Origin of the sequence: [Flexibacter] sp. ATCC 35103 (assembly GCF_001975985.1) — a bacterium.
Classification (GTDB): domain Bacteria; phylum Bacteroidota; class Bacteroidia; order Flavobacteriales; family Flavobacteriaceae; genus Flavobacterium.
Genome location: NZ_MTQF01000003.1, coordinates 491,097 through 892,444, shown reverse-complemented (window position 1 = coordinate 892,444; position 401,348 = coordinate 491,097). Strand labels below are relative to the sequence as shown.

The 401,348-nt window shown below is 33.3% G+C and carries 335 protein-coding genes and 2 tRNA genes (1 of these 337 only partly in view); 138 read left to right on the top strand and 199 right to left on the bottom strand.

The features are described 5' to 3' along the window. Positions 1-589 precede the first annotated feature (589 nt). Positions 590-1,825 (bottom strand): ABC transporter permease, encoded by a 1,236-nt coding sequence (locus BXU01_RS08095; RefSeq protein ID WP_083692688.1) that lies wholly within the window; start codon positions 1,823-1,825, stop codon positions 590-592. Positions 1,826-1,937: 112 nt separating this feature from the next. After that, positions 1,938-2,432, bottom strand: a complete 495-nt coding sequence (locus tag BXU01_RS08090) for a YkgJ family cysteine cluster protein (protein WP_083692687.1) — start codon at positions 2,430-2,432, stop codon at positions 1,938-1,940. 74 nt (positions 2,433-2,506) lie between these two features. Between BXU01_RS08090 and BXU01_RS08085 the strand changes: the two genes are divergently transcribed. Both BXU01_RS08085 and BXU01_RS08080 read left to right on the top strand, forming a co-directional pair. Continuing rightward, complete coding sequence (locus BXU01_RS08085; RefSeq protein WP_083692686.1) at positions 2,507-3,214, top strand: bifunctional 2-polyprenyl-6-hydroxyphenol methylase/3-demethylubiquinol 3-O-methyltransferase UbiG; 708 nt, start codon at positions 2,507-2,509, stop codon at positions 3,212-3,214. Positions 3,215-3,230: 16 nt separating this feature from the next. After that, positions 3,231-3,776 (top strand): YfiT family bacillithiol transferase, encoded by a 546-nt coding sequence (locus BXU01_RS08080; RefSeq protein WP_083692685.1) that lies wholly within the window; start codon positions 3,231-3,233, stop codon positions 3,774-3,776. A gap of 83 nt (positions 3,777-3,859) precedes the next feature. On the opposite strand, the gene BXU01_RS08075 is transcribed toward BXU01_RS08080, so the two are convergent. The 8 genes from BXU01_RS08075 to BXU01_RS08040 form a co-directional block, all read right to left on the bottom strand. Further along, on the bottom strand, positions 3,860-4,492 hold the full coding sequence (locus tag BXU01_RS08075) for a 7-carboxy-7-deazaguanine synthase QueE (protein ID WP_083692684.1): 633 nt from the start codon (positions 4,490-4,492) through the stop codon (positions 3,860-3,862). Positions 4,493-4,592: 100 nt separating this feature from the next. After that, the gene (locus tag BXU01_RS08070) at positions 4,593-6,260 is read right to left on the bottom strand and encodes a lipopolysaccharide assembly protein LapB (protein WP_083692683.1); all 1,668 of its coding nucleotides are present in this window, start codon (positions 6,258-6,260) and stop codon (positions 4,593-4,595) included. A gap of 16 nt (positions 6,261-6,276) precedes the next feature. Beyond that, positions 6,277-7,200, bottom strand: a complete 924-nt coding sequence (locus BXU01_RS08065) for a PstS family phosphate ABC transporter substrate-binding protein (RefSeq protein WP_083692682.1) — start codon at positions 7,198-7,200, stop codon at positions 6,277-6,279. A 2-nt stretch (positions 7,201-7,202) separates the two neighbouring features. Continuing rightward, entirely contained in the window at positions 7,203-7,433 is a 231-nt protein-coding gene (locus tag BXU01_RS08060; protein ID WP_056248919.1) for a hypothetical protein, read from the bottom strand. After that, positions 7,433-8,233 (bottom strand): energy transducer TonB, encoded by an 801-nt coding sequence (locus tag BXU01_RS08055; RefSeq protein ID WP_055093612.1) that lies wholly within the window; start codon positions 8,231-8,233, stop codon positions 7,433-7,435. The genes BXU01_RS08060 and BXU01_RS08055 overlap by 1 nt, the downstream gene beginning before the upstream one ends. 30 nt (positions 8,234-8,263) lie before the next feature. Then, positions 8,264-8,827, bottom strand: coding sequence for a biopolymer transporter ExbD (locus tag BXU01_RS08050; protein ID WP_083692681.1), 564 nt, complete (start codon positions 8,825-8,827; stop codon positions 8,264-8,266). Between the two features lie 19 nt (positions 8,828-8,846). After that, positions 8,847-9,473, bottom strand: a complete 627-nt coding sequence (locus BXU01_RS08045; protein ID WP_056248914.1) for a biopolymer transporter ExbD — start codon at positions 9,471-9,473, stop codon at positions 8,847-8,849. A 56-nt stretch (positions 9,474-9,529) separates the two neighbouring features. After that, the gene (locus BXU01_RS08040) at positions 9,530-10,354 is read right to left on the bottom strand and encodes a MotA/TolQ/ExbB proton channel family protein (RefSeq protein WP_055093618.1); all 825 of its coding nucleotides are present in this window, start codon (positions 10,352-10,354) and stop codon (positions 9,530-9,532) included. A gap of 380 nt (positions 10,355-10,734) precedes the next feature. Here BXU01_RS08040 and BXU01_RS08035 point away from each other — a divergent pair, with 380 nt between their 5' ends. Continuing rightward, positions 10,735-12,252: a helicase HerA-like domain-containing protein gene (locus tag BXU01_RS08035; protein WP_083692680.1), complete on the top strand. Its 1,518-nt coding sequence runs from the start codon at positions 10,735-10,737 to the stop codon at positions 12,250-12,252. A gap of 198 nt (positions 12,253-12,450) precedes the next feature. Here BXU01_RS08035 and BXU01_RS08030 read toward each other — a convergent pair whose 3' ends face one another. Beyond that, complete coding sequence (locus BXU01_RS08030) at positions 12,451-13,794, bottom strand: NAD(P)/FAD-dependent oxidoreductase (protein ID WP_055093621.1); 1,344 nt, start codon at positions 13,792-13,794, stop codon at positions 12,451-12,453. Between the two features lie 443 nt (positions 13,795-14,237). On the opposite strand from BXU01_RS08030, the gene BXU01_RS08025 reads away from it, so the two are divergent. The 6 genes from BXU01_RS08025 to BXU01_RS08000 all read left to right on the top strand — a co-directional run bounded on the left by BXU01_RS08025 (position 14,238) and on the right by BXU01_RS08000 (position 19,247). Next, positions 14,238-14,831, top strand: a complete 594-nt coding sequence (locus tag BXU01_RS08025; protein WP_083692679.1) for a GNAT family N-acetyltransferase — start codon at positions 14,238-14,240, stop codon at positions 14,829-14,831. 68 nt (positions 14,832-14,899) lie between these two features. After that, the gene (locus BXU01_RS08020) at positions 14,900-15,442 is read left to right on the top strand and encodes an HD domain-containing protein (protein WP_083692678.1); all 543 of its coding nucleotides are present in this window, start codon (positions 14,900-14,902) and stop codon (positions 15,440-15,442) included. 76 nt (positions 15,443-15,518) lie between these two features. Further along, positions 15,519-16,325 (top strand): AraC family transcriptional regulator, encoded by an 807-nt coding sequence (locus BXU01_RS08015; protein ID WP_083692677.1) that lies wholly within the window; start codon positions 15,519-15,521, stop codon positions 16,323-16,325. Positions 16,326-16,412: 87 nt separating this feature from the next. Next, a complete protein-coding gene (locus BXU01_RS08010; protein ID WP_083692676.1) occupies positions 16,413-17,921 on the top strand; it encodes a serine hydrolase in 1,509 nt (502 codons plus the stop codon). A gap of 1 nt (position 17,922) precedes the next feature. Further along, a complete protein-coding gene (locus BXU01_RS08005) occupies positions 17,923-18,423 on the top strand; it encodes a nuclear transport factor 2 family protein (RefSeq protein ID WP_255373721.1) in 501 nt (166 codons plus the stop codon). A gap of 377 nt (positions 18,424-18,800) precedes the next feature. Further along, the gene (locus tag BXU01_RS08000; RefSeq protein WP_083692675.1) at positions 18,801-19,247 is read left to right on the top strand and encodes a hypothetical protein; all 447 of its coding nucleotides are present in this window, start codon (positions 18,801-18,803) and stop codon (positions 19,245-19,247) included. Between the two features lie 196 nt (positions 19,248-19,443). Here BXU01_RS08000 and BXU01_RS07995 read toward each other — a convergent pair whose 3' ends face one another. Further along, the gene (locus BXU01_RS07995) at positions 19,444-21,834 is read right to left on the bottom strand and encodes a penicillin acylase family protein (RefSeq protein ID WP_083692674.1); all 2,391 of its coding nucleotides are present in this window, start codon (positions 21,832-21,834) and stop codon (positions 19,444-19,446) included. Between the two features lie 116 nt (positions 21,835-21,950). On the opposite strand from BXU01_RS07995, the gene BXU01_RS07990 reads away from it, so the two are divergent. Next, on the top strand, positions 21,951-23,507 hold the full coding sequence (locus BXU01_RS07990) for a hypothetical protein (RefSeq protein WP_083692673.1): 1,557 nt from the start codon (positions 21,951-21,953) through the stop codon (positions 23,505-23,507). 210 nt (positions 23,508-23,717) lie between these two features. Further along, a complete protein-coding gene (locus BXU01_RS07985; protein ID WP_083692672.1) occupies positions 23,718-25,529 on the top strand; it encodes a hypothetical protein in 1,812 nt (603 codons plus the stop codon). Positions 25,530-25,584: 55 nt separating this feature from the next. Here BXU01_RS07985 and BXU01_RS07980 read toward each other — a convergent pair whose 3' ends face one another. The 20 genes from BXU01_RS07980 to BXU01_RS07885 form a co-directional block, all read right to left on the bottom strand. Beyond that, positions 25,585-26,031: a YMGG-like glycine zipper-containing protein gene (locus BXU01_RS07980; protein WP_083692671.1), complete on the bottom strand. Its 447-nt coding sequence runs from the start codon at positions 26,029-26,031 to the stop codon at positions 25,585-25,587. A 308-nt stretch (positions 26,032-26,339) separates the two neighbouring features. Further along, positions 26,340-27,617 (bottom strand): kynureninase, encoded by a 1,278-nt coding sequence (kynU, locus tag BXU01_RS07975; protein ID WP_083692670.1) that lies wholly within the window; start codon positions 27,615-27,617, stop codon positions 26,340-26,342. Between the two features lie 171 nt (positions 27,618-27,788). Further along, positions 27,789-28,838, bottom strand: a complete 1,050-nt coding sequence (queA, locus tag BXU01_RS07970) for a tRNA preQ1(34) S-adenosylmethionine ribosyltransferase-isomerase QueA (RefSeq protein WP_065448560.1) — start codon at positions 28,836-28,838, stop codon at positions 27,789-27,791. Between the two features lie 368 nt (positions 28,839-29,206). Then, a complete protein-coding gene (gene aroA, locus BXU01_RS07965) occupies positions 29,207-30,430 on the bottom strand; it encodes a 3-phosphoshikimate 1-carboxyvinyltransferase (protein WP_083692669.1) in 1,224 nt (407 codons plus the stop codon). Between the two features lie 132 nt (positions 30,431-30,562). Continuing rightward, positions 30,563-30,889 carry a nucleotide pyrophosphohydrolase gene (locus tag BXU01_RS07960; protein ID WP_012022600.1) on the bottom strand — a complete coding sequence of 109 codons (327 nt, stop codon included), beginning with the start codon at positions 30,887-30,889 and terminating at the stop codon, positions 30,563-30,565. 43 nt (positions 30,890-30,932) lie between these two features. Next, a complete protein-coding gene (locus tag BXU01_RS07955; protein WP_083692668.1) occupies positions 30,933-32,948 on the bottom strand; it encodes a DUF3857 domain-containing protein in 2,016 nt (671 codons plus the stop codon). A gap of 7 nt (positions 32,949-32,955) precedes the next feature. Further along, a complete protein-coding gene (locus BXU01_RS07950; RefSeq protein ID WP_083692667.1) occupies positions 32,956-34,863 on the bottom strand; it encodes a DUF3857 domain-containing protein in 1,908 nt (635 codons plus the stop codon). 63 nt (positions 34,864-34,926) lie between these two features. Then, positions 34,927-35,379, bottom strand: a complete 453-nt coding sequence (gene dtd / locus BXU01_RS07945) for a D-aminoacyl-tRNA deacylase (protein WP_083692666.1) — start codon at positions 35,377-35,379, stop codon at positions 34,927-34,929. 129 nt (positions 35,380-35,508) lie between these two features. Next, positions 35,509-36,486 (bottom strand): ribosome small subunit-dependent GTPase A, encoded by a 978-nt coding sequence (rsgA, locus tag BXU01_RS07940; protein WP_083692665.1) that lies wholly within the window; start codon positions 36,484-36,486, stop codon positions 35,509-35,511. Positions 36,487-36,626: 140 nt separating this feature from the next. Beyond that, positions 36,627-39,818, bottom strand: coding sequence for a VIT domain-containing protein (locus tag BXU01_RS07935; RefSeq protein WP_083692664.1), 3,192 nt, complete (start codon positions 39,816-39,818; stop codon positions 36,627-36,629). 491 nt (positions 39,819-40,309) lie between these two features. Beyond that, positions 40,310-41,962, bottom strand: a complete 1,653-nt coding sequence (locus tag BXU01_RS07930) for a hypothetical protein (RefSeq protein ID WP_123773980.1) — start codon at positions 41,960-41,962, stop codon at positions 40,310-40,312. 120 nt (positions 41,963-42,082) lie between these two features. Beyond that, on the bottom strand, positions 42,083-43,165 hold the full coding sequence (locus BXU01_RS07925) for a bifunctional 3-deoxy-7-phosphoheptulonate synthase/chorismate mutase type II (RefSeq protein WP_083692662.1): 1,083 nt from the start codon (positions 43,163-43,165) through the stop codon (positions 42,083-42,085). Between the two features lie 19 nt (positions 43,166-43,184). Beyond that, complete coding sequence (locus tag BXU01_RS07920; RefSeq protein ID WP_083692661.1) at positions 43,185-44,042, bottom strand: prephenate dehydrogenase; 858 nt, start codon at positions 44,040-44,042, stop codon at positions 43,185-43,187. Between the two features lie 162 nt (positions 44,043-44,204). Then, positions 44,205-45,350, bottom strand: coding sequence for a pyridoxal phosphate-dependent aminotransferase (locus BXU01_RS07915; RefSeq protein ID WP_083692660.1), 1,146 nt, complete (start codon positions 45,348-45,350; stop codon positions 44,205-44,207). A gap of 79 nt (positions 45,351-45,429) precedes the next feature. Continuing rightward, on the bottom strand, positions 45,430-46,269 hold the full coding sequence (locus tag BXU01_RS07910; protein WP_083692659.1) for a prephenate dehydratase: 840 nt from the start codon (positions 46,267-46,269) through the stop codon (positions 45,430-45,432). Between the two features lie 363 nt (positions 46,270-46,632). Further along, positions 46,633-46,932 carry a type II toxin-antitoxin system RelE/ParE family toxin gene (locus tag BXU01_RS07905; protein ID WP_083692658.1) on the bottom strand — a complete coding sequence of 100 codons (300 nt, stop codon included), beginning with the start codon at positions 46,930-46,932 and terminating at the stop codon, positions 46,633-46,635. After that, a complete protein-coding gene (locus BXU01_RS07900; protein ID WP_123773979.1) occupies positions 46,932-47,138 on the bottom strand; it encodes an addiction module protein in 207 nt (68 codons plus the stop codon). The genes BXU01_RS07905 and BXU01_RS07900 overlap by 1 nt, the downstream gene beginning before the upstream one ends. Before the next feature lie 208 nt (positions 47,139-47,346). After that, positions 47,347-49,743: a ribonucleoside-diphosphate reductase subunit alpha gene (locus BXU01_RS07895; RefSeq protein WP_083692656.1), complete on the bottom strand. Its 2,397-nt coding sequence runs from the start codon at positions 49,741-49,743 to the stop codon at positions 47,347-47,349. 252 nt (positions 49,744-49,995) lie between these two features. Beyond that, entirely contained in the window at positions 49,996-50,973 is a 978-nt protein-coding gene (locus BXU01_RS07890; protein WP_083692655.1) for a ribonucleotide-diphosphate reductase subunit beta, read from the bottom strand. Positions 50,974-51,310: 337 nt separating this feature from the next. Next, positions 51,311-51,880, bottom strand: coding sequence for a DUF3109 family protein (locus BXU01_RS07885; RefSeq protein WP_055093679.1), 570 nt, complete (start codon positions 51,878-51,880; stop codon positions 51,311-51,313). A gap of 393 nt (positions 51,881-52,273) precedes the next feature. On the opposite strand from BXU01_RS07885, the gene BXU01_RS07880 reads away from it, so the two are divergent. From BXU01_RS07880 to BXU01_RS07870, 3 genes are all read left to right on the top strand, one after another. Further along, the gene (locus BXU01_RS07880) at positions 52,274-52,852 is read left to right on the top strand and encodes a MarC family protein (protein WP_055093681.1); all 579 of its coding nucleotides are present in this window, start codon (positions 52,274-52,276) and stop codon (positions 52,850-52,852) included. A 107-nt stretch (positions 52,853-52,959) separates the two neighbouring features. Beyond that, complete coding sequence (locus tag BXU01_RS07875; RefSeq protein WP_017496183.1) at positions 52,960-53,160, top strand: hypothetical protein; 201 nt, start codon at positions 52,960-52,962, stop codon at positions 53,158-53,160. A gap of 1 nt (position 53,161) precedes the next feature. Beyond that, positions 53,162-53,767: an FAD-dependent oxidoreductase gene (locus BXU01_RS07870; protein ID WP_083692654.1), complete on the top strand. Its 606-nt coding sequence runs from the start codon at positions 53,162-53,164 to the stop codon at positions 53,765-53,767. 169 nt (positions 53,768-53,936) lie between these two features. On the opposite strand, the gene BXU01_RS07865 is transcribed toward BXU01_RS07870, so the two are convergent. The 5 genes from BXU01_RS07865 to BXU01_RS07845 form a co-directional block, all read right to left on the bottom strand. Then, positions 53,937-54,248, bottom strand: coding sequence for a hypothetical protein (locus tag BXU01_RS07865; RefSeq protein WP_083692653.1), 312 nt, complete (start codon positions 54,246-54,248; stop codon positions 53,937-53,939). Between the two features lie 77 nt (positions 54,249-54,325). Then, positions 54,326-54,691: a nuclear transport factor 2 family protein gene (locus BXU01_RS07860; RefSeq protein WP_083692652.1), complete on the bottom strand. Its 366-nt coding sequence runs from the start codon at positions 54,689-54,691 to the stop codon at positions 54,326-54,328. Between the two features lie 19 nt (positions 54,692-54,710). After that, positions 54,711-56,288, bottom strand: coding sequence for a S41 family peptidase (locus BXU01_RS07855; protein WP_083692651.1), 1,578 nt, complete (start codon positions 56,286-56,288; stop codon positions 54,711-54,713). Further along, positions 56,289-56,720, bottom strand: a complete 432-nt coding sequence (locus BXU01_RS07850) for a dCMP deaminase family protein (protein WP_083692650.1) — start codon at positions 56,718-56,720, stop codon at positions 56,289-56,291. A gap of 5 nt (positions 56,721-56,725) precedes the next feature. Then, entirely contained in the window at positions 56,726-57,319 is a 594-nt protein-coding gene (locus tag BXU01_RS07845) for a HupE/UreJ family protein (RefSeq protein ID WP_083692649.1), read from the bottom strand. Between the two features lie 169 nt (positions 57,320-57,488). On the opposite strand from BXU01_RS07845, the gene BXU01_RS07840 reads away from it, so the two are divergent. After that, positions 57,489-57,920 carry a TerB family tellurite resistance protein gene (locus BXU01_RS07840; protein ID WP_055093696.1) on the top strand — a complete coding sequence of 144 codons (432 nt, stop codon included), beginning with the start codon at positions 57,489-57,491 and terminating at the stop codon, positions 57,918-57,920. A 121-nt stretch (positions 57,921-58,041) separates the two neighbouring features. Here BXU01_RS07840 and fbp read toward each other — a convergent pair whose 3' ends face one another. Next, the gene (gene fbp / locus BXU01_RS07835) at positions 58,042-59,046 is read right to left on the bottom strand and encodes a class 1 fructose-bisphosphatase (RefSeq protein WP_083692648.1); all 1,005 of its coding nucleotides are present in this window, start codon (positions 59,044-59,046) and stop codon (positions 58,042-58,044) included. 260 nt (positions 59,047-59,306) lie between these two features. On the opposite strand from fbp, the gene BXU01_RS07830 reads away from it, so the two are divergent. After that, the gene (locus tag BXU01_RS07830; protein ID WP_083692647.1) at positions 59,307-59,780 is read left to right on the top strand and encodes a GNAT family N-acetyltransferase; all 474 of its coding nucleotides are present in this window, start codon (positions 59,307-59,309) and stop codon (positions 59,778-59,780) included. Between the two features lie 252 nt (positions 59,781-60,032). Further along, complete coding sequence (locus BXU01_RS07825; RefSeq protein WP_083692646.1) at positions 60,033-61,292, top strand: aspartate kinase; 1,260 nt, start codon at positions 60,033-60,035, stop codon at positions 61,290-61,292. Positions 61,293-61,368: 76 nt separating this feature from the next. Here the strand turns inward: BXU01_RS07825 and BXU01_RS07820 are convergent, their stop codons facing one another. From BXU01_RS07820 to BXU01_RS07810, 3 genes are all read right to left on the bottom strand, one after another. Continuing rightward, complete coding sequence (locus BXU01_RS07820; RefSeq protein WP_083692645.1) at positions 61,369-63,546, bottom strand: outer membrane beta-barrel family protein; 2,178 nt, start codon at positions 63,544-63,546, stop codon at positions 61,369-61,371. Between the two features lie 113 nt (positions 63,547-63,659). Then, positions 63,660-64,721 (bottom strand): AraC family transcriptional regulator, encoded by a 1,062-nt coding sequence (locus tag BXU01_RS07815; RefSeq protein ID WP_083692644.1) that lies wholly within the window; start codon positions 64,719-64,721, stop codon positions 63,660-63,662. 38 nt (positions 64,722-64,759) lie between these two features. Continuing rightward, the gene (locus BXU01_RS07810; protein ID WP_083692643.1) at positions 64,760-65,101 is read right to left on the bottom strand and encodes a helix-turn-helix transcriptional regulator; all 342 of its coding nucleotides are present in this window, start codon (positions 65,099-65,101) and stop codon (positions 64,760-64,762) included. A gap of 338 nt (positions 65,102-65,439) precedes the next feature. On the opposite strand from BXU01_RS07810, the gene BXU01_RS07805 reads away from it, so the two are divergent. The 4 genes from BXU01_RS07805 to BXU01_RS07790 all read left to right on the top strand — a co-directional run bounded on the left by BXU01_RS07805 (position 65,440) and on the right by BXU01_RS07790 (position 71,359). Next, entirely contained in the window at positions 65,440-65,664 is a 225-nt protein-coding gene (locus BXU01_RS07805) for a DUF5808 domain-containing protein (RefSeq protein WP_055093707.1), read from the top strand. 360 nt (positions 65,665-66,024) lie between these two features. Beyond that, the gene (locus tag BXU01_RS07800) at positions 66,025-69,456 is read left to right on the top strand and encodes a hypothetical protein (RefSeq protein WP_083692642.1); all 3,432 of its coding nucleotides are present in this window, start codon (positions 66,025-66,027) and stop codon (positions 69,454-69,456) included. Between the two features lie 63 nt (positions 69,457-69,519). Continuing rightward, on the top strand, positions 69,520-70,053 hold the full coding sequence (locus BXU01_RS07795) for a hypothetical protein (RefSeq protein ID WP_083692641.1): 534 nt from the start codon (positions 69,520-69,522) through the stop codon (positions 70,051-70,053). A 235-nt stretch (positions 70,054-70,288) separates the two neighbouring features. Further along, a complete protein-coding gene (locus BXU01_RS07790) occupies positions 70,289-71,359 on the top strand; it encodes a glycosyltransferase (protein ID WP_083692640.1) in 1,071 nt (356 codons plus the stop codon). A 3-nt stretch (positions 71,360-71,362) separates the two neighbouring features. Here the strand turns inward: BXU01_RS07790 and BXU01_RS07785 are convergent, their stop codons facing one another. From BXU01_RS07785 to BXU01_RS07775, 3 genes are all read right to left on the bottom strand, one after another. Continuing rightward, positions 71,363-72,658, bottom strand: a complete 1,296-nt coding sequence (locus tag BXU01_RS07785) for a porin (RefSeq protein WP_083692639.1) — start codon at positions 72,656-72,658, stop codon at positions 71,363-71,365. Between the two features lie 163 nt (positions 72,659-72,821). Further along, positions 72,822-73,907, bottom strand: a complete 1,086-nt coding sequence (locus BXU01_RS07780) for a cell wall metabolism sensor histidine kinase WalK (protein ID WP_083692638.1) — start codon at positions 73,905-73,907, stop codon at positions 72,822-72,824. 222 nt (positions 73,908-74,129) lie between these two features. Further along, positions 74,130-74,813 carry a response regulator transcription factor gene (locus BXU01_RS07775; RefSeq protein ID WP_041518469.1) on the bottom strand — a complete coding sequence of 228 codons (684 nt, stop codon included), beginning with the start codon at positions 74,811-74,813 and terminating at the stop codon, positions 74,130-74,132. 233 nt (positions 74,814-75,046) lie between these two features. Here BXU01_RS07775 and BXU01_RS07770 point away from each other — a divergent pair, with 233 nt between their 5' ends. The 4 genes from BXU01_RS07770 to BXU01_RS07755 all read left to right on the top strand — a co-directional run bounded on the left by BXU01_RS07770 (position 75,047) and on the right by BXU01_RS07755 (position 80,800). Then, complete coding sequence (locus tag BXU01_RS07770; protein ID WP_083692637.1) at positions 75,047-77,824, top strand: TonB-dependent receptor; 2,778 nt, start codon at positions 75,047-75,049, stop codon at positions 77,822-77,824. A gap of 209 nt (positions 77,825-78,033) precedes the next feature. Next, a complete protein-coding gene (locus BXU01_RS07765; RefSeq protein WP_083692636.1) occupies positions 78,034-79,167 on the top strand; it encodes a hypothetical protein in 1,134 nt (377 codons plus the stop codon). A gap of 169 nt (positions 79,168-79,336) precedes the next feature. Then, positions 79,337-79,681 carry a T9SS type A sorting domain-containing protein gene (locus BXU01_RS07760; protein ID WP_083692635.1) on the top strand — a complete coding sequence of 115 codons (345 nt, stop codon included), beginning with the start codon at positions 79,337-79,339 and terminating at the stop codon, positions 79,679-79,681. A gap of 138 nt (positions 79,682-79,819) precedes the next feature. Continuing rightward, positions 79,820-80,800, top strand: a complete 981-nt coding sequence (locus tag BXU01_RS07755; RefSeq protein ID WP_083692634.1) for an acyl transferase — start codon at positions 79,820-79,822, stop codon at positions 80,798-80,800. A gap of 67 nt (positions 80,801-80,867) precedes the next feature. Here the strand turns inward: BXU01_RS07755 and tyrS are convergent, their stop codons facing one another. Then, entirely contained in the window at positions 80,868-82,163 is a 1,296-nt protein-coding gene (tyrS, locus tag BXU01_RS07750) for a tyrosine--tRNA ligase (RefSeq protein WP_083692633.1), read from the bottom strand. A gap of 174 nt (positions 82,164-82,337) precedes the next feature. Between tyrS and BXU01_RS07745 the strand changes: the two genes are divergently transcribed. Next, the gene (locus tag BXU01_RS07745; protein WP_083692632.1) at positions 82,338-83,339 is read left to right on the top strand and encodes an NAD-dependent epimerase/dehydratase family protein; all 1,002 of its coding nucleotides are present in this window, start codon (positions 82,338-82,340) and stop codon (positions 83,337-83,339) included. Positions 83,340-83,341: 2 nt separating this feature from the next. On the opposite strand, the gene BXU01_RS07740 is transcribed toward BXU01_RS07745, so the two are convergent. The 3 genes from BXU01_RS07740 to BXU01_RS07730 are packed head-to-tail and all read right to left on the bottom strand — an operon-like array spanning position 83,342 to position 85,907. Further along, positions 83,342-83,821, bottom strand: coding sequence for a DUF4296 domain-containing protein (locus BXU01_RS07740; protein WP_083692631.1), 480 nt, complete (start codon positions 83,819-83,821; stop codon positions 83,342-83,344). 9 nt (positions 83,822-83,830) lie between these two features. Beyond that, positions 83,831-85,171: a dihydroorotase gene (locus BXU01_RS07735; protein WP_083692630.1), complete on the bottom strand. Its 1,341-nt coding sequence runs from the start codon at positions 85,169-85,171 to the stop codon at positions 83,831-83,833. 10 nt (positions 85,172-85,181) lie between these two features. Beyond that, positions 85,182-85,907 (bottom strand): polyprenol monophosphomannose synthase, encoded by a 726-nt coding sequence (locus tag BXU01_RS07730; RefSeq protein ID WP_056248764.1) that lies wholly within the window; start codon positions 85,905-85,907, stop codon positions 85,182-85,184. Between the two features lie 106 nt (positions 85,908-86,013). On the opposite strand from BXU01_RS07730, the gene BXU01_RS07725 reads away from it, so the two are divergent. From BXU01_RS07725 to BXU01_RS07715, 3 genes are all read left to right on the top strand, one after another. After that, entirely contained in the window at positions 86,014-86,682 is a 669-nt protein-coding gene (locus BXU01_RS07725; protein WP_055093739.1) for a DUF4271 domain-containing protein, read from the top strand. A gap of 14 nt (positions 86,683-86,696) precedes the next feature. Continuing rightward, the gene (locus tag BXU01_RS07720; protein ID WP_041518659.1) at positions 86,697-87,446 is read left to right on the top strand and encodes a uroporphyrinogen-III synthase; all 750 of its coding nucleotides are present in this window, start codon (positions 86,697-86,699) and stop codon (positions 87,444-87,446) included. A 197-nt stretch (positions 87,447-87,643) separates the two neighbouring features. Next, positions 87,644-88,114, top strand: a complete 471-nt coding sequence (locus tag BXU01_RS07715; RefSeq protein WP_007811264.1) for an Lrp/AsnC family transcriptional regulator — start codon at positions 87,644-87,646, stop codon at positions 88,112-88,114. Positions 88,115-88,268: 154 nt separating this feature from the next. On the opposite strand, the gene BXU01_RS07710 is transcribed toward BXU01_RS07715, so the two are convergent. From BXU01_RS07710 to BXU01_RS07700, 3 genes are all read right to left on the bottom strand, one after another. Then, positions 88,269-88,955, bottom strand: a complete 687-nt coding sequence (locus BXU01_RS07710; protein ID WP_083692629.1) for a zinc metallopeptidase — start codon at positions 88,953-88,955, stop codon at positions 88,269-88,271. A gap of 95 nt (positions 88,956-89,050) precedes the next feature. Then, positions 89,051-89,686, bottom strand: a complete 636-nt coding sequence (locus BXU01_RS07705) for a response regulator transcription factor (protein WP_083692628.1) — start codon at positions 89,684-89,686, stop codon at positions 89,051-89,053. Next, positions 89,679-91,679, bottom strand: a complete 2,001-nt coding sequence (locus BXU01_RS07700) for a sensor histidine kinase (RefSeq protein ID WP_083692627.1) — start codon at positions 91,677-91,679, stop codon at positions 89,679-89,681. Before BXU01_RS07700 ends, BXU01_RS07705 begins: the two co-directional genes overlap by 8 nt. A gap of 166 nt (positions 91,680-91,845) precedes the next feature. Between BXU01_RS07700 and BXU01_RS07695 the strand changes: the two genes are divergently transcribed. Next, entirely contained in the window at positions 91,846-92,250 is a 405-nt protein-coding gene (locus BXU01_RS07695; RefSeq protein WP_083692626.1) for an MmpS family transport accessory protein, read from the top strand. Positions 92,251-92,586: 336 nt separating this feature from the next. On the opposite strand, the gene leuS is transcribed toward BXU01_RS07695, so the two are convergent. Further along, positions 92,587-95,505: a leucine--tRNA ligase gene (gene leuS, locus BXU01_RS07690; RefSeq protein ID WP_083692625.1), complete on the bottom strand. Its 2,919-nt coding sequence runs from the start codon at positions 95,503-95,505 to the stop codon at positions 92,587-92,589. Between the two features lie 310 nt (positions 95,506-95,815). Between leuS and BXU01_RS07685 the strand changes: the two genes are divergently transcribed. The 7 genes from BXU01_RS07685 to truB all read left to right on the top strand — a co-directional run bounded on the left by BXU01_RS07685 (position 95,816) and on the right by truB (position 102,554). Beyond that, positions 95,816-96,163 carry a winged helix-turn-helix domain-containing protein gene (locus tag BXU01_RS07685; RefSeq protein ID WP_083692624.1) on the top strand — a complete coding sequence of 116 codons (348 nt, stop codon included), beginning with the start codon at positions 95,816-95,818 and terminating at the stop codon, positions 96,161-96,163. A 97-nt stretch (positions 96,164-96,260) separates the two neighbouring features. Beyond that, a complete protein-coding gene (locus tag BXU01_RS07680) occupies positions 96,261-98,822 on the top strand; it encodes a TonB-dependent siderophore receptor (RefSeq protein WP_083692623.1) in 2,562 nt (853 codons plus the stop codon). 19 nt (positions 98,823-98,841) lie between these two features. Beyond that, positions 98,842-99,435 carry a molybdopterin-dependent oxidoreductase gene (locus BXU01_RS07675; RefSeq protein ID WP_255373720.1) on the top strand — a complete coding sequence of 198 codons (594 nt, stop codon included), beginning with the start codon at positions 98,842-98,844 and terminating at the stop codon, positions 99,433-99,435. Between the two features lie 304 nt (positions 99,436-99,739). Next, positions 99,740-100,615 (top strand): ABC transporter permease, encoded by an 876-nt coding sequence (locus BXU01_RS07670; RefSeq protein ID WP_055093757.1) that lies wholly within the window; start codon positions 99,740-99,742, stop codon positions 100,613-100,615. 90 nt (positions 100,616-100,705) lie between these two features. Continuing rightward, positions 100,706-100,963 (top strand): DUF3098 domain-containing protein, encoded by a 258-nt coding sequence (locus BXU01_RS07665; RefSeq protein WP_083692621.1) that lies wholly within the window; start codon positions 100,706-100,708, stop codon positions 100,961-100,963. A 103-nt stretch (positions 100,964-101,066) separates the two neighbouring features. Next, positions 101,067-101,864, top strand: coding sequence for an undecaprenyl-diphosphate phosphatase (locus BXU01_RS07660; protein ID WP_083692620.1), 798 nt, complete (start codon positions 101,067-101,069; stop codon positions 101,862-101,864). After that, positions 101,865-102,554 carry a tRNA pseudouridine(55) synthase TruB gene (truB, locus tag BXU01_RS07655; protein WP_083692619.1) on the top strand — a complete coding sequence of 230 codons (690 nt, stop codon included), beginning with the start codon at positions 101,865-101,867 and terminating at the stop codon, positions 102,552-102,554. A gap of 371 nt (positions 102,555-102,925) precedes the next feature. On the opposite strand, the gene BXU01_RS07650 is transcribed toward truB, so the two are convergent. Beyond that, positions 102,926-103,543, bottom strand: coding sequence for a thioredoxin family protein (locus BXU01_RS07650; RefSeq protein ID WP_083692618.1), 618 nt, complete (start codon positions 103,541-103,543; stop codon positions 102,926-102,928). A gap of 190 nt (positions 103,544-103,733) precedes the next feature. On the opposite strand from BXU01_RS07650, the gene pyrH reads away from it, so the two are divergent. From pyrH to BXU01_RS07635, 3 genes are all read left to right on the top strand, one after another. Continuing rightward, positions 103,734-104,441: a UMP kinase gene (gene pyrH, locus BXU01_RS07645; RefSeq protein ID WP_055094499.1), complete on the top strand. Its 708-nt coding sequence runs from the start codon at positions 103,734-103,736 to the stop codon at positions 104,439-104,441. A gap of 76 nt (positions 104,442-104,517) precedes the next feature. After that, positions 104,518-105,081 carry a ribosome recycling factor gene (frr, locus tag BXU01_RS07640; protein ID WP_083692720.1) on the top strand — a complete coding sequence of 188 codons (564 nt, stop codon included), beginning with the start codon at positions 104,518-104,520 and terminating at the stop codon, positions 105,079-105,081. 119 nt (positions 105,082-105,200) lie between these two features. Continuing rightward, complete coding sequence (locus tag BXU01_RS07635) at positions 105,201-107,693, top strand: DUF5686 family protein (protein ID WP_083692617.1); 2,493 nt, start codon at positions 105,201-105,203, stop codon at positions 107,691-107,693. Positions 107,694-108,148: 455 nt separating this feature from the next. Here the strand turns inward: BXU01_RS07635 and BXU01_RS07630 are convergent, their stop codons facing one another. From BXU01_RS07630 to BXU01_RS07615, 4 genes are all read right to left on the bottom strand, one after another. Next, positions 108,149-110,419 carry a cation:proton antiporter gene (locus tag BXU01_RS07630; protein ID WP_083692616.1) on the bottom strand — a complete coding sequence of 757 codons (2,271 nt, stop codon included), beginning with the start codon at positions 110,417-110,419 and terminating at the stop codon, positions 108,149-108,151. Positions 110,420-110,634: 215 nt separating this feature from the next. Continuing rightward, entirely contained in the window at positions 110,635-111,354 is a 720-nt protein-coding gene (locus BXU01_RS07625; protein ID WP_083692615.1) for a LytTR family DNA-binding domain-containing protein, read from the bottom strand. Further along, the gene (locus tag BXU01_RS07620) at positions 111,317-112,078 is read right to left on the bottom strand and encodes a sensor histidine kinase (protein ID WP_083692614.1); all 762 of its coding nucleotides are present in this window, start codon (positions 112,076-112,078) and stop codon (positions 111,317-111,319) included. Before BXU01_RS07620 ends, BXU01_RS07625 begins: the two co-directional genes overlap by 38 nt. A 283-nt stretch (positions 112,079-112,361) precedes the next feature. Next, complete coding sequence (locus BXU01_RS07615; RefSeq protein WP_056248709.1) at positions 112,362-112,691, bottom strand: multidrug efflux SMR transporter; 330 nt, start codon at positions 112,689-112,691, stop codon at positions 112,362-112,364. A gap of 179 nt (positions 112,692-112,870) precedes the next feature. Here BXU01_RS07615 and BXU01_RS07610 point away from each other — a divergent pair, with 179 nt between their 5' ends. The 3 genes from BXU01_RS07610 (at position 112,871) to rpoN (ending at position 118,626) form a co-directional block, all read left to right on the top strand. Further along, positions 112,871-115,237, top strand: coding sequence for an RND family transporter (locus BXU01_RS07610; protein ID WP_083692613.1), 2,367 nt, complete (start codon positions 112,871-112,873; stop codon positions 115,235-115,237). A gap of 331 nt (positions 115,238-115,568) precedes the next feature. Continuing rightward, positions 115,569-117,017 (top strand): asparagine--tRNA ligase, encoded by a 1,449-nt coding sequence (gene asnS, locus BXU01_RS07605; protein WP_083692612.1) that lies wholly within the window; start codon positions 115,569-115,571, stop codon positions 117,015-117,017. Positions 117,018-117,165: 148 nt separating this feature from the next. Continuing rightward, a complete protein-coding gene (rpoN, locus tag BXU01_RS07600; protein ID WP_083692611.1) occupies positions 117,166-118,626 on the top strand; it encodes an RNA polymerase factor sigma-54 in 1,461 nt (486 codons plus the stop codon). 349 nt (positions 118,627-118,975) lie between these two features. On the opposite strand, the gene BXU01_RS07595 is transcribed toward rpoN, so the two are convergent. Then, a complete protein-coding gene (locus BXU01_RS07595; protein WP_083692610.1) occupies positions 118,976-119,413 on the bottom strand; it encodes a hypothetical protein in 438 nt (145 codons plus the stop codon). Between the two features lie 25 nt (positions 119,414-119,438). Continuing rightward, entirely contained in the window at positions 119,439-120,029 is a 591-nt protein-coding gene (locus BXU01_RS07590) for a thymidine kinase (protein ID WP_056248698.1), read from the bottom strand. Positions 120,030-120,266: 237 nt separating this feature from the next. On the opposite strand from BXU01_RS07590, the gene BXU01_RS07585 reads away from it, so the two are divergent. From BXU01_RS07585 to BXU01_RS07555, 7 genes are all read left to right on the top strand, one after another. Next, a complete protein-coding gene (locus BXU01_RS07585; protein ID WP_083692609.1) occupies positions 120,267-121,310 on the top strand; it encodes a hypothetical protein in 1,044 nt (347 codons plus the stop codon). A gap of 38 nt (positions 121,311-121,348) precedes the next feature. Further along, positions 121,349-122,068 (top strand): 16S rRNA (cytidine(1402)-2'-O)-methyltransferase, encoded by a 720-nt coding sequence (gene rsmI / locus BXU01_RS07580; protein WP_083692608.1) that lies wholly within the window; start codon positions 121,349-121,351, stop codon positions 122,066-122,068. A gap of 164 nt (positions 122,069-122,232) precedes the next feature. Beyond that, on the top strand, positions 122,233-122,577 hold the full coding sequence (locus BXU01_RS07575; protein WP_083692719.1) for a HopJ type III effector protein: 345 nt from the start codon (positions 122,233-122,235) through the stop codon (positions 122,575-122,577). A 244-nt stretch (positions 122,578-122,821) separates the two neighbouring features. After that, complete coding sequence (recJ, locus tag BXU01_RS07570; RefSeq protein WP_083692607.1) at positions 122,822-124,522, top strand: single-stranded-DNA-specific exonuclease RecJ; 1,701 nt, start codon at positions 122,822-122,824, stop codon at positions 124,520-124,522. Then, positions 124,512-125,792 carry an MFS transporter gene (locus BXU01_RS07565; RefSeq protein WP_083692606.1) on the top strand — a complete coding sequence of 427 codons (1,281 nt, stop codon included), beginning with the start codon at positions 124,512-124,514 and terminating at the stop codon, positions 125,790-125,792. The genes recJ and BXU01_RS07565 overlap by 11 nt, the downstream gene beginning before the upstream one ends. Before the next feature lie 228 nt (positions 125,793-126,020). Then, a complete protein-coding gene (locus BXU01_RS07560) occupies positions 126,021-126,377 on the top strand; it encodes a hypothetical protein (protein ID WP_055093800.1) in 357 nt (118 codons plus the stop codon). Between the two features lie 84 nt (positions 126,378-126,461). Further along, complete coding sequence (locus BXU01_RS07555; protein WP_083692605.1) at positions 126,462-127,673, top strand: cytochrome c3 family protein; 1,212 nt, start codon at positions 126,462-126,464, stop codon at positions 127,671-127,673. Here BXU01_RS07555 and BXU01_RS07550 read toward each other — a convergent pair whose 3' ends face one another. The 4 genes from BXU01_RS07550 to BXU01_RS07540 form a co-directional block, all read right to left on the bottom strand. Then, a complete protein-coding gene (locus tag BXU01_RS07550; protein WP_083692604.1) occupies positions 127,674-128,417 on the bottom strand; it encodes a UDP-2,3-diacylglucosamine diphosphatase in 744 nt (247 codons plus the stop codon). A 76-nt stretch (positions 128,418-128,493) separates the two neighbouring features. Next, positions 128,494-128,943, bottom strand: a complete 450-nt coding sequence (locus BXU01_RS07545) for a 6-carboxytetrahydropterin synthase (RefSeq protein WP_083692603.1) — start codon at positions 128,941-128,943, stop codon at positions 128,494-128,496. A 31-nt stretch (positions 128,944-128,974) separates the two neighbouring features. After that, positions 128,975-129,151: a hypothetical protein gene (locus BXU01_RS23635; RefSeq protein WP_165689769.1), complete on the bottom strand. Its 177-nt coding sequence runs from the start codon at positions 129,149-129,151 to the stop codon at positions 128,975-128,977. 148 nt (positions 129,152-129,299) lie between these two features. Then, the gene (locus BXU01_RS07540) at positions 129,300-130,064 is read right to left on the bottom strand and encodes an enoyl-CoA hydratase/isomerase family protein (RefSeq protein WP_083692602.1); all 765 of its coding nucleotides are present in this window, start codon (positions 130,062-130,064) and stop codon (positions 129,300-129,302) included. A 189-nt stretch (positions 130,065-130,253) separates the two neighbouring features. Here BXU01_RS07540 and BXU01_RS07535 point away from each other — a divergent pair. Both BXU01_RS07535 and BXU01_RS23975 read left to right on the top strand, forming a co-directional pair. Beyond that, positions 130,254-130,327: transfer RNA gene (locus BXU01_RS07535), tRNA-Ala, on the top strand. 55 nt (positions 130,328-130,382) lie between these two features. Further along, the gene (locus BXU01_RS23975; RefSeq protein ID WP_369819539.1) at positions 130,383-130,508 is read left to right on the top strand and encodes a GIY-YIG nuclease family protein; all 126 of its coding nucleotides are present in this window, start codon (positions 130,383-130,385) and stop codon (positions 130,506-130,508) included. 255 nt (positions 130,509-130,763) lie between these two features. On the opposite strand, the gene BXU01_RS23630 is transcribed toward BXU01_RS23975, so the two are convergent. Next, positions 130,764-130,940: a hypothetical protein gene (locus tag BXU01_RS23630; protein ID WP_165689768.1), complete on the bottom strand. Its 177-nt coding sequence runs from the start codon at positions 130,938-130,940 to the stop codon at positions 130,764-130,766. Between the two features lie 183 nt (positions 130,941-131,123). Here BXU01_RS23630 and BXU01_RS07525 point away from each other — a divergent pair, with 183 nt between their 5' ends. The 8 genes from BXU01_RS07525 (at position 131,124) to BXU01_RS07490 (ending at position 137,643) form a co-directional block, all read left to right on the top strand. After that, positions 131,124-132,764 (top strand): SMI1/KNR4 family protein, encoded by a 1,641-nt coding sequence (locus BXU01_RS07525; protein ID WP_083692601.1) that lies wholly within the window; start codon positions 131,124-131,126, stop codon positions 132,762-132,764. A 12-nt stretch (positions 132,765-132,776) separates the two neighbouring features. Then, positions 132,777-133,376, top strand: a complete 600-nt coding sequence (locus BXU01_RS07520) for a hypothetical protein (RefSeq protein WP_083692600.1) — start codon at positions 132,777-132,779, stop codon at positions 133,374-133,376. Positions 133,377-133,549: 173 nt separating this feature from the next. Beyond that, positions 133,550-133,831: a hypothetical protein gene (locus BXU01_RS23850; protein WP_255373719.1), complete on the top strand. Its 282-nt coding sequence runs from the start codon at positions 133,550-133,552 to the stop codon at positions 133,829-133,831. After that, positions 133,818-134,414, top strand: coding sequence for a hypothetical protein (locus BXU01_RS07510; protein ID WP_083692598.1), 597 nt, complete (start codon positions 133,818-133,820; stop codon positions 134,412-134,414). Before BXU01_RS23850 ends, BXU01_RS07510 begins: the two co-directional genes overlap by 14 nt. Before the next feature lie 21 nt (positions 134,415-134,435). Further along, positions 134,436-134,789 carry a hypothetical protein gene (locus BXU01_RS07505; RefSeq protein ID WP_083692597.1) on the top strand — a complete coding sequence of 118 codons (354 nt, stop codon included), beginning with the start codon at positions 134,436-134,438 and terminating at the stop codon, positions 134,787-134,789. A gap of 56 nt (positions 134,790-134,845) precedes the next feature. Then, entirely contained in the window at positions 134,846-135,877 is a 1,032-nt protein-coding gene (locus BXU01_RS07500; protein WP_083692596.1) for an oxidoreductase, read from the top strand. Between the two features lie 571 nt (positions 135,878-136,448). Then, complete coding sequence (locus tag BXU01_RS07495) at positions 136,449-136,844, top strand: helix-turn-helix domain-containing protein (protein WP_083692595.1); 396 nt, start codon at positions 136,449-136,451, stop codon at positions 136,842-136,844. A gap of 472 nt (positions 136,845-137,316) precedes the next feature. Next, positions 137,317-137,643 carry a transposase gene (locus tag BXU01_RS07490; protein ID WP_206196607.1) on the top strand — a complete coding sequence of 109 codons (327 nt, stop codon included), beginning with the start codon at positions 137,317-137,319 and terminating at the stop codon, positions 137,641-137,643. 635 nt (positions 137,644-138,278) lie between these two features. On the opposite strand, the gene BXU01_RS07485 is transcribed toward BXU01_RS07490, so the two are convergent. The 4 genes from BXU01_RS07485 to BXU01_RS07470 all read right to left on the bottom strand — a co-directional run bounded on the left by BXU01_RS07485 (position 138,279) and on the right by BXU01_RS07470 (position 142,468). After that, on the bottom strand, positions 138,279-139,481 hold the full coding sequence (locus BXU01_RS07485; RefSeq protein WP_123773975.1) for a hypothetical protein: 1,203 nt from the start codon (positions 139,479-139,481) through the stop codon (positions 138,279-138,281). A 155-nt stretch (positions 139,482-139,636) separates the two neighbouring features. After that, a complete protein-coding gene (locus BXU01_RS07480) occupies positions 139,637-140,593 on the bottom strand; it encodes a lipid A deacylase LpxR family protein (protein ID WP_083692593.1) in 957 nt (318 codons plus the stop codon). Next, the gene (mtgA, locus tag BXU01_RS07475) at positions 140,583-141,356 is read right to left on the bottom strand and encodes a monofunctional biosynthetic peptidoglycan transglycosylase (RefSeq protein ID WP_083692592.1); all 774 of its coding nucleotides are present in this window, start codon (positions 141,354-141,356) and stop codon (positions 140,583-140,585) included. The genes BXU01_RS07480 and mtgA overlap by 11 nt, the downstream gene beginning before the upstream one ends. After that, on the bottom strand, positions 141,356-142,468 hold the full coding sequence (locus BXU01_RS07470) for an FAD-binding oxidoreductase (RefSeq protein WP_083692591.1): 1,113 nt from the start codon (positions 142,466-142,468) through the stop codon (positions 141,356-141,358). The genes mtgA and BXU01_RS07470 overlap by 1 nt, the downstream gene beginning before the upstream one ends. 299 nt (positions 142,469-142,767) lie before the next feature. Here BXU01_RS07470 and BXU01_RS07465 point away from each other — a divergent pair, with 299 nt between their 5' ends. Then, a complete protein-coding gene (locus BXU01_RS07465; protein ID WP_083692590.1) occupies positions 142,768-144,669 on the top strand; it encodes a S9 family peptidase in 1,902 nt (633 codons plus the stop codon). A gap of 174 nt (positions 144,670-144,843) precedes the next feature. Beyond that, the gene (locus tag BXU01_RS07460; RefSeq protein WP_083692589.1) at positions 144,844-147,285 is read left to right on the top strand and encodes an ATP-binding protein; all 2,442 of its coding nucleotides are present in this window, start codon (positions 144,844-144,846) and stop codon (positions 147,283-147,285) included. Here BXU01_RS07460 and BXU01_RS07455 read toward each other — a convergent pair. The 13 genes from BXU01_RS07455 to pdxA form a co-directional block, all read right to left on the bottom strand. After that, a complete protein-coding gene (locus BXU01_RS07455) occupies positions 147,282-148,631 on the bottom strand; it encodes a sigma-54 dependent transcriptional regulator (protein ID WP_083692588.1) in 1,350 nt (449 codons plus the stop codon). The two genes, BXU01_RS07460 and BXU01_RS07455, sit on opposite strands and share 4 nt — an antisense overlap. Before the next feature lie 129 nt (positions 148,632-148,760). Further along, positions 148,761-149,057: a hypothetical protein gene (locus BXU01_RS07450; protein ID WP_083692587.1), complete on the bottom strand. Its 297-nt coding sequence runs from the start codon at positions 149,055-149,057 to the stop codon at positions 148,761-148,763. A gap of 12 nt (positions 149,058-149,069) precedes the next feature. Then, entirely contained in the window at positions 149,070-149,378 is a 309-nt protein-coding gene (locus BXU01_RS07445; protein ID WP_083692586.1) for a hypothetical protein, read from the bottom strand. Positions 149,379-149,422: 44 nt separating this feature from the next. Then, positions 149,423-149,719 (bottom strand): PepSY-like domain-containing protein, encoded by a 297-nt coding sequence (locus BXU01_RS07440; protein WP_083692585.1) that lies wholly within the window; start codon positions 149,717-149,719, stop codon positions 149,423-149,425. Between the two features lie 26 nt (positions 149,720-149,745). Then, positions 149,746-150,036: a hypothetical protein gene (locus BXU01_RS07435; protein ID WP_055093849.1), complete on the bottom strand. Its 291-nt coding sequence runs from the start codon at positions 150,034-150,036 to the stop codon at positions 149,746-149,748. Between the two features lie 29 nt (positions 150,037-150,065). After that, positions 150,066-150,362, bottom strand: a complete 297-nt coding sequence (locus BXU01_RS07430; protein ID WP_055093851.1) for a hypothetical protein — start codon at positions 150,360-150,362, stop codon at positions 150,066-150,068. A gap of 85 nt (positions 150,363-150,447) precedes the next feature. Further along, entirely contained in the window at positions 150,448-150,744 is a 297-nt protein-coding gene (locus BXU01_RS07425; RefSeq protein WP_083692584.1) for a hypothetical protein, read from the bottom strand. A 301-nt stretch (positions 150,745-151,045) separates the two neighbouring features. Continuing rightward, positions 151,046-152,395, bottom strand: a complete 1,350-nt coding sequence (gene accC, locus BXU01_RS07420; RefSeq protein WP_083692583.1) for an acetyl-CoA carboxylase biotin carboxylase subunit — start codon at positions 152,393-152,395, stop codon at positions 151,046-151,048. A 107-nt stretch (positions 152,396-152,502) separates the two neighbouring features. Next, positions 152,503-152,988, bottom strand: a complete 486-nt coding sequence (accB, locus tag BXU01_RS07415; RefSeq protein WP_083692582.1) for an acetyl-CoA carboxylase biotin carboxyl carrier protein — start codon at positions 152,986-152,988, stop codon at positions 152,503-152,505. Positions 152,989-153,011: 23 nt separating this feature from the next. Further along, complete coding sequence (locus tag BXU01_RS07410; protein ID WP_055093859.1) at positions 153,012-154,010, bottom strand: beta-ketoacyl-ACP synthase III; 999 nt, start codon at positions 154,008-154,010, stop codon at positions 153,012-153,014. Between the two features lie 174 nt (positions 154,011-154,184). Next, positions 154,185-154,379 (bottom strand): 50S ribosomal protein L32, encoded by a 195-nt coding sequence (rpmF, locus tag BXU01_RS07405; protein WP_007137315.1) that lies wholly within the window; start codon positions 154,377-154,379, stop codon positions 154,185-154,187. Positions 154,380-154,388: 9 nt separating this feature from the next. Beyond that, a complete protein-coding gene (locus BXU01_RS07400; protein WP_083692581.1) occupies positions 154,389-154,940 on the bottom strand; it encodes a DUF177 domain-containing protein in 552 nt (183 codons plus the stop codon). Positions 154,941-155,046: 106 nt separating this feature from the next. Then, positions 155,047-156,096, bottom strand: a complete 1,050-nt coding sequence (gene pdxA, locus BXU01_RS07395) for a 4-hydroxythreonine-4-phosphate dehydrogenase PdxA (RefSeq protein WP_083692580.1) — start codon at positions 156,094-156,096, stop codon at positions 155,047-155,049. A 57-nt stretch (positions 156,097-156,153) separates the two neighbouring features. On the opposite strand from pdxA, the gene BXU01_RS07390 reads away from it, so the two are divergent. Further along, a complete protein-coding gene (locus BXU01_RS07390) occupies positions 156,154-156,744 on the top strand; it encodes a riboflavin synthase (RefSeq protein ID WP_083692579.1) in 591 nt (196 codons plus the stop codon). Positions 156,745-156,781: 37 nt separating this feature from the next. Here BXU01_RS07390 and BXU01_RS07385 read toward each other — a convergent pair whose 3' ends face one another. From BXU01_RS07385 to BXU01_RS07365, 5 genes are all read right to left on the bottom strand, one after another. Next, positions 156,782-157,000 carry a hypothetical protein gene (locus BXU01_RS07385; protein ID WP_083692578.1) on the bottom strand — a complete coding sequence of 73 codons (219 nt, stop codon included), beginning with the start codon at positions 156,998-157,000 and terminating at the stop codon, positions 156,782-156,784. 440 nt (positions 157,001-157,440) lie between these two features. Continuing rightward, a tRNA-Ile gene (locus tag BXU01_RS07380) sits at positions 157,441-157,514 on the bottom strand. Positions 157,515-157,660: 146 nt separating this feature from the next. Next, complete coding sequence (mce, locus tag BXU01_RS07375; protein ID WP_083692577.1) at positions 157,661-158,065, bottom strand: methylmalonyl-CoA epimerase; 405 nt, start codon at positions 158,063-158,065, stop codon at positions 157,661-157,663. Between the two features lie 16 nt (positions 158,066-158,081). After that, entirely contained in the window at positions 158,082-160,454 is a 2,373-nt protein-coding gene (locus BXU01_RS07370) for a hypothetical protein (protein ID WP_083692576.1), read from the bottom strand. Further along, positions 160,414-161,418, bottom strand: a complete 1,005-nt coding sequence (locus BXU01_RS07365) for a hypothetical protein (protein WP_083692575.1) — start codon at positions 161,416-161,418, stop codon at positions 160,414-160,416. Before BXU01_RS07365 ends, BXU01_RS07370 begins: the two co-directional genes overlap by 41 nt. Positions 161,419-161,590: 172 nt before the next feature. Between BXU01_RS07365 and BXU01_RS07360 the strand changes: the two genes are divergently transcribed. Further along, positions 161,591-163,279: an Ig-like domain-containing protein gene (locus BXU01_RS07360; protein WP_083692574.1), complete on the top strand. Its 1,689-nt coding sequence runs from the start codon at positions 161,591-161,593 to the stop codon at positions 163,277-163,279. On the opposite strand, the gene BXU01_RS07355 is transcribed toward BXU01_RS07360, so the two are convergent. Further along, positions 163,276-164,043, bottom strand: a complete 768-nt coding sequence (locus tag BXU01_RS07355) for an amidohydrolase (RefSeq protein ID WP_083692573.1) — start codon at positions 164,041-164,043, stop codon at positions 163,276-163,278. The two genes, BXU01_RS07360 and BXU01_RS07355, sit on opposite strands and share 4 nt — an antisense overlap. Before the next feature lie 232 nt (positions 164,044-164,275). On the opposite strand from BXU01_RS07355, the gene BXU01_RS07350 reads away from it, so the two are divergent. The 8 genes from BXU01_RS07350 to BXU01_RS07315 all read left to right on the top strand — a co-directional run bounded on the left by BXU01_RS07350 (position 164,276) and on the right by BXU01_RS07315 (position 175,144). Further along, a complete protein-coding gene (locus tag BXU01_RS07350; RefSeq protein ID WP_083692718.1) occupies positions 164,276-167,431 on the top strand; it encodes a SusC/RagA family TonB-linked outer membrane protein in 3,156 nt (1,051 codons plus the stop codon). Positions 167,432-167,465: 34 nt separating this feature from the next. Beyond that, the gene (locus tag BXU01_RS07345; RefSeq protein ID WP_083692572.1) at positions 167,466-168,995 is read left to right on the top strand and encodes a SusD/RagB family nutrient-binding outer membrane lipoprotein; all 1,530 of its coding nucleotides are present in this window, start codon (positions 167,466-167,468) and stop codon (positions 168,993-168,995) included. Between the two features lie 197 nt (positions 168,996-169,192). Beyond that, positions 169,193-170,512: a GntP family permease gene (locus BXU01_RS07340; protein ID WP_083692571.1), complete on the top strand. Its 1,320-nt coding sequence runs from the start codon at positions 169,193-169,195 to the stop codon at positions 170,510-170,512. Positions 170,513-170,516: 4 nt separating this feature from the next. Beyond that, entirely contained in the window at positions 170,517-170,984 is a 468-nt protein-coding gene (locus BXU01_RS07335; RefSeq protein WP_055093883.1) for a RidA family protein, read from the top strand. 153 nt (positions 170,985-171,137) lie between these two features. Then, the gene (locus BXU01_RS07330) at positions 171,138-172,166 is read left to right on the top strand and encodes a sugar kinase (RefSeq protein ID WP_083692570.1); all 1,029 of its coding nucleotides are present in this window, start codon (positions 171,138-171,140) and stop codon (positions 172,164-172,166) included. 9 nt (positions 172,167-172,175) lie between these two features. Further along, on the top strand, positions 172,176-172,823 hold the full coding sequence (locus BXU01_RS07325; RefSeq protein ID WP_083692569.1) for a bifunctional 4-hydroxy-2-oxoglutarate aldolase/2-dehydro-3-deoxy-phosphogluconate aldolase: 648 nt from the start codon (positions 172,176-172,178) through the stop codon (positions 172,821-172,823). 4 nt (positions 172,824-172,827) lie between these two features. Then, complete coding sequence (locus BXU01_RS07320; protein ID WP_083692568.1) at positions 172,828-173,943, top strand: D-TA family PLP-dependent enzyme; 1,116 nt, start codon at positions 172,828-172,830, stop codon at positions 173,941-173,943. A 130-nt stretch (positions 173,944-174,073) separates the two neighbouring features. Further along, positions 174,074-175,144 carry a dipeptidase gene (locus tag BXU01_RS07315; protein ID WP_083692567.1) on the top strand — a complete coding sequence of 357 codons (1,071 nt, stop codon included), beginning with the start codon at positions 174,074-174,076 and terminating at the stop codon, positions 175,142-175,144. Here BXU01_RS07315 and BXU01_RS07310 read toward each other — a convergent pair. Further along, the gene (locus BXU01_RS07310; protein WP_055093890.1) at positions 175,141-175,917 is read right to left on the bottom strand and encodes a DeoR/GlpR family DNA-binding transcription regulator; all 777 of its coding nucleotides are present in this window, start codon (positions 175,915-175,917) and stop codon (positions 175,141-175,143) included. The genes BXU01_RS07315 and BXU01_RS07310 overlap by 4 nt on opposite strands. A 198-nt stretch (positions 175,918-176,115) precedes the next feature. On the opposite strand from BXU01_RS07310, the gene BXU01_RS07305 reads away from it, so the two are divergent. Continuing rightward, entirely contained in the window at positions 176,116-178,419 is a 2,304-nt protein-coding gene (locus tag BXU01_RS07305) for a family 20 glycosylhydrolase (protein ID WP_083692566.1), read from the top strand. Between the two features lie 73 nt (positions 178,420-178,492). Here BXU01_RS07305 and BXU01_RS07300 read toward each other — a convergent pair whose 3' ends face one another. From BXU01_RS07300 to BXU01_RS07285, 4 genes are all read right to left on the bottom strand, one after another. After that, positions 178,493-179,512: a hypothetical protein gene (locus BXU01_RS07300; protein WP_083692565.1), complete on the bottom strand. Its 1,020-nt coding sequence runs from the start codon at positions 179,510-179,512 to the stop codon at positions 178,493-178,495. Between the two features lie 116 nt (positions 179,513-179,628). Next, positions 179,629-180,375 (bottom strand): succinate dehydrogenase/fumarate reductase iron-sulfur subunit, encoded by a 747-nt coding sequence (locus tag BXU01_RS07295; protein WP_083692564.1) that lies wholly within the window; start codon positions 180,373-180,375, stop codon positions 179,629-179,631. 92 nt (positions 180,376-180,467) lie between these two features. Beyond that, positions 180,468-182,468: a fumarate reductase/succinate dehydrogenase flavoprotein subunit gene (locus BXU01_RS07290; protein WP_083692563.1), complete on the bottom strand. Its 2,001-nt coding sequence runs from the start codon at positions 182,466-182,468 to the stop codon at positions 180,468-180,470. Between the two features lie 11 nt (positions 182,469-182,479). After that, positions 182,480-183,145 carry a succinate dehydrogenase cytochrome b subunit gene (locus tag BXU01_RS07285; protein ID WP_083692562.1) on the bottom strand — a complete coding sequence of 222 codons (666 nt, stop codon included), beginning with the start codon at positions 183,143-183,145 and terminating at the stop codon, positions 182,480-182,482. 361 nt (positions 183,146-183,506) lie between these two features. Between BXU01_RS07285 and BXU01_RS07280 the strand changes: the two genes are divergently transcribed. Continuing rightward, positions 183,507-184,868 carry a hydroxymethylglutaryl-CoA synthase family protein gene (locus BXU01_RS07280; protein ID WP_083692561.1) on the top strand — a complete coding sequence of 454 codons (1,362 nt, stop codon included), beginning with the start codon at positions 183,507-183,509 and terminating at the stop codon, positions 184,866-184,868. A gap of 66 nt (positions 184,869-184,934) precedes the next feature. On the opposite strand, the gene BXU01_RS07275 is transcribed toward BXU01_RS07280, so the two are convergent. From BXU01_RS07275 to BXU01_RS07255, 5 genes are all read right to left on the bottom strand, one after another. Further along, complete coding sequence (locus BXU01_RS07275; RefSeq protein WP_123773973.1) at positions 184,935-186,266, bottom strand: hypothetical protein; 1,332 nt, start codon at positions 186,264-186,266, stop codon at positions 184,935-184,937. Then, on the bottom strand, positions 186,263-187,465 hold the full coding sequence (locus BXU01_RS07270) for a hypothetical protein (protein ID WP_123773971.1): 1,203 nt from the start codon (positions 187,463-187,465) through the stop codon (positions 186,263-186,265). Before BXU01_RS07270 ends, BXU01_RS07275 begins: the two co-directional genes overlap by 4 nt. 294 nt (positions 187,466-187,759) lie before the next feature. Further along, complete coding sequence (locus BXU01_RS07265; protein ID WP_083692558.1) at positions 187,760-187,939, bottom strand: hypothetical protein; 180 nt, start codon at positions 187,937-187,939, stop codon at positions 187,760-187,762. A 510-nt stretch (positions 187,940-188,449) separates the two neighbouring features. Continuing rightward, positions 188,450-188,608 (bottom strand): hypothetical protein, encoded by a 159-nt coding sequence (locus BXU01_RS23845; RefSeq protein ID WP_255373718.1) that lies wholly within the window; start codon positions 188,606-188,608, stop codon positions 188,450-188,452. 289 nt (positions 188,609-188,897) lie between these two features. After that, positions 188,898-189,638 (bottom strand): LytTR family DNA-binding domain-containing protein, encoded by a 741-nt coding sequence (locus BXU01_RS07255; RefSeq protein ID WP_083692557.1) that lies wholly within the window; start codon positions 189,636-189,638, stop codon positions 188,898-188,900. 296 nt (positions 189,639-189,934) lie between these two features. Between BXU01_RS07255 and BXU01_RS07250 the strand changes: the two genes are divergently transcribed. Next, positions 189,935-190,117 (top strand): bacteriocin, encoded by a 183-nt coding sequence (locus BXU01_RS07250; protein ID WP_083692556.1) that lies wholly within the window; start codon positions 189,935-189,937, stop codon positions 190,115-190,117. Between the two features lie 53 nt (positions 190,118-190,170). On the opposite strand, the gene BXU01_RS07245 is transcribed toward BXU01_RS07250, so the two are convergent. Beyond that, positions 190,171-191,517: a polymer-forming cytoskeletal protein gene (locus BXU01_RS07245; protein WP_083692555.1), complete on the bottom strand. Its 1,347-nt coding sequence runs from the start codon at positions 191,515-191,517 to the stop codon at positions 190,171-190,173. 259 nt (positions 191,518-191,776) lie between these two features. On the opposite strand from BXU01_RS07245, the gene BXU01_RS07240 reads away from it, so the two are divergent. Next, positions 191,777-192,190, top strand: a complete 414-nt coding sequence (locus BXU01_RS07240; RefSeq protein ID WP_083692554.1) for a helix-turn-helix domain-containing protein — start codon at positions 191,777-191,779, stop codon at positions 192,188-192,190. Between the two features lie 408 nt (positions 192,191-192,598). Here the strand turns inward: BXU01_RS07240 and BXU01_RS07235 are convergent, their stop codons facing one another. Further along, positions 192,599-193,234, bottom strand: a complete 636-nt coding sequence (locus BXU01_RS07235; protein ID WP_083692553.1) for a hypothetical protein — start codon at positions 193,232-193,234, stop codon at positions 192,599-192,601. 430 nt (positions 193,235-193,664) lie between these two features. Here BXU01_RS07235 and BXU01_RS07225 point away from each other — a divergent pair, with 430 nt between their 5' ends. Further along, entirely contained in the window at positions 193,665-194,957 is a 1,293-nt protein-coding gene (locus tag BXU01_RS07225; RefSeq protein WP_083692551.1) for an aminopeptidase P family protein, read from the top strand. Positions 194,958-195,022: 65 nt separating this feature from the next. Here the strand turns inward: BXU01_RS07225 and BXU01_RS07220 are convergent, their stop codons facing one another. Continuing rightward, on the bottom strand, positions 195,023-195,541 hold the full coding sequence (locus BXU01_RS07220; RefSeq protein ID WP_083692550.1) for a ferritin: 519 nt from the start codon (positions 195,539-195,541) through the stop codon (positions 195,023-195,025). Between the two features lie 837 nt (positions 195,542-196,378). On the opposite strand from BXU01_RS07220, the gene BXU01_RS07210 reads away from it, so the two are divergent. Beyond that, a complete protein-coding gene (locus tag BXU01_RS07210) occupies positions 196,379-197,155 on the top strand; it encodes an alpha/beta fold hydrolase (RefSeq protein ID WP_083692548.1) in 777 nt (258 codons plus the stop codon). 73 nt (positions 197,156-197,228) lie between these two features. Here BXU01_RS07210 and BXU01_RS07205 read toward each other — a convergent pair whose 3' ends face one another. From BXU01_RS07205 to BXU01_RS07165, 9 genes are all read right to left on the bottom strand, one after another. Then, complete coding sequence (locus BXU01_RS07205; RefSeq protein WP_056248498.1) at positions 197,229-197,603, bottom strand: hypothetical protein; 375 nt, start codon at positions 197,601-197,603, stop codon at positions 197,229-197,231. 22 nt (positions 197,604-197,625) lie between these two features. Further along, entirely contained in the window at positions 197,626-197,943 is a 318-nt protein-coding gene (locus tag BXU01_RS07200; RefSeq protein WP_083692547.1) for a roadblock/LC7 domain-containing protein, read from the bottom strand. Between the two features lie 439 nt (positions 197,944-198,382). Further along, positions 198,383-199,057, bottom strand: a complete 675-nt coding sequence (locus tag BXU01_RS07195; protein ID WP_083692717.1) for an ATP-binding cassette domain-containing protein — start codon at positions 199,055-199,057, stop codon at positions 198,383-198,385. Between the two features lie 293 nt (positions 199,058-199,350). Continuing rightward, a complete protein-coding gene (locus BXU01_RS07190; RefSeq protein WP_083692546.1) occupies positions 199,351-202,116 on the bottom strand; it encodes a PD-(D/E)XK nuclease family protein in 2,766 nt (921 codons plus the stop codon). A gap of 63 nt (positions 202,117-202,179) precedes the next feature. Beyond that, positions 202,180-203,643 (bottom strand): OmpA family protein, encoded by a 1,464-nt coding sequence (locus tag BXU01_RS07185; RefSeq protein WP_083692545.1) that lies wholly within the window; start codon positions 203,641-203,643, stop codon positions 202,180-202,182. 112 nt (positions 203,644-203,755) lie between these two features. Next, a complete protein-coding gene (gene kbl / locus BXU01_RS07180) occupies positions 203,756-204,949 on the bottom strand; it encodes a glycine C-acetyltransferase (RefSeq protein WP_083692544.1) in 1,194 nt (397 codons plus the stop codon). Positions 204,950-205,029: 80 nt separating this feature from the next. Further along, positions 205,030-208,188, bottom strand: a complete 3,159-nt coding sequence (locus tag BXU01_RS07175) for an exodeoxyribonuclease V subunit beta (RefSeq protein ID WP_083692543.1) — start codon at positions 208,186-208,188, stop codon at positions 205,030-205,032. A 134-nt stretch (positions 208,189-208,322) separates the two neighbouring features. Beyond that, complete coding sequence (locus BXU01_RS07170; RefSeq protein ID WP_083692542.1) at positions 208,323-208,922, bottom strand: lipoprotein signal peptidase; 600 nt, start codon at positions 208,920-208,922, stop codon at positions 208,323-208,325. Between the two features lie 123 nt (positions 208,923-209,045). After that, on the bottom strand, positions 209,046-209,261 hold the full coding sequence (locus BXU01_RS07165; RefSeq protein WP_083692541.1) for a hypothetical protein: 216 nt from the start codon (positions 209,259-209,261) through the stop codon (positions 209,046-209,048). 177 nt (positions 209,262-209,438) lie between these two features. Between BXU01_RS07165 and BXU01_RS07160 the strand changes: the two genes are divergently transcribed. Further along, entirely contained in the window at positions 209,439-209,795 is a 357-nt protein-coding gene (locus tag BXU01_RS07160; protein ID WP_055093951.1) for a roadblock/LC7 domain-containing protein, read from the top strand. Between the two features lie 32 nt (positions 209,796-209,827). Beyond that, positions 209,828-210,208 (top strand): hypothetical protein, encoded by a 381-nt coding sequence (locus BXU01_RS07155; protein ID WP_055093954.1) that lies wholly within the window; start codon positions 209,828-209,830, stop codon positions 210,206-210,208. 248 nt (positions 210,209-210,456) lie between these two features. Here BXU01_RS07155 and BXU01_RS07150 read toward each other — a convergent pair whose 3' ends face one another. From BXU01_RS07150 to BXU01_RS07135, 4 genes are all read right to left on the bottom strand, one after another. Beyond that, positions 210,457-210,837 (bottom strand): TraR/DksA C4-type zinc finger protein, encoded by a 381-nt coding sequence (locus BXU01_RS07150; protein WP_026983623.1) that lies wholly within the window; start codon positions 210,835-210,837, stop codon positions 210,457-210,459. Positions 210,838-210,845: 8 nt separating this feature from the next. Continuing rightward, entirely contained in the window at positions 210,846-214,247 is a 3,402-nt protein-coding gene (gene ileS / locus BXU01_RS07145) for an isoleucine--tRNA ligase (protein ID WP_083692540.1), read from the bottom strand. 203 nt (positions 214,248-214,450) lie between these two features. Next, positions 214,451-216,424 carry an Atg14 domain-containing protein gene (locus BXU01_RS07140; protein WP_255373717.1) on the bottom strand — a complete coding sequence of 658 codons (1,974 nt, stop codon included), beginning with the start codon at positions 216,422-216,424 and terminating at the stop codon, positions 214,451-214,453. After that, positions 216,424-218,316 (bottom strand): PQQ-binding-like beta-propeller repeat protein, encoded by a 1,893-nt coding sequence (locus BXU01_RS07135; protein ID WP_083692539.1) that lies wholly within the window; start codon positions 218,314-218,316, stop codon positions 216,424-216,426. Before BXU01_RS07135 ends, BXU01_RS07140 begins: the two co-directional genes overlap by 1 nt. A gap of 501 nt (positions 218,317-218,817) precedes the next feature. Here BXU01_RS07135 and BXU01_RS07130 point away from each other — a divergent pair. Continuing rightward, positions 218,818-219,615 carry a T9SS type A sorting domain-containing protein gene (locus BXU01_RS07130; RefSeq protein ID WP_083692538.1) on the top strand — a complete coding sequence of 266 codons (798 nt, stop codon included), beginning with the start codon at positions 218,818-218,820 and terminating at the stop codon, positions 219,613-219,615. A 77-nt stretch (positions 219,616-219,692) separates the two neighbouring features. On the opposite strand, the gene recO is transcribed toward BXU01_RS07130, so the two are convergent. From recO to gdhA, 4 genes are all read right to left on the bottom strand, one after another. Continuing rightward, entirely contained in the window at positions 219,693-220,406 is a 714-nt protein-coding gene (gene recO / locus BXU01_RS07125; RefSeq protein WP_083692537.1) for a DNA repair protein RecO, read from the bottom strand. Then, complete coding sequence (locus BXU01_RS07120; RefSeq protein ID WP_083692536.1) at positions 220,400-221,434, bottom strand: acyltransferase; 1,035 nt, start codon at positions 221,432-221,434, stop codon at positions 220,400-220,402. The genes recO and BXU01_RS07120 overlap by 7 nt, the downstream gene beginning before the upstream one ends. A 13-nt stretch (positions 221,435-221,447) precedes the next feature. Next, on the bottom strand, positions 221,448-223,718 hold the full coding sequence (locus tag BXU01_RS07115) for a T9SS type A sorting domain-containing protein (protein WP_083692535.1): 2,271 nt from the start codon (positions 223,716-223,718) through the stop codon (positions 221,448-221,450). A gap of 134 nt (positions 223,719-223,852) precedes the next feature. Next, positions 223,853-225,196, bottom strand: a complete 1,344-nt coding sequence (gene gdhA, locus BXU01_RS07110) for an NADP-specific glutamate dehydrogenase (RefSeq protein ID WP_083692534.1) — start codon at positions 225,194-225,196, stop codon at positions 223,853-223,855. Positions 225,197-225,519: 323 nt separating this feature from the next. On the opposite strand from gdhA, the gene BXU01_RS07105 reads away from it, so the two are divergent. Next, positions 225,520-226,314 (top strand): glutamate dehydrogenase, encoded by a 795-nt coding sequence (locus tag BXU01_RS07105; RefSeq protein ID WP_083692533.1) that lies wholly within the window; start codon positions 225,520-225,522, stop codon positions 226,312-226,314. 57 nt (positions 226,315-226,371) lie between these two features. On the opposite strand, the gene BXU01_RS07100 is transcribed toward BXU01_RS07105, so the two are convergent. After that, positions 226,372-227,514 (bottom strand): cystathionine gamma-synthase, encoded by a 1,143-nt coding sequence (locus tag BXU01_RS07100; RefSeq protein ID WP_083692532.1) that lies wholly within the window; start codon positions 227,512-227,514, stop codon positions 226,372-226,374. A gap of 105 nt (positions 227,515-227,619) precedes the next feature. Here BXU01_RS07100 and BXU01_RS07095 point away from each other — a divergent pair, with 105 nt between their 5' ends. Further along, a complete protein-coding gene (locus BXU01_RS07095; protein WP_083692531.1) occupies positions 227,620-228,363 on the top strand; it encodes a DUF3298 and DUF4163 domain-containing protein in 744 nt (247 codons plus the stop codon). 165 nt (positions 228,364-228,528) lie between these two features. Here the strand turns inward: BXU01_RS07095 and BXU01_RS07090 are convergent, their stop codons facing one another. From BXU01_RS07090 to BXU01_RS07080, 3 genes are all read right to left on the bottom strand, one after another. Beyond that, entirely contained in the window at positions 228,529-229,680 is a 1,152-nt protein-coding gene (locus tag BXU01_RS07090) for an ATP-binding protein (RefSeq protein ID WP_083692530.1), read from the bottom strand. Positions 229,681-229,802: 122 nt separating this feature from the next. After that, positions 229,803-230,555 (bottom strand): SDR family NAD(P)-dependent oxidoreductase, encoded by a 753-nt coding sequence (locus BXU01_RS07085; protein WP_083692529.1) that lies wholly within the window; start codon positions 230,553-230,555, stop codon positions 229,803-229,805. A 195-nt stretch (positions 230,556-230,750) separates the two neighbouring features. Continuing rightward, positions 230,751-231,623: an aldo/keto reductase family oxidoreductase gene (locus tag BXU01_RS07080; protein WP_083692528.1), complete on the bottom strand. Its 873-nt coding sequence runs from the start codon at positions 231,621-231,623 to the stop codon at positions 230,751-230,753. A 223-nt stretch (positions 231,624-231,846) separates the two neighbouring features. Here BXU01_RS07080 and BXU01_RS07075 point away from each other — a divergent pair, with 223 nt between their 5' ends. From BXU01_RS07075 to BXU01_RS07035, 9 genes are all read left to right on the top strand, one after another. Continuing rightward, positions 231,847-232,851: a MoxR family ATPase gene (locus BXU01_RS07075; protein ID WP_007807095.1), complete on the top strand. Its 1,005-nt coding sequence runs from the start codon at positions 231,847-231,849 to the stop codon at positions 232,849-232,851. A gap of 80 nt (positions 232,852-232,931) precedes the next feature. Continuing rightward, positions 232,932-233,795, top strand: a complete 864-nt coding sequence (locus BXU01_RS07070; protein WP_083692527.1) for a DUF58 domain-containing protein — start codon at positions 232,932-232,934, stop codon at positions 233,793-233,795. 63 nt (positions 233,796-233,858) lie between these two features. Then, positions 233,859-234,215 carry a four helix bundle protein gene (locus BXU01_RS07065; protein WP_083692526.1) on the top strand — a complete coding sequence of 119 codons (357 nt, stop codon included), beginning with the start codon at positions 233,859-233,861 and terminating at the stop codon, positions 234,213-234,215. Between the two features lie 77 nt (positions 234,216-234,292). Then, positions 234,293-235,927, top strand: a complete 1,635-nt coding sequence (locus BXU01_RS07060; protein WP_083692525.1) for a hypothetical protein — start codon at positions 234,293-234,295, stop codon at positions 235,925-235,927. Beyond that, complete coding sequence (locus tag BXU01_RS07055) at positions 235,927-236,928, top strand: VWA domain-containing protein (RefSeq protein WP_083692524.1); 1,002 nt, start codon at positions 235,927-235,929, stop codon at positions 236,926-236,928. Before BXU01_RS07060 ends, BXU01_RS07055 begins: the two co-directional genes overlap by 1 nt. Before the next feature lie 74 nt (positions 236,929-237,002). Further along, on the top strand, positions 237,003-238,037 hold the full coding sequence (locus tag BXU01_RS07050) for a VWA domain-containing protein (protein WP_083692523.1): 1,035 nt from the start codon (positions 237,003-237,005) through the stop codon (positions 238,035-238,037). Between the two features lie 77 nt (positions 238,038-238,114). After that, complete coding sequence (locus BXU01_RS07045; RefSeq protein WP_083692522.1) at positions 238,115-238,885, top strand: tetratricopeptide repeat protein; 771 nt, start codon at positions 238,115-238,117, stop codon at positions 238,883-238,885. Between the two features lie 133 nt (positions 238,886-239,018). Then, positions 239,019-240,782 (top strand): BatD family protein, encoded by a 1,764-nt coding sequence (locus tag BXU01_RS07040; protein WP_083692521.1) that lies wholly within the window; start codon positions 239,019-239,021, stop codon positions 240,780-240,782. Between the two features lie 67 nt (positions 240,783-240,849). Next, a complete protein-coding gene (locus BXU01_RS07035) occupies positions 240,850-241,596 on the top strand; it encodes a tetratricopeptide repeat protein (protein ID WP_083692520.1) in 747 nt (248 codons plus the stop codon). Between the two features lie 440 nt (positions 241,597-242,036). On the opposite strand, the gene BXU01_RS07030 is transcribed toward BXU01_RS07035, so the two are convergent. Together BXU01_RS07030 and BXU01_RS07025 are read right to left on the bottom strand one after the other, a co-directional pair. Continuing rightward, entirely contained in the window at positions 242,037-242,606 is a 570-nt protein-coding gene (locus tag BXU01_RS07030) for a 5-formyltetrahydrofolate cyclo-ligase (RefSeq protein WP_083692519.1), read from the bottom strand. Further along, the gene (locus tag BXU01_RS07025) at positions 242,593-243,573 is read right to left on the bottom strand and encodes a succinylglutamate desuccinylase/aspartoacylase family protein (protein ID WP_083692518.1); all 981 of its coding nucleotides are present in this window, start codon (positions 243,571-243,573) and stop codon (positions 242,593-242,595) included. The genes BXU01_RS07030 and BXU01_RS07025 overlap by 14 nt, the downstream gene beginning before the upstream one ends. 137 nt (positions 243,574-243,710) lie before the next feature. Between BXU01_RS07025 and uvrC the strand changes: the two genes are divergently transcribed. The 8 genes from uvrC to BXU01_RS06985 all read left to right on the top strand — a co-directional run bounded on the left by uvrC (position 243,711) and on the right by BXU01_RS06985 (position 254,645). Next, positions 243,711-245,504: an excinuclease ABC subunit UvrC gene (gene uvrC / locus BXU01_RS07020; protein ID WP_083692715.1), complete on the top strand. Its 1,794-nt coding sequence runs from the start codon at positions 243,711-243,713 to the stop codon at positions 245,502-245,504. 9 nt (positions 245,505-245,513) lie between these two features. Next, positions 245,514-247,883, top strand: a complete 2,370-nt coding sequence (locus BXU01_RS07015; RefSeq protein WP_123773969.1) for a patatin-like phospholipase family protein — start codon at positions 245,514-245,516, stop codon at positions 247,881-247,883. Positions 247,884-248,192: 309 nt separating this feature from the next. Next, positions 248,193-249,350: a homogentisate 1,2-dioxygenase gene (locus tag BXU01_RS07010; RefSeq protein ID WP_083692517.1), complete on the top strand. Its 1,158-nt coding sequence runs from the start codon at positions 248,193-248,195 to the stop codon at positions 249,348-249,350. A 221-nt stretch (positions 249,351-249,571) separates the two neighbouring features. After that, positions 249,572-250,732, top strand: a complete 1,161-nt coding sequence (hppD, locus tag BXU01_RS07005; protein ID WP_083692713.1) for a 4-hydroxyphenylpyruvate dioxygenase — start codon at positions 249,572-249,574, stop codon at positions 250,730-250,732. Positions 250,733-251,031: 299 nt separating this feature from the next. Beyond that, a complete protein-coding gene (locus BXU01_RS07000) occupies positions 251,032-251,802 on the top strand; it encodes a DUF3108 domain-containing protein (RefSeq protein WP_083692712.1) in 771 nt (256 codons plus the stop codon). Beyond that, entirely contained in the window at positions 251,802-252,743 is a 942-nt protein-coding gene (locus BXU01_RS06995) for a tryptophan 2,3-dioxygenase family protein (RefSeq protein WP_083692516.1), read from the top strand. The genes BXU01_RS07000 and BXU01_RS06995 overlap by 1 nt, the downstream gene beginning before the upstream one ends. Positions 252,744-252,765: 22 nt before the next feature. Then, entirely contained in the window at positions 252,766-253,986 is a 1,221-nt protein-coding gene (locus BXU01_RS06990) for a peptidoglycan DD-metalloendopeptidase family protein (RefSeq protein ID WP_083692515.1), read from the top strand. Positions 253,987-254,024: 38 nt separating this feature from the next. Next, complete coding sequence (locus BXU01_RS06985; protein ID WP_083692514.1) at positions 254,025-254,645, top strand: hypothetical protein; 621 nt, start codon at positions 254,025-254,027, stop codon at positions 254,643-254,645. A gap of 17 nt (positions 254,646-254,662) precedes the next feature. Here BXU01_RS06985 and BXU01_RS06980 read toward each other — a convergent pair whose 3' ends face one another. After that, entirely contained in the window at positions 254,663-255,508 is an 846-nt protein-coding gene (locus tag BXU01_RS06980; protein ID WP_083692513.1) for an AraC family transcriptional regulator, read from the bottom strand. A 94-nt stretch (positions 255,509-255,602) separates the two neighbouring features. On the opposite strand from BXU01_RS06980, the gene BXU01_RS06975 reads away from it, so the two are divergent. The 6 genes from BXU01_RS06975 (at position 255,603) to BXU01_RS06950 (ending at position 262,714) form a co-directional block, all read left to right on the top strand. Beyond that, positions 255,603-256,163 (top strand): short chain dehydrogenase, encoded by a 561-nt coding sequence (locus BXU01_RS06975; protein ID WP_083692512.1) that lies wholly within the window; start codon positions 255,603-255,605, stop codon positions 256,161-256,163. Between the two features lie 9 nt (positions 256,164-256,172). After that, positions 256,173-256,670: a lipocalin-like domain-containing protein gene (locus tag BXU01_RS06970; RefSeq protein ID WP_083692511.1), complete on the top strand. Its 498-nt coding sequence runs from the start codon at positions 256,173-256,175 to the stop codon at positions 256,668-256,670. A 117-nt stretch (positions 256,671-256,787) separates the two neighbouring features. Next, on the top strand, positions 256,788-258,431 hold the full coding sequence (gene pgi, locus BXU01_RS06965; RefSeq protein ID WP_083692510.1) for a glucose-6-phosphate isomerase: 1,644 nt from the start codon (positions 256,788-256,790) through the stop codon (positions 258,429-258,431). Positions 258,432-258,750: 319 nt separating this feature from the next. After that, a complete protein-coding gene (locus BXU01_RS06960; RefSeq protein WP_083692509.1) occupies positions 258,751-261,600 on the top strand; it encodes a TonB-dependent receptor domain-containing protein in 2,850 nt (949 codons plus the stop codon). A gap of 105 nt (positions 261,601-261,705) precedes the next feature. Further along, positions 261,706-262,128, top strand: a complete 423-nt coding sequence (locus BXU01_RS06955; protein ID WP_083692508.1) for a hypothetical protein — start codon at positions 261,706-261,708, stop codon at positions 262,126-262,128. Positions 262,129-262,216: 88 nt separating this feature from the next. After that, the gene (locus tag BXU01_RS06950) at positions 262,217-262,714 is read left to right on the top strand and encodes a septal ring lytic transglycosylase RlpA family protein (RefSeq protein WP_083692507.1); all 498 of its coding nucleotides are present in this window, start codon (positions 262,217-262,219) and stop codon (positions 262,712-262,714) included. Between the two features lie 30 nt (positions 262,715-262,744). Here BXU01_RS06950 and BXU01_RS06945 read toward each other — a convergent pair whose 3' ends face one another. After that, positions 262,745-263,200 (bottom strand): DinB family protein, encoded by a 456-nt coding sequence (locus BXU01_RS06945; protein WP_083692506.1) that lies wholly within the window; start codon positions 263,198-263,200, stop codon positions 262,745-262,747. A gap of 77 nt (positions 263,201-263,277) precedes the next feature. On the opposite strand from BXU01_RS06945, the gene BXU01_RS06940 reads away from it, so the two are divergent. The 5 genes from BXU01_RS06940 (at position 263,278) to nadD (ending at position 266,532) form a co-directional block, all read left to right on the top strand. After that, positions 263,278-263,631: an arsenate reductase family protein gene (locus BXU01_RS06940; protein ID WP_083692505.1), complete on the top strand. Its 354-nt coding sequence runs from the start codon at positions 263,278-263,280 to the stop codon at positions 263,629-263,631. A gap of 205 nt (positions 263,632-263,836) precedes the next feature. Continuing rightward, positions 263,837-264,697, top strand: coding sequence for a YicC/YloC family endoribonuclease (locus BXU01_RS06935; protein ID WP_055094035.1), 861 nt, complete (start codon positions 263,837-263,839; stop codon positions 264,695-264,697). 94 nt (positions 264,698-264,791) lie between these two features. Further along, on the top strand, positions 264,792-265,367 hold the full coding sequence (gmk, locus tag BXU01_RS06930; protein ID WP_055094037.1) for a guanylate kinase: 576 nt from the start codon (positions 264,792-264,794) through the stop codon (positions 265,365-265,367). Positions 265,368-265,441: 74 nt separating this feature from the next. Next, positions 265,442-265,864, top strand: a complete 423-nt coding sequence (locus BXU01_RS06925; RefSeq protein ID WP_083692504.1) for a DoxX family protein — start codon at positions 265,442-265,444, stop codon at positions 265,862-265,864. A gap of 86 nt (positions 265,865-265,950) precedes the next feature. Then, positions 265,951-266,532 (top strand): nicotinate (nicotinamide) nucleotide adenylyltransferase, encoded by a 582-nt coding sequence (gene nadD / locus BXU01_RS06920; protein ID WP_083692503.1) that lies wholly within the window; start codon positions 265,951-265,953, stop codon positions 266,530-266,532. Positions 266,533-266,884: 352 nt separating this feature from the next. Here the strand turns inward: nadD and BXU01_RS06915 are convergent, their stop codons facing one another. The 14 genes from BXU01_RS06915 to BXU01_RS06850 form a co-directional block, all read right to left on the bottom strand. Next, positions 266,885-268,354 (bottom strand): nicotinate phosphoribosyltransferase, encoded by a 1,470-nt coding sequence (locus BXU01_RS06915; RefSeq protein ID WP_083692502.1) that lies wholly within the window; start codon positions 268,352-268,354, stop codon positions 266,885-266,887. A gap of 5 nt (positions 268,355-268,359) precedes the next feature. Next, positions 268,360-269,298, bottom strand: coding sequence for an ADP-ribosylglycohydrolase family protein (locus tag BXU01_RS06910; RefSeq protein WP_083692501.1), 939 nt, complete (start codon positions 269,296-269,298; stop codon positions 268,360-268,362). A 2-nt stretch (positions 269,299-269,300) separates the two neighbouring features. After that, positions 269,301-270,032, bottom strand: coding sequence for a metallophosphoesterase family protein (locus BXU01_RS06905; RefSeq protein ID WP_083692500.1), 732 nt, complete (start codon positions 270,030-270,032; stop codon positions 269,301-269,303). After that, the gene (locus BXU01_RS06900) at positions 270,029-270,595 is read right to left on the bottom strand and encodes a 2OG-Fe(II) oxygenase (protein WP_083692499.1); all 567 of its coding nucleotides are present in this window, start codon (positions 270,593-270,595) and stop codon (positions 270,029-270,031) included. The genes BXU01_RS06905 and BXU01_RS06900 overlap by 4 nt, the downstream gene beginning before the upstream one ends. Positions 270,596-270,610: 15 nt before the next feature. Beyond that, complete coding sequence (locus BXU01_RS06895; protein ID WP_083692498.1) at positions 270,611-271,450, bottom strand: ADP-ribosylglycohydrolase family protein; 840 nt, start codon at positions 271,448-271,450, stop codon at positions 270,611-270,613. Between the two features lie 41 nt (positions 271,451-271,491). Beyond that, positions 271,492-272,040: an RNA 2'-phosphotransferase gene (locus tag BXU01_RS06890; protein WP_083692497.1), complete on the bottom strand. Its 549-nt coding sequence runs from the start codon at positions 272,038-272,040 to the stop codon at positions 271,492-271,494. Continuing rightward, positions 272,037-272,681 carry a DUF4291 domain-containing protein gene (locus BXU01_RS06885; protein ID WP_083692496.1) on the bottom strand — a complete coding sequence of 215 codons (645 nt, stop codon included), beginning with the start codon at positions 272,679-272,681 and terminating at the stop codon, positions 272,037-272,039. Before BXU01_RS06885 ends, BXU01_RS06890 begins: the two co-directional genes overlap by 4 nt. 315 nt (positions 272,682-272,996) lie before the next feature. After that, the gene (locus BXU01_RS06880) at positions 272,997-273,524 is read right to left on the bottom strand and encodes an NADAR family protein (RefSeq protein ID WP_083692495.1); all 528 of its coding nucleotides are present in this window, start codon (positions 273,522-273,524) and stop codon (positions 272,997-272,999) included. An 8-nt stretch (positions 273,525-273,532) separates the two neighbouring features. Next, positions 273,533-274,615, bottom strand: a complete 1,083-nt coding sequence (locus tag BXU01_RS06875; protein ID WP_083692494.1) for an adenylosuccinate synthetase — start codon at positions 274,613-274,615, stop codon at positions 273,533-273,535. Positions 274,616-274,810: 195 nt separating this feature from the next. Continuing rightward, complete coding sequence (locus BXU01_RS06870; protein ID WP_083692493.1) at positions 274,811-275,671, bottom strand: hypothetical protein; 861 nt, start codon at positions 275,669-275,671, stop codon at positions 274,811-274,813. Positions 275,672-275,673: 2 nt separating this feature from the next. Next, positions 275,674-276,009, bottom strand: coding sequence for a hypothetical protein (locus BXU01_RS06865; protein ID WP_031455095.1), 336 nt, complete (start codon positions 276,007-276,009; stop codon positions 275,674-275,676). Positions 276,010-276,189: 180 nt separating this feature from the next. Continuing rightward, positions 276,190-277,023: a ribose-phosphate diphosphokinase gene (gene prs / locus BXU01_RS06860; RefSeq protein ID WP_083692492.1), complete on the bottom strand. Its 834-nt coding sequence runs from the start codon at positions 277,021-277,023 to the stop codon at positions 276,190-276,192. 74 nt (positions 277,024-277,097) lie between these two features. Beyond that, on the bottom strand, positions 277,098-277,790 hold the full coding sequence (locus BXU01_RS06855; RefSeq protein ID WP_083692491.1) for an NUDIX domain-containing protein: 693 nt from the start codon (positions 277,788-277,790) through the stop codon (positions 277,098-277,100). Between the two features lie 125 nt (positions 277,791-277,915). Next, positions 277,916-278,821, bottom strand: a complete 906-nt coding sequence (locus BXU01_RS06850) for a LysR family transcriptional regulator (protein WP_083692490.1) — start codon at positions 278,819-278,821, stop codon at positions 277,916-277,918. A gap of 85 nt (positions 278,822-278,906) precedes the next feature. On the opposite strand from BXU01_RS06850, the gene BXU01_RS06845 reads away from it, so the two are divergent. The 7 genes from BXU01_RS06845 to BXU01_RS06815 all read left to right on the top strand — a co-directional run bounded on the left by BXU01_RS06845 (position 278,907) and on the right by BXU01_RS06815 (position 289,497). After that, on the top strand, positions 278,907-279,671 hold the full coding sequence (locus BXU01_RS06845) for a type 1 glutamine amidotransferase domain-containing protein (RefSeq protein WP_083692489.1): 765 nt from the start codon (positions 278,907-278,909) through the stop codon (positions 279,669-279,671). A 77-nt stretch (positions 279,672-279,748) separates the two neighbouring features. Next, positions 279,749-280,906 carry an iron-containing alcohol dehydrogenase gene (locus tag BXU01_RS06840; protein ID WP_083692488.1) on the top strand — a complete coding sequence of 386 codons (1,158 nt, stop codon included), beginning with the start codon at positions 279,749-279,751 and terminating at the stop codon, positions 280,904-280,906. A gap of 444 nt (positions 280,907-281,350) precedes the next feature. Beyond that, entirely contained in the window at positions 281,351-282,346 is a 996-nt protein-coding gene (locus tag BXU01_RS06835; protein ID WP_083692487.1) for an NAD(P)H-dependent glycerol-3-phosphate dehydrogenase, read from the top strand. Positions 282,347-282,751: 405 nt separating this feature from the next. Next, on the top strand, positions 282,752-285,424 hold the full coding sequence (locus BXU01_RS06830) for a TonB-dependent receptor domain-containing protein (protein ID WP_083692486.1): 2,673 nt from the start codon (positions 282,752-282,754) through the stop codon (positions 285,422-285,424). Positions 285,425-285,442: 18 nt separating this feature from the next. Further along, positions 285,443-286,750: a DUF4876 domain-containing protein gene (locus BXU01_RS06825; RefSeq protein ID WP_083692484.1), complete on the top strand. Its 1,308-nt coding sequence runs from the start codon at positions 285,443-285,445 to the stop codon at positions 286,748-286,750. 12 nt (positions 286,751-286,762) lie between these two features. Next, positions 286,763-288,355: a DUF6850 family outer membrane beta-barrel protein gene (locus BXU01_RS06820; protein WP_083692482.1), complete on the top strand. Its 1,593-nt coding sequence runs from the start codon at positions 286,763-286,765 to the stop codon at positions 288,353-288,355. 2 nt (positions 288,356-288,357) lie between these two features. Next, a complete protein-coding gene (locus BXU01_RS06815; RefSeq protein WP_083692711.1) occupies positions 288,358-289,497 on the top strand; it encodes a cytochrome-c peroxidase in 1,140 nt (379 codons plus the stop codon). Positions 289,498-289,608: 111 nt separating this feature from the next. On the opposite strand, the gene BXU01_RS06810 is transcribed toward BXU01_RS06815, so the two are convergent. The 4 genes from BXU01_RS06810 to BXU01_RS06795 all read right to left on the bottom strand — a co-directional run bounded on the left by BXU01_RS06810 (position 289,609) and on the right by BXU01_RS06795 (position 292,279). Beyond that, a complete protein-coding gene (locus BXU01_RS06810; RefSeq protein ID WP_026983666.1) occupies positions 289,609-290,016 on the bottom strand; it encodes a hypothetical protein in 408 nt (135 codons plus the stop codon). A gap of 163 nt (positions 290,017-290,179) precedes the next feature. Beyond that, entirely contained in the window at positions 290,180-291,199 is a 1,020-nt protein-coding gene (gene pheS / locus BXU01_RS06805) for a phenylalanine--tRNA ligase subunit alpha (protein ID WP_055094076.1), read from the bottom strand. Between the two features lie 88 nt (positions 291,200-291,287). After that, positions 291,288-291,737 (bottom strand): hypothetical protein, encoded by a 450-nt coding sequence (locus tag BXU01_RS06800; protein WP_255373716.1) that lies wholly within the window; start codon positions 291,735-291,737, stop codon positions 291,288-291,290. Positions 291,738-291,922: 185 nt separating this feature from the next. Further along, entirely contained in the window at positions 291,923-292,279 is a 357-nt protein-coding gene (locus tag BXU01_RS06795) for a hypothetical protein (RefSeq protein ID WP_029270935.1), read from the bottom strand. A gap of 399 nt (positions 292,280-292,678) precedes the next feature. Between BXU01_RS06795 and BXU01_RS06790 the strand changes: the two genes are divergently transcribed. Further along, positions 292,679-293,227 carry a CvpA family protein gene (locus tag BXU01_RS06790; protein ID WP_083692478.1) on the top strand — a complete coding sequence of 183 codons (549 nt, stop codon included), beginning with the start codon at positions 292,679-292,681 and terminating at the stop codon, positions 293,225-293,227. A gap of 648 nt (positions 293,228-293,875) precedes the next feature. On the opposite strand, the gene BXU01_RS06785 is transcribed toward BXU01_RS06790, so the two are convergent. The 13 genes from BXU01_RS06785 to BXU01_RS06725 all read right to left on the bottom strand — a co-directional run bounded on the left by BXU01_RS06785 (position 293,876) and on the right by BXU01_RS06725 (position 319,952). Further along, a complete protein-coding gene (locus tag BXU01_RS06785; RefSeq protein WP_083692476.1) occupies positions 293,876-296,284 on the bottom strand; it encodes a glycoside hydrolase N-terminal domain-containing protein in 2,409 nt (802 codons plus the stop codon). A 251-nt stretch (positions 296,285-296,535) separates the two neighbouring features. Next, positions 296,536-298,485 (bottom strand): sialate O-acetylesterase, encoded by a 1,950-nt coding sequence (locus BXU01_RS06780; protein ID WP_083692474.1) that lies wholly within the window; start codon positions 298,483-298,485, stop codon positions 296,536-296,538. Positions 298,486-298,692: 207 nt separating this feature from the next. Further along, positions 298,693-299,949, bottom strand: coding sequence for a glycoside hydrolase family 5 protein (locus BXU01_RS06775; protein ID WP_206196606.1), 1,257 nt, complete (start codon positions 299,947-299,949; stop codon positions 298,693-298,695). 120 nt (positions 299,950-300,069) lie between these two features. Further along, entirely contained in the window at positions 300,070-302,307 is a 2,238-nt protein-coding gene (locus BXU01_RS06770; RefSeq protein WP_083692472.1) for a glycoside hydrolase family 3 C-terminal domain-containing protein, read from the bottom strand. A 47-nt stretch (positions 302,308-302,354) separates the two neighbouring features. After that, on the bottom strand, positions 302,355-303,935 hold the full coding sequence (locus BXU01_RS06765; RefSeq protein ID WP_083692470.1) for a glycoside hydrolase: 1,581 nt from the start codon (positions 303,933-303,935) through the stop codon (positions 302,355-302,357). A 100-nt stretch (positions 303,936-304,035) separates the two neighbouring features. After that, positions 304,036-306,042 (bottom strand): glycoside hydrolase family 97 protein, encoded by a 2,007-nt coding sequence (locus BXU01_RS06760; protein WP_083692468.1) that lies wholly within the window; start codon positions 306,040-306,042, stop codon positions 304,036-304,038. A 339-nt stretch (positions 306,043-306,381) separates the two neighbouring features. Beyond that, positions 306,382-308,781, bottom strand: a complete 2,400-nt coding sequence (locus BXU01_RS06755; RefSeq protein WP_083692466.1) for an alpha-xylosidase — start codon at positions 308,779-308,781, stop codon at positions 306,382-306,384. Between the two features lie 139 nt (positions 308,782-308,920). Continuing rightward, on the bottom strand, positions 308,921-311,410 hold the full coding sequence (locus BXU01_RS06750) for a glycoside hydrolase family 2 TIM barrel-domain containing protein (protein WP_083692464.1): 2,490 nt from the start codon (positions 311,408-311,410) through the stop codon (positions 308,921-308,923). A gap of 93 nt (positions 311,411-311,503) precedes the next feature. Continuing rightward, complete coding sequence (locus BXU01_RS06745; protein WP_083692462.1) at positions 311,504-312,364, bottom strand: hypothetical protein; 861 nt, start codon at positions 312,362-312,364, stop codon at positions 311,504-311,506. Between the two features lie 19 nt (positions 312,365-312,383). After that, positions 312,384-313,961, bottom strand: a complete 1,578-nt coding sequence (locus BXU01_RS06740; RefSeq protein WP_083692709.1) for a RagB/SusD family nutrient uptake outer membrane protein — start codon at positions 313,959-313,961, stop codon at positions 312,384-312,386. Between the two features lie 12 nt (positions 313,962-313,973). Further along, complete coding sequence (locus tag BXU01_RS06735) at positions 313,974-317,087, bottom strand: TonB-dependent receptor (RefSeq protein ID WP_083692460.1); 3,114 nt, start codon at positions 317,085-317,087, stop codon at positions 313,974-313,976. A 49-nt stretch (positions 317,088-317,136) separates the two neighbouring features. Beyond that, positions 317,137-318,456, bottom strand: coding sequence for a xylose isomerase (xylA, locus tag BXU01_RS06730; RefSeq protein WP_083692458.1), 1,320 nt, complete (start codon positions 318,454-318,456; stop codon positions 317,137-317,139). Between the two features lie 2 nt (positions 318,457-318,458). Further along, a complete protein-coding gene (locus BXU01_RS06725; protein WP_083692456.1) occupies positions 318,459-319,952 on the bottom strand; it encodes a xylulokinase in 1,494 nt (497 codons plus the stop codon). Positions 319,953-320,342: 390 nt separating this feature from the next. Here BXU01_RS06725 and BXU01_RS06720 point away from each other — a divergent pair, with 390 nt between their 5' ends. From BXU01_RS06720 to BXU01_RS06695, 6 genes are all read left to right on the top strand, one after another. Then, the gene (locus BXU01_RS06720) at positions 320,343-321,059 is read left to right on the top strand and encodes an NUDIX domain-containing protein (RefSeq protein WP_083692454.1); all 717 of its coding nucleotides are present in this window, start codon (positions 320,343-320,345) and stop codon (positions 321,057-321,059) included. Then, complete coding sequence (locus tag BXU01_RS06715) at positions 321,059-321,793, top strand: NUDIX domain-containing protein (protein ID WP_083692452.1); 735 nt, start codon at positions 321,059-321,061, stop codon at positions 321,791-321,793. Before BXU01_RS06720 ends, BXU01_RS06715 begins: the two co-directional genes overlap by 1 nt. A gap of 332 nt (positions 321,794-322,125) precedes the next feature. After that, complete coding sequence (gene lepA, locus BXU01_RS06710; RefSeq protein WP_083692450.1) at positions 322,126-323,922, top strand: translation elongation factor 4; 1,797 nt, start codon at positions 322,126-322,128, stop codon at positions 323,920-323,922. Between the two features lie 292 nt (positions 323,923-324,214). Then, complete coding sequence (locus BXU01_RS06705) at positions 324,215-324,829, top strand: outer membrane beta-barrel protein (protein ID WP_083692448.1); 615 nt, start codon at positions 324,215-324,217, stop codon at positions 324,827-324,829. 277 nt (positions 324,830-325,106) lie between these two features. Further along, entirely contained in the window at positions 325,107-325,727 is a 621-nt protein-coding gene (locus BXU01_RS06700) for an outer membrane beta-barrel protein (RefSeq protein ID WP_083692708.1), read from the top strand. A gap of 120 nt (positions 325,728-325,847) precedes the next feature. Then, a complete protein-coding gene (locus BXU01_RS06695) occupies positions 325,848-326,807 on the top strand; it encodes a YafY family protein (protein ID WP_083692446.1) in 960 nt (319 codons plus the stop codon). Between the two features lie 65 nt (positions 326,808-326,872). On the opposite strand, the gene BXU01_RS06690 is transcribed toward BXU01_RS06695, so the two are convergent. Together BXU01_RS06690 and BXU01_RS06685 are read right to left on the bottom strand one after the other, a co-directional pair. Then, positions 326,873-327,355: a DinB family protein gene (locus BXU01_RS06690; protein WP_083692444.1), complete on the bottom strand. Its 483-nt coding sequence runs from the start codon at positions 327,353-327,355 to the stop codon at positions 326,873-326,875. Between the two features lie 319 nt (positions 327,356-327,674). Beyond that, a complete protein-coding gene (locus BXU01_RS06685; RefSeq protein ID WP_083692442.1) occupies positions 327,675-328,607 on the bottom strand; it encodes a 1-phosphofructokinase family hexose kinase in 933 nt (310 codons plus the stop codon). 186 nt (positions 328,608-328,793) lie between these two features. Here BXU01_RS06685 and thiL point away from each other — a divergent pair, with 186 nt between their 5' ends. After that, the gene (gene thiL / locus BXU01_RS06680) at positions 328,794-329,840 is read left to right on the top strand and encodes a thiamine-phosphate kinase (RefSeq protein WP_055094116.1); all 1,047 of its coding nucleotides are present in this window, start codon (positions 328,794-328,796) and stop codon (positions 329,838-329,840) included. A 110-nt stretch (positions 329,841-329,950) separates the two neighbouring features. Here thiL and BXU01_RS06675 read toward each other — a convergent pair whose 3' ends face one another. From BXU01_RS06675 to BXU01_RS06655, 5 genes are all read right to left on the bottom strand, one after another. Continuing rightward, positions 329,951-330,649, bottom strand: a complete 699-nt coding sequence (locus BXU01_RS06675) for a response regulator (RefSeq protein ID WP_083692440.1) — start codon at positions 330,647-330,649, stop codon at positions 329,951-329,953. Then, positions 330,646-332,700: a tetratricopeptide repeat-containing sensor histidine kinase gene (locus BXU01_RS06670; protein ID WP_083692438.1), complete on the bottom strand. Its 2,055-nt coding sequence runs from the start codon at positions 332,698-332,700 to the stop codon at positions 330,646-330,648. The genes BXU01_RS06675 and BXU01_RS06670 overlap by 4 nt, the downstream gene beginning before the upstream one ends. A gap of 99 nt (positions 332,701-332,799) precedes the next feature. After that, positions 332,800-333,051, bottom strand: a complete 252-nt coding sequence (locus BXU01_RS06665; RefSeq protein ID WP_083692436.1) for a hypothetical protein — start codon at positions 333,049-333,051, stop codon at positions 332,800-332,802. A gap of 174 nt (positions 333,052-333,225) precedes the next feature. Next, positions 333,226-334,035, bottom strand: coding sequence for a LytTR family DNA-binding domain-containing protein (locus BXU01_RS06660; protein ID WP_083692434.1), 810 nt, complete (start codon positions 334,033-334,035; stop codon positions 333,226-333,228). Positions 334,036-334,271: 236 nt separating this feature from the next. Beyond that, entirely contained in the window at positions 334,272-335,810 is a 1,539-nt protein-coding gene (locus tag BXU01_RS06655) for a glycine--tRNA ligase (RefSeq protein ID WP_083692432.1), read from the bottom strand. 98 nt (positions 335,811-335,908) lie between these two features. Here BXU01_RS06655 and BXU01_RS06650 point away from each other — a divergent pair, with 98 nt between their 5' ends. Beyond that, positions 335,909-336,592 (top strand): ComF family protein, encoded by a 684-nt coding sequence (locus BXU01_RS06650; protein ID WP_165689767.1) that lies wholly within the window; start codon positions 335,909-335,911, stop codon positions 336,590-336,592. Positions 336,593-336,687: 95 nt separating this feature from the next. On the opposite strand, the gene BXU01_RS06645 is transcribed toward BXU01_RS06650, so the two are convergent. After that, entirely contained in the window at positions 336,688-339,369 is a 2,682-nt protein-coding gene (locus tag BXU01_RS06645; RefSeq protein ID WP_083692428.1) for a reprolysin-like metallopeptidase, read from the bottom strand. A 196-nt stretch (positions 339,370-339,565) separates the two neighbouring features. Here BXU01_RS06645 and BXU01_RS06640 point away from each other — a divergent pair, with 196 nt between their 5' ends. From BXU01_RS06640 to BXU01_RS06625, 4 genes are all read left to right on the top strand, one after another. Next, positions 339,566-340,495: a bifunctional riboflavin kinase/FAD synthetase gene (locus BXU01_RS06640; protein ID WP_083692426.1), complete on the top strand. Its 930-nt coding sequence runs from the start codon at positions 339,566-339,568 to the stop codon at positions 340,493-340,495. Between the two features lie 410 nt (positions 340,496-340,905). Continuing rightward, positions 340,906-341,343: a hypothetical protein gene (locus BXU01_RS06635; protein ID WP_055094134.1), complete on the top strand. Its 438-nt coding sequence runs from the start codon at positions 340,906-340,908 to the stop codon at positions 341,341-341,343. A gap of 167 nt (positions 341,344-341,510) precedes the next feature. Continuing rightward, positions 341,511-342,599 carry a biotin synthase BioB gene (gene bioB / locus BXU01_RS06630; protein ID WP_056248961.1) on the top strand — a complete coding sequence of 363 codons (1,089 nt, stop codon included), beginning with the start codon at positions 341,511-341,513 and terminating at the stop codon, positions 342,597-342,599. 81 nt (positions 342,600-342,680) lie between these two features. Next, complete coding sequence (locus tag BXU01_RS06625) at positions 342,681-343,562, top strand: cupin-like domain-containing protein (RefSeq protein ID WP_083692424.1); 882 nt, start codon at positions 342,681-342,683, stop codon at positions 343,560-343,562. A 52-nt stretch (positions 343,563-343,614) separates the two neighbouring features. On the opposite strand, the gene BXU01_RS06620 is transcribed toward BXU01_RS06625, so the two are convergent. From BXU01_RS06620 to BXU01_RS06610, 3 genes are all read right to left on the bottom strand, one after another. Next, entirely contained in the window at positions 343,615-347,466 is a 3,852-nt protein-coding gene (locus BXU01_RS06620; protein ID WP_255373715.1) for a T9SS sorting signal type C domain-containing protein, read from the bottom strand. Between the two features lie 170 nt (positions 347,467-347,636). Beyond that, positions 347,637-352,100 carry a T9SS sorting signal type C domain-containing protein gene (locus tag BXU01_RS06615; protein ID WP_123773965.1) on the bottom strand — a complete coding sequence of 1,488 codons (4,464 nt, stop codon included), beginning with the start codon at positions 352,098-352,100 and terminating at the stop codon, positions 347,637-347,639. Positions 352,101-352,585: 485 nt separating this feature from the next. Beyond that, positions 352,586-355,717, bottom strand: coding sequence for a T9SS sorting signal type C domain-containing protein (locus BXU01_RS06610; protein ID WP_083692420.1), 3,132 nt, complete (start codon positions 355,715-355,717; stop codon positions 352,586-352,588). Between the two features lie 305 nt (positions 355,718-356,022). On the opposite strand from BXU01_RS06610, the gene BXU01_RS06605 reads away from it, so the two are divergent. Together BXU01_RS06605 and BXU01_RS06600 are read left to right on the top strand one after the other, a co-directional pair. Continuing rightward, positions 356,023-356,490, top strand: coding sequence for a regulatory protein RecX (locus BXU01_RS06605; protein ID WP_083692418.1), 468 nt, complete (start codon positions 356,023-356,025; stop codon positions 356,488-356,490). A 353-nt stretch (positions 356,491-356,843) separates the two neighbouring features. After that, the gene (locus tag BXU01_RS06600; RefSeq protein WP_083692416.1) at positions 356,844-361,289 is read left to right on the top strand and encodes an Ig-like domain-containing protein; all 4,446 of its coding nucleotides are present in this window, start codon (positions 356,844-356,846) and stop codon (positions 361,287-361,289) included. 55 nt (positions 361,290-361,344) lie between these two features. Here the strand turns inward: BXU01_RS06600 and BXU01_RS06595 are convergent, their stop codons facing one another. The 32 genes from BXU01_RS06595 to BXU01_RS06445 all read right to left on the bottom strand — a co-directional run bounded on the left by BXU01_RS06595 (position 361,345) and on the right by BXU01_RS06445 (position 397,229). After that, complete coding sequence (locus tag BXU01_RS06595; RefSeq protein ID WP_083692414.1) at positions 361,345-362,511, bottom strand: beta-ketoacyl synthase N-terminal-like domain-containing protein; 1,167 nt, start codon at positions 362,509-362,511, stop codon at positions 361,345-361,347. Between the two features lie 127 nt (positions 362,512-362,638). After that, a complete protein-coding gene (gene bioA / locus BXU01_RS06590; protein ID WP_083692412.1) occupies positions 362,639-363,910 on the bottom strand; it encodes an adenosylmethionine--8-amino-7-oxononanoate transaminase in 1,272 nt (423 codons plus the stop codon). A 97-nt stretch (positions 363,911-364,007) separates the two neighbouring features. Beyond that, entirely contained in the window at positions 364,008-364,625 is a 618-nt protein-coding gene (gene bioD, locus BXU01_RS06585) for a dethiobiotin synthase (protein WP_083692706.1), read from the bottom strand. 179 nt (positions 364,626-364,804) lie between these two features. Continuing rightward, the gene (locus BXU01_RS06580; RefSeq protein WP_083692410.1) at positions 364,805-365,422 is read right to left on the bottom strand and encodes a hypothetical protein; all 618 of its coding nucleotides are present in this window, start codon (positions 365,420-365,422) and stop codon (positions 364,805-364,807) included. Then, the gene (locus BXU01_RS06575; RefSeq protein WP_083692408.1) at positions 365,412-365,915 is read right to left on the bottom strand and encodes an RNA polymerase sigma factor; all 504 of its coding nucleotides are present in this window, start codon (positions 365,913-365,915) and stop codon (positions 365,412-365,414) included. The genes BXU01_RS06580 and BXU01_RS06575 overlap by 11 nt, the downstream gene beginning before the upstream one ends. A gap of 7 nt (positions 365,916-365,922) precedes the next feature. After that, positions 365,923-366,786 (bottom strand): TraB/GumN family protein, encoded by an 864-nt coding sequence (locus BXU01_RS06570; protein ID WP_083692406.1) that lies wholly within the window; start codon positions 366,784-366,786, stop codon positions 365,923-365,925. 49 nt (positions 366,787-366,835) lie between these two features. Next, entirely contained in the window at positions 366,836-367,030 is a 195-nt protein-coding gene (locus tag BXU01_RS23470) for a hypothetical protein (protein ID WP_123773962.1), read from the bottom strand. 168 nt (positions 367,031-367,198) lie between these two features. Then, a complete protein-coding gene (locus BXU01_RS06565; protein ID WP_083692404.1) occupies positions 367,199-367,600 on the bottom strand; it encodes a GxxExxY protein in 402 nt (133 codons plus the stop codon). 41 nt (positions 367,601-367,641) lie between these two features. Next, on the bottom strand, positions 367,642-368,778 hold the full coding sequence (locus tag BXU01_RS06560) for a pyridoxal phosphate-dependent aminotransferase family protein (protein WP_083692402.1): 1,137 nt from the start codon (positions 368,776-368,778) through the stop codon (positions 367,642-367,644). A 79-nt stretch (positions 368,779-368,857) separates the two neighbouring features. Beyond that, positions 368,858-369,496 carry an NAD(P)-dependent oxidoreductase gene (locus BXU01_RS06555; RefSeq protein WP_083692705.1) on the bottom strand — a complete coding sequence of 213 codons (639 nt, stop codon included), beginning with the start codon at positions 369,494-369,496 and terminating at the stop codon, positions 368,858-368,860. A 179-nt stretch (positions 369,497-369,675) separates the two neighbouring features. Then, positions 369,676-370,191, bottom strand: coding sequence for a hypothetical protein (locus tag BXU01_RS06550; RefSeq protein ID WP_083692399.1), 516 nt, complete (start codon positions 370,189-370,191; stop codon positions 369,676-369,678). A gap of 65 nt (positions 370,192-370,256) precedes the next feature. After that, positions 370,257-370,538: a F0F1 ATP synthase subunit epsilon gene (locus BXU01_RS06545; protein WP_055094163.1), complete on the bottom strand. Its 282-nt coding sequence runs from the start codon at positions 370,536-370,538 to the stop codon at positions 370,257-370,259. 70 nt (positions 370,539-370,608) lie between these two features. Then, a complete protein-coding gene (atpD, locus tag BXU01_RS06540) occupies positions 370,609-372,120 on the bottom strand; it encodes a F0F1 ATP synthase subunit beta (RefSeq protein ID WP_083692396.1) in 1,512 nt (503 codons plus the stop codon). Between the two features lie 232 nt (positions 372,121-372,352). Then, positions 372,353-373,918: a G-D-S-L family lipolytic protein gene (locus tag BXU01_RS06535; RefSeq protein ID WP_083692394.1), complete on the bottom strand. Its 1,566-nt coding sequence runs from the start codon at positions 373,916-373,918 to the stop codon at positions 372,353-372,355. 86 nt (positions 373,919-374,004) lie between these two features. Next, the gene (locus BXU01_RS06530; RefSeq protein ID WP_083692391.1) at positions 374,005-376,797 is read right to left on the bottom strand and encodes a TonB-dependent receptor; all 2,793 of its coding nucleotides are present in this window, start codon (positions 376,795-376,797) and stop codon (positions 374,005-374,007) included. A gap of 308 nt (positions 376,798-377,105) precedes the next feature. Then, on the bottom strand, positions 377,106-377,780 hold the full coding sequence (locus tag BXU01_RS06525) for a tail fiber protein (RefSeq protein ID WP_083692389.1): 675 nt from the start codon (positions 377,778-377,780) through the stop codon (positions 377,106-377,108). Between the two features lie 567 nt (positions 377,781-378,347). After that, positions 378,348-379,316, bottom strand: a complete 969-nt coding sequence (locus BXU01_RS06520) for a tail fiber protein (RefSeq protein WP_083692387.1) — start codon at positions 379,314-379,316, stop codon at positions 378,348-378,350. 605 nt (positions 379,317-379,921) lie between these two features. Next, the gene (locus BXU01_RS06515) at positions 379,922-380,818 is read right to left on the bottom strand and encodes a hypothetical protein (protein ID WP_083692384.1); all 897 of its coding nucleotides are present in this window, start codon (positions 380,816-380,818) and stop codon (positions 379,922-379,924) included. Positions 380,819-380,982: 164 nt separating this feature from the next. After that, positions 380,983-381,549 carry a transposase gene (locus tag BXU01_RS06510; RefSeq protein WP_083692382.1) on the bottom strand — a complete coding sequence of 189 codons (567 nt, stop codon included), beginning with the start codon at positions 381,547-381,549 and terminating at the stop codon, positions 380,983-380,985. Between the two features lie 162 nt (positions 381,550-381,711). Continuing rightward, on the bottom strand, positions 381,712-382,014 hold the full coding sequence (locus BXU01_RS06505; RefSeq protein ID WP_083692380.1) for a hypothetical protein: 303 nt from the start codon (positions 382,012-382,014) through the stop codon (positions 381,712-381,714). A 22-nt stretch (positions 382,015-382,036) separates the two neighbouring features. Further along, on the bottom strand, positions 382,037-382,186 hold the full coding sequence (locus BXU01_RS23625; protein WP_255373723.1) for a polymorphic toxin type 50 domain-containing protein: 150 nt from the start codon (positions 382,184-382,186) through the stop codon (positions 382,037-382,039). A 296-nt stretch (positions 382,187-382,482) separates the two neighbouring features. Continuing rightward, complete coding sequence (locus BXU01_RS06495) at positions 382,483-383,091, bottom strand: hypothetical protein (protein WP_083692376.1); 609 nt, start codon at positions 383,089-383,091, stop codon at positions 382,483-382,485. After that, positions 383,085-383,408 carry a polymorphic toxin type 23 domain-containing protein gene (locus BXU01_RS06490; protein WP_165689765.1) on the bottom strand — a complete coding sequence of 108 codons (324 nt, stop codon included), beginning with the start codon at positions 383,406-383,408 and terminating at the stop codon, positions 383,085-383,087. The genes BXU01_RS06495 and BXU01_RS06490 overlap by 7 nt, the downstream gene beginning before the upstream one ends. Positions 383,409-383,559: 151 nt before the next feature. Next, positions 383,560-383,964 (bottom strand): hypothetical protein, encoded by a 405-nt coding sequence (locus BXU01_RS06485; RefSeq protein ID WP_083692372.1) that lies wholly within the window; start codon positions 383,962-383,964, stop codon positions 383,560-383,562. 263 nt (positions 383,965-384,227) lie between these two features. Further along, positions 384,228-384,572, bottom strand: a complete 345-nt coding sequence (locus BXU01_RS06480; protein WP_083692370.1) for a hypothetical protein — start codon at positions 384,570-384,572, stop codon at positions 384,228-384,230. 70 nt (positions 384,573-384,642) lie between these two features. Next, entirely contained in the window at positions 384,643-385,173 is a 531-nt protein-coding gene (locus BXU01_RS06475) for a hypothetical protein (RefSeq protein ID WP_083692368.1), read from the bottom strand. A 255-nt stretch (positions 385,174-385,428) separates the two neighbouring features. Then, positions 385,429-385,956, bottom strand: coding sequence for a hypothetical protein (locus BXU01_RS06470; protein WP_083692365.1), 528 nt, complete (start codon positions 385,954-385,956; stop codon positions 385,429-385,431). Positions 385,957-385,983: 27 nt separating this feature from the next. Then, entirely contained in the window at positions 385,984-392,214 is a 6,231-nt protein-coding gene (locus BXU01_RS06465) for an RHS repeat-associated core domain-containing protein (protein WP_083692363.1), read from the bottom strand. 11 nt (positions 392,215-392,225) lie between these two features. Beyond that, positions 392,226-392,672, bottom strand: coding sequence for a T9SS type A sorting domain-containing protein (locus BXU01_RS06460; protein ID WP_083692360.1), 447 nt, complete (start codon positions 392,670-392,672; stop codon positions 392,226-392,228). 245 nt (positions 392,673-392,917) lie between these two features. Next, on the bottom strand, positions 392,918-394,768 hold the full coding sequence (gene glmS / locus BXU01_RS06455; RefSeq protein ID WP_083692358.1) for a glutamine--fructose-6-phosphate transaminase (isomerizing): 1,851 nt from the start codon (positions 394,766-394,768) through the stop codon (positions 392,918-392,920). Positions 394,769-394,778: 10 nt separating this feature from the next. Beyond that, a complete protein-coding gene (locus BXU01_RS06450) occupies positions 394,779-396,401 on the bottom strand; it encodes a DUF4270 domain-containing protein (RefSeq protein ID WP_083692357.1) in 1,623 nt (540 codons plus the stop codon). 21 nt (positions 396,402-396,422) lie between these two features. After that, positions 396,423-397,229, bottom strand: coding sequence for a glycogen/starch synthase (locus BXU01_RS06445; RefSeq protein ID WP_055094193.1), 807 nt, complete (start codon positions 397,227-397,229; stop codon positions 396,423-396,425). A gap of 78 nt (positions 397,230-397,307) precedes the next feature. On the opposite strand from BXU01_RS06445, the gene panC reads away from it, so the two are divergent. The 5 genes from panC to BXU01_RS06420 all read left to right on the top strand — a co-directional run. Beyond that, the gene (panC, locus tag BXU01_RS06440; protein ID WP_083692354.1) at positions 397,308-398,186 is read left to right on the top strand and encodes a pantoate--beta-alanine ligase; all 879 of its coding nucleotides are present in this window, start codon (positions 397,308-397,310) and stop codon (positions 398,184-398,186) included. Positions 398,187-398,200: 14 nt separating this feature from the next. Beyond that, positions 398,201-398,551: an aspartate 1-decarboxylase gene (panD, locus tag BXU01_RS06435; protein WP_026727479.1), complete on the top strand. Its 351-nt coding sequence runs from the start codon at positions 398,201-398,203 to the stop codon at positions 398,549-398,551. Between the two features lie 202 nt (positions 398,552-398,753). Then, the gene (locus tag BXU01_RS06430; RefSeq protein WP_083692352.1) at positions 398,754-399,908 is read left to right on the top strand and encodes an alpha/beta hydrolase; all 1,155 of its coding nucleotides are present in this window, start codon (positions 398,754-398,756) and stop codon (positions 399,906-399,908) included. Continuing rightward, positions 399,908-401,269 (top strand): DNA repair protein RadA, encoded by a 1,362-nt coding sequence (gene radA, locus BXU01_RS06425; protein WP_065451965.1) that lies wholly within the window; start codon positions 399,908-399,910, stop codon positions 401,267-401,269. The genes BXU01_RS06430 and radA overlap by 1 nt, the downstream gene beginning before the upstream one ends. A 20-nt stretch (positions 401,270-401,289) precedes the next feature. Next, positions 401,290-401,348: the start of a transglycosylase domain-containing protein gene (locus BXU01_RS06420; RefSeq protein ID WP_083692349.1), read on the top strand. It continues 1,909 nt past the right edge of the window; 59 of the gene's 1,968 nt are visible here — the first part of the coding sequence; the start codon lies at positions 401,290-401,292; the stop codon falls past the right edge of the window.

Here is a 401,348-nt window from a genome sequence, read left to right as displayed (position 1 = left end):
TTGCATAATTTCAATGTTTTTCAAAACTTTTACTTAACATACTGATAACACCAAACTTACAACATGATCTTTTTTTAGCTTTATAAGGACTTTCCTAACACAAAGCACGTTTTCGCAATATACACTTTCCAAAAACTCCCTTTCTTGTAGACTTAACAGATTTTTTAAACCTTTATTGATTAATTTGTAATAGGAATTTAATTACTATGGACTAGTTTGCCATGAAGACTCTAAGCACAAAGCTATTTTTACTGAGTTTTTCAATCTCGCAAAGGCGCAAAGACGGTAAGCTTTTCTTATACTGGCTCAATGGTTTACTTTGAAGTCGCGAAGTTTCTTTTCTATACTTATCTATAAAGACTCTTTTTATGAAAACCTATACCTTAGCTCCGATAGAAGTGGAAATCCTTTTGTGCCGGTCCCGAGGCTTCGGGAGCGGGAAATAGCTTCTAAACAAAATTCCAAATTCTAAAACTTAAAGGCTTCCGACTTCGCTCAGCCGATCATGTTGCTCTTTATGTATAAAGTATAAAAAACAAAAACCCGACAGGTTTTAGCAAGCTGTCGGGTTGTAAAGGTTTATAGCTATTTATTCGAATCGAATGGCTTTTACAGGTGAAATCTTGGTTATTATATAGGACGGAATTAATAACACAACAAAACAAACTGTTATAGTCATTAAATTTAGTAGTACAATATATCCCCAGTTTAAGTAAACCGGCGCCTGATTGACATAGTAGTTTTCGGGATTTAACTGTACTACTCCAAATTGCTGTTGAATTAACAAAATCGCAATACCTATTAAATTACCCCAAAACAATCCTCTTATAATAAGATAGAATGCATTGTATAAAAATATTTTACGAACTGTCCAGTTATTTGCCCCCATAGCTTTTAGAATCCCAATCATTTGAGTACGTTCTAATATAAGTACTAATAAAGCAACAACCATATTTATTGTCGCTACTAAAATCATAACTCCGAGTATAACAACAATATTAAAATCGAAGAGTTGCAACCAATCAAAAATATAACTGTATTTTTCGATTATTGTTTTTGTATCTAAACTCGATGATGTTTGCTCGTATATCTGATTTCCTGTGATTTTTATATTATCAAAATCTTTAACAAATACTTCAAAAGCCCCGACCTGATCAGGACCCCATTTGTTGATTCGCTGAATATGACGAATATCTCCTATTATATATGTAGCATCGAATTGCTGAAATCCCGAATTAAAAATACCCGCAATTTTAAATCGGCGACTATTTGGCATTTTACCTTGTTCTTCTTTAATAAAGAATGTATTGAAATTATCTCCTACCTTCAGATTAAGACGGTCTGCCAAAAGTCTTGAAATTAAAACATCCTCGTTTAGGGTTTTAGAAAAATCAGGCACTTTACCTTCAACAATATATTCTTTTATATTGTTCCAATCATAATCTCCTCCTACTCCTTTGAAAACAATTCCTTCAAAAGCATTTTCTGTTCTAATAATTCCAGCTTTACTAGCGATTGCCTGAATATGACTGACATCCGGAACTGATTTGAAATTGGGATAAAAATCCTGTTTTTTTGAAATTGGAGTTAACGTAACTTCAGAATTGTTATTATCATAATTTGATATAATAATCTGACCGTTGAAAGCAGAAACTTTATCACGTATCTTTTGCTGCAAACCAATTCCGGTAGCAACTGAGACTATCATCATAATAATACCAATAGCAATTGCCGAAATGGCGATTTTTATAATTGGCGCCGATATACTGCTTTTATAATCTTTGGCAGTAATAAGTCTTCTGGCTATGAAATATTCTAAATTCAAATTTTAGTTTCTTTATTTATTATTATATTGGAATGGTTTCACCTGAATCAAAATTACATTTTAAAAATGAAACCAAATTGCTTCTAAAAACAATTACAATAATTTTAGTGTTTTACAACGGAAGTTTCTTTTTCATTTCCTCTACTATATTATATGCTGCAGGACAAATAGCAACATTTTTTAAGGTAAGATCGGTAATTTGATTAAACTTTTTACGATCAGTATGCGGAAACTCTCTGCAGGCTTTTGGACGAACATCATAAATCATACAATAATTCTCGTTATCAAGAAAAGTGCACGGAACACTTTTTAAAACATAATCTTTATCCTCATCAATTCGCAGATATTGGTCGATGAATTGTTGTGGTTTTTGCCTGAAAGATTTTGAGATCCTTTCAATATCTGCCAAAGTAAATAAAGGCCCGGTTGTTTTACAACAATTAGCACATTTTAAACAATCTGTTTTCTTAAACTCGGCGTCATGCAAATCCTGCATGATATAGTCTAAATTTTTAGGCTGTTTTTTTTTCAGCTTATCAAAATACTTTTTGTTTTCGATATGCTTATCTTTGGCTAACTTATCTAAGTTATTTAAAATTTGTTTCAAGTTTACTTTTTAAAGTTGATCTGCAAAATTAAACAACTTTAAACTTGAAACCCTAAACTTTGAAATAAAATACAATGAAAGATCTATTTGGAAAGGCGATGTTTGACTTTCAAACTAATAATTCGCCGGAAGACATCATTACAGAAACAACAATTTCCGAAGAAGACGAAATGAGCGTAGATTATTTGTTTCGCTCTTACAATGAAATGCCAAAGTTGGAACAAAAAGCACTGCAACTGACTTTTGGAAAAACATTAGATGTTGGATGTGGTGCCGGAAGTCATAGTTTGTCATTGCAAAATGATCGCAATATAGAGGTTACATCAATCGATATTTCAGAAAAAGCAATTGAGACGTGTAAACTTCGTGGCGTGAAGAATGCAAAAGTTCAAAATATACTAGATTTTGAAGGAGAAAAATTCGATACCATAATTTTACTAATGAATGGTGTTGGTATTTTTGGCAAACTGGAAAATTGTAATAAATTTTTATCTAAACTAAAATCTCTTTTGAATCCAGGAGGACAAATCTTATTAGATAGTTCTGACATTATTTATATGTTTGATGAAGATGAAGATGGCGGAAAATGGATTCCGTCTAACAATGATTATTATGGCGAACTTGTTTTTAATATTTCTTACAAAGGAGAAAAAGAAGAACCTTTTGATTGGTTATATCTGGATTACAACACACTTCAGAATGCTGCTATTGCAAACGGGCTAAAATGCGAGCTGGTTTTAGAAGGTGAACATTATGATTATTTAGCCAAACTTTCGATTTAAATAACACTTACCAACCATGGAAGCATCAGATTTAGAAAAATTGAAGTATCCAATAGGAAAATTTGAATTTCCGAAGGAATATAGCCTGGAATATATTTCAGACAAAATTCGCGAGATTGAATCTTTTCCCAAAAGATTAAAACAAGAAACTATTCATTTAACTGATGAACAATTAAACACACCATATCGTCCAGATGGATGGACTGTTCGACAGGTTATTCATCATTGCGCCGAAAGCCATATGAATTGCTACATTAGAATAAAATGGGCTTTGACAGAGAACAATCCGGTAATAAAACCATATGATGAAACTCTATGGTCTGAGTTACCCGATAATCTGAACATGCCAATTCAACCAACATTAACATTACTGGAAGGTTTACATTTTAGACTGGCTTATATTATGAGAAATTTATCCAATGAAAATCTAGAAAAATCTTTTATTCATCCTGAAAATAATTCAGAATATAAAATAAAACAATTAATAGCAACCTATGCCTGGCATGGAAATCACCATTTAGCACATATTACTACTTTAAAAAAATATAAAAACTGGAAATAAAATAAATGTTTCTTTTTTATACACTGTGTATTATTTACCACAAACAAAAAATCTCTTCAAACGAAGAGATTTTTTTATAGCAATTAAGGAATATTTAAATATTTATGCGTTTGAAGTGAAACTCTCCATTTTGGATTGTTCATCACATAATCAACAATTAACGGTGTCATTTCTTCTTTTTTACTCCATTCAGGCTGTAGAAACAAAATTGCGTTCCCATTTACCAATTCTGCTTGCTCTTCGGCAAAAATAAAATCATGTTTATTATAAATAATCACTTTTAATTCATGTGCATTATCATAAACGGTTTGGGTTGGCAATTTATTCTTTTTAGGAGAAAGACAAATCCAATCCCAACTTCCTGTTAATGGATATGCTCCGGAAGTTTCAATATGAACTTTTAGATTTCTGTTTTTTAGTTCCTGAGTCAATAAAGTCATGTCCCAAGTCAAAGGCTCTCCACCAGTAATGACAACAGTATCTGCGTGGGTTGCTGCATTATTTACAATTAAATCAACACTCGTTGGCGGATGTAATTCTGCATTCCAGCTCTCCTTCACATCACACCAGTGACAACCAACATCGCAACCTCCAATTCGTATAAAGTAAGCCGCAGTTCCTGTATGAAAACCTTCTCCCTGAATGGTGTAAAATTCTTCCATCAAAGGCAACATAGCTCCTTTATTTACTTCTAATTGTATTTCTTTTGATAACATTATTTCAATTTAAAGTGCAAAGATAGTCAATTAAATACGGAACAAAAAAAACCGATAGTTCTTTGAACTATCGGTTTTATATTTAATAAAAGATCTTACATTATTTTAAAGCTTTTACAGATTGTGCAGCATATGTATTTGCAGGATCTAAAACTAAAGTTTTGTTGAAATACTCAATTGCTTTTGCTTTGTCAGTATTTGCATAAGCAGCACCAATTGCATTGTAAGATTCAATAACTTTTTTAACAGTAGCAGGTTTCGCTAATTCTTCAGCACCTTTAGCTGTAGTTTTAGTCAAATACTCATTATAGTTTTTTATAATCAAATCATCTTTGTCTAATAAACTGTTGATTCTTCCTTTGTATAAATACGCTTCATCATAAGTAGGAGAAGCCGTTAAAACTTTATCAAAAGTAGCATCCGCTTTTTGCAATGCAGCTGTATCACGAGTTTCTGCAGTTTTACCAGCGTTACCGTAATAAACTGAAATACCATAATAAACTAAATCATCAAGATAATTTTTAGATTCTGCATTACTAGCACCAAGTTCAAAGATAGAAGCTGCCTGAATATATTGTTTTTTACCAAACAAAGCTTTTCCAAAATCAGCAAGTTCTTCTACTACTAAAGGCTCTAATTCAATAGCTTTTTTAATATCTGCAACACCTGCATCAAAAGCAGCCTGATCTACAACTCCTTCAGCATTGGTTCCTTTTTTAATTTTAGATAAACCTAAATATAAATAATCTCTACCAATTACTTTATTTGAAGGTACTTTAATAAAATCTTCAATAGATTTAATTGCTACATCAACGTTTCCGTTTTCATAAGCAGCATATCCTAAATATCTAAAAATTCTAGGATTAACTTTATCTTCAGCTATCATTTTGTTTGCTACAGTCTCAAGAGTTTTATAATCTTTTACTAAGATTAAGAAATCTGCATGACGCATTTTAGAATCTAAAGAGTAATCTGTAAGACTTAGGTATTTTTCGTAGTTTGTAATTGCATTTTGCATATTAACTTTAGCGGTAGATGTTTTGTTTCTTCCCCATTTGTAATATGTTTCAGCCAATTCTCTGTAAACAGGACCATAATTAGGATTTAATGCGATAACTTCATTAAAAGATTTAATTGCTTCTTCATAAGATTTAGCACCTTTTAATAAAACTCCTAATTGCATTTTTGCTCTTAAAAGTGTTGGATCTGCAGTAAATGCATCACGGTAAGCTTTGTAAGCATCATTTTGATTGTTTGCTCCATAATAAGCATCTCCAATTGTCAAAAGTGCAGTTGCATTTTGAGGCTCAATTAACAAGGCACGTTTTAAAACAGCAACTGCATTTGTATAATCCGGACTTGTTGAGTTAATATATGCTCTACCGATGTAAATAAATTCCTCTACATCTTTACGTTTCATATCTTTTGTAGCCAAACCAAAATTAGCCTGAGCCGCAGTAGCATTCTTGCTATCAAGATCTATTTGACCTAACCCAATATAATTTAAGTTCTTTTTATCTGATGCCTGCAATCCGTTTGAGTAATAAATTTTAGCTGAATCAACAATAGATTGATTTAAATATACATTACCTAAAACAAAATTTGCTTCTCCATCAGAAGGTTTTGCTTTGATGATTGATTTAAGCAAAGATTTTGCTTTTTGAAATTGTTCAGCATCGATTGCTTTTTTAGCTTCTTTGATATCTTGCGCTTTTGCAACAGTAGCTGAAGCAACTAAGGCAAGACTAAAAATTTTAAATTTATTCATCTTAATTGTAATTAATTTATTCTTTATCGTTTATAATTTGACTTCTAATTTTAAGCTTTCTTCCCGGAGTTCTAATAGGCAATAAACCTGATTTTAAAACAATACGCTGACCAATGTCACCAGATATAAATGAAGCCAAGCCCATTCCTAAGCCAGTATATCCCTGACAATTTATAATAAACAAATCACGTGCCAAAGGATATTTCATTTCTCCAAGATCATTTTGGGTCGGATCGTAATATTTATCATCATTTAGCCCCTTAACGCTCATGACGTTTATTTTTTTTATAATATCGAGCATGTTTGGAGATGGCTGATAAAGCCAGTTTACTCCTACTACACCAATCATACCGTCATTCTCTGAAACGAATTTAATAACTTCGTCATTAGTTTTAAAAGAAAATACATTTTTTGAAGGAATATCTTTCACTTTAGCCAATTCCTTCATGTATCGGACCGTACTAGAATTTGGATTATCAAACACAAGACCTTTTATTCCGGAATCTGATTTACCTTGCATAAAATCAATTACCGTTTTCAACGCAATTAATGTATCATTATTGCCTTTATTAGTAACAAAAGCAATTGCATCTTTAGCAAAAAGTGTAACTCTGGGATTGATTTTACTTTTTTCGAATCTGGCTTTTTCTTCCTGAGTCAAATCTCTGGTTGTAACAGCAACTTTTGCTTTTTGATTTAACAAATCGTTTATAAGTTCCGCTTCAGATTTGGGTTTTATAGAAATCTTTGCATCATAATAAGTTCCTTCAAAAACAGCCACCATATCTTCTACGATGGGCTTTACTGTTTCATCTACAGTAATGTCTATTGATCCCTTTAAAATTGTTTCATTATCAGCTTCATTTTTACTTTTTTGGTTGCACATGGCAAACAAAAAAACAAAAACTATGAAAGCTACAATTTTACCATATTTCAACATAATTATTCTGCATTTGAATTAATTAATCTTAAAAAACGAATTGCTGAGTATACGATCAATAATCCGCCAAAAGCATATCTGTATTTAGGCTCCATATCTAATGGAAGTTTTTCCCAGAACATAATCATTAAACCCAGTACAAGATATATCAAAAAAAACATTATTCCTAAAACAAGAAGAAATCGCTCTTTGAGCGATTTCTTCTGAATATTATTAAGCTTATCTTTTAACATTATTCTGCAGATTGAATAGTAATAGGAAGCGAGTAAAGAACCCTAACTTTTTTACCATTTTGCTCGCCGGGAGTCCATTTTGGACATTTTTTAAGAACACGAATTGCTTCTGCTCCTGTACCGTAACCGATATCCCTTAAAACTTTAATGTCGGTTAATGAACCGTCTTTTTCAACTACAAAAGTAACATAAACTTTACCTTTTAAACCTTCTTCTTCCGGAGTCTTGTAATTATTTCCTACGAATTTGTAGAACTTTTCAATACCTCCAGGGAAATCTGGTTTTACTTCGATACCTGCAGTATTATAAACATTGTTATCTTCCTGAATGATCTCTGTAACTGGTCCTTTACCAACTGGCTCATCAACAGTTAAAACTGCATCCGGATCTCCTTTGATAGTTTCGTTACCAACTTTTTTATCTTTAAGATCCACAATTTTTGGTGGGTCTTCAGTAACTTCATTTGCTTTAGCAACTACCGGTTTCACAAACTTAACCTGGTCCACTTTTGGTGGTGGTGGTGGTGGTGGTGGTTGATTTGGCTTAATTTCCTCTTTCTTAGGAGGTAATTTTACTGTAGCAATTTTAATATCGTTATTTACCACTTCTTCTTCAGAATCTGGTAAAAAGCTTGCAATAAGAGGAGCTGCAACAGCAACACTGAAAATAAGCGAACCAATAATAAGAGCCTTTACAGTAGTCTTATTATTTGATTTTCTTAATTCATATGCCCCATATATCTTATTACGTCCTTCGAATACGATATCAAGCCATTGATTTTTAATTATATCTAATTTCATTTTTCTTGATTATTAAGGATTAAAACTAGATTACTCTGGTTTTTTATCTATTAATTTCGTCTCTTCCGGAGTAAACTCAGGAACAATAGCATAAGTATCTACACCTGAAATAGCCATCTCATCCAAAATATCAACCAAATTACGATAATTTGATTTTTTAGTTGGCTTAATAATAACTATAATTCCATTTTTAGGTTTCCCTAAAGCTGTAGAATAAGCTAAAACTGCTTTTTTCTGAGTCAATAATTCTTTACGAATTCCATCTTTACCATAGGCGATATCTTTAGGTCCAATTTTAGGAGTTGCAAGCAATCCCATATAGTAAACCATTTTATTATCACCACCCAGCATAACTGTCATCGTACGATTCTCATCTACTTTCGTATCAACTTTCTTTGTTGGATCATCTTCTTTATCTGGCAATGACAAATCCATTGATTGAGGTTTTGACAACGATGTGGTTAACATAAAGAATGTGATCAATAAGAATGCTAAATCCACCATCGCTGTTAAATCGACTTTAGAATTCTGCTTTTTACTTCTTACTTTACCACCTTTTCCGCCACCACCGTCGCCGGTATTTAATTCAGCCATTTTAGTGTATATTTTTTAATTAAAAGTCTCTTCCTCTCGTACCTGTAACTAAGTTAAAGGAATTGATTTTCTGATCTTGTAAAATATCCATTATCTTTTTGATTTGTGGATATTGTTCTTTAGCATCTCCTTTTATCGCAATTTGCAATTCTTTATCATCAAGATCAATCGCAGCTCTTCTTGAAACTAAAAGCCACTCTTTTAATTGATTGTCTAACGAATCGATTGGAATTCCAGGTTGATCAGCTTTAGTTCTGTCAGCCGCTTTCATGTCAATGATTTGCTTCAAATTTGTTATTGGCACACCGAAGTCATCCATTAAAGCAAATTTAGTTTTATCATCTTCTGAAAAAGTCACACCGAATTTTGCACCCATTCCTTCAAGAGTTCTTTTACGAATCTCTCTTCCTTTAATGTCAAAAAACACTTTGCTTTTTCCATCTTTTCCTGTTCCTATTGTAATAATTGCTAGATCAGAATCCGGCAATTTAGTTTGAGCAACAGATGAAGGCATATCTACAGGAAGTGCTTCAGGCACTTTAGCAGTAGCGGTCAAAATAAAGAACGTAAGCAAAAGGAACGCAACATCACACATGGCAGTCATATCTGTCGATGTTGACTTTTTTTTCATTTTTATTTTAGCCATTATCTTTTATTTTAATTTGATATAATTAATTGTAATTATTAATAATCAAAAATTAATTATTGTTTCAAACTTCCTCTGAATCTTCTGTAAGTGTTTACAATTGTAGTACCCGCCTCATCGATAGAGTAAGTTAAATCATCAATTTTAGCAGTAAAGAAGTTATAAGAAACGATCGCTAAGATTGAAGTAGAGATACCTGTTGCAGTGTTGATAAGTGCCTCAGAAATACCTGTTGCAAGAGCAGCCTGGTCTGGAGTTCCAGCAGAAGCTAACGCACCAAACGCTTTAATCATACCTGATACTGTTCCTAATAATCCTCCTAATGTACCTAAAGATACTAAAGTAGAGATAATAGTCATGTTTTTTTCTAACATTGGCATTTCTAATGAAGTTGCCTCTTCAATTTCTTTGTGGATTACTTCTGCAGCTTCCTCACTGTTGAATCCTTCTTTTTTAACGTCTTGGTATTTAATCAAAGCAGATTTAATTGCATTTGCAACTGAACCTTGTTGTTTGTCACATGAAGCGATTGCAGCCTCGATGTTTCCTTCTTTAATATTTCCCTGAACGCTTTTCATGAACTTGTCTAAGTTAGCTTTTCCTGCTGCTTTACCAATAACGATAAATCTTTCAATAGAAAAAACAACAACCATTAAAAACATACCTAATAATACTGGTACGATAAAACCTCCTTTATAAACCTGTCCTAATGTATTGATCGGATGACCTGTTTCTGGATTACCTCCTTCGAAGTTAGCAGCATCTCCCATGATTACTTTCCAAATAAACACCCCAACTAAGATACACGCAACAATAATGATTCCTGTAATCATTCCTCCTCCATTTGAAGTGCTTTCTTTTTTAACTTTAACGTTTGCCATTTTTTTTAATTTTAATAGTTTTAAATAATTTTTATTTTTTAGTTATATTTAACTTGTAGAGGAGCAAATTTATACGTTTAGTTTAAATAAAAAAACTTTTTTTAATTTAATTGAACGAAATTTAACGTCAATTTAAAAAATATCTCATTAAATTGCCGGCATCATTTTTTAGATAAAACAAAAAACGGGACGATTAATGGGAAAATTACAACGTTTTAGTAAATATTCAAACATTCCTTTGATATCTTCTTAAAAAGTTGCGAAATAATTTTTTATATAATTTTCAATCAAAAATAGTTTTTTCCTACTAAAAAAAATGAGCTTAAAATGTTAAAAAACCAAGCAATACTCTTATAATCATCTAAATTACAAATAAAAACATGAATAATAAAGAAAATTTCATTCAGGATATAAACAATGGTTATACATCAAAAGGGGATAGCATAATACTGGGAGGAGCCATTTTTGATAGGGAACCACTTGCTGAAGCTCATGTCAAAATCCCATTAAAAACCTTAAATCGCCACGGACTTATAGCCGGAGCAACCGGAACAGGAAAAACCAAAACTATTCAGGTGTTTTCAGAACAGCTCTCAAATGCAGGAATTCCAGTTTTGATGATGGATATAAAAGGGGATTTTAGCGGAATTGCTAAAGAAGGTAAAGAAGAAGGCTTTATTACAGAACGACATGCAAAAATAAATATACCTTATAATATAGCATCATTTCCTGTTGAACTAATGTCTTTATCAAAACAAAACGGAGTTCGTTTACGAGCTACTGTTTCTGAATTTGGACCTGTTCTATTTTCAAGAATTTTAGATTTAAATGACACACAAGCCGGGGTTGTCGCAGTAATTTTTAAATATTGCAACGATAACAATATGCCTTTATTAGATTTAAGAGATATTAAAAAGGTTATCAATTATATTACCGAAGAAGGCAAGGAAGAAATCTCAGCAAATTATGGCAAAATTTCGACTGCAACTACAGGAACTATTTTAAGAAAAATAATAGAATTAGAACAACAGGGCGGTGATTTGTTTTTTGGAGAATTATCATTTGAAATTGATGATTTAATGCGAATTGATGAAAACGGAAAAGGATATGTAAACATCATCCGTTTGACAGATATACAAGACAAACCAAAATTATTCTCGACTTTTATGTTGAGTTTATTGGCTGAAATTTATCAGCAAATGCCTGAAAAAGGAGATGTTGCACAACCTGAATTGGTCATATTTATAGACGAGGCTCATTTGATTTTTAATGAAGCAAGCAAAGTATTATTAGAACAAATTGAAACGATTGTAAAACTAATACGTTCTAAAGGTGTTGGTATTTATTTTGTAACTCAAAACCCAATGGACGTTCCAAGTGGTGTATTGGCTCAATTAGGTTTAAAAATTCAACATGCTTTAAGAGCTTTTACAGCAAACGATCGTCAGGCTATTAAAAAAACAGCTGATAATTATCCTATTTCACAATATTATAAAACAGATGAATTATTGACCAGTTTGGGGATTGGTGAAGCATTAGTTACAGCATTAAACGAAAAAGGGATTCCAACGCCGCTTGTCGCTACTATGATGCGTGCTCCAATGAGCCGAATGGATGTTTTAACTTCTGACGAAATAGAAGCCATAAACAGCAAATCGAAATTGGTTAAAAAATACGCCGAAGAAATTGATCGAGAAAGTGCGTATGAAATCCTAAATAAAAAAATTGCAGATGTAGCGCAGGCAACTGCTGAACAAGAGCAACAAACACCAACGAGATCTTCAAAATCTGAGCCAAGCACAACAAGTGTAGTAACAAAATCAGTTTTGAAAGTCGTAACGAGTGCTACTTTTATCCGTGGTGTTTTTGGCGTTTTATCCAAGATATTTAAGAAATAATGTAAATAAAATCCAACCATATAAGCTATATAAGTCAATATAAAACTTTGCGTATAAATTGAATAAACTCATATCGCTATTCTTGTTTAAAAAGTTTTATTGTATAATAAACAAAACCCTACAGATTTTAAAAATCTGTAGGGTTTCCTATTTATAAATTAAATGAACTTATATAACTTATATGGTTCAAAAAAAACATTACGCTTTTTGCAACAGCTCAAGAATCTTGTTTTCGATTTCAGGAGTGTTCCAGATATTTTCGATATTTTCTGTTCTTAAAACTTCTTCCATAATTCCGTTTTGAAAATCTCCAATAGCTAAAGCTTCGGCATATGGCCGATCACTAAAAGTTACACGACTGTAAAGCGGAATCCATTTATCAGGATGTTTATCAGAGAATGTTTTTTCAATTTTCTTTTGCAGTAAGAATTTCTCATCAGCCGTTTTAGTACTCATTTCCATAAAATTTCGATACGAAAGTTCTGCAATTGCATCAGCATTTGGTTTACGTGAAATTTCATATTCTGAGAAAATTTTCTTCCAATCGTCTCCATACTTTTCGATCATTTCATTTAAAACCGTGATATCCTCAAAACCGGCATTCATGCCTTGTCCGTAAAACGGAACAATCGCGTGACAAGCGTCACCAATCAAAGCAATTTTGTTTTCATATGTCCAGGGAAAACATTTCATGGTTACCAAAGTACTTGTTGGATTCTTAAAGAAATCTTCTGCTAATTTTGGAATCACTTCAATCGAATCCGGGAAGTTTTTCTCAAAGAAATCTTCCACCATTTTTCGATCTGTAAGTGATGCAAATGAATTTTCACCCTCAAAAGGCATAAATAATGTACACGTAAAACTTCCGTCTAAATTAGGAAGCGCGATTAACATGTACTCGCCGCGTGGCCAAATATGAAATGAATTTTTATCCAGTTTATGAGTTGCATCAGCGTTTGCAGGAATATTCAATTCTTTATATCCCATATTCAAAAATTCCTGAGAATAATTAAACATGCTCTGACGCTGCATTCTATGACGTATTCTTGAAAAAGCACCATCGGCACCAAAAACCATATCATATTTTATCTCTTCCCACTCGCCTCTTTCGGTTTCACCAATATGCAAAGTTGCATCACTAAGCGTTACATCCCAGATTTTTTGCTCGAAGTAAAATTCTGCTCCGGCTTGTTCAGCAAGATCAATCATTTTACGGTTCAGTGTTCCTCTGGAGATCGAATAAATCGATTCACCTTCCTGCCCGTAGTTCTGAAAATTGAGTTTATCGACCAAATGAATTGCTCGTTTATCCATAGGAATCGCAATTTCCCGTACCGAATCGCCAACTCCAACGCCATCAAGCGCTTTCCATCCACGATTAGACATCGCTAAATTTATAGAACGACCCGAAAAATTAATTTTACGAATATCAGGACTACGATCATAAACATGAACGGTGTGACCTGCTTTTTTGAGATAAATTGCCAATAGTGATCCTACCAATCCAGAACCTACAACAGCAATTTTTAGTGGAGTTTGCATCAAGAAAAATCTAAATATAAGATCGTAAAAATAAGTAATAATTCTACAAGAGCTTAAAAATAAAGGAAATATTTATGATTAATATGGCATGTCCCGCTCATCCCGAAGCCTCGGGAGCGGGTCGGGCTTTCGGCTTTATTCCCTATTAACAAAAACTACGGCTAAAAGCCTTGTTTTTCTAAATAGCGAGATACCGCCTCTATCCCTCATGCGAGTCTCATTTTCATAACAAATTCCATTTTTTAATGATTTATTAGAAATATAGAAAAGCCTATTTTCGCTTTATAAGAAAAAAAATCAGCACATGAATCTGACGGATTAAACAGATTTATGCAGGTTTTTTTATAAAACCCAAAACCGCATATCTTAAGAAATCAGTGTTCATCCGTTCAATCCGTCAGATCTGTGGGCAATAACCAAACTACTTCATTTAAATAAATACCATGAAAAGCGAACTATTACAATCCGATATAATTCTTGAAAACGAAAAAGTATTATTACTCCCATTTGAAAACGAAAGAAACATCGAACTCAAAGAAATTATTTTTGATGACGAAATCTGGAAATACATGGGAATGTATATTAGAAATGATTCAGATTTTGAAAATTATATCCTAAACACCTTAAAGCAAAAAGCAGACGGAATTTGTTATCCGTTTCTAATTATAGACAAAGCAACAAACAAAGTTGCCGGAAGTACCCGTTACGGATACCTAAATCACGCAAGTCAGAAATGTGAAATTGGCTGGACCTGGTACGGAAAGGAATTTCAGGGAACTGGCTTAAACAAAGCCTGCAAATACGAATTACTAAATTTTGGTTTCGAAAGCATTCAATTTAAAAGAATACAATTTAGCGCCGATCTTGAAAATAACAGATCCCAAAGGGCGATTGAAAAACTGGGTGCTTTAAAAGAAGGAATTTTTAGAAACAACTATGTAGACTCTGAAGGAAAAAGTAAAGATGATGTTTATTATAGCGTGATTTTAGAAGATTGGAAAAATACGAAACAAAAGCACTTTCCTGAGTTTATCTAAACCTCTATTAGTTCTTGTCATAGAAAAAAATAGTATTTTAGCTTATTCTAAAAACTATTCTATTTACGATGCAATTACAAGCTATATATCAAAACACTATAAAATTTGCTGCTAAAAAACATACTGATCAAAATCAGGTAATTCCTGGTACTAATTTGCCTTATGTGGTTCATTTAAGTAATGTCGCAATGGAAATTATAATTGCTTCGCAAGAAACAAAACAGTTTAATACTGCATTTGCCATTCAAGTTGCACTACTCCATGATATACTCGAAGATACAGAAACTACATTTGACGAACTTGCAGATGAATTTGATGAAGAAATTGCCCAAGCAGTTCTAGCCTTAACAAAAAATGCTGAAATTGCTAAAGAAGAGAGAATGAATGATAGTTTAAACCGAATTAAAAAATTATCAAAAGAAGTCTGGGCGGTTAAATTAGCCGACAGAATAACTAATTTGCAAATTCCGCCTGAAAACTGGAGTACTGAAAAAATAAATGAATACCATAAACAAGCCTTACAAATACTAACTACATTAAAAGGTGGAAATGAATATTTAGAAAAAAGATTATCAGAAAGAATTCAAAATTACTTAAAATACTGTCAATAATACTTCATCGCAAACAATAATAAAATAAGACGTTCAAAGATAACAACAACAAGTCAACAATAAACTTACTCTCAAAATGAACCTATATTCAGAATATTATGTAAGTGAAATTTGCGAACGATTTGTAAATAAAATTTGGTGTCTTGATAACAGTATTGGCGAAAGTCTCATCGAAAACAAACTTGTTTTACCCAATGGCTGTTTTAATCTGGCTATCGTGAGCGGGAATGCTATAGAAGTGCATACGAGTAAACAGAAATATGAAATGAACGAAGGTTTTTACTTTTGTTCTCAAATGACCAATAAAGTTTTAGTACATATTGAGCCCAAAACTAAAGTCACTATAATTCAATTGCATGCGTCGACACTTTCGATGTTTCCTAGTTATGATTTGAGTAATTTTAGTGATTCTATTGTCAAAATTAATCCCACAGAATTACCTTTTAAAACTACAGTCGACACTAATTTAAAAAGCAATATCGCTTTATTATTAGATACTGTAAATACTTATTTTGAAGAATTAAACACTTTACATCCCAATAAAAATACGGTCGAAAAAATTTGTGAGATTATCAAACTCCATAATGAAGAAATTACAGTTTCGGAAATTGGAAAAATGCTGAGTTCTTCGCAAAGATCACTTCAAATTAAATTTAAAACAGCAACAGGACTTACCATTAAAAACTACATTCAGATTCTGAAATTCAGAAAATCAGTCGATCAAATGGTAAACTCTAATATAGAGAAGCTCAGTTTGACAGAAGTGGCACTTTACAACAAATATTTTGACCAGTCGCATTTTATAAAAAAATTTAAAGATGTAACAAAAACAACTCCGAAAACGTTCAATTCGGATTCCTATTTTCTTTCTAAAAAAAGATAACATTTCGCATTTATACAATTTCGCAAACAATCTTTACTGTAATATTGCAAAATCATCAATCAATCAAATCAATCAAATCAATCAAAAATGAAAATCAACAAATCATTTTTTCAGCTAAAAGCAATTTTAGTTGGAATCCTGCTCATTCAATTCCATCTTGGATTTTCTCAGGAAGAAAAAAATTCAGCATTATACAAGACTATCATGTTAAAAGACAGTCTTTTATTTAATGTTGGCTTCAATACCTGCGATGTCTCACAGTTCGAAAATTTACTAAGCGACAACTTTGAATTTTATCACGACAAAGACAGCATTCAGGATAAAGCTTTATTTCTTAAAAACATTAGAAAAGGCTTGTGTGGTTCTACCAAAACGTATCAGGCCAGAAGAGATCTAGTACAAGGAAGCACTGAAATTTATCCGTTATCTAAAAGCGGAATTTTGTACGGAGCTTTACAACTTGGAATTCATCAGTTTTTTGAACCTGTGCCGGGACAAAAAGATAAATTTGGCAGCACAGCAAGATTTACACATCTCTGGATAATAGAAAATGGCACCTGGAAACTTAGAAGATCTTTTAGTTACGATCATCAGACTGTAAATACTGCCGGAACTAAAGCAAGTATTTTTGACAATGATCCGGAAATTGAAAAATGGCTGAAACAAAATAATGTTCCTGCTCTTGGAATTGGAATAATTAATAACGGAAAACTACAGCAAATAAAAGTATTTGGCGAACTCAAAAAAGGAGTTCCAGCGCCATATAATACGATTTGGAATGTAGCTTCACTGACGAAACCTGTAACGGCAATCGTGGCGTTGAAACTGGTAAGTTCAGGAAAATGGAATTTAGATGAACCATTATATAAATACTGGACTGATCCTGATATTGCAAATGATCCTAATACCAAATTATTAACAACAAGAATTATTCTAAGTCATCAAACTGGTTTTCCTAATTGGAGATCTATGAACGAATCCGGCAAATTAGATTTTAAATTTAAACCCGGAACAAAATATCAATATTCAGGTGAAGGTTTTGAATATCTGAGAAAAGCGTTAGAGAAAAAATTCAACAAAACATTAGAACAATTAGCAGATGAATTAGTCATTAAACCGCTAAAAATGACTGACACCAAATTTGTGTGGAATAACATTACGGATGTTTCAAGATTTGCAATTGGATATGACAACAAAGGAAATGCGTATGAGCCAACTAAAAATAAAACGGCAAATGCGGCTGATGATTTACTTACTACAATTGAAGATTACGGAACGTTTTTATGCAGCGTAATGAATAGCGACGGATTGAGTAAAAAGGTATTCGATGACATGACATCGCATCAGGTAGAAACAAAGAAAAACAAATATTTTGGGCTGGGTTTCGAAATATATGATTTAGGAAATAATGATTATGCTTTATCACATGGCGGAGCAGACGAAGGAGTTCAAACCATTACTTTGTTGCTGCCTAAAACCAAACAAGGCTTGATTATTTTTACTAATGTAGACGACGGTTATAAAGTTTACGAAAAAATAGTGAACCACTATTTAGGCGAAAACGGAAAGAAAATAATTGATATAGAAACGAAATAAAATGGATATTAACAAGAACACAATTATGACTCCCATGATAAATATAATGGTGCTTTTTATTCTATTTTTAAGTAGAGAAGCGACTGGACAAATGAATAATGAGGTTCTAAAATTGAATCTTCTAAAAACTGAAATCATTAAGATGGACAGCTTACTTTTTGATGTTGCATTTAATCAATGCGATGCCGCGCAATTTAAAAGAATAATTGCTGATGATGTTGAGTTTTACGACGACCGTTTTGGCTTAAATGTTTCGAAAGAAAATGAAATTAAATCATTAAACGAAAAATGCATAAGACCGGAAAAGCTTACCAGAAAATTAAATTCCTGCACAATTGACAAATTAGGAGATTTTGGTGCTGTACAAATAGGTGAACATACTTTTTATGTTGACGGTAAACCCGAAGGAACCGGCAAATTTATTCATATCTGGGAACGAAAAGACAAAGACTGGAAACTAAAAAGAATTGTTAGTTATGAGCATCGGCCAATAAAAAAGTAAAACTTGATAATTACTTTAATATTATTATTAATGAAGATTATAAAAATAATGCGATGATCGTGAAACTTATTTAAAAATGATTCGTCTAACTAAAAGACTACGGGATAATCATAAAAAATTATACAGTTTCAATCATCAAATCAAAAACTAATATTCCGTAAAAAACTAATATGTAATAGCGGTAATCTTTATCTTACCAACTCTGACAGTTGTGGTGAAAACCAAAACTATCGGAGTTTTTTATTTTAAAAATGCTTTTCCAATTCCATATTTACCATAAAAAAACTATTTTAGCAGTGCCCAAAAATGATTATTTCAATAACCCAAATCAATCTGATTTACAATCGTTAAAGTTGTAACTAGTATTTAATTGACCTATGAAAAATTTAAAGATTTCCTCTCTTTTAGTTTTATTACTATTCGTATTTATTCCAACTATTTGTATTTCTCAAACTACTGTAAAAACAGTACCAATGCCTACCCAGCAAAACAAAATTATAATCGACAAAATTGTTGAAGCTGCACATTACAAAAACTACGTTGTCGATTTTTGTTTAGAGACTATAAACGAAGCCGCTCAAAAAGAGAAATGGAATGATCAAAAAACAGTCGAAATAACTGAAAGTATTAATTACAAAAATTTCAGAGATGCTGTTTATAATATGTTTGCATTTTACAATGAAATTGAACTGGAAACATTGCTAAATACATACAAACAAGATACAGCATATCGAACTACAAATGTTATGATCGCAAATGATGCTCTGGCTTATAATCTTGAGATTTTTGCAAATGACATTGTTCGGGGAAAATATAAAAAATAAGGTTCTAAGCGACTAAGTTGCTGAGATACTAAGTTTTTTTTGATCTTTGTCAAAGTTTATAACTTAGACAAAGATCAAAAGCTTAAATCTTTGCGATCTGCAGTAAACACAAAAAAACTTTGAGAAAAAACTTTGCGCGCATTCCGATAAACCACACAAGCAAAAACCTGAAACTTGAAACCTGAAACTAAAAAAACTATTCCTTTGCCGGTTTAAAAACCAATTTAGTTGATGTTTTTATAATCTCGTCTTTATTCAGTTTCATTTTTCTGAATTTGCCTTCATTATACATTTCAGCCTGATCATCATAATGTTTACTAAACGGATTTCCGGATTGTCCGGTTGGCAAAATACTCCAGCTATTTTCAATATCCGAGAAATCAACAATTCTTCTGGTTGACGGGCCACCTTTTACATAATATTTACCTTCTTTATTATATCCAAAGAACTGATTGTTTATAACCTCGTTTGATCCCGGAGCTGCAAACGGTCCTACATCAAAAAGCCTGCGTAATGCAGCTATTTTCCCTAATGGATGTTCATGTTCTACAGTATGTACTTTTCCCCAATTCCAATCAGAAACCTGATCTCCTAATTGTTCCTGGAGTTCTTTTACAGATTGATGAAATGATGTTGAAACAATTTCAGTTCTGGTTTCTTTTACATTTTTGGTTTTAATATTATCCCACCAAACCGAATTTTCATTTTCAATTTGTCTTGCAATAATTTGTTTCCCTAAACTGGTTCCTAAATACAGATTAAAATTATCCTCTCCCATTTCATCTTCAAAAGTATTTTTCAGATATAAGTAAATCCATTTATTATAAATCGTTGGGGCAACATCTTCCAGATTATTAGTTCCTTTCCATGATTTTAAAGCCGTAATTACTTCTTTTTCTTTTGCTGAAAGTGAATTGTTATTTAGATTTGAAATCAAACTTTGAACAACATCTGGCGAAACTGGCGATGTATTATCGAAAATCATTTTACTGATTGCTTCTTTGTCCCAGTCAGATTTTGCATCCATTAATGCAGAAATTCTTTTGGCACGATCTTCCGGCAAATAATAACCGGGATATAAATAACCATCAATCGCTTCAGGCTGATTATTAGCTGAATAAACATATCCCCATTTTGGATTTTCGGCAGATGGATTTTTAGAAAAATCAAGATATTCCTTAATATCATCTTTACCGCTTGCTCCATCTAGTATTAAAAATGAATTAACTCCTTTATCATGTTTATAAAGAGTACCTGTTGCCCACCACGCTACATTTCCTTTGGCATCGCCATACATCACATTTAATCCCGGAGCAGCAACTAATCGAACTGCTTTCCTGAAATCTTCTTTGTTTTTAGCATGTGATAATCCGTAAACGGCATCCAGAATCTGAATAGGCTGTTGCGTATAAATCCAGGACATCGCGATAGGATTTTTTTTATCTAATCGTTCTAATAAATCATTCATTACAGGTCCGTGACGACTTGATTTAACAGTAAGAACCACATCTGAAGTATCTTTTACTTTTATCGTTTTTTTTCTGGTTTCGTAAGCTGCAAAACCCGTTGGAGTCTGATATTGATTCGAATCTCCTGCTTTATTCTTTTCCTGATAAAAATCGATATCATCATTTTCGAACATGGTTAATCCGTAAGCATAATCTCGATTGTGTGCCAATAACGGATATGGTGTTCCAGCCAGATAACAGCCATATAATTCAAATTCAGGCGTGATTAAATGTGCCTCATACCAGGTTCCGGGCTGAGAGAATCCAATATGAGGATCATTGGCAAAAATTACTTTTCCGCTTTTGGTTTTATTTGGTCCTGCAACCCAACTGTTGCTTCCCACAAAAGGCGGAATTGGTGAATTGTCTAACAATGCTGCTACAGATTTTGAGATGGAAGTATATTCTTCGATATTTTCTTTTGAACTTTTAATTTGTGTGGTATTAAACTCGCCTTCAATTCCTAAATCTTTCAAATATTCAGCTCCATATTTATTTCGGATATCCGTTAATAAAGGATCCGTTTTTTGAGCCATTGCAAAGCTAAAAGACATGTATCCAAAAATATTATAAACATCTTTTATTGTAAACTTTTCTTTTTTAACGCCCACCAAAGTAAACTCAATTGGCGTTGTTCCTTGTTCTAAATATTGATTAATCCCGTCTAGATAAGCCATTGTCATTTTATAACTCTGACTATTTTTATCCAGTTTCGCAATGGCCTTCGCCGAAGCTTCCTCGATACCAATTCCGGAGAAAAATTTATCATTTTTAAGTGCTACAGATCCAAAAATTTCAGATAATCTTCCTGGTGCAATTCGGCGTAACAATTCCATTTGCCATAATCTTTCCTGAGCATGAACATATCCTAAAGCTGTCATTGCATCTTTTTCAGAATTGGCATAAATATGAGGAACTCCAAAATCATCAAAATATACAGTGGTTTCTTTTTGAATGTTTCTCAGCCTTACCTCTCCTTCATATTTGGGTTTTAAATGAAAGATATACGCACATAAACCAATACCCAGAACAACAATCAATAACAATAAAACCAGCAGAATTTTTTTTATTTTTCTCATATTCAAAATAAGTATAATGATAAAGGAATCTGTAATGATGTAACTTTAAGATTGAATCGTATAAAAAACATCATTTTTAAAAGTCTAAATTTATGTATTTAAAATCAATACAATAAATGTCAATCTACAAAAAAATAGCGATCGGTATAATTTCTGTGTTTCTTTTTGTCATTTTAGTCAATATTGGTCTCAATTATTGGATAAAAAAACAATTACCCATAATTATAAACGAAAAAAACAAGACGGCATATAACATTCAATATGAAAAAATTGAAGTCTCGCTTATTTCCCGAAACATCAATGCTACAACATTATTAGTAAGTCCAAAAAATCAACCAAAAGATAGTAAAAATGGGCTTTTTTCTAAAATTGAATCCATCACGATTAAACACTTTAATATTTGGGACCTTGCTTTTCATGATGTTATTCAGGCCGAAAGTATTATTATCAATAAGCCCAGAGTAATTTTATATAAAAAAGGAGATAAACTTTTAAATAATCGTAAGAGTATAAAGAGTCAGATTATTGAGCCGTTTCGTAAAATCGTAGCTGTTTCGAATATCTATCTAAATGAAGGAACAATCGATGTTGTTTCCTTAGATAACGACAAACCCATTCTAAGCATCAGGAAAGTTATCTTAAAACTGGAAGGTATTCTGCTTACAGACGCTACTTTACAGGAAAAAATCCCAATGCATTTTGACAAATACGTTTTGGTATGTGATAGTTTATATTACAAACCAAGTTCGTTTTATTCTATGACTATTGGTCAAATAAGCACAGAGAATGCCTTTTTAAAAATCAAAAAATTTGCTTATTTACCGGAATTCAGCCGTAAAGTTTTTGTGAGTAAGTTAGACAAGGAAAAAGATATTTATACAATTAAATTAGATTCAGCCCACATCGAAAAAATGGATTGGGGATTCAAAAATGATCAATTTTATTTTAAAGCAAATTCACTTATTGCTAATCATGTAGACGCTAATATTTACCGCAATAAAATTCCGAAAGATGATTTGAGTAAAAAATATCTTTACAATCATTTGTTACGAAAAATCAAGTTTCCTCTTGAAATAGATACCATACAAATTTTAAAATCAAAACTCGTATATGAGGAAGAAATTGATTTCTCGAAAGGTCCGGGAATTTTAAATTTCGACCATTTCAATATGCAGGTTACGAATTTAAAAAGCGGTTTTGGCTTAAAAAAAATGGCCGATGTAAAAATCAAAGTCAATTGTCTTTTCATGAAAACATCACCTCTTGATGTCGACTGGAGTTTTAATGTTCTGAGTCTAAATGACAGCTTTCATATTCAGGGAACGATCTCAAATTTTAATGTTGTAGCAATGGAAAGATTTACAAAACCTTACATAAATACTACGTTTAGCGGAAAATTTAATAAATATCATTTTAATTTTTACGGAAATGATGATACTGCAAAAGGAAATGCAACACTGGATTACGAGAATTTAAAAGTAAAATTATTCAAAAAGAAAAATCGTGAGAAAGAAGCAAAATTAAAAACTGCAGTTGCCAATTTATTACTTAAGAATGATTCTGACGACGAAACTAAAAAGGCAGATGTAGAATTAGACCGAATTCAGGAAAAATCATTCTATAACTTTCTATGGAGAAGCATAGCCGAATCTTTAAAGAAGATTTTAATTTAATGTTTTTCTATTACATTTTTTTTAGCCACAAATTTAATTAGCACTAATTCTTTTAAATCATTACACTAAAAAAATTGGTGCTAATTCGTGAAATTTGTGGCAACCTTTTTATTGACCATATAATTTTCAACTATTTTAAAACCTGATAATTGTCAGCTTTTTTAAGGATTTATTTTCCAACATTTGCTTTTATTTTTAATTTAAAAACAAATGACAAAACTACCTTTACACACTTTTCACATTCCTGTAATGGGGCTTGCCTACACGATCGACAGCCCAATTCGTGTGGCGCAATACGGTATTTCGTCTGTGGTTTCTATTGCTGATGATGATCTGATTGAAAAGATGCGTAACTTTTATAGCACCAAATTCAATATTCCTTATGAGGAAATAACACAAAAGTTTCACGACTACAGAGCCGAAAGAATTACTTCATATCTTAATTTAGTTGATAAAATCGTAAAAGAAAAGTTCGAAAGTTTTAAAACTGAATTAATAGAAAGCAAAGCTGCCGTAGAAAATTATATCACAATGTTGCCTAATACATCAGATATAAAAAAAGGTTTCCAGAGCTTATTAGACGATGGAATCTCTTTTAAAGAAAACATCCAAAATTATATCGAATCGCATCTTTCTCCAGGATTAATTGATGTAAACATCATGACCAAACTGGACAAAGATAATTTTGAAAAGAACGAACAGCTTCCTATCGAATTTAATGATGCACATGCTGCTTTAAGAGGATTCGCAAAAAGTAATCTTGAATCTTCTGTGGTGCTTTCTGCAGGAATGAATCCTCGATTATTTAGCTATTTTGAGAATTTTTCAGATTTTTTTCCAAATTTAAATAATGAGCTGAAAAAGAAAATCATCTTAAAAGTAAGCGACTTCAGATCAGCGATGATCCAGGGAAACTTTTTAGCTAAAAAAGGACTTTGGGTTTCTGAATATCGCATTGAATCCGGATTAAATTGTGGAGGACACGCGTTTGCTACTGACGGGCTTTTGTTGGGACCAATATTAGAAGAATTCAAACAGAAAAAGGATCAGCTTATTCAATCAGCACATGAATTGATGACAAAAGTATTACAGCAAAAACAAATTTACGTACCAGAAAATCCCTTACCGCTTAAAATCACGGTTCAGGGCGGCGTAGGAACTGCTGAAGAACATGAATTTTTATTAGAAAACTACAAAGTAGATTCTGTAGGCTGGGGATCACCTTTTTTGCTGGTTCCGGAAGCCACTTCTGTAGACAAGGAAACGCGTGAATTATTAATGAATGCAAAAGAAGAAGATCTGTATCTTAGTCATATTTCGCCATTAGGAGTTCCGTTTAATACTTTAAGAGGAACAACCAATGAAATTTTAAAACAAAAAAGAATAGACCAAAATAAAGCCGGAAGTTCCTGCCCGAAGAAATTCCTTGCCTTAAGCAAAGAATATGATCCACACGGAATTTGTACAGCTTCGAAAAAATTTCAGGATCATAAGCTTGAAGAATTAGAAAACGTAAAAAATACGATGTCAGAACAAGCATTTGAAAAAGCAAAATTCGCCATTACAGAAAAATCATGTTTATGTGTGGGTTTAGCAAATGCTTCGTATTTAGAGAATGATATTAAAATAAAAGGGCAAGCGCAGGGAGTTGTTATATGTCCCGGCCCAAATATGGCCTATTTTGACCAAGAAGTTTCTTTGGCTGATATGTTGGGTCATATTTATGGAAATAAATCGATTCTGCGAACGGATAACAGACCGAATTTGTTTGTGAAGGAATTAAAAATGTATGTGGATTACTTCAGAAATGAAATTGAAAATAGTTCAGGGGAAATCACCAATTCTCAACTAAAAAAATGGAATACTTTTAAAGCCAATATCCTGGAAGGAATTGAATATTACAATACTTTATTTTCTCCTGCTTTATATTTTAAAGAGGATTTAAATAAAATTAAAAAAGATTTTGAATTTTATAAATTAGAATTATCTAAAATACAAATACCAATTTTAGAATTAGCTTAAAACACAAAACCCCAATTTAAATTAAATCGGGGTTTTGTTTTTATATAAAATAAATCTATTCTTTTTTCTTTTTGCTATCGATAACAGCACCAGTTCCAGTTCCTAAAGCAGCACCTGCTAAACCACCAATAATAGCACCTTCACCTTTTTTCTTACTCACAATTGCCCCGGTTGCAGCACCAACTCCAGCACCAATTACGGCACCTTTAGCAGTAGCACTCCATCCTTTTTTCTTTTGGGTGGTTGTTGTAGTTGCAGTTCCGTCTGCTTGTTGTTGATGTACTACCACAACTTTTTGAGATTCTACTTTTTGTTGCTCTACCTTTTGTTGTTCTTTCAGGTTGGCCATTTCTGTTTTCATTGAATCAATAACTCTTTGTTTATCAATTTCAACTTTCATCGAATCAATGCTAGCTTGTTTTGCTTTATTTAAGTCTTGTTTTCCTTGATTTTGACAAGAAACGATTGATAAAGCGGCGAATAATATATATAAGGCTTTCATGATTGTAGTGTTTTTAAATTATTACACTACAAATTAAAGCATATTCGTTTTGCTGGAGTTACATGATTTAAGCGAAAGGTTACAGAATTTGAAGATTACGCTTAAATTTAGACGCGGATGAAACGGATTGCTGAAGCAAAACGCGGATTTTTTTAATAACTACGCGAAAAAAATCTCGCAAAGTCGCAGAGCCGCAAAGTTTAATTTAGCCACAGATTAAATGATTAAAAAAAATCTGCTTAAATCATTTAAATCTGCCTGAAACAAAAAACTTTGCACCTTCGCGTCTTTGCGAGATTAATTTACTTTTACTTTCCTAAAATTCCTTTTTTGAGGATTTGTCCAAAGTCGTACATATCTTCATACGAACAATATAATGGAACTGGTGCCAAGCGAATAACATTAGGTTCACGCCAATCTGTAATGACACCGTTTTTCATTAAATAATCGAATAAACTTCTTCCTTCTCCGTGTAAAAAAACCGATAATTGAGAGGCTCTTTCTACAGGATTTGAAGGTGTTATAATCTCGAAATTACCTTTTACTTCTTTGTCTATTTCATGTAAAATAAATTCTAAGTATGAAGTGATATGGTCTCTCTTTTTTATTAAAGCATCCATTCCAACTTCAGCAAACATTTCTACCGAAGCTAAATAAGGCGCTAAAGAAAGTACCGGTAAATTACTAATTTGCCAGCCATCGGCTCCGTGAACCGGATCGAAATTAGGTTCCATTTTAAAACGGCGCTCTTTATTATGTCCCCACCAACCTGCAAAACGAGGCAGATCCGGGTTATTATGATGTTTTTCGTGTACAAAACAACCAGAAGCATTTCCCGGTCCTGAATTCATGTATTTATAACTGCACCAGGCAGCGAAATCTACATTCCAATCATGAAGTTCTAATTTAATATTTCCGGCAGCGTGAGCTAGATCCCAACCTACTTTTGCTCCGGCTTTTTGTCCGGCTTCGGTAATGGTTTTAATATCGAAAACTTGTCCAGTATAATAATTTACTCCGCCAATTAAAACTAAAGCCAGTTCATCACCAACTTCTTCAATTTTTGCCAAAACATCTTCAAGACGAATATTGTGTTCGCCTTCACGACGTTTGATTTCAACTATGGCATCTTCTGTTTTATATCCATGAAAATGTACCTGACTCTGAAACATGTATTGATCTGAAGGGAATGCTTTTTCTTCGCAGATAATTTTATAACGCTTGCCTTTTGGCTGATAAAAAGAAACCATCAATAAATGAAGATTTACCGTCAGAGTATTCATAACTGTAACTTCTGATGGTAAAGCACCCACAATTTTGCTTAACGGTTCTGCAAATCTTTCCTGATAATCCCACCAAGGTTTTTCGGCATAAAAATGACCTTCTACAGCAAGATCTGCCCAATCGTTCATTACTTCGTCGATATAAGCTTTGGTACGTTTTGGCTGTAATCCTAAAGAGTTTCCTGTAAAATAGATTACGCGTTTGTCATTTACTTTAGGAAAAAGAAACTGATCCTGATAATGATTTAATGTGTCTTGCGAATCAAGCTCTCGTGCGAATTCGCGTGTATTTTGAAAAGTCATTTTATTTGTTTTGAATCGTAAAAATAGGAAATGTTTCTTTTGTTTCAAGTTTCAGGTTTCAAGTTTAACGTTCTGCAAAACTTGAACCTGAACAAAAAAAACTTGAAACCAGTTTTAAATAAAAAAAACCCGCCATTGCTGACAGGTTTTATATTTATTTTAAATATCTAATTAGATAATTAACATTGCATCTCCGTAAGAATAGAATTTATATTCTTCTTTGATTGCTTCGTCGTATGCTCTTTTCATTAAATCATGTCCACAGAAAGCAGAAATCATCATTAATAATGTTGATTTTGGTGTGTGGAAATTTGTAATCATACAGTTTGCAATACTAAAATCATGAGGAGGGAAAATAAATTTATTTGTCCATCCTTCGTAAGGATTCAAAGTATTTTGTGATGAAACTGAACTTTCAATCGCACGCATAGAAGTTGTTCCAACAGCACAGATACGTTTTTTCTTTGCTTTTGCTTCGTTTACAATATCACAAGCTTCTTGTTTGATGATCAATTCTTCAGAATCCATTTTGTGTTTAGATAAATCTTCAACCTCAACCGGGTTAAAAGTTCCTAAACCAACGTGTAACGTTACTTCAGCAAAATTGATTCCTTTAATTTCTAATTTTTTCAAAAGGTGTTTTGAGAAGTGTAATCCTGCAGTTGGCGCAGCTACAGCTCCTTCTTCTTTTGCATAGATAGTTTGGTATCTTTCAGCATCTTCAGCTGTTACTTCTCTACTGATATATTTAGGAATTGGAGTTTCTCCAAGTTCTGTCAATTTGTTTCTGAATTCTTCATAAGATCCATCGTATAAGAAACGTAAAGTTCTACCACGAGAAGTTGTATTGTCGATTACCTCAGCAACTAACGAATCGTCATCACCAAAATAAAGTTTGTTACCAATACGGATTTTTCTAGCCGGATCAACTAAAACGTCCCAAAGACGTTGCTCTGAATTTAATTCTCTTAATAAGAAAACTTCAATTCTTGCTCCTGTTTTTTCTTTGTTTCCGTACAAACGTGCAGGGAAAACTTTAGTATTGTTAAGAATCAAAACGTCTCCGTCATCAAAATAATTGATAACATCTTTAAACATTTTGTGCTCTATAGTTTGTTTTTGACGATCGATTACCATTAAACGAGATTCGTCTCTGTTTTCTGCCGGGAATTCTGCTAAAAGTTCTTTCGGTAAATTAAATTGAAAATGTGATAATTTCATTTGAGAAAGTTATGAGTTATAGATTTTCGATCAGGATTATTTGAAGACCTGATTTTTAATCGTGTGCAAATATACGACTGTGAGATAGGCGTTGTCAAGTGTTTTGATGTTTATTTTCAAAAGTCGTTGATTTAGTGGTGTTTTGGTGACATAAAAAAATGGGATTTCACCATATAAGTGATATAAGTTCATTTAATTTGGATTCTTAAAAAAATTGTTGATGTTTATATTTGACTAAAGTCGAAAAAATATCAACAAAAAACCCCTAGTTAAAACTAGGGGCTATGTTTTTTCGCCACGAATTCACGAATTATTTTTTAAGCATCACCATTAAATTAATTCGTGAATTCGTGGCGATTATTTTATTTCTACAATTCTGAAATTTTGAAACTTAAAGCTTTTAAATCATTCCAGAAATCAGGATATGATTTAGAAACTACTTCGGCATCTTCTATAATAATTGGCACTTTTAAAGCTAAAGGCGCAAATGCCATTGCCATACGGTGATCATTATAAGTTCCGATTTTCACATTATGATTAATATTTTCTGAAGCTATTAAAGTCAGACTATCATTGGTAACGGAAATGTTTGCTCCTAATTTTGTCAACTCAATTCTAAGCGCTTCAAGTCTATCCGTTTCTTTAATTTTCAACGTATGAAGACCTGTTAAATGACAACCGATTCCTAAACCTAAACAAGTCACAACAATTGTTTGTGCAATATCAGGCGTATTGTTTAATTCAAAATTTACTGTTTCGTATTTAAAATTTTCTTGTTTTACCAAAGTCATTTTATTGTCCTGAAACGTAGTCTGAACTCCTAGTTTCTCATAAAGTGAAACCAATTCAGAATCTCCTTGCAAACTATTTTCTTTATAACTGCTTAAAGTAATTGAAGCTGTATCTGCCAAAGCTACTAAACTAAAAAAGTAAGATGCTGAACTCCAATCTGATTCTACAACCATTTCTTTAGTTGCAACTTCCGCTTTTGGAAAAACTTTAATCACGTTTCCTTCAAAACTGGTTTGAATATCTAAATCTTTTAGCAAAGCCAATGTCATTTTGATATACGGAATCGAAGTAATTTCTCCTTCTAAAGTAAGCTCTAAACCATTTTCTAATTTTGAAGCGACTAATAAAAGTGCCGAAATATACTGACTGCTTACATTTGCTGCCAAAGTAACTTTTGAAGCAGTTACTTTTTTTCCTTTAATTCTAATGGGCGGATAACCTTCCTCTTTTTCATAAGAAATCTCAACTCCCAATTGTCCTAAAGCTTCCACTAAAATTTTTATCGGACGTTCCTGCATTCTGCTTGAACCTGTCATAACTACTTCGCGACCTTCATTTACGGCAAAATAAGCTGTTAAAAAACGCATTGCCGTTCCTGCATGATGAATGTCTACAATTTCGTCATTCCCAATCAGGGCTTTTTGCATTACTTCGCTATCATCAGAGTTTGAAGTATTAGAAAGTGTAATATTAGGAAACAATGCTTTTAATAACAATAAACGATTCGTTTCGCTTTTTGACCCTGTTACTGCAATTTGTCCTTGTAAATTATGTTGAGTTGTTTGAAGTAGTAAATTCATTTTTTAATTATAAATTGTAAATTATGAATTATGGATGATTAGAAACGTAATTCGCCACGCAATTTACCACTCCACATTCATAATTCAAAATTCAAAACTCATAATTCAAAACTTATGAGTGATATTTCACAATTATTTTAATTTATCGTTGTTTTTGTGACGATCTTTATCACGAACTGATTTTAAATCCATTTTTTTATCGAAAGCAGCTTGTAAATCTATTCCGGTTTGATTGGCAAGACATAAAACTACAAAAACAACATCGGCTAATTCTTCACCTAAATCTTTATTTTTATCACTTTCTTTTTCTGATTGTTCGCCATATCTGCGCGCAATAATTCTGGCAACTTCTCCTACTTCTTCTGTAAGTTGTGCCATATTAGTAAGTTCATTAAAATAGCGAACACCATGTTCTTTTATCCAGGTATCTACATCAAGTTGTGCATTTTTCAAATCCATAATTATATTTTTTCGACAAAATTAACCCTAATCTTTAATACCTCTATATTCTTTTTAAAACAATTTTTTCTGTTTCTTTTGCAATCATACTTTTGTAATATTCTTTCAGCATTTCGTATTTATCATTAGTAACAATTGCTTCATTTATCTGATGTTGAATACTAATTTGTAACGTATTTTCTTTTGCAGCAATATTAAACTTAAAACTTCCTAAATTTTCTTCCATATTGATAACAACTGGCTGAGGCAATGTTTCTGCAGTAAATCCTTCCGGTATTTGAAGCGTAATATTGTACTTATCTGTAAACGGAAATCCAAAATCCACAGGATATTCTCTAACTTCTTGTTTAAAAGGATTTTTTTCATTTGTAAAGAACAACATTGGACTTACATATATTTTACCACCAATAACTTCACACAAATTATTTCCTGTAAACGAATATGTTTCTATCGTAGGCAATAACAACTCTTTTTCATTTGTTCTTGAATAGTCACTTATCTCTATTTTATTATTCTGATTTTCCAGTTTTTCTAAATACTCATCTTCTTTTAAACCAGCAATTTTATCTCTGGTAATCATAGCATTATAATCCGTGCATTGTCTTCTGGTTTTCCCAGTTACTTTGCCTTCAGGATCGATACTATAATTCATAAAAACAATATCGCTTGAAGCTTTTTTAGGCATTAAATCCACTTCTTCAGAACTTCCGTCTTTTCTAATCAGTCTTCCTGACCAGTTCAAAGCTCTAAAGGGTAAAACATTTGGGGTTGAAAATTTATCAGAAGCGTCTAGTAAAATATTTCCGTTTGGAGTTTCAACTGCGGCAATCACATAGTTAAAAGCAGTTCTGTTTGGAAAAATAGAAATTCCGTTTGAACGTGTGCTTACTAAAACCGGATTTGCTGTTAAACCCGCATAACGCAACATTGCAGTTAGCATTAAATTAATGTCGGCAATATTTCCTGTTTTTTCCTTGTATGCTTTTTTAACACCATTATCACAGCTATATCCTGTGTAGTCATTCCATTTTACACTCGATTTTACATGATTTAAAATAACCAATATTTTTTCATCAACTGTATTTTTACCATCTAATATTTTCTTTAAATCCTCTTCAAAATAACCTGTTTTATTTAATTCCGGTCCAAAATCATCATAATTATAAATTGTTGTTACAACTGAGTTCCAATCTGTAGAATATGGCTTTATAGGTTCATTCGGAAATTTAACCATCGACAATTCATGCTGAACACTTGAAGTATAATTTTCAATATTATTGACATAATCCTCCTCTTTCATAGCTGGAAAATCTGTAGCTATATATGTAGTTTGGGTTTCTGTATAATCTAATTTATCTTGTGTAAAATTAGTTTTTTGACCTGTCATGGTTCCAACCCGTTCTTTACTATTAAAAATAATGGATTTTGAATTTTTCTGTGATGTAATTTTAGGATAAACAAATCCTTTCTGTCTGGAATTAAAAACGTAATACTCTGGCACAAATGTTACAAACTCTGAATAATTTACAGGAATACCGGTCTGAAAATTCCATTCTCTAATCATTCTATCGCTAGGACTTCTAACCTGATAACTAAATTCAATAACAGATCCTTCTTTAACATTAGGCATTGTTATTTTTTTTTGTCCTCTAAATTTATTTAAGATTTCATCAAAAGAACCATCGCTCTTTAATTTCGTTTTTTCGATTTTACCATTTACCAAATTATAAGTAACTGCATCAGAAAAACTTACTTTTTCTTTAAATCCATTCTGATTATAATACCAAACATTTTGATTGGCCCAATTGTAACCTTCTTTTTTATAAATCTTAATTCTTGTTTCTACTTCTGTAACAGTAATAAAACCGTCAACAACATCATATTCAATTCTGGTTTTACCTTTTTTATACAAAATTGCCGCTGCAGCCGATGAATCTTTAGGATGCACTTTTTGCTCTAATTCAGCAATAGATACTTTTCCTAATTTAAATTCTTGCGCTGACACATTTGTAATAAGCAACAATAGAATTGAAAGACTAAAAAGTTTGATAATTTTCATTTTTTGATTAGTTCTTGGTTAATATAATTTTGGCATTATCGTTTCTTGAAATCTGCTCCATAAAAAGTCGATATTCATCATATTCTTTACTGGAATACTTTCCTTTATTTAAAAACATAGAGCGTTTATAAGTCAGTTTATTATTTTCTTTTTTGATTATTTCGGTTTTATATTCCCCGTACTTTCCTTTTAATTCAAAGTTTGAAGGCAAAAACTCAATTGTAAAACCAGCAGGGAAATTAATCTCGATTTCATCTGTATCTAAATAGCCACGCTGAATTTGAAATGGATTTTTTCTGTTTCGGATTCTTTTAATATTAGCAGCACTTTGATTGAAAGCATCAACCGTAAAAATCATTTTATTGGCAGAAATTGTAGCATAATTTATTGCGCTAAGCTGAATATCTTCTATAAAACGAACATTTTCTTTGTTATTGCTAAAGGTTATTTTACCCAATTTTAAATTATTGATATTATCCCAATATTCTTTATAATGCGATTCTTTTTCTGTTGGCTGCAGCGTTTCGATTCTGGCTTTCGAGCTATATTGAGAACCTTCTGAAGTGATTGCAATTGAGCCTGAAAAATTACCATTTTCGTCTATTGTATAAGTTCCTTTATCTGTTTGTGTGTTTCCAAAATCTTCATATACTTTGGTTCTCACAATTTCTCCGCCTTCGGGTTTAATGATTAAAACATCACGATCGTCTGTAAAAGTTCCCTGATATCCAAAAGGATCATCCTGACTTGTACATTCTAACCAGATATAATCATTACCGTTTGGAATAGACAGAATCATGTGATTTCCCTGCATCGAAACAAAATCTGATTCTATGTTTGTTTTATAACTGTCTCCATATAAAACGGTATTATACGAAGGAACATCGACTGCTTTCAAAAGTGCTTTTGTATAATTTGTCAAAGCTTTACAATCTCCATAACCCAAACGATCTACATCTGTAGCTAACATTGGTTTCCAGCCACCAATACCAACCTGAATACTCACATATCTGGACTTTTTTTGTACAAAATCATAAACTAGTTTTGCTTTTTTAACGGGATCTTTTTCATCTCCAACAATAGCTTTGATTTTTGTTTTTGTTTCTTCCGGTAAATCTGTTGTTCCGGCTAAGATTTTTTCTGAGTACCATTTCCCAAAATCAGTCCAATTTGTAGCTGTTCCATCAACACCTTCCAGATGAAAACGTTCTAAACCCATCATTACTTTAGGAAAAAGATCTTTGTATGACGGACTGTAATCTTCTTTTTTCTGAGCTAAAACATTTGTGGCAACATATGAAAGCTGCGTATTTGTATCTGTTATTTTCTTTACATTAAAACCGGAGAATTGAAACTCTTTCTTTTTAAAACCTAAATCTACAGGATAGATCATATTTAAAGAAGCTTTTTCTATACTGGTATAAAAATCCCTTAAAGGCATCCAACCTGGAATAAAAGCTGTCGATGAAGTTTGGACTTCACTACTAAATTCAATTGTAAAGGGATATAAAATTGGGGTATAATCCAGATAAACGTATCGACTGTCTGAAAAAAGTGTGCTTCCGCCAACAATACTTTGGTCTTTAAAATCTTTTCTTTTAATTCTTTTGATCTCTTTTCCAAACGCATCATAAACTATCGCTTCAATACTTTTAACAGAAGTTGATTTATCGTAAAATTCATATGCTCGTGTAGCATCAAAACCTTTTTCGTTTAAAACAGTTACTACGCGATGAGTTTTGGTATTCATATTTCGCTGCGACTGAATCGTTATATCAATTTCATCCAAACGAACAACAGCATTAGCATTTTCTTTAAGACTATCCGCAATTGCAGTTACAGCATATTCGTTTTTTTGAGCAGAAGAAATATTGATAAATAAGAAAAAAAATAACCCGAAAAAAGTAAATTTCATTAGTAAGTAATTTCGCCAAATATATATTATTTTTAGAAATCCTTAACACCCTTCTAATGATTTTTAATCTTTGTTTTTACTGTCTACTAAAATCGTTACAGGTCCGTCATTTAAGAGACTAACCTTCATATCTGCACCAAAAATTCCGGTTTGTATTTTCTTACCAAAGTCCTTTTCTAAAGATCGAACAAAATTCTCGTACATTGGGATCGCAAAGTCTGGTTTTGCCGCTTTTATATACGATGGACGATTTCCTTTTTTTGTGGAAGCATGAAGCGTAAATTGGCTTACTACAATAATATCTCCGTCAATATCCTGAACAGAACAATTCATGACGTCATTTTCGTCTCCAAAAATTCTCATTTTTATGATTTTTCCAGCCAGCCAGTCTATATCTTCCTGAGTATCCAGATCTTCAATCCCAACTAAAATCAATAAACCTTTTTGAATATCAGCTATTATTTTTTCATCAACCGTAACTGATGCATGGGAAACTCTTTGAATTACTACTTTCATTATAATAGAAGATATTTTGGTTACTATAGATTAAAAGATTTGACGAATTTTAAATGCTAACGTTAGATGCACTGCAGTGCATCTCTACATTCAAACTTTTGTCGAAAATTTTTGATTAGGAATTAACAATTACTTTCTCAGTTCATCACTGGCTTTACGATCTTCATCATAAGAATCTGTACGATAATTTTCGTCATCACCTTCTAAAATCTTTAAGTAACTATTATAACGGGACCAGGCGATCTCGTCTCTTTCTAAAGCAGCTTTAATAGCGCAATGTGGTTCTTCTTTATGCAGGCAATTGTTAAACTTACATTGATCTTTTAATTTAAAGAATTCAGGGAAATAACCGCTGATTTCTTCTTTTTCCATATCAACAATCCCAAAACCTTTGATTCCCGGAGTATCGATAATTTTTGCATTAAAAGACAAATCATACATTTCAGCAAAAGTAGTAGTGTGCTGACCTTGTTTACTGGCCTCAGAAATAGTTTTGGTTTTAAGATGTAAAGATGGTTCCATTGCATTTACCAAAGTCGATTTTCCAACTCCTGAATGTCCGGAGAACATACTCACTTTGCCAATCATCATTTCTTTCAACTCCTCAATACCTTTCATTTCTGTAGAAGAAACACGAAGACATTTATACCCAATTTGCTGATAAACGTATTGCATATATAATTGATCTTCGAGCGTTGGTTCATCAAAAGTATCTATTTTATTAAAAACCAAAATTGTTTCAATATTATAGGCTTCAGCAGTTACTAAAAAACGATCAATAAAATTGAATGTTGTTGGCGGATTATTAATCGTAATCAATAAAAATACGCGATCAATATTTGATGCAATAATATGCATTTGATGCGATAAATTAACCGATTTACGAACGATGTAATTCTTTCTTTCATGAATATTAAAAATCGTTCCGGTCAAAGCATCAGAGGTTTCTTCGAGTTCATAATCGACAATATCGCCTACAGCAATAGGATTAGTACTTTTGATCCCTTTCATCCTAAACTTCCCTTTCATACGGCATTCTATAAAATCGCCTTTTTCTGATTTTACAGTATACCAACTTCCTGTAGATTTATATACGAGTCCTGTCATTCAAATTTTAGATTGCTGATTTTAGATTTTAGATTTTTCTGAAAAACTAAAATATATTAAAAGGCAAAATTACGTTTTTAGAATTGAACAACGCAACTTCGCCTTTTAAAATTAAAAAACAGACGCTAAAATTGACTCATTTACCAAACAATTTCGGCTAAAATTTCATTTTCTTTGATTTTTCCTAACTGAATTGTTTTTAAGGTTTTTGTGGTTTTTCCTGCTCTTGTGGTATAAATTTCTACCATAATTGTTGCAGGACCATTTTGAGTAAGTTCAGTTTCTCCAAAATAATTGGTTTTTATTTGATATTTTCCTTTAATCGCATTTCTGATTAAATATTGTTCAGGTCCATAACCTTGTGTAAAATCTTTCGAGAATCTTGCGCCGGCTTGTGTGTCTTTATGTCCATAATAACATTCTTCGCCATTTGGCTCAATAATATGTAAATCCAGATCTACATCCATCAGGTTCCAGATCATAATTATTCTGATATCAACCGGCATTTTCTCCAAATATTTTTTATCGAGTTTACCCGTTTTCAAACCTTTGTGTTCAATCGTCAAGCGGTTAATATCCATTAAAATAATATCTTCAACACCTTCATATTGTCCGCTCATTTCTCCGTAATAATTTACTTCCAATGCTTTAATCAATTGGTCAAAAGCTTCCTGATACTTCCCTGCATCTTCAAGAGCCAAAGCATAATCCCTTAAACTTTGTGGTTCATGCGCTCTCCATTTTGCAATTTGTCTTGCCGTAAACTCAGCATCATCATAAGCTTTCCATTGTCGTAAAGTATAAGTAAGTGTTTTATAAAGCTGATGATTTTCTAAACCTAAATCGGCAATATTGCTAATGATTTGCAATGCTTTTTTTACATCGCCCTGATTGTAGAAAAAATGTGCTACATCAAAATAAAAGCTTGGATTGTTTTCTTGTCCGTTTCTTAATTCTAAATACAATTCATATTGTTTGTCTTTTGGAGCTTTTGCCAACGCTTTAAGATATAATCGATCCGGATTCCAGGTTTTAGTCTGATTTTCGATTACCTGAGCATCGCCGCTTTCTATAATCAAATCTTTTTTAGAATCTTCATTCGATAAAATTTCTTTATTTAAAGATTTATCAGTCTCAATCGCTTGACTTACTTGAACTCCCGCAATTTTTCCAGCAAGTGCTTGAGATACATTAGTGTTTTTTGAAATAGTTTCAGACGAGATTGTTTGTACAGAATAGGAAACCTCAGATTTTTTAACTGTTCCATAACCAACAACGACAACTTCTTTTAACTCAGATTCTGCTTTTTTTTCTGAGGCATCTAAAGTAATTTCAGAAGCTCTTGCCGGTACCGGCGCAACAAATTTAACCTGATCAGCTACCGGACTTGATTTCGTTTCTTCGACTATAGATAATACAGGTCCTGAACCAACAGGCTCATCAATCGTAAGCACAGCATTGGCATCACCTTTTATAGTTTCAGATCCTCTGCGTAAGTTTTTCTTGGATTTTGGTAAAACTTTTGGAGCTGAATATTTCAGATCTTTTTTCCACCAATGATTTAAATCTTCAAAATAACTTTGGATACTTTCCCAGTTATTCTTTTGTTGTGCCAGATTATTATTCTGCTCCTGTTTTTTAATTCGGTCAAATTCAGTACGCAATTCTGCCGGCGGAATAATATCATAAGAAATATAATCACGAATATCTTCCAGAACAATCAACGATGTGCTTTTGGTTATGATTCCGTATTTTTTTCCTAGAAGTTCAATCTCATCAGCATTTTTAGCATATTGAAAATCAAGATTAGCTATTTTTTTCTGTGCCCAGAGTTTTTCAATATTCACATCATTTGTGTTTTGAACACTAGCATCCAGAGTTATTTTTCGCTCTAAAACAGCTTCGTTATTATAACCAAATAACAACGTAATTTCATTTTTAGGATTCAGGGAAATCCCCGAAAAACTAAAACTACCCGAAACTGAAGTGCCCTCGATTGGATACAAATCAGTTATTGTATAATTATCTTTTATTCCTAAAAATTTCAGGTTTGTATTTATCAACTTATCCAAAGCATTTTCCTGATTTATCTGGTTTAAGTTGATCAAATTACCGCCAGTTTGCATCGAAGAATAATTCAGGAAAGAAAAATCAGCAGAAACAGATGATGTAATTGTATAAATTGGCTTTTTAGTCTTTGGCAGAACATTATCACTCAAAGAAGACAATCCATCAGAAAAAAGCAAAAATTCATCATGAACTAAAAGGTTTATTTTAGAAAATCTCGTTCCTCCATCATATTTGGTATTCTCTAAAACAGCTCTTAATGCTATCCAGTTTCCATTAGTAATTATATATTCATTTTGTTTTTCAAAAGTATAATTCAAAAAGTACAAAGTGACTTTAGTGTTTTTTATTTTTTGGAAGTAAGCATCAAGCAAAGCCAGCTCTTTTTTCAAATCACGTGTTTTACAACTCAACGAATTGTCCCAAATCAAGCCAATTGAAACTGGTATTTTTTTGGTAATTTTATTTCCTTCGATAAAAGTGTTTCCATAAAAATAATGCTGACCCCCAACATTCTGCATAATTACACTTGGAATATTCTGCTGAATTGGAATTTTAAAAACTAATTTTTCAGATGGCTGATAGTTTTCTTTTTTTATGGAAGTCTGAAAAGATTGATTCCATTTTGAAAAAGCAATTTCATTACCCGAATTTTCAGCAATAGTTGGTGATGTCGCAGTTCCTAAAACCGAAACATTTATTTCAAACAGATCCAGCTTTTTAGGATAACGACTCACTAGTTGATACGCCAAATTATCTTTATCAAGTGCCGAAAGCTCTTCTTCATACCCTATAATTACAGTTCGTTCTCCGTTTGGCATCAACGGATAAATTCTGGTTCTGAAATTATTTCCATCTACTTTTTCTAACAATCCCGGATCAACACGACGATGTTCGATTGCTTCAAAAACCTGTTTTCCTTTATTTTTATTTACGGGAACTGCTTCTCGCATTTTACCATTAATATCAATAGCATACCTTGAAACCGAAACATTTTCAGGTAACGGAAAAATAAGTTCTGCTTCCATCTGGCGGGATCCTGAATTAAAAAAATGCATTTCGGCAGTTGTATAAGCAATATTACCAACCACTTTTACATTGACGATTAATTTATTCATTCTTACTTTTTCAGCATCTTCTCCTTTTACCGTAAGTTCAGGACTTTGTGCGAAAGATTTTGTTCCTAAAAACAATAACATATAAAATAACACTTTCCAATTTACTTGAAAAATTAATGGCTGAGAAAAACGTCTTTTTGATTTCATAACACGAGAGTTAAGTTTGTATATAACTATAGAGTATATAAAATCTAAAAAGGTTGGAATGGGTTATAAAAATCAAACCATATAAGTTATATAAGAAAATATTAGCCTAAGATTGAGATTAAAAGCTTTGAAAAATATTGCCCACGGTTGAAACCGCGGGCAATGCTATATAGAAAATTCTATTTAACATTAAATTTATATACTTTATAACTAAAAATCTCCAACACTTTTTTTACAAAGTGCCAGAGATTCTTAAAAAACAATCTATTTTCAAATAATGCTATAAGAAAATTTTAAAATAGTTTTAATAAAACTTAAATTAACTTATATCACTTATATGGTTTAGAAAATTATGCGTTGAAAATTTTCTCTTGGTGAACAATACTTTCCTGGTGAATTACTTTAAACATTTTCGTAAAAAACCATTAACGTACAAAATAGATATTTACAAAAAAGATTATGAAATATAATTCACAACCTTTTTATTTCATTTATTTCTCTAACAATAATCGTCCAAGTTTATCTTGTTTTTTTCTGGAAGAATACAAAATTAACTCACTTTCATTTTTTCTGTAATAAACACCTGGTCGAAGTACTAATTCATTTTTAATGGCCTCATCAGGATCCTTTCTTGTGATTAATCCGTTTTCATCAAATATAAAAAGAGACGGAACTGCATTATTGTAATTGCCAAGTGCTTTAATTTTTTCTATATTAGTAATTCCTTTATTTTTAACATTATCATTAAAAATCACATTCAATTTCCCGTTTTTATACATTGGTATTGCTCCCAGATATTCTGGTCCTTTTCCTAAATCTATCATTGGAATCATTAAAGATGCCCCAACGGTAAAACTTCCATTACCAGCCATAGCTCCTAATGACAAAGACATTGTGGTTACAGATGCAACTTGTTCTTTTGGCAATACATTACTCCAATCTAATGAACCATCAGGTTTTAAAGAAGTTACTATAATCTCATTTTTTGTATAAGTAACAGGGGTAAATGCCAATGGTCCGAATCCTGCACTTTTGCCATAAAAAACATTCTGTAATTCTGAAAGAACAATTAAACCTCCATCATTTCGTTCAATTATAGTTGTAATTGTATAGAGAGGTTTTACGTCTTTACCATTTTTAGCACGACGTTCTCCTATCAGCTTAACCTTTGTTTCGTAATCAAACTCCTCAAATTTTATATCAGGACTTGCTGTACTTGTCAAATCTATAGTTGCATTATAAATTCCTTTTAGATCTTTATTTCCTTTACCATTTTCACGTACACTAGAATAAAAACCAACAAGCTTTAGAGTATGTTTTACGGTAGAAATCATTTTACAATTAATAATTTCTTTTCCTGTGACATTTATATCAACAATTTCTTTTTTATAGTTATTGGCCTTTTTAAATTTATGGATCTGAAATTTTTCTATTTTTTCTTTCTTTTTTGAGTCACGATAAGATTCATTAATTACTAAAAAAACATCATTCTCAAAATTTAATTCAAAATCCGAAATATCGAATTCATAATCTTTTTTATTATCATCAAATTTTACTTTCTCGGTATTTGTAAAAAGCACATTTAGTCTGTCATCTAATAATTTTATCTCATATTGAACCGCATCTTCTTTAGAAAACAAAGAGGTATGCATAACAAGCAAAGAGTTTTCGTCTTGAGAAATTTTAAAATAAAAATCCCCTTTCTCTGATTTTTTATCTACAACAGAATTAAACAATAAAATTGATTTACCACTTAAAACCCCAGTGTCTGAAATCTCCAGACCAACCAGATTATAAGTTTTATCCTTTTTTTTATAAACACTTCCTATTGCATATAATTTTTCATTTAACAAAAATATTTCCTCAAAATCAACTTCTCTATCATCAAGCTTAGGAATAACAATCCCGTTTGAAGAAATCATTCTCATCGATTTTGATTCGAAAATTTTTAAGAAAAAATCTTCCTTTCCCGAAAGAGCTAACGCATAAATTTTATCATTTGCTTCACCGATAATTTTTATAATCTTTTGCTTGTCATCTGGTAATTCATCACCATAAGTCATATTTAGATTCTCAATTTTATTTTGTGCATGTAAATTTATAAAGCATAATGCCAGTAAAAGAAAAGCAAATGTATTTTTCATGGATCTTTTTTTAATTAATTTTAACAAGAATTTAATTGCAAAGAACGCAAAAAAATAACCTCTCGCAAATTGTAAGAGGTTATTTATTAAAAAATACTTTTAATGATAACTTTTTAAATATTATGCATTGATAACTTTTTCCTGGTGACCAATACTTTCCTGGTGAATTGCTTTGAACATTTTTAAAACAAACTCTTCAGTAAGACCTTTTTTCTCACCTTCAAGAATCATTTTTCCTAAAATTTCATTCCAACGGTTGTTTTGAAGAATCGCTACGTTTGCATCTTTTTTCACCTGACCAATTTCGTCCGCTACTTTCATACGTTTTCCTAACAAGTCTAATAAGTTAGCATCAAGTACATCGATGTTCGCTCTTAGTTTTGTCATTTTTTGAGTGTACTGATCTGTAGTATCATCCGTTTTTCTAATTGTCAAATCTTTAATGATTTGTTTCAAAGCGTCTGGAGTAACTTGTTGAGCAGCATCAGACCAAGCGTTGTCCGGATCGTAGTGCGTTTCGATAATCATACCATCGTAATTCAAATCTAAAGCCTCTTGCGTTACTTCAAAAATCATTTTACGATCTCCTGTAATGTGAGACGGGTCGATGATTAATGGTAAATCAGGAAATTTATTTTGCAATTCGATAGCAATTTGCCATTCTGGAATGTTTCTGTATTTTGTTTTTTCGTAAGTAGAAAAACCTCTGTGAATAACTCCTAATTTCTCGATTCCAGCCATGTGTAAACGCTCAACACCACCCAACCATAAAGCTAAATCAGGGTTTACAGGGTTTTTAACCAAAACAATTTTATCAGTTCCTTTCAACGTATCAGCAATTTCCTGAACTGCGAAAGGGTTTGCAGTTGTACGTGCACCAACCCATAAAACGTCGATATCATGTTCTAAAGCCAGTTTACAGTGCGCTGCAGTCGCAACTTCAGTACCCATTAACAAACCAGTTTCTTTTTTAGCTTTTTGCAACCATTTTAAACCAATTTCTCCAACACCTTCAAATCCTCCCGGACGCGTTCTTGGTTTCCAGATTCCAGCTCTGAATACACTAACTTTTGAATCTTTCAATTCGTGAGCAATTTTCAATACTTGATCTTCCGTTTCTGCACTACATGGTCCAGCTATCACAAGTGGGTGATTTAAATTGAAATCTTCTAACCACTTTCTCATTTCTTTCTTATTTTCCATCTTAATTTTTAGTTTATTTTTATTTTTTAATTGTTAATCCGTTTAATATTTCTTTGATTTTATTCGTGCTTTCCATTTCTTCAAAAATGGCATTGTAATTTTCATCTTTCAACAAATCCCTAAACCGACTGAGATTTGAAATATATTCTTCTAATGTTTCGATAACGTGTTCCTTGTTTTGCTTAAAAATCGGTGTCCACATTGCCGGAGAACTTTTTGCCAAACGAACCGTACTTTCAAATCCACTTCCCGCCATATCAAAAATATCCTGTTCATCTTTTTCTTTGTTCATTACCGTTTTCCCAAGCATAAACGAACTAATGTGCGACAAATGCGAAACGTAAGCAATGTGTTTGTCGTGCGAAGTCGGATCCATATATCGAATCCTCATTCCTATTTCGCTAAAAAGCTTTAACGCCTTTTCCTGCAATTTAAAAGTGGTTTTTTCCACTTCACAAATTATGTTTGTCTTTCCTTTAAACAAACCTCTTATCGCCGCCGAAGGTCCTGAAAACTCTGTTCCTGCTATCGGATGTGTGGCGATAAAGTTCCTTCTTTTTGGGTGACTGGCAACAGCATCACAAATTGGTTTTTTAGTCGAACCTACTTCAAAAACAATCGTTTTATCTCCAACTAAATCCAGCACTTTTGGCAAAACTACCAACGCTACATCCACCGGAACCGAAACAATTACAAAATCAGCATCAGCCAATTCCTCAAAGCTTCCTGCCTGATCGATAACACCTAAATCAATTGCTTCCTGCAAATGTTGTTCGTTACTATCGATCCCAAAAATAGTTGCATCAGGATGTTGGTCTTTGATGTCCAGCACCATCGAACCGCCTATTAACCCTATTCCTATTACGTATACTTTCATATTTATTTTTATTAGAAGCTAAGCTTCTTTATAAATTCCAAATTTTAAAATCAAAATTCCAATTGGAATGGGCTTCGACTTCGCTCAGCCTGACAAACTATACCAAAAAATCTTGATTCTTTACTCTTTGTTCTTTGTTCTTTACTCTTTTTGCTCTTGCTTCTAAAATCTATCAATCGCTTCTTGTACTTTTTCTTCTTTCACACACAACGAGAATCTGATATAACCTTCACCATTACTTCCGAAGATTGTTCCCGGTGTGATGAAAATGTGTTTCCCGTATAATATTTCGTCAATGAACTTTTCTGATGATTCAATTCCTTCCGGAAGTTTTGCCCAAACAAAAAGCCCAACTCCTTCTTTATAAACTTCGCAGCCTAATTTCTCTGCTAGTTTTTCTGTCAATTCTCTGCGGCGTCTGTAAATCTTGTTTTGATCTTCGAACCATGATTTATCGCAATTCAAAGCTGCAACTGCACCTTTCTGGATTCCGTAAAACATACCGCTATCCATGTTGCTTTTTACTTTTAAGACTGCATCGATAATTTCAGGATTTCCTAAAACCATCCCCACTCTCCAGCCTGCCATGTTAAATGTTTTACTAAGTGAATTCAATTCTAAAGCCACCTCTTTTGCGCCTTCAACCTGCAATAAACTCATTGGATTATCATTCAAAACAAAACTATATGGATTGTCGTTGATCAATAATATGTTGTGTTTTTTAGCAAAAGCAACCAATTTTTCAAATAACGCTAAACTTCCTCTCGCTCCTGTTGGCATTTGCGGATATCCCAGCCACATAATTTTTACTTTCTCCAGATCTAATTTTTCTAAAGCTTCAAAATCCGGTTCCCAGGCATTTTTTTCTTTTAGATCATAATAAACCGGAACTGCTCCAACCAAATTTGTTACCGAAGTATAAGTCGGATAACCCGGATTCGGAATCAAAACGTGATCCCCTTCATTCAAAAAAGCTAACGAAATGTGCATAATTCCTTCTTTCGATCCCATCAAAGGCAAAATCTCATTATTCGGATTTAATTCAACACCAAACTGATTCTGATAAAAATCTGCCATCCCTTTTCTCAATTCCGGTAATCCCTGATAGCTCTGATAACCATGTCCGTTTTCATCTTGAATTGCTGCGGCAACCGCTTCAATTACTGCTTTCGACGGACTCAAATCAGGGCTTCCAATTCCCATATTGATGATAGATTTTCCTTCAGACTGCAGTTGACGAACTTCTCTCAATTTTGATGAGAAGTAGTATTCTTCAACTGTATCTAATCTTTTTGCTGTTGTAATCATTTTTTTTCTGCTTTAGGCTTTAAGCTGTATGCTTTAGGCTCTTTTTATTTTGGACTTTTTGACTTTCGGCTTTCTAACTTTAAGACTGACTTAAAGGTTTGGTATTTTTATATTCTCCCAATATCTTAAAATATTCTGCCATTATGTTTAATAACGTTTTGGCTTTTGCAAAATCTTCGTATTTCTCGAATGTCACGTCTACGAAAAATGAATATTTCCAAGGAGTTTCAATTTTTGGCAGCGATTGAATTTTTGTCAAATTCAGTTTGCAATCACTCATTACATTCAAAACCGCTGCTAAACTTCCTCTTTTATGATCTAGTTCAAATTTGATCGAAGCTCTGTTGATTTCGTTTTCCGGCAAAAATGAATTTTGCTTTTTGATAATCACAAAACGAGTCATATTATTTTTTATCGTTTGAATTTCCGGAGCGATAATTTCAAGATCATACATTTCCGAAGCTACTTTACTTGCAATTGCTGCAATTCCGGTTAGTTGTTTTTCCTGAATTCTTCTTGCTGTTTCAGCGGTATCTTTGTCTTCAACCAACTTAATGTTCGGATATTGTTTTAAGAAATCCATACATTGCAAAATTGCCATTGGATGCGAATGAACTTCTTTTATATCCTCAATTTTCTGACCTTTTAAAGTCATTAAATTTTGGTGAATGCTTAAATAATGTTCTCCAATTATGTGTAAATTGTTCTTATCAATCAAAGCATAATTTGGAATAATTGGCCCTGCAATCGAATTTTCTATTGCCATAACCGCCTGATCAGATTTTCCTGAAAGCAGGCTGTCAACCAATTCTTCAAAAGACAAACACTCATCAATAGCCACATTTTCAGAGAAATACTCTTTCACAACCTGATGATGAAAAGAACCTTTAATACCTTGTATTGCAATTTTAGTTGTCATATATTCAAAAAAAAATCCTGATTTTCATCAGGATTGTATATTAGTTTTATTTGTCTTTTTTAATTTTCTCAAATAACCATAGCACAATCCTCACTTCTACTAAAGAAGAAATAAAAAGAGTTGCTAAAATAAAAACGGTTATTAGACATTTTGTTTGTGTTTTTCAATAAATTCTCTGCGAATGTATAAATTATTTTCACCTCACCAAAACAAATAATGCATTTTATGAAACAAAAAAGGATTTCTTAACAAATTTATCAAGTTTTGTATGATAATATAAAAAAACAGGCTTAAAATGAGATTTAGGTAATTGTTTTTTTCTAAGATACTAAGGTTCTGAGTTGCTAAGATGCTGAGATTTATCTATAACTCTAACCTTTTAGACCAATTTTTAGGAGAACGTGAAGTATGAAAAACTCCAATAACAATTATTTCATCTTTTTCCAATCGATAATGAATTCCATAAGGAAATCTCGAAATAAAATGCATTCGTATATTTTTATACTTCTTTTGAAATAGATCTGGATTTCTTGAAATAGTATTAATTCCAGCTTCCAGACAGAGTTCGAAATCATAAGAAAGTCCAATTCTTTGTTTCTCGTACCAAAAAACTACATTTTCAATATCAAATAAAGCTTCTTTGACAAAGCGAATTTTGTTCATTATCTTATCGACTTTAAATGTGCCTTGACTTCATCCCAAGAATACAATTCAGCCTTGCCTTCTTCCAAATTCTGGATTCGAATATCTAATTCTCTTTTCACATCATCAGATATTTCTAAATCTTCTTTAGAAACACTATCCCATAACTGCTCAGCTAAAACAATTTTTTCAGCATTGCTATATCTAGATAAATTTTTGATTTCCATTCTTTTCATATTAGTTTTGAATATTACAAATTTACACAAAATTTACTTTGAAACGAATATTGTCACTACCCATGCAAATCCATTATATCACATTGCAAAGAATTACTTAAAAAAACAAAAGCAGCTATCATTACAATAACTGCTTTCTATTAATTCAGAATAAATCTTTCTTCTTTATTCTATTTTCTTTCCTCTAAATAATAAAGAATTAAGACCCACACATTTCACAATCTTCAGGATCTCCGGCTTGTGCTTTTAGCAACATTGCTTTATAATCCTCAACACTGATAGATTCTGTTTCCGGAACTAAAACTGCCGGTGCATCTTCTTCTTTTTTATCGTTGTTTAAGGTGAATTTAATCGCATCAACCGCAGATTTTGTTCTTAGGTAATACATTCCTGTTTTTAAACCTGATTGCCAAGCATAAAAGTGCATTGACGTAAGTTTAGAATAGTTTGCATCTTGCATGAACAAGTTTAATGATTGCGATTGGTCAATGAAATAACCTCTTTGACGTGACATATCGATAATATCTTTCATCGACATTTCCCAAACTGTTTTATATAATTCTTTCAAGTCTTGCGGAATCACATCAATATTTTGAACAGATCCGTTATGACGCATAATTTCTTGTTTCAAAGTTTCGTTCCACAAACCTCTGTCTACTAAATCGTGAAGTAAATGTTTGTTTACTACGATGAATTCTCCAGACAATACACGACGTGTGTAAATGTTTGATGTATATGGTTCGAAAGCTTCGTTGTTTCCAAGGATTTGAGAAGTCGAAGCGGTTGGCATTGGCGCAACTAATAATGAGTTACGAACTCCATGCTCCATTACTTCTTTTCTTAATGAAGCCCAGTCCCAACGGCCTGATAATTCTTCATCTTTCATTCCCCACATATTGTATTGGAATTCTCCTTGTGACATTGGAGATCCAGCGAATGTAGAATATGGACCTTCTTCTTTTGCCATTTCCATAGAAGCGGTTACGGCTGCGAAGTATAATGTTTCGAAAATTTCCTGGTTTAATGCTTTTGCTTCATCGCTTGTAAACGGCATACGCAACATGATAAAAGCATCTGCTAAACCTTGTACACCTAAACCAACCGGACGGTGGCGTAAGTTAGAATTTTCAGCTTCTTTTACTGGGTAGTAGTTTCTGTCGATTACTTTATTCAGGTTACGCGTTACACGTTTTGTAACATTATAAAGTGCTTCGTGATCGAATTTACCGTTTTCGATAAACATTGGTAATGAGATAGAAGCTAAGTTACAAACTGCGATTTCATCTTTAGAGGTAAACTCCATAATCTCTGTACACAAGTTTGATGAACGAATTGTTCCTAAGTTCTTGTGGTTCGATTTACGGTTTGCTGCATCTTTGTACAACATATAAGGAGTTCCTGTTTCGATTTGTGATTCCAGGATTTTCTCCCATAATTCACGTGCACGAATTGTTTTTCTACCTTTTCCTCTAAATTCATAATCCAAATACATTGTTTCGAATTCTTCTCCGTAAACATCATATAATCCAGGACATTCGTTAGGACACATTAAAGTCCATGATGCATCTTCCTGAACGCGTTTCATGAATAAATCAGATGTCCACATTGCGAAGAATAAATCACGCGCACGCATTTCTTCTTTTCCTGTATTTTTCTTTAAATCCAAAAAGTCGAAGATATCAGCATGCCAGGTTTCGATGTAAATCGCAAAACTTCCTTTACGTTTTCCACCACCCTGATCTACGTAACGAGCCGTATCGTTGAAAACTCTCAACATCGGAACGATTCCGTTTGAAGTTCCGTTTGTACCACGAATATAAGATCCTGTTGCACGAACGTTATGAATAGAAAGACCAATTCCTCCCGCTGATTGCGAGATTTTAGCCGTTTGTTTTAATGTATCATAAATACCATCAATACTATCATCCTGCATTGCCAAAAGGAAACAAGAAGACATTTGTGGTTTTGGAGTTCCGGCATTAAACAACGTTGGCGTTGCATGCGTAAAGAACTTTTTAGACATTAAATCGTAAGTTTCAATTACTGATTTTAAATCGTCAAGGTGAATACCAACCGAAACACGCATCAACATATGTTGTGGTCTTTCGACGATTTTACCGTTTATTTTCAACAAATACGAACGTTCTAAGGTTTTGAAACCAAAGTAATCGTAATTAAAATCTCTTGTATAAATAATATGAGAATCAAGGAACGCTGAGTTTTCCTGAATTACTTTGAATACTTCATCCGAAAGTAATGGCGCTTCCTGACCATTTCTTGGATTTACGTAATTATACATATCTTTCATCGTTTCTGAGAACGATTTTTTAGTATTTGAGTGTAGGTTCGAAATTGCCACACGCGCTGCTAATTGTGCATAATCAGGATGCGCAATTGTCATAGAAGCTGCCGTCTCTGCCGCAAGATTATCAAGTTCAGATGTAGAAACACCGTCATACAATCCTTCGATAACACGCATGGCTACCTTAACAGGATCTACAAGCTCATTCAAGCCGTAACACAATTTTTTGATTCTTTCTGTAATCTTATCAAACATTACCGGCTCTTTGTGGCCATCTCTTTTTACTACATACATAAGCTTACTATTTTAGTTATTGAAAAAATGAAAGACATTGGAATAACGAATTCCAAGACTTAAACATTGCGTGTTTTTAAATTATTTTTTGAGAATTGCAGGATCCTCAATAGTTACCCTATTCAAATTCGAAAAATGAATTTAAATACATTAAAAATTGTTATTGAATCAGCGATTTGGGTTAAAGATTCAATCTTAAAAAATTGTAATTTTTCTTAGCGCTTTTAGATTGCGCTAAAAGTATTTTGGTGTCTAAAAATCTGCATCGAATGAAATTTTCTGAGCATCACTATCTGTGTTCATCACACCAGACTTTTGATACTCGGCAACACGTTTTTCAAAGAAATTAGTTTTTCCCTGAAGAGAAATCATGTCCATGAAATCAAACGGATTCGCTGATCCATACACACGTTCGCAACCTAATTCTACTAATAATCGATCTGCAACAAATTCTAAATATTGCGTCATTAAAGTAGCATTCATCCCTATTAAACTCACCGGAAGGGATTCTGTAACAAATTCTCTTTCGATATCTAATGCATCAACGATGATTTCTTTAATTCTGTCTTTTGGAACTTTATTGATTAAGTGATGATTGTGTAAGTGTACTGCAAAATCACAGTGTACACCTTCGTCACGGGAAATCAACTCATTAGAAAAAGTCAAGCCTGGCATTAAACCACGTTTTTTTAACCAATAAATAGAACAGAAAGCACCTGAAAAGAAAATTCCTTCAACTGCTGCAAAAGCAATTAGTCTTTCAGCAAATGAATCAGATTCAATCCACTTTAAAGCCCAGTCTGCTTTTTTCTTAATTGCAGGAAAAACTTCTAATGCATTAAACAATTCTGCTTTTTCCGCTTCATCTTTTACGTAAGTATCAATTAGTAAAGAGTAAGTTTCGCTATGAATATTTTCCATCATGATCTGGAAACCATAGAAAAACTTCGCTTCTGCATATTGAACTTCGTTTACAAAGTTCTCAGCAAGATTCTCATTTACGATTCCGTCAGAAGCTGCGAAGAATGCCAAAATGTGTTTAATAAAATATCTTTCGTCGTCACTAAGTTTATTATTCCAATCTGTCAAGTCCTGGTGCAAATCGATTTCTTCAGCTGTCCAGAAACTAGCTTCCATTTTCTTATACCATTCCCAAATATCATGGTGTTTGATAGGAAAAATAACGAAACGATTTTTATTTTCTTGTAATATTGGTTCAACTTGTGACATGGTAATTTTTGTTTAATTTTTGTACTGAATTTTTACTAATTCAATAGACTACAAAGATTGTCATTTACAGCCAAAAATGAAAGCCAAACTTATTCACAATTCGACGTAGTTTTTAACAAAGCATAAAAAATGAGATATTTTTCAGACAATAATTAAATATTTGTAAATGAGACATTTAATACTACCTTTTACACCTAAAACCCCTGTAAAATATAGACTTTTTGCAATAAAAAGCAAGAAATTTTAAATTGTTTTTAAAAGTTTTTTTTTGAGTTAAAACTTTATTTTTTGAGTCAAAATTTCTCCCTTAAAAGTGGTAACTAAGAGGCGTAAATTTTTAAGATTTTTTAAGTTCTTCAGCGACTTTTTCAAGCTCTAAATACCAATCTTGCCCAAAGCGGCGAATTAACGCTTCTTTGACAAATTTATAAACCGGAACTTCTAATTCTTTTCCTAAAGAACAGGCATCATCACAAATATCCCATTTATCATAATTTACGGCAGCGAACTCTGTAAAGTCTTTTACACGAATTGGGTATAAATGGCATGAAACTGGTTTTTTCCAGTCTACGATTCCCTGATTATAGGCTTGTTCGATTCCGCAAAGCGCTGTTTTACCATCAAAAATAACATATGCACAATCTTTATTATCTATTAATGGAGTTTCAAGATCACCATCAGTTCCTTTTACCCAGGTTCCCTGAGCTTCGATTGCTGCAATTCCTTCTTTGCGTAAAAAAGGTTTTACTTTAGGATAAATTTCTTCCATTATTTTAGTCTCAGCCTCGCTTAATGGCGCACCAGCGTCTCCATCAACACAGCAAGCTCCTTTACAAGCTGACAAGTTGCACACAAATTCTTTTTCAAGAATATCTTCTGAAATAATGGTTTTACCTAATTGAAACATGATAATAAAATACTGAAATTTATAAAGTGCAAAGATAGACAAAGAAAACAGATATATTTTTATTCTTTTCTTCCACGCAGATTTGGCAAATTAAAAAGATTTAAAACTGTTTATTCTACAAAGCTTTGTGGACTTTGAAAATATTTTCAAATCTTAATTAAATTAAATTTTGCGAATCTTTGCGAGAAAACTTTGCGCTCTTTGCGGTAAAAAAACCACAACGCAACTAAGCTAATCCATTGCAAATATGCAAGAGAAGTTATCAATTGTTACAAATATCACTTTTTTAACATGCTAAGCGTGTTTTTATAACAAAAATACATCGCATTAAAAAAACACCTACCTTTATTATCTACCTTTGCAAAAATTTTAAACCCTTAAAACCAAAGTAATATGTTAGAAATCGACTTTAAAGAAATAATTACTGTTGGGATGGTACTTTTTGCTGTAATTGATATTGTAGGATCAATTCCTATTATTGTAAACTTAAGAGCAAAAGTTGGACATATAGAATCTGAAAAAGCTTCGATAGTTGCCGGTGCAATCATGATTGTTTTTCTTTTTGTTGGAGAAGGCTTTCTTAACCTGATAGGTATAGATGTTCATTCGTTTGCCGTTGCAGGTTCTTTTGTATTGTTTTTCCTGGCTTTAGAGATGATTTTAGGAATCAGGATATATCGTGACGAAGAACCGGGATCTGCTTCTATCGTTCCCTTAGCATTTCCGTTAATCGCCGGAGCAGGAACAATGACAACTTTACTTTCTTTGCGATCTCAATTTCATACCATTAATATTATTATTGCCATTTTATTGAATATCATATTGGTATATATTGTTTTGAAATCTTCTAAAAAAATCGAGAATTTATTAGGAGAAAACGGACTTGGCGTGGTTCGCAAGACTTTTGGTGTCATACTTTTAGCGATTGCTGTTAAATTATTTGCCGCTAATGTTAAAGGTTTGTTTGTCTAACAATTATTTTTATAAATTTACCCCATAAAATTTCTAAAATACAACTTTAGGACATTTTTTAGGTCAAAGGGTTTTACTTTATTATTTTAGGCAAACAAACAACCATTATGAAAATTTTCACTTCAATCTTAGTGCTTCTAGCATTAGCTTTAATTGTTTTTAATATTACGTTGCTAGACTTCAAAAATCCTTTTCAGGGAGACAGTGTAGTTGCTTTTATTGGAATTGCAGCTTCATTTTGTGCCGTTTTGATTCTTTTAATTTTTAGAATTTCTAAAAGAATTGAAGAAAAAACAAACGGACGATAATATGTTTGACATTTTAATTATTGGCGGAGGCGTTTCTGGCATGTCTTGTGCCCTGGTTCTTGGATCAGCAAAAAACAAATCCTTTGCAGCCGATAAAAAAATTGGAATTTTTACGCATCAAAAAAATTCTTCCTTACAAGAAGCAATTTTCTACAATGCTTATGGTATAACGCCAGGCAAATTAGGTTCTGACTTACTGATAGAAAGTACACAGGATCTGGCATTGAGTTATCCGCATATAGCACAGATTCCAAATGAGAAAGTAATAAAAGTTGAAGGGACTTATCCTGAATTTACTGTTACGACAAACAAAAACTCATACAAAACAAAAAGTATCGTTGTAGGCATTGGTTCTGCGAATACTTTTGATATTGAAGGTTTAATGCAATATATTGAACCTCACAAAAAAGCACTTCCGGAAAAACAACGTATACAGCTCAAAAACGACGATCATAAAGTTGCCGACGGCATTTATGTTATTGGAACTTTAGCAGGCTGGAGAAGTCAATTGGCAATTGCTGCCGGAAGCGGTGCTGCTGTAGCCACAGATATTCTTACTTTATGGAATAATGGTGTACAAACTCACGCTCACGATAGTATTCGATAAAACTCTATAAAATTATTAAACCATATAAGTTATATAAGTTCATTTAATGCATTGCGTATATTATCAACTTATATAATTTATATGGTTTCTTTTTTTTCACTTAAGTTTATTTCTTTTAATAGTTATTGCTTCACGCATAGTATTAAATGAACTTATATGGTTTAACCCTTTATTTCACCGAAACAATTTCTTTTACTTTAATATGTTTCTCTGTATCTGTTTTCCAGATTTCTCCTTTTAAGGATACCTCATCACCTTCTTTTAATTTCTTGTAGTTTTGCGGTCCTCCAACATTTACGATGCTAATTATTGCATAATAAACCTCATTTTTATCAGTATTGATTTTGGCAGTATAACCGTCCTTTCCAAATTCTATAGATTCAACTTTTCCTGAAATTGTATTTTTATCTTTCATACATGCACAAGAAATTACAAAAGCCATTAGCAGTATTAAAAAACTTGCTCTTTTTAGATTTTTCATATTTTATATTTTACTGTAAATCTCGTCCATTTTCAGGAAAGGTTTATTACACTATATTTTAAAAAATTATTATTATTTTATTGTAAAACTACGCAACTTCCGGCAATCACTTTTACAGTTTCATCAAATTGTTTCCAAACCCTGTTATACTTATAAGTTCCATTCAAGGAATTACCTTCATAATTTCCTTTCAACAAAATAGTTACGGCAACTACAGCAACATCTGCAATTATATTTATAATTTGATCTGAAGCTTCTACAGTTTCGATTTTCATTTTACCGGAACGATAAGATTCCAGATCGAACTGTTTGGTAATGGTTTGTCCGTCTGGCAAATTAAAAAGCAAATCATCATGAAGCATTTTATCCAAAGTCGCAACATCAGCATTTTTAATTGCCGTTAAAAGTTCGATTTCAGCATTTACAATAGTTTCTATTTTCATCTGACAAAAAAATTAAGTATTACTTTTTCGGATTCAAAACTGCTTTAATCATGGCATCATCTTTCAATATAACATCATAATAATACAATTCGCCATAAAGCTGACGTGCAAATTCTGCGGTAATGTAACGGTTTACCAATGCTTTGGTTTTATCTAATTTCAAATCCAGTCCTGTTAGTAAAATATAAGTTCTGAACTTTTTAAAATAAGCATCAGAGTTTTTCATCTTTGCCAAAAACTCATTAAAATGAAGTCCTGCAAAAGCACTTCTGTTTTTATCCAATTCTTCAAAAACAAAATGACCTACGATTCCAGTCTGAAGAAGATATGCTACATTTTCGTTTCCGTGTTCTGCCTCAATTGGCACAAAAACATCCGGAACGATTCCGCCGCCACCGTATACAACTTTACCTTTTGGAGTTTTAAATTTTAATGAATCTGCAACTTTTATACTGTCTTTTGCATAAAGTTCTCCAGATTTTATACGTGATTCTGATTCTTTATAGTATTCTTCATTTCCTTTTTTATAAGGTTTTTGAATTGATCTTCCGGTTGGCGTGTAATATCTGGCAACTGTTAACCTAACAGCAGATCCATCGTTAAAATCCATTTCACGCTGCACTAATCCTTTCCCAAAAGAGCGACGTCCTACAATCGTTCCGCGGTCATTATCCTGAAGTGCTCCGGCCAGAATTTCACTTGCAGATGCACTGTTTTCATTAAGTAGAACATACACTTTTCCTGTTTCAAAACTTCCTGCTTTTGTAGCGAATGTTTTTTCGGTTGTACCATTTTTATTTTTGGTAAAAACAATCAACTGTTTGTCTTTTAAGAATTCATCTGCAATTGCTATGGCTTCTTCCATATAACCGCCGCCATTATCACGAAGGTCAATTACAAGCGATTCAATTCCGTTTTGTTTCAATCTCACCAAACCGGTTTTGAATTCGTTAAAAGTAGTTTCTGCAAAACGGTTGATTTTTATATAACCCGTTTTATTATCGAGTAATAAAGAGGCATCAACACTTTTAATCGGGATAATATCCCTTTTTACTTTAAACTTAAGTTTCTTTTGTTCTGATTTTCTAAAAACAGTCAATTCAATCTCAGATCCTTTTATTCCCTTTAATTTAGAGAATAAACTATCCGAAGGTAATTTTCTGCCAAATAATTTCGTTTTTCCGGCAAATAAAATCCTGTCTCCGGATTTTATTCCGGCTTTTGCAGAAGGTCCGTTTTCAATTGGTTTTATAATGGCAACAGAATCTTTGTACATATAGAAATTAATCCCGATTCCTACGAAATCACCTTTCATACTTTCGGCCACTTCAGCCTGTTCTGTTGGCGGAATATATACGGAATGCGGATCTAATTTTGATAATATATTATCTACTGTAAGGTTTACAATAGAATCTGTATTGATACTGTCAACATATTCATTATTGATAAAATCAATAAGTTTGTTGAGCTTGGTTTTCGAGTAATTTTTAGCCAAAAGCTGGTCATCAACGGGAGCATTCATAAGGCTTCCGATGACTATTCCGAGAGCAAAAGTTGCTCCGATAATAATGGGTAAATATTTTGAATTAAATTTCATTTACTCTTCTAAAACAGGAATATGTTCGACTTCGATACCTGCTTTTATTAAAAACTGAATTCCTGAATCGTCACGATATCCATTATGATATACTACTCTTTTTATTCCTGACTGATGTATCAGTTTGCTGCATTCTTTACATGGCGAAAGTGTAATATATAAAGTTGCGCCTTCACATGATTGCGTTGATCTGGCTACTTTTAAAATTGCATTTGCTTCTGCATGCAGTACATCCCAACGGGTTAATCCGTCTTCATCTTCGCAGCAATTTTCAAAACCGGATGGTGTTCCATTGTATCCATCAGAAATAATCATTCGGTCTTTTACGATAATGGCGCCTACTTTTTTTCGAATGCAATAGGAAAGTGCTCCCCATTCTGTCGCAATTCTTAAATAAGCCTTATCGTATTTATTTAACTTTTTTTCTTCCATTTATTTTATCTGTGCCAAATTGGACTTTCAATAATCATGGGAACTACTACTCCTATAATAAAAGCCGACATTACAAGCGCCCAATCGCGCTTTGAAAAGCGAAATACGGTTTGTACAATATATGATATAATCAGAACTACAAAAACCACCACTAACTGAGCTGCTTCGATCCCTAATGCAAACTCGCCTAAAGGTAGTAATTTTGAACTAGGTGATCCTCCTAAAATTGTCTTGAAATAATTTGAGAATCCAAGTCCGTGTATAATTCCAAAAAACAAGGTTACAAAAAACACTAAATTCAATCCATCACTCTTTGATGTTTTTCCTGCTGTAAAAAGATTGAAAATCGCCGTTATTAAAATTGTTATCGGAATTAAAAACTCAACCGTATTAACTTTTATTGCAATGATTCCGTAAACTGAAAGCAATAAAGCTAATGTGTGTCCAATTGTAAAAACAGAAACTAAAAGTAAAATACGTTTCCAGTCTCTAAACAAATAAGGTGTTGTTAATGCAATTAAAAAAAGAACGTGATCATAAGCGTGAATATCTAAAACATGCTTTAATCCTATTTGAAAATAAATCCAAAATTCTGACATACGGGTAATACTATTAAATGATTAGGGGTTGTAAACTTACGATTTATTTTGAAAAATTTATGGTGCAAAACATTAAATCACCGAATAATAATAAGTTAAATTTTATGAGAAATTTAAATTTGTTAAATTAAAATAAGATTTATCTTTGCTCAATAAAAACTAATTAATTATGCCATTTTCAGAATTATTTGATAACGAATTCAAACAAAGAAACAGAGGTCATTTCTCTGCCATTGTTCGTGTAGCTTTTGCTGACGGCAAAGTAAGTCCAGAAGAAAAAGATTTTTTAGATAAAATAGCTTCAACATTACAAATTTCAGAAGAAGAATACAACGAAATCCTTAAAGATCCGTGGAAACATCCAATAAACCCTCCTTATTTATATACGCAGCGTTTAGAGCGTTTATATGATTTGGCAAGAATGGTTCACGTAGATCATCATTTAGGAGATCAGCAGGAAGTAATGTTAACCCGTATGGGATTAGCTTTAGGATTTACTCCAGGAAACGTAAACTATATTGTTAGAAAAGCATTGTCTTTGGTTGACAAAAAAGTAGATTTAGACACTTTCGTTTTCGAAATGGAAAACATGAATAAATAGTATTTAGTTTACAGTCTCAGTCACAGTAAACAGTTAATAAAAAAACAAAATAAACCCGACAGATTTCAAAAATCTGTCGGGTTTGCTATTTATAGTTCAGACTGAAACTGAGACTGAAGACTTATTCAGCTGCCATAAACTCTTCCGCTTTTTCTACCATATTATAACTTCCGCAGAAAAAAGGAACTCTTTCATGCAGTTCTGTTGGCTGGATTTCCATAATTCTTCCAAAACCGTCTGTTGCTTTTCCTCCTGCCTGCTCTGCAATAAATGCCATTGGGTTACATTCATATAATAAACGTAACTTTCCTTTTGGCGCTTTTGAGCTCGTTGGATATAAATAAATTCCGCCTTTGATCATATTTCTATGAAAATCAGAAACTAAACTTCCAATATATCTTGAGGTATATGGTCTGTCTTCTTCTTCTTTTTGACAATACTTAATATAATTTTTTACTCCTTGCGGAAAATGAACATAATTTCCTTCGTTTACTGAATAGATATTTCCGTTTCGAGGAAATTGCATGTTTGGATGTGAAAGATAAAAAGTACCAATTGCAGGGTTTAGCGTAAAACCATTTACACCGTGACCTGTAGTATAAACCAACATTGTAGAGGTTCCGTAAATTACATATCCCGCTGCCACCTGATTTACACCCGGTTGTAAAAAGTCTTCGATGGTTACCGGAGTACCAAGTGGTGTAATTCTTCTAAAAACGGAAAAAATGGTCCCTAAAGAAACATTTACATCAATGTTCGAAGATCCGTCAAGCGGATCCATCAAGATCACGTACTTATTATTATTACTGTTGTCGCTCCCCTTGACAGTAATAAATTCGTCGTTTTCTTCTGAAGCAATTCCACAGACAATCTCACGGTTAATTAACGTCTGAATAAATACTTCGTTTGCATACACATCTAATTTTTGCTGGTCTTCTCCCTGGATATTTTGTTCGCCTGCAGCGCCAATAATATCCACTAATCCGGCTTTGTTGACTTTATAGTTTACAACTTTCGCCGCTAAACGTATAGAGTTAATAATTCGGGAAAGCTCTCCCGACGAATACTGAAATGCTTTTTGGTTCTCAATAATAAACTCTCCTAGTGTTTTATTGCGTTCTTCCATTACTATATCGTTGTAGTTTTAATTTTAAGTCACAAATATCGTTTTTTTTGTGAGAATGATTTAAAAATTATTTCGTTAGTTTGCCACTATTGTATATTTGCTAATTAAATACTCAAAGTACCGAGCAAAGAATATTTTTTTTAGCTAATAAACGCTTAATAATAAGAATACACGAATTGGTCTTACAAAAATTTTGATCAAAATAAGTTCTTAAAAATTAGGCAACAATACAGTACAGAATAAAAATAAAATTTGATAATATGAATATTAGAAAAGGAAATCCTGAAGACATGGAATCGGTTTTGGGATTAATACAGGAGTTGGCAATATTCGAAAAAGAACCGGAAGCTGTTGTTATTACTGTTGACGATTTAGTGCGTGACGGCTTTGGAGAAAAACCGTTATTTCATGTTTTTGTTGCAGAGGTTGAAAAGGAGATTGTTGGAATCGCATTATATTATTACAGATATTCTACCTGGAAAGGAAAAACAATACATCTTGAAGATTTGATCGTAAAAGATAAAATGCGTGGTACCGGTTTAGGATCTGCACTTTATAGCGAAATAATGAAGCAGGGAAAAAAAGATAATGTACGAAGGGTAGAATGGAATGTTCTGGACTGGAATACTCCTGCCGTGAAATTCTATGAAAATTCAGGCGCAAAAATTCTGGAGGAATGGAGAGTAGTTCAAATGGATGAAAATGGAATTAATTCGTTTCTGGATAAAATGTAAAAAAATATTTGCCGCAGATTAAGATTAAAAAGATTTCAAAATAGTTGTCTTTTTTCGCCACGAATTAGCACGAATTAATTAGTGTAAATTCGTGAAATTCGTGGCAAATTATCACAGATTGAAACAATCTTTTTAATCTTAATAATCTGTGGCAAAAAAAAGACGCACTGCTGTGCGTCTCTACAATTTCCTTCAATTGGAATTTGAGATTTAAAAAATTGGAATTTTATAAAAAAACAGCATATATACAAAATGAGAGTATTTAAATTTGGTGGTGCATCAGTTAAAGATGCTGATGGAATTAAAAACGTATACGACGTTTTACAAAAAGTAGGTTATGAAGATGTGATTTTGGTCGTTTCGGCAATGGGAAAAACGACAAATGCTCTTGAAGTTGTTATCAAGAATTATTTTGATAAATCGACAGAGTTAAATTCATCCGTTCAGGAAATTAAAAAATATCACAATCAAATCATACTGGATTTATTTGAAGATGAAAAACAGGAGGTTTTTGAAGCTGTAACAGCTCAATTTTCTGAATTAGAATATTTTCTGGCACATAATAAATCTCCTAATTACAATTTTGTTTACGATCAGATTGTAAGTTTTGGAGAATTGATTTCGACTACGATTTTAAGTCATTATATGAATTTTAGAGGAATTCAGACGCAATGGCTTGATGTTCGTAATTTTATTAAAACCAATGCAAATTACAGAGATGCCGAAGTAGATTGGGAAACCACCCAACAAAACATCAGCAAAAACGTAAAACGTAAAACATTAAACATTACGCAGGGATTTTTAGGTGCTGACGAAAACAACTTTACTACTACTCTTGGTCGTGAAGGTTCTGATTATACAGCAGGAATTTTTGCCTATTGCCTAAATGCAGAAAGCGTAACGATCTGGAAAGACGTTCCGGGAGTAATGAATGCGGACCCGCGTTATTTTGAGAATGCTAGTTTGTTAAATCAAATCTCCTATCGCGAAGCAATCGAGTTGGCTTTTTACGGTGCAACGGTTATTCACCCAAAAACGCTACAGCCTTTACAGAAAAAAGAAATTCCTTTGTATGTAAAATCATTTATCAACCCATTATTAAAAGGGACATGCGTTTCTAAAGGTGTTGATCTTGAACCTCAATATCCTTGTTTCATTGTAAAAAGAGACCAACTTTTGATCTCACTTTCATCAATTGATTTCTCTTTTATTATGGAAGAAAACATAAGTGAAATTTTTGCTTTGTTTCACCAATTCAAAATAAAAGTAAATCTGATCCAGAACTCAGCAATTAGTTTTTCTGTGTGCGTAGAGGATAAATTTGAAAATTTTAATGAATTGAACGCAATACTTTCAAAAAAATTCAAAGTAGATTACAATGAAAATGTAACTTTATATACCATTCGTCATTTTACAGAACAAGCTGCACAAACTGTCGAAGAAAACAAAACCGTATTACTAAAACAAGTAAGCCGTGAAACGATGCAAATCGTTACCAAAGAGATTAAATAAAATCTTTTTATAAAAGTTAATTATACAATTCAACTATATTTAGAAAAGGCTTCACTAATATGTGAAGCCTTTTTCTTTATCTCGCTCTGTTATTTTCGCTTTGTTGAATCTCTGTTTTCTTAAAAGCTTGTTTCTTTGAATTTCCAAAACTGTATGTTGCTATCAGTTTAAAATAATTGGTGGTGTAGGTTCTGTGATAATATATTTCGGTTTTACCAACATCATAATTACCGGACACCATAAAGTCGTGAAAGATATCATTTGCGGTAAAATTGATTTTTAGCGCCTCTTTAAAAAAGTTTCTTTCGATTCCTACAGTAACTGTCGATCTGCTATTTTCGCTTCTTAATCCGTAGCTTTTATCGCCAAGATACCAGGCAAGCAATTGAACTTTAAAAAGATTCGGGATCGTAAATGTATTATTAGAATACAGATAGATTTGAGGTTTGACAGGACCCAAAGCATATTCATAAAAATTATCAATCGATTTGCTTAAATTCATACTAATGGTATTCGTTGAATTCCACCATTTGTTTGTAAATGATCTTGAAAGCGAAGTAAAAAAAGTATGTTCTTTTTCTATATTTAATGATCTCAAAATATAACTATTTGGTGTATCGCCACGCAAAGCAGCTCCGGAAATTGGATCGATTTTATAAGTATATCCTATTTTAAAATCCAACTTTTTGTACATCGAACCAATTTCAAAAGCGTGAGTCTTTTCAGGAAGCAAATTAGGGTTTCCTTCTATAGTAGTAAACGGATCCTGATAAATAACATACGGATTCAAAGCCTGATATCTTGGTCTTGTTATTCTGGAAACATACGATGCATGCAGTTTTAAATCATCTGAAACATCCATATTTAGTAACACATTAGGGAAAAAATTGCCATAATTTTTTTTGAATTCCTGGACTCCGTTTTCAGTAGTATACAAATTATAACTCGTCCATTCGCCTCGGGCGCCAAAAGAAAAATTGAACTTCTCCCCTAATGAACTTTCGTAATTAAAATAAGCGGCACTAATTTTTTCAACATATTTAAAATCACTCGAAAGTTGATCATCAGGTTCAAAACCGCCATTTTCTACATCAGAAATTAGGAAATCTGTTCCTGATTGTACTTTCGCATTGCTAAATTTCACTCCGGTTTCGAGCTTTGTATTTTCATTTATCTTTTTAGAATAATCTGCCTGAATACTTATAATATTAATTGTATTGTCAACATTATTCTTCAAATACTTTTCAGCATTTCGTTCGTCAACCCAACTATTTTCATCAATAAAATCTTTTACAGTTCCATTATAATTAGAGTATTGTGTTCCTATAAATAACGACGAACCCTTACTGTCTGTTATCGCATTATAATTTAGATTAATGAACTGATTTAGCAGCACATCATTTTTAGCAATATCCGTGGCATAAAAACTATTTTCCCCATTATTACTGATAGAGTTTCGGCTTTCTACGACTCCGCCCAAATCATCAATATTGCCGCTATATGCCAATGAAATATAATTCTTCTCAGAGAACGTGTATTGCAATCCAAAACCAAAATTCGAATAATTATTAAACTGACGTTTCCAATCTGTGGTTAATTTAGATCGCATATAATCATCGGGATTTGGTCTTATTCTGGTCGTATATAATAATTCGCGGCCATTGCCCAATTGCAATCCGTAATTGGTTATGAACGAAAATTTGCCTTTAGTATAATTAAAATCCAAAAGAGTATTCGTACTCGTTCCGGCAAACTCAGAAACAGTCACTTGTTGACTCGCGCTTCCTAACATTCCGTTTTCGATATTTTTTTTGGTAATAATATTGATAACCGCTTTTCCTTCGGCATCGTATCTTGAAGATGGATTTGAAATTACTTCGATTTTTAAAATTTGAGAAACCGGAATCGCAGCAAAACGTTCGTAATTAATTAAAATTCCGTTAAGATAAATAATCGCTTCTCCTCTTCCCAAAACACTTATTTGTCCTTCGGCTACAATAACATTCGGAACCCTGCCCAATAATTCATTGACCGAACTACTTGTCGAAAGCAATGTATTGGCGACATTTACATCAAGCGTTCCGTTGGCGACATATTTTACTAACGATGCCTGTTTTTTAATAACCACTTCCTTTAATTCGTTATTTTGATTTGTAATTTTCTCAGGAATTGTTGGCTTGGATTGTGCATTTATTTCTAAGGCATAAAAAAGAAAGAAATAAGTGTAAATGAAAACAGAAACTAGGAATCTCATAGATTTGGCAATTTAAAATTTGACTTTGTTTTGACAAAAGTCTATTCTAAATTGCAGGATGAAGTAATCGAAACAGAAATCAGGAGTACGAATTTATAAATTCACACTAAGGTTTAAGCTTGTAACGCCTGATTTTGATAGTTGGAAGGCGTTGTTCCGGTATGTTTTTTAAAGGCTGCAAAAAATGTCGATTTAGAATTAAAACCTACATCGTAGCCAATAGATTCTAAAGTAAGTTTATCATTTGAAGTTATAATTTCGCAAGCTTCTTTTATTCTGAACTCATTTACAAAACTGGTAAAGTTTTTACCCAAATTATTATTTAAAAGTTGGGATAATTGATGACTTGAAATGTTTATTTCTTTAGACAAGTCCTGCAATGTAAGATTGGGATTTTTATACAAAGCCTTTTCGTCCATTAAACTTTCGAGTTTTTGTGTAAAAATTTCCGCTTCGGTTGCCTCTATTTTTTTACCGGAATTCTTTGATCCGTTTAATAAAAACAAATCATCGGTTTTTTTACGGTATAAAAGGATAGAAATAATTAAATAGAACATAATCGAAAAAACAATTGCTCCACTAATATAAGTAGCGGCCGGAGCACGCATTATGGCAAGAAAATAGAAAAAGAATAAAAGCGAATTGCCCAGAAAAAGCATTCCGAACCACATTTCTGCCGGAGTTGCTTTGTGTTTTTTACTTATGATTTTTTGTAGAATGTCTTTAATGGTAACCCCGGAAAAAATAATATACACAAACCATTGAAAATAAATGGCTTTTATAAAATACTGTCTCCACAGTTCCGTATAATATTCATAAGGATATAAAAATCCAATTGTACTTATAAATAAAGCCCAGAATAAAAGGCTAAGTTTCCAGGATTTGGGCATTAAATTAATTTCAGCAACGGCTGATTTCAGGAAATAATATAAAAAAGGACCAATAAAAAAGCAAGCTGTAAGTCCAAATTGCAAATACATTTTTGGCAACGTGGGATTAAAATACACAAACACTGATTTTCCAATTCTGATGCTTAGTGCAAATAATAATGCACCCAAAAAATAATTGGTCAGGAACTTTTTTTTGGTAAAAAAGAAAAAATACACACTTAAAATAATTCCGTTAAAAACTCCTAATGCGCTAAAAAAGAATAAGAGTTCTTTACTGGTATCCATAATTTAAGTTAGTTTTATTCTCACAAAGCTAAAAAAAATTATGACTTTAACGATTTTTTATCCTCCTTCAAATCCTTAATTACTTTTTTTAATTCACGTATTCTTTCTTCGTACTGCTCTATTACAGTATCAGACAGTTGATTGAAGATTTGCCCGGAAGATATTTCCTTATTATTAACTTCTAACTTTAATAATTCATCCGGAGTTATACCAAAAATTTTACAGATTCTTAAAATATGACTGGCCCAGGAATGACTTTCACCACTTTCCATTCTGGCATATGCAGATTGTGATATATCAAGATAATCTGCCACTTCTTCTTGTGACATTTTTTTACTTTTCCGAAGTATTTTTAACTTATTGCCTACAATAACATTCATAATTGATAAAGTTTTTATAAAACAAGAAAAATGTTTTATAAATATATACTCACAAAAATCAGATATTTTTTTAAATAAAAAAATAGCTAATACATTTCTTATTAAAAATACCCGATAATCACATAATACAAACGCTTACAAAACAGTAATTTAGGCATGCCCAAAAAAACAATAAATATTTTCTCTCAAATAAAAAAAAACCAAAAATGACCCATTCTGCTTTGCTTCTTTCCCTTTTTATAATAATTGTAGTGCTAGGATATCGATTCAGCAAAAGATATCCCTAAAAATATCTGTCACAATTATTAGAAAGAAACATATTTTAAACCTACAAAATAATGAATTTTAATAACGACCCCTCCGAAGAAACTAAAAATGAATGGAACAACAATCCCAATAATTGGATTTGGGGAATTTTCTATTACAACCCAAAAGACACCAGATTGTTTCCTTCTAAAAGAATAAAGAAACTGGGATGGACAATTAATTTTGCGAATCCTAATTCAGTATTTTTAGTATTAGTTGTCATTGCAATTATTCTTATAGTTGCAGCACATCTTTAGCAATCAAGTTTAAAAACAAGTAATTCTTCCAACTAATTTATTCATTGAAAACATGAAATTTTTTATTTTCAAATATAGCATCGCTATTATTAGCTGTATTTATTTAGCCTACTTTTTTTACAACCCTAACCATAGCGGTAATATGATAAAAATGGGAACTTCGATGGCATTGGCTTTTTTTATTTCGGTCTCTATGTTTACCCAAATAAAAAACGGAAGATAAATTATAGTTCATTATTATATAAAATTCCGGGACGATACATTCATTAACTCTAAGTTTTCAATAACAAAACTAAAATATCCTCCATAACATTTACCAATTATAAATACTACTTTTGATTTTTTAGAGTTAAAGTATTTATGTTGAAAAAATTACTGTTTTTAACGGTTTTTATCTGGTATTCCGGGCTTCAGGCGCAGGAAACGGAATCATCGTACAAAACCAAAAAAGTAATTGCAACGCGTGATACTATACATCTCGAAGAATTTAGTATAAATTCCAGTTTTTTCGAAATTCTAAATACTAAAAATGAACCGCTGGATTCTATTTTTTATAAAATTGATTTTGAAAAAGGAACTTTGATTTTAAAGGAACAATTGGCTTTATCATCTGATACCTTAATTGTAAATTATTTAAAATACCCTGATTTTTTAACCAAAGAATACAGTCTGTACAAATCAAATCAAGTCGTTACGAATGATGTAGGTTCTGAGAAATTGTACAAAATAGAAAATACCAATACAAAAAAAGTTACTCCGTTTGATGGTTTAAATACTTCTGGTAGTATCACCCGAGGTGTAACTGTTGGAAACAATCAAAACACTGTTTTAAATTCTAATTTAGATCTTCAGATTACCGGAAAAATATCTGATAAAATTAGTTTGCGGGCTTCACTTCAGGATAATAATATTCCGTTGCAAGATGGCGGATATTCTCAGAAACTCGATCAGTTCGATAATATTTTCATGGAACTTTTTAGCGATGACTGGAACATTCGCGCCGGTGATGTTTTTTTAGAAAACAGAAAAACTCAATTTTTAAATTTCAATAAAAAAGTACAAGGACTTTCTACCAGTTTCAATTTTGGTGATGACGAGAGCAAAACCAATATTTTTGCTTCTGTTGCTTTTGTAAAAGGCCAATATGCCAAAAGTACTTTTACCGGTCAGGAAGGCAATCAGGGACCTTATAAATTAAAAGGGCAAAATGGTGAATTATATGTGCTGGTAATTTCAGGATCTGAGCGTGTTTATGTAAATGGTGTTTTGCTGAAACGTGGCGAAAACAACGATTATGTGATCGATTATAATGCCGGAGAAATCACTTTTACGTCTCTTTTTACTATTACTTCTGAAATGCGTATTAATATTGAATACCAATATTCTGAACGAAATTACAATAGACTGGTTACCTATGCGGGAGCAACTCACGAAAATAAAAACTGGAGTTTTGGCGGTTATATCTATTCAGAAAACGATATGAAAAACCAGCCGCTGCAGCAAAATCTTTCTACAGAACAAGTTAAAATTTTAAGTCAGGCCGGAGACGATCCTAATTTAATGAAAGCGCCATCAGCATATGAAGATACTTATGCGGATAATAAAATTTTATATAAAAAAATACTGGTCAATTCTGTAGAGGCATACGAATATTCAAACGATGCAAGTACTGTTTTGTACAACGTAAAATTTAGTCTTGTAGGTAATAATGCCGGAAACTATATAATTCAGAACAACAATTCCGTAGAACGCATTTATGAATATACCGCGCCAATAAATGGGGTTTTACAAGGAAATTATGAACCAATTGTAAATTTGGTTGCCCCAATAAAACTACAGGTTGCTACTTTTTTGGGGAAATATAATCCAGATGAAAAAACCTTGGTCGACTTTGAAATTGCAGTAAGCAATAATGATAAAAATTTATTTTCGAAAATTGATGACAGCGATAATGATGGAATTGCGCTTAAAACAAACATAAAAAAACGTCTTTTTACCAGAGACTGGACTTTAGATGCTTTTGCAAATTACCAGTTTGTACAGGAAGACTTCAGATCTGTTGAACGTTTGTACAATATAGAATTTAATAGGGATTGGAATTTAAATGAGACTCTTTTAGGCAATCATAGTTTATTAATGACAGGATTAAATTTTGATTTATTTGCAAAAAAGGAGACTTCGAATATTGGATTATTTACGTATCAATTTGAAAAATTGGATTATACCGAAAGTTATTCCGGAACCAGACATACCGCAACTGCTTTTTTCAAACTAAAGCAATGGACAATCGAAAATCAGGGCAGTTATCTAAATAGTGACGCTACAAGTTCGAATTCAAAATTTATCAGAAATCAAACCCGGACTAAATATCATTTTGGTAAAAACTGGATTGGTGCCAGCATGCAAATCGAGGATAATCAGCAAAGGAATAAAGTTACGAATGCTTTTTCGGCTTTAAGCCAAAGATTCTCAGAATACGGTACTTTTATTGGTCGCGGTGACAGTACAAAAGTATTTGTTGAAATTGGATATCTGCAACGTCGAAACGATAGTTTGCAAAACGGATTGCTGCAGCACGTAAACAATTCGCAAACTTATTATTTAAAGTCAAAACTGATTCAGAACAAAACAACAGATTTAGCCGTTTATGCCAGTTATCGCAATTTAGATTTTACAGATCCATCAAGAAAAAATGAACCTTCGCTAAATTCAAGAATTTTATATAATGATCGTTTTTTTAACCAGTTCATGCAAATAGGAACGGCTTATGAAACCAGCTCCGGAACTATTGCACAACAAGAGTTTACTTATATTGAAGTTCCTACAGGACAAGGTGTTTATACCTGGAATGATTATAATGGTAATGGAATTCAGGAATTAGAAGAATTTGAAATTGCAGCCTTTCCGGATCAAGCACGGTATGTCAGGATCTTTTTGCCCAATCAGGTTTATATTAAAACCAATCAAAACAAATTCTCACAATCTGTTGCTTTAAATCCGCTGCAATGGCAAAATGAAACTGGTTTCAGGAAAATCGCTTCTTATTTTTACAATCAGACTTCGTTTATTATGGACCGTAAAGTAAAAAGCCAGGGCGAACGCTTAGAACTGAATCCATTTGATTCATCAGAAGAAAATATCTTAGGATTAAATTCCAGTTTTAGAAATAGTTTATACTATAATCGCGGGAAACAAAAACATTCTGTAACGTATACTTATCTTATTAATAAGGGGAAAAATCTACTTTCGATTGGATCACAAAATATCACAAACAGTTCAAACCAATTACAATACACTCATTTGTATCAAAAAAGCTGGTTATTCAACCTTTTTACGAAGACCATTAAAACCAATTTAATTTCTGAAGATTTTGAAGAGAAAAACTACGATTTAAATGGATATCAGGTAGCACCAAAAATCAGTTATTTGTTTTCGAAAAATACGAGTTTAGATTTCTTTTATGAATTTCAGAACAAAGAAAATCAGATTGGGAATTTAGAAACTTTAGTTCAAAACAGGCTTGGAACTTCTTTTTCTTTTGCGGGAGAGAAAAAAGTAACCTTAAATGGAGAATTCTCTTTTTACCAAAATAAGTTCACCGGAAATGAATTTTCATCTGTAGGTTTTCAAATGCTTGAAGGACTTCAGCAAGGACAAAATTTAGTATGGAAATTGCTTTTACAAAAAAATCTAACACAGTTTCTGGATGTAAATTTAAATTATCAGGGACGAAAAAGTGAGACCGGACCTGTTGTTCATACGGGCAATGTACAGCTTCGCGCTTATTTTTAACAGTTTACGAAAAACATATTAATAAATTGATTAATTTTAATTGAAATTTAAACTCGTAACCCTATGAAAAAATTATTATTACTTTGTTTTATGGTTGTTTTTTCTTCTAGTTTCTATGCTCAGGAAACAACTGCAAAAGAGGCAAAAAGCAAAACCGAAACTGCTGCCAAAAAGAAAAAAGCAACTGCTGACAAAGCTGCATCTGATGCGAAAAAAGAAGCTTCAAAATCCAAAAAAGCAGCGAAAGAAGCTACTGATGCATCTGCAGCAGCAAAAAAAGAAAGTGCTTCAGCAACTAAAAAAGCAGCTGACAAAGATGCTGCAAAAGCTAAAAGTGATGCTGCAAAAGCCTCTAAAAAAGCAACTACTGCAGCAGATGGTGCAAAAGCTGACGCAAAGAAAGCAGACGCAACAGCTAAAAAAGATGCTGCAGCTAAAAAAACAACTACTAAAACATTAAAAGAAACTACGGAGAAAGCTCCAAAAGTAGCTGATAAAGTTACCGGTGAATATAACGGGAAAAAAGTATATACGGGTCCAAAAGGTGGTAAATACTACATTAACAAAAATGGAAATAAAACGTATATTCAGGATTAGTTAAGGTGCTGAGATCCTAAGATATTAAGGCTCTAAGATACTAAGATGGTTATTAGAAGATAAAAACTTTGAAGCCGAACATAATGTTCGGCTTTTTTATTTAAAAAGCAAAAAACTTAGCATCTTAGTACCTTAAAAACTTAGAAGCTTAAATCAGAGTTAATAATTTAGTAATATGTGCGAAATAACATAAAAAACATATTTCTCTATCTTCGTTTTTAAAAAGCGTTAAATTATGAGCATTGACTATTCTGCGAACAAAACAATTTTAGTTGCTCCATTAAACTGGGGATTAGGCCACGCCACAAGATGTATCCCAATTATAAAAGCGCTTCAGGAAAATAATTTTATCCCAATAATAGCCTCAGATGGTGTTGCATTGGCGTTATTACGAAAAGAATTTCCATATATTCAAACTCTTGAACTTCCTTCTTATCATATCGAATATGCTAAGAATGGTAAAAACTTTAAATGGAAACTGATTAAGAATTTACCTAAAATGATTGTCGCTATTCTGGATGAGAAAAAAATGGTAAAAAGCTGGATCAAAAAACACGGAATCGATGGAATCATTTCTGATAATCGATTAGGTGTGTTCAGTAAAAAAATTCCCTCTGTTTTTATGACGCATCAATTGAATGTAATGACTGGAAACACGACTTGGTTTACCAGTAAATGCCATCAACATGTTATAAAAAAATATACTCAATGCTGGGTTCCTGATACTAATGATGAAATAAATTTAACAGGAGAACTGGGTCATCTTAAAACAACTGATCTTAATCTTAAATATATTGGTCCTTTAAGCAGAATGCGTAAAAAGGAAACTCCAAAATTATACGATTTGATGATCATTTTATCCGGACCGGAACCTCAACGTACATTTTTAGATGAAAAATTACAAAAAGAGGTTGCTGATTATAAAGGTAAAGTTGTTTTTGTACAAGGTATTGTAGAGAAAGCACAAACTAAATGGCAAGCCGGAAATGTGACGTATTATAATTTCATGAACTCAAAACAACTGGAACAAACTTTTAATGAAAGTGATTTTGTTTTATGCCGTTCCGGGTATACAACGGTAATGGATCTGGCAAAACTAGGCAAAAAAGCCTTTTTTATCCCTACTCCGGGACAATATGAGCAAGAATATCTGGCAGTAAAACTGCAACAGGAAAATCTGGTACCGTTTGCAATGCAAGACGACTTTACTATCGAAGATCTTTCAAAAGTAAAGTCGTTTAAAGGTTTAACTCAGTTCAACGAAGATATCGACTGGGATTCGTTATTTAGTGTTTTCGAAGATTAATCTTTAGAAATTAAACTGCGCTTGTAATCGTAATAAATTACCTTGCTGGCGGTTTATGGGAAGTACGCTGTCTTCAAAAGTACGGTCAGCAATAACATATTCCGCTGTAAGCTCAAAAGCTTTCAGCGGTTGCCACTCGATGCCAAATTCATAATCTCTTACGACATAACTTCTGGCATCTTTTTCATATTTTTTTCCTCCATCATAATATTGAAATTTAGCAAAAGGATAGATGCGATGCTTTTTAATGTCTAATTTATAGTTCAGCAAAACATAACCTCCGTTTAAGTCTGTTTCATCAACTGTATTTGTTACTGTATTATATCGTGGTCCTGTACCAATGTTATACTCGGTCTGAATCCCGAAAGGCCTGGGATACAATACAAAAGTTGCCCCTACTCTTTGATCTTTTACATATTGAGGATCGTCTACTTTTACTCCTGGTGAAATTTCGCCGGTAAAAGCCCATTTTCCGGTATAAGCCTGAATTCCGGGTTCGATAATCTGACTGCCAATAACAAACGGATAGGTTAATCTTGCTACCACATTCAAATCACGGTTTCCGTCAAGTTTATTGGCAATTTGACCGTTGTAAACTCCAAAGGCAAAAACTCCATAATCACCTGAACCTTTGTAACCGTCTTTTACCAGCATAGCAAAACGCTCTCTAATTTCGGCTGGTGCCCAATAAAAGAATATACCTAAATCACGCTCATTTAAGATCGCGCTATTCATTGCATCATTACGGTCTAAAGCTAAACGCTGCGAACTGGATTGCATGTTTTCGAAACCATACGGAATTTTACTTTGCCCCACACGAACGCGGTATTCTCTTTTCTTATCAAAAGAAAGATCAAAGTATAAATCACGAATCTGAACAAAATTCTGAATTCCGGTACTTGGCGAACTGGCGAAATCAGGCTGAAAATAGAAAAAGACATTTGGGTGAACCTGACCTGAAAACACTAAACGTGCACGACGAATAAATAGTCCGTTATTTGCTTGTGCATCCGGTGCTGTTGAAGTTGTTCCCCAGGATTTATCACATTGTTCACAGGAAACTTTATCATTTGTAGAGAAAAGACCGTTGTAGCGTATTTGTGCATAACCTCTTAAAGATATTTTGTCATACCAGTGTTCTTCAACTCCTCCGCCAGATTTAGTATCTGGAAGTTTTGCTTTATTGATAGAATCTAAAATACGCATTACTTCGTTTTTTACATCCTGTTTATTCAAATCCTGCGCATTTGCTGTAAAACTTATCAGTAATAATATGACAGCTATTTTTCTTTTTATCATTATTTCTTTAGTTCCCTTAATTTCAGGGTACAAAGATGACTCACCTATGTTAAGAAATCATTAACAAGATGTTACTATAATAAAAATTTAATGTTATGAGGTTTTGCTGTATCTTGATTTATTGTTAAAAAGCCATCTTTTACGGCAATTTATTAAAATCTGCTTACAATTTTTTAACCTCAGGTTTTTGTGCTTTTAATGCTTTTTCAAGTGTAAATGAGAATTCAGAACCAATACCGAATTCACTTTCTACATATACTTTTTCTTTATGCGCTTCGATAATATGTTTTACAATGGCCAATCCAAGACCTGAACCACCTTCTGATCGGGTTCCGCTTTTATCAACTCTGTAAAAACGTTCAAAAAGTCTTGGGATATTTTGTTTTTCAACTCCTTCTCCGTTATCGCTAATTCTGATTAAGACTTTTTTCTTGGTCAGGTTCACAACACCAACTTCGGTTAAACCGCCGTCTTTACCATATTTAATAGAGTTTACAATCAGGTTTTCGAGAACTTGCTGAATTCTGTCCTGATCGCCACGCACAATAACCGACTGTACATTTTTGCTTTCAAAAGCCAGTTTAATTTTCTTTTTGTCGGCTTTCATTTCCAGTAGATCAAAAACATTCTGAATCAATTCAACAATGTCAAAATCGGTAATCATTAAATCCAGATCACCAGATTCTAATTTGGTAATCATATCAAGATCCTCGACGATATAAATTAATCTTTCTACTCCTTTTTCAGCACGTTTCAGATATTTTTTTCGAATGGTTTTATCATCCATTGCGCCATCAAGCAAAGTAGAAACATAACCCTGAACAGTAAACAAAGGCGTTTTAAGTTCATGTGAAACGTTACCCAAAAATTCTCTACGATATTGCTCCCTGATTTCCAGCATTTCGATTTCCAGCTTTTTATCTGTAGCAAACTTTTTTACTTCGCGTGAAAGAGTTTCCATATCGGTAGTAATAGGCTGATTGATAAGCGTTGTAGATTCTAATAAGGAAACCTCATCATAGATTTTTTTAACCCTTCTGTAAATAAAACGTTCTACACGATATTGTAAAACCAGAAATGAGAATATATAGATTGAAATAATAAAAATTATTCCAAATGCAACTTGATGTTTTAGTTCATTTTTATAGAACAAATTCATCAATATCAAGACAAATCCTGTCCCAAAAAGACTAATATATAATGCAGACTTTACAGCAAATTTGTATGTTTTTTTAAAATTAATTTTCATCGAATTATTGAACCATTAAGAGATTATTTTTTCTACCATATAAGTAATATAAGTTCATTTAAAATAAAACGCAATTGTATGAATTACATTAAGAACTTAAAAAAAGAAATCTTTGTCAAAGTTCAAAACTTTGACAAAGATAAACTTTGATTCGAAAAGTATGTTGTACTATAATTTAAATGAACTTATATCACTTATATGGTTCAAATTTTTATTGATTGTCTAAACTTCAAATTTATACCCAACTCCTTTGATAGTTTTAAAAAGGTCTTCTCCTATTTTTTCGCGTAACTTTCTGATGTGAACATCGATTGTTCTTCCTCCTACTACAACTTCATTTCCCCAAACTTTATCGAGGATTTCGTCTCTTTTAAAAACTTTTCCGGGTTTTGAAGCCAGTAAATAAAACAATTCGAATTCTTTTCTTGGCAAAGCAATTTCAACATTGCCTTTAATAATTTTGTATTCTTCTCTGTTAATCTCGATTCCTCCTACATTCAGGGTATCACTAACAACTTCTTGTTCTTTTAACCTTCTTAACAAAGCCTTTACTTTGCTCACCAATAATTTTGGTTTAATTGGTTTAGTGATATAATCATCTGCACCTGCATCAAAACCAGCAACTTGTGAGTAATCTTCGCTTCTCGCTGTAAGAAATGTTATGATAACATTATTTAATTCAGGAATTTTTCTGATGTGTTCACAAGCTTCCATTCCATCCATTTCAGCCATCATTACATCCATAATAATTAAGTCCGGCAATTCTTTCTGAGCCTTTGCTATCGCTTCTTTTCCGTTTGAAGCAGTAACAATCTGGTAGCCTTCCTGAGCAAGGTTATAGCCAACGATTTCTAAGATATCTGGTTCATCGTCAACTAATAAAATCTTGGTTTGTGTTTTTTTCATAAATAGCAAAAATTGAGATTTTTACATCAAATTTTCTTCATTAAATATTCGATGTTTTTTATTTCACAGCGTAAATATACTAACAAAATAACCGTTAAAAATTGTGGTTAACGGTAATTTAATCTGGTAACAATTTGATAATCTACAAGACACAAAAACATAACAAGTGCCTAACATGAACTTTACACAGCGTTTCTTTCTTTGCACAAAAATAAATTAAACACAACACTGAAATGAAATTCAATTTAAAATTTCTATTTATTGCATTATTTATCTGTACGATTTCTATCGCCCAGAACAAAGGTACAATTTCTGGCGTTTTAACCGACAAAGAAACGAACAATGAAGTTTTACCTTTTGCTAATGTACTACTTAAAGGTACAAATATTAGCGCAAACACTGACATCGACGGAAAATATTCGTTGAATGTAAATCCGGGAAATTATATTATTATTTTTAGTTTCGTTGGATATGAGTCTGTAGAACAACCAGTAACTGTTAAAGCAAATGAAACTGTTACAGTTAATCAGGTGCTTTCATCAGGAGGATATACTCTTAAGGATGTTGTTGTAAAATCTTCAGCAGTAAATAAACAAAAAGAATCTGCTTTATTACTAGATCAAAAAAATGCAGTTTCTTTTAAAGCCGCTATTGGTGCCGAAGAAATATCAAGAAAAGGTGTAAATGATGTAGCTAATGCAGTTACTAAAGTAAGTGGAGTTTCTAAACAAGAAGATTCAGGGAATGTTTTCGTGAGAGGTTTAGGAGATCGTTACAATATTACTACTTTAAACGGATTACCATTGCCATCAAATAATCCTGCAAACAAGAATATTCTTTTAGATATTTTTTCTACTAATATTGTAGATAATATTGGTGTAAGTAAAACATTTGAATCCCAAAACTATGCTGATTTTGGTGGAGCAAACATTGATATTAGTGCAAAAAAATTTACCGGCAATCCTTTCCTTACTTTCTCAATTGGTACTGGAGCTAATACAAATGTTTTAGGACAGGATCATTTTTATTTACAAGACGGACCTTCTTATACTGGCTTTAAATCAGTAGGTGTGCCTAATTCTCCATTACAACCATACAGCTATGCAACAAGCTGGGACAGAAAAGAGAGCAAAAATGTAATGAATGCTTTCTATACATTATCAGGAGGTAGAAAATTTAACTTAACTGACGAAAGTTCATTAAGTACGTTTGTTACAGCTTCTTTTAGTGCAAAAAATAGATTTACTCAGGGTTACAGCAGAGGTAGTTTAACTTCTGATGGTGATATACAAAGTGATTATGTTAGAACTGCATACAAACATAACACTACATCAACTGTTATGGGTACGGCCGATTACAAAATCAACAACAAACACTCTATCTTTTTTACCTCATTATTTTTAAATTCAAGTGAACAAGATTATAGCGAGTACGAAGGAACAAACGTAAACTTTGATGGTGGTGGTGATGCACAACAACAAATACAAGGTTTTATTAAACGTGGAACTTTCGAAAGAACACAGTTATTTGTTAACCAATTAGTCGGGAAAAACAAATTTAATGACCAATGGAATTTAAACTGGGCGGTTGGATATAGTATTTCAAATAATACAATTCCGGATCGTATGCAAAATACTTTTGTTCATGCTTTAGATGGAGTAAATTATACTTTCTTTACGAACTCTAACATCAACAACCACAGATTTTTTCAAGACTTAAAAGAAAAAGAATTTTCTGCAAATATTGCTCTTTCTTATAATTTCAACAAGAAAAGTGAAGATGATGCATACAAAGGAAAAGTAACTTTTGGATATTCAGGAAAATTAAAAAATGTAGATTACACTACACAACAATTCTCTTTCTTTCCAAACAGAAATATATTGTCTTTTCCAAAAGAAGATATTCACCATGTTGACAATTATTTAGACGAAGCACATTTTGGATCTTCTTACTCAAATAAAATCAAACAATCATACGATGGTAACCTAGACATCAATGCTGGATTTGCCAATATACAATATGCATTGACTGATAAATTAAGCGTTATTTTAGGAGCGAGATTAGAACAAACAGTACAAAATGTTTCTTTTTATTCTACTATTAAGCCAGATGGTGATTCTTCAGATAGTTCAAAATTCAACATTTTACCAAGTTTGATCTCTAAATACACCTTAAATGACAAACAGAATTTAAAGTTCTCATTTAGTAAAACGTATACTTTACCTCAGTTTAAAGAACAAGTAGAGATTATGTATGAAGATGTAGCACAGGCTTATGTAGGAAATGCAAACTTATATGCTTCTACAAATTACAACGCTGATTTAGGATGGGAATATTTCCCAAATCCTGGAGAATTATTTTCTGTAACTGCATTTGGTAAAATTATCCAGAATCCAATTAACGAAATGTTTCTAAATTCTTCCTCAAATGATATTACGTATGCTAATACAGGTGATAAAGCAACAGTAGCGGGAGTTGAATTAGAAATTAGAAAAGACATTTTTGTACTTGAAAATAGTAAGGATTTAAAAACAAAACTTTCATATGACTTGAACGGATCTTACTTATATAGTAATCAGGATTTAAGTAATGATAAAGTAAATTCTGAGAATGATTTTGGAGCTAACTTTACTTTTAGCGATAGTAAATTAACAGGAGCTTCTACGTTTTTAGCCAATGCTAACTTATCATTTTTAAAAGAATTAGCAGAATACAAAGACATATCAGCAACAGTTTCTTATTCTTATTTTTCAGATAAATTAGCGGTAATAGGGACATCAAGAGTTGGTAATATGGTTGACAAAGCTGTAAACAAATTAGATTTTATCGTAAACTCAAGCCTAACTAAAAACATAAAGTTAGGTTTAATCTATAACAATATTCTAAACCCTACATTCAAACGCGTATTAGAGCAAGGTGAAGTTCCAGGAAAAAGTTCTGTGGGCGATATTCCGGTAACTACTTACAAAGCAGGTTCTGATATTAGACTTACTTTAAACTACACGTTCTAAGAATACATCTTAGCAATACTAAAAAAGGTGATTGGCTTATACCAATCACCTTTTTTTATTACATCAAAAGTCAATGTAAATTTTACATTAAGTACAATTGACTTTATAGCCATATACTTAATATATTATTAATACCGTCTTAACTCAGCAAAAACATATGTTCATTTACTTTGCCTTAAATAAATAAAACAATAAAAAACACAACAACAATGAAAAAATCATTTTTTGCAGTAGCTGCAATATTAGGACTTGCTTTAACAAGCTGTAGTTCTGACGACAATAACAAAAGCGACGAAAACAAAAGTACTTTCGTTTTAAAAGTTGACGATTTAAAAGGAAACATCAATGATGGTGTTGTTACTTTAGACCCTGCTCAAACTTATACTTTAACTGGAGGTTTAGTAGTAAAAGCTGGAGCAACTTTAGTTATTCCTGCTGGAACAACTATCAAAAGTTCTGCTACTGCAGAAGCTACTTCTTTATTTATTGCTGTAGAAAGAAATGCAAAAATCAACATCAACGGTACTGCTGCAAAACCAGTAACTATGACATCTGGAAAAGCAACTCCGGCTCAAAGTGATTGGGGTGGATTAATTATCGCTGGTAATGGTATCGTAAATACTGGAGCTAACGGAACTTCTGAAGTAGGTGGTTTAAGCTACGGAGGAACTGACAATGCTGATAACTCAGGAAACATTAATTACTTAAAAATTGCTTACACTGGTTCTAAATTCTCTGCAACTAAAGAATACAATGGTGTTTCTTTCTTCGGAGTAGGTTCAGGAACTGTAGTTTCTAACATCTATGCTTTCGAAAGTGGTGATGATGGTATCGAATTCTTTGGTGGAGCAGTAAACGCTTCTAACTTAGTAATTGTAAATTCTTATGACGATTCATTAGATTTCGCTGACGGATGGCAAGGAACTGCTACTAATGTATATATTAAAGGTGTTACTAAAGCTGGTGTTGAAGGATCTAACAATGAAAAAGATCCAAGTGGAGCTCTTCCTTTAACTAATGCTAAATTAGTTAACTTCTCAATCATTAAAGGTGGTGCAGCTTTTACAGCTGACGAAAAAACAATCAACTACAAAGAAGGTGGTGGAAAACAAGCTTACACAAACTTATATGTTGCTGATGATATGCCTGCTGCTCTTGCTAAATTAGCTACTGATGCTGGTGCTGTTGCGAATCTTACTGCTGGTTTCTTTACAATTACAAACTATACTTTTGGTGCCCAAATTACTGATTTAACTGGTCCTAAATTATCTGGAACTACAACTGGAGCAATTGGAGCTGGAGCTGGTGCAACTTTACCTACTTGGGCTGATTGGACTAAATAATTAAAATACGAAAGATGATAAATAACTAACAATGGATCAATAGCTGGTCAGTTGGTTTCTAATCACTTCATATATAAAATGTTAAAAACATCCTAAATATTAGGATGTTTTTTTTTTGGCGTAGTTTTTGTATTTTTTTTTGTATATTTACATTAATCAAAATAATGCGATGGTAAAAAACTACTTTTATATTACACTCTTATTGGCTTTTTTCTTTACTCTGGGTGCTTCGGCGCAAGAGAGCAAGCAATTACCAAAACCTCAGGATGCAACTGCATCTGCTATTGAGGGTTTAAGCTTGTACCCTAATCCGGTTACAAGCGGAAAAGTATACATTTCCTCTAAAAATGATTTAGAAAAAGAAATAACAATCTTTGATGTGCTGGGTAAAAAAGTACTTCAGGCACATTTAAGTTCGAGAGAATTAAATGTTTCAGATCTGGTTCCCGGCGTTTATATCATCAAGATAAGCGAAGAAAATGCTTCTGCAACACGAAAGCTCATTATTCGATAAATTATAAAAAAAAGCTCCTTTTCAGGAGCTTTTTTAGTTTTCAGTCTAAGTCTCAGTTTTCAGTTTCATTACATGCAAAAACTGCAACTGAAAAACTGGGACTGAAAACTAAAAACAATATCTTTGCAAAAAAAAGTTTTGATCACAGCCAGCGATATATTTACGATTTCGAGTCAAAAACAATTTGAAAAAATAGCCTTAAAAGTATTTCGTTTTCAACACGAGAATAATATCGTATATAGGGAGTTCTGTGATTTTTTAAAAGTCAATCCACAACAGGTAAAATCACCGGAACAAATTCCGTTTTTACCTATTCAGTTTTTCAAAAGCCATAATGTAGTTTCTAATAATGATCCTGCTCAGGTTACTTTTACCAGCAGCGGAACTACCGGAATGATTACAAGCCGACATGTAGTGACCAATGTTTCCCTATATGAGGAAAGTTACCGCAATGGGTTTTCTCAATTCTACGGCAATATCGAAGATTACGTTGTTTTAGCTCTTTTGCCGTCTTATCTCGAACGCGATGGATCTTCACTTATTTATATGGTCGAAGATTTAATAAAACTATCCAATCAGCCGGATAGCGGGTTTTATTTGCACAATCACGATGACTTAATTAAAAAATTGACAACTCTTGACGAATCTGGTCAAAATGTTATTTTAATTGGTGTTACCTATGCTTTATTAGATTTGATCGAAAAACACCAATTCAATCTTCAGAATACCATTATTATGGAAACCGGAGGAATGAAAGGAAAACGTAAAGAAATGATTCGCGAAGAACTGCACGAAGAACTTTGTAAAGGTTTTGGCGTTACAGCAATTCATTCAGAATATGGAATGACCGAACTTTTAGGACAAGCCTATTCTTTAGGAGAAGGAGTTTTTGAATGTCCGTCATGGATGCACATTTTAATTCGTGATCCTGAAGACGCTCTTACTTATGTCAAAAACGGAAAAACAGGTGGAATCAATGTAATTGATTTAGCCAACATCAACTCATGTTCTTTTATCGCTACCCAGGATTTAGGCAAAAAAAATCCCAACAACTCTTTTGAGGTATTGGGACGTTTTGATAATTCGGATATTCGTGGTTGTAATTTAATGGTGCTTTAAAATTTAATCGTTGATTTGTTTAATCGTTTTCTTTATGTAACGACTAAACGATTAACCGATTAAACAGTTAAACCACTCTTATTACAAAGTAGTTTTTCTTTCCGCTTTGTAACAATACAAACTGATTATTGATCAAATCATTTGCTGTCAAAACAAAATCTTCTTTTATTTTTTCTCTGTTTACAGAAATAGAATTAGCTGTCAAAGCTCTTCTTGCTTCTCCGTTTGACTTAAAAAACCCCGTTTTTTCGTTTAAAACAGTAACAATATCCAATCCGTTTTCCAAATCTGCTTTTGCGATTTCAGCTTGAGGAACTCCATCAAAAACTTCTAAAAAAGTAGTTTCATCTAATTTCTTCAAATCATCTGCAGTAGAACTTCCAAATAAAATATTCGAAGCCTGAATTGCTTTTTCTAAAGCTTCTTTTCCATGTACAAAAGTCGTAATTTCTTCTGCTAATTTTTTCTGTAAAACCCATAAATGCGGCGCTACCTCATGTTCTTCAATCAACGCATCGATTACCTCTTTATCTAAAAAAGTAAAGATTTTGATATATTTCTTCGCGTCAATATCAGTTACTTTCAACCAGAACTGGTAAAATGCATAAACTGAAGTTTTATCAGCATCCAACCAAACATTTCCACCTTCAGATTTACCGAATTTAGAACCGTCTGCTTTTGTAATCAAAGGCGTTGTCAATGCAAAAGCTTTTGCATTTTCTCCTCCCATTCTGCGCACTAATTCTGTACCTGTGGTAATATTACCCCATTGGTCAGAACCACCCATTTGCAGCACGCAATTGTTATTTTTATATAAATGATAAAAATCGTAACCCTGAATTAATTGATAGGTGAATTCTGTAAAAGACATTCCTTCGCCTTCTCCGGCAAATCTCTTTTTTACTGAATCCTTCGCCATCATATAATTTACCGTGATTCGTTTTCCAACTTCACGTGCAAAATCAATAAACGAGAATTCTTTCATCCAGTCATAGTTGTTTACCATCACCGGAGCATTTGCATCTTTTGAATTAAAGTCTAAGAAACGAGATAAAACACTTTTTATTCCCGCAACATTTTTAGCCAAAGTTTCTTCGTTCAACAAATTTCTTTCGTCAGATTTACCGGATGGGTCACCAATCATTCCGGTTGCACCACCAACCAAAGCAATAGGCTGATGACCAAAATTCTTTAAGTGAACCAATAAAATAATCTGAACCATACTACCAATATGTAGTGAATCTGCCGTTGGATCAAAACCTATATATGCCGTAGTTACCTCTTTAAGCAATTGTTCTTCCGTTCCTGGCATGCTATCATGATATAACCCTCGCCACTTTAATTCTTCAACTAGATTCTTCATTTTTAAAATAATTTGTGCAAATGTAATCAATGTCAATATCAAAATCAAAAGGCAATGTCAATATCAGAGTCAAAAAACAATATGAATGTCAATTTAAAACACAAAATCAAAAACCTTTGCAACTTTGTCCCTTTGCAACTTTGCCCCTTTCACACAAAAACTTATCTTTACAAAATGGTATTAGTAACTGGAGGAACAGGTTTAGTTGGCGCGCATTTATTGCTTCATTTAATTGAGAATGGAGAAAATGTCCGGGCTATTTATCGAAACCAAAACAACATTCAAAAAGCAAAATCGGTTTTTGAGTTGTATAAAAAAGGAGATCTGTTTGAAAAAATCAATTGGCTTGAAGCTGATATTTTAGATGTTCCTTCTTTAGAAAATGCTTTTATTAATATTGAATACGTTTATCATTGCGCAGCTTTAATCTCCTTTGATCCCAAGGATGAAGATGCTCTGAGAAAAACCAATATTGAAGGAACAGCCAATATGGTTAATTTTTCTATTGCTAAAGAAGTAAAGAAATTTTGCTTTGTAAGTTCTATAGCTGCTTTAGGAGATATTGCTCCACATGAAACTTACATTACGGAAGAAACCGACTGGAATCCGGAAAAACCTCACAGTGATTACGCTATTTCTAAATATGGTGCCGAAATGGAAGTTTGGCGCGGACTTCAGGAAGGACTTAATGTTATTATTATAAATCCGGGTGTGATTTTGGGACCAATTCCTAAAACAAAAATTTTCGAACAAGGAAGCAGCGAATTGTATCAAAAAGTAGCGAACGGACTTTCGTTTTACACGCTTGGAAATACTGGCTTTATAACCATAACTGACGTGGTTAGAATTGCGTACGAATTAATGAAAAGCAATATCAAAAACGAACGTTTCACTTTAATTGCTGATAACATTGTTTTTAGAGATATCCTAAATACAATTGCTGACACCTTAAAAGTAAAAAAACCAAGGATTCACGCTAAACCATTATTGATGAATTTTCTCTGGATTGCAGATGCGATTTTCTCTACTTTATTTTTCCAGAAAAGACGCCTTACCAAGGCAACAGCAAAAGCCTCTTATTCTAAAAATCTGTATTCAAATGAAAAAATAAAAACCGCTCTTGGAACGGTTTTTCTAGATGTACATCAATATATAAAAGACGTTTCGAAGTTATAAAACTACTTTTTCTTTCTTGACTGTATTAATTGTTTTATCGAATCGATATTTACTTGTTGCTTCAAAGGTTTTTTAACCGCCTCTTTAATAGAATCTTTAGGCTTGTTTTTCTTTTCTTTGGCTGCTTTTTTATCTTCAATTTTAACTATTGAATCTGTCGCTCTTTGATTCACTGCCAATCGCTTGCTTATTTCATCAAACATTTCTTTGTAAGATTCATAATCAGTTGCATAGTACATATTACTTTGCGCAAACTGCAGGCTGTCTACTTTATATTTTTTCAGAATAAATTTAGTAGGATCCGTTTCAGTTGAATCCAATGATAAAGGATTTTGATATTTCATCGCATCCAAAAGAGACAAATCATACATAATATCAATCATCTTTCCTTTCTCTATAAGTTTTGCAGGTTGTTTGACCAACTCTTTTTTACAACTTACAGAAAGAAACAAAACCAATATTATTATTACTAAATTCTTCATTTCCGTTTTTTATCTATCAAACAATAATCTTTTTCCGTTGCGAACGTCTTTTACTTTAAAATTATTATAAACCAGTTCACCATTCACAAAAGTGTGTGTAATTCTGGATTTAAAAGTATAATTCTCAAAAGGTGACCATCCGCATTTTGCCAGGATATTTTCAGGTTTCACACTCCACGGCAAACTTGGATTTACAATTACCAAATCAGCAAAGTAGCCTTCTTTGATAAAACCTCTTTTTTCTATTTTGAAAATTTTAGCCGGATTGTGGCACATTTTCTCCACTATTTTTTCTACAGTAATTTTTCCCTGATGATGTGCTTCAAACATTGCCACAACAGCATGTTGCACAAGCGGACCTCCGGAAGGTGCATTTAGATAAGACTGCATTTTTTCTTCTTTAGTATGCGGTGCGTGATCTGTAGCAATTACATCAATACGTCCGTCATTTAAAGCTTTCCAAAGTTCAGCTCTGTCCTCAGCGGTTTTAACGGCAGGATTCCATTTGATGAAATTTCCTTTTGTTTTATAATCTTCATCGGTAAACCAAAGATGATGTACACAAACCTCAGCGGTAATTTTTTTATCTTCTAATGGGATTTTATTTGTGAACAATTCCATTTCTTTCGCAGTCGAAAGATGAAAAATATGCAAACGTGCTCCCGTTTTTTTCGCCAATGCTACTGCTTTTGAAGACGAAATATAACAAGCTTCTGCACTACGAATTAAATGGTGCGCCGTTACCGGAACATCATCTCCGTATTGCTCTTTAAAAGCTGCAAGATTATTTTGAATCGTTGTTTCATCTTCACAATGCACAGCGATTAACATAGGTGTACTTGAGAATATTTTTTCTAATGTCGCTTCATTATCTACCAACATATTTCCGGTAGAAGAACCTAAGAAAATCTTGATTCCGGCAACATTTTTTGGATTGGTTTTTAAAACTTCTTCCAGATTATCATTGGTTGCACCCATCATAAACGAATAATTCGCAAATGATTTCACGGCAGCAATTTGATATTTATCTTCTAAAATTTCCTGAGTTACTGCATTAGGAACTGTATTAGGCTGCTCGATAAAAGAAGTAATTCCTCCTGCTACTGCAGCTCTTGATTCTGATTCTATATCGCCTTTGTGCGTTAATCCGGGTTCTCTAAAATGTACCTGATCATCGATTGCACCAGGAATTAAAAAACTTCCTTCGGCATCTATTACTTTACAATCGGATGTTTTTAAGCTAATGCTATCTGCTACTTCTACGATTAAGTCGTTTTCTATCAAGACATCACCTTCAAAAATAGATCCCTCGTTTACTATTTTAGCATTCTTTATTAAAATCCTGTTCATCGTCGTGGTATTATAAGGTATTGACTAATTTTTTTAATCGAAGTGAAATTACACCCAGAATAGCTTCTTTGATAATGGCATTACTCATTTTCGATACGCCTTTGGTTCTGTCTGTAAAGATAATAGGAACCTCAGTAATTTCAAATTTAGCACAATAAGTTCTGTATTTCATTTCGATCTGAAAAGCATAACCTACAAACTTAATTTTGTTAAGATTAATTTTCTCCAGAACTTCTCTTTTATAGCAAACAAAACCTGCTGTAGCATCATGAATTTTCATTCCGGTAATAAACTTTACGTATACTGATGCAAAATAAGACATTAAAACACGGCTCAAAGGCCAGTTTACAACATTTACTCCGGTTACGTAACGAGAACCAATAGCCAGATCTGCACCGCCAAAATGACAAGCATCAAATAATTTTTCGAGATCATTGGGGTTGTGAGAAAAATCTGCATCCATCTCAAAAATGTAATCGTATTTGCGTTCCAAAGCCCATTTAAAACCATGAACATAAGCGGTTCCTAAACCTGATTTTTTAGCTCTTTTTTCTAAAAACAACCTGTCCGGAAATTCTTCCTGCAATGCAATTACCTTATTTGCCGTAAAATCAGGCGAATTATCATCGATTATTAAAAGATGAAAAGGTTTATGTTGCGAGAGTACAGCTCTAACTATACTTTCAATATTTTCGATTTCGTTGTAAGTGGGAATTATGACAATACAATCATTCATTTTTCTGCGTAAATTTCATCGCAAAAGTAAACTTTTTATAGCATTTGATTCATAATAAATATATAATAAAAGTATTGATACAAAAAATTACTAATTTTGTATCGTTATGATTGAACACCTTCATCCTAGAATTATCGAAAACAAAGACTGGGCGACACTTTTATTTGTGTTGACCTTTGCCGTTGTTGCTATGACTAAATCAGCTTATGAAACTAGATTTAGCGAATTCAGCAAGCTTATTTTTTCAGACAAGTATGCAAAAATCTATCGTGATAACAGCCATCTAAAAAGCAGTTTTACTGTTGGTCTGTTTTTTGTACAGGTTATTTCATATGCTTTTTTCATTCAGTTGACGATGCATATTTTTGGATATGCCTCAAAGACAGATTGGATTCTGTTTATTCAGATCGCTACATTTTTGCTTTATTTTATTTTAGCGAAGTTTTTAATCGAAAAAATAGTAGCGACTTCATTCAACATTGATGAGTTTGCCGATCTTTTTAACTTACAAAAAGTCACTTACAGAACTTATATTGGCGTTTTAGTCCTTCCTATTAATGCTATTTTGTTTTATTATGACAATATTCCTAAAATTATACCACTCGCAATCATAGGTATTTCGCTATGTATCAGCTTATACTCATATTTTATTTCAATAAAAACGTATCAAAACGTAATAATCAGTAAGTTATTTTATTTTATTTTATATCTTTGCGCTCTTGAAATAGCCCCTTATTATTTTCTCTATTATTGGATTACAAAAGGGAGTGCTTAGAAAATGTTTATAATATGAAAGTGAAAACAATTTTGGTGTCACAGCCTGAACCTAAAGTGGAAAATTCTCCTTACTTTGAGCTCCAACAAAAACACAAAATAAAAATTGATTTCAGACCATTTATTCATGTGGAAGGGGTTAATGCAAAAGAGATTCGATTACAAAAAATCGATCTTAATCATTATACTGCAATAATTTTGACAAGCCGTAATGCGGTGGATCATTTTTTTAGGGTAGCAGATGAAATGCGTTATAAAGTTCCTGAAGGATTGAAATATTTCTGCCAATCTGAAGCTGTTGCATTTTACCTGCAAAAGTATGTTGTGTATAGAAAACGTAAAATTTACGTTGGAGCAAAAGATTTTGCGGATTTGTCACCTCTTATCAAAAAGTACAAAGACGAAAAATTCTTATTACCGGCATCTGATCAATTAAATGCTGATGCCCCTATTACATTAAACAATCTGAAAGTAGATTGGGCACAAGCTGTTTTTTATAAAACGGTAATGAGTGACTTATCTGATCTTGCTGATGTTTATTATGATGTTTTAGCATTTTTTAGCCCAACCGGAATCAAATCATTGTTTAAAAACTTTCCTGATTTTAAACAAAACGATACCAGAATTGCCGTTTTTGGAAGCACCACTCAAAAAGAAGCTCTTGATCATGGTTTAAGAATCGATATTCTTGCTCCAACTCCTGAAACTCCTTCTATGACGATGGCTTTAGAAAAATATATCGCAGAAGCAAATAAAGGAAAATAATTCCTTTTTTAAATACACAAATTAGAAATTCCAAATTTCAACTTAACTGTTGGTATTTGGAATTTTTCTTTTTAGATCATTTAAAACTTAGACAAAGATTTAAAATAACAGATTTACGTTCAATTAAAAGTTTTATCATTAAATTTGATTTCTAACTAAAACCAAATAACTAAAATTAGTTTCAAATTATAACTGTTATGAAAATCAACTCTCTTTTAATTGAAATTGACGGCATCGATAAAGAAATCCTTCGATATTTAATGGATGATGCCCGAAAACCTATTTTGCAAATTGCCAATAAAATAGGCATTTCCGGAGCGGCGATTCATCAGCGTTTAAAAAAACTCGAACAATCTGGCGTGATATCAGGTTCTAAATTTACTGTAAATCCAAAAGTTTTAGGATATAATACAATGGCCTTTATTGGAGTTTACCTCGATAAAGCTTCAAGAAACTCAGAAGCCGTAAAAGATTTAAAAAAAATCCCTGAAGTTTTAGAGTGTCATTACACCACAGGAAACTGGTCTGTTTTGATTAAAATCATCTGTCGCGACAACGAACACCTTATGCAGCTTTTAAATACAAAAATCCAGGCTATAGAAGGCGTTTCAAGAACGGAAACGTTTATATCACTAGATCAGCAAATTGACAGACAAATACAATTGTAATTAGAAAATGTGTCAATTAGATAATTAGATAATGTCCTGAATTAGAAAATATACTAATTCCATAATTTCGAATAATAAATAAAAAGCCGATTAGTTTAAAACTAATCGGCTTTGTTTGTAAATTATCTAATTGGCACATTATCTCATTGACACATTAATTCCTTCTGCTTCCGGAATAAATTGAGATATAGTACAACAATGTAGCGATTGATCCTATAGCCGCTACAACATAAGTTCTTGCAGCCCATTTTAAGGCATCTTTTGCTCCGGCTTGCTCTTCCAGAGTTAACATGTGTTTGTTTTCTAACCAGGCAAGCGCTCTGTTACTGGCATCATATTCTACAGGTAAAGTAATAATTGTAAACAATGTTGTTGCGGCAAAAATGACAATTCCGATTAATAATAACTGTGGAAAAGTTCTAATCATTAAAATTCCGGCCAATAAAATCCATTGTACATAACTTGATGCAATACTAACCACCGGCACTAACTTAGAACGCAAAGTCAACCATTCGTATCCTATAGAATGCTGAACGGCGTGACCACATTCGTGTGCAGCAACGGCGGCAGCGGCCGCATTACGATGATTATAAACAGCTTCACTTAAATTTACCGTTTTATCTGCAGGATTATAATGATCTGTTAATCGACCCGGAGTCGAAATAACACGAACATCAGTGATTCCGTTATCGGCTAACATTTTCTCTGCAATTTCAGCACCACTCATGCCATTTCTTAATTGCAATTTAGAGTATAATTCGAATTTACTTTTTAGTTTTGAACTTACGATCCAGCTGAATAACATAATTGCTCCAGCGAGTATTAAATATCCACTTCCCATATTTTTACTTTTTTTGATTGATTATTAAAGTTACAAAACAAACTGCAATTTCTGAACCAATTTCAAAAAATGTCATTTTGGCATTTCTGGAATAATCAATTTAATAAATTGTTTTTCAATAAAAAAGCGATCAATTCGGCTACATTTTTGGTTTTATACTTTTGCAGAATATTACGTCTGTGTGTTTGTACCGTTAGAAAGCTCAAAAACAATTCATCTGCAATTTCCTGGGTCGATTTTCCTTTTGACAACAATAGCGTAATATCTTTTTCTCTTCTGCTCAAACTCGGAATATGCTCCAGATCATCTGATACTGGCTGACTTATAATTGTTTTAACCTCATCGCTAAATACAATTTCGCCCTGAATAGCATTATTGATACAGTTTCCAAACTCTTCAAACGAAGCGCTTTTTAGAACATAACCATTACCGCCATTTTGAATAAACTGCATTACCAGACTTCTCTCAGACTGGCTGCTCATACCAATAATGATTATTTGAGGATATTTTTGTTTGATTGTTTTACAAAGATCAACACCATTAATTACCGGCAGAAAAATGTCCATTAAAATTAAATCGACCTGATTTTCTTCGATATAATCCACAAGTAAAACTCCTGATTGTAATTTACCTACGATTTCAACCGTTTCTAAATCTGCTAAAAGCCCTGAAATTCCCGAAATAACAATGGGATGATCGTCTACTATTACTGTTTTATATACTTTATCCATTTAATTCATTTTTTATCTTTAATTCTATATAAGTAGACGTTCCTTTATTTAATTCGCTTTCTATTTCCAGCTTGCCTTTTAGAATTTCAAGACGGTTTTTTATATTTCGCAATCCCATTCCGGCACTTTTTTCAGCTACATCAAAACCAACTCCGTTATCTTCAACCGTAATAAAAAAAGTGTCTTTATTTTGAGAACAGGAAACTAATATTTCTGATGCTTCGGCATATTTTAAGGCATTATTCAACAATTCCTGAATAATTCTGTAAATCACAATTTCATAGTTTTTAGGCAAATTAGGTTTTTGTATCAAATATTGAAATTCAATTTTAGTTTTAGCATTAGAATTAGCAATACATAAATCTCGTAAAGCATGTTCTAAACTTAGTTTCAGTAAACTTTCCGGCATTAGGTTTTGAGAAATATTCCGTAATTCCTTAATCGAATTATCCAGCAATGAGTTGATATCAGCCGGACTTATTACATTTTCTTTTTCCGCCAGTTTTAAATGAATTTTTAGTCCGGAAAGCATACTTCCCAGTCCGTCATGTAAATCTCTGGCGATTCTCTTTCGCTCTACTTCTTCCCCTTCAATCAAAGCATTAGAAACTGATAATTTTTGCTGGTTTTCGAGTGATATCAATTCTTGTTCATGATTAATTTCTTTTTGAGCACTTAGCTTTTTTTGATTCTTATTCAATATCCACAAGAACAAAACGATAAGAAACAATAATACTGACAACACCGCAAAAAGAATCGAGTTTAAACGATTGTTATTGACCAACAAAGCCGCTTTTTCGTTTTGAGACTGAAGCAAGGTTATCTTTTTCTCGTCTTCGGCTTTTTTATATTTTGCTTCAAGTTCTACGATTTCACTCTTAAACTTAGAATCATTCAAACTATCATTGATCATATTAGACTTATTGGCATAAAAATAAGCCTTATCATAATTCTTGGTTGCGTTATAAACTTTTGACAACTCGTTATAATAGTTTTTTTGATCTGTAATAAAAGGCGTTTTTTCCAGAAGATATTCCAGATTATCTTTGGCTTGATTATAATTTTTTAATTTAAAAAGCACTTCATATTCTGCAAACTTCAATCTGTTTAAAGCAATCTGATTCTGGTGTTTTTCTGCTGATTTATTTCCTTTTCCAAAACTTTCCAGAGCATTTTCATTCTTATTTTGTTTCGCATAATAAATTCCTTCTGAATAAAAATAAGAATCGTTTAAGTTAGATTCCGGAAAGTCTTTTAAAGTAGAGAATGCTTTATCTAATATTTTTTTGGCATCATAAAAATGCTTTAACTCTACTAAATTCTCTGCATTTATTATGTAAGTTTCCATTTTTGATTCAGCGATCGTTGGCGACTTCTTAATCGCTCTTTCGACATAATTTTGCGCCTCATTTAAATATTCACTGGCTTTTTCACGCTCGTTATTATTCATAAAAATAATAGCTACTGCTTTATACAAACCACTTATTAGTTCATAATCCCTGCTTCTTTTTGCAAGCGGAATAGCTTCATTAACCAGCAGTTTCATATAACCTTTTTCATTGTTCTTTCGCTGCAGCATAACCCCATAATTTTGGAGTATAACGGCACGAAGACGATACGCTTCTATATTATGGTACTTTTTAAGCTTGTCGTTGCTATCGAGAAGTGCTTTTTCGAAACCATCGTGATCTCCTTTTTCTAAAAAAACAGAGGAATTATAGAAAATCGATGCATCGCTTAAAAAAGGGAATTTAGCCTTGAGTTTGTTTGCCTTTGCCAGATATTCTTTTGATTTTCGAACATCCTGAACCATCAAATATAATTTCGACAATTTAAAACTGTAAAAACATTTTAAACTATCAGATGGCGTATTTTTAACAACTTGGGCAATACTGTCAATATAAACTGAATCATCGTCTAGAGAAAGAATAACCTGTGAATGTGTAATGGCAGATAAGAATAAAAATAGTACCGAAAAGTAGATTTTCTTCATAGAGTAGGATTTGTTCAAATTTATTAAAATTAAAAATATTTCAGAAAAAAAACCAGGCTTTTTACCTGATATCAGGTAATAGGAATTACATTTTATCAGGTATTGCCCCCTCTTTAATAAGGACTTAGTTTTGCCGGATAGAATATTAATTATTAAAGAATTTATTATGAAATCAATTTTGAAAACTTTAGCGATTGTATTAACTCTAACTTTTACAGTAGGATCTTGCAGCAGTGACAATGATGATAATTCAGGATCAAACACAAGCTCAAGAGATGTAAAATATGAAGTAACCGGAAATTACACGGGAAAACTTAGTGTAACTTATATTGAAGAAGGAGGAGCTGCATTAATAGAAGATATCACTGCATTACCATGGAAAAAAGAATTTACAGCCAAAACAGATAGCCAAGCTGCATCAATAAGCACAAGTGGTTATGGAGGTGTTAAAGGACAAACCCTGACCGGTAAAATTTATGTTGGAGGAAAAGTGGTTAAAGAATTAACTGCAACTGCAACTGAAGACGGAATTATTGTACTAATACCAGGTACATATGTATTCCCGCTTTAAATATTAGTTTTAGAATTTAATATTTTGTTTTTGGATAAAAGAAAGCTTCGTACTATTACGAAGCTTCTTTTTTTATGGTCAATTGATTTTCTATTTCTTCAAACTTATTAATCAGGTTATTAATTTTAATTCGCATTCAATTCGTGGCAAAAAAAATCTAAATATTTTTATTTAGACAAGTAGAAATCACACAAGAAATTCCGAAAAGAAAAATGATAAATCTTTATCAGGTTACGTGTGTGATTTCTCGTGCCTCGAAATAATAAAGTAGACCTAAAAAAAAATCCAAACCCCAACAAAAGTTGAAATTTGGAATTTATAATTGAATTTTAATTATTATCCCACAAGATTAATGATTTTACCAGGAACGATAATTACTTTATTTGGCGTTCTGCCATCTAATTGTTTTTGCGTTCTTTCGTCTTTCATAATGATTTCTTCAATTTGCGCTGCAGTCAAATCTAAAGGTAATTCGATTGTAAAACGCATTTTTCCGTTAAAAGAAACCGGATATTCTTTATTCGTCTCTACTAAATGTTTGGCATCAAAAACCGGAAAAGCAACTGTTGCAATCGAAGTTGTATGTCCTAATTGTGACCATAATTCCTCTGCAATATGTGGTGCATAAGGCGAAACTAAAATTGCCAAAGGTTCTAAAATCGCTCTTGAATGACAATTTTGAGTCGACAATTCATTCACACAAATCATAAACTGTGAAACAGAAGTATTAAAAGAGAAACTCTCGATATCTTCTGCTACTTTTTTAATCGTTTTATGTAATGATTTTAAGTTGTCTTTTGTTGGTGCGTCGTTGTTTACGATTAAACCGTTATTTTCATCAAAATACAATCTCCATAATTTTTTCAGGAATCCAAAAACTCCAGAAATACCTGCAGTATTCCACGGTTTTGCCTGTTCTAATGGTCCTAAAAACATTTCGTACAAACGTAATGTATCTGCACCATATTCATTACAAATATCATCCGGAGTTACTACGTTATAATATGATTTCGACATTTTTTCGACTTCACGACCTACAATGTATTTTCCGCTTTCATCAAAAATAAATTCGGCCGTATTAAAATCTTCTCTCCAGTTTTTGAACTTTTCGATATTCAATTCATCTGAAGAATTTACAAAATGAACATCAACACGAATTGGCTGTACATTTTGACCTTCAATTTTATTTTTAGATACAAATGTATTCGTTCCTTCCAATCTGTAAACATAAGCCGTCGTTCCTAAAATCATTCCCTGATTGATCAGTTTTTTGAATGGTTCTTCTGTTGGAGCATAACCTCTGTCTTTTAAGAATTTATTCCAGAAACGAGAATACAATAAATGTCCGGTTGCGTGCTCGCTTCCTCCAATATATAAATCGACACTTTCCCAATATTTTAAAGCCTCCTTGCTTGCAAATTCGGTTTCGTTGTGTGCATCCATATAACGCATCCAATACCATGAACTTCCTGCCCAACCTGGCATCGTGTTCAATTCAAGAGGAAAAATTTCGAAATTATCAACCAAGTCCGTATTTACAACTTCATTGTTTTTAGTATCCCATGCCCAGATTGTTGCGTTTCCTAACGGAGGCAAACCATCTTCGGTTGGTAAATATTTTTCTACTTCCGGCAAAATAATTGGCAAATATTCAGCATTGATCATCTTTGGCAAACCATTTACATAATAAACCGGGAAAGGTTCTCCCCAATAACGCTGACGAGAGAAAACAGCATCACGCAAACGGTAATTTGTTTTACCGGTTCCCTGACCAATTTCTTCTAACTTAGCTATTGCTTTTTGAGTAGCTTCTTTATAATTTAATCCGTTTAAGAAATCAGAATTGGCGATTTCAACATTGTCTTTTGATCCGTAAGCCGCTTCAGAAATATCAACATTAGCGAAGATATTCTTGATTTCCTGCATTCCGTTTTGACCTTTAAAGAAATTTGCAAAAGCATAATCTCTTTCGTCTCCGCAAGGAACCGCCATTACAGCACCAGTACCATAACCTGCTAAAACGTAATCCCCAATCCAAACCGGAATTGCTTCTTTTGTAAATGGATGTTCTGCATAAGCTCCTGTAAATACGCCAGAAATAGTTTTTACATCAGCCATACGCTCACGCTCTGAACGTTTTGCTGTTTTTTCAATATACGCTTCAACATCTCCTCTTTGTTCTTGAGTAACTATTTTAGAAACTAAAGGATGTTCCGGTGCCAAAGTCATAAAAGTAACTCCGAAAATAGTATCAGGACGAGTTGTGAATACTTCGATGAAATTTGTTTCAGGTTTCACGTTTAAAGTTGCATCACTTTGCACATCGTTCTGAGACTTGAAACTTGAAACTTGAAACTTAACTAAAGCTCCAACCGATTTCCCGATCCAGTTTCTTTGTGATTCTTTTATAGATTCGCTCCAGTCGATATCATTTAAACCCTGAAGCAAACGTTCTGCATAAGCCGAAATTCGCATACTCCATTGTGTCATTTTTTTACGAATAACAGGATATCCTCCACGCTCAGAAACTCCGTTTACGATTTCGTCATTCGCCAAAACAGTTCCTAAACCAGGACACCAGTTTACTTCGGTTTCTGCCAAATATGTCATTCGGTATTGCAAAAGGATTTTCTCTTTCTGATCATCAGAATATGAATTCCATTCTGCTGCAGTAAAAACGGCAACATTATCATCGCAAACTGCCTCAACCAAAACATTTCCTTCTTCAGTAAAAACTTTTACAAGCTCAGAAATATCAAATGCTTTTCCTTGCTTTTTGCAATACCACGAATTAAACAATTGGATAAAAATCCATTGTGTATGTTTATAATAATCCGGATTTGAGGTACGAACTTCACGACTCCAGTCAAATGAAAATCCTATTTTATCCAGTTGTTTTCTATATCCGGCAATTTGTTTTCCTTCTTTATCTACTCCACCATCAATATTTACACGTGTTGTATCTTCAGGACGCTGCCCTGTCTGAATCGCATATTGTTCTGCCGGTAATCCAAAACTATCATAACCCATTGGATGCAAAACATTGAAACCCTGATGTCTTTTGAAACGAGAATAAACATCTGAAGCAATATAACCCAGCGGATGCCCAACGTGTAATCCTGCTCCTGACGGATAAGGAAACATATCTAATACATAATGCTTTGGTTTTTCAGAATTGTTTTCTGCAGCAAAAGTTTGGTTCTCAGCCCAATATTTCTGCCATTTTTCTTCGATTTCGTTTGGATTGTATTTCATTTCTTTGAGTTGCTGAGTTACTGAGTAACTGAGTTGCTAAGTTTTAATGTATTGAATAATAAGTGCGCAAATTTACATTTATTACAGATTGTACCAAAGCTATTTCGTTGCAAACAAATAAAATAACAATATACGTATTTGTAATTAAGTAAAAATACTTATATTTACATCGCAATACTTAGTAAAATAAAGTTTCGCAGGAACGAATTATATTGTAGGACTGGATTTCAATCCAGCATAAACAAACAAGCAGCGAAAGAATATTATTACATTTTAATGCCTATTTTTGTATTATCACTAAAAGTATCAAATGGATAATAGCAAAAAATATTCTGTCGAAGTTCGTCTTTGGATTGAAGAAGCCGACGGTCCATTTTTAGGAATAGGAAAAATTTGGTTATTAGAGAATATTCAAAAAACAGGATCTATTACCAATGCTGCCAGAGAGATGAAAATGGCTTATCGTCAGGCTTGGCAATTAGTCGAAGAAATGAATCAGCGTGCCGAAAGTCCCTTGGTAGAAAAACTTCTTGGAGGAAAAGGCGGTGGCGGAGCAAAACTAACCAAAGCAGGGGAAAAAGCCATAATCGTTTTTTATGAAATCGAAAAACGTATTAAAGATTTTGCCCTAAAAGAAACACAGAATTTAAAGTTTTAAAAAAATCCAAACCTTAATATTTTATAAAAAACCAAAATCAAGTTTCACTAATCATCAGTATTCATTTTAAAACATACTGAAAATAGTACTTTCAATTATGAGATTATACCTTTATATCCTATTACTTTTCGTAAGTCTTAAAAGCTTTTCTCAAACAGAAAGTTCTAAAAAAAACCAGGACAGCATCAAAAAAGAGACCTTAAATGAGATTGTAATTACAGCTTCCAGACGTTCCGAAAAAATAATGCGTTCTCCTATAACTATAGAACAGTTAAAATCTGCGGAAGCCAAAAAAATGGGATCCCCAAGTATTTATGAAGCACTTGAAAACGTAAAAGGTGTACAAATTATCACGCCAAGTTTGGGCTTTAAAGTCATAAATACAAGAGGTTTCGCTAACTCGACTAACGTTCGTTTTGCACAATTGGTTGACGGAATCGATAATCAGGCACCACATTTAGGCGCTCCAATTGCCAATGCACTGGGCGCAAATGATCTTGATATTGATAAAATCGAAATTATTCCGGGAACTGCGGCAGCTTTATACGGAATGAACGCCATAAATGGTTTGGCAAATATTCAGACTAAAAACCCATTTGAATATCAAGGTATCAGCATTCAGCAATTAACGGGTGTAAATCATGTGGGGAATATCGATCGGTTTTCGCCCAAAATTTATTCGCAATTTAATTTGCGCGTTGCAAAAGCATTCAACGAAAAATTAGCTTTCAAAATTAATGCTTCAACAACAGGCGGAACAGATTGGGTTGCAGATGACAGAACAGATTTGGCTCCAAACGCCAATGCATCAACCAATTTATACGGCACAGATAATCCGGCTTATGATGAAGTGAATGGCTACGGAAACGAATCTGCAAATAGAAAAACATTAAACTTAAATGGTAAAAATTATGTCGTTGCCAGAACAGGTTATCGTGAAACGGACATTTCTGATTATGATATTAAAAACTACAAAGCTGATATTGGTTTTTATTTCCGTCCGAAAAAAGGAAATGAATTGGCCGTCACTTATAAAACAGCACTTATTAATACAATCTACCAGCGCTCGAACCGCTTTAGATTAGATAATTATACGCTAAACCAAATCGCTGTTGATTATCATACTCCTATTTTTCAGGTAAAAGGATATGCTACTTTCGAAAATACCGGAAACTCATACAACATGCGTTCTCTTGCAGAAAACATGGATCGCGCTTATAAATCTGATGATAAATGGTTTGCAGATTATGCAACAGCATATAAAAATGCAGTAACAAACGGAGCGACAATTGCCGATGCGCATAAAATGGCCAGAACATCATCTGACCAAGGTCGTTTTGAACCGGGAACTGAAGCTTATGAGCAAAAGAAAAACGAATTAATCGATATTAATAATTGGGATATTGGAGCGGCTTTACGTGTAAAATCGACTTTGGTTCATGCCGAAGGCTTGCTAAATTGGGATAAAGCTTTCCCTTCATTCTTCGAAAAAATAGACGCAAAACTATTAAGCGGTTTCGATTACAGAACTTACATTATTGTTCCTGACGGGAATTATTTTATCAATCCGGTAAATCCTTCAGAAAATTTAACATACCAAAAAACAGGTGCTTTTACACAATTAAACAAAGATTTTCTAGATCGAAAAATAAGCCTGGGCGCAACTATAAGAATGGATAAAGCCGATTATTTTAATACTAAATTCACGCCTCAGTTCACTGCGGTTTATGTTCCAAAAGAAACAATAAGCTTCAGGGCTTCTTATCAAAACGGGTATCGCTTTCCGAGTATTTTCGAAGGTTTTTCGAATGTAAATAGTGGCGGTGTAAAACGTGTTGGCGGATTACGCATTATGTCTGATGGCATTTTTGAGAATTCATATACCAAAGCTTCAATAGATAAATTTCAATCGCAGGTAAATAATGATGTAAATACACTTGGAATTACTCAGGCGCAAGCCATTGAAAAGAATAAAAACACGATTCAAAAAAATCCTTATACCTATTTGCAGCCTGAATTTGTAAATTCTTTCGAATTTGGTTTTAGAGGAATTGCATTAAAACAAAATCTTTTTATCGATGCTGATTTCTATTACAACTCTTATAAAAATTTCATCGCTCAAGTCGAAGCCAGTATCCCAAATACAAAAGATGTTACCCAGATTCCAACCGCTTTATATTCTAAAAACACACAAAACAGATACCGTCTCTGGACCAATTCTAAAAGTAAAATTTATAATTACGGAGGAAGCTTAGGTTTAAAATACCGTTTTGATAAAACTTTCACCGCTTTAACCAATGTTACTTATACCAAACTCGATCGAACAGATGATAAAGATGGTCTCGAAGACGGATTTAATACTCCTGAATTCAATATCAACGGAACATTAATTGCAAAAAACATCTGGAAAAATCTTGGTGCAAGTGCAACCGCACGTTATCAAAACAATTTTGATTATGTTTCTTTTTTAGTAACCGGAACTGTTCCCGATTATTGGTCGATGGATGCGCAGGTGAATTACAATTTCGAAAAAGCCGGTATTACTACAAAAATTGGAGGGACAAATATTTTAAACAAACCTTATAATTCTATTCTTGGTGGTCCGGCAATTGGCGGGTTGTATTACTTGTCATTAGTTTGGGAAACAAACAAATTCTAAAAACACAAATAATATTAATATGAAAAAACGAATCTACATTCTTGTCCTTATAGCTGCATTTATCTGCACTATGTGCAATACATCAAAAAAAGAAGATGTTGTTGCAACAGAAAAAACTGCCGCACCTGAAAAAGAAAATCATCATTCGGCAATGACAGCTTCTGATAGTTTAAAACTAGTAAATCATCAAATTGAAATAAAAGGAGAAGTTGAATTTCCATTACAATTAAATATCGATTCTTTACAAAAAATGAAAGTGACAACAATTTCAAATTTCAAAATAACGGGTCAAAATGGCGAGATCAAAAAAGAGGATAAAACCAGCAAAGGCGTTTTATTAAAAGATATTTTGGAAAAATCAAAAATCATACAAAAAGACCATAAAGATCGTAACTTCTATATTGTTGCCAGAGCTTCAGATGGTTATAAAGCTACTTTTTCATGGGCAGAAATTTTCAATAATCCAACAGGAGAAAATACATATGTTCTTTTTGAAGAAAACGGAAAACCAATTAAAAACGGCGAGATGGTTTTAATTTGTAAAAACGATATTAAAACAGGTCCGCGACATGTTTATTGGCTAAAAAGCATCGAAGTTTATAGGGTAAAATAGGTTCTGAGTTGCTAAGATTCTAAGTCTCTAAGATTTTGAATTTCACTGCAAAGTGTGCTAAAATTTAATGTGTAATATTAGAAAAAATACAAAGTTCGTAAAGCTATATATAAATCAAGCTTTGCGAATTTTGTGTGATTATATAAGACCAGGTATTAAAAAAACTTAGCGTACTTTGCGGTTAAATAAACTTTACATTAAATCCTGAATTGTATCTTTATGGTACTAAAGTTAAAACTTTGGTCGTTATTAACTTCAAATAAAGAAATTCTTTATTATTTTTACCACATAATTTAAGCAAACTATGAGTTCTAACTTTGATAAATTTCAAAAGCGCAGGTTAATTTCCTCTTATTTTTCGGTTGTACTAAGTGTATTTCTTGTTTTATTCCTTTTAGGAGTACTGGGATTATTCATTATCAATTCTAAAAAACTGGCAAATGATTTTAAAGAAAAAATCGCGATGACGGTTTTCTTTAAAAATGAAGCTAATGACAGTGTGATAAAAGCATTTGATACACAATTAAAAAGAGCTCCTTTCGCCAGATCTTATGTGTATGTTACAAAAGAGAAAGCAGCAAAAGAGCATACTGATATTATTGGAGAAGATTTCCTGACCTTTTTAGGAGAAAATCCTTTATTGAATTCTTACGATATTCACTTAAAAGCTGATTATGTAGAAAGAGACAGTATTTTGCAAATCGAAAGCAATTTGCGTAAAAACACCATGATCGAAGACATTGTTTACGACAAACAATTGGTAAACCTGGTAAATGACAATATCAAGAAAGTTAGTATGTGGATCTTAATTATTAGCGGATTCCTTGCTGTAATTGCTGTATTATTAATCAATAGTTCATTGCGTTTATCAATACATTCAAACCGTTTCATCATTAAAACCATGCAAATGGTTGGCGCAACAAAATCGTTTATTCGTAAACCTTTTGTGATGCGAAGTGTAAAATTAGGAATGTTAGGTGCCGGATTAGCAATTATTGCTTTGATCGCTCTTTTACTTTATGTAGAAAACAATTTCCCGGGATTAGGTATTATGGAAGATCAGGTTTTAATAGGACTTGTATTGCTAGCTGTTTTCGGATTAGGTGTTCTAATTACATGGGTAAGCACGCATTTTGCAACACAGCGTTTCCTGAATTTAAGAACAGACGATCTTTATTAAAAAAGTATTCAGTCTCAGTTTTTAGTTTACAGTAAAAAGATAATTCATATAAATAGAGGTTGCGATTGCTTCGCTCCTCGCAATGACAAGATGAAAAATAACAACAATACAGAACCACAACAGCCCCAAAAACAAGAATTCCTTTTTGATGGTATTAACTACAAAATCCTATTAATTGGAATTGGCGTTATTGCATTAGGCTTTATCTTAATGTCTGGCGGAGGAAGTAATGATCCGAAGATTTTTAATGAAGATGTTTTTAATTTTAGACGTATACGTTTAGCACCAACAACTGTTTTAATTGGATTTGGAATCACGATTTATTCTATTTTCAAAAAATCTAAATAAATTTCTTAGACTGCTTAGACAACTTAGATCTTTAGATTATTAGATTAATCTCTTTAAAAAGTCTGACATCTAAGAAGTCTAATACTCTAACAATCTAAATTTAATGAATACATTACAAGCTATTGTTCTTGCCATAATTGAAGGAATTACAGAATTTTTGCCTGTTTCTTCAACTGGGCACATGATTATTGCCTCTTCTTTTTTTGGAATTGCCCACGAAGATTTCACTAAACTTTTCACCATTGTTATTCAGCTTGGCGCTATACTTTCTGTAGTGGTTTTATACTTCAAACGTTTCTTTCAGACACTTGATTTTTATTTTAAACTTTTGGTTGCGTTTATTCCGGCCGTAGTTTTAGGATTATTATTAAGCGATTTTATTGATGGATTATTAGAAAATCCGGTTACTGTCGCGGTTTCACTTTTAATAGGAGGATTAATTTTATTGAAAGTCGATGAATGGTTTAATAAACCAAACGCTGCCGAAACTTCACAAGAAATCACGTATTTGCAAGCTTTTAAAATTGGAATGTTTCAATGTTTGGCCATGATTCCGGGAGTTTCACGAAGCGGAGCCAGTATCGTTGGAGGTATGTCTCAAAAATTATCCAGAACAACAGCTGCAGAATTCTCATTCTTTTTAGCCGTACCAACCATGTTGGGTGCAACAGCAAAAAAATGTTATGATTATTATAAAGCCGGATTCGAATTATCTCACGACCAAGTAAATTTATTAGTTATTGGTAATGTTGTGGCTTTTATTGTAGCACTTTTGGCTATAAAAACCTTCATTGGATTTTTGACTAAAAATGGTTTTAAAGTTTTTGGTTATTACCGAATAATTGCCGGGATCGTTTTATTATTGATCCACTTTTTCATTCATCCCCTTACCATTATATAAATGACGCCTGAAGATTATTTAAACGGACAACTTTTATTGATAGACAAACCTTTAAAATGGAGTTCGTTTCAAGCTGTCAATAAATTAAAATACCTTTTGATCAATAAAGTCGGACTTCCTAAAAAGTTCAAAATTGGTCATGCCGGAACTTTAGATCCTTTGGCAACTGGTTTATTATTAATTTGTACCGGAAAATTCACTAAACGAATTACAGAGTTACAAGGTCAGGCAAAAGAGTATACCGGAACTTTTTATATTGGAGCCACTACTCCATCGTATGATTTAGAAACAGAAATCGATGAAGCATTCCCTACATCACATATTGATGAAGCTTTGATTCACGAAACAGTCAAACAATTTCTAGGTGAAATTGATCAAAAACCGCCTATTTTCTCAGCGATTAAAAAAGATGGTGTTCGTTTATACGAACATGCCCGCGCAGGAGAAACAATAGAAATTGCAAGCAGAAAAACTACTATCCACGAGTTTGAGATTACACGAATTGCATTGCCTGAAGTAGATTTTAGAATTGTTTGCAGCAAAGGAACTTATATCAGATCTATAGCTTACGATTTTGGAAAAGCAATGAATTCAGGATCGCATTTAACAGTTTTGCGCAGAACAAAAATTGGTGATTACGATGTGAAAAATGCTATTGATGTTACTTTATTTGAAGAAAGTCTTAAGTAGAAAGAATACGAAAAGCACATTACAAAAAAATTAAGTAATGTGCCTACTCCAAAATATTTCTATTTCATAACTTTCTTTTTTGCGGTTAATAATGAGGGATATTTTTCCCTTCAAACAATAACTTCGAAACAAAATCGTAAAATCTTTCAAATAACTTTTTCATAATAGTGTATTTTTTAATTGTTAAACATTAAATAGACACCAATAAAAAGAGTAAATCAGAAAATAAATAATAGAAGTGGGATTCAGTCACCAAGATACAAAATATTTTAATTCAAAAAAACATTTTAATGATTTTTTAAACTATAGAATATTTATTTTCAACACATTACCAATCCAAAACCTATTTTAACATTATTTTCATGTAGAAATTACAAGCGATTATATGCAATATTATCTATTATTTGCATGAGTTCTTCCTGAACTGAATTTCCTTTATCAGCCAGATACCATAATTGCAGATCAGTTTTTATTTTTTCATCAAGTACACCAAATTCCTTTTTATATTCTGCTAATAATTCTGTTGCACCTTTTGGTCTTGGTCCCCAATCAGCACGAACAATTCCCGCTTCTTTACAAATTACAATAACTTTTGGTATTGCTTTTCCGCCATTTGTCAGGTATTGATCCATTAATTCAGCATTTTCATCCCGTAAAACAATTCTGAGATCTATTTTTTTATGTGATGCCAAAGCCATTTTATTGATAACAGGAAGAATTTGAGCCGCATCACCACACCAGCCTTCAGATAATACCAGCCAGATATATCTATTCTCTAAATGATCAAGTTTTGAAAGGATTTTTTCAGAAATCGTAATCGTTTTATCCAATCGATTCATTCTGGCGTCATTCAATTTACTATAATTTGTCAGACTTTCAGACTGTTCGTTTCCGGTTGATTTTTCTTCTACTAATAAGTCTGCGACTAGTTTCCGATATTCAGGATACGAATGACTATTAAATAAAGCTTTGGCTATGGTGTTTTTCATATTGGTTTATTTTTTTGAATTGTATAAAAATACAAATTTCAGCAAGACTCAAAGTATGACTTTTATCACATTCAAAAAATTTCTGAAAAATCCTTATAAATTTAAAAATAAAAGAACAATTAATTTTTTTAAAACATTATTTTTAAAAATGAGAATATGTCTATATTTGCACAAATTAACGCAACGACACATGAAATATAAAAGGATTCTTCTAAAACTAAGCGGTGAAGCCTTGATGGGTGATTTACAATACGGAATTGACCCTAAAAGATTAGCCGAATATGCTGAAGAAATTAAGCAAATTCACAGTAAAGGAGTAGAAATTGCTATTGTTATTGGAGGAGGAAATATTTTTAGAGGCGTTGCAGGTGCAAGTGCCGGTATGGATAGAGTACAAGGCGACTATATGGGAATGCTTGCTACAGTTATCAACGGAATGGCATTACAGGGTGCTCTTGAAGACAAAGGAATGAAAACCCGTTTGCAAACTGCCTTAAAAATGGAATCTATTGCAGAACCTTATATTAAAAGAAGAGCAGATCGCCACCTTGAAAAAGGAAGAATTGTAATTTTTGGGGCCGGAACCGGAAATCCTTATTTTACAACTGATACTGCTGCGGTTTTAAGAGGTATTGAAATCAATGCAGATGTGATATTAAAAGGAACCCGTGTTGATGGTGTTTATGATTCTGATCCTGAAAAAAATGCATCAGCAGTAAAATTTGATATGATTTCGTTTGATGATGTCCTTAAAAAAGGATTAAACGTGATGGATACAACAGCTTTTACATTAAGTCAGGAAAATAAATTACCAATCGTTGTTTTTGATATGAACAAAATTGGAAATTTATTAAAAATCTGTGAAGGCGAAAACATAGGAACAGTAGTAAATATATAGTCATCAGTAACAGTTTACAGTCGCAATTGCCGACCTGAACTGAAAACTGAGAATGAAAACTGAAAACTTAAAAATAATGACTGAAGAAATAGAATTTATATTAGATAGTACAGAAGAATCAATGAATGGTTCGATTGCGCATTTAGAGAAAGAATTTCTTAACATTCGTGCAGGAAAAGCTTCTCCGGCAATGCTTGGAAGCGTTTTTGTAGATTATTACGGATCAGCAACACCACTTTCGCAAGTGTCTAAAATTAGTGTTCCTGATGCAAGAACAATCACGTTGCAGCCTTTCGAAAAAAACATGTTACAAGTTATCGAAAAAGCAATTATGGTGGCCAATATTGGTTTTAACCCAATGAATAATGGTGACGTTATCATTATCAGTGTTCCGCCATTGACAGAAGAGCGTCGTAGAGATTTAGCGAAACAAGCAAAATCTGAAGCCGAAGATGCAAAAATTGGTGTTCGAAATGTGCGTAAAGATGCCAACACAGATATCAAAAAATTAGAAAAAGAAGGAACTTCTGAGGACATTTGTAAATCTGCCGAAGAACAAGTTCAGAATTTGACAAATACTTACATCAAAAAAATAGATGAATTATTGGTTGCTAAAGAAGCCGAAATCATGAAAGTGTAATATTAATCATCACAAAATAAAAATCCGTTTAGTTAAATTGTTACTGGACGGATTTTTTTATTCTTATTTTTGCATACCAAAATCACATTCTATTCGTTTTTGAAACTATAACATTCTGTATGAGGCTATTTTGTTTATTGACTTTGTTTTTCACGCTTACTATTCAAGCCCAATTTCAAATAAACGGAATTGTAACGGATTCCAGCAACAAATCACTTCCTTTTGCGACTATAACCACTTCTGACAACATCAATACAATTACTGATGTTGATGGAAAATTTATTTTTACGGTTTCTACAAATACAACCCATTTTTCGGTTTCGTATATTGGTTTTCAAACCAAAACTGTTAACATTACAGATAAAAAATATTACTCGGTTTCACTTTCTCAAAAAACAGACGATTTAAAAGAAGTTATTATTTCTAATGAGAATCCTGCTTTAACCCTTATAAAGAAAGTAATAGCGAATAAAAACAAAAACAATCCACAAAAAAAACTTAGTAGTTTTGAGTATAAAAGTTACAATAAACTTATAGTAACTGCCAATCCGGATTCTATAGACGGCAGAATTGATTCTACAGCAGCTTATAAAGACCTGAAGAAAAACCGTATCAATATAGATTCGTCTGATTATAAGTTTAAAGAGATCATTAGCAAACAGCATTTATTTCAAACCGAAAAAGTTTCACAATATCAATTTGGCAATAACAAGCTAAAAGAGACTATTCTTGGAACAAAAATGGCTGGTTTTAAGCAGCCTATTTATGAAGTAATTGCGTTTAACTTACAATCTATATCTATTTACGATCCTAAATATGAGCTTTTCGAAACTAAATATGAAAACCCAATTTCGAACAGCGCCCCGGCAAGTTATAACTATAAAATACTGGATACCGTAAATATAAAGGGACGCGAAACTTATGTAGTTTACTTTAAAAACAAACAAAAAAGAAAAGCTTCAGGTTTAGAAGGTGTCTTGTATATTGATCAGGAAAATTTTGCTGTGGCCAAAGCTGTAATGCGTATAAAAGGCGTTCTGGATATTAGCGGTATTCATGAATTTGAATATGTACCAAGCGAAAAAATATGGTTTCAGAGCAATACAACTTTTAAAATCGTAAAAGGAAAAAGCGATGACGACATTAAGATTCTAGGCGGAACAATTCAGTTTGACGGAGATGTAGAAGACAACTTTGAAACGCGAAAAAAATCAGCCTCTGATTTTACTTATTTACTTTCAGAAAGCAACAACTTCGACATTCATTACAATACAAATCCTCCAATAAAAAACCCGGCGCTTTATATTGAAATTAAAGACGATGCAAACAAAAAACCGGAAGAATTCTGGGATGAATACCGAAAAGAAAGTTTAGACCTGAAAAGCCAGAAAACATATCAATTGATAGACAGCCTTTCGATCAAGAAAAGAATTGAAAATCGTTTAGGATTTGGACGAAAAATAATCAATGGTTATGTACCTATCGGACCTATTGATCTCGATCTGAAAAAAATCATCAGTTACAATAATTATGAAGGTTTTCGTCTTGGCCTTGGCGGAATCACAAATGATCGTTTTTCTAAAAACTTCAGAATCGAAGGATATTCGGCTTACGGAACAAAAGACGGTGAAGTTAAATACAGTTTAGGAACCGGGGTTTTACTGGACAAAAGTACAAACACCTGGGTAAACGGATATTATACAGATGATGTTCGGGAAATTGCGAGTACCGTTTTTGCAGTAGACAAACGAGTTTTTAAAATCTATGATCCGCGGCCAATCAACATTAGTACTTTCTATAAATATACTGCATGGAAAGCCAATGTTCAGTCTAAAATCATTCCAAAAACCGAAGCTGTTTTTGAATTGGCAAGAACAAATGTCGAACCTCAATTTGATTATCTTTTTAATTACGACGGAAAATTATATTCCAGTTACGTCATGACAACGGCAATGATTTCGATTGTCTGGGCTCCGTTTAGCAACTTCATGCAAACGCCAACCGGAAGAAACGAATCTGAAAAAAGATTTCCAAGATTTACTTTTCAATACACGCAATCTTTACCTGATGTTTTAGGAAATGATTTTACTTTTGGCAAAATAGATTTCAAAACCGAGTATGAAAAAAATTACCTGAACGGTCAAAAAACAAGTTTGCTTTTGCAAGGAGGTTATGCAATTGGCGACGTTCCGCTTACGCATTTATATAACACAATGCCCAACAACCTTACTAAAGAAACGGTTATTCAACGTATTACTTTTGCCGGCCGAAACAGCTTTGAAACCATGTATTTTAATGAGTTCTTCTCGAGTCAATATGTCTTTTTCCAAATCAAGCATGGTTTTGACCGAATCAGAATCCTTAAAAAAGTTCGTCCTTCGTTAGTATTAGTTACCAGAATGGCGTGGGGAAATATGGAAAATCCGGAACAACATGTAGGACCTGAATACAAAACTTTAGACAAAGGTTACTTTGAATCCGGAATCGAATTAAACAAAATCTACAAAGGTTTTGGTCTTGGAGGTTTCTACAGATATGGTCCAAATCAATTATTAAAATTTGAAGACAATATTGCCGTTAAGATTTCGTATGTTTTGGATTTGGGACTTTAGGTTTTAAATTTCAATATTTTAAGTTTAATTAGAATTTTCAGGAGCTATTTCCTGCTATCCGCTTGTATCTTTTTCTTGCTAAAGGAGCAAGAAAAAGGATACCGCTTCTATCAGGGCTAGGACACCCGTTTTCACAATAAAAAATATAAACCCCAATTATCCGTGTAGTTTGTCATCTCGACGTGAGGAGAGATCACATTCGAAACTCCACACAGAATATCGCCAATCTTTGTCGATATACTTGTGTGATCTCTCCTCACGTCGACATGACATAAATGAGAATAACAAAACATAAAAAAATCCGCCTAAATCCGTGTTTTCGCATAAGCGAATCCGTGTCATCCGCGTGCCATCTCGCAATCAAAATCCTCAAAAAAGCCAAAACAAAAAAATCCCAAACCCCAATCATAAAAATTGGAATTTGGAATTTAAAAATATTATAATTTAAAACCCTCTTACGGTTTCAAAATCAAAACCGAAGGTGTATTATTCAACCATGTGCTTTGAGATTCTATTAGTTTTTTCCAACTGTCTAAACTAATAATCATCAGGTTCTGACTTTCCAAAAATTCTTTTTTGATGGTTCTGTCGTGCATAATCATAATATGATTGGGTGCAATTTGCTCAATCGAACGAATCGTTTCCTGAATATCTCTGGTATTTTTTACTTCACCACTTGCATCCAGAACTGTAATTTGTGATCCGTTATTATTGATTAATTTCTTTGCATATTCAATCAGGAAAGAATCTTCTTTAGTAAAAATAGGCATAAAAACCTGGTTTACATCTTCTAACTCTTTATCGATAAAAATACCTACCGGCATTTTACTCTTTAAAATAATATGACGCGTTCTTTCATCAAAAGGAGAATTTTCGAACAAACCTTCTTTTCCTGTAAACTTATCGATCAAACGATCCGGATTTACGATTCGGGTCGTGAAACCAAGAATCTTCCCTAGTAAAGTTCCATCAAAAATAGACTGACCTAAACCAACTAATAATAAATCATATTCACCTTGATTGGCGGTGTCTATAATATCAGTATCGATATCATTGGTTACTTTAAAAACGCTCACCATATTTTGGTTCAAACGTTCTGATTCTTCAATTACCGGAACCAGCATTTTTCGTTCGTGATCTTTTACATCAAACGAATGTATCTCTGTACTTAATGACAAATGCATTGCTGTTACAATCGAATTATCGCCTTGTTTTTTAACTAAACTGTTAGCAATTTTCAATAATTTCTTTCCTCTTTCCGGAGTTCCAAACGAAAGCAGAATCTTGTATTTACTTTTATTTCCAATTTCCTGAGGAACGGCTGTCACTTTATCTTTAAAAATAAATCCTATAAAATCTAACGCCGGACCGGTCATAAAAGTCGTCACCAAAGCCATAATTACCATCATGGTGAAAATTTCTGTAGAAAGAACTCCAAGATCATAACCAATATTTAAAACCACCAATTCCATCAAACCACGTGTATTCATTAAGGCTCCAATAGCTAAACTGTCTTTCCAGTTTTGTCCCACAAACTTCGCGGCCAAAGCACTACCAAGAAATTTCCCGGCAACGGCAACGGCAATAATTACTCCCGTAACTTTCCATAAATACGGATCATTCAATAACCCTATTTGTGTACGCAAACCTGTAAATACAAAGAATAATGGTAATAAAACGATGATGGCAACGTCTTCTACTTTTTCAATAAAAATATTTCTGAATTTATTATTTTCCGGCATTATTGCTCCTGCTAAGAAAGCACCAAACAAAGCGTGGATTCCAATTAATTCAGCCGCATAAGCAGAAAATAAAAGTGTAAGGAAGAAAATCGCAACAACAGGTTTGTTTAAACTTTCCCGAGTTGAGTTTAAATCTCCAACACGTTTTAAAAACGGACGAACTATTTTTAGCATAATTATTACATACAAAATAGCCAAACCAATTACATATAATGCACTTGTAAATGAACCCGCTTTTACAATTGCAATTACAACAGCCAGAATACACCAAGCTGTGATATCATCTGCAGCTGCACAAGTTATGGCAATCGTACCCAGTTTTGTTTTTTGCATGCCTCGCTCCTGCACGATTCTGGCCAATACCGGAAATGCAGTGATACTCATGGCGATTCCCATAAATAATCCAAACGATGCAAATTCAACTCCAACGGGAGCAAAAGTGTGGTAAATAAAATAAGCTAACGTCAGACCCAGGGCAAAAGGGATAACAATACTTGCATGACTTATAACTACAGCGTCATGCGCTTTATTTTTTAATACTTTCAGATCTAATTCCATCCCAATTACAAACATGAAAAGTATCAAGCCTATCTGACTTAAGAATTGTAAATTACCTAAAGATTCTTTTGGAAACAATGCCGCTGAGAATTCAGGAAAATACATTCCGACCAAAGATGGTCCTAAAACGATACCTGCAATCATTTCTCCAATTACAGACGGTTGCCCTATTTTTCTAAAAACCCATCCAAACAAACGGGCTACTAAAATAATAGTAACGATCTGAGCCAGTAAAATCGCCAGAGGATGTTTTAAATTTTCGATCATCGAATTTAAAAAATCATTCCAGTGATTGCTTACTATTTGCTTGTGTACGATTCCGCGCCCTACTTCGAGTGCAGCACCTTTTGAAATTACCCAATATATCAGAGCTGTAAAACCGCCAATAACAGTAACGTAAAATAAGGAGTTCTTTATGTTATTCATAACTCATTTTTTTGATTTTAATGGTGCAAATATCAGAACTGAGAATTAAGTGAAAAAGTAAATTTTAACCTAATTTTAAATGTATGTAACAAGTCCGAAAAACTTTGTAATAAGTTCTGTTTTTCTCAAAAATTGCTGTCATTCTGAGCGAAGTCGAAGGCTTGACAACTGTGAATGGGCTTCGACTCCGCTCAGCCTGACATGTGTAGTATAATCTAGATTTTTACCTTTTTCAAAAAGTCTGAACGGTAGGTTTCGCTTAATATCATCGTACTGTTTTTATCATTTTTTTCTAAATGATGCAAGACAATTTCGTTATGATTAAAAAATTTAATGGCTTTTACCGCAACAATTTCCTTTTTGTTTACACGGCAAAAATCAGCATCGGGTAATTCGTGCAGCAACGTATCGAATTTTACATTTTTCAGGTTCAGGAAACTTCCGTCTGTAAGCAAAACTGTTTTATCACGACTGTCGCTCACTGCGGTTTTGATGTATACAATTTGATTAAAATACAACAGCGTTTTTCCTTTGTCAGTATTAAGCTGAATAAACTTTTTAGCTGCATCCGGTTTATGAAAACGTTCATACGCTTTTGTGATTGCTTTTTGCAAACGTTCGAGTTTTACCGGTTTTGTAATATAATCTACCGCATCAATATTAAAAGCATCGGCAGCATAATCTTTATAGGCGGTACAAAAAATTACTAATTTATTGTCCAGCATTTCTGCCAGATGCAAACCATCAATTCCGGGCATTTCGATATCTGATATTAACAAATCAAAATCGAGATTTGGAATATCAGCAAGGAGTTTCTCCGGATTATTATACGTTTTTACAATTTCGACTTCGTGAATTTGTTCGCAAAGCATTTTCAGGTACGTCAATCCCGGTAACTCATCGTCCAGAAGCAAGCATTTCAGTTTTGTATTCAAGTAAATCTATTTTAAGATGAGCTATGTAAATATCGTTTTCTACAAACTTATCGAGTTTGAAGTTGTTTTTATAAATAATGCGCAATCGGTGTTCTAAAGTCGCATGACCAAAACCGCTTCGTTCTTTTTTTAATACTTTTTTATCTGATATCTTATTCGAAACCGTCATAAAAAAAGCATTATCCCTAAACTCAAAAACAACCGAGATAAAGGCATCGGCACTTTGCAAATCAGCGTGTTTAAAGGCATTTTCGATTAAATCAATAGAAATTAACGGCGCGAGTAAAGGCTGATCGTATAATTTGTCTTCTTTGTTGATATTGGTTTTTATCTTCAACTCAAAAAGCGGACTGATCTTGATTTTATTTATTTCGATTAAATTCAAAGCAAAATCAATTTCTTCTTTTGCCGTCACGAATTTCTTTTTGCTTTCGTATAAAATATAATCCAGAACATTGGCCAGTTTATCTAATGCAAAATAAGTTTGATACGCGTGCGACTGAATAGAGTTTAGAATATTCTTAAACAAATGCGGATTCAGTTTTGATTCTAACGTTTCTAACTGCAAATCGTTAACTTTCATTTCGAGTGCATAAAAGCTTTTCTCGGCATCGTCTTTTGCTTTTTTAAATTGCATCAATTGATACATTAAAAAACAAATAATAATGATAAGCAATAAAAGTATCGCCAGAAATATAAAAGTAATAGTGTTGTTTTCTTGCATTGTTTATGTAAAATTAAAAGTTTTTTTCGCCCACGGATTTTACGGATTAAACTGGTTGTCACAGATTTTCTTTTTTTATACTATTTCAACAAATAAAATTACCCGCTTAAATCTGTACGCTGTTTTTTTTGCCACAGATTAAAATGATTAAAAAGATTTTTTCTAATAATTTACTACAAACTAATCTGTGAGAATCTGTGCAATCTGTGGCATACTTTTTAAACGCACCGCTAAAAAAAATCCGCGTAAACCTGTTCAATCCGTAAAACCCGTGGGCCAATTCTTAGTGACTAGAAACAAACTTTAACCCAATAATCGAAGCAATTAAAGTTGAAAGAAAAAATATTCTCCAGAAAGTTGCCGGTTCTTTAAAAACTAAAATTCCAACTAAAACAGTTCCAACGGCTCCAATTCCTGTCCAAACGGCATAAGCAGTTCCTATTGGTAAAACTTGCGTGGCTTTATATAATAATAACATACTGATCGAAAGACAGATAAAAAATCCAACCATCCAATAGGTCGAAATCATTCCGGTAGTTTCTTTGGCTTTGCCTAAGCAAGATGCAAACCCTACTTCAAAAAGTCCAGCTATGATTAATAAAATCCAATTCATTTTAATCTCATTTTTAAATTACGTACAAATATGAGAAAAGCTGACCATTAAAACACAAAAAGAGAGAAATATATCACAAACAACAAGTGCGCAATTTGTGTTAACATTAAGTAAAATACAATCGATTATTTATGATTTTGAGCACTTTTCACTACATTTGCATCCATTTTAAAGATTTTATGAAAAACGCTGTACAAGTTGGATTCTGGGAAAAACTAGCCCGAATCATACTTAAAAACCGAATAGTAATACTAGTAATCCTATCTGCTTTAACGATTTTCCTTGGTTATCAATGGAAAAACCTTTCTATGACTTATACTGAGGCAAACTTGCTTCCTAAAGATCATATCGTAAATAAGCAATACCAACAGTTTCTTGATAAGTTTGGTGAGGAAGGAAATTTAGTTGTAATTGGGTTTCAGGATCCGAAATTTTTTACGCCTAAAAATTATGCCGCCTGGAATGAATTAATGACAGGTTTAAAAAATTCTAAAGAAGTAGATTTGGTTGTTTCTTTGAATGATTTAAAGAAATTAGACAAAGATACTGTTAACGAAAAATTTGTTCTGACTCCGTTTATTGATCAAAAGAAAGCACTAGATCCGGAATATTTAAAAAAGATTCAATATGATTTGTTTCACAATTTACCTTTTTACGAGGGATTATTGTTCAACAAACAAAGCGGTAGTATTCGTTCAGCGATTTACATTAATAAAAAACTGGTAAATACACCTGAAAGAAAAACTTTTATCCTTGAAAATCTGGTTCCCAAAATCGATAAATTCGAAAAAACTACGGGAGTTGATTTAAAGGTTTCCGGAATGCCATACATCAGAACTATTAATGCTGATAATATGAAAGGCGAAATCGGACTCTTTATTGGCGCTGCTTTGTTTACGGTTTCCCTGATTTTCTTTTTCTTTTTCCGTTCATTCAGAGCAACTTTTATCTCGATTTGTATTTTGGTTATTGGTGTAATCTGGTCTTTTGGGACACTTGGATTATTTCATTATAAAATCACGATTCTAACAGCCATTATTCCGCCATTAATTATCGTTATCGGAATCACGAATTGTATTTTCCTGATCAATAAATACCAGCAGGAAATTAAATTGCACAACAATCAGGCAAAGGCTTTGCAGCGTATTATTTCGAAAATTGGAGTTTCGACTTTAATGACGAATTTAACTACGGCGATAGGTTTTGCAACGTTTATGATTACCGGAAACGATTTGCTTTTTGAGTTTGGTCTGGTGACTTCTATCAATGTAATTTCTGTTTATTTATTGACTCTTTTAATTGTGCCAATTGTGTACAGTTTTATGTCGGTTCCTGGAGAAAAACATTTGTACCATTTGACTAAAACATATATTTCGACTTTATTGGATTTTGTTGAAAATGTGGTAAAAAACAAACGAAAAGTCATTTATACGATTTACGGTTTACTTTTGGTTTTTAGTGTAATTGGAGTTTCGCAAATGAAAGTTTCCGGAAGTTTGATTGGTGAAATGCCTAAAAGCGCTTCATTTTATAAAGACATTTTATTTTACGAAAAAGAATTCAACGGCGTTATGCCACTCGAAATAATGATTAATACCAAACATAAAAAAGGTGTTATGAAATTATCGACGATGAAAAAAATGGATGAATTGCAAAATACGATTGCAGAACTTCCTGAATTATCGAAACCGGTTTCTATAGTGAATTTGGTTAAATATTCGAAACAGGCTTTCTATAACGGAAATCCGGAATATTACCAATTACCGACTTCTCAGGAACAAACTTTTATTTTGTCGTATGCAAAAAATGCCACAAAAAATAGTAAAGACAATTTAATGAAATCATACGTAGATTCGACTGGACAATACGCCCGAATCACGACTTTCATGAAAGATATTGGAACGCAGGAAATGGCAAGAGTAGAGAAAAAATTACGCTCTAAAATTGCTGAAATCTTCCCTGAAGATCGTTACGAAGTAACATTAACCGGAAAAGCATTGGTTTTCCAGAAAGGAACATCTTATCTGGTTGACAACTTAATCGAATCATTAATTTTTGCGATTTTAGTAATTGCTGGATTAATGTTGTACTTATTCAGATCATTCAAAATGGTAATGGCGTCTGTAATTACGAATGTTTTACCACTTTGTATTACGTCCGGATTAATGGGTTATTTCGGGATTCCGTTAAAACCTTCAACTATTTTGGTATTTAGTATTGCGTTTGGTATTTCGGTAGATAATGCGATTCAGTTTATGGCTAAATACAAACATGATTTGATTCAAAGTAACGGAAAAGTAAAGAAATCTGTTTTCAGCGCTTTGAGAGAAACAGGAATCAGTACTTTTTATACTTCGGTAGTTTTGATTTTAGGTTTTGCGACTTTCACACTTTCAAGCTTTAGCGGAACAATCGCACTTGGTGGATTAATTTCTTGTACTTTGGCTTTTGCAATGTTTGCTAATTTATTGGTTTTACCTGCTTTGGTTTTGACTTTTGAAAAGAAGAAAGCGAAGAAAGAGGATTTGGAGAATTTGGAGGGGTAAAAGTTTTTTGCCACGAATTTCACGAATTAGCGCGAATTCTTTTTATTAAACGCTAAGTCTTTGCGAGGAACGAAGCAATCTCATTTGCACGATCCAGTTTTGTATCTTATTATAGTGAGATTGCTTCGTTCCTCGCAATGACAAAAATGCCTTATAAAAACTAAAACCCTAGCCCCGATAGTCCCGAAACTTCGGGAGCATCCTTTTTATTGCTCCTTTAGCAATAAAAAGATATAGCGGATAGCGGGAAACAGCTTCTAATTTTAATTATTATCGTTTATATTTGCAGTTATTACACAACAAATAATTTAATTTCAATATTATATATAAAATGAAACACACAAAAGTTAAAGACTTATTAAACAGTACGACGACGCTTCAGGAGGTTAATGCAAAAGGATGGGTGAGAACTTTTAGAAATAATCAGTTCATCGCTCTTAATGACGGTTCTACCATTAATAATATACAATGTGTTGTTGATTTTGAAAATACGCCTGATGAAACTTTAAAAAGAATCACTACTGGTGCTGCGATTTCTGTAATTGGTACTTTGATCGAAAGTAAAGGTGCTGGTCAGAAATATGAAATTCAGGTGAACAAATTGGAAATCTTAGGAGATTCTGATGCAGAAAAATTCCCGATACAGCCAAAAAACAAACCTAGTTTAGATTTCTTACGTGAAAATGCACATTTACGTGTTCGTACGAATATGTTTGGTGCGATTATGCGTGTACGTTCGGTATTATCGTTTGCGGTTCACAACTATTTTCAACAAAAAGGTTTTGTGTATGTAAATACGCCAATTATTACTGGTTCTGATGCTGAAGGTGCTGGAGAAATGTTTAAAGTTACTGCTTTACCTTTTGACAACACACCAAGAACTGAAGACGGAAAAGTAAATTATAAAGAAGATTTCTTCGAAAAAGAAACCAACTTAACAGTTTCTGGACAATTAGAAGGTGAAACGTATGCAATGGCTTTGGGTCAGATTTATACTTTTGGACCAACTTTTAGAGCAGAAAATTCAAATACTTCTCGTCACCTGGCAGAATTTTGGATGATCGAGCCAGAAGTTGCTTTCAATAATCTTGATGACAACATGGATTTGGCTGAAGATTTTATTCAGTACGTAATTAAATATGCTTTAGACAATTGTCAGGATGATTTGAAGTTTTTAGAAGGAAGACTTTTAGACGAAGAAAAATCAAAACCTCAGGCAGAAAGAAGTGAAATGGCTTTGTTAGAGAAATTGAACTTTGTATTAGAGAACAACTTTAAGCGTGTTTCTTATACTGAAGCAATTGACATTTTGAGAGATTCTACTCCAAACAAAAAGAAAAAATTTCAATATATCATCAACGAATGGGGAGCTGATTTACAATCAGAACACGAGCGTTATTTGGTTGAAAAACACTTTAAATGTCCGGTAATCTTGTTTGATTACCCAGCAAATATTAAAGCGTTTTACATGCGTTTGAACGACAACACGGAACCAGGAAGAGAAACGGTTCGTGCAATGGATATCCTCTTCCCTGGAATTGGAGAAATCGTTGGTGGTTCTGAAAGAGAAGAGCGTTACGATGTTTTGGTTGAAAAAATGAAAGCTTTAGAAATCGACGAAGAAGAATTATCATGGTATTTAGATACCAGAAGATTTGGATCAGCAACTCACGCAGGTTTCGGACTTGGATTTGAGCGTTTGGTATTGTTTGTTACAGGAATGACAAACATTAGAGACGTAATTCCTTTCCCGAGAACTCCTGGAAATGCAGAATTCTAATCAATTTAGTTTAAAAAGTTTCAGGTTTCAAGTTTCAAGTTATTGGAATGCGAACTAAAATAATAATATTTGTTTCAGGTTTCAGGTTTCAAGTTGCGGCAAGTTCAGCAACCTGAAACCTGAAACTTGAAACTTTTAATAAAAATAAATGCTAAAGCAATTTTTAAATTTAAAATTATCCCAAAAATTATCTCCTCAGCAAATTCAGCTGATGAAGTTAATTCAATTGCCTACGCAAGCTTTTGAGCAACGTTTATTAGAAGAAATGAACGAGAATCCGGCTCTTGAAGCTGGAAAAGAAGATGAATACGAAGCAGATGAATTCGCGAATGAAGAATACGACGATTACGACGATGCAGAATCTGACAGAATCGAAGCGGACGACATTAATATCGATGAATACTTAAGCGACGATGATACTCCTGATTATAAAACTCAGGTGAATAATTATAGCGAAGACGAAGAAAGAGAAACTCCTTTTGCTTCTCCGATCAGTTTTCACCAGGATTTAATCAATCAGTTGAATACTTTTATTTTAAATGATGAAGAACGCGAAATAGCGGAATTCCTTGTTGGAAGTATTGATGACATGGGTTACATCCGCAGGAGCGTTCCGGATATTGTAGATGATATGGCTTTTACTCAGGGTATTTATACAGATGAGAAAATGGTCGAAAAAATGCTGCATGTAATTCACGAATTAGAACCTTCTGGAGTTGGAGCACGTGATTTGCAGGAATGCTTATTATTGCAATTGAAGCACAAAACGCCAACTGAATATGTTGATTTAGCAATTGATATTATCGAAAATCAGTTTGATGCTTTTACCAAAAAACATTACGATAAGCTGCTTCAAAAATATGCGGTTTCAAACGAACAGCTTAAAAAAGCGATTCACGAAATCGAAAGATTAAACCCAAAACCGGGCGGATCATTTACAGGAAACAATAAAGTGACTGAAAACGTGGTTCCTGATTTTGCGATTAGAATTATAGATGGCGAACTTGAACTGACCTTAAACGGAAGAAATGCTCCGTCTTTGCACGTTTCTAAGGATTATCAGGAAATGATGCAAACCTACAAGGATTCTCGCGATAAATCATCAGCACAAAAAGATGCCGTTCAGTTTATCAAACAAAAACTGGATTCGGCAAAATGGTTTATTGATGCGATCAGACAACGTCAGGAAACGCTTTTTGTAACCATGAATGCGATTATGCATTATCAGGAAGAATTCTTTTTAGATGGTGATGAAACCAAACTAAAACCAATGATCTTAAAAGACATTGCAGACATGGTTGGTTTAGATATTTCGACTATTTCGCGTGTTGCCAACAGCAAATATGTTGAAACGCCATACGGAACAAAACTAATTAAGGAATTTTTCTCTGAAGCCATGAAAAATGATCAGGGAGAAGATGTTTCGACTTTAGAAATCAAAAAGATTCTTAAAAATACAATTGAAGAAGAAGATAAAAAGAAACCTTTACCAGACGATCAATTAGCTGATATCCTTAAAGAAAAAGGCTACCCAATTGCTCGTAGAACTATCGCAAAATACCGTGAACAACTTGATATTCCGGTTGCCAGAATGAGAAAGAAGATCTAATTCTTTTTTAAACCATAAAAGCAATATAAGTTCATTTAAATACCAAGCCTAACAGGTTTTAAAAACCTGTTAGGCTTTTTTATGCGCGACAGTCGTTTTCAGAAACAACAAACCCGACAGGTTTTAAAAACCTGTCGGGTTTCATTTTACATTATCATTACCATATTAAACCGGACTAAAGTCCATCTCTACAAAATGGTTCGAGCCGAAGGCTCTCTGTAGTTCCAAAGGAACCAATTATATTGTAGAGCTGGACTTTAGTCCAGTTTAAATTAGGAATGTTATTAATTTAAAACAGAAAACCCAACAAATCAAAATCTGTTGGGTTTCTTTATATTCAAACATCAGGTTATTTATACTGATCCGGCAATATATTTATCTTAAACAAAAAGACTTTTTTCTTATCATAATAATTATAAATCAGCACATAATCACTGTCTCTAAAAACCTGAAGCCCGGGATTTGCTTTAGCGGTGCTTAACAGGCTTTTTTCGATTTCTTCTTTTATTACATTAATTTCTGCAGTTTCTTTTGCTACATTCAACAATGTCAAATTATACTGAACAACTCTCTCGTCAGGTAAACTCACGCTGTCTAAACGAATGCCTTCCTGAATTGTAAGCGGGCAATTTTTATTGTATTTCTCAACTAATTGGGTTATTTCGCTATTTACTTCATTTGCGTTTTTAGAAAGATAAAACTGAAATAAGACAACTAAAACTAAGGCGATTCCAATTACAATTAATAGTAAAATATTTTGTTTCCTTTTACTCTGTTTTTCTTCCATATGTTTACTAAAACTTAATTGAATATTACTTTTCCTGACTTTTTTTCATTGCATTATAATATGCCGCACGACTTAATGGTTCATATTCTTCGGTTTCACCAAGCATCACTAATTTATCGTTATCTGTTTTACGGAAACTATAGTTGGCCAGATTTCCTGTTCTCGTACAAACGGCATGAACTTTAGTTACATATTCGGCAGTTGCCATAAGTGCGGGCATTGGCCCGAAAGGATTTCCTTTAAAGTCCATATCAAGCCCTGCAACTATCACACGAATTCCCTGATTGGCAAGATCATTACAAACTGTAACAATCTCATCATCAAAAAACTGTGCTTCATCAATCCCGATAACGTCACAGCCTTGTGCTAAAATAGCAATGTTTGCTGCAGCAGGAACCGGAGTTGAGCGAATTTCGTTCGAATCATGAGAAACTACCATTTCGTCATGATAACGGGTATCAATAGCGGGTTTAAAAATTTCGACTCTTTGTTTGGCAAATTGGGCACGTTTTAATCTGCGGATTAATTCCTCGGTTTTACCCGAAAACATTGATCCACAAATAACTTCAATCCAACCAAATTGTTCTTTGTGATTTACTGTATTTTCGAGAAACATTTTGTATTTTTCTACCTTTAAAAATGAATAGTTTTTATTACTTTGTACTGGTAATAAATCGACGTGAAAAATTGCTGTTTTTACACTTTTTCAAAAGTAGAAAATTTTTATCAAATCGAAGATTCGCAAACGCTTATTAACAGAAATAAAAAAATATCTCTCAGATTTCTACCCGTAATAAAGACATTCAAATACAAAATATACTAAAATACCCTATTCACTATAATTTCAACAGTCATGAAAAAAAAATTGGAAGCCGATTTAATCAGTATTGCACATCGAATTTTAAAGCTTAAAAATAAATCCGATATCAATCAATTATATCTTGAAACGCAGAAATTATATGAAAAATTAGCGGTTTTAAAATTTGTCGATGAAAATTTCGATGCTTTAAAACCCACTATTGGTCACAGCGAGATTAACACTGAAATTGAATCTATCTTTGATAAAGAAGAAACAATACCAGCAGAAGTTAAAACCGAAGAACCAGTTGCAGCTGAAGAAACTCCGATTGAAACTATAGCTGAACCAGAAGTTGCAGCAGAAATTAAAACGGAAGAAGTTGCAGCAGAAATTGTTGCAGAAGTTCCTGAAGAAGTAATTCCGGAACCAATTGTTGAAACTATTCCTGAACCAGTTGCTGAAATTATAGAAGAGCCAGTTGTTGAAAAAATCGAAGAACCAATTTTTGAAACAAAAAAAGAAGAAATACAAACTCCTGATGAAACTTCGTTTAGAACATTCAGTGATCTTAAGCCAATTCCTGATTTTAAACCTGCTTTTGAATTAGATCAGACTGAGGAGAAACAACCGGAAAAAGAAGAACCAAAAGCGGAAACTCCATCAAAACCAGAACCTATTACGATTTCATTTGAGGATTTTGGAATTAATTATGCCGACGCGCAGTTTGTAAAAGTAGATAGTTTTGAAAACGTTACTCCTACTCCAACTCCTGTAACCAATGAATACAAAGAGAAAAAAGAAATTATAGAAACGGTTGTTATAGAAAAACCAGCCGAACCTAAAAATGTAACTCTAAACGAAAAACTGGCAAAAGGTTTCCATATTGATTTGAATGACCGAATTGCTTTTACAAAAAACCTTTTCGGAAATAGTTCTGAAGATTACAGTCGCGTTTTAAACCAACTATTGACTTTTGACAGTTATACAGAAGCTCAGGATTTTATAGAGAATATGGTAAAACCGGATTATAATAACTGGGAAGGAAAAGACGATTACGCAGAACGTTTTCTGGGAATTGTAGAGAAAAAATTCTCGTAACTTTCATATCTCACATTTTACATTTCACATAAAAAATTATGTCTAAATTATATATCGTTCCAACGCCAATTGGCAATCTTGAAGACATGACTTTTCGTGCCATCAGGATTCTGAAAGAAGTTGATTTAATCTTGGCGGAAGATACCAGAACTAGTGGTAAATTGCTGAAGCATTTTGAAATTGGCACGCACATGCACAGCCATCATATGCACAACGAGCACAAAACAACCGAAAACTTAATTGCGCGTTTGAAAGCTGGTGAAACTATTGCTTTAATTTCGGATGCTGGAACTCCCGCAATCTCAGATCCGGGTTTTTTATTAACACGCGCTTGTGTCGAAAATAAAATCGAAGTCGAATGTTTACCCGGAGCAACTGCTTTTGTACCTGCTTTAGTAAACAGCGGATTACCAAACGATAAATTTATTTTTGAAGGTTTTTTGCCTGATAAAAAAGGACGTCAAACTCGATTTTTGGCTTTAGCTGAAGAAACCAGAACGATGATTTTATACGTTTCTCCACACAAACTCGTTAAGACTTTAGCGGAGTTTATACAGTATTTTGGAGAAGACAGACAAGTTTGCGTTTCGCGTGAATTATCAAAATTACACGAAGAAAACGTACGCGGAACTGCAAGAGAAGTTTTAACCCATTTTGAAAAAACAGCGCCACGAGGTGAAATTGTCGTAGTCGTTGCCGGAAAAACAATAATAAAAGAACCTAAGAAAAGTAAGTTTTCTAAGGACGAAGAAGAATAAATAATTATTTCAGCCACAGATTAAAAAGATTAACACAGATTAAAAATAAGTTTGCCACGAATTTCACTAATTTCCACTAATTAAATTCGTGCTAATTCGTGAAATTCGTGGCAAAAAATCCTTTTTAATCCTTTTAATCTGTGGCAAAAAAAAATAAATTAATCATGAGCATACAAGCATTTTTAGAAAAAGTAAAACAAACTCCAAACGAAATAACATTTCCGGAAACTATTGCAGTAATTGAAGAAAATTACAATTTTACGCCCACAGCTTTCCAAAACGGCACACAACACAATGCAGCCGGAGAAAACTCTGGTTCTTGTAAATTATTTTCTTTCGCAAAATTGCAAAATCTAAGCAAAGAAGAAACTTTAGCTTGTTTTGGAGCCTTCTATTTTGAAGAAGTTTTAGGAGATCCAAACGGAACAAATCATCAAAACATTAGAAACTTCATCAACTTAGGTTGGGACGGAATTAAATTTGAAGGAAGTGCTTTAGAAGCAAAATAATTTTAGATTTTAGATTACCTAGAATCTGCTTTATCCTACATCTGAATTCTAAAAACCTTTGTCAAAGTTTTAAACTTTTAGAAAGATAAAGCCGAATACTTTTGCCAAAGATTAGAAGATTAATACAGATTAAGAATCCTTTTAAAATCATTTAATCTGTGGCAATAAAAAAAAATACACATCCGATTAAACGATTTTTGATTTCTACAATCTAAAATCTACACTCTAAAATCAAAAATCAACCATGCGTTGGACAATAAAACCAAAACCTTCTGAAGATAAAGTCAAACATTTGGCGCAAGCCCTAAATGTAGAAGATTTTGTAGCAACACTTTTGATTCAGCGTGGCATTGAAACTTTCGAAGATGCCAAAAATTTCTTTCGCCCTTCGTTAAAACATCTTCATGATCCTTTCCTGATGAAAGACATGGACAAAGCGGTTTCCCGAATAGAATTAGCTATCGAAAATCAGGAAAATATCTTGGTTTTTGGAGATTATGATGTCGACGGAACAACGGCGGTTTCATTGGTTTCTGCCTATTTAAAATCACATTATCCTAATATTGCTACTTATATTCCGGATCGTTATGCAGAAGGTTACGGAATTTCGTTTAAAGGAATTGACTTTGCAGATGATAACGGATTTTCATTAATCATAGCTTTAGACTGCGGTATAAAATCTATTGACCATATCGCTTACGCAAAAGAAAAAAACATCGATTTTATTATTTGTGATCACCACCGTCCAGGAGAATTTCTTCCGGATGCGGTTGCTATTTTAGATCCAAAAAGAGAAGATTGCTCGTATCCTTATGATGAATTATGCGGTTGTGGAGTTGGCTTTAAATTAATTCAGGCTTTAGGAACAAATAGAGGCGAAACGATCGAAGATTTAATTCCGTATCTGGATTTAGTGGCGACGGCAATTGCTGCTGATATTGTACCTATTACAGGTGAAAATAGAGTTTTAGCTTATTTTGGTTTACAAGTTATCAATTCAGATCCAAGACCTGGAATTAAAGCTTTGGTTCATCAGGTTAAAAAGAAAACACTGGATATTACTGATGTTGTTTTTATTATTTCTCCCCGAATAAATGCTGCCGGAAGAATCAAACACGGTAATCATGCGGTTGAATTATTGACAGAATTCAATTTTGAACAAGCGCAACAATTTGCTTCAGAAATAGAACAATACAATTCAGATCGAAAGGATCTGGACAAACAAATTACCAAAGAAGCTTTTCAGCAAATCCTGACTAATAATGAACAAGATCGATTTTCGACGGTTGTTTTTCAGAAAGACTGGCACAAAGGCGTTATCGGAATTGTAGCGTCACGACTTATCGAAACCTATTATCGTCCAACTTTAGTTTTTACTAAAAGTGGAGATAAATATGCCGCTTCTGCAAGATCTGTAAAAGGATTTGACGTTTACAATGCGCTTGATGCTTGTTCTGAACATTTGGAACAATTTGGAGGGCATATGTATGCAGCAGGAATGACTTTGAAAGCGGAGAACTACAAAACCTTCAAAGATGCTTTTGAAAATCAAGTTCAGGAAACCATTTTGCCCGAAATGCGTACTCCGGAAATAGAAGTAGATGCCGAAATTAACTTTACAGATATTACTCCAAAACTAATTCGGATTTTAAAACAATTCGAACCTTTTGGACCTCTGAATATGACGCCTGTTTTTATGACTAAAGAGGTAAAAGATACAGGTTATGCTAAAACTTTAGGCGCAGAAGAAGAACATTTGAGACTTTTTGTGAAGCAATATAATTCTGATGGAATTGCTGCAATAGGTTTTGGATTGGGAAAAAAAATAGACATTACAAAAAATCAAAATACTTTTCAGCTGGCGTATTCATTGGCTGAAAACGAGTGGAACGGAACCGTTTCGACTCAACTTATGCTAAAAGATATTAGAACAAATGACGAATAAAACAGAAAAGCGCGATCCTTATCAGGCATTGCGCTACAGAGAATTTAATGTTTTTTTACTATTGCGTTTTGCTATGGTTTTTGCCTGGGCCATGCAATTTATCGTGATCGAATGGGAAGTTTATAGTTTGACTAAAAACCCGCTTTCGTTAGGAATTATTGGTTTAATGGAAGTTATTCCCGCCGTTGGTATGGCTTTATTTGCCGGACATATTGTGGATCAAAAGGAAAAGAAAGGATTATTGGTAAAGTGTATTCTGGGATTTTCTGTAATTAGCTTTGGATTGTTTTTATTGACCTGGCCAAGAGTTGTAGGTGATTTATCTCCAACTGTTATTTTATATTCAATTTATACATTAGTTTTTTTAGGCGGATTAGTTAGAGCTTTTCTTGGACCAACTATTTTCTCTCTTCTATCGTTGATTATTCCTAAAAAAGCATATCCAAATGCTGCTACATGGAGTAGTTCAGTTTGGCAAATTGGAGCCGTCATGGGACCGGCGTTGGCTGGATTCTCAATTAACTGGATTGGAGTTCACTGGTCAATGTGCCTTGTTTTTGGATTCTCAATTCTTTCCTTAATTGCCTTATCGCAGATCAGCAAAAAACCTATTACAAATCCAAAGATTGGAGAATCGATAAAAGATAGCCTTGCAGAAGGTTTAAATTTCGTGTTTAAAAACCAAATTGTTTTAGGTGCATTATCGCTTGATATGATTGCAGTACTTTTTGGAGGCGCTGTTGCGTTATTGCCTGTTTTTGCTCAGGATATTTTAAAAGTCGGGGCTGAAGGTTTTGGTGTTTTAAGAGCCGCTCCAGCAGTAGGAGCTTTCATTACGATGCTAGTTTCTGCATATGTGCCTTTGTATAAAAATGCAGGAAAGAAACTTTTAATAGCCATATTTATTTTCGGATTATCGATCATCTTATTTGGTCTTTCTACGTCATTCTGGCTTTCTGTTTTCGCTTTATTTTTAAGCGGACTTGCTGACGGAATTTCTGTAGTAATTCGACAAACGATTTTACAGCTTAAAACTCCCGATCATATGCGTGGACGAGTTGGTGCTGTAAACTCAATTTTTGTTGGATCTTCGAATGAATTAGGCGCTTTTGAAAGTGGTGCAACGGCTAAATTAATGGGAACTGTAACCTCTGTTGTTTTTGGAGGAAGCGTTACACTTTTAACTGTTATTGTAACAGCATTAAAGTCGCCAACATTTAGAAAATTAGATCTTAATAAAGATATGGAAGATCATCAAAATATGGAGTAATCTTTTTAAAACCATATCAATACTATAAGTTCATTCAAAATACTGAACTTCATCTTGAACAGACTCCAGTTTTAACTGGAGTTTTTTTATGAGTCATCGATTCGGCTTAGCCAAAATTAAAAACTCTGTCATAATCTTATACGGTGAAACATTTTTTCAAATTTTATGATTTTTTATTTAGAACTAATATAAATAGTATTTATATTTGTTGTAATAAAAGTATCTGTAATGAGAGAAATAGAACAATTATACCACAACAACTTCGGGATTGCTTTTTACTGGAAAAAAGAAAACGAAACTATAACGGATAAAATACAATTGGTTTTTAAGGAAACCGGATTTTATTTTACGATTCAGGAGTTGAATTATTTTTGTGATTTAATCGAAGACAGCATGATAGAAAATGCTTGTTGTGAAGCTTGTGAATTAAAAAACTCTTGTCATAAATTTTTACTTAAAACACCTTGTGCATCGATAGATTTAGCAGTTTCAATCAAAGAATTAAAATCTATTAAAGATCTTGTCGAAGGATCTTTATTTAGAATCGAGCTAGATGAGTATGTTTATGGAGTTGGCTTAAATTAAGAAGCATTCTAAATATTTTAACAACACTTTTTTCATTATCTAAATATATTTTGATTTTATTCAAAAAAAAGTATATTTACCATAATGAAAATAATACGTATTCTTTTTACTTTGATTGTTTCGATTGCTTTTCTAACGAGCTGCAAAAACGAAGATGACAATTACATTGACCCACGCGGAACGGATTATGCCGGTTCTCAAAGCTGTATTCAATGCCATCAAGTACAATATGAAAATGCTTTTCATAGTTCGCATTTCAAAGCGACTTCTCCTGCTACCAAAGAAAATATTTTAGGACATTTTACCAATGGCCGTAATACTTTTGTTTATGATGCAGAAACGAAACTGGTTATGGAAGAGCGCCATGATAGTCTTTATCAGGTTCTTTACAAAAACGGAAAAGAAGTTGAAGCACATCCATTTGAAGTTCTTTTTGGGACAAAACATGCCCAAACCAGTGCTTTCTGGCAAAACCATTATACATACGAATTACCTATTTCTTACTACAAATCCTTAAATAGTTGGGCAACAAGTCCGGGATATTCTGCATCAAAAGTAAACTTTGAACGAAAAATCGATAAGGAATGTTACGGCTGCCATAGTTCTAATATTGCAAGCAGATATGTAACTACAAGTTCAGACAGTATTACTTTTATGAACCAGGAAGTAGAAGATTTTATGAATCCGAAAACCTTAGTTTACGGAATTGATTGTGAACGTTGTCACGGACCAGCCAAAGAACATGTTCAAAAACATTTGAAATTTCCTGATTTAAAAATCGCACAGAACATAACTTCATTTAAAAAACTGAGCAGACAGCAAAAAATTGATGCTTGCGCCTTATGCCATTCCGGAAATGATAAACTAAAAGTAAAATCACGTTTTGAATTTAAACCCGGAGATGATTTATTAGAATATTTCAGGGGAGTTCCGGGATCTAATGACAGTATTAATTTTGATGTTCACGGAAATCAATTGGGATTATTATCTCAAAGCAAATGTTTTAAAAAGAGCGAAACCATGGATTGTATGACTTGCCATAATCCGCATGCCAATGCTTCTCAAAATCTGGTGAGTTATTCTAAAATATGCATGAGTTGCCATCAGGGAATAAAACACAACGCTACGACCGTAAAAACAACCTCAGCAAGCATATTGGCTAACAATTGTGTGGAATGTCATATGCCAAAGAAAATGTCTAATGCAATCACTTTTCAGCTTTCGCAAAATAAAAACAAGTCAAATTACATTTTGAGAACGCACAAAATTGGAATTTACCCTAACAATAAAAAGTAATTATTGTTCGAATTTTTGAAGTTCAAAAGTTTCTCCATCAAAAACTCCGTAGGTAAAATAACCAATCCAGTCGCCCAGATTTGCATATTTAGCATCTTGTCCCACATCTATAATCATGGGTAAATGACGATGTCCGAAAATAAAATAATTATAGTGTTTCGTTTCCAGCTTACGTTTGGCATATAAAACCAGCCATTCGTTTTCTTCGCCTAAAAATTTCACATCTTCATCTCCTGAAATCAGTTTATTTTTAACAGATAAATATTGCGCCAGACTTACGCCAACATCAGGATGTAACCAACGAAAAAGCCATTTAGAAAACGGATTTGTAAATACTTTTTTCATTCGTTTATATCCTTTATCACCAGGACCTTTTCCGTCACCGTGACCAATCAGGAACGTTTTTCCGTTAAAAGTAAATTCCTTATTATCATGATAAACCGGAATATTTAACTCGGTTTGAAAGTAATCGTTCATCCATAAATCGTGATTTCCCACGAAAAAATAAATAGGAATCCCGCTATCGCGTATTTCAGCCAATTTACCTAAAACACGTACAAACCCTTTTGGAACAACCGTTTTATACTCAAACCAGAAATCGAACAAATCGCCTAATAAAAAAATAGCTTCGGCATCTTGCTTTACAACATCTAACCACGCTACAAATTTTTGTTCACGCGGCAAACTCAACTCAGGCGTTGGAGCACCAAAATGCTGATCTGAAGCAAAATATACTTTTTTCATTTAGATTATTAGATGTTAGACTTCTTAGATTGTTAGATCGTTGAATTTTGACTTATGACTTGTGACTTTCGACTAACTAGTTATCACTTGCGTACCATTCTGCAAATGATGATTCTGTTTCCTGAAGTTTAAGGGAGTAAAGAGATATATCTTTTGGTAAACGCGCTATGATTCTGTCTGCAAAATCAACCACCATGTTTTCGCTTGTTGGCTGATAATCTACTAAAATCACATGATGACCACGATTTTTTAATTCATTTGCCAGTTCGATATGTGGCGTCGTTTCATTAAAAACAGTTGCATGGTCAAACTGATCGACGATTTCTTCTTTTACAATTTTCTTTAGATCCGAAAAATCAATTACCATCCCAAATTTCACATTCGATCGATCCGTGATTGGTGAACCAATAACCGTTACCGATAATTTATAACTGTGCCCGTGAACGTTTTTACATTTTCCGTCGTAACCGTATAAAGCATGTCCGGTTTCGAAACTAAATTGTTTTGTAATTCTGATATTACTCATCGATTTGAATTTTAGGTTGCAAATTTACAAATTAATAACCGTTTTCATCTCTTTTTTTAGCGCTGTTGTACATCCAATATGCAATTACTATTAAAACTACAAAAGGAATAAACGATCCAATGACTACTCCAATCTCATAACTGCCATCAGGAGCCGTTTTAATTTTCTCTGCAACATCTACATGTTGGAATAATGAAATGATATACATCTTGAATAAATTTTGATTTAACACATAAAAAAACAAACACTTACGAAATCCTCAACTTTATCAAAGTTTAAAACTCTGACAAAGTTATCGCACTGAAAACTGAGACCGGGACTGAAGACTGAAGACTGAAGACTAAATCTAAAAAACCTTACTTTTTAAACTGTGTTAAAGCATTTCTTGAAAAATCAGACAAAACCAATTTTCCTGTAATTGCTGCACGTTCTATAAGGAGTGATTCCCAATACTCAGTTCCTTCCCAGATAATTTTCTTCATTTCAGATAGTGCTTCAGGATTGTATGAACTTAATTTTTGAGCAAAATTTGCTACAGCATTATCAAGATCCTGCGCCGTATGAATTTCAGAAAACAATTTATTTTGTAATGCCCATTCTGCCGATTTCCATTCGTGGGCTGCCAAAGTCATTTCTGCCATTGCTGCTTTTCCTATTTTACGTGAAACAGCCGGTTCAATCACAAACGGACCAATACCAATGGCTAATTCAGATAATTTTACTGCACTTTCCGGAGTTGCCAAAACATAATCACAAGCGGATATGATCCCAACTCCGCCGCCTACAGCTTTTCCCTGAACTCTGCCAATAATAAGCTTCGAACAATTGCGCATCGCATTTATCAAATGTGCAAAACCAGAGAAAAATTCTGTCCCTTGCTGCTCATTTTCAACCTGCAAAAGTTCATCAAAAGAGGCTCCGGAACAAAAAACTTTAGATCCTTCGCTTTGCAAAACAACAACCGAAACTGTTTCGTTAAGACTTAAAGCATTAATCTCAGCCGTTAACCTATCCAACAATTGTCTCGGAAAAGAATTACTCGCCGGATGACCAAATTGTACTGTTGCCACAGCATTATTAAAAGTAGTTTGTAAAGAACCGTTTTGATTTTCTGTACTCATAAAAATATATTTGATCGTAAAGTTACGGTTTTGCTAAATATTTTTAGCCGAACGCGATTTGAAATTTGTTTTTTGAAAATTAATTGACTTTATTTGCTAACGCTTTGGGGGATTAGCTCATTTGGCTAGAGTATCCCGATACAATCGGGATGGTAACGGTTCGAATGCAGATCTTAAAGTTATAAAAAAGGGGGATTAGCTCATTTGGCTAGAGTACTTGCCTGGCAGGCAAGGGGTGACCGGTTCGAATCCGGTATTCTCCACAAATATTTACAAACAAATACCCAAACATAAAAGTATGTTTGGGTATTTTCATTTATGTCAATTATGTTTTACACTTACATTCTATATTCACTTACGATTAACAAGTATTATACAGGATCTTGTGAAAATATTGAACAACGCTTGCAAGATCATTTAAACAGCAGAAGCAAGTTTACATAAGTCGCTAAAGATTGGGAATTAAAATATTTCGAAACTTTTGTTAGCCGAAGTGAAGCTTGCAAAAGGGAATTACAAATCAAAAAAATGAAAAGCAGGAAATACATCGAAACTTTAATACAGATAAAAAAACTAAATTATCCCAACGTATCGGCTAGATGATCGATTCTCCCGAAGTTTCGGGAAGGTATTCTCCACAAAAAAACCGTATTACTTAATTGGAATACGGTTTTTTTATTTAAGACATTTTACTGTAAACTATCGTTCACTCGCATTATTATCAAAATCCGGTTCATCTTCATCCGGTTTCTTAAAATCATTATTTAGTAAATCGGTTAGTTTCTTTTTCTCTTTCTGATTTCTTTTTGTTGTAAGCACAATTAAAACAATTGCTACTGCAACTACAATTCCTATTATTATCCAATTGATTTTCATCGTTTTAATTTTTAAATAAAAATAAAGTTTTAAATCATTGAGTATATTATCAAAAGGTTAAGTATTAATCTCAAAAAATCAGCACTTAATTGAATATAATAATACTATTTGCAGGATATTTCTTCATATAGATTTTATATTTTTGAATAAATCCGTAAACTAATAAAAGCAACAACTTAAACGATGAATCTTAAAAAACTACAAACCATCTGGAGAGTACCAATATACCTGCCTTATCTTCAGCCGGAACTTACAGATGATATTTTGAAAAATGCAGAAAAGCAAATTGGCTTTAAATTACCAACAGAATTAGTAGAAATCCTAAAAATTCAAAATGGCGGATATATTCGATATAAATTTCCTGAATTACCTCAAGAAATACTTAACGGAATTGGACCTCACTTTCCGTCTTTAACTGATTTTGACTGGGAAGAATCTAAAGAATATGTGAGTTTTGAACTTGACGGACTTGTGCCTTTAGACGGAGATGGTCATTGGTATATTTGCCTGGATTACAGAGAAAACAAAGAAAATCCTAAGGTTTATTTTATTGATATTGAATGCGATAATGAAGAAGAAATTGCCGGATCGTTTAAAGAATATCTGGAACTTTTAGAACTTGATATTGAGAATGAATTGGTTATTGAGACAGAAGATTCAATCGAAAATACAGCAAAACTGCTTGAAAATATTCTGGAGATTAAGTTCTCAGAACCAGATTATTTCAATAGCGGATATGCTAATTATCAAAGCAAATACAAAAATAGCTGGCTATGGTTAACGCCCAATAAAGTTACTGCAGGTTTTGTGAGAGAAAACGATAAAAGATATGAGGAACTAAAAAATCAAATGAATAGTTTTTCTGAAATTCATCCTGAAATTGATGAAAACTATTTATTTCTTGAACTTTCTGAAGAAGATCTAAACGAGGAAATAATCAAGAAATTAAGAGAAAATAATATCAGGATAAATTTTCTAACAGAAGTAATTGAACAAAAATCAGGACTTATTGAACAATTAATTAAATGGCACGACTCTGACAAGCACACTAAAATAATTGAGAAAATTGAAGCGATTCCAGAATCTGAATTAAATTATGAGTTAAAGAATTTATTAGGACGCGCTTATAATAATAATTCAGAATATGATAAGGCTATCAAAATTCTCCTAACTGAATCTGAAAATGGAACAGAAGATTTCTTATGGAATTTTCGGGTAGGTTATGCATATTATCATAAAAATGAGAAGGACAAAGCTTTACCATATTTCAAAAAAAGTGCTTTATCAGGATACGAACCAGCAAAAAATTACGAAAAATGGTGCATTGAAGAATTAACACCTATTATACCTGTGAATATTCCCAGATCAAAAATGACATTAAATAATATTGCCTGGTTTTTTTCGAAAAAATTCTATGACGATGCCGAAAAGTTCAATCAGGAAGTTATCGAATATCAAAAAAGAATTTACAAAACTGATGAGAACTGGAAACCAAGTGAAATTGTTTTTGATGTTCCGGAACTTCAGATTCAGTACATGAGTTGGATAACAAAAGCTGCTGATGTATTAGAAAATGAAACTTTAATTGATGAAGACCAAGATGTTTTCGAAAAATATCCTAATGAAACCGAACATCAGGTCGAGATTTTCGCCAGACTGAAAGCGGATAATAATAAAAACTTTACAGCTTTAGAGTTTTTACTAAAAACACATAACCAGCAGGCAAATAAAGAATTGGGAGATCATGTGTTTTTTGAAGGAACAGATGAGAATCTTCAAATTATTAACGAATTGCCAACTTGCTACATTGCTTGTGGAAGCTAGAAAATCAGAAATATGAAACAAGAAATACTACTTCAAATTCAGAAATTAGGAGGAAATATTGACAATGTAAAAGGAAACTCATTACAGAAAGATTTAGAATCTATTGAATTTAAACATCCTTTATATCCAAACGATTTTGAAGATGAATTATATGGTGTTGATGAATTTTACAAAAGTAACCAGCAATTATATGTAACCAATAAAAAAGCATTTTATGATAGTTTATTAGATCATTTTTTCTCTGATCATGAAATTCCCTATGGTCAGGCTTTTTTTAGAAATTTTTTATTTACACCATTCAGGAAAGATTCGGATGATTTTGATGAACTTGACGGACTTGTAGAAGACAGTGAAATAAGGGAAGTTGTTACCGGCGGAGATTTAGAATTTATGTGCATTTGCTATTCTTACGGATTTCCGGATCAATATTTTATTTGCCTCACAGATCCTAATCAAGAGAATCCAACGGTTTACGGAACAGACCATGAAGTTTTTTTCCAGGAAATTGAAAATGAAGGAACTTTAGAAGAATTTTTTAAACGCTTTTTAACAAAAGATGAATTTTTAGAAATAGTCGAAAATTATATCGAGAATGTAAAAACAGATAAATAAACATGGCATTAATTTCTCAAAATAAATTTATCTGTTTTTTAAAGAAATATATCCTGGTTGGGTTACTTCTGTTTACAAGCACTTTTTTAGAAATCTACTGGTCAGTGGGAAAATTTTCTAAAAACATTTCAAGTGGCTGTTTAGATTGTACTTTTTCCGAAGATGTTTTTTTAATGTCATTATTTACAACCATTTTCTTAACCTTCTTATTTCTTGCCCTTTCGCTAATTAAAAACATGCATTTGAAAAGAACAATCGAAATTTTAATCTTAATTTTAGCCTGGCTTTTCTGGAATCATACTGTTTTTGTCGATCGCGAATCGTCATGGAGTACATATACTTTTAGAGAAGAAGTTCTTTATACATTTTCGAATTCGATTTTGCCGGTTTTGGTTCTGTCAATTGTCACAATATTTGCCTTAAACTATATCTCAAAAAGCCATGAGCCCAAATAAAAAATATATAATAATACTTAGAACTTATCTGATTCTCAGTTTGCTTCTGGCAATAAATTGTTTCTTGTATTATTTTAAAGATATTAGCCTGCGTGGTTATTATAGCGATGTTGCTTTATTTTGGCTTTGGTTTGCAACAAGTTCTTTGGTAATTGTTGTGTTCTGGAAAAAAATTATGGCAAAATTACTTTTGGTAGCAATAATAGGATCAATACTACTCAGCATTTTGCCTATGATGATGCCCTTTTATGCATGGGTTCTTTCAACAACATCCTTAGGACTGCTGATCGATAAAAATCTAAATGAAAAATATCGGGCACAAATTGTAAGTTATAGTGCAATGGCGCCACCATGGCTTGAAGTGATAGAAAAAAATGGCGTGATCGAAAAAAGAATCTTTAAAAGCACTGATCATGAGCTTATGAATGATAATTTGGATGTAACAATTCGAACAGCAAAAGATATCATTTTCAAAAATGAAACCGACAGTACACTCACGCTCACACTTTTTTACGGAGGACCAAATAAAACAATTACCTTCAACAAAAACACTGGAAATATCACTAAAATAGAACCAAATTAATGTAAGTAAAAACGAAACGCTATGACACTATTACTCCGCTGGTTATTAATCCCTATAATCGCATTGATTGTATTACTGTTCTGGAAAGGCAGTCCAGTTATTATAAAATCGACATTATTAATTGTTCCTCTGGCAATTATAGTTAGTTGGTTTGCACACGAAGGAGCCTTTAGCGGAAGCGGCGGATTAGAGCGATTATACGGGATATTAACCCTAATTGCATTTTTGGTTTGCTATGAAATTGGTTTATTATTCAACCGTTTTTACCTCGCCAAAAAAAGCATAGATACCATGCAAGATGATGTATTGCTTACTATTGCGTTGATTCTCTTAATAGCATCGATTGTATATTTTTTAGTCCTGATTTCGAAATAAAACAAATAATAATAAAAATAGTTTACCAAAACCTAACCTTAAATCCATATCTATTTATGAATTTTAAAATACCTGTACTTCTTGGCGCTTCGTTTCTTTTACTATTATCCTGCAACAAAAAGGAAGAAACCAAAGACAATAACTCTCATCCTGACAAAACTACAACAACACAAAATGATACTCTACAAGCCGAAGAAGCGCCCAGAAAAGAAAGTATAAATTTATTTACGCTTACTTATAGAGACAGTACCGATGTGGCTTTTGTATCTCTTTCAGACATTTATCCTCTAAACGATACTGCTTCAGACACGCTTGCTTTACCCAATATTGAAAAAATGGAGAAGAGTGCTTCAAAATATTTCACTTTAGAAAAAAAATACAGAAATCATTTTTTATCTAAAACAAATATATCAGAAACCGATTCTCTTTTTGTTTACGATTATGCAAAAAACAAACTGGCATCATTTGCAATAAAAAACCTTAAAGCTGCTGCATGGATAAACGGTTACTCCTCTGAAGAAGATTGGCCGTATCGCCGATACGATTATATGATTGGTTTTGAAATCAGCAAACAAAATTTAAACGGATTTGGTGATTATTATTCGAATGTAATTGTCTATGCGGGCAAAGAAAATCCGTTTGCAAAAGGACCATTAAAACCAATTGTCTGGAAAAAAATTGCGCGTAAAGAATATCCTTCTAAACCTATGAAGGCTGAAGATATCACTGCATTAAAAAACACAATTCCCGGCAACACTTATTCGTATACAACAGAAAGCCATCAGTATTTTTTACAAGATTATCTTGATAGCCATAAAATAATTTATACCAGACGCCTTTTAATAGCCGATTCTAAAACCAAAGAAATCATAATCGATAAGGTTTACACCCAAAGCGAAGGCACCTCTCCCGCTCCACTAAACGGTGAAAACGGAGACGAATCGTTTGATCAATATACAGGCAAATTGTTTAAGAATAAACCGGAGGTTGTTTTTGGTTTTCAATACGAATCTTTTGGTTGTCCGGCAATTTCGATAATTGATAAATCAAACGAAGATATTTATCTACAATGCGATAATCGTCATTAATGGATAATCTAAAAAATCAGAGTAGGGAATTATTTTTTAAAATAAAATCGCAATCAAAATTAAAATATATCTTAAATTAAATGCATTTATTAGAAAATAAACCATAAATAAAATTTAAATCAATGTGTTTTGACTATATTTGTAAGAATTATTTTCTTTACCAACAATAAAAGAGAACTTATCTGTAAAAAATATAAAAACCAAATTTAAATCAAAAGGTTTTTTAAACGTATCCTACATAAACATAATACCCAAAAGCTTGACACTAAAACCGTATTACTTGATTGTAATACGGTTTTTGATTTTATAAAACATTCTTTAATTTTGTTTATGACCAATAGATAAATAAAACATTGAGTTATAAAAGATCCAGACAATCATTTAATGTTAACTAAATAATCTTGTCTAATTATAAGATGAGGAAGAAAGCAGAAATTTTAGAATTGCATAATTCATAAGAAAAATTGTATTTTTACTTATCGCAAAACGACACAAAATTGTATCGTACACGAACAACCTTGTTTTTTACTAAAGTTTATTTTGTAAAAGAATTTTAAATACCTTTGAATTTATGAGCACAGCAACAAAACCAAATCATATAGGGCGAAAAATTAGCCGTATTCGTGAACTTCGAGATATGAAACAAGAAGCTTTGGCACAAGCTTTGGGCATTAGTCAGCAAACAATATCGTCTATTGAAAATAGCGAAACTATAGACGATGAAAAACTTGTCGAAATAGCAAAAGCACTTGGTGTAACCGCAGAAGCAATAAAAGGTTTTTCAGAAGAAAATATGATTACCTATTTTAATACTTTCAATGATAGTCCCGGAAATTTTGGAAAATTTGAGAGTGGTGCTATTTGCAACTTTAATCCACTTGACAAAGTGGTTGAACTTTACGAACGTTTGGTTCTCGCTGAAAAAGAAAAAGTCGAGTATTTAGAGAAGTTATTGAAGGAGAAATAAAATATTTATATAAAATTAAAAAAGCCATTCTAAAATTTTTAGAGTGGCTTTTTTGGTTTAGAATACTAGGTTAAAAATATAGCTTATTTTGACAAAAAAAATAACTTTTGGAGTAAAGAAAGAAAAATCAATTAATATATTTTTACTGATATAGAATCTATTTAATTATTCAAACACAAAATAATATCTGAATTAAGAACATCTTTTATATAAAAATGATCAATAATAAGTTCGAAACAACCATTGAAAATGGGCTGAAAGTCCAAAAGCAATAGTGTAGTGCATCGCACTATGAACTAAATAACACAAAATAATATCTGAATTAAGAACATCTTATATAAAAATGATCAATAATAAGTTCGAAACAACCATTGAGAATGGGCTGAAAGTCCAAAAGCAATAGCGTAGTGCATCGCACTATGAACTAAATAAATCACGAATATTGCCCTGAAAGGGCTAAAGCAAAAACAATATGTCACAATCACTATCTAAAGTATATGTTCATTTAACTTTTAGCACTAAAGGACATTATCCGTTTATTGACCATAATATACAAGAGAGATTATGGCAATACCTTGGTGGTATTTGCAAAGGATTAGAATGCAATCCAATTCAGATTGGAGGATATAAAGATCATGTACATATCTTATGCTTGTTATCTAAAAAGATTAATCAAATGAAATTGGTCGAAGAAGTAAAAAAGCAATCTTCAAAATGGATAAAAACGATAGATAAAAATTACGTAAAATTTTATTGGCAAGATGGATATGGTATATTTCTGTCAATCCATCACAACTAGAAATAGTGACGCAATACATTCAAAATCAAGAAGAACATCATAAAAAACGCACATTCAAGGAAGAATTACTGGCTTTTTTAAACAAATACCAAGTAACATATGATGAACGTTTTCTTTGGGATTAGGCTTTCGCCCTTACAGGGCTTAAATAATAATCTTCATTTATTCATAGTGCTTCGCACCATGCTATTGCTAAGGCTCTTTCAGAGCAGTTTTCGAATACTTTAATTTCGTAATTTGTACAAGAAAAGACAACCGATAGCGCGAATTTGCGATCATAAGTGTTCTAAACTTTCAAAAATGGGCTGAAAGCCCTAAAAAGCAATAGCGTAGTGCAACGCACTACGAATTAAATCAAAAGTAGAAATTGCCCTGAAAGGGCAAAAGAAAATTGAGAATAAAGATTCAAAGAAAAAGGTGTTTTCTAACAACATCGTGTAAAATATGGTAAACATCTTTTTTAGGATTAGGCTTTCGCCCTTACAGGGCTTAAATAATAATCATTATTCATTCATTGATCATAGTGCTTTGCACCATGCTAATGCTAAGGCTCTTTCAGAGCAGTTTTAGAATACCTTAATTTTGTAATTTTTATAAGAAAATAGGATCGTTTTTTTTAACCAATCATAAAAAAATTAACGCCCCAAAACCGTAGTCTTTTTAGACTTACTATAAATCAAATCTGGTTCATTATCCCAGGAAATCACAAGACTATCTTTTGCGGCTTTTTTAATTATTCCCAAATAAATTTTATTAGGTGAATGCACTAAAATAGTATCACCCTTGTAATTACAATCATAAACTTCGCCATTGTTATCATTTATAAAATAATTAGCATTGATTTCTATTTTACTGAAATCACTTTTTTGCCGAGATTCCCATTTACCATAACAATCAGAAATATTTAAAGGCTCTTTTTTCTTTCCAAAAGTTAAACTGAAAGCTTCACTTCTTGAGAGTTCGTTTAATCCTTTGTTTTCAGTTTTATTAAAAAAAGCTTTTTTGTCATAGCTTTTTAGTAATTTATTATTGCCATCTAGAATTGAAATTTTAAAATCTTTAGGAAAACCAATCGATATATCGTTACCATGCAAAGGCAATACCACATATTGTTCCTCACCTTTATCTAATATAATCGAGCGTATCATACTATATTTTTTTCGTAACAACCATTCATCATTTACTTCCTTTATAATTTGTAGTGAATCTGACGGCTTAAAAACTAATCGATGTTCTTTTTCATCTTGGTTAATAAATCTTTTGTAATTATCTACAAGAATTTTAGTCTGCTGTTTTTTATACGTCACAATTTCATTTTCAGAAAATTTAAAATTTATTAGAACCGTTATTTTTTTATCGGTTTCGTTATTCAGATGCAAATATGAAAAACCATCCTCAAACGTTTCAGGTTCCTGTGGCTTTGAAGTTGCAACAAAAGAGAAACAAGAAAGAAGAAAAATCAATTTCAGAAAAACGGGCTGAACTTTATATATGACAGATTCTCGCTTTAATAACCAAAACGAAACCAGAATACTTACCAAGGCCATATTATCTAAAAAATCTACAACACGATAAAGACCAAAGAAATTTACAAAAGCTTCTGAAAAAGGACTTTTCCAAAAAACAAAAAATAAAGCAACAGCAATATGAATTTCTTTGATTCTTTTTGGAAAAAGAACACTCCAAAAAAATGAAAAAGCAAGAAGTCCTGCAAAATCAGATAACTTTCCGGTGAGATAATTATGAAAGACCGTTTTTAATATAAAATCATTTAAAAGAAGAATAAATAACGAAACAAGAAAAACAGGATGTGCTAATCGATTTAATTTTTTTATCATATTCGACATTATTGATTAATGGATATCTAAAAACCAGCGTAGTCAAAAAATCAAATTTCAAGCCAACTCCACATATTATACATTAAAGTTTAATTCATTTTCATCAAAAAAACTTAGTCCCTTAGCAACTCAGAATCTTAGTAACTTCAAAAAAACTAATTCAACAAATACCCAAACCTAATCGATCCATAAAAATAACCAGAATTGGTATTTGTTTCCGGATCTTTTAATTCTCGTCCTCTATAAATAAATGAATAAGACATATTGAAGTTGTTGTGACGGTATTTTAAACCAAACTCGGCATTAAAACGAAGTGGTTCCAGATCAAAAGTTACCGGACTTGTATTGCTAAACATACTGCCTTGAATTGTAGCGTCATAAAATTGATAATTAACGCTTGGCATTGCATAAAAGTAAAATTCCCTAATATTGTATTGCGGCTGAAAACTTATCGAAGCATCGTGCAAATTAGAATCATAAATTGGGAGTAATTTCTTAAAACCAATTCTGGTTAGAAATCCCGTAGAAACCCCGTCAAAAATAGTTCCCAGATTTGCTTCTGACTGAAAATGAAGATCCATAAAATCATTGTGTTTCGATGGAAACATTTTCTTGGAATACATCACATTTGCCTGAACAGCAAAAGCATTGTGTAATTGATTTTCCCAACCAAAAACTTCTTTATAACCAATTATATGATGAAAACTTTCCTGTGTTTCTCTACCAAAAGCATTTGGCCCCATAAAACCCAACTGAAAATTGGTCTTTAAGACAGATTCACTTTGGTAGAAAAAACTTCTTCCCGCTTCGGCAAAAAGATATCCTGTAAAAGGGCGGTCATTTATATCCACCGCCGTTTCATTAATAAACCGCGGATTATAGATGTATTGCCCAATACGGAATTCGGTTATTTTTTTGTTGATTTTTTCGTTGTTATTCTTCGATAAAAAACGGTAGAAAAGTTCTAAACCGTTTGTATAATACATATCATTTTTTGACGATGTATATAAATCGTTATCAGAAATAAACCCAATCTCTGAGGTTTTTGCCTGTCCAAAAGCTAATGCAGATGCCAATAGAAAAAGCGCAATAAAAGATTTTTTATTTCGCATTATAATTTATTTTTCCAACAGAACGCATTTCACGAACAATTCGTTGTTTTCTTCTGTTAATATAACTTGAAGAACCTGTTGCTTTAAACTTTCTTGGGTTTGGTAATATGGCTGCAATTCCGGCTGCCTGCATGGCTGTTAAACTCGATGCATCACGACGGTACCAATGTTCTGTAGCAGCATACGCTCCGTAAACCCCATCTCCCATTTCAATACTATTCAAATAAACTTCCATGATACGCTCTTTTCCCCAAATAAGTTCTATTAGAACGGTAAAATATGCTTCCAGACCTTTACGTAAATAGCTTTTGCCTTGCCATAAAAAGACATTTTTTGCGGTTTGTTGCGAGATCGTACTTCCGCCACGAATACGGCGTCCGCGTTCGTTGCTTTTATAGGCTTTTTGAAGTGCTTTAAAATCAAAACCATTATGTTTCAAAAAAGTTCCGTCTTCACTCGCGATTACCGCTTTTTGTAAATTCATCGAGATTTTCTCAATTGGTTCCCAATCGTGATCAAAATAAACTTCTTTACCATCTAATTTATTTTCTATGGCCCTAATCAACATCAAAGGTGTAAAAGGCACCGGAATGTATTTAAAAAATACAACTGATGCGATCGAGACTCCGAAGAACCATAAGCATAATTTTATAAAAAACCATTTTACTTTTTCACCAAAAGAGCGATTGCCTTTTTTGGGTGCCGTTTTGGGTTTTGGTTTGTTTGCGGTTGTTTTTGGTGCCGGTTTTTTGGTTACTGCCATTATATTAAATCTGCTAATTCTGTTCCTATTAAACCCCCAATTGCTACTCCCATTCCGCCTAAACGCACTCCACAGAACACGTTTTCAGACAGTTGCTCAACAACGGGGTTTTTACTATTTCCTATTCCCATGATACCGCTCCAACGATGCGCGATGTGGAAATCCTGATTTGGTAAAATTACATTTTTAAGTAAATCCTCCAATTTATTTTGTACAATTTTCGTTTGTCCAAATTCTATTGTCGTTTCGGCTTCAAAATCAAGATTTCGTCCTCCGCCCAAAAGAATTCTGTCGCCTATATTTCTAAAATAATAATATCCGCGATCCAGATGAAAAGTACCTCTAATATCTAAATTCTTGATAGGTTCTGTAATTAAAACCTGTGCTCTTGCCGGTTGAACTGCTCCCTTTGTTATGGAATTGGCAAACCCATTTGTGGCAAAAAGTATTTTATTAGATTTAAAACTAAAATCATTTAATACTATTTCGACCTGGCTTCCTAAGTCAGCATATGAAGTTACGGTTTGTTGGTTCAGGATTAAAATATTTTCAGAAACGGCTTGTCTCATCAATTCCTGCATCATGTTTCCAGTATCGATCTGAGCTTCAAACGGATTAAAAATTAAATATTCATGGATATTTTCAAACCCAAATCTGTCCACTTCTTTAGAAAAAACATCAGCTTTAAAAAGCGGTTTCAAAATTTCATTTATAAAAGGCAATCTCGAAATACAAGCATTAAATCCAGTTTCATCTTCTTTCAGGAACAATTCATATCCGCCGTGAGGTTTAAAATCTATGGCAGCATCTCCTAATCTTTTACGGAGTAATTGCAAACCTTTCCAGCGTTTTTCGATCAGATTAATTACATCTTCTTCTGAATGTGTTTTGAGATCTTCCAGAATTTCAGAAAGGCTTCCAAAACAAGCAAAACCTGCATTCTTGGTACTCGCGCCTTGTGGCAGCATTCCTTTTTCTAACACCAGGATTTTAGCTGCAGGGAATCTTTCGCGTAAGCGCAATGCTGCATGCAAACCTACAATACCGCTGCCTACAATAGTATAATCAACATTTGTAAACCAATTTTTAAGTTCCCAATAACTTAATTCCATTTGTCAATTTTTTATAAAAATACTGATTTTTGTTTTACCATATAAGTGATATTTTAAACCATATAAGTAATATAAGTTCATTTAAAATTTTCTTACCTCAGGCTGAGCGTCCCGAGAATTCGGGAGAAGCCAGTTTCAATTGGCACGCCATTCTAACACTCAGCGTCAAAATTTGTACAATAACAAATCAAAATTTCGCAATTTAAAGGAACTTATATTCCTTATATGGTTTAATTCTTTTAACATTTAGTGCTAAAATATATTTGTACTTTTAGGCCCACGAATATTAGAATTATATTATGAAAAAAGTATTATTTACAACCTTAATAATGATGAGTTTAAACGCTATCGGACAAAATGTAATGTCGCCAGAGTTGTTATGGAAATTAGGAAGAGTGAGTGCTCTTGGACTTTCAAAAGATGCGAAAAATGTTGTTTTTAAGGTTTCAACTCCTTCAATTGAGGAAAACAAGTCTTCTTCTAAATTTTATATTATCCCTGTAAATGGTGGTAATGCAACTGAAATCAAAGACACAAAAGAAGTTTTGGCCGATAAAAATATTTCGCCTGACGGAAAATTTTTAGTTTATAACGAAGAGGTAAAATTAGACAAGGTTTTAGGTAAAGATTTTTATCCAAAACTGGACAAGTCTGATGCTCAAATTTATGATGGTTTAGATTATCGTCATTGGGATACCTGGAATGAAGGTAAATTTAACCACGTTTTTTATAAAGAAAATAAAGACGGCGCAACCGGAATTGACATTTTGAAAGGTGAAAATTTCGATTCTCCTCAAAAACCTTTTGGTGGCGACGAAGATTATATCTGGTCTCCTGACGGAAAAAGCATTATATATGTATGCAAGAAAAAAGCCGGAACACAATATGCAACTTCTACCAATACAGATATTTTTGAGTACAATCTTGAAACTCAAAAAACAACAAACAGAACCGAAGGTAATTTAGGTTACGATACAGCTCCGCAATTTTCTCCAACAGGAAACTTAACGTGGCTGCAAATGAAACGTGACGGTTATGAGTCTGATAAAAATGATATTATTGTTGATTTTAAAGGAATCAAAACCAACTTAACAGCAAATTGGGACGGAACCGTTGATAATTTTATCTGGAGTAAAGATGGTAAAAATGTATTTTTTGTAGCACCGGTTGATGGTACAAAACAAATTTTTACTGTAAACTTTCCGGGATTAACCAGAATTGCAATTACAGTTCGTCAGTTAACGAATGGAGATTTTGATGTAAATGATTTAGTTGGTTTTGCAAGCGATGATATTATTGTAACGAGAAATGATATGAATCACGCTCCGGAAGTTTATTCTTTTAACTTAAAGAAAAATAGCTGGAAACAATTGACTAATGTAAATACTGAAACGTATAAAACATTGGCAATTAGTAAAACGGAGAAACGTTATGTAACAACTACAGACGGTAAAAAAATGTTGGTTTGGGTAATTTTACCTCCAAATTTTGATGCTTCAAAAAAATACCCGACTTTATTATTCTGTCAGGGAGGACCTCAGTCTCCGTTGACACAATCGTATTCTTTCCGTTGGAATTTTCAATTAATGGCTGCAAAAGGTTATGTGGTTGTAGCGCCAAACCGTCGCGGAATGCCTGGACATGGTGTAGAATGGAATGAGAAAATCAGTAAAGATTGGGGCGGACAAGTTATGGACGATTACTTATCTGCAATTGATGATGTATCTAAGGAAAGTTATGTAGACAAATCTCGTTTAGGTTGTGTTGGTGCAAGTTACGGAGGATATTCTGTGTTTTATTTAGCTGGAATCCATAAAAACCGTTTCAAGACTTTTATCGCGCATGATGGCGTTTTCAACACGGTAAGTATGTTAGGAACTACTGAAGAGGTTTTCTTTAATAACTGGGATTTTGGTGGTGCTTATTGGGAAAAAGATAATGCTGTAGCTCAAAAAGCATACACAACTTTTAACCCTGCAACTTTAGTTCAAAACTGGAATAAACCTATCTTGATTTTTCAGGGAGGAAAAGATTTCCGTGTACCAATTGGTCAAGGACAAGAAGCTTTTCAGGCTGCTCAATTAAGAGGAATCAAAAGTAGATTCGTTTATTTTCCGGATGAAAATCATTGGGTTTTAAAACCACAAAATGCTCAGGTTTGGCAAGGTGAATTTTTTAAATGGTTAGACGAGACACTTTAATCGATAATAAACTGATAAAAATAGCCGTAGATTTTACATAATCTACGGCTATTTTGTTTTTCAGAACTTCTAATTATATAAAACATTAGCACTTATTTATATTTCTAAAACAGAAATTTTGAATAAATTGCAGGAGTTTCAAAGTATAAAACCTTAAAAATCCCCACACCACTTATGGAGAGTAAAAAAAGTTACATGCCTATTAAAGTACTTTTCAGTTATGTTGCATTGCTGGCTTTGGTCGTTACTGTGGGATGGTTTTTATATTCTGAAAATGTGGTTTATAATAAATTAGAAGATAAAATTGCATTCGAAAAAACTAAGATCCTCAGGGTTAGTAAATTATTTTCGAATGTGTATAAAACCGAAAGCTTAGCAAGAAAAACAATCCAGACCAACTCTGAAGCAGATTTTAAAAGTTATATTATAGAAACCGATTCTCTAAAATCAAGAATCGATACTCTAAAACAAATCGTTACTACACAATATCAAAAAACATTACTGGATAGTGTTACGTATTTATTGTCTGAAAAAACGAAGAATATCAGACAATTAAAAACCATAAAAAATAAAGCCGACGATGAAGTTTCTGTCAATACTGCTATTGATGAAATCACTAAAATGGAGTTTAAACTTAGGAAATTAGAACTTCAGGATTTTAACAAAAATCCAAATCAATTGGGCAGTTATCAGCGAAATGTACTTCAAAAGTATGTTGATTATCTCAATCAGAATATTCCGGACGACAGCACAAATACATTAAGTAAAAAAGCTTCGGATTCTATCTTGGCAAATTCAAAGAAGCTTTTGAGCAATGTAAAACTAAAGGCCGAAAAGAAAAAAGAATCCCTGAACTTTGAAGAGAATAAATTGCTGAAAAATGAAATTGCCATTTCTGATCAACTTCGTAAAGTACTTCGAATTATCGAAAGAGAAATTATCATCAATTCGATAAAAAACAATTCGCTTAAAGAAAAATCGCTTAAAAAAGTCAACGAGATCGTAACGGCTTCAGCTATTATTGGTTTGGTTCTTACGTTGTTTTTCTCGATTTTAATTGTGAGTGATTACTCAAAATCTCAAGTGTATAAAAAACAGCTGGAAATTGCCAATTTCAAAACTAAGAACTTACTTAAAAGCCGCGAACAATTAATCTCGACAGTAAGTCACGATTTAAAAACACCTTTGAGTACAATTGTGGGTTATTCTGAGCTTTTAGGCAATTCTGATGTCAATACAAAACAGTCTTATTTTATCAAAAACATCAAAAATTCATCTGAATATATCACGCAATTAGTACAGGATTTATTAGACTTTTCTAAAATTGAAGCCGGAAAAATCACGATTGAAAAAGTTCCGTTTTTATTACCGGAAATTATTGATGGAGTTGCTAAAAGCATTCAGACCGTTTACAAACAAAAAGACATTGATCTGATTATTAATGTAGATGAAAAACTGAATACAAAAATAGTTGGTGATCCTTTTCGACTCAAACAAATCCTGAGCAACATTATAGGAAATGCGTATAAATTTACCGAAGAAGGTTTTATAAAAATCAGCGCTTATACAACAGATGAGGATGACAGCTATATTATTGCAATTCAGGATTCAGGAATTGGAATTGAGAAAGGAAATCAAAAATTAGTATTTGAAGAATTTGCTCAGGCGAATGAAAACATTGAAAAAAAATATGGCGGAACTGGTTTAGGTTTATCGATTTGCCAGAAAATAATTTCGATTTTAGGCGGAGATTTAAAACTGGAAAGTACGTTCGGGAAAGGAAGTACTTTTGAGATCCAGTTGCCGTTGCAATTTGATAATAGTCCAAGTGTCGTTGCTGAAGTAACCAAACCTGTAATTCGAAATACCAAAAAGCAAACTTTTATTGTTTTAGACGACGATATTAATCTTTTGAACCTCACAAGCGGTGTTTTAAGACAGGAACAACATCAGGTTTTATCCTTTAATAGTGCTATAAAAGCATTAGAAGCGATTCAGAACACGAACTTCGACTTTGTAATTACAGATATACAAATGCCGGAAATGGATGGTTTTATGTTCCTTAAAAAATTAAAAGATTCCGGATATTCCAGTTATAAAAATCAACCTGTAATTGCTTTAACCGGCAGAACAGATCTTGATGCCGCGGTTTATAACGAAGCTGGTTTTACAACGGTAATACAAAAACCGTATTCGCCTAAAATATTACTGGAAACGATTCATCTTATTTTAGAAAATGACACGTTACCCAATGTTGCTATTAATGAAAATGAAGAACAGGCAAGTACTAAATTATATTCTGTTGAAACTTTAAAAGAGTTTTTAGGTAATGATAATGATGCGCTTCATGAAGTTTTAAAATCATTTATAGAAAGCAGTACCGAAAATCTGACTTTACTTGAAAATGCAATATCAGATAAGAATACTGTAGAGATAAATTCTATTGCGCATCGAATTGCGCCCATGTTCAAACAAATTCAGGCGCGCGAAATTGGAGAAATTTTAAAGGTTTTAGAAAATAAAAACCTGGACACTTCTGATTTAAAAGATATTTTTAAAGTTTTACAATCAAAAACAGATTTGCTTTTTACAGCTTTAAGCAAAGAAATTGCTTAATCTATATTGTATTGTTTCAATTTATTGTAAAGTGTTTTGCGGGTAATTTTCAGTAGTTTTGCTGCTTCAGATTTGTTATTCTGTGCTTTTGACAAGGCATGAATAATAGCTTCTTTCTCGTTTTCAGATAAAGAGAAATTCCCACTACTGGCTTGTTGTTTCTGAACCTGGAAAAATTCAACAGGCAAAACATCACTTTTTATAAAATCTCCCTGAGTTAAAAGTGTAGCACGTTTGACACAATTTTGTAATTCACGTAAATTTCCCGGCCAATTGTAATTTTGAAATATAGTAACGACTTCCGGCGAAAATCCTATGATATCTTTATTCAATTGCTGATTGGCTTTTTCAAGAAAATAATCTGCAAAAACCATTAAATCTTCGTCTCTGTCTTTTAATGATGGAGACTGAATCGAAAATTCATTAATTCTATGGTATAAATCTTCTCTGAAATCACCGTTTTTAACCGCTTCGCGTAAATCTTCGTTTGTTGCAGTAATGATGCGTATATCGACATTAATTTCTTTATTGCTTCCAACAGGCTTTATTTTACGTTCCTGAAGTGCTCTTAATAACTGTATTTGATTTTCGTAGGATAGATTTCCTATTTCATCTAAAAAAAGAGTTCCGCCATTTGCGGCTTCAAAATAGCCCATTTTATCGCTAATTGCTCCTGTAAAGGATCCTTTTAAATGTCCGAAGAATTCACTTGCTGCCAATTCTTTAGGAATAGCTCCACAATCGACTGCAATAAAATTATTGTTTTTTCTTAAACTTTGCTGATGAATACTTTTTGCAATAATTTCTTTTCCGGTTCCGCTTTCTCCAATTATTAAAACAGACATATCAGTTGGGCTTACCAAATGAATGTGATCCAATAATTTTTTTGAAGCTACAGAAATTCCTTTTACAAACTCATTTTCAGTATTAGGATTTGCTGTTTTCTTTACAGATTTTTTTTCCTTAACGGGAGCTTCTTCTGTTTCTGAAATTTTTAAGGCATTTGTAATAACCAATAAAACCTCATCAGGATTAAAAGGTTTCGAAATATAATCTGCTGCCCCATTTTTAATAGCTTTTACAGCCGTATTTACATCTGAATATCCTGTCATAAGGATAACGGGAATTTCAGGATATGCAGTTTTAAATTCAGTCATTAATCCAATACCATCAGAGTCCGGCAAACGAAGATCAGTCAAAATTAAATCGAAAGATTCTTTTTTGATTGCTAATCTTGCTTCCGCAGCAGAGAAAGCTATTGTTACCTCGTATGCTTTTTTTACCAGAAACTTTTCTAATAATTTGCAAAACGAAATATCATCTTCTATGAGTAATATCTTTGGCATTTGTTTTTAGGGACTTTTTTGCTAAAATAAGACTATTAAAATTGTCTTTTCACAAAATTATGCAAAAAAAAAGAGATTGCGTATCGCAATCTCTTTTTCACCAAAAACATAAATCTAAATTCACCTAATTTATATCTTTAACCAGTTGCCATTGACATCTGAAAAAACAGTAGCCTTTTGGTCGCCAACCGATATTTCGAGTTTATACTCTTTTTTTTCATTTACAAATGCTTTGTCCAGTTTTGCTCCTGGATAAGCAGTTTGCAGTGCGGTTTTTACAGCCGGCGGTACAGCTTCTGCACTCACCTCTGTGTATTCTGCCTGAGCAGCAACAACCGTCTTAGTTTCTTGCGGAGTTATCTCCTCACTTGCGTAAGTAGATAAACTTCCTAAAACTAATACTGCTGAAAGAATTAACTTTTTCATATTGCGATCTTTTTAATATTTCTCGGCGATAACGCCTTTACTGTCGGTAAAAACAAAACGTTTGTCATTATCATCTCCGGCAGAATTAATTTCTAATTTATACTGCTTTTTTGAATTCACGTATGCCTTTACCAGTTTAGAACCAGGAAAAGATTTTTCTAGTGTAGCTTTTACTTCTACAGGAAGAGCCTCAGCTTTAATTTCTTTAAAACCATCTTGAAATGTAACAACATCCAAATTTGATTTTTTTGATATTGCAGCTTCTGCATTCATAAATAAACTTCCTAAAACAATTACAGCTGACAGAATTAATTTTTTCATAATGTTTGAATTTTTAATTAATAATTAGCTGATAAAATTAGGGATTATTTTTTTATAATATTTCCTGAAGCATCAGTATAAACTGTATACTTTTTTTCACCACTAGAAATCTCTAACTTGTACTCATTCTTTTCGTTTTTATAGGCTTTTTCAAGCTTTGTTTTCGGAAAAGATTTTTCGACAGTTGATTTTACAGCTGCCGGAACAGCATCTGTACCAATTTCAGTAAATTCATCCTGAACCATCACTGACTGAGTCACTGAAGCTTTTACTACAGGATTAGCTGCCTGAACTGACAAACCTCCTAAAATGATTGCTGCTGATAAGATTAACTTTTTCATAATATTAGTTTTTATGGGTTAATAAATTATTTTTTAATAATGTTACCAGAAGCATCTGTATAAACAATAGATTTTTCTCCTCTTACAGTTACTTCTATTTTATACTCTTTTTTGTCATTTACATATGCTTTATCCAATTTCACACCTGGATATGCATTGTCTAATGATGTTTTGATAGCTGCCGGAACAGCATCAACTTCTTTATATTCGTCCTGAATGTTTACTGATTGAACCATTGAACTTGTCACGGCTACATTCCCTGCTTGCATTGACAACCCTCCTAACAGGATAGCTGCCGATAAGATTAACTTTTTCATAGTGATAGTTTTTTACGGTTTAGTTTTAATTATTTTTTAATCCAGGTTCCATCTGCATTAGCAAAAAGAGATCCTACTTTGTCACCTACTGTAACGTCTAGTTTATACTCTGATTTTGCATTTTTGTATGCTTTTGAAAGTACTGCATCCGGATATGCTTTTTTAAGAGCTTCTGTAACTGCAGCTGGTACTTCTTCTAATTTAATTTCAGTGTATTCGTCCTGAATTGAAATTGTTTTTACGATTGAATTTGTAATTGGAGAAGTTGAAGCAAATGATGTTAAACCTCCCAAAACGATTGCGGCTGATAAAAATAGATTTTTCATAATAGTTATATTTTAATGTTGTTAATTTTATTTTAGTATTGCTAATTTGAATCTGCATGAGATGAGCATCTAAAATTTAGCGTGATTATTTTTTGATCCAGGTTCCGTCTGCGTTAGCAAAAAGATTCCCTACTTTGTCACCCACGGTAACATCTAATTTGTATTCTGATTTTTCGTTTTTATACGCTTTAGTAATTACTGCATCCGGATATGCTTTTTTCAAAGATTCAGCAATTGGAGCTGGTAATTCTTCTAATTTAATTTCTGTATATTCATCTTCAATAGAAATCGTTTTAACGATTGTATTTGTAATAGGAGATGTTGAAGCGAATGAAGTTAAACTTCCTAATACAATTGCGGCTGATAAGAATAAATTTTTCATAATGTGTATATTTTAATTATTACTAGTTGTTTACGCTTTAGATAATGAAATAATTGTGCCGCAACTAAAACATTCACTCTTCAACCGCGTAAATCCTTATTATTAAAGACTTTAAGCAGGCTATGCCAAAAAACAAGATTATAAAAAGTGTATAATTTTATGAAATACTGTGTAAAAAGTATACACAAATAGTGTTTACCTAACGTATTTAACAACAAAACCCGACAGGTTTTAAAACCTGTCGGGTTTGATATATAATTTTGTAAATAAAAAAAGGCTGTCTAAATTGACAGCCTTTATATTATTCCTCTATAGGTTTCATTTTAAATGTATCCATAAAAGCAGTTGTATAGTCTCCTGCAATATATCTTGGATCATCCATTAATTGTCTATGAAAAGGTATTGTAGTTTTAACTCCTTCAATAACGAATTCATCAAGAGCTCTTCGCATTTTGCTAATTGCTTCTTCACGAGATTGAGCAGTTGTAATTAACTTAGCAATCATTGAATCGTAATTTGGCGGAATCGTATATCCGGAATAAACGTGAGTATCTAAACGAACTCCGTGACCTCCCGGCATATGAAGTGTAGTAATTTTTCCTGGTGAAGGGCGAAAATCGTTATAAGGATCTTCAGCATTAATACGACATTCGATAGCGTGTAATTCCGGTAAATAGTTTCTGCCTGAAATTGGAATTCCGGCTGCAACCATAATTTGCTCACGAATTAAATCGTAATCAATTACTTGTTCTGTAATTGGGTGCTCTACCTGAATACGGGTATTCATTTCCATGAAGTAGAAATTTCTGTGTTTGTCCACTAAAAATTCTACAGTTCCGGCTCCTTCGTATTTAATGAATTCCGCAGCTTTTACAGCAGCTTCTCCCATTGCAGCACGCAATTCGTCAGTCATGAAAGGCGAAGGTGTTTCTTCAGTTAGTTTTTGGTGACGACGTTGTACAGAACAATCTCTTTCAGAAAGGTGACATGCTTTTCCGTATGAATCTCCAACAACCTGAATTTCGATATGACGTGGTTCTTCGATAAGTTTCTCCATGTACATTCCGTCATTTCCAAATGCTGCAGCTGCTTCCTGACGTGCACTTTCCCATGCTTTCAATAATTCATCTTCTTTCCAAACGGCACGCATTCCTTTTCCACCACCACCGGCAGTTGCTTTAAGCATAACCGGGTAACCAAATTCTTTAGCTAATTTTTGTGTTTGTTCGAAAGACTCTAATAATCCGTCAGAACCTGGTACACATGGAACTCCTGCTGCTTTCATTGTAGCTTTTGCAGAAGCTTTATCTCCCATTTTATCGATCATTTCAGGAGCGGCACCAATAAATTTGATTCCGTGTTCCTGACAAATTTTTGAGAATTTAGCATTCTCAGAAAGAAATCCATAACCTGGATGAATTGCATCTGCATTTGTAATTTCTGCAGCGGCAATAATATTTGACATTTTCAAATACGATAAGTTACTTGGAGGAGGACCAATACAAACCGCTTCGTCAGCAAACTTAACATGTAGACTTTCTGCATCGGCTGTAGAGTAAACTGCTACAGTTTTGATCCCCATTTCTTTACATGTACGAATTACACGAAGTGCAATTTCCCCTCTATTCGCAATTAATATTTTTTTAAACATCTTATTTTAATTAGATAATTAGACAATTTGATAATTAGATAATTTTAGATGATTAACAAAACTATTGTGAATCCTTCTAAAATCTAAAATCTAAAATCTAAATTTATTTATGATGGATCAACTAAGAATAAAGGTTGGTCAAATTCTACAGGAGACATATCGTCTACAAGAATTTTTACAATTTTACCTGAAACTTCTGATTCGATTTCGTTAAATAATTTCATTGCTTCAATTACACAAAGAACATCACCTTTAGAAATAGTACTTCCAACTTCAGTAAATACTGGTTTATCCGGAGATGGTTTTCTATAGAAAGTTCCAATAATTGGAGATTTAATAGTAATGAATTTAGAATCTTCTGCTTGAACAGATGCTTCACTAGTCACGTTTACAACCGCTGGAGCTTGTTGAGGAGCAACTGCTTGTGGCAATGCAGCCTGAGCAGGCAATTGTTGTACATAAGTAGTTTCAGTTACATTTCCTTCTAAAGTTGTTCTAATAGTGATTTTTACATCATCCATTTCTAACTTTACCTCTGCAACTCCCGAATTTGCTACAAATTTGATTAGGTTTTGAATTTCTTTTAAATCCATAATGATTTGTTTTTAGTTTTAATTTATTTCTTATCGTAAGCCCATTTTAGGTAAATAGATCCCCAAGTGAATCCACCACCAAAAGCGGCAAAAATAATATTATCTCCTTTTTTGAACTGGTGTTCAAAATCGCTTAATACCAATGGCAAAGTAGCCGAAGTTGTATTACCATATCTTTCGATATTCATCAATACTTTTGATTCTTCAAGATTCATTCTGCTTGCAGTAGCATCTATAATACGTTTGTTTGCCTGATGCGGCACCAACCAGTTAACATCTTCGTTAGTTAAATTGTTTCTTTTCAGAATCAATTCACTCGCGTCAGCCATATTTGTTACGGCATATTTAAAAACGGTTTTTCCGTCCTGAATAATATTGTGTTGATTGTTTTGAACGGTTTCTAAAGTAGTTGGTATTAGAGAACCTCCGGCAGGAATTTTAAGAAAATCGCGTCCTACACCATCGCTTCGTAAGTATTCATCTTGTAAGCCTAAGCCTTCATAATTTGGTTCGAACAAAACGGCTCCCGCTCCATCTCCAAAAATAATACAAGTTGCTCTGTCTTTATAATCTACAATTGATGACATTTTATCTGCCCCAATTAACAGTACTTTTTTGTATCGCCCTGACTGCACATAAGCTGCAGCAGTTGACATTCCGTATAAAAAACTTGAGCAGGCAGCTTGCAAATCGTATGCAAATGCATTTGTAGCTCCAATTTCTGTAGCAACATAAACTCCTGTAGAGGCTACCGGCATATCCGCTGTAGCTGTTGCCATTATAATCATATCAATCTCTAAAGGATCAATATTTGCTTTCGCAATTAAATCTTGTGCTGCTTTTATTGCAAGAAACGACGTTCCTTTATCAGCATCTTTCAGGATCCTTCTTTCTTTAATTCCAGTACGGGTAGTGATCCATTCGTCATTGGTATCGACCATTGTTTCTAATACTTTGTTCGAAAGAACGAAGTCAGGAACATAAGCTCCAACAGCGGTAATTGCGGCTGTGATTGTATTCATTATATTCTATTATTTCGTTTCAGGTACGGCTGTATCTGAAAAATTTTTAAAAGACTTGAAAATTACAAAAAAAAACGAAATGAATTTGTATGCATTTTCTTAAAAACAGAAAATTATAACCAACAAAAAAAACTCTCACTATGTGAGAGTTCTAGTATCATTTACAAAAACGTATTAAGCAACCGCTACAGATTTATCGATAACAACTTGCCCTCTGTAATACATTTTACCTTCATGCCAGTAAGCTCTGTGGTATAAATGTGCTTCTCCAGTAATAGGACATGTAGCGATTTGAGCTACAGTAGCTTTATAATGTGTTCTTCTCTTATCTCTTCTTGTTTTCGAGATTTTTCTCTTAGGATGTGCCATTTTACTATATTATTTATCCGTTAATAGTTGCTTTAATTTGTCCCAACGCGGGTCAATATCTTCTTCTTTTTTACTCTCTTTTTTCTCTTCTTTGACTTCTTTTACGGTCAGTTCATTTAATTTTTTCAAAGCTTCGGTTTGCAAACTTCCGTCTTTTACTCCTGGATGAACTCGTTTTAACGGTACCGAAAGTGCAATCATTTCATAAATGTATTGTGCAACATCTATTTCATGCTCTCCGTGTGGCAGGATCAACAACTCTTCGTTATCGTTATTGAATTCATCTCCAAAGCGAACAATTAATTTCATTTTCCCTTTTATAGGAAGATCAAAATCTTCGCCTGTCAGATCACAAGGCACATTTACGGTTCCTTTGTGTTTGAATTCCAACTCTAACATGTTGCTTTTCTTATCTAAAACTAAACCAACTTTGATATCTGAACTTTGAAATTCATCGTAATCAAAGTTCTCAAAGAACGCGTTACTTATTTGATACTCAAAATGGTGTTTTCCTAGCTTTAACCCTATGAAAGGAATTAAAAATTCTTTTGTTTTGCTCATTTCAACATCAATTTCTCCAACCCAAATCTAAAAATCAGATACCTGAATTGGGGTGCAAAGATATAAAATTATTATAAAACTAATAATCTTATTCACCTTTTTTTGTTTATAACTGTTTTTCTTTTATTTTAAGAGGTTTTTTACTAATCTCCTCATACTGATTACGCGAGTGAAAAATATCGATTGCAAGATAAATTGCCTCTTTAAACGAATTAAAATCTGCCATGTCTTTTCCAGCAATATCATACGCTGTACCGTGATCCGGCGAGGTTCTGACTTTATTTAAACCTGCTGTATAATTTACTCCTTTTCCAAAAGATAGTGTCTTAAAAGGAATTAATCCCTGATCGTGATAAGTTGCCACAATAGCATCATATTTCTCATATTGACCACTTCCAAAAAAGCCATCTGCAGGAAAAGGGCCAAAAACCATAGTTCCGGCATCGAATATTTTCTTTAGGGCAGGCTTCAAAACCAGATCATCTTCTTTTCCTATTACACCACCATCACCAGCATGAGGATTTAATCCTAAAACAGCAATCTTTGGCTTTACAATACTAAAATCCTGAATTAAAGACTTTCTAATTGTTTCGATCTTTCTTGTAATTAATTCTTCAGTCAAATGCGAAGAAACTTCACTTAAAGGAACATGATCCGTTAGCAAACCAATTCTCAAATTATCCTGAACCATCATCATCAGTGCATTTCCTTCTAATTCCTGATCTAAATAATCAGTATGTCCGGGAAATTTAAAATCTTCTGACTGGATATTGTATTTGTTAATTGGTGCTGTAACCAAAATATCAATTAAATCTTCTTTTAAGGCTTTGGTAGCTGCAACAAACGATTTAATGGCATACTCACCAATTTTCTCATCATTTGTTCCTAAATTAATATCAACACCTTCTTTCCAGAGGTTATAAACATTTACTTTTCCGGGTACAACCTGATCTAACTTATCAACTCCATGGAATTGAACTGTAGAAGTAAAGCTTTTTTTAACAAATGAAAGTATTTTGGCATTGGCAAAAATAACCGGTGTACACATTTCTAACATACGAGAATCTTCGAATGTTTTTAATATAACTTCGCTTCCAATACCGTTTAAATCTCCTATTGAAATTCCAACAATTATATTTTCTGCTTTTTTATTCATGAGCTCAGGTTATTTATTACTAATTTTGATGTGCAAATTTAGTAAAATAAAACAACAATGTTTACAGGAATTATAGAAACCCTTGGAAGGATTCACGAAATAAAGAAAGACCAAAGCAATCTTCATGTTACAGTAGAATCTTCAATTACAACCGAATTAAAAATAGATCAAAGCGTATCGCACAATGGAATATGCCTGACGGTTGTAGCAATAAAAGATTCATTTTACATCGTAACTGCTATCGAAGAAACCATTTTAAAAACAAATATTGGAGACTGGAAAGAAGGTGATATCGTAAATCTGGAAAGAGGAATGAAACTTGGCGATCGTCTCGACGGACATATTGTACAAGGTCACGTAGATCAAACAGGAACCTGCATTAAAATAGAAGAAGCAAACGGAAGCTGGAATTATACTTTTGAGTATGATAAAAACCTTAGCAACATTACGATCGAAAAAGGTTCTATAACCGTTAACGGGGTTAGCCTTACTGTTGTAAACTCTAAAACAAATGAATTTAGCGTTTCGATTATTCCGTATACTTTTGAAAATACTAATTTCAAAAATTTCGAAGTTGGAACAAAAATAAACTTAGAATTTGATGTTGTTGGAAAATACATCTCAAGACTTTATTCTATCAACAAATAAAATTCAAAACCTATTTCACAAAAAGAAAAGCTTCAATTTACATTGAAGCTTTTCTTTTTAAATTATGATTATATACCGTGTAAAACCCTAAAAATAAGGCAGCCACTAATAATAATAGTATATCTTGATTTATATCACTAGTTGGAGGATTGACAGGAACACCCATAGGTTGCATTGGAACAGGTGGTTCAGCAGCAAAAACCGTAAGATTAATCAAAGTGAAAAACAACGCAAAAAAAATAGTCTTTATCTTCATAATTTTAACATGCTGCTATACAGCAAGGTAGGTTGCTAAATTTATTTAATTTAATATAATTCGCACAAAAACAGGGGCTTACACTTAATTATTCGACAAATGTATAAGTTTTTTGCAAAAACACAAGATTTAAATCAAAAAAACTTAATAAAACTTCCTTTTCTTTTTTGACGTAAGAAATAAACCCAAAAAAATAATTTATTTTAAAATCATTTAAATTCATTTACGTAAAAACTCAAAATTTGGATTTACAACAAACGAATTTACTCAAAAAAAATTATTACTTCCTTATCAAAATATAATGGATTGTTAATTTTACATTTTCATAACGCAAGGACACAAAAAACCTTAATTAAACCTCTTTAATTCGATTCAATAAAACTTAAAAATAGAATTAATAAAAAAGCCTTTACACTGCTGTAAAGGCTTGATTGAAACTGTGGTCCCACCTGGGCTCGAACCAGGGACCACCTGATTATGAGTCAGGTGCTCTAACCAGCTGAGCTATAGGACCGGTTTGAGGATGCAATATTACTACTATTTTTAATTCACTCCAAATATTTTGGGATATGATTTCTATTTAATTTCAAATAATTGTAAGTCTTTTTAAAACACAATTGATTTTCAACACCTTATTTCAAATAGTCTAAACACTTTTTTTTATCTAATTTCCTGGCAAAGCTCGACTAAAACGCCATTTGTGTTTTTTGGATGCAAAAAAACCACCAATTTATTATCGGCACCCTTCTTTGGAACTTCATTTATCAACACGAAACCTTCATTTTTAAGTCGGGCAATTTCGGCATGAATATCTTCCACATCAAAAGCGATATGATGAATCCCTTCTCCTTTTTTTTCTAAAAACTTTGCAATTGGACTTTCCGGATTCGTTGCCGTCAAAAGTTCAATTTTATTTACTCCTGTCTTAAAAAAAGAAGTCAGCACTCCTTCGCTTTCTACAGATTCCATTTTATAGCACGAAACTCCTAATAATTTTTCGAACAATACATTTGCATCATCCATATTTTTAACCGCGATCCCTATATGTTCTATTTTATTTACCATAACATTCAATTATCGTTTATTGATTAATATAAGTATTAAAATATCCACATTCTGCAATAACATCCTGATAGTATTTAGTATCTGAATAGTCCTTTTTTAAAGTTTTAAAACTATTCCAGGCAATAAAATTAATTTTATCATCATTTGCATCCCACCAATTCTTCACACTATTATACTTATTATTATAATATTCGTTACGCTCGCATTTTGCTAACATATAAATACATTTTGCTTTTTGCTCTTTTGTTGTTGCTGCATCAAGTGCTTTTTGATAATACATTTTGGGAACATCACAATTGGTAATCATTTTTTTCATCGAATCTCTGAACGAATATGGACTTGAACCATAACCTACGATACTAACTTCATAAAAAGTCCTTCCGTTACCAAAATGGGTGATATTATAAAATGCATTTCCCAACAACAAACTATTCGTATAAACATCTTCTTTCTGCGCCAGTTTATCCTGCATTGATTTTATCGTATTTAAGAAATCAATCTGCGTGTATTTCTTTTTTTGATATGCCTCGTGATCACAATCATGGCAATCTTTTATATTCCCGTTAAACGGATTGCCCAGAAAAGTGTAATATTGAACTGAATCTGTTTGCTGAATAAAAGCAATTGCTTCCGGTATCTTATTTTTAAAAGTTGCCTGAACCGCCTGAAAACTATTAATATCTTTTAATTTTAAATTATAAATTCCGGCGCCAATTTTTTCGATCTCCGTTTTATTTGGCTTAACCAAAAATGATTTCATGTCTAACAAATTCTTTTCGTTATCATAAAAAGCATTTCCTCCGCCCCAATAATAGGAATTAGAATGAGAATCCCCGCCAAACAATTCTACCATTACAGGATTTGATTTCGCTCTGTATAAAGCAGCTAAATAATTCTTGCTCCACTGTGCTGCATTTTGATAACGAAATTCGTCGCCTTTATATGTTTTAGGAAGTTCCTGATATAGCCAATTCAAGTCTGCCAGGATTGTTTTTTCGTTTTTATCCGTAAGCTTATCTATTTTACTCATATTATTTACAAAGCGCAACAACCTCAACTGATAATTTGCTAATTCCGTTTTAGGCATTGTTTTCTCTGCTTTATTCAAATTGGTATCTGCGGCGGCATAATCTCCTTTTAGAGTTTGCAAATATCCTAATGAAATATCCCATAAATAAGGTTTCTCTGTATTTCCGGCAGCAGCAATTTTAGCCACTAAATCAAATGCTTTAGTATTGATCTTGACTTTATTTGCTTCTCTGTTTTCAGCAACTGATTGTTTAACCGCAGGCGAACTATAATCATCAGGGTTTGTTCTTGCCTCAAACGAATTGTTCAAACTCTGCTCCTGGTTATTCACCAATCTGGTCAGTAAATAGTTCAGGTGTTCACTTTTAGGATCTAATTCATAAATTTTTCCTATTGCCTGAGTTTCGTCTTTATAATACCCATGAACTGCCCAAAGAGCTGCTTTTTCTTTATTGTTTTTGGCCATTGCCAAAGACTTATTCCAATCGGCATCATTTTGAGGATGAAAACTATACGCCGTTACAATCCTGAGTTCAGGACATTTATCAAATACTTGTGCATAAAGATAATTAGATGCAGCATATTTTTTTTGTTGATAGTTGATTCCCGCCACATAAGAAAGTGCACGGTAATATAATGTGTTTTTAGCTACAGAAGCTTCTGTTTTATTAAAAAATTCAATTGTTTTTTTCTTATTACTGCTATAGAAATACGCTTTTGCAGTAAGAAACCAATATCTGTTTTTCAGGAATGAATCTGAAGTTGTGTTGTAAACATTTTCGATGGACTGAATCATTTTCAAATCATCAAAAGTTTTAGCCACAACAGGATCATAACTCCAATAATCCGTATTAATAGATACAGTTTCTATTTTTTGTGCCAAATATAAAAACTCAATAAAGCTTTTTACTTTAGCATCTTTGAGATTAATCTTTTTACCCCATTTTAACGAAGTTTGATTTTCTTTTTTATTTTTAAAAAAAACATGAAGCTGCGTAATATCGGTTTTGTTCTGAGCTGTTTTTTTCTCAGAAGAATACATTGGGGTTTCATCACCAATTAAAAAATAATTTACGGTTGCCGTATCTACTTTCCCTTTTAAATAATTTTCCCAGTCTGATTTTATATCTTCATTAAATCTGGAATTATGTTGGGTATCAAAACCAATTCCGTAGAAAATAGAACCGGATAAAAAAAGTGGCGAATATGACTTATCTGTAAATGTTTCTGGCGTAAAATTAGAATTATACCCAAAAAAGTCCCAGTCATCACCTCCTCCGCAAGCATAAATTATTCCGTAAACAGAAAGTAAAGCAGCACTAGAAACAAGAAATAACTTGTTTAAAAATATTCTTTTCATGGTTTTTAATATTGAATTCGTCTAAATCGTAAAATATAATTTCTTTTGGGGCCTGAGCTAAATTATCGTCTAAATCATGGGCCATTTCTTTTAGGTCTTCTGATGAAATTGACTCTGTTTTCAACAGATCGTTCTTCTCATAAAAAACTCCGTTTTTATAGTTAGATTGTTTTACCTTAAAATATATGGTACCCATTTTCTCAAAATTAGCATCTTTACTCAACTCACTACTATTTAGTTTTGAGCGTAAACCAATCACTTTTTGATTCCTGATATGAACTGCCCAGGAATATATTGGCAAAGCAAAATCAAGATGCAAAGGATATTTCTTTAAACTTTGAAGATATCTTTGGGCAATTTTTTTGCTGTAAATAGAATTCAGGGAATCTGGTGCAATTGTACCTATATTATAATACATGAGAACGCCTGAATCGACATTTGGAATTTTTGTTTTCCTGAAATATTTAACCTGATGCAATCGAATTGTAGCCGAAAGCTTTTTATGTGACAGCTTTTTAAACCGTTCTATAAATTTAAGATAATTGTCTTTACTTTTCAAGGTCCAGTCGCAATCGATTTGAATTTCCTGACAAACAATTTTGTTCTTAGTATTAATTTCTTCAATTAAATGAATTGTTTTCTGAGCTAAATCGTCAATATCAGGATGAGATTGCAACATGACTTTGTTTTGAATAAAAACTACCGGAACAATATCAAATTTATCAGTGCTTTCCAGAAAACGAACAGGACTTACAGGAATTGGATCTTTTGTTTGTGGATGCAAACCAATATCAAAATACCGAATATAAAGTTTACTTACTTCATTATCCTGCAATACTTCTTTCTCAGTTTCAGATAATTTAAAGATGGTTTTCCAGTAATAAAAAGCTACAATTGGCTTTTCATTTTTACCACAAGAAATCAGTAAAAAAACCAGCAAACCAACGTAAAATCTTTTTATCAAAACGGGGGGAAATTATATTTAAAATCAAAAGTAAGAAATTATATCCTGCCGATGATTTCAAATTCAAAAAAAATAGCAAGGAAACAAAAGCCTTAAATCCTAATAAATGGATAAAAAATTTCAATTAAAGCAAATATAATCGTTATTTTGTGCAATCAAATTTAAAATTGTTATGTTGAAAAACAACTTCAGATATATTTCCTTTTTACTGGTATTTTTAATGTTCAGCTGCGCCAAACGAGGCAGTATTACCGGCGGATTAAAAGATACTCTTGCCCCGGTTTTAAGATACAGTTCACCTAAAAACTTCAGTACTAATTTTGAAGGAGATGAAATCATTTTAGGATTTGATGAATATGTTAAGCTTAAAAACCTAAACAAGCAGCTTATTATTTCACCTCCAATGAAACATGAACCATTGATCTTGCCTACAAATGCAAGCAAGGTTATTACCATAAAAATAAAAGATACTTTACAGCCTAATACTACTTACAGTTTCAACTTTGGTCAAAGTATCGCAGATAATAACGAAGGAAATGCGATCAATCAATTTAAGTATATTTTTTCTACTGGATCTTATATCGATTCGTTATCTATTAGCGGACAAATTAGGGACGCTTATGAAAAAAATGTGGACAATTTTGTATCTGTAATGCTTTATGAAGTAAACGATACTTTTAAGGATTCTGTAATCTACAAACAAAGTCCAAGATATATCACAAATACACTGGACAGTTTGAGAACTTTTAAATTAGAAAATCTAAAAGCCGGAAAATATTTACTCGTTGCCCTGAAAGACAAAGGAAGCAATAACAGATACAATCCAAAAGATGATAAAATTGGATTCCTTAAACATTATATCACAGTACCAAATGACACGGTATTTGAATTGGAATTATTTAAGGAAACGCTTCCTCTAAAAGTTTTCAAACCTATTCAGGCATCCGGAAACCGAGTATTTTTGCCTTACGAAGGAAAACAAAACTTTAAAAATTCGAAACCTAAAATTGTCCTGAAACACAATAATGAAGTTGTGGAAACAATTGTAACTGCTTTTCCTAAAAAAGATTCCCTGCAAGTTTGGTACAAACCAATAAAAGCAGATTCATTATCTATGGAAATCAGCAGAGATAAGTATGATAAAAAGTTTACTTTTAAAGTTAAAGACCAGAAAAAAGACACCTTAAATATAACTGCAGTACAAAGCGGAACCCTAAATTTCAGGGAACGTTTTACACTGGAATCCGCAACTCCGCTTGTTAAATTTGATAAGTCAAAAATTAGGCTCGTAAATAAAGATTCTGTTGCTGTAGATTTTACTACGGAATATGATGAATATGATCAAAAATTATATTTCGATTTCAAGAAAGAACCGGTACAAAAATATAACTTCACCTTTTTTCCGGGTGCTTTGACTGATTTTTATGAAAAGACAAATGACACACTACATTATAAATTAACGACAAAAGAATACTCTGATTATGGTAATCTGGTGTTGAATTTACAAAACGTAAAACGATTTCCTATAATCGTTGAAATCACCAATAAAAAGGGAGATGTGGTATATGCCACTGATTATTCTGAAGGCAAAACCAAACTTGAATTCAATTTACTTGTACCAGAAATTTTCGCAGTTCGAATTATCTATGATGATAATAAAAACAAGATGTATGATACCGGAAGTTTCTTAAACAAAACATATGCTGAAGAAGTCTTCTATTATCAGGGTGATGTTGACGTAAGAACAAATTGGGATGTAGATCAGTCAATTGACTTAAGTGTTCCTTTTAATCCTGAGGTTGAGAAAAAACTACTGGATAAAAAGAAAAAAGAAGATGCAAAGAAACGAAAAGCGTTTTAGATTTTAATTTCGAAAACATCCTTATCACTCAGGAAATCTAGTTTTTCACGTGTTTCCAACATTGCTTTTTTGTCCAGATCAACTACAAAAACAGCTTCGGTTTCCTGAGGTTCCAGAATAAAATTGCCTAAAAAATCAATTACTTGCGAATGTCCAATATGTTCGTAATTATTAGCATCTAATCCTACTCTGTTTACACCAATTACATAACTTAAATTCTCGATTGCTCTTGCTTTTAGCAGAGTATCCCAGGCATTGGTTCGTACTTTTGGCCAATTTGCAACGTATAACAGCAAGTCATAGTTCTCGACATTTCTGGCAAAAACCGGAAACCTTAAGTCGTAGCAAACCTGTAAACAAATCTTCCAGTCGAGATATTCTACGATTACTTTTTCATTTCCGTTTGCATAGAATTTATCTTCTCCGGCAAGCGTAAATAAGTGACGCTTGTTATAATACTGAATTTCTCCTGACGGAAAAACGAATACCATTCTGTTATAATATTTTCCATTTTCAACAATAACCAAACTTCCCGTAATGGCGAAGTTTTTTTGTTTTGCCAAAGCTTGTAACCATAACACCGTTTCACCCTGCATACTTTCAGCAACCTGCTCAGCATTCATGGTAAATCCTGTTGAAAACATTTCCGGAAGTACCACTAAATCAGCTTCTGAATCGATCTGATTTATTTTCGATTCAAAGGTTTTTCTGTTTTTAGAAGCGTCTTCCCAGTAAAGATCTGATTGTATAAGTGCAATTTTCATAGTTCAAAAATACGAATTTTAAGATTAAAATTATTTTTTGCATTAAAAACGTTATCTGCAAAAATTTCTCAAAACATCTCTTAAAGTGGGAGATCTTTTGGATATTAAAAATACTTCAATAAAAAATATTGCAAAAAATATGCATTTTGTGCAAAAAATATGCAAACGTGAAAAATATTTATATATATTTGATCGCCAACAAAAACCAAAAAAACATGAAAACCACACAATTATGAAAACAAAGCTAATTTCATTAGTATTTATTGGGGGGATGATCTTCTCAGCAAATGCAAAAGAGGCTGCAATAAAAAAGCACCTTTTTGAACAAAAAAGCAGTCAGATTGAAATTTCAGGCCAAGTAATTGGTCAGGACGACGGAATGCCAATTGCCGGCGCAACTATTTATGCAAAAGGCAATACTAAAATAGCGACCATAACTGATGAAACCGGAAAATTCAAACTAAATGTTCCGGAGAACGAAACCCAAATCATCATTACTTACATGGGTTATGGAACTTTAGAATTTAAATTAGATAAAACGCAAGACTTAACTATAAGCTTAAAACCTGCCGAAAATGTTTTAGATCAGGTTTTAGTAACAGCATTAGGAGTTAAAAAAAGCAGTAAATCCGTTGCTTATGCTGTAACTGAACTAAAAGGAACAGAATTTACAAAAGCAAAAGAAACCAATATTGCCAACGCTTTAGTTGGTAAAATTGCCGGTGTAAACGTAAGCAGCACTGCAACCGGCCCAAACGGTTCGAGCAGAGTAGTAATAAGAGGTAACGGTTCGCTAAACGGAAATAACCAGCCAATGTATGTAGTGAATGACTTGCCAATTGATAACACACAGCTAAACTTACCGGGAATTGGCAACGGTCCCGGATCTACCAGAATAAATGTCGACCGAGGTGACGGAACTTCTGTTATAAATGCTGATGATATTAAAACCATCACCGTTTTAAAAGGTGGAACTGCTGCTGCATTATATGGCGCAAATGCTGCAAATGGTGTTATTTTGATTCAGACCAAAAGAGGTGCCGCACAAAAAGGGATTGGGGTTGATTATAATACTTCATTTACATTTGAAACGCCATCGATCATACCAGATTGGCAGTACGAATACGGTTCAGGAGCAAACGGAAAGAAACCAACAACTCAGGCTGAAGCCATTGCAGACGGACGCTGGTCGTGGGGAGCAAAAATTGACGGAACTGATGTTGTACAGTTTGATGGTGTATCAAGACCATATGTGGCTCAAAAAAACAACATTAAAAATTTCTACAATACAGGAACTACTTTTATCAATTCCCTGGCTTTATCAGGAGGAACTGAAAAAGCAACCGGACGTCTTTCTTTTTCGAACATGGAAAACAAAGGTGTAGTACCAAATTCAGATTTTAATCGAAAAAGTATCAACATTGCCAGTAATGTAAACTTAACAAACTGGTTGAAGTTTGATGTTGTAGCGCAATATAATTTAGAAAAATCAAACAACAGAGTTACCGTTTCTGATGCTGAAGCTAATCCAAACTGGGGAACTTACATGATCGCAAACACAGTTGACATCAGAAATCTTGCCCCGGGTTATGATGCAAATGGTGTAGAAGAAGCGTGGAATCCTGTTGCGGTAGCCACGAACCCGTATTTTGTTGTCAATAAAATTAAAAACAACGATACTAAAAATCGCTTTATTGGGATGTTGAATGTAAAATTAAACTTTACGCCTGAATTATTTCTTCAGGGTAGAATTGGTCAGGATTTTACAGATTATGAATTCTTTGGATACATTCCAAAAACTACTTTAAACAATCCAGTTGGATACGCACAAGGTTCGAGAATGAAAATATCTAACCTGAATTCTGAGGCAATTCTTAATTATACCAAGAAAAACATTTATGATAATTTCTCTCTAAATGCTTTAATTGGAGTGAACTCCCGAACCAATTTAAGAGACGAAACCAGAGTCGAAGGATCAAATTTTGTATTAGATGATTTTTATGCCTTAAGTAATTTATCTACTCTTACTTATAGTTATCCTTACGGAAAAACTAAAACAAATTCAGTTTACGGAGCTGCAGATTTTGACTATAAAAACATTGTATTTTTAAACATTACAGGACGTCAGGATTGGTTCTCGACACTTTCGAAAGAAAACAATACGGTATTTTATCCTTCGATAGGAACCAGTATCATTTTATCAGATATTATAACAATGCCGGATTGGGTTTCGTTTACAAAAATTAGAAGTTCATGGGCACAAGTTGGTGGTGCAACACCAGATCCTTATGCATTGAACCAATCGTATTCTATGATTCAGGGCGGACATAATGGCCAGCAATTACAAGGGCCTACAAGTACAAGAGTTTCAAACCCAACTTTGAGTCCGTTGACGTCTACAACTTTTGAAATTGGAACTGACTTAGGGTTTTTTCGCAACCGCTTAAATCTTGATTTTGCTTACTACAACCGCGCCACAACAAATGATATTGTAGAAACTACAATTTCAAACGCGTCAGGATCAAGCTCTGCTTTACTGAATCTTGGAAAAATGAGAAACAAAGGAGTTGAAGTTTTATTGAGTGGAAAGATTATCAATTCTGAAAATTTCTCCTGGGATGCAAGTTTCAACGGATCTTATAACGAAAACACAGTTGAAGCGCTTACAGATCAGCTAAACTCAATTACAATGGCAACATCTGTAAACGGATATGTAACTATAACCAGCGACGTTGGCCGACCATATAGTATTATAAAAGGATATAAACCACGCGTAGATGCTAACGGAAACACTGTTTATAATGTAAGCGGCGGATCTGCAACTATAGCACAAGGACCGCTTCAGGAGTTAGGTCAGGGAGTTCATCCCTGGGCAGCCGGAATTAGCAATGAATTTAAATACAAATCAGTATCATTCAGCTTTTTGATAGACGGTAAATTTGGAGGAAGCCTATATTCAGGAACTGATTTATACGGAACCCGCATGGGATTAACAAAATTAACGCTTGAAGGTCGTGAAAACGGATTACCAATAAAAGGTGTTGACACAAACGGAAATCCTGTTGATATGGTTATTGCGCCTGAAAACCTAAGAACATATTATGATGGTCTAAGAAACATATCCTCAACTTTTGTTTACGATGCAAGTTTCATAAAATTAAGACAAGTAATCCTGGGGTATGATTTGCCAATTCAAAGCATCAAAGGATTGTCTAAACTTCAGGGAGCTTCGATTTCATTCGTGGCAAGAAACTTATTCATTCTTTACAAGAAAACACCAAACGTAGATCCGGAATCTGTATTTAGTGCAGGAAATGCTCAGGGTGTAGAACAATTTGGAGTGCCAAAAACCAGAAGTTTCGGTTTAAGTTTAAATGTAAAATTTTAAACTCACTTAATTCCTAATTTTTAAATTAAAAGACATGAAAAAGATATCCATTTTATATATAACAGGCATACTTTTAGCAAGTATGACAGGCTGTACCAAGGATTTTGAAGAAATAAATACCAACCCAAATGTGGTAGAAAAACCAAATCCAAATTACATTTTCAGTAAAGCGCAACTGGACGGTTTAAATAATAATTATTTTTTTACCAATATTCTCGAATGTGGCGGTATGATTCAACATTATGCGACTTACAAAGAAGCATCCGGAGTTGGAGACAAATATTTGAGTAATGAAGTTTATTTTTCAGCTTATTTCAATCAGTTATATCCAACGGCATTAAATGAAACCGAAATTGTAATTAATGCTTTAAAAGCAAATCCTGCAGATAGTAACAGACTTAATATTGCCCGAATCTGGAAAGCCTATTTATATCACAGAATTACAGATTTATACGGAGATATTCCGTACTCAGATGCCGCAAAAGCAACCAGTTCGCAAGTTTTCCTTCCTAAATATGATACACAGGAATTCATTTATAAAGATTTATTAAAAGAACTTGATGAAGCTGCAACAGCATTAGATCCCGCGAAAGCAAGTTTTGGCAAAGCCGATTTTATTTATGACGGAGATGTCGCGAAATGGAAAAAATTCTCTTATTCCTTAATGCTTCGCTTGGGATTAAGATTAAGTAAAGTAGATGCCGCATTATCAAAAACTTGGGTAACCAAAGCTATTGCCGGCGGAGTAATCCTTAACGGAAGCGACAATGCCATCATGAAATATACAGATGGACCAAATGATTTCAACAGAAATCCGGTTGGTTTTGATGCCAGAAAACAGGATTTCACTGCAGGATCATTTGGACAAAAAAATGTGGAAGGCGGAAAACTAGCCAAAACATTTATCGATTTATTAAAATCTACTGCTGATCCAAGAATTAGTGTTTACTCAGGTGTTTGGCAGGGAACAGTGCAAAATACAACGCTTGCAGTGCAAAAAGGTTTTCCTAACGGAACTAAAATAGCACCGGCAGCAGCAGAACAAGGCACTTACTCTGAACCAAACCAAAGTACTGTTTTTAAATATGATGCACCACTCGTTCTCTTAAGCAATGCCGAAACAAATCTATATTTAGCCGAAGCTGCAGCAAGAGGATGGTATACCAATGAAACCGACAAAGATTTATACGAAAAAGCAGTTAAAGCTTCTTTTTTAAACATGGGAATCTACGGCGCAGGTTATGCCATTACAGATGCCACTGCTTATTTAACACTTAATCCGTACAACGCAGCAGGATCTTTTGAAGCGAAAATGAACCAAATTCATACCCAGGTTTATGTTGCCTTATTTGTAGACGAACAAGAAATTTATGCCAACTGGAGAAGAACCGGTTATCCTGTTTTAATCCCTGTAAACTTTCCAGGAAATGTTACAAACGGCACAATCCCAAGACGTTTGAAATACTCAACCAGCGAATATTCAGTGAATTCAGCTAACTTAGCAGAAGCGGTTAAACATCAGGGAGAAGACAGTTTTACAACAAGAATGTGGTGGGATAAATAATACGAATCAAGAGTTAAAAATGTGCCTTTAGGCACTTTATATTGGTAGTTATAAAGTTTCAAATTCGTTAGCGTGCCGTAGGTACGCAACAAAATGACAACTATTGCGTACCTACGGCACGCCAGAATTGTGACTTGTGTTTTTACCAATATTAAGTGTCTAACGACACAAATTAAAACTCTTAATACAAAAGATAAATGAGCATATTAATTCTTACGGCATGCATTGCATTTTTAATCATTCAGATAGCTTGGCTTAAAATCAATCCGTTTATTTCCTTTATCATAACAGCTCTGTTAGCAGGTCTATTTTTAGGATTGCCAATAGAAACTTTGTCTCAAACCGTACAAAAAGGTTTAGGCGAAATGTTAGGATCTATCACTTTGATTATTGTTTTCGGAACCTGTATTGGTAAACTCACCGTTTCATCAGGCGCCGCCAATGTTATTGCCAAAACAGTTATGGGATGGACGGGTAAAAAATATGTTCGTCTTGGCTTAATGATTACCGGATTTATTGTTGGGATACCGCTGTTTTATAGTGTTGGATTTGTTTTGTTAGTTCCATTAATCTTCTCAGTAGCTCATCAATTTAAACTTTCAAAGGTATATCTCGGTATTCCAATGCTGGCGTCGCTTTCAGTAGCACATGGTTTTTTGCCCCCACATCCGTCTCCAATGGCTTTAAGCAGTATTTTAAATGCTGATATCGGACTCGTTTTAGTCTACGGAATCATCATTGCGATTCCAACTATTTTTATTGCGGGATTGTTGTTTTCGAATTTATTAAAAAACATCAAAACCGAATCAGATCATGAAATTCTAAACGTAGAAGAAGTAGTTAATGAAGGGAAACAACCTAGTTTTTCTCTTAGTTTATTCTCCGCCCTATTTCCGGTTTTCGGATTAACACTGACTTCGATATTACCTATGATTTCTAAAAATGAAACTCTGGTTAATATCTGCAAAACGGTTGGAGAACCAAGTATGATTATGCTGATTTCTTTATTGATTTGTACCTATACGTTAGGAATCAGAATGAACAGAAGCATCACATCAGTAATGGATGATTATGCCGTTGCAATAAAAGATGTCGCTTTAATTGTTTTAATTGTTGGTGGAGCCGGCGGATTAAAAGAAGTTATGATTGTAAGCGGTGTAAACGAAACTATTGTAGCATCATTAACACAAACAAACATTCATCCGTATTTATTGGCCTGGATGATGGCGGCAATCATACGCGTTTGTGTGGGTTCTGCTACAGCAGCCGGATTAATGACTGCCAGCGTTTTACTACCTTTGTTACAAACTACCGGCCTCGATCCCAATCTGTTAGTTCTATCTGTTGGAGCCGGAAGCTTAATGTGCTCACACGTAAACGATCCAAGTTTTTGGATGTTCAAAGAATATTTTAATATCAGCCTGAAAGATACATTCAAATCATGGACCGTCATGGAATCTCTAGTATCTGTTTTAGGAATCATTTTCGTTTTTATTTTAAACTCTATAATACATTAATATCATGAATTTATTACCACAAGAAAAATTTGAAACATTAGGCTTATCATTACCTCCGGCGCCGCAGCCACTTGGTATTTATAAACCTTATTTAGTTGATGGTAAATATTTATACCTTTCAGGTCATGGACCTGTTAATGACGACAAATCCCTGATCATTGGCCGAATTGGTGATGATATGGATATCGAAGAAGGAAAATTAGCAGCAAGACAAGTCGGATTAACAATGCTTTCTACAATTGTAACCAATTTTGGAAGCCTGAATAAAGTAAAACGTGTTATAAAAGTTTTAGGAATGGTCAATTGTAATGGCGAATTCTTGAGACATCCGTACGTAATAAACGGTTGTAGCGAATTGTTTGCAGAAGTTTGGGGACAAGAAAACGGAATTGGAGTAAGAAGCGCCGTAGGGATGGGTTCTTTACCAGACAATATTCCTGTTGAAGTTGAAGCCGTTTTCGAATTATTTTAGATTAAAGAATTTAGCCCACGTGTTTGACGGATTAAATATTTTTCAGCCACGAATTCACGAATTATTTTTCACATACTGATTTGTAAAAATTCGTGAATTCGTGGCGAAAAAAATCATAAAAATCATTTTAATCAGTGGCAAAAAACAAAAAATATGAATACAACACCACAAACTAGAATTGCAACTTTTGGAGAATTATTACTTCGGATGAATGTTGCTGATGGAAACAGATTTACGCAAGCCAATGAAATAAAAGTTCATGTTGGCGGTGCCGAAGCAAATGTTTGTGTTTTACTTTCTCAACTCGGGATTCAAACCGATTATATTACACGATTACCCGAAAATGATTTAGCGCAACTTGCCTTAAACGAACTTCAGAAATACAAAGTAAATACCTCAAAATGTGTTTATGGCGGAGAACGTTTGGGATTGTATTTTGTCGAAGCCGGAAATCAAATCAGGCAATCACAAGTTATTTACGACCGAAGCAATTCTTCATTTGCAACCATCCAAAAAGATCAAATTGATTGGGATTTGGCTTTAGCCGATGTTACGCATTTTCACTGGTCAGGAATTAGTCCGGGAGTTTCAAACGAAGCAGGTTTAGCTTGCAAAGAAGCAATTCTTGTCGCACATAAAAAAGGTTTACCTATTTCTTCCGACTTTAATTACCGATCAAAATTGTGGCAATACGGAAAACATCCTTCTGAAATTATGCCCGATTTGCTTCAATACAGCACAATTACCGTTGCAGATTTAGACGCAATTGAAATTTATTTCGGAATCAAAACCGATAAAAATGAATCGGATGAAAATCGCTTTCAGAAAACATTCGAATTATTAAAAGTAAAAATGCCTTTCCTAAAAACATTAGCGATGAGTTTTAGAAAATCAGATGGACCAGCACATTTATACAAAGGATTATTGATTCATGAAGATAATTTTTATCAAACCCAAGAACACAAAATACACGTTGTAACAGATCAAATTGGTTCCGGAGATGCTTTCAACGCAGGATTATTATATGGATTATCGAATAAATTTTCCGGACAAGAATCCATCGAATGGGCAACAGCTTGCGGCGTAATCAAACAAAGTATTCACGGAGATTTTGCCATCACAAATGAAAACGAAATAAGTCATTTCATCAAAAATGGCTCAAGTAATAGAATTAATAGATAAAATAAGAAAATGTACAGCATATTAAAAACGCAAGGTGTACTTCCGTTAGTCACCCAAATCAACATTGAAACAGCCCAAATAGTATTGCAATCAGCGGCTGATGCTGGCATTAAAATTATCGAGTTTGCTGCTCGTGCAGATGATGCTAAAGAAGTTTTTAGCCAAATGATAGCCTTTAAAAAAGCAAATAATTTAGATGTAAAAATAGCCGTTGGATCAATTTTAAGCGTTGATGATGCCGAAACTTTTCATCTTCTTGGAGCTGATTGTATCGTTTGCCCACATACAGATCTGGAAATTGGAAATTATTGCTTCAAAAATAATATCTATTGGATTCCCGGAGCTGCAACATTAAACGAAATATTGCAAGCCAATAAATTAGGAGCCGAGATTGTAAAACTTTTTCCTGCCGATAAAATTGGCGGCCCAGGATATGTAAAAGCAATTAGAGCACCTTTTCCGAATTTGAAAATAATGCCAACCGGAGGCGTAACGCTAGAAGAAAGCAATTTAAAATCATGGTTCAAATCCGGAGTAGTTTGCGTGGGAATTGGTTCTAATTTATTTTCGAAAGAAATGCTTTTGAACTTAAATTATGAGCAATCACTAAAGGCATTTCAAGATTTAATTGAAGTTGTAGAAAAAACCAGAAACTAAAGTTATGCAAAACAATTGGTGGAAAATTAATTCCGAACTCCGCATTGATACGCCATTTTTAGCCGTTTACGAAGATCGTATTCAGTCGAATATTGAGCGCTTGATTGAAGCAGTAAAAGGCGAAACCCAAAAATTAAGACCACACATCAAGACGCATAAAATAGGTGAAATTCTGGATTTGTTTAAAACCTACAACATCAATAAAATAAAATGCGCGACAATTGCCGAAGCAGAATTGGCTGCAATACATGAAATTCCAGATGTGCTTCTCGCCTATCAACCTGTTGGCGCTAAAAAAGACAGATGGATTTCATTGATTCAGAAATATCCAGATATTGCTTTTTCAACTATTGTTGACAATTTAGATTCGGCGAAAGCTTTAAATGAAAGTGCCGCAAAAAACAATCTAAAACTCACCGTTTATCTGGATTTAAATACTGGAATGAACAGAACCGGAATTTCAATTTCTAAAAACTGGAAAGCTTTAATTGATGAAATTGTTCTATTAAAAAACATTCATTTTGCAGGAATTCATATTTACGACGGTCATTTAAAAGGAGATTTAGAACATCGATTTGATACCGCTTCCAATTTGTTTTTTAGTATAAACGAAGAAATTCAGGCGATTAATAAAAAACTGGGTTACGAATTAAAAATCGTCGCCGGCGGATCAAATACATTTCCGTTTTATGCTACTCAGAAAAACGTAGAATGCAGTCCCGGAACTTTTGTTTTTTGGGATTCTAATTACCAGATTCATTTACCGGAACAACATTTTGAACCGGCTTTGGTAATTGTTGGAACCATAATTTCAAAACCAACAAGTTCTACTTTTTGTATTGACATTGGATACAAAGCCGTAGCTTCTGAAAACCCAATTGATAAAAGATTAGTTATTCTTAATGATGATAATCTAATCCCAACGGCACATTCAGAAGAACATTTAATTATAGAAAACAGAGGAAAAAACGAGTATGCAATTGGCGATACCATTTATGCCCAACCTTATCATGTTTGTCCAACTTGTGCACTTTACGATTCAGTTCAGGTCGTGAATTCGGAACATGAAATTTGTGATCAATGGCTGGTTGTTGCCCGCAGCAGAAAAATTAATATCTAGCAGCAGAAAAAGTAGAATAAAGAAAAAAAGAATAGAAAATAGAGCGAAGAAGAAAGAGAATAGACCTCATAATAACACTTGTCTGGAAAACCTCTGAGCCTTTGAACCTTTGTGCCTTAAAAAAAATAATATGTTTATAATAGACGCCCATTTAGACCTGAGCATGAATGCAATGGAATGGAATCGAGATTTAAGAAATAACGTACCAACTTTGCGTCATCTCGAAAAAGGAATGACAGACAAACCAGATCGCGAGCGCGCAACGGTTTCGTTTCCGGATTTACGACGCGGCAATATTGGTATTGTTGTCGCTACTCAAATCGCACGTTTTGTAAAACCGGACAGTATTATTCCGGGTTGGAATTCTCCTGAACAAGCCTGGGCACAAACTCAAGGTCAGCTTGCATGGTACAAAGCCATGGAAGAAGCCGGAGAAATCACAGCAATTACCGATAAAAAATCATTACTAAAACAAATTGATTTATGGAATGACGGAACGCCTAACGACAAAAAACCTATTGGTTATATTTTAAGTTTAGAAGGTGCTGATTCTATTATTGATGTTTCGTATTTAGAAAAAGCATACAATTACGGATTGCGCGCCATTGGTCCTGCGCATTACGGACCTGGACGTTACGCAAACGGAACGGATGCAACCGGAAAAATGAACCAAAACGGTCTTGATTTATTAAAAGAAATGGAGCGTTTGAACATCATTCTCGATGCAACACATTTATGCGACGATGCTTTTTGGCAAGCTTTAGATCATTATCACGGACCAGTTTGGGCAAGTCATAACAATTGCAGAAGTCTTGTTGATCACAATCGTCAATATAGTGATGAAATGATCAAAGCTTTAATTTCTCGCGGAGCCGTTATTGGCGGTGCTTTAGATGCCTGGATGTTGGTCCCGAATTGGGAAAGAGGCGTTTCGACACCAAAAGGTACAAATTGTAATCTTGAAACTGTTTTCAAACACATGGATCACATTTGTCAATTGGCCGGAAATGCCAATCATATTGGTGTGGGTTCAGATTTGGATGGTGCTTTTGGTACAGAACAAGGTCCGTATGATTTGGATACCATTGCCGATTTACAAAAATTAGTTTTGATCTTTAAAAGCAACGGATATTCTGATGAAGATTTAGATAAAATCTTTCACCAAAACTGGATCAATTTTTTAATGAAAAATTGGGATTAAATAAAGACTAAACTTGGAACTGCCTTCTTATACGACTGTAATTTTTCGTCGGTTGGATCAACTTCTGTAACCACATAATCAACCTCGGATAAGTTGGCAATTTTCATTTTTAAAACCGTGTCGAGTTTTTCAGAAATAGTCAAAATCGCTGTTTTTTCAGAAGCCTGAATCATCGCTTTTTTTACCTGAACAGTTTCCCAATCAGAATCTGAGAAACCACCTTCGATATCTAAGGCATTGGTTCCTAATATTAATAAATCAACTTTAATATTAGCCAATTGATTATAGACATCGCCACTCACACACATTTGGCTGTAAGATGAAATGCTTCCGCCAATCATTATAATTTTAACATTGGGTTTATCCAGAAGTTCCACCGCAGATAAGACGGTAACAGTAAAAATAGTAAGATTTAAATCATCAGGGATTAAACGGATGAATTCGCGAATTGTAGTTCCTCCGCCAATTAACAACACCATTCCGTCATGAAGTAAACCTAAGGTTTTTTGCGCAATGATTTGTTTGGATTCGCCTGCATAAGTTTGATTTGATGAAGAATGATGATAGGCTTTTGTCATGGCACCACCTTTTACTTTAATCAATAAAGATTCTGATTCAAGTTCGTTTATATCACGCCTTACAGTATCTTCTGAAACAAATAATTTTGCCGAAAGCGTTTCAAAACTTACACGGGTATGCAAATTTATCTCTTTTAAAATAAGATTTTTACGTTCTTCCTTAGTGTAATTTACCACTTCATTATCATTGTTCATGCAAATTCGTTTTTGTTAAGGCAAATGTAATCAATAAATGCAATAATATTGCGAAACAAATTATAACAGTACGTAATAAAAAAGTTAATTCATCTATTTTAAAGTCATTTATACATAAAACCATTTGCATTTTTTTTGCAAAACAGCAATTACAAATTCTAAATTTGTTTACTGCCAAAAAATAAATTCCAGCTTAACATGAAAACAACATTCTTCCTCTTTTTAATATTCTGCTGCACGGTCATAAGTGCCCAAACTTCTTTTGAAAACAAATCTATAATTCCTGCTCCAAATTCATACAAAGCAAACGGAGACAGTATTCGTTTAAACGGACAAATTAAAGTTATTTTCGAAAAGAATAAATTTAGTGCGAAAGAACAAAAAACGGCAAACATTTTTGAAGCTGCTATTAACAAAAATGTGTCTTCAAAAAAGAGTGCTATTGAAGTTTTATTCATTACTAAAAATCCATCCGCTTCCTTAAAAAAAGAAGCGTATAAAATCAATATTACAGCAAAAAAAATAACCGTTACCGGAAGTGAAGAAGGATTATTTTATGGCGTTCAGAGTTTATTGCAAATGCTCCCGAACAAAATCACGAATCAAGAAGTAAAATTACCTTGCGTTACCATCGAAGATGAGCCTAGATACAACTACCGCGGGCTTCACCTCGATGTTTGCCGTCATTTTTTCTCTGTCAATGTTATAAAAGATTTTATCGCACAAATGTCCAGTTATAAATTAAATAACTTTCATTGGCATTTAACAGACGATCAAGGATGGCGAATCGAGATAAAAAAGTACCCAAAACTGACCGAAGTAGGTTCAAAAAGAGCACAGACTTTAGTGGGAAATAAATTCGAAAGATTCCCGTATTTTTTTGACGGAAATCCATACGGAGGATTTTATACGCAGGAGGAAATCAAAGACGTTGTAAAATTTGCCGAAGAACATTATGTGAATATTATTCCTGAAATCGAAATGCCCGGTCATGCAACTGCAGCAGTTACGGCTTATCCAAATTTGTCTTGTTTTCCGGATCGTCAATATAAAGTTATTGAAAGCTGGGGCGTTTTTGAAGATATTTTCTGTGCCGGAAAAGAAGAGACTTTTACTTTTCTCGAAGATGTTTTAACGGAAGTTATGGCTTTATTTCCAAGTAAATACATTCATATTGGTGGAGACGAGTGCCCGAAAACAAGATGGAAAGAATGTCCGAATTGTCAAAAAAGAATCAAAGATTTAAGATTGAAAGACGAACATGAATTACAAAGTTATCTCACAACCCGAATCGAGAAATTCCTAAATAAAAACGGAAGACAAATTTTAGGCTGGGACGAAATGCTCGAAGGCGGATTAGCACCAAACGCAGCTGTAATGTCATGGCGAGGCGAAGCTGGAGGAATTAGCGCTGCAAAACAGAAACATAACGTAATCATGAATCCGGAACAAGTTTTATATCTTGATTATAACCAGGGCTATTCGCCACAAGAGCCTTTAACAATTGGAAGATTAACCACGGTTGAAAAAATGTACAACTACAACCCAACTCCGGTTGATAGTTTGACCGTTGAGGAACAAAAATATATTATAGGAGTACAATCTAATCTTTGGTCAGAATACTTAACAAGTCCGGCAAAATTAAATTATATGATTTATCCGCGTGTATTTGCTTTAGCAGAAATTGCCTGGACAGAACCTCAAAATAAAAATTACAACCATTTTATTCTGAATCAAATTCCGCATCATTTGGAAAAACTGGAAGCGCAGAAAAGATTGTATAAAGTTCCGAGTCCTTTTGGTTCTAATGAAACAGCTTTAATTGGATCAAAATATGTTTTGGATTTAAAACCAACGATCAAAAGCGGACAAATCTTCTATACAATTGATGGATATAATCCTGATGAAACAGCTGAACTTTACACAAAACCGGTCACAATAAATATCCCAAAAGGAGAATTTCGAATTATAAAAACGGTTCAAATTAGTCCTAGCGGAAGAAGAAGTTCTATTAATAAAATATTGGTTAGAAATCCGGAATTAAAATCGGCTTTAGCTATAAAACCAACTAAGAAAGGTTTGAAATTTGATTATTATACCGGAACATTATTCCAGCAAGTTCAGGATTTAGATTTAGCAAAACCTGTTAATTCAGGCATTTTTGAAGGCGTGATAAGCAGCGAAAAATGGAAAACGAAAACAGAGCGTTACATCGGCTTAAAATTCGACGGATACATCTATATTCCGGAAACGGCAAATTACACGATTTCGACGCTTTCAGATGATGGATCGAAGCTTTTTATCGATAATGAATTAGTGGTTAATAATGATGGTATTCATTGGCTAAACGAAGCATATGGAGCTGTAAAACTCGAAAAAGGTTTCCATAAAATAAATATTGGTTATTTTGATCAGATTGGAGGAACGACTTTAACGTGCTACATTCAACAGGAAGGAAGGGAAAAACAAGAAATAAGTGCTTCGCAATTGTATTACGAATAACAACATAAAAAAGACGCATTTGCTGTGGCAAATGCGTCTTTTTTTTAAAGCATCAATTTAGATTATTAAAAATCTATTTGGATGCTGCTTTACTAATATTTTTAAAATCGTCATCTTTTAAATTATATGCAAAACCGGCACCATAAAAATAATAGGGAGCATCACCAGTCTTAGCATTAACTACTTGCAAATATTTATTTCCATTCATACTTACATATCTCAAATAATAGATATCTTCATTATTTAAAATCTTCTTTTCCAGATCCTCATCTTTAATAAACTGATATTTGTATTTATAATCTTCAACAAGTTTTTTAAGATCTTTTTCATCTCTAAGCTTTTCAGTTCCTTTCCATGGGCTATATTCCATCATATAAGCTTCCGGAATATAAAGTGTAGCCTCTTTTAAGCTCTTGATTTCCGGTTTTGCAAAATCATCATAAAGTCCGCAATGTTCTCCTTTACTTATAATTTGATTAATCTGTTGAAAGTAATTTTTCAACATTCCGAGATTGGTATTGGTAAAACTTTGTTCCGTATACATTTGTTCATACAATTCGCTCAATGTCTTTTTTACCTTACTAGTTCCCATTGCATCATTTAAAAATTTATTATTGGCAGAAAGAGGAGCTCTCGCTATATAAATCAAATTTTCATTTAAAACCACGTTCAGTTTTTTATCGTATTTTTTGTCGTCTGACTTCAGTTTTGCAACTCCTTTATCGAATTTCTCTTTATCTAAAATTCGTATTGCAAAATTGGTATGAATGTAAACGGTACCTTTTGAGCTTGTAGTTATATCACCCATGAATTTTGCAATTGAATACTTACCATCTGTATAATCCATCATATTAAAATCCTTATAGTCGACGACTTTATACGGAGTAACTGTCCAGACTTCTTTCAGGATTTTTTCATAATTTTCTTTTTTATTCAACTGAGGCAGTACAAAAACGGTAGTAGTAGCTTTAAATTTTTCTAGCTCTCCTTTTTCAAAGGGATCGTTTGAACCACGGTCAGAAGGAGTTACCGCTACCTGAGCATAATTTTGAATACTTAGGGCAAGCATTACAATAAGTAAAATTCTTTTCATTTAATAAGATTTGTTTTTTGGTGTATATTATTTTTTAGGTGCGATAAAAATAGTACAAAAAAAAACGCATCCAACTTAATGAATGCGTTTTTATATAAACTAAATGTATGTTTAAATTATCCTTTCAAACTTGCAGATAAATACTCACGGTTCATACGTGCGATATTTTCAAGTGAAATTCCTTTTGGACATTCGATTTCACAAGCTCCTGTATTTGTACAGTTACCAAAACCTTCTAAATCCATTTGGTGAACCATGTTTAAAACACGATCAACAGCTTCTACTTTACCTTGAGGTAATAATGCATATTGAGATACTTTTGCTCCAACAAATAACATTGCTGATCCGTTTTTACAAGTTGCAACACAAGCTCCACAACCAATACAAGCAGCAGCATCAAATGATTTATCTGCATCATGTTTGTTAATCGGAATTGTATTTGCATCAATTGTATTTCCTGAAGTATTTACCGAGATAAATCCTCCTGCATGTTGAATTCTGTCAAAAGAACTTCTGTCAACTACTAAATCTTTAATTACCGGGAAAGCTTTTGCTCTAAATGGCTCGATAAAAATCGTGTCACCATCTTTAAACATACGCATGTGTAACTGGCAAGTAGTAACTCCTCTGTCTGGTCCGTGTGCTTCTCCGTTGATAAATAATGAACACATACCGCAGATTCCTTCACGACAATCGTGGTCAAATGCTACTGGCTCTTCTCCTTTATTGATTAATTGTTCGTTAAGAACATCAAGCATTTCAAGGAAAGACATATCTGGTTCGATTCCGTCGATTGGGTAATCAACAATTCCCCCTTTATCCTGGGCGTTTTTCTGACGCCATATTTTTAATGTAAGTTTCATACTGTTTTAGTTTGAAGGTCATAAAGTCGAAAGTCGAAAGTCACTTAACATTTAGTCATTTGACTTTAAGACTTTAGTCTTTTGACTAATTGCTATTTGTAGCTTCTTTGTACTAATTTAATGTTTTCGTAAACCAGAGGTTCTTTGTGTAATACTGCATCACTTGGTTTTCCTTTGTATTCCCAAGCTGCAACATATGCAAAGTTTTCGTCATCACGAAGTGCTTCTCCTTCTTCTGTTTGGTATTCTTCACGGAAGTGACCTCCACAAGATTCATTACGGTGTAATGCATCTTTCGCGAACAATTCTCCTAACTCTAAGAAATCGGCAACACGTGTCGCTTTCTCTAATTCCTGATTAAATTCATTAGCGCTTCCAGGAACTTTTACATCTTTATAAAACTCTTCACGTAAAGCTGCAATTTCTTCGATAGCTTCAGTTAAACCTTTAGCATTACGAGCCATACCTACTTTATCCCACATGATTTTTCCTAATTTCTTATGGAAATAATCTACAGAATGAGTTCCTTTATTATTGATAAATCTATCGATTTGATCTTTTACTTCTTTTTCTGCTGCTACGAATTCTGGTAAATCTGTAGAAATTTCTCCCATTTTAATATCCGGAGCTAAATAATCTCCAATAGTATAAGGTAATACGAAATATCCATCAGCTAAACCTTGCATCAAAGCAGAAGCTCCAAGTCTGTTTGCTCCGTGATCAGAGAAGTTAGATTCTCCAATAGAGAAACATCCCGGAATTGTAGTCATTAAGTTATAATCAACCCAAGTTCCACCCATTGTGTAGTGAACCGCTGGGTAAATCATCATTGGTGTTGTATAAGGATCTTCGTCAACGATTTTGTAATACATCTGGAATAAGTTTCCGTATTTACTTTTCACGATTTCAGCTCCTAATTTAGTTACCAAAGCCGCATCATTAGCGTCTAAACCTTTAACGAAAGCTTCTTCAGTTCCGTAACGTTTGATCGCTGCTGCGAAATCTAAGTAAACAGCTTCTCCAGTTTTGTTAACACCAAAACCAGCATCACATCTTTCTTTTGCAGCACGAGACGCAACGTCACGAGGTACTAAGTTACCAAAAGCAGGATATCTTCTTTCTAAGAAATAATCTCTTTCTGCTTCAGATAAATCTGTTGCTTTTTTCTTTCCTTCACGAATCGCTTTTGCATCTTCTTGTTTTGCAGGAACCCAAATACGACCGTCATTACGTAACGATTCAGACATCAAAGTCAGTTTTGACTGGTGATCTCCTGAAACCGGAATACAAGTTGGGTGAATTTGCGTGTAGCAAGGATTTGCGAAAAACGCTCCTTTTTTATGTATTTTCCAAGCTGCTGTTGCGTTACTTCCCATAGCATTTGTTGACAAGAAAAATACGTTTCCGTATCCTCCAGAACCAACTACTACCGCGTGAGCAGAATGTCTTTCTATTTCTCCGGTGATTAAGTTACGAGCGATAATACCTCTCGCTTTTCCGTTTACGATAACTATATCTAGCATTTCGTGACGGTTGTACATTTTTACTTTTCCACGACCAATCTGACGGTTCATTGCAGAATAAGCTCCTAACAATAATTGTTGTCCAGTTTGTCCTTGTGCGTAAAAAGTACGAGAAACCAAAGTTCCTCCAAAAGAACGGTTATCTAATAATCCACCATATTCACGAGCCAATGGAACTCCTTGAGCCACACATTGGTCAATAATATTAGCAGAAACTTCAGCTAAACGGTGAACGTTTGCCTCACGTGCACGGTAATCTCCTCCTTTTACAGTATCATAAAATAATCTGTAAACTGAGTCACCGTCACCTTTATAATTTTTTGCTGCATTGATACCACCTTGTGCTGCAATAGAGTGCGCACGACGAGGTGAATCCTGAAAACAGAAAGCTTTTACGTTATATCCCTGCTCAGCCAAAGTAGCCGCAGCTGAACCTCCAGCCAAACCTGTACCAACAATGATAATATCTAAATTACGTTTGTTAGCCGGATTTACTAAATTAATATGATCTTTATAATCTGTCCATTTGTCCGATATTGGGCCGTGTGGAATTTTTGAATCTAATGCCATTATAATTTATATTAATTATTGAAATGATGAAATAATGCGATAATTATGAAAAGTGCCGGTACTACAACTGCAAAACCATAACCTACTTTACTTAAAAATCTAGAATACTTATTGTGCATCCCCATTGATTGAAGAGATGAACCGAATCCGTGCCAAAGGTGAAAACCTAATAACACAAATGAGATACAATACAATCCTGTACGGATTGGGTCATGAAACTTATGAACCAGTTCTCCATAATATCTTGTAGCATCTGGTGTAGCCCCTGCAATATACTTGTAGTTAACCTCCGGAAACCAGAAATCATAAAAATGCAATCCTAAGAAAGCCAAAATAACCAATCCAGAAATAATCATATTTCTAGAACTCCAGGAAGCATTTGCAGCTCCGTTGTATTTTGCATACGCAATTGGTCTTGCAGCAGTATTTTGAGCTGTCAAAACAAATCCCATAACGAAATGGAAAATTACTCCGATTGCCAAAACTGGTTGCATTACATATTGAATCAGCGGATTGTATCCCATAAAGTGAGACGCTTCGTTAAAAACATTTTCACTAATAATAGAAATAAAATTTAAGGAAACATGCAGCGCTAAAAACGTGATTAAGAATATTCCCGAAAGGGCCATAGCCACTTTCTTTAAGATGGAAGCATTCAATAGTGCAGATTGTGCCATAAGTGTTTAAGTAGTTTGTTTTAAAAAATTACACAAAAATAACTCAATTAACAAAGAACTACAACCATTTCGCTGTTATTTATAATCATTTTAAAATAGCCTACGTATTACGTACTTTTACGTATAAAAAATACTGTATCCCAAATTATTTTATTATAAAATTTTGAAAAACTGTTTTTTAGCAAATTTATTCACCACAAACAAATAGTGTTACGCTGCTCTAAAAGTTTATCATATTATTATTTTAAGTAAACTTTTAATTTGTTTTCTTTAAAAGTTTCTGTGCATTGGAATTTTATAGGATTAAAAAATTGTCATTCCACAACATAATTTTACCTTTATCGGCTTCAAAAAAAATATAATGAAAACAGGAATTGACGCTATCTCTTTTGATGTAGCCAACATACATTTACCCATAAAAACTTTGGCAATCGCCAGAAATATTGAACCAGAAAAATTAGAAAAAGGTCTCGGATTAATTAAAATGACCTTGCCTGACGTTCATCAGGATGCTGTAGTTTTTGGAGCAAACGCTTTAACAAAACTAATTCTTGAGAACGAAATAAACTTAAACGAAATAAGCCGGATTTATGTGGGAACCGAAAGCGGAATAGACAGTTCTAAACCTATTAGTTCTTTCTTAATAAGTTTAATGGAACAAAAATTTGGAGAAGATTCTTTATCTGAATGTGATGTTGTCGATTTTACTTTTGCTTGTATTGGCGGAGTTGATGCTTTGCAAAACTGCATAGATTTCGTAAAACTGAATCCAACTAAAAAAGCAATTGTTGTTACGACAGATTTTGCTAAATACGATTTAAATTCAACCGGAGAATACACTCAAGGCGCGGGAGCTCTTGCAATGCTGGTAACTTCGAATCCAATAATTATTGCTTTTGATGAAAATTGGGCAACATCTACAAAAGGCGTTTTTGATTTCTTTAAACCTTACAGAAGTCTTTCTAAACAAGCAATTACCCAAAACGAAAATAACGATCCGTGGTTTGATAATCTGGAAGCCGAAATCGAAATCCACAAAGATCAACCGGTTTTTGATGGTCAATATTCGAATCAATGTTATATGGATCGTACGCGAAATGCGTATTTTTCGTTTAAGAAATTAAAAAACACTACCGAAACTTTATACAATACCTGGAACAGCATTATCATGCATTTGCCTTATTCTTTTCAGGGACGCAGAATGTTATCTGAAATTTACGCTTTAGATCATGCCGATAAAATCATTGCAGAAAATATCGAACCTGCAGATTATCAAACTAAAATCAAAGAAGTTGGGAAATCTGATGAGTACAGAAAATTTGTAACCGAGAAATTGCAACCTGCAGAATTGGCTTCTTCTTTAATAGGAAACCTTTATACAGGTTCTATTTTCATGGGATTATTATCGACTTTGGCTCATTATTACGATACAAAGCAAGAAGTTGCCGGAACTAAATTTGGATTCTTAGCTTACGGAAGCGGATCGAAATCGAAAGTATTCGAAGGAACAATTCAACCAAACTGGCAATCGGCTTTAGCCAAAACTAAACTTTTCGAAAACTTAGAAAAAAGCACAGAAATTGGTTTTGAAACTTATGAAAGCCTTCATAAAAAAGAACAAAAACAAAGTATTCGAACTCCTAAAAACGAATGGATTTTAGATAAAATCGAAAAAGAAATCCCAAATTTAATTGGAGCGAGATATTATAAATGGGTTGATTAATAAAATCCCAATTTTAAATCATAAAAAAACCGAAGCACTTAGCTTCGGTTTTTTTATATCAGTTCATTAATCTTCACTATAATGTTGCTTGATTTCTTTTAGGATTTCAAAAACAACATCATCATTTTTTTCTTTATGTCGTCTTGCCCAGAAACTATAAATCCAGACTGTATTAAGTTGCGAAGCATATTCTGCATTACTATTATCTTTCTCTGAACTTGTTTCTGCATTTTTGCTTACTAAACTCAAAACATTCTCTGATGCATAAGGTTTTATCTCACTATAATAATAATTAGGAAACTCTTTTTGCGCACCAAAAATCATTGTTTTATAGATTTTAGTTAATCTTTCATCAGGATTTTCTGTTTCATAAATATCCTCATGAGTTTTTATTAAGGCATCTACAATTCGATTTAAATTGGAATCAAAATAAATTTTATTCGATAAAAAAGCATACAACAAAGTATTATAACTATCAAAAGCTTCCCGAATCGCTTCAGGATTTCGCCTTATTTTTTCATCTACTTTTTTTATTTCCTCATCATAAGCGAATCCTCTTTCTATTGCAATTCGGATTCCTGTAAAGGACTGATCTTTTTCTAATACTAAAAAATCCGATAAAAAGTTCTTAGTAAGATCCTGCGTTTTGGTATTATCATAACTCGAATCCTCAAAAAGTTCTTTGAAGTATCCGTTTATATTTACTTCCGGAAAACTCATTTCGTTAAAGCCATAATAATCAGATTCTGACTCCTCGCCTTCTCCTTCGCCTTCACTTTCATGTTCGACATCTGTAGCAACTTCTTCGGTTTCAGAGACTGAATTTAAGGTTCCAATTATACTATCACCACTATAAGATCGTACTGTTACCACATTTAATACCGCTAAATACAAGGAAAAAGAAAAAATGAGTATCGCAATAAACAGCATTAAAAAACCAAGAAACTTAGTTATTTCAATAACGGAATCTTTTATTCTTAAAACCAGACTTATTATTAAACTGGCAATCATTAAAATATCTAAAGAGAAAAAAAATCGATAAATATAATCTGAACTCACAACTCCAACTTCTAATTTTAAAACAGAAGAAATAATAGAGGACAAAAAAGTTAAAGCTCCAAAAATTACATTGATAAAAAATGCATTCTTCCAAAATTTATCAATTGGCACTTCCTTATTCACTTCATCATTTGTCGAATCAGAATGTATTACAGCCACTATCAATCTTTGAATTATAATTGAAATGGCCAATACAATTAAAGGCGAAAACCCAATTACCAATAACTGAATCAAAGGTATTAACTGGATATCATCGTTATATATTTCATTAAAAACAAAACTAAAAATCAGCAATATTATGCACTGGATTATTATAACTATTTTATAAGACTTTATCATTCTTCTTCTGAGTTTGAATTTGCGTCGTACTGCTCTTTTATTTCGTTTAAGATTATTGCAATCTCTTTTATATTTCCTTCATTATTTCTTCTTGCCCAAAAACTATAAAACCACATTATATCAGCGTTTTTAAAATCTGCATTATTAGAAAACTTATAAGCCTGAAGTTTTTCGATTGTTTCTACAGTGAAATATTTTCCAAAATCCGAATAATATTTTTCCATATTAGGTCTGGAACTGCCATAAGGCTGATGCATAGCGTTGTAGATTTCTTTTAATTTTTCATTTTCGGCACCAATGTCATCGTATGTCAAAAGCAACCCGTCTACAATTTTATCAAAATTTGCCTTGCGATAGATTTCAGGCGAAATAACGCTATAGATTACGGATCTGTAATTCTCGAATCCTAAATAAAGTGCATCAGGATTTTCTCTAATATTATCAATGTATTGAACAAGATAATAATAGTCATTTTCGGTAATATGATCATCTAAACTTCTGCCCATTAAAATTCTGACATCATAAAAATCATATTTCCCGTCAAGTCCTCCCCAATCCGGAATTAAAGAATTCCATGACGATAGCAATTTAGACTTTTCGACCTCTGGATCAACTTGTTCGTTGTCTGCTTCTACATAATCTTCTGATGTTTCTGCGGCATCAGACGAAAGTCCTTTTTCATCTCTTCGATTGATATAATTTTCTGAGGCATTCATAAATTCACCTATAAAAACAACTTCATAAGTAAAGGATGCAACAATTATGAAAAAGCTAAAGATCAATATAAAAAGTGCAAGTGTTTTATTTGATTTCCAATAAATCCCCGCCGCTAAAAAAAAGGAAGCCGTTACTAAGCTTAATATTATAATGAGAAAAGATCTTAAAACCACTAAACTATAAAATAGAGTTGGCTGATCTATTATAAATGGATTTTTTCGATATAACCCAAATGCAAAAACAGCAATGATTATTAAGAAGAAAACATTGCAGTAAAATGCAAATTTCCAAAAGTTTTGCTGGCGAACTTTCTTTTGCATATCAGCTTCATCTTCTGTAACCTCCTCTTTTTTTAGAAACACAATTAAAATAGAAACAAGAAAACAAACGCCAAAGAAAATTAAAGAAACTGCGTGTCCATAATTAAATTCATGCGGATGAAAATCTCTAATATTAAGAAGTTTCTGCTTTCTATAATTCATTAAAATCAAGAGACCAAGTAAGAAAGCGGGAATAAATTGAAGTAATATAACGGTTTTAAAAAATTTGGTTTTTTTGTCCATAATAAGGATTAGTGGTTGTGTAGGAATTTGCCCAAAACTATTAAAAAAATTTTAACATTTAGGTTTGAAATTCATTTTTTGAAAGAAAAATAATTTAAATTTTAACTTTAAATATATTACAACTATAACGCTCTGACTTGCAGCAATTCATTTTAATAAAATAAAAAAACCGAAACTATAATTGCTCCGGTTTTTATTTTAAATTTCAAATTATTAATCCTTTTTATGTTGTTCCGTATAATTTTGATTTCCTTTAATGGTTTGATCGTGAACATTCATTCCGTTTGACATTCCTAACATAAAGGCTGTTATTATTACCACCATTTTTCTTTTTATCCAATGAAGTGGTCGTTTAGATTGTACTAAACGTGTTTTATTATTGTGTTTATACATTTTGAAAATGATAAATGATTAGACATTATTGTATCATCATATGCCTTGAAAAGCATAAATACTTAGAAAAGAATTCTCTAAGCGCTGTATAAACTTTTGTATAAGTTGTTTGAGGTTATCATTTCATTCATGAATACAAATTGTCTCATAAATGAATGTATGTTTTGATAAAGAAGTGTTTGTAATTTGTGAACAATTCTAACCTGAAAATTAAAAACATCCTTAAGTCCAAGATAAAGTACAGGAATTAAAAATACCGTTTTAAAAAAAGATTTTGAATAACTAAAGATGAAACGAGAGTTTCTAAAATCTAATTCTCTCCTTAAAATAACACAGGAAGATTGATAATAATCTGCGGATTTCGACTGAGAATCTATCGTACAATCATTTGCAATCAGGCTAAAAACCAGAAAGAGAGAAAGCAGATATTTTAGATATTTATTCAATCGATTTAATTTGGAGTATTTTTTTGATCAAACGAAAATACGAATTAAAACAAAAACTACAATTTTACAACTTGTTTTGTTTATCCAATACTTTTTCAGTTTCATTTCTATACAACAATAAACCCAATCCCAAGGCAAAAACCAAACAACTCAATAACATATAAACTCCGTTTTTTAATATAAAAAACGAAAAACCAATTGTTGGTGCGCTTACAAGAACCATGATTGAACTTATAAAATTAGTTTTTATAAAATTGACCGCGTGCATTGCCAATCCGATAAAAAGCAAAGAAGGTTAAACCAATGTGCAAAATCGATTGGTTTTTGAAAGTCAGGCAAAACTTTAGAAAATAATAAATAACTAGTAACAAAAAAGAATAATCCGAGAAGGCAAAGATGTTTTGTTTTCATAATTAATTTTTAAAATTGATGAAGCAAAACTAAAATGAAAAATCTTCGCGAATCCTTATTTTACTGGCATAGGTATAAAACTATCTATTTTAGGTACGAAATTACAAAGCCAACAAAGCTCCTTTGTAATTCTTAGCAACCGGAAGTTCTATTTGAGTTAAAATAACAGTATTTTGATTTCTCCAGGATTTAAAATGCCTTGTATTTATTAAATGAGACCGATGTATTTGTACTAAAAAAGTAAAATCTTCCTGAATTTTTTTTAGCGAAGAACGAATAAGTTTTGAGGTGAGTTTTTCGTTTTCGATATAAAAAATCTCTACATAATTTTGAGCGTTTGAAATACAGACCAAATCTTCTTGTTTAATTTTTAAAACATCTAATTTATTTTCTCCTCTAAAAGTTAAAATATCTTGTTGTACAGGAATCAGCTTGAGTAAATATCTTCTCGCCAGAATAATTACAGGAGTTAAGATCAAAGCAACTTTTATAAATATGATGATAAAGAACGCTGCAAAACTATATCCACCGTTTAAAATTGGACTTTTATAATAGGTATAAACGGCAATTAAATAAATTAGATAAAAAAATATCAGACTAATTGCTTCAAACTTTAAATTCCATATTGAGGTTTTTTCATAAACTCTTTTTTGAACAACCGCAAGAACGCCATAACACAAAAATGCCATAGAACTAAAGCCAATGCTCATAAAAAGCCACGACCTGAAATTTAAAGTTCCGTCATCAAAAGGTCTTATGATAAAAGCAAAAACAAAAATCCATAACGCAATACATAAACCTACTATTAGATTATGTTTTATGGATGTATTGAGTTGTTTCATTTTTTCTTAAAGCAATTATTACTATACAATATTAGACTTTAATTCAACATATTTCAAGTTAGATCTACCAGTTTTTCACTTATTCAGAAAATCTACGATTACAATAAAAACACAAAAAGAAGGAAATTACCTCGAATTTATCTTTAAAAAATCAAGAAGATTACAGATTCTTAAAGAATCAACAAAATAGCAATACCTATTTTTTGTAAGTATTTATTTAAAAAATAATTTGTATTTTTATCAAAGTCGTATCCGAAAAACTTATAGAGTAGGAAAACCCAAAAAACAAATTACTTATGAAAAATTTCCAAAAATTATCAAAAGAAGAACTGAAATCAATTAACGGTGGTACAGGAAACTGCGAACCATGGCCATTATGTAACGGTCAAGAAGTCACTTTTTATACTATAAACTCATGTGGTTGGTACTTATACAAAACAGCAACAAATAGTGTTTGTATGGAATATGGAGCTGTATAACAACATAATCATTAATGTATTAAAACTGCTATCTTGTCGATAGCAGTTTTTTTTTATGTTAATCCAAGACGTTCAAATTTAACCTTATATTTTTGAACATACTTATTCCATTCCGGTTTATGATTTTCATTATTATAAATAGAAGCCGCATAATCAACAACTTCGGCACTAAAATGATTCCCAAAAACAGTATCCAAATATTGAATTCCGGAATCAATTACTCGTTTTAAAATCTCTACTTTATCAATTCCGTTTTCTTTGCAGGCTTTATCAAGCCATAATCCCTTACCTATTATTACATATCCTACGAGTAAACTTTTGGTAATAAATTCAGAAGGAACATCATTGATATCCGGTTGATGTTTTCCGTTCTTGAAAACTGACAAGATCAGTTTTTCAGAATAATATGCTGACGGAATTAATCGTAGCGCTGTTCCATTTTCAGCCGCTTTAAAGCAAAGTTCTTTTGTCATAAATTCATCAGGAATAACCTGAATTGCAAAACCATCTTTGCTAACTAATTTATCGCAGAATTCAGGAGTTATTAAGTTCTGATTAATAAATGGTAAAGCATGATAAGTAGTATTTAAGGCCAGATTACAAAGTTCTTCGGTTTTAAATTCTTTCGGAACCAGTTTAAGATCTCTATAATTTGATAAAACGCGATCGCGCCAATATTCGTAAGTTTTTGCAGGAGGATTATTTTGTTTTAAAATTAATTCTCCAAATTCTAATTCCCGTTTCAACTCTTCGAAAGTCTCTATTAACGGGTTATCAAGATGTTTTCGCAACTCGACTGAGATAATATCTTCACCTGAATCCTCATCATATGTGCACTCATTTTTTGGATCTACTTCATCTGTTTTATCATTATAATAAAACAAATCGTTTTTTCGATCTGTAAAAGTCGTGTAATGATCTTCGGCTATAAAAACGGGAGAATCTATAACGCCGGAACATTTAAAATTTCCGTGATTATAGGAACTCATTACCAATTCTTTTGCTTTGACATTTCCTTCTATTTCAACATATGAACCGCCTAATAATAAACTTTGGCAAGTCACATTTCCGCTAATAAAAACATACGGTCCATAATCTCCTTCGGCATTTATAATGGTTCCGTTTGTGGTGAAATTTCCGTTTATGAGAATTCCTTCAATTTGTATTTTTTCAATTTCTTTTAATGGTAGATTTAAGATATTCGAAAGCCATTTCTTTTCTTTTTCTTCATAAAGATCTAAGTAGAAATTATCTTTAAAGATTACATCTTCGTTTGCAACAATAAAGAAATCTTCGTCGTTCCATTCATCAAAATAATCAAATCCTTCATGATCTGTCAAAAAAGGATATTGGGCTTTAACTTCTTTTATTGTTATTAATTTGAAAGCTGAATTATGCATTTTATTATTTTAAACTGTTTTATTTGTGTAACCGTTTGGTCACTTCTCAATAATTTATTTTATAGTTATCTAAAAACTCTCATTCATCTTGGATCTTCTAAACCCGACAGGTTTTAAAAACCTGTCGGGTTTAACGCAATCGTCAGAAAAATTGTATTTTTACATTTTAGGAAACAATTTACAAAATGTATCTTACAAACTCAGGCTTGTTTTCTACCAAATCAAAAAATATAAAAAGAATTTTAAATATCTTTGAATCATGAGCACAGCAAAACCAAAACACATAGGCAGAAACATTAGCCGAATCAGAGAACTTAGAGATATGAAGCAAGAAGCTCTTGCAATTGCTATTGGCGTAAGTCAACAAACTATTTCGAGTATTGAAGGAAGCGAAAGCGTTGATGAAGAGAAACTAAAGGCAATTGCCGAAGTTTTGGGCATTCCTGCCGAAGTAATAAGGAATTTTTCTGAAGAAGCTGTTTTTAATATTATGGGGAATACTTTCGAAATAGAAAACAATACTGGTTCTTCTGTAATAAGTTATGGATGCACTTTTAATCCGTTAGATAAACTTCTTGAAGCTATTGATAAAAATGAAAAACTTTATGAAAGATTGGTTGAAGCTGAAAAAGATAAAGTTGCTTTTTTAGAGAAGTTATTGAGCGAGAAATAAGTTTTACAGAAAGATATATTTATAGAAAAAACCGAAGTTTTTAGAGGCTTCGGTTTTTTTTATGGGTTTTGATTATTTTTTATTGCGGGCGCAGATTGCAAATCATAAGTGTTCTAAATATGCTCTGAAAGAGCTTTAGCAATAGCATGGTGCGAAGCACTATGAATGAATAACGATTAAGATTTAGCCCTATAAGGGCGAAAGCCTAATCTCAAAGGAAGTGTTTGGTAATGTTTTGAATCGTTTTTTTTAAGCTATCTTGTCTTTTTCATATTCTACATTGCCTGTTTGCTTTTGCTCTTTCAGAGCAATATTCGTAGTTAATTTAGTTCGTAGTGCTTTGCACTACGCTATTTCTTTGAGGCTTTCAGCCTTTTTTTAAAGATCTTATACCTGCGTGATTTAGTTTTACTCTATAACATAAATTAATTTTGGAGCACCGGTATCATGTTCAGCAACTGCTAAATAAAATGGTTTTTTCAGATTTAGTTTTTCAAATAAATTTTCCTCATTTGCTCTTTCAAACAATTTATTTATTTCGATTAATGCAGTAGCTTCAAACAGCTCATAAATATTATTTACATCAATAAAATCATCAAATTTATCTTCTTCTCCTTGAATATTCTCTGTTAGATGGTATAATGTAGGCGAAACAAAAGCGGGTAATGAAGAAATATTATCTAAATAATCCATTCGATCATCTATTATTTTAAATTCTGATAATTCAAAACTTGAATCATCAAAATTAATAGAAAAAGCCTCTAATTCTCCACCATACAAACCGCCATGTTCAAAATAAATCATATTGATTTTTTTTTCAATATCCTTATTATATTTTTCAGCGAGCCAATACGTATCAATATTCAATTTTAAGTCTTCAACCATTAAGTCGATATGATCTTTTCTGTCCTGATTTTTCCATAAATTATAAAAAGCCAAGTAGGTTTCATTTTCTGATTCTTCTAAATCTTCCTTGACAATTGCCTTTGCTTCCTTTTCTATTTCTTTTAAATTCTCAATAATTGAATCATTAATTTTCCCCATATTAATTTTGTTTTAAAAATTATGATTAGTGTAGCAATATACTAAATATCAGAATCCGCAAAGTGTAATTTTTCTCTTCTCACAACTAAATTTATTATGAAACCAAAAATCGCGTGAAGGATTGAGGCGGTATCCTTTTATGAAGCGGAGCGGAATAAAAGATATAGCCGAAAGCCTGACCCGGAGGGACACGCCATTATTGAGGTTTTAAGATTTTTTTTCAAATCTTTGTCGAGTTACTTACGAAGATTTCTCCTTCGTCGAAATGACAAAGATTACAGTGAAAAACATAATGAAATAAAAAGAATAAATCTGCAAAATCTGCGAGAGAAAAAATCTCAAACAAATAAGAAAACTTTAATAAAGCAATCTTATGCCATTGTCTAAAAATTAGTAATTTTGAAATTCGAAGTTCAAAAACTAAGTTATTATGAAATATCATCAAATAAACAGCGCTCTTTTTATAAAAAATCGCAGAAAATTCACGGCAGAAATGAAGCCTAACAGTGTTGCCGTTTTTAACTCAAATGACATTTACCCGGTTAGCGCAGATAGTACTTTGCCATTTGCACAACACAGAGATATTTTTTATCTGAGCGGTGTTGATCAGGAAGAAAGTATTTTGCTTTTGTTTCCGGATGCGCCTTATGAGAACCAAAAAGAAATTCTTTTCCTAAAAGAAACTAATGATCATATCGCGGTTTGGGAAGGCGAAAAACTAAGCAAAGAACGTGCTTTTCAGGTTTCGGGAATTAGAACGGTTTATTGGTTGCAGGATTTTCATAAAGTTTTGAACGAAATGATGACGTATGCAGATACAATGTACATTAACACAAACGAACATTATCGCGCAACAGTTGAAACTGAAACTCGCGAAGCTCGTTTTGTAAAATGGTGGAAAGAACGTTATCCAGCACATAATGTCGCAAAAAGTAACCCAATCTTGCAACGCATTCGTTCTGTAAAAGAAAGCGAAGAAATAGATTTGATTCAGCAAGCTTGTGATATTACAGAGAAAGGTTTCCGTAGATTATTGTCGTTTGTAAAACCAAATGTTACTGAATATGAAATCGAAGCCGAATTGGTTCACGAATTCATCCGTAACCGTTCTAAAGGTTTTGCTTACACGCCAATTATTGCTTCGGGAAATAATGCAAACGTTTTACATTATATCGAAAACAACCAACAATGTAAAGCCGGAGATTTAATTTTATTAGATGTTGCGGCAGAATATGCTAATTATTCGAGCGATATGACGAGAACAATTCCGGTTTCAGGAAGATATTCTGAAAGACAAAAAGCCGTTTATAATGCTGTTTTGAAAGTGAAAAATGAGGCTACAAAAATGTTGGCTCCAGGAACACTTTGGAAACAATACCATATTGAAGTGGGTAAAATCATGACATCTGAACTATTAGGTTTAGGATTAATTGATAAAGCCGATGTTCAGAACGAAAACCCGGAATGGCCAGCTTACAAAAAATATTTCATGCACGGAACGTCTCACCACATGGGTCTTGATACGCACGATTATGGTTTGCTTCACGAGCCTATGAAAGCCAATATGGTTTTTACGGTTGAACCAGGAATTTATATTCCGGAGGAGAAATTCGGGATTCGTTTAGAAGATAACGTTGTGGTTCAGGAAAAAGGAGAACCTTTTAACCTAATGCGCAATATTCCTATAGAAGTAGACGAAATCGAAAGCTTAATGAATCAATAAATCATGATAAAAAACAAAGCCCTTAATAAATATTAAGGGCTTTGTTTTTTTATATAAATCGATATTTATCCGATTTTTGAAATCTGAACATCCAATTGAAATTTTCCGTCAGCTTCGTTTCCGTTGATTAGTTCAAAAAGCTCTAAAGCTCTTCTTGCATTTTTCTCTTCTTCTCTTTGCTCAGCTACATACCACATCATAAAATCTTCTGTAGCATAATCATTCTCAGCTCTACATTTTGCAATTACTCTATTAATCGCCTGAGTAACTGCAATTTCGTTTTGCAAAGCAATTTCAAATACTTCTCTAAAAGAAGCAAATTCCTGCTGCACTTCCGGAACAGATGGCGTAACTGCAATCCCTCCCATATCTGTAATATATTTGAAAACTTTTAGAAAATGCTCTCTTTCTTCTTCGGCTTGCTTGTACAAATAAGATGCTGTATTTTCAAAACCATTTCTATCTAACCATGCAGCCATAGCTAAATATTTATTAGAAGCGTCGCTTTCTATTTTTGCCTGTAAGTTCAATATATTTTCTATTCCTTCAACTAATGAAGTACTTGTTCTTAGTAAATCTTTCATAACCTTTGTTTTTATCTATGTAAAATTACAAAAATTATACAAGGCAGCTCTAAATGCCTTAAAATTTGGATTTAATCTAAGTAAGAATCTAAATAAGCTCTACATTGACAATATTGCAAAGCATAGAATGTAAAGTGAGGGTAAATTTTGTTCCGTTTAATAAATCTCGTAACTGGACTATTTCGCAGATAGTAAGATTTCTGGAAAAATTTCTTTTAGTAGTTTCAATCAACTGTGCGTCTGACTGATCAGATAAGTCATAAAGCATATTGAGAATGTCAACGCTATTAACCTTTCTTTGAAAAATCAAAAAATCATGGATTTTATAACTTGACACCGTATCAACAAAATTGATAATTATACTATTGGTCAAGTCACATTGATAACTGTATCCTTTTTCGGTTTCAAATAATACTTTGGAGGTCAAATCACTAATTAATGCCATTCTGATAAAATATAATAACGATGCAAAAATATAGAATTTAAAGTAATAACAAGCATAATTAAGACTAATTTAAAATAACAAAATCATTTAATGTTCTTAAAAACAGTTCGAATGACCGTATTTTTTGAACCATGTAAGTGATATAAGTTCATTTAAATCACAATCTTTATGCTTTTTTTCAAACTCACATAAGCTTATATGCTTTGAATATTTAGTATAAGAGTGAATTGAATAACTTTTTTTAAACTAAAATGAACTTATATCTCTTATATGGTTTAAACATTTAACATAAAGTTGAACGCGATAACTACTATTTTTAACTCAAATGAACTTATATAACTTATATGGTTTTGTCATTTCTTATCTTTGTACTTTAAACTTAAAATATCATTTTGAAAACTCTATCATATAAAAACACCAAGATCTCGTATACTGATTCAGGTCAGGGAACTGCAATTGTACTACTTCACGGCTTTCTGGAAAACAAAAAAATGTGGAAAGACTATGTTGCTCTTTTCTCTGAAAAATATCGGGTTATAACAATTGATTTATTAGGTCACGGCGAATCTGACTGTTTGGGATATGTGCATTCTATGGAGGAAAATGCCAACGTAGTTCAGGAAGTTTTACAACATTTAAAAATTGAAAAAGCGACAGTTCTTGGTCATTCTATGGGTGGTTATGTTGGTTTGGCTTTCGCCGAATTATTCCCAAAGAACATCAATAAACTGGTTTTATTAAATTCGACATCAAAAGCCGATAGTCACGAGAAAAAAATAAATCGAAATCGCGCTATAAAAGCGGTAAAACAAAATTATGTAAACTTTGTAAGTCTTGCGATTGGTAATTTGTTCAGCGAAAACAACCGAACCAGATTAGCTGATGAAATCGAAAAAGTAAAAATTCAGGCTCTAAAAACACCGCTGCAAGGAATTGTAGCTTCGCTTGAAGGAATGAAAATACGAAAAGACAGAGAATCGCTTTTGCACAAAAACTTATTTCCGGTTTTATTGATTCTAGGCAAAAAAGATCCGGTTTTAAACTATGAAGAAAACATTGCCCAAATAGAAAACACAAACGTAAAACTGGTTTCTTTTGAAGACGGACATATGAGCCAGATCGAAAACAAAGAAGAACTTGAAACTATATTGTTAGATTTTTTTGAATAATCTAACAATCTTAAAAACCAAAAAAGGCTGTTCATAATCATGAACAGCCTTTTTTCATTATTGGGGGCAAAAATTATAGTTTTGTAATAATGTCTTTTTTAAATTTAGCCAAAGTTGCTCTTGTTAATCCAAGATTCGCTTTTGTTGAATCAACAGCTAAATAAATAAAATATTTACCATCTTCAGAAACATCAATAATGTGAATTTGATCTGTTAATGTAATTAAGATATCATTGATTTTTTGATCTAATCCTAAAGCTTTAATTGCATTTAGTTTTGCTTTTACAACTTCTAAATTATAAGCAGATGCTAATTCCGGGTCAAAATTTGGATTTAAAGAAAGTGAACAGTATGACATTCCTGTTTCCACTTCAGTTACTGATACAGCAATAAATCCGTTAACGTTTTCTTTTAAATCGTTTTGAAAATCTTGTAAAAAATCTGACATGTTTTGATTGTATTTAAATTAATTATTGAAAAACAGAGTCCATTTTGCGTAACAAAAGTCCCATTTTACTTATATCTTTAGAAAGCAGTGCAACACAGTTATCGTATTCGTCTTTATTGGCAACCACGATACCATCTTTATTCTTAATCATTACTTGTTTAAGATCTCCGTTATTTACATCTTCAGACATCTCCAAACACATTTTTAATATCATCCCAATCATTGCCGCTACATTCCCATCATACTCTAAATTAACCGATTCCAGCAAGATGCCATCTATATTAAAAGTTAATCCAGATTCAGCGCCGGTTTCTTGTACAAGTGTATTTAAATCAATCATAATCTTATCGTTTCATTTTTAAGAAGAGCCAAAGATATTTTTAATAAACAAAACTGTTCGATAAACACTTGTTAAAAAAAAGACACTCGTAACCATTTGAATTACTTTTATTTATACTATAATGTTTCTTAATTTTTAAAATAAACTTTTTAAAAAAGTTAAACAAAAAAAGAGGATTTATCTATAAAAATAACAATCTGATTCATATCTCTTAATTATTACTTTAAGCCGTGTAACAAATTCCGTTTACCGCAAGTTTTTAATAACTTTGCAAAAAAAATGTAACAAATGAAAACAGTTGATGAATTACGATTTGACCTAAATGTAAAATTGATGAAGTTTAGAAGATTTCGTTTTGAGAATGGAAGTTTAAACAATTTAAATTCGCAAGAGAGCGAAAAGAAAGGCTTTTTCAAAAAAATATTCAGTTAAAAAGTACTTACAAAAACCCCAAATCTACCAAATAACCTTTTTGTACCAGTTCTGCATTATGTTTGACATAATGTGTTTTACCATCTTTAATCAAAATGATTTTAGATGAAATATTGATTACATTTTTATAATTGTGATCTGTAATAACAATTCCTTTTTGAGAAGAATTTTTGAGTATCATTTCGTTTACCAGTTCAATCATTAACGGAGACAATCCGTTGTAAGGTTCATCGAGTAAAACGAATTTTGAAGGATTCGAGAGAACTATTTTTATCTCCAGATAACGCAATTCGCCACTAGATAAATGACTTATTCTTTTATCTAAAATAGACTGAATGAACTCATCTTTGTTAAAAAAAATTATTTTTTGTTTATCGACCGATAATGAGATTGCCTTTTTTACGGATAAATGATTCGGTATGAATTGCTCTTGTGATAAATAGCTAACTTCACTTAACAGACTGCTTTCATTATTTTTAGAAACAGAATCTATACGAATACACTTATTTGGGGCTGATATTATTCCGAAAATTATTTTTAGCAAAGTTGATTTTCCGGATCCATTTCTTCCTAATAAACCAATAATCTGAGATGTTTCACATTTCAGGTATACATCTGAAAGAATTACTCTTTCACCATACTTTTTTTGAATTCCGTCAACTTCTAAAATATGTTTCTTCAAAATAAATTCTTTATTAAAAAAGTCAACAAACCAATTAAAATTGTAGTGCAAAAAGTAAAAATATAAGCACAAACTAAAAGCTGAAGTTTTGAAATCCCATTATTCGAATAAAATAAATACTCATTCTGGCGGTATAACTCCTTAAAAGCAATACTCATCAAAAATCCAAAACTTAGAAATATTATAAAAAAGTAATCAAAGCCACCAAATAAAACTGCTATAGCGCAAACACTTAAATTAATAATTAGAGTGGTTTTAAAAAATTCGAATATGTTATGCAGCTTTCTGATATCTTAATTTATTTTTTCTGCAAAAGGAATATTCTCATCAAAAATCTCAGCCAATAATACTACAACTTCTTCTAAATAGCTTTTTAAAATTTCATTTGTAACTGTAGAATTCAACTCTTTATCTTCTTTAAATCCAAAAGGCAAAAAACCTGATTTTAGATTTTTAAACGAAATAATTCCAACTTCGATAGGTAATCCTGCAGCTTCGTTTTCGAACATGAACGCATAAGCCAGAACCTGAATAATTTTGTCGTTTTTGAGGTCTTGTGCTAATCCGTTCCAGGATTTAAGCACAACGTTCGTTTTTTCTACTTTACCGGTCTTATAATCGATGATTCTAATTTTTCCGTTACGCAATTCAATTCTATCGACATTTCCTTTAATTAAAACCGGAAATGGCAAGTTAGGATGATTCAGTTCACGTTCGTATGTTTTCTCTAAAGCAATGATTTTTACTGCGTCACCATTTTTGATTGCTTCTAATTCCATTTTCAGGAAATTAAAAACATTTCGTTTTGCGACTTCAAACGCCAAAAGGTTACGTCCTTTTTTAATTTCACCTTCTTTATAAACTACTTTGAACTGATTTAATACTTCATTATCTAATAGTTTAAAGCAATTTTCGATATCAGCTTCAGATATAAATTTACCAACAAAAGGATCATACAAAGCTTTTAAACTTTCGTGAATAATTGTTCCCAGCGTATTCAATGCAATATTCTCTTCTACTTCTTCGACTTCACGAATACGCAGGATTTTTTGAAAATAAAACTGAATAGGATTTCGAATATAACTCGTTAATGCAGACGGAGAGAAACCATTTGCAGCAATTTCTTTTAAGCGTTCCATTACAGCCTGAGATTTAGGAACCACCATTGGCTGATAAGCAGATGTAGGCAAAACAGGATTATAAATATCAAAAGTAAGATTGTGTTTGTGCTGTTTCTCGACCTCTAATTGTGTTATAAAACGACTTCGTTCGCCGGCATCTAATCCATCATTCTCTGTATTATAAATAAGATAAATATTTTTAGCCCTTTGCAATAAGTGATAAAAGTGATAGGTATAAATAGCATCTTTTTCTTTGAATGTTGGCAAACCTAATTCTCTTTTTACATCATAAGGAATAAATGAGTTTTGAGATTTTCCAGCCGGAAATTTTCCTTCATTCATAGAAGTTACAATTACAGTATCAAAATCCAGAACACGACTTTCAAGTACTCCCATGATTTGTAATCCTCGCAAAGGTTCTCCTTCAAACGAAACCTCGGCAACATCAATAATTTGCTTGTAAATAGCATGCAAAGTATCAATATTATCAATATGATGATGTTGCGAATAATAATTAATCAACTTATTAATGACTTTAAAAACAGCAAAAACAAATGCTTTTGCAATCTTTTCTTCTTCGCTATCGTTACTAAAATTCTCTTTTATTAAAAGCAAAAGCGCTGACACATTTTCAAGAACAGCAATTGATCCATTTTCCCATTTTTGAAACAATAAGCTAAATAATTTTGATTGGCTTGAATTAAGTTCAATTATCCTGTTATGAGTAATAAAAGTATAATTATTCTCCTTGATAATTCTCACCAGATTTCCCGCGTTTGCATAAGGCTCAATAAGAGGATGCGTTAAAATATCAAGCACATCTTTATAGTAAAAAACATAGCTATCCCCTTTTCGCGAAAGAGCATTGGTATGCATTTTAAATAATTTTGCAATTAATATTTGAGACGGATTATTTTTTCCGGAATATCCCATAGTAATATTCAAACTTCCAACAGAAGAAGGCAATGAATATAAAACTGGTATTAATAAATTCTCTTCACCCAGAACGATCGCAACTTTATCCAGAGATGTAGTCGGGTTTTCATTTATTATGTTTTCGATAATACTTCCCGCCAATTTTGCCTGACCAATAGTTTTTGGAGTCCCTATAACCTGAATATTTTTTGATTGTGAAAAATCATCTACAATCCATTCAAAAATATGTGATTTATAATGTTTCCAATTTTCTTTAAAACGACGCACAAACAGTCCGGCATCGTGATAAGGATCATTTAAAAAAACCTGATCAACATCCCAATAAATCTTAGCCTGATCGAGAGCTAAAAGATGTTGCACAATTTTTTCTTCAGCAGCATTTAAAGCATTAAATCCGGCAAAAATAAAAGACCTATTTGAAATGGTATTCGAAAAGTGATTTAGATTATTTACTGCTTCTCTATATATTAAACCCTGATATCCTATTCCTTTATTTAATAAATGATTATATAATGAATCATAATATAATGGCAGAAGTTTCCAGAAATCAATATAATTTTCTAAAAGTTTAGTACTGTTTTCAACTTCAATTCCCCATTTTTTTATGTCTTCAATATCTTTTAAATACGACAGTATATGAGTTGGATCTAATAAGTAACGATCGATTTCATTAAAATCCTGCAAGAGTGTTTTTGCCCAATTGGCAAACAATTCAAATGATTGTTGGTTTTGCTTATCGGTTATAGAAAGATACACTTCATAAAACTCAAATAAAAGCTCAATTGCATCTATAGATCTTATTGATGCTACATCTTGTACAAAGTCTTCAATACTAATAATTTCAGGCGAAAGAATCGTATTAGCTGTTTCATTTTTTAAAGCTTCGATCAAAAAAACCTTGGCTCTTTTATTAGGTAAAATAATAGTTGTTTCAGCAAGTTTAGCTGAATAATCCTGAATTACAACTGATGCTATTTTTCCGAGAAAAGAATTATTTATCATTTTATAAAAATAAAAAAAGCCATTCAATTAAGAATGGCTTTTAGTCTTTATTTAGAAAGTAAATTAAAGTTTACCTTGGTATTTAGAACCAATGTGTCTAATTTCTGTTCTTCTGTTTTGTGCTTTACCTGCAGCAGTTTTGTTGCTTGCAACTGGTTGAGACTCACCAAAACCTTTAGATACTAAGTTATCAACGTTTACTCCTCTTTCGATCAAAGCGTTCATTACAGCAGCAGCTCTGTCTTCAGAAAGTTTTTGGTTCAATTTGTCAGAACCATCGCTATCTGTGTGACCTTCAATGCTGAATTTCGCGTTTGGATAGTTTTTAAGGATTTCTTTGATAGCATCTAATCTAGCTGGAGTTTCTTTGTCTCCTGTTTTGAAAGTAGCTTTTCCAGAGTTAAAGTAGATTGCTCTAGCTTGAACTTTAAGATCTTCTAATGCTTCATTAGTAACTTCTGGACATCCTCTGTTTGAAGCAGGACCGTAAACTGTAGGACAATCATCATCTTTATCAGCAACACCGTCTTTGTCAGCGTCTAAGAAAGGACAACCACCATTTTCTTTAGGACCAGCAACTGTAGGACATTTGTCATCTTTGTCAGCGATACCATCACCGTCAGTATCAGGACAACCTTTTAAAGCAGCTAAACCAGCAACATCTGGACAAGCATCATCTTTATCAGCAATTCCGTCTCCGTCAGTATCAGGACATCCGTTTAATGCAGCTAAACCAAATACATCTGGACAAGCATCACTAGCGTCAACGATTCCGTCTCCGTCAGTATCAGGACATCCGTTGAATTGTTTCAAACCAGCAACATCTGGACAAGCGTCATCTTTATCGTAGATTCCGTCTCCGTCAGTATCTTTACCTCCGAATTTGAAAACTAGACCTGCAGTGTGTTGGAAGTGAGATGGAGCATCTGGAGCACCAGTTCTATCTTCTCTATCACCACTAACTGCCCATTTGTATCTTGTAGCAAGCTCAAGACCAATTGCATCTGTAAACCAGAAAGTTACTCCAGCACCTGGATTAACTGTTCCGTAGCTACTATCACCAAAGAAAGTATAACCTCCACCAACAGATAACGAAGGATCAACTACTTTAGATTTGATTAATTCCTGGAAGCTATATTTAATAGTAGCATCAATTCCATAATACATCAAATCACCAGGATTAGTTACAACGTTACCTCTTGAATCATGTCCAACAGCGTTTGGAGCGAAAGTAACATATTTATCAATTTTGTTTACAGATCCTTGTAAACCAACAGAGAAACCACTACCTACATATCTAGACACACCAATGTAAGATAAAGAAGGAAGAATATTCCAGTTGTCTTTTACAGCGAATGGCTGAGAAAAGTGTTGATCAAAGAAACCACTTCCTGCACCAGAACTGGTTCTAGTGTCAACGGCATTAACTCCAAAAGAGATAGCCCATGGATTGTTACTGTCTTGTGCGTGAGAACTTAAACCCATCACCATCATCACAGCAACTAAAAGTTTGTTAAGATGTTTCATACTTAATTTTTTTAATTACAATTTAGTTAATTACAGACAAAAGTAACACCAAAATTTTTAAATACAAAATGAAATGTTAAAAAAAACCTACAAAAATTTCAGTAAATGGAAATTATATAACTTTTAACATTTTACCGACAACTATAAAGGCTGCTATCGCTCTGTCTAAGTGTTCCTTGGTATGCGCAGCTGATAGTTGTACTCTAATCCTTGCCTTTTCTTTTGGCACCACAGGAAAGAAGAATCCGATTACATAAATCCCTTGTTTTAAAAGCTCGTTGGCCATTGTTTGAGACAATTTAGCATCATACAACATTACGGGTACAATTGCTGAATCTCCGTCTATAATATCGAACCCGGCTTTTTTCATTCCTTCCTTAAAATAGTTCGTATTCCACTCTAATTTATCTCTTAAAGAAGTGTCTTTTTCAAGCAATTCAAAAACTTTTATAGAAGCTCCAACAATTGCAGGCGCTAAAGAATTAGAAAATAAATATGGTCTTGAACGCTGACGTAACAATTCAATTATTTCTTTTTTTGCTGTTGTATAACCACCCATTGCTCCTCCTAGAGCTTTACCAAGTGTACCTGTTATAATATCAACTCTGCCCATTACTCCTTTTGCTTCAAGTGTTCCTTTACCGGTTGCACCAATAAATCCGGCAGCATGACATTCGTCTACCATTACCATTGCATCATATTTATCTGCCAGGTCACAAATTTTATCAAGAGGCGCTACAAGACCATCCATAGAAAAAACTCCATCAGTAACAATTAATTTAAAACGAGCTCCGGCTTCATTAGCCTTAATCAATTGCTGTTCTAAATCTTCCATATTACTGTTTTCATAACGGTAGCGAGCTGCTTTACACAAACGAACTCCATCAATAATTGATGCATGATTTAAACTATCAGAGATAATTGCATCGTTTTCTCCTAATAAAGGTTCAAAAACACCACCATTAGCATCAAAAGCTGCAGCATATAAAATCGTATCTTCTGTACCGTAAAAATCTGCGATTTTTTTCTCTAATGTTTTATGAATATCCTGAGTTCCACAAATAAATCGAACTGACGACATCCCGAAACCATGCGTATCCATAGCATCTTTTGCAGCCTGAACCACTTCCGGATGTGACGAAAGACCCAAATAATTATTTGCACAAAAGTTCAAAACCTTTTCTCCGGTAGAAATAGTAATTTCTGCATCTTGTGCTGAAGTTATAATTCGTTCTTTTTTAAAAATTCCGTTTTCTTCAATAGACTGCAATTCACTTTGCAAATGTTCTTTTATTTTACCGTACATCTTTATTTATTTAAAACGTTAAAAATTAACAATTTAGCCTTTAAAAGGCCTCATTTACCCTTAACATCTGATTAATTTTTTCACAAATTTACTACATCGATTTCTGTTCCTATATACACCAATGCCTTTTTTAACACTTTGTATCCTAAATCTTCAATAGCATCTTGATATTCTTGAATTTGCTGTGTGTATTTTGGATTTATAGCGCCAGTTTTATAATCTAAAAGATAAGCTTCTTTATTTGCGGTAAGAACTATCCGGTCAGGTTTTAAAATTCTTCCTTCTTTTTGAACAATTGTCTGCTCATTTAAAATCTTAAAACTCCCATCAAAACAATGAACTAATTCTGGATGATTTACAATTTCATGGAGTGATTTCAAAACCAAATCTACCTGATCAATTTTGATCAAACCATTTTCGATTGCTTTTGTGATTGCTAAATCAATATCTGATTTATCTTTAATAAAAGCCAGAATCTCATGAACAATATTTCCATAAGCAATTGCCTCTTGCTGATGAGTTCCCCACATTAAGGATTCCCGTTGAGCAATTTTAATATTTTTGGGATTTAAAACTTCTGAAACAACAGGAATTGTCTTTATCAGATCGACTGATTTTACATCTTTTGAAAGCCTTGTTTTATTTCCGAATTCATATTCTAATTTATCCGTATCAAAAACACCTTTATGAATTAAATATTTAATAAAAAATGAAGCCATATTGTTTGGAAACTCTCCATCTTTTCTTTCTTTTAAAGATTGCGAAATAACATATAATTGCTCTTCTGCCCGTGTTAATGCGACATACAGAACATTAATATTATCAAGTAATTCTTCTTGTTTTTTTAAATTAAAAACAGCTGATGCACTTTCACCAAAACCTTCTACCGCGCTGCTGTTATCAATTAAAGCTTTCGGAACATCCAAATCAACATCATCAGTATCCAACCATAATTTATCTTTTGGCTTTCGATTATAATCTTCTTCGGCAAAAGGCATAATCACAACAGGAAACTCTAATCCTTTTGACTTGTGAATTGTCATAATACGTACTGCATTATTGCCTTCCGGAGAAGGAATACTAAATTTCTCTGCATTTTTATCCCAGTAACTCAAAAAATCAGCAATTCCTGCCTGATTTCTAATATCTCGCTCCAGAACAATATCCAGAAAAAATTGCACATAAGCATTTCCTTCTGCAAGAGGCACGAATTTGGAGATAATTATTTCTACCGCTTCATAAAGTGATTTTTTCCTAATATTTTCAAAAGAGAGCGAAACATCAAAAGTCAAAAGCCATTTTTCAAAATCTGCCTCTAATCTTTTTGACATTCCATCTGCTATAAAATCATGAACTGGTATTTGAATTTCTTTATTAGAAGCCAAAAAATGAAGAAAATTAGCCTTTGATTCCAGATCCGCACTATTGTTTAAATATTTTAGCAAATGAACTATCAAACGAACTTCGGTCGCATTTTGAATCATTAATGTTTCTGATGATAAAAGCGGAATATTTTGTTCTGTCAAATAATTCGCAATTGCAATTCCCTGATCTCTTTTTCGGGTCAGAATAACAATATCCCGATATAAAAAACCTTCACGAACCACATTCTGAATCGTATTTAAAGTAGCCAAAACATATAAATCCGACTTTTCTACAACTTCTTCTTCATCGGCAAAATCATTTTTTTCGATTATTGGAAGAAAAGAGATATTTACATAACCTCCTTTTTTTGAATTTGAATTCTGAAAACTGTGATTCTCATATAAATTTTTATAATCATCATTTGAAAATTCAGTTGAAATTAATTTAAAAAAGGCATTATTAAAATCAATTACTTCACTATAACTTCTATAATTTGTATCTAAATGCTTTATTACTTTTTCAGGATTATTAAAAGGATTTAAACCTTTACTCAATTCTATAAATTGTTCCGCTTTACCACCTCTCCATCGATAAATAGATTGTTTAGGATCTCCCACAATCATCAAAGTACCTTTATTACCTAAATCATCTAAACCAGAAAGTGAATTATCAATTAACGGAATCAGGTTTTGCCATTGCATCTCAGAGGTATCCTGAAATTCATCAATAAAAAAATGGCGATACCGCTCTCCAATACGTTCGTAAATAAATGGCGCGGGCTGATTCTGAATTTCACGATGAATAATAGCATTAAATTCAGAAATAGATAAAATATTTTGTTCTGACTGAATTTTAGCAAGTTCATTACTAACGGTATTTAATAATGAAAGCGGTGTTATATTTTTTAAAAATGCTTTATAAAAATCTCTTTTTTCGAAATTCTTATAGATTTTTTCCAAAACCTGAAGCAGTTCCGGAATTATATTTTCTATTAAAGCTCTGTCTTTGGCCGTTTTATTGATTGCAATATCATCAAACTCATGAAACGTTTTATTTCTGGGATTAAATTTTCCGTCACGAATACTTTCCAGATGATTTGGAAAAGTACCACGAGAAAAAGATTTCAAATCTATTCCGTTCTTATCAATTAAAGCAAGTGCTTCAGTAGCTAAATTTTCGTTTTCCGTTTCCAACTCTTTACAAAGAGCCAGCATTTTCTTTTTTATAACAACAAATTCCTCTATAGACTTATCCTGAAAATGCGAAATCTCATTGCGGTTATTCTCATTCAAAACTAATCTTCCTGTATCCAGGATTTCACGCGAGATATCCCAACTTTTATCATCGTCGGTTTTTTCCATCGTAAAATCAATCAGTAATTTAGTCAGAGTTTCATCCTGTCCGGCTTGCGCGATAATAGCATCAACAGCTTCTGTCAATAAATTCTCCGTATCTAAAGTCACCTCAAAAGTCATTGGCAAATTAAGATCGTGCGCAAAAGCACGTATTACTTTATGCGTGAACTTATCGATTGTAGAAATATCAAATGCAGCATAATTATGAATAAGATGCTTGATAATATTTTCGGACTTCGTTTTGATTTTAATAATCGAAAGTCCTGTATCCCGCGACAAGTCCTCCATTAAATCCATTGCTTTTGAAGAAGGTTCCTCTTTTGTAAATTCAGATAAACTTCCCACAATACGGCTTTTCATTTCATGAACCGCTTTATTAGTAAAAGTTATGGCAAGGATATTTCGATACGCATCATTTTTAGGAGAAGAAAGAATAATTTTAAGATATTCTTTCACCAAAGTATAGGTCTTTCCTGAACCTGCAGAGGCATCATAAAGGGAAAAGGACGGACTTTGCATAACTTTAGTTTTATAATGTAAAAATAGCACAATAAATATTAAACCCCAATAATACAAAATTCCAAATTCCAATATCTACCTGCAATCAATGCGTTAAATATTGGAATTTGGAATTATTGGAATATTTTAAAGAATTATGCTGTTTTAGGAAATGCTCTTTTATTAAAAACCAGTAAAATCCCAACTCCTGTAGAAATTGCCATATCGGCAACATTAAAAATAGCATTAAAAAAGGAAACTTCTTCACCGCCCCAAACCGGAAACCAGCTTGGTAGAGTACCTCTCCAGATTGGGAAATAAAACATATCAACCACAAGACCATGAAACCAGGTTCCGTAAGGTTCCGGAGAAAAAATTGTAGCAAGATTGCCATGGCTCGCATCAAAAATAACACCGTAAAAAACAGAATCGATTATATTTCCGGCAGCTCCAGCAAAAATAAGTGCTATTGCAACTATCAAATATGTAGAATGGCGTTTCTTGATTGAATCAGATAACCAATATGCAATCCCGAATACAGCGAAAATCCTAAAAACGGTCAAAATTAATTTACCATATTGTCCTGGTATTTTTGTACCCCACGCCATTCCTTCATTTTCAATAAAATGAATTCTAAACCAATCAAAAATAACGACCTCTTCACCTAAAACAAAATTTGTTTTTACATAGATTTTTGAAAGCTGATCAACAATTAAAACTAAAAATATAAGGAAATACGCTTTTGGTAATGACATTTTATTAAAATTTGATGGGGCAAAAGTAACAATTTAATCAAAAAAAACGCTCCTAAAGGAGCGTTAATGTTTTCTAATACAAACTAAGTTGCATTATATGGTTCGATTTACTTATTATAAAGTTTATTTTCTAACATTTTGCTGAACAGTTGCCTTTGGCGGGTCACTAAAAAACTCAGAAATAGATTTAAGCAAACCTTTTCCTTCTTTTCCAGCAGCTGCCTTTTTAGCTTCAGCTTTTTTAATATCCGCTTTAAATTTAACGCGAATTTTTTCAAAATCTTTCATTTTACTCTCTACATCAGAATTTACATCTTTGAATTTCAATACTTTAGCCATAGTGTAAGTTTTTTATGTTAAATAAATAAATTATTAGTGATTTGGTATTACAATGATACATAATTTAATTTATATTTGTTAAATAAAATTAACACTTGTTTAGATTGAACAACAACTTTTCCCGCCAATACACATGAAAATGAATTAATTTTAACATTCTCCCCAAATCCTACAAATATGAATGAAATAACATCTACTCTAAATGATTTCCTAGTTACTACAAAATCTTCAGCCGCTTTAATCATAAACGGAAAAGGAAAACTAATCACATCACTACACATAGATTACGCAGACAGCGTTGCAGCAATGAGCGCCGCAATTTTATCAATGAGCGAAAAATTCTTAATAGATTTAGACAAAGGAGCCTTAAAACAACTTTTTCTAAAAACTTCTGAAGGAGTTGTCATTGGAAACAAAATAAGCGGCACCAATTTTATAATCGCGTTTTCAAAAGACGGAAGCAATCTGGGTTTATTGATGCGATCAACTGACGAAGTGGCCTCAGAATTAAGTAAAAATTCCCTGTTAAAATAACATAAATCTATTAACACCAAATACCACAAACTATGAGTAATGACTTTTTAAACGTTTTTTTAAATGAAATCAAAACTAACGTAAACGGCTTCATAGCTGTCGCAGTAACCGAAATTGAATCAGGATTAAGTTTTGGAAATCTAACCGTAGATCCTTCCTTTGACCCTGAACTGGCAGCTGCTTACAACCTTGAAGTTGTTAAAGCAAAACTGAGCGCAGTAAAAGCCTTAAACCTGAATCAGGATATTGAAGATATTTTGATCACACTTTCGAATCAAATTCATATTATTGACATTTCACCAAACAAAAAATTCATGATTTACCTTGCAGCAGACGCAAGTAAAGCAAATTTAGGAATGACAAGAGCAGTTTTAAGAAAACACAAATTAGAATTAGAAAAAAACTTAGCTTAGTTTTTAGCCTTATTTTTTTAATTAGAACTATTTTTCTATTAAGATAGTTCTAATTAAAAAATATTTACGCCGCCCCAAATCGACTTCATTTTTCTTCTTACAAAAAACAGACCTTTATTTGAACGCTGTTTTTTCGAATTATAATCAAATTCTTTCAAATGATTATTAGTTCATTCAAATCCAATTACGCAAAACATTAAACAAAAAAAACGCCCCTAAAAGGAGCGCTTATTTCAATCAGATATTTTTTATCGTTGCAAGTTCTTCGCTTCGATACTCATTGTAGCGTGAGGAACGATTTTTAGCCTTTCTTTGCTAATTAATTTCCCTGTTACTTTACAAATACCATATGTTTTGTTTTCAACACGGAATAAGGCGTTTTTTAGATCGCGTATAAACTTTTCCTGTCTGATAGCCAACTGTGAGTTTGCTTCTTTAGACATTGTTTCGCTTCCTTCTTCAAATGCTTTAAAAGTTGGAGAAGTATCATCTGTTCCGTTATTCAAATCATTCATGTAAGCACTTTTTATTAAATCCAGATCGGCTTGTGCTTTTTGTATTTTATTTTGAATTATTTCTTTAAACTCTGCTAAATCTGCATCAGAGTATCTTGTAATTTCATCTATCATTTTATATTTTATTTTGAAATTAATATCATTGTTTTAATATCATCAAATTCAATTTCTGTGCCGCTTTCTAATGCGTCCACAAAAATCAATTCATCTGTTAGTGTTTCAGACTTAATATAGTCTTCATTTTTCAGAATTGCTTCTTCTAAGATACCGTTTCGTTTTATTTTTACTTTAATTTTATCAGTAACTTCAAATCCAGAATCTTTACGGATATTTTGAATTCTATTTACCAATTCTCTGGCGATACCTTCGTTTTTCAATTCTTCAGAGATCGTTATATCAAGCGCAACTGTTATTCCGTTTGAATTTGCAACCAACCAGCCTTCAATGTCCTGAGATGTTATTTCGACATCTTCTAATGATAAAGTTACATTATTTCCAGCAATAACAATATCTAGCGTTCCCTGCTTGTCCAGCTCATTAATCTGATCTGCTGAAAAAGATTGTATTTCTTTGGAAATCAGACCCATATCTTTACCAAAACGCGGTCCTAATGCTTTAAAATTAGGCTTAATTTGTTTCACTAAGATACCCGAATCATCATCTAAAAGTATGATTTCCTTAACGTTTACTTCCGCTTTTACAAGGTCAGAAATAGCCTCAATTTCGGCTCTCTGATTTTCGTCAAGTACCGGAATCATTACTTTTTGCAAAGGTTGACGCACTTTAATCATTTCCTTTTTACGAAGCGATAAAACCAAAGATGAGATGGTTTGCGCTTTCTGCATTTTGCTTTCTAACGTTTTATTAACAAAGTTTTCGACAAATTTTGGAAACTCAGCCAAGTGAACACTGGCATATTGCTCAGATCCTGTCGAAATTGTCAAATCGCGATACAATTTGTCCATGAAAAATGGAGCGATCGGAGCGCTTAATTTACTGATCGTTAATAAGCAGGTATAAAGCGTTTGATATGCAGCGATTTTATCATGAGCATATTCGCCTTTCCAGAAACGACGACGACATAAACGAACATACCAGTTACTCAAGTTTTCCTGAACGAAGTCAGAAATAGCTCTTGCTGCTTTTGTTGGCTCATAATCTTCGTAACATTCGTCAACGAATTTTATTAAGGAATGCAATTCAGACATGATCCATTGATCGATTTCCGGTCTTTCGTTTAACGGAATTTCAGCTTCTTCGTACTTAAATCCATCGATATTTGCATATAACGAAAAGAACGAATAAGTGTTGTATAAAGTTCCAAAAAACTTACGACGAACCTCAGCAATTCCTTCTAAATCAAATTTCAGGTTATCCCAAGGATTTGCATTCATAATCATGTACCAACGCGTAGCATCAGGACCGTATTGCTCAATGGTTTTAAAAGGATCAATAGTGTTCCCTTTACTCTTAGACATTTTTATTCCGTCTTTATCTAAAACCAAACCATTTGAAACTACATTTTTATACGCTACTTTATCAAAAACTAATGTTCCGATTGCGTGTAAGGTATAAAACCAACCACGAGTCTGATCAACACCTTCTGCAATAAAATTTGCAGGAAAATCTTTATTCTCGTCTATTTTATCTTTATTCTCAAAAGGATAATGCCATTGTGCATAAGGCATTGCTCCTGAATCAAACCAAACATCAATTAAATCACTTTCGCGTTTCATTGGCTGGCCTGAAGCCGAAACTAAAGTAATTTGATCGACTACATTTTTATGTAAATCGATTAAATCATAATTAGATTCAGACATATTACCGATTTCAAAACCTTTAAACGGATTTTCTTTTTGAAAACCTGCTTCGATAGATTTTTCGATCGCATTGTACAATTCTTCTACAGAACCAATAAGAACTTCTTCTTTTTTGTCTTCAGTTCTCCAAATTGGCAACGGAATACCCCAATATCTAGAACGAGATAAGTTCCAGTCGTTGGCATTTTTAAGCCAATTTCCAAAACGTCCTTCACCAGTAGACTTAGGCTTCCAATTGATAGTTTCGTTCAGGTCGAACATTCTATCTTTTACATCGGTTACTTTAATGAACCAAGAGTCTAGTGGATAATATAATAACGGTTCATCAGTTCTCCAACTGTGTGGATAACTATGTACGTATTTTTCAACCTTAAAGGCTTTATTTTCTTCTTTTAATCGAATAGCAATTTCAACATCAACAGAACGCTCTGGTGCTTGTCCTGCATCATAATATTCGTTTTTCACATATTTACCTGCAAGTTCACCTAAATGTGAAGTGAATTTCCCTTGTAAATCTACTAATGGAACTGGCGTTCCGCTTTCGTCAAGAACCAACATTGGCGGCACTTCTGGTTTTGCTTCTTTTGCTACTTTAGCATCATCAGCACCAAAAGTTGGAGCAGTATGTACAACTCCTGTTCCGTCTTCTGTAGTAACGAAATCTCCGGCAATTACTCTAAATGCGTTCTCAGCATTTTGATAAGGTAATACGTAAGGCAATAATTGCTCGTAACGAATTTCAACTAAATCAGCTCCTTTTGCTTCTGCTAAGATTTTGTACGGAAGTTTTTTATCTCCTTCTTTTACATTATCAAAATCAGCATCGTCTTCGCTTGCAAAAAATCCTTTCCCCAACTGTTTCCCAACTAAATTTTTAGCCAAAACAACATTTACAGGTTCAAAAGTATATTGATTGAATGTTTTTACTAAAACATAATCGATTTTTGGTCCAACTGTTAAAGCTGTATTCGATGGCAATGTCCAAGGAGTTGTCGTCCAGGCTAAGATGTGAATATCTCCAAAACCTTGTAAAAAGCTTGGTAGCGTTTCCGGTAAAGTCTTGAATTGTGCTACAATCGTAGTATCTGTAACATCTCTATAAGCTCCAGGCTGGTTTACTTCGTGAGAAGATAATCCTGTTCCTGCCTTTGGAGAATACGGCTGAATTGTATATCCTTTGTACAACAAACCTTTATCATAGATTTGTTTTAAAAGCCACCAAACAGACTCCATATATTTGGGTTTGTAAGTAACATATGGATCTTCCATATCTACCCAATATCCCATTTTTTCGGTCAAATCATTCCATACGTCCGTATAACGCATTACGGTTTTTTTACACGCTTCGTTATATTCTTCGATAGAAATTGTTTTACCAATATCTTCTTTTGTAATTCCAAGTTCTTTTTCGGTACCTAATTCTACAGGTAATCCGTGCGTATCCCAACCGGCTTTTCTTTTTACCTGAAAACCTTTTTGAGTTTTATAACGACAAAAAATATCTTTAATCGCACGCGCCATCACGTGGTGAATTCCCGGTAAACCATTTGCTGAAGGCGGACCTTCAAAAAATACGAAAGGCTCTGCGCCTTCGCGAGTTGTTACACTCTTTTCAAATATATTTTCTTTCTTCCAAAAATCAAGTACTTCTGACGCCACTACAGGCAAGTCAAGTCCTTTGTATTCAGTAAATTTTGTGCTCATTTTATCCTTTTCTTAAACGAGGTGCGAAAGTAAGGAATTTTGGATTATTGTCCGCCTATTTATTAAAATTTCACAAACTTTTGTTGAGATAATAGATACAAAAACAAAAGAATTGATTAGTTTCCGGTATTAATCTCAAAAAAATGAGCTAATAAACCAAAAACCAATCAATTCTAATTATTCTTTTTTATAGCGATTGAATCCTATTTAAATCCTCCGAAATAAACTTCTTTCATGAAAATTCGATTTCCAAAAACAGCATTTACTTCTATTTTTTCACGGTTTTCCTGATAAAAGGTATCACCATAAAAATCTTCTATTTCATAATTGATCTTGTACGGAATCTTACCTGAATTTAAAGTCGCTACAGGACGATAATCTTTAAAAAGTTTTCGTTCAAAAAAACTTTTATTTCCATCATCATATTCTGTTCTTTCAGTTGCAACGATCGAAAAATTTTCTTTATCAATAAAAAGATGATAATCTGTTTTAGGAATTGTTCTATTGCTAACATTCAGGGTTTTCTCAAAATAATTTAAATGATAGCATAATTTTCCTTCGATCATTTCATCTCCTAAAAGATCTAATTTATTCCATAAATCAAGTCTCAGGGCCGTTAAAAAATTCACCGGATCAAGATTTGTCGAAAGACTATTGTACGTATACATAGGCAACTTTGCCCATTTAGCTTCTATGCCGCTTTCACGATCGCTGTGACTCCATGCTTCAGGTCCATTTACGATTTCGTAATAGGCTTCGGGCATTTTCTTTTTTAAAAGATAATTTGTCGTTGTTGCCCATCTTTCTTCCGTTTGAGGGATATTACTATCTTCTAAAGTAAGTTTTGACAATAAATGTGTTTTTTCTACTTTTTTCAAAACTTCACTTCCTCCTAAATTAGCGATGATCTTTGCCAACAAATCCGGATTTGATTGATATGCAATAGAATCTAATATATTCTCACGCTGAATTTTACTTTTTTCTAAAGCTGCCGTTCTGTTTTCTTTTTCAACAACCCAATCAGCTTCCTGGCGATCAATTTTTTCAAAAAACGCCAATCTCAGTTCTTCTTTTTCTTCGGCGATTTTCAAGCCTAATTTTTTAAGATCTGCAAAACGTGTGGTATGACTTCTTATTTTTTTATCTGCAAAATTCGCTCTGTTTACTCTTTCAACAATTGCAGATCCTCTGGAATCTTGTTTGTCATTTTCGATCAATAAATTAGCATATAGCAATGCTTTTTCTTTGTTTTCGAGTAAAAAATAAGTTTCAGCTAAATTGTTAGTAACAATAAAACGAATGTCTTCATTTACCGGAGAAAGCGGATATTTAACCAACAAACTTTCTAAATACTGCAAATGTGGCGCTAGTAATTTTTCGTCCAGACCTTTCTCAAGAGTTATTTTCTCCATTTGAGCCGTAATTTCTGTTTCAAAAGCAAACATTTGTTTGTATTCTGAATGTCCTTTTGATGTTACAAATTCGAACTTTTCTTTTGATTGATCTGTGGAATATCCGAATTTATAATTCAAAAAATCCTGAATCCTGATTGCGGCTTTATACATAACATTATCAAACCCAAGCCCAACATCACTGTAATCTGAATCTTTTACAGCTGTTCTTACTTTTTTATCATGTTCTGAGGCTGCAATTTTCATAGCGCCCAAACTATTCCCTACACTCATTGAATACGATTCTGAACCTCCAAAATCCTTCGTCAATAAAATTTTATCTCCATACTTAACATCCAGTTTCACACTGGTCAAATAATTAGAATGCGCACTATAAGTCCATTTATTTTCTTTCTTATTATAGGTACTGTCTATATTTGTATCTGTATATCTGGGCATCGCATAGGTCAAATAAAATTTAAGTTTTCCATTTACCGGATCCTTTATAAAGCCATCAATATTAAAAAAATCTTTCTTTAAATTAGATTCTTCTTCCTGCAGCGATTTATCCATTTGATAAAAAGCAGTTTGCGTTAATACGTTGTCAAGAGCTGCAAATTCTGAGTATTTAATTACCGGGATTTTAAATTTCTTCGTCTTTGAGCTTATTTTCTCTTGTGCCTGAACTGAACCAATTACAAGCAAAGCAATTAAGAGTAATGTTTTTTTCATAGGCAAAAAAAAAGCCATCAGAAGTAAATCCTGATGGCTTTCTGTATTTATCATTATTTCTTATTGAAGATTTGAATAGATTTATCAGACACATAAAAAATATTTTGTGTTGCCGGATCTATTTCATAAAGAGGTTTTGTATTGTTGAAAATAATTTTATCAACTTCAACTCCATCAGATTTACTTACTTTAACCAGGATTTTTTCCCCAGTATCCGCTTTTGCAAAAATATAAGAGTAATCTCTGTTTTGTTTCATTGCGTTGAAACGTTTGTCAAATTTAGCTGCTACTAATCCTAAAGCTGCTGAACCAGCCGCCATATCTTTAGATTGTTTCATTTTTGATGAATTCTCTTCTCTAACGACTGTAGATCTCATATTTCCTTCAGAATCACGGTATGTCATTGTTAACTCAGAACCTTGTATAGCACTTACTCCTGAACCAACTCCTAAACCAATACTTCCTGCAATTGCAGCACTTTTTAGTAAACGTCTTGTACCTTCACCTGGTTGTGTATAAATATGGTGGTATTTTACAGTTCCATCCATATTAACTCCCATTACCTCAACTGGTCCTGAAAGAACAACTCCCCAAGGAAATAATTCGATGCTGTTTAATTCTTTTTCTTTCTTGATGTTTACTTTTGCAAAAGGCTCTGGCTTGTCGCTGATGCTTGGATCAAATTTGTATAATTTTTCGTCATTATACACTAAATAAGAATTTGTCGCTTCGTCATAAGTTGGCAAAACCGGACGGTTTTTATCAAAATTGATATTACGTTTCCAAAGTTTAACTCCGGTTTTATAATCCACCATGTTTCCATAAGTACCGGTTAAGTACATTACTTTTTCACCTACTTTTCCTAAATAGTAAATTGGATCTTCTTTGTCATCAGAAATTTCAATGAATTTTTTCCAAAGTTTTTCTCCGTCTTTATTGATCAGCATCATTTCATTTTCTGCAACGTATAAGAAATCCTGCTCGATAGGAATTACCCTTTTCAAACCGTCTCCACGTGCATCTTTTTTCCAGATTTTTTCTCCTGTTTTTAAATCATAGAAATTAAAACCACTATTGTGAGCCACTAATAATTTTGTTCCCCAATCTTCTAAATAAACAACTTGTTTAGTTTTGATAGATTCTTTCCAGATACTTTTTCCGTCATCTGTACTCAAAACATTTAAATATTGTTTGTTAGAAAACAAACCTGCAGCATTCACTACAACAATATTTTTATCGTTTTGTGTTTCATAGAATTTTGTATATTCTTCTGCTGCTTTCCAGTTTAACTTTCCAGTTTCTTTATCAAAAGAATACAAATTACCATAAAGTAAATAATACACGGTGTTTCCGTTAATCTTAGCTTTATTCGTATTAGCAGATAATTTTAAAGAAAAACTAATCATTGCTTTTGCCTTGTCAACAGTTGTAGTCCATTTAAGTTCTCCTGTCGCCATATCCAATAAAGCGATTGCCATATCTCCGTCTTTTTTCAAAGTAAGAAGATATTCATTAGTTTCAGGAATAAAATCTGATTGAAATACAAAGAAAGATTCTTTAGACGAGTTGTAAACTACTTTTCCTGTATCAGTATTGATAATTAAATACTTTGAATTGATGTAAGCTTCAACATAAGGACTTCCTGGAACTGTAGTTAAATCTCTTTTATCTTTAAATACATTTCCAAAATCAGGATCTGTTAAGATGTCTTTTGATGTAATTGTTCCAAAATCTTCTTTCGTTAATGTCCAGACAATTTTTTTTGTTTCAGGATCTAAACCTTTTACAGTTCCACCTTCTTTAAAAACAACAATTCCTGTTATTTCGTTTTGAACAATATCCTGAACATTGTTCTCTGTTGTGATTATTTCGTCATATTTTCTTTGTGCAGTAACCGAAAAGGCAACCAAGAAAAGTAAAACAATCGAAAAAGTAATTTTCTTCATAGTAGTTTTTTTCTTTAAAAAAATTAATAATTAAGCTGGGGATCATGTTGTTGAATTAACTTACTAAAATAAAAATTATCAAAATTTTAATAAAAATTCACTGCGCAAATATATAAAAATAGCATTCAGTTTAATAAAATATTTCCTTAGGAAATTTCAACTATTTCATCTTCTTAAACACCTCTAAATGAAAACTATAGTAAGTGGTTAAAACCTAAATAAAATCTTACTTTTTAATCAAAGAGATAACTTTTGTGTAGTATTAGATTTAAAAATAAAATCTGTCTTTTTTAATAAATTTCAGTAGGAATACCATTTATAAAACTTATTGTCAATTTCATTTAATTTATTTTAATACTAAATGATAATGTTCTTTTTGAGAATAAACACAATTAATGCAAACGTTTTCTACAATCTTATTAAAAATTAAAACGAAATCATTTTTCACATTAATTTTACTATTAAATATTGTAGTTTTATCGAAACTTTTAAAAGAATTATATGAAAACAAAATTACTTATTTTAGCCCTATTCAGTTTAGGCATTGCTCAAAGTCAAAATCTTCTTCAAAACGGTAGTTTTGAACAATTCACCACAGATGTTCCAAATTCGTGGAATGTTACTATGGGAACTTCATTACAAGAAATGATTACTTTTAATCATGGTTCTTCAAGTCTTGACATTACACCAGTAGGTATTATACCTTTTCAATTGCCTGCCGCTATGTTTTCGCAAGATTTTACAATAAGTGACTTAGACACCTACACTTTAAAATTTGATTACTTCATTCCTGGAACGAGTGCAACTAATTACATCAGTAATCTTACATACGAATTAAGTTTAAACAATTCTGCCGAAGCTTTTTTCTTTCCAACTAATTATACTGCAACTCCAATTGTGTATGGAACATGGAAAACTATAACTTACGATTTTAAGTTATTAGCATTCAGAGCGCCAAATACTTCTGCCAGTATTAAACTAAATTATACAGTAAGTCTTGATCAACAATTAGCTGGTCACCACGTACACTTCGACAACGTAGTTATCGCTAAAAAAAGCTCGTTATCTACAGTTGATTTCACTAAAAAAAGCAACCCAATTGTCTCTATATCTAAAGATGCAATAACACTAAACAGCGACTACAAAAACTCGTCTTATGTAATTTATTCTATAGATGGAAAATCAGTGAAAAGAGGAAAAAATTCTTCTGAAAGCATTGAACTTTCAGGATTAGCTACAGGAGTTTATTTTTTAAAATTAGAAGATGTAAGCACATCAGTTAAATTTGTAAAACAATAATCAACTATTATTTTATCATAAAAACGGGCTTAATTTAGAATCTAAATTAAGCCCGTTTTTTTATTTATATTTAAGAATTAAGAAAATATTTCTTTTAAAACATCTAAAGACTTTGGCTTTTTAAAACCGTCTAAATGAAAACTATAATAATCAATTATAATTTTTAATAATATCTGTCTTTCGGTTACATTGAAAACTTTTTGAGTATTATCAAATTTTAAATCTATTAGTTTTTTAAATAGATTTGTTTCGTGCTCTGTAAGTGCGCTTAAACCATGAAAAAGCGTAAAAACGCCATCATTCATTTCGAAATATGGCAAATCAATCTCTGAAACATCCGGATAAAAACCCAGATACTTTGTAATTTCTAAAAGTAAAATCAAATGAAAATTAGAAATTTCGTCATGATGATCGAGCCACGTCAATGCTGTTTCTAAAAAAACAAAAAGCGATTCGTTCTTTTCTTCTTCCTGAATTGAATAATGAAGCATCTCAGACAAAAACATGACCATTGTGCTCTTTATAATATCAGTATGAATACTTTGAAAGTGAACTGCCGCCTTAATTTCTTTAAAGTTCTCTAAAGTCCCTTTATTTTTATGTACAGCTTCGATTTCGAGGATTGAAAATGGCTGGAAATAAGCAATTTTCTGGCTTGCTTTCCTACTAGAAAATGCATCGCGAACAAAGTAAGATTTTAAGCCATTTGAAAGCGTAAAACATTTTACAATCAGGCTTTTTTCCTGAAATTTCAATGACGATATTACAATTGCTTTGGTTTTGACTAACATATAGTCGGAATTTGCTTTTTATTGTTATTTTTAAACCTGTCCAAAAATCTTTTCTCCACAAAAAACCAAGACATAATTGCAAAGAAAAAAGTAATCAAAATTACAGCAAATGACATTAAAAAAGGATTATACTTTTCGAATAAATTATATTGCCTGAAAAGCTGAATTATTGGAAAATGATAAATATAAAGACCATATGTAAAGTCGCCATATTTTCCAAAATTATTTAAAAAAGAAAGATTATATGCTGCAATTATAATGATTAGACCAAATGCTGCAGGATAAAGAAAATCTAATGGAAGACCTGAGAAATAATACCCTGTTAATACAACAACGGATGATAATAAAAGTATTATTTTGTTTTTCATAACAAATTCAAAATTCAGAAACATAAAGATTCCCATAACAAAATAAGACAAATAGCCGGGCAATTGCTTCGCTAATACAGGCATATTTAGATAATCATTCATTATGAACCAATATACTAATGACAAAACATAAAGAGTTCCAAGTATAAATAATGGCATTCTGGTTTTCTTAATTGCGTAAAAAATCAAAGGCAAAACAATATAAAAACCTTCTTCAATTTTTAATGTCCATAAAGCTCCATTTACAGAACAAAGGAGATTATTATCAAAAAGTCCGGGCAAACAAGGATGCACAAAATTCAAAAAGACTAAATTCCATCCTAAATATTTGTAAACACTACTATCTGCAAAATAGTCTAAAAAACTATAACTGCTAAAAAAAGCAAAAATTGCAGTCGAAAATAAAATAACAACAATATAAGCAGGTAAAATTCTCTTGGCTCTTTTTATAAAATATTGTTTTAAAGAAGGTGTATTTACAAAACTCTTGGCTACTAAAAAACCACTTATAATAAAGAACCCTTTTACTCCTATAATTGCATTAGAAAAATAAGATAAAAAGGCCAGATTACTATTTTGAGATAGCTCACAAAGATGTGCCAATAGAATATTTGCAGCAAAGAAAAACCTTAAAAAGTCGAAGCAATTTTTATTATTCATATCTGAGTTAAGCTTATCGAATAATCATTACTTTTTTAACTTTGGTTTCGCCACCATCCTGAGCCGAAATAAAAATCATATAAACTCCCGAAGCTACCTTGTACCTTCCAAAAGCTGTGGTATCCCATTCTATTGTACCACCTTCTGAAGTTGTTTCATATACAAGATTACCTTCAATGTCTGTTATTTTAATATTTGCTTTATCCAGTAAACCAGCAATTTTTACAGTTCCCGTAAATTGAGGACGAACCGGATTTGGATAAACATATACATCATTCAAATTTTCGTTAGCAGCAGTTGATGTTCCTTTAAAAGAAATTAATCCTTTATCTGTAGCGATAAAAACTTCGCCCGTTGTACTATCTATATCAATATCATTTATAGTATTACTAGGCAAAGGCGAATTGTTTATAGTAAAATGGTATTTAGTTTCCTGCCCGTTAGGAGAAACCATAAAAACACCGGAATCAGCCGTTGCAATCCATTTATTATTCGAGCCGTCAACCACAATATCTGTAATAAACTGTTCGTATAATAATTCTTGCGCTAATCCATCTTCAACAATAATAATTGGTTTTGTAGTTAATTGGCTGTCTGTTTGAAAACTATTTACACTGGATAAAACTCTTAATCCTTTTGTTGTTCCTATCCAGAGCTGACCATTATTATCAGGAGTTGCCACACGGGCATCTATAAAAGGAAGATTCCCGGTATCAGCTCCAGATGTGATTTTTTTGATAACATTTCCTTTTTCATTAAATCCTATAATCCCACTATTATAAGTTGCCATCCATTTTGTTCCATTCTTATCAATAGACATTCTCCCAAAAGGACAACTTGAAACATTTGCTATTACGGATTTTGTCGAAAAAACCTGCCAGTCTCCATTTGGTTTAAGCATCTTTATTCCGTTATCAACCAAACTGTTATTCATCCATAAATTTCCGGACTTATCAAATACCATCCCATTAACCCAAATATCCTGAGTATTAGGAACCGCTTGTAATGAACTATTTGCAGTACCGTATAAATAAGTGGGCACATCATTTTCGAGTTTTAATAAACCTGCATCAAAAGAACCTATATAAACTTTCTTTTCGTTAGCAGGATCAACAGCAATTCGTACCAGAGATTTTGCTCCTAAAACTTTTTCATAAGGAATATTCGACCATCCGGTCTGCGTAAATTTACTTATTCCGTAACTGTCTTTTGGGTACGGGTTATAAGCTCCGGAGTAATCTCCGTAAACGGCCCATAATGAATTTGAAGTAGTCTGAATAGCAAAAAGACTATTTCTTGAAGGTCCGCTTGGTGTATTATTTTCGAAAGTTGAAGAATTTAACAACATCGACGAAAACAATCCTTTATCCTTTGTCCCTATATAAAGTAAATCGCCTATAACTGTTGCACAAGAAAAACTCAATGTATTATTTAAGACCTGAGTGTTTGTAATTTGACGATTTAAAATCATTTGATTATTATAAACAAAAACGGTATTTGGCGTTGTAATCAATAAAGTATGATTTACAGCACGCATATCTGTCGATGCTTGCGAAAGCTGTAAAAATCCAACAAATGTATTTGAATTATAACGATGAATATATCCTCCTGAATTTATTGCTATAAGTTCTGAATCTAAAGTTTCGACACTTGACCAATTTCCTGAATTTACTAAAAGCCACTGATTAAAATCGATTAGATTTGCATTTATACTATTTGCTTTCCTGATTCCGTTTGAAGTTGCAGCATAAATAAATCCATCAAAATAAGCCGTTTGTTTTACACTAATTTCTGCACCATTGTCTCCAATAAAATAGGTGTCTCCAAATTTTAAAGTCGTTAAATTAAATTGTACAATTCCAAAATCGCATGAAACATAGATCAAACCATTATGTTCCATAAAATGATTGATTCTTTTAAGATTCGCCGGCAATTGTTTGCTAATAATGTCAACTACTTTTAAAATACTTCCATCAGTTTCATTAACTGCAATCATTAGTCCATTTTCATAACCTATTATAGTTTTCTTAAAACCTTCACTATGATATAAGGCAGAAATAGTCTGACCAGAAAGTCCATCAACTGTAGTGGTTGTTTTGACCGCATTTGTTGCTGCCTTTTTTGAAAACAAGGCGTTTTCTGAAGCTGCAAAAACTGCTGTTGAAGATTGTGAAATATCTTTTATTTCGTTAAACGAAAAATAACCCTGCCAGGACAATTTATTCTGAGCGAAACTAAATTGGCACAACAATAAAAACAAAATATACAGAAAGCTTTTCTTCATTATTTGATATATTCGGATAGACAAATATACTACAAACGAAAGTATTTGAATTTTGTTCTGCATAAATAAAAAAATGCCTTCAGACATCTTTTCAAAAAGATAAATGAAGGCATCTTAAAATTGTAATTAAAAACTTAAACTACACCCTGAGCAAGCATAGCATCGGCAACTTTTACAAATCCTGCAATGTTAGCTCCTTTTACGTAGTTTACATAGCCATCTTCGCCCATACCGTATTTTTTACATTGGTTGTGAATTCCAACCATGATATCTTTTAATCTCAAATCAACTTCTTCACTAGTCCAGTTTAAACGAATTGAGTTTTGTGTCATCTCTAATCCAGATGCAGCAACTCCTCCTGCGTTTGCAGCTTTACCAGGAGCAAAAAGAACTTTATTATCTAAAAACAATTTAATAGCATCTAATGTAGAAGGCATATTCGCAGCTTCAGTTACACATAAAACGCCATTATCAATTAATTTTTTAGCATCATCTCCATTTAATTCATTTTGAGTAGCGCATGGAATAGCAATATCAACTTTTACTTCCCAAGGGCTTTTTCCTTTGTGGAAAACAGCATTTGGATATTTATGAGTATAAACTTCAGCTCTGTTGTCTCCAGTTGCTCTCATTTCGACCATATGTTCGATTTTCTCTCCAGAGATTCCTTCTTCATCAAGAATATAACCGTCAGGACCAGAAATAGTAACTACTTTTCCTCCAAGTTCATTTATTTTTAAAGCAACTCCCCAAGCTACATTTCCAAAACCAGAAATTGCTACTCTTTTACCTTTAATTTCATGTCCGATAGTACGTAACATTTGATCTGTAAAATAAACAACTCCATATCCTGTAGCCTCAGGACGTATTAAAGAACCACCGTAAGCAAGACCTTTACCCGTTAAAACACCAGTAAATTCGTTTCTGATTCTTTTATATTGACCAAATAAATAACCAATTTCTCTTGCACCAACACCAATATCTCCTGCAGGAACGTCTAAGTCAGGACCAATATGACGACACAATTCCGTCATAAACGATTGACAGAAACGCATAATTTCTCCGTCAGATTTTCCTTCCGGGTCAAAATCAGAACCACCTTTACCACCACCCATTGGAAGTGTAGTAAGACTATTCTTAAAAACTTGTTCGAAAGCTAAAAATTTTAAAACTGATAAATTTACAGAATGATGAAATCTGATTCCACCTTTGTATGGTCCAATTGCTGAATTCATCTGAATTCTAAAACCTCTGTTTACAATTATCTCACCTTTATCATCAACCCAAGGGACTCTAAAAATTATAGATCTCTCCGGTTCAGCAATTCTTAGAAGTAAATTTTTTCCATCATATTTTTTTCGATCAGCGATAAATGGAATTACCGTTTCTGCAAATTCTCTAACGGCTTGAAGAAATTCTGGCTCGTTTGGATTTTTAGACTCAACAAGAGCCATAAATTCATTTATTTTTTGTTCCATTTTTAAATAAATTATTCAATAATAGTTTATAAACTTTAATTATTTAAACAAGAAAATACGTTTTAAGAAAACGTTTTCGTAATAACACGCAAAGTTAAAACAAAACTATCATGGTTTGTTATTTTTTTTCGTTTTTCAAACAGAATTGTGTAATTTTTAAACATTACTTAAAATACGATTTTACAGTTCTCACTTTACATCAAATCACCTAACTTAAAGTCAAGAAATTAAGTCTTTTGTTACTAATTTTTTAATACACGTATTTTATATTTTGTTTAGACTAGGTTTTTTATATATTTGCCATGATTTGAAAGCCCAAAAACATGCTCAAACCTATAATCCTAACGTTATTTGCCTATTTTGGCATTACCACAATAGCGACTGCACAATCTGATCTTGCTCAAGAAGTAGGAATAATATTCGGTCCTTCAACTTTTCAATCTGACTATGGTCAAAGAAATAATTTTGATACGAATGTTGGAAACAACGGATTTGGAGTCGGAATTGTTCACTTCATAAACTTTTCTGCGAATAACAACAGAGAAAGTTTTTTTACAGAACACTTCAAAGTCAGATCTGAATTATCTTTCAACCAGACCAAATTAGAACATTTTGGAGAATGGGTTGAATTAGAAAAAAGAAAAAACCTTGTACAACACCTTAGAGGGATGCACGGAACTTCGACTTTATTAAATCTTGGAGGTCAGTTAGAGTTTTCTCCTTTTATGAAAATTCATGATTTCGAAAACACAATAGGTAGCTTTAGTCCGTATATAAGTGTAGGATTCCAGGTTAGTTATTACAATACCAAAGTAGAGTCAAGATTGGGTCAGTTAGGACTTCCTTTAACAACGTACCCAAAATACTTGGTTCCTTCTGACGGTCGACAATATGGCTTTTCAAGCGAAAGCGGTATCGTTTTATCAGGAACAGTTGGTGTTGGTGTACACTACAAACTAACTACAATGAGCGATTTAATGTTTGAAGCCCGTTATCAGGGTTATAATTCTGATTGGGTTGATGGTTTAAATCCAAATAAAGACATTTATAAAGAAAACAAATCAAACGATTCACAAGTTTGGTTTAATGTAGGATATATTTATTACTTAGAATTTTAAGCCAATAAAAACAACAAATAAAAAACCCCAATTCTTTCGAGTTGGGGTTTTCTGTTTTTATGCTAAAGCTTGTTCTATATCTGCGATTAAATCTTCGGCATCTTCAATACCAACGCTCAATCGAACAAGATCATCTGTAATACCAACTTCTGCTCTTTTATCTGCCGGAATTGATGCGTGAGTCATCAAAGCCGGATGATTGGCTAATGATTCAACTCCGCCTAAAGATTCTGCCAGGGTAAAAACTTTTAGTTTCTCTAAAAAGGCAATAGAATCTTCTTTTTTACCTGATTTAAAAGTAAAAGAAACCATTCCGCCAAAAGCTTTCATTTGCTTTTTAGCAATTTCATGATACGGATGATTTTTTAGTCCCGGATAATAAACCGTATTTATTTTTGGATGGTTACTTAAAAACGCTACCACTTTTTCTCCGTTTTCACAATGTCTTTGCACTCTTAAAGAAAGCGTTTTGATTCCTCTTAAAACCAAAAAGCTATCCATTGGTCCAAGTGTTGCACCAGTTGCAAATTGCTGAAAGTGCAATTGTTCTCCTAAAGCTTCATCTTTTACTATCAAAGCTCCTGCAATAACATCAGAATGTCCTCCTAAATATTTTGTAGCCGAATGCATAACAATATCAGCTCCTAAATCAAGAGGTTTTTGTAAATATGGTGTTGCAAAAGTATTATCAACAGCAAATAAAATTTTATGTGCTTTAGTAATTTTTGCGATTTCCTCGATATCAGCTAATTTCATTAATGGATTTGTTGGTGTTTCAACCCAAATCAATTTTGTGTTTTCATTGATTAATGATTTCAATTTTTCAATATCTGTCATATCAACAAAATGAAATTTAATTCCTGAATCTTTATAAATTCGAGAGAACATTCTATATGTTCCACCGTATAAATCATCCATTGCAATAATTTCATCACCAGCCTTAAACGATCTCAAAATACAATCTGTAGCCGCTAAACCTGATGAAAAAGCCAATCCCCGAGTACCGTTTTCTATACTTGCCAAAGCATTTTCTAAAGCTGTACGAGTTGGGTTCGATGCTCTGCTATACTCATAATCCGCTAAAGGTTTCCCCGGACTTGTTTGTATAAAAGTTGAAGTTTGATATACCGGAGGCATAACAGCTCCTGTACTTGGATCATGATGCTGACCGCCATGTATTACTTTAGTATTGAATTTCATATAGTTACAAATTTTAAATGCTTAAACGTGGTACAAATTTACCGTTTAATTTATTTTAATCCTGACACAACTTCTTACCTTTGTATATAATTAACACTTTTTGATATGAAACATTACACTTTTTTAGTCTTTTTTGTTCTAACGCTTACAAGTTGCAACAAAGAGCTTTCATTTGAAAATGAGACATTTGAAAAAGAATCTACTATTCCTTGCAAAAAAGATTGTCCTAAAATCACCATTGACATTCCAATTGCAAAAAATATTCCTATTGTGGCTGACAGCATCAATAAAAAAGTATTTTCGGTTATAAAGGATATTGTTTATTTTGAAGAAGATCCATCAAAAGCAAATGATTACAAAACTTTAGCAACATCTTTTATAACTTCTTATGAAGAAATGCATAAAAAATTTCCAACTGAAACTTTTGGCTGGGAAGGAAAAATAAAAGGAAATGTAGAATTTGAATCGGATCAGATTATTAACATTAAAATCGATCATTATACTTTTACCGGCGGAGCTCACGGCTATCAGGGTTTTCGATCCTTATTATTTCATCCTAAAACCGGAAAAACGATTTTTACAGATGAAATATTCAAAAACGAAAAAGAGTTTAAGGCTTTCGCCGAAAAAGAATTCAGGAAGAAATATAAGGTTCCCACAAAATCAAATATTAATGCAACGGGGCTAATGTTCGAAAATGACAAATTTCAGTTACCACAGAATATTTTTTACACCACTGAAGGTTTGCTTTTATATTACAACTCCTATGAAGCAGCTTCATATGCTGATGGGCCAAAAGAGATTTTGTTTCCTTATGATAAAGTGAAGAAATATTTAAAATATGAATAAGTATTATCAAGGAATGAACTAGAATAATTTGGCTAAAGCCAATGAACAAATCCTAAAACCAGCTGAAGCTGGAAGGCTACGCAAAAAAACCTCTTGAGTTAGACGCACTGCTGTGCGTCTCTACGGAAAGCCTTTGTTGCTTTGAACCTTTATTCCTTTGTTCTTCTATTTAGCTCCTTCCTGAAAATCGTACTTCATCTTTCTCAAAATTCTAAGCGCTTCTTTAAATGATAAATAAATGCTTCCGAAAGGCTTCAAAAGTAATTTAGCATCAATAAGTTTTTGTTTGGCATCATCAAAACCATTCAGATAACAAATCATAAAAGTAGAAGGAAGATTTTCCAGGTCTTTTAACTCACGTTCTGATAAAGCAATACTTTTTTGCAATTTTTGAAGCAATGCCATATTTGCATTATAAATATGATATAACATTTTGCGATTGAATTCCGGAGGCTGAAAAAGCATTTCGCGATCGATTTTGTAATAACCATTATCAAAAAAATGAATCGTTTGCTTTTCTAAAGGATAATAACTCGTTTTGTCATTTAATCCCAGCGGAACATATTCGGTTATTGTAAAAGTATCGTCATCAAAAACAATAGTGACCACATCCTGAGCCGAATAAAAAAGTTTAATCTGCTCGTTTATCAATTCAATATCTACTCGCGACAAGAATGTTTTATCACGGGATTTATGTGGAACTCCCGCCCAGCAAATCACAAATAATTCTTTAAAAACATGATATTTAGGCGCCATGTCTTTGTGTCTGAAATTCATGAAATCAATAACGCCGTCAAGTGTATATTGAATACTATTTCGGGAACTATTTTCGATTCCAATTACGGTTTCGGTATTTTGGTAATTCTTTTCAATTTCACCTTCAACAGGAACCGAATTACTGCCACGCCTAATAAAAACACTATTCGCTACTATAGTATGAATTCCTTTTTTAAAATACGAGATTTTACTTTTAGGTTTTATCGTAACCAAACCAATCACTTTATCTTTTGGAAGATTTGGAAAAGGCACATTCTCATATTGAATCTTAGGAGGATTTTCTAAAAATGCATTTACAAGATTCTGAATTCGGCTATCGTCAAAAAAATCATCACCTACAATTTCGTTATCCTGATCTTCAACTCCTACAACGATATAAGAATTATTGGTTGGGTTTGAATTAGATAAGGCACAAATATGCTTTAGAAACTTTCCTTTTCCTTCTCTGGAATGCAAATTCAATTGCCTTTTTTTATCATAAAAACTGCTCTCGTCATTGTGAGCTAGTAGATTTTTTATCAAAAGGCGCTTGTTAATCATTTTTTTAGACTTCTTAGATTGTTAGAATTTTAGACTTCTTCGACTATCGAACTTTTGAATCTTTAACTTCTTAGATTAATTGGATTACATAAACTTCAAATCTAAGAAGTCTAAAATCTAAGTTAGTCCCTTTTGACTATCGTGGATGATGCCTGCGCGGTGCTCATCACCACTAAATCGGCAATGTTTACATGATACGGTCTTGAAACCACAAAATGAATAATATCAGCAATATCTTCTGCCTGCAAAGGATCAAAACCTTTGTAAACATTCGAAGCTCTTTCGGTATCACCTTTAAAACGTACTTCGCTGAATTCTGTTGCTACCATTCCCGGATGAATTGCTCCTACTCGAATGCTAAACGGATTCAGGTCAATTCTCATTCCTGCTGTAATTGCATCAACAGCGTGTTTTGTTCCGCAATATACATTTCCGTTTGGGTAAACTTCTTTGGCAGCAGTTGATCCAATATTAATAATATGACCGGAATTTTTGGCTGTCATTTTCGGAATTACTGCTTTCGAAACATACAAAAGTCCCTTTACATTAATATCGATCATAGCATCCCAATCGTCCAGATCTCCAGTTTGAATAGGATCTAAACCATGTGCATTTCCTGCATTATTAATCAAAACATCAATATCTGAAAATGTATCCGGAAGAGAATTTATTTTTTCAAGAACTTCATTTTTATCGCGAACATCAAATGATAAAGAATATACTTCGGTATAAGCCGAAAGTTCTTTTTCAAGTTCAGCTAAACGATCGATACGTCTTCCGCAAAGGATAATTTTATAGTTATTTTTAGCCATTATTTGTGCGGTTGCTTTTCCAATTCCGCTTGTGGCTCCAGTAATTAAAACTGTTTTTTTCATTTTAAATATTTTTTTTTTATTTTGCCACAGATTAAAATGATTTTCACTGATTAAAAATCCGCTGGATCTGCTAAATCTGCGTGAAAAATTACTCTCGCAGATTTAGCAGATACGAGATAAAAAAATCATTTTAATCTGTAGTAAATATTTTTTCATCCTATTACTGAACACTTAAAACTGAGACTGTAAACTATTTTAAGCAACATCATCTCCCATACTTTCTGTCCAGATAGCAAACCAGTCTTCTTTGTCCATTTCTAATTCAACAGCTTTCATCAGCGCTTGAATTCTGGCAATATTTACGGTTCCTGCAATTGGAATCACTCCTGACGGATGTTTTAAAATCCAGGCCAACAAAAGTGTATCCGAACCAAAACCATATTTTTGAACCAGATCAGAAAGTAATTTCTTCAAACGACGTGTTTTTTTGGTGTCTTCCCTAAAAACAGTCCCAAGCGGATTCCATGATAATGGACGAATACTGTGTGTTTGCATATAATCAAAACTTCCGTCAACCATTGGTTCATAATTCGTTGCCGAAAATTGCACCTGATTATAGCTTACTTCAGTTTTCTGACGAATCAATTCGGTTTGAGAACTCGTGAAATTCGAAAGTCCAAAATCAATAATTTTCCCTTCTGCTTTCAATTTTTCAACAGCTTCTGCAATTTCATCCGCTTGCATTAACGGACTAGGTCTATGCAATAAAAAAACATCAACATAATCAGTTTTCAACTTTTTTAATGACTCTTCAAGAGACCAAATAATATAATCTTTAGAATAATCGTAATGTTTTATTTTATTTTGTCGGCTTTCAGCAATCATCTGAATTCCGCATTTGGTTATTAATTGTAATTTCTCGCGTGAGATTTTACTGTTGTGAAATGCTTTTCCAAAATCTGCTTCTGTGGTATAAGATCCGTAAATGTCTGCGTGATCAAAAGTGGTAATTTTGTTTTCGATACAAAGTTGTATCAGGTTTTCCATTTCTTTAGTTGTAAGGTTTTTATCCCAAACTCCCCAATTCATAGTGCCCGAAATTATAGGCGATAATGCTGTTTTACTCATGGTTTTATTGCGTTATTTTTGGTAATAAATATGCTTTTCTAAAACATAATCATCAAAGTTCTTAAAAATATAAAAATAGATTCACAATTAGTCCTTAAAATTAGGTCATTGGTCGAAGTTTTAACCATTCTTTAACATCTTACTTCTCAAAAAATATTCAATTTGCACTCTCAAAAGCTACGCATAGAAATCACCGTTTTAAAAAGGTTTTAAAAATATTTATATGGAAGAAAATACAACGACTTTAGACATTAGAGCGATAAATGAAAAAATTGAAAGAGAAAGTGCTTTTATAGACCTTCTTACAATGGAAATGAACAAAGTTATTGTGGGCCAGAAACATATGGTCGAGCGTTTATTAATTGGACTTCTTGGACAAGGACATATTTTGCTTGAAGGTGTTCCGGGATTAGCCAAAACTTTAGCGATAAATACTCTGTCACAAGCAGTGCAAGGTTCGTTCAGCCGTATTCAGTTTACTCCCGACTTATTACCTGCCGATGTCGTTGGAACGATGATTTATAACATCAAAGCAAACGAATTCTCAATTAAAAAAGGGCCAATCTTCGCTAATTTCGTCCTTGCCGATGAGATTAACCGTGCTCCGGCAAAGGTTCAGTCAGCACTTTTAGAGGCAATGCAGGAAAAACAAGTAACAATTGGCGACACAACTTTTAAACTTGATCGTCCGTTTTTAGTACTTGCAACTCAAAACCCGGTGGAGCAAGAAGGAACATATCAACTTCCTGAAGCGCAAGTGGACCGTTTCATGCTTAAAACAGTAATTGATTACCCAAAAATTGACGAAGAACGTTTTGTAATTCGTCAAAACTTAAAAGGATCTTACGAAAAAGTAAATCCTGTTGTTTCTGTAGAACAAATTTTACGTGCACAAGAAGCGGTGCGTGAAGTATACATGGACGAAAAAATCGAAAAATATATCTTAGATATCATATTTGCTACTCGTTATCCAGAGAAGTACAAACTAGCCGACTTAAAACCTCTTATTAGTTTTGGAGCATCACCACGTGGAAGTATCAATTTAGCTAATGCAGCAAAATGTTACGCTTTTATCAAACGTCGTGGATATGTAATCCCAGAAGATGTTCGTGCTGTTGTACATGATGTTTTACGTCACAGAGTTGGGATAACATATGAGGCTGAAGCCGAAAATATTACTTCTGTAGACATTATCAACAAAATCGTAAACGAGATTGAAGTACCTTAAAAATTTGTTTAATGTTTCAAGTTTCAGGTTGTTGTAAAGCAAACTTGAAACTTGAAACTTTTAAACTTTAAACAAATAAAATGGATACAAAAGAGCTTTTAAAAAAAGTACGGAAAATAGAAATCAAAACCAAAAGACTGAGTAATCACATCTTTTCGGGAGAATACCACTCTTCATTTAAAGGACGAGGGATGACTTTTAGTGAAGTACGTCAATACCAATATGGCGATGACATTCGTAATATCGATTGGAATGTTACTGCACGCTATAACGAAGCCCACGTAAAAGTTTTTGAAGAAGAACGCGAATTAACCATGGTTTTAATGGTTGATATTTCGGGTTCTGAGGGTTTTGGTTCAAAAAGTCAGTTTAAAAAAGACATCGTCACCGAAATTGCGGCAACGATGGCTTTTTCGGCTACACAAAACAATGACAAAATTGGTTTAATATTATTTTCTGATAATGTCGAATTGTATATTCCACCCAAAAAAGGCCGTTCACACGTTTTGAGAATCATTCGTGAATTAATCGAATTTGAACCAAAAAGTCAAAAAACAGATGTTGGAGCTGCTCTGAAATTCTTGTCAGGAACTCAGAAAAAGAAAGCGATTGTTTTCGTTATTTCTGATTTTATGTCTGAGAATTATGAGCAAACTTTAAAGATTGCTTCTAAAAAACATGATATTACAGGCGTTAGGGTTTATGATATTCGTGAAGAAAAAATCCCGAATTTAGGAATGGTAACAATGCTTGATGCTGAAACCGGAAAAATTCAATTAGTCGATACCGGGTCAAAAACCGTGAGAATGAATTACGAAAAACACTATCAGGAAAGAGTAAATTATTTCAAAGATATTTTCAGTAAATCCGGAGCAGGAGTCGTAAACACAAGAGTCGACGAAAATTACGTGACGAAATTATTAGGGTATTTCAAATCAAGATAATGATTTAAGAATTTAGATTAACGATTTTTGATTTATGATGGAGGTGATAATTAAAACTAGAAAATGAATAAACAAGAATTGGAAAATAGATTAATTGATTTTGCTGCAAGCATAATTCTATTAACTTTTAAATTTGAAAAAAATTACGCCGGAAATCATTTATTAGGTCAAATAACTCGATCAAGTACGTCGCCCGCCTTGAATTATGGTGAAGCACAAAGCGCAGAAAGCAAAAAAGATTTTATTCATAAAATGGGAATTTGTTTAAAGGAGCTAAGAGAAACTTTTGTTTGCTTAAAAATAATTGAGAAAGCAAATTTATCGACAGATTTACAAAATTTGTCAAAAGCCAAAACAGAAGTCAATGAATTAATATCAATATTTGTTTCAAGCATTAAAACATCAAAAAATAATTCATAAAAAAACAAAAGATTAAAATTTTATTTTCATCATAAAATCTGAAATCAAAAATCGTTAATCTTCAATCGTTAATCATAATGAAATTAAAGTTTTACATATTTTTATTTTTACTTTCCTCTTCTATTTTTGCCCAGCAAAAACAAGTAGAGACGAGCATTGATACCACAAAAAATAAAATTGGGGCAGAATTTAAGTTAACGCTTAAAACGGTTGTCAGTTCAAAATCTAAGGTTGTTTTTCCTAAACTAAAAAACATTGGTCAGCTTGAAGTAATTCAATCGTATCCAATTGATACCGTGAAGAAAAATGATACTTATGAATTGATCAAAAAATATGGTTTAACGCAATTTGATTCCGGAAAATACGTAATTCCGAGTATTCAGATCTTAATCGATAAAAAACCTTATCAAACTGATTCTATTCGTGTTGAAGTTGCGAATGTAAAAGTGGATACTTTACAACAAAAAATGTACGACATCAAAGATATTACTGTTGTAGACAGCGGTATTAGCGATTGGTGGTTTTACCTTTTAATTGTAGTTGTAATTCTTACAATTGGAGCTTTCGTATATTGGTATGTTAAAAAATGTCAAAAGAAAAAAATTGAAGAAGAAGTTTATAAAACTCCTATCGAAAAAGCGACAAGTTTACTGAACAATCTGGAACAAAAAGAATTGGTTCAGAAAGGTGAAATTAAGGAATACTACAGTGAACTGACTGATATTGCCCGTAATTATATCGAAGAAGCGATTCATATTCCGGCTATGGAAAGCACAACATCTGAATTGATTCAGGCGATACGATTGGCTTCTACCAAGAAAAAGATGACACTTACTCCTGAAACTGTAGAGAATCTTGAGCGTGTTTTACGTCAGGCGGATTTAGTAAAATTTGCTAAATCTAAACCTTTAGAATTTGAAATTACTGAAGACAGAAATAAAATTCAAAGAGTAATTCTTACGCTTGATAATGCGATCCCAACTGAAGTTCCGGCTGAAGAAGAAGATCAATTATTGAACGAAGCACAAAGACAAAAACAAATAAAACTTCAGCTGCTTAAAAAACGCAATAAACGAATTGCTATTGCTGTTGGAACTGTTTTGTTTTTATTCATCGCTACAACCGCATTCTTTATTGCTACGAAAGGTTTTAAATACGTAAAAGACAATCTTATTGGTCATCCTTCTAAAGAATTATTAGAAGGCGAATGGGTAAAAAGTGAATACGGAAATCCAGGTATTGTGATTGAAACTCCAAAGGTTTTAAAACGAATGGATGCTCTAAAAGTACTTCCTAAAGAAACCATGGCTTTAATAAAAGAAATGCAGCTTTTTACGTATGGAAGTATGGTTGGTAATTTTTACGTAACCGTTTCAACCAGTAAATTTAAAACCCCAACAGATATAGATTTAGCAAAAGCATTAGAAGGTTCCCTAAAAGTTATCGAAGCACAGGGCGGACAAAATATTATTGTAAAACAAGAAGATTTTCAAACTAGTGCAGGTATTCAGGGTGTAAAAGGATACGGAACAATGACCGTTTTTAACCCTGTTGACAAAACAAGTACAAAGGCTTATTATGAACTTTTACTGTTTAAACAAGATCAGGGATTACAGCAAATTATGATTTTACACGAAGAAGGTGATACTTATGCCAATGATATTACAACCAGGATTTTAAATTCTGTTGAACTTAGAAAAGCGAGCAACTAATGGGAAAGATAACTTTTTTAAATCCAGAATTCTTTTGGTTATTTCTATTAATTCCAATTGCAATCGCTTGGTTTTTCTGGAAACGCAACCAGCAATCGGCTACTTTAAAAATGAGTTCAACTCAGGGTTTTAAAAACAGCGAATCGCTTTTAACAAAATTAAAACCTGCTTTATATGTTTTTAGAATTTTAGGATTAAGCTCTTTAATTATAGCATTGGCAAGACCTAGAACCGTAGATATTAGCAGTCAGACTAAAACAACAAAAGGAATTGATATTGTTCTTGCAATAGACGTTTCAGGAAGTATGCTGGCAAAAGATTTAAAGCCAAACCGTATGGAAGCTTTAAAAAGAGTTGCCGCAGATTTTGTTGGCGAAAGACCTAATGACAGAGTTGGATTGGTTTTGTACGCATCTGAAGCTTATACCAAAACGCCGGTTACAAGTGATAAAGCGATTATTCTTGAAGCCATAAAAAGCATTAAATACGATACGGTTTTACAAGACGGAACCGGAATTGGGATGGGATTAGCAACCGCCGTAAACCGTTTAAAAGATAGCAAAGCAAAAAGCCGGGTTATTATCTTGATGACAGATGGTGTTAATAATGCCGGTTTTATCGAACCTGAAACAGCATCAGACATTGCAAAACAATACGGAATAAAAGTTTACACAATTGGTATTGGTACTAACGGAATGGCTGCGTCTCCATACGCGTATGCGCCAAACGGAGGTTTTTTATATAAAATGCAGAAAGTTGAAATCGACGAACAATTAATGAAAAATATTGCGCGTAAAACCGATGGAACTTATTTTAGAGCAACAAGTAACGATCGATTAGCAGAAATATATAATGCAATTAATAAATTAGAGACTACTGAAATCCAGGAATTAAAATTCTACGATTACGACGAAAAATACCGAGGTTTTGTTTTACTAGCAGCATTTTTGTTATTGTTAGAAGTAGGTTTAAGAAATACGGTTTACAGAAGCTTTATATAATATTTTAGTCTCAGTCACAGTTATCAGCTACCCACTGAAAACTGCCACTGAAAACTGAAAACTAGAATTAAAAAATGGAATTAGACGAAAAAAAATATTTATATCTTTTATTATTACTCCCAATTCTGGTGTGTATTTTTCTTTTCAATATGTATTGGAAAAGAAAAAAACAGCGCGAATTTGGTGACTTAGAAATGGTAAAAAGGCTAAGTCCTGAAAGATCTGTTTTTAAACCTGTGCTAAAATTATCAGTAATCCTTTTGGCACTTGCCTGTTTAATTATTGGGTTGGTAAATCCGAAGATTGGGACTAAAATGGAAACTGTAAAACGTGAAGGAATTGACATTGTTTTTGCTGTCGACGTTTCTAAAAGTATGCTTGCCGAAGATGTGGCACCAAGCCGTTTAGAAAAAAGTAAACAATTGGTTTCGCAAATCATCAATAATTTAGGAAGCGACAGAATAGGAATTGTAGCTTATGCAGGAAGTGCTTTCCCGGTTTTGCCAATTACATCAGATTATAGTGTTGCTAAAATGTTCCTGCAAAGTATGACTCCGGATATGGTTTCATCTCAAGGAACTTCATTAGATGAAGCCATTAGATTATCATCGACTTATTTTGATGAAAAAAGTAAAACCAGCAAATTATTAATCTTAATTTCTGATGGAGAAGATCATTCTGAAGGAGCTTCGGCAGCAGCTGAAGAAGCTAATAAAATGGGAATGAAAATCATCACTATTGGTGTTGGAACAGAAAAAGGAGGTACAATTCCGTTAAGAGAAAATGGCGTAATCAAAAGCTATCAAAAAGATCAAAACGGACAAACGGTTATTACAAAACTAAATCAGGAAGGCTTAACAACCATTGCAAAAGCGACAAAAGGCGGTTATGTTTATGGCGGAAACACAAAGGAAGTTTTAGAATATATCAAAAATGCGTTAAACAACATCCAGAAAACAGAATTTGAGGCTACACAAATGGCCGATTTTCAATCACAATTTCAGTGGTTTATTGGCTTTGGTTTCTTATTGCTGTTTATTGATATCTTCCTGCTGGAAAGAAAAACGAATTGGATTAAAGAGTTGAATTTATTTAACGAAAAGAAATAATAAAGTTACCCACTAATTATCCGGAATTAGAAATAATTGGTCCTATTTGTGGCAAACTAAAAACATAAAAAATTAGAATGAAAAATTTACTTCTTTATATTTTACTAACGTTTTCTTTAGCTGTTTCGGCTCAGGAGAAAGACAAGACATTGCCTGATGCCAATGAAGAATATAAGCAGAATAAATTTGTTGATGCTGAAGCTAATTACAGAATTTCAGAATCAAAATTTTCAAAGCGTGCAACTGCTCCATATAACTTAGGAAATACCATCTACAGACAAAACCAGGCTTCTGAAGCTAAATTCGCTTATGCAAAAGCCATAAAAAATGCTAAAACAAGACCAGAAAAACATAAAGCTTTTCACAATTTAGGGAATGTTTTAATGAAAGAAAAAAATTATACGCAAGCCGTTGAAGCCTACAAAGAAGCTTTACGAAATGATCCTACTGATGATGAAACGCGTTATAATTATGCTTACGCCAAACAAAAACTAAAAGAAAATCCGCCTAAAAACGATAAAAACAAAGATAAAAATAAGGATAAGGACAAAGACAAGGATAAAAACAAAGATAAAGACAAGGACAAGGATAAAAATAAAGATAAGGACAAAGATAAAAAGGACGACAAAGGCGATAAAGACAAGGATAAAAAAGATGGTAAAGATGATCCGAAGAAAGATGATAAATCTGATAACAAAGGAGAACCAAAACCACAACCTGGAGGAATTTCTAAAGACCGCGTTCAAAATTTATTAGATGCCGTAAACAACGAAGAAAAGAAAATTCAAGATAAAGTAAACGCTCAGAAAGTAAAAGGAAACCCTAGAAAAGCAGAAAAAGACTGGTAGTTTTTGGGTTAAATCATTTATTCGTTTGACCGTTAATCCGGAGCACAAAAAAACGACTAAACAATAAAACTGCAAAAAAACCGATTAAACAAGTTAACAATTAAACAGTTAAACAAAAACTGATAAACAATTAATGAAAAGATATTTAATTCTATTACTATTCACTTTTCAAGGGCTTATGGCTCAAGTTCAATTTGAAGCCAGAGTAAGCAAAAATACCCTTGGAGTAAACGAAAGATTACGTATTGACTTCATCATGAATGTTGATGGGGATAACTTTGACCAACCTTCATTTGACGGCTTTAGAGTTGTAGGCGGACCAAGTCAGCAAATAAGCCAGTCGTGGGTAAACGGAAGAAGCTCTTTTCAAAAAATATATTCTTATATCTTACAGCCCAATCAAAAAGGAACGTTTTCTATTAAACAGGCTTCTATTGAATATAACGGACAAATTTATAAAACACAACCTATAAAAGTTGTAGTAACAAATGCAGTTGCCCAGGAAAGAGATCCTTATGATAACAGCAGACCGCAAGGTCAGCAAGGTGTGCCTAATGAAACTTTGAACCTTGTAGCCGAAATCTCTAAAACAAGTCCGTACTTAAATGAACCTATAACTGTAGTTTACAAATTATACTTTAACAACATTAATGTTACCGGTTTTAAAGAATTAGCGAAACCAAAGTATAATGACTTCTGGAATCAGAATATAGATATTAAACAACTTTCTATCGAAGAGGGAACTTTTCAAGGACAAAGATGTTATTTTGTTATACTGAAAAAGACTATTTTATATCCTCAAAAATCAGGAAGATTAACTATTGAGCCTCTTTCATTAGATATTAGCGTACAATTGCCTTCAAATCGTCGTGACATGTATGGCCAGATGATCTTGACAGATGATAACAAAATTGTTTCAGCCGGCGCTAAAACTATTAATGTAAGACCACTTCCGGAAGCAACTAAACCAGAAGGATTTGGTGGTGCTGTAGGTAAATTTAATTTTACTGTTACACCATCTAAAACGACGCTTAAAAGTGGAGAAAGTCTGGATTTAGTTGTGAGCGCATCAGGAAGCGGAAACATGAAATTGTTTACTTTGCCAAAACCTGTTGTACCAAATGCATTAGAAATGTACGATCCGGTTCATGATGAACAAGTGACAACTTCGCTTTCAGGAATGTCAGGAAGAATTACAGACAAGTATTCTATTGTACCTCAATACAAAGGAAAATATGCAATAAAACCAATGCAGTTTTCTTATTTTGATTTAAGTACCGGTTCTTATAAAACTATTACTTCATCAGAAATAATGGTTGATGTTTTAGACGGACCAATGCAGGCAGAGGCCAATGCAACAGCAAGCGCATCTAAAAATATAATTTCGAAAACAGAACAATTTAAATACATAAAACCAAAAACAACTTTAGTAGCAATAGCTAAAAATGATTTTTACGGTTCTAATCTGTATTATATTTTATTATTCATGCCTTTCGTGATTCTGCCAATTATTATTCTGGCTAAGAAGAAAAAAGAAGCTCTTGACGGTGACGTAACAGGAAACCGAATTAGAATGAACAACAAACTGGCGAAGAAATATTTATCTGAAGCTAAAAAACAACTGAACAATAAAGAGCCATTTTATATTGCTTTGGAGAAAGCGATGCATAATTTCCTAAAAGCAAAATTGCATATCGAGACTTCAGAAATGAGTAAGGATAATATTCGTGAATTATTAGTGTCCAGAAATGCCAATCCAGAATCAGTACAAAATTTCATCAGCCTGACAGAAAACTGTGAATTTGCACGTTATGCTCCGGCATCAAGCGCTTCAATTCAGCAGGATTATGATAAAGCTGTTCTGATAATTTCAGAATTAGAAAAACAGATCGTATAAACTTAAATTCAAAACCAATAGAATTTTATCCCAAAGCTTCGGGACTGTTAGGTTTAAAAGAAATAAAATGAAAAATATAGTCTATCTTTTTTTATTAATCACTCAGGTTTTCTTTGCTCAAAGCAGCTTTGAAAAAGGAAATGCTTTGTACCAAAAGGGACAATACCAACAAGCTGTTGATGTTTATGAAAGTATTGTTAAAGAAGACAAACAGCATTCTGCAGAATTGTATTTTAACTTAGGGAATGCGTATTACAAATTAAATAAAGTAGCACCTTCTATTTACAATTACGAAAAAGCGTTGGTTTTAAAACCTCATGATCCTGAAACATTAAACAATTTAAAGTTCGCCAAAAAATTAACTATCGACGAGATTAAAGAGATTCCTAAAGTAGGATTTGCAAAACTGATTCAAAGCTTTACAGGAATTTTTGATTATAATACCTGGGCAAAAATTTCTGTTGCAATTGCATTTGTTTTTTTATTGAGTTTTATTGGCTATTATTTCTCGCAAATTACAATTACAAAAAGAATCTATTTTATAGGAATGTTTGTTCTTTTAGTTGCTTTGTTATTAACTGTATCTGCAGGAATTACAGAAAAAGATCATTTTAACAATGATCGTCCGGCTATTGTTTTTTCAGAGTTAAGTGAAGTCCGTAGTGAACCACAAAAAGCTGGTGCAGCTATTTTTCTTTTGCACGAAGGAGCAAAAGTTTATGTTACTGAAACTGTAGGCCAATGGAAAAAAATCGAATTAACAGACGGAACCGAAGGTTGGATTGATGGGTCTACAATTAAAGAAGTAAAATAAAGTTTTTTTAAAATTTAATAAAAAAATCCCAAATTCCAACTTGATAACAATTGGAGTTTGGGATTTTTTATATCAATTTGAACCTTTAAATTGTATAAGTGATATAAGTAAATTTAAGTTTGATTGCAACTAACCAAACGTTTTATTTATAGCACAATATACGCACAGCATATTGTAGAGACGCACAGCAGTGCGTCTTACCAAAGATTGGTATTTTAAATAACCCTAACGTTTTATGTAAACAGAGACCTGACAGGTTTTGAAAACCTGTCAGGTCTAACAGTGGCAGTAAGTCTATTGAAACATTAGACGCACTGATGTGCGTCTCTACAATTTTGATTGTGAAAAAATATGGGATATTGAAAATTGTAAACCTTCTCAGGCGTCATAAAAATTTAGCTTGAACTAAAATGAACTTATATTACTTATATGGTTTAAACCTAAAATTTATAAACTTTCTCAGGCGTCACACAATAATCCAGTTTTACATCAGATTCGAAAACATCTTCGATTTCGTTTTCGGCTTCAAAGAACGAGAGTCCAATTTTGATGGTTTCCGGTTTGCATTCAGATAAGAATTTATCGTAAAAACCTTTTCCGTAACCTACCCGATTTCCTAATAGATCAAATGCCAAAAGCGGCACAAAAACTACGTCAATAGTTTCTGACGGAACTGATAAACCATTTACAGGTTCCGGAATATTATATTCGTTTTTTTTGATTTTGGTATTATCTGTCAATAAAAAATGTTTCATTTCTCTTGTTTCAAAATCACTTTTAGAAACTACAATTTCTTTATCTTTTCCGGAAAGCAAATGCAAAACATATTCAGTGTTTACTTCTTTTTGTTCTTCGATAGGCAAAAAAACATGATAATACATTTTATCCCAAATAGGCAATTGAATTAGATTATTGGCTATAACCAAACTCTTTTCTTCAAGATCATCGAGCGTAAGTTCTTTGCGAAGATTTTTATAGTGTGATCGTAATTCTTTTTTATTCGTCGGCATTTTCAGGATTATTTTTAGACATATGATAAATCGCATCGCCTTCGTAAACAATTGGCGAATGATTTGCGTTAATGACAAAGCCGTCATGTGGCGCTTTTACTTTCTGTTCAAATTTACCAAACGGATCTGTAATGATGGCCAAAATTGTTCCTTTGGTTACAAATTTTCCAATCAAATTATAATCGTGCAGCAAACCCGAACATTTAGCGCGCAACCAAACCGAATTTTTGATGTAAATCGATTGCTCTTTAGCATATTCAACTACTTGTTTAGGATCAAGCATATCTAGATAATGCAGCAAACGCTTTACTCCCATTACACCTTCATTTGCAATAACATTATTTATATCTAATGATTTCCCGCCTTCAAAAAGCAGCATTTTTATATTGGCTTTTTCACAGGTATTTCTAAAAGAGCCATTTATATTTTTAGAATATAAAGTAAACGGCGCATTAAATACATCGGCTAAAATTTTCAATTCGGGATTATTCTCTGTGACCCTAATTTGCGGCGCATTAAATCTACTAGCACCACCGGCATGAAAATCGACAGCATAATCAATAATCGGCAAAACTTCGGCAACGATATGATAGGCAAAACGACTGGCCAGAGAACCTTTTTTACTTCCCGGAAAAACGCGGTTTAAATCACGTCCGTCAGGAAACTCACGGGATTTATTTACAAAACCATACATATTGATAATTGGGATACAAATAATAGTTCCTTTTGCAGGACGATTTATTTTTTTGCTGATAATCTGACGCACGATTTCAACACCATTAATTTCGTCGCCATGAATCCCGGCTGAGAATAAAACCACAGGACCTTCAATCTTTGATCGACGCACAATGACTGGAATATTTAGTTTTGTGGTGGTGTGCAGCCTCGCAATTTCAACATTTATTGTTTTGTTTTCTCCCGGCAAAATCGATTCGCCAAAAATAACCAAGGGTTTACTATTTTTCATGTAGAATTATAAAATCTAAATATAGAAATTATTCTTTTGATTTCGTAAATTTGAAACTAAATCCGTGTTAAGCTTTTTTTCTTAAATCAGAATGATTTTTGAAAATGCTTATCGATTATCTTCAGAAACAAAACAGAATGCAAAAACCGTCCTTAGATCTTCAAATCCTTACGTTGCCGGACAATCCCGGCGTGTATCAATATTATGATAAAGATGGAAAGATCTTATATGTTGGGAAAGCCAAAAATTTAAAAAAAAGGGTTTCCTCCTATTTCAATAAAATTCATGATACGGCCAAAACAAATGTCTTGGTTAAGAAAATTGTAACCATAAAACACATCGTTGTTCCTACTGAAACAGATGCTCTTTTGCTGGAAAACAATTTAATCAAAACTTTGCAGCCACGTTATAATGTATTGCTTCGTGATGACAAAAGTTATCCCTGGATTTGTATTAAAAGAGAACCTTTTTCAAGAATATTTTCGACCAGACGAATGGTCAAAGATGGTTCTGAATATTTTGGACCCTATACCAGTTTCAAAACCGTGCATACTATTCTTGATTTAATTAAAGAATTGTATCCGCTTAGAACTTGCAATTATGATTTGAGCAAATCGAATATCGATTCAGGCAAATTCAAAGTTTGTCTGGAATATCATATTGGCAATTGCAAAGGACCATGCGAAGGTCTGGAACCTCTCGAAGAATATCAAAGGCAGGTTGATGCGATCCGCGAAATCCTGAAAGGGAATTTTAAAGAAAGTATGAAAGATTTTAAGCGATTAATGAACCAATATGCTCAGGATTTACGTTTTGAAGAAGCGCAGAAAATCAAAGAAAAGATAGAAGTCCTTGAAAATTACCAATCCCGATCAACGATTATAAACCCCAAGATTACCAATATCGATGTCTTTTCGATTGTCTCTGACGAAAGTGCCGCTTATGTTAACTTTCTTCAAATTTCGCACGGATCTATTATTCGTTCACATACTTTAGAAATGAAGAAAAAGCTGGATGAAACCGATGAAGAGTTGCTGGAACTTGCGATTATCGAACTTCGCGAACGTTTTCAGTTATTATCAAAAGAAATCATTGTTCCGTTCGAAATTAATTTGGGCGAAAACATCAAAACAACTGTTCCGCAACTCGGAGATAAAAAACAAATTCTGGATTTATCCATTCGAAATGCTAAGTTTTATAGAATCGAACAACTCAAACAATTGCAAATTGTAGATCCGGATCGACATACCAACCGAATCATGGCACAAATGCAAAAAGATTTGCGATTGCCTGTTGAACCACGCCATATAGAATGTTTTGATAACTCGAATATTCAGGGAACAAATCCTGTTGCGGCTTGCGTCGTTTTTAAGGACGGAAAAGCAAGCAAAAAAGATTATCGCCATTTTAATGTAAAAACCGTCGAAGGTCCTGATGATTTTGCTTCGATGACTGAAATTGTCTATCGCCGATACAAAAGATTATTAGACGAAAATGAGCCTTTGCCACAACTTATTATTATCGACGGTGGAAAAGGACAGCTTTCTGCAGCCTTAAAAAGTATAGACGCCTTAGAATTAAGAGGTAAAATTGCTATTATTGGGATTGCAAAACGCCTCGAAGAATTATTTTATCCCGGAGATTCGATCCCGTTATATCTCGACAAAAAATCAGAAACATTAAAAGTAATTCAGCAATTACGAAACGAAGCGCATAGATTTGGGATCACATTTCATCGTGACAAACGTAGTAAAGCAGCACTAAATTCGTCTGTAGAAAGTATTCCGGGTATTGGAGAAAAAACCATGCTTACATTAATACAACATTTTAAAAGTGTTAAAAGATTGAAATTGGCAACCGAAAAAGAAATATCTGATGTCATAGGAGTATCAAAAGCCAAAAAAATTGTCGACTTTTACAAAACCAACTAGTTATTTTTTATGCGCCCAATCCAGCTGTCCATTTCAAATACTCGGTCAAAACGATTTTTTTCTACTGCAAAAAAAGGAGCTTCTAAAGTCGCTCTTTTTTTACAGGAAAAAATATCGCTTTTTCTTTCGCAGTTTTCCATTTCCATCTGGGGCGTACAGTTGGGTCTTTTTATACTTTTATTTTTTAATACACAAAACTCTTTTTCACAGGAAAATAACGAAAAAGCAAAACAAGACGAAGCCAAAAGACCCAAAATAGGATTAGTTTTAAGTGGCGGCGGCGCAAAAGGTTTTGCACATATTGGAGTCTTAAAAGTTCTGGAAGAAGCAGGAATTAAAATCGATTATATTGGTGGAACCAGTATGGGATCTATCATTGGCGGACTTTATGCTTCCGGTTATAACGCTTCTCAAATTGACTCCATTTTCAAAAGAACCAATTTCGACGAATTGATTAATGATTACATTCCGCGTTCCTCTAAAAACTTTTACGGCAAAAAAAATGATGAATTGTACGCCATCGTTTTACCATTTAGCAAATTTAGAGTAGGAATTCCGGAGGCACTTTCAAAAGGAATGTACAATTATAATTTATTAAGCAGTCTTACCCGTAATGTGCGCCATGTTCGAGACTTTAATAAACTCCCAACTCCGTTTTTATGTATTGGTACCAATATAGAAACAGGTGAAGAAGTTTTATTAAACAAAGGAAACCTGGTTCAGGCTATGATGGCGAGTGCAGCATTTCCTTCGTTATTTACTCCTGTAGAAATCGACGGGAATTTACTGGTAGATGGAGGTGTTGTAAATAATTATCCTATTCAGGAAGTTCGAAATCTCGGTGCTGATATAATTATTGGTGTGGATGTTCAGGATGATTTAATGAAACGAAAAAACCTGAAAAATGCAACCCGCATATTAGTTCAGATTACCAATTTGCAGTCTATTGATAAAATGAAAAGCAAAATAAAAGACACTGATGTTTATATCAAACCTGACATTAGGGATTATGGCGTTATTTCATTTGACAAAGGCGAAGAAATCATAAGAAAAGGCGAAGAAGCAGCTTTTGCCGTTTATGAAAAAATAAAAACATTGGTAAATGAAGACAATTTTTATAAAAAACCAAAACTAAAAATCGCCACTGACACTATACAAATAGACAAAATAAACAGTGATAAATTAGACAATTATACGCGTGAATACATACGCGGAAAACTTCGTTTTAAACCTGGAAGCACCATTACATATGATGATCTTAAAACAGGAATCAACAACTTAAATGCTACTCAAAACTTTAGTACAATCTCTTATTGCCTGCAACCAGACGGCACAAAAGATGACCTTGATTTAGTACTAAAAGAAAACCCAACACAGACTTACTTAAAACTAGGTTTGCATTATGACGGATTATACAAAAGCGGTATTTTATTAAATCTTACCCATAAAAAAACTTTCCTGAAAAATGATGTAACATCTCTGGACATAATTCTTGGTGACAATTTTAGATACGATTTAAATTATTATGTCGAGAATGGTTTTAACATCAGCTTTGGGTTTCGTTCCAGATTAAATCAGTTCAATAGAAATGTAACGACAAGCATTAGTAATATTTTTGCAGAAAATTCAAATGTTAACTTGATTAATGTTGACTTTTTAGATCTTACAAATCAGGCTTATTTTCAAACGATCTTTGTTCAGAAGTTCTTAATGGGCGGAGGATTTGAGTACAAATATTTAAAAATAAATTCACCAACGCTTTCTAATACAGAAAACATCATAGAAAAGAGTAACTATTATAGTGTGTTTGGATATTTAAAATACGATTCGTTCGACAATAAAAGTTTCCCTCATTCCGGAGTTTATTTTTCCGGAGATTTACAAACTTATTTAGCGTCATCAGATTACACCAATCAGTTTAAACCTTTCTCGATTGCAAAGGCCGAAATTGCATTTGCCAGAACCTTATTTAGAAAAGCTACAGTAAAAATTGGAGCCGATGCCGGATTTAATATTGGCAGCGACAGCGTTCCGTTTTTCGATTTTATATTAGGAGGTTATGGCTACAACAAAATCAATAACTTTAATTATTTTTACGGATATGACTTTTTGAGTATCGCCGGAAATAGCTTTATAAAAGCCGATATTACTTTAGATTACGAAATTTTTAAAAAGAACCACGTCAATTTTTCTGCGAATTTTGCCAATTTGGGCGACGATATTTTTACTACTGTAGATTGGGTTTCAATGCCTAAATATTCCGGTTATGCAGTTGGTTACGGACTTGAAACTATTATTGGACCAATTGAAGTTAAACAATCATGGTCTCCTGAAATGTCAAAAAGTTATACGTGGTTTAGTATTGGATTTATGTTTTAAGACAAATAAACATTAAATATTACATAGGAAAGATCCATTTTTTTGTGCTAAAAAATATCTTTCGTATTTTTTTAACGTTAATAATTGATATAATATATAATTTAAATCAATAAAAATTACGACATTTGTTATAATGAAAACAAAATGGACAGGTTTATTAGAGTATCTTCAATTCCTCATCAAGAGAAATCCTGAATGAAACCACCGAATTGAGATGATTGGTCGATTATAAAAATTGAGCTGATTATCTGTTCACACAATTCAAATTTTTCGAATTATCTAATTTACAAATTATCTAATAGAAAAGCCATGCCATTATATCATAAACTCGGAAACTTTCCTCAAAAAAGACACACCCAATTCGAAAAACCTAACGGAGGTTTCTACTACGAACAATTATTTGGTACCGAAGGTTTTCACGGACATTCATCCTTATCTTATCATGTTCACAGACCAACTCAGGTTAAAGAAATTTTAAACTCCTACTCTGTTGAGCCAAAAATTGCAATTGGAAAAAACATAAAATCATTGCTTTTTAAAGGTTTTGAATTAAAACCTGAAAACGACTTTTTAGATAGCCGAAAAGCAATGCTTGTCAACAAAGACTGTATTATTGGTTTAGCAGCTCCTAAAGAATCTCTTCGAAATTATTTCTATAAAAATGCCGATGCTGATGAAATGCTTTTCATCCATAAAGGAAAAGGAAAATTAAGAACAATGCTTGGGAATATTCCGTTTGAATATGGAGATTATCTTATTATTCCAAGAGGTATTATTTACCAAATCGATTTCGAAACCACAGAAAACAGACTTTTTTACGTAGAATCTTATTCCCCTTTTTACACTCCAAAACGTTATAAAAACCAATCAGGTCAGCATTTAGAACATTCGCCATTTTGCGAGCGCGATTTTATTTTGCCAAACGAATTGGAAACACATGACGAAAAAGGCGATTTTTTAATTAAAATCAAAAAAGAAGGCATGATTCACGAAGTGGTTTATGCTACACATCCTTTTGATGTTGTGGGTTGGGATGGATATAATTTCCCATACGGATTTTCGATTCACAATTTCGAACCTATAACGGGACGTGTACACCAACCGCCTCCGGTACACCAAACTTTTGAAACGGCTACTTTTGTCGTTTGTTCATTCTGCCCAAGACTTTACGATTATCACCCAAAAGCAATTCCGGCGCCATATAATCACAGCAATATAGATTCTGATGAAGTACTGTATTATGTTGATGGTGATTTTATGAGCCGTAATAATATAGAGCAAGGTCATATTACTTTACATCCAAAAGGAATTCCGCATGGTCCCGCGCCAGGCGCGATGGAGCGCAGTATTGGCCACAAAGAAACTCAGGAATTAGCTGTTATGGTTGATACTTTCAGACCATTAATGGTAACGGAAGAAGCGATGGGATTGGATGATGGTCAGTATTACAAATCCTGGACGGAGTAGCTAGTCGAATTTAACCGCAAAGTCCGCAAAGGATTTTACGCAAAGTTCACAAAGTTTCTAACGAAATTTTATCAAAACAAATTCGCAAAGCTTTGCGTTCTTTTGCAATTTTACAAAATCTAACTCAAAAAAAACTTTGCGCTCTTTGCGGTAAAAAAAAACTTAAACACAACATTTCGGCAAATCAAATAAACGATTCACCGATTAAACAAATAAACATCATGTCAAAAGAAGTAAAATCAGTAGAATACGGATTAGAAAAAATCTTTGAAGGAGCACAAGATTTCCTTCCGTTATTAGGAACAGATTATGTAGAATTCTACGTAGGAAATGCAAAACAATCGGCACATTATTACAAAACAGCTTTCGGATATCAGTCGTTGGCTTATGCAGGATTAGAAACCGGAGTAAGAGACAGAGCATCGTATGTTTTGAAACAAGATAAAATTAGAATTGTTTTAACAACGCCATTAACTCAAGATTCACCAATACATGAACATCTTAAAAAACATGGCGATGGTGTAAAAGTTGCTGCTCTCTGGGTTGAAGACGCCAGAAGTGCTTATGAAGAAACCATGAAACGTGGAGCTCGTTCGTTTATGGAACCAACTGTAGAAAGCGATGAATTTGGAGAAGTTGTTCGTTCCGGAATTTATACTTACGGAGAAACTGTTCATATTTTTGTAGAAAGAAAAAACTACAATGGTGTTTTCCTGCCAGGTTATAAAGAATGGAAATCAGACTATAATCCAGAACCAACAGGATTAAAATACATTGACCACATGGTTGGAAATGTAGGTTGGAACGAAATGAATACCTGGGTAAAATTCTACGAAGAAGTAATGGGATTCGTAAATTTCTTATCATTCGATGACAAACAAATTACGACAGAATACTCCGCTTTGATGAGTAAAGTAATGTCTAACGGAAACGGAAGAATCAAATTTCCAATCAATGAACCTGCAGAAGGAAAGAAAAAATCACAAATAGAGGAATATTTAGATTTCTACGGCGGACCCGGAATTCAGCACATTGCCATTGCAACAGATGATATTATAAAAACTGTATCACAATTAAAAGCTCGTGGAGTTGAATTTTTATCTGCTCCTCCTCATACCTATTACCAGGCAATTCCGGAGAGATTAGGAGTTCATATGGATATGATGAAAGAAGATATTAATGAAATAGAAAAACTAGCCATTATGGTCGATGCCGACGAAGATGGTTATTTATTACAAATATTTACGAAGCCAGTTCAGGACAGACCAACGCTTTTTTTCGAAATTATTCAAAGAATGGGAGCAAAAGGATTTGGTGCAGGAAACTTTAAAGCCCTTTTTGAGTCGATTGAGAGAGAGCAGGAATTAAGAGGAACTTTGTAAAAACGCAATATTTTTACATTAAATAGAATAATTCTCTGTAAAAGGGTGCTTTTTATGCAAATGTTATGTTAAACTTGCCTTTTGCTATTTCTTTTTTGAACTTTCTATCTATCTTTGCACTCGCAAATCAAGAAGGGGTGGTTTCCTTCTGAATTGATATAAATTTCATAATTTATAGTTTTTTGGTTAGTTAATAGCATAAAAACTCAGTCATTTCTTGACTGAGTTTTTTTGTATCAGTACATTTGGAATAGAATTTGCATTTATTTATCTTTATAATGAAATGTAAAAATTGTACTATGAAAAAATTCATCCTCACTATATTAATTCTCACGACACTTTCTTTCGACACTCAAAAAGAAGACGCTTTCGATACGGGGGAATACTTTAAATTCAGAATTCATTACGGAATTGTAAACGCAGGTTATGCCACACTTGAAATAAAAGATGCTACCATAAACAACAAAAAAGTGTATCATGCTGTGGGTAAAGGTTACACAACCGGAATGTCTAAATTTTTCTTCAAAGTAGAAGACTTATATGAAAGTTATTTCGACAAACAAACCGGAAGCCCCTATCGTTATGTTCGAAAAATAGACGAAGGCGGTTATACAAAAAATCAGGAAGGTTTTTTTAATCAAACCGAAAACAGGATTTTAGTAAAAGATTATAAGCGTAAAACCGAAAAAACAATTGTGATTACAGATAATGTTCAGGATATTATCTCGTCTTTTTATTACTTAAGAAACCATCCTAATATAGACAAACTTAAATCTGGTGAAGCAATTACAATCGATATGTTTTTTGACGAAGAAATCACAAAATTTAAGTTAAAATATATAGGTCGTCAAGATATTACAACTAAATTTGGAACCGTTTCTACGATGGTATTTAAACCATTAGTACAAACCGGGCGTGTTTTTAAAGAAAAAGAAAGCGTAACGCTCTGGATAACAGATGACGACAACAAGGTTCCGATTAGAATAAAAGCGGATCTTGCCGTTGGATCACTTAAAGCAGATCTTGACGAATATAAAGGATTAAAAAATCCATTTAAAGTAAAAAAATAATGAATACCACAGATCATTCAGAATCAATTCTAAAAGAAATTGACCTTAAATTTCAGGCTATAAATCAAAAAACTGATGTTCAGCTAGAAGGCTTACTTTGGTCAAAACCTATCACTTATTGGGATTACATTCAGACTGATGCTCTTTTAAACTTACAAATACAACGCACTACACTTCCTGATGAAATGGTTTTTATTATGTACCATCAGGTAAATGAATTGATATTTAAAATGATTTTGTGGGAAATTGATCAAATTGCCGACACACAAAACATTCAGGTTGATTTTTTCAGCGAAAGATTATCCAGGATTACCCGTTATTTCGACATGCTAACAAATTCTTTCAGCATCATGGAAAACGGAATGGAGGTTGATCAATACATGAAATTCAGAAATACATTGACTCCAGCAAGTGGTTTCCAGAGCGCACAATACAGATTAATAGAATTTGCCTCTACAGATGTGATCAATTTAACAGATCGAAGATATAAAGCGAATTTTGATGAAAATACAGCTTTAGAAACCAGTTTTGAACATTTATACTGGCAGGCTGCCGGAAAAGATTATCATACCGGAGAAAAATCATACCTTCTGAAAGAGTTTGAAAATAAATATAAAGATCAGTTTCTAAGACAAATATCTGCGTTTAAAACAAAAAACATTTGGCAGAAATTTACACAACTTCCAATTGAAGATCAACAGAACCAAGAATTAATCCAGGCAATGCGTCACTATGACGAAACCGTTAATATTACTTGGGTTATGCAGCATTTAAACACCGCAAGAAAATATATTTTAGAAAGCGGAAAAGGTAATGGCGAAGCGACAGGAGGAAGTGACTGGCAAAAATATATGCATCCAAAATACCAAAGACGCATCTTTTTTCCTAAATTGTGGACCGAAGAAGAATTGTCTAATTGGGGAAATGAAACAGCAGTTTAATTTCTAAAAAAAATAAATAAGTTTGAAAAAAGTATTCGTAATTATAATCCTATTATTATCAATTGTTTCATGTAATAAAACCGCTGAAAAAGTTGAAAATAAAATTACAAAACCAAAGACTAAAAAAGTAGAATTCGGTTTTAATTACGCTGATTTTAATGTTCTTCAGGACACGATAAAAAAAGGAGACTCTTTTGGTTCTATTATTCAAAAACAAAATATTGGTGACAAAAAAGTATTTGATATTGTCGAGCAGGTAAAAGACTCTTTTAATGTAAGAACAATTCGATACAACAAACCCTATACTCTTCTTCGTTCTAAAAACAAAACAAATAAACTACAGCTTTTTATATATCAGCCTGATGCTTTGACGTATTATGTAATTGATTTTAGAGATAGTATTACAAAAGCTTACAAAAAAATAAAACCTGTTACGCTGAAACGTAAAATTATTGGTGGCGTTTTAAAAAGTTCATTATCTGAAACTTTAGGAAACGAAAGCGTAGAAACGGCACTTGCAAGCAGAATCACAAAAGTATTCTCCTGGTCTATTGACTTTTTTAAACTTAAAAAAGGAGATCGCTACGGATTAATTTTCACAGAACGCTTTATAAACGGTAAAACTTACGACGGGGTTGAAGATCTTGAAGCTGCATTTTTTGAATATAAAGGCAAAATCGTTTATGCATTTCCGTTTGAAAAAGATACTATTTCAGGGAAAGTAGAATATTATGATGATGAAGGAAAAACACTGAAAAACTTTTTCCTGAAAACTCCAATCAAATTTAGCCGAATCACTTCAAGGTTTACTGCAAACAGATTTCACCCGGTACAACATACCTGGAAAGCACATAAAGGAACTGATTATGCTGCTCCAACCGGAACACCAATTTCGACAACAGCATCCGGAGTTGTAGAAGCAACAGGATATACAGCAGGAAACGGAAACTTTGTAAAAGTAAAACATAACGGCACCTACTCTACTCAATATTTACACATGTCCAGAATTTTAGTTCGTCGCGGTCAACGTGTTACCCAAGGTCAAACCATAGGATTAGTAGGAAGCACAGGACTTGCAACGGGACCTCATGTTTGCTATCGTTTCTGGAAAAACGGAATTCAGGTAGACGCATTGAGACTTAACTTACCAACCGGAGAATCTTTGACCGGATCTGATAAAAATCGTTTCATGAAACAAATGGAGCCTTTAAAAAGAGAATTGGATAGTATTGGGAATTTATAACTTTTATTGAAATTTCAAATTTTAAAAAATAGTCAAACATGAAAAATGCTCGTCTTAAAGCAATTTATAATGAAACTTTTTCAGGTTTAAAACTTTTTTACAGAGACACAAATCTTACTGAAGATATAATTTCAAATTATAAAGTTGGACAAATAATTCAAGAAAAAGGCTTTACTGATATGTCTTCAATGGGCGGAGGTCTTTTGGGAAACACCAGATATTTAATTGCAAGTGCCCACGCAAAAGATTTATCAAAATTTAATCCTGATTCAGCAAAAAATGGTCACTTTCTTTTAGACACAATTGCTTATTTTAAAGTGTTGGATATTCAGAAAATCGATAACAAAACACAGGTTTTCCTTTTAAACATTCCTGATAATTCATTAACACTTCTTAAAAATTCAACTTCAAACTTAGAAGAAGAAATTATAGAAAAAGCAAGAAAGAAATTTAATGATAAAATTAATCTGCCTTTAGTGCCGGAATTACAAACAGAAAACTGGAAAGAAAGAACCAAATCCCCTATTGGAATAGATGAAAATGGCAAACTGTTTTTTGATGATTCTAAAATTAAAATAGAAGAATTAAAAAAAATAGAGATCGATATGACCAGAAAAACAATTGAGGTAAATAAAAAACCGTGGTGGAAGATTTGGTAATAAAAATTAATTATTTCTTATTTTAAATGCATCTTTCTAAATGCTGTTGGATTCATTCCTTTGTATTTTCTAAAAACTTTATTGAGGTGACTTTCATCGGAAAAACTCAATTCATCTGCAATTTCATTAATTCGCATATCGCTGTTCAAAAGCCTCGCTTCAATTAATCTTAACTTATAATTAGAGATATATTCCTGTAATGTCTCTCCGGTTTGTTTCTTAAAATATTTTCCAAGATAATTTGGTGAAATATTAAAACTCTCACTTATTATATTTGCTTTCAGTTTTCGTGGATCATAAATATTTTCCTGAATATAGTGCAATATTTCAAGAACGAGTTCTCCGGTGGTTTCCTTAATGTTTTTAGGAAGCTTTAAAGCAATATTTCTGGCAACAACCGTAATTATGGTATTTACAATTTGCTCGATAATCTTTTGATGATAAATTTGCTGATTACTTTTCTCTGCAATAATACTTTCTATAAGCGATGCAATTAATGGCTTGTCAATATTATTTTTAAGAATACATCCTGGTCGATGACTGGCATTTTGAAGAATATATTCCATTCGCAACACCGTTTCCATTTGTCCGTTTTGAGTATTTGTTTTGATATAATATTCATTAAACCGAAGAAAAAAGAATTTCGTTGGAGTTAGAATTTCAAACGACTGAATATCTTTTGGGGTTACCAGAAAGAGATTTCCTTTTTTGTATTGAAATTTATTATCATTAATAATCTGAATTCCGTTTCCATCGACAACATAAATTAATTCAAAGAAATTGTTTTTCCAGCTTGATTTTGGAAACTGTTCCAATTCTTTAAAATCTACTTCAAAAGGAAGATATAAATTTTTATCTGTCATACTGCTAAAATACAATTTTAGTACCAATAAGTACAATTTTAGGACAAAGCTAACCTCTTAATTTTGTTTCAAATAACATACAAAATACTATCAAATGAAAATACTATTAATTGGAGCAAATGGAACAATTGGCAAAATAATAAAACCTGTTCTGGAGGAAAATCATGAAATTATTTCAGCCGCAAGAAACAGCGGAGATTACAGAGTCGATTTATCAAATACAGATTCAATAGAGAAATTGTTCTTAAAAATCAACAACATAGATGCTTGCATATGTGTTGCAGGTGATTGTTATACGGGAGATTTATTTTCGCTCGACGAAGAAAAAATAAACATTGGTATTAAAAATAAATTATTAGGTCAGGTCAATCTAGTATTAATTGGACAAAAATATTTAAACGATAACGGATCATTTACCCTTACATCTGGCAAAATGGCTGACAAACCTGTAAAAAACAACATTAGCAAAGCAATTGTAAATGGTGGAATTAACAGTTTTGTTCTCGCAACATCTCTTGAATTAGAAAGAGGAATTAGAATAAATGCGATTAGTCCGGGCAAAGTTTCAGATATTCCGATTGAAGATTTAATAAATGCTTATTCTAAAAGTATTGAAACACCAATAAATGGAGAAATTATCAAAGTCAACTATTAAATTTTAAAAATGAGAAACACCGCAATTATATTAATTTTACTTATGACTTTTACTTCGGCAATTGCACAAAAGTCAGCAATACAAACAGAAATTTTAGGTTCATGGACTTTGGTTTCTGTTGAAAACATAAATTCAGACGGAAAAATAAATCTTCCGTACGGATTAAATCCAAAAGGCATTTTATTCTTTGATGAAAAAGGAAATTATGCAATCGAAATATACAAAAATGAGAGAGCTAAGATAATTTCTGACGACAAAAACAAATGCACTCCGGAAGAAAATGCTTCAATTGTTCAGGGAAGCAATTCGCACTTTGGCAAGTATGAGGTTGATGCAGATAATAATGCTATTATTTTTAAAATAACAACAGCATCTTTTCCAAACTGGGAAGGAACGATTCAAAAAAGAGCATACAGTTTTGTAAATAATGAATTAAAATATGTGGTAACGAATACCACACAAGGAGAAAAATCTATTACTGCTGAGGTTGTATGGAAAAAATTATAATAAAATTCATAAATCGTTTTCGTAACTATTTGTTATATAATTGTGAACCGATATTCTATTAAAACTAATTTCAGTATTTTTGTTTTTTATAACCACATTTTCAATTAAACAAAAAAAATGGCTTTAAACACAACAAACCCAACCGGGACTGAAGCGTGGAAAAATCTGCAAAACCACTATAACGCAATTCACGAAACTACGATACAAGAATTGTTTCAACAAGATAATACTCGTGTTGAAAAATTCAATTTACAATGGAATGATTTCTTAGTTGATTATTCTAAAAACAATATTAGTCAGGAAACCATTTCTCTTTTATTGGAATTAGCGAATTCAATTGGATTAAAAGAAGCTATTGCTCAATATTTTGATGGAGAAATCATCAATCAGACAGAAAACAGAGCTGTTTTACACACTGCATTACGTGCTCCTGAATCTGCTGTCATCAAAGTTGATGGAGAAAATGTAATTCCGGAAGTTTATGAAGTAAAAAATAAAATCAAAAAATTTAGCCACGAAGTAATTTCTGGAGAAAGAAAAGGATACACCGGAAAAGCTTTTACAGATGTTGTAAATATTGGCATTGGAGGTTCTGATCTTGGTCCGGTTATGGCAGTTGAGGCTTTACAATTTTACAAAAATCACTTAAATCTTCATTTTGTATCTAATGTAGATGGTGATCATGTTAATGAAATTATCAAAAAATTAGATCCGGAAACAACGCTTTTCCTGATTGTTTCTAAAACTTTTACAACTCAGGAAACTTTATCAAACTCTGAAACTATTAAAGAATGGTTCTTGAAATCTGCTTCTCAGGAAGATATCGCTAAGCATTTTGTGGCGGTTTCTACCAACATTCAAAAAGTAACAGAATTTGGAATTAATCCTGACAATGTTTTCCCGATGTGGGATTGGGTTGGAGGAAGATTCTCTTTATGGAGTGCCGTTGGGTTAAGCATTAGTTTAGCAATTGGTTTTGATAATTATACTGATTTATTATCCGGAGCACATGAAATGGATGAACATTTCAATTCAACAGAATTCGACGAAAACATACCGGTAATTCTTGCTTTATTAAGTGTTTGGTATAATAATTTTTTTGGTGCAGAGAGCGAAGCATTGATACCATATACACAATATTTACAAAAACTGGCTCCTTACTTACAGCAGGCAACTATGGAAAGTAACGGAAAAAGTGTTGGCCGAGATGGAAAACCTGTAAATTATCAAACCGGAACTATTATCTGGGGAGAACCGGGAACAAACTCGCAACATGCCTTTTTTCAATTGATTCATCAGGGAACAAAATTAATCCCAACAGATTTTATTGGATTTGTAAAACCATTATACGGAAACGAAGATCATCATGATAAACTGATGTCTAACTTTTTTGCTCAGACAGAAGCTTTACTTAACGGTAAAACTACTGAGCAAGTTCAGGCAGAATTTGACAAACAAGGACTTCCTGCAGATAAAGCGTCTTATTTATTACCATTTAAAGTTTTTACAGGAAATAAACCAACTAATACAATTTTGATTCAAAAATTGACTCCAAAAAGTTTGGGTTCTTTGATTGCATTATATGAACATAAAATTTTTGTTCAGGGTATTATCTGGAACATTTTTAGCTTTGATCAATGGGGAGTAGAATTAGGAAAACAATTAGCCAACTCCATTTTAGACGAAATTAACACTAAGAAGGTGAAAAATCATGATAGTTCAACTTCATTTTTACTAAATCACTTTTTGAAAAATAAATAGATTGTTATAAAAAAAATTCACAACAAACTGAAACGCCTTAATTTAAAACAAATTAAGGCGTTTTTTCATACAAATAACCCAATAAGCGCCTTTTAAACACTCATTATTGCAAGTTTAGCACTACAAGACTATGCATATCATTATCATTTTAACAAAATACAATAGGTAAAATTCAAAAAAATGTTATTTTATTTAATAAAAAAAGGAATAATCGTTTTAATGTGCAATGGATTAAACAAAACTTATTTTTCTTAACATTTTGATAACACTATCTGATTTAATTGTTATAATTTTGCCAAAAACAATAAACTAATAACAAATGAAGACAATGAAAAATTGGTTACTCACTGGACTATTGTTCATGATAGTTTCAACCGCATTTTCTCAAGGAAAAATTACAGGTATGATTACCGACGGTGTTGGTTCATTACCGGGAGCAAATGTAGTGATCAAAGGATCTACAACTGCTACTTCTACAGATTTTGACGGTAACTTTACTTTGAATGCAACAACAAGTACAGGGGAAATCGTTATTTCTTTTTTAGGTTACGAAAACAAAACTGTAAAATTTTCAGTTTCTGGTGGTTCAACTGCTAATTTAGGAACAATCGTTTTAACTTCTAATTCAAATGAATTAAGCGAAATTGTTGTAAAAAGTACAGTTGTCGATATTGCAAAGGACAGAAAAACTCCTGTAGCAGTTTCTACAATTAAAGCTGCTGAAATTCAGGAAAAATTAGGAACTCAGGAATTTCCGGAGATCTTAAGAAACACTCCTTCAGTATACGTTACTAAATCAGGTGGTGGTTTTGGAGATTCAAGAATCAACATTCGTGGATTCAACCAAAATAACATTGCCGTTATGATTAACGGTATGCCAGTTAACGACATGGAAAATGGTTCTGTTTACTGGAGTAACTGGGCAGGTTTATCAGATGTAACATCTGCTATGCAGGTTCAAAGAGGTTTAGGAGCTTCTAAACTTGCAACTCCATCAGTTGGAGGAACAATTAACATTGTAACTAAATCTTCTGACAAAAAAGAAGGTGGATCATTCTCTTCTGGTTTTGGAAATGGAAGAAACTTCAAAATTCAAGGTTCATACAATACAGGAAAATTAGACAATGGACTTTCTGCTTCTATCTTATTATCTCAAACAATGGGAGATGGTTATGTTGACGGAACTCAATTTGAAGGTTCTAACTATTATGTAGCATTAGGATACGGTACAAAAAGTGGGAAACATGATTTTCAACTTACTGTAACAGGTGCTCCACAATGGCACAACCAAAGATCTACAGTATCTACAATTGCTACTTACCAACAATATGGCCATAATAATGAGCCAAATCTTAGATACAATGCTGATGCAGGATATTTGAATGGTCAAGAATATAACATCAGAAAAAATTACTACCATAAACCTATTGCGTCTTTCAACTGGGATTATAAAATCAACGAGACAACAAAACTTTCTTCTGTTCTTTATGCTTCTATGGGGCGTGGTGCAGGAGCTAGTGCAACTGGAGGAATTAAAGGAAAAGCATACAGCGACGCTATCGCTTTTAGAAGACCTGATGGTTTAGTAGATTATGATAAAATCGTAGCTTATAACTCTGGTCAGCCAGTTACTATTGCAGGTTTAACAGGTCCTCAACAAAGACAAAAAATTGGTGGTGTTTACCAAAACAGCTCTTACTTTAATTCAAGTTCAAATATAGCTGATTACAACCCACAAACAAATACTAATACTACTGGTATCTCACAAACTTCATCTATCAACTCTCATGACTGGTTTGGTGCAGTAATCAACTTAAACAAAAAACTATCTAATACATTAACTTTAGATTTTGGTTTTGACGGAAGAACTTACAAAGGATATCACTATACAGTTTTAAATAACTTGTTAGGTGGAGGTGAGTATTATGACAATTTTATCGCTGATCAAAAACCAGCCGGTAGACATTTAACTACAACTTACGATACAGATGTTCAATGGAATGTTTTCCAAAAGAAAGACTATGAGAAAATTTCTTTCAACAGTACTGGTAATGTAAAATGGTATGGTGTATTTACTCAATTAGAATATGCTAAAGATAACTTAACAGCTTTTGTTCAGGGAGCAGTTTCACAACAAGGTTACAAAAGAGAAGACAATTTTGTATACAAAACAACTGATCCATTATCTTCAACTCCTTACAAAAACATCACTGGTGGAAACGTAAAAGGTGGAGCTAACTATAACATCAACGAGAAAAATAATGTTTATGTTAATGCAGGATACTATTCAAGACAACCGTTCTTTAATTCTATTTATCCGAACAACAGATCTACAGTAAACCCTAACCTTACTAACGAGAAAATCACTGGATTTGAAGCTGGTTACGGATTCCGTTCAAGATTCTTTAATGCTACGGTAAACCTTTACAACACTACCTGGAACGACAGATACTTAAAAGGTAATGCACTTACTGCAACACCAACTATTCCTGCAAACTCAACTTATACAGAATTCGTAGGTCTTAACGAGGTTCACTCTGGATTTGAATTTGAAGGTAGTTCAAATATTACTGAAAGATTAAAAGTTACAGGTATGTTCTCTTACGGAATTTGGGAATACAAAGGTAACGCTACTGTAAATGCTTACAACCAGTCAGACAACACGCCAGTTGCAGGATATACTGCTGCTACTGTATACATGGACAAAGTAAAAGTAGGTGATGCTGCGCAAATGACAGCTTCTTTGGGAGCTTCTTACGAAGTTGTTACAAGAGTAACTGTAGATGCTAATTACAACTATAATGACAAATTATATGCTGGATTAAACCCTGTTAACTTTACATCTGCAACAAATAAAGGAGCTTTAGAATTGCCTTCTTACGGATTAATGGATGCTGGTTTCTCATACAAAATGTTAACTGGTAAAAACAAAGACAAATCTGTAAACTTCAGATTAAACGTAAACAACGTTCTCGACAAAATTTATATTGCTGAGTCTAGAACTAATACTTTTGCTGATGATAATCTTCCTGTAGCTACTGGTCAACCAGCTGGTTCAAAAGGAACTTATGCTTCTAATGGAATGCTTTATAATGGAGTTGCCAATGTAAACCAGGTATTCTTCGGTTTTGGAAGAACTTGGAACTTTACACTACGTTATGATTTCTAATATTTAGAATCTAAATAAATACCAAAAACGGCATTGACTTTTAGTCCAATGCCGTTTTTTTTATACCCTTTTTTGCTATATTTGTTTTAACAAAAAATAAAATTTATGTACTATTTTCTACAAAAATTCCATTCTGGCTGGGCTTATTTAGCACTTTTGCTTTTATTAATTGCAGTTGTAAATGCTGTGATTGGCTTGACTTCAAAAAAAGATTTTACTGGTAAAGATCGCAAAATCGCATTATTTGCCTTAATTGGAACTCATACTCAGTTATTGATTGGAATAATTCTTTATTTTGTTTCTCCTCTTGGAAAAGCAGCATTTGGGCAAATGTCTAATGCCGAATTGAGATTAACTTCATTAGAACATCCATTAATCAACCTTATCGCTATTGCATTGATTACTATTGGATGGTCAAAACATAAAAAATTAATTAATAGCGAAGCTAAATTTAAAACTTTTGCTATTTATTACGGATTAGGATTATTGCTTATATTAAGTAGAATCCCGTGGAATCTATGGTTCTAAAAACCAATTAAAGCCCTAAAACAATAGGGCTTTTTTTATCTCGGCATATTATTTGTACAAACTCCCCAAGTCTGAAAAAAAATAACCCATGAGAAGTAAAAAACACATTATACTTACTACACTTACATTAACTTTTTTAAGCTGTTTTACTTACGTTATAAGTCAAACTAAACCAACCACAGAACCAAAGCCTAAAATTACTCAGGATACAGTAAAAATCATTAAACCTGATATACTTGCTATCCCAACTGATTCTATCTTTACTGATAAAGGTTTAAAGTTAAAACCCTATAAAAAGAACGCTCACGCCTCATATTATGCTGACCGATTTAACGGAAAAAAAACAGCCAGCGGAGCCAGATTCAACAACAGTAAATATACCGCAGCACATAAAAAATTACCGTTTGGTACCAGAATAAAAGTAACAAATGAAGCTAACGGAAAATTTGTTATAGTAAAAGTCACTGATCGTGGACCTTTTGTAAAAACAAGAGAATTAGATTTATCTAAAAGGGCCTTTATGGAAATCACCAAAAATAAAGGTGCCGGTGCCATGAAAGTTACAATTGAAACTATAGTAGAATAAAAAAGTCCCGTAATACGGGACTTTTTTGTTTTAAACAAATTTTCTAATACTCATGATTACACCCGTATGAAGTCCTTCATGATAATTATTAAATTCCAAAGCTCCGTTTACGTCTCTAATTGTATTGCCTAAGCTGGTTGTATACTCCTGAAAATTTACAAATAAAGCATCACTAAAGTCTTGTTTTGTCTGTTGCAAAGTCGTAGATAGTAACACTTTAATTTCATCTACCTCTTCTTGTGAAACATCGCCTTCGGGTTTTGCTCCTTTCGAATATTTTACTATAAATTCTTTAGAAACCATTGTTGGTAAACCTGATAATTTATAAACTAAAGCTTGTTGAACTGCAACACAATGTGCCGCATTCCAAATAATATTATTATTAAAGCCCTGAGGAATTTTGTTTAGCTGTTCTAATGAATAATTATCTAAGATCTTCACAAGAACTTCTCTAATGGTTTTCTGTACTTCAAAAACTGAATTCATAATTTTATTTTTTTCTAAAATTAGGCATTTTTCAGTTTTAAATGAATTTTCTTTGTATTCACTTAAATTTAAAAATCATGAACAAAATATATTACTTAGCTTCTTGCGATACCTGTCGAAAAATTATCAAAAGTCTGCCTAAAGAAAACAATCTGGTTTTTCACGATATCAAACAAAATCCAATAACTGAAGCAGAACTTGAAGAAATGTACCAACTTGCAGGAAGCTACGAAGCTTTGTTTAGCAAAAAAGCACAGTTATACAAATCGATGGATCTAAAAAACAAGTCTTTGACTGAAGCTGATTATAAAAAATACATTTTGGAGCATTACACTTTTATAAGCCGTCCGGTTTTTATTATTGACGAGAAAATTTATATTGGTAATACTCAACCTGTAACCTTGCAGGTTCAGAAAGCTTTAGAAAAATAAAAAGTTAGCCACGAATTTTCACGAATTACTTGTTGAGCTTAAAAGCTGCCACAGATTAAAAAGATTCTCACAGATTGGTAAAATCTATAAAATCATTTTAATCTGTAGCAAAAAAACTTTAAGTTGTTCAGCATAAAACAGATTAGTTATTTACACCCCAAGACTGCAAAGTTTTATTTATCTTTGCGCCTTTATACTCAATTATATGATACAATCTATGACAGGGTTTGGCAAAGCTTCTTTGCAATTGCCTACAAAAAAAATTACCGTTGAAGTAAAATCCTTAAATAGTAAAGGTTTAGATCTAAACGTGAGAATGCCGTCGCTTTATCGCGAAATGGAATTAGGTCTGAGAACTCAAATCTCTACAAAATTAGAAAGAGGAAAAATTGATTTCGGGATTTACATCGAAAGCACTTCTGAACAAACTTCAACTAAAGTAAATGTTCCTGTTGTAAAAAATTACATCGCTCAGCTTAGAGAAGTTTATCCTGATGCCGATGAAACTGAATTAATGAAAATGGCAGTTCGTATGCCTGACACATTAAAAACGGAGCGTGAGGAAATCGACGAAAATGACTGGGAACAAATTCAGGTGATCATTGAGGAAGCTTTACAAAATATCCTGACTTTTAGAAAAGACGAGGGTGAATCTCTTGAAAAAGAATTTAACTTAAGAATTGGTAATATTCGCCAATATATGAACGATGCTTTGGCTCTTGATCCGGAACGCGTTCAGGCTATTAAAGATCGTTTGCAAACGGCAATATCTGAGTTGAAAGTGAATGTTGATGAAAATCGTTTCGAACAGGAATTGATTTATTATTTAGAGAAACTGGATATTACTGAGGAGAAAGTTCGTTTAACGAATCATTTAGATTATTTCCTGGAAACCATAAAAGGTACAGAAGCGAATGGTCGTAAATTAGGTTTTATTACTCAGGAAATGGGTCGCGAGATCAATACAATGGGTTCAAAATCGAATCACGCTCAAATGCAGAAATTAGTCGTGATGATGAAAGATGAATTGGAAAAGATTAAAGAACAGGTTTTAAATGTTTTGTAAAAACGCTGTAAGCTTTAAGCTATAGGCAATAAGCTAAAAACGAAATCAAATTAAAGCCCAAGGCCTAAAGCCTAAAGCTTAAAGCATAACAATAATGAATAAAGGAAAATTAATTGTTTTCTCAGCACCTTCGGGATCAGGAAAAACAACTATAGTAAGACATTTACTTGGGAAAGAGGATTTAAATTTAGAATTTTCGATCTCAGCGGCTTCACGCGACCCACGCGGAGAAGAAGAACACGGAAAAGATTATTATTTTATTTCGTTAGAAGAATTCAAAAAACACATTAAAGCCGAAAATTTCCTGGAATGGGAAGAAGTATATCGCGATAATTTTTACGGTACTTTAAAAGCTGAAATCGAGCGTATATGGGCTTTAGGAAAAAATGTGATTTTTGATATCGATGTTGCAGGCGGATTACGTATCAAACATAAATTCCCGGATCAGACTTTGGCTGTTTTTGTAAAACCACCAAGCGTAGATGAATTAAAGCGCCGACTAAAAGAGCGCTCTACTGAAAGTGATGACAAAATCAATATGCGAATTGCAAAAGCTTCTGTAGAGTTGGCAACTGCCCCTCAGTTTGATACGATTATAAAAAATTACGATTTAGATACTGCTAAAGAAGAAGCTTATCAATTGGTAAAAGCTTTTGTAAATAAAGACTAGAAACTTTATAAATCAATACTTTTTTAGAAAAACAGCCGTTAGCTTTTGATGTAACGCTATTAATTTTTTGTATTATGATTAATTTATTTGAAATAAAAAGAAACGAGAACTACCTGAGCATTATTATTCTTGTAATTAGAATATCAATTGCAACATTAATGATTTCTCATGGCTTATCTAAATTGAATATGCTTATATCTGGAGGTCCAATTGAATTTCCTGACCCGCTTGGAGTAGGAAAAACGGCTTCTTTAAGTCTTGCTGTTTTTGCAGAAATAATATGTTCATTTTTACTTTTCATTGGTTTAGCAACCAGATTGGCAACTTTACCTTTAATAATTACAATGCTTGTCGCTGTATTTATTATACATGGAGCTGACCCAATCGATGTTAAAGAAATGGCAATATTATATCTTTTATTTTATTTGCTTGTGCTTGTTACCGGAGGCGGCAAATTTTCTGTTGATTATTTGATTTCAAAGAAAAATCGTTTTTAAAAACTATTTTTTAATATTACAGAATAATTCAGAAGTAGAAATATTGGTATAATGATTACTATTTGAATTATGAAAAACACTCTTTTATGAAGATAGGCCTTTATTTCGGAACGTATAATCCCATTCATGTTGGCCACTTAATTATTGCCAATCATATGGCTGAGTTTGCCGACTTAGATCAAATTTGGATGGTAGTTACGCCACATAATCCGTTAAAAAAGAAGGCAACCCTGCTTGACGATCATCAACGTTTGCAAATGGTTTATCTGGCTACTGAAGATTATGCTAAAATTAAGCCTTCGGATATCGAATTCAAATTACCTCAGCCTAATTATACGGTAAATACTTTGGTTCATTTGCATGAAAAGTATCCCACTCATGATTTTTCATTAATCATGGGCGAAGACAATCTGAAGACGCTTCATAAATGGAAAAACTACGAAGTGATTCTGGATCACTATGATATTTATGTATATCCTCGTATTTCTGAAGAAGAAGAAAATATTGAATTAAAATCACATCCAAAAGTGCATGTTATCGATGCTCCAATTGTAGAAATTTCTTCTACTTTTATTAGAAACAGCATTAAAGAAGGAAAAAATATCCAACCATTATTGCCTCCAAAAGTTTGGGAATATATTGATCACAATAATTTTTATAAAAAATAAAAAAAACAATATTGTCATTTTGACCGAAGGGAGAAATCACAAGTAATTCGACAAAGATTGACGATTTTGATTTTAGAGTTTCTGGTGTGATTTCTCCCTTCGGTCGAAATGACAAACAAAAAAGTAAAAAAAAGCCTGAATTTAAAAATTCAGGCTTTCGTTTTTTAATATAATTTATTTCAGAAACAGCTCCAGCGGAGCTAAATATTTATAGAAAACAATTTACAAACATTTTAAAGCTCTAGCGGAGCGACATATATCACCCCGATGGGACTTTTGAAATAGAATACTTAAATGCTACAAATATATCGTCCCTCTGGAACTTACATCAATTCAACTGATAGTTGAATTGTTATGCTTCAACATTAATATCACTTTTAACTCGGGATCTGATATCCGTCAAAGACAGATCTACTAAAAGCTTTCCATCTCTGAAAACTTCTTTCAATTCACCTTGTTTTTCTTCTTCCCATGAAACATTATCGGTTAAATGATAAACACCGTCTATTAAGTCGATTTTCATTAATCCTTTAGCAGATTTTTTAGTTCCGTCATCTGTAACAGGATCTTTAAAAATGGCTCTTCCTTCGCCGTCTACTTCTCCGTAAGTTGCTTTCATGGCAAAACCAAAAGTATCTCTGGTATTGTATTGATATGTAAAAGAACCAATTCCTAAAACCACATTGGTAGAAGCAAATCCTTTTTCTTTTAATCTTTCGCAAATTTGGGTCGCTCTTGCCACGGTAATACTATCACCGTAAATAGCCCCAATTTGAGGAACAAGCTCTTTATATCCTTTTGCATTTGTTGTGCCTCCAAAAACATCCAAAAGCAGCTCAATTACGCCTTTCTTTTCTTCTTGTGTTTTTCCATTTGGATTTCCGCAGATAATATCAACCGGATCACCACTATCAGGACGAATTACAACTTTACCTTCTCTGGCAACAATATCTTCTTTTAAACGAGGCAAATAATCGGTTAGAACTTTCCATAAATCCCAGGTATCAGAAACGATAGATACAATTCCTTTTGGATAAACTTCAGTAACTAATCTTTTGAATGTTTCACATTCTCCTTCGGTAGTTCCCATACACATTACAGAATGTTCTGTTGCGGCAACTGATCCTGCAATTAATTCAGTATCAGAATTCGCGTTGTAATAATCTTCGAAGAAATCAATTACCGGAATGGTATCTGAACCTGTAAAACTCAACAAATGTCCTGCAGCAGAAGTTATTGCTGCTTCGATTCCGCCCATTCCTCTCATCGAAAAATCATGTGCTTGCCAATCTACAAATTCAGGAACAGAAGAGGTTTCATCTGCATATTTGTCTAATACTTTTCTATATTCTCTTGCAAGTGTAGCAGAATTACAAGGCAACCAAACTACAGCAGAAAGTAACGTTTCGAAATAATTTGTTAACCAGAAAAATTCCGGAATCGTATTATACATTGTAAACATTGGCACTCTCAAAGGTACGCTTGCTCCTTCTGGCAAGGCTTTAAAAACCATTGGAATATATCCTAAATCATGCAGATCTTCGATATGTTTTGTTCCAACTTGGTTTTCACCTAAATAATTATTGATTCTTCGTGCATATTTTCTAACTACTTCTTCTTTTGGTTTTTTAAAAAAGTCAGCGTCAAAATCATGAATAATATATTTTTTGATGAAATATTGCAATCCAAAAAATACAACCTCATCAAGACCTTCAATTCTTGATTTTCGTGGTGTCCAGTTGGAATATACTAATGTGGTTTTATCCGGGTATTGTCTTCTGTGGTCAACTTTGTAACCGTCTGTTAATAATAATGGGTTCATATACTTTAATTTATATTTTTTGATAATCGTTCTGCTAATTCTTTTATATCATTGGCTCTAACCAAATTTTCAATCCATTTTTCAGGAATACCTTCAATCCCGTAATAAATACCTGCCAAACCTCCGGCAATAGCGGCAGTTGTATCTGTATCTCCTCCTAAATTAACCGCTTTTAAAACTGTTTCTTCGTATGTTTCGGAGTTTATAAAACACCAAAAACTAGCTTCCAGACTATGCAAAACATAACCTGATGATCCAATTTCGTTTTCAGGGTACTTAGAGATATCATTATTTAAAATTCTGTCAAATAAATGAATTTCATTTGGATTATACTCTTTGTCTTTCAAAAATTCTGCGAGAATATTTTGTGTTGCTGTGTATGCTTCTTTTTTATTTTTCTCTTTTAAAATTTCCAAACAAAAAATAACATAGACAAAACAAGCAAATACTGAACGAAAATGAGCATGAGTAATAGAGGAAACTGCTTTTACTTTTTTATAAACAACTTCGATATCTCTTTCATTTTGAAGGTAAAAAACTAAAGGTAAGATTCTCATCAAAGACCCATTCCCGTTATCTTCCTCAAAAAAATTACCTGAATCTCTGGCCGAATCACCTTTTACAATTCTGGCTAAGGAATGCTTTGTAGTTCCTCCTATATCAAATACTTTGTAATGTGCTCCCCAATATCCTTCCTGCATCCATTTTACAAAAGTTATCGCCATATCTTCGATATCAAAACCTTTGCATAAACTTTCGGCAGTACAAAAAGCCAATGAACTATCGTCACTAAAAGTTCCCGGTGGCTGATTCCAACTCATATAGCCCATCATATCAGTAACTGGGTTTTCTTTTAAAGAAATTCTTGATTTAAACTCAACCGGAACTCCTAAAGCATCACCAATTGCTACACCAAATAAACCTGATTCTATTTTGTTTTTCATCTCTATTTATTTCTTCCTTTTTCTGCTGGATAAAAAGATTGTACGACATCACTTTGCCAAAATGCTTTGGTTTCGATATCAATACAAGTTAATTTTCCATAAAAACCTGCGCCGGTATCAATATTCCAGACATTGCAGCCCTGCATTGGAATTTCAACATTATAATGAAGTGTTGGCGTATGACCAATATAAATTTCATTAAAAAGCAATAATCTTTTTGGGTAAGAAAGCGAATCTTTCCGGATTCTTTTATCCATTGTTAAAGCCATTTCCCACAAAGTTCTGTCCCAGGAATAATTTGTTTTATAATGTTCTTTCTCTGGACCGTGCATCGATGAAAAACCAGCGTGAATAAACAAATTATTATTTTCGTCTACAAAGTAATCTTTCATTGTGTTGAAAAAATGACGATGTTTTTCTTTTTCTGAAAGATCGATATCGGCATAACTTCCCATCGTCGATTTTCCTCCGTGTAAAAACCAAACATCGTTTATTACATCATTCTCTAACCATTCCTGACACCAGGCATCATGATTTCCTTTTATAAAAACACATTCCTGTTTCTGGGATAAATCAATAAGAAAATCAATTAATTGTTTTGATTCGCTCCAACCGTCAACATAATCTCCAAGAAAAATAAATCGGTCATTTTCTGAATAATCGATTCTTTCTAACAACTGAATTAAGGCTTTTAATCCGCCGTGAATGTCTCCAAAAACTAAAGTTCTTTTCATAAATTTATGTCGTCTTTAAGTTTATACATAATATCACTTCTTAAAACATACTTTATTCCTGAAATCAAAGCTGCTCCTTCATGACGTTGACTATGTTCAAAAATAAGCGCTGTTCCGGTTTTGGGCATAATAATTTCACCCGAAGCAAATTTTGTTTCTCCACCTTCATAACTATCATTCAAATAAATGAGAAATGTATAATAACTATATTCAGATTCACTGCGTTTATAACTTCCGTCACGGTGCATTTTAAAACGTTGACCAGGGTTATACTTGTAAAACCTGAACATCTCATTTAATCCTATAGCTACACTGTTTCCTACTTCAGACTTAACATGAGGCTGCAATTTTTTCCATAAAAAAGATGCATAGTCATCGTCTTGATACATTATACGTTCATTATTACGTACCATTTTCATCATTGTTTGTGCTCCGTCAATATTTATTTCTGCTTCCTGAAAACCGACTTGTTCGCTTTTTTCTATCAACTTATTACACTCATCAATCGTAAGAAAATTATTGATTGTATAAATTTCCGTTGCTTCATTAATAATGGTTACCATAATTATACATTTGAATTAAATAAACTTATTATCTAGCTCAACATCTAATTTTACCAGAAAATCTTTCCCGAATTTATCATTCTCTAAACCTTCATACAAAAATGTTGGCAGCAATTTATCACAGTTTTCTTTGTGACTTAAAATTGCCATACACAAAGCAGCAACAGTATCTGTATCTCCGCCATAACCTATACTTGTTTTTAGGCAATCGCTCATAGAAGTAGCTTCAGAAACTATTTTAATAACAGATTGTGTGGTTGGATATCCGTGCATATCGATTGGAGACGTGATCTTGTATGTTTCATTCTCTTTTAAAGTTTCATTTAAAAATGGGATCAAAGTCGATCCGTCTCCTAAATTATATTTAAAATAATGAACCGCCAAAGCGATACGTTTCGCACAACTAATCCCTTCGATTGTATGATGAGAAGTCTTTGCCTGAATTTCGCAAAACTCCATCAATTGCTCTATATTTTTTAGATAACCAATAGAATACGCTCGCATTGCAGAACCGTTTCCGTTACTGCCATTATCGATTATTTTAATAAAATCAGATCCATTGGCACTGGCGTCTAAAGCATTGTAAACTCTGTCTGAATACCCGCGTCTTTTATCTCTGTGAAATACTTCGACAAATTTATCTGCAACTTTAACCTCGTTCCAATTATCATCTTCTAACAGCAATTCCGAAATTGCAATTGCCATTTGAGTGTCATCTGTATATCTTTTATAAATTTCAGTATAAAGTCCGTGTTTATGATACTCAGTCAAATTGTTGTTTTGAGTAATAAAATCTAAATCACGAAATTCAAAACCTGCACCGTATGCATCGCCTATTGCTGCTTCTAGTATCATAATCAGTCTTTTGTTTGTTAATTTGAAATGCTTGTAACTCTTTACGATTTAAACTCAATATATTTTGCCGGAACCTCATCTGTAAGCCAAACATTGTTTTCAGACAAATAAAATTTAAATCCGTCTCTGTGCATGGCACCACTTCTAACGGTTAAAATTTGTGGAACACCGCGTCTACTTCCTACTTTTGTCGCGGTTTCTTTATTTTTTGAAAGATGTACGTGCTGACGGCTCATTTTTTTCAAACCTTCTTTCTGAATATTATCCATAAACTTTGCAACGGTTCCGTGATATAAATATTCTGAGGGTTCTGTTTCAGCTAAATTCAATTCAACCGAAATCGAATGTCCCTGACTTGCTCTTATTTTCGTTTTATCTTCGTTAAAAGCGAAACGTTTTTTATCGTTGTTTTCTACGACGTAATCTAACAGGACTGCGTCTAGTTTCTGTCCTTTTTTAGAACATTTTAAAATTAATTCATCTACATCTGCCCAGCCGTTTTCGTCTAGTTTTAATCCTATTTTTTCTGGAGAATGTCGAAGCACTAAGCTTAGAAATTTACTCACTGTTTTTGCTATATTTTCATTCATGATTTCTCTGAAATTTTTAATTTTTTATTCAGTTCTTCATCCTTAAAAACGAATGGCTTTTCAGCAGGAACTACTAATTTTTCTAATTGCTGGTTCTGAACAAACGAATATTGTTCTTTTACAAATTCCGAAATATCTTCGATTAGCACAATATCATCTTTGGCAAAAGATTTTATAAAGTCATCTCTTAAACCTATTTGAATGGCTCTTCGTTCTAATTTATTTCCGTACGGATCGTGATCAGGATCCCATTGCAACCTTACAGACGACGTTTTAACCTGTTCTTGCCATTCTTCATGACTTATTTCAAGCGAAACATCATAAGAAGAATAAACGGCATTTTGCAAATACTTATTGAATGCTGAGATTTTAAGATGAATTGCCAAAACCACTTCCTGTCCTTCTTTAGTTCCCCATCCGTTTCTGTACATCATCCAAAGAAAATTTGGTTTAATCCAGGTCATTCTGGTAAGGCTAAATTCTCCTCCAAAAAACTGATTTTTTACGGCAAATTCTCCTATTTCCTTTCGATAGGATTGATATACTATTATTTCTTCATCATCATATTGAGCCATAATGTGATAGCCAGATTTTGGCCATGCTGTTATTTGCTCATCATATTTTTTTAATTCTATTTCCATTTTATTCTGTACACAATATCTTCATTGTGTTATTTATTATTTTAATCTGAGTTATTTTTATGTTGAAAATCCCAGAGGATGACATATTTATAGAAAAATTAATTTATCCCAAACGAGCCCTATCGGGGTGACATTTTTTAAATAAAAATATAAGGTGATATATCGCTCCGCTGGAGCTTTTTCCTAAAATATATACATTTAACTATAAATATTACGCTCCTATGGAGCTTATGGACTTATATCTTTCTTGAAAATTCTAAAATCATTTCTGAATCTATCATTCTAACATTAAAAATCTTGTTATTTCCATACCTGTTATTCTAATTCATCTCTAACTTCCATTAAAGCAAAACCTAACAAATTCAAGCCTTTCCATTTGGCAGGATTCAAAACATCTTTGTGATCGCAAGCCATTCCTATTCCCCAAATGGCATCGACCGGACTTGCTTCTACTATAACTCTGTCTTTTGTGTTTAGTAAAAAAGTTTTTAGCTCCGGATTCTGACTGAATTTATGATAATTCCCTTCTTTCACAATGTCAAATCTTGCGGCTAACCAAAGGGTTTCATTATAATTCTTTACTTCTCTTCCGTACTTTTTGGCTTCAGCAGGAGATTTAGCCTGAAGGATTTTCTCCAGAACTTTATCATCTTTAAACAATTCGGCTTTTTTAGCCATCATCCAGTGTTCTGCTGTTTTATAAGTTACTTTATCAACTTCAAAAGAACTTAACCACCATTGACTAAAGCAGGTTTTAGAAATGCTTCCGTCTTTATTGGGCTGATGTCCCCAGAAAAATAAAAATTTACTTTCTGTGGCTATATTTTCTATATTATATTTCATTTTTTCTTTTATTGAAACAAAGAATTCAGCTGTTTAAAATCTCCAGAATCAGGCGAAAATGATCCATATATTTCAGCAAACTGTGTAGTTAACTTTTCAAATTCATATCCCACTTCAATCTGATCCATACACGTTACAACCAAATTTCTTTTAGTACCTGGACTATAAGCAGCGTCCAGCTTTAAACTATAATTTAAAAGATCATAATCTAAATCGCCTGTTCGTAATTCTTTCTGAAAATCGTTGTAAACACAGGTTTCTTCTTCGTTATTTTTTAATTTTAATTCTCGCTCATTACTCATCCAGCCACTTCCATGTCGGGTAGAATAACTTCGGGTAACATAATACATTTCGATATCTTCGATTTGTAATTTCCGGCAAATTTCATACGCGTTTTTTGAAGTTGTGTTGGCATAGGTAACATTTGGGAAAACGCCATGATCCATGTCGAGTAAAATGCCCTGGCTTCCTTCGAAAATAAGATTCGAATAGTTTTCTAAAAAGCTGTAATCATTAATATTCCAATTCATTTCATCAATAATTTCAAGGAAATGATTTAGTTCTTCGTCGATTTCACTTTCATTTAGAAAACCGTAGTAATAGGCGATCTTCTCCAGTTTTTCTAAAAGCATTTTGCGAGGCGCAATCAAATCTATTGCGTATAATTTGTATTGTCCTTCATTACGTTTCATTGTGGCTCCAACTCCTTTACCACAAGTTCCGTGATCCAGATTTCTAACATTATTTCGGTTTTGCCAAACATCAAATGGTGTTGTGATTTTTGCCAAAGGATGAATATGAAGTTCAGTGTTTCCTTCTAGTTCTTCCAGCTCTTTTCTTTCGTTATATAAAAAAACCGGATGAATCGTGCAATGTTCACTGTAATAAGATGGCAAACCGCGAAGTGCTCCGCTTGCAAAACTAGAATGAACGTGCTTTTTATCGCCGATCATTACCGTATGTGCCGCTTGTTGTCCTGCTGAAAACCGAATAACTATAGATTCAGGATTTTGCTTCGCCAGAAAATCTGTCGTAATTCCTTTTCCTTCATCACCAAATCCTAAACCTATAACTATTTGTGCTGTTTTCATTTTGTTGTTATTATTATAATCTCTCAAAGTCGCGAAGTTTTTTTAAAGCATATTCATACGATATCTTTAAGTAATCTCAACTCATCAACTCTTTAAAACTTAATCTTTTTTATAAAAATCTTTGCGCCTCTGCGAGCAAATTTATCTTTGCTGAAAAAAAAGCTTGATAATTAATCTCGCAGAGTTCCAAAACTTTTAAAGCATTTCTATATTATCTAATCCGTCAAGCGGAATAGTTCCTAAACCTAATCCTGAATTTTTATGTTTATCGCAAATAATTTTCTTGATTACATTCGGAATTTCTTTATGATCTTCGATAGATAAACAATTTTGTCCCAGTAATTCTTTCCAGGCCACATTTGCTCTTACCGCCTGATCAGAATGTAATACACTAATATGATAAACTTCGTAACGTTTTTGTGCTTCTTTTAATAATTCAAGATGTGTATAGGTTTGTTGTCCTGAACCCATAATTTCTTTTATAGCAGATGCTGGAAGTGTTGGCAAATTAGGTTCGTCACCAACGGTAAACAACAATCCTTTTTGACCTCTTTTTTCGAAAGCATCCGTTTTAGTATGAAAAGCGGCAAAATACCAGGCCAACAAATAACTTTCACCTGCATTTCCTCCTCCTCCGCTTTCAATATAAGTTCTGGTTAACCACATATCAAGTTCTTCATCACCAGATTCAAATTGTCCTACTTGCAACGGAAATCTATCGCATTCATGATCCCCAATTCCTAAAAACAAAAGTGCCGGATCCGGAACTCCGCCCTGAATAATTCCTCCCATTAATTTTGGAAGTCCTTCTTTGATCAACTCATGCGGAATATGTCCCATGCTTCCTGTAACATCCAATCCTAAAATAATTGGAACTGAATTTGGATGAACTTCTGAATCTCTGGCTTCTCGAAATGTAATGCCGTTCGGGTTCATAGATTCATGTGCCATTCCTATTTGGTTTTGCACGAATATTTCGCTTGCAGATTTAAATCCGTAACCTGCATCTTTTGCTCTGCTTGAACGAGCGCCTAAATCATATCTTGTACCTCCCATAACTAAAATGTTTTACCAAATAAATATTCGAATCTCTTTTTTGTCACTTCAAACTGAATGTTTAAATTTCTAATTGTCAGCGACAATTCCATATCTTTTTGCACAAATGCTTCCGGTTGAAAATCAGCAAAAGTTAAACTGTTTTTATCCAGCGGACTAATATCTATAAGTCCTTCTTGTTCTCTTTCTAATCTTTTTATTTTCAGTTCAATATCTTCAACCCGGCGTCTGTAAATTAACTCAGAATCCTCGCCAATTGTTTTGGCTCTGTCTTCTCTAATCTGATCATTGTTTCTTTTTAAAGACTCAATAAATCTTGGTTTTAAATCATCACTCATATCTTTTGTGGTTTTTGTTTCAGGTTTTTCTTGTTTCAGGTTTCAAGTTGCTTATTGAACTGGAAACTTGGAATTTTAAACTTGAAATGGTTAATAGTGTTTTTTTTGTTTCAGGTTTCATGTTTTTCAAGTTCTCAGCAGTAACCTGAAACTTGAAACAAAAAAAACTTGAAACTTTCTTTAAACTAATTTATCCAGGCTGATAACTGTTACATTTTCACCTTCAAAATCTTTTACTGAATTTGTGGTGAATATTTTATCAAAGCAGTTTAGAACTTCGAAACCTTTATTAAAAATTCCGTGGCTTACGGCTAAGTATAATTTTCCGGCATTTTTCTTTTTTAATTCTTCGGCTAAGCCAACGAAAGTTCCTCCCCCATCGCAAATATCATCTACAATTAAGCAATCTATTCCGTTTAGATCGTCTTCGTAAACTTTAAAACCAGATAGTTTTCCGGTTTTAACATCGCGGCTTTTACTGCATTCTACAACATCAAGTCCGCCTAAAAACTCAGAAACTTTGTAGATTTTTTTAAGAGCGCCACCATCCGGAGAAATTAATTTTACGTTTTCACCAATTACTTTTAAAACTTCCTGAATAAAAGTATGATTCGGAATCACTTCGCAATTGTTTACCAATGCCGGAGTAACTTCAGAATGAGCATCAAAAACAAAAACTTTATTTAATTGAAGTCCATTAATAATATCCGCATACACTTTTACTGATAAAGATTCTCCTTTTATCATCACACGATCTTGTCTAGCTGCTGGGAAATACGGAATAAACAAGTCGATTGTGTTGACATCCATTCTGCGCAAAGCATCTACTGTGATACACAATAAGCCCAAATCATTGAATGAATTTAAGCGGTGTGTGATGGTTACTTTTTCATTATGATCAAAATCAGGATTGATTTTAATATGAGGTTCTCCTCCAGAAAATGTAAAACTTTGAAATTTGATTTCTTCCTGATTATTAAAAGAAATGAATTTTGGGTCGAGATTTAGTATCATAGTTTTTTAGTTTGCGTTAATTATACGCAAATATAGATTAATATTTTTATTAAACAATTTATTTTGTGTAAAAATTACGCAAACTTTATTTCGAAGTGAAAGCCTTTTTCGATTAACTCATTGTATTTTAAATCATTAAATTTAAAAAGTTTTGCAGGACGACCACTTTTTATGGGCGAAAAATGTTCTGTTTGATCTAAAAATCCGTAACTGAGTATTTTTTTTCTAAAGTTTCGTCGGTCAATTTCTTTTTCAAGAATCGTACAATAAAGGTTTTCAAGATCCGAAAACAAAAATTCTTCGGGAAGTAAATCGAAACCAATTGGCTCATAGGTTAATTTAGCTTTTAATCTTGTTATTGCAGTTTTAAGAATTAAATTATGATCAAATGCTAGTGAAGGAATTTCATCTATTTTAAACCATTGTACTTTCTCTGCATCAGTATCTGCTTTAATTTCAAGATTCGAAGCATCGACCAAAGCATAATAGGCTACAGAAATTACCCGGTTTCTGGAATCCCTGTAAATATCATCACCAAATGTGTACAACTGTTCCATGAAAGTGAGCTGAACATTAGTTTCTTCGTGCAATTCTCTAATTACTGCATCGCTCAAAGACTCATCATTTTTTACTAATCCGCCCGGTAATGCCCAATACTTATCTGCGGAGCCAAATTTCTGCTCAATTAAAAGCACATACAAATTGTTGTTCTTGTAACCAAAAACAATGGCATCAACTGCAATTCTAATATTTTGTAAATTTTCCATAACTTAAAAAGGATCTGCCACGAATTGCACTAATTTTCACAAATTACTATTTAATTGATTAGCAAAAAATTAGTATTAATTCCTGGAATTCATAGCCCAAAAAAAGATTTTGTGGCTAAAAAAAATTATAATCTATTACCAAAGAACAATTTCAATTCTTTAGCAACAATATCAAAAAACGAATTTAAATTATTATTTTTTGGTGCTAATAAATACACAAATTCCTCCGGAACGTGAAAACTATTCCATAATAACTGCAATTTATTTTCTTTAATATAATTTCTCGCATTACAATTCCAGGTTACGGCAACTCCTTCATTTTTGGATAAGAGCCTGAGCATATCAGATTCTGAAGGAATGATATAATTAGGAACCATAGAAGGTCTTTTTTTATTAAAAGCATGAAGCCAGAACAATTTTATATGCGGAATTCTTGCGTCATGACTGTACCATTTTTGACCGTTGAGCCATTGTTCTATTTCGGTGTAATTATCTGCTTTTAATTTCTGGCGAAATTCTGTTATGTCTAAACTTGTTGGCGCAACCATTATCAGTTTAATTTTTCCAACAATTTCATAAGTAGTATCAAAAGTATCAAACCTTTTTGTGGTAATGGCAAAGTCAAGTTTTTTAGCATCTACCAAAGTAAAAAGTTCATCATTTTCTGCAAAAGTAAAATCGATTAAATCAAACTTAGAAATTAAAAGATCACCCACACAATTAAAAAGATGTTTTGAAATTCCCACAGAAATTAATCTGTTGGCATCTTCTGCTTTAGCCCGAAAACCGGCTTCGACACTTTCGAGTCTGTCCAGCGCATCTATTATTAAATTATTCAGTAACTTAGCGTATTCCGTTGGTTCTACGCCTTTTGACTTCCGGTTAAATAATTTGTTTCCAACATGAGCTTCCAGCATAGAGATTTGCTGGCTAACTGCAGGCTGACTCATAAATAACTCTTTTGCAGCGATAGAAAAATTTCCGTTTTTATAAACCGCTTTAAATGTTCTGTACCATTCGAGATTTACCATGACATAAATTTATTTATAACAAACATAGTTTATTTTATTTTTACAAATATCACTTTAGCTGTAAATTTGATCAAAATTTAAACTTATGAAAAAGATAGCTTTACTCGCGATTATAACATTAACAGCTTTTAGCACAACGGCTATAGCTCAAAAAACAAATAAAAAAAGCATGAAAAAAGTATTATTTGTTGTGACCAGTAACGATAAACTGGGCAATACAGGAGAAAAAACAGGATTCTGGTCAGAAGAATTTGCTGCACCTTATTATGAATTATTAGATCAGGGAGTAGAAATTACAATTGCGACCCCGCTTGGAGGTCAACCGCCAATTGATCCAAAAAGTGCTGATCCGGCATCTGCAACAGAAGATACTAAACGTTTTGATGCTGATAAAACATTGCAGGAAAAATTAAAACACACACATAAATTATCGACTATTAATCAAAAAGATTATGATGCCGTTTTCTATCCAGGAGGTCACGGACCACTTTGGGATTTAGTCGAAGATAAAAACTCAATTGCTTTAATTGAATCTTTTTATACGCATAAAAAACCTGTAGCTTTTGTTTGTCATGCTCCGGCAGTTTTAAAAAATGTGAAAGTAAACGGTGAATTTTTAGTAAAAGGTAAAAAAGTAACCGGTTTTACAAATGAAGAGGAAGAAGCTGTAGGTTTAACTAAAGTTGTTCCGTTTTTATTAGAAGATGCTTTGACACAAAATGGAGCTAAATTCTCAAAAGGACCAAACTGGGCACCATATTCTGTAGAAGATGGCCTTTTGATTACAGGACAAAACCCGGCTTCGTCTAAATTAGTCGCTGGTAAATTATTGGAAAAATTAACTAAATAAGATGCTAAGGCACTAAGTCACTAAGATTAAAAACTTAGCCACTTAGTGCCTTAGCATCTCAGAAACTATAAAAAAACATGCTAAACTTTGAATTATATAATCCGACGAATTTAATTTTCGGAAAAGGACAAATTGAAAAACTATCTACTTTAGTTCCTAAAGATGCTAGAATTCTTTTGGCTTATGGTGGTGGAAGTATCTTTAATAATGGAATTCATGAACAGGTAATCAAAAATTTAAAAGGTTTTGATATTGTAGAATTTGGCGGAATTGAGCCGAATCCGCATTTTGAAACGCTGATGAAAGCTGTTGAAGTGATTAAAAAAGAGAAAATTGATTTTATTCTGGCTGTTGGTGGCGGATCTGTTATTGATGGAGTAAAATTTATTTCGGCAGCTGTTAACTTTGACGGAAATCCGATTGATATTTTGCAAAAACGTTTGTTGATTAAAGAAAATGCAATGCCTTTTGGAACTGTTTTGACTTTGCCTGCAACAGGAAGCGAGATGAATTCCGGTGCTGTCGTTACAATTACAGAAACTCAGGAAAAACTTGCTTTTGGCGGAAGCGCCATGTTTCCGAAATTCTCCATTTGCGATCCAACCGTAATTGCATCATTACCAAAAAGACAATTACAAAATGGTGTTGTAGATGCCTATACACATGTAATGGAGCAATATTTAACGTATCCGCACGAAGGGTATTTACAAGATCGAATTGCTGAGGGGATTTTACAAACTTTAATCGAAGTTGGGCCAAAAGTGGTTGAAAACCCAACAGATTATGCTTTGGCTTCTAATTTTATGTGGAGCTGTACGATGGCTTTAAACGGATTGATTCAAAAAGGTGTTCCATCTGACTGGGCAACGCACATGATTGGTCATGAATTAACGGCTTTGTACGGAATTGATCATGCCAGAACTTTAGCTATTATTGGCCCAAGTTTATACAACGTGATGTTTGACACCAAAAAACAAAAATTAGCGCAATACGGCCGAAGAATCTTTAATCTTGAAGGTTCTGAAGATGAAGTGGCTAAAGAGGCAATCAATAAAACCGTTGAATTTTTCCATACCATGGGAATGGACACTAAACTTTCTCAATACATTGAAGATTATGGCAAAACGGCCGACTTTATTGTAAATCGTTTTGACAAAAGAGGCTGGAAAGGTTTAGGAGAAAAACAATTGATAACTTTAGACAAAGTAAAATCGATTGTTGAGATGAGCTATTAGTCACAGTCGCAGTATTTAGTCGCAGTTGAAACTTAAAACTGTGACGGTAAACTGAAAACTAAAAAAAAGGCGTTCTTAATTTTTAGGAACGCCTTTTTACAATACTAAAACAAAACTAACTAACTCAATTTTTGCTAAACTCATTAAAATTCTAATTTATAATCACTTATAACGTTGAGTTTTTATTTTTATTGTGTTTAGTATAAAATATTTCTTATTTTTTTATTCGGGAACATTTTAAGTATATTATTTTTAATTCATTTATTTCTTTATAAAAAGATCTTTTTTGGATGTGTTATATTATATGAAACTTAATAAGTTGCATTTATCTATTTCTTTTTAATGCTTTACAAGAACCTTAAAGTTCATTTTACAAATTTTCTTAAATGAGATTTTGTATTATTACTACATTATTAAGTACTTTTGTTTTAAATTATTAAAATAATGAGCGAAAATTTAAAATTTGCGGTAATTGGAGGAGGAAGCTGGGCAACGGCAATTGCAAAGATGTTATGCGTGAATCTTTCAGAAATTGCCTGGTACATGCGTAATGATGCTGCGATTGAGCACATTCAGAAATATAAGCACAATCCAAATTATTTAAGTTCTGTTGAATTTGATACCCATAAACTTAAACTGACTAATAATATCAACGAAGCAATTGAATATGCCGATTATGTAATTTTTGCAATTCCATCTGCTTTCTTAGATGCTGAATTAAAAAACTTAACGGTTTCTTTGAGCAATAAAATTATTTTTTCAGCGATCAAAGGAATTGTTCCTGAGACGAGTTTAATTGTTGGAGAACATTTTCATATTCAATATGACATTCCGTATTATAACATTGGTGTTATTACTGGTCCTTGTCATGCTGAAGAAGTAGCATTAGAAAGACTTTCATACTTGACAATTGCTTGTGGAGATCCGGACAAGGCCAAAGTTGTTGCTAAAACATTATCCGGAAATTATATCAAAGCCAAAATTTCTGATGATATTATTGGTACTGAATATGCGGCAATGCTTAAAAATATTTATGCAATCGCTGCCGGAATTGCTCACGGTTTAGGTTACGGAGACAACTTTCAGTCGGTTATGATGAGTAACGGAATTCGCGAGATGAAAAAATTCATCAAAAAAGTACATAAAATGAAACGTAACATTAATGATTCAGCTTACTTAGGCGATTTATTGGTTACAGGATATTCTGTATTCTCCAGAAACAGAATGTTTGGGAATATGATTGGAAAAGGTTACACTGTAAAAAGTGCCATGATGGAGATGAGTATGGTTGCCGAAGGTTATTATGCTACAAAAAGTGCTTATAAACTAAATCAGGGTTATGGAGCAAAAACTCCAATTATAGATGCCGTTTATGCCATTTTATATGAAGGAAAAGATGCTAAAACTGTCTTTAAAAAACTAACAGAATCCTTGGATTAGGTTTGCAGTCGCAGTGACAGTTTTCAATCGCAGTCTTAAAAATTTTTTTTAATACAAAAATAAAAAGAGTCAGGAAATATAAATTTCTGACTCTTTTTTTATGTCAAATCCATAGAAATGTTAAGCTGCAGCAAAAAAACTACCCAATTAACAAGAAATATTCTGCTTGAGAATACATCAAACATACATCTTACTCTAAAAAATCAAACTCTTTACTCTTACAAAACCACTAAAAGATCATTTCATTGTTTCTCAATAAGATATAATAAATTCTTAAAACTTATTGGCTGTTTTTTTCTCACAAATTGATGTACTTATAATTTTAAACTTCCTTATTTTTCATTGCTTCACAAAGAATTATTGATACATTTGCGTCATTATTTTTATTGATTCTAATTAAAAACAATGCGTTCTATTATATTTCTTCTTTTAATTTCGAGTTCTGTTTTTTCTCAAAGAGTTATAACAGGTAAAGTTATAGATAAGGAAACTTCAACAACATTATCCGGTGTTTTCATTCGTGATACAAAATCTGACAATTGGAGTATTTCAGATAAAAACGGAGCTTTTCAAATTACAATTCCTTATTTTGAAGATATAGTGCTAAATTTTTCTTTATTAGGAAAAATGGAGTCTAATATTGCTTTAAAGAATGGTCAAAATTATATCGATGTTTCTTTAGAAGATAATACACTTCGCCTTAAAGAAGTTGTTGTTACTGCTAATAAACAGAGACAATATTCTGAATTAACATTAGGTAAAAATGCGATTAACAATGTTCAGGCTTTTTCGCTCGATGATGTTTTGCAGCAACTTCCGGGACAGACTACTACAACTTTTGACTTAAATAATTTTAAAAATATAGTATTTCGAACTGCAACTCCAAACTCAACTTCCTACAACACAAAAGCATTTGGGACTTCATTTGTTATAAATGACATTCCGATATCAAATAATGAAAACATGCAGGCTTTCAATCCAAATGGCCTTACGTTTGATACTTTTGGCACGAAAAACAAGACTTTTACAAACGCAAATAAGGGCATTGATTTAAGAGAAATTTCAACAAACAATATCGAAGAAATAAAAGTTATTCAAGGAATTCCATCTGCAAAATATGGTGATTTGACATCTGGTCTTGTTTTAATAACAACTAAAATAGGGAGAAGTCCTTATCGTGTATCTGCATCGATTAGGGATGCAACATCTGAGTTAAACTTAACAAAAGGGTTTCAATTAAACTCAAATAACTCTATGAATGCTGCGATCAATTATCTGGATTCTAAAGCTGATCCAAGAGATAATCTTTTAGACTATCAGAGAGTAAGCGGAAACATGTCCTGGTTGTTCAAAAACAACTCTTCCAGCATCAAAAACATAGTAAGTACTTCTTTCAGAATGAATTTAGATGAGGCTAAGACGGATCCGGATGATATTAATGCGGCCGTTGCCAGAAATGAAAAAAAGGGTTTTTCTATTTCAAATAATCTAATGTGGAAACCAAAAAACTTATGGGTCGATGGTATAAATATAAATGGAAGTTTTAGTTATGACAAACAACTTTCTACAAGAGATAGATTTACAAATGTTGCCAATGCAGCAGCCACAGACAGTTATGATGAAGGGATCCATGAAGCGATCATATTACCTTCACAATACACGAGTGTTAGCATGGTAGAAGGTATTCCGATATCGACTTATATAACTTTAGAAGCCAACAAAACGCTCACGAATGAATCAAAATGGATTCACAGTCTGGTTTTTGGAGTTTCAAATAGAACAAGTGCCAATAAAGGGGCAGGAAGAAAAAATGCAGTGACTGGTTTATTAACTTTCTATGCACTTACACAAAATCGGGATAATGCGTTAGGATACAGAGATTATTCTTTTAATAATACTAAGACAGAAAATCAAATGTCTGCCTATTTTGAGGATAGGATTTTTAAAAAGTTTGAAAACGATCAAATTCTTAATGTCGATCTTGGATTAAGATTCGATAATCAAGTAGGAAATATGTCATTTCAGCCTCGTATAAATTCTTCTTTTGCATTTGATAAAACAGTCAAAATACGTGGTGGATTTGGATTATCATCAAAAGCCCCTTCTCTTAATCAGCTTTATACAGGAGATCGTTATTTAGATAAAATTGTGGGCAGCGGAATTTATACCTATCCCGGAGTTTATCAAAAAGCATGGATTCAAACTATAATAACACCTGGCGACAATTTAAATCTTAAACCAAGTAAATCATATCGATCTGAGGTTGGATTTGATCTTAACCTTCCTTTTGCGATACTGAATTTTACAGGATATTATAATAAACTTTATAATGGCTTTTCAGACCAAAAAAACCCTGAATATAAAGTCATTCCAAAAACTGAAGTGGTTATTGTGGGAGCTGAAATTCCTACTTATCAAATTATTGGAACTGAAAATTTTTATTATTTCACTAATACATTAACCAATAATAGCACAGCAGAAGACAGAGGAATTGAGGCCACAATAAACTTTCAAAAGATAGAATCTTTAAATCTCGATATTAGTATGAATGCTTCTTATGTGGCTTCTAAAGATTTCTCTGATGTAAAATCTTATATCGCATCTACAAGTCTTTTATCACCGGAGCGATATGGTGTTTTCAACCCACAAACAAGTATGAATGATAATTTTACCATGGGTTTTAATTTTAATTATCACATTCCGTCTGTAGGTTTATTAGTTTCTATGCGAAGTGAACACATTTTATTACGAAATACAAAATCGGCTACTTCAAATTTTCCAAATGGTTACTTAGATTCAGAACTGGTATATCATGAAATCCCGGTAGAGGAAAGAACAAACATCCAAAAATATGGACATCTTATACAGAACTACAGCGAAAAGGAAAACAATTTAGACAATGCTCTTCATAATTTCCATTTACGCGTTTCAAAAGATTTCTTAAATGGGTTCAGCGTTTCTCTATATGCTACCAATTTCCTGAACTTAAAACCTCATTATTATGATGAATTCGGCAATAAAACTTTATCAAATATTGCAACTTTTTCATTTGGAACAAGGCTTGACTATGAATTTTAAACTAAATATATAAACACCATGAAAAAAATTCTTCTCTTACTTATAACTTTATTTGGATTCTTAATACAATCCTGCAGCAACAATGATGAAAATGAGGCATTAAAACCTGTAAATTTTTCGATTAGCGTCAAATATGACGAAACATTTAATGCTCAAATTACAAAAAAAGCTGCTGTTACTATTGTAAATAATGAAACAGGAAATAAATATACAGTAGAATCAGATGCTAGTGGTATTGCACAATTTAAACAGATATTACCCGGAGTTTATTCCGTTTCTGCTACTAAAGTTATGCAATCTGCAGAATTCACTGAGACTTTTGGTTATACTCCTACTGAAACCGAAATTAATTTTAATGGATCTGAAAGCAGTCTAACGGTAAACAACACAATAGATTCAGTCAATATTGTAATGAAAACTTCTAAAGTAGGTGATTTTGTAATTAAACAAATTCATTATGGTGGTTCTGATACTCAAAAAGGAGCGTCGATCAGAGATCAGTTTATTGAAATTTACAATAATTCAAATACAGTACAATATGCAGATGGTTTATACATCGCTCAATTATACGGTTCTTTTGCTACAACAGTATTTCCTTATACTTTGGCAAACGGACAATATGACTGGAGTAAATCTGCAGGTATGACTTTAGGGGACAAAGCGAATACAGATTACGTGTATGCCTCTAATATTTTTATAATCCCTGGAAATGGAACACAATATCCAGTTCAACCGGGTAAAAGTATTGTAATTGCTCAAAATGCAATTAACCATAAATCTAATTATATGGATAATAACGGAAAATCTGTAAGCATATTAAGCCCGGAACTAACACTTGACTTAAGTACTGCTGATTTCGAATCATTTTTAGGAACCTATCTGGGTGATACCTACATATATGACATTCAAAATCCAGCCGTTCCGGATTTAGGCATTGCGTATTGGGGTAATAAAAACAAAGACATGATATTAGATACGGCGGGAAGATATGGTTATGCAATTTTTAAAATGACCAGTACGGATTTTGCAAGCCTAAAAAGCTACAAAAATCCAAAAGGAGATACTGCTTTATATTTGCAGGTTCCTAATACAGCACTTGTGGATGGAGTTGATACAACAAAAGATTTAGGTGCAAATTATATTCCAAAAAAATTAGCTACTCAAATAGATGGAGGTACTACTTATTTGCCATCTGGTGCTTTTTCATCTAAATCAGTAATTAGAAAGACTAAAACAACAATTGCCGGAAGAATCATTTTGCAAGACACAAATAATTCCAGTAATGATTTTGTAGAAATAACAGCAAATCCCCGAGGATTCAACTAATTTTTTTCATTAATGAAAATCTACATTTTTAAAACTAAAAGTAATGCCTGGGAATACTGGGCATTATTTCTTTTCTTTATTTTTTTTACATCTGTCACACAAGCACAAGACAGCATTGTTGTGACTAATAATAGTATTGATTCACAGGTTAAAAATCAAATATTTCAATACCCAATTGCATATACCAATAAATACATTAAAGATTTTACGTTTACTGAAATCTCTTATGAATATCAAAAAAATGAATTTGCCCGAACACAAATTGCAAGTAAAATAAATTCGTATCAGTTTCTGGCTCAGGGTTATTATACAACAAAATCTAAATGGAAGTTATTTGGTAATTTATCTATTAAAAAAATGGATGAGAAAAATTTAGGATGGGTACTTTCAGATGATCGTTCAGAAGAGCAGGAAGTCATAATGCCGCATTATTTTTTTGTTCCCAGGAAAGCAAACTGGACTAGTCAAAAATACAATCTAAGTGGTGGATTTTCTAAACAAATTACCAGCAAGATATCAATGTCTTCAAAAATTAATTATGATACTGAAAAACTCAGCAGAAGTGCTGATCCCAGACCACAAATTATTTCAAGAAAACTTGGAGGAGAATTACAACTAGGATATGATATAAAAGAGAATCACAAAATATTTACTCTCGTAAATTATACAAGGGCCGATAAGGATTTTAGTTATTTATACAAAAATGATCATCTAAATTTTGAAGCAAATCCTGATACTTATTTACGATTTAATACAGGTTATGGCAGAATTATTAATTATATCAAATCTACATATTCATCTTCTACCCGTTTTCTATATAAAGAAATAAATAATAAAATTGGCTTAGGTTACAATTTTAGCAATAAAAATACAGCGTTTACAGCGTTGTACTATAGGCAAAAATCAAATAATGACTTCTACAATAGTGTATTTGGTACTCAGGATAATGAAAGATATCAATTCGAAACCAAAACCAACCATGCTGAATTATTTACTCTCCACAAATGGGATAAAAAAGAAATAAAATCAACTTTAAAATATGACAACAGCAATAGTATCAATTATGACGTAAACAGTAAAGGACATAATTACAAAAATTCATTGAATACAATCAATTGGCTGGTTTCTATTTCTAAAAAGACAAATACCAAAATTGACTATCTATTGGGTTTGGATGTAAATTACCAACAAAACAATTACAATGATATTCTCGCGACAAGCAATATGGATATCAATTCATTGAACACCGGTATTTTTGGAAGCCGCGATTTTGCATTTGAAAAAAGTAAGCTAAATACAGCTGTAAACTTTAATATGTATTTTGCATTGCCATCATCTAATTTGGATTATTATGATACTTCCGGTGGTAGCAACAGCACCTTTTTTAACGAAGTAGTTATTCATGATTATGTCGTGAGTACAACCAATTATTTTGCTCCTGCAATACGATTAGAATACAGTTATCCGGTAAAAAACAATAAAACAGTGGTTTTCTTTACCAATTTGAAAGAAAAAATAGCACTAAAAAAACAAAATGATTACAACGCCATTATCAATACCAATACTACTTATTGGATTCAATGTGGTGTACAATTAAATTACTAAAAATGAAAACAAAGTTTATTGCCATTGGGGTAATGGTACTTTCACTTATTATCGTTTCTTATACTAAGATTAATCCAACGCTTTCTATTGCTCAATTAAAGAGATTATACAGCAGCGGAGATTATCAAAAATGGCCAAAACCAGAGGTAGATTCACTTGTTTATGCACAGGGTTTTCAAGATATTGGAACTTTGGGCCAACCTGAATTTCCTGAAGACAACAAATACACCGAAGAAAAAGCAGCATTGGGTAAGATTCTATTCTTTGATCCCAGATTATCCAAATCCGGTCAAATTTCTTGTGCTAATTGCCATGATCCTGAATTAAACTGGGGCGATGCCAGAAGGGTTTCTTACGGAGAAGGAAGACTTCAGGGTATTCGCAATTCTCCTAGTTTAATGAATATCGCTTATGCGAAAGTTTTCTTTTGGGATGGCAGAGCAGCAACTCTCGAAGATCAGGCAAGCTTCCCGATAAAAGATACTAAAGAAATGAACTTTCATATTGACCTTGCCACAAAAAGACTCAATAAAATAAAAGGTTACAGAACTCATTTCCAAAAAGCTTTTGGAAAAGAAAAACTCAATCAGACCGAAATTCTAAAAGCTATTGCCACTTTCGAAAGAACTTTAATAAGTCCGAAAAGCCGATTCGACAAATTTGTGGCGGGCGATTCAACTCAACTCAGCAATAAAGAAGTCGAAGGTTTACACTTGTTCCGTACCAAAGCACGTTGCATTAATTGCCATAACACCGCTAATTTCTCTGATAATAAATTTCACAATATTGGTCTGACCTATTACGGAAGAGAATATGAGGATTTAGGACGATATAATTTGACTGGAAAAAAAGAAAATGTAGGCGAATTTAAAACGCAATCTTTAAGAGGAGTTGCTCAAAATGCACCTTACATGCACAATGGTTTATTTCCTAATTTACGTGGTGTTCTAAACATGTACAATGCAGGAATGCCTCAACCTAAAAGAAAAGAAAGTCAGCAAAATGATACTTTGTTCCCTACAACTTCCAGATTGATTCAAAAATTAAAACTCAACCAATCAGAATTAGATGCATTAGAAGCTTTTATCAGTAGTTTGTCTACGGGCGCTTATAAAATGAGACCGCCTGAGTTACCGCAATAGTTTGCAGTATTCAGTCGCAGTATTCAGTCGCAGTTTACAGTAAAAATTAAAAAGTCAGAAATAATTAAAATTATTCCTGACTTTTTTATTAGGCGACTGAGACTAAAAAACTTACTTCACCATCACACCTTCAACAAACAAAATAGGCACTTCTTCTGTTTTATTTTCGTTGATTAGATTTGATTTAAAAATGAATTTCTTATCGTATAAAGTGTTTCCAATGAAGAATGTTACCATGAATTCATTGTTTAAAACCAACAAACTCTTTTCGATCATTTCGATTTTCACTACAGAAACAGCTGGAACTTCAACAAATGCGTGACGTAAAACTGATGTTTTTTTCATTTCGCCATCAATAGTTCCAAATGCTTTAGAAACTACCATTACGCTGTCTAAATTAAAGTCACTATCATTTACAAGATAAGCGTACCAGACTTTTTCCATAAAATCGTCGCTCCATTCCTGAACAGCGGCAAGAAATACGTTTTCTACTTCGGGGATTGTTATATCTTTTTTCATTAATTAAATTTTAAAAACCTTTGTCAAAGCCTGAAGCTCTAACAAAGGTTTGTTTTATTGTAAAGGTAATTTATAACATAAAGCTCTAGCCCTGATGGAAGCGGCATCCTTTTGTTTTTTTCTTTAAAAAATAAAAGATACAGCGGACAGCAGGAAATAGCTCCTAAATATTTGCTTTGAATTGCTCTAAGAAACGAACATCATTTTCGTAAAACATACGAATATCACCAATTTGGTATAACAACATTGCAATACGCTCTACTCCCATTCCGAAAGCAAAACCGTTGAATTCTTCCGGATTGATATCGCAATTTTTAAGAACATTTGGATCTACCATTCCGCAACCTCCAATTTCTAACCAACCAGTTCCTTTTGTGATACGGTAATCAGTTTCGGTTTTTAAACCCCAATAAATATCAATTTCGGCACTTGGTTCTGTAAACGGAAAGTATGAAGGACGTAAACGAATCTTTGATTTTCCGAACATTTCTTTAGTAAAATAAAGTAATGTCTGTTTCAAATCAGCAAATGATACATCTTTGTCAATGTACAATCCTTCAACCTGATGGAAGATACAGTGTGAGCGTGACGAAACTGCTTCGTTACGAAACACACGTCCCGGAGAAATAGTACGAATTGGCGGCTTGTGATTTTCCATATAACGCACCTGAACAGATGAAGTATGCGTACGCAACAACACATCAGGATTGGTCTGAATGAAAAATGTATCCTGCATATCACGCGCCGGATGATATTCCGGTAAATTAAGCGCCGTAAAATTATGCCAGTCGTCTTCGATTTCCGGTCCTTCGGAAACATTGAAACCAATGTTGGCAAAAATATCTATAATTTGATTTTTAACGATAGAAATCGGGTGACGGGAACCTATAATTACAGGCTCTGCAGCACGTGTTAAATCACCAAACAGACCTTTTACTTCTTCTTTACTTTCCAGTTCTTCCTGAATAACCCTTACTTTCTCTTCGGCAACAGCTTTTAAAGTATTTATTACTTGTCCAAAGTCTTTTTTCTGGTCGTTTGGAATATTTTTGAACTCTGTAAAAAGTTCTTTTAACAACCCTTTACTACCTAAATATTTAACACGGAATTGCTCTAAAGATTCTTTATTTTTATCATTAAAGGCTTTGGCTTCCTCTATATGTTGTTTTATCTTGTCTATCATTTTCCTTCAATAATTGAGGGAACAAATTTAAGGAATTTGTTCCAAGTATGGTATTTAAAGTTTAAAGTTTCCTTTTAAATCAAATAATCTATCTTATCAGGCTAATTTTACTTTCTATTTGTTTCACTTTTTCCATCCAAAAATTTATTCCTTCCTGATTCTTAATAATTTCTTTTTTGGCATTCGATGAAACTTTACTTAATTCATACCAATTTTTCTGGTATTCCTTTTCTCTTTCCTGTTTATCGGTGGGTTCAGTTCTTGAACGCCAAAAATCAATATTTTTAAGGTACGTGTTTTTTATACCTTCAAAATATTCGATTATCTTTTCCTTAGAATTAGGAATGTATCCTGGTCCGCTGCAGCCACAAGAATGAAAAGCAATCCCAACAGAGTACAAACTTTTAATATGTTCCCATTTTTTCAGATCATCCTTTTTTGGCGATTCAAAATCAAGTCCCATATTCGCTGTTAACGCTCCACATTCTGGGCATTTTGCTTCCAGAATTGATTTTTCGCCTCTTTTTATGTCATTCATCAATCTTCTCTTAAATGTCTTCCGACAATTAAAACAAGCATAATGTGGTTTATAAGAAACCATTGCATATCTACACATTTCTTTTTAGTTTTCAGTCGCAGTCTCAGTCTCAGTTTTCAGTCTCTGTTTACAGTTTACAGTTTAGCACACGCTGAAAACTGAGACTGCGACTGTAAACTAAAAAACTACTCAATAAGTTCTCTTTCTAAAAAATAATTCACAATGGCTTCTTTCATCAAAACCGATTGTTCTCCGGCTTTAAGCGGCGGCAATTCTTCTTTTACTTTGTAATGTGGCCATCCTTCTGCATCAAAAAAGTCGAATTCATAAAAACCGTAAGGTTCTAATAAACGGCAAATAGCGATGTGCATCAGGTTTAATTTTTCATCTTTTTTGAATTCACGGTGCACTTTACCAAGTTCCTGAACTCCAATTAGGTAAATTATGGCATCTAAATCTAAGTCTTCGCCTTGCGAAAACTGATTAGATAATATATCGACGAGCTTTTCCCATCGCTCTTTTAGTTGTGTATCTCTGGACATTTTTATTTGTGGATTTTAGATTTCAGATTTCAGATTGAAGAACGATTTAAAGATTATTTAAACTTAATTTCTACTATCACAGCTCTAAAATTATTATTGCAAAGATAGGAAGTTCAAATCCAAAGACCTAAAATTAAAGATTTCTCATACATTATTAAATAAATCACCCACTGATTAAGCGGGTTGAACGGATTCACACTGATTTTTTCTCTACTGTTAATCCTTCCCGATCTTTACTTAAAAGCCTTAGTCTAAATCTGCCAACTAATTTTACTTTGTATAAACCTGCTATAATCCGTATAATCCGCGAGCTAAAAAACATTAGTCCCGAAGCTTCGGGATTGCAACTTTGAACCTAAAAAAAGATCTATATTTGCGCCTCATAAAACAACAGAAAATATGAGTTTTTTTGACATGCTTTTTGGAGCACTCTTAGCTTTTAGTTTATACAAAGGAATTAAAAATGGACTTTTTGTAGAAATAGCTTCTTTTATTTCTTTATTACTTGGAATTTATATTGCGATTAAATTCTCTTCGTTCATGAAGGAACTAATCATGAAGCACGTTTCCTGGAACCCAAACACGATACAAGTTACAGCTTTTATCCTGACATTTATTCTGGTGGTAATTGGTGTTTATTTCTTAGCAAAAATCCTTACCGGAATTGCTGATTTTGCTTTTCTGGGCTGGGCAAATAAACTGGGTGGAGGTTTTTTCAGAATTCTAAAAACGATCCTGATTATGAGTATTTTCATTGCGTTGTTTGAGAAAATAAACTTCAATGAAACTTTTGCTAAAAAGGAAACGCTCGATAAATCCATTTTTTATAATCCGGTAAAAAAAGTTGCAGCTTTTGTTTATCCTTCGATCGAAAAATGGTATGAAGAATTTAAAGATAGTCGTGCTAAAGATTCTGAAGAAAAAAAGGAAACGATTAAAGAAGAATAAATCCAAAAAGGGAGAAAATATTTCGTTTTGTGAAGGAATTTATATATCGCTCCGCTGGAGCTCTATATTGTAAATGTTTATGCTATAAATATTTCGCTTCTATGAAGCTTTCCTAAAATAAACCCAACAATTATTTATAAAAAGTAAACCCAACAGGTTTTAAAAACCTGTCGGGTTTGAACACTTTTTGTTTAAAAAAAATTAAGTCCCAGAGGGACGAAATATTTATAGAAATTTAGCGTGTCTATGTATAAAAGCCCCAGAGGGATAAAATATTTCTTTTTGTGAGGAATTTATATATCGCTCCGCTGGAGCTTTATATTGTAAATTTTATGCTATAAATATTTCGCTTTTATGAAGCTTTCCCAAAAATAAACCTAAGAATTATTTGTAAAAAGTAAACCCGACAGGTTTTAAAAACCTGTCGGGTTTGAACATTTTTTGTTTTAAAAAAGAAATTTAAGTGCCAGAGGTACGAAATATTTATAGAAATTTAGCGTGTCTATGTATAAGAGCCCCAGAGGGGTGAAATATTTCGTTTTGTGAGGAATTTATATATCGCTCCGCTGGAGCTTTATATTGTAAATGTTTATGCTATAAATATTTCGCTTCTATGAAGCTTTCCGAAAAACAAACCCTATAATTATTTTACCAGTTTACTTCTAGCTTTTCTCCTTTTTTCAAAACAATTTCTTGTTTTTTATCCCCGTTTATTAAGGTTGTTTTTCCTCCTGTTTTCGAAGAAATTATAAGTTTCTTTATAAGCTTGTTTTCCCAATTCATTTCGATTTCAAATCCGCCACGGGCACAAATTCCTTTTACGGATCCGGTTTCCCAGGCATCTGGTAAAGCAGGAAGTAATCTGATTTCGTTTTCGTTTGACTGAATCAGCATTTCAGCAACGGCTGCGGCTCCGCCAAAATTTCCATCGATTTGAAACGGCGGATGCGCATCGAATAAATTTGGATACGTTCCTCCTCCTCTTCTGGGTTTATCGGTTTTCTTGCCATCCGGATCAACATATCGCAATAATTCACGAAACATTTTATAAGCGCGGTTTCCGTCCCAAAGTCTTGCCCAAAGATTAATTCTCCATCCTTTTGACCAGCCGGTTGTTTCGTCTCCTTTTATTTCTAAAGTCTTTTTTGAAGCTTCGGCTAAATCTGGTGTTTTCTCTGGTGTGATATGATCTCCGGGAAAAAGTCCGAATAATTGAGATTGATGCCGGTGCTTAGGATCTTCGTCATTCCAATCGAAATACCATTCCTGCAAATTTCCTTTTTTGCCAATTTGATACGGATAAAATTTAGAGAGTGCCATTTCTAGTTTTGCCCTGAAATCAGCATCGCTATTTAAAACTTTTGATGCTTTTATTGTTTTCTCGAAACATTCTCTAATCATGGCTAAATCTGCTGTTCCTCCGTACATTGTGGCTCCAATAAAACCATCTGGGGCAATGTATTTATTTTCAGGAGAAGTTGATGGCGAAGTAATCAGATTTCCGTTTTTATCCGTAACCATCCATCCTAAAAAAAATTGAGAAGCTCCTTTCATGATTGGATAACCTTCATTTTTCAGGTAATTTTTATCCTGCGTAAAAACATAATGTTCCCAAATATGTGTACTTAACCAAGCACCTGATAACGGCCAGCAAGCCCAACTGGGATCTTCTTTGCCAAATTGCCCAACCGGATTAGTCATTGCCCAAATGTCTGAATTGTGCGCTGCGGCCCAACCCTGATTTACGCCATAAAAAGTCTTTGCCGTAACTTTTCCGGTTACCGAAAGATTTTTGATGAAACTTAAAAGCGGCAAATGCATTTCGGATAAATTGGTATTTTCAGCCAGCCAGTAATTTTCTTCCAAGTTGATGTTCATGGTATAATTACTGCTCCATGGCGGATTTAGATGTGGATTCCAGATTCCTTGTAAGTTGGCGGGAACTCCAAGTGTTCTGGAACTGCTGATTAGTAAATAACGTCCGTAATTGAAATAAAGGATTTCAAGGTTTTTATCTTCTTTGCCATCAGCGTATCTTAATAAACGCTCGTCTGTAGCTAAATCCGGTGCGGTTGTTTTTCCTAAATCTAAAGTTACTCTGTTGTAATATTTTTGATAATCGGCGATGTGGGCTTCTTTTAGCTTATCGAATGATTTTGCAAATGATTTGTTCAGGTTTTGCAATGCAATCGATACGTCATCTAATCCTTCTGTTGCGGGATTTTTGTCGAAACCGTTAAAACTTGTCGCAACAGATACATATACATAAGCTTCGGTTGCATCTTTTAAAGTTAAAGCATCTCTGGAATTTGTAATTTTTCCGTCGGTTTTTTTAATTTGGACTAAAGTAGTGAATCTTGTTCCTCTTTCTTTTACTTGCAGGTATTTTGGTAAAACGGTATATCCTGCATTTTCATGAATTGGAGCTGATCCTGTCATGACCAGAATATTATTTCTTACTTCAACATTTGATTGCAGTAAACTCCTTAAATTAATATCGAAATTCAGAGTTCCTTTTACGCTACTTGTCAATTTTATGACCATAATTTGGTCCGGTGCCGAAACAAAATACTCACGGGTAAATTTTACGCCGTTCATTTCATAACTCACCTTTGATACGGCATTCGAAATATCGAGTTCACGATAGTAATTGACCGCTTTTCCTTTTTCGGAATTATTGATTTCTAATGTTCCTAAAGGTGCATATGATTCGGAGTTTTTACCTTCGAGTTTTTTGTTTAATTCGTCGGCTAGTTTGTAGTTTTCATTTTTGAGCGCTTCACGAATTGCCGGAATATTTTTGTAAGCTTCCGGATTCATATTAGCATTTACAGGTTCGCCTGACCAAAGTGTTGCATCGTTCAAATAAATTTTATCTGAATTTGCTCCGCCAAAAACAGTGGCTCCCATTTTTCCGTTTCCTAAAACCAAACTTTCCTCAAAGAATTCTGCGGGTTGATTGTACCACAAAACATGATTGGATTGTGCCGTCATGTTTAGACAGAAAAAAGTGAATAGTAGGATGAAAAATGTTTTTTTTATGACGTTTGATTTCATTCAATATTTCTTTTTTATTGATGATATCCTAACCGGTTTTTCAACCTGTTAGGTATTCTAATTTTTTAATTGCTTTGACAAATATACCTAACAGGTTTTGGAAACGGGTTAGGATATCGAAACCAATTTGTTCGCGTGAGGGATAGAAGCAAATTACCGAAGTAATGCGTATAGCCCGACCGTATTTGCGAAAGGCGCATATAAGCGATTTGTTAGATAGCGCCTTTTGTAAATGTGGTCACGCCCAAATATTACTTACTAACCTTATATATTTCGTTTGCCGTAATCATTTCCCAATTATCGGTTCTAAAAGGTGATGCAGGAAATTTTTCTTTGTTAAAAAGATTGATTTCTGTATCGTCGTCTGCCCAGCCATAATGCACGGCAACGGGATTTTTAACATTTTCGCTTGAAACTATGACTTTATTATTTTTAATTATCGCTTTTGCGGAATGAAAAATTTTGTCGGTTCCGGCAATTTCGAATCCTTTTAGGTTTTCAGAATTGTCAGAAGCAAATAATCCGCTTCCGATATTGTCGAAAGTAAGGATAATTTCGTTTCCTTTTATTTCCTGAGATTTAAAAGTTGGACCGCTATAGATTTGTTTTTTACCGTAAACATTATTCAATGCAATTGCTGCCAAACGCAGACCTACATCTTGTTTATTTTTTGGGTGAATATCTTTTGCATTTCCAATATCGGTAGTTACGACCATTCCGGTATTAGGCAATTTTAGTGTTTCAAGTTGTGCTTCGCGAAGTTCTGCCCAGCGGCTGCCGACTTTACTATTGCCATTAAACTCATTAAAAGTAGACAATTGTACAAAGTAAAAAGGAAAATCCCCTTGCTTGAATTTTGTTCGCCAATCTGAAATCATTAACGGAAAAGCTTTTTTGTATTGCTTTGCTCTCCACACATTGGCTTCGCCCTGATACCATAAAACGCCCTGAAACGCATACGGAACGAGCGGATTTACCATTGCATTGTATAATAATGAGGGATAACTGTTTGGTGAAACTGCGATTTTTACCTGAACGACATTAAATTTCCAAAGTCCTTCAAGTGGAATATTGTTGTCTTTAAACTGAATTTTTAAATCGGAAGGATCGCCGTAGATTCCGCCACCTCCTGAGTAATCTGCAATACGAACTGCGATTACATTTTTGCCTTCTTTAAGAATTCCTGATGGAATTTTATAAACGCGCAATGTTTCCCATATTTTGTTAGTTCCTACCTGAACTCCATTTACATAGGTAATATCTTCATCATCTACTTTAGATAAATGCAAAACGGCTTCACTTTTGGCTTGTTCCGCAGATAATGTAATTGTTTTTCGCATCCAGACAATTCCATCGATATTGCCTATTTGTTGGTTTTCCCACAAGGAAGGAACTTTTATTTCCGGCCAGTTTTTATCTTCGAAATTAAACTCTTTAAATTGATTTTCGTTTTCCATCGAAACATCAAAACCCTGAATTTTCTTTAAGTTGTCGAGAACTGACTTTTTATAAACTTCAAAAACAGCATCCATATCTACCTGAGGAACATCTGCAATCATGGCTTTGAAGTTATTACTTTTTTCAAAAGCCTGGCGGCTTGTCCAGGTTTCGACATTGGTTCCACCCCAGGAAGTATTTATGATTCCGATTGGGATTTTTAATTCTGCATATAATTTCTTAGCAAAAAAGAAACCTGCTGCTGTAAAATCACGAATATTTTCTTTGTTGGCAACTGCCCATTTTCCTTCTTTAAGATCTTCTTTTGGTGTTCCGCTTAAATCCTGAGCGACTCCAAAATGACGAATCATAGGATAATCAGCATCGGCCATTTCTTTTTCGGCATTTATGACTTTATACATCTGAAATTCCATATTCGATTGTCCGCTGCAAATCCATACTTCTCCAACCAAAACATCTTTGATAATGATTTTGTTTTTTGCTGTAATGGATAATTCAAAAGGACCTCCGGCTTTTTCGGCAGAAAGTTTTATCATCCATTTTCCGTTTTTATCGGCCTGAATGGTTTTGGTTTGTTTGTTAAAATGAACTTCGACTTTTTCGTTTGGTTCTGCCCAACCCCAAACCGGAATTTCTTTATTGCGCTGCAAAACCATTCCGTCAGAAAATAACAAGGGCATTCTAACATTGGCATTTACTATGATGCTGCACATCAAAAAAAGAAATATTATGTTTTTCTTCATTTTATTTGTTTTTTAAACCATATAAGTGATATAAGTAAAAATAAGTTTCGCATATCGTTTGTACTTATAATTTCTTATATCACTTATATGGTGAATTTGTATTTTTCATTTAATTAAATGACAAGATGGTGAATAAAATTGAAAACTAAGTTCGATTTTTTAAGCCGGACTTATAATTCTTATATCACTTATATGGTGAATTTGTATTTACTGTAATCCCTCTTTCATTGCATTTAATGCCTGTGTATCAAAAACAGTATTATTGGTTCTGTTGATAATTCCGAAACCATTATTACCTAAGTTTCCTTCATCCCAATAAAATGGTAATAATCCGTTTGCTTTCGCTGTTTTCACGACAGTCTTTAAATAATAAGCTCTCGAATTTAAATGCAAGGTCAATGCATTACCTGTTAAAGTAGTACGACGAATTGCGCCAAACTCGCCTAATAAAACCGGAATTCCTTTATCGACAAATTGGGTTTTCATTAATTTGAAGTTTTTCGTCAAATCAGCTTCTTCTCCATAACTTGCATTTCTATCCAGTTCTGTTGTCGAATGAAATCCTGCACCCCAATAATAAAACATTTTACCCCAGGATTCATCTTTGGTTAATCCGCCAAAATTCCATGGTGCATAATAATGTACTTCGACCATCATACGGCTTGCCGTTTTATCTGTTGGCAAAGTGGTCATTAATTTATTTGTTTTTTCGATATCTGTTGTTGGTCCCTGAACTATTAATGTTCTGTAAGCATTTTTTCCTCCGGTCGAACGTACTGCATCGATAAAGGTTTGGTGATACGAAGTTAAAACTGCCATTTGAGCAGCATCTTCAACTGCTGGTTCATTGGCGCCTGCAAAAAGCAAATGCTCGTCAAATCCTCTTAAATGTGTGGCTATTTGTTCCCAAAAAGCTTTCTGTTTGGCGTTATTTTCTACTTTTTTGGCTTCGGTAATATTATTTTCTAACCAGCCACCGTCCCAGTGAATGTTAACGACTACATACATATTATTGTCAACACAATATTGCACGACCTCTTTTACCCTGTTCAGCCAGTCTGTTTTTAATTTGGCTGTTGCCGAATTTTCTAAGTATTGATTCCAGGAACACGGAATTCTTATCGCATTGAATCCATTGGCTTTTACAGCATCGATTAAGGCTTTTGTTACTTTTGGATTTCCCCAGGCTGTTTCTCCGCCGGTTGCTTCTAATGTATTCCCAATATTCCAGCCCAGTTTTATTTTTGCTGCCAATTGTACTGCATTACTGGACATTCCGGTTGCATCGGCTGCAATTGGATTGGTATTGTAACTTGGATATAATCCGGCAGCAGCAACTTTTTCTATTCCTGCTTCGGCTTTTACTTGTGCTTCGGCTTCTTTATCAGAACTGCATGCCAAAATACTTAAAAAAGACAAAGATAAGATGGCACTAAACAAATAACTTTTTACGTTTTTTTTCATTTTTTGATTTTTACTATTAATTGTGTGATTCTCTTTCTAACTTAAACAACACTAAATGCATCTGAAAAAATAGTTATTCTAAACTATTAAAGCCCCACACAATTAATGTAAAAACTCTTATTACTTTATCGTTACAACAACTTCTTTCTTGATATCTCTAGAAGAGTTTCCTAATTTTAAAGTATATTTTCCTGGCTCAACTGTCCATTTTTTATTGGCTACATCGTAGTAAGCTAATTCTTTTACCGGAACTTTTATAGTTACTGTATTAGAACTTCCTGATTTTACCAATATCTTCTGGAACCCTTTTAATTCTTGTGCAGCACGTGTAATTTTAGAATCAGATTTAGAAGTATACAACTGAACCACTTCTTTACCATCTACTTTTCCTGTGTTTTTTACTTCTACAGAAACTGTGATTGTTTCGTTTTGTGCGTACGATGCTTTGTCTGTTTTTGCATTATCAAAAGCAAAAGAAGTGTATGATAATCCGTATCCAAAAGGATATAATGGCGCAATATTTTTGGTGTCAAACCAGCGGTATCCTACCAAAATTCCTTCGGCATAGTTTACTGTTTTTCCTCCTGGGAAACTGTTTGTTGCGTGAGCAGGAGAATCCATAATTTGCTTAGGCATAGTCCAAGGTAATTTTCCTGACGGATTTACTTTTCCTAATAATACATCTGCCAAAGCATTTCCTCCTTCTGAACCGTTAAACCACGTCCATACTAAAGCTGATGTTTTTTTGCTGATCGCATCGATATCAAAAGGTGCTCCTGCAACCATAACGACAATAGTTCTTGGATTAACAGCCAATACTTTCTGAATTAATTCTTCTTGTCCAAATGGTAATTTTAAATTTCTACGGTCAGATGCTTCTGTTTCGTAATCACGGTTTGAACCTGCGAAAATAATTGCAACATCAGATTTTTTAGCTGCTTCAATTGCTTCCTGTAATTTTGCCGGATCTAACTGATCAATTGTTACAGGACCATTTGAGGTGATGTTTCCTAAATTTCCTTTGTTTTTCTCGTCGTAACGTTCTAAATATCCTTCGGCATAATTAATTTTAATCGATGATGGCAATCTGTTTTTTAAACCTTCAAGTGGTGTAACTTCTCTTTTGGTTTTTACTCCTGCTCCAAATCCGCCAAGGGCATTTTTCTTTGTAGCATTGTTTCCAATTACGGCAACAGATTTAACGCCTTCTAATTTTAATGGTAATGCATTATTATCGTTTTTCAATAAAACTACTGCTTCTGCAGCAATTTTATAAGCGTCCTGATAATGCGCTTCGGTTGCAATGCTTCCTTTTGCACGGTCTTTTCCGCCCATTGCTTTTACCTGAAATAATGTGCGCAGGATTCTTTTTACGTGTTTATCTAATTCTGCTTCTGAAATTTCTTTGTTTTTAGCAGCAGCAATTAATTTATCGGCAAGGAAAAATTCATTAAAAGGTTTTGGTGTTCCCATTTCAATATCCAATCCGCTGTTTAAAGATTTTACTGTCGAGTGAACCGCAGCCCAATCTGAAACTACAACACCTTTAAATCCCCATTCGTCACGAAGGATTTTGTTCAGCATATAATCATTCTCGCATAAATATTCTCCTCTAAATTTATTGTAAGCACCCATAACACTGTAAGCATGCGCTTCTTTTATTGAAGCCTCGAATGCCGGAAGATAAATTTCACGAAGTGTACGTTCGTCAATTTGTACATCGACAAAATCACGGTTTGTTTCCTGATTGTTTGCTGCATAATGCTTCACACAAGCCATAACATCGTTATCCTGTAAACCAACAATTAACGGCACTGCAATTTTTTTGTTCAAAAACGGGTCTTCAGACATATATTCATATGTTCTTCCTCCAAGTGGCGTTCTAACAATGTTTATGGCTGGTGAAAGCAACATATCTTTATCTCTGGCGCGCATTTCCTGTCCAAGGCTATTCCCGAAGGTATAGGCCATTTCAGCATTCCAAGTTGCAGCAAGTCCTCCACCGGCTGGGTAATAAGTCGCAAAATCATCTTTTAATCCTGCCGGAGCCCAGTTGTCACGCGAAATTTCTTCACGAACTCCCAATGGTCCGTCAGCCATTTTAAGTTCCGGAATTCCTAAACGTTTTACACCACCGGAAGTAAACATACTGTTACCGTGCAGCATTCCGATTTTTTCTTCCAATGTCATTTGAGAAACCAATTTGTCGATTTCTGCGTCAAATTCTGATCCTATTTCTTTTCCTTTATATTCTTCTGTCTGTGCCGAATCAGAACTTGTGCTTTTTGCATCATTTTTACAAGAAGCAAATGCCAGGAATGCAAATGCAGCTGATAGGCATATAATTTTGTTTTTCATGCTTAATAAATTTATTTTAGTTTTTTGGAATTCGTTAGTCTTAGAAACTACTGCTTTACAAAATTGAATAAAACTACGTCGTTTTCATTGATTTTATAAGTGGTACTATAAGTTCCTTTTGCATTAATGGTTACTTTTTCTGTTGCGATCAAAGCGCCATTATTTTTTTCTTTTATACTTTTTACCTGTTCACGTGATAATTGAGCAGGTTTTCCCATGGCCAGATAATCGGCGTAAGCGTCATTGACTTTATAACCTACTTTATAAATTTCTAAAGTATAGTTGCCTTTCTCTAAACCATCGACTTCAATTTTTACACTGCCTTTTGGTTTTGATGGTAAATCCTTTATATAATAGGTTTGATTATTGACAGAATCTCCGGGATGTGTGTTTGTAAAATCCCAAAACAACAATTGAACATTTCCTTTTGAATTTTTAGTCGCCCACGAAGAGGTGTCTTTATTTTGAAGTTCTGTTTCGCCTAATTTATTCAGGAAAGAATAAGAGAAATAAGCCGGTTTTTTGATTCCCTGCGTATTCAATAATCCAAAACCTCCGTGAAATGGTGTAAATCTTGGACCTGCTTCTTCAAATATATCGGTAAAAACCCAATAAGACATAGAATTTGCAGCATTGCCAACTTGTTTTAATTTTTGAAGAATATAAGCTGCCGAATGATAACTGTCATGAACAGGATCTGCGGGAGTATAAGAAGAACTCCATTCTGTATAATGCAATTCAAGTTTTGGCTTAGCCGAATTTGAAATCTGATTACGTGAATTGATTACGTCGCCGCTTATACTTGATTCTTCTTTATTTAAAACAGTTCCTGTAGTTCCAAATTCATCCAGAAATCCTTGTTTTACTCCGTAAGTATGTGTCGAAATAAAATCTAACGGAACATTGTTTTTAGCACAAAAATCAATTGTTTCCGGAACCCATGCTGCTCCGGCTGTTGCAGGTCCGCCAACTTTATAAGCTGAGTTTACGCTTTTTATTCCGCGAGCTGCATATTCATATAATTTGAAATATTCTGCCTGCGTTCCTGTCCAGAAACCCGGAGATAAATTAGGCTCGTTCCAAACTTCAAAATACCATGTTTTTACTTCTTCAGCTCCGTAACGTTCTGTGAAATGCTGGGTTAAGTTGCGAATTAAATCTTCCCATTTTTTATAATCTTTTGGAGGCGTTACGTTTCCTTTCCACCAGAAAATAGTTTGACTTCCGCTCGCTAAAGCCGATGGCATAAAACCCAATTCTACAAAAGGCTTCATTTTAATACTCAATATAAAATCATACAAAGCATCGATATATTGGTAATTATATTCAGGATTTCCTTTTGAGTCTTCACGATAAACTGCCATATCATCAGATAATAAACCGTGCATACGAATGTATTTAAAATCGCATTCTTTTTTGGTCATTGCCAATTGTTGTTGCCAATCTGCACGTAAACCTTCATTTGCTCTTCCTGCGCCAATACATTCTTTGAACATGGTGTTTAATTCGCCTGCCGTTTTGTTATAATCGACTTTTATCGTTCTGTTTTCAGCAGTAGTATTTTGTCCAAATAAATTAATATTTATTAGAGTTATGAAAATCAGGAATGTTCTTAAAATTCTTTTCATATTAAATTCGTTTGGGTTGAATTACGTTGTGTTAGTAAACCCGACAGGTTTTAAAAACCTGTCGGGTTTGATCATCTACATCGACAATCTGTATCAATAATTACAATTTTTTAAATCTAATTGCTGTTCCGCCAGCGCCGCCTAAATGTAATTTTAGTGAATCTGAAGCTTTTACTGTTTTCTTAGAAATTGCTACTGCTGATGGATTGTGTGTTTCATCAGTTCCTTCGGCGTCAGCATAAATCTGCGCTTCATACGTTGCATTTGAATCTAAAAATGATAAGGAAACATTTACGTCTCTTGCATTTTCGTTTGTGATCGTTCCTAAATACCAATCGGCGCTGTTTCTGTCTTTACGAACTGTTGTGATGTATTCTCCAATTTTTCCGTCTAATACTTTTGTATCTTCCCAATCTGTTGGAACATCTTTTAAGAATTGCAAAGCTGGTTTTCCTTCGTAATTTTCAGGAAGATCTGCCATCATCTGGATTGGGGCATAAATCGTAACGTACAATGCTAATTGTTGCGCTGTTGTTCCGTGTACTCTTTTTCCAGGATATCCTTGTTTTACCTCAACATCAAAAATTCCCGGTGTAAAATCCATTGGCCCCGAAAGTAATCTTGTAAATGGAATAATCGTTAAGTGATTTGGCGGATTTCCTTCGCTCCAGGCGTTATATTCTTGTCCGCGCGCTGCTTCTCTTGAAACCATGTTTGGAAAAGTTCTGCGTTCTCCCGTATCTTTTATTGATTCGTGGTATAAAACAGCTAAATCATATTGTGCTGCTTTTTCTAAAATATATCTGAAATAATTTACTCCAAATTGTCCAAAGTGATTTTCTTTCATGTTCAATTTAGAACCAACGTGACCAATTTTAACGGAATGCATTCCTAACTTTTTGTATAAGGCAAAACCTTCATCAACTTCTTTTAAATAGTTAATTAAATTTGAACCTGTTTCGTGATATCCAATAAGTGCAACGCCTTTTTTGTTTCCGTATTCAACTACTTTTTCTAAATCAAAATTGTCTGCACTTTTCGTGAAGCTAAACATGTGCATATGATTTTCATACCATTGTGGCGTCCAGCCTTTGTTCCAGCCTTCGATCAATAAATGATGAAATCCTTCTTTTGCGGTAAAATCAATATATTCTTCGGCGTGTTTTGTTGTTGCTCCTTGTTTGTCACTTTCCCAAAAAGTATATTTTCCAATGTGCATTCCCCACCAAATCCCGAAGTATTTGTATGGTTTGAAATAACTTGCTGTATTCTTTAATTTGTTTGGATCGTTCAGGTTTAAAATCAAATATGAAGTAATTAAATCTGCCGGAGTTTCGCCAATTTGAAGTGTTCTCCAAGAAGAAGTGAAAGTATCTTTTACACGAACTTTTACGCTATCAGACCACGGCACCAAATCAGATTTAAGTTGTGTTCCGGTTGTGTTTACCAAAGTCATACTGGCAAAATCAACTAAGTTTGCTTCGTGAAAACTCAATGCTAATCCGCTTTTGCTTTCGATTGTAAGCGGCGTCAAAACGGTATCAAGTGTACTTACAGGCGCATCTTTAAAAAGATATTCGTCACGGTTTTCTCTGTTTGCCGGAATCCACCATGCTTTTCCATCTTCTTTTAAGTTAAAAGTCGTTTTTTCATCTATAATGAAAATACTGTCTTTTACACTTTGTTTTGGATATACATATCTGAAAGCGATTCCGTCATCGAAAGCACGAAACTGAATTTCAAGCTTGCGTTTGTTTCCCGCTTTTTGCTGTAATTCTACAGAAAGCTGATTGTAATGATTTCTGATGTTTTTCTTTTCTCCCCAAACTTGTTCCCAGGTTTCATCAAAAGTGGAATTTTTCACGCTTTTGATTTCGAAATCAGAACTTAAATTTTCATTTCCTTTTAATAAAAATCCCATATCTGATGGCGTTATCACTTCGGTTTTTCCGTGTGACACCGCATATTTTGGAGCGTTTTTTACTAATTCGAATTTGATTTTGTTTTGCCCGTTTGGCGATGCCAATTCATAAGCATTTTTATTTTTCTGACTGTATCCAATCGAAACTGAAAGGATTAAAGCGGGAAGAATGAGGTAATTTTTCATGATTTTTTTTCTTAATTCATTTTTAATAAATCGGGTGTCGCTTGTGCTTTCACCCGATTTAGAAACTCAACAAAAACTTATTTTTATCCGACTAAGGATTTATTTTTTTTCCACAGATTCAAATGATTTTTTATTATTCTCTCGCAGATTTGGCAGATTGAGCAGATTTTAATCTGTAGCTATATTTTTTACTAATCTTAAAGATTAAAAAAAATCTGCTCAATCTGCCAAATCTGCGAGAACAAAAACCCTTTAATCTGTGTCTTTTCTTTTGCCACGAATTTCACAAATTATCACCAATTTAATTCGTGAAATTAGTGTAATTCGTGGCTAACTTTTTTATTTTATCCACTCTGTTTTAAGAGTTGTTTTTCCTTGTAACGGGTTTGAAGTTACGTCAAAATTGTTTCCGTTTTTGATTACTTTAATTTCTTGTACTGCATCACCTTCCGGTAAAAACACTTTGGCCGTAGCCGATGTGGTTTTGTCACTTGCATATACTTTTAAGGTTAATTTACTCCAATCCATATCTTTTGTAGATTGTGCTAAAGCGATGTGGGGCAAAGCTGTTCCGTCTTTTACTAAAACTACGATTGGTACTTCGCCTGCTTTAATTTTATGCCAGCCGGATTGGTATACTTTTTTAGTTTGGTAATCAATCCATGTTCCTTCCGGAAGGTAAACGTCTCTTTCTGTCACTTCTTCAAAAAGTGGTGCAACCAACATACTTGATCCAAATAAATATTCATTATCTACTAACCAAGCGCCCGGATCATTTGGATATTCTACAAATAATGCACGCATCATTGGCAATCCTTTTTGTGAACTTTCTTTCGCCTGAGCGTAGATATATGGCATTAATTCGTAGCGCATATTATCTGCTTTTCTAAATCCTTCAAGAAAATCTTTGCTGTATAACCAAGGTTCGCGCGGAGGTTCTCCGTGGCTCCTTACGTGTGAAGTAAACATTCCGAACGGCGCCCATCTTCTGTATAAATTCTCTGGTGATTTTGTTGCAAATCCTCCTACGTCATGACTCCAGAAACTGAATCCGCTTAATCCTAATGAAAGTCCGCCACGTAATTCTGCTGACATTGCTCCGTTTGTAGTTTCGGCATCTCCACCCCAATGTAACGGATAACGTTGAGATCCTGCCCAAGTACTTCTTGCCCAAATTAAAGTATATCCTTTTTCTTTTTGTGTAATTTCGGCGACAGCCTTATTGTATCTTAACGGATATAAATTATGTTCGTAAAATCCTGTTCTTCCTGAATGGTAAATTCCGTCTGGCGGAGCTGCTTCTCCAAAATCTACTTTGAAAACCGAAACTCCCTGGTCGAATAAATGTTTCAGTTTTGCCTGATACCAAGTTACAGTTTCAGGATTTGAGAAATCAAGAACAGCATCTTCATACGGAAGATTTCCTTTGCGATCTCTCACGGCTAAATTCTTATCCATGATTTCATTAAACAACGTATTCTTTGGCGAGAAATACGGCAATTGCCATAAACAAACATGAAAACCGTCATCTTTTAAATCTGACATCATTTTTTCGGCATCTGGGAAACGGGCTTTTGCAAACTCATAATTGTTTCTCCAATCTACATCAAACCAGCCTGTATCAAAGTGAATAACATCTGTTGGAATTTTATATTTGCGTAAATCTTTTGCTACTTCTCTTCCTTCTTTTTCAGAGAAATAAGTGATTCGGCTCATCCAGAAACCAAATGACCAAAGTGGCGGCATTGCAGCTTTTCCGGTTAAATCTGTGTATTGATCTAAAACGTCTTTTGGTTCTCCGATAAAGAAAAACAAATCGGCTTCGTCGTCGCCAATATACATTTCGTTTGCACTTGAATAATATCTTCCAAAGTCAACTGTAATTGGTGTCGAATGGTGCATGAAAACTCCGTAACCGCGGCTGCTCATATAAAACGGAACAGGTTTGTACATCGTTTCATTCTGGATTCCGTTGGCATCATCTGCCCATAAAACTACTTTTTGTCCGCGTTTATTAAATTGTGTGAATGATTCTCCACAACCAAATATTTTTTCGTCCGGTTCTAAGCTAAAAGCAGCGCCCATACTTCTTGAATAATCGCTATTTCTACGAACATACGAGAACGGAAGTGTTGGTGTATAGGTATTTTTAAAATCTGAATCGTGAAGTGTACTTGTCAATAATTTTCCGGTTTCATCGTAAATTTTTACGTGCCACGGTTTTGTCAAAATTTCTACTCTTCCGTGTTTGCTGGTATAACTGTGACCGCCTTCGATTTTAGAATATTTCCATAATTCAGGATGATTTGGCGCAACGCCATTTATCAGCATTAAGGATTCTTTTTCAGGATGAAATTGTGGTCCTGAAGTCGTTTTGATTCGAATCGTTCTGTCTGAAACAAACTGAATCTGAAATGGTAATTCTGGTGAAGCCTGGTATTCTGTGGTTGGAAATTCGTTTGCTTCAACAACATCTGGTTTCATCATCATATTGTTGAAAGCCTGACGCGTTTTATAATTATATCTCAGATATTTTATCGTTCCTTTTCCTGTTGCAGGATCAAAATTGGTTAATTCATCTGCAAAATAAAAGGTGTTCAGATAATTCTGAAAATCCTTGCTGATGTCTATTGGAGCATTCAGTACATCTGCGTTCTGAATTTGAGCTGAGGCATTTGGAATTGTAAGAAGTCCAAAAGCGCAAATCGAAAACAAGGTTTTTAAATGTGATTTTTTCATTAGTTATTTTTTTATTTTTTTGTCACAGATTAAAAGGATTCGAAAGGATTTTTTCTTTTCTCTCGCAGATTTAGCAGATCATGCAGATTTAAATCTTTTTAATCTGTGGCTATATTTAAAATTTCAAAAATTATAAGACTTATTCTGCTGTAATTACAATTGTTGCTGGTTTGAGTCCATTCGCTTTAGCGGTTAATTCTAATCTTCCTGTTTTATTATCCGATTGAACTATGACTAAACATTTTCCGTTAAGCGCCGTATGTTTTGAACCTTTGTACGGTTCGTGACTTACTGGATCTCCGCTGCAAACACCTACAATTTTTCCGTTTCCTTTTAATGAGAAATTGATTTCGTTATTCGCATTTGGCGCCAAAGTTCCTTTTGTATCGAGAATATCTACGGTTACAAAAGACAAATCATTTCCATCGGCTTTAATCGTACTTCTGTCTGCTGTAAGTTTCAATTTTGACGGATCTTCAGCTGTTTTAATTTCGGTTTCTAATACTGTTTTTCCATTTTTACGGGAAACTGCTTTTAGTGTTCCGGGCTGAAACGGGATTCTCCACATTACATGTAAATCATCTCCTTTTTTACTGCGAACTCCAACTGATTTTCCGTTAAGGAAAAGTTCAACCTCATCTGCATTGTTATAATAGGCCCAAACGTCAACGGTTTGTTCCGCTTTCCAGTTCCAATGCGGGAAAATATGCAGCACGGTTTTGTCTGTCCATTCGCTTTGATACATATAATACACATCTTTTGGAAAACCGGCTAAATCCACAATTCCGAAATAAGAACTGATTGACGGCCATTCGTATGGAGTTGGTTCACCAATATAATCGAAACCTGTCCAGATGTACATTCCCGAAAGGAAATCGTGTTTTTTAATGACTTTCCAGGTGGCTTCGTGCGTTGAACCCCAAGGCGTTTGTACCTGATCGTAAGCAGAAACCGTGTTACCCGGATTTCCTCCAGTAAATTTTTTATCCCAGCTAACTGGCCATTTTTTTATGGTGTCTGAAACGGCATCATAATAACCTCGGGTTTGTAAACCTGATGTAGTTTCTGTGGCGATAAAAGGAATTCCCGGAAAATTTTGTTTGTGATATTCATACGTTTGATGCGCATAATTGTATCCAATAATATCCAGAGCACCAGATTTTGCAATTTTATTGTATTGAACAGCTGCTTTTTCGAATTGCAAATTAACTCCGTCAAGATTCATGTTCACAGGCGGATTCATCGCTGCGGTAATTGGACGTGTTTTATCATACTGACGTGTAATTGCGGCTAGTTCTTTAGCAATTGTTACTCCGTCTTCGTTCCATTGTTCAGGAATTTCGTTACCAATACTCCACATAAAAATACTTGCATGATTACGGTCGCGCAGCAATTGATCAATCAGATCTTTCTTGTGCCATTTGTCCCAGTCATTGCCGTAATCGTATTTGGTTTTGGTTTGTTTCCACATGTCAAAAGCTTCATCCATGACAATGAAACCCATTTTATCACATAATTCTAAAAGTTCCGGAGCGGGTGGATTATGAGAAGTCCTGATTCCGTTCACTCCCATTTCTTTCATGATTTCCAATTGACGTTCGATAGCACGTGTATTGATTGCTGAACCTAACGGACCTAAATCATGGTGTAAACAAACTCCTTTTATTTTTACTTGTTTTCCGTTAAGGATAAAGCCTTTATCTATATCGAATTTAAAATTCCTGATTCCAAAATCAGTTTTATATTGATCGACAATTTTATCATCTACCGAAATTTCTGTAACAGCGGTGTATAATTCCGGTTTTTCTACAGACCATAAAATTGGCGTTTCAACTTGTGTTTGTTGTTTGATGGTTTGATTAGCGTTTGCAGCAATCGTTATATTTTGGGTAACCGAGGTTACTTTGGTATCTTCTTTAAAAATAGTGGTGGTTACTGTTGCTTTTTTTGAAGCGGTGTTTTGATTTTGAATGGTAGTTTCAAAACTTACCGAAGCTTTTTGCGCAGTAACTTTTGGTGTTGTCACATAAGTTCCCCATTGTGCAACATGCAATTTATCGGTAGTTTCGATCCAGACATTTCTAAAAATTCCTGATCCTGAATACCAACGTGAATTGGGTTGCTTTGAATTGTCAACCTTTACAATAATTTCATTGTTTTTATCTCCGTAATTCAAGTATGGAGAGATTTCATATTGAAAACCAATATATCCGTTTGGACGTTTTCCTAAATAGTGTCCGTTTATCCAAATCTGACTGTTTTTGTAAACGCCGTCAAAAGTAATTGAAGTTATTTTTGTACTGTCTTCAGCATTGACCTTAAATGTTTTTTTATACCAGCCTAAACCTCCGTTTAGGGCTCCGCCTCCATATCCGGCAGGACTTTTTTCGTCAAACTTTCCTTCGACGCTCCAATCATGCGGAAGGTTTAAAGTTCTCCATTTTGTTGCAACCCCAATAGTATCTTTATCTTGTATACTATCGTTTAAATGAAAACTCCAATCTGAATTAAAAGAAACTTTTCTATCGCTAAAATCATCCTTTTTTTTGCTGCAGGAACCTAATAAAGTAATTGCGAGCAGCATTAATAATGGTAATCTACTGTTTAAGTATTTTCTGTTATTCTTCATTTCGAGAGGATTTTATTATTTTAAAAACGAATATAAACATACCGATAAGTGACTTTACCAATCCCTTATCGGCAGTTTTATATCTTTAAGTACTTACGGTTTTGGTTTGTAATGAAAAACAATCAAACAAACTCCTTCGCCTTTTCTACTTTTATCTCTAATAACTCCTAATCGTAATGATGTTGCAGTAAGTTCTACCACTTTTACACTAGTCCAGTTGGTAACATCTCCATGATAATCTCCTCCGTAAAGCATTTCTACTCCACCATTGAAGGCTAATTTATTGTTTACAACATCAAATGAATATGTTCCTGATTTTGCTGTTTGTGCATCAGTATCAAGAGCGGTTTGTTTTACACTTGTATTATAATTTCCGTTTAGGTCAAAATGCATTTCTCCCCAGTTTTTGCTTGGCATTACCCATGAGTTTCCTGCGTAATCCGGAAACCAGTTCCAATAATCTGTTCCTTTTGGGTTATTAGGATAATCCAAACCGGCCCATCCTACAGGATCAATAAAGTCTAACACCCATGTTTTACCCGTTTCTCCATTAGAAAGCATGTCCCATTTTGGGTCTCTAAAATACGTTTGATCGTTTTTAGAAATATTTACCACAACCGGAGCTGCATCTACAGAACCTCCTCTTGTGTAAGCAGTGTAATAAACAGTGTATTTACCGGCGAAAGGAAAAACGACCTGATCATCACTTTTATTTGAATGTCCTAATTCGTTACCGCTTGCATCAACATATCTCCAATATGCAATGACATTTGGATCCGGATTTTTTAAAATCACTTCGTTTTCATTGGCTGCATTTTGAGTTACTGAAAATTTAATTGTTTCCGGTGTCAAACTTACAGCCGGTAAGCTGTCACGATCTTCTGCAGGCTCACATGAAAACAATCCTGAGCCTATGGTTACTGCAGCTATTACTATATATAATATACGTTTCATAATCATTTTTTTTAGTTAATTACCAACCTGGGTTTTGTTGGATAGTACCATTAGAAAGTACAATTTGAGATTGTGGTAATGGCAGCCATCCTAACGTTTCTGTTCTAAAAGTTACATTAAACTGAGCATCAGTTGCTGTGTTGTCTATTGCTGCTTTTGCAACATCTACACCTTGTCTGATTAAGTCAAAATAACGTTGTCCTTCAAGTGCCAATTCTAAACGGCGTTCTTCCATAATAACTGTTTTAGAAACTGTTATTCTATGAGTTGTACTTTTAAAAGCACGGTCACGAACTTTATCTAAATCGGCTTGAGCCAATGCATTATTTGTACCTAAATTCAATTCTGCAGCCATTAATAAAACATCTGCATAACGAATAATAGCATAATCCTGATAGTTATCAATCTGGAAATTTCCGCCGTTAACTTCTACAATAGCTGTTCCGGCTGCATTGGTAATTGGGCAATATTTTTTCCATGAATATCCGGTGTACTGACGTTGTTCTCTGGCTTCGGCATTAAAATTCAAACCTTCACCTGCATAATTTATAATCGTTGCATCTCTACGTGTATCTCCTGTTTCATATGCATTATATAATTTTGGGTTCACAGTTGCTCCACCCCAACCTGTTGCATATTTTCCTATTGATCCTCCACGAGGTGCAATGTTTACCTGAAAACGGTTTCCTTCGTTCAGGGCCCAGTTTCCTTTTCCTGAGCCATTAAAACGTACTGCCCAAACCATTTCGGTATTATCTTCTCCTGCAAAATTTTCGAAAGAAGCTGCTAACCAAAGATTAGCAAAATCAGCCACTAAACCATGTCCGCTATTACTTACTACATCATTAATATAAGCTGTAGCCTGTGCTTTTGTTATTACTCCGGCCATATCCGCTTTTTTGTAATAATCTGTATAAAACAAGAACGTTCTCGCTAAATAAGCTTCGGCTGCCCATTTTGTAATACGCCCGTAATTCGCGTTTCCGCTTTGAGAGTAGTTGTCATTATTTAACTTATCAGCAGCAAATTTCAAATCATTTGCAATCAAAGCATAAGTAACCTCAGCACTTTGTCTTGGCAATTGAAACTCACTAGAGGTGATAATGTGATCTAAAGGCACTATGTCTCCAAACATTTTTGCTACCTGAAAATGAAAATGTGCTCTTAAAAAACGTGCCTCAGCTTCGTATCTTGTTTTTAGTGCAGTGTCTGTTCCCCAGTTTATTTTATCAAGATTTGCTAATAAAATATTTGCTCTGTAGATTCCTAAATAGGAGTTTTTCCAAACATCGCTATTCATGTCTTTATTGGTCACGAATAAAAAACGGTCCCATTCAACATCTGCCTGTGCATCAGCCACTCCATAACCTCCAAAACAATCATCAGAAGCCTGCTCACTAATCAACAAAGGCCCTCCGTAAGCTTCACGCTGCAATACATCATAGATGGCAACCAATCCCTGATAAGCATCATTTGGCGTTTTATAAAAATTCTCTTCCACCTTAATTGTAGAAGGTTCTGTGTCTAAAAAATCAGTCGAACAAGCTCCTAAAACGAACAAGCTTGAAACAGCAAATAATTTTATATATGTTTTCATCGTTTTCATCATTTAAAAGTTAACATTAAGCCCCATCATGTAGGTTCTTGGCTGCGGATAATATCCTACGTCGATACCTTTTGCCCATGGTTGGGTCAAGTTACCGCTACTGTCTCTGTTTGTGTTTCCAAATCCAATTTCAGGATCCATTCCCTGGTATTTTGTAAACGTAAACAGGTTGTTTGCCGCAACATACAATCTGAATTTGCTAAAGAAACTTAACTTGTTTGTTAATTTCGTAAAATCACATCCAATAGTAACACTTTTAATTCTGTAGAAATCTGCATTTTGAACATACAAATCAGAGAATTTTGTGTAATTACCATTAGTATCTGCTCCGTAAGTTACTCTTGGTACTTTGTTAGAACTTCCTTCTGTTGTCCATCTGTTTAAAACATCTGTTGTGTTGTTTGTGTACGCGCGGGTTGGATCGTGAATTCCAAAAACGTTTTGACTTCCTGCAACTCCATACGTATAAACTGACAAGTCAAATGCTTTGTATGAAAGATCGAAATTTAAACCATATGTAAAATCAGGATTTGGATTTCCGATTTTAGTTTTATCATCTGCATCAATTTTTCCGTCGCCATTTAAATCTACAAAACGAACATCTCCCGGTACTGCATTTGGTTGTACACCGGCAGCAACTTCAGCAGCATTCTGGAAAATTCCTGCTGTTTTTAATCCGTAGAAATAGCCTATTGGCTGACCAACCTCAACACGGTTCATCTCATCAGTTCCCTGAAACAATAAGTTTGTTTCTCCATGAATAATTCCTTCGCTGTTTGCAACTCTTAAAACTTCATTTTGGTTATGCGAAATATTTCCGTTTACAGAGAAATTCCAGTCTTTTCCAAACTTAGTACGATACGCCAGCGAAAGCTCGACACCTTTATTCTGAATATCACCACCATTAATATAAGGAGCTGTTGCACCTGCATAAGTTGGGATAGAAGCAAGAACTAACCAGTCTTTTGTTTTCTTGTCGTAGTAATCAAATGACAATGTAAAATTAGTAAACAATGTAGCATCAAAACCTAAATCTAACTGCTCTGATGTTTCCCATTTTAAGTTACGGTTAGAAAGCTGATCCGGGCTCGAACCTGTTTGCAATGTTTCGTCAGTTGTACCAAAATGATAGTTTTTATTATAAGAACTAATGGTTGACATATAAGAGAAAGCAGGTATTTGGTCGTTACCATTTTGTCCCCAGCTTGCTCTTAATTTAAGATTATTTACTACTTTATTTTCCGGGAAGAAACTTTCTTTATCCACGTTCCAACCTGCAGAAACTGATGGGAAATTTCCGTATCTGTTTGAATCTGCAAAGTTTGATGAACCATCTCTTCTGATTGTTGCTGTAAATAAATATTTGTTATTGTAATCATATAATAAACGTCCAAAATACGATTGAATCGCATAATCAGCGCGGTTTCCTTTTACTGTATTTGATGTTTGATCTGTGGCGTTGCTTAGATAAGCGTGTGCAAAATCATCAAAAGTTAAGTTTCTTCCTGTCGCTTCCATAAAATCAGATGTATTTTTTTTAGCAGATGTTCCTACTAATACATCAAAGTTATGTGCTCCGGCAACTGTAGCTTTGTACTGAACTGTGTTTTCAAAAATCCATCCTAATGATTTAGTGGCGTTTTGTGTTACACTTGAAACTGTGTTATTATCATTTGAAGAAAGAGAATAAACCGGTCTGAATGAACGGTAATTACTATCTGTCATATCAACACCAAAACTTGTTCTGTAAGTAAAGTTTTTTAAGAATTTTAATTCTGCAAAAATATTCCCTACATAACGGTTTGTTTTTGTTTCGTTGAAGTTATTGTAGTATAAAGATCCTAATGGATTGCTGATATCTGCAGAAATAACAGAATGAGCATAACCTCCATTTTCATCGTAAGCAGCATCGATTGGAGCCGCATTTAAGAAGCTTCTGATACCGTTGCTGTAAATTCCCTGATCTGCAACTCCTGAACTTTTGATGTTTGCAAAAGAGAAATTTTCCCCAATTTTTAAGTGATTTTCAATTACTTCCGAAGTTGAGTTTACATTAAAAGTAACACGATTATAATCAGATTGATTGGTTACCCCGCCAATTAAACCTTCTTGTCCATAATAAGACAATCCTGTAGAAATGGTAGATTTTTTATCTCCGCCACTAATAGTAAGCGAGTGATTTTGTTTCATTGCACCATTATTGAACAGATCTTTCTGCCAGTCGTGATTTGGGAAAGCGGCAATTTGAGCTTGTGAGTATAAAGGCGTTAAACCAGAATTTACACGAGCTTCATTCATAATAGTAGTGTATTCTTGTGTGTTTAATAAATCCAGTTTTTTAGCTACTTGCTGAAAACCTGTGTAAGTATTAAAAGCTACATTTATTTTACCTTCTTTTCCTTTTTTGGTTGTCACCAAAATAACTCCGTTTGCTGCTCTTGCACCATAAATAGATCCTGCTGAAGCATCTTTAAGAACGTCAATTCTTTCTATGGCTGATGGATCAAGATATCCAATTCCGTTATCAACCACTACACCATCAACAACATAAAGCGGTGTACTGTTTCCTGCTGTACCAACCCCACGAATGTTTACTGCCATTCCTGCACCCGGCTGTCCTGAAGTCGAAGTAACATTTACCCCTGAAGCCTGACCCTGTAATGCATTTACAACATCAAGACTGGCAACGTTCTGAATGTCTTTTCCAGATACTAGCGAAGTTGCAGCTGTGTTTACTTTTTTCTTTTGAGTACCGTAACCGATAACTACAATTTCCTTAAGTTCAGCAGTTTCAGCACGTAACGTTACATTTATTTTTGTTTGTGTTCCTACTGTAATTTTTTGTGTTTTATACCCCATAAAACTAAATACCAATACATCACCGGCTTTAGCCTCTATCTTATATAATCCATCAAAGTCAGTTGCTGTACTTGTTTTTGTTCCCTGGACTGAAACAGTTGCGCCCGGAACTCCCATATTGTCATCTGCAGATGTTACATTTCCGCTTACATATTTGGACTGGTCTTGTGCAAAACCAGACTGCATTGCAAAAACGCTTAGCAGCAGCGCCATACAAAACGGAAGCATTGTTGTTTTTATACAATATTTGCTTTTCATAATAATTAAGAATTGGTTAAATTTATAGTTAGTTACCTTATAATTTAATTTAGTATGCATTCGAAATGATTTGCTCGAATAATTCCTGTCTTCCACTTAATGGTTGAGGTTCTCCACTTGCACGTGCAATTTTGCTTAGATCTTCAAGGGTTAATTCTCCATTTTCGAACTTCGCTCCGTTTCCACCGTCAAATGAACTGTAACGCTGTGTGCGTAATTTTCTGTAATCTGTATTTTGAAGTATGTGATCTGCACAGATTAATCCTCTTGCAAAAACATCCATTCCTGAAATGTGTGCAATAAATTTGTCTTCTAAATCGATTGAATTTCTTCTCACTTTTGCGTCAAAGTTTACGCCTCCACCCTGAATTCCGCCTCCTTCAAGGATTACTAACATGGCTTGTGTAACTTCCTGAAGATTGATTGGGAACTGATCTGTATCCCAGCCGTTTTGGTAATCTCCTCTGTTTGCATCAATGCTCCCTAACATTCCGGCATCAACGGCAACTTGCAATTCATGCTCAAAAGAGTGTCCTGCAAGCGTTGCGTGGTTTACTTCAAGATTTAGTTTAAAATCATTTTGAAGTCCGTATTTATTGATAAATCCTAATGAAGTCGCAGCATCATAATCATATTGATGTTTGGTAGGTTCCATTGGTTTTGGCTCGATCAGGAAGTTTCCTTTAAAACCTTCTTTACGAGCATAATCTTTACATGTATTTAAGAATCTTCCTAAATGGTCTAATTCTCTTTTCATGTCTGTGTTCAACAAACTCATATATCCTTCACGTCCTCCCCAGAAAACATAATTTTCACCTCCTAAAGCAATCGTTGCATCAATAGCAATTTTTGCCTGAGCTCCGGCGTAAGCCAAAACATCAAAGTTTGGGTTTGTCGCTGCACCATTCATGTAGCGTGGATTACTGAATAAGTTTGAAGTTCCCCACAACAATTTTATACCTGATTCCTGTTGTTTTTGTTTCGCATATTCAACCATTGTCTGAATACGGGTCTCAAATTCTGCTAATGTTGGCGCATCATCAACTACATCAACATCATGAAAACAGTAATATGGCAAACCTAACTTTGTCATGAATTCAAAAGCCGCATCCATTTTGTCTTTAGCTCTTAAAATTGCATTATCATTTTTATCCCAGGAAAAAGTTTCAGTCGAAGCTCCAAACGGATCTCCACCTGTATTACATAGCGTATGCCAGTAAGCCATCGAAAAACGTAAATGTTCTTTCAATGTTTTTCCCGCAACAATGCGATTTTCATCATACCATTTAAATGCTAATGGGTTATCACTCTCTCTGCCTTCGAACTTAATCGTATCGATGTTTTTAAAATATTGATTGGTTGTGCTCATTATTATTGTTCTATTTTAATTTGATTTTTCCATTCCTGATATAAATCCTGATATTGGGCAGTCAGGATTTTGTTTGGTTCAATTCTGTCTAAACATTGCAATCCCTGAAAAGCTTCTTCCAGCGAGTTATAAAAACCCAATCCGTAAGCAGCTCCTCTTGCGGCACCTTCGGCACCGGAAGTATTGTATAACTCTAAAGTTGTTTGTGTTGTATTGGTGAAGATTTCCCTGAAAACCGGACTTAAAAATAAGTTCGAATTTCCAGCACGAACTACAGTTCCTGAAACTCCCGTTTCTTTCATGACATCAAAACCGTAATTCATGGCAAATACAATTCCTTCGCAGGCTGCGCGCACCAAATGTGAGGGTTGATGAATATTGAAGTTTAAATTCTGGATTCCTGAAGTTGCATTTTTATTATTGAAGATTCTTTCTACACCATTTCCGAAAGGGTAAAAACGAAGTCCGTTACTTCCTGCGTCTACTTTTGCAGCTTCGGCATTTAGTTTCTCGTACGCAATTAACTCAGCTCTGTCAACCGACATGATTTTTCGCAACCATTGGTATAAAATTCCTGAACCATTAATGCACAGCATTACGCCATTTCGTTTTTCGACTTCCGTATTATTGACGTGTAAAAAGGTATTGATTCTGTTTTGTTTGTCGTAAGCATCCTGATCGCTTACGGCATAAACTACTGCCGAAGTTCCGGCTGTTGTAGCAATTTCGCCTGGTTTCAAAACATTCAATGACAAAGCATTGTTAGGTTGATCTCCGGCTCTGTATGTTATTTTTGCATCAGGATTTAATCCTAATTCTTGCGCTATTTCCGGGTGAATTGTAGCCTGAATGCCAAAATTTGAAACAATTTCCGGAACAATATCTGCTGATAATCCCATTTGAGAAAGGATACCAGTTGCTAGTTTTCCTTCTGAGAAATTCCATAAAGCTGCTTCTGATAATCCCGAAGTACTAATTTGAGCCACTTTCGACAATTTCGCAGCAATAAAATCGCCCGGAAGCATCATATATTTTGCTTTTGCGAAAACTTCAGGCTGATTGTCTTTTACCCATTTTAGTTTTGAAGCGGTAAAATTTCCGGGACTTCCTAAAATTTGTCGCTGAGAATTTTCAGCACCCATTTTAGTATAAATTTCGTCTCCAATAATTGCGGCGCGACTATCACACCAGATAATCGAAGAACGAACAGGATTTAAATTTTCATCGGTTAAAACCAAACCATGCATTTGATAGGCAATCCCGATTCCGGCAATCTTTTTTAAATCAATATTAGATTTTGCGCCTAATTGTTGTATTCCGTCTTTTACAAATTGCCACCACGATTCAGGATCTTGTTCTGCCCAGCCAAATTGTTGGGCGATAATTGGCATTTCAAAATCAGGAACGCTAACGGCTCCAATGGTCGTTCCTTTTTCAGGATCGAAAACTGATAATTTTATCGAAGAGCTTCCTAAATCAATTCCTAAAAAAAACATTTGGTGGTATTTTAAGTTAGTTATAGATTTGTCCTTTTTAAACTTATAGTCAAAACGAACTTATCTTATGGTTAATTTGACTACAAGTGTAAAACATTTTTTCTATATTAACAAAATATTAGGGTTATTTTTTTTCAATTCTGATAATACGAACTTCATTTTTATGAATACAATAAAATATGTTGATAAATGGAATAAAAAAATATCAAAAAAATAACGAATTAGCAATTTGACAATCAGCCAATTAAGAATTAATATTTTAAAACGGCATTTTTAGCAGAATTCCAAATGATTGATTGTCAGAAAATTGTTGCGTTAAAAAAAATATAAAGCTTTTATAAAGGCTAGTATTCATTTAATTTATTTAATTTGTCAAAATTTTAATAGCATATGGTTAAAAATGTATCCGACGATTCAGCTTTAAAAAGCGAGCAAACCGCAATGAACGCGATCACGATTGACTGTGTCATATTTGGTTTTGATAAAGGAAGCCTTGAAGTGCTTTTAGTACAACACGGAGAAGGAATCAGCAAGGGAAAATGGGGACTTCCGGGAGGTTGGATTTATAAAAAGGAAAGTACGGATAATGCTGCACATCGATTATTGAACGAACTTACCGGTCTTGACAATATTTACTTAGAGCAATTGAAGGCATTTGGAGATCCGGATCGTTTTCCGCTTCGACGTGTTATAACGATTGGTTATTATGCTTTGGTAAAAAGAGAAGATTATAATATTAAGGCAGGTTTTACAGCTTCTGATGCAAAATGGTATAAAATCAATAGCATTCCGGATTTGATTTATGATCATAATGAAATCTTGTCTTATAGCCTGAAACATCTTCAAAACAGGGTACGTCAGGCGCCTATTGGATTTAATTTATTGCCTGAAAAATTTACTTTATTGCAACTGATGCATTTGTATGAAGAAATTCTGGGAATTGAAATGGACAAATCTAATTTTAGAAGAAAAATTCTGCATATGAAATTATTAGTGGCCTTAGACGAAAAACAACAAGACGTTTCTCATCGGGCTGCAAAATTGTATAAATTTGATCCTGACATTTACAATAAATTGACCGAAAAGGGATTTAATTTCGAATTTTAATGAATTTTTCCTCTTCTCAAAATATTCCGCAAACTACTACTATAATAACCAGAGGCTCAAAATCAGTTATTGATGGCATATCGATTGACTGTGCCATATTTTCTTTTGATAAAAAAAATCTTGAAGTGTTGTTAGTACAACATGCTGAAGGAGCAAGTATTGGAAAATGGGGACTTCTGGGAGGAAATTTATATTTAGAAGAAAGTCTGAACAATGCAGCACTTCGAATATTATATGAACTTACCAGTCTCGACAATATATTTCTGGAGCAGTTGAAAGCATTTACAGATCCTGATCGTGTAAAAAGCGAAAGAGTTATCACCGTGGGATACTATACTCTACTCAACAGAGAAGATTATAATATTAAGGCAAGCGTTTCAGTAATTGAAGCAAAATGGCACAAAATCGAAGATGTTCCGGACTTAATTTTTGATCATAACGAAATTCTGGAATTTAGTTTACAGCAATTGCGTAATCGGGTTCGTCAAGCACCGATAGGATTTAATCTCTTGCCTGAAAAATTTACTTTATTGCAATTAATGCATCTTTATGAAGAGATATTAGGAATTGAACTGGATAAATCTAATTTCAGAAGAAAAATTCTGCACATGAAATTACTTGTTGCCCTGGATGAAAAACAGCAAGACGTATCGCACCGGGCGGCCAAATTATACAAGTTTGATCCGGAAATCTACAAGAAGTTAACCGAAAGAGGATTTAATTTTGAGTTTTAAAAAAACTAAAGAGGCAATTAAAAAGCTTGTGAGATTTGAGATAGCTGCATGGTTTGTTTTTATTCTTTTTTTTTATAATCACGAACATTAATCTTCTTTTTAACAAAAACATTCCTTGAGTTTTTGATATTAACTGTACTATTGATTATAAATACATTACGCCTTCACTAGTCAGTTTCTATACGTAAAATTCAAAATCGAACAACTACATTCCAGAATCCAAAACTTTGCGCTATCTTTGCGCCTTAATTACCTGCTCTAAAGCAATTGCTGCAGTGCAAATTTATACCCTGAAATTACTTAAAACTCGTTTAGAGAATTGATATATTAAAATGAAGAAGATACGTAACTTTTGCATTATTGCACACATTGACCACGGTAAAAGTACATTGGCAGACCGTTTACTGGGCGCTACACAAACCGTTACAGCTCGTGAAGAAAAAGCACAATTGCTTGACAACATGGATCTGGAGCGCGAGCGTGGAATCACCATTAAGAGTCACGCCATACAAATGGAATATACTTATAAAGGAGAAGAATATATCTTAAATCTTATTGACACTCCTGGTCACGTTGATTTTTCATACGAAGTTTCACGATCTATTGCTGCCTGCGAAGGTGCACTTTTGATTGTTGATGCTGCACAAAGTATTCAGGCACAAACGATTTCTAACTTATATTTAGCTTTAGAGAATGATCTGGAAATTATTCCGGTTTTGAATAAAGTAGATTTACCAAGTGCAAATCCAGAAGAAGTTAGTGATGATATCATTGATTTATTAGGATGTAAACTGGAAGATATTATTCATGCTTCTGGAAAAACAGGTTTTGGTGTCGAAAATATTTTGGCAGCAATTATCGAAAAAATTCCACCTCCTTCAGGAAATGTTGATGAACCATTACAAGCTTTGATTTTCGACTCTCATTACAATCCGTTTCGTGGAATCGAAGTAATCTTTAGGGTTGTAAACGGTGAAATCAGAAAAGGGCAAAAAATTAAATTCATGGCCACCGGAAATGAATATTTTGCTGATGAAATTGGAACTTTAAAATTAAATCAGGTTCCTAAAAATGTAATTTCTGCAGGTGATGTTGGTTATTTAATTTCAGGAATTAAAGAAGCCAAAGAAGTAAAAGTTGGTGATACGCTAACAGATGCTAAAACGCCTACTACTAATATGATTACTGGTTTTGAGGATGTAAAACCAATGGTATTTGCCGGAATTTATCCTGTAGATACTGAAGATTATGAAGATTTGCGTTCTTCTATGGAGAAATTGCAACTTAATGATGCTTCGTTAGTTTTTACTCCTGAAAGTTCTGCGGCTTTAGGTTTTGGTTTCCGTTGTGGGTTCTTAGGAATGCTTCACATGGAAATTATCCAGGAACGTTTAGAGCGTGAGTTCGACATGACTGTAATTACTACAGTTCCTAACGTTTCGTATCTGGCTTATACTAAAAAAGAACCAGAAGTTCCTTTCGTTGTAAACAATCCTTCTGACTTGCCTGAACCTTCTCGTTTAGATAGAGTTGAAGAACCATATATTAAAGCAACCATCATTACAAAATCTGATTTTGTTGGAAACGTAATGAGTTTATGTATCGAAAAACGTGGTCAGATTACGAACCAAACATATTTGACAACAGAACGTGTTGAATTGAATTTTGATATGCCTTTGGCCGAAATTGTATTCGATTTTTATGATCGTCTTAAAACGGTTTCTAAAGGTTATGCTTCTTTTGATTACTCTCCGATAGGAATGAGAACTTCAAAATTGGTAAAACTTGACGTTCTTTTGAATGCTCAAACAGTTGATGCACTTTCAGCATTGATTCACGAAGACAACGCGTACAACATTGGTAAAAAAATGACCGAGAAATTACGTGAGTTAATCCCAAGACAACAATTTGATATTCCGATTCAGGCTGCAATTGGAGCAAAAATTATTGCTCGTGAAACAATTAAAGCGCTTCGTAAAGACGTTACCGCAAAATGTTATGGTGGAGATATTTCACGTAAACGTAAATTGCTGGAAAAACAGAAAAAAGGTAAAAAACGTATGAGACAAGTCGGAAACGTTGAAATTCCGCAAGAAGCTTTTATGGCTGTTTTGAAATTGAATGACTAGATTTTTTTAGAAGAAAGAATTTCAGAATAAAGAATCAAGAGAATAGAATATAGATTGAACCCGATGACTTATGTTATCGGGTTTTTTGTTTTTATCAATTTAACAATAAATATAAATTCTTACCATTTTGGCAAAAAAACATAATAACTAAATGTGTTTTAAAAAGACTGACAAAGTTAAAACAGTCACAAATCACAAATACGCAACAATACAATAAAAATCTTACAATAATAAGTAATGTTATAAGTTTTTACATATTTTTACAGAAGTAAATTCTTATAAAACAATTATTATGAAAACAAAAATTACAGCAATTTTAGCATTCTTTGCTTTCTCTTTTACAAATGCACAGCAAGCACAAGTTGATCAGGAATTAAATTCAGCTAAAGGTATTCAGTTTAAAAAAGGAGATATGTTTATTGAAGGTTCTGTCAAAATTAGTACGGGAGGCGAGAAGGATTATTACGGTTTCAGTCCAAAATTTGGATATTTATTAAATGAAAAAATTGCCATTGGAGGAAAACTAAATTATTCGAGTGAAAAAGTAGAGGCTACGAATGTAAAAACAAATATATTTGGAGTGGGCGCTTTTGCACGTTACTATTTTTTAGAATTAGACAAAAAACGTTTCAAAGCTTTTGCTGAAGCTGGATTAGGTTACGGAAGTAATAAAATCGAAACTCCCCCAAACAGCGATACCAGTAATAGTGTTACAGCAGATATTACTGTTGGTCTGAACTATTTTGTTACCAAAAACATTGCGGTAACTTTTACATTAGCTAATGTTTTATCATACAATAGTGTTTCTCCGGAGAATGGTTCCTCATCAGATACTTTTAATTTAAACATTAATCTATTTGAAAACATTTTTGATCAGCCACAGTTCGGTCTTTTATATAAGTTCTAAAAATTATTTAGAACAAATTATAAAAATTAAATCTATAAACAAACCCGATGACGAAAGTTGTCGGGTTTGTTGTTTGAAAAACCTTGTTTTCCCTCCATTTATATGACTTTTATCATAATGAAATATTAATTTATCGTGCAAAATAAACAGGTAAATACTTATAAAAAAGTAGGATTATTAACTCAATAACTTCATTTTTAATCCTATTGATTGTATTTTTTAAAGTTTTAAAATGAAAAACATAATTTTAATCCTACAACATTTAAAAGCAATTATTATGAAAACTAAATTTTTTATTATTTTATCAATGCTGACTTTTTCATTTGCGAATGCGCAGCAAGAAGAAGTAGACTCTGAAATGAACTCTGCGAAAGGCGTTACTTTTCAAAATGGAGATATGTTTCTTGAAGGTTCCATCAAAATTAGTACAGGCGGAGAAACAGATTATTACGGATTTAGTCCAAAATTCGGTTATTTGTTAAATGATAAATTTGCCGTTGGAGCAAAACTAAATTACTCCAGTGAGAAAGAAGAAGCTGTTCCAGAAATAAAAACTAATATTTTCGGGATTGGTGCCTTTGCCAGATACTACTTTTTAGAATTAGACAAAAAACGTTTCAAAGCTTTTGCTGAAGCCGGTTTAGGGTTTGGGCAAAACAAGACTAAAATTCAAGGAATCGAAGACGACACTGATAATAGTATAACAGCAGATATTACTGTTGGCTTAAACTATTTTGTTACTAAAAATATCGCGGTAACTTTTACATTGGCTAATGTGCTAGCATATAATAGTGTCTCTCCAGAAAATGGTGCATCATCAGATACTTTTAATTTAAACATTAATTTATTTGAAAATATTTTTGATCAGCCGCAATTTGGTCTTTTGTACAGATTTTAGATTTATATAAAATCAGGTATTGAAAAGCTGTCTCAATTTGGGACAGCTTTTTTATTTCTTCAAACTCTGAACCTTTGTATCTTTGAACCTTTAACTTTTCAAAACCTCAAAAGAAAAAAGATGCTTGATGAAACTCCAAAACGATTCGACCGCATTGTTGCAATTCTTATTCAATTACAATCTAAAAAAATTGTAAAAGCACAGGAATTAGCAAATCGTTTTGAAGTTAGTTTAAGAACTATTTACAGAGACATAAGAACTCTTGAAGCTTCGGGAGTTCCTATTTACAGCGAAGCCGGAGTTGGTTATGCATTAATGGATGGTTATCGTTTACCGCCGGTAATGTTTACGCGCGAGGAAGTAAGCAGTTTTATTGCTGCCGAAAAATTGATGCAAAAATTTACTGATCCGTCCCTTGGATCACATTATGCAGCTGCGATGTATAAATTGAAATCAGTTTTGAAAAGCTCAGATAAAGATTGGCTTTCCAATATTGAATCAAGAGTCATAATGCAAAACGCTGAGTCTCTTTTTCATGATAAATCACCCAATACGCTGGCATTACTTTTTGAAAGTATTGCAGAAAAAAAACAGATTATCTTATCGTATAAAACTCTGGAAGCCGAAGAACCTACAACAAGAAATATTGAGCCGGTAGGTGTTTTTCACGATCATAACAATTGGTATTTTCTGGGATATTGCCATTTGCGACAAGATTACCGCCAATTTAGAACCGACAGAATTCAGGGTATTAAAAAAACGGAGTGTGATTTTACAATAGAACATGATTCTTTAGAAACCTATCTCAATAAAAATGAAACAATCCCCACAACTAAAGTGCGAATTTTAATTGATAAAAAAATTGCCCGATATTTAGAATTCGAAAGAAAATATCACGGTTATGTATCTGAAAAAGAAGTAAACGGACAAATAGAAATGACTTTTATGTGTCGCGATATAGAAAGCGGTTTTCCGCGCTGGTTTATGATGTTTGGAGATTATGCCACAATTCTGGAACCGGAAAGGCTAAAAGTCAGAACACTGGAATTATTAGACATCAACCGAAAAAGATTATTATAAAAAAACTCCTAAAGCTGAAGTAATTCATCAATAGGAGTTTTTTTATTTAGCACTCTTCAAAAATGCTATCTTTCCCAGAAAAAAGGAGGTTCAATTCCCAGTGCTCTTAAATAAACATAACCTTGTCCGCGGTGATGTACTTCATTATCAATAAAATACAGGATGTTCTGAATTACCGGAAATTCATATTGACCAAAAAGGTTAAAGGTTTCGTTAAAATCTTCAATCGATAATTTTTCCCAGTACTGATTAAGTTCGGCCGTTGCTTCGTCCCATTTTTCAAGATATTGCGCTTTAAAAATCAATTTTTCTGATTCTTCTTCACTAAATGCTTTGACTTCTTTATTGACAATTCCTTTAAGTCCCGGAACAGCAATTGCAAGAAGTTCATCGGCCAATTTAGAAAAAGGTCTCATTCCTCCTATCGAAAATTCGAAAAAATCCTTTTCAGGAAACAATTCAATTACACGACGTGTAAGGGTACGATGACCTTGCCAGTGTTTCAACAAATCTTCTGGAGTAATTACTTGGGCAGCTAATGTTTTCATAGTTTTAAAGTTTAAATATTTTTAATACTTCAAAATTATTGAGGGTCGGTGACAACAGTTTGTCAACAGGAAATAAAAAAACTTTTTTATTTCCTGTTGACAAACGTAGAGATGCACAGCAGTGCATCTCACGCCCAGTAACCACATTTTATAAACAAAATAAATAACACAAAAGAGATACAAGAAAAGAGTTGCGAACCTAAACGTTACAAGATATTATTTCTAGTGTAACAGTATAAATTTTGGTTATGTTGTGGAGACGCACTGCTGTGCGTCTCTACGATATAGATCGTGGATATGTCTTGTTTTATTTTGATTTTTATTTATTCTTCAACCATTCAAACAAACGATTTGCATCTTCGTATTTAAATAATTGTGTTCCTTCGTTCATTGTTGCTGCTGATCCGCAGGCAACTCCCCAACGAATAACTTCTTTCAGGCTTTTGTTTTGAGACAATGCCCAAACTATTCCGCCTACCATACTATCTCCGGCTCCAACGGTGCTTTTTTTGGCAACATTGGGCGCAGGAACATATTCATAATCGTCTTTTGTAACTAAGACTGCTCCTTGAGGACCAAGGGAAACCACAACGATTTCAGCTCCGCCTTTTGCAATAATTTTTTTGGCAGCTTCGTTGACTTCTTCCATTTCCAGTCGCTCTGCTCCCACTAATTTTGCAAGTTCACCTACATTGGGTTTTATGAGATATGCTCCGGTTTCCAGCACTTTTGTTAAGGCTTCTCCGGAAGTATCAACTATTAGTTTTGAATTTGATGCCTGGGCAATTTCTGCCACTTTTTGATAAAAATCAGTCGATAAACCTTCATTTAAACTTCCGCTTGCCACCAGAAATTTTGGTTTCAATTTCGAAATTGTTTCTAAAACTTCTTTCACTTCTGAATCTGATAAAACATCTCCGGAAAACCCAAATCGATATTGTGAATTTGTGTTATCATCAACAGCAATAAAATTTTCTCTGGTGGGTGTTTTGGTTTCAATTGCTTTAAAATCTACTGATTCATTTTTTACTAATTCTTTCAGCATTTCACCAATTGGTCCACCTGATGTAAAAACGGCAAGTGAATTTCCGTGTAAGCGTGCAATCGCTTTGGATACATTTATTCCGCCGCCGCCGGCATCAAATTGTGGTTCTTTGCATCTAATTTTCTGCTCTGCAATTAATCCTGAAAAGTGGGTGCTTTTATCTACTGAAGGATTTACGGTTAAAGTAACTATATCGAATGTTTTCATTTTATCTCTTTTTTAATTCTCTTAAAGATCCGAAAAAAATATTGTTTGCAAAAGAAGAAAATTCATGAAGCATTTAGACGAGCTGCTTTGCGCCTCAACAATTGATATCTACATTTGTGTCTCTGCCCTATTACGCAATTAAAATTTGTACCTTTGCGGCTTAGAAACTTTGGAACTTAAAAAGAAATGATCGAAGATAAAAATCCGCAACGTACCAGTATAGCGCAATTAGGTGAATTTGGCTTAATTGAACATTTAACCAAAAATTTTGATGTAACTCAGGAATCTACTTTAAAAAGTATTGGTGATGATGCAGCAGTTCTTGATTTTAAGGATAAAAAAGTAGTTGTTTCTACTGATTTATTGATTGAAGGTGTACATTTTGATCTGGCTTATATGCCTTTAAAACATTTAGGATACAAGGCAGTTGTTGTAAACCTGTCTGATATTTGTGCCATGAATGCCAGACCAACGCAAATAACGGTTTCTGTGGCTGTTTCTAATCGTTTTCCGTTAGAAGCCTTAGAAGAATTATTTGAAGGAATTACACACGCTGCAAAAGAATATAAAGTTGATGTTATAGGCGGAGATACTACCTCATCGCAAAAAGGATTGATTATTAGCATCACGGCACTTGGTGAAGCTGATGAAGAGGAAATTGTTTATAGAAACGGTGCAAAACAAACAGATTTACTTGTTGTAACGGGTGATATTGGTGCTGCATATATGGGATTACAGGTTTTAGAACGCGAAAAACAAGTGTTTCAGGTAAATCCAAATAGTCAGCCTGATCTTGACATGTACAGCTATTTAATCGAACGCCAGTTAAAACCTGAAGCCAGAAAAGATGTACGTACGTTATTGCATGCCCTTGAAATTAAACCAACATCGATGATTGATATTTCAGACGGATTATCCTCTGAAATTATCCATTTATGTAAACAGTCTAAAGTGGGGTGTAATTTATATGAAGACAAACTTCCGTTAGATCCTCAGTTTATTTCGACTTGCGAAGAATTTAATATCGACAGTACAACAGTTGCTATTAATGGTGGTGAAGATTATGAGTTGCTTTTTACAATTGACATTAACGATTTTGACAAAATAAAAGGAAATCCAAATTTCTCTATAATTGGTCATATGGCAGATGAAAGTGAAGGAATACATTTAGTGACGCGCGCAAATACACAAATTGCTTTAAAAGCTCGTGGCTGGGATGCTTTGAGTGAGTAAATTTAGTATTCAGTCTCACTGTTCAGTCTCAGTGTTCAATATTAGCATATAAAAAATCCTAACAGACTTTAAAGTTGTTAGGATTTTTTTTGTGCTTGAATCTAAAACTCTTAGAAAAGCCCCTTGCTTTTTGCTTCTTTCAACAATTCTTCATCTGAGCCTGATTTAATTTTAAGTAATTCTTTAAGACTTACCCTGCGTTTTTCGATTGCATTGAGTGAAATCGGAATATATTGCGGCATATCTTCAACTGGTGTTCCTTTTGACAGATGAAATAAAATTTGCTTATCAAATTCGTCAATTTCAATTGAATTATGGGGAGATTGATTCAGTATTTTTTGAACTGACTGGCTGTAATATTTATCGTTTTTCATCACTTTATCAAACGCAAAAAGCAATTCATCAAAAGTTAGGTCATTTTTTATCACTAACCCATTGGGCTTTATGGTTCTTATTATGGTTTTAATTTTAAGCAATTCCGTATACATCGTTAATAAAATCACTTTGCAGTTTGGCATTTTATCCAGGATTAGTTTCGCCAGATCTTCGCCCGAAAAAATGTTTTTTTCCTCATAAGCTGGCATGCTGATATCTAAAAAAGCGACATCAAAATCAGGAGTTTCAGGATTTTTTATTAAATCGTATCCTGATTTACAATCGTGAGCTTGTGAAATAAGAAATTCATATTGCTTGGGATTGTAGCGCGTTATTGCATTTTTATATCCTTCGATAATAAAAGGATGATCATCAACAATTAATATATTTTTTTTAATTAATTGAGAATCTGTGGCGTTTGGGGGAATTGTCATGTATTCTGTAGGTTAATTTTCTGATCTATAGGGACTTTAATCACAAGGAGCGTTCCTTCTCCTTTGGCAGATTTTATAGTAACTGTACCGTTACATTCTGCAGCTCTATATTGAATGTTGTGCAAACCTATGCCATTTTTTGTTCTTTTGGTATTAAATCCATCTCCATCATCAGAAATCGACAAAACCAAATGATCTATTTCACTTTTAAATTCAATTGTAATAGTATTTGCATCTGCATATTTATTACAATTCTGAAGGGCTTCCTGTATAATTCTGTACAAATTAATTTTAACGGCATTACTCACAAGATCCCATTTGATGTTAGAATCAAACGAGGTAATTAATTCTGAATCATATGTGTTTTGTTGATCTTCGAATAATTTATTTAAAATTGCGATAAAATTATTAATTAATTCTGATTTCTCTCTATTTAAATCATGCGAAATTTCGCGGATATCTTCTTCAATATGTTTTAGTTCTGTGAGGTATTTTTTTCGTTTTGGAGCTGCTTCTGCTTCTTCTATTTCATCTAAGCTGTCTAAACTAATCCTGACGCCAAACATTCTGCCCAGAACGCCATCGTGTAAATCCTGCGCTACTTTTTTCTTTTCTCTGATACGCGTCAGTTCAATATCATTTTGCTGGGAAATCATCAAATTATAAATATCCTCGTTTGCAATTTGCTGTTGCTGCTTAAAAATCAATTCCCTGTTCTTGGCTTGCTGCGTTTTATAAACATAGAAAAACAAACCTATCAGGGTACAAATGCTAAAAACATAAATAAGGGTTTTGTTTTTTTCCTGCAGATTAGAGTTTTGATCTTTTATTTCGTTGGTTTCATATTCTATACGGGAAAATTTTTCGCCCATCTTGCGCTCCGCTTTTTGCAATTTTTCATTTAAGCTGATATATTCTTTAGAATACACCGATTCTTTTTTAGGATCAACAACTGCTATTTGTTTAAGGGCCGCTAATGTACCGTTTAATTTACTTGAAGTACGAGATAGAATCAAAGCTTGCTTTGAAAACTGAATCGCTTTGAAAGTATCCTTTTTTGCCGCATAGTATTCTGATAAATGAATTTTATTCGATACTATAGCTGATTTCAACATCAAACTATCTCTAATTTTTAAAGACCTGAAAAATAACTTTGGCAGATCCTCAGACTCTTTTAGTTTTAACTTAGAATACGCAAGGTTATCTAAGAGCATGGCATATAAAATTGTATTTTCTTCGAATAGTCTTTTTTCATTTAAACCTCTCTGAAAATATAATTTTGCTTCTTTATAATTGTGCATTTTCATGTAAATGAAACCCAAATTATTTAATGAAGTTGCTGTAAAATGAAGTTCTCTGGGAATTGATTTATCTTCTAAAGCTTTCAGGGCTTTATTTTGAAATTCTAAAGCTTTAGTATATTCTTCTCTTTCGTTGTATAAAATTCCCAAAAGATTATAACACTCATAATATTGATCGTTTACATTTTTTAGTCCTTTTAAATTACGTAAGGCTTTAAAAACGGCTATTTCACTTTCAAAAAAATCGCCTTCATTATATTGAAGACTTGCTTTGCTGAGATACGTTTTTGCTAAATTATATTCATCACCTATTCGTATATAAATTTTCTCAGCTTTGAAATAATTCAAAAACGCACTATCAGAAATCGACACAGACACATAATAATCACCAAGATAAGTATATGACTTAGCCATATTTACAGAATCCTTGGTAATACGCGAACGTTCTAAAATTAATTTGGTTGTTTTAAGATACGCTTTCCAATCACTCATATTGTAATATCGATTGGCAACTTTAAATAAATTTATTCTATTAACGGAATCGTTCTTCTGATTTAAAATAATATCAAGAGATTTCTGGTTGTATTTTTGCTTAAAACTTAAAGGCAAATTAATATCATTTGCTAATTTAAGATATACGGGAAGGCTATCTTCTGAAGACGCAATACTTTTATTTACCTGATTTTTTCTATTACAAGCAAATGATAAAACAATAAGTAAAAAAAATAATATTTGACAATTTTTTTTCAATTGTGTTTTTGAATTTCACCAAAAATAGTAAAACTATTAATACAAAAGAAGGCTGCCAAAAAATTGACAGCCTAAGTGCTAAATACTAAATGAATTATTTTAGTCTATTTTTTTATTTCCTCCTAATGACTGATTAACATTAGTGAAATTTAATTGATTGTTATTATCCAATTTATTACCTGTTTCATGAAAATCAAGTTTTCTTTTTTGATTTGTTGTAGCACCACTACCACCTTCTTCAAAAAAATTTGCAGTATTTGAGTTTGATGAAGAATTTGTTTGCGGAGTTGTAAATGAAGTTGCTACTAATACTGTAGAGAATAATGCGAATGTTAAAGCTGCTTTTTTCATGATCTGAGGGTATTAAATGTTTGATTTTTTGTTTTGGGGAATCACCGCTTTGTGCGAATCATGGTGTAAAACTAATACCGAAATCAAAAAAAATACATACAAAAAAACAGGTTTATGGTAGAACATACCCAATTGATAGTCAATGAGTACCAAATGAATGTAAACTCTTAATTATTAGACTTCTAAGTAATTTCCTATAGAAAAATCAGCAATAATTAGGTCGACATTTGATTTGTAAGTTTTAGAAAAAGGAATCTTTTTCGAAGAGTTTTTTATGTAACAAACTGAGCTTCCGTTATGAATTCTCGAAATATAATTTTTATTAATAATATAACTATTATGAATTCGGATAAAAGGATGCGATAAAATACCTTCAAAATGCTTTAGTGTTTTAAAAGCAGTTATCATTTCGCCTGAATTAAGATAAATATCCGTAGAATTATTATCAGCTTGAAAATAACAAATATCTGTTGCTGTAATATAACGATAATCCCCGTATGATTTAATACATATAATAAGTGGTTCTGTTATATTTTTTGGACTTCGTACAAACGGAAGTACCGAAGAAGTGATTTCGTGGTGCATTTCAGCTGAATTTGCATCTAAAACACTTTTTTCAAGTTTTAAAAGGGTCTTAATTAAATCAATTGCCGAAACTGGTTTTATTAAATAATCAAAAACGTTATACTGAATGGCCTCAAATGCCAGCTCTTTTTTTGTTGTGGTAATTATTATTTTAGGAATATGGGATAAAAACCGGTGAAGTTCATTTATAAAAGCAAGGGATAAATTACTTGATGAGTTTTCAGGATCAATTTCCAGAAAAACAACAGAAGGTTTATATTCTAACACCAAATTTAATCCTTGCTCATAATTCGTAGCCGACGCAGCAAAAGTTAATCCTGAAAAACCTTCTGCAATTGTTTTGGTTTTCAAAATACTTTCAGCATCATCATCTATGATTATATAGGAGTACTTTTTCAATAGTAGTTTTTATTAACTTTCCCTCTAATTTTTTTTCAAAATTTATTTTTAGCACTATTCGCACTTAAATTTACGAATTTCAATTGTCTTACTATTTCATTGTTAATACATTCTAAACAAATGTTAACACATAATACTAAAATGCAAATATGCATGACAAAATACACATTTAGAATTAAAAAAATCCCAAACTCCTATACGGAATTTGGGATTTTATATGTGGATAATTTTAAATATTACATTTTCATTAACCAGTTTTTCATAGAAACCTCGTTTTCAATAATATCTTTCAATTCAGAAATTTTTACACGATCTTGTTTCATTGTATCTCTATGACGAATTGTTACTGTTTCGTCTTCGATTGTTTGATGATCTACTGTAATACAAAACGGAGTTCCAAGAGCATCTTGTCTTCTGTAACGGCGCCCTACAGCATCTTTTTCGTCATACGCTACATTGAAATCCCATTTTAAATCTTCGATAATTTTTTTAGAAATTTCCGGCAATCCGTCTTTTTTAACTAATGGTAAAACAGCTGCTTTTGTTGGCGCTAAAACTGATGGTAATTTTAATACTGTTCTTGTTGATCCGTCTTCTAATGTTTCTTCCTGCAATGATGTTGCAAAAACAGCCAGGAACATACGATCTAAACCTACTGAAGTTTCGACTACATACGGAACGTAGTTTTCGTTTAGTTCAGCATCAAAATATTGTAATTTTCTACCTGAGAATTTTTCGTGTGCTTTTAAATCGAAATCTGTACGAGAGTGAATTCCTTCGAGTTCCTTGAAACCAAATGGAAAATTAAACTCAATATCAGCTGCGGCATTTGCGTAGTGTGCTAATTTTTCGTGATCGTGAAAACGGTAATTTTCTTTTCCTAATCCTAAAGATAAGTGCCAGTTTAAACGGGTTTCTTTCCAGTGGTGGTACCATTTCATTTCTTCTCCCGGACGCACAAAAAATTGCATTTCCATTTGTTCAAATTCACGCATACGGAAAATGAATTGTCTTGCAACAATTTCATTTCTGAACGCTTTACCGGTTTGAGCAATTCCAAAAGGAACTTTCATACGGCCAGATTTCTGAACATTTAAAAAGTTCACAAAAATACCCTGAGCCGTTTCCGGACGCAAATATAAATCCATTGCAGAATCTGCAGAAGCACCTAATTTAGTCCCGAACATTAAGTTGAATTGCTTTACATCTGTCCAGTTTCTGGAACCGGTTTCAGGATCAGCAATTTCTAATTCTTCAATTAATGCTTTTACATCCTGAAGATCTTCGCTCATACCTTTTGCAAGTCTTTCAAGAATTTCTCTTTCTTTGGCCAAATACTCTACAACGCGGGCATTTGTAGTTACAAACTCCTCTTCGTTGAATGCATCTCCAAAACGAGCTTTTGCTTTTTCGATTTCTTTTTTAGCTTTTATATTTAGCTTTTCAGCATAATCTTCTACTAAAACGTCAGCTCTATATCTCTTTTTCGAATCTTTATTATCAATTAACGGATCATTGAAAGCATCAACGTGGCCTGAAGCTTTCCAAGTCGTTGGATGCATTAATATCGCAGCATCAAGGCCTACAATATTCTCGTTCATCTGAACCATTGATTTCCACCAATATTCACGGATATTCTTTTTTAACTCGACACCATTTTGTGCATAATCATACACTGCACTCAATCCATCGTATACTTCGCTTGACGGAAAAATAAATCCGTACTCTTTTGCGTGCGAAACCACATTCTTAAATATATCTTCTTGTTTTGCCATAGTGATGCAAAAATATAAAAAGTCCGTTTAAAAAAAAGAAAAATAGTAAAGATTGAAGGAATCATTTCGTTATTTTTGTAACTAAATTCTTTCTATTTGTGTTTAATTATCTTATTAATCTGTTTTTCCCTAAGGTTTGTGCCGGTTGCCACACTATTTTACTTACCAGTGAATCTGTTTTATGTACCAATTGCCGACATGAAATGCCTTTGACCCAATATCATTTAGATCCAAAAAACGAAGCTGTCAAGAAATTTTATGGCAAAATTGTGATCGAACATGCTTCGGCACTTTTATATTTTAATAAAAAAGGAATCGTTCAGGAACTCATTCACAATTTAAAATACAAAGGCCATGAAGAAATTGGTACTGTTCTGGGAAATTGGTATGTTGAGGATTTTAAAGAATTAGTTTTAGAAAATCCTTTTGATATTGTGATTCCCGTTCCGCTGCATCCTAAAAAGTTTAAAGAACGAGGTTATAATCAGGTTACCACTTTTGGCAAGGCTTTGGCCAAAGGTTTAGATATTACTTACAATGATTCAATATTATATCGAAAGAAATACTCTAAAACACAATCAAAAAAAAATCTCGCGGGAAGATCTGATAGCATCGACGATATATTTGATGCATTTGAAAAAGAAGAAAATCACAACAAACATTTTTTAATTGTTGATGATGTTTTAACAACCGGTGCAACTCTCGAAGCCTGTTCACGGGCATTATTAAAAATTCCAGGTGCTAAAATTAGTATTGCCTGCATGGCAATGGCAAACTCATAACTTTTCAATTCTAATTTAAGTCTTTAACGAAAAATTCCAGATTCTAAATTGACATATCAATTTGAAATCTGGAATTTTTAGAATTTTATTTTTTCTTAATTAATGATTATTTTCTTTACAATTCTACGATCGCCATCTAAAATTGTGACAAAGTAAAACCCGGAAGACACATTTGATAATTGAATATTTTGATTAAAGTTAAATGTTTTATCAAATGAATTCGAATAAATATTCTTTCCTAAAATATCGTATACAAAAATCTGTATTCTATTGATGGAATCACTTTCAAACTGAATCGTAAAATTTCCTTTATTTGGATTTGGATATAAAGTAAAATCGATTTTGTCAACATTAGGTTCGCCTAAAGTAAAAGTTTGATTGCAAACATTTAGTGACGCCGAATTGATTTTTCCAAAATTCCCCGCCACTGCATCGCGAACTCTAAAAGTCCAGGTTCCTTTAGGATCTTCGCCATTAAAAACACGCAAAGCATCGACCGGAACAACGATTTGACTTATTGTTTTAGAACAATCCAAATCCGTTCCGTCATCATCATATTGCAACGACAAGGTAGACGATATTGATCCGCAGCTTCTATTATACAAATTTACGATGGTTCCTTTAGGACTTACAATCTGAAGTTCCAGATCAGAAAGTCTGGCATGTGTAACATTAACCATCACATTTACATCAGAAACTGATCCTGTCGAAGCAGGTACATTTACAGTTCTGGTGGTATATGTATTTCCAAAAGGAATATCATAAGCATTACCAAAACTATATGAATCACATGTTGTTGCTGATGTATAACCTACCGCAAATGATTTGCTGTTTACGGCATAATATATATTTGCTGTTGGCTCAATTAACAGCCTGCAATTTGTTGAAGCTTGCACACTTGTAGGGATCTGAATAACTTCAGAACCATCATTTGCTGTGTTTGAAGCTAAAACTATCGGAAATGTCAAACCGCCGTCTATAGATAATTTGATGTTTACATTTGCAGAACCTTGTAAAGTATTGGTGTTATTCACGCTCCAGGTTACAGTTTGAAATGATCCTAATTGCCAGCTGACATCATTAGTATTTTGAGACGTAACTGTAAATGGCCCTGCATTGGCAACCACATTTACAATCATAGCATCTGTATTAGTCTGCGCCATTGCCTCTGCTCCATTATCTCTTGCTGTTAAAGTAAAATGTAATGTTCTTGCGACTGATGAAACAGATTCCCAGGTTGTTGTAAGTGTATTTTGAATTACAGAACTTAATGCAGGCATATATCTAACGGGAGAATTACCCGGAACTATAGATCTAAATAATGGTCCGTCCGGTTTTGTTGCATACGCAATACTATTAGAACCAGATGTAGTTGTTGCATTATCATTTTGTTCCCAGGCATACGTAACTGCAGCATTTGCAGGATTTGATCCTGTACCGGTTAAAACAAATGGTGTACTTATTGGAATCGTATAATCTAAGCCTGCGTTGATCGTTGGCGGATTATTTGTTATGGCCGTATTTACCGGACAACTTTTAAAAACAAGATTGTTTTGAATTTGCAATATACTGGCATAAGCAAAATAAGCATCAGAATTAGCCTGAACATCATAATCTGTAATTCCGGCATAACCCATGATTGTGGAACCACTCCCGGGCTCAACACTTGTTCCGGTTCCTTCAATAGAATACGAAAAAGTATGAGTAGCCCCTAATTGATGTCCCATTTCATGCGCTACAAAATCAATATCAAAAGTATCGCCTTGTGGTTTTCCATCTGAAGGTGATGTATATCCACTTCCTTTTGCCGTAATATTTGATGATGTTGGGCTATTGCAAACACATCCTATACAACCGGCGTTACCGCCACCTCCGGAAGCTCCAAACAAATGACCAATATCATAATTGGCCTCACCAATTACACTGGTTATATTATTTTGTGTTTCTACATTCCAGACCTGAATATCTGATCTGTCCTGATAATCAGCTGTTCCAGCATTTGCATTAGAATAAGGATCAGTTGCGGCATTTGTATATATTATATCTTCTGTATTAGCTATTAAAACTAATTTTAATGCCAGATCTCTATTAAAAAGTCCGTTTACTCTGGTCAAAGAAGCATTCATTCCTGCTAATGCGCCTGCTTTTGTACCACCAAAAAAAGCAGTATATTCTCCCGTACAAGACAACGCTAAGCGCATTGTTTTAAAAACTTTATTGTTTGCCGTAGTTTTTGATGTTGACGGGTTATTTTTATTCGAAACTAATTCAGTCGTTTTACAACTTAGTCGCTTTGAACTATCATCATTTTTAGCAGATAATACATATTGTGATTGATTATCAGAATCCTGTTCTATATATTCTGATGGTTTATCTGCACGAAGTACCATAGTTTGTAAGCCTATTGGAGCGACACTAAAATTAATTCTGGCTGTTTTATCGTCTAATCCAATTCCTTCATAAGATCTGATTTCAGGATATTTTGCCTGTAATTCAGGTTCAAAATTAGAGGATTCCCAAACTTTAAATCTTTCTAAAATACCTTTTGAATTAGGAATCGTAATTTCAGAAGTATTATTTGACGATTTCCCGGTTGATCCTGAAAGTTTTGACTTTAAAGAATTCGTATTTAGCTTATAATAAAGTCTTTCTGAACCGGATTCATTTATTCTTTTATTTACAGAACCTGAACTCACTTTTTGCCACAAGTCATCACCCTGAGCGTGAATAGCGGTACAACAAAAGATAAAAAACAAAAAAAGTAGATTTTTTTTCATACTCGAATTGGAATTGAATAATCAAAATTAAGTGAATTAAATTAAATTCTTACATATATACGACAATTAATGCTTTTTTGTCGACGAGTGGATTCATTTTTATAAAAAGAAACATGATCTCATTAAAAAATCGATTGTGCTTAGCATTAAATTTAAAATAGATAGTATAAATTTGCACCATCTTAAATTATTTGTTTTGAAGCTCTTTCATTCTATAAACGATTTTCAGTCAACCAAGAAAACGATTTTAACTCTTGGCACCTTTGACGGCGTACATATTGGTCATAAAAAAATTCTGGAGCGAATTACTCAAAACACAGAAAACGGAAAATATGAAAGTTTAGTACTTACTTTTTTCCCGCATCCAAGAATGGTTTTACAGGAAAAATCAGAAATAAAACTTTTGAATACCATTTCTGAAAAAACAAAACTGCTGGAAGCAACCGGAATCGAAAATCTTGTTATTCATCCGTTTAACGAAAGCTTTTCGAGATTAACCGCAGAAGAATTTGTGCATTCGATATTAGTGGACCAGTTTCATATTCAAAAAATAATTATTGGTCACGATCACCGTTTTGGAAGAAACAGAACTGCCAATATTGATGATTTAATTGCTTTTGGAGCAGAATATGGTTTTGAAGTTGAACAAATTTCGGCTCAGGAAATTCAGGATGTATCGGTAAGTTCTACCAAAATCAGGAAAGCTTTAAATGAAGGCAATATGGCTTTAGCAAATGAATATTTGGGGTATGCTTATTTTTTATCAGGCGAAGTTGTAAAAGGAAAACAATTAGGAAGAACGATTGGATTTCCTACGGCGAACATCAAAATTGAAGAAGAATATAAGTTAATTCCAAAAATTGGTGTTTATGTTGTAAAAGCCCTTATTGATCAAAAAGAAGTTTACGGAATGATGAATATTGGTTTTAATCCTACTGTAAATGGTCAAAATCAAACTATCGAAGTAAACTTATTTGACTTTGATGCTGACATTTATGGTCAGAAAATTGAAGTTTCGTTATTACAATATCTTCGCGGGGAACAAAAATTCGGATCAATAGATTTGCTTAAAGCTCAATTAAACCAGGATAAAGAAGATGCTTTGGCTTTTGTGAACAGCCTTTAAAATTTGTTTTTATATTTTTACTCATGAACTTTTATTATTAATAGCAGATAATTCACATCAGGTTATAATTTCGCATCATAAATAATCCTAGCAGATCTTCATCAAAATTACTCCGCTAGGAGTTAAATGTTGGCAGCAAAACAAATCCCCCCTAAACAAATGTCCCGTAAGAACTAAACTTCTGTGGTATATTTTTTAATTTCTATTCTTTACTCTTTATTCTTTACTCTTTCCTCTTCCCTCTTTCCTCTTTCCTCTTTCCTCTTCCCTCTTTCCTCTTTCCTCTTTAATTAAAACTACTCAGCATACTTTTCACCGTTTTTAAATCATCGTAGTTATTTTTTTAGTAAATTTGATATAGAACTCTGTTTATCAAATATTTACTATTAACTTCTTTAAAAATAACCACTATGAAATTACCTAAAGAAATTACCAACGGTTTTTTGATATTCCTAGGGATAGGAATTTATTTTTTATTGATGAACGTATTGGGTTTAGCCCATTTATTCTATTTACGTGTTCTTAATGTATTCTTTATATTTTATGGCGTAAACAGGACAATGAAAATGAATCTTCATGAAGGAGAAACCAATTTTGTATCGAATGCTGTTTCGGCAATGGCAACTTCTGTAGTTGGTGTAGCTTTAAGTGTTTTCGGATTACTGGTTTACAGCTATGCAAGAGGCGGTGATGCTTATGTAAAAACATTATCTGAAACTTTTATGTTTGGAGGAAATCCATCAGTACCTACCTATTGTATCTGCTTGCTTTTTGAGGGACTTGCCTCTTCGGTAATTGTCACTTTAATGATGATGTTGTATTGGAATAACAAATACATAGCCGATTAATATTTAAAATCATAAACTTTTTAAAACTCTAAAATCATATGAAATAAATTCTATGCTTTTAGAGTTTTTGTTTTTAGGAAAACCGCCTCAAAATTCATTTGCATAATTCTGCATTTGGTGATTACAACTATTTAACTACTTTTGAAGCATCAAAAAACAATTTCTCCATGAGCATTACAAAACACAACTGGACCAAAGACGAGATAATCGCCATATATAATAAACCTATGATGGACTTGCTGTATGAGGCAGCAACGATACACAGACAAAAGCACGATCCTAATGTAGTTCAGGTCTCTACATTACTCTCTATTAAAACCGGAGGCTGTCCGGAAGATTGCGGTTATTGCCCTCAGGCTGCCCGTTATAATACAGGGGTTGAAGGCAATGATTTAATGAGTGTAAGTCAGGTAAAAGCTCAGGCTTTACGAGCAAAATCCAGCGGATCATCCCGCGTTTGTATGGGAGCAGCCTGGAGAAATGTAAAAGATGGTGAAGAATTTGATCAGGTTTTAGAAATGGTACGTACCATTAATAAACTGGATATGGAGGTTTGCTGTACTTTGGGTATGATTACCGAAAATCAGGCGCAGCGTTTAGCCGAAGCCGGTTTATATGCTTACAATCACAACTTAGATACATCTGAGGAATATTATAAAGATGTCATTTCGACTCGCGGTTTTGAAGATCGTTTGCAAACAATAGAAAATGTTCGTAAAACGAATGTTACGGTTTGCAGCGGAGGAATTATTGGAATGGGAGAAAGTATTGAGGACAGGGCAGGAATGCTTGTAGCGCTTTCGACTTTAAACCCACAACCGGAATCTGTGCCAATTAATGCTTTGGTTGCTGTTGAGGGAACGCCAATGGAGGAAGAAAAACCGGTAGAAATTTGGGAAATGATCCGTATGGTGGCGACCACAAGAATTGTAATGCCGGATACACAAGTACGTTTATCAGCAGGACGAACAAATATGAGCCGAGAAGGACAAGCCATGTGCTTTTTTGCCGGGGCAAATTCAATTTTTGCCGGAGATAAATTGCTTACAACGCCAAATCCGGATGTACAGGAAGACATGAAAATGTTTGACTTATTAGGATTGATTCCGCAAAAACCATTTGTTAAAGTTTCTCAGCCACAAACCGTTGAAGCAGCAGATTCTCAGTTTACATCACTAGGAGAAAAACCTAAATGGTCAAGACCGGGACATACGATAGAAAAAAATTTAGAGGCATCGATTAAATCAAAAATTTAATTCATAGAGTTAATAAATATCAATAAATATTTTTAAATTGCTTATGACCAGAGTTATAAGCAATTTTTTTTTATTATAAATATGAAATTAACGCAAATTGAAAGGGTAAAAAAAATCTCAAAATCGGATTTTATTTCCCAATATGTAAAAAAACAAATACCAGTTGTTGTGGAGGAGCTGACTGAAGACTGGCCTGCTTACCATAAATGGAAATTATCTTATATTAATGATATTGCCGGTGATATTACCGTGCCTTTATATGATGACAGGCCTGTAAATCATGAAGAAGGTTTTAATGAAGCTCACACTAAAATGAAAATGAGCGATTATATAGCTCTTTTAGAATCGAAACCTACAAATTACCGAATCTTTCTTTATAATCTCATGAAACAAGTGCCAGCGCTTAGAAATGACTTTTTATGGCCAGACATCGGATTAAAATTAGTCAAGCAAATGCCTATGTTATTTTTTGGTGGAGAAAATGCCAGGGTATTTATGCATTATGATATTGATTACTCGAATATTCTACATTTTCATTTTCATGGAGAAAAACAGTGTATGATTTTTGCTCCTGATCAGTCTAAATATATGTATAAAATTCCGCATGCCTTAATTTCAAGGGAAGATATTGATTTTGACAATCCGGATTACGAAAAATTTCCTGCTCTTAAAAATGCACAAGGTTACATCACTAATCTTAAACATGGTGAAATGCTATATATGCCGGAGGGTTACTGGCATTATATGAAATACCTGACTCCGGGATTTTCGATGAGTTTACGCTCTTTCCCAAAAAGTATTTCTAATTTATCCAAAGCTGCTTATAATGTTTTTATCATGCGCCATTTTGATATTTTAATGCGAAAGTTTAAAGGTCAGAAATGGATCGATTATAAGAACGAGAAGGCAATCAGGAATACACATGAAAATTTAGAAAAAACTTTTTTGAGAAAGGTTTCATAAACAAAAGCAGTTGGAGATATAAAACTGCAACTGCTTTTTTTCTCTTTCATTTCTAAAATATAATTTTCTTTGTTGACGTAGAATCGTTTTCTAAAATCACTTTTATTAGTAATACTTGTCTGCCTGATGATACGTTTTGAATATACAATTCAGTAGTTCCAACTTTCTTTTTATTGTAAATCATTTTTCCTGAACTATCAAAAACGGCTGCTTCTTTTATATTTTCCTTTGATGATGCCACTTTGATTACTTTATTTTTTACTGAAATTAATAAACCGTTTTCAAGATTTTCAAAATCTTCATTTGCCAATGTTTCCTTCGTATATCTCAGAATAAAACGATCTGTAAAATTTCCAATTTCTGAGACAAAGGTGTATCTGCTATTTTTTAAATCGTGGATAATTCCAGTTGTTTTATCTTCGATATAAATTGCCTGATTTTTCATATCGCCATCCGTTTTATCGATAGAAATTGTGAATTCACCTGTCATTGTTGTGAGATATCCCAGCGAAACTGTATCTGTATCTGCAAATGGCATAGCACGTCCCTGAATAACTAAATTTTCATTATCTGTTCTACTGTAAAAATCTACATATTTATTGCCATTAAAAGAAGTTGCATCATAATCATCATCGTATAAATTTGTTGCTCCCTGAATATAACCAATCAAAATTTGCTTAAATATGCCTTGATTGTTTTCAAAGTTCAACCAGACACGGTGCTTTTCAATTTCGTTTAAAGGGATTTCATTACCTCTTCCGGGTTTAAAAAAAGTTGCATTTCTTTCGCGAATCCGCATACTATTATTAAATTCTAAAGTACCTGAATTTTTACTGGCAATAAAAAAAGCCTGACCTGAAGCAATTGCCCCATTAGGTTCTGTTTCATTTACTCCATTAGATAAGGATCCTCTGGTACCAACTCCTCCCAACGAATTGTATACAGCATAATCATCTGAAGAATATTCATTATTGAGATAAGGCGTATTATGAGTCCAGAAATAAAGCGCACCTTTTAGGTTTGATCTATTCTCAAATAAAAACAAGTCAGCATTTAAAGCAGATGGATAGGGATTTCCTATTAAGTTGAAAATATCTGTTCCTCCTAAATTCAAAATAACTTTTCCGTTGTTTGGCACTCCTTTAAATGTGGCTTCAAACCTGGATGCAACAGTTGTAGAAAAGTCCTGGGGTCCTCGAATAATATATCCTTTCGCGGGTATCATGCTGTGAGATGAATTTTCTTCTTTCCAATCGCCTAAAATATAATCAAAGGAGAAATATTTGTCTGATAGCGTATTGGGAGAAACATCAACTAATTTTTGATTCTCAACCGGAGAAGACCAATAGGTATAATCAAATTTTAAAATAGGAGATGACTTTCTTTTTGCGTGAACAATTCCTGTATTAATCACTTCATCATCTGACTGATATAAACTGGATGAATCTTCCAGAACCAAAGTTCCAAGTCCGGAATAGTCAAATTCCAGACCTAAAGTATTTGCACTTAAAAGTGTTACTGTTTTCCCTTCATCAATTGTACAACTACAGATATCAGCGGTTGTTAAATTTGGATAATCTACTTTAAAGGTTACTTCTTTTCCTCCGGAAGGAATGCCATTTGACCAGGAAACGCCGTTCCAGATTGTTGCGTCAAGACAAAGTTTCAATCTCGCAATTCTATGTTTTGAAAGTGCTGATACCGAGTTAAAATCCCCGCCAATCATAAGTTTGTGATCTGCTGTAAAACTCATTGTATTAAGCTTGCCATTGAGATCTGCCTGAAATGAACCATCATAATCGCCTGAACTCAATAAACGCATTAATCGAAAAGAAGGATTGTTATTATAGTTGCCGGAAAAAGTTCCGCCAACTAAAATTCGATCATCAGGCTGGATTAAAAGACTCAAAACATCTCCATTACTAAAGCCTGTGCCAGACTCAAAAGTTGTATCTAAACTGCCATCGGTATTTAGTCTGAGAATTCGTTTTTGAGAGGATCCGTTATAACTTAAAAAAGAACCGCCAATAATTATTTTATCATCAGATTGCAACGCCAGGGCATATACAAATTTATCAAAACCCGCTCCAACATTAAAACTCAAATCGATGCTTCCGTTATAATTCAGTCGGACTAAGCGAGAAAATGGCTGACCATTAAAAGTATTAAATCTTCCCCCAACCAGAATTTTTCCGTCAGGCTGAACCAGAATGGTTTCGATTATTGCATCAGCGCCAAGCCCGGGATTAAAACCTAAATCTCTTGAACCATCTTCTAACAATCTCACTATTCTTGCAGCTGGTGCATCATTAAAACTGGTAAAATTTCCTGCTACAATTACTTTTTGACCCTGTATAGCGAGCGCGTATACCTGACTTTTAAATCCTAAACCGGTATTGAATGTATTATCGATTGCTCCATTTGGAAAAATCCGAACTATACGATTAGAAATTGTTTCGTTATATTTTGTAAAATTCCCTGCTATAATGATCTTTCCGTCTAATTGTAAAACTGCGGTCTTTATACTGTTATTTGCTCCGGATTGTCCTGTATTAAAAGCGTCGTCAGACAAACCACTTTCTAAAAGCCTGATTATTCGTGATGCTAAACCGTTATTGAACTTAGTAAAATTACCAAATACCATTGTTTTTTTATCTGGTAATGACAGTACTTTTTGTACTGCATTATCAAAACCAATTCCTGCTGCCAAATAGCTTGTGTCATGCTCGCCATCTTCATTTACCTTTACGAGTCTGCCTTGATTCTGACCATCAAAAACTGAAAAAGAGCCTCCAAAATACCATGAACCGTCTGTACCATTTGCCAGAGTCAAAACAGATGCCGAACCGGGTCCTGAACCAATATCAAAATCTGGCTTTATACTTCCGTTTGAATTCAGGAAAAAGATTCGGTTAACCTCAGTTCCATTATAAAAACCCTTAAAAGATCCGCCAACCATAATGTTACCCTGGTTATCTGTTTTAATAACCTGAACAACGTCGGCATTTAAACCTGAACCTGATAAAAAATCATCATCAATTCTCCCGTTTTCATTAAGTCTAACAATTCTATTTGACGCGGTTCCGTTATAATCAGTAAATTTTCCGCCTAATATAATTTTGCCATCAGGCTGCAAAGTCATCGCATTGACATCATCATTAAATCCTGAGCCAGTATTAAAACTAATATCTATGGTACCATCAGAAAAAAGGCGGGCAATTCTATTTAATGCAACTCCGTTAAAAGAAGTAAAATTACCCGAAATCAGAATTTTTGCATTCGGCAATATTGCCACATTTGTTATGTTCAAAGCTGCCCCAGAACCCGTAGAAAAAGAGGTATCCAAAGTTCCGTTTTGAAGAAGTCTCGCGATTCTGTTTACTGTAACATTATCATATTTTGTAAAACTTCCTACGATTATAATTTTACCATCTGGCTGAGGGCAAGCTTTATAGATAATTCCGTTAGTTGCTCCTGTCGAAGTATTAAATGTAATATCTTGTGAACCATCTTCATTTAAACGAATAAGTCTTCCTGAGCTATTTCCGTTATAAGCAGTAAAACCTCCTGCTACCATTATTTTTCCGTCATTCTGAATATACGAATCGTAGACTTTACCGTTTAAACCGGTTCCGGTATCAAAACTATCATCGATAGTACCAGTTGGTTTTAATCGACTTAAATAAGAAGTTGGGATTCCGTTAATATTAAGATAATCTCCACCAACAATAAGTTTATTATCTGATTGTAAAGACAAAGTCCGAACGGTTTTATCAAAACCATCTCCGTTTAATCCGTTATCTATTGTATTGAATTTAATATCTACTTTTCCTTGTTGCGCGCAAAGATTAACATTAGAAAAGAAACCAAGCAGAATAAATGTGAAAATGATTTTTTTTATCAAAACAGGAATATTGAATTACAATCATTTTTTAATTGTAAGAATTAACTGCAATTATAGTCTTTTAAATCAATTGTCGCAATACCTACTTTATGTGATATTTTTGAGTCTAAGGCATAAAAAAAATCCATTCCGCAAAACGGAATGGATTTCTATAATAGGTATTTTATATTTTATTTGAATATTACTTTTTTGGTTACTGTAGATCCGTTTTCCAAAAGAACCTTAACCAAAAGAACCTGATTGCTAAATGGTAGATTTTGTAATTGCAACTCGGTTGTTGCTATTTTATTTTTATCATAAAGCAATTTTCCTGATACATCAAAAATAGTAACTTGTTTGATATCTTCTTTTGTCGAAGTTACCTTAATCACTTTGTCTTTAACAGAAACAAGAACATTGCTATCCAGATTTTCTACGTCTCCTACTCCTAATGTTTTATTAGTGTAGCGTAAAACAAAACGGTCTGTAAAATTTCCTGTTGCTGTTGTAAATGTATAATTAGAAGCTGTTAAATCGTGTATTTTACCTGTTGTTTTATCTTCAATATAAATATTTTGACTCGCAAGGCTTCCATCAGTCTGATCTATCGAGATCGTAAAATCTCCTTCGATTGTAGTGCGATATCCTAAAGGAACCACATCAGAATCTGTAAATGGTAATGCACGACCCTGAATTACATATTTGTTTCCGTTATTGAAACTGTAGAAATCAACAAATTCATTGGCATCAAAACTTACACCGTCATATCTGTTTTCAAATTCATTTGTAGCTCCGTCTATGTAACCAACAAGCAGTTGTTTAAACGCTCCGCCATCATTTGTTAGATTTAGCCACACACGATTTGCCTCTGTATTGTCAGATGTTTTTCCGGGTTTATAAAACTGCGTATTATCTGCAGCTCCAAAACGCATTGAATTGTTAAAGGCAACTGTTCCACCGCTGCCGCCAGTACTTGCGAAAAATGATTGTCCTGCGGCTATTTTACCTGATGGAATTCGAGAATCATTTCCTGGTGTACTACCGCTAGGTGCTGCATAAGTTGCTGTACCTCCGGTAACATTATAAGCGGCATAATCAGTTGAATAATATTGGTATCCGGGAGCAAAAACTACTGCAGTATTTTGGGTCCAGAAATAAAGAGTACCATTTAAAAAGAGATTGGCATCTAAAAATTTCTTTGCATCTAAAGCTGATGGATAAGGATTCCCTATTAAATATGCCTTATCTGCAGCTAGTGTTTCACCAACAAGATTTCCGTTATTTGGTACCCCGATAAAAGTTGCGGGATAATCTGCTTTTGCAGTTCTTGAAAAGTTTTGAGGACCACGAATAATATATCCTTTACCAACAGTCATTACAGTACTTGAATTTGTTCCTATCCAATTATCTCCATCATATCCAAAATATTTATCGAATAAAGTTAAAGGAGAAACATCAAATAATGTTTGAGGGCTTACGGGAGTAGACCAATATGTAAAATCTGCCAGACGAATTTGCGGGCTGATACGTTTATAATTGATATTTCCTGAATTTATAGTTGGGCTATCATTTACCTGAATTAAACTTGCATTGTTTTCGAATACTAATGATCCTAGTGGCCCTACTACTGTTACAGCATCTGTAACTGTTAAAGTATTTGCACTATTTACGGTCAAAGAGGCACTATTGTTTACGGTAAGTGCTTGCGCAAAACCATTTACTCCTGTTCCGGTAATAATAGGCTTAGTTGTAACATTTGGTATCACAACACAATCTGCAGCTGTTGGCACACCGCTTGGACTCCAGTTTCCACCTACATTCCAATCTGTACTTGTTGAACCTGTCCATGTTTTAACAGTTGCCGCATTAATATTTATTGCTGTTACGGCAGAGGTACATCCTGAACTATTTTTGGTCGTAACATTATAAGGCCCAACCGCTACTCCTGTAAATATTCCTGTTGTATTTGTATAGGTTGATCCGTTTATGCTATAAGTTATACCCGCAGCAGGCGATGGTGAGGTAATTGTAATAGTTCCTGTATTTACTGTACAAGTTGGCTGAGTCGTTGATACTGTTGGAGCTGTTGTGTCATTAATAACAAAATCAACTTTTGTTCTACAACCTGAATCACCCGAGCACGCTGCATAGTAAGATGTGGTACCGGCAGTACTCGTATTTGCAAGACCTGAACCTGCAACACCAACCGGATTAAAAGGAGATCCTGATCCTATCTTTGTTCCTCCAGAAGCTACAGTATACCAATCTATTGTTCCTGGTAAAGTGTAATTAACTGTAATAGTAATGTTTGAAATAGTCGCATCCGGATTAACACCATTATCATCATAATTTTCTCTAAATGCAAATACCCAGTTACCTGCAGGATTTCCAGTTCCCCATGTCCCTAATGGAAGATTAGAAACACTACCTGGCGAATCATTAGCAGCAGATGTAGGAGCTGGATTTAAATCAGACTGTGCTGCACCAAATGCAGCAGGAGGTGTTGCTCTAACCAGTAACTCACTTTTCCAGGAATTACCTAGCGAATTAAAGCTTATTGTAATATTAGTACTTGTTACCACTGCCCCAGCTGGTAATGCTGGAAAATTTACAGTAATATTTGTATTACCTGAACCTCCATAAGTTGTAGCATTAGATGTTCCTCCAGTTCCTGAAGCAGTCGATGGTGTTTGTGCAACTGCTCCACAACTAGCTGAAGAGGTTAGAGAACCTGAACTTCCCTGACAAATTGAAACACCCGTTGCAGCTGGATTTGTAATCATTACTGATCCAGTTGAAGAAGTTTGAACCGGACAAGTCCCGTTTTGTACTACTGCACGATAATAAGTTGTAACTAAAACATTTGTTGCATTAAGTGTTGCAGTTGTATTTGTTATTGGTGTAATAACCGATGCAAAATTATCTGTAGATGATTCCCATCGAACAACACTTCCTGTATTTCCTGCTAAAGTTAATACAGTATTGTTCGTTCCCGCACAAACTGAACTACTTCCGGAAACTGTACCTCCAACACTTACCGAAGTAACTGTGACAGTATCATAACCGGAATTTGCCGGACAACCTGCATTTTGAACTACTGCTCTAAAATAAGTCGTAGCAGTCAAATTTCCAATTGTAGCACCTGTTAGTGTATTTGTTGTAACTGCAATATCTGTAAGACCTACTGTAAAACCAGTATTATTTGCTTTTTGCCATTTTGTAACAGAACCAGTGTTTCCCGCCAAAGTAAGATTTCCGGGCTGTGTTCCTGAACATATTGTTGTTCCGCCAGTAACTGTTCCTCCTACAGTTGCAGCACGAGTAGTTATAGCAAATTCATTACTATTGTAAGTACAAGAAGAAGCATTTGATGCGACTGCCGAAACATTACGTCTATACCATGTAATATTAGGGGCTGTCGTTGTAGTTATTGCTCCGGGAGTATAATCTTCAGATGTTGCTGATGCAATATTAGACCATGTACCAGGAACTCCCGAAACATCCGGAGCTGATTGCCATTGGAATTTTATTGTTTTATTTACAGTCGTACCATTGTAAGGGTAAGAAGACCCGTCTAAAAGGCCTGGCGAAGTTGCACTACAAACCGTTGTCGAAGCAGGAACAGTAACCGTATTTGATGATGCTGAGAAAGGAGTTATACTAAAACTAAGTTCGTTTGCCCCGTCATTTTCGTAATAATCTAATATAAGATCAGAATTCCCATTTAAATAAACGAGTAAACTTGAGTACGTTGCAGCACTTTGTTGTATCCATTCATCAAAGACAAGTACATTATCAACATACAAACGTACACCGTCATCTCCTTTTATGGTTACTAAATAACAACCCGCTGGTCTTGTAGATTTCATGCGAGATCTTACAGCAAATTGCTCCGTATAAATATTCGTAAGTTGTGCTCCATTTGAATAAATAGGAAAACAAGCCGTATTACCATTAAAATTAAATGTTGTTGGTATTGTTTCTGCACCTGCATCATAATAACCTGCATATTGTGCAGCTGCAAAAGGATTTGTATTTGCCGGATTTGGTGGAGAACTTCCTCCCGGCGGCACACCACTTGTAAAATTGTAGAAATGTGCCATCCATGTATTATTTCCTGCAACCGTTTGGTCATCGAGAGTATTAGTAGAAGAATTTAAAGTAAGAGTTAATGCCCCTCCCGTACCAGCTGTTCCGCAATCTTTAGAGAGTAACACTTTGATTTGTCCCGAAATTGGAGAAGGCCAATTAGAAATCGTTGCACCGGTCTGGCTTCTATCATAACCTCCTGCTAAAAACGAATTATTTGAAGCGTCAAATATTGTTAAATTTTCACGATTTGTAGTTCCATTATTATTCCAAGCATCTCCAACACTGAAGGTATATCGATATCCTTGAATTACATTTACTAAGACATACCTACCAGCATTAATACTTGGTGTAGTAAAAGTATTTGTACCATCAATACAAAAAGTATAAGCTGAACCAACAACAGTCGCTCCACCTGGATAAGCACATTGCCCATAATTGTTTGAAAAAACAAAAAACATCCCCAAACAAAGCAATTTTACATTTGGAGCAAAAGACCTTCCTGAAGAAGAATTAAATTTCAGAAAAAAGATCGAACGAACGAACAAAAGTAGTTTTTGAATCATACAGGTATTGGTGTTTATTTTTATTTTGGAATTGTATTTTTCTTAAAAAACCAAAGTGCTGTTATTTAATACTTTACTATTTTCCATCACCACTGTTTTGCATGTTCAATTTCTAAAACATTTTTCTGCTGACTTGAAAGTTTTTATTTACAAAATAATTTTCAAATAAAGCAGGCAAAATATACCTCAACTACATCAAAAAGATAACTATTTAAATTTCAACACTTGAAAGAACGTAAATTCTTCTTTTAAGAAATTTCACTTCAAATAAAGTATAAAAAAGAGTGTTTCACAAGTCTTTTTTTTGAAAAACACTCTTTTCCGATAAACAACATAAATATCCGATGAAATACATCTTTTTGACAAACTTAAAAATAATTCAGATAAATAAACTTACTTTTTGAACCTTAATTTTTTGATTTTTTGCATAAAAAAATCCATTTATAGATTTATAAATGGATTTTTTTAACTCAAAAGTGAATTATTTAATAAATTATCTTTTTTGTGGTTACCTGATTGGTATCTGAAATGACCTTTACAAATAAGACCTGATTATTTACTTTTAAATTGTTAATTCTTAAAATGTTATCTAAAATATCTGTTTTTTTATAAACCAACTTTCCGGATAAATCATAGACAAAAACAGTGCTTAAATTTTCATTTTTAGCAGCATTTATTGTAATTATTTTATTACTAACAGACACTGTCAAATCCTGATTAATTAATTCATTATCTATAACTCCTAATGTCGAATTAGTATAACGTAAAACAAACCTGTCTGCGAAGGTTCCTGTTCCTGTAAAAAATGTATAATTGCTGGCTTGAAGGTCGTGAATAACGTTAGTAACTTTATCCTCAAGATAAATAGCGTGATTGCTTAAACTTCCCTCGGCATGATCGATGGCAATGGTAAAATCACCGGCAATAGTACTGCGATATCCTAAACGCACCAGGTCTGTATCGACAAAAGGCAACGAGCGTCCCTGAATAACATAATTATTTTCATCACTAATGCTATAAAAATCTAAATATGGATTTGCATCAAAGGTTATACCGTCGTATCTGTTTTCAAAATCATTTGTAGCACCATCGACATATGCTACTAGTAGTTGTTTAAAAGCTCCTTCTTCATTTGTCATATTCAGCCAAATGCGATGTGCTTCAGCTTGTGTTTCTTTTGAGGATTCACTGGCTTTAAAAAACTGACCATTATTATTTCCGCCTATTCGCATTGTATTATTAAATGCAATAGTTCCCGAACCATTGGCAGTTGCAAAAAAGGATTGTCCCGCAGCAATTCTTCCAGAAGGTGTGTTATTATTATTTCCGGGAATGCTTCCGCTTGGAGCAGGTGCAGTCCCTACGCCACCACTCAAATTGTAACTTGCATAATCTCCTGAATTATATTGATATCCAGGACCAAAAACCGCTGCGGTATTATGTGTCCAAAAATACAAAGTACCATCTAAAAATGTATTTGCTCCCAGGAAAGTTTCTGCTTTTAGAGCTGATGGATATGGATTTCCAATTAAGTAAAGATTGCCTGTTTGTACAGTTTCAGCAGATACGTTCCCATTGTTTGGCACACCAATAAACGACGCTGTATAATCTGCTCCTACTGTAGTCGAATACGTTTGTGGTCCGCGTATAATATATCCTTTGCCAACTACCATACTTAAACTTGAATTGGTGCTTACCCAATTTGTTCCGTCAAACCCAAAATATTTATCATATAACGTTAGAGGAGAAACATCTACCAATTTCTGTGGGTTAACCGGTGTAGACCAATAAACAAAATCAGCAAGACGAACGTTTGAAGCTGTACGTTTATAAACAATATTACCTATGTTAACAGCATTTGTATTTTGTATTAAACTGGAACTATTCTGAAAAGTTACCGTTCCGCTATTATTTGTTAATGCGTTGGTTAAAGTTAGCGTGTCAAAAGACTGAATAGTAACATTTACTCCGGAATTAACCGTACAGCTACAGGCCGTAATATCTCCTATACCTGCTCCGGCGGAGGTATAATTTCCTGCAAAAACAATATTCTGGTCAGCAGTTGGTGTACCGTTCGACCATGAAGTTGTGTAAGTATTTGTAACCAGTCCAGGCACCAAAGCATTGGTTGAACTTAAAGAAGTACAACTTCCGTTGCTAACTGTAAAAGTATACGTATTGGCAGAAAGCCCCGTTACATTAGCCGTTGTGCCGCTGTAGGGTTTTACAGTAGCACCAGGATACATGGTCAAAACTCCGCCGGAAGGTAATCCGCTTAAAGCGACACTTCCTGTAGGAACAGCACAAGTAGGTAATGTAATTGTGCCTACAACCGGAGCTGAAGGCAAAACATTTACAGTAACAGTTGTAAAGCTAGAATTTGAAGTACTGCATGGTCCGTTTTGAACTACAGCTCTGAACTGAGTAGTTTGTGTTAGAGCTCCGGAAGTATATGCTGTAAGTCCGGCTGTTCCTGCAATATCTGTCCAGGCAGAAAATGGAGTTACTGAAAATTGCCATTTTACAACCGTCCCGGTTTGTCCGGTCAATGGTAATGAAGCACTTGTAAGACCACTACAAATTGTAGTACCTCCGCTAACTGATCCTCCTGCACTTGCTCCAAAAATTGTAACATTAGCCACATTTGTTGTTGAAATGGTAGAGGAACAAGTTCCTGATGCTATTGCCGTGATAGTAATAGCGCTGGTTCCTACATTAGTCAAACCAACTGCTGTAAATGTTCCTGTACCTGCTGTACCAACTGTCATTGTTGCTGTTAATGCGGTTAGTGCAGGATTGCTTCGGTTATAAGTTACCGTATAAGTACCCACAGGTAAATTTGCAGCACTTCCTGATACGGTTATTGTAGAATTTCCGTCAGTAGCACAGGCATTGGATCCTGTAGCTCCGGTCATGCTGTAAGTTGGACATGTGTATGTTATTTTTATCTGGCCGTTTCCACCATTTCCTCCTTTGTTGTTACCAATACCCAGCAAAACCAAACCGCCGCCGCCGCCGCCGCCGGGTGTAACACCATTGCTTCCGTTCCCGGCTAAAGTTGCACCATTACCTCCGGCTCCGCCTCCGGTAACAGCAGCTCCACCACCGCCAGCAGCCGCGTCATTACCATTTGAAGCAGTACCTGCGCCACCACCAGCGCCCCCTGAATATAATAATGCCAGTACAAGACTTCCATTAGATCCTTTCCCTCCGGAAAAACTTGTACCTGTACCAGCTGCGCCACCAATACCTGCAGCACCACCAGTACCACTTGTACCGCCGCCGCCGCCATTTGCTGAAACTGTCGAAAAAGTTGAAGCTGGTCCGCTAGCACCACTTGCAGTAGTACCTGTTGGTCCAACACCAACCAAATAATTTATTGTTGTATTTGGTGTTATAGTTATTGTAGCTTTACTGTAACCACCGCCACCGCCACCGCCAGCTGAGGCACTTGTATCATTACCTCCTCCGGATCCTCCTGCTCCCCAACATTCTGCTGTTAAGGATGTAAGTCCTGCCGCGACGACAAATGAACCATTATTTGTAAATGTGGTAGTGGTCTGAGACCATGAATAAAAAATAGAAAAAAAGGCGAGTAAAAGTAATTTTCGTCTCATAATAGTAGGAATTTAAGATTAATGCATATTTTATGTGCTACCAGTAGGAAATCCTGAAAAAAAAGATTTTTTTTGCGGTTTTAAGATTAAATTGAAAATCTTAATTTCTTAAAGAAAGCATTAAGTCTAAGTTACTGAATTAAAGATACTTATGAAATAAAAAGTGATATTTACTTACAAAAATTATGTATTCCCAAATTATTTAACATAGTTTTCCCAAAAAAATAACGTTATAGTTGTAAATTCTTACTTTTTATAACGAAAAGACAAAATTTTATAATTTGAAAAATTAAATTGCCAAAGTCATGATAAACAAAGAGGTTTTGTTAAAATTAGAGCACTTTTGCGCCTATCAGGAAAGATGCCATACAGAGGTTGTAAGCAAATTATATAGCTTAAAAATGGCTCCTGACGAAATTGATTCTATTGTGGTTCAATTAATTGAAAGTAACTTCCTGAATGAGACTCGTTTTGCATGTAGTTTTGCACGGGGAAAACACCGCATAAAAAATTGGGGAAGAATTAGAATTACAAATGAACTTAAATTAAGACAGATTTCGTCTTTCAATATCACTTTAGCATTGAAAGAAATCTCCCCCGAAGAGTATGAAACGACTTTTGACTTGCTTTCTGAAAAATGCTGGAATAGTATTACGGAAAAAAACACTTTGAAAAAGAGAAAGAAATTCTGTGATTATATGTTGAGAAGAGGTTATGAAAGTTTTTTAGTTTACGATAAAGTGACTTTTTTAGAAAAGAATTTAGACAATTAAAATTATTTCCTCTTAAGTGACTAAGCAGCATGATTTTTCCTATAATCTAATTAGTTGTATTTTATAACTTTTCTACGAATTATTCACTCAACAGACGTTTTTTATAACTATCTATCTAAAAAGAGTGTTGTTTTTATCGTTATTTTACGATTTTTCCTATATTTAAAATTGTGATTTTATAAGAAATTCCACAAATCCTTCATTTTTACAGTGCATTTCATCGACTTTTTTAACATTTCATCGATTAAATGACCTTTACAAAAACCCTTTTGAATTACAACCCGTAGATGTATCTATATTTGCGCGGGCTTATTTCTTATGCCAGCATAACAAGTTGATAGAAAACACATAACATGAAAAAAACTTTACTTTTATTTTTATTTTTACCGTTTCTAGGATTCAGTCAAGTTGATTTGGTAAAATGGAATGCAGCTAATGCTAATACTTTAAGTCCAACTTATTCTGTTGCTAATGTTACCTCCCAAAATTTATCTACAAATAACGGAGTAACCAATAATTACACCTCATACAACAGTAGTGACACTTTTTTTCAAACAGGAGGATGGCCAACTCCCGCAGATAATGGTGGTGAATATAACCCAACAAAATATATTCAGTTTACCATAAAACCTAATACTGGTTATAAAGCAGATTTAAGCAATTTTATTTTTCAGGTTAGATCTGGTTCAGGAAAATTTAGAATTAAATATTCTAAAGATGCTTCTTTTGCTACGGGAGTAAAAGATTTAATTACAGAAACTACAACTCCAAGCTCATGGACAACTTATAACCTAAGTTTTTCAGCAGAGATAAATCCTGTATTAGAATCTGAAACCGTTTATGTAAGAGTCTATTCTTATAGCACTTACAATACTTTTGAAGTAAAAACGGGAACTGATACCAATAATGTTGTACCTCTTATCAGAGGAACTATCACAAGTTTTGACTCTTCTAAAATATTAGCGATCAATGATTATGTGAGCACTACAAAAGAGTTGGCGGTGAATATCAATCCTTTAAGTAATGATGTTAAAAAAGAAACTGTTACTACTTTAACAATTTCTAATCCAGCAACATCTGAGGGAACTGCTATAATTAATCCGGATAAAACTATAACTTTTAATCCTGCACAGGGATTTACAGGTTCATCTTCTTTTAACTATACAATTACAGGACCAAGTGGTACTTCTACAGCTACCATAAAAGTAACAATTACAAATACTACAGATGATAATTTATCTCTTTGGAATGGTGCTTCATCAAGTTTTAATCCTGTTACAAATACTTATGTAAATCCTAATTCACCTTTAACAGCAAGTGGAGCATCGCTTTCTTATGTTTATGAAAATACTACAAGCGCTTTTTTTCAAACAGGAAATTGGCCTGATCCCTCTCAAAATGGGGGTAGTTTTGATGCTAATAAATACATTCAATTTAAAATTAATCCTGCAGATGCCAACCATCAATTAAATCTAAAGCAATTTAATTTTAGTTACAGAGGTGCAAATGGTCAAAAATTTCAAGTTAGATATTCAAAGGATATAAATTTCGTTACCGGAGTAAAGACTTTAATTCCTGAAACGAATAGCGCTACAACATGGACTGCTTTGACGAATACTTTTGCATCAGATATAAGCCCTGTTCTTCCTAATGAAACAGTATATGTGAGATTTTACGTTTACAGTACTTACAATACGTTTGAAATATTAAATGGAAATGGAAATAGTGTAGGTCCTGTTATCACCGGAACTGTAAAAGACATTAACACTTTAACTGCGAACAACGATTACCAGACAGTCCCAACAGGTCAAGCGACTGTTATCCCGATCATTTCAAATGATGTTATAGGTGGTTCTGCATTACAACAAATAACAGTGACGCAACCAACAAACGGAACTGTAACTGTAAATGGTACTTCAAGCGTTACCTTTACGCCAGCAAGTAACTTTAACGGAACAACTTCGTTTACTTACACATTAAAAAATGCTGCTTCAAATTATTCATCTGCAACTGTTGGACTAACTGCAGCTTGTACTGCAGCTTTAACGGCTGGAAATAATTACTGGAAAGGATATGTTTATAATTATACCGGAAACACTCCGGCTGCTACAACATATGCAGGATCTGTAGCTGAAAAAGCTATTTTTGACCGTAATGTAGGCGACGGTGCAATTACAGGTGATGCTAGTGTTGAGGCAAATGTATTTTGTAATACTGCTCCAAGCGACAAATTTTTTGTACGCTACTTAATGAAAGCTACAACAACAGCAGAAACTTATAATATTTCTTTTGGTGCTGATGATGGTGTTCGATTGTATATTGACGGAACATTAGTTCCTGTAACACCAGCAAATTCATGGACTGATCATAGTTATGTTAACTATTCAGCTCAATATACTTTTACTGCAGGTACACATGATTTCGTTTTAGAGTATTATGAAAATGCAGGTTCTTCAAGAGTTTCTTTTTCATATGGTGCTGTAAAAGGTAACCCAACTGTTTATGGAGATTTTAAATGGAATGTTTACGGTTACACATTGCCGGATATATCATTACCAGCTTCAAGTTATGCAGGAACTTATGTAGATAATAATCTAAATATAAACACACAAACATCTTGGGACAGAACTAAGTCACCATCATACGCTTCTGGTTGGCAAGGTGCTCCTATGGGTATTGACCAATTTGCAATTGCTTACAAACGCCAAGGGTTTCCTTGTGGCCGTTACCAGATACAATTGGTAAATTGTGATGATGTTGGTGAAATTTATATTGATGGTGTAAAAGTATTTACACAATCAGGTTATACAAATGCTTCTGTATTAATAAATAACGGACAACAATACTCCTTAAATAAAAATTCTAAAGTAGATGTTCGCCTTAGAGAAGATGCCGGAGATGCAAATATTGCTATCAATTTTATTGATGTCCCTTTTAGTTATGATGGGTCAACTGCTCCGCCAGCAAATTCTTCTATCATAATAAACAATGATTTTACGCTAACAAATGATTTAGAGGTTTGTTCATGTACAGTTGCTGCGGGTAAAACACTAACAATTGCAACAGATAAAGTACTTACCGTAAATGAAAATGTTACAGTAAACTCAACTGGTAAAATTGTCGTTCAAAACAGTGGTTCTCTTGTACAAACAAGCAACACTTCTACTTATACAGGTAGCACAACTTCATTTGAACTTTATAGAAATACGACTCCTATAAATCGTTTTGATTATACGTACTGGTCTTCTCCAGTAATAAATCAGACTTTATATAATTTGTCTCCAAACACATTATTCGACAAATATTTAGAATTTGATGCATCGATTAATGACTGGAAGTATCTAAATGGAGGAAATTATGTAATGCAGCCAGGAAAAGGATACATTATCAGAGGGCCTCAATCTTATGCTGCTATCGGGAATCCACAAATTTATACAGGTAAATTTGTTGGTGTACCAAACAATGGTATAATCTCAACACCGGTAACAAATAAAGCCGGTAATACAACGACAACAAACTTATTGGGTAATCCTTATCCATCGGCTTTAAATGCAGATCAGTTTTATGCAGACAATAGTTCAGTTATAAAAGGAACTTTCTACTTATGGACGCATTCAATTACGCCGGTACCTAATGCAAATGGTCAATTTGTTTACAGTGATTCCAGTTATATATCTTACAACGCAACGGGTTCAACCGGTGCCGGAGACACCACAAATTGTACAACTTGTGGCGGAAACAAACTTACCGGAAACATTGCATCTGGTCAAGGTTTCTTTGTAGAAGCTAAAACAACAGGAAATGTAGTTTTTAATAATGCATTAAGAGTAAAAACGACTGCAAGTAACAATCAGTTTTCAAGAACAGCTAAAACTACTGTTGAAAAAAACAGAGTTTGGTTAAACCTTAAAAACAATGATGGTGCTTATAACGAAATGCTTTTAGGTTATGTAACCGGAGCAACAAATGAGCTTGACGATGCTTATGACGGAGATACATATGCGTCAGGAACTGCTTTATACTCTATTTTAGGAGAAAATAATTTAGTTATCCAAGGTCGTGCTTTACCATTTGAAGAGCAAAAAGAAATAATTCCGTTAGGATATATTGCAAGTTCAGCAACTGAATATACAATTGGTATTGAAAGTGTAGACGGTTTCTTTAAAGATAAAAATGTTTACTTATTAGATAAAACTAATAATGTAGTAACCAATTTATCTGGTGAGCGATATACTTTTAAAACTGAACCTGGAACTTTTAATGATCGTTTTGTGCTTTCATTTTATCAAAAAACAACAGAAACAGTAACTCCGCCAGTAGTAACTGACCCTAAAGATCCAACAACTGATACTCCTGTGGTAACTGATCCTAAAGATCCTGCGACAGATACTCCTGTGGTAACTGATCCTAAAGATCCAACAACAGATACGCCTGTGGTAACTGATCCTAAAGCACCTATAACTGATACACCAGTAACGGAGCCTAAAACACCAAGTACAACAGTTCCTGGAGGAAGCCCAACTCCGGAAAATCCAACATTAGAAGTTCCTGACACACCGGAAATCACTAAAAAAGAGATCATCATATACCAATCAAATAATCAAATATTTATTGAGTCTGATCTTCTTAACATTGAATCGGTTTATGTTTATGATATTTTAGGCAGAAATGTTTTTAGTAAAGAAAATATCCACAATACCACTTATAGTACGAATCAGTTATCGATTCAAAAACAAATAATAATTGTGAAGGTCAGAACAGAAGACAACAAAATAATTACTAAGAAAATAATTCTTTAAAAACAAAAAACCATTCGCTGCGGCGAATGGTTTTTTGTTTTACCTCTATTTTTAATTACGCTTTATCAATCAAAATACTAACAGCGTTACCGCCAAAACCCACCGCATTTATTAAAATCCTTTTTATAGCTTTTGTCTGGTTTTGTTTGGGTCCAAAAGGCACATCAATAAAAGTATCATGCTGAAGCATTAAAAGCGCCAATTCTAAACTCAATATTCCGGATGCTCCAAAAGTGTGTCCAATCTTCCATTTATTTGTCGTTAATAAAGGTAATTTAGGGCCAAATACTTTTTCGATCGCGCGCAGTTCTGTCAAGTCTCCTTTTATTGTTCCCGGAGCATGCATTACAATTGCATCAATAGTTTCTAAAGCTACATCTTCCAAAGCCATTTTCATTGATTTCTGAAAACAGGTTGCTTCTGCAGAAATAGAGATATTATGTTCTAAGATTTCTGTAGCATAACCAACTCCTGTGACATATGCGATTGCATTTTCTTTCTCACCGGCTTCTAAGCAACAAACCGCAGCACCTTCTCCTAAAATCATGGTGTTCTGAGTTTTCTCAAAATCAAAAGCCAGGTTTGGCCACAAATCCTTATTCTGATCAATTCTCGAATATATCTTTAGTGCACGCATTTGAGCAATAGTAAAATCAGTCAACGGAGCCTCACTTCCTCCTACCAAAAATTTATCTGCCATTCCGGATTTCAACCATGCAATACCGTTTAATAAAGCATGAAGTGCTGTTGAACATGTTATAGAATGTGAAATTTCTGGTCCTTCACTTTGCAGATCATGTGCAATCCAGGAAGAGATATTTCCTAAAGTTGTCGTTGGTGAAGCTAAAGTCTGCGCTTTTCCAGTGTCGAGATATGCTGCATAATGTTTTTCGAATAAATCTGTTGCGCCACGCGATGATCCAATGTTGATCCCAAAAATAGCATCAGAATTCCAACCTGCCTGCTGAACTGCTTTTCGAGAAGCGGCCAAAGCAAACAAAACCGAATCGTCTAAAAATTTATATTTAATATCTGATTCTCGTATTTCAGCAACGATTTGTTTCGATTTTGCATCAAGAGAAGCCACCGAAGTTTCTTGCTGATCTAAAAACTGCTTGGAAAAACAATGTTGATTATCGAGATATTTCTCCCAAACTCCTTCAGAAGTATTTCCTAAAGGCGAAATAGAAGAAAAAGCTGTTATAGATATTTTATTATTCAAGGTTGTGGATTTTTAATAGCAAAGTTCGTAAAAACTAGAATATGAATTAAACCATATAAGCTATATAAGTTAACATAAGCGTACGTTTATTAAATGAACTTATATAGCTTATATGGTTTACAAAAACTTATACTATTTCGATCGCTTCTTCAATCGTTTGATATACTTTACTAAGTTGCTCATCTGTCATAATGTATGGAGGAAGAATATAAACAATATTACCAACCGGACGTAAAACAACTCCTTTTTCAATAAAGAAATTATAAAGTTTCGTTCGCATTGATCCATAATAACTCTCTACAGAATCTGATTTAATCTCAACTGCAAAAATAACTCCCAGGGTTCTCGCTGTAATTACTTTTGAATGTTTCTCTATCTTCTTTTGAAAGTTTAAATGACTCGCATTTATTCTTTTTATATTGACTTGCATTTCTTCAGTCTGCAGCAACTCCATACTTGCCAATGCCGCGGCACAACCTGTAGGATTTGCTGTAAAAGTATGTCCGTGAAACAACGCTTTATTAATATCATCGTCATAAAAAGCGTCAAAAACTTCTTGTGTAAAAGTTGTAATTGCCATTGGGATTGTTCCACCCGTTAAAGCTTTAGACAAACAAATCATGTCCGGTTCTTCAGAAACATAATCCATCGCAAAGTTTTTTCCTGTTTTACCAAAACCCGTCATCACTTCATCAGCAATGGTCAACACTTTATTTTGTCCACAAATCTGAATGAGTTTTGCCAATGCTTCCGGTTCATACATCACCATTCCTGCGGCTCCTTGTACCAAAGGTTCAAATATAAAACCGGCACAATTATGATTTTCAATTACATTTTTTAAGGCATCGAAACTTTCCTGTTCCTTACCTTTTACCGGAACCGGAATTCGAACAACATCTATAAACATTCCCTGAAAAGCTTGTGTATAAAATGAAATTCCGCTTGCTGCCATTGCCGCAAAAGTATCTCCGTGAAATGCATTTTCGAAAGCAATTATTGTAGTTCGTTTTTCATTTTTATTAAAGAAATATTGCAACGCCACTTTTATTGCTACTTCAACTGCAGTTGAACCGTTATCAGAAAAGAAGATTTTCTGTTGATTTTTTGGTAAGATTTCAAGAAGTTTTTCCGCTACTTTTATAGCGGGTTCATGTGTGAAACCTCCAAACAAAACATGCTCTAAAGTCGTTAATTGTTTATAAATCGCATTGGCAATAAATTTATTACTATGACCAAACGGATTCACCCACCACGAGGCAATTGCGTCAATATACTCCTTTCCGTTTTCATCCCACAGTAAAGCGCCTTCACCTTTTGAAATTACAATTGGAGCTTGTGACGTTTTGTGTTGTGTATACGGATGCCAAAGATATTGGCTGTCTTTTTCTGTTAATGTCATATTTAGAATATAGATATTAGAGCATAGAAAAAAGACTAAACTCTATAATTCAGACAAAGATAGGAAAGTCTGTTTTCTTTATTCTATCTTCTCTCTTCTATAAATGAAGTAAATTATCCCGAAACAAATCAGCGTATTCCTTTATTACATTTTGATCAAAATAAGGTTCTTCCTCAATTCTGCCTATTAATTTAATTCCGGTTTTATTTAGAATTAAACTTTCAGTCGATTTGTTTTCGTTTCCGCTAAAGATAATTCCTGCAACTGTTAAACCTCGATTTATAATTGCTTCTATAGTCAATAATGTATGATTGATGCTTCCTAAATAATGTCTTGAAACAATAATTATTTTGTAATCGGGCTGAATTAAATCGATTATAGTATCATTTTCATTCAAGGGAACAAAAATTCCACCAGCTCCTTCGATCACTAAATGGTTATTCGTTTTTGGCTCTTTTATATGGTTCAGATCAATCTTAATTCCATCAATTCCTGCTGCTAAATGCGGACTTGCTGGTGTATTTAATTTGTAACTATTATCGTATATCTGAGTTTTCTCATTAGAAATTCTTGCCTTAACTTTATGACTATCAGAATTGTCTAAATCTCCAGCTTGAATAGGTTTCCAATAATCAGCTTCTAAAGCCTCAACAATAATAGAAGAAGCAATCGTTTTTCCAACATCGGTTGAAATTCCTGTTACAAATATTTTCATAATAATTAGACCACAGATAACACTGATTGAACAGGTTAAAGCGGATTTTTTTTTATTAATTGCCAACAACCAAAAAGTAAATAATGGGTGTAAATCTGTTACACCCGTTTTATCCGTGGGCAATGATACAAAAATACCACTAAAAACAAAACCCATCATTACGACGGGTTTGATTGTTTTTATTTTTCTTCTTTAAGTTCGTCAATTACTTTCTTGATTTCTTTTGCATATTTTCCGTAATAAAAACTCACCCACCATTCTGTAAACACACCAATGAGTAATATTGTTATCACTAAAATGGCCACTTTTACAAGTAATTTTCCATTTTCAAAATTTCCTTTCAAAATTTCTATTGAATCATGATTTTTAAAAAACAAGTAACCCGCCAGATAAATCATCAAAAAAGGAGCCAGCACAAACGTAAATGTTTTATACAGCTGCATATTAAGTCTAATGTCATAATAGGTTTCATACAAACTGTCTTTGGTAGTCAATGCTGCTTTATCCAGTCTCTTATAAAATAGAAAAAGTTGTGCCAGATAATAAATGCTTATCGCGATAACTATTCCGTATATAAAATAATATGGACCTGTTAATCTTGACGGAAACTCGCTGTGTAATGGCAGAAAACCTATAATAACCAAAGCCAGGATCTGTCCAAAAAGCTCTTTACGCAAGTTTTTTCTAATTTTATCTAATGGCATATTTGCTGATTGTATTTTTGATAAAGTATCGGGAACAATAACATTATCCGTTTTTTCGTTGTTCCATGCGTTTTGTATATCGTTAAAATCCATATCCTTGATTTTTAATTATTTCTTTTAATTTTTCTTTTGCTCTGTTTAATTTTACTCTTGCATTTCCTTCTGATATTCCCAGGTTCTCTCCTATTTCTTTATGAGAGAAACCTTCTAACTGATAGAAAATAATTGCCTTATCTATTTTTTCAAGTTTCTGAACAGCTTTATAAAAATGATCGATCTGACTTTCTTTGATGTGAGAATCGCTTTCATCGTCTTTGATATTTTCAGAGGCAATTTCATATTTATCTACTTTTCGCTTTTCCTTCCTTAAAAAAACAATCGCTGTATTTACTGCAACGCGATACATCCAGGTCGAAAACTGACTTTCGTTTCTAAAAGAATCATACGATTTCCAGAGCTGGCAAATAATCTCCTGAAACAAATCCTGCTGATCATCAGGATTATCCATATACATTTTAGAAACCTTATAAAGTATTCCTTTATGACTTTCGATCCTTTTTAAAAATTCTTGTTCTTTCTCTTTCAAAACGATTCTATTTCGTTACCGGTTTTACTTTGTATCCTGCTTTTCTCAACAAACTAATTAATCCTTCTTCACCAGCCAGATGTGCTGATCCAACTGCCACAAATAAGCTTTCTTTTTTCATCATTTCAGGCAAACTTTTTACCCAATTTATATTTCTTTCATAAAGCATATATTTTTTTGCTTTATCGTTCATTACTTTTTCTGCCGTTATAATTTCATATAAGTCTTCTAATTTTTCTTGTTTATAAGCCACAACCATATCTTTCGATAATTCTGTATCAGATTCCTCCAGCATTGCAATCATTTCATCAACAGAATAAGCATCTTCAAACGATTTGAATTGAGATTTTACGGTTTCTAATCCTCCAATTTGTTCCTTACGTTTCTTTGCACTTGCTATAAAATCCATTTCATAAAACTTCATATCGGTACATTCAAAACTTTTCGATAAGATCAAACTCATAACACTCATTAAACTAAAAGAATCAACTTGCTGAAGGGTTATTCCGGCGGATTTTTTTAATATCGCATCTAATTTAGTCAATTGTTCCGGAGTTAAACTTTTACTTAAAGGTTGTTTTCCCATTACCATTTGCTGCATATCAGTCATTTCCTTTGGATCATCAAGATTAAATTCCAAAATTAATTTGTCAGATGCATCAAATGCTGTTTTTGTTTTTTCCGAAAGAAAATAATCTCCTGAACAAATCATATGTATCGTTCCATACAAATAAGTAGGTTTTGACAATCCGTTTCCTGATACTTCCCATAAAAGTGAATTTTCAAGTTTTGGTGAGTTCGTTTGTGCCTGAGTAGTTGTGCTTAAAATTAAAGCAATTATGATTACTGCTGATGTAAATAAATTTTTCATTTTGTTGATTGATTACTGTTATTGATTGATTTGATGATTAAAACTCCTTTTATTTTTTACTGTATTGCTCTTTTTTTATCGAAGCGAAAGTTGCCACAAGCAAACAAACAATTATAATAAAAAGATGAGGATAAGGCTTACCATATAAATGATGGTTTACCAATGAATAAGTTACTTGTAATGAGGTTAAAAAAAGCAATACATTACAAATGATTCTTTTAACAGAAGTGATTATAGTTTTCATAATTATTTTGGTTTATTTGATTACGACTCGTAAGTAATCAAACAATCAAAACGTTACAAAAAAAATTAAAGTTTTTTAGAAAACCGAATAAAAACAAGACCTTACATTCGATTTTTTAAGAATAAAAACTGTGAAACAGGCCACTGATTGAACGGATCAAACTGATTCTCACAGATTTTTCATATTAGATTTTCTGTTATTTGTATAAACCAGTCTTTTAAATTCCGGGGTTTCACCAAAATTAAGAACCAAACCAACTTCTATTTTAGTTGCTTTTAAATAATTCATCAATTGTGCAACATGAGGATTAATAAGATGTTCGCATGCTTTTAACTCAACAATTATAGTTTCTTCAACTAGCAAATCAGCATAAAACTCTCCGACTAATTGATTCTTAAAATAGACTTTTATTTGTTTCTGAGCTTCAACTTTATAGCCCTGTGCCCTTAATTCAAAGTACATCGCATTTTGATATACTTTTTCTAGAAATCCATAACCAAGTTGGTTGTATAAATCATAAAAGACTTGTAATATTGGTTTTGATATTTCTTTATGTAGTAGATCAGTCATAATCATCCGCGTAAACCAGTTAAATCGGTTTCATCCGTGGGCTAAAATACGAAATTTCCTAACAATTCTAATATTTGGTTAATTTCATCTTCAGAGTTATAACTATGAATACAAAAACGCAAACGTTCCTGACCTTCCGGAACGGTTGGCGAAAGAATTGGTTTTACATCAAAACCTTTATCCTGTAGTTGTTTTGCTAATCGCTTTACCTTTTCGTTTCCCGGGACTATTGCTGATTGTATTGCTGATTTGCTTCGAACAAACATTGGTTTTAAACCCAGCAAGTTTTTTTGCTGATTGAATAATATGATATTCTGACGTAATTGAACAATTGCTTCTTTATCGATTTCTAATTGCTGATATGCCACCAAAATTGTAGCAACTGAATGTGGGGATAATCCTGTTGTGTAAATAAAACTTCGGGCAAAGTTTACTAAATATTCTTTAAGTTCTGTGCTGCCTAAAATCACAGAACCGTGACATCCTAAACCTTTCCCAAAAGTCATGATTCGGGCAAAGATCCTATTATGTATTTGAAGGTATTGTGCCAAACCTTCACCTTTTTCTCCAAAAACACCTAAAGTATGCGCTTCGTCAACCACCAAATAGCAATTGTATTTTTCAGACAACTCTGCTAATTCTTCCAGATTAGGACTATCACCATCCATCGAGAAAACGGTTTCAGTAACAATATAGATATTGGTGTTGGGAAATTTCTGGATTAATCGCTCCAGATCTTCAAAATCATTGTGATTGAATTTATACGATTTGGCATTAGCCATTACAATTCCGTCGCGAATAGAAGCGTGACTCAATTCATCATAAAGTATAACATCATTTCGCTGCGGTACAGCGCTAAAAAAACCAACATTGGCATCGTAACCCGAATTAAAGATTAAAGCCGATTCTACGTCATGAAATTGCGCAATAAATGTTTCTGCAATTTGATAAACAGTATGGTTACCTGAAATTAAACGAGAACCTGTTGCGCCATTTTGAATAATTTCATTTTCGATTAAATAATGGTGCGCTAATTTGAAAATCGTTTCAGATTTTGAAAATCCAATATAATCATTAGAAGAAAAATCGACAAGATTATTAAAACTTGGCAATTGTCTTAATGAATTATTTTGCTTTCGGTTTTCAAGCTTCTGAATAAGATTTTCCGGTAATTTCATAAAAACAAAGTTATGAAAATTGAAGTTGATATTGAATAAACAGCGGGTTTGATAATACCCGCTGTTTTTAATTTGCTTTTTAAATCGAACTTATGAAAGGCGATTGTCTGCTGAATTTTGACTCAGTCATTTCCTGAATCATAAATTTGGCGATATCAATTGCACTTATTTTATCTCCCAAGCAATCTTCTAAACTTATTGAAATCTGAGAACTTATATCATTAAATTCAATAAACGGAACCCGAACCTGAGTCCAATTGACATCACTTTTTAACAAAAGGTCATACGCTTTTTGACGGTCTTCCTGAATTATAGGGAAATTTGTTTTCATCCATTCAGTTGCCAAAGTAGTTTTGGGGCTTTTTTTATCAAAAGGTGTATCAATATTTAGTCCGGCCAATAAAACATATCGTTCAATTTTGTACTTGTTCATTACTTTCAGAATATTATTGGTCGCTGAACTGGCAACAAGAGGTTCTTCTTTTCGCTGACCAACTGTGCTCATTACAGCCTGACAATCCTGAAGTAATACTTTTATGGATTCAATATCAAGTGCATCACCTTTGATAATTTCGATTTCTGAACTTTGAATAGTAAAATTTTCAGGATGTCTCAACAGAAGTTTTATGCTGAATCCTTCTTTTAATAACTGGTTTACAAGATAATTTCCAGCTCTTCCTCCACCGCCTAAAACGGCAACTTTATGTATAGTTTTCATTTGCATTCTTTATAAAATTTGACATAGATAAATACGCTTTATCAAGCCGATAAAACGAAATAATAAAAGCTTACTGAGCTTTTATAAATAATCAATATTTTATAAAGAGATTCTAATAGTTCAAATATACGGATTTTAGTAAAACAAAAAAGCCCTTCGTCTCTGCGAAGGGCTTTCATTTATTTTATATTATCTTTTTCTATCCATTTAAAGTTTCCTTTTTCTGTCGCGTCGAGCAGATCAACATTTAATCCAGTTGCTATATTTATCGCCAGTTTAAAAGCCTGTTTTGAATCTAAATATACTGAAACCGATTTCTTTTTAGTTTCTGTGAGATAAATATTGACTTCAAAATCCCGATCTGTATGATTTTTATAAACTGACACATATTGAACATTCTTAAATATTGTGTCTTTACATAACGGAATTCCAAATAATGTAAAATTAAAGCGAACGTTTTTATCTCTTGAATTTGTGTATACTTTTTTAGTAAATGTTATTCCTGCTGCACAAACAAATAAAAAAAACATTGTAACCAGAAACTGTACAGCATACCAAATTCTGCCAGCATAAAACAATTCAACTGTTTTACATGTTGTCCGAAACATAAAATAATACAATGGAATAGAAATTAAAAAATTCCAGAAAGGCCTATCTGAAGTGTATACTAATTTATCTTGTGGTAAATCTTTCATTATCCAAAAATAAAAAAAGCCATTCACCGCAGCGAATGGCTTTTAAAAATTATTTTAAAATCGTCTTAGTCAACTAAAACAATTACTTTATTGTCTTTCATCTCGATAGTTCCTGACTGAATCTCTAATGTATAAGTCTGGTCGTTTACTCTCGTGAATTTACTCGCTACGTCTTTAGAAAAATTAAAACTTGGCGCTGCAATCTTTACAGTTCCTTTTTCCAGAATAGAAACAATAGGAGCGTGATTATTCAATATTTGAAAGCTTCCATCAACTCCAGGCAATGTAACAGATGTTACTTCTCCTGAAAATAATTTTGCCTCTGGTGATACTATTTCTAAAATCATCTTTTTTTAGTTTACAGTCTCAGTTAACAGTCTCAGTACTGAATACTGCGACAGAATACTGAAAACTAGATTATGCTTCAGCTAACATTTTTTCTCCAGCTTCGATAGCATCCTGAATAGAACCTTTCAAGTTGAAAGCTGCTTCTGGAAGATGATCTAATTCACCGTCGATAATCATGTTGAATCCTTTGATAGTATCTTTAATATCAACCAAAACTCCAGGAATACCTGTAAATTGCTCCGCTACGTGGAAAGGCTGAGATAAGAAACGTTGAACACGACGTGCTCTTGATACTGATAATTTATCTTCTTCAGATAATTCTTCCATACCAAGGATCGCAATAATATCTTGCAATTGTTTGTATTTTTGAAGAATTTCTTTTACTCTTTGTGCACAGTCATAATGCTCATTTCCTAGGATTTGAGGAGTCAAAATTCTTGAAGTAGAATCTAACGGGTCAACCGCTGGATAAATACCTAGCTCAGCAATTTTACGAGACAATACAGTTGTTGCATCTAAGTGAGCAAATGTTGTTGCCGGTGCCGGGTCAGTTAAATCATCCGCAGGAACGTAAACCGCTTGCACAGATGTAATAGATCCTTTGTTTGTAGATGTAATACGCTCTTGCATTGCTCCCATCTCTGTTGCCAAAGTTGGTTGGTATCCTACTGCAGAAGGCATACGACCTAAAAGTGCTGATACCTCAGAACCTGCTTGTGTAAAACGGAAGATGTTATCAACGAAAAACAATACGTCTTTACCTTGATCAGTTCCTGCTCCATCACGGAAATACTCAGCGATAGATAATCCTGAAAGTGCTACACGGGCACGAGCTCCAGGAGGCTCATTCATTTGTCCGAAAACGAAAGTAGCTTTAGACTCTCTCATTCCTGGCATATCTACTTTAGATAAATCCCATCCTCCATTTTCCATAGAGTGCATGAAATCATCACCGTATTTAATAATTCCTGACTCTAACATCTCACGAAGCAAGTCATTTCCTTCACGTGTTCTTTCTCCTACTCCTGCGAATACTGAAAGTCCACCGTGACCTTTTGCGATATTGTTGATCAACTCCTGAATTAATACTGTTTTACCAACACCAGCACCACCAAACAATCCAATTTTACCCCCTTTTGCATAAGGCTCAATCAAATCGATTACTTTAATACCTGTGAATAAAACTTCAGATGAAGTTGATAGATCTTCAAATTTAGGCGCTTGTCTGTGAATAGACAAACCAAATTCTCCTGTTTTTGGCAAGTTTCCTAAACCATCAATTGCATCTCCAATTACATTAAATAATCTTCCATATACATCTGGACCGATTGGCATTTGGATTGGATTACCAGTTCCAACTACTTCATATCCTCTAGACAAACCGTCTGTAGAGTCCATAGAAATGGTACGAACAGTGTTTTCTCCAATGTGAGATTGCACTTCTAGAACTAATAATGTTCCGTCTTTTTTAGTGATTTCTAGTGAATCATAAATTTTTGGAAGTTCAACATCCTTACCGTTGAAAACTACGTCAACTACTGGTCCAATGATTTGAGCAACTTTTCCTATTACTTTTGACATTACTTATGTATTTATTAAATAGCTATTTAGGTTTATCGAAAATACCTCTTTTTTCAGAGCGCAAAGATAATTTTTTAAAATATAAAATCAATTTTTTTTTATAAAAAATACTATTATTTTGTTTGATTCCTAAAACTCAGGCTTCAAATACCGAAAAAAGCATTTTTTAGCAAAAATAAAAAAAGCCACTACATTTTGCAAACGAGTGACTTTCTTACTAAAAAAATTGGCATTATTTTATGGTTGCCCCATATTGAATTGGATATAAAGCCAAATCTACGTGACGTAATGTTGAGCCATATTTTGTATTAATAGCATCTATAAATATATTTGCAATCAAACCGTAACCTCTTGGACTTGGATGCACTCCATCAAGAGAAAAAGCGCCCCCAACAGCATAAGAGGAAGTCATTGTAAAATTGCCAAAACGAATTCCTCCGCTAGACAACTGCGTTAATACACTTCTTGTATCAACAAAAGCCAATCCTTTTGCCTCTGCAGCGGCAGCAATTATTACATTATAAGCATCTGTTGCTACTTTAATTTCAGCAATCTCAGAAGGAATCAATACATGTTTATCCTGTAAAGGAAACGATACACCAAATGCATTTAATGGATATGGAGGAGCAATTCCCACACCAGAATCAAGAGCAGTTGGCGCTGTACCAATTGCAGCTCTGGTAGTTAACAATAACAAATCTGTAGATTTAGCCTGTCTCGCCTGACCAAATATCGCACCATAAAAAGCCGCAGTCTGCGCTCCTAATGTTGGCGTAAATGCTGCTGCTAATTGTGCAGATAAATTAGGCAACGTTTCGTCTTTTATCAATACCGGGCTGGTAGAAGTTTCAGACAGCAAATTAATTCTGTCTCCCGCACCAAAAGCAGTTAAGGCTTGTTTTAGCGGACCATATAATTGTGCATTAAGCAACTTAATCGTTGCCAGACCAACTACTTCATTGTCTTTACCAATTGATTTTGCCGTAAGCGGATTATAAGGCACTGTTGTAAAATGTGGCAAGGTTGTAATGTATGGTAAATTTGCAACTACACCTTTTGCGCCATTTGCAGTCAAAGTATTAACCAAGGTATTATATGCAAAATTAAAAGTTGCTGTTGGAGTTATGTCATCTCCCAAAACAGGATCCTGCGAAGTAGGCACTCCTCCGTTTGTAGCATAACCCAAAACATCATTACCTCCAATAAATAAAGAAAAGAATGTAGGAGCCTGTGCTACAGCATCAGCAAGAACACTAGTAGTAGGCGAGGAAGAAAAACGTGCAAAATAAGGATTTGCTGTAGCAGGAGTTGCAAAAACCCCGGCAAGATTTCCATATCCAGGCGCGATTAAGTGAAAACTTTTTGCACCGGGAATTCCCATATTACTAAAAGAACCGGTTAAATGTGCTGTTATCGCTGTTCCGGAAACACCAGGAATATTTACAGGAGCGCTTGTAGCCGGATTAAAAATTAATCTTGTTGGAAATTTAGCCACTTGTACCCCTCCGGAAGAAAACCCTCCGGTATTATCCAGCATTAAAGGCGTAGTAAAAGCGCCGCCGCCTGCCGCTGCAAATTGCTGCGATAAGATATTAGCATATGAATTACTTTGTCCTTTTGCAAACAAAGCACCATCACTATAGCCTGCAGCAAACGAATCTCCAAGTGCTATGTATTTTGTAAAAACTGCAGATCCTGGAACAACCGGAACTTCGGCAGGAGTATCATTACTATCATCATTATTACATGCCATAAAGGTTAAAGAAACCAATAATAGCCATTTCATATTTTTTATCATGTTCTTAAGTTTAAAATTATTACGTCTTTCTATTTAATTTTCAAAAAAAACAAAAAGAAAGAAACCTGCTTCATCTACTTTTATAATTATGGATTAATCGTCCAGGAAACAAACCATTGCTGACCAATTGCTCCTGCCCCAATTACCTGGATATAATCTGATCCAAAAAGGTTCGTTGCCCCAACTTTAAAAACTGATTTCCATTTTGTCAAAGCATAATTTATCTGAGCATCAAGCACTGTGTTTTCCGGAACAATACCATCTCCAAAAGAAGATTGCCATAAATATTCTGTATTCCATCTTACATTAACATTAAAACCTAAATTTTTAATCACTTTAGCATTTCCAAGAGACGCTTTAATTCTATGTTTTGGAGTATTAAAACCTGCTATAAAACTTGGATCGTCTGCCTGATTAAAATCAAACTGCGCGTAGTTATAATTTGCACCTACTTCAAAATCTTTATATACTTTTTTAGACAAACCAATACCAAAACCTAGTGATGAAACCTGAGCAGTAGTATTAGTATATACCTGATAGACTCTTCGATCTCCAAAAGCCAACGCCTGATACGTTTGTTGTACTGAAGGATTAGAAGAATCCGTACCAACGGTTCCATAATAAGGAGATATTACTCTTGCCGTATTCATGAAATCATTATAAATATTGTAATAAGCATTCAAATCAATTGACAAATCATTTTGAACCACTGAACGATATCCTACTTCAAAAGCCTGAACTTGCTCCGGTTTAACCAATCCGATATTTGCCACTTTAAGATCAGCAGGATTAGCTGATGCAGCAAATGCCTGAACAGAAGCCACAGTATATGCATTGTGATATGCATTTTGACCAGACATTGCGATAGTAGCAGGCTGACCTGCGACTGTTTGTCCTGCTGCACTCACATTAACAGTTTCCTGAAAACGATCTAAATTTTCCGGCGCCGAACCAATTAATGCAAATGGCCCTAAATCTAAACCAATATATTGATCTTGTGTTGTTGGATTACGGAAACCTGTTTGATAAGACAATCTGAAATTATGTCTTTTAGACTCTCCCGCAGAATAAACAAATGAAACTCTTGGAGATAAATTACCATCAAAGTTTTGACTCTTATCATAACGCAATGATCCTGTGAATTTCAATCTGTCATCCATGAATTTTTTAGTCAACTGACCATAAGCTCCATATTCTCTATAACTGATTGGTCCGTCATAATCTGTAAAAATAGTTCCTTCAGAATCCATTACATATTCTCTCCATGAACCACCAACCTGAATCTCAGCCCATTTAATCATATCTCTGAAATTATAATTCACATCAGAGTGATATAATTTCGAATGATCAATAAATTTTGCTCCCTGCGTTAAATCAGGATTAGAAACCACTGTTGCAAGAGCATTATTAAATTGAGCAGAACCCGGTTCAAATCTTGCCGAACCTTTAGGTTTTGGTATAAAAGAAATTTGAGCAGGAAGCACGTTATAATCTGCAAAATTTCTTGCGATTGCAGCAGACTCATTTGCATTGGTTCCCATAACAGCACCAGATAACTGATAAGCTGTTGCGTAATTAGTAAACCATTCCTGGTCTGATTTTGCAGCTCTGTTTACATTCCATGCAGCGAATCTCATATCATATGAATTTCCTGCATCTTCATCTGTAGCATATACTCTTGCAAAAAAGTTTTTTCCTTTTACTTCAACTTTTCCTTGCTGCATCATAAAATCTTTCAAAGCATATCTATTAGCTCCTTGGTAAATTGTACTTCCCAAACCAATTTTATACTGCATGATAATTTCTGTATCATCAGCAAAAGGTCTAATGTGAGCAGAGAAATCTGCTTTCACGTTTTTAACTTTATTATCTGTCAGATCTTGTTCACGATAACCTGTTCTGCTTACCTGCCCCACGTTAGGGATAAAAGTAGTCACCTCGTCACCATAAATATTTAATCCATCATAATTTTGATTATTCGCATGACCAATAGATCCGCCAGTCATACTTCTGGTATCGGCAGCAATCCATTCTGTCGCTTCCATATAAGTAAAATTGGCTTTTAACGCAAAATGTTTGGTAAATGCTTTCGCTGCTCTAATTCCAAAATCATTATAATCATTTGTTCCGGCAGCTTTTTGAGTTGTCTGACCGTATTTGTAGTAAACACTAATTCCTTCATTTGTAAAAGGACTTTTACTATTCATAAACATAATACCATTAAAAGCATTCGCTCCGTAAAGTGCCGAAGAAGCGCCAGGTAAAAGCTCTACATTAGCCACATCTATATCCGAGATTCCTATTAAATTCCCTAATACAAAGTTTAATGCCGGAGAAGAATTATCCATCCCATCAACTAATTGCATGAAACGGGTATTAGCCACAGAAGCAAAACCACGGGTATTAATAGATTTAAACGAAATACTACTTGTATTAAAATTTACCTCTTTTAAATTTTCTAAACCATCATAAAAAGTTGGCGCAGTAGTATTTCTAATTTCCTGAATTCCCATTCTTTCAATAGTAACAGGCGACTCAATTACCCTTTCAGGGGTCCTCGAAGCCGAAACAACAATTTCATCCAGTTTTGTTTCTTCATCTTTTAATACCACATCTACTTTTTGACTCGTTGATGTTACATTAATCGTTTTAGATTCAAACCCCACTGCCGACACTTTGATCGTCAAGGGCAATCTTGCAGAAGTACTTAGTTTAAATGTGCCATCAAAATCGGTTGAAGTACCGCTTCGTTCTCCTACAACACTTACGTTAGCACCAGGAATAGATTGTTTGTTACCATCAGTAACAGAACCGGTAATTGTATTTTGAGCGAAGGATATTCCGCTGAAAAACAACATAATTAGTAAATATACTCTCATTTAGGTTTGTTTTTGGTTAGTTTATATAGCCAAAATACAAATAATTTTGATATTAATAAAAAAATGTTAAATAAAATCAATATTCTATATTAATTTCGTTACAATTTTAACTATTCATCAATTAGATTTATTAAATTAAAATCAAATATCAAAGTTTCAAAACCCGCAATACTATGCATACATATTATTTTTAATTAAAAAAATGAGGATTTAATAAAAATACACCTTTAAGAAAAAAAATATGACAATAAAAAAAAGCGAGACCTAAATCTCGCTTTTTTAACACTACTCTTTTCTTGTAGTATTTTCTATTTACTTTCTACTTTTTCCAAGCGATTTTTCAAATCAATAATTTGCTTATTTTGTTCGATTATATACAAAGTCATTTCTTCCATTTTTTTAAGCAAACTCATATTCATTTCTGCAAGCATTAAACCGTTTCTTTCCATTTCCTGAGCAGATGGTATTTCCGGTAAATGACTATTTTGTTTGATATATTTTTCAACTTCCTGCAATGACTTTAATTTGTAGTCGTTAGCAAAAACATAATCCGGAACCTGACCTGCATTAACAGTTACTTTTACTTCTCGGGAATGGATATTTCCTGCAACTGTAAGTCTGGAGTCCGGGGCTGTTGTGCCGATACCTACATTACCATTTCCCTGAATTCTGACTTTTTCTGTTTGACCGGTTCCATGCGAATCCTGTGTAAAAAACTGCATTCCGTAAATATTAGAACCTTCGCTTTCCGTGATTGACCTAATAGAAGTACCAAAAGTTACAAGATTGCCATTTGCAATAGAATGTGAGATCATTATAGCAGAACTGTTATTACTATTTGATAAATTTCTAACCGATAAACCACCATAGAATGTTTGAATCCCTTCAGGATTTAAATCCGAACTTTTAGTTCTAAAAGAAATTCGATTGCCCCCATGTGGACCGTAATCAGCACTAATTTGACAGTCGTATCTATTATCCAACCCTCCAAAACTTATTAATGCACCGTTCCACGGTGTTCCTGCTGTTGCATAAGAAAAAGTATATCCTCCCTTAAAAGCATCTGCAGCACCAGGAACTCTTATACTATTAGTCGGGTTTAAAGTTTGCGCTACTAAGTTTGTCGCATTAAATAATACAATTGCCAGTATTATAATTATTTTACTAGTTTCGTTTTTTTTTATACATCTGTTATTTTAATTTTTGTTCAATTTAGATAATGTTTCAAGAATGATTTAAAAACTTTATATTATTTATTTTATGGATTCAATTTTATTTATTTTGGTAATGCATCTTAAATCATTAGACACATCCTTAAAAATACTTCAACGGCTTATTGTCTAATTATTTTAAAAAATATTTTGAAACAACTCAGATTTTCATAAAACTAAAGTCTAAAAAATTTCCTGCAAAAATAACATTATAATAGTAAAACCTATATATTAAACAATAAGTTTAAAAAACGAAAAAGCGAGACCTAAATCTCGCTTTTTTAACTTTTACTGAATTCAATTTCCAATTGTAATTCTGAACAACATTCTCTAGTCTTTTTATTTTTTCTCTAATTGATTCTCAATTTTAGAAAGTCTGTCTGAAAATGTTCTAAGAGCTTCGTTTTCCTTTTTCAGATTTTTTATTTCTTTTCCTTGTTCGATCATATACAAAGTCATTTCTTCTATTTTTTTGAGCAAACTCATATTCATGTCTGCGAGCATTAAGCCGTTTTTCTCTATTTCCTGCGCAGATGGTATTTCTGGTAAATGACTGTTTTGTTTGATATACTCTTCTACTTCATTTAATGATTTTAACTTATAATCTTTTGCAAAAACGTAATCAGGAACTGCTGTTCCTGCACTAAGTGTAACTTTTACTTCCTGGGCATGAATTTTACCGGCAACTGTAAGCTTTGAATCTGGGTTTGTTGCGCCGATACCAACATTACCATTTTTCAAAATTCGAATAAAACCATAACTATCACGATAACTTGCCACTTTTAAATCTGTAAAATCCCCTATAGCATCAGTATAACCAGTTTCAATTATTGAAGTACTTATCCATAAAGAATTCCCTACCGACAGTTTAACACCATGATTGTTTCCTACTGAAAAATTTCCAGCTATATAACCATCTCCTTCAATTTTTAGATTACATGTAGATTCAACATCATTTTTTGAATCTAATATGTTACGCCACTCAGTCCAATCATTTTGTCCATAAAATGCAGTTCTGTATTTTATTTTATCATTGTCAGCTCCTGAACCAACAAAATAAAGCTGAGAAACTAAATGATTCACTCTCCCATTTATTTCTAACAATGAACCATATTGAGAAGGTGAATTGGCGCTATTATAATTATCCCAAAGTTTTATAGACATAGGATCAATACCAACTCTTGGAGGACTTGTAAAATCTTTTTGATTTTGAGTCCAATTCAAACTTTTAGTGCCCAAATTACCATCAAAAGTTTGACTATAGGAAGATGCATAAGAGAGTATAAAAAAAAGGAATGTTCTTTTCATGTATTTATTTTAGTTTAGTTTTTATTCAATTTTAGAGAATCTTTCGAGAATGCTTTTAAAAGCTTCATTTTTTCTTTATCGATTCAATTTTGTTTGTTTTAATATAGCCCGATCTCACGAATTTGCAATCCGTGCCCAAAAAGTTAAACCTTCTAGATTTAATACTATTATTAACACATCATTTGTCTTATTGAAACGGGCAAAGAATTTCCGCACTACAGGTGCAGATATTCTAGCTATCAGGATTTTATCCTGGAAATCAAAAATCTTTAATTTTCATAATTTTGAATTTAAAATCCACCTTCCATTTTTGTAAATAGAAAGTGTGGTTAGTAATAAGGTTTTTTGGTGGTATTTATAAAATTTGGTATTGTAATCGATGAGAAAAAACATCGATAAGTGAGGATTTACCTCTTGAACACAATCTATGAATTATAAAAAGTGTACTGGTATTATTTGCATTATTTCCTGTTCATTCACTATGAACTTTATCTTATTGGGATTAGAATAGAAATAATTTAAGGTGGTATTGTTTTTAAATCTTATTGATCTTTATCGCTACGAAGTTAGGAGATTTGCAGAGCAAAGATATAATCTTAATAGCATTATTTAATCTTCATTACTTCTTCCAATAATGGTGACAATCCGCTTTCTGTAATTGTATCATTATTCCAAAAACTCATGCAGCAGCTTACATAATTATTTCTCACTTTACTTGCTACATAATATATTGTTAATGTCTTTCCACCGGATATTGCTGCAAACAAAGATTTCACACCTGTAAAATCATATACTATTTTTTTTGCTTTAGTTTCATTCCCTTCAAAAATTACATTTACATTTTCTTCAGAAATAATTTTTCCTCCTTTTTTATTTTTTGTAGCCTCAAACTGATTTGTAATTGCTTCATTGGCACTTTCAAATGTTTTATGAACTGACCAATTCATTTCTCCATTATAAGGGCATTGTACCGTATTGACATTTGTCCAATAACAATTACTTGCAAGTTTTATTTTTTTTCCTGCAAAGTCAATACTATCAATTGTCCTGGATTCATATACTGAAGCAGGAATTTCATTTTTTAAAATTCTGTTTACATATTTTCTCTCAAACTCTTTATCAGGCTTATTAAAATAACCAAACCAAAAAACAGAAATCGTTTTATTTTTATCTTCGACAAAATAGTAAGAATTAATTAGTTTAATTTTTTCTCCACTATTTTCAGCTCTTGTAATAAAGAAATTATTATACAAAAGAGATGAATCTTTAACCTTTGTATCACCGTCTTTTATTGAATACTTTCGATATAACTTTTTCAAAGATTTATCGCTAAACTCATAATTAAATGTCTGAGTAGAAAAATCAACACCATCAACATTAAAAAAAGAAATAGTATTATTATTTATTCCTTTTAATCTATTTTCATAATCATCATTTTCCTGACTAAATCCAAATTTTGAAAATAGAAGTACTCCTAAAAAAATCACTGTTTTTATTCTCATTATTTTACAATTTTAAATATGTAAATCGGATTGCCATCCTTACCAATAGTTTTTAACCAGTTTTGAGTCTGCTTTGGATCATTATAATCGAAAATATCAGCCGGAAATATTTCAAATTTCTCGACCCCCTGCTCCCGCACGAATCCTTTCGTGTGGCGCAACAGCTAAACATCAAACATTCTAAAAATAACAACTTCATCAATTAGTCCTTTTTGACCTGAATAATCAATGGCACTACTGTAGACATAATCTTCCGCTTTATAAACTAATCCTTCTTCAACTGGATTCTTGTGAACATAATCAATTTTTTGTTGAATAACTTTGTTGCTCCAAAGCTCAATTGGTCTGTTATCATGTCGCCAAAATTGATAATGATTTACATTAGAACTTTTTTCAGCTTCTTTCTTAAAAAAATCCAACAAAAATTCTCTCCTACTTTCTTTTGGATTTTCTTGTATGCTTTTTACAATAGACCTACTAGTAAATCTCTTTAAATCACCTACCAGCAATTCTGGATTTTGACCATTTATACTCCTAAAAACTAAATGCACATGATTTGTCATAATGCACCAGGCATGAATTTCTAATCCTTTATTTTTCTGGCAAAACTCTAAACTTTCCAGAAACAAATTTTTATATTCATTCCTAGTAAATACATCTAACCAACCCACAACAGCAAAGCTTATAAAATACAAGCCTTCAGGATTATGAAATTTATAATTTCTACTCATTTTTTAAATATTAAGCATACTCAACCTTAATCAGCATAACGCCACACGAAAGGATTCGTGCGGGAGCGGGGGAAATCAGGAGACTTCGCAGAGCTGGTATTGAGAAATATTGTAGAACAAAAAACATTTGTAGCACGTTAATACTCATTTTGACATAAATATTTAATTCTCCTTTCTCTTATAGACCCATGAATCCAATGTCTCAAGATTTAAAAAAGTCTCGTTAGAAAAAACACATTTTTCCTCTACTTCTAAAAAATCAATATCACTTAAAATCTCTCCTGTAACATCACTTAAGATCTCATAATCATCTTCATTTGGTTCTCTGTCTAAATAACATACGATTGTAAATTTATCTTTATTTTCAAACCCAACTCCAATAGCTCTTATCTCAGGATATATCATTCCTAAAAGAGCTTTTTGAGTAGATAATAAAACAATTCTTCTTAATTCAATATATTCCATTTTTTACTTTTTATTTTTTTATTTAGGGTGCTGAAGGAATTATATGTACACCAGTTTTACTTCCAGTAATAATTCCGTTGGTAGTTTGAAATGCTTTTCCATCAAAATCAATATAAGTACCTATAGTTTTTCCAAAGTTTACTCTAATTTTCACGTCATTAATGACTTTTATCGAATTAACATTTCCTGAATGAAAATCCCCCGCTCCCGCACGAATCCTTTCGTGTGACGCAACAGCTAAGCATCCTACAATTCCATTTTACTTCAATTTTTTCAAACTTCTCTTTAAACTTTAATTATCATGAATAATATAATTAAAACTTTAACCTTCGCATACCACCACACGAAAGGATTCGTGCGGGAGCGAGGGAAGCTATATTAACTGGATTAAAAGCAGGTTTCGTGCGGGAGCGGGGGCCATTCTGTAACTATCTCCTGTATCACCTAAGCCTTTTTCTAATATATCTCTTAATAATTATTAAAAAAACGAGGTTTACAATTTAGAGCTTTATTTACATCATATTCTTTAAAAAAATATGTGATATTTAAATTTTCACTTATCCCATTTCTATAATCATATTTAGAAGATATATTAAACGATTTATTATCAATAATTACACCTCTCTCTTCAACTAAATAATAATTGCCAAATCGATTATAAAAATATTGAATCTTTATTTTACCTTCTTTTATTTCAAATCTACCCCAATCCCATATCTCAGAACTTCTGTTCAAGAAATTAGTCTCAATTTTAAAAAAGTTATCATAATTATCAATCATACATTCCAAATTTTTAAAACAATTACTTTCAATATTATCACAATACTTTTTAAAATATTTATTGTTAATTTCTGAATTCACAACTCCTAATTCTTTATAAAATCCATCTCTAAATAGTAATCTTGCAACAATAGATTCATTATTTCTATTATTAGAATAATAGTATCCATATGTTTTAATTTCATCAATACTTTCGCTTTTTTTAATGTCAAATTTATTTTTATTATGTGTTATCGGGACACATGAATAAATAATTACTAAAAAAATTAAAACTGAATATTTATTTATTTTTACCATAATGTCGATTGATTAGTTACTGGAGTTTGATATTGTAAATAAGAGTTCCAATTTTTACTCATCATATTGAACCTAGGCTGTGGTGATATCCATGTATGTGCTAGATAATTTTGAAAGCCATTTCTAATCCATTCCGAATTTGTACCTGCCCTATAACCTTTATAGCCTAAACTTAAAACACCAAGTCGGTATTTATCAGCTTCAGGGTTTCCCCAATAACCATTTGGTCCTCTCGAGCGATCAATGTTATTCGATTGCCCTTCAACATCATTACCTGATCTTCCCCGCTCCCGCACGAATCCTTTCGTGTGACGCAACAGCAAGCATCCTACAATTCCCTTTTACTTCAATTTTTTCAAACTTCTCTTTAAACTTTAATTACCATAAATAATATAATTAAAACTTTAACCTTCTGCATACCACCACACGAAAGGATTCGTGCGGGAGCGAGGGCTTTAGGTAGGAAACCTAAAATTCAATCTTCACATCTCTATATTTCTTCAGAAAAATATTAAAATCTTCTTGACTTTTAATTGGATAATGCCCTAATAAAAGACTTTTTTGAGGATCCTTTTTATTATAAGCGACAACAAATTTATCATTAACATTAGGTGAGTAAGGTAATTCGTAAAATGAAGCATCATAATTATTCACATATCTAATATCATTCACGATATAAGAATATGTAATAGAACTAAAGCGGACATTATATCCAACTGGACTTCTATAAAAATAAACATCAATATTGCCAACTGAATAATCATAATCCCCTAGATCTTTTTCAATTTTTTTCTTGTTTATTTCTTTTCCTAATAAGAACATTATTAAACCAATAATTATAATTAAAATGAGAATATATTTTTTTTTATCCATATTATTATCCTTTAAATTTATTTTGAGAAAAATTGTAATTGTATTTCGGAGGAATTACTGTTCTCTGTGGTATAAAAACATTCGTTGTAGCCGCTCCCGCACGAATCCTTTCGTGTGACGCAACAGCTAAGCATCCTACAATTCCCTTTTACTTCAATTTTTTCAAACTTCTCTTTAAACTTTAATTACCATGAATAATATAATTAAAACTTTAACCTTCAGCATACCACCACACGAAAGGATTCGTGCGGGAGCGAGGGAAGCTATATTAACTGGATTAAAAGCAGGTTTCGTGCGGGAGCGGGGGATAATCCCTGAGTTATTTGCCCGCCTATATAAGCTGTTGCTAAACTCATTCCGGTATCGCTAAAAACCTGACCTATATCCAGACTATTCCAACCTCTGGCAGATACCTGACCAGTAACACTATTCCCTACACCAAGAACAGCTGCACCAGCCATTGTCCCTCCGTACAGTGTTGCAATTCCGGCAGCCGCACCGGTACCAAAATAAGCTAGTCCTGTACCGTTAAATTGAAAACCATGACTTGCCCAGTTAATAACAACTCCTACTACTCCTGCAAACAAATCATCCAATCCACTCTCCACTGTAATCCGTGTACTTTAAAGGATTATTAAGAACGTAGCTTTAGAAGTTCTAAATTCACAGGACACTCATTTAATTTTGCTTAATAGCATCTTCAGGAATTTTGTCCTTAAATAGATCTTTGTACCGTTCTAAATCCTGAGACGAATTAACAGGATAATTCAAAAGAATAAAACTATTTTTAGGATTTGTTTTTTCGTAAATAACCAAATACAGAATACTTAAATCTGGTTTATCATTTGGAATATCAACATAATAGTTCTCTCCATAAGAATGAACAAAAAAATGATTATCAACAGAGTAAATATATTTTATGGAATTGCCTGTATCTCCTTTTCCTTTAAGATTAGTAACAATATATTGATCTATACTCCCCGTAGTTAAATAAAAATTATTTTTTAACAATTCAATATTTTTATCTTGTTCACGATTTAAACAAATACCCGCTACTAATCCTATAATTAATATAATTAATAAAAATTTAAGTTCAATATCAATTGTTTTAAAATTCTTTATAAAGTAAAAAACAATGAATAACACAATTATTCCAAAAATTGATATAATTATTTTTGTATAATCACTTAGATTAAAAAATTCTTTCATAATAAATAATGTTTCAATAAGTTATCCTTTAAATTGTGGTTTTAGCTTAGGAGTATAAAACGAAGGTGGAATCACATTTCTTGCTGGTATAATATAATTAGGAATCACAAGACTTGGGTTTATATTAAAAGGCGTTATTGGTCTTAACTCTAAGGAATATATTAATGGCGATACTGCTTGAGGAATATAAGAAGTCTGCGACACAAATCCGAGCGATCTGGATATCGAACCTTGATAATCCTGCTATAAATATTACTAATTTTGCTTAATAGCATCTTCAGGAATTTTTTCTTTAAATTTTTTTTTATACCGCTCTAAATCGTCTGATGAATTAACAGGATAATTTAAAAGGATAAAACTATTTTTAGGATTTGTTTTTTCGTAAATAACCAAATATAAAAGAGCTAAATCAGGTTTATCATCTGGAATATCGACATAATAATTTTCTTGATATTGATTCTCCATAAATATGTTATTTACTTTAAAAACATACTTGATTTTTTTATGCGCACCTCTTCCTGTTAATTTAGGAATAAAATACTCTTCTATACTTCCAGTCGTTAACGAAAAATTATCCCTAAGTAAGCTAACATTTTTATCTTCATTAATACCGTAGTAAATAATAAATAAAAAACCGCAAAACAGCAAAACTAATATACTTTTAAGCTGAATATCAATAGTTCTAAAATTTTTCAAAAAATAAAAAACAATAGATAACAAAACTATTATATAAATTAAGGTTGTTATTTTTGTATGAGTCCCAATGCTAAATAAATTTTTCATTACAAATAAAATTAGATAAAAAAAACATTAAAGTTTTGGTGTATAAAAGGAAGGAGGAATTACTTTCCTTGAAGGAATTATAATAACTGGAGTTATAGTAGGTCTTAAATCAAAATAATTCAAAAACGGTGATGAGGTTTTTGGAACATAGCTTGGCTGCGTATTAAATTCATTGCTACCTAATAAACCTCCAGCAACAGCCCCAAAACCTAAATTAACTGGATCAAGAGCTTTTTTAAAACTTATATCAGGATTTTCAAATTTAGTTGCGATTAAATCATTGGTTACATTTCCCCAAAAATTAGCTAGCACTTCTCTGGTCGCCCCTGTGATTATTGAATTAAAAGCATTATTTCCACCTATTAATCCATTTGTAAATGTAGCATTAAATTGTACTCCAATGCCACGAGTTACAAATCCTCCAACAGCTCCTCCAATTGTATTAAACACTGTTTGCTCCATGCTTGAACTTTCGATCATAGAATTTAGAAAACTCTGAACTCCGCCAGCCCATACAACTCCATAAGGACCTCCATAAACTGTTAAAGCACCAGAAGCTGCTCCAGAAATGGTATATCCAGCAAATTTACCCCATTGAATGTCTGAGAATTTTCCTGTTCCATTAGTAATATTATCCCAATTTTGATACACATTTATGGCAGCACTAACCACAATTATAGCGGCTATAACTAAAGGTACAATTTCTCCGCTAGGGTCTGTATATTTTAGCGGGTTGTTCCAGCAATACCCGTAACGATTAAAATTCTGGGTACTAAAAGGATCCTGCACAAAATTATCCGGCTGTAAAAAACGATGCAGTTTAGGATCATAAATACGGCCGTTCATGTTGATGAGCCCAACACTTTGCAAATGCTCATGACCAGTATAACCTCGATCTAAAACCGTTAATCCTGCCAGTATATTTCCTGCGCCATCCTGTACACTTACGATGGCTCCCCAGGCATCAAACAATCTTTTTTCTAAAACTGTTCCTGCCTGATTCGTTATTGCTAGTATTGAACCCTGATAATCGCGTTGTAAATATAAATAATCCTGCGTTGTATTATTGCTTCTAAATACTATTGGTGCAGTGTAGCCATCACCGCCAATATAGGTTATAAACTCAAAAGTACCTGTTACGCTGTTTTCCTTAATTTCCATACTACCGTCAGCAGAGTAGTATTTGCGCAATGGCCTGTCTTTTATTTTATCCTGCAAACCTCCATAAAACATGCCGGTACGACTGTTGTTATCATTGTATAAAAAACTTATTTTATCAATGTCTTTGTCTTCAATTTGTACCGGACTCTTAAAAGCATTATAGGTAATAATTTGTCTTGGCTTTGTTGTATAATACGATAAGGATTCCGGCAAAAGTGCAATTGCTTCATTTTGATACGGCTTTTCTTTTGAGTAACTGTACGTTCCCAGACTGTTTTGCGTAATCCTGCCCTGATCGTCGTACAATTGTTTTTCCTGAGCGCCCTGAATATTTGTAAACTCTGTTAAGCGGTCCTGCGCATCATAAGCAAAGCTTTCGGTCCTGTTAAACAAACTATTGCTTCTGCTTGTCAGATTCCCTTTTTTAGGATCAAAAACAGTATTTAAGGTTAAGATATTTGCCCCACCCGCTGTTTTGGCATACTTAAACTGCGATGCAAAACCATAGGTATCGTATTCGTTAGTTATAGTTGTTGGTCCGTTTTGAGCATTTGTGAGCTGTCCTCTTGCATTAACTGTATTGGTCTGCCATATTATCGCACTTGTTGCATTGTCTTTTATTTGCCAGTGTGATCCATTTTTATAGGTGTTTTTTATGGTTTTCGAGCTGGATTTGCCTCCTGCTGACGCTGCTGAAGTCTCTGTATCGATGCGCCCAAAGTCGTCATATTTTAATTCTTTTGTAAATTGGGCAAAAGGAGTATTTTCGACTGTAGTACTAATTCTTTTCGAATCATCGTAAACAAATGAATTCAGGATCGTATTGCCATTATTTAAATCCTCAAACGTACTGCCTGATAATAACTTGCTTGAAGAATCATAATCATACGTTGTTTTAGAATTTGTAAGTGTACCATTGATTGTTTTTTGCGTGACTTTACCAACGGCATCTAATAGGTAAGTTGTCGCTCCGTTGGGTGTAGTTTCGCTTGTAGTTTCTCCAAATGCATTATAGGCATAAGTGTAAACTCCTGCAGAGGAATCGTTCAGTTCTGTTTTTCGTCCCCAGCCATCTTGTTTAATAGTGGTTTTTACACCGGCATAATCAGATTCTTTCAGATTTCCGTTGGCAAAATAAGTGTACCGTATTGTTCCGCCCGGAGTATCTGTCATTGATATTACATTGCCTATTGCATTTTTGACAGAAGTTTTAGATTTTGTTCCGTCATTTACTGTTGTCGTAAGCCCGGAATAGTTGATATCTGTACTTTTTCCTGTAAAGGATATATTTTGTTTTACCCTGCCGTAAATGTCATATAAGGTTTCATTCCACTGGGTTCCTGATGATCCAAAATAAGGTTCGCTTACTTTATAATTGCGGTCCTGAATATCATATACATAATCAACATAGGCAAAAGTGCCCATTATGGTTTTACTGCCTGCTTTTGTCTTTCTGCCTAAATCATCAAATGTTTCCTGAATGATACTGCCATCATCAGCTGTAGCCGTTACAATTGTTTTGTTACCGGATCGTGTATAAACATAACTATTTTTTTTGCCCAGATAATCTGTAGTTCTTGTTTTTTTGAACCAGGAATCATACAAATAAGAGGTCGTTAATCCGTAAGGGTTTGTTTCAGATTTTAATGACCCGTCTGCATTATAAACAAATGATGTTGATAATCCTTCGATATCTATACTCCTTGTTAAAAAACGCCCTGTAGGATCGTATCCATAACTGGTAATTCTTGCCGGAAGCCCGGATGCCGTGATTGTCTTTTGCGTAATATTACCAAAAGCATCATAGCTATTGTCTTCTGTAATATAATCTGTATTGGTTCCTTTTTTCTTAATTTGGGTTAGTAAGCTATTTTCATAAAAATATAATTCTTCAGTAGTCATGACATCTCCGGAAATCGCAATGCTTTGATTTTTTCCGGAAGGTCTCCCAACGATATACGGAGATACGGTTGGGGCATTATAACTAACATTTGAAACCGTCGTTTGCACAACGCCCCCCGCTTCTTTTAAAAACGTCGTAGATTTTAGCGGATTATTATAAGCATCATATTCTGCATACGTTTCTGAACTCGTATTATCCAAGCCATTATAATGCTTGGTATTTGTGTTTTTTATTTTAAAAACTTTATTAGGCAGTAATTCGCTTTCATAATTCAATCTGGATTTAGTGATGTAACTGATTGGGGTATTAGATGAATTATTAGCCTCTTCATCTATTTTTGCCAAAAATGTACTGCCGGGTTTTATCCAGGTATCCGGTTTTAAGATGATACTTTGTGTCGCAACCAGATTATCTGTTCCTGTTACTGCATAAGATCCTTCTTTTATAATTACACTCTCGATTTGATTATCTGTAACCTTCAAAGGATCGTGCATTCCTAACTCAGTATAATTTTCAGTATTGGCACCTCTTAAAGTGATGTCATTTTTTGAGATACTTGAAATTATAGCATCGTCACGATCGTACCAATTGGTTCTTACTGTAGACCTAAAACCCAGAAAACCCAGACCCTGAACATTTGATACTGCACCATAATAACTAAAAGATTGCTTTTTAAAAACGTCCTGACTGCGTTTTTCTAATTTTGAAACGACCTGAAAACCCGGAGCAACCAGGATATCAAAATTAGGATAGCTCTCTACAGCAGGGCTTCCGGAATATGTTTTGTTATACTCATATTTTAAAGGCTCATAAGTAATGGCTTCTTCAACTTTATTTCCGGTAATAATTTTTCTAACCAGAACATCCTGTCGGTTGTCTCTTGGACCATTAAAAGATTGAATGCGATCATCGCTGATTAGAGAATATTCTAAATTTTGATTTACCTGATTGTGATTGGTAAATATCGGAATTGGAAATCTTTTAACACTAGCAAGTTGAGATTGCTTATTCAATAACTTAAAAGTAATTGCTGTACCATTGAATGAGGTGTTTTCCAGTAAAACTATCTTAGTTACTTGGGGTTCTCCTCTTCTTCTATAATCAGCAGAGCCATTTAAGTTCATGATGTACTCTAGAGTTAGGTTTTGCTGATACAAAATATCCGTTTTTCCATCTCCATTAAAATCATTTGCAATAAAACTACCCTCATTTAAGCTATAAGTCTCCGCAGGAAAACCAACAACACCAAAATATTTTGTGGTTGAAGTATAATAGGCTATCCCAATTGCAGTATTTATTTTATTGAAATTATCACCTGTTGAAAAATAAAAATTCCAACTGTCTTTATTTAGCTCATTTGGTATTAAAAAATCAGTCTTTCCGTCTCCATTGTAATCCCCCATCAAAATTTGTTTATCCAGAACGATTCCGTCATCTGTCTTAGTAAACAATAATTTAAACTGATTCTTATGATCTAATTCATAAACAGAAACTTTTCCTTTATCAAATACATAGATATCTGATTTTCCATCTCCGTTAAAATCTGCTACGATGATTTTACTTTCCTCAGAGATATCAAGAAATCCTGATTGATTTACAAAATTGGATGATACTCTTTTATCCAGATTAACAAAATAGGTTTTACCACCGGTATATTTCTGAGCAATTGTGGTTGAGCAATCTTTATTGATATAATAAGTAAGCGGTTTTTCTATAACAACAATATCGGTAAGCCCATCACCATTAAAATCTCCGCTAACATATATTTTAGCAATATCACTTTCTACGCTTCCGTCTTTATATTTAGGCGGATTTGCCGTTAAATTAGATATTGTATTTTTAGTATCAACAGATTGCAGCATTGGCTCTGCTCCGCCACAGGGATAAATGTAGTTGCGTATAAATTGCGGAAAAATATATTCTTTTTCATTATCTACATATATGCCCGTAGGCCCTTTAACATGAGTAGCAAAGCTATTTGTTTTGACCACTACCCAAGCCTGCCTGGCCATTAACTTATTATCCGGACTTAATCCTGTTAAAGGAAAAATTTCTTCGAATGCACCAACGGTCTGTTTGCTGCTTAAATTGAAATTAGCCGAGATATTTGTATAAAGGCGATATTCCTTTTTTTTATTATCTCCCGTCTTAGGATATAAAATAAGATCCAGCTGACCATCCCCGTCAAAATCACCTGAAACATATTCCGTGTTATTATAGTCAACACCTGCTATATCAATTTTTCCTGAAATTTTTACTTTTAAGGCATTATCATTTGTTTCCGTACTATATTCAAATACTGTTGGATTATAACTTTTTGTATTATCGCCGCTTTTTTCGGTAATACCAGTTAACCTTTGATATCCCAGGGATGTAGCATCATGACTTAATACATAATTTCTAAACCCAATACCATTTCCAGCTACTTCTATTTTATCTAAAATAGCACTTCTTACAATACTTTGTCCTCCCACAAATACTTGTTCGGGCCTTTGCTTTTGCTTGTAGATAAATTTTACCTGATTAATTGGCGTTGCTGTTCGCAGGGTTCCGTAATTAATACTGGCAATACTTAGTATATTATCAGATAAAAAGTAGGTATAACTAATCCTGACACCCTGAGGATTTTCCCAATATGTAATTGCCCAATCTGTTATGGAACAGGAATCACCTGAGTTACCATAATATGCTTTTGATCCATCAGGATATTCAACTATAAAATAAGCTGGTCCGTAATTTGATCCGCCAGGATGAACACCATAAGATGTAATCTTAACATTCGAAAAACTCTCCGTCTCATATACTGTTCCGTTTCCTCCGTAAGCACTACCAGTTCCGTTTTTTACCAGCAGGCGTTGACCATCAAAGGCAAAACGGTCTAATGCGTTAAATGCAACAGCACCAACTACGTCGTCATGAAATTTTGTTGCAGGAATTCTGGTAATTGCAGATACTCCAGAAACATTCCATCCATATCCTGCCATACCATTGCCGGACTGGCTATTATAAGACAAACTAATTTGTGGCACAACTCCATTGATTCCGGGAGGAACAGCAATAGGAATCGTATAACCAGCGCTTCCGGATAATGAAACAGACAATTGCCCTTCAGTAATACCAACTTCAGACGATGTTTGTGCAGAAACAAATAAGCTAATTAGTAAAAACAATATTGTATAGTAAAAGTTCTTCATAATTAATGGCTTTATTGTTTGATGATTTTAATAGATTTCTCTCCTCCGTCTTTGTACGAAAGCAATACGAGATAAAATCCGGCAGAATAAGTTTGAAAAGGGATATTAAGATTATTGAGCCTTTCATTTCCTGAATAGGATCTTAAAAGTTGTCCCGTGACAGAATAGACATTAATAGAGGTAACATAATTCTCCTTAGTCAATTGCCATTGCAGATACAACTCTTCTTTTACAGGATTTGGATAATAGGAGATTACATCTTTTTCGAAAAACTGATCTAAATCATCATTTGTAATTACCTCGATTTCTTTGACTTCTTTTGCTGTTTTAGAAAGGCAATTAATGCACAATATTCTGCTGGTTTGGTTTCCGGCAGCATCATAACTGAAGGTAATTTTTGTCTGGGCCCGGGCAGTGAAACTAAATAAAAACGAAATTATAAGTAGAAATTTAATCATATGGCAGATACTAGAATATTTCTTACAAAAATGTTTTATATATTTCAATAAGTAAAATAATTACTGTTAAATAACATTAAAGTAAAATAAAAATCATACAATTAACATAGATTTCATTTAAAATCTCATAAATCAGATCATTAGGTAATTTTAGTTCCTTCTCTTAACATCTAAAAAATAAGGCATAAAAAAAAGCGAGACCTAAATCTCGCTTTTTTAACATATAAATATATTTTCAATCTGTCTTATTCTACAGTAACTGATTTTGCCAGGTTACGCGGCTGATCAACATTACAACCTCTCATTACAGCAATATAGTATGAAAGCAATTGCAAAGGTATTGTCGTAATTAATGGAGATAACGCATCTGAAGTCTCAGGGATTTCAATTACATAATCTGCCAGTTCACGAACCTGAGTATCACCTTTTGTAACTACAGCAATAATTTTACCGCTTCTTGATTTAATTTCCTGAATGTTACTTACAATTTTATCGTAATGCCCTTGTTTAGGCGCAATAACAATAACCGGCATATGCTCATCGATCAAAGCAATAGGACCGTGTTTCATTTCGGCAGCAGGATATCCTTCAGCATGAATATAAGAGATCTCTTTAAGCTTTAAAGCACCTTCTAATGCAACCGGGAAATTATAACCACGACCTAAGTACAAACAGTTTGGAGCATCTTTAAAAGCTGCCGCAATCTCTTTTGCTCTATCATTGGTTTCTAAAGCTTCTGCTACTTTTTCAGGGATTATTTCTAACTCCTGTAAGTAGGTATGAAAATCAGTATTTGACAAAGTACCTTTAGCTTTACCTAAGCGCAATGCGATCATCGTTAAAACTGTGATTTGAGTTGTAAATGCTTTAGTAGAAGCAACTCCAATTTCCGGACCCGCGTGTGTATAAGCACCTGCATGACTTTCTCTGGAAATAGAAGAACCCACAACATTACAAACTCCAAAAACAAAAGCACCGTTTTCTTTTGCTAATTTAATAGCTGCCATAGTATCTGCCGTTTCTCCGGATTGAGAGATTGCGATAACCACGTCATTTTTATTGATGATTGGGTTTCTGTATCTAAATTCAGAAGCATATTCTACTTCAACAGGAATACGCGTAAACTCTTCAAAAATATACTCAGCTACTAAACCTGCATGCCATGAAGTACCACAAGCCACAATAATTATTCTGTCAGCGTTTAGGAATTTTTCTAAATTATCCTCAACACCTGCCATTTGAACAATTCCTTCGTTTGCATGAAGTCTTCCTCTGTAAGTATCTTTAATTACACTTGGTTGCTCGTAGATTTCTTTAAGCATAAAATGATCGTAACCGCCTTTTTCTATTTGCTCCAAATTCATTTGAAGTTCCTGAATATAAGGATCTACTAAAGAGTCATCTTTAATTTTTCTAACTTTAAGAGGCTTGTGCAATCTAATGTTTGCCATTTCACCATCTTCAAGATAAATCGCATTAGAAGTATATTCAATAAAAGGCGAAGCATCAGAAGCAATAAAATATTCTCCTTCTCCAACACCAATCGCTAACGGACTACCTAATCTTGCAGCAACAATTTCGTTAGGATTCTTTTTATCAAAAACAGCAATTGCATATGCTCCTACTACTTGATTTAAAGCAATCTGAACTGCTTTCCCTAATTTTATTCCTTCTTTCTTTTGAACTTCTTCAATTAAGTTTACTAAAACTTCAGTATCTGTATCTGATTTAAAAGTATATCCTCTTTTGATTAATTCCTCTTTAAGCGGCGCATAATTCTCAATGATTCCATTATGAATAATCACCAGCTCTCCTGAATTAGAAAGATGTGGATGTGAGTTTACATCATTTGGCACTCCATGTGTTGCCCAACGTGTATGCCCAATCCCTATATTTCCGTTTGTAATAAGATCTTCTTTTGCTTTTGCTTCAAGATCTGAAACCTTACCTTTAGTTTTACAAACTTTTACACCAGTTTCATCATCATATAACATGACGCCGGCACTATCATATCCTCTGTATTCAAGCCGCTTTAATCCTTTTATAACTATAGGATAAGCCTCTCTATGACCGATATATCCAACAATTCCACACATATATTATTTATTAATTTGGTTTCGTGTAGTACACTTGCAGCTGAAGTCTTTTAGCATAATTCACATCGGTTGAAGGAATATTTCCTCCAAACAATATTGTACCTAACGGACTCATTACTGAAGCTCGTGGCGCATCTGAAATAATATCATTTTTAAGTTTCAATTTACCTGAAGTTATTGTATTTATATCTCCCGTAACTACTAAACCTAACCTCACATTTTTTACAGTTGCATTTTTAATTATATTACGAATATGACTCGTTAATCTAATTTTATAGGTTGTACCTTTTTTAGTAGTAGCATCTACATTAATAATACCGCTATAAACTACTTTTGTCATTTTAGAATCAGTAGTAATACTTGATGTTCCATCAGTACTGTAATCTAAAATGGGTATACTATTGTCTAAATCATATAGGTAAACTCGTTTTGGCTCGTAGGTGTTTTTCATTTTATCTGAATCTATAGAAAAAATCAAATTCGCCTCATTTACCAGCCAATTATTCGTTCTTAGCTCATCTAATTTTGCAGCGAATCCAGTAAGTTCTACAACAGCAAGAGAACCCTGACCACCTTTTAAATAAAGCCTTTCGTCACCTGCAGTTTTATTTGGATTTTTTATAGCAGTATCATAATCAGGTTTTTTATTGTCCTGATACAAACTAGCCTGAGCTCCTGATAAATTTATAACCAGAGTTTTATCTTCGGTTAAATTCGCATCATCTGTTGTACTGGCTGTTTTAGCTTTATATTTAATCGTAATTTTTGCATTTCCTGCTTTCGCAAAATCCAGCAATGCCATATTCGAAGGGCTGCCGCCAGATTTTTCTACTTTAAAATACAATCCCCTAAAATACTCCTGAAAAACGGTAGGAGAAGAAAGTTTTGAAGCATCTGCTTTAAGAATTTTATTCAGGAAATAATTTTTATTTAAGTTCAAACGCATTTCCGGAGCAACTCTCGTCGTAACATCTTTACCTGCATCATCTTTAGTTATATCTACAATTTCTGCAGCACTAAAAAAGAATTCTTCATTCTGTAATACGCTTGGATCATCATTTAAAGGCTTACCAGTTTCAGTATTTACTATTTTATAACTGTCAAAATCAGTATTCTGATCTGTATAATACAATTGGGCAAATTGCGAACCTCCTTCAAAATAAGAAGAACGCATTTGAACACCTGACTCATAAACACTTAATTTAATCTTACCGTTAGGATCTCCATAAATAGAGTCTAAAGCATAAACACGGCTTCCATCAGTATTTGTAGTTTTAACATGGCTAAAATAAGGAACACTAAGCACAACACTTTGAATTACATTATCAATTCCGGTTATATCTCCTATAGTTGGAGCATCAGTAGACAACGCAACCTGAGATACAAAACCTGCTGTAGTTGTACCAAAAGCATCACTTTCATAAATACCTAAGCCATTAAGCGTAAGTCCATTTGACTGAACCGGAGTTACTTCTTGATTATACGCTAAAACATCATATTTTTCAGATTGAAGATTAAAATGATCATCTCCGATCAAACCATCACCAATCGCATTAAAATCTTTATCGCAAGAATATAAAAGAACAACTGTTGCAACTAATAGAATTTTCTTAATAAAAGAAGTATTGTACATGTTTAATAATAAAGTTAAAATTTAAAGACCCATCGTTTTATAGAAATTTGTATACGCTTCAGCGAATGCATCTTTCGTGGCGAAAGGTAAAAAAGGTTTTCCTGAAGATTCTATAAATTTTGTTAAACTTGGGGATACATTTTCTGATGCAATAATTACAGCATCAGAGTGTAATATACTGGCTTTTAACACATTTTCATAATTTGGTGTTTCTAAATCAGAGACTGCTTCATGCGGAACTCCATCAAATTTCACCTTATTAATCATTTCTAAATCAAGATTTTCATCAAAAGATTGCCCATAAACAGAGGTAACAATTTTTGTCTCAGAAAACAAAGCCTCATTTTTATAATAATGCTTCATGTAAATTGGCAACATTGCTGCCAGCCAGCCATGAACGTGAATGATATCCGGAACCCAATTTAGTTTTTTCACCGTTTCAACAACTCCTTTAGCAAAAAATATCGCTCTTTCGTCATTATCGGGATATAAAACTCCTTCTTCGTCAGCAAAGGTTGCCTTACGTTTAAAATATTCATCGTTATCAATAAAATAAACCTGAATTCTCTCTTTAGGAATTGAAGCTACCTTGATAATCAACGGCATATCTAAGTCATTCACTACCAAATTCATTCCTGAAAGTCTAATAACTTCATGTAACTGGTGTCTTCTTTCGTTGATATTTCCATATCTTGGCATGAAAATTCTTATCTGGCCTCCTTGATCGTTGATCATTTTTGGAACGTCATAAGACATTAAAGAAACCTCATTTTCAGCCAAATAAGGCACGACTTCAGATGATACATATAATATCCTCTTATCTTTCATAATAGTATTTTACTTAATTTTTGGTAATAAAAACGTTGCAAAATTACAAAAATTTATGCAGTTTATAACTAATATATTATGTTTGCACTAAATTTTAATAATACTGCCATGCATATTTTCTACGGTAAAGTAGCTTTGATAGCCTATTTGAAAACTATCAAAACCACAAATTCAACCATCGGATTTGTACCAACAATGGGCGCTTTACACCAAGGTCATCTGGCGTTAATGCAAAGATCAATTAAAGAAAACGACGATACCGTTGTCAGTATTTTTGTGAATCCAACCCAATTTAACAATCCTGAAGACCTGGAGAAATATCCTAGAACACTTGAAGAAGACGTAAAAAAAATGCGCAACTTAAGTGACAAAATAATTCTTTATGCCCCAACTGTAGACGATATTTACGAAGGACATACCATTTCACAATCTTTTGACTTTGACGGACTAGAAAACCAAATGGAAGGAAAATTCAGGCCCGGACATTTCAACGGTGTAGGAACAATTGTAAAACGTTTGTTCGAAATTGTAACACCAACAAACGCTTATTTTGGAGAAAAGGATTTCCAGCAATTGCAGATTGTTAAAAAAATGGTCGAAAAAACACAATTACCTGTAAATGTTATTGGCTGTCCTATTTTTAGAGAAGACAATCAATTGGCAATGAGTTCCAGAAATGAACGATTAACTCCGGAAGAACGCAAAGAAGCCGCTATTATTTATAAAACTTTGACTGAGGCAAAAGAAATTTTTAAAAACGCCAGTCCTGAAGAAACCATAAAATTCGTAGAAAATTCCTTCAAAGACAACGAACGTTTTGACTTAGAATATTTCGTAATTGCTGATGAATCTACATTATTACCTATCGATCATAAGAGTAAAGACAAAAACTACCGTGCATTTATAGCAGTATTTGTTAATTCTATAAGGTTGATTGACACCATTTCATTAAATTAAATTACCTTTGCACCATGCAAATTCAAGTTATAAAATCAAAAATTCATCGTGTAAAAGTAACTGGAGCTGATTTAAATTATATTGGCAGTATTACTATTGATGAAACTTTACTGGAAGCCTCAAACATTATTGAAGGTGAAAAAGTATCTATTGTAAATATCAATAATGGCGAACGCTTTGAAACTTACGCTATAAAAGGAGAGAAAAACTCAGGAGAAATTACCCTGAACGGACCTGCTGCAAGAAAAGTTCAAAAGGACGATATCATTATCATTATATCCTATGCAACCCTGGAATTTGAAGAAGCCAAAACCTTCAAGCCATGGATCATTTTCCCTAATGAAAACGATAATTCGCTAACATAAGCTTCCTTTTACACTTTATTATTTCTATTTGTTTGTCAAAATGATTTTTTGAACAAACAAGATCTCTTATGCCTTGAATCAAAATAGGCTTTATCTAATAATACCATTGCTTTTTTAAATTCCTACATAAACAAAAAAGCAAATAAAGTATTATATTGCTACACTATTTCAATACTTTTTAATTCACTGAAATGCCCAAATCATGAAAAAAGTTTATTTACTACTTACATTAATTTCTATTTCTGTCTTTTCGCAGAAAACATTCGACAACATCAAATCTGAAAAACTTGGTACAGAAAGAAGAATAACCATAGGACTTCCAGAATCTTACGAAGCTAATCCTGAAAAAAAATACCCTGTTTTATATTTATTAGATGGAGATTATTTATTCGATCCTTTTTCCGGAGCTCTAAGTTATGGCTCATATTGGGGAGATTTACCCGAAGTAATTATAATTGGTGTTCATCAAAATAAAAATGATGAGCGTGAAGACGACACCACGATTGATCAAAATACCGGGCTTCCGTTTGAAAAAGGAGCTGATTTTTTTGAATTTATTGGTGCTGAATTAGTTCCTTACATCGAAAAAAAATACCGCACTACACCTTTTAGGATTATTGCCGGACATGATGTAACAGCAAGCTTTATCAATTTTTATTTATATAAAGAAAAACCTCTTTTTAACGCTTACATTTCTTTTAGCCCTGAACTTGCAAATAAAATGGAAGTTAGAATTCCGGAGAAATTTGCAAAAGTAACAGAACCATTGTTTTATTACTTATCTGTCGCTGACGGAGACAATAAAAAGATCAAAGAACCTATCGAAAAATTAGACAGCAATATTAAAATTGCCAATAATCCGTTAGTAAATTATAAATACGATTTATTTAAAGGTACAACACATTATACACAGGTTTTACATGCGATCCCGAGTGCTTTATATCAAATATTTGAAGTTTACAGACCTATAAATTCTGCCGAATACAACAACAAAATTGCTATTCTTGAAACAGGATATGCAGATTATCTGGAGAACAAATACAATGTAATGTCTAAAGTTATGGGAGTTCAGATTCCGGTAAGAATCAGTGATTTTAAAATCATAGAAACACTTATCCTGAAAAAGAATGCGTACGACGAATTAGGCAAAATGGCTGAAATAGGAAATGTAAATTATCCAAAAGCCATGTTAGGCGAATATGAATTAGGACTAATGTATGAAAAAATGGGTGATCCAAAGAGAGCATCAAAAAAATACCAAAATGCTTCGCAAATGGAGCCAATTGGAGATTTGAACAAAGATCTGATGTACGAGAAAATCGATCAGATGAAAACACTTGAAAAAACTACTAAATAATGTCAAAAGTTAAAACTTCTTTTTTTTGTCAGAACTGCGGAACCCAATATGCCAAATGGCAAGGGCAATGCAATGCCTGCAAAGAATGGAATACTATTGCTGAAGAAATTATTCAGAAACAAGAAAAAGTGGCCTGGAAAAGCGAACCAACACCAACTGGCAAAGCTCCTCGCCCTTTAAAAATTAATGAAATTGACTCGACTCAGGAAATCCGAATGGATACTACCGATGGTGAATTGAATCGTGTTTTAGGTGGCGGAATTGTTCCTGGATCTCTAACGCTTTTAGGCGGTGAACCTGGAATTGGAAAAAGTACGCTTTTACTTCAAATCTCATTAAAATTACCTTATAAAACTTTATATGTTTCCGGCGAAGAAAGCCAGAAGCAGATAAAAATGCGTGCCGAAAGAATAACACCAAATAGCGATAATTGCTATATTCTAACGGAAACTAAAACGCAAAACATATTCAAACAAATTGAAGCCATTCAGCCTGAAATTGTCATTATAGATTCTATCCAGACTTTACATACGGATTATATTGAATCAACCGCCGGAAGTATTTCTCAAATTAGAGAAACTACTGCCGAATTGATCAAATTTGCCAAAGAAACCAATATTCCGGTTATTTTAATTGGACATATTACAAAAGACGGAAACATCGCAGGGCCAAAAATCCTGGAACATATGGTCGATACGGTTTTGCAATTTGAAGGCGATCGAAATCACGTGTACCGAATTCTACGTTCTCTAAAAAACCGTTTTGGTTCTACGGCCGAATTAGGAATTTATGAAATGCTTGGAAGTGGTTTGCGCGAAGTAAGCAATCCGTCCGAAATATTGATTTCCCACAAAGACGAAGAAATGTCTGGAACTGCCATTGCCACAACCATGGAAGGCATGCGCCCGCTAATGATCGAAATACAATCGCTTGTAAGTACCGCAGTTTACGGAACTCCGCAGCGAAGTACAACAGGATATAATGCAAAAAGATTAAACATGATCCTGGCCGTTTTAGAAAAAAGAGCAGGATTTCGTTTAGGAGCAAAAGATGTATTTTTGAATGTAACCGGAGGAATTTCTGTTGATGATCCTGCAATTGATTTAGCAGTTGTAGCCGCTATTTTATCATCAAACGAAGATATTCCGGTAACAAAAGGCTTTTGTTTTGCCGGCGAAGTAGGACTTTCCGGAGAAATTCGCCCTGTAAATCGTGTCGATCAACGCATTCAGGAAGCCGAAAAATTAGGTTTCACCACTATCTTTGTATCTAAGTACAACAAAATTGCTTTAAAAAATCCCGGAATCAAGATTGAACTTGTCGCTAAAATCGAAGATGTTGCCGGCATTCTTTTTGGGTAATTCTGTTATAATTTTACTTTATGAAATTTCCAAAACAAAAAATATTCAAAGCACTAATAATACTTGCAGCAGTATTACT

Coding starts and splice junctions, on each gene's coding strand:
- BXU01_RS07785 (WP_083692639.1), bottom strand. CDS start 72,658: ATGATAAAAAGAAAAATAGCTGTCATATTATTACTGATAAGTTTTACA.
- BXU01_RS07765 (WP_083692636.1), top strand. CDS start 78,034: ATGAAAAAATCATTTTTTGCAGTAGCTGCAATATTAGGACTTGCTTTA.
- BXU01_RS07865 (WP_083692653.1), bottom strand. CDS start 54,248: ATGAAAAATCTAAAAAGAGCAAGTTTTTTAATACTGCTAATGGCTTTT.
- BXU01_RS06855 (WP_083692491.1), bottom strand. CDS start 277,790: ATGGAAAATTTACAAAATATTAGAATTGCAGTTGATGCCATTGTTTTT.
- BXU01_RS06460 (WP_083692360.1), bottom strand. CDS start 392,672: ATGATTAAATTTCTACTTATAATTTCGTTTTTATTTAGTTTCACTGCC.
- BXU01_RS07305 (WP_083692566.1), top strand. CDS start 176,116: ATGAAAACAACATTCTTCCTCTTTTTAATATTCTGCTGCACGGTCATA.
- BXU01_RS07105 (WP_083692533.1), top strand. CDS start 225,520: ATGCTCAAACCTATAATCCTAACGTTATTTGCCTATTTTGGCATTACC.
- BXU01_RS06550 (WP_083692399.1), bottom strand. CDS start 370,191: ATGAAAGATTTACCACAAGATAAATTAGTATACACTTCAGATAGGCCT.
- BXU01_RS08005 (WP_255373721.1), top strand. CDS start 17,923: ATGGATATTAACAAGAACACAATTATGACTCCCATGATAAATATAATG.
- BXU01_RS07585 (WP_083692609.1), top strand. CDS start 120,267: ATGAAAAAAAAATTGGAAGCCGATTTAATCAGTATTGCACATCGAATT.
- BXU01_RS06740 (WP_083692709.1), bottom strand. CDS start 313,961: ATGAAAACATATATAAAATTATTTGCTGTTTCAAGCTTGTTCGTTTTA.
- BXU01_RS07060 (WP_083692525.1), top strand. CDS start 234,293: ATGAAATTAAAGTTTTACATATTTTTATTTTTACTTTCCTCTTCTATT.
- BXU01_RS07810 (WP_083692643.1), bottom strand. CDS start 65,101: ATGAATGTTATTGTAGGCAATAAGTTAAAAATACTTCGGAAAAGTAAA.
- BXU01_RS06790 (WP_083692478.1), top strand. CDS start 292,679: ATGAGTTTTTTTGACATGCTTTTTGGAGCACTCTTAGCTTTTAGTTTA.
- BXU01_RS07410 (WP_055093859.1), bottom strand. CDS start 154,010: ATGAATACAATCACAGCCGCAATTACCGCTGTTGGAGCTTATGTTCCT.
- BXU01_RS06885 (WP_083692496.1), bottom strand. CDS start 272,681: ATGGAAATAGAATTAAAAAAATATGATGAGCAAATAACAGCATGGCCA.
- BXU01_RS07435 (WP_055093849.1), bottom strand. CDS start 150,036: ATGAAAAAGTTAATCTTATCGGCAGCTATCCTGTTAGGAGGGTTGTCA.
- BXU01_RS07595 (WP_083692610.1), bottom strand. CDS start 119,413: ATGGAAGAAAAACAGAGTAAAAGGAAACAAAATATTTTACTATTAATT.
- BXU01_RS07100 (WP_083692532.1), bottom strand. CDS start 227,514: ATGAAATTCAATACTAAAGTAATACATGGCGGTCAGCATCATGATCCA.
- BXU01_RS06940 (WP_083692505.1), top strand. CDS start 263,278: ATGAACAAAATATATTACTTAGCTTCTTGCGATACCTGTCGAAAAATT.
- BXU01_RS07245 (WP_083692555.1), bottom strand. CDS start 191,517: ATGCATAATTCAGCTTTCAAATTAATAACAATAAAAGAAGTTAAAGCC.
- BXU01_RS07995 (WP_083692674.1), bottom strand. CDS start 21,834: ATGAGAAAAATAAAAAAAATTCTGCTGGTTTTATTGTTATTGATTGTT.
- BXU01_RS08085 (WP_083692686.1), top strand. CDS start 2,507: ATGAAAGATCTATTTGGAAAGGCGATGTTTGACTTTCAAACTAATAAT.
- BXU01_RS07760 (WP_083692635.1), top strand. CDS start 79,337: ATGGTAAAAAACTACTTTTATATTACACTCTTATTGGCTTTTTTCTTT.
- BXU01_RS06665 (WP_083692436.1), bottom strand. CDS start 333,051: ATGAAAAAAGCAGCTTTAACATTCGCATTATTCTCTACAGTATTAGTA.
- BXU01_RS07950 (WP_083692667.1), bottom strand. CDS start 34,863: ATGAAATTTACTTTTTTCGGGTTATTTTTTTTCTTATTTATCAATATT.
- BXU01_RS06445 (WP_055094193.1), bottom strand. CDS start 397,229: ATGAAAGATAAGAGGATATTATATGTATCATCTGAAGTCGTGCCTTAT.
- BXU01_RS07550 (WP_083692604.1), bottom strand. CDS start 128,417: ATGAAAAAAGTATATTTTGCTTCAGATCAGCATTTTGGTGCTCCAACG.
- dtd (WP_083692666.1), bottom strand. CDS start 35,379: ATGAAAGTAGTAATTCAAAGAGTTTCCCATGCATCAGTTACGGTTGAT.
- BXU01_RS07010 (WP_083692517.1), top strand. CDS start 248,193: ATGCCATTATATCATAAACTCGGAAACTTTCCTCAAAAAAGACACACC.
- BXU01_RS07095 (WP_083692531.1), top strand. CDS start 227,620: ATGAAACATTACACTTTTTTAGTCTTTTTTGTTCTAACGCTTACAAGT.
- BXU01_RS07890 (WP_083692655.1), bottom strand. CDS start 50,973: ATGTCACAAGTTGAACCAATATTACAAGAAAATAAAAATCGTTTCGTT.
- pgi (WP_083692510.1), top strand. CDS start 256,788: ATGGCTTTAAACACAACAAACCCAACCGGGACTGAAGCGTGGAAAAAT.
- BXU01_RS06675 (WP_083692440.1), bottom strand. CDS start 330,649: ATGACAATTCCCCCAAACGCCACAGATTCTCAATTAATTAAAAAAAAT.
- BXU01_RS07150 (WP_026983623.1), bottom strand. CDS start 210,837: ATGATAGATGAAATTACAAGATACTCTGATGCAGATTTAGCAGAGTTT.
- accC (WP_083692583.1), bottom strand. CDS start 152,395: ATGTTTAAAAAAATATTAATTGCGAATAGAGGGGAAATTGCACTTCGT.
- BXU01_RS06715 (WP_083692452.1), top strand. CDS start 321,059: ATGAATTTTTCCTCTTCTCAAAATATTCCGCAAACTACTACTATAATA.
- BXU01_RS07045 (WP_083692522.1), top strand. CDS start 238,115: ATGAAAAATTTACTTCTTTATATTTTACTAACGTTTTCTTTAGCTGTT.
- BXU01_RS06800 (WP_255373716.1), bottom strand. CDS start 291,737: ATGAATGACATAAAAAGAGGCGAAAAATCAATTCTGGAAGCAAAATGC.
- kynU (WP_083692670.1), bottom strand. CDS start 27,617: ATGACTTTTCAAAATACACGCGAATTCGCACGAGAGCTTGATTCGCAA.
- BXU01_RS07070 (WP_083692527.1), top strand. CDS start 232,932: ATGGATACAAAAGAGCTTTTAAAAAAAGTACGGAAAATAGAAATCAAA.
- BXU01_RS07735 (WP_083692630.1), bottom strand. CDS start 85,171: ATGAACAGGATTTTAATAAAGAATGCTAAAATAGTAAACGAGGGATCT.
- BXU01_RS07510 (WP_083692598.1), top strand. CDS start 133,818: ATGAGCCCAAATAAAAAATATATAATAATACTTAGAACTTATCTGATT.
- BXU01_RS07450 (WP_083692587.1), bottom strand. CDS start 149,057: ATGAAAAAGTTAATTCTTTCAGCAGTATTAGTTTTAGGAAGTTTATCT.
- recJ (WP_083692607.1), top strand. CDS start 122,822: ATGCGTTGGACAATAAAACCAAAACCTTCTGAAGATAAAGTCAAACAT.
- BXU01_RS07920 (WP_083692661.1), bottom strand. CDS start 44,042: ATGAAAGTATACGTAATAGGAATAGGGTTAATAGGCGGTTCGATGGTG.
- BXU01_RS07885 (WP_055093679.1), bottom strand. CDS start 51,880: ATGTTTCAATTAGGTAAAACCATTATTTCAGAAGATATTCTTGAAAAA.
- leuS (WP_083692625.1), bottom strand. CDS start 95,505: ATGAAATACAATCCAAACGAAATCGAAGAAAAATGGCAGAAATATTGG.
- BXU01_RS07300 (WP_083692565.1), bottom strand. CDS start 179,512: ATGAAAAGAATTTTACTTATTGTAATGCTTGCCCTAAGTATTCAAAAT.
- ileS (WP_083692540.1), bottom strand. CDS start 214,247: ATGAGCACAAAATTTACTGAATACAAAGGACTTGACTTGCCTGTAGTG.
- BXU01_RS06785 (WP_083692476.1), bottom strand. CDS start 296,284: ATGAAATCAAACGTCATAAAAAAAACATTTTTCATCCTACTATTCACT.
- BXU01_RS06430 (WP_083692352.1), top strand. CDS start 398,754: ATGAAAAAAGTTTATTTACTACTTACATTAATTTCTATTTCTGTCTTT.
- BXU01_RS07525 (WP_083692601.1), top strand. CDS start 131,124: ATGAATCTTAAAAAACTACAAACCATCTGGAGAGTACCAATATACCTG.
- BXU01_RS07470 (WP_083692591.1), bottom strand. CDS start 142,468: ATGGAATTAAGTTATTGGGAACTTAAAAATTGGTTTACAAATGTTGAT.
- BXU01_RS07240 (WP_083692554.1), top strand. CDS start 191,777: ATGAGCACAGCAAAACCAAAACACATAGGCAGAAACATTAGCCGAATC.
- radA (WP_065451965.1), top strand. CDS start 399,908: ATGTCAAAAGTTAAAACTTCTTTTTTTTGTCAGAACTGCGGAACCCAA.
- BXU01_RS07840 (WP_055093696.1), top strand. CDS start 57,489: ATGCCATTTTCAGAATTATTTGATAACGAATTCAAACAAAGAAACAGA.
- truB (WP_083692619.1), top strand. CDS start 101,865: ATGACGCCTGAAGATTATTTAAACGGACAACTTTTATTGATAGACAAA.
- BXU01_RS06745 (WP_083692462.1), bottom strand. CDS start 312,364: ATGAAACGTATATTATATATAGTAATAGCTGCAGTAACCATAGGCTCA.
- BXU01_RS07670 (WP_055093757.1), top strand. CDS start 99,740: ATGAGTTCTAACTTTGATAAATTTCAAAAGCGCAGGTTAATTTCCTCT.
- BXU01_RS06695 (WP_083692446.1), top strand. CDS start 325,848: ATGCTTGATGAAACTCCAAAACGATTCGACCGCATTGTTGCAATTCTT.
- BXU01_RS06545 (WP_055094163.1), bottom strand. CDS start 370,538: ATGATTTTAGAAATAGTATCACCAGAGGCAAAATTATTTTCAGGAGAA.
- BXU01_RS08070 (WP_083692683.1), bottom strand. CDS start 6,260: ATGAATAAATTTAAAATTTTTAGTCTTGCCTTAGTTGCTTCAGCTACT.
- aroA (WP_083692669.1), bottom strand. CDS start 30,430: ATGAATTTACTACTTCAAACAACTCAACATAATTTACAAGGACAAATT.
- BXU01_RS07495 (WP_083692595.1), top strand. CDS start 136,449: ATGAGCACAGCAACAAAACCAAATCATATAGGGCGAAAAATTAGCCGT.
- fbp (WP_083692648.1), bottom strand. CDS start 59,046: ATGGAAGAACGCAATAAAACACTAGGAGAGTTTATTATTGAGAACCAA.
- BXU01_RS06600 (WP_083692416.1), top strand. CDS start 356,844: ATGAAAAAAACTTTACTTTTATTTTTATTTTTACCGTTTCTAGGATTC.
- BXU01_RS07400 (WP_083692581.1), bottom strand. CDS start 154,940: ATGAGCAAAACAAAAGAATTTTTAATTCCTTTCATAGGGTTAAAGCTA.
- BXU01_RS07710 (WP_083692629.1), bottom strand. CDS start 88,955: ATGGGAAGTGGATATTTAATACTCGCTGGAGCAATTATGTTATTCAGC.
- BXU01_RS07635 (WP_083692617.1), top strand. CDS start 105,201: ATGAGGCTATTTTGTTTATTGACTTTGTTTTTCACGCTTACTATTCAA.
- BXU01_RS07085 (WP_083692529.1), bottom strand. CDS start 230,555: ATGAAAAAAACAGTTTTAATTACTGGAGCCACAAGCGGAATTGGAAAA.
- BXU01_RS07875 (WP_017496183.1), top strand. CDS start 52,960: ATGAAAATTTTCACTTCAATCTTAGTGCTTCTAGCATTAGCTTTAATT.
- BXU01_RS07440 (WP_083692585.1), bottom strand. CDS start 149,719: ATGAAAAAGTTAATCTTATCAGCAGCAATCATTTTAGGAGGTTTGTCA.
- BXU01_RS07275 (WP_123773973.1), bottom strand. CDS start 186,266: ATGATAAAGTCTTATAAAATAGTTATAATAATCCAGTGCATAATATTG.
- BXU01_RS06470 (WP_083692365.1), bottom strand. CDS start 385,956: ATGAAAAATTTATTTAGCATTGGGACTCATACAAAAATAACAACCTTA.
- BXU01_RS08035 (WP_083692680.1), top strand. CDS start 10,735: ATGAATAATAAAGAAAATTTCATTCAGGATATAAACAATGGTTATACA.
- BXU01_RS08080 (WP_083692685.1), top strand. CDS start 3,231: ATGGAAGCATCAGATTTAGAAAAATTGAAGTATCCAATAGGAAAATTT.
- BXU01_RS07485 (WP_123773975.1), bottom strand. CDS start 139,481: ATGATAAAAAAATTAAATCGATTAGCACATCCTGTTTTTCTTGTTTCG.
- BXU01_RS06725 (WP_083692456.1), bottom strand. CDS start 319,952: ATGTTTTTTTTAGGAATTGATTTAGGAAGCTCTTCGATAAAATTATCA.
- BXU01_RS07850 (WP_083692650.1), bottom strand. CDS start 56,720: ATGGAAGAAAAAAAGTTAAATAAATACGATAAGGCTTATTTAAGAATT.
- BXU01_RS07330 (WP_083692570.1), top strand. CDS start 171,138: ATGAATACAACACCACAAACTAGAATTGCAACTTTTGGAGAATTATTA.
- BXU01_RS07455 (WP_083692588.1), bottom strand. CDS start 148,631: ATGCCAAAGATATTACTCATAGAAGATGATATTTCGTTTTGCAAATTA.
- uvrC (WP_083692715.1), top strand. CDS start 243,711: ATGCAAAAACCGTCCTTAGATCTTCAAATCCTTACGTTGCCGGACAAT.
- BXU01_RS06915 (WP_083692502.1), bottom strand. CDS start 268,354: ATGAACCCATTATTATTAACAGACGGTTACAAAGTTGACCACAGAAGA.
- BXU01_RS07490 (WP_206196607.1), top strand. CDS start 137,317: ATGTCACAATCACTATCTAAAGTATATGTTCATTTAACTTTTAGCACT.
- BXU01_RS07615 (WP_056248709.1), bottom strand. CDS start 112,691: ATGAATTGGATTTTATTAATCATAGCTGGACTTTTTGAAGTAGGGTTT.
- BXU01_RS07175 (WP_083692543.1), bottom strand. CDS start 208,188: ATGCAAAGTCCGTCCTTTTCCCTTTATGATGCCTCTGCAGGTTCAGGA.
- BXU01_RS07055 (WP_083692524.1), top strand. CDS start 235,927: ATGGGAAAGATAACTTTTTTAAATCCAGAATTCTTTTGGTTATTTCTA.
- BXU01_RS06645 (WP_083692428.1), bottom strand. CDS start 339,369: ATGAAAAAAAATCTACTTTTTTTGTTTTTTATCTTTTGTTGTACCGCT.
- BXU01_RS07935 (WP_083692664.1), bottom strand. CDS start 39,818: ATGAAATCAAAAAGACGTTTTTCTCAGCCATTAATTTTTCAAGTAAAT.
- BXU01_RS07825 (WP_083692646.1), top strand. CDS start 60,033: ATGAGAGTATTTAAATTTGGTGGTGCATCAGTTAAAGATGCTGATGGA.
- BXU01_RS06815 (WP_083692711.1), top strand. CDS start 288,358: ATGAAAACAAAGTTTATTGCCATTGGGGTAATGGTACTTTCACTTATT.
- gmk (WP_055094037.1), top strand. CDS start 264,792: ATGAATAAAGGAAAATTAATTGTTTTCTCAGCACCTTCGGGATCAGGA.
- BXU01_RS07000 (WP_083692712.1), top strand. CDS start 251,032: ATGAAAAAATTCATCCTCACTATATTAATTCTCACGACACTTTCTTTC.
- BXU01_RS07115 (WP_083692535.1), bottom strand. CDS start 223,718: ATGAAGAAAAGCTTTCTGTATATTTTGTTTTTATTGTTGTGCCAATTT.
- lepA (WP_083692450.1), top strand. CDS start 322,126: ATGAAGAAGATACGTAACTTTTGCATTATTGCACACATTGACCACGGT.
- BXU01_RS07955 (WP_083692668.1), bottom strand. CDS start 32,948: ATGAAAATTATCAAACTTTTTAGTCTTTCAATTCTATTGTTGCTTATT.
- BXU01_RS07500 (WP_083692596.1), top strand. CDS start 134,846: ATGAATTTTAAAATACCTGTACTTCTTGGCGCTTCGTTTCTTTTACTA.
- BXU01_RS07355 (WP_083692573.1), bottom strand. CDS start 164,043: ATGAAAATTGCACTTATACAATCAGATCTTTACTGGGAAGACGCTTCT.
- BXU01_RS07130 (WP_083692538.1), top strand. CDS start 218,818: ATGAAAACAAAATTACTTATTTTAGCCCTATTCAGTTTAGGCATTGCT.
- BXU01_RS06950 (WP_083692507.1), top strand. CDS start 262,217: ATGAGAAGTAAAAAACACATTATACTTACTACACTTACATTAACTTTT.
- bioD (WP_083692706.1), bottom strand. CDS start 364,625: ATGAAAATATTTGTAACAGGAATTTCAACCGATGTTGGAAAAACGATT.
- BXU01_RS06910 (WP_083692501.1), bottom strand. CDS start 269,298: ATGAAAAACAAAATAGAATCAGGTTTATTTGGTGTAGCAATTGGTGAT.
- BXU01_RS06610 (WP_083692420.1), bottom strand. CDS start 355,717: ATGAGACGAAAATTACTTTTACTCGCCTTTTTTTCTATTTTTTATTCA.
- BXU01_RS06985 (WP_083692514.1), top strand. CDS start 254,025: ATGAAAAATGCTCGTCTTAAAGCAATTTATAATGAAACTTTTTCAGGT.
- BXU01_RS07960 (WP_012022600.1), bottom strand. CDS start 30,889: ATGGATTTGAAAAATGCACAACTTGATGTAGATACCTGGATAAAAGAA.
- BXU01_RS07340 (WP_083692571.1), top strand. CDS start 169,193: ATGAGCATATTAATTCTTACGGCATGCATTGCATTTTTAATCATTCAG.
- BXU01_RS08025 (WP_083692679.1), top strand. CDS start 14,238: ATGAAAAGCGAACTATTACAATCCGATATAATTCTTGAAAACGAAAAA.
- BXU01_RS06720 (WP_083692454.1), top strand. CDS start 320,343: ATGGTTAAAAATGTATCCGACGATTCAGCTTTAAAAAGCGAGCAAACC.
- BXU01_RS06530 (WP_083692391.1), bottom strand. CDS start 376,797: ATGAGAGTATATTTACTAATTATGTTGTTTTTCAGCGGAATATCCTTC.
- BXU01_RS23470 (WP_123773962.1), bottom strand. CDS start 367,030: ATGAAAACTATAATCACTTCTGTTAAAAGAATCATTTGTAATGTATTG.
- BXU01_RS07880 (WP_055093681.1), top strand. CDS start 52,274: ATGTTAGAAATCGACTTTAAAGAAATAATTACTGTTGGGATGGTACTT.
- BXU01_RS07050 (WP_083692523.1), top strand. CDS start 237,003: ATGGAATTAGACGAAAAAAAATATTTATATCTTTTATTATTACTCCCA.
- rpoN (WP_083692611.1), top strand. CDS start 117,166: ATGCTAAAGCAATTTTTAAATTTAAAATTATCCCAAAAATTATCTCCT.
- mce (WP_083692577.1), bottom strand. CDS start 158,065: ATGGTAAATAAAATAGAACATATAGGGATCGCGGTTAAAAATATGGAT.
- BXU01_RS07465 (WP_083692590.1), top strand. CDS start 142,768: ATGAAAAAAGTATTATTTACAACCTTAATAATGATGAGTTTAAACGCT.
- BXU01_RS07575 (WP_083692719.1), top strand. CDS start 122,233: ATGAGCATACAAGCATTTTTAGAAAAAGTAAAACAAACTCCAAACGAA.
- BXU01_RS07345 (WP_083692572.1), top strand. CDS start 167,466: ATGAAAAAGATATCCATTTTATATATAACAGGCATACTTTTAGCAAGT.
- BXU01_RS07075 (WP_007807095.1), top strand. CDS start 231,847: ATGGAAGAAAATACAACGACTTTAGACATTAGAGCGATAAATGAAAAA.
- BXU01_RS06995 (WP_083692516.1), top strand. CDS start 251,802: ATGAATACCACAGATCATTCAGAATCAATTCTAAAAGAAATTGACCTT.
- BXU01_RS07430 (WP_055093851.1), bottom strand. CDS start 150,362: ATGAAAAATCTATTTTTATCAGCCGCAATCGTTTTGGGAGGTTTAACA.
- BXU01_RS08030 (WP_055093621.1), bottom strand. CDS start 13,794: ATGCAAACTCCACTAAAAATTGCTGTTGTAGGTTCTGGATTGGTAGGA.
- BXU01_RS06755 (WP_083692466.1), bottom strand. CDS start 308,781: ATGAAAAAATCACATTTAAAAACCTTGTTTTCGATTTGCGCTTTTGGA.
- BXU01_RS07155 (WP_055093954.1), top strand. CDS start 209,828: ATGAGTAATGACTTTTTAAACGTTTTTTTAAATGAAATCAAAACTAAC.
- BXU01_RS07720 (WP_041518659.1), top strand. CDS start 86,697: ATGAAAGTGAAAACAATTTTGGTGTCACAGCCTGAACCTAAAGTGGAA.
- BXU01_RS06845 (WP_083692489.1), top strand. CDS start 278,907: ATGAAAAAGATAGCTTTACTCGCGATTATAACATTAACAGCTTTTAGC.
- BXU01_RS07225 (WP_083692551.1), top strand. CDS start 193,665: ATGAAATATCATCAAATAAACAGCGCTCTTTTTATAAAAAATCGCAGA.
- BXU01_RS07930 (WP_123773980.1), bottom strand. CDS start 41,962: ATGAAAAATACATTTGCTTTTCTTTTACTGGCATTATGCTTTATAAAT.
- BXU01_RS06690 (WP_083692444.1), bottom strand. CDS start 327,355: ATGAAAACATTAGCTGCCCAAGTAATTACTCCAGAAGATTTGTTGAAA.
- BXU01_RS07630 (WP_083692616.1), bottom strand. CDS start 110,419: ATGAATAACATAAAGAACTCCTTATTTTACGTTACTGTTATTGGCGGT.
- BXU01_RS07270 (WP_123773971.1), bottom strand. CDS start 187,465: ATGAATTATAGAAAGCAGAAACTTCTTAATATTAGAGATTTTCATCCG.
- bioA (WP_083692412.1), bottom strand. CDS start 363,910: ATGACATTAACAGAAAAAGACAGCCAATATCTTTGGCATCCGTATACA.
- BXU01_RS07285 (WP_083692562.1), bottom strand. CDS start 183,145: ATGGCACAATCTGCACTATTGAATGCTTCCATCTTAAAGAAAGTGGCT.
- BXU01_RS07385 (WP_083692578.1), bottom strand. CDS start 157,000: ATGAAGATAAAGACTATTTTTTTTGCGTTGTTTTTCACTTTGATTAAT.
- BXU01_RS07520 (WP_083692600.1), top strand. CDS start 132,777: ATGAAACAAGAAATACTACTTCAAATTCAGAAATTAGGAGGAAATATT.
- BXU01_RS08010 (WP_083692676.1), top strand. CDS start 16,413: ATGAAAATCAACAAATCATTTTTTCAGCTAAAAGCAATTTTAGTTGGA.
- accB (WP_083692582.1), bottom strand. CDS start 152,988: ATGGATTTAAAAGAAATTCAAAACCTAATCAAATTTGTAGCAAATTCG.
- BXU01_RS07120 (WP_083692536.1), bottom strand. CDS start 221,434: ATGAATAATAAAAATTGCTTCGACTTTTTAAGGTTTTTCTTTGCTGCA.
- BXU01_RS07815 (WP_083692644.1), bottom strand. CDS start 64,721: ATGGATACCAGTAAAGAACTCTTATTCTTTTTTAGCGCATTAGGAGTT.
- BXU01_RS06900 (WP_083692499.1), bottom strand. CDS start 270,595: ATGGTAACCATTATTAATGAAGCAACGGAAATTTATACAATCAATAAT.
- BXU01_RS07910 (WP_083692659.1), bottom strand. CDS start 46,269: ATGACAACTAAAATTGCAATACAAGGTATTAAAGGTTCTTTTCATCAT.
- frr (WP_083692720.1), top strand. CDS start 104,518: ATGACTGAAGAAATAGAATTTATATTAGATAGTACAGAAGAATCAATG.
- BXU01_RS07715 (WP_007811264.1), top strand. CDS start 87,644: ATGAAAATCAACTCTCTTTTAATTGAAATTGACGGCATCGATAAAGAA.
- BXU01_RS06605 (WP_083692418.1), top strand. CDS start 356,023: ATGATAAACAAAGAGGTTTTGTTAAAATTAGAGCACTTTTGCGCCTAT.
- BXU01_RS06825 (WP_083692484.1), top strand. CDS start 285,443: ATGAAAAAAATTCTTCTCTTACTTATAACTTTATTTGGATTCTTAATA.
- BXU01_RS08065 (WP_083692682.1), bottom strand. CDS start 7,200: ATGTTGAAATATGGTAAAATTGTAGCTTTCATAGTTTTTGTTTTTTTG.
- BXU01_RS07925 (WP_083692662.1), bottom strand. CDS start 43,165: ATGGAAAATAAGAAAGAAATGAGAAAGTGGTTAGAAGATTTCAATTTA.
- BXU01_RS07540 (WP_083692602.1), bottom strand. CDS start 130,064: ATGAGTACAGAAAATCAAAACGGTTCTTTACAAACTACTTTTAATAAT.
- panC (WP_083692354.1), top strand. CDS start 397,308: ATGTTTGCACTAAATTTTAATAATACTGCCATGCATATTTTCTACGGT.
- BXU01_RS07505 (WP_083692597.1), top strand. CDS start 134,436: ATGACACTATTACTCCGCTGGTTATTAATCCCTATAATCGCATTGATT.
- BXU01_RS07090 (WP_083692530.1), bottom strand. CDS start 229,680: ATGATTAACAAGCGCCTTTTGATAAAAAATCTACTAGCTCACAATGAC.
- BXU01_RS23850 (WP_255373719.1), top strand. CDS start 133,550: ATGTCATTATTTACAACCATTTTCTTAACCTTCTTATTTCTTGCCCTT.
- BXU01_RS08050 (WP_083692681.1), bottom strand. CDS start 8,827: ATGGCTGAATTAAATACCGGCGACGGTGGTGGCGGAAAAGGTGGTAAA.
- BXU01_RS07265 (WP_083692558.1), bottom strand. CDS start 187,939: ATGTATAAACACAATAATAAAACACGTTTAGTACAATCTAAACGACCA.
- BXU01_RS08060 (WP_056248919.1), bottom strand. CDS start 7,433: ATGTTAAAAGATAAGCTTAATAATATTCAGAAGAAATCGCTCAAAGAG.
- BXU01_RS07220 (WP_083692550.1), bottom strand. CDS start 195,541: ATGAAAGATTTACTAAGAACAAGTACTTCATTAGTTGAAGGAATAGAA.
- BXU01_RS06780 (WP_083692474.1), bottom strand. CDS start 298,485: ATGAAGAAAAACATAATATTTCTTTTTTTGATGTGCAGCATCATAGTA.
- BXU01_RS07165 (WP_083692541.1), bottom strand. CDS start 209,261: ATGGCTAAAGTATTGAAATTCAAAGATGTAAATTCTGATGTAGAGAGT.
- BXU01_RS07425 (WP_083692584.1), bottom strand. CDS start 150,744: ATGAAAAATTTATTCTTATCAGCCGCAATTGTATTAGGAAGTTTAACT.
- BXU01_RS06890 (WP_083692497.1), bottom strand. CDS start 272,040: ATGAATGAAAATATAGCAAAAACAGTGAGTAAATTTCTAAGCTTAGTG.
- BXU01_RS06685 (WP_083692442.1), bottom strand. CDS start 328,607: ATGAAAACATTCGATATAGTTACTTTAACCGTAAATCCTTCAGTAGAT.
- BXU01_RS06795 (WP_029270935.1), bottom strand. CDS start 292,279: ATGTCCAGAGATACACAACTAAAAGAGCGATGGGAAAAGCTCGTCGAT.
- bioB (WP_056248961.1), top strand. CDS start 341,511: ATGAGCATTACAAAACACAACTGGACCAAAGACGAGATAATCGCCATA.
- BXU01_RS06975 (WP_083692512.1), top strand. CDS start 255,603: ATGAAAATACTATTAATTGGAGCAAATGGAACAATTGGCAAAATAATA.
- BXU01_RS06850 (WP_083692490.1), bottom strand. CDS start 278,821: ATGGTAAATCTCGAATGGTACAGAACATTTAAAGCGGTTTATAAAAAC.
- BXU01_RS07860 (WP_083692652.1), bottom strand. CDS start 54,691: ATGAAAATAGAAACTATTGTAAATGCTGAAATCGAACTTTTAACGGCA.
- BXU01_RS07560 (WP_055093800.1), top strand. CDS start 126,021: ATGAGAGAAATAGAACAATTATACCACAACAACTTCGGGATTGCTTTT.
- BXU01_RS07545 (WP_083692603.1), bottom strand. CDS start 128,943: ATGAGTAATATCAGAATTACAAAACAATTTAGTTTCGAAACCGGACAT.
- queA (WP_065448560.1), bottom strand. CDS start 28,838: ATGAAATTATCACATTTTCAATTTAATTTACCGAAAGAACTTTTAGCA.
- BXU01_RS07730 (WP_056248764.1), bottom strand. CDS start 85,907: ATGAATGATTGTATTGTCATAATTCCCACTTACAACGAAATCGAAAAT.
- BXU01_RS07660 (WP_083692620.1), top strand. CDS start 101,067: ATGAATACATTACAAGCTATTGTTCTTGCCATAATTGAAGGAATTACA.
- BXU01_RS06895 (WP_083692498.1), bottom strand. CDS start 271,450: ATGATACTAGAAGCAGCAATAGGCGATGCATACGGTGCAGGTTTTGAA.
- BXU01_RS07035 (WP_083692520.1), top strand. CDS start 240,850: ATGAAAAATATAGTCTATCTTTTTTTATTAATCACTCAGGTTTTCTTT.
- BXU01_RS06835 (WP_083692487.1), top strand. CDS start 281,351: ATGAGCGAAAATTTAAAATTTGCGGTAATTGGAGGAGGAAGCTGGGCA.
- BXU01_RS07780 (WP_083692638.1), bottom strand. CDS start 73,907: ATGAAAATTAATTTTAAAAAAACATACAAATTTGCTGTAAAGTCTGCA.
- BXU01_RS07680 (WP_083692623.1), top strand. CDS start 96,261: ATGAGATTATACCTTTATATCCTATTACTTTTCGTAAGTCTTAAAAGC.
- BXU01_RS06510 (WP_083692382.1), bottom strand. CDS start 381,549: ATGAGTAGAAATTATAAATTTCATAATCCTGAAGGCTTGTATTTTATA.
- BXU01_RS07325 (WP_083692569.1), top strand. CDS start 172,176: ATGTACAGCATATTAAAAACGCAAGGTGTACTTCCGTTAGTCACCCAA.
- BXU01_RS06485 (WP_083692372.1), bottom strand. CDS start 383,964: ATGGATAAAAAAAAATATATTCTCATTTTAATTATAATTATTGGTTTA.
- BXU01_RS06935 (WP_055094035.1), top strand. CDS start 263,837: ATGATACAATCTATGACAGGGTTTGGCAAAGCTTCTTTGCAATTGCCT.
- recO (WP_083692537.1), bottom strand. CDS start 220,406: ATGTTAGTCAAAACCAAAGCAATTGTAATATCGTCATTGAAATTTCAG.
- BXU01_RS07650 (WP_083692618.1), bottom strand. CDS start 103,543: ATGAAAAACACCATAGCCAAAGCTTTATTTAATAGTCATTCGTATCCT.
- BXU01_RS07800 (WP_083692642.1), top strand. CDS start 66,025: ATGTTGAAAAAATTACTGTTTTTAACGGTTTTTATCTGGTATTCCGGG.
- BXU01_RS06925 (WP_083692504.1), top strand. CDS start 265,442: ATGATTAATTTATTTGAAATAAAAAGAAACGAGAACTACCTGAGCATT.
- BXU01_RS06560 (WP_083692402.1), bottom strand. CDS start 368,778: ATGAAATTACCGGAAAATCTTATTCAGAAGCTTGAAAACCGAAAGCAA.
- BXU01_RS07745 (WP_083692632.1), top strand. CDS start 82,338: ATGGTATTAGTAACTGGAGGAACAGGTTTAGTTGGCGCGCATTTATTG.
- BXU01_RS06535 (WP_083692394.1), bottom strand. CDS start 373,918: ATGATAAAAAATATGAAATGGCTATTATTGGTTTCTTTAACCTTTATG.
- BXU01_RS07350 (WP_083692718.1), top strand. CDS start 164,276: ATGAAAACAAAGCTAATTTCATTAGTATTTATTGGGGGGATGATCTTC.
- pheS (WP_055094076.1), bottom strand. CDS start 291,199: ATGATAGACAAGATAAAACAACATATAGAGGAAGCCAAAGCCTTTAAT.
- BXU01_RS08015 (WP_083692677.1), top strand. CDS start 15,519: ATGAACCTATATTCAGAATATTATGTAAGTGAAATTTGCGAACGATTT.
- BXU01_RS07775 (WP_041518469.1), bottom strand. CDS start 74,813: ATGAAAAAAACACAAACCAAGATTTTATTAGTTGACGATGAACCAGAT.
- BXU01_RS07200 (WP_083692547.1), bottom strand. CDS start 197,943: ATGATTGATTTAAATACACTTGTACAAGAAACCGGCGCTGAATCTGGA.
- BXU01_RS08045 (WP_056248914.1), bottom strand. CDS start 9,473: ATGGCTAAAATAAAAATGAAAAAAAAGTCAACATCGACAGATATGACT.
- BXU01_RS06770 (WP_083692472.1), bottom strand. CDS start 302,307: ATGAAAAACAAAATTATATGCCTATCAGCTGCATTTGCATTCCTGGCA.
- hppD (WP_083692713.1), top strand. CDS start 249,572: ATGTCAAAAGAAGTAAAATCAGTAGAATACGGATTAGAAAAAATCTTT.
- BXU01_RS08020 (WP_083692678.1), top strand. CDS start 14,900: ATGCAATTACAAGCTATATATCAAAACACTATAAAATTTGCTGCTAAA.
- BXU01_RS07845 (WP_083692649.1), bottom strand. CDS start 57,319: ATGTCAGAATTTTGGATTTATTTTCAAATAGGATTAAAGCATGTTTTA.
- atpD (WP_083692396.1), bottom strand. CDS start 372,120: ATGTCAAAAGTAATAGGAAAAGTTGCTCAAATCATTGGACCAGTAGTT.
- BXU01_RS07185 (WP_083692545.1), bottom strand. CDS start 203,643: ATGAAACATCTTAACAAACTTTTAGTTGCTGTGATGATGGTGATGGGT.
- BXU01_RS06615 (WP_123773965.1), bottom strand. CDS start 352,100: ATGATTCAAAAACTACTTTTGTTCGTTCGTTCGATCTTTTTTCTGAAA.
- rpmF (WP_007137315.1), bottom strand. CDS start 154,379: ATGGCACATCCTAAGAGAAAAATCTCGAAAACAAGAAGAGATAAGAGA.
- BXU01_RS07685 (WP_083692624.1), top strand. CDS start 95,816: ATGGATAATAGCAAAAAATATTCTGTCGAAGTTCGTCTTTGGATTGAA.
- BXU01_RS06465 (WP_083692363.1), bottom strand. CDS start 392,214: ATGAAGAACTTTTACTATACAATATTGTTTTTACTAATTAGCTTATTT.
- BXU01_RS07205 (WP_056248498.1), bottom strand. CDS start 197,603: ATGTCAGATTTTTTACAAGATTTTCAAAACGATTTAAAAGAAAACGTT.
- BXU01_RS07030 (WP_083692519.1), bottom strand. CDS start 242,606: ATGCCGACGAATAAAAAAGAATTACGATCACACTATAAAAATCTTCGC.
- BXU01_RS06870 (WP_083692493.1), bottom strand. CDS start 275,671: ATGGGAGGTACAAGATATGATTTAGGCGCTCGTTCAAGCAGAGCAAAA.
- BXU01_RS07695 (WP_083692626.1), top strand. CDS start 91,846: ATGAAATCAATTTTGAAAACTTTAGCGATTGTATTAACTCTAACTTTT.
- BXU01_RS06970 (WP_083692511.1), top strand. CDS start 256,173: ATGAGAAACACCGCAATTATATTAATTTTACTTATGACTTTTACTTCG.
- BXU01_RS07555 (WP_083692605.1), top strand. CDS start 126,462: ATGAAAATAATACGTATTCTTTTTACTTTGATTGTTTCGATTGCTTTT.
- BXU01_RS23635 (WP_165689769.1), bottom strand. CDS start 129,151: ATGTATATCATTTCATTATTCCAACATGTAGATGTTGCAGAGAAAATT.
- BXU01_RS07040 (WP_083692521.1), top strand. CDS start 239,019: ATGAAAAGATATTTAATTCTATTACTATTCACTTTTCAAGGGCTTATG.
- BXU01_RS07025 (WP_083692518.1), bottom strand. CDS start 243,573: ATGAAAAATAGTAAACCCTTGGTTATTTTTGGCGAATCGATTTTGCCG.
- glmS (WP_083692358.1), bottom strand. CDS start 394,768: ATGTGTGGAATTGTTGGATATATCGGTCATAGAGAGGCTTATCCTATA.
- panD (WP_026727479.1), top strand. CDS start 398,201: ATGCAAATTCAAGTTATAAAATCAAAAATTCATCGTGTAAAAGTAACT.
- BXU01_RS07610 (WP_083692613.1), top strand. CDS start 112,871: ATGAAAAACGCTGTACAAGTTGGATTCTGGGAAAAACTAGCCCGAATC.
- BXU01_RS23975 (WP_369819539.1), top strand. CDS start 130,383: ATGTCAATTATGTTTTACACTTACATTCTATATTCACTTACGATTAAC.
- thiL (WP_055094116.1), top strand. CDS start 328,794: ATGATCGAAGATAAAAATCCGCAACGTACCAGTATAGCGCAATTAGGT.
- kbl (WP_083692544.1), bottom strand. CDS start 204,949: ATGTACGGTAAAATAAAAGAACATTTGCAAAGTGAATTGCAGTCTATT.
- BXU01_RS07065 (WP_083692526.1), top strand. CDS start 233,859: ATGAATAAACAAGAATTGGAAAATAGATTAATTGATTTTGCTGCAAGC.
- BXU01_RS06475 (WP_083692368.1), bottom strand. CDS start 385,173: ATGAAAGAATTTTTTAATCTAAGTGATTATACAAAAATAATTATATCA.
- BXU01_RS06520 (WP_083692387.1), bottom strand. CDS start 379,316: ATGAAAAGAACATTCCTTTTTTTTATACTCTCTTATGCATCTTCCTAT.
- BXU01_RS07015 (WP_123773969.1), top strand. CDS start 245,514: ATGCGCCCAATCCAGCTGTCCATTTCAAATACTCGGTCAAAACGATTT.
- BXU01_RS06765 (WP_083692470.1), bottom strand. CDS start 303,935: ATGAAAAGAATTTTAAGAACATTCCTGATTTTCATAACTCTAATAAAT.
- BXU01_RS23630 (WP_165689768.1), bottom strand. CDS start 130,940: ATGAAAATCAATTGGATAATAATAGGAATTGTAGTTGCAGTAGCAATT.
- BXU01_RS06515 (WP_083692384.1), bottom strand. CDS start 380,818: ATGAGAATAAAAACAGTGATTTTTTTAGGAGTACTTCTATTTTCAAAA.
- BXU01_RS06955 (WP_083692508.1), top strand. CDS start 261,706: ATGTACTATTTTCTACAAAAATTCCATTCTGGCTGGGCTTATTTAGCA.
- BXU01_RS08075 (WP_083692684.1), bottom strand. CDS start 4,492: ATGTTATCAAAAGAAATACAATTAGAAGTAAATAAAGGAGCTATGTTG.
- BXU01_RS07315 (WP_083692567.1), top strand. CDS start 174,074: ATGTTTATAATAGACGCCCATTTAGACCTGAGCATGAATGCAATGGAA.
- BXU01_RS07900 (WP_123773979.1), bottom strand. CDS start 47,138: ATGGAAATCAAAAATTTATCTAGATATAGCAATGCTGAAAAAATTGTT.
- BXU01_RS07805 (WP_055093707.1), top strand. CDS start 65,440: ATGAATTTTAATAACGACCCCTCCGAAGAAACTAAAAATGAATGGAAC.
- pyrH (WP_055094499.1), top strand. CDS start 103,734: ATGAAATATAAAAGGATTCTTCTAAAACTAAGCGGTGAAGCCTTGATG.
- BXU01_RS07980 (WP_083692671.1), bottom strand. CDS start 26,031: ATGAAAGCCTTATATATATTATTCGCCGCTTTATCAATCGTTTCTTGT.
- BXU01_RS06625 (WP_083692424.1), top strand. CDS start 342,681: ATGAAATTAACGCAAATTGAAAGGGTAAAAAAAATCTCAAAATCGGAT.
- BXU01_RS06775 (WP_206196606.1), bottom strand. CDS start 299,949: ATGAAAAAAAACGTAAAAAGTTATTTGTTTAGTGCCATCTTATCTTTG.
- BXU01_RS07705 (WP_083692628.1), bottom strand. CDS start 89,686: ATGGATAAAGTATATAAAACAGTAATAGTAGACGATCATCCCATTGTT.
- BXU01_RS07480 (WP_083692593.1), bottom strand. CDS start 140,593: ATGCGAAATAAAAAATCTTTTATTGCGCTTTTTCTATTGGCATCTGCA.
- BXU01_RS07335 (WP_055093883.1), top strand. CDS start 170,517: ATGAATTTATTACCACAAGAAAAATTTGAAACATTAGGCTTATCATTA.
- BXU01_RS07320 (WP_083692568.1), top strand. CDS start 172,828: ATGCAAAACAATTGGTGGAAAATTAATTCCGAACTCCGCATTGATACG.
- BXU01_RS06735 (WP_083692460.1), bottom strand. CDS start 317,087: ATGAAAAGCAAATATTGTATAAAAACAACAATGCTTCCGTTTTGTATG.
- BXU01_RS06980 (WP_083692513.1), bottom strand. CDS start 255,508: ATGACAGATAAAAATTTATATCTTCCTTTTGAAGTAGATTTTAAAGAA.
- BXU01_RS06555 (WP_083692705.1), bottom strand. CDS start 369,496: ATGAAAACTATACATAAAGTTGCCGTTTTAGGCGGTGGAGGAAGAGCT.
- BXU01_RS07620 (WP_083692614.1), bottom strand. CDS start 112,078: ATGCAAGAAAACAACACTATTACTTTTATATTTCTGGCGATACTTTTA.
- BXU01_RS07770 (WP_083692637.1), top strand. CDS start 75,047: ATGAAATTCAATTTAAAATTTCTATTTATTGCATTATTTATCTGTACG.
- pdxA (WP_083692580.1), bottom strand. CDS start 156,096: ATGAATAAAAAAGCAGAAAATATAATTGTTGGAATTTCAATAGGAGAT.
- BXU01_RS07310 (WP_055093890.1), bottom strand. CDS start 175,917: ATGAACAATGATAATGAAGTGGTAAATTACACTAAGGAAGAACGTAAA.
- BXU01_RS07790 (WP_083692640.1), top strand. CDS start 70,289: ATGAGCATTGACTATTCTGCGAACAAAACAATTTTAGTTGCTCCATTA.
- BXU01_RS06905 (WP_083692500.1), bottom strand. CDS start 270,032: ATGAAAAGAACTTTAGTTTTTGGAGACATTCACGGCGGATTAAAAGCC.
- BXU01_RS07460 (WP_083692589.1), top strand. CDS start 144,844: ATGGAGAGTAAAAAAAGTTACATGCCTATTAAAGTACTTTTCAGTTAT.
- BXU01_RS06750 (WP_083692464.1), bottom strand. CDS start 311,410: ATGAAGAATAACAGAAAATACTTAAACAGTAGATTACCATTATTAATG.
- BXU01_RS07905 (WP_083692658.1), bottom strand. CDS start 46,932: ATGAACAAAATTCGCTTTGTCAAAGAAGCTTTATTTGATATTGAAAAT.
- BXU01_RS06505 (WP_083692380.1), bottom strand. CDS start 382,014: ATGGAATATATTGAATTAAGAAGAATTGTTTTATTATCTACTCAAAAA.
- BXU01_RS07135 (WP_083692539.1), bottom strand. CDS start 218,316: ATGAAGAAAATTACTTTTTCGATTGTTTTACTTTTCTTGGTTGCCTTT.
- BXU01_RS07255 (WP_083692557.1), bottom strand. CDS start 189,638: ATGAAACAACTCAATACATCCATAAAACATAATCTAATAGTAGGTTTA.
- prs (WP_083692492.1), bottom strand. CDS start 277,023: ATGATACTAAATCTCGACCCAAAATTCATTTCTTTTAATAATCAGGAA.
- BXU01_RS06810 (WP_026983666.1), bottom strand. CDS start 290,016: ATGAAAAAAGATATAACAATCCCCGAAGTAGAAAACGTATTTCTTGCC.
- BXU01_RS06635 (WP_055094134.1), top strand. CDS start 340,906: ATGAAATTACCTAAAGAAATTACCAACGGTTTTTTGATATTCCTAGGG.
- BXU01_RS07445 (WP_083692586.1), bottom strand. CDS start 149,378: ATGAAAAAATTAATTCTGTCAGCTGTAATTGTTTTAGGAAGTTTATTT.
- BXU01_RS07700 (WP_083692627.1), bottom strand. CDS start 91,679: ATGAAGAAAATCTACTTTTCGGTACTATTTTTATTCTTATCTGCCATT.
- BXU01_RS07190 (WP_083692546.1), bottom strand. CDS start 202,116: ATGATAAATAATTCTTTTCTCGGAAAAATAGCATCAGTTGTAATTCAG.
- BXU01_RS07830 (WP_083692647.1), top strand. CDS start 59,307: ATGAATATTAGAAAAGGAAATCCTGAAGACATGGAATCGGTTTTGGGA.
- BXU01_RS07295 (WP_083692564.1), bottom strand. CDS start 180,375: ATGAAACTTACATTAAAAATATGGCGTCAGAAAAACGCCCAGGATAAA.
- BXU01_RS07740 (WP_083692631.1), bottom strand. CDS start 83,821: ATGAAGAATTTAGTAATAATAATATTGGTTTTGTTTCTTTCTGTAAGT.
- BXU01_RS06960 (WP_083692509.1), top strand. CDS start 258,751: ATGAAGACAATGAAAAATTGGTTACTCACTGGACTATTGTTCATGATA.
- nadD (WP_083692503.1), top strand. CDS start 265,951: ATGAAGATAGGCCTTTATTTCGGAACGTATAATCCCATTCATGTTGGC.
- BXU01_RS07820 (WP_083692645.1), bottom strand. CDS start 63,546: ATGAGATTCCTAGTTTCTGTTTTCATTTACACTTATTTCTTTCTTTTT.
- BXU01_RS06760 (WP_083692468.1), bottom strand. CDS start 306,042: ATGAAAAATTACCTCATTCTTCCCGCTTTAATCCTTTCAGTTTCGATT.
- BXU01_RS07795 (WP_083692641.1), top strand. CDS start 69,520: ATGAAAAAATTATTATTACTTTGTTTTATGGTTGTTTTTTCTTCTAGT.
- BXU01_RS06580 (WP_083692410.1), bottom strand. CDS start 365,422: ATGGATTTTAACGATATACAAAACGCATGGAACAACGAAAAAACGGAT.
- BXU01_RS06830 (WP_083692486.1), top strand. CDS start 282,752: ATGCGTTCTATTATATTTCTTCTTTTAATTTCGAGTTCTGTTTTTTCT.
- BXU01_RS07235 (WP_083692553.1), bottom strand. CDS start 193,234: ATGGGGAAAATTAATGATTCAATTATTGAGAATTTAAAAGAAATAGAA.
- BXU01_RS06840 (WP_083692488.1), top strand. CDS start 279,749: ATGCTAAACTTTGAATTATATAATCCGACGAATTTAATTTTCGGAAAA.
- BXU01_RS06450 (WP_083692357.1), bottom strand. CDS start 396,401: ATGTACAATACTTCTTTTATTAAGAAAATTCTATTAGTTGCAACAGTT.
- asnS (WP_083692612.1), top strand. CDS start 115,569: ATGAAACACACAAAAGTTAAAGACTTATTAAACAGTACGACGACGCTT.
- BXU01_RS07565 (WP_083692606.1), top strand. CDS start 124,512: ATGACGAATAAAACAGAAAAGCGCGATCCTTATCAGGCATTGCGCTAC.
- BXU01_RS07370 (WP_083692576.1), bottom strand. CDS start 160,454: ATGAAAAGAATATTTTTAAACAAGTTATTTCTTGTTTCTAGTGCTGCT.
- gdhA (WP_083692534.1), bottom strand. CDS start 225,196: ATGGAACAAAAAATAAATGAATTTATGGCTCTTGTTGAGTCTAAAAAT.
- BXU01_RS06875 (WP_083692494.1), bottom strand. CDS start 274,615: ATGAAAACAGCACAAATAGTTATAGGTTTAGGATTTGGTGATGAAGGA.
- BXU01_RS07915 (WP_083692660.1), bottom strand. CDS start 45,350: ATGATTACAACAGCAAAAAGATTAGATACAGTTGAAGAATACTACTTC.
- tyrS (WP_083692633.1), bottom strand. CDS start 82,163: ATGAAGAATCTAGTTGAAGAATTAAAGTGGCGAGGGTTATATCATGAT.
- BXU01_RS08000 (WP_083692675.1), top strand. CDS start 18,801: ATGAAAAATTTAAAGATTTCCTCTCTTTTAGTTTTATTACTATTCGTA.
- BXU01_RS07390 (WP_083692579.1), top strand. CDS start 156,154: ATGTTTACAGGAATTATAGAAACCCTTGGAAGGATTCACGAAATAAAG.
- BXU01_RS07250 (WP_083692556.1), top strand. CDS start 189,935: ATGAAAAATTTCCAAAAATTATCAAAAGAAGAACTGAAATCAATTAAC.
- BXU01_RS06655 (WP_083692432.1), bottom strand. CDS start 335,810: ATGGCAAAACAAGAAGATATATTTAAGAATGTGGTTTCGCACGCAAAA.
- BXU01_RS07895 (WP_083692656.1), bottom strand. CDS start 49,743: ATGTATGTAGTAAAAAGAGATGGCCACAAAGAGCCGGTAATGTTTGAT.
- mtgA (WP_083692592.1), bottom strand. CDS start 141,356: ATGGCAGTAACCAAAAAACCGGCACCAAAAACAACCGCAAACAAACCA.
- BXU01_RS06880 (WP_083692495.1), bottom strand. CDS start 273,524: ATGAAATATAATATAGAAAATATAGCCACAGAAAGTAAATTTTTATTT.
- BXU01_RS07675 (WP_255373720.1), top strand. CDS start 98,842: ATGAAAAAACGAATCTACATTCTTGTCCTTATAGCTGCATTTATCTGC.
- BXU01_RS23845 (WP_255373718.1), bottom strand. CDS start 188,608: ATGGTTCTTGTAAGCGCACCAACAATTGGTTTTTCGTTTTTTATATTA.
- rsmI (WP_083692608.1), top strand. CDS start 121,349: ATGTCTAAATTATATATCGTTCCAACGCCAATTGGCAATCTTGAAGAC.
- BXU01_RS06865 (WP_031455095.1), bottom strand. CDS start 276,009: ATGAGTGATGATTTAAAACCAAGATTTATTGAGTCTTTAAAAAGAAAC.
- BXU01_RS07360 (WP_083692574.1), top strand. CDS start 161,591: ATGTTGAAAAACAACTTCAGATATATTTCCTTTTTACTGGTATTTTTA.
- BXU01_RS08040 (WP_055093618.1), bottom strand. CDS start 10,354: ATGGCAAACGTTAAAGTTAAAAAAGAAAGCACTTCAAATGGAGGAGGA.
- BXU01_RS07080 (WP_083692528.1), bottom strand. CDS start 231,623: ATGAGTAAAACAGCATTATCGCCTATAATTTCGGGCACTATGAATTGG.
- BXU01_RS07870 (WP_083692654.1), top strand. CDS start 53,162: ATGTTTGACATTTTAATTATTGGCGGAGGCGTTTCTGGCATGTCTTGT.
- BXU01_RS07590 (WP_056248698.1), bottom strand. CDS start 120,029: ATGTTTCTCGAAAATACAGTAAATCACAAAGAACAATTTGGTTGGATT.
- BXU01_RS06570 (WP_083692406.1), bottom strand. CDS start 366,786: ATGAAAAATTTATTTACATCAGCAGTAATCATAATTGCTTTAATTTTA.
- BXU01_RS06700 (WP_083692708.1), top strand. CDS start 325,107: ATGAAAACTAAATTTTTTATTATTTTATCAATGCTGACTTTTTCATTT.
- BXU01_RS06495 (WP_083692376.1), bottom strand. CDS start 383,091: ATGGTAAAAATAAATAAATATTCAGTTTTAATTTTTTTAGTAATTATT.
- BXU01_RS08055 (WP_055093612.1), bottom strand. CDS start 8,233: ATGAAATTAGATATAATTAAAAATCAATGGCTTGATATCGTATTCGAA.
- BXU01_RS07990 (WP_083692673.1), top strand. CDS start 21,951: ATGTCAATCTACAAAAAAATAGCGATCGGTATAATTTCTGTGTTTCTT.
- BXU01_RS07985 (WP_083692672.1), top strand. CDS start 23,718: ATGACAAAACTACCTTTACACACTTTTCACATTCCTGTAATGGGGCTT.
- BXU01_RS06565 (WP_083692404.1), bottom strand. CDS start 367,600: ATGACTGATCTACTACATAAAGAAATATCAAAACCAATATTACAAGTC.
- BXU01_RS07280 (WP_083692561.1), top strand. CDS start 183,507: ATGAAAACAGGAATTGACGCTATCTCTTTTGATGTAGCCAACATACAT.
- BXU01_RS07855 (WP_083692651.1), bottom strand. CDS start 56,288: ATGAAATTTAATTCAAAATATTTACCCATTATTATCGGAGCAACTTTT.
- BXU01_RS07665 (WP_083692621.1), top strand. CDS start 100,706: ATGAAAAATAACAACAATACAGAACCACAACAGCCCCAAAAACAAGAA.
- BXU01_RS06945 (WP_083692506.1), bottom strand. CDS start 263,200: ATGAATTCAGTTTTTGAAGTACAGAAAACCATTAGAGAAGTTCTTGTG.
- BXU01_RS06820 (WP_083692482.1), top strand. CDS start 286,763: ATGAAAATCTACATTTTTAAAACTAAAAGTAATGCCTGGGAATACTGG.
- BXU01_RS07725 (WP_055093739.1), top strand. CDS start 86,014: ATGATTGAACACCTTCATCCTAGAATTATCGAAAACAAAGACTGGGCG.
- BXU01_RS07170 (WP_083692542.1), bottom strand. CDS start 208,922: ATGTCATTACCAAAAGCGTATTTCCTTATATTTTTAGTTTTAATTGTT.
- xylA (WP_083692458.1), bottom strand. CDS start 318,456: ATGAGCACAACCAATCAATATTTTAAAAACATCGATACGATTAAGTTC.
- rsgA (WP_083692665.1), bottom strand. CDS start 36,486: ATGACAGGACTCGTATATAAATCTACAGGAAGTTGGTATACTGTAAAA.
- BXU01_RS07160 (WP_055093951.1), top strand. CDS start 209,439: ATGAATGAAATAACATCTACTCTAAATGATTTCCTAGTTACTACAAAA.
- BXU01_RS06705 (WP_083692448.1), top strand. CDS start 324,215: ATGAAAACAAAAATTACAGCAATTTTAGCATTCTTTGCTTTCTCTTTT.
- BXU01_RS07140 (WP_255373717.1), bottom strand. CDS start 216,424: ATGATAAATACAGAAAGCCATCAGGATTTACTTCTGATGGCTTTTTTT.
- BXU01_RS07290 (WP_083692563.1), bottom strand. CDS start 182,468: ATGGCATTAGATTCAAAAATTCCACACGGCCCAATATCGGACAAATGG.